This window comes from Mangrovibacter sp. MFB070 (assembly GCF_000705335.1).
Lineage (GTDB): Bacteria > Pseudomonadota > Gammaproteobacteria > Enterobacterales > Enterobacteriaceae > Mangrovibacter > Mangrovibacter plantisponsor.
In genome coordinates this window covers 1-461,373 of the sequence record NZ_JJMI01000022.1, presented here as the reverse complement: position 1 = coordinate 461,373, position 461,373 = coordinate 1, and the positions used below count along the sequence as shown (strand labels likewise).

The 461,373-nt window shown below is 50.3% G+C and carries 405 protein-coding genes, 4 tRNA genes, 1 other RNA gene, 13 pseudogenes and 1 other annotated feature (1 of these 424 only partly in view); of the genes and pseudogenes, 191 read left to right on the top strand and 232 right to left on the bottom strand.

Annotated elements, in window-relative coordinates:
• The 4 genes in view from astB to DT73_RS11425 are tightly spaced (each overlapping or abutting the next) and all read right to left on the bottom strand, a layout consistent with a single transcriptional unit that may run on beyond the window.
• A protein-coding gene (gene astB / locus DT73_RS11440) for an N-succinylarginine dihydrolase (protein ID WP_036108503.1) crosses the window boundary here: on the bottom strand, positions 1-1,091 show its 5' portion. 238 nt of this gene lie to the left of the window's left edge; 1,091 of the gene's 1,329 nt are visible here — the first part of the coding sequence; it begins with the start codon at positions 1,089-1,091; the stop codon falls past the left edge of the window.
• Positions 1,088-2,569 carry a succinylglutamate-semialdehyde dehydrogenase gene (gene astD, locus DT73_RS11435; protein ID WP_036108501.1) on the bottom strand — a complete coding sequence of 494 codons (1,482 nt, stop codon included), beginning with the start codon at positions 2,567-2,569 and terminating at the stop codon, positions 1,088-1,090. Before astD ends, astB begins: the two co-directional genes overlap by 4 nt.
• A complete protein-coding gene (gene astA / locus DT73_RS11430) occupies positions 2,569-3,600 on the bottom strand; it encodes an arginine N-succinyltransferase (protein WP_036108500.1) in 1,032 nt (343 codons plus the stop codon). Before astA ends, astD begins: the two co-directional genes overlap by 1 nt.
• The gene (locus DT73_RS11425) at positions 3,597-4,817 is read right to left on the bottom strand and encodes an aspartate aminotransferase family protein (protein WP_036108497.1); all 1,221 of its coding nucleotides are present in this window, start codon (positions 4,815-4,817) and stop codon (positions 3,597-3,599) included. The genes astA and DT73_RS11425 overlap by 4 nt, the downstream gene beginning before the upstream one ends.
• 428 nt (positions 4,818-5,245) lie before the next feature.
• Between DT73_RS11425 and xthA the strand changes: the two genes are divergently transcribed.
• Together xthA and DT73_RS11415 are read left to right on the top strand one after the other, a co-directional pair.
• Entirely contained in the window at positions 5,246-6,052 is an 807-nt protein-coding gene (xthA, locus tag DT73_RS11420; protein WP_036108496.1) for an exodeoxyribonuclease III, read from the top strand.
• A gap of 32 nt (positions 6,053-6,084) precedes the next feature.
• Positions 6,085-6,501: a pyrimidine (deoxy)nucleoside triphosphate diphosphatase gene (locus DT73_RS11415; protein WP_036108494.1), complete on the top strand. Its 417-nt coding sequence runs from the start codon at positions 6,085-6,087 to the stop codon at positions 6,499-6,501.
• Here DT73_RS11415 and DT73_RS25530 read toward each other — a convergent pair.
• From DT73_RS25530 to DT73_RS11400, 4 genes are all read right to left on the bottom strand, one after another.
• Complete coding sequence (locus DT73_RS25530) at positions 6,458-6,736, bottom strand: YnjH family protein (RefSeq protein ID WP_072006944.1); 279 nt, start codon at positions 6,734-6,736, stop codon at positions 6,458-6,460. The genes DT73_RS11415 and DT73_RS25530 overlap by 44 nt on opposite strands.
• Positions 6,660-8,630: a DNA topoisomerase III gene (locus tag DT73_RS11410; RefSeq protein WP_051691350.1), complete on the bottom strand. Its 1,971-nt coding sequence runs from the start codon at positions 8,628-8,630 to the stop codon at positions 6,660-6,662. The genes DT73_RS25530 and DT73_RS11410 overlap by 77 nt, the downstream gene beginning before the upstream one ends.
• 3 nt (positions 8,631-8,633) lie before the next feature.
• Complete coding sequence (selD, locus tag DT73_RS11405) at positions 8,634-9,677, bottom strand: selenide, water dikinase SelD (RefSeq protein ID WP_036108490.1); 1,044 nt, start codon at positions 9,675-9,677, stop codon at positions 8,634-8,636.
• A gap of 118 nt (positions 9,678-9,795) precedes the next feature.
• Positions 9,796-10,347: an NAD(P)H nitroreductase gene (locus DT73_RS11400; protein WP_036108489.1), complete on the bottom strand. Its 552-nt coding sequence runs from the start codon at positions 10,345-10,347 to the stop codon at positions 9,796-9,798.
• Positions 10,348-10,522: 175 nt separating this feature from the next.
• On the opposite strand from DT73_RS11400, the gene sppA reads away from it, so the two are divergent.
• The 3 genes from sppA to pncA all read left to right on the top strand — a co-directional run bounded on the left by sppA (position 10,523) and on the right by pncA (position 14,286).
• The gene (sppA, locus tag DT73_RS11395; RefSeq protein ID WP_036108486.1) at positions 10,523-12,373 is read left to right on the top strand and encodes a signal peptide peptidase SppA; all 1,851 of its coding nucleotides are present in this window, start codon (positions 10,523-10,525) and stop codon (positions 12,371-12,373) included.
• Positions 12,374-12,619: 246 nt separating this feature from the next.
• Positions 12,620-13,633 carry an asparaginase gene (ansA, locus tag DT73_RS11390; protein ID WP_036108483.1) on the top strand — a complete coding sequence of 338 codons (1,014 nt, stop codon included), beginning with the start codon at positions 12,620-12,622 and terminating at the stop codon, positions 13,631-13,633.
• A gap of 11 nt (positions 13,634-13,644) precedes the next feature.
• Complete coding sequence (gene pncA / locus DT73_RS11385; RefSeq protein ID WP_036108481.1) at positions 13,645-14,286, top strand: bifunctional nicotinamidase/pyrazinamidase; 642 nt, start codon at positions 13,645-13,647, stop codon at positions 14,284-14,286.
• A gap of 191 nt (positions 14,287-14,477) precedes the next feature.
• Here the strand turns inward: pncA and DT73_RS11380 are convergent, their stop codons facing one another.
• Together DT73_RS11380 and msrB are read right to left on the bottom strand one after the other, a co-directional pair.
• Positions 14,478-14,759, bottom strand: coding sequence for a YeaC family protein (locus tag DT73_RS11380; RefSeq protein ID WP_036108819.1), 282 nt, complete (start codon positions 14,757-14,759; stop codon positions 14,478-14,480).
• Between the two features lie 44 nt (positions 14,760-14,803).
• Complete coding sequence (msrB, locus tag DT73_RS11375) at positions 14,804-15,217, bottom strand: peptide-methionine (R)-S-oxide reductase MsrB (RefSeq protein WP_036108474.1); 414 nt, start codon at positions 15,215-15,217, stop codon at positions 14,804-14,806.
• Between the two features lie 343 nt (positions 15,218-15,560).
• Between msrB and gapA the strand changes: the two genes are divergently transcribed.
• Both gapA and DT73_RS11365 read left to right on the top strand, forming a co-directional pair.
• A complete protein-coding gene (gene gapA / locus DT73_RS11370; RefSeq protein WP_036108473.1) occupies positions 15,561-16,556 on the top strand; it encodes a glyceraldehyde-3-phosphate dehydrogenase in 996 nt (331 codons plus the stop codon).
• Between the two features lie 69 nt (positions 16,557-16,625).
• Entirely contained in the window at positions 16,626-17,507 is an 882-nt protein-coding gene (locus DT73_RS11365) for a D-hexose-6-phosphate mutarotase (RefSeq protein WP_036108470.1), read from the top strand.
• A gap of 53 nt (positions 17,508-17,560) precedes the next feature.
• Here the strand turns inward: DT73_RS11365 and DT73_RS11360 are convergent, their stop codons facing one another.
• Both DT73_RS11360 and DT73_RS11355 read right to left on the bottom strand, forming a co-directional pair.
• Positions 17,561-18,415, bottom strand: a complete 855-nt coding sequence (locus tag DT73_RS11360; RefSeq protein WP_036108468.1) for an aldo/keto reductase — start codon at positions 18,413-18,415, stop codon at positions 17,561-17,563.
• Positions 18,416-18,547: 132 nt separating this feature from the next.
• A complete protein-coding gene (locus DT73_RS11355; RefSeq protein WP_110027290.1) occupies positions 18,548-19,288 on the bottom strand; it encodes a MipA/OmpV family protein in 741 nt (246 codons plus the stop codon).
• Positions 19,289-19,861: 573 nt separating this feature from the next.
• Between DT73_RS11355 and yeaG the strand changes: the two genes are divergently transcribed.
• The 3 genes from yeaG (at position 19,862) to DT73_RS11340 (ending at position 23,872) form a co-directional block, all read left to right on the top strand.
• Entirely contained in the window at positions 19,862-21,796 is a 1,935-nt protein-coding gene (gene yeaG / locus DT73_RS11350) for a protein kinase YeaG (RefSeq protein ID WP_036108466.1), read from the top strand.
• Between the two features lie 71 nt (positions 21,797-21,867).
• Positions 21,868-23,169 (top strand): YeaH/YhbH family protein, encoded by a 1,302-nt coding sequence (locus DT73_RS11345; protein ID WP_036108463.1) that lies wholly within the window; start codon positions 21,868-21,870, stop codon positions 23,167-23,169.
• A gap of 205 nt (positions 23,170-23,374) precedes the next feature.
• Positions 23,375-23,872 (top strand): YbaK/prolyl-tRNA synthetase associated domain-containing protein, encoded by a 498-nt coding sequence (locus tag DT73_RS11340; RefSeq protein ID WP_036108461.1) that lies wholly within the window; start codon positions 23,375-23,377, stop codon positions 23,870-23,872.
• Between the two features lie 9 nt (positions 23,873-23,881).
• Here DT73_RS11340 and DT73_RS11335 read toward each other — a convergent pair whose 3' ends face one another.
• A complete protein-coding gene (locus tag DT73_RS11335) occupies positions 23,882-24,688 on the bottom strand; it encodes a helix-turn-helix domain-containing protein (RefSeq protein ID WP_036108460.1) in 807 nt (268 codons plus the stop codon).
• A 91-nt stretch (positions 24,689-24,779) separates the two neighbouring features.
• Here DT73_RS11335 and DT73_RS11330 point away from each other — a divergent pair, with 91 nt between their 5' ends.
• On the top strand, positions 24,780-25,946 hold the full coding sequence (locus DT73_RS11330; protein WP_036108457.1) for an MFS transporter: 1,167 nt from the start codon (positions 24,780-24,782) through the stop codon (positions 25,944-25,946).
• A 70-nt stretch (positions 25,947-26,016) separates the two neighbouring features.
• Here the strand turns inward: DT73_RS11330 and DT73_RS11325 are convergent, their stop codons facing one another.
• Both DT73_RS11325 and DT73_RS11320 read right to left on the bottom strand, forming a co-directional pair.
• Entirely contained in the window at positions 26,017-26,727 is a 711-nt protein-coding gene (locus DT73_RS11325) for a CTP synthase (RefSeq protein WP_036108455.1), read from the bottom strand.
• 351 nt (positions 26,728-27,078) lie between these two features.
• Positions 27,079-27,384 (bottom strand): hypothetical protein, encoded by a 306-nt coding sequence (locus tag DT73_RS11320; protein ID WP_036108451.1) that lies wholly within the window; start codon positions 27,382-27,384, stop codon positions 27,079-27,081.
• Positions 27,385-28,277: 893 nt separating this feature from the next.
• Between DT73_RS11320 and DT73_RS11315 the strand changes: the two genes are divergently transcribed.
• Positions 28,278-29,462 (top strand): NupC/NupG family nucleoside CNT transporter, encoded by a 1,185-nt coding sequence (locus tag DT73_RS11315; protein ID WP_036108449.1) that lies wholly within the window; start codon positions 28,278-28,280, stop codon positions 29,460-29,462.
• Positions 29,463-29,513: 51 nt separating this feature from the next.
• Here the strand turns inward: DT73_RS11315 and DT73_RS11310 are convergent, their stop codons facing one another.
• The 4 genes from DT73_RS11310 to DT73_RS11295 all read right to left on the bottom strand — a co-directional run bounded on the left by DT73_RS11310 (position 29,514) and on the right by DT73_RS11295 (position 32,019).
• Entirely contained in the window at positions 29,514-29,951 is a 438-nt protein-coding gene (locus tag DT73_RS11310; protein ID WP_036108446.1) for a DUF3574 domain-containing protein, read from the bottom strand.
• Positions 29,952-30,107: 156 nt separating this feature from the next.
• Positions 30,108-30,368, bottom strand: a complete 261-nt coding sequence (locus DT73_RS11305; protein WP_036108444.1) for a hypothetical protein — start codon at positions 30,366-30,368, stop codon at positions 30,108-30,110.
• A gap of 226 nt (positions 30,369-30,594) precedes the next feature.
• Positions 30,595-30,870, bottom strand: a complete 276-nt coding sequence (locus tag DT73_RS11300; protein WP_036108443.1) for a hypothetical protein — start codon at positions 30,868-30,870, stop codon at positions 30,595-30,597.
• Positions 30,871-31,233: 363 nt separating this feature from the next.
• Positions 31,234-32,019 carry a DsbA family protein gene (locus tag DT73_RS11295; RefSeq protein WP_036108440.1) on the bottom strand — a complete coding sequence of 262 codons (786 nt, stop codon included), beginning with the start codon at positions 32,017-32,019 and terminating at the stop codon, positions 31,234-31,236.
• Between the two features lie 409 nt (positions 32,020-32,428).
• On the opposite strand from DT73_RS11295, the gene uspF reads away from it, so the two are divergent.
• Complete coding sequence (gene uspF, locus DT73_RS11290) at positions 32,429-32,863, top strand: universal stress protein UspF (protein ID WP_036108437.1); 435 nt, start codon at positions 32,429-32,431, stop codon at positions 32,861-32,863.
• Between the two features lie 55 nt (positions 32,864-32,918).
• Here uspF and DT73_RS11285 read toward each other — a convergent pair whose 3' ends face one another.
• On the bottom strand, positions 32,919-33,386 hold the full coding sequence (locus DT73_RS11285) for a hypothetical protein (protein ID WP_051691349.1): 468 nt from the start codon (positions 33,384-33,386) through the stop codon (positions 32,919-32,921).
• A 205-nt stretch (positions 33,387-33,591) separates the two neighbouring features.
• On the opposite strand from DT73_RS11285, the gene DT73_RS11280 reads away from it, so the two are divergent.
• The 5 genes from DT73_RS11280 (at position 33,592) to DT73_RS11260 (ending at position 39,842) form a co-directional block, all read left to right on the top strand.
• Positions 33,592-34,044: an NUDIX domain-containing protein gene (locus DT73_RS11280; protein WP_051691348.1), complete on the top strand. Its 453-nt coding sequence runs from the start codon at positions 33,592-33,594 to the stop codon at positions 34,042-34,044.
• 291 nt (positions 34,045-34,335) lie between these two features.
• Positions 34,336-35,961 carry an ABC transporter substrate-binding protein gene (locus tag DT73_RS11275; RefSeq protein WP_036108434.1) on the top strand — a complete coding sequence of 542 codons (1,626 nt, stop codon included), beginning with the start codon at positions 34,336-34,338 and terminating at the stop codon, positions 35,959-35,961.
• Positions 35,962-36,057: 96 nt separating this feature from the next.
• The gene (locus DT73_RS11270; protein WP_036108429.1) at positions 36,058-36,489 is read left to right on the top strand and encodes a hypothetical protein; all 432 of its coding nucleotides are present in this window, start codon (positions 36,058-36,060) and stop codon (positions 36,487-36,489) included.
• 312 nt (positions 36,490-36,801) lie between these two features.
• Complete coding sequence (gene katG, locus DT73_RS11265) at positions 36,802-38,967, top strand: catalase/peroxidase HPI (protein WP_036108426.1); 2,166 nt, start codon at positions 36,802-36,804, stop codon at positions 38,965-38,967.
• A 209-nt stretch (positions 38,968-39,176) separates the two neighbouring features.
• Entirely contained in the window at positions 39,177-39,842 is a 666-nt protein-coding gene (locus DT73_RS11260) for a DUF3313 domain-containing protein (RefSeq protein ID WP_051691347.1), read from the top strand.
• 14 nt (positions 39,843-39,856) lie between these two features.
• Here DT73_RS11260 and DT73_RS11255 read toward each other — a convergent pair whose 3' ends face one another.
• The 6 genes from DT73_RS11255 to DT73_RS11230 all read right to left on the bottom strand — a co-directional run bounded on the left by DT73_RS11255 (position 39,857) and on the right by DT73_RS11230 (position 44,552).
• A complete protein-coding gene (locus tag DT73_RS11255; protein WP_036108423.1) occupies positions 39,857-40,474 on the bottom strand; it encodes a TetR/AcrR family transcriptional regulator in 618 nt (205 codons plus the stop codon).
• A 246-nt stretch (positions 40,475-40,720) separates the two neighbouring features.
• Complete coding sequence (locus DT73_RS11250; RefSeq protein WP_036108808.1) at positions 40,721-41,755, bottom strand: adenosine deaminase; 1,035 nt, start codon at positions 41,753-41,755, stop codon at positions 40,721-40,723.
• Positions 41,756-42,111: 356 nt separating this feature from the next.
• Positions 42,112-42,666: a winged helix-turn-helix domain-containing protein gene (locus DT73_RS25125; RefSeq protein ID WP_051691346.1), complete on the bottom strand. Its 555-nt coding sequence runs from the start codon at positions 42,664-42,666 to the stop codon at positions 42,112-42,114.
• Between the two features lie 89 nt (positions 42,667-42,755).
• Positions 42,756-43,565 carry a PhzF family phenazine biosynthesis protein gene (locus DT73_RS11240; RefSeq protein WP_369792603.1) on the bottom strand — a complete coding sequence of 270 codons (810 nt, stop codon included), beginning with the start codon at positions 43,563-43,565 and terminating at the stop codon, positions 42,756-42,758.
• The gene (locus tag DT73_RS11235; RefSeq protein ID WP_036108418.1) at positions 43,552-44,190 is read right to left on the bottom strand and encodes a transcriptional regulator; all 639 of its coding nucleotides are present in this window, start codon (positions 44,188-44,190) and stop codon (positions 43,552-43,554) included. Before DT73_RS11235 ends, DT73_RS11240 begins: the two co-directional genes overlap by 14 nt.
• Positions 44,175-44,552, bottom strand: a complete 378-nt coding sequence (locus DT73_RS11230) for a RidA family protein (RefSeq protein WP_036108415.1) — start codon at positions 44,550-44,552, stop codon at positions 44,175-44,177. Before DT73_RS11230 ends, DT73_RS11235 begins: the two co-directional genes overlap by 16 nt.
• Before the next feature lie 1,300 nt (positions 44,553-45,852).
• Between DT73_RS11230 and DT73_RS11225 the strand changes: the two genes are divergently transcribed.
• The gene (locus tag DT73_RS11225) at positions 45,853-47,511 is read left to right on the top strand and encodes a methyl-accepting chemotaxis protein (protein ID WP_036108412.1); all 1,659 of its coding nucleotides are present in this window, start codon (positions 45,853-45,855) and stop codon (positions 47,509-47,511) included.
• A 203-nt stretch (positions 47,512-47,714) separates the two neighbouring features.
• On the opposite strand, the gene DT73_RS26185 is transcribed toward DT73_RS11225, so the two are convergent.
• The 13 genes and pseudogenes from DT73_RS26185 to DT73_RS11155 all read right to left on the bottom strand — a co-directional run bounded on the left by DT73_RS26185 (position 47,715) and on the right by DT73_RS11155 (position 58,602).
• On the bottom strand, positions 47,715-49,049 hold the full coding sequence (locus DT73_RS26185) for a phage tail protein (protein WP_152552513.1): 1,335 nt from the start codon (positions 49,047-49,049) through the stop codon (positions 47,715-47,717).
• 64 nt (positions 49,050-49,113) lie between these two features.
• A complete protein-coding gene (locus tag DT73_RS11210) occupies positions 49,114-49,413 on the bottom strand; it encodes a TonB family protein (protein ID WP_036108410.1) in 300 nt (99 codons plus the stop codon).
• Positions 49,414-49,552: 139 nt separating this feature from the next.
• Entirely contained in the window at positions 49,553-50,224 is a 672-nt protein-coding gene (locus DT73_RS11205; protein WP_036108406.1) for a hypothetical protein, read from the bottom strand.
• Between the two features lie 2 nt (positions 50,225-50,226).
• Positions 50,227-50,481, bottom strand: a complete 255-nt coding sequence (locus DT73_RS11200; RefSeq protein WP_152552512.1) for a hypothetical protein — start codon at positions 50,479-50,481, stop codon at positions 50,227-50,229.
• 17 nt (positions 50,482-50,498) lie between these two features.
• Entirely contained in the window at positions 50,499-53,693 is a 3,195-nt protein-coding gene (locus DT73_RS11195) for a host specificity protein J (RefSeq protein ID WP_036108404.1), read from the bottom strand.
• Positions 53,694-53,755: 62 nt separating this feature from the next.
• Positions 53,756-54,373 carry a LysE family translocator gene (locus DT73_RS11190; protein ID WP_036108401.1) on the bottom strand — a complete coding sequence of 206 codons (618 nt, stop codon included), beginning with the start codon at positions 54,371-54,373 and terminating at the stop codon, positions 53,756-53,758.
• Between the two features lie 89 nt (positions 54,374-54,462).
• Positions 54,463-55,080, bottom strand: a complete 618-nt coding sequence (locus tag DT73_RS11185; RefSeq protein WP_036108399.1) for a tail assembly protein — start codon at positions 55,078-55,080, stop codon at positions 54,463-54,465.
• Positions 55,073-55,792: a C40 family peptidase gene (locus DT73_RS11180; protein ID WP_036108394.1), complete on the bottom strand. Its 720-nt coding sequence runs from the start codon at positions 55,790-55,792 to the stop codon at positions 55,073-55,075. Before DT73_RS11180 ends, DT73_RS11185 begins: the two co-directional genes overlap by 8 nt.
• Positions 55,793-55,904: 112 nt before the next feature.
• The gene (locus DT73_RS11175; protein WP_036108391.1) at positions 55,905-56,579 is read right to left on the bottom strand and encodes a hypothetical protein; all 675 of its coding nucleotides are present in this window, start codon (positions 56,577-56,579) and stop codon (positions 55,905-55,907) included.
• Between the two features lie 62 nt (positions 56,580-56,641).
• Entirely contained in the window at positions 56,642-57,070 is a 429-nt protein-coding gene (locus DT73_RS11170; RefSeq protein ID WP_235234480.1) for a phage minor tail protein L, read from the bottom strand.
• A gap of 11 nt (positions 57,071-57,081) precedes the next feature.
• Positions 57,082-57,336, bottom strand: a pseudogene (locus DT73_RS11165) (hypothetical protein); the annotation flags it as partial.
• A 56-nt stretch (positions 57,337-57,392) separates the two neighbouring features.
• Complete coding sequence (locus tag DT73_RS11160; RefSeq protein ID WP_036108388.1) at positions 57,393-57,989, bottom strand: DUF1367 family protein; 597 nt, start codon at positions 57,987-57,989, stop codon at positions 57,393-57,395.
• 388 nt (positions 57,990-58,377) lie between these two features.
• Complete coding sequence (locus tag DT73_RS11155; protein ID WP_036108385.1) at positions 58,378-58,602, bottom strand: hypothetical protein; 225 nt, start codon at positions 58,600-58,602, stop codon at positions 58,378-58,380.
• A gap of 339 nt (positions 58,603-58,941) precedes the next feature.
• Here DT73_RS11155 and DT73_RS11150 point away from each other — a divergent pair, with 339 nt between their 5' ends.
• Positions 58,942-64,842 (top strand): DUF3320 domain-containing protein, encoded by a 5,901-nt coding sequence (locus DT73_RS11150; protein WP_036108383.1) that lies wholly within the window; start codon positions 58,942-58,944, stop codon positions 64,840-64,842.
• Positions 64,843-65,062: 220 nt separating this feature from the next.
• Positions 65,063-66,109, top strand: coding sequence for a DUF3800 domain-containing protein (locus tag DT73_RS11145; RefSeq protein WP_036108382.1), 1,047 nt, complete (start codon positions 65,063-65,065; stop codon positions 66,107-66,109).
• 445 nt (positions 66,110-66,554) lie between these two features.
• On the opposite strand, the gene DT73_RS11140 is transcribed toward DT73_RS11145, so the two are convergent.
• Both DT73_RS11140 and DT73_RS11135 read right to left on the bottom strand, forming a co-directional pair.
• Positions 66,555-67,424 carry a hypothetical protein gene (locus tag DT73_RS11140; RefSeq protein ID WP_036108380.1) on the bottom strand — a complete coding sequence of 290 codons (870 nt, stop codon included), beginning with the start codon at positions 67,422-67,424 and terminating at the stop codon, positions 66,555-66,557.
• A gap of 471 nt (positions 67,425-67,895) precedes the next feature.
• Positions 67,896-68,174, bottom strand: a pseudogene (locus DT73_RS11135) (replication protein P); the annotation flags it as partial.
• Positions 68,175-68,281: 107 nt separating this feature from the next.
• On the opposite strand from DT73_RS11135, the pseudogene DT73_RS11130 reads away from it, so the two are divergent.
• The 6 genes and pseudogenes from DT73_RS11130 to DT73_RS11105 all read left to right on the top strand — a co-directional run.
• Positions 68,282-69,571 (top strand): annotated as a pseudogene (locus DT73_RS11130) (PD-(D/E)XK nuclease-like domain-containing protein); the annotation flags it as partial.
• 11 nt (positions 69,572-69,582) lie between these two features.
• Positions 69,583-70,695, top strand: coding sequence for a RecT family recombinase (locus tag DT73_RS11125; RefSeq protein WP_036108378.1), 1,113 nt, complete (start codon positions 69,583-69,585; stop codon positions 70,693-70,695).
• Positions 70,696-70,730: 35 nt separating this feature from the next.
• Entirely contained in the window at positions 70,731-70,949 is a 219-nt protein-coding gene (locus tag DT73_RS11120) for a TraR/DksA family transcriptional regulator (protein ID WP_036108375.1), read from the top strand.
• Entirely contained in the window at positions 70,946-71,137 is a 192-nt protein-coding gene (locus DT73_RS11115) for a hypothetical protein (protein WP_036108372.1), read from the top strand. Before DT73_RS11120 ends, DT73_RS11115 begins: the two co-directional genes overlap by 4 nt.
• A gap of 2 nt (positions 71,138-71,139) precedes the next feature.
• A pseudogene (locus DT73_RS26750) lies at positions 71,140-71,484 on the top strand (helix-turn-helix domain-containing protein); the annotation flags it as partial.
• Positions 71,373-72,521, top strand: coding sequence for a site-specific integrase (locus DT73_RS11105; RefSeq protein WP_036108369.1), 1,149 nt, complete (start codon positions 71,373-71,375; stop codon positions 72,519-72,521). The pseudogene DT73_RS26750 and the gene DT73_RS11105, both read left to right, overlap by 112 nt.
• 15 nt (positions 72,522-72,536) lie before the next feature.
• On the opposite strand, the gene DT73_RS11100 is transcribed toward DT73_RS11105, so the two are convergent.
• Both DT73_RS11100 and DT73_RS11090 read right to left on the bottom strand, forming a co-directional pair.
• Positions 72,537-72,612 (bottom strand) — tRNA-Lys (locus tag DT73_RS11100).
• Positions 72,613-73,330: 718 nt separating this feature from the next.
• Entirely contained in the window at positions 73,331-73,579 is a 249-nt protein-coding gene (locus DT73_RS11090) for a GlsB/YeaQ/YmgE family stress response membrane protein (protein WP_036108364.1), read from the bottom strand.
• Positions 73,580-74,300: 721 nt separating this feature from the next.
• Between DT73_RS11090 and DT73_RS26745 the strand changes: the two are divergent.
• A pseudogene (locus DT73_RS26745) lies at positions 74,301-74,432 on the top strand (integrase); the annotation flags it as partial.
• Between the two features lie 172 nt (positions 74,433-74,604).
• Here the strand turns inward: DT73_RS26745 and icd are convergent.
• On the bottom strand, positions 74,605-75,855 hold the full coding sequence (icd, locus tag DT73_RS11085) for an NADP-dependent isocitrate dehydrogenase (RefSeq protein WP_036108361.1): 1,251 nt from the start codon (positions 75,853-75,855) through the stop codon (positions 74,605-74,607).
• Positions 75,856-75,965: 110 nt separating this feature from the next.
• Here icd and rluE point away from each other — a divergent pair, with 110 nt between their 5' ends.
• From rluE to DT73_RS11045, 8 genes are all read left to right on the top strand, one after another.
• A complete protein-coding gene (rluE, locus tag DT73_RS11080) occupies positions 75,966-76,619 on the top strand; it encodes a 23S rRNA pseudouridine(2457) synthase RluE (protein ID WP_036108791.1) in 654 nt (217 codons plus the stop codon).
• A gap of 17 nt (positions 76,620-76,636) precedes the next feature.
• The gene (locus DT73_RS11075; RefSeq protein WP_036108359.1) at positions 76,637-77,095 is read left to right on the top strand and encodes an NUDIX domain-containing protein; all 459 of its coding nucleotides are present in this window, start codon (positions 76,637-76,639) and stop codon (positions 77,093-77,095) included.
• 56 nt (positions 77,096-77,151) lie between these two features.
• Positions 77,152-78,252, top strand: a complete 1,101-nt coding sequence (gene mnmA, locus DT73_RS11070) for a tRNA 2-thiouridine(34) synthase MnmA (RefSeq protein ID WP_036108354.1) — start codon at positions 77,152-77,154, stop codon at positions 78,250-78,252.
• Positions 78,253-78,285: 33 nt separating this feature from the next.
• Complete coding sequence (gene hflD, locus DT73_RS11065) at positions 78,286-78,915, top strand: high frequency lysogenization protein HflD (RefSeq protein ID WP_036108351.1); 630 nt, start codon at positions 78,286-78,288, stop codon at positions 78,913-78,915.
• A 20-nt stretch (positions 78,916-78,935) separates the two neighbouring features.
• The gene (gene purB, locus DT73_RS11060; protein ID WP_036108349.1) at positions 78,936-80,306 is read left to right on the top strand and encodes an adenylosuccinate lyase; all 1,371 of its coding nucleotides are present in this window, start codon (positions 78,936-78,938) and stop codon (positions 80,304-80,306) included.
• A 263-nt stretch (positions 80,307-80,569) separates the two neighbouring features.
• Positions 80,570-81,244, top strand: coding sequence for a two-component system response regulator PhoP (gene phoP, locus DT73_RS11055; protein WP_036108345.1), 675 nt, complete (start codon positions 80,570-80,572; stop codon positions 81,242-81,244).
• Complete coding sequence (gene phoQ, locus DT73_RS11050; protein ID WP_036108342.1) at positions 81,241-82,710, top strand: two-component system sensor histidine kinase PhoQ; 1,470 nt, start codon at positions 81,241-81,243, stop codon at positions 82,708-82,710. The genes phoP and phoQ overlap by 4 nt, the downstream gene beginning before the upstream one ends.
• 78 nt (positions 82,711-82,788) lie before the next feature.
• Positions 82,789-83,913 carry a cupin domain-containing protein gene (locus DT73_RS11045; protein ID WP_036108339.1) on the top strand — a complete coding sequence of 375 codons (1,125 nt, stop codon included), beginning with the start codon at positions 82,789-82,791 and terminating at the stop codon, positions 83,911-83,913.
• Between the two features lie 58 nt (positions 83,914-83,971).
• On the opposite strand, the gene pepT is transcribed toward DT73_RS11045, so the two are convergent.
• The gene (pepT, locus tag DT73_RS11040; RefSeq protein WP_036108335.1) at positions 83,972-85,201 is read right to left on the bottom strand and encodes a peptidase T; all 1,230 of its coding nucleotides are present in this window, start codon (positions 85,199-85,201) and stop codon (positions 83,972-83,974) included.
• A gap of 322 nt (positions 85,202-85,523) precedes the next feature.
• Here pepT and potA point away from each other — a divergent pair, with 322 nt between their 5' ends.
• The 4 genes from potA to potD are packed head-to-tail and all read left to right on the top strand — an operon-like array spanning position 85,524 to position 89,314.
• Positions 85,524-86,642: a spermidine/putrescine ABC transporter ATP-binding protein PotA gene (gene potA / locus DT73_RS11035; protein WP_036108332.1), complete on the top strand. Its 1,119-nt coding sequence runs from the start codon at positions 85,524-85,526 to the stop codon at positions 86,640-86,642.
• A complete protein-coding gene (potB, locus tag DT73_RS11030; protein ID WP_036108329.1) occupies positions 86,626-87,483 on the top strand; it encodes a spermidine/putrescine ABC transporter permease PotB in 858 nt (285 codons plus the stop codon). The genes potA and potB overlap by 17 nt, the downstream gene beginning before the upstream one ends.
• Positions 87,480-88,271 (top strand): spermidine/putrescine ABC transporter permease PotC, encoded by a 792-nt coding sequence (gene potC / locus DT73_RS11025; RefSeq protein ID WP_036108326.1) that lies wholly within the window; start codon positions 87,480-87,482, stop codon positions 88,269-88,271. The genes potB and potC overlap by 4 nt, the downstream gene beginning before the upstream one ends.
• Positions 88,268-89,314: a spermidine/putrescine ABC transporter substrate-binding protein PotD gene (potD, locus tag DT73_RS11020; RefSeq protein WP_036108323.1), complete on the top strand. Its 1,047-nt coding sequence runs from the start codon at positions 88,268-88,270 to the stop codon at positions 89,312-89,314. The genes potC and potD overlap by 4 nt, the downstream gene beginning before the upstream one ends.
• Positions 89,315-89,415: 101 nt before the next feature.
• On the opposite strand, the gene cobB is transcribed toward potD, so the two are convergent.
• The 8 genes from cobB to DT73_RS10980 form a co-directional block, all read right to left on the bottom strand.
• Complete coding sequence (cobB, locus tag DT73_RS11015) at positions 89,416-90,246, bottom strand: Sir2 family NAD+-dependent deacetylase (RefSeq protein ID WP_036108319.1); 831 nt, start codon at positions 90,244-90,246, stop codon at positions 89,416-89,418.
• 212 nt (positions 90,247-90,458) lie between these two features.
• Positions 90,459-91,703, bottom strand: a complete 1,245-nt coding sequence (gene lolE / locus DT73_RS11010; protein ID WP_036108316.1) for a lipoprotein-releasing ABC transporter permease subunit LolE — start codon at positions 91,701-91,703, stop codon at positions 90,459-90,461.
• Positions 91,703-92,407 (bottom strand): lipoprotein-releasing ABC transporter ATP-binding protein LolD, encoded by a 705-nt coding sequence (gene lolD / locus DT73_RS11005; RefSeq protein ID WP_036108312.1) that lies wholly within the window; start codon positions 92,405-92,407, stop codon positions 91,703-91,705. Before lolD ends, lolE begins: the two co-directional genes overlap by 1 nt.
• The gene (gene lolC / locus DT73_RS11000) at positions 92,400-93,599 is read right to left on the bottom strand and encodes a lipoprotein-releasing ABC transporter permease subunit LolC (RefSeq protein WP_036108311.1); all 1,200 of its coding nucleotides are present in this window, start codon (positions 93,597-93,599) and stop codon (positions 92,400-92,402) included. The genes lolD and lolC overlap by 8 nt, the downstream gene beginning before the upstream one ends.
• A 156-nt stretch (positions 93,600-93,755) precedes the next feature.
• The gene (locus DT73_RS10995) at positions 93,756-94,277 is read right to left on the bottom strand and encodes a nitrogen fixation protein NifQ (protein ID WP_036108308.1); all 522 of its coding nucleotides are present in this window, start codon (positions 94,275-94,277) and stop codon (positions 93,756-93,758) included.
• Positions 94,277-95,695 (bottom strand): nitrogenase cofactor biosynthesis protein NifB, encoded by a 1,419-nt coding sequence (gene nifB / locus DT73_RS10990; RefSeq protein WP_036108306.1) that lies wholly within the window; start codon positions 95,693-95,695, stop codon positions 94,277-94,279. The genes DT73_RS10995 and nifB overlap by 1 nt, the downstream gene beginning before the upstream one ends.
• A gap of 165 nt (positions 95,696-95,860) precedes the next feature.
• Entirely contained in the window at positions 95,861-97,432 is a 1,572-nt protein-coding gene (nifA, locus tag DT73_RS10985; RefSeq protein WP_036108304.1) for a nif-specific transcriptional activator NifA, read from the bottom strand.
• Positions 97,429-98,922, bottom strand: a complete 1,494-nt coding sequence (locus DT73_RS10980; RefSeq protein WP_036108302.1) for a PAS domain S-box protein — start codon at positions 98,920-98,922, stop codon at positions 97,429-97,431. The genes nifA and DT73_RS10980 overlap by 4 nt, the downstream gene beginning before the upstream one ends.
• Positions 98,923-99,275: 353 nt before the next feature.
• On the opposite strand from DT73_RS10980, the gene DT73_RS10975 reads away from it, so the two are divergent.
• Complete coding sequence (locus tag DT73_RS10975) at positions 99,276-99,806, top strand: flavodoxin (RefSeq protein WP_036108299.1); 531 nt, start codon at positions 99,276-99,278, stop codon at positions 99,804-99,806.
• A gap of 34 nt (positions 99,807-99,840) precedes the next feature.
• On the opposite strand, the gene nifM is transcribed toward DT73_RS10975, so the two are convergent.
• The 14 genes from nifM to nifH all read right to left on the bottom strand — a co-directional run bounded on the left by nifM (position 99,841) and on the right by nifH (position 113,244).
• On the bottom strand, positions 99,841-100,653 hold the full coding sequence (gene nifM / locus DT73_RS10970) for a nitrogen fixation protein NifM (RefSeq protein WP_036108296.1): 813 nt from the start codon (positions 100,651-100,653) through the stop codon (positions 99,841-99,843).
• On the bottom strand, positions 100,650-101,093 hold the full coding sequence (locus DT73_RS10965) for a nitrogen fixation protein NifZ (RefSeq protein WP_036108293.1): 444 nt from the start codon (positions 101,091-101,093) through the stop codon (positions 100,650-100,652). The genes nifM and DT73_RS10965 overlap by 4 nt, the downstream gene beginning before the upstream one ends.
• Positions 101,086-101,355 carry a nitrogenase-stabilizing/protective protein NifW gene (locus DT73_RS10960; RefSeq protein WP_051691343.1) on the bottom strand — a complete coding sequence of 90 codons (270 nt, stop codon included), beginning with the start codon at positions 101,353-101,355 and terminating at the stop codon, positions 101,086-101,088. The genes DT73_RS10965 and DT73_RS10960 overlap by 8 nt, the downstream gene beginning before the upstream one ends.
• 7 nt (positions 101,356-101,362) lie before the next feature.
• Positions 101,363-102,499 (bottom strand): homocitrate synthase, encoded by a 1,137-nt coding sequence (gene nifV, locus DT73_RS10955; RefSeq protein WP_036108291.1) that lies wholly within the window; start codon positions 102,497-102,499, stop codon positions 101,363-101,365.
• 12 nt (positions 102,500-102,511) lie between these two features.
• Positions 102,512-103,720, bottom strand: a complete 1,209-nt coding sequence (gene nifS / locus DT73_RS10950; protein ID WP_036108288.1) for a cysteine desulfurase NifS — start codon at positions 103,718-103,720, stop codon at positions 102,512-102,514.
• Positions 103,721-103,749: 29 nt separating this feature from the next.
• Positions 103,750-104,586 (bottom strand): Fe-S cluster assembly protein NifU, encoded by an 837-nt coding sequence (gene nifU / locus DT73_RS10945; protein ID WP_036108286.1) that lies wholly within the window; start codon positions 104,584-104,586, stop codon positions 103,750-103,752.
• A gap of 200 nt (positions 104,587-104,786) precedes the next feature.
• Positions 104,787-105,251: a NifB/NifX family molybdenum-iron cluster-binding protein gene (locus DT73_RS10940; protein ID WP_036108283.1), complete on the bottom strand. Its 465-nt coding sequence runs from the start codon at positions 105,249-105,251 to the stop codon at positions 104,787-104,789.
• Positions 105,238-106,623, bottom strand: coding sequence for a nitrogenase iron-molybdenum cofactor biosynthesis protein NifN (nifN, locus tag DT73_RS10935; RefSeq protein WP_036108280.1), 1,386 nt, complete (start codon positions 106,621-106,623; stop codon positions 105,238-105,240). The genes DT73_RS10940 and nifN overlap by 14 nt, the downstream gene beginning before the upstream one ends.
• A 9-nt stretch (positions 106,624-106,632) precedes the next feature.
• Entirely contained in the window at positions 106,633-108,009 is a 1,377-nt protein-coding gene (gene nifE / locus DT73_RS10930; protein ID WP_036108278.1) for a nitrogenase iron-molybdenum cofactor biosynthesis protein NifE, read from the bottom strand.
• A gap of 269 nt (positions 108,010-108,278) precedes the next feature.
• Complete coding sequence (locus DT73_RS10925) at positions 108,279-108,938, bottom strand: NifB/NifX family molybdenum-iron cluster-binding protein (protein ID WP_036108274.1); 660 nt, start codon at positions 108,936-108,938, stop codon at positions 108,279-108,281.
• 13 nt (positions 108,939-108,951) lie between these two features.
• Positions 108,952-109,167 carry a NifT/FixU family protein gene (locus DT73_RS10920; RefSeq protein WP_036108271.1) on the bottom strand — a complete coding sequence of 72 codons (216 nt, stop codon included), beginning with the start codon at positions 109,165-109,167 and terminating at the stop codon, positions 108,952-108,954.
• 63 nt (positions 109,168-109,230) lie between these two features.
• The gene (gene nifK, locus DT73_RS10915; protein WP_036108269.1) at positions 109,231-110,796 is read right to left on the bottom strand and encodes a nitrogenase molybdenum-iron protein subunit beta; all 1,566 of its coding nucleotides are present in this window, start codon (positions 110,794-110,796) and stop codon (positions 109,231-109,233) included.
• 55 nt (positions 110,797-110,851) lie between these two features.
• Entirely contained in the window at positions 110,852-112,300 is a 1,449-nt protein-coding gene (gene nifD / locus DT73_RS10910) for a nitrogenase molybdenum-iron protein alpha chain (RefSeq protein WP_036108266.1), read from the bottom strand.
• 62 nt (positions 112,301-112,362) lie between these two features.
• Positions 112,363-113,244, bottom strand: coding sequence for a nitrogenase iron protein (gene nifH, locus DT73_RS10905; RefSeq protein WP_036108787.1), 882 nt, complete (start codon positions 113,242-113,244; stop codon positions 112,363-112,365).
• 587 nt (positions 113,245-113,831) lie between these two features.
• On the opposite strand from nifH, the gene nifJ reads away from it, so the two are divergent.
• Together nifJ and DT73_RS10895 are read left to right on the top strand one after the other, a co-directional pair.
• Positions 113,832-117,344 (top strand): pyruvate:ferredoxin (flavodoxin) oxidoreductase, encoded by a 3,513-nt coding sequence (gene nifJ, locus DT73_RS10900; RefSeq protein ID WP_036108263.1) that lies wholly within the window; start codon positions 113,832-113,834, stop codon positions 117,342-117,344.
• Positions 117,345-117,501: 157 nt separating this feature from the next.
• The gene (locus tag DT73_RS10895; protein WP_036108260.1) at positions 117,502-118,572 is read left to right on the top strand and encodes an acyltransferase family protein; all 1,071 of its coding nucleotides are present in this window, start codon (positions 117,502-117,504) and stop codon (positions 118,570-118,572) included.
• 42 nt (positions 118,573-118,614) lie between these two features.
• Here DT73_RS10895 and DT73_RS10890 read toward each other — a convergent pair whose 3' ends face one another.
• A complete protein-coding gene (locus DT73_RS10890) occupies positions 118,615-119,625 on the bottom strand; it encodes a GlxA family transcriptional regulator (protein WP_036108259.1) in 1,011 nt (336 codons plus the stop codon).
• A 259-nt stretch (positions 119,626-119,884) separates the two neighbouring features.
• On the opposite strand from DT73_RS10890, the gene DT73_RS10885 reads away from it, so the two are divergent.
• The 5 genes from DT73_RS10885 (at position 119,885) to DT73_RS26565 (ending at position 127,135) form a co-directional block, all read left to right on the top strand.
• Positions 119,885-120,721, top strand: a complete 837-nt coding sequence (locus DT73_RS10885; RefSeq protein WP_200874784.1) for an alpha/beta fold hydrolase — start codon at positions 119,885-119,887, stop codon at positions 120,719-120,721.
• Positions 120,722-120,945: 224 nt separating this feature from the next.
• Positions 120,946-124,392, top strand: a complete 3,447-nt coding sequence (gene mfd, locus DT73_RS10880; protein WP_036108253.1) for a transcription-repair coupling factor — start codon at positions 120,946-120,948, stop codon at positions 124,390-124,392.
• A gap of 223 nt (positions 124,393-124,615) precedes the next feature.
• Positions 124,616-125,542: a L,D-transpeptidase family protein gene (locus tag DT73_RS10875; RefSeq protein WP_036108251.1), complete on the top strand. Its 927-nt coding sequence runs from the start codon at positions 124,616-124,618 to the stop codon at positions 125,540-125,542.
• Positions 125,543-126,050: 508 nt separating this feature from the next.
• Positions 126,051-126,683 (top strand): TetR/AcrR family transcriptional regulator, encoded by a 633-nt coding sequence (locus DT73_RS10870; RefSeq protein WP_036108250.1) that lies wholly within the window; start codon positions 126,051-126,053, stop codon positions 126,681-126,683.
• A gap of 302 nt (positions 126,684-126,985) precedes the next feature.
• Positions 126,986-127,135, top strand: a complete 150-nt coding sequence (locus DT73_RS26565) for a hypothetical protein (protein ID WP_170123740.1) — start codon at positions 126,986-126,988, stop codon at positions 127,133-127,135.
• Between the two features lie 64 nt (positions 127,136-127,199).
• On the opposite strand, the gene DT73_RS10865 is transcribed toward DT73_RS26565, so the two are convergent.
• From DT73_RS10865 to yceD, 23 genes are all read right to left on the bottom strand, one after another.
• Entirely contained in the window at positions 127,200-127,748 is a 549-nt protein-coding gene (locus DT73_RS10865) for a glycine zipper 2TM domain-containing protein (protein ID WP_036108248.1), read from the bottom strand.
• A 286-nt stretch (positions 127,749-128,034) separates the two neighbouring features.
• Positions 128,035-129,339, bottom strand: coding sequence for an NAD(P)/FAD-dependent oxidoreductase (locus DT73_RS10860; protein WP_036108246.1), 1,305 nt, complete (start codon positions 129,337-129,339; stop codon positions 128,035-128,037).
• Between the two features lie 226 nt (positions 129,340-129,565).
• On the bottom strand, positions 129,566-130,108 hold the full coding sequence (ycfP, locus tag DT73_RS10855) for an alpha/beta hydrolase YcfP (protein WP_036108245.1): 543 nt from the start codon (positions 130,106-130,108) through the stop codon (positions 129,566-129,568).
• 36 nt (positions 130,109-130,144) lie between these two features.
• Positions 130,145-131,173 (bottom strand): beta-N-acetylhexosaminidase, encoded by a 1,029-nt coding sequence (gene nagZ, locus DT73_RS10850; RefSeq protein WP_072006939.1) that lies wholly within the window; start codon positions 131,171-131,173, stop codon positions 130,145-130,147.
• 21 nt (positions 131,174-131,194) lie between these two features.
• Positions 131,195-132,034 carry a thiamine kinase gene (gene thiK, locus DT73_RS10845; RefSeq protein ID WP_084172270.1) on the bottom strand — a complete coding sequence of 280 codons (840 nt, stop codon included), beginning with the start codon at positions 132,032-132,034 and terminating at the stop codon, positions 131,195-131,197.
• Positions 131,988-132,611, bottom strand: coding sequence for a penicillin-binding protein activator LpoB (lpoB, locus tag DT73_RS10840; RefSeq protein ID WP_110025364.1), 624 nt, complete (start codon positions 132,609-132,611; stop codon positions 131,988-131,990). Before lpoB ends, thiK begins: the two co-directional genes overlap by 47 nt.
• Positions 132,612-132,634: 23 nt before the next feature.
• Complete coding sequence (locus DT73_RS10835) at positions 132,635-133,006, bottom strand: YcfL family protein (RefSeq protein WP_200874786.1); 372 nt, start codon at positions 133,004-133,006, stop codon at positions 132,635-132,637.
• A 2-nt stretch (positions 133,007-133,008) separates the two neighbouring features.
• Positions 133,009-133,368, bottom strand: coding sequence for a purine nucleoside phosphoramidase (gene hinT, locus DT73_RS10830; protein ID WP_036108232.1), 360 nt, complete (start codon positions 133,366-133,368; stop codon positions 133,009-133,011).
• A gap of 235 nt (positions 133,369-133,603) precedes the next feature.
• Positions 133,604-134,041 (bottom strand): IS200/IS605 family transposase, encoded by a 438-nt coding sequence (gene tnpA, locus DT73_RS10825; RefSeq protein ID WP_036108785.1) that lies wholly within the window; start codon positions 134,039-134,041, stop codon positions 133,604-133,606.
• 166 nt (positions 134,042-134,207) lie between these two features.
• The gene (ptsG, locus tag DT73_RS10820) at positions 134,208-135,641 is read right to left on the bottom strand and encodes a PTS glucose transporter subunit IIBC (protein ID WP_036108229.1); all 1,434 of its coding nucleotides are present in this window, start codon (positions 135,639-135,641) and stop codon (positions 134,208-134,210) included.
• A gap of 297 nt (positions 135,642-135,938) precedes the next feature.
• Positions 135,939-136,736, bottom strand: coding sequence for a metal-dependent hydrolase (locus DT73_RS10815; protein ID WP_036108226.1), 798 nt, complete (start codon positions 136,734-136,736; stop codon positions 135,939-135,941).
• Positions 136,737-136,745: 9 nt separating this feature from the next.
• Positions 136,746-137,750, bottom strand: a complete 1,005-nt coding sequence (gene holB / locus DT73_RS10810) for a DNA polymerase III subunit delta' (protein WP_036108223.1) — start codon at positions 137,748-137,750, stop codon at positions 136,746-136,748.
• Positions 137,747-138,400: a dTMP kinase gene (gene tmk, locus DT73_RS10805; protein ID WP_036108220.1), complete on the bottom strand. Its 654-nt coding sequence runs from the start codon at positions 138,398-138,400 to the stop codon at positions 137,747-137,749. Before tmk ends, holB begins: the two co-directional genes overlap by 4 nt.
• Positions 138,390-139,409 carry a cell division protein YceG gene (yceG, locus tag DT73_RS10800; protein WP_036108783.1) on the bottom strand — a complete coding sequence of 340 codons (1,020 nt, stop codon included), beginning with the start codon at positions 139,407-139,409 and terminating at the stop codon, positions 138,390-138,392. Before yceG ends, tmk begins: the two co-directional genes overlap by 11 nt.
• 10 nt (positions 139,410-139,419) lie before the next feature.
• Positions 139,420-140,220 (bottom strand): aminodeoxychorismate lyase, encoded by an 801-nt coding sequence (gene pabC / locus DT73_RS10795; protein ID WP_036108217.1) that lies wholly within the window; start codon positions 140,218-140,220, stop codon positions 139,420-139,422.
• A gap of 111 nt (positions 140,221-140,331) precedes the next feature.
• The gene (gene fabF, locus DT73_RS10790) at positions 140,332-141,573 is read right to left on the bottom strand and encodes a beta-ketoacyl-ACP synthase II (protein ID WP_072006938.1); all 1,242 of its coding nucleotides are present in this window, start codon (positions 141,571-141,573) and stop codon (positions 140,332-140,334) included.
• An 87-nt stretch (positions 141,574-141,660) separates the two neighbouring features.
• Positions 141,661-141,897, bottom strand: a complete 237-nt coding sequence (gene acpP / locus DT73_RS10785) for an acyl carrier protein (protein WP_003857954.1) — start codon at positions 141,895-141,897, stop codon at positions 141,661-141,663.
• A gap of 264 nt (positions 141,898-142,161) precedes the next feature.
• A complete protein-coding gene (gene fabG, locus DT73_RS10780; protein WP_036108209.1) occupies positions 142,162-142,896 on the bottom strand; it encodes a 3-oxoacyl-ACP reductase FabG in 735 nt (244 codons plus the stop codon).
• An 11-nt stretch (positions 142,897-142,907) separates the two neighbouring features.
• Positions 142,908-143,837 (bottom strand): ACP S-malonyltransferase, encoded by a 930-nt coding sequence (fabD, locus tag DT73_RS10775; RefSeq protein WP_036108207.1) that lies wholly within the window; start codon positions 143,835-143,837, stop codon positions 142,908-142,910.
• A gap of 17 nt (positions 143,838-143,854) precedes the next feature.
• Complete coding sequence (locus DT73_RS10770; RefSeq protein WP_036108205.1) at positions 143,855-144,808, bottom strand: beta-ketoacyl-ACP synthase III; 954 nt, start codon at positions 144,806-144,808, stop codon at positions 143,855-143,857.
• Positions 144,809-144,814: 6 nt separating this feature from the next.
• Positions 144,815-145,849, bottom strand: coding sequence for a phosphate acyltransferase PlsX (plsX, locus tag DT73_RS10765; protein ID WP_036108201.1), 1,035 nt, complete (start codon positions 145,847-145,849; stop codon positions 144,815-144,817).
• A 12-nt stretch (positions 145,850-145,861) separates the two neighbouring features.
• Positions 145,862-146,032: a 50S ribosomal protein L32 gene (rpmF, locus tag DT73_RS10760; RefSeq protein ID WP_036108199.1), complete on the bottom strand. Its 171-nt coding sequence runs from the start codon at positions 146,030-146,032 to the stop codon at positions 145,862-145,864.
• Positions 146,033-146,048: 16 nt separating this feature from the next.
• Positions 146,049-146,570 carry a 23S rRNA accumulation protein YceD gene (gene yceD / locus DT73_RS10755; RefSeq protein ID WP_036108196.1) on the bottom strand — a complete coding sequence of 174 codons (522 nt, stop codon included), beginning with the start codon at positions 146,568-146,570 and terminating at the stop codon, positions 146,049-146,051.
• A 142-nt stretch (positions 146,571-146,712) separates the two neighbouring features.
• Here yceD and DT73_RS10750 point away from each other — a divergent pair, with 142 nt between their 5' ends.
• Positions 146,713-147,297, top strand: a complete 585-nt coding sequence (locus tag DT73_RS10750; RefSeq protein ID WP_036108193.1) for a nucleoside triphosphate pyrophosphatase — start codon at positions 146,713-146,715, stop codon at positions 147,295-147,297.
• 80 nt (positions 147,298-147,377) lie between these two features.
• On the top strand, positions 147,378-148,562 hold the full coding sequence (locus DT73_RS10745) for an alpha/beta fold hydrolase (RefSeq protein ID WP_084172269.1): 1,185 nt from the start codon (positions 147,378-147,380) through the stop codon (positions 148,560-148,562).
• Between the two features lie 3 nt (positions 148,563-148,565).
• On the opposite strand, the gene rluC is transcribed toward DT73_RS10745, so the two are convergent.
• Complete coding sequence (gene rluC / locus DT73_RS10740; protein ID WP_036108189.1) at positions 148,566-149,525, bottom strand: 23S rRNA pseudouridine(955/2504/2580) synthase RluC; 960 nt, start codon at positions 149,523-149,525, stop codon at positions 148,566-148,568.
• A gap of 573 nt (positions 149,526-150,098) precedes the next feature.
• Between rluC and rne the strand changes: the two genes are divergently transcribed.
• A complete protein-coding gene (gene rne, locus DT73_RS10730; protein ID WP_036108186.1) occupies positions 150,099-153,314 on the top strand; it encodes a ribonuclease E in 3,216 nt (1,071 codons plus the stop codon).
• 77 nt (positions 153,315-153,391) lie between these two features.
• Here the strand turns inward: rne and DT73_RS10725 are convergent, their stop codons facing one another.
• On the bottom strand, positions 153,392-154,327 hold the full coding sequence (locus DT73_RS10725) for a LysR family transcriptional regulator (RefSeq protein WP_036108183.1): 936 nt from the start codon (positions 154,325-154,327) through the stop codon (positions 153,392-153,394).
• A 118-nt stretch (positions 154,328-154,445) separates the two neighbouring features.
• On the opposite strand from DT73_RS10725, the gene DT73_RS10720 reads away from it, so the two are divergent.
• On the top strand, positions 154,446-155,675 hold the full coding sequence (locus DT73_RS10720; RefSeq protein WP_036108180.1) for an MFS transporter: 1,230 nt from the start codon (positions 154,446-154,448) through the stop codon (positions 155,673-155,675).
• Between the two features lie 79 nt (positions 155,676-155,754).
• Here DT73_RS10720 and flgL read toward each other — a convergent pair whose 3' ends face one another.
• From flgL to flgB, 11 genes are all read right to left on the bottom strand, one after another.
• Entirely contained in the window at positions 155,755-156,717 is a 963-nt protein-coding gene (gene flgL / locus DT73_RS10715) for a flagellar hook-associated protein FlgL (RefSeq protein WP_036108176.1), read from the bottom strand.
• A gap of 12 nt (positions 156,718-156,729) precedes the next feature.
• Positions 156,730-158,388, bottom strand: coding sequence for a flagellar hook-associated protein FlgK (gene flgK, locus DT73_RS10710; protein WP_036108174.1), 1,659 nt, complete (start codon positions 158,386-158,388; stop codon positions 156,730-156,732).
• Positions 158,389-158,463: 75 nt separating this feature from the next.
• Positions 158,464-159,432 (bottom strand): flagellar assembly peptidoglycan hydrolase FlgJ, encoded by a 969-nt coding sequence (gene flgJ, locus DT73_RS10705; RefSeq protein ID WP_036108171.1) that lies wholly within the window; start codon positions 159,430-159,432, stop codon positions 158,464-158,466.
• Positions 159,432-160,529 (bottom strand): flagellar basal body P-ring protein FlgI, encoded by a 1,098-nt coding sequence (locus DT73_RS10700; protein WP_036108168.1) that lies wholly within the window; start codon positions 160,527-160,529, stop codon positions 159,432-159,434. Before DT73_RS10700 ends, flgJ begins: the two co-directional genes overlap by 1 nt.
• 11 nt (positions 160,530-160,540) lie before the next feature.
• Entirely contained in the window at positions 160,541-161,239 is a 699-nt protein-coding gene (locus DT73_RS10695) for a flagellar basal body L-ring protein FlgH (RefSeq protein WP_036108165.1), read from the bottom strand.
• Positions 161,240-161,287: 48 nt separating this feature from the next.
• The gene (gene flgG, locus DT73_RS10690; RefSeq protein WP_036108162.1) at positions 161,288-162,070 is read right to left on the bottom strand and encodes a flagellar basal-body rod protein FlgG; all 783 of its coding nucleotides are present in this window, start codon (positions 162,068-162,070) and stop codon (positions 161,288-161,290) included.
• A 17-nt stretch (positions 162,071-162,087) separates the two neighbouring features.
• A complete protein-coding gene (locus DT73_RS10685; RefSeq protein WP_036108160.1) occupies positions 162,088-162,843 on the bottom strand; it encodes a flagellar basal body rod protein FlgF in 756 nt (251 codons plus the stop codon).
• A 20-nt stretch (positions 162,844-162,863) separates the two neighbouring features.
• Positions 162,864-164,108 (bottom strand): flagellar hook protein FlgE, encoded by a 1,245-nt coding sequence (gene flgE, locus DT73_RS10680; protein ID WP_036108157.1) that lies wholly within the window; start codon positions 164,106-164,108, stop codon positions 162,864-162,866.
• A 23-nt stretch (positions 164,109-164,131) separates the two neighbouring features.
• Complete coding sequence (gene flgD, locus DT73_RS10675) at positions 164,132-164,824, bottom strand: flagellar hook assembly protein FlgD (protein WP_036108155.1); 693 nt, start codon at positions 164,822-164,824, stop codon at positions 164,132-164,134.
• An 11-nt stretch (positions 164,825-164,835) separates the two neighbouring features.
• Positions 164,836-165,240, bottom strand: a complete 405-nt coding sequence (flgC, locus tag DT73_RS10670; RefSeq protein WP_036108152.1) for a flagellar basal body rod protein FlgC — start codon at positions 165,238-165,240, stop codon at positions 164,836-164,838.
• A 3-nt stretch (positions 165,241-165,243) separates the two neighbouring features.
• Positions 165,244-165,660 carry a flagellar basal body rod protein FlgB gene (flgB, locus tag DT73_RS10665; protein WP_036108149.1) on the bottom strand — a complete coding sequence of 139 codons (417 nt, stop codon included), beginning with the start codon at positions 165,658-165,660 and terminating at the stop codon, positions 165,244-165,246.
• A gap of 154 nt (positions 165,661-165,814) precedes the next feature.
• Here flgB and flgA point away from each other — a divergent pair, with 154 nt between their 5' ends.
• The 3 genes from flgA (at position 165,815) to flgN (ending at position 167,298) form a co-directional block, all read left to right on the top strand.
• Positions 165,815-166,477: a flagellar basal body P-ring formation chaperone FlgA gene (flgA, locus tag DT73_RS10660; RefSeq protein ID WP_036108147.1), complete on the top strand. Its 663-nt coding sequence runs from the start codon at positions 165,815-165,817 to the stop codon at positions 166,475-166,477.
• A 94-nt stretch (positions 166,478-166,571) separates the two neighbouring features.
• Entirely contained in the window at positions 166,572-166,862 is a 291-nt protein-coding gene (flgM, locus tag DT73_RS10655; RefSeq protein ID WP_036108144.1) for a flagellar biosynthesis anti-sigma factor FlgM, read from the top strand.
• A 7-nt stretch (positions 166,863-166,869) separates the two neighbouring features.
• The gene (gene flgN, locus DT73_RS10650; protein WP_036108141.1) at positions 166,870-167,298 is read left to right on the top strand and encodes a flagella biosynthesis chaperone FlgN; all 429 of its coding nucleotides are present in this window, start codon (positions 166,870-166,872) and stop codon (positions 167,296-167,298) included.
• Positions 167,299-167,345: 47 nt separating this feature from the next.
• Here the strand turns inward: flgN and murJ are convergent, their stop codons facing one another.
• From murJ to rimJ, 4 genes and pseudogenes are all read right to left on the bottom strand, one after another.
• Entirely contained in the window at positions 167,346-168,881 is a 1,536-nt protein-coding gene (murJ, locus tag DT73_RS10645) for a murein biosynthesis integral membrane protein MurJ (protein WP_036108138.1), read from the bottom strand.
• 285 nt (positions 168,882-169,166) lie between these two features.
• Positions 169,167-170,093, bottom strand: a pseudogene (locus DT73_RS10640) (Gfo/Idh/MocA family protein).
• Positions 170,093-170,731: a DUF480 domain-containing protein gene (locus tag DT73_RS10635; protein WP_036108137.1), complete on the bottom strand. Its 639-nt coding sequence runs from the start codon at positions 170,729-170,731 to the stop codon at positions 170,093-170,095. The pseudogene DT73_RS10640 and the gene DT73_RS10635 overlap by 1 nt, the downstream one beginning before the upstream one ends.
• Before the next feature lie 11 nt (positions 170,732-170,742).
• The gene (gene rimJ / locus DT73_RS10630; protein WP_036108135.1) at positions 170,743-171,327 is read right to left on the bottom strand and encodes a ribosomal protein S5-alanine N-acetyltransferase; all 585 of its coding nucleotides are present in this window, start codon (positions 171,325-171,327) and stop codon (positions 170,743-170,745) included.
• A 256-nt stretch (positions 171,328-171,583) separates the two neighbouring features.
• On the opposite strand from rimJ, the gene mdtH reads away from it, so the two are divergent.
• The 6 genes from mdtH to solA all read left to right on the top strand — a co-directional run bounded on the left by mdtH (position 171,584) and on the right by solA (position 176,795).
• The gene (mdtH, locus tag DT73_RS10625; protein WP_036108134.1) at positions 171,584-172,792 is read left to right on the top strand and encodes a multidrug efflux MFS transporter MdtH; all 1,209 of its coding nucleotides are present in this window, start codon (positions 171,584-171,586) and stop codon (positions 172,790-172,792) included.
• Between the two features lie 140 nt (positions 172,793-172,932).
• Entirely contained in the window at positions 172,933-173,490 is a 558-nt protein-coding gene (locus DT73_RS10620) for a lipoprotein (protein ID WP_036108133.1), read from the top strand.
• A gap of 140 nt (positions 173,491-173,630) precedes the next feature.
• Positions 173,631-174,674 carry a dihydroorotase gene (gene pyrC, locus DT73_RS10615; RefSeq protein WP_036108132.1) on the top strand — a complete coding sequence of 348 codons (1,044 nt, stop codon included), beginning with the start codon at positions 173,631-173,633 and terminating at the stop codon, positions 174,672-174,674.
• A 68-nt stretch (positions 174,675-174,742) separates the two neighbouring features.
• Entirely contained in the window at positions 174,743-174,988 is a 246-nt protein-coding gene (gene dinI / locus DT73_RS10610) for a DNA damage-inducible protein I (protein ID WP_036108778.1), read from the top strand.
• Between the two features lie 269 nt (positions 174,989-175,257).
• On the top strand, positions 175,258-175,512 hold the full coding sequence (gene bssS, locus DT73_RS10605) for a biofilm formation regulator BssS (RefSeq protein ID WP_036108130.1): 255 nt from the start codon (positions 175,258-175,260) through the stop codon (positions 175,510-175,512).
• 152 nt (positions 175,513-175,664) lie between these two features.
• Entirely contained in the window at positions 175,665-176,795 is a 1,131-nt protein-coding gene (gene solA, locus DT73_RS10600; protein ID WP_036108127.1) for an N-methyl-L-tryptophan oxidase, read from the top strand.
• A gap of 51 nt (positions 176,796-176,846) precedes the next feature.
• On the opposite strand, the gene DT73_RS10595 is transcribed toward solA, so the two are convergent.
• The gene (locus DT73_RS10595) at positions 176,847-177,896 is read right to left on the bottom strand and encodes a rhodanese-related sulfurtransferase (RefSeq protein WP_036108124.1); all 1,050 of its coding nucleotides are present in this window, start codon (positions 177,894-177,896) and stop codon (positions 176,847-176,849) included.
• A 217-nt stretch (positions 177,897-178,113) separates the two neighbouring features.
• Between DT73_RS10595 and DT73_RS10590 the strand changes: the two genes are divergently transcribed.
• Together DT73_RS10590 and DT73_RS10585 are read left to right on the top strand one after the other, a co-directional pair.
• Positions 178,114-179,034, top strand: a complete 921-nt coding sequence (locus DT73_RS10590) for a Kdo(2)-lipid IV(A) acyltransferase (protein WP_036108121.1) — start codon at positions 178,114-178,116, stop codon at positions 179,032-179,034.
• 129 nt (positions 179,035-179,163) lie between these two features.
• Positions 179,164-179,565, top strand: a complete 402-nt coding sequence (locus DT73_RS10585) for a MysB family protein (protein WP_036108118.1) — start codon at positions 179,164-179,166, stop codon at positions 179,563-179,565.
• 39 nt (positions 179,566-179,604) lie between these two features.
• Here DT73_RS10585 and DT73_RS10580 read toward each other — a convergent pair whose 3' ends face one another.
• From DT73_RS10580 to mdoG, 3 genes are all read right to left on the bottom strand, one after another.
• Positions 179,605-179,832: a YceK/YidQ family lipoprotein gene (locus DT73_RS10580; RefSeq protein WP_036108114.1), complete on the bottom strand. Its 228-nt coding sequence runs from the start codon at positions 179,830-179,832 to the stop codon at positions 179,605-179,607.
• Positions 179,833-179,946: 114 nt separating this feature from the next.
• Entirely contained in the window at positions 179,947-182,463 is a 2,517-nt protein-coding gene (gene mdoH, locus DT73_RS10575) for a glucans biosynthesis glucosyltransferase MdoH (RefSeq protein WP_036108112.1), read from the bottom strand.
• A 14-nt stretch (positions 182,464-182,477) separates the two neighbouring features.
• The gene (gene mdoG / locus DT73_RS10570) at positions 182,478-184,013 is read right to left on the bottom strand and encodes a glucans biosynthesis protein MdoG (protein ID WP_110025388.1); all 1,536 of its coding nucleotides are present in this window, start codon (positions 184,011-184,013) and stop codon (positions 182,478-182,480) included.
• Between the two features lie 271 nt (positions 184,014-184,284).
• On the opposite strand from mdoG, the gene mdoC reads away from it, so the two are divergent.
• Positions 184,285-185,439, top strand: coding sequence for a glucans biosynthesis protein MdoC (mdoC, locus tag DT73_RS10565; protein WP_036108108.1), 1,155 nt, complete (start codon positions 184,285-184,287; stop codon positions 185,437-185,439).
• Positions 185,440-185,464: 25 nt separating this feature from the next.
• Here the strand turns inward: mdoC and DT73_RS10560 are convergent, their stop codons facing one another.
• Positions 185,465-185,995 carry an O-acetyl-ADP-ribose deacetylase gene (locus DT73_RS10560; protein ID WP_036108104.1) on the bottom strand — a complete coding sequence of 177 codons (531 nt, stop codon included), beginning with the start codon at positions 185,993-185,995 and terminating at the stop codon, positions 185,465-185,467.
• 692 nt (positions 185,996-186,687) lie between these two features.
• On the opposite strand from DT73_RS10560, the gene csgD reads away from it, so the two are divergent.
• Positions 186,688-187,335, top strand: a complete 648-nt coding sequence (gene csgD / locus DT73_RS10555; RefSeq protein ID WP_036108101.1) for a biofilm master transcriptional regulator CsgD — start codon at positions 186,688-186,690, stop codon at positions 187,333-187,335.
• Positions 187,336-187,394: 59 nt separating this feature from the next.
• On the opposite strand, the gene DT73_RS10550 is transcribed toward csgD, so the two are convergent.
• The 3 genes from DT73_RS10550 to ghrA all read right to left on the bottom strand — a co-directional run bounded on the left by DT73_RS10550 (position 187,395) and on the right by ghrA (position 189,760).
• Positions 187,395-187,958 carry a molecular chaperone gene (locus DT73_RS10550; protein WP_036108774.1) on the bottom strand — a complete coding sequence of 188 codons (564 nt, stop codon included), beginning with the start codon at positions 187,956-187,958 and terminating at the stop codon, positions 187,395-187,397.
• A 54-nt stretch (positions 187,959-188,012) separates the two neighbouring features.
• Complete coding sequence (locus DT73_RS10545; RefSeq protein ID WP_036108098.1) at positions 188,013-188,750, bottom strand: phosphatase; 738 nt, start codon at positions 188,748-188,750, stop codon at positions 188,013-188,015.
• Between the two features lie 68 nt (positions 188,751-188,818).
• Positions 188,819-189,760 carry a glyoxylate/hydroxypyruvate reductase GhrA gene (gene ghrA, locus DT73_RS10540; protein ID WP_036108096.1) on the bottom strand — a complete coding sequence of 314 codons (942 nt, stop codon included), beginning with the start codon at positions 189,758-189,760 and terminating at the stop codon, positions 188,819-188,821.
• Between the two features lie 201 nt (positions 189,761-189,961).
• Between ghrA and DT73_RS10535 the strand changes: the two genes are divergently transcribed.
• The 4 genes from DT73_RS10535 to DT73_RS10520 all read left to right on the top strand — a co-directional run bounded on the left by DT73_RS10535 (position 189,962) and on the right by DT73_RS10520 (position 192,786).
• Positions 189,962-190,049: transfer RNA gene (locus DT73_RS10535), tRNA-Ser, on the top strand.
• 467 nt (positions 190,050-190,516) lie between these two features.
• Complete coding sequence (locus tag DT73_RS10530) at positions 190,517-191,101, top strand: undecaprenyl-diphosphatase (RefSeq protein WP_036108094.1); 585 nt, start codon at positions 190,517-190,519, stop codon at positions 191,099-191,101.
• Positions 191,102-191,141: 40 nt separating this feature from the next.
• A complete protein-coding gene (locus tag DT73_RS10525; protein WP_036108091.1) occupies positions 191,142-191,516 on the top strand; it encodes a cytochrome b562 in 375 nt (124 codons plus the stop codon).
• 187 nt (positions 191,517-191,703) lie between these two features.
• The gene (locus DT73_RS10520) at positions 191,704-192,786 is read left to right on the top strand and encodes a nitronate monooxygenase family protein (protein WP_036108088.1); all 1,083 of its coding nucleotides are present in this window, start codon (positions 191,704-191,706) and stop codon (positions 192,784-192,786) included.
• On the opposite strand, the gene kch is transcribed toward DT73_RS10520, so the two are convergent.
• Positions 192,783-193,961, bottom strand: a complete 1,179-nt coding sequence (gene kch, locus DT73_RS10515; protein ID WP_051691342.1) for a voltage-gated potassium channel protein — start codon at positions 193,959-193,961, stop codon at positions 192,783-192,785. The two genes, DT73_RS10520 and kch, sit on opposite strands and share 4 nt — an antisense overlap.
• A gap of 76 nt (positions 193,962-194,037) precedes the next feature.
• Here kch and DT73_RS10510 point away from each other — a divergent pair, with 76 nt between their 5' ends.
• From DT73_RS10510 to fhuE, 3 genes are all read left to right on the top strand, one after another.
• Complete coding sequence (locus DT73_RS10510; protein WP_036108085.1) at positions 194,038-194,220, top strand: hypothetical protein; 183 nt, start codon at positions 194,038-194,040, stop codon at positions 194,218-194,220.
• A 27-nt stretch (positions 194,221-194,247) separates the two neighbouring features.
• Positions 194,248-195,825 (top strand): methyl-accepting chemotaxis protein, encoded by a 1,578-nt coding sequence (locus tag DT73_RS10505; RefSeq protein ID WP_051691341.1) that lies wholly within the window; start codon positions 194,248-194,250, stop codon positions 195,823-195,825.
• A gap of 351 nt (positions 195,826-196,176) precedes the next feature.
• Positions 196,177-198,372 carry a ferric-rhodotorulic acid/ferric-coprogen receptor FhuE gene (fhuE, locus tag DT73_RS10500; RefSeq protein ID WP_036108083.1) on the top strand — a complete coding sequence of 732 codons (2,196 nt, stop codon included), beginning with the start codon at positions 196,177-196,179 and terminating at the stop codon, positions 198,370-198,372.
• A gap of 204 nt (positions 198,373-198,576) precedes the next feature.
• Here fhuE and DT73_RS10495 read toward each other — a convergent pair whose 3' ends face one another.
• Entirely contained in the window at positions 198,577-199,581 is a 1,005-nt protein-coding gene (locus DT73_RS10495; protein WP_036108769.1) for a LacI family DNA-binding transcriptional regulator, read from the bottom strand.
• 314 nt (positions 199,582-199,895) lie between these two features.
• Between DT73_RS10495 and DT73_RS10490 the strand changes: the two genes are divergently transcribed.
• Together DT73_RS10490 and DT73_RS10485 are read left to right on the top strand one after the other, a co-directional pair.
• A complete protein-coding gene (locus tag DT73_RS10490; protein ID WP_036108080.1) occupies positions 199,896-201,092 on the top strand; it encodes an L-talarate/galactarate dehydratase in 1,197 nt (398 codons plus the stop codon).
• 71 nt (positions 201,093-201,163) lie between these two features.
• Positions 201,164-202,474 (top strand): MFS transporter, encoded by a 1,311-nt coding sequence (locus tag DT73_RS10485; RefSeq protein WP_036108078.1) that lies wholly within the window; start codon positions 201,164-201,166, stop codon positions 202,472-202,474.
• A 125-nt stretch (positions 202,475-202,599) separates the two neighbouring features.
• On the opposite strand, the pseudogene DT73_RS26740 reads toward DT73_RS10485, so the two are convergent.
• Positions 202,600-202,704 (bottom strand): annotated as a pseudogene (locus DT73_RS26740) (hypothetical protein); the annotation flags it as partial.
• Between the two features lie 188 nt (positions 202,705-202,892).
• Here DT73_RS26740 and DT73_RS10475 point away from each other — a divergent pair.
• The 3 genes and pseudogenes from DT73_RS10475 (at position 202,893) to DT73_RS10470 (ending at position 204,348) form a co-directional block, all read left to right on the top strand.
• Complete coding sequence (locus DT73_RS10475; RefSeq protein ID WP_036108075.1) at positions 202,893-203,366, top strand: heme-degrading domain-containing protein; 474 nt, start codon at positions 202,893-202,895, stop codon at positions 203,364-203,366.
• 17 nt (positions 203,367-203,383) lie between these two features.
• Positions 203,384-203,488, top strand: a pseudogene (locus tag DT73_RS26735) (myo-inosose-2 dehydratase); the annotation flags it as partial.
• Positions 203,489-203,526: 38 nt separating this feature from the next.
• Positions 203,527-204,348: a sugar phosphate isomerase/epimerase gene (locus DT73_RS10470; protein WP_036108073.1), complete on the top strand. Its 822-nt coding sequence runs from the start codon at positions 203,527-203,529 to the stop codon at positions 204,346-204,348.
• A gap of 543 nt (positions 204,349-204,891) precedes the next feature.
• Here the strand turns inward: DT73_RS10470 and DT73_RS10465 are convergent.
• From DT73_RS10465 to DT73_RS26175, 7 genes and pseudogenes are all read right to left on the bottom strand, one after another.
• A complete protein-coding gene (locus tag DT73_RS10465) occupies positions 204,892-205,197 on the bottom strand; it encodes a type II toxin-antitoxin system RelE/ParE family toxin (protein WP_036108072.1) in 306 nt (101 codons plus the stop codon).
• Positions 205,194-205,481, bottom strand: a complete 288-nt coding sequence (locus tag DT73_RS10460) for a damage-inducible protein J (RefSeq protein ID WP_036108070.1) — start codon at positions 205,479-205,481, stop codon at positions 205,194-205,196. Before DT73_RS10460 ends, DT73_RS10465 begins: the two co-directional genes overlap by 4 nt.
• 695 nt (positions 205,482-206,176) lie before the next feature.
• Positions 206,177-206,698 (bottom strand): annotated as a pseudogene (locus DT73_RS10450) (DUF6862 domain-containing protein); the annotation flags it as partial.
• 261 nt (positions 206,699-206,959) lie between these two features.
• Positions 206,960-207,285 (bottom strand): annotated as a pseudogene (locus tag DT73_RS10445) (type II toxin-antitoxin system RelE/ParE family toxin).
• The gene (locus tag DT73_RS10440; protein WP_036108063.1) at positions 207,282-207,545 is read right to left on the bottom strand and encodes a type II toxin-antitoxin system ParD family antitoxin; all 264 of its coding nucleotides are present in this window, start codon (positions 207,543-207,545) and stop codon (positions 207,282-207,284) included. Before DT73_RS10440 ends, DT73_RS10445 begins: the two are co-directional and overlap by 4 nt.
• A gap of 66 nt (positions 207,546-207,611) precedes the next feature.
• Positions 207,612-208,648 (bottom strand): annotated as a pseudogene (locus DT73_RS10435) (tyrosine-type recombinase/integrase).
• Complete coding sequence (locus DT73_RS26175) at positions 208,641-209,084, bottom strand: hypothetical protein (protein WP_152552510.1); 444 nt, start codon at positions 209,082-209,084, stop codon at positions 208,641-208,643. Before DT73_RS26175 ends, DT73_RS10435 begins: the two are co-directional and overlap by 8 nt.
• A 122-nt stretch (positions 209,085-209,206) precedes the next feature.
• Here DT73_RS26175 and DT73_RS26445 point away from each other — a divergent pair, with 122 nt between their 5' ends.
• Positions 209,207-209,455 (top strand): hypothetical protein, encoded by a 249-nt coding sequence (locus tag DT73_RS26445; RefSeq protein ID WP_160173964.1) that lies wholly within the window; start codon positions 209,207-209,209, stop codon positions 209,453-209,455.
• Between the two features lie 171 nt (positions 209,456-209,626).
• Here DT73_RS26445 and DT73_RS10420 read toward each other — a convergent pair whose 3' ends face one another.
• From DT73_RS10420 to DT73_RS10380, 10 genes are all read right to left on the bottom strand, one after another.
• Positions 209,627-209,926 (bottom strand): hypothetical protein, encoded by a 300-nt coding sequence (locus DT73_RS10420; RefSeq protein ID WP_036108057.1) that lies wholly within the window; start codon positions 209,924-209,926, stop codon positions 209,627-209,629.
• An 11-nt stretch (positions 209,927-209,937) separates the two neighbouring features.
• Positions 209,938-210,234 (bottom strand): hypothetical protein, encoded by a 297-nt coding sequence (locus DT73_RS26170; protein ID WP_152552508.1) that lies wholly within the window; start codon positions 210,232-210,234, stop codon positions 209,938-209,940.
• Entirely contained in the window at positions 210,231-210,467 is a 237-nt protein-coding gene (locus DT73_RS10415) for a hypothetical protein (protein ID WP_036108054.1), read from the bottom strand. The genes DT73_RS26170 and DT73_RS10415 overlap by 4 nt, the downstream gene beginning before the upstream one ends.
• 85 nt (positions 210,468-210,552) lie before the next feature.
• Entirely contained in the window at positions 210,553-211,014 is a 462-nt protein-coding gene (locus DT73_RS10410) for a hypothetical protein (protein WP_036108052.1), read from the bottom strand.
• A complete protein-coding gene (locus tag DT73_RS10405) occupies positions 211,001-221,734 on the bottom strand; it encodes a hemagglutinin repeat-containing protein (protein ID WP_036108049.1) in 10,734 nt (3,577 codons plus the stop codon). The genes DT73_RS10410 and DT73_RS10405 overlap by 14 nt, the downstream gene beginning before the upstream one ends.
• Positions 221,735-221,745: 11 nt before the next feature.
• A complete protein-coding gene (locus tag DT73_RS10400; RefSeq protein WP_036108046.1) occupies positions 221,746-223,416 on the bottom strand; it encodes a ShlB/FhaC/HecB family hemolysin secretion/activation protein in 1,671 nt (556 codons plus the stop codon).
• A gap of 345 nt (positions 223,417-223,761) precedes the next feature.
• A complete protein-coding gene (locus DT73_RS25495; protein WP_084172274.1) occupies positions 223,762-224,160 on the bottom strand; it encodes a surface-adhesin E family protein in 399 nt (132 codons plus the stop codon).
• 116 nt (positions 224,161-224,276) lie between these two features.
• Complete coding sequence (locus DT73_RS26730; protein WP_235234470.1) at positions 224,277-224,444, bottom strand: hypothetical protein; 168 nt, start codon at positions 224,442-224,444, stop codon at positions 224,277-224,279.
• Complete coding sequence (locus tag DT73_RS10385) at positions 224,445-224,882, bottom strand: hypothetical protein (protein ID WP_235234468.1); 438 nt, start codon at positions 224,880-224,882, stop codon at positions 224,445-224,447.
• Between the two features lie 84 nt (positions 224,883-224,966).
• Positions 224,967-225,461, bottom strand: a complete 495-nt coding sequence (locus tag DT73_RS10380) for a DUF2569 domain-containing protein (protein WP_036108040.1) — start codon at positions 225,459-225,461, stop codon at positions 224,967-224,969.
• Positions 225,462-225,831: 370 nt separating this feature from the next.
• Here DT73_RS10380 and DT73_RS26440 point away from each other — a divergent pair, with 370 nt between their 5' ends.
• The 4 genes from DT73_RS26440 to DT73_RS10370 all read left to right on the top strand — a co-directional run bounded on the left by DT73_RS26440 (position 225,832) and on the right by DT73_RS10370 (position 227,418).
• On the top strand, positions 225,832-226,002 hold the full coding sequence (locus tag DT73_RS26440; RefSeq protein ID WP_160173963.1) for a hypothetical protein: 171 nt from the start codon (positions 225,832-225,834) through the stop codon (positions 226,000-226,002).
• A 296-nt stretch (positions 226,003-226,298) separates the two neighbouring features.
• Positions 226,299-226,386 (top strand) — tRNA-Ser (locus DT73_RS10375).
• A gap of 44 nt (positions 226,387-226,430) precedes the next feature.
• A non-coding RNA gene (locus DT73_RS25490) (RtT sRNA) lies at positions 226,431-226,559 on the top strand.
• Positions 226,560-226,851: 292 nt separating this feature from the next.
• A complete protein-coding gene (locus DT73_RS10370) occupies positions 226,852-227,418 on the top strand; it encodes an ankyrin repeat domain-containing protein (RefSeq protein ID WP_036108037.1) in 567 nt (188 codons plus the stop codon).
• A gap of 72 nt (positions 227,419-227,490) precedes the next feature.
• Here DT73_RS10370 and DT73_RS10365 read toward each other — a convergent pair whose 3' ends face one another.
• Complete coding sequence (locus tag DT73_RS10365) at positions 227,491-227,952, bottom strand: hypothetical protein (protein WP_036108034.1); 462 nt, start codon at positions 227,950-227,952, stop codon at positions 227,491-227,493.
• 454 nt (positions 227,953-228,406) lie between these two features.
• Here DT73_RS10365 and DT73_RS10360 point away from each other — a divergent pair, with 454 nt between their 5' ends.
• Positions 228,407-229,300, top strand: a complete 894-nt coding sequence (locus DT73_RS10360) for an SDR family oxidoreductase (RefSeq protein ID WP_036108031.1) — start codon at positions 228,407-228,409, stop codon at positions 229,298-229,300.
• A gap of 79 nt (positions 229,301-229,379) precedes the next feature.
• Here DT73_RS10360 and phoH read toward each other — a convergent pair whose 3' ends face one another.
• From phoH to putP, 5 genes are all read right to left on the bottom strand, one after another.
• Complete coding sequence (phoH, locus tag DT73_RS10355; protein ID WP_036108027.1) at positions 229,380-230,168, bottom strand: phosphate starvation-inducible protein PhoH; 789 nt, start codon at positions 230,166-230,168, stop codon at positions 229,380-229,382.
• A 564-nt stretch (positions 230,169-230,732) separates the two neighbouring features.
• A complete protein-coding gene (gene efeB, locus DT73_RS10350) occupies positions 230,733-232,019 on the bottom strand; it encodes an iron uptake transporter deferrochelatase/peroxidase subunit (protein ID WP_036108025.1) in 1,287 nt (428 codons plus the stop codon).
• 2 nt (positions 232,020-232,021) lie between these two features.
• The gene (gene efeO / locus DT73_RS10345) at positions 232,022-233,143 is read right to left on the bottom strand and encodes an iron uptake system protein EfeO (RefSeq protein ID WP_036108022.1); all 1,122 of its coding nucleotides are present in this window, start codon (positions 233,141-233,143) and stop codon (positions 232,022-232,024) included.
• Positions 233,144-233,183: 40 nt separating this feature from the next.
• Entirely contained in the window at positions 233,184-234,017 is an 834-nt protein-coding gene (efeU, locus tag DT73_RS10340) for an iron uptake transporter permease EfeU (RefSeq protein WP_036108020.1), read from the bottom strand.
• A gap of 283 nt (positions 234,018-234,300) precedes the next feature.
• The gene (putP, locus tag DT73_RS10335) at positions 234,301-235,812 is read right to left on the bottom strand and encodes a sodium/proline symporter PutP (protein WP_051691339.1); all 1,512 of its coding nucleotides are present in this window, start codon (positions 235,810-235,812) and stop codon (positions 234,301-234,303) included.
• 418 nt (positions 235,813-236,230) lie between these two features.
• On the opposite strand from putP, the gene putA reads away from it, so the two are divergent.
• Positions 236,231-240,193, top strand: a complete 3,963-nt coding sequence (gene putA / locus DT73_RS10330) for a trifunctional transcriptional regulator/proline dehydrogenase/L-glutamate gamma-semialdehyde dehydrogenase (protein ID WP_036108017.1) — start codon at positions 236,231-236,233, stop codon at positions 240,191-240,193.
• Positions 240,194-240,349: 156 nt separating this feature from the next.
• On the opposite strand, the gene DT73_RS10325 is transcribed toward putA, so the two are convergent.
• From DT73_RS10325 to dacD, 6 genes are all read right to left on the bottom strand, one after another.
• The gene (locus DT73_RS10325) at positions 240,350-240,682 is read right to left on the bottom strand and encodes a DUF496 family protein (RefSeq protein ID WP_036108014.1); all 333 of its coding nucleotides are present in this window, start codon (positions 240,680-240,682) and stop codon (positions 240,350-240,352) included.
• A 176-nt stretch (positions 240,683-240,858) separates the two neighbouring features.
• Positions 240,859-241,917, bottom strand: coding sequence for an FUSC family protein (locus DT73_RS10320; RefSeq protein ID WP_036108011.1), 1,059 nt, complete (start codon positions 241,915-241,917; stop codon positions 240,859-240,861).
• A 229-nt stretch (positions 241,918-242,146) separates the two neighbouring features.
• Positions 242,147-242,623, bottom strand: coding sequence for a DNA gyrase inhibitor SbmC (gene sbmC, locus DT73_RS10315; RefSeq protein ID WP_036108009.1), 477 nt, complete (start codon positions 242,621-242,623; stop codon positions 242,147-242,149).
• 143 nt (positions 242,624-242,766) lie between these two features.
• The gene (locus DT73_RS10310) at positions 242,767-243,246 is read right to left on the bottom strand and encodes a hypothetical protein (protein ID WP_036108005.1); all 480 of its coding nucleotides are present in this window, start codon (positions 243,244-243,246) and stop codon (positions 242,767-242,769) included.
• Entirely contained in the window at positions 243,243-243,923 is a 681-nt protein-coding gene (locus DT73_RS25120; protein ID WP_051691338.1) for a winged helix-turn-helix domain-containing protein, read from the bottom strand. The genes DT73_RS10310 and DT73_RS25120 overlap by 4 nt, the downstream gene beginning before the upstream one ends.
• A gap of 634 nt (positions 243,924-244,557) precedes the next feature.
• A complete protein-coding gene (gene dacD, locus DT73_RS10295; protein WP_369792606.1) occupies positions 244,558-245,745 on the bottom strand; it encodes a serine-type D-Ala-D-Ala carboxypeptidase DacD in 1,188 nt (395 codons plus the stop codon).
• A 250-nt stretch (positions 245,746-245,995) separates the two neighbouring features.
• Here dacD and sbcB point away from each other — a divergent pair, with 250 nt between their 5' ends.
• Positions 245,996-247,420 carry an exodeoxyribonuclease I gene (gene sbcB, locus DT73_RS10290; RefSeq protein ID WP_036107996.1) on the top strand — a complete coding sequence of 475 codons (1,425 nt, stop codon included), beginning with the start codon at positions 245,996-245,998 and terminating at the stop codon, positions 247,418-247,420.
• A gap of 88 nt (positions 247,421-247,508) precedes the next feature.
• Here the strand turns inward: sbcB and DT73_RS10285 are convergent, their stop codons facing one another.
• Both DT73_RS10285 and DT73_RS10280 read right to left on the bottom strand, forming a co-directional pair.
• A complete protein-coding gene (locus DT73_RS10285; RefSeq protein WP_036107993.1) occupies positions 247,509-248,858 on the bottom strand; it encodes an APC family permease in 1,350 nt (449 codons plus the stop codon).
• Between the two features lie 362 nt (positions 248,859-249,220).
• Complete coding sequence (locus DT73_RS10280; RefSeq protein ID WP_036107990.1) at positions 249,221-250,045, bottom strand: SDR family oxidoreductase; 825 nt, start codon at positions 250,043-250,045, stop codon at positions 249,221-249,223.
• Positions 250,046-250,396: 351 nt separating this feature from the next.
• Here DT73_RS10280 and hisL point away from each other — a divergent pair, with 351 nt between their 5' ends.
• From hisL to DT73_RS10200, 17 genes are all read left to right on the top strand, one after another.
• On the top strand, positions 250,397-250,447 hold the full coding sequence (gene hisL / locus DT73_RS26165; RefSeq protein WP_110025554.1) for a his operon leader peptide: 51 nt from the start codon (positions 250,397-250,399) through the stop codon (positions 250,445-250,447).
• Positions 250,423-250,547 (top strand) — a sequence feature (His leader region). (Overlaps the previous gene by 25 nt.)
• A gap of 45 nt (positions 250,548-250,592) precedes the next feature.
• Positions 250,593-251,492: an ATP phosphoribosyltransferase gene (gene hisG, locus DT73_RS10275; protein WP_036107987.1), complete on the top strand. Its 900-nt coding sequence runs from the start codon at positions 250,593-250,595 to the stop codon at positions 251,490-251,492.
• A gap of 5 nt (positions 251,493-251,497) precedes the next feature.
• Positions 251,498-252,814 carry a histidinol dehydrogenase gene (hisD, locus tag DT73_RS10270; RefSeq protein ID WP_036108757.1) on the top strand — a complete coding sequence of 439 codons (1,317 nt, stop codon included), beginning with the start codon at positions 251,498-251,500 and terminating at the stop codon, positions 252,812-252,814.
• A gap of 10 nt (positions 252,815-252,824) precedes the next feature.
• A complete protein-coding gene (hisC, locus tag DT73_RS10265) occupies positions 252,825-253,910 on the top strand; it encodes a histidinol-phosphate transaminase (RefSeq protein WP_036107984.1) in 1,086 nt (361 codons plus the stop codon).
• A gap of 2 nt (positions 253,911-253,912) precedes the next feature.
• Positions 253,913-254,980 carry a bifunctional histidinol-phosphatase/imidazoleglycerol-phosphate dehydratase HisB gene (hisB, locus tag DT73_RS10260; RefSeq protein ID WP_036107981.1) on the top strand — a complete coding sequence of 356 codons (1,068 nt, stop codon included), beginning with the start codon at positions 253,913-253,915 and terminating at the stop codon, positions 254,978-254,980.
• Positions 254,980-255,570 (top strand): imidazole glycerol phosphate synthase subunit HisH, encoded by a 591-nt coding sequence (gene hisH, locus DT73_RS10255; RefSeq protein WP_036107980.1) that lies wholly within the window; start codon positions 254,980-254,982, stop codon positions 255,568-255,570. Before hisB ends, hisH begins: the two co-directional genes overlap by 1 nt.
• Before the next feature lie 5 nt (positions 255,571-255,575).
• The gene (hisA, locus tag DT73_RS10250) at positions 255,576-256,313 is read left to right on the top strand and encodes a 1-(5-phosphoribosyl)-5-[(5-phosphoribosylamino)methylideneamino]imidazole-4-carboxamide isomerase (protein WP_036107977.1); all 738 of its coding nucleotides are present in this window, start codon (positions 255,576-255,578) and stop codon (positions 256,311-256,313) included.
• Positions 256,295-257,071 (top strand): imidazole glycerol phosphate synthase subunit HisF, encoded by a 777-nt coding sequence (gene hisF, locus DT73_RS10245; RefSeq protein WP_036107976.1) that lies wholly within the window; start codon positions 256,295-256,297, stop codon positions 257,069-257,071. The genes hisA and hisF overlap by 19 nt, the downstream gene beginning before the upstream one ends.
• Positions 257,065-257,676 carry a bifunctional phosphoribosyl-AMP cyclohydrolase/phosphoribosyl-ATP diphosphatase HisIE gene (gene hisIE / locus DT73_RS10240; RefSeq protein WP_036107974.1) on the top strand — a complete coding sequence of 204 codons (612 nt, stop codon included), beginning with the start codon at positions 257,065-257,067 and terminating at the stop codon, positions 257,674-257,676. Before hisF ends, hisIE begins: the two co-directional genes overlap by 7 nt.
• A 332-nt stretch (positions 257,677-258,008) precedes the next feature.
• Entirely contained in the window at positions 258,009-260,546 is a 2,538-nt protein-coding gene (locus tag DT73_RS10235) for a type VI secretion system Vgr family protein (RefSeq protein ID WP_036107973.1), read from the top strand.
• Positions 260,543-262,696: a DUF3274 domain-containing protein gene (locus DT73_RS10230; RefSeq protein ID WP_084172266.1), complete on the top strand. Its 2,154-nt coding sequence runs from the start codon at positions 260,543-260,545 to the stop codon at positions 262,694-262,696. The genes DT73_RS10235 and DT73_RS10230 overlap by 4 nt, the downstream gene beginning before the upstream one ends.
• The gene (locus tag DT73_RS10225) at positions 262,693-263,418 is read left to right on the top strand and encodes a hypothetical protein (RefSeq protein WP_051691337.1); all 726 of its coding nucleotides are present in this window, start codon (positions 262,693-262,695) and stop codon (positions 263,416-263,418) included. The genes DT73_RS10230 and DT73_RS10225 overlap by 4 nt, the downstream gene beginning before the upstream one ends.
• A 49-nt stretch (positions 263,419-263,467) precedes the next feature.
• Positions 263,468-264,184, top strand: a complete 717-nt coding sequence (locus DT73_RS10220) for a hypothetical protein (RefSeq protein ID WP_051691336.1) — start codon at positions 263,468-263,470, stop codon at positions 264,182-264,184.
• 44 nt (positions 264,185-264,228) lie between these two features.
• Positions 264,229-264,951, top strand: a complete 723-nt coding sequence (locus DT73_RS10215; RefSeq protein WP_051691335.1) for a hypothetical protein — start codon at positions 264,229-264,231, stop codon at positions 264,949-264,951.
• 73 nt (positions 264,952-265,024) lie between these two features.
• Positions 265,025-265,285, top strand: coding sequence for a PAAR domain-containing protein (locus DT73_RS10210; protein ID WP_036107966.1), 261 nt, complete (start codon positions 265,025-265,027; stop codon positions 265,283-265,285).
• Entirely contained in the window at positions 265,286-266,713 is a 1,428-nt protein-coding gene (locus DT73_RS10205) for a hypothetical protein (protein ID WP_036107964.1), read from the top strand.
• A gap of 268 nt (positions 266,714-266,981) precedes the next feature.
• Positions 266,982-268,982 (top strand): methyl-accepting chemotaxis protein, encoded by a 2,001-nt coding sequence (locus DT73_RS10200; protein ID WP_072006936.1) that lies wholly within the window; start codon positions 266,982-266,984, stop codon positions 268,980-268,982.
• Positions 268,983-269,251: 269 nt separating this feature from the next.
• Here DT73_RS10200 and DT73_RS10195 read toward each other — a convergent pair whose 3' ends face one another.
• Positions 269,252-271,858 carry an EAL domain-containing protein gene (locus DT73_RS10195; protein ID WP_051691334.1) on the bottom strand — a complete coding sequence of 869 codons (2,607 nt, stop codon included), beginning with the start codon at positions 271,856-271,858 and terminating at the stop codon, positions 269,252-269,254.
• Positions 271,859-272,238: 380 nt separating this feature from the next.
• Between DT73_RS10195 and DT73_RS10190 the strand changes: the two genes are divergently transcribed.
• Entirely contained in the window at positions 272,239-273,309 is a 1,071-nt protein-coding gene (locus DT73_RS10190; protein ID WP_036107962.1) for a beta-propeller fold lactonase family protein, read from the top strand.
• Between the two features lie 38 nt (positions 273,310-273,347).
• Here DT73_RS10190 and rutR read toward each other — a convergent pair whose 3' ends face one another.
• A complete protein-coding gene (rutR, locus tag DT73_RS10185; RefSeq protein ID WP_036107959.1) occupies positions 273,348-273,986 on the bottom strand; it encodes an HTH-type transcriptional regulator RutR in 639 nt (212 codons plus the stop codon).
• Positions 273,987-274,272: 286 nt separating this feature from the next.
• On the opposite strand from rutR, the gene rutA reads away from it, so the two are divergent.
• From rutA to rutF, 6 genes are read left to right on the top strand one after another with little or no spacing between them, the layout of a single operon-like run.
• Complete coding sequence (gene rutA, locus DT73_RS10180) at positions 274,273-275,364, top strand: pyrimidine utilization protein A (protein ID WP_036107956.1); 1,092 nt, start codon at positions 274,273-274,275, stop codon at positions 275,362-275,364.
• Positions 275,364-276,062: a pyrimidine utilization protein B gene (gene rutB / locus DT73_RS10175; RefSeq protein WP_036107953.1), complete on the top strand. Its 699-nt coding sequence runs from the start codon at positions 275,364-275,366 to the stop codon at positions 276,060-276,062. Before rutA ends, rutB begins: the two co-directional genes overlap by 1 nt.
• A 10-nt stretch (positions 276,063-276,072) precedes the next feature.
• Positions 276,073-276,471 carry a pyrimidine utilization protein C gene (gene rutC, locus DT73_RS10170; RefSeq protein ID WP_036107950.1) on the top strand — a complete coding sequence of 133 codons (399 nt, stop codon included), beginning with the start codon at positions 276,073-276,075 and terminating at the stop codon, positions 276,469-276,471.
• Entirely contained in the window at positions 276,468-277,268 is an 801-nt protein-coding gene (rutD, locus tag DT73_RS10165) for a pyrimidine utilization protein D (protein ID WP_036107948.1), read from the top strand. Before rutC ends, rutD begins: the two co-directional genes overlap by 4 nt.
• An 11-nt stretch (positions 277,269-277,279) precedes the next feature.
• Positions 277,280-277,870 carry a malonic semialdehyde reductase gene (locus tag DT73_RS10160; protein ID WP_036107945.1) on the top strand — a complete coding sequence of 197 codons (591 nt, stop codon included), beginning with the start codon at positions 277,280-277,282 and terminating at the stop codon, positions 277,868-277,870.
• Positions 277,871-277,878: 8 nt separating this feature from the next.
• Positions 277,879-278,364, top strand: a complete 486-nt coding sequence (gene rutF / locus DT73_RS10155) for an NADH-dependent FMN reductase RutF (RefSeq protein ID WP_036107944.1) — start codon at positions 277,879-277,881, stop codon at positions 278,362-278,364.
• A gap of 132 nt (positions 278,365-278,496) precedes the next feature.
• Here the strand turns inward: rutF and DT73_RS10150 are convergent, their stop codons facing one another.
• A complete protein-coding gene (locus tag DT73_RS10150; RefSeq protein WP_036107941.1) occupies positions 278,497-279,423 on the bottom strand; it encodes a DMT family transporter in 927 nt (308 codons plus the stop codon).
• A 265-nt stretch (positions 279,424-279,688) separates the two neighbouring features.
• On the opposite strand from DT73_RS10150, the gene DT73_RS10145 reads away from it, so the two are divergent.
• The 6 genes from DT73_RS10145 (at position 279,689) to DT73_RS10120 (ending at position 285,043) form a co-directional block, all read left to right on the top strand.
• Positions 279,689-279,916: a YccJ family protein gene (locus DT73_RS10145; RefSeq protein ID WP_036107940.1), complete on the top strand. Its 228-nt coding sequence runs from the start codon at positions 279,689-279,691 to the stop codon at positions 279,914-279,916.
• A 146-nt stretch (positions 279,917-280,062) separates the two neighbouring features.
• Positions 280,063-280,935, top strand: coding sequence for a carbohydrate ABC transporter permease (locus DT73_RS10140; RefSeq protein ID WP_036107936.1), 873 nt, complete (start codon positions 280,063-280,065; stop codon positions 280,933-280,935).
• Positions 280,925-281,809: a carbohydrate ABC transporter permease gene (locus DT73_RS10135; RefSeq protein WP_036107933.1), complete on the top strand. Its 885-nt coding sequence runs from the start codon at positions 280,925-280,927 to the stop codon at positions 281,807-281,809. The genes DT73_RS10140 and DT73_RS10135 overlap by 11 nt, the downstream gene beginning before the upstream one ends.
• 12 nt (positions 281,810-281,821) lie before the next feature.
• Entirely contained in the window at positions 281,822-282,658 is an 837-nt protein-coding gene (locus tag DT73_RS10130; RefSeq protein WP_036107930.1) for a phosphodiesterase, read from the top strand.
• The gene (locus DT73_RS10125; protein ID WP_036107928.1) at positions 282,652-283,728 is read left to right on the top strand and encodes an ABC transporter ATP-binding protein; all 1,077 of its coding nucleotides are present in this window, start codon (positions 282,652-282,654) and stop codon (positions 283,726-283,728) included. Before DT73_RS10130 ends, DT73_RS10125 begins: the two co-directional genes overlap by 7 nt.
• Positions 283,721-285,043: an ABC transporter substrate-binding protein gene (locus tag DT73_RS10120; protein ID WP_036107924.1), complete on the top strand. Its 1,323-nt coding sequence runs from the start codon at positions 283,721-283,723 to the stop codon at positions 285,041-285,043. The genes DT73_RS10125 and DT73_RS10120 overlap by 8 nt, the downstream gene beginning before the upstream one ends.
• 60 nt (positions 285,044-285,103) lie before the next feature.
• Here the strand turns inward: DT73_RS10120 and DT73_RS10115 are convergent, their stop codons facing one another.
• Positions 285,104-285,919: a shikimate 5-dehydrogenase gene (locus DT73_RS10115; RefSeq protein WP_036107921.1), complete on the bottom strand. Its 816-nt coding sequence runs from the start codon at positions 285,917-285,919 to the stop codon at positions 285,104-285,106.
• 97 nt (positions 285,920-286,016) lie between these two features.
• Between DT73_RS10115 and DT73_RS10110 the strand changes: the two genes are divergently transcribed.
• Positions 286,017-287,756, top strand: coding sequence for an SgrR family transcriptional regulator (locus DT73_RS10110; RefSeq protein ID WP_036107916.1), 1,740 nt, complete (start codon positions 286,017-286,019; stop codon positions 287,754-287,756).
• Positions 287,757-287,908: 152 nt separating this feature from the next.
• On the opposite strand, the gene DT73_RS10105 is transcribed toward DT73_RS10110, so the two are convergent.
• From DT73_RS10105 to DT73_RS10095, 3 genes are all read right to left on the bottom strand, one after another.
• Positions 287,909-288,367, bottom strand: coding sequence for an N-acetyltransferase (locus tag DT73_RS10105; RefSeq protein WP_036107914.1), 459 nt, complete (start codon positions 288,365-288,367; stop codon positions 287,909-287,911).
• Between the two features lie 127 nt (positions 288,368-288,494).
• On the bottom strand, positions 288,495-288,824 hold the full coding sequence (locus DT73_RS25115) for a DUF1801 domain-containing protein (protein WP_051691333.1): 330 nt from the start codon (positions 288,822-288,824) through the stop codon (positions 288,495-288,497).
• Between the two features lie 126 nt (positions 288,825-288,950).
• The gene (locus DT73_RS10095) at positions 288,951-289,355 is read right to left on the bottom strand and encodes a GFA family protein (protein WP_036107912.1); all 405 of its coding nucleotides are present in this window, start codon (positions 289,353-289,355) and stop codon (positions 288,951-288,953) included.
• A gap of 831 nt (positions 289,356-290,186) precedes the next feature.
• Here DT73_RS10095 and DT73_RS10090 point away from each other — a divergent pair.
• From DT73_RS10090 to DT73_RS10075, 4 genes and pseudogenes are all read left to right on the top strand, one after another.
• Positions 290,187-291,704: a PRD domain-containing protein gene (locus DT73_RS10090; RefSeq protein ID WP_036107908.1), complete on the top strand. Its 1,518-nt coding sequence runs from the start codon at positions 290,187-290,189 to the stop codon at positions 291,702-291,704.
• Positions 291,694-292,167, top strand: coding sequence for a PTS sugar transporter subunit IIA (locus DT73_RS10085; RefSeq protein ID WP_036107905.1), 474 nt, complete (start codon positions 291,694-291,696; stop codon positions 292,165-292,167). Before DT73_RS10090 ends, DT73_RS10085 begins: the two co-directional genes overlap by 11 nt.
• Positions 292,168-292,188: 21 nt before the next feature.
• Positions 292,189-293,595, top strand: a complete 1,407-nt coding sequence (locus DT73_RS10080; protein WP_036107902.1) for a PTS fructose transporter subunit IIC — start codon at positions 292,189-292,191, stop codon at positions 293,593-293,595.
• 2 nt (positions 293,596-293,597) lie between these two features.
• Positions 293,598-294,459, top strand: a pseudogene (locus tag DT73_RS10075) (ketose-bisphosphate aldolase).
• Between the two features lie 198 nt (positions 294,460-294,657).
• Here the strand turns inward: DT73_RS10075 and DT73_RS10070 are convergent.
• Together DT73_RS10070 and DT73_RS10065 are read right to left on the bottom strand one after the other, a co-directional pair.
• Positions 294,658-294,745 (bottom strand) — tRNA-Ser (locus DT73_RS10070).
• A gap of 310 nt (positions 294,746-295,055) precedes the next feature.
• On the bottom strand, positions 295,056-295,979 hold the full coding sequence (locus DT73_RS10065) for a LysR family transcriptional regulator (RefSeq protein ID WP_036107899.1): 924 nt from the start codon (positions 295,977-295,979) through the stop codon (positions 295,056-295,058).
• Between the two features lie 120 nt (positions 295,980-296,099).
• On the opposite strand from DT73_RS10065, the gene DT73_RS10060 reads away from it, so the two are divergent.
• From DT73_RS10060 to DT73_RS10050, 3 genes are read left to right on the top strand one after another with little or no spacing between them, the layout of a single operon-like run.
• Positions 296,100-296,561 carry a nuclear transport factor 2 family protein gene (locus tag DT73_RS10060; protein WP_036107896.1) on the top strand — a complete coding sequence of 154 codons (462 nt, stop codon included), beginning with the start codon at positions 296,100-296,102 and terminating at the stop codon, positions 296,559-296,561.
• A gap of 38 nt (positions 296,562-296,599) precedes the next feature.
• Entirely contained in the window at positions 296,600-297,547 is a 948-nt protein-coding gene (locus tag DT73_RS10055) for an LLM class oxidoreductase (protein ID WP_036107894.1), read from the top strand.
• Positions 297,548-297,551: 4 nt separating this feature from the next.
• Entirely contained in the window at positions 297,552-298,517 is a 966-nt protein-coding gene (locus tag DT73_RS10050; protein ID WP_051691332.1) for a nuclear transport factor 2 family protein, read from the top strand.
• A 141-nt stretch (positions 298,518-298,658) separates the two neighbouring features.
• Here DT73_RS10050 and DT73_RS10045 read toward each other — a convergent pair whose 3' ends face one another.
• Together DT73_RS10045 and DT73_RS10040 are read right to left on the bottom strand one after the other, a co-directional pair.
• Positions 298,659-299,543, bottom strand: coding sequence for a radical SAM protein (locus DT73_RS10045; protein WP_036107891.1), 885 nt, complete (start codon positions 299,541-299,543; stop codon positions 298,659-298,661).
• 238 nt (positions 299,544-299,781) lie between these two features.
• On the bottom strand, positions 299,782-300,534 hold the full coding sequence (locus DT73_RS10040) for an SDR family NAD(P)-dependent oxidoreductase (protein WP_036107888.1): 753 nt from the start codon (positions 300,532-300,534) through the stop codon (positions 299,782-299,784).
• A gap of 448 nt (positions 300,535-300,982) precedes the next feature.
• Here DT73_RS10040 and DT73_RS10030 point away from each other — a divergent pair, with 448 nt between their 5' ends.
• From DT73_RS10030 to tusE, 3 genes are all read left to right on the top strand, one after another.
• Positions 300,983-302,908 (top strand): FAD-dependent oxidoreductase, encoded by a 1,926-nt coding sequence (locus DT73_RS10030; RefSeq protein ID WP_036107881.1) that lies wholly within the window; start codon positions 300,983-300,985, stop codon positions 302,906-302,908.
• Between the two features lie 195 nt (positions 302,909-303,103).
• Positions 303,104-303,763, top strand: coding sequence for an FtsH protease modulator YccA (gene yccA / locus DT73_RS10025; protein WP_036107879.1), 660 nt, complete (start codon positions 303,104-303,106; stop codon positions 303,761-303,763).
• A 133-nt stretch (positions 303,764-303,896) separates the two neighbouring features.
• Complete coding sequence (tusE, locus tag DT73_RS10020) at positions 303,897-304,226, top strand: sulfurtransferase TusE (RefSeq protein WP_036107877.1); 330 nt, start codon at positions 303,897-303,899, stop codon at positions 304,224-304,226.
• On the opposite strand, the gene yccX is transcribed toward tusE, so the two are convergent.
• Positions 304,223-304,504, bottom strand: coding sequence for an acylphosphatase (gene yccX / locus DT73_RS10015; protein WP_036107876.1), 282 nt, complete (start codon positions 304,502-304,504; stop codon positions 304,223-304,225). The genes tusE and yccX overlap by 4 nt on opposite strands.
• A gap of 179 nt (positions 304,505-304,683) precedes the next feature.
• On the opposite strand from yccX, the gene rlmI reads away from it, so the two are divergent.
• Both rlmI and hspQ read left to right on the top strand, forming a co-directional pair.
• Entirely contained in the window at positions 304,684-305,910 is a 1,227-nt protein-coding gene (rlmI, locus tag DT73_RS10010; RefSeq protein WP_051691330.1) for a 23S rRNA (cytosine(1962)-C(5))-methyltransferase RlmI, read from the top strand.
• A 69-nt stretch (positions 305,911-305,979) separates the two neighbouring features.
• Complete coding sequence (gene hspQ, locus DT73_RS10005; protein WP_036107863.1) at positions 305,980-306,297, top strand: heat shock protein HspQ; 318 nt, start codon at positions 305,980-305,982, stop codon at positions 306,295-306,297.
• A gap of 115 nt (positions 306,298-306,412) precedes the next feature.
• Here hspQ and DT73_RS10000 read toward each other — a convergent pair whose 3' ends face one another.
• A complete protein-coding gene (locus DT73_RS10000) occupies positions 306,413-306,829 on the bottom strand; it encodes a CoA-binding protein (protein WP_036107860.1) in 417 nt (138 codons plus the stop codon).
• Between the two features lie 179 nt (positions 306,830-307,008).
• On the opposite strand from DT73_RS10000, the gene mgsA reads away from it, so the two are divergent.
• Positions 307,009-307,467 (top strand): methylglyoxal synthase, encoded by a 459-nt coding sequence (mgsA, locus tag DT73_RS09995; RefSeq protein ID WP_036107857.1) that lies wholly within the window; start codon positions 307,009-307,011, stop codon positions 307,465-307,467.
• A gap of 3 nt (positions 307,468-307,470) precedes the next feature.
• Here mgsA and helD read toward each other — a convergent pair whose 3' ends face one another.
• Positions 307,471-309,525: a DNA helicase IV gene (helD, locus tag DT73_RS09990; protein WP_036107854.1), complete on the bottom strand. Its 2,055-nt coding sequence runs from the start codon at positions 309,523-309,525 to the stop codon at positions 307,471-307,473.
• A gap of 122 nt (positions 309,526-309,647) precedes the next feature.
• On the opposite strand from helD, the gene DT73_RS09985 reads away from it, so the two are divergent.
• Positions 309,648-310,094: a YccF domain-containing protein gene (locus DT73_RS09985; RefSeq protein WP_036107851.1), complete on the top strand. Its 447-nt coding sequence runs from the start codon at positions 309,648-309,650 to the stop codon at positions 310,092-310,094.
• A 17-nt stretch (positions 310,095-310,111) separates the two neighbouring features.
• The gene (gene yccS / locus DT73_RS09980) at positions 310,112-312,238 is read left to right on the top strand and encodes a YccS family putative transporter (protein WP_036108737.1); all 2,127 of its coding nucleotides are present in this window, start codon (positions 310,112-310,114) and stop codon (positions 312,236-312,238) included.
• On the opposite strand, the gene DT73_RS09975 is transcribed toward yccS, so the two are convergent.
• Positions 312,231-312,869, bottom strand: coding sequence for a TfoX/Sxy family DNA transformation protein (locus tag DT73_RS09975; RefSeq protein ID WP_036107848.1), 639 nt, complete (start codon positions 312,867-312,869; stop codon positions 312,231-312,233). The genes yccS and DT73_RS09975 overlap by 8 nt on opposite strands.
• A gap of 215 nt (positions 312,870-313,084) precedes the next feature.
• Here DT73_RS09975 and sulA point away from each other — a divergent pair, with 215 nt between their 5' ends.
• Both sulA and ompA read left to right on the top strand, forming a co-directional pair.
• Positions 313,085-313,603: an SOS-induced cell division inhibitor SulA gene (sulA, locus tag DT73_RS09970; RefSeq protein ID WP_036107845.1), complete on the top strand. Its 519-nt coding sequence runs from the start codon at positions 313,085-313,087 to the stop codon at positions 313,601-313,603.
• A gap of 359 nt (positions 313,604-313,962) precedes the next feature.
• Positions 313,963-315,024 carry a porin OmpA gene (gene ompA, locus DT73_RS09965; RefSeq protein WP_072006935.1) on the top strand — a complete coding sequence of 354 codons (1,062 nt, stop codon included), beginning with the start codon at positions 313,963-313,965 and terminating at the stop codon, positions 315,022-315,024.
• 76 nt (positions 315,025-315,100) lie between these two features.
• Here the strand turns inward: ompA and matP are convergent, their stop codons facing one another.
• Positions 315,101-315,556, bottom strand: coding sequence for a macrodomain Ter protein MatP (gene matP, locus DT73_RS09960; protein ID WP_036108733.1), 456 nt, complete (start codon positions 315,554-315,556; stop codon positions 315,101-315,103).
• Between the two features lie 173 nt (positions 315,557-315,729).
• Between matP and DT73_RS09955 the strand changes: the two genes are divergently transcribed.
• Together DT73_RS09955 and fabA are read left to right on the top strand one after the other, a co-directional pair.
• Positions 315,730-317,496 (top strand): Lon protease family protein, encoded by a 1,767-nt coding sequence (locus DT73_RS09955; RefSeq protein WP_036107842.1) that lies wholly within the window; start codon positions 315,730-315,732, stop codon positions 317,494-317,496.
• Positions 317,497-317,564: 68 nt separating this feature from the next.
• Positions 317,565-318,083 carry a bifunctional 3-hydroxydecanoyl-ACP dehydratase/trans-2-decenoyl-ACP isomerase gene (gene fabA, locus DT73_RS09950; protein ID WP_036107839.1) on the top strand — a complete coding sequence of 173 codons (519 nt, stop codon included), beginning with the start codon at positions 317,565-317,567 and terminating at the stop codon, positions 318,081-318,083.
• Positions 318,084-318,157: 74 nt separating this feature from the next.
• Here the strand turns inward: fabA and rmf are convergent, their stop codons facing one another.
• The 6 genes from rmf to rlmKL all read right to left on the bottom strand — a co-directional run bounded on the left by rmf (position 318,158) and on the right by rlmKL (position 326,088).
• A complete protein-coding gene (rmf, locus tag DT73_RS25485; protein WP_072006934.1) occupies positions 318,158-318,325 on the bottom strand; it encodes a ribosome modulation factor in 168 nt (55 codons plus the stop codon).
• Positions 318,326-318,579: 254 nt separating this feature from the next.
• The gene (gene pqiC, locus DT73_RS09945) at positions 318,580-319,149 is read right to left on the bottom strand and encodes a membrane integrity-associated transporter subunit PqiC (RefSeq protein WP_036107836.1); all 570 of its coding nucleotides are present in this window, start codon (positions 319,147-319,149) and stop codon (positions 318,580-318,582) included.
• Positions 319,149-320,786 (bottom strand): intermembrane transport protein PqiB, encoded by a 1,638-nt coding sequence (pqiB, locus tag DT73_RS09940; protein ID WP_036107833.1) that lies wholly within the window; start codon positions 320,784-320,786, stop codon positions 319,149-319,151. The genes pqiC and pqiB overlap by 1 nt, the downstream gene beginning before the upstream one ends.
• Position 320,787: 1 nt before the next feature.
• Positions 320,788-322,044, bottom strand: coding sequence for a membrane integrity-associated transporter subunit PqiA (pqiA, locus tag DT73_RS09935; protein ID WP_036107830.1), 1,257 nt, complete (start codon positions 322,042-322,044; stop codon positions 320,788-320,790).
• A 16-nt stretch (positions 322,045-322,060) separates the two neighbouring features.
• Positions 322,061-323,971 carry an ABC transporter ATP-binding protein gene (locus DT73_RS09930; protein WP_036107829.1) on the bottom strand — a complete coding sequence of 637 codons (1,911 nt, stop codon included), beginning with the start codon at positions 323,969-323,971 and terminating at the stop codon, positions 322,061-322,063.
• Complete coding sequence (rlmKL, locus tag DT73_RS09925) at positions 323,971-326,088, bottom strand: bifunctional 23S rRNA (guanine(2069)-N(7))-methyltransferase RlmK/23S rRNA (guanine(2445)-N(2))-methyltransferase RlmL (RefSeq protein ID WP_036108731.1); 2,118 nt, start codon at positions 326,086-326,088, stop codon at positions 323,971-323,973. The genes DT73_RS09930 and rlmKL overlap by 1 nt, the downstream gene beginning before the upstream one ends.
• Before the next feature lie 99 nt (positions 326,089-326,187).
• Here rlmKL and DT73_RS09920 point away from each other — a divergent pair, with 99 nt between their 5' ends.
• The gene (locus DT73_RS09920) at positions 326,188-327,306 is read left to right on the top strand and encodes a YcbX family protein (RefSeq protein WP_036107827.1); all 1,119 of its coding nucleotides are present in this window, start codon (positions 326,188-326,190) and stop codon (positions 327,304-327,306) included.
• On the opposite strand, the gene DT73_RS09915 is transcribed toward DT73_RS09920, so the two are convergent.
• The 3 genes from DT73_RS09915 to pepN form a co-directional block, all read right to left on the bottom strand.
• Positions 327,294-327,836, bottom strand: a complete 543-nt coding sequence (locus DT73_RS09915; RefSeq protein ID WP_036107825.1) for a cell division protein ZapC — start codon at positions 327,834-327,836, stop codon at positions 327,294-327,296. The two genes, DT73_RS09920 and DT73_RS09915, sit on opposite strands and share 13 nt — an antisense overlap.
• Before the next feature lie 312 nt (positions 327,837-328,148).
• Entirely contained in the window at positions 328,149-329,159 is a 1,011-nt protein-coding gene (gene pyrD / locus DT73_RS09910) for a quinone-dependent dihydroorotate dehydrogenase (RefSeq protein WP_036107822.1), read from the bottom strand.
• 168 nt (positions 329,160-329,327) lie between these two features.
• Positions 329,328-331,940, bottom strand: coding sequence for an aminopeptidase N (pepN, locus tag DT73_RS09905; protein WP_036107820.1), 2,613 nt, complete (start codon positions 331,938-331,940; stop codon positions 329,328-329,330).
• Positions 331,941-332,207: 267 nt separating this feature from the next.
• On the opposite strand from pepN, the gene pncB reads away from it, so the two are divergent.
• The 4 genes from pncB (at position 332,208) to DT73_RS09885 (ending at position 338,015) form a co-directional block, all read left to right on the top strand.
• The gene (pncB, locus tag DT73_RS09900) at positions 332,208-333,410 is read left to right on the top strand and encodes a nicotinate phosphoribosyltransferase (RefSeq protein ID WP_036108729.1); all 1,203 of its coding nucleotides are present in this window, start codon (positions 332,208-332,210) and stop codon (positions 333,408-333,410) included.
• A gap of 176 nt (positions 333,411-333,586) precedes the next feature.
• Positions 333,587-334,987 carry an asparagine--tRNA ligase gene (gene asnS, locus DT73_RS09895; RefSeq protein ID WP_036107817.1) on the top strand — a complete coding sequence of 467 codons (1,401 nt, stop codon included), beginning with the start codon at positions 333,587-333,589 and terminating at the stop codon, positions 334,985-334,987.
• 547 nt (positions 334,988-335,534) lie between these two features.
• On the top strand, positions 335,535-336,638 hold the full coding sequence (locus tag DT73_RS09890; RefSeq protein WP_036107814.1) for a porin: 1,104 nt from the start codon (positions 335,535-335,537) through the stop codon (positions 336,636-336,638).
• 186 nt (positions 336,639-336,824) lie between these two features.
• Entirely contained in the window at positions 336,825-338,015 is a 1,191-nt protein-coding gene (locus tag DT73_RS09885; RefSeq protein WP_036107812.1) for an amino acid aminotransferase, read from the top strand.
• 90 nt (positions 338,016-338,105) lie between these two features.
• On the opposite strand, the gene DT73_RS09880 is transcribed toward DT73_RS09885, so the two are convergent.
• The 7 genes from DT73_RS09880 to cmoM all read right to left on the bottom strand — a co-directional run bounded on the left by DT73_RS09880 (position 338,106) and on the right by cmoM (position 348,894).
• Positions 338,106-338,753, bottom strand: a complete 648-nt coding sequence (locus DT73_RS09880; protein ID WP_036107809.1) for an MBL fold metallo-hydrolase — start codon at positions 338,751-338,753, stop codon at positions 338,106-338,108.
• Between the two features lie 29 nt (positions 338,754-338,782).
• Positions 338,783-339,331: a YcbK family protein gene (locus DT73_RS09875; protein ID WP_036107806.1), complete on the bottom strand. Its 549-nt coding sequence runs from the start codon at positions 339,329-339,331 to the stop codon at positions 338,783-338,785.
• 178 nt (positions 339,332-339,509) lie between these two features.
• Complete coding sequence (gene ldtD, locus DT73_RS09870) at positions 339,510-341,327, bottom strand: L,D-transpeptidase (RefSeq protein ID WP_235234487.1); 1,818 nt, start codon at positions 341,325-341,327, stop codon at positions 339,510-339,512.
• Positions 341,328-341,637: 310 nt separating this feature from the next.
• Entirely contained in the window at positions 341,638-346,098 is a 4,461-nt protein-coding gene (gene mukB, locus DT73_RS09865; protein WP_036107803.1) for a chromosome partition protein MukB, read from the bottom strand.
• Entirely contained in the window at positions 346,095-346,808 is a 714-nt protein-coding gene (gene mukE, locus DT73_RS09860) for a chromosome partition protein MukE (protein WP_072006933.1), read from the bottom strand. Before mukE ends, mukB begins: the two co-directional genes overlap by 4 nt.
• Positions 346,789-348,111: a chromosome partition protein MukF gene (gene mukF, locus DT73_RS09855; RefSeq protein WP_036107800.1), complete on the bottom strand. Its 1,323-nt coding sequence runs from the start codon at positions 348,109-348,111 to the stop codon at positions 346,789-346,791. Before mukF ends, mukE begins: the two co-directional genes overlap by 20 nt.
• Positions 348,112-348,114: 3 nt before the next feature.
• Positions 348,115-348,894 (bottom strand): tRNA uridine 5-oxyacetic acid(34) methyltransferase CmoM, encoded by a 780-nt coding sequence (gene cmoM, locus DT73_RS09850; protein ID WP_036107797.1) that lies wholly within the window; start codon positions 348,892-348,894, stop codon positions 348,115-348,117.
• Between the two features lie 131 nt (positions 348,895-349,025).
• Here cmoM and elyC point away from each other — a divergent pair, with 131 nt between their 5' ends.
• The gene (elyC, locus tag DT73_RS09845; RefSeq protein WP_036107795.1) at positions 349,026-349,799 is read left to right on the top strand and encodes an envelope biogenesis factor ElyC; all 774 of its coding nucleotides are present in this window, start codon (positions 349,026-349,028) and stop codon (positions 349,797-349,799) included.
• Here the strand turns inward: elyC and DT73_RS09840 are convergent.
• From DT73_RS09840 to serC, 12 genes are all read right to left on the bottom strand, one after another.
• Complete coding sequence (locus tag DT73_RS09840) at positions 349,779-350,672, bottom strand: YcbJ family phosphotransferase (RefSeq protein ID WP_036108718.1); 894 nt, start codon at positions 350,670-350,672, stop codon at positions 349,779-349,781. The two genes, elyC and DT73_RS09840, sit on opposite strands and share 21 nt — an antisense overlap.
• A gap of 166 nt (positions 350,673-350,838) precedes the next feature.
• Entirely contained in the window at positions 350,839-351,588 is a 750-nt protein-coding gene (gene kdsB, locus DT73_RS09835) for a 3-deoxy-manno-octulosonate cytidylyltransferase (RefSeq protein ID WP_036107792.1), read from the bottom strand.
• Positions 351,585-351,767, bottom strand: a complete 183-nt coding sequence (locus DT73_RS09830; protein WP_036107787.1) for a Trm112 family protein — start codon at positions 351,765-351,767, stop codon at positions 351,585-351,587. The genes kdsB and DT73_RS09830 overlap by 4 nt, the downstream gene beginning before the upstream one ends.
• Positions 351,768-351,826: 59 nt before the next feature.
• On the bottom strand, positions 351,827-353,050 hold the full coding sequence (locus DT73_RS09825; RefSeq protein WP_036107784.1) for a winged helix-turn-helix domain-containing protein: 1,224 nt from the start codon (positions 353,048-353,050) through the stop codon (positions 351,827-351,829).
• A 35-nt stretch (positions 353,051-353,085) separates the two neighbouring features.
• Positions 353,086-354,066 (bottom strand): tetraacyldisaccharide 4'-kinase, encoded by a 981-nt coding sequence (lpxK, locus tag DT73_RS09820; RefSeq protein ID WP_036107781.1) that lies wholly within the window; start codon positions 354,064-354,066, stop codon positions 353,086-353,088.
• Positions 354,063-355,811: a lipid A ABC transporter ATP-binding protein/permease MsbA gene (msbA, locus tag DT73_RS09815; protein WP_036107778.1), complete on the bottom strand. Its 1,749-nt coding sequence runs from the start codon at positions 355,809-355,811 to the stop codon at positions 354,063-354,065. The genes lpxK and msbA overlap by 4 nt, the downstream gene beginning before the upstream one ends.
• A gap of 38 nt (positions 355,812-355,849) precedes the next feature.
• Complete coding sequence (locus DT73_RS09810; RefSeq protein WP_036107775.1) at positions 355,850-358,120, bottom strand: DNA internalization-related competence protein ComEC/Rec2; 2,271 nt, start codon at positions 358,118-358,120, stop codon at positions 355,850-355,852.
• A gap of 252 nt (positions 358,121-358,372) precedes the next feature.
• Positions 358,373-358,657 (bottom strand): integration host factor subunit beta, encoded by a 285-nt coding sequence (gene ihfB / locus DT73_RS09805; protein WP_036107772.1) that lies wholly within the window; start codon positions 358,655-358,657, stop codon positions 358,373-358,375.
• Between the two features lie 87 nt (positions 358,658-358,744).
• A complete protein-coding gene (gene rpsA, locus DT73_RS09800) occupies positions 358,745-360,415 on the bottom strand; it encodes a 30S ribosomal protein S1 (RefSeq protein ID WP_036107757.1) in 1,671 nt (556 codons plus the stop codon).
• A gap of 130 nt (positions 360,416-360,545) precedes the next feature.
• Entirely contained in the window at positions 360,546-361,229 is a 684-nt protein-coding gene (gene cmk, locus DT73_RS09795) for a (d)CMP kinase (protein ID WP_036107754.1), read from the bottom strand.
• A 162-nt stretch (positions 361,230-361,391) separates the two neighbouring features.
• Positions 361,392-362,675 carry a 3-phosphoshikimate 1-carboxyvinyltransferase gene (gene aroA, locus DT73_RS09790; protein WP_036108716.1) on the bottom strand — a complete coding sequence of 428 codons (1,284 nt, stop codon included), beginning with the start codon at positions 362,673-362,675 and terminating at the stop codon, positions 361,392-361,394.
• An 84-nt stretch (positions 362,676-362,759) separates the two neighbouring features.
• On the bottom strand, positions 362,760-363,848 hold the full coding sequence (serC, locus tag DT73_RS09785; protein WP_036107751.1) for a 3-phosphoserine/phosphohydroxythreonine transaminase: 1,089 nt from the start codon (positions 363,846-363,848) through the stop codon (positions 362,760-362,762).
• 319 nt (positions 363,849-364,167) lie between these two features.
• Between serC and ycaO the strand changes: the two genes are divergently transcribed.
• The 4 genes from ycaO to pflA all read left to right on the top strand — a co-directional run bounded on the left by ycaO (position 364,168) and on the right by pflA (position 370,542).
• The gene (ycaO, locus tag DT73_RS09780) at positions 364,168-365,937 is read left to right on the top strand and encodes a 30S ribosomal protein S12 methylthiotransferase accessory factor YcaO (RefSeq protein WP_036108715.1); all 1,770 of its coding nucleotides are present in this window, start codon (positions 364,168-364,170) and stop codon (positions 365,935-365,937) included.
• Positions 365,938-366,330: 393 nt separating this feature from the next.
• On the top strand, positions 366,331-367,188 hold the full coding sequence (gene focA / locus DT73_RS09775) for a formate transporter FocA (RefSeq protein WP_036107749.1): 858 nt from the start codon (positions 366,331-366,333) through the stop codon (positions 367,186-367,188).
• 51 nt (positions 367,189-367,239) lie between these two features.
• Positions 367,240-369,522: a formate C-acetyltransferase gene (pflB, locus tag DT73_RS09770; protein ID WP_036107747.1), complete on the top strand. Its 2,283-nt coding sequence runs from the start codon at positions 367,240-367,242 to the stop codon at positions 369,520-369,522.
• A 279-nt stretch (positions 369,523-369,801) separates the two neighbouring features.
• Positions 369,802-370,542: a pyruvate formate lyase 1-activating protein gene (pflA, locus tag DT73_RS09765; RefSeq protein WP_036107744.1), complete on the top strand. Its 741-nt coding sequence runs from the start codon at positions 369,802-369,804 to the stop codon at positions 370,540-370,542.
• A 127-nt stretch (positions 370,543-370,669) separates the two neighbouring features.
• Here pflA and DT73_RS09760 read toward each other — a convergent pair whose 3' ends face one another.
• Positions 370,670-371,818: an MFS transporter gene (locus tag DT73_RS09760; RefSeq protein WP_036108712.1), complete on the bottom strand. Its 1,149-nt coding sequence runs from the start codon at positions 371,816-371,818 to the stop codon at positions 370,670-370,672.
• Positions 371,819-372,216: 398 nt separating this feature from the next.
• Between DT73_RS09760 and DT73_RS09755 the strand changes: the two genes are divergently transcribed.
• Together DT73_RS09755 and DT73_RS09750 are read left to right on the top strand one after the other, a co-directional pair.
• The gene (locus tag DT73_RS09755) at positions 372,217-372,780 is read left to right on the top strand and encodes a helix-turn-helix domain-containing protein (RefSeq protein WP_036107740.1); all 564 of its coding nucleotides are present in this window, start codon (positions 372,217-372,219) and stop codon (positions 372,778-372,780) included.
• Entirely contained in the window at positions 372,780-373,304 is a 525-nt protein-coding gene (locus DT73_RS09750) for a GNAT family N-acetyltransferase (protein ID WP_036107736.1), read from the top strand. Before DT73_RS09755 ends, DT73_RS09750 begins: the two co-directional genes overlap by 1 nt.
• A gap of 89 nt (positions 373,305-373,393) precedes the next feature.
• Here the strand turns inward: DT73_RS09750 and serS are convergent, their stop codons facing one another.
• The 5 genes from serS to lrp form a co-directional block, all read right to left on the bottom strand.
• A complete protein-coding gene (gene serS / locus DT73_RS09745; protein ID WP_036107733.1) occupies positions 373,394-374,686 on the bottom strand; it encodes a serine--tRNA ligase in 1,293 nt (430 codons plus the stop codon).
• Between the two features lie 93 nt (positions 374,687-374,779).
• The gene (locus DT73_RS09740; RefSeq protein WP_036107732.1) at positions 374,780-376,123 is read right to left on the bottom strand and encodes a replication-associated recombination protein A; all 1,344 of its coding nucleotides are present in this window, start codon (positions 376,121-376,123) and stop codon (positions 374,780-374,782) included.
• Positions 376,124-376,130: 7 nt separating this feature from the next.
• Entirely contained in the window at positions 376,131-376,742 is a 612-nt protein-coding gene (gene lolA, locus DT73_RS09735) for an outer membrane lipoprotein chaperone LolA (RefSeq protein WP_036107727.1), read from the bottom strand.
• Between the two features lie 154 nt (positions 376,743-376,896).
• Positions 376,897-380,913, bottom strand: a complete 4,017-nt coding sequence (locus DT73_RS09730; RefSeq protein WP_036107724.1) for a DNA translocase FtsK — start codon at positions 380,911-380,913, stop codon at positions 376,897-376,899.
• 118 nt (positions 380,914-381,031) lie between these two features.
• Positions 381,032-381,526: a leucine-responsive transcriptional regulator Lrp gene (gene lrp, locus DT73_RS09725; protein ID WP_000228469.1), complete on the bottom strand. Its 495-nt coding sequence runs from the start codon at positions 381,524-381,526 to the stop codon at positions 381,032-381,034.
• 488 nt (positions 381,527-382,014) lie between these two features.
• On the opposite strand from lrp, the gene trxB reads away from it, so the two are divergent.
• From trxB to infA, 5 genes are all read left to right on the top strand, one after another.
• A complete protein-coding gene (trxB, locus tag DT73_RS09720; RefSeq protein ID WP_036107721.1) occupies positions 382,015-382,980 on the top strand; it encodes a thioredoxin-disulfide reductase in 966 nt (321 codons plus the stop codon).
• Positions 382,981-383,094: 114 nt separating this feature from the next.
• Entirely contained in the window at positions 383,095-384,858 is a 1,764-nt protein-coding gene (gene cydD, locus DT73_RS09715) for a cysteine/glutathione ABC transporter permease/ATP-binding protein CydD (protein ID WP_036107718.1), read from the top strand.
• Positions 384,858-386,576, top strand: coding sequence for a cysteine/glutathione ABC transporter ATP-binding protein/permease CydC (gene cydC / locus DT73_RS09710; RefSeq protein WP_036107714.1), 1,719 nt, complete (start codon positions 384,858-384,860; stop codon positions 386,574-386,576). The genes cydD and cydC overlap by 1 nt, the downstream gene beginning before the upstream one ends.
• A gap of 206 nt (positions 386,577-386,782) precedes the next feature.
• Complete coding sequence (gene aat, locus DT73_RS09705) at positions 386,783-387,508, top strand: leucyl/phenylalanyl-tRNA--protein transferase (RefSeq protein ID WP_036107711.1); 726 nt, start codon at positions 386,783-386,785, stop codon at positions 387,506-387,508.
• Between the two features lie 270 nt (positions 387,509-387,778).
• Positions 387,779-387,997 (top strand): translation initiation factor IF-1, encoded by a 219-nt coding sequence (infA, locus tag DT73_RS09700; protein ID WP_001040187.1) that lies wholly within the window; start codon positions 387,779-387,781, stop codon positions 387,995-387,997.
• Between the two features lie 291 nt (positions 387,998-388,288).
• On the opposite strand, the gene clpA is transcribed toward infA, so the two are convergent.
• Together clpA and clpS are read right to left on the bottom strand one after the other, a co-directional pair.
• The gene (clpA, locus tag DT73_RS09695) at positions 388,289-390,568 is read right to left on the bottom strand and encodes an ATP-dependent Clp protease ATP-binding subunit ClpA (protein WP_036107704.1); all 2,280 of its coding nucleotides are present in this window, start codon (positions 390,566-390,568) and stop codon (positions 388,289-388,291) included.
• A 28-nt stretch (positions 390,569-390,596) separates the two neighbouring features.
• Complete coding sequence (gene clpS, locus DT73_RS09690; RefSeq protein ID WP_036107701.1) at positions 390,597-390,917, bottom strand: ATP-dependent Clp protease adapter ClpS; 321 nt, start codon at positions 390,915-390,917, stop codon at positions 390,597-390,599.
• A 323-nt stretch (positions 390,918-391,240) separates the two neighbouring features.
• Between clpS and cspD the strand changes: the two genes are divergently transcribed.
• Complete coding sequence (gene cspD, locus DT73_RS09685) at positions 391,241-391,462, top strand: cold shock-like protein CspD (RefSeq protein ID WP_036107699.1); 222 nt, start codon at positions 391,241-391,243, stop codon at positions 391,460-391,462.
• A 264-nt stretch (positions 391,463-391,726) separates the two neighbouring features.
• On the opposite strand, the gene DT73_RS09680 is transcribed toward cspD, so the two are convergent.
• The gene (locus tag DT73_RS09680) at positions 391,727-393,385 is read right to left on the bottom strand and encodes an ATP-dependent endonuclease (RefSeq protein WP_036107696.1); all 1,659 of its coding nucleotides are present in this window, start codon (positions 393,383-393,385) and stop codon (positions 391,727-391,729) included.
• A 406-nt stretch (positions 393,386-393,791) separates the two neighbouring features.
• Between DT73_RS09680 and aqpZ the strand changes: the two genes are divergently transcribed.
• From aqpZ to DT73_RS09645, 7 genes are all read left to right on the top strand, one after another.
• On the top strand, positions 393,792-394,487 hold the full coding sequence (aqpZ, locus tag DT73_RS09675; protein ID WP_036108710.1) for an aquaporin Z: 696 nt from the start codon (positions 393,792-393,794) through the stop codon (positions 394,485-394,487).
• Positions 394,488-394,672: 185 nt separating this feature from the next.
• A complete protein-coding gene (locus DT73_RS09670; protein WP_036107695.1) occupies positions 394,673-395,572 on the top strand; it encodes a lysine exporter LysO family protein in 900 nt (299 codons plus the stop codon).
• Between the two features lie 142 nt (positions 395,573-395,714).
• A complete protein-coding gene (gene hcp, locus DT73_RS09665) occupies positions 395,715-397,367 on the top strand; it encodes a hydroxylamine reductase (RefSeq protein ID WP_036107692.1) in 1,653 nt (550 codons plus the stop codon).
• Between the two features lie 20 nt (positions 397,368-397,387).
• Positions 397,388-398,359, top strand: a complete 972-nt coding sequence (gene hcr / locus DT73_RS09660) for an NADH oxidoreductase (protein WP_036107688.1) — start codon at positions 397,388-397,390, stop codon at positions 398,357-398,359.
• Positions 398,360-398,471: 112 nt separating this feature from the next.
• Positions 398,472-399,473 (top strand): low-specificity L-threonine aldolase, encoded by a 1,002-nt coding sequence (ltaE, locus tag DT73_RS09655; protein ID WP_036107685.1) that lies wholly within the window; start codon positions 398,472-398,474, stop codon positions 399,471-399,473.
• Positions 399,473-400,927, top strand: a complete 1,455-nt coding sequence (locus tag DT73_RS09650) for a DUF2867 domain-containing protein (RefSeq protein ID WP_036107683.1) — start codon at positions 399,473-399,475, stop codon at positions 400,925-400,927. Before ltaE ends, DT73_RS09650 begins: the two co-directional genes overlap by 1 nt.
• An 85-nt stretch (positions 400,928-401,012) precedes the next feature.
• Complete coding sequence (locus DT73_RS09645; protein ID WP_036107679.1) at positions 401,013-402,023, top strand: NAD(P)-dependent oxidoreductase; 1,011 nt, start codon at positions 401,013-401,015, stop codon at positions 402,021-402,023.
• An 87-nt stretch (positions 402,024-402,110) separates the two neighbouring features.
• Here the strand turns inward: DT73_RS09645 and DT73_RS09640 are convergent, their stop codons facing one another.
• Complete coding sequence (locus DT73_RS09640; RefSeq protein ID WP_036107676.1) at positions 402,111-402,941, bottom strand: N-acetylmuramoyl-L-alanine amidase; 831 nt, start codon at positions 402,939-402,941, stop codon at positions 402,111-402,113.
• A gap of 192 nt (positions 402,942-403,133) precedes the next feature.
• Here DT73_RS09640 and DT73_RS09635 point away from each other — a divergent pair, with 192 nt between their 5' ends.
• The 6 genes from DT73_RS09635 (at position 403,134) to DT73_RS09610 (ending at position 407,618) form a co-directional block, all read left to right on the top strand.
• Positions 403,134-403,628 (top strand): lipoprotein, encoded by a 495-nt coding sequence (locus DT73_RS09635; RefSeq protein ID WP_036107671.1) that lies wholly within the window; start codon positions 403,134-403,136, stop codon positions 403,626-403,628.
• A gap of 226 nt (positions 403,629-403,854) precedes the next feature.
• Positions 403,855-404,583 (top strand): arginine ABC transporter ATP-binding protein ArtP, encoded by a 729-nt coding sequence (gene artP, locus DT73_RS09630; protein ID WP_036107668.1) that lies wholly within the window; start codon positions 403,855-403,857, stop codon positions 404,581-404,583.
• A gap of 19 nt (positions 404,584-404,602) precedes the next feature.
• Positions 404,603-405,334, top strand: coding sequence for an arginine ABC transporter substrate-binding protein ArtI (gene artI, locus DT73_RS09625; protein WP_036108708.1), 732 nt, complete (start codon positions 404,603-404,605; stop codon positions 405,332-405,334).
• Positions 405,335-405,342: 8 nt separating this feature from the next.
• Positions 405,343-406,059 (top strand): arginine ABC transporter permease ArtQ, encoded by a 717-nt coding sequence (artQ, locus tag DT73_RS09620; RefSeq protein WP_036107664.1) that lies wholly within the window; start codon positions 405,343-405,345, stop codon positions 406,057-406,059.
• The gene (gene artM / locus DT73_RS09615; RefSeq protein WP_036107661.1) at positions 406,059-406,727 is read left to right on the top strand and encodes an arginine ABC transporter permease ArtM; all 669 of its coding nucleotides are present in this window, start codon (positions 406,059-406,061) and stop codon (positions 406,725-406,727) included. Before artQ ends, artM begins: the two co-directional genes overlap by 1 nt.
• Before the next feature lie 162 nt (positions 406,728-406,889).
• Entirely contained in the window at positions 406,890-407,618 is a 729-nt protein-coding gene (locus DT73_RS09610; RefSeq protein ID WP_036107658.1) for an arginine ABC transporter substrate-binding protein, read from the top strand.
• A 69-nt stretch (positions 407,619-407,687) separates the two neighbouring features.
• On the opposite strand, the gene rlmC is transcribed toward DT73_RS09610, so the two are convergent.
• The 10 genes from rlmC to DT73_RS09560 all read right to left on the bottom strand — a co-directional run bounded on the left by rlmC (position 407,688) and on the right by DT73_RS09560 (position 416,566).
• On the bottom strand, positions 407,688-408,812 hold the full coding sequence (gene rlmC / locus DT73_RS09605; RefSeq protein ID WP_036108706.1) for a 23S rRNA (uracil(747)-C(5))-methyltransferase RlmC: 1,125 nt from the start codon (positions 408,810-408,812) through the stop codon (positions 407,688-407,690).
• Positions 408,813-408,871: 59 nt separating this feature from the next.
• Positions 408,872-409,345 (bottom strand): YbjO family protein, encoded by a 474-nt coding sequence (locus DT73_RS09600; protein WP_036107655.1) that lies wholly within the window; start codon positions 409,343-409,345, stop codon positions 408,872-408,874.
• A 67-nt stretch (positions 409,346-409,412) separates the two neighbouring features.
• Positions 409,413-410,258 carry a putrescine ABC transporter permease PotI gene (gene potI, locus DT73_RS09595; protein WP_036107653.1) on the bottom strand — a complete coding sequence of 282 codons (846 nt, stop codon included), beginning with the start codon at positions 410,256-410,258 and terminating at the stop codon, positions 409,413-409,415.
• Positions 410,258-411,226, bottom strand: a complete 969-nt coding sequence (gene potH / locus DT73_RS09590; RefSeq protein ID WP_072006931.1) for a putrescine ABC transporter permease PotH — start codon at positions 411,224-411,226, stop codon at positions 410,258-410,260. Before potH ends, potI begins: the two co-directional genes overlap by 1 nt.
• A 10-nt stretch (positions 411,227-411,236) precedes the next feature.
• Complete coding sequence (gene potG / locus DT73_RS09585) at positions 411,237-412,370, bottom strand: putrescine ABC transporter ATP-binding subunit PotG (RefSeq protein ID WP_110025522.1); 1,134 nt, start codon at positions 412,368-412,370, stop codon at positions 411,237-411,239.
• A gap of 153 nt (positions 412,371-412,523) precedes the next feature.
• Positions 412,524-413,636, bottom strand: a complete 1,113-nt coding sequence (potF, locus tag DT73_RS09580; protein WP_036107648.1) for a spermidine/putrescine ABC transporter substrate-binding protein PotF — start codon at positions 413,634-413,636, stop codon at positions 412,524-412,526.
• Between the two features lie 354 nt (positions 413,637-413,990).
• Positions 413,991-414,470, bottom strand: a complete 480-nt coding sequence (locus DT73_RS09575) for a YbjN domain-containing protein (RefSeq protein ID WP_036107647.1) — start codon at positions 414,468-414,470, stop codon at positions 413,991-413,993.
• Between the two features lie 87 nt (positions 414,471-414,557).
• Positions 414,558-415,460: a 30S ribosomal protein S6--L-glutamate ligase gene (gene rimK, locus DT73_RS09570; protein ID WP_036107645.1), complete on the bottom strand. Its 903-nt coding sequence runs from the start codon at positions 415,458-415,460 to the stop codon at positions 414,558-414,560.
• Positions 415,461-415,551: 91 nt separating this feature from the next.
• A complete protein-coding gene (gene nfsA, locus DT73_RS09565; protein WP_036107642.1) occupies positions 415,552-416,274 on the bottom strand; it encodes an oxygen-insensitive NADPH nitroreductase in 723 nt (240 codons plus the stop codon).
• Positions 416,258-416,566, bottom strand: a complete 309-nt coding sequence (locus DT73_RS09560; RefSeq protein WP_036107639.1) for a DUF1418 family protein — start codon at positions 416,564-416,566, stop codon at positions 416,258-416,260. The genes nfsA and DT73_RS09560 overlap by 17 nt, the downstream gene beginning before the upstream one ends.
• A 197-nt stretch (positions 416,567-416,763) precedes the next feature.
• Here DT73_RS09560 and DT73_RS09555 point away from each other — a divergent pair, with 197 nt between their 5' ends.
• Positions 416,764-417,033 (top strand): GrxA family glutaredoxin, encoded by a 270-nt coding sequence (locus DT73_RS09555; protein ID WP_036107637.1) that lies wholly within the window; start codon positions 416,764-416,766, stop codon positions 417,031-417,033.
• Between the two features lie 160 nt (positions 417,034-417,193).
• Here the strand turns inward: DT73_RS09555 and ybjM are convergent, their stop codons facing one another.
• Positions 417,194-417,601, bottom strand: a complete 408-nt coding sequence (gene ybjM / locus DT73_RS09550; protein ID WP_072006930.1) for an inner membrane protein YbjM — start codon at positions 417,599-417,601, stop codon at positions 417,194-417,196.
• 372 nt (positions 417,602-417,973) lie between these two features.
• Between ybjM and DT73_RS09545 the strand changes: the two genes are divergently transcribed.
• The 3 genes and pseudogenes from DT73_RS09545 to DT73_RS09535 all read left to right on the top strand — a co-directional run bounded on the left by DT73_RS09545 (position 417,974) and on the right by DT73_RS09535 (position 421,415).
• Positions 417,974-419,656 (top strand): aspartate:alanine antiporter, encoded by a 1,683-nt coding sequence (locus DT73_RS09545; protein ID WP_036107630.1) that lies wholly within the window; start codon positions 417,974-417,976, stop codon positions 419,654-419,656.
• Positions 419,657-419,943: 287 nt separating this feature from the next.
• Positions 419,944-420,369 (top strand): annotated as a pseudogene (locus tag DT73_RS09540) (oxidoreductase); the annotation flags it as partial.
• Positions 420,369-421,415 (top strand): phage portal protein, encoded by a 1,047-nt coding sequence (locus DT73_RS09535; protein WP_036107622.1) that lies wholly within the window; start codon positions 420,369-420,371, stop codon positions 421,413-421,415. The pseudogene DT73_RS09540 and the gene DT73_RS09535, both read left to right, overlap by 1 nt.
• A 362-nt stretch (positions 421,416-421,777) precedes the next feature.
• Here the strand turns inward: DT73_RS09535 and DT73_RS25470 are convergent, their stop codons facing one another.
• Both DT73_RS25470 and DT73_RS26560 read right to left on the bottom strand, forming a co-directional pair.
• Complete coding sequence (locus DT73_RS25470) at positions 421,778-422,032, bottom strand: hypothetical protein (protein WP_072006929.1); 255 nt, start codon at positions 422,030-422,032, stop codon at positions 421,778-421,780.
• 49 nt (positions 422,033-422,081) lie between these two features.
• On the bottom strand, positions 422,082-422,339 hold the full coding sequence (locus DT73_RS26560) for a hypothetical protein (protein WP_036107615.1): 258 nt from the start codon (positions 422,337-422,339) through the stop codon (positions 422,082-422,084).
• Positions 422,340-422,453: 114 nt separating this feature from the next.
• Between DT73_RS26560 and DT73_RS09520 the strand changes: the two genes are divergently transcribed.
• Positions 422,454-423,119, top strand: coding sequence for a hypothetical protein (locus DT73_RS09520; protein ID WP_051691329.1), 666 nt, complete (start codon positions 422,454-422,456; stop codon positions 423,117-423,119).
• A 242-nt stretch (positions 423,120-423,361) separates the two neighbouring features.
• On the opposite strand, the gene DT73_RS09515 is transcribed toward DT73_RS09520, so the two are convergent.
• Positions 423,362-423,595 carry a DinI-like family protein gene (locus DT73_RS09515; protein ID WP_036107605.1) on the bottom strand — a complete coding sequence of 78 codons (234 nt, stop codon included), beginning with the start codon at positions 423,593-423,595 and terminating at the stop codon, positions 423,362-423,364.
• Positions 423,596-423,699: 104 nt separating this feature from the next.
• Here DT73_RS09515 and DT73_RS09510 point away from each other — a divergent pair, with 104 nt between their 5' ends.
• Positions 423,700-423,960 carry a type B 50S ribosomal protein L31 gene (locus DT73_RS09510; protein ID WP_036107602.1) on the top strand — a complete coding sequence of 87 codons (261 nt, stop codon included), beginning with the start codon at positions 423,700-423,702 and terminating at the stop codon, positions 423,958-423,960.
• A 2-nt stretch (positions 423,961-423,962) separates the two neighbouring features.
• A complete protein-coding gene (gene ykgO / locus DT73_RS09505) occupies positions 423,963-424,103 on the top strand; it encodes a type B 50S ribosomal protein L36 (protein WP_036107599.1) in 141 nt (46 codons plus the stop codon).
• A 69-nt stretch (positions 424,104-424,172) separates the two neighbouring features.
• On the opposite strand, the gene DT73_RS09500 is transcribed toward ykgO, so the two are convergent.
• Both DT73_RS09500 and DT73_RS09495 read right to left on the bottom strand, forming a co-directional pair.
• A complete protein-coding gene (locus tag DT73_RS09500) occupies positions 424,173-425,177 on the bottom strand; it encodes an ABC transporter substrate-binding protein (protein WP_036107596.1) in 1,005 nt (334 codons plus the stop codon).
• Positions 425,178-425,218: 41 nt separating this feature from the next.
• Positions 425,219-427,447 (bottom strand): TonB-dependent siderophore receptor, encoded by a 2,229-nt coding sequence (locus DT73_RS09495; protein ID WP_036107593.1) that lies wholly within the window; start codon positions 427,445-427,447, stop codon positions 425,219-425,221.
• A 214-nt stretch (positions 427,448-427,661) separates the two neighbouring features.
• Between DT73_RS09495 and DT73_RS09490 the strand changes: the two genes are divergently transcribed.
• Positions 427,662-428,867, top strand: a complete 1,206-nt coding sequence (locus DT73_RS09490; protein ID WP_036107591.1) for an MFS transporter — start codon at positions 427,662-427,664, stop codon at positions 428,865-428,867.
• Positions 428,868-428,883: 16 nt separating this feature from the next.
• Here the strand turns inward: DT73_RS09490 and DT73_RS09485 are convergent, their stop codons facing one another.
• Positions 428,884-430,104: an MFS transporter gene (locus tag DT73_RS09485; RefSeq protein WP_036107589.1), complete on the bottom strand. Its 1,221-nt coding sequence runs from the start codon at positions 430,102-430,104 to the stop codon at positions 428,884-428,886.
• Positions 430,105-430,279: 175 nt separating this feature from the next.
• Here DT73_RS09485 and DT73_RS09480 point away from each other — a divergent pair, with 175 nt between their 5' ends.
• The 3 genes from DT73_RS09480 (at position 430,280) to deoR (ending at position 432,456) form a co-directional block, all read left to right on the top strand.
• Entirely contained in the window at positions 430,280-431,011 is a 732-nt protein-coding gene (locus DT73_RS09480; RefSeq protein ID WP_036107586.1) for a phosphatase PAP2 family protein, read from the top strand.
• Positions 431,008-431,616, top strand: coding sequence for an undecaprenyl-diphosphate phosphatase (gene ybjG / locus DT73_RS09475; RefSeq protein WP_152552507.1), 609 nt, complete (start codon positions 431,008-431,010; stop codon positions 431,614-431,616). The genes DT73_RS09480 and ybjG overlap by 4 nt, the downstream gene beginning before the upstream one ends.
• A gap of 69 nt (positions 431,617-431,685) precedes the next feature.
• A complete protein-coding gene (gene deoR, locus DT73_RS09470; protein WP_036107582.1) occupies positions 431,686-432,456 on the top strand; it encodes a DNA-binding transcriptional repressor DeoR in 771 nt (256 codons plus the stop codon).
• 48 nt (positions 432,457-432,504) lie between these two features.
• On the opposite strand, the gene dacC is transcribed toward deoR, so the two are convergent.
• On the bottom strand, positions 432,505-433,713 hold the full coding sequence (dacC, locus tag DT73_RS09465; protein ID WP_036107580.1) for a serine-type D-Ala-D-Ala carboxypeptidase: 1,209 nt from the start codon (positions 433,711-433,713) through the stop codon (positions 432,505-432,507).
• Between the two features lie 239 nt (positions 433,714-433,952).
• On the opposite strand from dacC, the gene DT73_RS09460 reads away from it, so the two are divergent.
• Complete coding sequence (locus tag DT73_RS09460; RefSeq protein WP_036108704.1) at positions 433,953-434,579, top strand: glutathione S-transferase family protein; 627 nt, start codon at positions 433,953-433,955, stop codon at positions 434,577-434,579.
• Between the two features lie 53 nt (positions 434,580-434,632).
• Here the strand turns inward: DT73_RS09460 and DT73_RS09455 are convergent, their stop codons facing one another.
• Entirely contained in the window at positions 434,633-435,019 is a 387-nt protein-coding gene (locus DT73_RS09455; protein WP_051691328.1) for a biofilm formation regulator BssR, read from the bottom strand.
• A gap of 203 nt (positions 435,020-435,222) precedes the next feature.
• Here DT73_RS09455 and rimO point away from each other — a divergent pair, with 203 nt between their 5' ends.
• Positions 435,223-436,533 (top strand): 30S ribosomal protein S12 methylthiotransferase RimO, encoded by a 1,311-nt coding sequence (gene rimO, locus DT73_RS09450; RefSeq protein WP_036107578.1) that lies wholly within the window; start codon positions 435,223-435,225, stop codon positions 436,531-436,533.
• A gap of 100 nt (positions 436,534-436,633) precedes the next feature.
• Here rimO and gsiD read toward each other — a convergent pair whose 3' ends face one another.
• From gsiD to DT73_RS09425, 5 genes are all read right to left on the bottom strand, one after another.
• Positions 436,634-437,548, bottom strand: coding sequence for a glutathione ABC transporter permease GsiD (gene gsiD, locus DT73_RS09445; RefSeq protein ID WP_036107576.1), 915 nt, complete (start codon positions 437,546-437,548; stop codon positions 436,634-436,636).
• Between the two features lie 18 nt (positions 437,549-437,566).
• The gene (gene gsiC, locus DT73_RS09440) at positions 437,567-438,487 is read right to left on the bottom strand and encodes a glutathione ABC transporter permease GsiC (RefSeq protein ID WP_036107574.1); all 921 of its coding nucleotides are present in this window, start codon (positions 438,485-438,487) and stop codon (positions 437,567-437,569) included.
• 78 nt (positions 438,488-438,565) lie between these two features.
• The gene (gene gsiB, locus DT73_RS09435) at positions 438,566-440,110 is read right to left on the bottom strand and encodes a glutathione ABC transporter substrate-binding protein GsiB (RefSeq protein WP_084172264.1); all 1,545 of its coding nucleotides are present in this window, start codon (positions 440,108-440,110) and stop codon (positions 438,566-438,568) included.
• 42 nt (positions 440,111-440,152) lie between these two features.
• Positions 440,153-442,000, bottom strand: a complete 1,848-nt coding sequence (locus DT73_RS09430) for a dipeptide ABC transporter ATP-binding protein (RefSeq protein WP_036107572.1) — start codon at positions 441,998-442,000, stop codon at positions 440,153-440,155.
• 9 nt (positions 442,001-442,009) lie between these two features.
• Positions 442,010-442,957, bottom strand: coding sequence for an isoaspartyl peptidase/L-asparaginase family protein (locus DT73_RS09425; protein ID WP_036107570.1), 948 nt, complete (start codon positions 442,955-442,957; stop codon positions 442,010-442,012).
• A gap of 244 nt (positions 442,958-443,201) precedes the next feature.
• Between DT73_RS09425 and moeA the strand changes: the two genes are divergently transcribed.
• Both moeA and moeB read left to right on the top strand, forming a co-directional pair.
• Positions 443,202-444,434 carry a molybdopterin molybdotransferase MoeA gene (gene moeA, locus DT73_RS09420; RefSeq protein WP_036107567.1) on the top strand — a complete coding sequence of 411 codons (1,233 nt, stop codon included), beginning with the start codon at positions 443,202-443,204 and terminating at the stop codon, positions 444,432-444,434.
• Between the two features lies 1 nt (position 444,435).
• On the top strand, positions 444,436-445,194 hold the full coding sequence (gene moeB, locus DT73_RS09415; protein ID WP_036107563.1) for a molybdopterin-synthase adenylyltransferase MoeB: 759 nt from the start codon (positions 444,436-444,438) through the stop codon (positions 445,192-445,194).
• Here the strand turns inward: moeB and DT73_RS09410 are convergent.
• The gene (locus DT73_RS09410) at positions 445,191-446,261 is read right to left on the bottom strand and encodes a LacI family DNA-binding transcriptional regulator (RefSeq protein WP_036108697.1); all 1,071 of its coding nucleotides are present in this window, start codon (positions 446,259-446,261) and stop codon (positions 445,191-445,193) included. The two genes, moeB and DT73_RS09410, sit on opposite strands and share 4 nt — an antisense overlap.
• 282 nt (positions 446,262-446,543) lie before the next feature.
• Between DT73_RS09410 and DT73_RS09405 the strand changes: the two genes are divergently transcribed.
• A complete protein-coding gene (locus DT73_RS09405) occupies positions 446,544-447,845 on the top strand; it encodes an MFS transporter (RefSeq protein ID WP_036107561.1) in 1,302 nt (433 codons plus the stop codon).
• A 14-nt stretch (positions 447,846-447,859) separates the two neighbouring features.
• Positions 447,860-450,226: a TIM-barrel domain-containing protein gene (locus DT73_RS09400; protein ID WP_036107558.1), complete on the top strand. Its 2,367-nt coding sequence runs from the start codon at positions 447,860-447,862 to the stop codon at positions 450,224-450,226.
• A gap of 76 nt (positions 450,227-450,302) precedes the next feature.
• Here DT73_RS09400 and DT73_RS09395 read toward each other — a convergent pair whose 3' ends face one another.
• A complete protein-coding gene (locus DT73_RS09395) occupies positions 450,303-451,895 on the bottom strand; it encodes an ABC-F family ATPase (RefSeq protein ID WP_036107556.1) in 1,593 nt (530 codons plus the stop codon).
• Between the two features lie 216 nt (positions 451,896-452,111).
• On the opposite strand from DT73_RS09395, the gene ldtB reads away from it, so the two are divergent.
• Entirely contained in the window at positions 452,112-453,032 is a 921-nt protein-coding gene (gene ldtB, locus DT73_RS09390; RefSeq protein WP_036107553.1) for a L,D-transpeptidase, read from the top strand.
• Positions 453,033-453,269: 237 nt separating this feature from the next.
• Here the strand turns inward: ldtB and mntR are convergent, their stop codons facing one another.
• A complete protein-coding gene (gene mntR, locus DT73_RS09385) occupies positions 453,270-453,749 on the bottom strand; it encodes a manganese-binding transcriptional regulator MntR (RefSeq protein WP_036107549.1) in 480 nt (159 codons plus the stop codon).
• 181 nt (positions 453,750-453,930) lie between these two features.
• Here mntR and mntS point away from each other — a divergent pair, with 181 nt between their 5' ends.
• Positions 453,931-454,059 carry a manganase accumulation protein MntS gene (mntS, locus tag DT73_RS25465; protein WP_072006928.1) on the top strand — a complete coding sequence of 43 codons (129 nt, stop codon included), beginning with the start codon at positions 453,931-453,933 and terminating at the stop codon, positions 454,057-454,059.
• Positions 454,060-454,283: 224 nt separating this feature from the next.
• Positions 454,284-455,867 (top strand): phosphoethanolamine transferase, encoded by a 1,584-nt coding sequence (locus DT73_RS09380; protein WP_036107547.1) that lies wholly within the window; start codon positions 454,284-454,286, stop codon positions 455,865-455,867.
• Between the two features lie 83 nt (positions 455,868-455,950).
• Here DT73_RS09380 and ompX read toward each other — a convergent pair whose 3' ends face one another.
• Complete coding sequence (gene ompX, locus DT73_RS09375) at positions 455,951-456,460, bottom strand: outer membrane protein OmpX (RefSeq protein WP_036107544.1); 510 nt, start codon at positions 456,458-456,460, stop codon at positions 455,951-455,953.
• 370 nt (positions 456,461-456,830) lie between these two features.
• Between ompX and rhtA the strand changes: the two genes are divergently transcribed.
• The 5 genes from rhtA to glnQ all read left to right on the top strand — a co-directional run bounded on the left by rhtA (position 456,831) and on the right by glnQ (position 461,137).
• The gene (rhtA, locus tag DT73_RS09370; protein WP_036107541.1) at positions 456,831-457,724 is read left to right on the top strand and encodes a threonine/homoserine exporter RhtA; all 894 of its coding nucleotides are present in this window, start codon (positions 456,831-456,833) and stop codon (positions 457,722-457,724) included.
• Positions 457,725-458,061: 337 nt separating this feature from the next.
• Positions 458,062-458,565, top strand: coding sequence for a DNA starvation/stationary phase protection protein Dps (gene dps, locus DT73_RS09365; RefSeq protein ID WP_036107538.1), 504 nt, complete (start codon positions 458,062-458,064; stop codon positions 458,563-458,565).
• A gap of 364 nt (positions 458,566-458,929) precedes the next feature.
• Complete coding sequence (glnH, locus tag DT73_RS09360) at positions 458,930-459,679, top strand: glutamine ABC transporter substrate-binding protein GlnH (protein WP_036107535.1); 750 nt, start codon at positions 458,930-458,932, stop codon at positions 459,677-459,679.
• A 79-nt stretch (positions 459,680-459,758) separates the two neighbouring features.
• Positions 459,759-460,418, top strand: coding sequence for a glutamine ABC transporter permease GlnP (gene glnP / locus DT73_RS09355; RefSeq protein ID WP_036107532.1), 660 nt, complete (start codon positions 459,759-459,761; stop codon positions 460,416-460,418).
• Positions 460,415-461,137 (top strand): glutamine ABC transporter ATP-binding protein GlnQ, encoded by a 723-nt coding sequence (gene glnQ, locus DT73_RS09350; RefSeq protein WP_036107528.1) that lies wholly within the window; start codon positions 460,415-460,417, stop codon positions 461,135-461,137. The genes glnP and glnQ overlap by 4 nt, the downstream gene beginning before the upstream one ends.
• Positions 461,138-461,373: the final 236 nt, after the last annotated feature.

Sequence of the window (461,373 nt, the reverse complement as noted above, 5' to 3'; positions counted from 1 at the left end):
GGCCCACCACCATTTGCCATACTTTCCCGTAAGTCGAAAACTTGCAGCATCTCAACCGGGTTATCTTCCGCCAACAAAAGATTCAGGTACTGCCACACACCTTCATGCTCGCGCGCTTCCTGTGGCAGAACCAGAGTCATTGCCCCCGATTCGTTACTCAGCAATTGGCTGTTAAACAAATAGGTATTTACCGCATCGGCAACAGATACCGCCTGGGAAGGGACAACCAACGGGCAAAAACCCGGAACCCGCCCATGAAGAGTACTTAACAAGGCCTGCTGGTCGACAAATGCCTGTTCGTGGCAGAACAGTACCTGCTGGTTACTGACCGCAATTACATCATTGTGGAATACACCCTGATCAATAACCGCGGGGTTTTGCTGAGCAAAGAGTAAAGAACCGGGACGAACCTGATTCAACCGGGCCACGGCTTCACTGGCTTCCCGGGTCTGGCGAGCGGGATAACGAGAAGGCGCCAGCCCATCTGCATTACCCTGACGCCCATAGACAAAGAGCTGAAGACCCGGCTCACCATAAGCACCGCCAAAACGATTATGGTTGGCGGCCCCTTCATCGCCAAATAAGCCCACCTGCGGCAGCGCCTCATGCACGGCAAAGTGTTGCCCGGAAGCAAATATCGCTCGCAGGGTGCGTTCTGTTTGCTGCGCTTCACTTGCCCGGTGAAATTTATTATTCAGATTGGCAACAGTAAAATGAACCCGGTTATCCAGCGCATCGGCCGACGGGCAGACTGTTGCCGCATTAGCCACCCACATTGATGACGCAGAACTGGCTGCAGACAGCAGGTCTGGCGAATACTTCCAGGCTTTTGCCAGTACCTCGCTGTCACTCCCGGTAAAACCAAGCTGGCGCAATACCGGAATATTTGGCCGGGCCTGCGGCGGAATCACGCCCTGCCAAAACCCGGCATCCGCCAGGGTTTTCATTTTCAGCAGGCTTTGTTTAGCTGCAAGTTTTGGGTTCGATACCTGGTACTGATGGCGTGCAGATGCCTCGTTACCAAATGATAGCCCCGCATAGTGGTGAGTCAGCCCGGGTAAACCATCGAAATTTGCTTCACGAACTTTCATGCTTGCTGCTCTCCGGCGCTAAAATCCAGCCCTGGGTTAAGTGTTTCAGGCATTATCAGGCTATCACTTTCCAGTGAAGCCACAGGCCAGGCGCAGTAATCTGCGGCATACCAGGCTCCGGGGCGGTGGTTGCCCGATGCCCCAACACCACCAAAAGGTGCACTACTGGCCGCACCGGTTAACGGTTTGTTCCAGTTAACAATGCCGGCTCGCGCCTCAACCAATAACCGGTCAAACGCCGCTCGATCCGGTGAAATTAACCCGCATGCCAGGCCAAAGCGAGTCTGGTTCGCCAGAGTAATCGCATCATCCAGTGTGTTGTAACGCCAAACCGTCAACAGCGGGCCAAACACCTCTTCATCCGGCACCTCTTGCGCCGTGTTAACCAGGACGATGCCCGGTGTTATCAGTGATGTTCCGGCCTCAAGGATGCGCGGTGCCAGTAAAGGTTTGCCACCACGGTCCAGATGCCCCTGCCAGGCCTTTAATACATGCAAAGCAGCATGAGCCGAAACCAGCCCCCCCATAAAGGGTTGCGGATTATTGTCCCACGCACCTGGCTGAATGCGCCCTGCAACTTCCACCAAACGGTCTAAAAATGCATCCCCGGCAGGGCCATTTTTCACAAGCAAGCGACGAGCGCAGGTACAACGCTGGCCGGCAGTAATAAAAGCAGACTGAATTGCGATATGCACAGCCGCATCAATATCAGCAGGGTCGTCAACTATCAGAGGGTTATTACCCCCCATTTCCAGTGCCAAAATTTTGTCCGGTTGCCCGGCGAATTGCCGGTGTAACTGGAAACCAGTACCGGAACTTCCGGTAAACAGCAAACCGTCAAGTTCCGGGTTAGCGGCCAGCGCCTGCCCGGTTTCCCGGCCACCTTGCAGCAAATTGATAACCCCCGCGGGAATACCAGCCAGTTCCCATAAACGCATTACACATTCGCCAGTACCTGGCGTCAGTTCGCTGGGTTTAAATACCACAGTATTCCCGGCCAGGAGTGCCGGAATGATATGCCCGTTCGGCAAGTGACCGGGAAAGTTATACGGCCCGAAGACAGCCAGAACGCCATGAGGGCGATGGCGTAATGAAGCGGCGCCATCTGCCAGCGGTGACACCTGTTCACCTGTACGCTGTTCATACGCTTTGACTGAGATAGCCAGCTTATTGATCATTGCTGTCACTTCAGTCGCTGCTTCCCAACGGGGTTTACCCGTCTCGCGGGAGATGGTTGCCGTGAGCCGGGTTTTATGTTGCTCCAGTAACCCGACAAAGGCTTCAATAATAGCCTGGCGTTCAGCCAACGTCCGGCGAGCCCACTCAGGAAATGCACCGCGGGCAGCCTGGCAGGCCAAATCTACCTGGATACTGTCAGCACTGCGCCCCTGCCATAATAAATCCATGTTTACTGGGTCACGTTTTTCCATGGCACTGGCAGTACCGGGTAGCCATTCACCATTAATCCACTGTGTCATTATTTTGTCTCCTCCGGGCATAGCTGAACTAACCGTACAGTACTGCCTGCCTGGCAATTCAGTACATTTGCGGTTGCCGCATCCATTTCCAGGTATGAACCCTGTGGGTCTGCGTGAATTAATGTTGCGCGATAATTTTCGTAGTCGTCATTCGCCACCAGGCACAAAGGCAGTGAATCCTGTTGGGCCTCACAAATCTTCACGGTGAGTTGCCTGCTGTCGGCAATAGCACGGATAGCATTCAGGTCGCACTCAAGCGTCGGGCCGCCATCAAAAATATCGACATAGTTTTGGTAGCGGAAACCTTCTTTTTCCAGCACACGGCGGGCAGGTGCCGTTTGAGGGTGCACTTCACCAATCACGGCGCGAGCCTGTTCAGACAGAAAATCTGTATATATGGGATGTTTGGGCATCAATTCAGCAATGAAGGCTTTTTGGCCGGTTCCGCACAAATAATCTGCCCGAGAAAAAGGCATCGAGAAAAAACGCTGCCCCAGACTCTCCCAAAACGGCGAGAAGCCTTGTTCATCAATAACGCCGCGCATCTCTGCAACCACTTTATTACTGAACGCTTCTTTGAACGCGGCCATAAATAAGAAGCGGGATTTGGACAGCAAGTAGCCATTTGAGGAGTGCCGCCAGTCTGGATCTAAAAAGAGCGTACACAACTCACTACTACCGGTATGGTCATTACTGAGAAACAACGTGGGTAATGCGTTATAAATATCCAGCTCTTTTGAGGCATGAACCAAAGTACCAACCCGGTAGTTATACCAGGGCTCCGTCAGCCCCACGGCAACTTCAATAGCGCAAATCCCTGCCACCTGCCCACTTTCTGTGTCTTCCAGAACAAAGACATAGCCTTGTTCAGCCCGGGGCAAAACACCGGCCCAGGTATCAACAGAGCGGGAAATACGGCAGCGCAGTGTATCCGCATCTTCAGGCAAAGAAGTCAGGCCGCCACCTGTCTTACTGGCAAGGTGTAATAACCCGGCCAAATCATCATGCCTGACAGGGCGAATGACCATCATAACGCCCCCTCGGCAATTAATGCTTCACAGGCACGTTTCAGCCGGTTGAGCCCTTCGCGAATATCTTCTTCAGGTATATTCAGGGCCGGGGCAAAGCGCACCACACCCGCTCCGGCAATCAGAATCATTACCCCTTCCTGTGCCGCACGCTGTGAAATCAGTTTGGCTTTTCCCGCATGTGCCTCATTCAGTTCGCAGCCAATCAGCAGCCCCATACCGCGGATATCACGAAACAACCCAAGGTGGTGATTCAGTTCATCAAGTTGCGCAACAAACAGTGCGTGGCGATGCTTAACTCCTGCAAGCATTTCAGGTGTATTAATAAGTGAGAACGCACGCCCGGCAACAGCGCCAGCCAGTGCATTCCCGCCATAAGTTGTACCATGGGTGCCTGGTGTAAAGTGCGTGGCAATTCGCGCGGTAGTTAACATCGCGCCAATAGGAAAGCCACCGCCAAGTGCTTTGGCCGTGGTCAAAATATCAGGAACCACACCGTAATGCTGGTAGGCATACAAATCCCCTGTTCTGCCAACCCCCGTTTGAACTTCATCAAATATCAGGAGGGCATTGAACTGGTCACATAATGTACGCAAACCTTGCAGGAACGCTGGTGAAGCCGGGATTACCCCGCCTTCTCCCTGAATCGGCTCAACAATAACCGCACAGGTTTTTTCACTCATCACCGCACGGACAGACTCGAGATCGTTAAATGTTACATGGTCAATGTGCGGGGGAAGCGGCGCAAAATCCCGGGAATAAGCCGGTTGCCCCCCCGTGGACACAGTAAACAGTGTGCGGCCATGGAACGCATTATTGAACGCAATAATCTGGCTTTTCTCTGCATCTGCCTGGTCATGAGCATATTTACGTGCCAGTTTCAGTGCGGCTTCATTGGCTTCAGCACCAGAGTTACAAAAAAAAACTTTGTCCGCGAAGGTGGCTTCCGTTATCTGGCGCGCAAGTTGTAAAATCGGTTCATTCGTGTAGCCATTACCGGTATGCCACAGTTTGGCAGCCTGCTCCGCAAGGGCTTCTCTCAGGGACGGGTGCGCATGGCCCAGAGCATTAACAGCAATTCCTCCGGCAAAATCAATGTACTCATTACCCTGCTGGTCCCACAGACGTGATCCTTCCGCCCGCACTGGTATGAAAGGTGCCGGGGCATAGACAGGAACCATAAACTCATCGAATTGTTCCCGGGTGACTTGCTGAACCATAATTACGCCTGCCTTAGTTAATCAAATGTTTTATTTATGTAAAAAAAGGATTACTGATAACTAATGTAGATTGCAGGGAACGTGCCAGCCAATAGAAAAAAGTGAATAACGCAGTTTGGAAAACCAAAAATCAACAAGTTACAAAGCTCTCCATTCACTTTTTTTGCATAAAAAGTGAATAAATTTACATCAGGCCGCCACTTACAAGATAAAAAAAAGAAAATATATGCATGTATAAAAGATCATGCTGATTCTGTGATCAGGCGTGGAATATATTCACCAGAAATGGGCATTTTCAGTGCAGCACGCACCAGTCAGGTGCAAAAACCTTTCACATCAAGAGCAGTAAACTGTCAGGAATGAAGAGCACAACCCAGGGTTTTCTGTTAACATCCCGTTTTAAATTTGTTTCAGGGCGGAGCAGAGCGATGAAATTTATCTCTTTTAATATCAATGGACTGCGTGCAAGACCACACCAACTGGAAGCCATTGTGGCACAACACCAGCCAGATGTGATTGGGCTACAGGAAACCAAAGTGCACGACGACATGTTTCCGCTCGAAGACGTCGCAAAGCTGGGTTATCACGTGTTTTACCACGGGCAAAAAGGCCATTATGGCGTTGCCCTGTTAACGAAAGCGGAGCCACTGGCAGTGCGGCGGGGTTTCCCGGGTGACGACGAGGACGCCCAACGGCGCCTGATCATGGCAGATATCCCAACCGCGCTGGGAACACTGACAGTAATTAACGGCTATTTTCCACAAGGTGAAAGCCGTGAACATCCGGTGAAATTCCCGGCTAAACAACGTTTCTACGCCGATCTTCAGGATTACCTGACCACATCACTTAACAACACCAACCCGGTGCTGATTATGGGTGATATGAACATCAGCCCTACAGATAACGACATTGGTATTGGTGAAGACAGCCGTAAACGCTGGCTGCGCACAGGCAAATGTTCCTTCTTGCCGGAAGAGCGTGAATGGATGGCTCGCCTGCTGGAGTGGGGCCTGGTTGATACTTTCCGTGCCGCTCACCCGGATACCCAGGATAAATTTTCGTGGTTTGATTACCGCTCCCGTGGCTTCGACGAAAACCGCGGGCTGCGTATTGACCTGTTGCTTGCCAGCCAACCTCTGGCCAGCCGTTGCACGGGAGTCGGGATTGATTACGAGATCCGCGCAATGGAAAAACCCAGTGATCATGCACCTGTATGGGCTGAATTTTCACTCTAAGTCCAGTATCACGAATCCCCGGGGAGAAACAGATGAACAGGGTTGAGGTGGTTGCAGCCATTATAGTGAACAATGGCAAGCTGTTGCTCGCGCAACGCCCTCCCCAGGGTGGCCAGGCGGGCCTGTGGGAGTTTCCAGGTGGGAAAATTGAGCCGGGTGAAACACAACAACAGGCTCTGCAACGGGAACTGCATGAAGAGCTGGGCATAAACGCACAACCAGAAAGCTATGTAACCAGCAACAGCCACCCAGTCAATGGCAGGCTGATTCAGCTACATGGCTGGTATGTGCCCTGTTTTACCGGTACCCCGGTTAACCGGCATCATACTGCACTGGTATGGGTAACTCCGCAGGAAGTCTGCCAGTATTCACTGGCACCGGCAGATATCCCCATACTCGATGCGTTTATGGCTTCACCCGCCGCCACATTAGCGGGTTTGTGCCCATAACCCGGTCATCACGCTGGCACTGCAGTAAAACCCCTTCCATTTTGATGACCGCACCTTCCGAATAGTTCTGGTTCTGGTAGATACAGCACTGGTTACACGGCGGAGTTTGCTGCTGCCCTTGTGTGGTGAAGACCTCAGAAGGGACATTTACTTGCACGTCAGGCTGCCGGTTCTGGGCGGCTGCCCCCAGACTTACGCCCAGCACGAGGCTTGCGGCGAACAGATGCTTTACCATGGTTTCCCTCTGCTTTCCCACTTGTGGCGCCCTGCGTAGCCCGAATACCACGAAACTGTGCTGGCTGTGCAGACCGCGCCTGTTCAATAAGTTGATGTAAGGTTGCAACCAGCGGTTGCATAAAATCCTGATACCGGCACTGTTTCTCACTAATTTGTGTAAGCACAGACTCCCAGTGTGCTGTCATATCTGGCCGACCGGCGCTTTCCGGAAGCGAATGAATCAGTGCGCAGCCGGCCGGCGTCGCATGTATATAGCGCCCTTTTTTCTCCAGAAAACTCCGCCGAAACAATAACTCAATGATCCCGGCACGGGTTGCCTCTGTACCCAGCCCATCAGTTGCACGCAGAATTTTCTTCAGTTCTTTGTCCTGAACAAAGCGCGCAATACCAGTCATGGCAGAAAGTAATGTGGCATCAGTGAAATGGCGCGGTGGCTGGGTCTGCCGCTCCACAACTTCACCGGATTCACATAACAATGTGTCACCTTCACTCACCACCGGTAATGGCATACCATCGTTTTCTTCATCACGCTCTTTGCCACCCAGTAATACACGCCAGCCGGCATCAGCCAGAAAACGGGCTTTGGCGATAAACTTCCCCCCCGCAATATCCAGCTCAATAACACATTTGCGGTACCAGGCATCAGCACAGAACTGCATAAGGTATTGTCGGGCGATCAGTGTATAAACATTAGCTTCATTTTCAGAAAGCTTCACTGAGGCAGTGCGGGCTGTGGGAATAATGGCATGGTGCGCATCCACTTTCTTGTCATCCCAACAGCGGTTACGCCGCTCGGGATCCACTGCGGGCTGCGGGATCAATGAAGCAGCATGCACACCGATAGCATTCAGCACTGCATGGCGGCCAGCAAAATGTTCCTCAGGCAAGTAACGGCAATCAGAACGCGGGTAGGTAATCAGTTTGTGGGTTTCGTAGAGTTTCTGGCAAATATCCAGCACATTCTGGGCACTGAGCCCAAAACGTTTTGCCGCTTCTATCTGCAAAGCAGAAAGCGAAAAAGGAAGTGGTGCGATTTCAGATTCACGTTTATCACTGTAGCTTGTTACCTGAGCCGGCTTACCGGTAATGCGGGCGACAACATGGTCGGCCAGCGGGCGGTGTAACAGGCGCCCTTCTTCGTCCTGCCAGGGCTCACAGGAATCGCTGGGCTGCCAAATAGCAACAAAACGCTCACCCTGAGGGGTAACAATGTGCGCCCGGACTTCAAAAAAATCCCGAGGTACAAAATTCGCTATCTCTTCATCGCGCCGCACCACCAGCCCCAGAACTGGAGTTTGTACCCGGCCAACAGACAAGACACCTTTAAACCCGGCCCGTTGCCCTACAAGAGTCCATGCTCGTGTCATGTTAATACCGTAGAGCCAGTCTGCACGGGACCGTGCCAGTGCGGATACACACAGCGGTACAAACTCACTGTTATCACGCAGCCGCCCAATGGCCCGCTCAACCGCCTGAGGATTGAGGTCATTTATCAGGCAGCGTTTAACCTCACGACGCTTTTGCGGCGCAAGTTGCAGGTAATCGAGAACTTCATCAACCAGTAGTTGCCCTTCACGGTCCGGGTCACCAGCGTGAACCACTTCACTGGCTTCACCCAGCAGGCGCTCCACAACCTTAAGCTGCCGGGCGGAAGCGGCCCTTGGGCGCAATTGCCACTTTTGCGGCACAATAGGCAGATCGTTCAGATTCCAGCGGGAAAACCGCGCGTCATAACCATCGGGTTCTGCCTGCTCCAATAAATGACCAATGCACCAGGTCACCGTCTGGTTATCACCACAGGCAATAAAGCCATCGCCTTTGCGGTGTGGCTTTGGCAAAACATCGGCAATAGCACGCCCAAGGCTGGGTTTTTCAGCAATAAACAACCGCATAGATTAACGAATCTCAATCATAGGGCGCCCGGCTCGTGCGGTTTTCAGTTCACCAATCGCCTGCAGTGTAATGCCGTGCTGTTCAGCAACAGCAGTTACCTCAGATTCCGCTTGTGGGCTGACGGCAAGCAACAAACCACCAGACGTTTGTGGGTCACAGAGCAAATTACGCCATGCAGCTGGCATTTCCCCCATTAAGTGCCCATAGCTTGAGAAGTTACGGTCAGTGCCGCCGGGCACACATCCCTGAGCGATATATTCCTCAACCCCGGGTAAGGCTGGCACCTGGCTGTAGACTAACTCTGCCTGAACACCTGCCCCCTGGCACATTTCGCTTAAATGCCCCAGCAGGCCAAAGCCGGTTACGTCAGTCATGGCTTTTACCCCATCCAACGCGGCAAAATCTGCACCTGCTTTGTTCATCCGGCACATCACCTCAGTGGCAAGGCCAACATGTTCAGGTTGCAACAGCCCTTTTTTCTCTGCCGTTGTCAGCACACCAATCCCCAAAGGCTTGGTCAGGTATAGCTGGCAACCCGCACTGGCCGTTGAGTTTTGTTTCACGCGTTCCGTTGGCACCACACCCGTAACAGCCAGCCCAAAGATAGGTTCAGGGGCATCAATTGAATGCCCCCCCGCCAGTGCAATACCAGCTTCCCTGCAGGCAAACCGCCCACCATCAACCACCTGTGCGGCAATTTCCGGTGCCAGTTTGTTGATGGGCCAGCCCAGAATAGCAATCGCCATAATTGGCTTGCCACCCATAGCATAGATATCACTGATAGCATTGGTTGCAGCTATGCGGCCAAAATCAAAAGGGCTATCGACAATCGGCATGAAAAAGTCAGTTGTACTGATGATGCAGGTTCCATTGCCCAGGTCATAAACTGCGGCATCGTCGCGGGTCTCATTGCCAACCAGCAAATGCGGGTCGCAAAATTTTTCCTGCTCTGAATGAAGAATGGTTTCCAGAACTTTTGGCGAGATTTTACACCCACAACCAGCGCCATGGCTGTATTGTGTTAAACGAATGGGATTTTCACTCATGGACAATCTCCTGTCAGTCTCTTTGCCCGCTATGGTAACGATTCTCTGACAGAGAGGTAAGTATGACTGTCTGAATAATTACAATTTTGCTTATCTATCAGACAGTCATAGCAATAACTCAGAAATGTCGGACGAAATTTGTCATATCCGGAGCCGCAACAGTTGGCGCGGCTTTTAATTGTGGCGTTCCTAAATACAAAAAGCCGACAATTTTATCCTGCTCGCGGCAGGCCATGGCTTCACGAACCTGTGAGTGCTCAGTCCACGCCCCGGTTCTCCAGATGCCGTTATACCCTTGGGCCACTGCAGCCATCTGCATTGCCATGACAGCGCAACCGGCAGACATTTCCTGTTCCCACACTGGCACTTTGGGGTGCGCTTCGCAATGTGCGATAACAGTGATAATCAGCGGTGCCCGGAACGGCGCATTCTTTGCTTTGTCTACTGCTTTTTCATCCATTTTGTCTGCCAGAGCAGCCTGTTCCAGCAGAGAACTGAAACGGTCACGCCCCTCGCCTTCGATCAGCACGAAACGCCACGGTTGAAGTGCGCCGTGATCCGGAGCCCGCATCCCGGCCCGTAATATTTGTGCCAGCGCATCACCTTGCGGTGCGGGTTCTGCCAGCCGTGAAGCGCTGCGGCGGTTAACCAGTAATTCCAGTGCGTCCATCTGTTAGCTCCTGTGTTAATTTTTATTCACAAAATTAACACAGCAACAGGTTTTGTTACAGCGTCCACCGCGATTCATGCTGACAACTGCGCGCGAGCTATTTAGGATAATCACACTGTACGGTGCAGCACTGAATCCGAACCAGCGAGCCCACCGAAATTGATATGGAGAATACATGCGCACTCTTTGGCGAATTATTAGTGGTTTTTTTACATGGACATGGCGTTTGCTAAGCTTTTTTCGCAACCTGGTACTCAACCTGATCTTTATTCTGGTGGTACTGGTTGGTGTTGGTGTGTGGTACCAGTTACGCACGCCTCCGGAGGTACCACAGCGTGGTGCCCTGCTGCTGGATGTCACAGGGGTGATTGTCGATAAGCCTTCAGTGACCAACAAGCTTGGTATCATCAGCCGCCAATTGTTGGGTGCCAACTCCGACCGCCTGCAAGAAAACTCACTGTTTGATATTGTGGATGCAATTCGGCAGGCAAAAGATGATCACAACATCACCGGTATCGTACTGGATTTAAAAGACTTCGCCGGAGCCGACCAGCCTTCCATGCAGTATATTGGCAAAGCGTTGCGCGAATTCCGGGACAGCGGCAAACCGGTAATTGCCTATGGCAGTAATTACAGCCAGGGCCAGTATTACCTGGCAAGCTTTGCCAATAAAATTTATCTGGCTCCGCAGGGTACTGTTGACCTGCACGGTTTTGCCACCAGCGGGCTTTACTATAAATCTCTGCTAGATAAGTTAAAAATCACCACTCATGTTTTCCGGGTTGGTACTTACAAATCTGCAGTTGAACCCTTTATTCGTGATGATATGTCACCTGCGGCTCGTGATGCAGACAGCCGCTGGATCGGCGAGCTATGGCAAAACTACCTGAATACACTTGCAGCTAACCGAAATATTACGGCACAACAAGTATTCCCTGGCGCACAGGCTTTACTGGCAGGCTTACAGCAAACCGGCGGCGATACTGCCAAATATGCGCTGGATAACAAACTGGTCGATGAGCTGGCAACCCATGCTCAGGTTGAAAAAGCGCTGACCAAACAGTTCGGCTGGAGTAAAAAAGACCACCAGTTCCGTGCTGTCAGCATTTACAACTACCCATTACACACACCGTCTGATGCCGGTGGAGCCATCGCGGTCATTTTCGCGAACGGTGCCATTATGGATGGCCCGGAAACCCAGGGGAACGTGGGGGGCGATACCACTGCCGAACAAATTCGTGAAGCACGCCTGGATCCGAGCGTTAAAGCGATTGTGCTGCGGGTGAACAGCCCTGGTGGTAGTGTCAACGCCTCTGAACTGATTCGTGAAGAGCTTGCTGCTGCGCGCCAGGCTGGCAAACCCGTCGTTGTATCTATGGGTGGTATGGCGGCTTCTGGGGGGTACTGGATTTCCACACCGGCCAATTACATTATTGCCAACCCGAATACGCTTACGGGCTCAATCGGCATCTTTGGTGTAATCAACACCGTCGAGAACAGCCTGAATGCGATTGGTGTTCACTCTGACGGGGTATCAACTTCCCCGCTGGCGCAGGTCTCCATGACCCAGGCTTTACCGCCTGAAGTGCAACAGATGATGCAACTGAGTATTGAAAATGGCTATAAGCGCTTCATCACACTGGTTGCACAGTCACGCCATAAAACGCCGGACCAGATAGATCAAATTGCTCAGGGGCATGTCTGGACCGGGCAGGATGCCAAAAATAATGGTCTGGTTGACAGCCTGGGTGATTTTGACGATGCACTGAAAAAAGCGGCTGAGCTGGCCAAACTTAAACAGTGGCACCAGGTTTATTACCAGGCTGAGCCCGGTATGCTGGACAAAGTGATTGGCATGTTCGATGGTTCGGTTAGAGCGATGCTCCCCGATGCACTGCAGGCCATGCTCCCTGCCCCGCTGGCAAGTGCCAGTAAGGAAATTATGGCGCAGAGTAACAGCCTGGCCCTTTTTAATGACCCACGGCACCGTTATGCCTGGTGCCTGAACTGTTCAGACATTCGTTAATCAGGTAATCAGCCCGGTAGATCCGGGCTCAGATTGATGAAAAAGAAGGAAAAAGCGTGGTTTTTCCTTCTTTTTAGTGAGCAGCCGAAAATCAATAAATTGATTTTCCTGGTTTTTTATTGGGTGACATCCTCTCGTTCTGTGCGGACATGAGGTTTGTCATCAGACTCAGCCCGGTAGATCCGGGCTGATTTTTTGGTAATTCCTCTCTATACTGCGCCTGTTTATGCACCCCAGGGCTCTGATATGCAAAAAAAATCCATTTATGTCGCTTACACCGGCGGCACCATCGGTATGCAACGTTCTGAGAATGGTTACATACCCGTATCTGGTCATTTACAGCGCCAGCTCGCGCAAATGCCTGAATTCCACCGGCCAGAGATGCCTTCGTTTACCATTCATGAATACCAGCCGCTGATGGATTCATCCGATATGACGCCTGAAGACTGGCAGCATATTGCCGATGATATTGCCGCACACTATGACGAATATGATGGTTTCGTTATTCTGCACGGCACTGACACCATGGCATTCACCTCTTCAGCACTCTCGTTTATGCTGGAAAATCTTGGTAAACCCGTGATTGTCACCGGTTCGCAAATCCCCCTTGCTGAACTGCGTTCCGATGGGCAGATAAACTTGCTCAATGCGCTATACATTGCGGCAAATTATCCTGTTAACGAAGTGACACTATTCTTCAATAACCGCCTGTATCGTGGCAACCGGACAACCAAAGCCCATGCGGATGGTTTTGATGCTTTTGCATCACCTAATCTGCCACCGTTACTGGAGGCTGGCATTCATATCCGCCGTCTCAACACCACACCAGCCCCGTCAGGGCTTGGGGAATTGCAGGTACACCCAATAACGCCGCAGCCGATTGGGGTAGTCACTATTTACCCGGGTATCGCGGCTGACGTGGTGCGTAACTTTGTGCGCCAGCCTGTGAAGGCACTGATCCTGCGTTCCTACGGTGTGGGCAATGCACCTCAAAACCCGGCATTCACTGAAACATTACAGGAAGCCTGTGACCGGGGTATTGTTGTCGTCAACCTGACACAGTGTATGTCTGGTAAAGTCAACATGGGAGGCTATGCTACTGGAAATGCGCTGGCACAAGCGGGTGTTATTAGTGGCTACGATATGACCGTGGAAGCGACGCTGACTAAGTTACATTACCTGCTCAGCCAGAACCTGGACAGTGAAACGATACGCCAGCAAATGATGAGCAATTTACGTGGTGAACTGACCCCGGACTGATGGAGGTTTGCATGGTGCACAGAGCCTTATTACTGGTTGATATCCAGAATGACTTTTGTGCCGGGGGCGCACTGGCTGTTGCTGATGGTGACGCCACCGTTGAGGTTGCCAACCAGTTGATTAAATGGTGCCGGGCCCGCGGAGAAATTGTTATCGCGTCTCAGGACTGGCACCCGCAAGATCACGGTAGCTTTGCACGGGTACAGGGTGCAGAGCCCTTCACAACAGGTATGCTGGATGGGCTGGAGCAAACCTGGTGGCCGGATCATTGTGTTCAAAACACGAAAGGCGCTGAACTGCATCCGTTACTGAAACAAGAAGCCATCGCCGCCTGTTTTCAGAAAGGCGAGAATCCGCTGATTGACAGCTACAGCGCGTTTTTTGACAACGAGCACCGGCAAGAAACGCAGTTACACGCCTGGCTCCAGCACTACCATGTCGGCCAACTGATTATTATGGGTCTGGCTACGGATTACTGTGTCAAGTATACGGTGCTGGACGCACTCAAGCTGGGCTACCAGGTTGCCGTTATTGTTGACGGTTGCCGGGGGGTTGAAATGCAGGACGGTGACAGTATCCGTGCGTTTCAGGATATGGCTTTTGCCGGTGCAACTCTCTATACACTGGAAGACTGGTTAGAAGTCCACAATTGAGGCCACTGGCACGCCATTGTGCTGGCAATCACTGTTATGGCAGACAATGGCCTGTTTTTTGATATTCGCGCGAGCCTGCACATCTGGCTCGCGTTTTTATTGGCAGGCGCCCGGCACGGTAAAAAGTGACAATGTCACGCAATACAGTTTAGCAAGCAGGTACATTTCCTGATGCCAGGGTAACAATATTGTTAGTCTTGTGGTTTCAGAGTCACAATTGATGACGTTTCAATACCGAACTCCGCTTTCAGTTGCTGTTTGCTTTTCATCATAATCTGCCCGTCGGTACCAATTGTCATATGTTCCGGGTCAGCATTGGTTCGCTGTTGCCAGAGCATGACCAGTTGCAGGCAGTTTTCTTTTTGCTCCTGAGTCAGGGGAACACCATCTGGCCACTTTCCCAGCTCCACAGCTGTTGCCAGACGCTGATAAATTTCCGGTGTCATTGTGGATAATACGGTCTCAAAATCCATCATCATTTCTCTCCTTGCTGGAATAATTTGCTGAAACGTTTCAATCAGCCTTTTGTCTCTTCACCAGACTGCCCGTCGGTAAAACTCAGCGAAGCGGAATTCACGCAATAGCGTTCGCCAGTGGGACGTGGGCCATCAGGAAATACGTGCCCTAAATGTGCGTCGCAATGCGCACAACGAATTTCTGTGCGCTGCATACCGTGTGAATAGTCATTCAGATAACGAACTGCATTGCTGTCGACTGGCTCAAAAAAGCTCGGCCAGCCGCAACCAGAATCGTATTTTGTTTCAGACCTGAAGAGTGGCGCATTGCACACCAGGCAGTGATACAGGCCATCACGCTTATTGTGCAATAATTGCCCGGTAAAAGGGGGTTCCGTGCCACGTTCCTGAGTAACATAAAATTGCATTTCAGTCAGCGTTGTTTTTATATCGTCATTTTGGGATGAATTGCTCATAGGTGCACTTCCGGCATTAATGGGTTTATCAAATTCTCTCAAGGATTCTAACAAAACATTAACACTCAAGGCGCGACTTTTGTTCTAAACTGTAGCCTGTAAAAGCGACGCAATTTCATTTGTGATCTACGTCACATTATTCTATAGAGCTGACTTTAAAATTCTGGGCGCAGTCCCCATAGAGACTTGTAGCCCAAATGGATGAAGAGGCAGTCAGTCGCACAAAGCTTACGCAGAGGATTGATTTGTCGCAATGATTGACACGATTCCGCTTGACGCTGCGTAAGGTTTTTGTAATTTTACAGCCAACCTTTTATTCACTAACAAATAGCTGGTGGAATATATGACTATCAAAGTAGGTATCAACGGTTTTGGCCGTATCGGTCGCATTGTTTTCCGTGCTGCTCAGAAACGTTCTGACATCGAGATTGTTGCAATCAACGATCTGTTAGACGCTGAGTACATGGCTTACATGCTGAAATATGACTCCACTCACGGCCGTTTCGACGGTACCGTTGAAGTGAAAGACGGCCACCTGGTTGTTGACGGTAAAAAAATCCGCGTTACCGCTGAAAGAGACCCGGCTAATCTGAAATGGGACGAAGTTGGTGTTGATGTAGTTGCAGAAGCAACTGGTATCTTCCTGACTGACGAAACCGCTCGTAAACACATCACTGCTGGCGCCAAAAAAGTTGTTATGACTGGCCCGTCCAAAGACAGCACTCCGATGTTCGTTCGCGGCGCTAACTTCGAAAAATATGCTGGCCAGGATATCGTTTCCAACGCATCCTGCACCACCAACTGCCTGGCACCGCTGGCTAAAGTTATCAACGACAACTTCGGCATCATCGAAGGTCTGATGACGACTGTTCACGCAACTACCGCTACTCAGAAAACTGTTGATGGCCCGTCTCACAAAGACTGGCGTGGTGGCCGTGGCGCTGCTCAGAACATCATCCCGTCTTCTACCGGTGCAGCTAAAGCAGTAGGTAAAGTACTGCCAGAACTGAACGGCAAACTGACTGGTATGGCGTTCCGCGTTCCTACCCCGAACGTATCTGTTGTTGACCTGACTGTACGTCTGGAAAAAGCTGCAACCTACGAACAAATCAAAGCTGCTATCAAAGCTGCGAGCGAAGGCCCGATGAAAGGCGTTCTGGGTTACACTGAAGACGACGTTGTATCTACCGATTTCAACGGCGAAGTTTGCACTTCTGTGTTTGATGCCAAAGCAGGTATCGCACTGAACGACAACTTTGTGAAACTGGTATCCTGGTACGACAACGAAACTGGTTACTCTAACAAAGTACTGGACCTGATCGCTCACATCTCTAAATAAGAGATGAGCATCTGATCCTATGGGCGACTTCGGTCGCCCTTTTTTATTTCATCACAGAGGAAGGCATTAATGATTGAAAAAATCTTTGCACTACCGGTACTGGAACAGGTCACGCCCACAATATCCCGCAGGAAGTTAGGTGAGCTGGATATTTTGGTTGTCAACCATCCAGCCGTGAAAGCTTCCGTAGCACTTCAGGGCGCGCATCTCTTGTCATGGCAACCCGAAGGTGAAAAAGAAGTACTGTGGCTGAGTGAAGCATCTCTGTTTGAACATGGTGCGGCTATTCGTGGCGGTGTTCCCATTTGTTGGCCCTGGTTTGGCCCGGCAAAAGATTCATCTCTGCCGTCCCACGGTTTTGCCCGTAACCTGGACTGGCAACTCAGCGCCCATAACGAAGACAATAACGGTGTTGTATTAACATTCGAACTAAAAAGTAGCGATGCATCCCGTAAGTACTGGCCTCATGATTTCACGCTTTATGCCCGTTTTAAACTGGGTGCGACCTGCGAAATGGAACTGGAATCTCACGGCGAATTTGAAACGCAGTCAGCACTGCATACCTACTTCACCGTTGGTGATATTAGTGCGGTAAGCGTGAGTGGCTTAGGTCACCGCTTCATTGATAAAGTTAACGGCGGTGTTGAAGACCAGCTCAGCGATGGCATCCAGACCTTCCCGGACCGGGTGGACCGTGTTTATCTTGAAGCTGAAGCTTGCAGCGTTATCCACGATAAGAGCCTGCCTCGCCGTATTGATGTGGTTCATCACCATAACTGTAACGTTGTTGCCTGGAACCCAGGCCCGGCATTGTCTGTCAGTATGAGTGATGTTCCGGACGATGGTTATAAAACCTTCGTTTGCGTCGAAGCTGTTAATGCGACTATTCCGCAAAAAGTATCTGCCAGCCAGCCAGGCCGCCTGGCTTGCGTGCTTTCTGTCAGCAAATAATAACTGGCTGCCTGTAAAACGAGGCTCAACCAGCAAGGTTGCGCCCCGTTCATTCACACCATATCAAGGGGCAATTTGTGTACCGGTGGTGCAAAAAAAGCATCAAGTAACTCGCAATGTGCCTGTGTCAGTACAATATTTGCCGCATCAGCATTTTGTTGGACATGTTCAACAGAAGACGCTTTAGGAATAGCTATCACACCCGGCTGGCGAATCACCCAGGCAAGCAGCAACTGAGCAACAGTAACCCCCAACTCTGCGGCCATAGCCTGTATTCCACTATGCTGCATTAACCCTCTGCGCAATCGCCCAGCCTGAGCGAGCGGGGAATACGCCATTACAGGTATATGGTGGGTGTTACACCAGGGTAATAAATCATATTCAATACCGCGTGAAGCTAAGTGATAGAGTACCTGATTGACCATACAGGCCTGGCCACCCTGAATATCCCACAGCTCCTGCATATCGCTGGCATCAAGGTTAGACACACCCCATCGCCTGATTTTCCCCTGCTTAACCAGGCTCTCCATCACGCGTACTGTTTCTTCCAGTGGGATATTACCCCGCCAGTGCAACAACCATAAATCCAGATGGTCAGTACCCAACCGCTTCAGGCTACCCTCACAGGCCTCAATCGCCTTTTGGCCACCAGCATTCCAGGGATACACTTTGGATACCAAAAACACCTGGTCACGGCGCCCGGAAATCGCTTTGCCAACCACGCGTTCAGCACCACCGTCAGCATACATTTCAGCAGTATCAATCAAGGTCAACCCGGCATCAATTCCCGCCTGAAGCGCGCGCACTTCTTGAGTCATATCACTGGAGTGCTCCCCCATATACCAGGTTCCCTGGCCAATTGCTGGCAGTGCGGTGTTATCAGGGAGTACAACCATTCGTTTATCCATCGTCTGATACCTCCTGTTTTAAAATCCATATCGGAAAAGTATGCCCCAGGTTATCAGTAATCTGCCTGTAGTGACGTTGACTGTAAAACAAACGGGGCGCAAGCGCCCCGTAAAAATGCCTGAAATTTCAGTTTAAAATCTGTAATTAACACCGGTCAGTAATACGCCTGTCCATGAACTGTCTACCATAGGACTATCTTTAATCGCCTTACCAAGGCGAACATAACGCCCCATGCCAAAAATACTCCAGGACGGTGTGACGGCGTAATTCACAGAAAGCTCAACGTACGGGTTCCATGAACTTCCTGCATCCCATGAGTGGATACCGCTACGGCTGGATTCAGAGCGGCTTACCCCATAGTAATAATCATTATGGTTGGCGCTGTTCCATTGTATCCCGACGCCCGGGCTGACATTCCAGCGGCCATACTGATAATGGTAAAGCCACGTGTTATCCCAGGTTATACCATTGCTATTGCCCAGCATATCGCCTGCCAGCACCGTACGCAGGGAGCCAAATTGCGCAGTATTATGGGTCCATGAAATGCCCCCCATAACCGTGGCATAACGGTTGTCCAGGCGTTTCATCTGGGAGTTCGAGCTGTCTTTTGAGCGGAAGTGAATGGGCGAATAAAATGCCGTTAACGCAACTTTGTCGCTCTCGTCATTCCACAAATAATAACCGCCATTAAACCCACGAAAATAGAAGCTCTCCCCTTCATAGCCAATCATAGGAACGGGATAAACTTTATTTTTATAGCCTACGTAAGGGTCTGGAGAAACCAGCGCACCAGCGCCCAAAGACCAACTTGCTGCGCCTGCACTCTGGCAAACCCCAAGCGCCAGTGTGCTCATCAAAATAACAGAACGCATATTCACTTTTAGCTCATTCCTTAGCAATAAAAACGCACAAAGTGTAGCAGATGCTTTGTTTACCCTTAATCAGATAATCCCATTTTTCCGCCAGGAGACTTTTCCTGGTTGTCATTTTTTATTCATTGTTATCTGCTAATTATAATCACCTGAGTTATTTCTTTATTAACAACCAATTGAGAGCTAATGATTCCCTACTGTACATAAAACAGAATACTTTTCTCAGGTAATGACACACCAATTGTGCTGCAAACTTGCTTTTCTGCACATCATTTAAAAATTTACCAACATTTGCCCACCCTTCAATGTTGGTTATTCATGTCGACATAAAACAAAAATACAGGTTTTTATTTCTTAATAAAAAATAAAACAGAAAAATAATCTAATTTCAGCTCAAATTTTAACCAATCATGGCAATATCCGTCCTCGCTAACAACTTGATCAATCGACAATAGACGCTCATAACAAATAGGACGGTGTTGTGTTTTTGAATGCCGTTGCATACCACCGCTAAAAGTAGGAAAAACTGATAGCTGTAACATGTTCCCAGAATTTATAACAGGACGGTACGCCATGAATATATTCGATCACTATCGTCAGCGTTACGAAGCTGCCAAGGACGAAGAATTCACACTGCAGGAGTTTCTCGCCACTTGCCGGCAAGATCGCAGTGCCTATGCTAACGCGGCAGAACGGCTGTTGATGGCCATCGGCGAGCCGGTGATGGTGGATACAGCACAAGAACCACGGCTATCCCGTCTCTTTTCGAATCGCGTCATTGCGCGCTATCCTGCCTTTGAAGAGTTTTACGGCATGGAAGAAGCGATTGAACAGATTGTTTCTTACCTGAAACATGCAGCTCAAGGGCTCGAAGAGAAGAAACAGATTCTTTATCTGTTGGGGCCGGTTGGTGGGGGTAAATCTTCACTGGCTGAACGCCTGAAGTCGTTGATGCAGCGTGTTCCCATCTATGTCCTGAGTGCTAATGGTGAACGCAGCCCGGTCAATGACCATCCTTTCTGCCTGTTTAACCCGCAGGAGGATGGCGAAATACTTGAGAAAGAATACGGTATCCCTAAACGCTACCTGGGCACGATTATGTCGCCCTGGGCGGCTAAACGCTTGCATGATTTTGGTGGTGATATCACCAAATTTAAGGTGGTCAAAGTGTGGCCATCCATTCTGGAACAGTTGGCCATTGCCAAAACTGAGCCAGGTGATGAAAACAACCAGGATATTTCCGCGCTGGTCGGTAAAGTGGATATCCGTAAACTTGAACATTATGCTCAAAACGACCCTGATGCTTATGGTTATTCTGGCGCTCTGTGCCGCGCGAACCAGGGGATCATGGAATTTGTGGAAATGTTCAAAGCGCCTATCAAGGTGCTGCACCCACTGTTAACCGCAACTCAGGAAGGTAACTACAACGGTACTGAAGGGATTTCAGCCCTGCCCTTTAATGGTATTATTCTTGCCCACTCAAACGAATCTGAATGGGTCCAGTTCCGCAATAACAAAAACAATGAAGCATTCCTTGACCGTGTTTATATCGTCAAAGTGCCTTATTGCCTGCGGATTTCTGAAGAAATTAAGATCTATGAAAAACTGCTCAACCACAGTGAGCTGACCCACGCTCCTTGCGCTCCGGGCACACTGGAAACACTGGCGCGCTTCTCTATTCTTTCTCGCCTGAAAGAGCCGGAAAACTCCAGTATGTATTCGAAAATGCGGGTCTATGATGGTGAAAGCCTCAAAGATACTGACCCGAAAGCGAAGTCATACCAGGAATACCGGGATTACGCGGGTGTGGATGAAGGGATGAACGGGCTTTCAACACGTTTCGCCTTCAAGATTTTGTCCCGTGTATTTAACTTTGACCACGCGGAAGTTGCCGCAAACCCGGTACATTTGTTCTATGTACTGGAACAGCAAATCGAGCGTGAGCAATTCCCGCAGGAGCAGGCTGAACGGTATATTGAATTCCTGAAAGGCTACCTGATCCCCAAATATGCAGAGTTCATTGGCAAGGAGATTCAGACGGCCTATCTCGAATCCTATTCTGAATATGGCCAGAATATCTTTGACCGTTATGTTACTTACGCCGATTTCTGGATTCAGGACCAGGAGTATCGTGACCCGGATACCGGGCAGTTGTTTGACCGTGAATCGCTCAATGCTGAACTGGAAAAAATTGAAAAGCCGGCAGGTATCAGCAACCCGAAAGATTTTCGTAATGAGATAGTCAATTTCGTCTTACGTGCCAGGGCCAATAACAGTGGGCGTAACCCGAACTGGACCAGTTACGAGAAACTGCGCACCGTGATTGAGAAAAAAATGTTCTCGAACACTGAGGAGTTGTTGCCTGTTATTTCGTTCAACGCCAAAACCTCAACCGACGAGCAGAAAAAACACGATGACTTTGTGGACCGTATGATGGAGAAAGGTTACACCCGTAAACAGGTTCGTTTGTTATGTGAATGGTATCTGCGTGTACGGAAGTCCTCATAACCATGACTGGCGCCGGCTAAGCTCGGCGCCTGTTCACTGCACAATATGCAGTGATAAATCTGCGCTTTGGCATGCAGTTTGGGGGAAATATGGCCTATTTTATTGACCGGCGTCTTAACGGTAAAAATAAAAGCACGGTTAACCGCCAGCGCTTTTTGCGCCGTTATAAAGCGCAAATCAAACAGTCGATTTCCGAGGCCATTAATAAGCGTTCGGTAACCGATGTGGAGAGCGGCGAATCCGTTTCCATACCTATCGATGACATTAATGAGCCAATGTTCCATCAGGGGCGTGGTGGGATGCGCCAGCGTGTTCATCCCGGTAATGACCATTTTGTCGAGAAAGATCGCATAGAACGCCCTCAGGGTGGTGGTGGCGGTTCAGGGAGTGGCGAAGGCCAGGCCAGTAATGATGGCGAAGGCCAGGACGAGTTTGTATTTCAGATATCCAAAGATGAATATCTGGATCTGCTCTTTGAAGATTTGGCGCTGCCAAACCTGAAGAAAAACCAGCAACGGCAGTTAAATGAGTTCAAAACCCACCGTTCCGGGTATACCGCTAATGGCGTGCCAGCCAACATTAGTGTGGTGCGTTCACTACAAAACTCACTTGCCCGCCGTACAGCAATGAGTGCCGGTAAACGCAGGCAATTGCGGGAACTGGAGGCCGCACTGGATACAGTAGAGCACACCGAACCGGTACAGTTGCTGGAAGAGGAACGGCTGCGCAAAGAAATTGCCGAATTGCGTGAAAAAATTGCCCGGGTGCCTTTTATTGACACATTCGATTTACGCTACAAAAACTTTGAGAAACGCCCGGAACCGTCCAGCCAGGCGGTAATGTTTTGCTTAATGGATGTGTCGGGATCAATGGATCAGGCAACCAAGGATATGGCTAAGCGCTTCTATATACTGCTTTATCTGTTCCTGAGCAGAACATACAAGAATGTGGAAGTGGTTTATATTCGCCACCATACCCAGGCCAAAGAAGTGGATGAACATGAGTTTTTCTACTCACAGGAAACCGGGGGAACCATCGTTTCCAGTGCGTTAAAACTGATGGATGAAGTTGTCAAAGAACGTTATGACCCAGCTCAATGGAACATCTATGCCGCACAGGCATCCGATGGCGATAACTGGGCTGATGATTCGCCTCTTTGCCACGAAATTCTGGCTAAACGCTTACTGCCTGTGGTGCGTTACTACTGTTATATTGAAATAACACGGCGAGCGCACCAGACGTTATGGCGGGAGTATGAACATTTGCAGTCAATGTTCGAAAATTTCTCCATGCAGCATATTCGTGACCAGGATGATATTTACCCGGTATTCAGAGAGTTGTTCCATAAGCAAGCAGCTGAAATGAGCAGCTAATCTATTATAATCAGCCAGTTAAGGCCTCTTTTCTGGCTGATTTTCTGTTTACTCCCGCAGCACTTCCCCCTTGATTCACACTATTTTCTTCACCACAATCACATACGTACCTGCGTAATGGTAAACATCGCTATGTAACTGGTGCGATGGCACATTACTCCAGGAGATATACAATTAAATTTTTGCCTGAGCCGGGGGGAATCCAATGTCTGAATGCGTTGCAAGTGGCGATATTTACCAACAACTGGTCACCTTATTAAAAGATGAGAACGCACGTTTTCGCATTATGGAGCATGAGCCCGTTGGCAAGTGTGAAGCTGTTTCTGTTGTTCGGGGAACCCGGCTGGAACAAGGTGCCAAGGCACTGGTATGTAAAGTAAAAGGAAATAGTGTGAAACGCCATGTGCTGGCTATTCTGAGTGCAGCGCAACAGGCCGACCTGAGTAAAATCGCACACCACTTTGGCGGGCTAAAAGCATCACTGGCAAGCCCACTGGAAGTGGAAACACTTACTCAGTGCGTTTTTGGCGCCATTCCACCTTTCAGTTTTCACCCGGAGCTTACCTTGATTGCAGACCCGGGGTTATTTCTCCAGCAGCAAGAAATTGCCTTCAACGCGGGCCGCCTGGAAAAATCTATTATTCTCAATACCGACGATTACTTGCGTATTGCCCGCCCACAACTGGTGAACTTTACCCGTTAGCCGCAGGGTTCAGGCAGATTTACCAGGGCCACCCATTTGTTGGCCCAGATAACGGCCAGGCGTGGTACCCAACACCTGGCGAAATATAGTAATAAAAGCAGTTGTTGATTCATAACCGAGTGTGCGTGACACCACCTGAACACTCTGCCCTGCAATTAAATAACGTACCGCCATAATCACCATCAACTGCTGGCGCCAGTTGCGCCACGTCATTCCGGTTTCACGCAAAATGAGCCTCGATAAGTTTCGCTCACTCATTGCCAGGTGTTTTGCCCATTCCGACAAAGTTCGGCGGTTTCCCGGGTTATCGGCCATGAATCTTACCATTCGGCAAATTTTAGGATGCCCCGAGGAAGGGAGTTGCAGAGGAGCGACCGGCAGTTCAGGTAGTTCATCACGCAAAACCGCCACCAGGCGAGCCGTGCGTTCCCGCTCATACCGCGGCAGTCCCTTTTCAGCCAGAGACAAAACCAGTGCCCTGACCAGTGCAGAAACCTGAAGAGTGCAACATTGCTCTGGCATCGGAATTTCCCCCATTTCGAGGAACAAAAAGCACAACCGTGCGCGCGCCATAACCCGGTTACTGTGCATCATATTACCTGGGATCCATACAGCATAACCCGGCGGAACAATCCACATCCCCTGTTCCACTTCGCATGAAACCCCGCCATGCAGCGCCATGATCAGTTGCCCTTTACGGTGTTTATGCAACGGGAAAAACTGGTCTTTGTCATCTTCCGTTTCAATAAAAAATGCAACCGCCGGATCATGATTTTCATCCGGAATGAATCCACTGAGTGCAAGGTCTCGCGCCATTATTTTGTCCGATTACAGCGATAAAATGTCATTTTAGCTTAATTCATCATACCGCTTTACGGCGTATCATGTGGGTAAATGAGGAGAAACAATGACTACTGCACTTCGTTTAATTGCGCCCTGGCGTATGATTGCCGGAATATTGCTGATTGCAGCCACACTTCGCGCTTCTTTTACCGGCCTTGCTCCACTGCTTGACCAGGTCAGCAGCCGGTTTGCATTATCTGCCACACAAACCGGGATACTGACCACTTTACCTCTGTTTGCATTTGCCATCATTTCACCACTGGCGGCCCGCGTTTCTCGCTACTTTGGCCCGGAACGGAGCCTGGTTAGCGCTTTGTTGATTATCTGCACCGGCATTTTGCTGCGCTCCAGTGGCACCCTTTCCGGGCTCTACCTGGGAACTGTATTGATTGGTGCAGGTATTGCTGTGGGGAACGTACTGTTACCCGGGTTGATAAAACGAGATTTTCCTGGAAGTATTCCCCGCCTTACCGGTGCTTATTCTCTGACGATGGGTATCGCCGCTGGCCTGGGCTCAGCTGCGATGGTGCCACTGGCTGTCCGTTTTGGCTGGCAAGGTGCATTAGCCTGCCTGATGATTTTTCCGATACTGGCACTTGTAATGTGGTGGGATCAGGTTGGTAAAGGTACCCAGGCTCCCCACGTACGGCAAACCACAGATTCTGCTCCACGAATCTGGTCCAGTTCACTCGCCTGGTTCATTACCCTCTTTTTAGGTATCAACTCGCTTATTTACTATGTGGTAATTGGCTGGCTCCCCATGATACTGATGGATGCAGGGTACAGCGAAGCCCAGGCAGGCTCGCTGCATGGGTTAATGCAACTGGCCTGCGCAGTGCCGGGCTTGTTTATTGGTATGGTAATAAGCCAGATGCGTGATCAGCGCGCTATCGCTGCCGGGGTCTCTTTACTTTGTGCCTTCAGCCTTGCCGGGTTGTGGCTCTTCCCGTCTGCAGCTTCCATTTGGGTATGCCTGTTTGGTTTTGGGTCTGGCGCAACAATGATCCTCGGGCTGTCATTTATTGGCCTGAAAACCTCAACGGCCCATGAAGCAGCCTCACTGTCTGGCATGGCCCAGTCTGTTGGTTATTTGTTGGCGGCATTTGGCCCACCATTAGCCGGTAATGCCCATGCATTCACGCACTCATGGGCATGGCCTGTGCTTGGCTGTTCGGTGTTGAGTGTTGTTATGGCCGCTTTTGGCACAGTTGCAGGGAAAGCACACCGGTAATGGTAATAACTAAGCCCCGAAATGTATTCACTCGTTTCGGGGCATGGGCAACCAGACGTGGCAGTGAGTGCTAAATGACACGAACCGCTTTTAAAAAACCCTGTACCAGAGGTGATGGGCGCTTATCAAGTGATGAGCGTTCATGCTGAAATAGTGTCGCTACAAAATAAGGGTGAGATGACAACTCAACCACCCTTGCTTCACCCTCCCTGTTAGTACCGGTGACCACCAAATCCTGCCCTGACAGCCGGGCAATGAATTCTGCTGAAACACTATAGTGGCAGTTATAGTGCTCAGTAATTTCGGACTTCCCATACGCTCTGGCAATCTGTGTATCCGGGTGGAGTAAGACAACTTCAGATGTCCCTGCTAGAGGGCAAGAAAGTGGAGTGATAATAATATCGCCACCAGTACCTGTCTCTGCATGCGCAGCATTTGGCATTCCCATGACATTGCGGGCATATTCAATCAGGACATACTGGAACCCCGCACATGTGCCCAGAAACGGTACACCCTGTTCACGGGCATAACGAATTGCCAGTAACACCCCTTCAGCTTTTTTGTAAGGGCTTCCGGGCACAACCCAGATGGCATCATAACCCACCAGGTCTTCACCAGAATTTATCTCTTCCGTTGCAAGCCAGTCATAATCCGCCGTCACACCAAGCACAGCAGCAGCGTCATCTAACGCTAAATGAATGGCATCATGTACTACGGATTCATGGTTGTAATCACCAACCAGGGCGATACGTAGCGTGGACTTCGGCAGTGAGGTAGTCATAGGGAAATCCTTATTACACAGTAATGGCTTACTCAGTAATTTTACATGACACTCAGGAACCCAAATAGCCAATAAGCGACCTGTTTATTTACTCTACAACTGTATTGCTGAGTCGATCACATTAACGGGCGTTTTTTTTATCCAAAGCGACCTAACTGGCTGACTGCAAGCTTAAAAATTTATGATAAGTCTGGCAAAAAAGAGTGGTACAAGGCTGGGGTATGTTTGTGCACGGGAAAATGGGGTTGAAAAACACACTATACAATTCTGGAAAGCTTCACGCTGGAATGAATTACTTCTTCAGACTTGCCCTGTACTTTTTGCCAGGGCAAACCAGATAAGGATATGCTTTTAATCCATCATTCTTTCCAGCACATCGCTGGATGAAAAATCACTGTCAAGTGGCATCAGGTGCTCATCACGCACAAATGCAAAACCAGGTTGTTTGTCGAACGCGATGACATCACCTGTTACTAACCACAGGCTGCACCCTGTATCTGCTGGCAGTACTGTTTCTACTCCGTTGACCGGGTTAATAAAACGTTCTCCGGGGCGGTAACGTTCAAACAGGCAGACAGACTTACCAATATTTATTCGACCAGACAAAGTTCTGGCACCAATAATTAAGGCCAGGCTACCAGGTTTTAGCGCGTTCATTTCCTTTTTCTCTTACACTGATTTTTGACGGCGTAGATCAGAGCATTCCTGGTGCAAAAAGTAAATATTTTTTGTACAAAAAACGATTATATTACATACACGCCGCTGAGAACGCAGCTTATTGATAATGCGTCTCAGAATCATTAATAACAACTAACAGGCCGCCTCAAATAGTAACGTTCTCTTTTCGGTAGATGTTTTTGGTAAACAACAGATCCAGCCCCATCGTTTCCAGCCAGGTATTTTATTTAACAGGCAAAAAACAGCACAGAAACTCTACTTAACACAAATTCCACATTGTCTCCATTATTAATTCTTTTTTTGCTGCTAAATTTTTATTTGTTCAGGGATAAACCCCCGAACCTCATTCCATAATCAATAAGTTGACTTTGGCCCCACCCCTTGCAATGGGGCCTTTTTTTTCTTATTCATGTCGCCTGATTTTTCTGCAAATGCTGTTTTCTGACATATATTCATAAGCATGGATATAAACTCCATAATTCCTCCATGTTCTGTTCACTATTAGCGAGTACATTTGCTGTGTTCTCATTGAAAACCAGAGAGCATCATTCCCTATTGATAAATCATTTTTCCCCATCCAGTCTGGATGGGGTTTTTTTTATCAAAAAAAAGCCATCGCTCACTCGATACCTGTTCTGCTGTGCATTAAAACGCCTGTTCATGCCTGCCGTGCACACAACTGCAACCCGAAGTATAACAATGTGCTATCTATTGCCACTGGTTGATGGGTGGCGAAAAACACTGATGGCTTGCTTCAAATCAGTCGGTGCTCTGGCAGTACAAGTTTCATACTAATTTCACATACATACGGTGATTTACCTGCGTGATAATTTATGGCCTAATAGCTTTTTTTCACCTGCCTGAAAATATTTATGCTAACCATACTTCATTTCTGTTTTGCGCTGATTGTTATCCTGGCTCTGGCCTGGCTGGCAAGTTTCGAACGTAAGAAAATTCGCATTCGTTATATTCTTCAATTAGTTGTTATTGAAGCTGCTCTGGCATGGTTTTTCCTGCATGCAGAGGGAGGGCTAATTGTAATTAAACATGTTGCCGCTCTTTTTGACTCGTTACTTCATTTCGCAAGCCAGGGTACTGACTTTGTCTTTGGCGGCATGGGTAAGCAAGGCCTGGCATTTGTTTTCTTAGGCGTGTTGTGCCCGATTATTTTTATTTCTGCGTTGATCGGAATTTTACAGCACTGGCGTATTCTTCCTGTTCTGATTCGCATTTTCGGCACTGTTTTGTCAAAAATTAATGGCATGGGGAAACTGGAATCGTTCAATGCTGTCAGTTCCCTGACGCTCGGTCAGTCTGAAAACTTTATTGCCTACAAAGGTGTACTGGCTCAATTATCACCTCAGCGCATGTTCACCATGGCAGCCACTGCGATGTCCACGGTGTCGTTATCTATTGTGGGAGCGTACATGACAATGCTTGAACCGCGTTATGTCGTTGCCGCACTGGTACTGAATATGTTCAGCACCTTCATTATCCTGTCGGTCATCAACCCAACACAGCCCGGCAAGGAGCCAGAAGTCCAGTTGGAGAAGCTTCATGAATCGCAAAGTTTCTTTGAAATGCTTGGGGAATACATTCTGGCAGGTTTTAAAGTTGCAATGATAATTCTGGCCATGCTGATAGGTTTTATTGCAATTATTAGTGCGATTAACGCACTGTTCTCAACGCTCTTTGGCTACAGTTTCCAACAACTTCTGGGATTTGTATTTTACCCGCTGGCCTGGCTCGTGGGGATCCCTCAAGTGGATGCGCTGCAGGCGGGCAGCATCATGGCTACTAAATTAGTGGCCAATGAATTTGTTGCGATGATCGATCTGCAAAAAATCGCCCAGGGCATGACACCGCGGGGTTTGGGTATTCTGTCTGTTTTTCTGGTTTCCTTTGCCAACTTTGCGTCTATTGGCATTGTGGCCGGAGCAATTAAAGGCCTGGATGAGCGCCAGGGGAATACGGTATCCCGCTATGGATTACGCCTGGTGTACGGGGCTACGCTGGTGAGCCTGTTGTCGGCCGCTTTTGCCGGGCTGGTTCTTTAAAACTGGTGCCCCATTGATGTGTGGCGGGGCAATTCCCGCCACATGTTAGCGTTAAAAACCCACACAAACCGTGTCATCTACACGCATTACTGAATCTTGCGCAAACCGGGTTTTATAAACAGAACGCAAGGTTTCTATTTTTTGGTTTTCAGCCGGGTCGTTGCCATGAATTAACATCAACGCCTTACTATTTTCTTTTGCCAGTTTACCGTCATTGCCCAGCCACTGCCCGCGTGCATCAAACACAGTCAACCCATCACGAAAACGCGGTGTCACATCTTGATCAACAAAGTGCTGCCACTCAGCACTGGTGATATCAGGCCCACCAGAGCGGCTCAGGCCAAAGTACAATGTTGTTTGCACCATTGGATCACCCACTTTACAGGTTGCATCCGTCTTTTCAGCTGTTTTGGTCACTGGTGCGGTACAGCCTGCCAGCGAGAAAGCCAGTAAAGCTGCAGAAATGCCTGCCACAAATACGTTTTTCATTATTCACCTGTCTTACTATCATCTGAATCATTGTTATTGGTATACAACTCTGTATTTCGCTTCTGAATAGAATACGAAATTCAAAGGAATAGCAAGCAAACAGACAGGTAAGAAGTGCAGGAAGGCTATTAACCGCCTTCCCGGGATGGTTAGTGCTCAACTTGCGGTTTTGGTTTGAATGAATTTAATCGCGTCTTCTTCAGTCATTCCCGTACCATGCACGAGTAAGTCTACCTCGTCTTCATTCGCTTTGTTTTTGAAGGTTTGTGTCTGTGATACGTCAAACACACCACTGATGATGTCACCCCGTTGAATGTCATCGCTGGATTGTAACTCGGCGACAATAAACCCGCCGTCTTCATCACGCAACACAATGAAACCGATGCGGTGTTCATGCAATACGACAACAGCATCCATCAGGTTTGCCCTCTTGTTATTTATTGAAACAAGGCACCATTCCTGCAATTGTCCGGGCAGGAGGTAACTTAACCTCACCACAAAGCGTGGTTATACTTTCATTATCGGCCCGGAACAGAAAAACCTGCGCAGAAAAATGAATAACGCGAGGTGATTCACACCATTGCAGCAAACCGATTAAGTAGCCAGCCCCTCTTTATGTTTCGTCCACCAACCTGCTCGCCTGTTAATGCTTCATATCAGGAGGGGTGTTCAGCATACCCACAGCATTTTGTAAGAGTTCAATCAACTCAAGTGCGGTTTCTTTACTCAGCAAAAAGTTTTTGTCGCTGTGAACTGTGGGGTCTGTTGGTGTAGCCAGGAACTGAGGGGTAACAATCAACGCATCGTAATCTTTTGCGATGCGAATATCTAACCCAGCAAGTGGGAAAGTTTCGTACTTTTGCTCTTCTTTCATGGGCACCCCGACTTCATCCTTACCTTGCGCACCAGCAGGAAACAAAATAGCCCCTGCAGTCAGGTTAATGGCATATCATTCGGCTAAATAAATGTCTCTACGTAAAAAGTATGATTTACCAAAAACACCATTGATTTATAAGGATAATTTTAACATGCACGGAGTCTTACCAATGAATTAAAAACAGCCAGGATAACCGTTGCTAAAAAGAATAACGCGATATCATTCACTCACTTTCTGCCCTTTTATCCCACAAGTGGTTACCCGTTATGCCGTTAATTTAATGCTGAGATCAGGCTCTGGAATAAAGTGTAGGTGAATTTTCCGGGCTGTGAGGTATTGAGGGAAAACACATCACCAGGTTCAGGCCAGGCTACAGTAAACATGGCCCTGAACCTGGTCGCTATGTTAAGGGTGCATAGCTCTGGTTATAGCAGACTGTAACTCTTCAGCAGGCACTGCGCCTGGCAACACAGTAGTATTTTGCGGGTTTGCACCTGAAACTGGCATTACGATAAGACCTGGAGTCCCCGTGAGGCCTATTGCCTGTGCAAGCTCACTGTTAGTGGTGAATATTTCTTCAGCATTTTTGGCCTTAATGCTAACCGGAGCCCCTGCAGCCCGGGTTGCTGAGTCAATATCTTTGGTGGTAAGGGCGCCTTCAAAATGGCCGGTATTGTACACAGCGTTATGATACGCAATATAAGCAGCAGGCCCCTTTTGTTGCCAAACAGCCAACCCGCGTTCAGCCGCAGTTAATGAATTGGTCCAGCGTTGGGCGAAAATCGGCCAGTCCTTAAAGATATAACGAACACCAGGGTTACTCTTCATTGTGGCTTCCAACTCAGGCGCCAAATGGCTACAGTACACACACTGGTAATCAAAAAACTCAATCACAGCAACTTTGGCATCAGCCGGGCCAACTGTTGGTGTGCTTTTATCATCCAGCAGTGATTTCTGGTTTTGTAATACTTGTTTCAACATCGTTTGCTGCTGTTCAGCTTGCTGTTGCTCCTGAAGTTTCTGGCTTACCTGCACCAGAACTTCAGGGTGGGCAACCAGGTAATCTGCGGCAATTTTCCCAATTTCAGCTTGTTGTGCTGCGGTAAAACCAGAGGCAGCATCTTCAGCACTTGCGGCAAACGTTGCCAGTAAGCAACCAGATACAACAACAGAGATTATTTTCTTCAGCATCAAAAGTCTTCTTGTATTTAATAACGCATTACAGTGCCCCCCGGCTTGAGTATCGCATCAGGTAAGCCAGGGCCGGTGTACCACAACATAAACGGGTTAGTTCAGATACCTGCGGCTGTGAAGCTCCCCGTTTCCAGGCATAATATGATAATTGCTACACACGCTTCTGACAGAAAAATACCATCAGGCCAGCAGATACCCGAATCTTATCGGGTGAGTGAAATAGATACTCCTCGCCATTAACATATTGATCCATTCTTGCTGAGTTTATAACAAATTACCGGTTCCCGGGGCTCACTGACATAACACGCCATAGAGTTGTTTCTCTCAATTCTGGTACTTGCGTCTCGCCAGGCTGGGGAGATAAAGGCTACGATCAACATGCATTAACACAAAAAGGAGGTTGTCTATGTATCGAACGATACTGGTGCCCGTCGATGTTACGGAACCTGAACTAACTGAAATGGTTGTTCCCCACGTCGAAACATTGGCAAAGTTGGAAGATGCCCAGGTACATTTTCTAACGGTTATACCGCCGCTTCCTTACTACACAACACTGGGTCTGGCTTATTCTGCTGAATTACCAGAGAAAGATGACATTCTCGGAGAAGCTGGCAAGAAACTCGACGATGTTATTGCCCGTTTTTCAATACCCGAAGACCGGGTCGAAAAACATGTCACCTGGGGCGCACCGAAGGATCAAATTTTAAACCTTGCAAAAGACATTGATGCCAGTGTGATTGTTATTGCATCCCATAAACCCAGTGTGACGACATATTTACTGGGTTCGAATGCGGCGGTTGTAGTACGTCACGCCACCTGCCCGGTACTTGTTGTACGTTAAGTTCATGACCGCTGTGTGTAACTATCCCGGTGGCATTTGCGCCACCGGGATGTTTTTATGCCCAGGAGAATGTCTCAACACTGTCGCCGTACATATTTACAATCCCTTCCGGCGTCTTAATGAAACAGGGTGTATGGATATCATCCCGCAGGTGATTAACCAGGTCAAAAAGCAACCCGGTGATAATTTGCCGGTCTTCTTCAAGCAGCGTTCCGCTCAGCAACACTAAAGTGAGCGAGGCACAGTATTGCCTTAATGTCTGGGATTCAGCCCCCAGAAGAAAAGGCATACTCCTTACTTCTTCGGCTGTTCCTGTAAGTGCCTGCACACAATGTGCTGGCACGGGCGAATCCAGCACATATTTTAGTGACTCCAGGGCACACAATAATTTGCCACATAACGCAATTCGCGTGGGATGATGCGCAGCCTCCAGAAGTTCACCAACCAGTGATTCACACAAAGAAGCTAACTCCAGCAGATCCATTTTTGCGTGGATAACACTCATCATAGGAGAATCATTCATAATCCATTCCTTGTAACTCACCAAACACTGTATATAAATACAGTAATCAGTTTTTATCCTCTGAGCAATAGTCTGATTCTCTTAAAAGCATAGCTTTACAAATCAACTGCAAACAAATGATGAGTAAAAAAATAGTGCCCAGGCATTGCCACTCCTGAGGGGAGCTGTAAGCTAACATGCAAAGTAAATGTACAGGTGACTGCCAGTGACCAATGAATTCTTTGCACTAACTGATATCCGCAACCCGGGGAAAAAACAGGCAGCAATGTTACTGCTTACTGACCCAACAGGGCGCATCGTGTTGCAACTTAGGGATGAAAATAAACCCATACGTTTTCCTGGCCACTGGTCATTATTTGGTGGTGCAATTGAAACAGGCGAAACCCCGCTGGATGCCGCCCGACGAGAGCTCGAAGAGGAAACAGGCCTGGCTCCTGCTCAGAAAATGTTCCAACCCCTTGCTGTTACACTGGCGTCAGAAACCGGTCGTGAATTAATGTATGTTTACCATCTCAACCTTGTAATAACCCCTGCCGATATTCAACTTTATGAAGGTGCCGGGTTTGGTTTCATGCTTGAAGAGCAGTTTTCACAACTGAAACTGGTTCCCTGGCAACAGCCGGTATTTAACTATTTTTTTAGCAACCGAAACTTTTGAAACTGTCAATAATTGCATGCACAAAACAGATAAGAAAAATAGATAACAATGGTGTTTTTTCCACTGCTATTTCTTCCGTGACATATTACATAATGCATTTTTCTTATAGATGTAAAAATTCAATATTTTGTTATTGTTTGTCGCATTTTTTTGCATGTTACACGCCTACTATCATCATTGATGACACCAGCCACAGAGCCAACACAGGCTGGCTCAATCAACTACATTAATTAGCCGTTATAACAACAACCACATCAAGAGCGTTAAGCTCTCACTATAATGAGGATAGTCATGTTTCAAACCTATAAGAAACAACTTGCTCTTTACACAATAATTGCTGCTGCCTTACCCGTCGGCCAGACTTTTGCTGCAACAGTCCCTGCTAATGTTACGCTATCCAGTAAGCAAGTACTGGTTAGAAACAACGGCTCAGAGCCCGCCACAATCGATCCACAACTGGCTGAGAGCAACGAAGCATTTAATATTATTTTGGACTGTTTCAGCGGACTGGTGAACATTACTCCACAGGGTAAAATCGTACCTGACCTGGCTGATAAATGGGAAAATAAAGATAATACAGTTTGGACATTTCACTTACGTCCGGGAATCGTTTGGTCAAATGGGAAGCCGGTCACTGCCGAGGATGTGGTATTTAGCTGGCAACGCCTGGTTGACCCTAAAACAGCATCACCTTATGCATCATTCGCCGCCAACGCGCACATACTTAATGCCGAAGCTATCGCTGATGGCAAAATGCCAGCAACAGAACTGGGTGTAAAAGCAATTAATGACACTACTGTGCAGGTAACACTTTCACAACCTGTCTCTTATTTTTTACAATTTGTCGGCCACCCATCACTGTTCCCGGTAAGCAAAGCAGATGTTGAAAAATATGGGAATAAATGGACACAGCCAGAGAATATCGTCACCAGTGGTGCCTATAAACCCACGCAATGGGTAGTAAATGAAAAACTGGTTGCTGAGCGTAATGATAAATACTGGGATAATAAAGCAACCGTTATTAATCAGGTTACATATTTACCCATAGCTGATCAGGCAGCAATGGTCAATCGCTATAAAACAGGTGAAATAGATATCACTGATACTATTCCTACTATTCAGTACCAGGCACTAAAAAAAACATATACTGACCAGGTTCACAGTACTGACCTGCTCGGGGTCTATTACTACAAATTTAATACTGCCAAAGCACCATTTAATGATATTCGGGTGCGTGAAGCGCTAAACCTGGCACTGAACAAAAAAATCATTGCTGAAAAAGTTGTTGGCCAGGGTCAAAAGCCCGCAGACACGTTAATGCCGTTAAATATTGGTGGAATGAAGTTTACCCCACCTGATTATGCAGCATGGTCACAAGAAAAACGAAATACCGAAGCCAAAAAATTGCTTGCTGAAGCCGGATTTAATGCCCAACACCCATTATCACTCAATTTACTCTACAATACTTCCCAGGATCACCAACGCATAGCTATTGCAGCAACATCAATGTGGAAGAAAAATCTGGGTGCAAATGTCAGCATGAGTAACCAGGAATGGAAAACTATGCTGGAAACAATGCGCCAGGGTAATTTTGATCTTGTGCGCTATACATGGCTTGCTGATTACAATGAGCCATCAACATTCTTTAATACTTTCCGCACTAACGATACACAAAATACAACCAAGTACAGTAACCCTGACTTCGATAAAGCACTGAAGCAGGCCAGTGAAGACAGTTCACCCGACAAAATAAAGCAGGATTACCAGACTGCCAGCGATATTCTGTCCCGTGATATTCCTGCCATCCCTGTTTACTACTATGTTCAAAACCAACTGGTAAAACCCTTCATAGGAGGCTTTACCGTTTCTCCACTTGGTTTCTATTTGACCAGGGATATGTACATCATTAAGCACTAACCCCGCTACAAGTGCGGCACAATAAGCCGCACTTTTTTCTTTGCAGTCAAAGGACTATGATGATAATAACATCCTGACATCAAGGCCCGTTCACCTATGGTAACTCACACACTTATCATTGGCCCCGACAAGGTGGAATTCAGCACCCCGCCCGTGACACTCAGCATCGGCTATGCCAGCCTGGCAGCGCAATTTACCCAAACCCCCTACCCCAGTGAGCAGGATGTGGAAAACGCAATAATGGCTGTGGAAAATTGTATCCATGCCGAAAAATTACTGCGTAATCTGGACTCAAACCAAAAGTGCAACGATAGCTGGATTCAGTCAGTAGCTCTCAGCACTGGCAGCCAACAAGAACTTACCCAGGATAAAATTGAGTGCCTCTTTAACGATATTGCGGATATCATCGCGGGCCGTCCAAAACGCCAGGGTGAGTTTCCGGACGAACCTGGTTTTATCGCCTATGTCACCATATTGCGTGAGCTTTCCCATCACCTGAACATTCAGACCTTCACGCTTCATAATTAACAAAATCGGGCTGAATACAGTTCCCCTTTTGTAGCCTCCTTTTAAGGCCATGTGAGATGGCCTGTTTCTATTTGCCTGCCCGTAGAATAGTCGGTAGAAAAATCTGGCTTTCGGACTTTGCTGACAAAAATAGCCTTATACTTACAGTTGTTTTTATCGGTAAATGCTAGATTGTGCACAAAGGAAAAAACTATCAAATCCGTGGGTTGATTCAATTATCTATTATTGAAAGGAACAGATAGCTTAGGAACATCCTCTACAGGAATGAATGAATAACACCAGACAATCCTCAGGAAGCATACGGAGCCAGAAATGAGCAATTCAAGTGATAGCGTTTCAAAATGTCCCTTCCACTCTAACGAAGCGACACAAAGTGCAGGTAACGGAACGCATAATGCGGACTGGTGGCCTGACCAGCTGCGTGTAGACCTGTTAAATCAGCATTCCAGTCGTTCCAATCCGTTAGGCGAAGCTTTTAATTACAGAGCTGAATTCAAAAAGCTGGATTTTTCCGCCCTGAAAGGTGATATCAAAAATGTTCTGACCGATTCTCAATCCTGGTGGCCTGCCGACTGGGGAAGCTATATCGGTTTGTTCATCCGTATGGCCTGGCACAGTGCCGGTACTTACCGTATGGAAGATGGCCGTGGTGGTTCAGGCCGTGGTCAGCAACGTTTTGCACCTCTTAACTCCTGGCCCGATAACGTCAGCCTGGATAAAGCCCGCCGCCTGTTGTGGCCGGTTAAACAGAAGTATGGGCAAAAAATCTCATGGGCTGACCTGATTATTCTTGCCGGTAACGTCGCACTCGAAAATGCCGGGTTCCGTACCTTTGGCTTTGGTGCTGGCCGTGAAGATGTATGGGAGCCGGATCTCGACGTCAACTGGGGTGAAGAAAAAACCTGGCTGGCACACCGCCACCCTGAAGCTCTGGCAAAAAACCCGTTGGCAGCAACCGAGATGGGTCTTATCTATGTAAACCCTGAAGGCCCGGATGCCAGCGGTGACCCGCGTTCAGCAGCCCCGGCGATTCGTGCGACTTTTGGCAATATGGGCATGGATGACGAAGAAACTGTGGCACTGATTGCTGGCGGGCACACCCTGGGTAAAACCCATGGCGCAGGCCCGGCAACACATGTTGGCCCGGAACCAGAAGCTGCACCAATAGAAGCCCAGGGGCTTGGGTGGCAAAGCAGTTATGCCAGTGGCGCAGGCGCAGATGCCATCACTTCCGGTCTTGAAGTCGCCTGGACCCAAACGCCAACTCAGTGGAGCAACTACTTCTTTGAGAACCTTTTCAAGTTTGAATGGACACAGACACGCAGCCCGGCAGGAGCCATTCAGTTTGAAGCAAAAGATGCATCAGACTTGATTCCAGACCCATTTGAGCCTGGCAAGAAACGTAAACCCACAATGTTGGTGACCGATTTAACTCTGCGTTTCGACCCCGATTTTGAAAAAATCTCTCGCCGTTTCCTGAATGATCCACAAGCATTCAATGAAGCTTTTGCGCGTGCATGGTTCAAACTGACTCACCGCGATATGGGGCCGAAATCACGCTATATTGGCCCGGAAGTTCCTGCAGAAGATTTGATCTGGCAGGATCCGCTACCAGCAGCAACGTACGCACCAACTGCGGCAGATATTAGTAGCGTTAAAAACGCGATTGCTGAATCGGGCTTGTCTGTCAGTGAACTAGTTTCTGTTGCCTGGGCTTCAGCATCCACTTTCCGCGGTGGAGACAAGCGCGGTGGCGCTAACGGAGCACGCCTGGCACTTGCTCCGCAAAAGGGCTGGGAAGTTAACACTATTCCTGCTCAGGTATTGCCGAAACTTGAAGCTATTCAACAGGCATCCGGCAAAATCTCGCTGGCTGATGTCATCGTGCTGGCAGGTGTAGTGGGTATTGAGAAATCGCTGGAAGCTGCCGGAGTTTCTGTACCTGTTCCCTTTACACCTGGGCGTGTAGATGCCCGTCAGGATCAAACCGATATCGCAGGTTTTGCTGTGCTTGAGCCCGTTGCTGACGGTTTTCGTAATTACCGCCGTGTTGCCGGGAAAGCCAGCACGGAATCATTGCTTATCGATAAAGCTCAGCAACTGACATTGACTGCTCCAGAGATGACGGTGCTGGTTGGTGGCCTGCGTGTATTGGGAGCTAACTTTGACGGTAGCAATCACGGTGTTTTCACCGAAAACCCGGGTGTCTTCAGCAATGATTTCTTTGTAAACCTGTTGGATATGGGCACAGCATGGAAAGCAGCTGATGAAAGCAAAGAAGTGTATGAAGGCACTGACCGTCGCAGTGGAGAATTGCGCTATACAGCAACGCGTGCCGACCTGGTATTCGGTTCTAACTCTGTATTGCGCGCACTTGCTGAAGTTTATGCAAGCAGCGACGCCAAACAGAAATTTGCTCAGGACTTTGTTTCTGCCTGGACAAAAGTCATGAACCTGGATCGTTTTGACTTGCTGTAATTTTCTGGTAATCCTTTTTAAGGTAAGCATGGCCGGAGCTGTGCTTACCTTGTCTTTGAGTCTTTAAGTTCTTCACCTCATTCAATCACCTTCCTCTCATTCATATTTCTTTACGCTGACATATGTCTTGTCAATTACGATAACTATACTGTACAGTTCAGTTATTATAATTTACTGAAGCAGACACAACAGCCCATGAGGAACACGAAATGACATCATTTGTAATCAAGAACTCAGTCCATCTTGCTGTACTTACAGGGATAATTATCACTGCAGGCTGTACCAGCACAGCGCCAACGCGCTATAGCGGGGTTGAGTCCTCTTATGAAATGACGCCCAATACGGATAAAAACAGTGACACCATTCCGTTTCACTATGCACCAACAGTAGACTGGAAAAAATATGACCAGATAATCATCGACCCGGTGGATCTTTACCAGGGAAGTGACGGGCAATTCAATGACATGTCTGTAGATGATCGCAATCAACTTGCTGATTATATGCAAAAAACCTTTACCAACACCCTCAGCAAGCGATTTACCCTTACACATACACCTTCAGCCAATACTCTGCACCTGAAACTGACACTTACTGGTGCAGATACAACGCCTCAGGTTATTGGTACATTTACTAAATTTGATCTTGCCGGAGGGCCATATAACATCGTTCAGTCGGTACGAGGCAAACGCGGTTTGATGAGTGGCTATGTTAACTATGCGGTTGAAGTATATGATTCAAAAACAGATGAGCGCCTGCTGGCTTATGTTGCCGAACAATACCCCAATGCCATGAACATCGGGGCAACATTTGGCTCACTCAGTGCGGCGAAAACCGGAATAGATAAAGGTGCAGACGAACTGCTAAAAATGCTCTGAGGATAATGAATTTTTCAGGATGCTTTTGCTCCCATCATGAAAAGCGCAACAGCATCCTGAACCATAGCAACAATCTGGGCATCAGAATAGCGCCTCATCTCCTTTTGCAATAACAAATCATCCACTTCCGCAGTTACCAGGGCAGAAAATTGCTTAGCTCTGACCATGGGATCCCCTGCCCGCAGCACACCAGCATCGATATACTTCTGCATCAGGCTGGCAAGGCTTTCCATACTATCCCGGACACCAGATATCAGAAATAACTCGCCAATATTGGAATGCCCGGCTTCCCCCACCACCACCCGGTAAAGCTGCAATGCCTGGCGGTCAGTAGTCAGAACAGACAACAGTCCCTCACCGAAATGCCGAAGTGTTTCTTCCAGAGTGCTCCCTGCCGCGTTGTCAACAGCCAGTTCTTCAGCTGCGCGAGTCAGGAAACTCGTGCTGTATAACCGCACTACTGCTTCAAACAACGCTTCTTTGGAGGGAAAGTAATTGTACAGCGTGGCTTTAGAGCCACCAGCACGGCGAGCAACTTCATTCATGGATGCCCGCTCATAACCCTGCTCCTGAAAAACGGCTGATGCGGCAGCCAGGATAGCGTTTTTTTTCTCGTCGGTCAGTGTGCGCATATTCTCTCCATGACTTATGAAATCCAAAGCATAACAAAACCATCTGGTTCAGAAAAGTGACTTCATGCTGTTGCTTAACAGTAAATACCCCAGCAGTATTGCACCTGAGAGGAGCCAGATGCTCACCTGAATGTGAATTGATTACGCTACCAGCAAGGGTTGGTACATTAACTCAAAACCGAATTTGCCATCTGAATGGAAAGCCCGCAGGCTTTCCCGGTTTCATTCACTGCCGTCTCGACTCAGTTAATGTGTTTTCTGCCAGAAATCATTTAGCCTTGCGACCATCTGTTCGCGAGTACGAGTATCTACAAACGCAGACATCAGGCTATTTTCCAGCAGGGTATAGCATTCGCTTTCAGTTAATTGCAGGGCATCAATGACAGATTCGTAGTTCGCGTTCACATGCCCGCCAAAATATGCCGGGTCGTCTGAATTGATGGTCACATTAACCCCGGCCTGTAACAGTTCACGCAAATTATGATCGGCCATGGTATCGAATACACGCAATTTGACGTTAGACAAAGGGCATACTGTCAATGGCATCTGTGTATCACTAAGGTGAGCGATAAGGTCAGGATCGTCAAGGCTTCTGACTCCATGATCAATTCGTTCACTATCAAGTAGCTGCAATGCCTGCCAAATGTACTCTACTGGACCCTCTTCGCCGGCATGGGCAACTCGCCGGAGCCCTGCCGCTTTAGCTCTGGCAAACACGCGGGCAAATTTCTCCGGCGGATTTCCGTTCTCGGAAGAATCAAGACCAACACCGGTCAGCCATTCTGGGTGGCGGCTGAACCATTCACGTGAATCTGCAAAGGTTTTCAGTGCATCTGATTCCGGTAAATGGCGTAAAAAGCACATGATCAGTTGAGTTGAAATCCCTTTTTCACGAGCGTTTTCGAGTGCTCTGATCATTCCAGGAATAAACACGTCAAAACCAATACCGCGGGATGTATGGCTCTGCGGGTCGAAAAAGATCTCAGCATGAATGACACCATTTTGACAGGCATTGTCGAGATAGGCTGAAGTCATTTCATAGAAGTCGTCTTCCGTTTGCAGCACGCTGGTACCGGCATAATAGATATCCAGGAAAGACTGCAAAGAGGTGAACTGATACGCCAGGCGTAAATCGTCCACTGTAGGCCAGGCCAAAGGAACATTATTCCGTTGCGCCAGTTTAAAAATCAGTTCTGGCTCCAGAGTGCCTTCTATGTGTACATGCAGCTCGGCCTTGGGGGCCCGGGACACTTTTTCAATAAGCGATGGCGTATTTTGCATAAGCACTCTCTTTGTTTGGTTTTTATTCATCAGAGATGAAGTCATTCGCCACATCTTCACACGGGCAGAATCAAGTTTCATTCAGTCAAGTACATTGCTGGTTTGCCTGAAGGCAGCGCCAATAAGCAAAAGTATAGCCAGCCCCCGCAGTGGTGCTTGTGCAACAACTTTCCAGAATAAATACCAAATACAGTTAAAAACCCCGTGAATCAATAGAGAATGAGCATCAGCGAAATGACAGCAGATTTTGTGAGCGATATTGCGTGAAATGTGCAGTGTTAATACAACTCGGGCCCACTACCGCGCAATGAGTAAAGCCGGACAGGCAATGGAAGGCAATGAGCACCAGCATATTGTTACCAGAATAAATCCAGACAAATAGCGATATACGCAGTAATGATGATAAGAGCGATGACACAGCGCTCAGGCACACTCCGGTGTACCGTTGTTCCCGAAGAGGTATTTGCTGGTGCTGATCCACCCACTGCAGAATGCCTATTCTGTGGATGGCAGCCACTGCCAGGGTGTAAAGCAGATACCGCTTCAGGTTCCGCCGGCCCGGTGTGTTTTCTTGGCTCCTGGCGCAAGTGCGCTTCAGACAGGCAGTAACCAACCTTTGGCACAGTGTGGATAATTTTTTGTTGATGCCCGTCATCATCCACCGCCTTGCGTACTGAATGAACCGCAGTCAGCAAACTATTGATACCGACAACTCTGCCAGGCCAGACAACAGCAAGTAATTCTTCCTTTAATAGTACTTTTCCGGCGTTTCCTGCCAGTTCAGACAGCAGCCGGAACTGGTATTCACCCAGTTTTCTGATTTCACCGGTGTCGTTATGAACAAGGCTTTCGCCAGAAAAATCCAGCTTCCAGTTGTCAATATAACAGTCGAACTCTTCCATCAGAGCCATACTTGCAACATAAAACTCGTTGTACCAGAATGAGTTCTGGCTCAGGCAGAGCCAGGCACCATAACTACCAGGTCGGGGCAATGTTCGTGTTACAAACTAAATACCCCTTCGATAGCCATACGCGCTGAACCATATATCGCAACCCGCTCGTTATCTCGTATTACACAACGCAACGTCCCCTGGCGCACACCACCTTGCCGTGCTGATAACGTTAATTTACCCAACCGCTTAGCCCAGAAAGGGGCAAGGAAAGTATGAGCGGAGCCTGTTACCGGGTCTTCATTTACACCCACTTGTGGTCCGAACCAGCGCGAAACGAAATCAAACTCTTCATCGGCAGCTGTAACCACAACACCACGAGTTTTGAAAACCTTGAGTGCATTAAAATCCGGCGATAACCCATCAATGATGGCTTTATTCTCCACCAGCACAACCAGGTCATCTGATTGCCAGACCCCAACGATACCATCAGAAATACCCAGCGCAGCCAACAGGCCTGCTGGTGTTTCAATAGATACCATCTGTTTCGCCGGGAAATCCATACAATATTCGTTATCATGCCGGGAAACTTCCAGCACCCCACTGCGAGTAAAGAAACGAATCACTTCTCCAGTAAAGCCCAGTTTATTGAACAATACCCAGGATGCCGCAAGTGTTGCATGACCACACAGGTCAACCTCAACAGCAGGCGTACACCAGCGCAAATGGTATCCACCTTCAACCGGGATAAAAAATGCAGTTTCCGACAGATTATTTTCGGCAGCAATTGCCTGCAATGTTTTATCACTCAGCCATTCTGTTAATGGACAAACGCCCGCAGGATTGCCACCAAATGGGCGAGTGGTAAAAGCATCCACCTGATAATAAGGGATAGTATTTGGATTATTATTTGTCATCATTCTTTTCCAGATAATTGTAAATAGTGTACCGGGAAACACCAAGTACCTGGGCAATATGATTCACACTGCCTTTAACTTTGAAGAATCCCATGTTTTGTAATTCAGCCACGACACGCTTCCTGAATTGAAGATTATTTTCCGCGCCGGTCTGGCGGAATTTTGAAATAATTTCATCAAAAGACTGGGCAGGAATAATGTCGTTTAACGTGTCTTGCTCATGTGTTGATGGTGACGGTAACAATATATCCAATTCACGTTTGAGCCTGTTTACGGCATCTATATCTACATTGATGCAAAAGGCAGCCACCGGTATACCATCGTCACTGTAGTATATTGTTGAAGCACTATTGAGTTCTTTTCCTGACTTCGTCGTTGTTTTGTAGTTATCAAAGACTTTGAATGGAACACGTTCAGCAGGACTCAGTAATCCTAAAAAACCTTCGTCATCATCTGGCCCGGATAACAGTGCATCTCCCGGTCTCCGCCCACTCACATGGCCGTTAACAATACTTATGACTGAATTTCTGGGCTGTGTTAAATCGTGCAACACAACTTCTGTATTTGCCGCCAGTGTGGTACGCAGAGCATCCATTGCCCCCTTCAGAGCTATTAGCAAGTCAGACATGGTTCTACCGCCAGTACTTCTATTTCAACATCCACCCCAAAAGCGAGTCTGCTGGCGACAACGGTGCGTGCAGGAAACCCTTGTGCAAAGCGGGTGCTATATGCGGCATTGAATTCTGCAAAATTAGCCATGTCACTCAACCATACCTGCACACGAACAACATCATTCAACGATGCACCTGCGCGGGATAACGTCGTCTCTATCGAATCCAGAATGCATTGTGTTTGCCCTGCCACCGAGCCCTTCAGTGGCTCACCATCTTGTGCCATTGATACCTGCCCGGAAAGAAAGATGAAACCATTGGCCTTCACTATGTCTGAAAAAGGAAACGGCTTGTTGCTGGAAAAACGCTCTACTGCCATGTTGCCCGTCCATCGTTAACGTATGTGGGCATATTAGCACCAGCAGTTTTTATTTAAACAATTTTTTATAAATAAACAAATGTTGAAATTGTAATTTTACTTCCACTCCAGGCAGACCAGGTTAGCAGGAAGAGCGACAGCACCGTACCGGTGCTTCCATGTTGCCACCCTACATCTCTCTGGCCAGTATCTTGCTCAGATTAGTTTTATACCGCTGCCAGTGCCTGATGTACTGGGTGGCTCAGCCTGGTAATGAGGATAATGCAGATAGTTACTTTGCTGTTTCTCAGGAGAAATAGCTGTAAATGTAACTGCCAGGGTAATAGTTGTGAGTAGCAGACAGGTCTGCTGGTACCATGATATACAAACTAAATTGATGCGATTTTGAGAGGGTGTAACCAGGACTTGTACTTCTTCAGGAAAACAAGAGAATGAAAATCTTTATAAACCATTGAAAATCAATGGTGGGCTGTGAGGGATTCGAACCCGCGACCGATGGATTAAGAGTTCCATAAATTCAATTAGTTAGCTCCAAAACCCGCATTCACACAATGAAGTTAGTAAAAGATGTAAAGCCACAAAACGCAGTAAATATTGTTGAAAGACACAAGTTAGTCACACAAAGCACAAAGCCATGATAGTCATGGCTCTGTGCTTTCCTGCACCATACAGAACCACCACAAGGAAATTTTTATACAGACCAGATATGTCTTCACCAAAAGTCATAGTGACCTTTTTCTGGACTCACCAGCGGTAAGTCAACCTGTCGACTTACGTCCATTTCTAAAAACCAGATGTCATCCTTGTCATTCTGAAGTTTATGGATGAAAAAATAACATAAGTTAAATATTCTCTGATATTTTATTACCGCTCTATTGATATAAACAGTCTTAATAACTGTGCCATAATCATTAAGTGGTAATGCAATATACCAATAAAAGACAAAAGCAGTTCATTACTTAAAATTACCCCTTATTATTTCACTTAAAATAACAATATAAATGTGATCATGCGCATAATGAATTTACAATTCATTAAAGAAAAGCAAGTAATTTGTCGATACATTAAATACAGAAAGCGGTGGTTTTAATTACAAACCTCACTTATCCGTGCAATTAGTTATGTTTAATTACGCCTTAACTACTTTACCAAAACCTGTGTCTGGCTTAAACATTGTGAACAACTGTATATGAAGTGTGGTGGATATAATTGAAACCAAGCTTCAATTAACACAAAGCCAGTCTCATGTTGGCCAACTTTTTCCAACGTGGATAACCACATTGATTATCCGGAGCCAATGATGAATATTTTAAAAGATATCACTGTCAGAAAAATGGTCTTAATCATCCTTGCAATATTCACATTAATTTGGGGTATTGCAACCTCATTGACACTGAACAACTTCAGTGAAATGGAAAACTTATTGACCCAGAATACCACTCAGAAAAAAAGCTACGCGATGCTGGTAAAAGGTAATGACCAGTACTTCCGCACCATGACACGCATGTTACGCGCCATTGACTTCCGCGAATCCGGAAACACGGCAGATGCGGAAAAAACCTTCGCGTCTGCAGGCAAGGCGCTGAAAATCAGCCAGGACAGCCTGGCACAGTTCCGTGCAGCTGCTCACCCTGGGGTCGATGAAGCGCTGGTACAAAGTATGGTGAATGACTGGGACACTCTGCTGAATACGGCCATTGCGCCGATGCTGCAAAATGCCCGGGCCAATAACATGGACGATTTCCGCCAGACATTTCGTAAAGTGTATCCGCCGCTGAGTGTGCAGTTTGGCACCACGGCAGAAAAATACACCCTCGCCATTCAGTCTGACAGTGCAGTACAAATGGCACACGATCATATTACCACCAACCGTTTTATCTTACTGGGTGCACTGGTTGCCGGTATTGTGACGCTTTTCCTGACCGACCGCTATCTGGTGGTTTACCTGGTGCGTCCCATTGGCGCGATTAAAAAACACCTGGAGCGTTTAACTGCAGGCCAGTTGCACCATAGTATTGATGACTTTGGCCGTAACTGTGCCGGGCAATTAATTCCTTATATCCGCACCATGCAGCAAAGCCTGCGGGATACAGTCAGCACTATCCGCGACAGCTCTGCTACCATTTACAGCAGCACCAACGAGATACGGAAAGGGAATGAAGAGTTGTCAGTACGTACCGACCAGCAGGCAGCGGCTTTGCAGGAAACTGCAGCCAGTATGGAAGAACTGACCTCTACAGTGAAAAACAATGCGGATAACGTCCGCCAGGCACGTCAGTTCACCGATGAAGCACAACAAGTGGCGGAAAAAGGCGGCATCATTACCGGTGCGGTAGTGAAAACGATGGAAGGTATAACAGAGAGTTCTCAGAAAATTGCCGACATCACCAGTGTGATTAACAGTATTTCGTTTCAGACGAATATCCTGGCGCTTAACGCCGCCGTTGAGGCCGCCAGAGCCGGGGAACAAGGACGCGGGTTCGCCGTCGTCGCCAGCGAAGTTCGCTCACTGGCACAGCGAAGTGCTCAGGCAGCAAAAGAGATTGAAGGCCTGATTGGTGAATCAGTCAGCCGGGTAAATGCCGGTGCAGGGCAGGTACAGGAAGCCGGGAAAGCGATGCAAACCATTATTACCTCAGTGAGCCGGGTCAGAGAGTTAATGGGTGAGATATCAATCGCCTCCGATGAACAAAGCCGAGGCATTGAACAAATTGGACAAGCGATGACGGAGCTCGATGGCGTCACCCAACAAAACGCCACTCAGGTTCAGTTGGCCGCGACCAGTGCAGCCGAGCTGGAAAGAGAAGCGGAGCAGTTGAATGAAGTTGTTGCTGTATTTGACCTGGGTAACGGTACTGTCCGTCAGGCAAATACTGAGCAGAAAAAACCGGTGCTGAAGTCACGCCTTAAAGTAGCGGCTGTGACATCCAGTACGGTAGATAACTGGGAGTCATTCTGATAATAACGCAGTGATATAGCAGGCCTTTGCCGGGAAAATCACAGGTTTCCCGGCTTTTTTCTGCCCAGAACCATGTCTTGTGAGAAAAGATAAGCTATCGTTGCTAAAAATTAATCTGACAGTTTCGCTGCGAATTGGTGATGATACCAGAGGACCGTTTCTAACCATGGAGAGGATTCGCCATAACATTAACTGAAAGCATTTCAATCAGCAGGCATATCCATCCTGACATCTATCCAGGAGTTTTCCGGAACGTCGATGGCGATGCCGGGCGTCCGGGTGATTTCGCCCGTATCACTGTCCAGTTGGTACTTCACTTTATACAATCTCAGGGTGATGACGTTATCAGTGCTTACCTCATGTTCAACGATCCCCAGATCGCCAGTGCCTTCCGGTGAACGGGGTGGCTTTATCTGCCAGCCTTCACTGGCCAGCCCTGCTGATCCAGAAATGGCATATACCCCTGTATCAAGACGTGCGATTGTTATGCCCCGGGCTTCCTCATTGGCAGTCCCGGCACCACACCATTCAAATGAGTCTTCACCGATATCCGCACGAGTGCATATATTCTGCGACTGAACAACACGCGCCACCGGAGAGGCAGCACTGAGCGTTCCGTCAGAGGCTTTCGTCGTATTACCCGTGGTGTATGCTTCATGGTAAGTCCAGGATGATCCATTGCTGTAGCTAAAAAACGTGCGTTTTGACTGGTATGCCTGAATTACCCTGGTGGGCCTGCTACCTCTGTTGATGTGCAACCAACCAAAATCAGCCGTCAGCCCTATCGTTGGCATATATGCCCCGGTTTTAGCGTAAAAACCGTTATACAGGGCGTGACTTGTAGAGTCGTCGAGCGAAGTCTCTATGGTATTTGTCCCCAAACCGAAAGCCCCCACCGACAGCGCTCTGCCCGGTGTATTGTCTGTAGTGGTTGTTTGCATCGTGGCTGTCGCTGCGCTGCCCAGGCCAAAATTTTGCCTGGCATCTTCGGCATTAGTTGCACCTGTACCACCTTGCCCTACAGACAATGCTGTCGTTAAACCCGACAACCTGGTTATGTCGCTATTGTTACCTTTGGACGCTTTTCCTGAGAGGGTTGTGTTTATGCTACTCAGTGTTGTGTTTATATCACTCAGTGTTCCTGAGAGGTATTGCCATGACGGGCCCGAAAAGGATGAACCGTCCGGTAAAGTAACCGTTATTGTTCCACTGGAAGAAAACACCTGCTGCCAGTTGGATTTATCCTGGTTGAGTCCGCGTAACGCCTTTGAAACTTCCGTGGCTATCTGCGCAGGAATTGCAATAGCAACGTTGCGCGGGATCGCTGACCAGGCAAGCCCGACCGCTGTTGGACCATCATAGTTCTTAACCAGCGTTACCTGAGTGTCACTGTCGACAGACTTAATAAACAAAGTATAGGTAACCTCACCTACGGTAGACGCCAGAACGTCACCGGAAGCAAACTCAGCACTAAATGATGTGCCTGAACCTTTGGCGATATTGCTGTTATTCGTTAATGTGAGTGTGCCTGCTGGCATATATTCCCCCTTTCTTACGGGCATAAAAAAACCAGCCCGAAGGCTGGCTTTCTTAAATAAAAATTTATTTCTGGAAATGGATAGTCACTGCAATATCTTTCTCTGGCTTTCCTTTCTCAAAATGCCATTTATGAATTCCAGCTTTTACAGCATCATCAAATAAGTCCCGATTCGTTGATTTAATGATTCGGATATTTTCAGGTTTTCCTTTCGCTGTTATATCGTAAAGCACGCTTACCGTTCCGGACTGGTCAAGATGCCACGCTCTGGCGGGATAATTAATAGTATGCTCGTTGGGGGTTGATGCCAGAACTGGCGCTGAGCCAAATAACGATACTATTAAAAAAGCAATAATCGCTCGCATTGTCATTCCTTTGGTTGATATTCCAACAAAAAGTACCACCAGATAAAAAGCGTGTATAATTGTTTTGATAGATCAATAACCCTGGATTGATCGTTATGTCCGATCAATAACGCAAGCAAATAAACCCGCCGGTGCTCATTCAGTCGTAGTTATCAGTCTTTATGTAATAGATAGCGCCATTAATAAAGGATTTGTATGCACTACTACTGTTTTCCTGCCATGCGGCAACGGGAAGTTCAACAACATTTGTCCCGTATGCCCGGTACGCAAAGTTCATCCAGGTATAAAGCGGCGGCGTACCGCCCTGATATAACACCATCTGAGTCCCGGAATATACTGAACAGACGGCAACATTAAATCCGATCTCTATCTTTCCTCTGGGCGGCACACCACCAGGTGTCTGAGTCAATACCTCAAGAGGCCGCATTTCCGCATGCCAGCGCATAACTCCATCGGCATCATAATACGCCAGCGAATAGCGGGATGGCGTTGTCACCATATTCGCGAATACATAGAACGTAATGGGAACACTTCCCCCTGAACCACCATTCTCCGTTGAACAGCCACGGACAGTAATTACCCAATACCCCCCAGAAATATCCATTGTGTAGGCAACGCCGCCACCACTGGTGCTCTTACAGAAAACCATACAGGCATTTCCAGACGGAACCCCCGTAGCAATAGTCGTTGCCGTAAATGGATAAGACGCCGTAAAGGTCTGGCTGATTTTCTTAATAAGATTAAGTGGCGTAACCTCCGGGCTCATCCAGAGCGTTCCATCCGCCTGCCTGATTTCCATTCCAAAGGCCATTCTCACCCCGCATAAACAATGATGTTTCTGGTTGTACTGGCATTACTCCAGGTAAGAGTATTGCCGTTGATTGCCACAATGGGCGCCTGACTGGTACCGGCACCATCAGTGGCGTAACGTGATGTGCCGGTCATGACTTTGAGGGTTTTCCCTGTAGGGAGGGTATAGGTTTTGCTGCCAGAGGTAGTGGTAATAAAATCAAGTACGAACATAGGCGTAATAAGCACCACCAAATCCCGCCCGTCCGCGGTTCGCACCTGTACACCGTAGGCCATTAAAGGTTATTCAAATCCCCGCATTTGACCCGGGCAACTCCAGAGGCATCATAAACAGCCAGGCCCGAGCCAGTGAGTTTCACACTTCCGGAGCCACTGACTGTGCTGTACATTTCCAGAGTACCCGACTTTTGCAGCCGCCAGCCGGCACTGCCAGCGACAAAGTTCGTTGACTGGATATAGTTGCCAATCATGGCATTAGTGATTGTCCCGTCCTGGATAAAGCCGCTTGAAAGGAAAACCTGCCCATTCACAACAGAGAACGGTGAGTAGACGTTGTCCCCACTTCCGGACATCATGACAAACTGGTCAGCGTTAATGGCCACACGGGTATCAACAGCGGTTCCGTTGACTGTCACGGCGACAGAGAGACCGGCATCGTAATTCACTCCGCCATAATTGACCCCGGCTTTGAGGGTATAAATTGCCGACCCGCCAGAAGCATCGGTATAGGCAGTCATCTTTTCCTGGATAGCCGCAGAGGTTTCTTCAAACTTTGCTGTCACATCCGTTTCAAGGGCTGCAACAGCACTGTTCGCATCAGCCGCCACTTTCTGTGCCTGAATAATGGCCGCTGTATTCTCACCGAACTGCGCCCACTGTTGGTTGACCGTGTCATAGTTTGCTAATGCGTTCTGCAGAATAGCTTCCGGGTTGGTTTCCAGTTGCGACAGCAGCGCCTTACCATCGTCTGCAGAAACAAACTGTTCTGCGATTTCATTCAGATAATCATCAGCAAGTGTACTGGACTGCCCTCTTACCCACCCGGTCCACTCTCCGCTGTTGCCAATCCTGTCGATGAGACGGGCGCGATACCAGCGCGTCACACCTGCAGGCATGGGGCCATGCTGGTAGTCTGCAGTCGGGTAAGCGACAAGCGTTAAATCCAGTGGGTTTGCGCCATCACTGGTCGTGGCATATTGCAGTTGGGTGTATGCAGTGTCGCCCGAACCATCAGGAAACGCCCAGGTCAGGTCAATAGCCCACACAGTGTTGGTACTGGCAAGCAGGCTGACGGGTGTTCCCGGCCGGCCAACTTTCCCGTTAAGTGTTGTCGAATCAGCATATCCCCAGGGTGAAGAGACATCGGCAGCATTGACGGACCGAACCCGCACATCATAAACACCGGCATAAATTCCAGAGACCGAAAAACCCGTTGCTGAGGTCTGGCTGACATTAATCCAGTCGCCATTATCTTTGCGCCATTGTGCGTTGTAGCTGACAGCACCACTCACTTTATCCCAGGAGACAGACAGGGTTGAAACAGAAGCCCCCTGGTAGACGTAGCTTGTTTCTGAGATAACGATATTCGCCGGCGCAGCCATAACACTGGAGGGCGTAACCGTCACTGGAGCGGATTCGATACGAACTCCGTCATCAATGAAACGGTACTTGTTTGGATCATGCTGCACACCACTGACAGTGAATGTTCCGTCATCATTCGCAGCAATCGACGTTACCCTGAAATACTGAATCGCCAGGGTATCACTGTCGATGGCCCACACCGCACCGGCAACCGGTGACTGGCTGAATGCTGTAGCGACCGTTACCGTTTTTTTATCGGTGCTGACATCACTGATAGTCCGGGTTTGTGCCGTGCCATCAGGCAGATTTACCACCAGCCGGTCACCGGCAGAGTAATCCGCCCCCCTGTCCAGCGTCACGCTCTTACCATTCACTGCATGGATGCGCCCGCCGTTCTGTTTCCCCGCACGGAATGGATCAGCCACGCCAATAATTTCCGCTGGCAACGGGATATAGCCATCCAACCCCACCGCGAAGGAAATGGTGCCGTCTTTGGCATTCGACAACAGCACCCAGCGCCCCCGGCGGTGAGCCTCGCTTTGAGATGTACAACCGATGGCGGTAATTTGCGTTTCATTCACGCCGTAGCGCTGAACCAGGTCTGAATCGTAAACGCCCTCGATGGTGTCCGAATAGTGATCCTGCGGGTCAGACCAGGAGACCTGGCAGGAGGTATAGCGGTTCTTGTAACTTCCCCCCGCATAGGTGAAGAGCCCGTCGATAACGTTCGACGCATGATAGACAAAATCCACATCATCCTGAGGTACGTCGGCTTTTACGAAAATCTGGTCATTACCCCAGAAAGTGATCCCCCTGAATACAGCTGCCAGGTCACTCAGAACGCTGTATGCATCCTGCTGGTTCTGGATAAATACGTTACAGGTAAATCGGGGTTCCGTGCCTCCGGCACCGTCTGCCACCCTTTCATCGCAGTACTGTGCAATAGTGTAAAGCTCCCACTTGTCCACCATCGTCGCATCAACACGATTGCCCATCCCGTAGATTTTATCCAGCACCAGGTCATAGAAAATCCACGCAGGGTTGTTGCAATATCCCCATTTGAAATCACCGGCCCAGGTGCCGCTGTATTCCCTTGTGTCCGGGTCATACGTTGTCGGGACACGGATCAGCTTTCCTTTGGCCTTACAGGTCACTTTGGGTACTGAGCCATTAAACTGACTCGAGTCCAGTTCGATATACAGCAACGCGGTGTTGGGATAGCGTAATTTGCTGTCAATCACTTCGGTAAAGGAGGCAACCTTGAAGGCATTGACCAGTTTCGAGCTTGTTGAATCAGCAGTAATGCGCCGTACCCGGATGGACCAGCCACTGGTGGCAGCGGGTAAATCAATCCGGTGATCACGCTGATATTCAGAGGTGGTTTTACCGTCAAATGTCCCGTTAACCACGGTCTGATATGCCGCCCCATCAGTAGACAGGTCAACAGCGTACTGAGTTGATGTACCAACCATATCGCCATTGTCTTTGTACAGATACTGCATCGGCAGGCTAAGCTTGATGCGCACCGCATCCAGGCTGAGGTTAGTGAATGACCGTGTCCAGGCCTGGCTGGTTGTTACCTCAACCGACACACTGGATTCATTATCCACCTCAGGCATGCCGGAAATATAGCTCTGGTCCTGGGTACCCGGGCGGTATTCCCAGCTAACACCGGCAAAATTATATGAGCCATCATCAGATGCCAGTGGTGTGTCATCGAGGTAGATTTCCTGGGCGGTAAGGTCACCTTTGATTTCACCTTCAGAAATGGCCACCAGCATTTTCAGATAGGCCGTTGAAAGCAGGTCATCGGCTTCTTCAACCGGTGTATGGGAAGAACCTCCGCCCCCTTTTCGCCCTGAAATCGCCTGTGTATTCAGTAAATGCATATTTCACCCAATAAAAAAGCCACCCGGAGGTGGCCTGAAAACATTGAAATCACAATTGCTGGCTATTTCATTAAAAGTCGTAATCCCAGTATCGCCATAACCCCACCACTCAGGCGGTCCATAAGTCGTCGATAATTCATATAAATATGTCGCGGTTTTTCAGTAGAAAGTGCAAATGAAACCAATGCATACCATGCCACATCAATAATGAATGCAAGTATCGGTAAAACGATATACATCCATATTTCAATATGAGCACTAAGTGTTGCTGTAAATAAACTCGCGAACACCAATGCTGTTTGCGGGTTACTCATTTGCGTAATCAAGCCGGTAGTAAACGCTTTTTTTGCACTTACCTTTTGCAACACGGGAGAGTTGTCATATGTTCCTGTTGAGCGCCGAAACATCTTAATTGCCTGCCAAATCAGGTAACTGGCACCAGCAAATTTTAGTGCGCCGTAGAGCCATGGGACAATAACCAGAAGCATATGAATTCCAGCCAGGGCAAAAACTGCAAATAGCATTGCTCCCACGCCCATACCTGCTGATACACTTATCGCAGCCCGACGAGAAGTAGAAACAGCTGTTTGTGCTACCAGAAGAAAGCTTGCGCCAGGGCTCATAGCCCCCAATAAGAGAGCGCCACTAATAGCCAGTAAGGCCAATAATTCTCTTTCCATATTATGTAAATGCCTCACTCTGTTTAAAATAACTCACTGTCGTTCAGACAATATGACATGCGCTTTATCTCTAATCTACAAGAGCATCATCATTGTTGATCTTCCGAGAAAATCCCGGCGCTGATGATTGCACCACCGACCTCCCGCTCTCCGTATAACAATGGAACCGGATAGCCCATGGCGACAGTGTTAACCGGAGAGCCAAAAGCGTAGTTAGGTTTGTTGTCTGTACTGGAAGATGCGCCCACACCGTAGCTGGCCTGCGGTGATAACAACTGAACCACCCCGCCCAGCATCATGCTCATACCAATCCCGGTTAACACAGTGGTTGCCGTCAATGCCCCGGCGCTCATAGCAGCCCCCCACGCGGCCAGTGAAGCCCCGGCAGTAAAGAACGCCGCGACCAGAGCCACTGCGCCAATCACCACCTGGAGAACGCCACCATTCTTCGCGCCTTCGATAACGGGCATGATGATGTATTCTGTCGCCCCCCGGGTCATATCAAACTCATCGATGCCGATGTTGTTCCGCCCGTTAAAAAAAGCAAAACGGATACCATTCAGGTGAGCATTCGAAAGGTACTTTTTAAACCCGGGTACCGTGGCACACAGAGCCCGTAAGGCTTCACGCAAATCATTCACATGGAACTGGTGCCGGGTGCCAAAAAGTTTCCCCAGTCGGCCTTTAAGAGTGATGGTTTTAAGCATGAATCAGTTCCTTATGCCGGATAACCCGGGTAGTGCGATCCCGCCAGTACTGGCCGTATGGAATACGGGATGAAAGATGCCCGAACATATGGTGCAGGATGATGTTCTCACCAAGGTAAATGGCGGCATGGTTGGTTACTGGGGCACGGATCTGCATCAAAATAAGGTCGCCGGGTCTCATATCACTGAACTCGACTTCAACAAAGCCCTCCTGTTGCCAGTTATCGTCATAACGGTTTTCGCTGCCGTCAGCCCACCATTCGTAATCAACTGAATAATCGGCCAGACTCACGCCAAATTCCCGCTGGTAGTAATCCCGGACAAGCGACCAACAGTCGGCATGCCCCAGCACCCAGAGGCGACCGGTGTAATCTCGTTCAGTGCGGGGAGAGAAAGTACAAAAGTCACCATCAGGCCATGACATGATCCCCCACTCCATACCTGAGTGGTCACACTGAATACGGTCGAGCTCAGACGGGACGAGCCGGGTAACATCAGGGTGTGAATGAACAATCATAATCACCTCGCCCTGCTTCTCTGCTGACAGCATGTCTTCCGGTGCCAGGGTAAATGCCTCCAGTGGGTTCCCGGCAATATTTCTACATGGCACATAGATTTGCCCGGTACCGGTTTCAACCACCACGCCACATGCCTCACAGGGATACTCCCCCGCGACGTGCTGCCGGATTGCCTGAATCACCTTTTCTCTCATATAAACTATTCTAAAAAATAATTACCTAAATAGAACTTATATAAAAAACCTTTACCCTATATAAAATTGAGGAATCTCTACACATCCCCCAATAAAAATTAAAACACACTACTTATTCATTTGGCTTTATTCGTGATTTTCTAATAGTTGCCTTGTGATAATAACCACCTCTATATGTTTTCGCCGAGAATACAAACATACAACAAAAGAAAACACTAACACCAACAATAACAACATAAAACCATTTTATTGGAAGTTCAAAACTTAATGGTTGAAGTGAATTAATTAGCAAAACCACCCACAATACAAAGATAAATAAACTTATAAGCTGATTTATCTTTGACACCGACAATGGTTTTGGCCCAGTTGCAAACTCCATGATTTTCTCACAGCTATTCATGTCATCATTTCTGGAAAGCACCACTTTGAATAATGGACCGATGGTCTTATCTTCGAGTAAATCCACATGCTTTTCCCAATTCTCTTGCCAATATTTACTTCCTCGATTGACGCAGAACCAAGCGAATGAAAACACAACACCCAGACAACAAATTATTACTAGCAAATCTTTCCTAACATCAGAGGATGATGAATAGGCAACAAAAAACGCACCAAGAGTCGCACCGATGAAAGTCCAAAAGTATGTAGCTCTTCGCCAATATAGTTCTATTTCAAATTTTCGTGTATCGAGGGCACGATCTAAAGCTTCTTTTTCCTTTCCATCAAAAAAAACCTCATAAATATCACCATCAATAGTTTCAGAACTTGTACCTTCAACTTTAGCCATAATTTAACCCAGTCGAGTTGATTACACTTCCCGATAATACCACATATCAGTATCGACTAACGTCAACTACTCTGCAGGTTGGCGGCGGGAAAGCCACCGAATGGAAGCGCCTGATCAGCACCAAAACGTAATTTGCAGTCGGCCAGCCGGCCACCGCACACATCGAGAGCCGGGTTATCAGTGGATTCACCAGCCTTCGTGAAATAACGGGTACCGGCATAGTCACAACCGGTACCCGTGCGGTAGAGTCCGCGCATACACCAGGTGCAAACAGGTGTTATCTGGCGGGAGGGAAGCTGCAAGCTTTGAATATCAAAGGGAGAACACAATTCGAAGTCGACCTGTATGCGCGTTTCAGCCGTTTTGGTGTTCACATAAAACAGTTGAACACGCTCATCATTGGGGCTTGCGTTATCCTGGCGGCGTTCGAGGAATGCGGTCTGTGCCAGGTCATCATAAATAACCAGGTCAGTATTAACGGTTGTAGTCATCGGTTAATCCCTTATTTGGGTAGTTTCAGGTAGGCCTGCTGGCCATGCTTGCGGATATAGTCCGCCTTATCGTTGGCATTCATCTCTGAACGTTTCAGGCTGCCACCACCATTCGGCTTGTGCCCACCAGCGCCGGTACCTTCAGCGCGGGGGAAAAGGTGCGGAGCCGTCTCCTTAAGAGACTCAGCCCATTCAAGCGGGGTCAGTGGGGTCTTGCCGTCTTTACCGAACAGGACATCGCCATTTGCATCAACGGCTACCAGTTCATCGGCCTGTTCGGTGGTGCATTCAGTATGCTGGAACCAGGAATATTTCATTGCCATCACCCCGCAAAGCTCAGTAACTGGTTTGCGGTGTTCTCGGCTTCTTCTTTGCTGCTGAATGTGCCAGACAATATCCAGCGCCACAGCACATCAAGCGCAGCGTCGTAAAGTTGCGAGAATTCGGTTTCATCCATATTGGCGAATGAGATACTGCGTGGGTGCTTTTTAAGTGTGCCGTCTGGTAGCTGGATAGCGATATAGTGCCCGGCTTCAACAATCACCCAGGCACGGTAAGCATCGAAGGATTTACACAAACTGATGCTGCCGGCACGCTTATCCGCTATGCGGGACAGATATACTTCTGCCGCGTCCAGCAATGCTGATTCACTCCCGCCAAAATTGGAGAGGAATTTTGCGTAGCCGGCTACCAGCTTACGTTCATTTGACGAAATCGCACCGCCCGTCGGTTCCCAGTAATCAAAGCCGAGGTTGAGTAGTGCGAAAAACTTTCGGTGAAATGCAGGATTACGTACTTGCTTAAACTCAGATATCAGAACGGCACCGAGCTTGCATTTTGAATGCAGAAATTCGCTGGTCTCGGGCGAAGCCGGGATCAGGTAACCTGCAGCATGTTTGATGAGTTGTAATAGCGCCATGGTTTTCTCCGTGGCGCATCAGGTATAGGTTGTTCAGGCCTATGAAATAATAATATCAGACGGTGGGATAAGTCGGTACCCCAGACGGGTGGCAAACTGCATAAACCCATTGAGAGTGAATATTTCTTCATCCTCAAGTAATGGGCGCAATGAAACTAATCCATTTACTCGATAAACCAGATATCTTCCATTTGCCGGGAAGCTATAGATAACTGCTTTATCGGCCCTTCTGACCACGTCATACCATTGATCATCTACATTAAAGGCGTCGGAACTGCACACTATTTCCCCCAGAGCGACATATTGACGCAGTTAACATTAAGCGGGAACAGCCAGGGGAACGCACACTGCGATACTCTTCGTAACTGCTCCAGTGAAATTCACGCGATTAATAAAACCGTTCATCGGCGCTTTTCCTGGTTTCCTGCAAAAGGTGTTCATCCTTTGTCTTATCACTCGGCAAAACTGCCTGGTCGCGATTACTGGTCTGATTGATCGTTAATCGGAAATAACCAAGTTGGTCGTTAAGCCTCGTAAGCGCTCCTTGTCCAAGTTCCGATATAACGCCTTCTGGAAGTATCTTCATCAGATCAATAGGTAACTCGTTTTCCATCCTTCCCTCTCACAATGAATAACTGTATAAACATACAGTAAACTTATCTTGCAGGTTTTGCAATGTTTCAAGGTGTAAACTTTAGGTTGGAGTGCTTTGGAGTAATCCAAATAAACAAAACTAGTAGATTGTCGTGAACTGCTTTAAATCCCAAGTTTCATGTGGCTTAGGTCGCTTGTATCCTTTATCGTATAAACCATTAAGACAATTCTTAAGGCTTTATCTCATGTCAACGATAAGTTGACCTGACATCCCTATTAAGCAGGATTTGTGTTCACCCGGGTTACTCCATCAATAAACATCGCCTGAGTGATATATTCTCATTGGAGACGGAATTTTATGAGCATTAAGGCATATGTCAGTGTCGCCCATAAACTGGGATTCACTTCGCACCAAAATGCAGTTCCCCTGTTACGTGAACTGGTACTACATAACGAATCTGACCAAACGTACCAGGATTTAACGCTGAATTTGCAGACAACACCTGAGGTGTTGGAAGAGAAACAGTGGAAAATTGATCGCTTACTTCCTCATTCATCACTTAATATTAGAGATCGCGACCTTAAGCTCGATGCAAAATGGCTGGCTGAATTGACTGAAAGTGTAGTTTGCGAGATTAGGCTGTCTTTACGTCAGGGAGATAGTGAACTTTTTACCTTCAATTACCCACTTGAAGCACTGGCCAAAAATGAATGGGGCGGCGATGCAATGGTTGAATTGTTGCCGTCGTTCATCACACCTAACGACCCTGCAATAGATCGTCTGCTCAAAGCCACATCGGATGTTCTTCGCAGTGCAGGGAAAAAAGAATCCCTGGATGGCTACGAAAGTAAATCCAGAACCCGTGTCTGGGAGATAGCCTCTGCCCTCTGGACTGCTGTCTGCAACATCAATATTAGTTACGCTCTTCCCCCTGCCAGCTTCGAACACAACGGTCAAAAGATTCGTACACCCGGAGCTATCATGGAGGCAAGGGTCGCCACCTGCCTGGATACCACACTTTTATTTGCATCTGCACTCGAGCAACTCGGTCTGAACCCGCTAGTTTTTTTAACAGAAGGACATGCATTTGTCGGCCTATGGCTGCAACCGCAAGAGTTTTCACAACTCGTTACCGAAGATGTCTCCTCCGTACGTAAGCGAATCGATTTAAAAGAGATGGTCGTATTTGAAGCGACGCTGGCAACACAGGCGTACCCGGCATCGTTTACACAGGCCTCCGTAGAAGCTCTCCAACATCTGACAGAAAAAAAATTCTACGCTGCTATCGATGTACGACGTGCTCGAATGCAAAAAATCCGTCCATTGGCTCTGGGTACATCAGGTACGACAGCGCAGACCGCCGATACGGAACAGATTATTTTTCATGGATTTGAAGATGCGCCGCAACTGCCTTCATTTGATATTGATATCGACATATCTGATGAAAGAGGAGCAACCAGCAGACTCATCCAGTGGCAACGAAAATTGCTAGATTTAACAACTCGGAACCGCTTATTGCATCTGCCGGAAAGTGCAAAAGGCATCCGGTTAGTATGTTCTAATCCTGGGCTGCTTGAAGATAAACTTGCTGAAGGCAAGCGTCTACGTATCGTGTCTTTACCAAATCTCGAACTGGGCGGTCGGGACGCAGAATTATACCAGCAACAGACGCATGAAAACTTACGTGATGAGTATGCACAAAACGCACTGGAACGTGGCGAAGTCGTTTCCTCTCTTGAGCAAGAACGCCTGGAGTCTTCACTAATTGATCTCTATCGTAAATCCAAGAGTGACCTAGAAGAAGGCGGTGCCAATACGCTTTTTCTGGCTGTCGGCTTCCTGAAATGGAAAAAAGCTGCCGATGACCCGAAGAGTTATTTCGCACCACTTATTCTTCTGCCCATTCAGTTGGATCGAAAAAGCGCACTCTCTGGCGTGACAATGCGCCTTCTGGAAGAAGAACCTCGCTTCAATCTGACGCTCCTGGAGCTATTACGCAACGATTTTGCACTGACCATCAACGGACTGGATGGCGAATTACCAACCGATGAAAGCGGTATTGATGTCGATGGTATATGGAATGTTATACGCCGCGCAGTCCGTGATATCCCGGGCTTCGAAGTCACTCGCGATGTCGTGATTGGTACTTTTTCATTCGCCAAATATCTGATGTGGAAGGATCTCGTTGACCGCACACCACAACTTGTAGAAAGCCCGTTGGTCAAATATCTGATTGAGCGCGGTCAGGAAGATGCCACGTTACAAAATAGTGGCGAAATCATTGATGTTGATGAACTGGATGACGAAATAGGAACCCAGGAACTTTTCTTGCCCTTACCTGCAGACTCTTCGCAAGTCGCAGCTGTAGTTGCTTCAGCAAAAGGTCGCGATTTTGTGCTGGACGGTCCGCCCGGAACAGGAAAATCACAAACGATAGCCAATATGATTGCACACAACCTTGCGCTGGGCAGACGAGTGCTTTTTGTGGCAGAAAAAAAAGCTGCTTTGGATGTCGTTTACCGCAGGCTGGAAGCTGTAGGATTAGGTGAGTTCTGCCTGGAATTACATTCCAGCAAGACCTCGAAGCTGGATTTTCTTAAGCAACTTGAGCGCGCGTGGGACGTTCGCGATGTGCTGACCGCCCATGAATGGGAAGAAGAAGCAAGCAAGTCGCAAACTCTTCGTGACAAGCTTAACGGAGTTGTCCGTCTACTTCATAAACGTTGGCCTAACGGCTTAACGCTACATCATGCAATGGGTCGAGTTATAAAAGATGCCAACGCAGCAACACCACAATTGGCATGGCCGGCTGATACACTGCATACCACGGAACAGATGGAATATTTCAGGCAGATAGCAAGACGCCTTGAACTTAACCGTGTTGCTTTTCAACAACACGGGGAACATTTTGCAGCCATTGCACAAACGGACTGGACGAACGGATGGCAATCATCACTAATTGTCAGTGCAAAAAATCTGACCGGGAAAATAGAAGACCTAGAGAAAGCGACTGACTCGCTACTTGAGGCTAGCGGAATTGAACTGGACATCAAGGAGCCAACAAAACTGGAACAGTTGGTCGCTTTTTGCGAACTTCTGACCCGAGCAGGCGGCATCGACCTCAGTTTTATGTTCACTCCCGATGCAGCAGCCCGCATTGAGGCGGCCCATAAAGCAATCGATCTTCTTCAGGAGATAACCACCACTAAAGCAAGGTTGTCAGTCAACTACCCTGCGGATAACTGGCAACACCTCAACGTGCCGCAAATCCAACAAGAGCTAACGCAAGCCAGTAAAAAGTTCTGGTTCTTCTCTACCAGCGCACGCAAAAAAGTTATCCAAAGTGTAATGCAACAACATGCGCTCAGTTCTGCACCAAATTTGACTGCCGATTTACCTGTCATTGACCTGCTGCAGTCGTTGTTACAACGCCTGACGGCTATAAGTAGCGAAACTGCAACACTACCGGGATGGAGCAGTCTGGCAACAGATTACACAAAATTAGCCGCAACGCTGGCTGTTGCAGAAGAGATCCGTAGCAAATTAGGTACATTTGCGTCTTCACCGCAACAGCTTTCAGAGCTTCGCACTGCAGTTAAAATCCTTGTCATTGATGCCAATGATTTGTTGGGTGCAGCCGGTGTGATTGCGAATTTATGCAAAGACCTCCGTACTGCACTTACCGGATTTAGCGAAGCCAAGACAACCTTCTGTGGTCTGATAAAAACACAAGAAGATAATCCGTCTATCCCCACATTGCGGAACTGTGCGTTAAACATAATTCAGAATCCATCCGATCTGAAAGCGTGGAGTGACTGGAGTCGTGTGCGAGAGGAGGCCATCGCTCAAGGGCTGATGCCCATACTGGATACGCTTGCTCATCTTGATACCTCAGAAACGAGTGCCACCGAGATTTTCGAAACTGCATATTGTCGCTGGTTCGCCTCATGGGTCATTGATTCAGAACCGCTACTACATAATTTTGTTCCGGCAGAACATATGAGTGACATTGAGGCATATCGCCAGCATACTGATCGACTGGCAAAGTTAACGGTTCGTTACATTCGAGCCCGCCTGTGTGGCTTAATCCCCGCAAAAAACGAAATAGTTAAACAAGGTGGTTTTGCCTTACTGAAGCATGAACTTCAGAAATCTCGACGTCATAAGCCAGTACGCCAAATGGCCGCAGAGATGGGCGATGCAATGTCGAAACTGGCACCCTGCATGCTTATGAGTCCTCTTTCCATAGCGCAATTTCTGCCCTCCAACCAGGCTTTGTTTGATTTGGTGATCTTTGATGAAGCATCACAGATATCACCCTGGGACGCCATTGGAGCAATGGCTCGCGGTAAACAAGTTGTCGTGGCAGGTGACCCACGCCAAATGCCTCCAACCAGTTTCTTCAATCGTGGTGCAAGTGATGTCGACGATGATACGGAGGAAGATATGGAAAGCATTTTGGATGAATGTCTTGCCGCCGGTTTATACAACCATAGCCTGAGCTGGCACTACCGTAGTCGCCATGAAAGTCTGATCAGCTTCTCTAACCACCGATATTATGACGGGAACTTGATCACCTTTCCTGCGTCGGAAACGCGGCAGAGCGCTATTCAGTGGCGTAAAGTTGCCGGCGTTTATTCGAAAGGTAAAGGCCGTCACAATCAGGCAGAAGCCGAAGCTATCGTCGCAGAGACCGTAAAACGTCTCACGGATAAAAAATTTGTCGCTTCAGGTCAATCAATTGGCATTATTACCCTGAATACCGAGCAACAAAAATTGATCAATGACTTGCTGGACAGAGCCCGGCAGCAACATCCCGCAATTGAGCCCTTCTTTCAGCAAGAGCTTGATGAACCCGTTGTGGTTAAAAACCTCGAGACAGTACAGGGCGATGAGCGTGATCTGATTATGCTAGGTATTGGGTTCGGCCCTACGGAGCCGGGTGCCAATACTATGGCCATGAGTTTCGGTCCACTCAATCGCGAAGGGGGCTGGCGTCGCCTGAATGTTGCTGTCACGCGTGCACGTCAGGAGATGATGGTATTCACCTCATTCGACTCTTCAATGATCGACCTCAATCGAACGAGCGCACGTGCTGTCGCCGACCTTAAACATTTCATTGAATTTGCTCAACGGGGCCCGGTAGCCTTGGCACAGGCTGTTCGTGGTTCGGTTGGCGGCTATGACTCACCATTTGAAGAGGCAGTTGCTTCTGGTCTGAGAAGAAAAGGATGGCATGTCGTCCCACAAATAGGAGTCTCCCGTTTCCGTATCGACCTCGGGATTGTTCATCCGGATAAACCTGGTGATTACCTAGTCGGCGTCGAATGCGATGGCGCCACATACCATAGTGCAGCAACAGCTCGTGACCGTGATAAAGTTCGCAGTGCCATCCTACAAGGTCTAGGCTGGAAATTATTACGCCTCTGGTCAACAGAATGGTGGGTTGATAAAGAAGGTGCACTTGAGCGACTCGATTCGGCCATTCGCGACCTGCTTGAAGAATCAAGGTCCACGGATGCAATGCATATGGCAGAGGCAGAGGCAGATGAGTCTGATGATATTAGCGGTGAAACAACCGCTACTGCGGGATCGGATAACCTCTCCGTAACTACCACCATTGAGCAAGGAGCCAACGATGAAGAGATCTCTGCATCTGTCGAAGTGATAAAGCAACCCGGTAAAAAGTCTGAAGACGTCAGTAGCGCAGAGAGCGCTGTGACAGACCTAAAATATGCCTCATCAATGACCTCGGGTATTACTTTGCCCGATCAGGGGGGTAAATACATCGTTAATGACCTGCAGGAATGGAGCAGCAGAGTTGATGCAGAACGCTTCTACATTGGCGAGTATGACGAAACACTGCTAGGACTCATCGACTCAGTTGTTAAAGTTGAATCCCCACTGCTTGAAACAACGTTGGTGCAGCGCATTGCACGTATTCACGGTTTCAATCGTACTGGCAGGCTCATTCGTGAAAGGGTGATGGAATTGGTTGATCAGCATTATCATGTTGCGACAGACCATTTTGGTGAAAATTTTGTCTGGCAGTCCACAACTCAACAGGCTGACTGGAATACGTTCCGTTTACCTGCGACAGAGAATGATATTCGCCAGATTGATGCTATCCCTGCAGAAGAGTTACGCGCATTGGTACTGAGCACAAAAGGCGAGAACAAAATTGCAGATATCACCCGTTCATTGGGCATTAAGCGGCTAACAAGCCAAGCAAGACAAAAACTGGAGTCATTACTCTAAGTCATACTGGCTATTTCTGGGGTATCGACAGAAATAGCCAGTATTTGTATTAGTTCAGCACAGCTATGGCACAGATCTAAAGCTAATCTGACAGTCAGCTCTGTGCCAGGAGCGGACGTTGCTTGCATCGATGGATCTCAATTAATAGGGTGAAGGGCTATAGCGCAATACTATCCAAAAAGGTATTTTGGGTGAAACAACAGCTATGGACACAGAATAAATGAGTATATTTTCAATTGATGAGTCTGGTTACACTGGGCGCGATCTTCTTCAAAAGTCACAACCTTGGCAAGGGGCCAGCGCTGTAAAGATTAGTCATGACGATGCTCGCCACCTTATCAGACAACATTTTCCTAAACACAAAGCCCCTGAATTAAAATTTAGCTCTCTCAAAAAGCGAGATAGTTATCAAAAGCCAATTTTTACTTTGCAACAGGAACTACTTGCCAATTTTCCATGTGTTACTTGTGTTGCCGATAAACGTTTGATTCTAATTCAAATGTTTATTGAGTATGCTGTAGAGCCTTTTTACTATGACCATGGGATAAATCTATACGAGAATGGTGGAAACGTTTCTATGGCATCAATGGCTTACTATGTCTGCCAAAGCCACTTTGGTAGAGATTTTGATAATATCCTAATATCTTTTCAAAATGCGATGCATGAGAAAACGCACGCGGCAGTAAATAGCCTTATTGAGAACGTTAGGGCCGTGAATTGGCACCTATTACCGGAAGTACTGGGGCCACTAGCTTTGGAGCATCCAGATTGTATTGCGGCAATAACTAATCCAAAAATTTCTACTGATGCAGCATTTGTTATTCTTCAAGCACTAATATCACGTACTGAATTAATGTCAGAGGGACCATATAGTATTGAGCATGATCGTTCTAAAAATCTTTTACAATACAATGAATATCTTTCTATGCTTATCAAATGTCAGACGCCAGCCGAGTTTAAGATGTCTGAAATCGCCAGTATTAAATTCCCATTGAAGCTTGAGTATGTACACCAAGTTGATTCAAAACTAAGCCCAGCAGTTCAATTGTGTGATGTTTTGATTGGTAGTGCTATATCAGGAGTGCGTCAATTATTGAATGATAAATCATTGTCATTTTATTCTCCTTTAAAACTGTATGAAGATAACCAAATAATTCATTTTTCACCTGATATAGATTTTGAAGGGCAGCAAAAATTCAGGCATAACGGTCAAGGTAGTGAGTACATTGATTTCATTGCTGAACAATTTAATAAATTTGGAAAATGATCTCAGTGGTGGATATCAACTCTGAGATATCTAAATAGTGATATGAAGACCCATGACGAATATTTACTGTTTCGTGACAGTGATTCACATGCACTTATTGGTTCCCTCTGTGCAATAAATTCTGACTAAAGTTGCGGACAGAGACGCCACTTAATTATCTGAGCTATAGCAACTATAGATTTCCACTAAAAGCCACTACTCTGATAGACATCTATTTGTTTAGCGACTCTGCATCCTAGCCAATGCTGATTACAGTGTAAGGCCAGCTTCTCGCTCATAGCAGTCCCTACGCACCAACTCCCCGTCCACTTTGTGCCAAAACTGAAGTAGCGAACAGCACTTAGTGTTGATTAACGGGGAGCCAGTCACATCAAGGGGGTTATCGATTACACCATTAAAATTAAAAAGGTATGGTGTTTTATTGAGTGGCTATTACTTTTATCATTCAGGGAATATCGAATATGTCCTGCCATGATGAGGGTGAGCCGGAGTAAAAACGGTTTTCTTCGTTATCAACATCATCTTCATCAGCATCCCAGGCACCAATGAAATCTTCAGTCTGTCCCTCAGTCATGGTCATGTAAATGCTGTGAGGAGTATTGCCTTTTCTTCTCAGATAATCCAGACGATATCTGTCCTCGGTATCATAGAAACTTTTCCCTTCAATCTCGACGTTATAAATGCGTGCCATGTCATGATCGAACACAACGAAATCATCCTCTGATGCGTGTCTGACAACAGCGTTATGCAATATAGCCGTGTTAAATTGCGCGACTTCTGCTAGTAAAGTACAGAAATATATTACCTCATCCTGGTTGCTAATGTTTCGGTCCGCACTGGCAGGCGCCTTATATGAGAGTAATTCTCTGTTTGATTTAAGGGTCAGGAAGAAATCATCAAATCGTGTGGCCAGTGTTCTGTCATATCGAGCCAACCATTCTCTGGTTTTGTCTCTTGCTTTTTTATGAGAGATACTCAGGATATCCTCGTTATCCCAGTCTTCAGTCGGCAAAGTTAGGACCACACAACGTAAGATTGAGAGCATGGCATAATAGTGAAAATAAGGAATGGCTGCCCTCAAATTTTTTTCTTCGGCAAATTCCGCCTGTTTTAGAACGACAGTTGCATTTAGAATCATTTTAGTACAAAAATAGATACGGCAAACCCACTGAGAATTACGTTCAGGAGACCATTCTCTAGCAAGAGCGGTGAATTCCTGACGAAAAGCATTGACTTTATTCAGCACTTTTTTTTCATCAGCAATGGAGTGCAACTCCCGATAATCGTAATAACCATCAATATCATCAAAAATCATATATGTTCCTTGTTAATCAATAATTTTTTATTTCACTCAACACCCATATGTTGCAGTAGAATTCAGAACACACTCCAATAACAGTTCAAGTTGCACTTGAAAATCTTTAGATGGTTTATTTTATTAAAATTCAATCTGTAAATTTCCATATATTTCACCTAAGCAAAAATCATAGGCGATTCTACATCAATGAGGATGACATGAAAATGTTGTACATACCAAGCATTGAAAATGTTGCTTCATGTCAATGATGAGGTGTTCATGGCCAGTGACTTGCTCCCCCTTGATTCACACAGAATGCTGTTAGCAATGTCCGTTATTCGCTCAGAGCGGACTTCATGGGTTCTATACCAATATATCTGATTCAATTATGGAAACCTGGTATTGTTTAACCCACTCAGCAAAGGCTTGGGCAGCATCAGCATTCGAAGCCATGTATTCGTCACCTCCCACATGTAAGCGGGATCATAGTCACACCCTCCCACTGGCTTTCATTCGCTCGTACTTAGCCTTAAGCAACTCCGCTGGCGTTGGCCCTTTCGGTGCAACTGGAGCGGCAATTGTCCGTCGAACCGGTGGAACGAGCTTCCCATCCATCACACGCCTCTCCCACATAGCCAGAATGCGGGCGGCTTCTTGTTCTAGCTCTTTGTGACTAAGTTGCCCCTCAGTGCTGCAACGCCGCAGTTCAAGACAAATGTGGTACAGAACAGGCTTAGGCCACGGATACTGCTCACTACTCGGGTACCGCCGCATTCACCGAAGCAACGAAAGGCCTGGCTGCTGTAATGGCTGTCGAAAAGCAGGTTGCTCACCATGAAACGCCGGAAACTACCAAGGAAGAGGCTAAACCTGAATTTCCGGCTTACTTCGAGCCTGGCCGTTACGAAGGTTTACCTAATGAGGTTTACCACGCAGCAAACGGTATCAGCAGCACTCAGGTAAAAGATGCCCGGGTATCACTGATGTACTTCGATGCCCGCCACGTATCAAAAACCATTCAGAAAGAGCGATCCAAAGTTCTGGATATGGGCAACCTGGTGCATGGGTTGGTGTTGCAGCCTGAAAACCTGCAGGCTGAGTTCAGCATTGAGCCGGAAATCCCGGAAGGTGCATTTACCACCACTGCGACTATCCGTGCCTTTATCGATGAACACAATGCCAGCCTGCCAGCGCAACTGAGTGCGGACGACATCAAGGCGCTACTGGAAGAGTACAACGCCACCCTGCCCGCCCAGATATCTCTTGGCGGCTCTGTTGAAGAAACCGGGCAAAGCTATATGTCTCTGCCAGTCGATTTCCAACGCATTGAAGAAGGCCAGAAACAGACTGCCGCAGCAATGAAAGCCTGCATCAAAGAATACAACAGCACTCTGCCCGCTCAGGTAAAAACCAGTGGCAGCCGTGATGCCCTGCTTGAGCAACTGGCAATTATCAATCCCGACTTGGTCGCTCAGGAAGCGCAGAAACCCGCACCACTGAAAGTGTCCGGTACCAAAGCAGACATGATTGCCGCCGTAAAATCGGTTAACCCCGACGCGGTGTTTGCCGACGAACTGCTGGATGCCTGGCGCGATAATCCCGAAGGGAAAATTCTGGTGACCCGCCAGCAGTACGCAACCGCCCTGCAGATGCAACAGGCACTGTTCAGCCACCCAACTGCTGGCAAGTTGCTGCGACACCCAGACCGCGCTGTTGAAGTCAGCTACTTCGGTATTGATGAAGAAACCGGACTGGAAATTCGCGTAAGACCAGACCTCGAAATTGATATGAACAGCGTCCGTATTGGTGCCGACCTGAAAACTATCAGCATGTGGAATATCAAGCGTGAAGCCATTCGCGCCAAACTCCACCGGGAAATCATTGAACGCGATTACCACCTGAGTGCAGCGATGTATTGCGAAACAGCCGGTCTCGACCAGTTTTTCTGGATTTTCATCAACAAGGACGAGGGCTACCACTGGATTGCCATCATTGAGGCTTCTGCCGAATTGTTAGAGCTGGGCATGCTGGAGTACCGCAAAACCATGCGCGACATTGCCCACGGCTTCGATTCCGGGGAATGGCCGGCACCTGTCACTGAAGACTACACCGACGAACTGAACGATTTTGACCTGCGCCGCCTTGAAGCGCTGCGCCTTGCATAAGGGGAAAACTCATGGAAAACACAAATATCGTAATGGCTGAACAGCAAGCTCCCAACACAGTTTCTGCCACGAACTCTGTTTTCAATGTTCAGGCGCTTGGGCAACTAACAGCGTTTGCCAACCTAATGGCAGATGCAACCATTGCGGTCCCTGACCATTTGGTAGGAAAGCCGGCTGATTGCATGGCTATCGTAATGCAGGCAATGCAATGGGGAATGAATCCATATGCTGTTGCACAAAAAACCTTCTTCGTTGGCGGAAAGCTTGGCTACGAGGCTCAACTTATTAGTGCGATTCTCTCCAGTTCCGGGGCTATTCGTGGGCGTTTTCATTATGAGTACGGTGGCGATTGGTCAAAGTGCATCCGCAGCAAGGATGTGACCGTTACAAAGACAGGTAGCAAAGGGTCGTATGAAAAAACGGAAAGAGTTCGTGACTGGTCTGATGAAGATGAGGACGGTTTATATATCCGCGCGGGCGCAATCATTCGCGGCGAAACAGAAATCACCTGGGGTGAGCCGTTATATCTCGCGAGTGTCGCCATAAGAAACTCCCCGTTGTGGGTTACAAAACCGAAGCAACAGATTCTTTATCTGGCAACAAAAGACTGGTCAAAAGCATACTGCCCGGCAGCCGTAATGGGGTTTCAGGATGCAGATGACCTCTCTTATCGCGAAGAGAAGGAAATTAACCCCGCACCAGTACAGCGCATGTCAGTTGCTGAGATCACTGGCGGCGCAGAAATCACTCACAGCGCAAAAGAGTCCACCGGCAACATTGATTCAATCGCTGATGAATTTCGTGACCGGATTGAAAATGCCGGCAGTGTGGACCAGGCGAAGGCTGTCCGGGCTGATATTGAATCTCAAAAATCAGTGCTGGGCTCCGCCCTGTTTACCGAGCTGAAAAACAAGGCAGTGAAGCGTTATTACCTGGTCGATGCACGCAACAAGCTCGAAGCTTCCATTAATTCGCTACCTAACCCGGGCGAACCCGGTGCCAGTGATGCTTTTGGCAAAGCTGAAAACTTGCTTTCCAGTTCTAAGCGCCACCTCAACGATGAACTGTTTGATCAGTTCACTATCACCCTGGCCGATATGCGCCCGGAATACATCGCTGACTGATACGGAGCCGGGAGGGAAACCTCCCGGGAATGAACATGGCAGAAATTATCGACGAAGCAAACGCACGCGCTGAGTTCACTATCACCATGGCAATAGCCAACGCCCGTATTAACCGTAACGCCGTATCAGCTACGCATTGTGTGGAATGTGGTGAGTTGATTCCCGAAGCCCGGCGCATTGCCGTTCCGGGCTGCACGATGTGTGCTGATTGCAAGGAAATTGCCGAGCGTAAAAGTAAGGTGGGTGCAGCATGAGTCAACCTAAAACGCATACCAGCACCATCATCACAAAAGATGGAGAAAAGAAGGTCCAGTTACGTGAAACAGCGACTACCTGGTGCGCCGGCAAAAATGAAACCTATGACAAATTCACTGGCCGCCGTTGTGGTGCTCCACTGACAAAACGCCGTTTGATTCTGTCCAGTGTAAAGCCGATGGAGTGAGTATGGAGCAATACAGTCTGACACTCGATGAAGCCTGTGCATTTATTGGAATCTCAAGACCAACAGCAACCGCCTGGATAAAGTCCGGGCGGCTACAGGCAACGCGTAAAGATCCAACAAAAATAAAATCACCGTACCTCACTACCCGGGAAGCCTGCATTGCGGCAATAAGTTCGCCGCTGCATACTGTCTCTGTGAATGCGGGAGGAAAGACCACTTATAAGGAGGAATCAACATGTCTATCACCCGCAGAGGTAATACCTGGCATGCGTCTTTCTATTGCCCGGACGGAACGAGAATTAGAGAAAGCCTTGGCACATCCGACAAACGCCAGGCGCAAGAACTCCACGATAAAAGGAAAGCCGAACTGTGGCGCATAACCCGGCTGGATGAAAAGCCGGATTACACATTCAGCGAAGCCTGTTTACGCTGGCTCGAAGAAAAATCCGACAAAAAGTCTTTGGAGACGGATAAAAGCCGCATGAGGTTCTGGCTTGAACATTTCCGGGGAATGCGGTTAAAGGATATTACAGAAGAGAAAATCTATGCGGCCATCAGGACGGCCCATAACCGCAGCTTCGAGCGTATCAGGCAGAATCGGATAAAGAAAAATAAAGGCGATGTTGAAGGTGCACGGGCGATATCGCCTTCAACAAAATCCCGACTGCTTGCCCTGATTAAGTCGATACTGCGTGCAGCAGAACGGGAATGGAAATGGATAGACAAGGCCCCGGTAATTAAAGTCGGGCAGCCAAAGAACAAGCGGATCAGGTGGCTGGAAGTTCATGAAGCACAGCGACTGATTGGTGAATGTCCGGAGCCGTTAAAATCGGTTGTCAGGTTTGCACTGGCAACCGGCCTGAGGCGGTCGAATATTATCAATCTGGAATGGCAGCAGATAGACATGCAACGCCGTGTTGCATGGATAAACCCAGAGGACAGCAAGTCAAACCGCGCTATAGGCGTAGCGCTGAATGACACAGCCTGCCGGGTGCTACGGGAACAAATAGGCAATCACACCCGATACGTTTTTGTTCACAGCCAGCCAGCAAGACGACGCGACGGAACGTTACTGCCGGCAGTAAGAAAAATGCGGGTTGATGATAATACAGCCTGGAGAAATGCACTGAAACGGGCAGGCATCGAAGACTTTCGTTTTCATGACCTGAGACACACCTGGGCAAGTTGGTTAATTCAGTCAGGCGTACCGCTTTCAGTTTTGCAGGAAATGGGCGGATGGGAGAGTATCGATATGGTTCGCCGTTATGCACACCTGGCCCCGAACCACTTATCTGAACACGCAAAAAAAATTGATGCGATTTTTAGTGAGTCGGACACAAAAAAGTCACAATGCGATTTTTTGGAAACGAAGGAGTGTTTATAACCCATTGAAAATCAATGGTGGGCTGTGAGGGATTCGAACCCGCGACCGATGGATTAAGAGTCCACTGCTCTACCAACTGAGCTAACAGCCCATAAGGGAAACTAATTCGAGGCAAGAATTTACTCTTCTGATGTCCATGCCGCAACACCAATATGTAATAAAAAACCCCTTCTAATTACAAGGGATTATATACTCGGGTTTATTCCCGCTGTTCGGCTATGCCATCGACCAAAGAAGAGCATTTTCTGAGCGACTCCATATGAAAATGCTCAATTAACATTCAAAACAGACTAAATCGCTCATTAATTACTCGTTTTCACATAATGTGCTTTATTACCAAGTAAATAAGAAAATGAACTTTGCATTTCGCATTGCTGTCGTACAGATAAATCTGGTTAACGTTATAACGAATGATGTGGATATTTCGGATAGTGTGTACGCTGGTAGCAGCAATGCTTTTCTTTTGGGTAGCACTTATATTTAATTGGGATAACAGCCCGGAAGATGCCGATCATCTGTCGGACAGCATTGATCACAGCATCAAAGTTGATGTTCTGCACAGAAACTACATCTCACCTCAACCTGAAATTTTGTCGGAGATCCAACCAACTGGCACACAGCATTGTCGGCATACCAGGGCAATGATAACGTTGGCAAAGTCACCGCTGGCACATATCAATGAGGCTGGCTCTCAGCGCGCTAAAATCAGCAATAGAAACCAACACGTTGCCGGTCATTCCCCTGTACATGGGTAATTATGACAGAGGCCGCAGATGCGGCCTCAAGAGATTTTGAATGCAAAGACATTATTATGCTTTTATTTTCCGGTAGATAAAAAGCACAACCAGTGCACCGATTACTGCAACTGCAAAACTCCCAAGGTTAAAACCATCAACCTTACCATAGCCAAAGAACGTACTTATCCAGCCACCGACTACGGCACCAATAACCCCCAGGATAACAGTGACAATAAAACCACCTCCATCTCTACCCGGCATAATCCACTTAGCCAGGATACCTGCTATGAGCCCGAACACAATCCATGAAATAATTCCCATAACATTTCTCCATTTATTCTCTGGTCATTCACAAGGAGAAATAAGCATAGCACAATTTATAAACCACATAGATTATATTACGCAGAATTCATTTTAATTTTGAAAAAATTAAGATTCATCCCACCTCTATGTTGACATCCGCACCAAACATCGTCATCTATGAATGAAGAGCATTTAATCAAGATTAATATCTTAAGGCCTGTGTAGTTATTAATGACGCATGATTTATAGAGATATTATAATCACCCCCCATCAGTTAATGAAGAAAATACACCCGTTATTTATTATCGCATTATAAAAATCTGCTGTTTTTATGCTTTACGTAAAAAAATCACCATCTTTAACATTTACACTAATATTACCCAGCAGAAAAAAAACGATATAAATCGGTTTGTAAAAAAACCAATAGAAATAAACAACGAGATTGAATAATGACTAACGAAGATAAGGAAAATATAATTTTTATACGCCAGTGTTAGTAAAAAAACACCGCATATCGCTAAACAGTATGATTTTCACTTTGTGAACATTACCTGCCCTGATGCTCATATCTATTCAGTGGTATTTTATGGCACCCACGATACGATAACATTGCCGATTACTTATCCAGCAACGGCTACAAAAAAACAGAGCTGCAATATTGAAGCTGACTGTTGGCAGTCTGGTGCTCCACAGGCTGAGATTACTGTCAGTAAGCTGGAGTCACCAGAATCATTGTCTGTTATCGGAGCGTTTATATAAAGAACAAGGGATCAACACCCAGAAATTATTGGGGCATAAGTCTGTTTCCCAAACTGAAAAATATAATGATGACCGTGGCAAAGATTGGATAAAAGTAAGAATTCAGTCTTAATGAAATGGGCACCAGTCACTGGTCAGTGGGTGCTGAAATCGGCACTCAAAACCGGCTGCAGGAGGGGGGGTTTTGATAACTTATTTTGATAAAATTTTGATAACCGCTCCAAACGAAATAATAAATAACGGGAACTAATTAGCTCCCGTTATGTTTTAACCTGCAACGCAGATTACATGTTCGCGATAATCGAGTCGCCAAACTCGCTACATTTCAGCAGTTTAGCGCCATCCATCAGGCGTTCGAAATCGTAGGTTACGGTTTTAGCAGCGATTGCACCTTCCATACCTTTAACGATTAAGTCAGCGGCTTCAAACCACTGCATGTGGCGCAGCATCATCTCTGCAGACAGGATCACAGAACCCGGGTTTACCTTATCCTGGCCTGCATATTTTGGAGCGGTGCCGTGTGTTGCTTCAAACAGTGCACATTCATCACCAATGTTGGCACCCGGAGCAATACCGATACCACCAACCTGAGCCGCCAGCGCGTCAGAAATGTAGTCGCCATTCAGGTTCATACAAGCGATAACATCATATTCTGCCGGGCGCAACAGGATCTGTTGCAGGAAGGCATCGGCAATTACATCTTTAACAATAATGTCTTTGCCAGTATTTGGGTTTTTAATTTTCACCCACGGCCCGCCGTCAATCAGTTCACCACCAAACTCTTCGCGAGCCAGTTGGTAGCCCCAGTCTTTAAAGGCGCCTTCAGTGAACTTCATGATGTTGCCTTTGTGCACCAGCGTAAGGGAATCGCGATCATTTGTGATTGCGTATTCAATAGCAGCACGCACCAGGCGTTTAGTACCGTCTTCAGAACAAGGTTTGATACCAATACCGCAGTGTTCAGGGAAGCGAATTTTCTTCACGCCCATTTCTTCACGCAGGAATTTGAGAACTTTTTCAGCATCTGCGCTGTCGGCTTTCCACTCAATACCGGCATAGATGTCTTCGGAGTTTTCGCGGAAGATAACCATGTTGGTCAGTTCAGGGTGTTTTACCGGGCTTGGAGTGCCCTGATAATAACGCACCGGGCGCAGGCACACATACAGGTCAAGCTCCTGGCGCAAAGCAACGTTCAGGGAACGGATACCGCCGCCAACTGGGGTAGTCAGAGGGCCTTTGATGGCAACACGGTATTCACGAATCAGATCAAGTGTTTCAGGTGGCAGCCAGACATCCTGGCCGTAAACCTGGGTAGATTTCTCGCCGGTATAAATTTCCATCCAGGAAATTTTACGCTCGCCGTTATAGGCTTTTGCGACAGCGGCATCGACCACTTTCAGCATTGCTGGCGTAACGTCCACCCCGATACCGTCACCTTCAATAAATGGAATAATCGGGTTATTTGGCACGTCAATCTTGCCATTTTGCAGGGTGATCTTTTTACCTTCCGCCGGAACAACTACTTTGCTTTCCATTCACCTCTCCTTCGAGCGCTTCTGGTTACTCTTTTGTTAATAATTTGTAATGGCGCATCAATACTACCTGAATGTTTTACGCCATGCCAGGCACTTATGTTTACGTTATAATGCGTGAATCAACCTTACCTGAAAATACCATGAATAAAACTTCTTTTAGAAATCACCAGGATAAACGATTCAGCTCAAAACAAGGCACCAGAAATAGCAAACCAGCTGGTCCAAAACGGCTTGTTCTCTTCAATAAACCTTATGATGTCCTCCCTCAATTTACTGATGAATCTGGTCGCCAGACACTAAAAGACTATATTTCCGTGCCGGGCATCTATGCAGCCGGGCGTCTGGACCGAGACAGCGAAGGCCTGTTGCTGTTAACCAACGATGGAAAATTACAGGCGGCACTAACTCAACCGGGTAAGCGAACCGGTAAGATTTATTTTGTACAGGTGGAAGGTGAGCCCGATGAAGCCGCACTGGCAGCCCTGCGCAATGGCATTACACTAAAAGATGGTCCAACCTTGCCAGCCGGGGCGGAGCTTGTTACTGAACCCTCATGGGTTTGGCCGCGTAATCCACCCATCCGTGAGCGAAAATCCATACCAACCAGTTGGCTTAAAATCACGCTTTATGAAGGCCGCAACCGCCAGGTGCGCCGCATGACTGCACATGTTGGCTTCCCTACTCTGCGCCTGATTCGCTACGCAATAGGGCCTTATACACTGGAAAATATTCCCTGTGGGGAGTGGCGGGAGCTACCCGCTTAATGTGAAGGAAGAATACCATGCTAAAACCCCATGTTACTGTCGCCTGTGTTGTTCAGGCAGAAAACAAGTTCTTAGTTGTTGAAGAAAAAGTGCGCGGCAAAGCGACCTGGAACCAGCCTGCCGGGCATCTGGAAGCACGTGAAACACTGGTTGAAGCAGCAGAACGTGAACTGTATGAAGAAACCGGTATCATTGCCAGGCCACAGCATTTTTTACAACTGCACCAATGGATAGCACCGGACAACACACCGTTTTTACGTTTCCTGTTCGCTATTGATTTGCCTGAAATATGCCCAACAGAACCGCACGACAGTGATATTGACCGCTGCCTGTGGGTGGATGAACAAACCTTATTACAGGCCACAAATCTGCGCTCACCGCTGGTTTCAGAAAGCCTGCACTGTTATCGCAAAGGCGAACGTTATCCGCTGGCATTACTTGGTGCTTTTAACTGGCCGTTCACAAAGGATGCCTAACGGTTCGGCGCGTGCTAGAATACGCCGCTTCGAAGTTGATAGTCGTGAGTATCTCCATGTCAGAAAGCCAGAAAAAAGTAATCGTCGGGATGTCCGGCGGTGTTGACTCTTCCGTCTCCGCTTACCTGTTACTGCAACAAGGGTACAAGGTGGAAGGCCTGTTCATGAAGAACTGGGAAGAAGATGATGGCGAGGAGTATTGCACGGCTGCTGCAGACCTCGCAGATGCGCAGGCAGTCTGTGATAAGCTCGGTATTGAACTGCATACGGTCAATTTTGCAGCCGAATACTGGGATAATGTCTTCGAGTTATTCCTTGCTGAATACAAAGCAGGTCGCACGCCGAATCCGGATATTCTGTGTAATAAAGAAATCAAATTCAAAGCGTTCCTTGAATTTGCAGCAGAAGATCTTGGTGCCGATTATATCGCAACGGGTCACTATGTGCGCCGTGCTGATGCCAACGGTAAAAGCCAGCTTCTGCGTGGTCTGGATGGCAATAAAGACCAGAGTTACTTTCTTTATACACTAAGCCATGAACAAATCGCGCAAAGCCTGTTCCCGGTAGGCGAACTGGAAAAACCACAAGTCCGTAAAATCGCTGAAGAACTGGACCTGGCCACCGCGAAGAAAAAAGACTCCACCGGTATTTGTTTTATTGGCGAGCGTAAATTCCGGGAATTCCTTGGCCGCTATTTACCTGCACAGCCAGGGAAAATCATCACCGTTGATGGCGATGAAATTGGTCAACACCAGGGGTTGATGTACCACACACTCGGCCAGCGTAAAGGGCTGGGGATTGGTGGTACAAAAGAAGGTAGCGAAGACCCGTGGTATGTGGTGGATAAAGACGTTGCCAACAATATTCTGGTTGTGGCCCAGGGCCATGAACACCCACGCCTGATGTCCACTGGGCTGGTTGCGCAGCAGTTACACTGGGTATCCCGTGAACCACTCTCTGCGCCTCTGGAATGCACAGTAAAAACACGTTACCGCCAGGAAGATATTCCCTGCACCGTCACCCCTCTGGATGACGACCGGATCGAAGTGCGTTTTGCCACACCGGTTGCAGCAGTAACCCCTGGCCAGTCTGCGGTATTTTACACCGGAGAAATCTGCCTGGGCGGTGGGGTAATAGAACAACGTATTCCTCTGTAAATCATTCCCGCTGCACAAAAGAAAGGAGTTTGCGTGGCTAAGCAATATCATGACATCACTCTGGCGCTTGCGGGCGTCAGCCAGGCGGCAATGTTAGTGCAACAACTTGCCCACCAGGGGCATTGTGACACGGATGCGTTACATGTCTCACTAAACAGTGTGCTCGACCTCAACCCACCATCTATGCTTGCGGTCTATGGCGGCCAGGAAGCCAACCTGAAACCCGGGCTCGAAGCCTTACTGGGTGTGCTTAATGCAGGCCAGCGCCATGGTATTGTTGCTGATATCACCCGTTATACGCTGAGCCTGGTGGTGCTGGAGAAAAAGCTCTCCGCTAACGCGAATGCACTGAACACACTCGGTGAACGTATTCAGGGGCTGCAACGCCAGTTGGATCATTTTGATGTCATGTCCGATACCTTAATAAGCGCAATGGCCGGTATTTATGTGGATGTTATCAGTCCACTGGGGCCGCGCATTCAGGTTACCGGTTCGCCTGCCGTGCTGCAAAGCGCGCAAGTGCAGGCTAAAGTGCGCGCCACACTGCTCGCCGGTATCCGCGCTGCAGTGCTGTGGCGCCAGTCAGGCGGTAGCCGCCTGCAACTTATGTTTTCCCGAAATCGCCTGTCCACACAGGCACGGCAAATTCTTGCTCAATGTTAACCTCTCAGGAGTTACTACTGATGGAATTATCCTCACTGACCGCCGTTTCCCCCGTTGATGGACGCTACGGTGATAAAGTCAGCGCCCTGCGCGCTATTTTCAGCGAGTTCGGTCTGCTGAAATTCCGCGTCCAGGTCGAAGTTCGCTGGCTGCAGAAGCTGGCCGCACACACAGCGATCAAGGAAGTTCCTGCTTTTGCTGCAGACGCAAACGATTTCCTCAACAATATCGTCGCCGGCTTTAATGAAGAAGACGCGGCACGAATCAAAACGATTGAGCGCACGACGAACCACGATGTTAAAGCTGTGGAATACTTCCTGAAAGAGAAAGTCAGCGAAGTCCCTGAGCTGCATGCCGTTTCTGAATTTATTCACTTTGCCTGCACATCTGAAGATATCAATAACCTGTCTCATGCGCTGATGCTGCAAACCGCGCGCGCTGAAGTCATCCTGCCGTGGTGGCGTAAGATTATCGATGCGGTTAAAGACCTGTCACAGCAATACCGTGATATTCCGCTGTTATCGCGTACTCATGGTCAACCCGCTACGCCATCCACCATTGGTAAAGAAATGGCTAACGTCGCTTACCGTATGGAGCGCCAGTACTGCCAGCTAGAACAGGTTGAAATTCTGGGTAAAATTAATGGTGCGGTAGGTAACTATAATGCACACCTGGCTGCTTACCCAGATATCGACTGGCATAAATTCAGCGAAGAATTTGTCACGTCTCTGGGGATTCAGTGGAACCCGTACACCACGCAGATTGAACCACACGATTATATTGCTGAACTGTTTGACTGTGTTGCCCGCTTCAACACCATTGTGATTGATTTCGACCGGGATGTGTGGGGTTACATTGCCCTGAACCACTTCAAACAGAAAACCATCGCGGGTGAAATTGGCTCATCCACCATGCCACACAAGGTTAACCCTATCGATTTTGAAAACTCAGAAGGTAACCTGGGCCTGGCAAATGCGGTTATGCAACATCTGGCCAGCAAGCTCCCGCTTTCTCGCTGGCAGCGCGACCTGACAGACTCCACCGTATTACGTAACCTCGGCGTGGGTGTGGGTTATGCGCTTATTGCCTGGCAGTCCACGCTCAAAGGCATCAACAAACTGGAAGTAAACCGCGACCACCTGCTGGAAGAACTGGATCACAACTGGGAAGTGCTGGCAGAGCCTATTCAGACAGTGATGCGCCGTTATGGTATTGAACAGCCATACGAAAAACTGAAAGCATTAACCCGTGGTAAACGTGTGGATGCAGAAGGGATGAAACAGTTTATTGATGGTCTGGAATTACCGGAAGAAGAAAAAACCCGCCTCAAAGCGATGACCCCGGCTAACTATATTGGCCGCGCCATTCAAATGGTGGATGACCTGAAATAACAGTCCAGTGTGAACGCTGCCACCTGGTGGCGTTCACCTTTATCATTTATGTTTAACTCACGTTTATTTACTTATCCGTTTCACGGGCAGAATCCCTGCAAATATTTACACTTCTCACCCTGCACGCCGGAATAAGTCACGTACAATCTCCCTGTTATTTTGCCAGAGCCGCTTTGCCATGAAGCTGTTTCAATAAATTCGCCTTCTGTGCGAAAATGGTAAAATGAAACAAGCCTGGTTATATGAAGTTATGAGGACTACCAATGCGCGTACTGGTTGTGGAAGATAACGCGTTATTACGCCATCACCTGAAAGTTCAATTGCGTGAATTGGGCCATCAGGTTGATTCAGCGGAAGATGCCAAAGAAGCGGATTACTTCCTGAAAGAACATGTGCCGGATATTGCCATTGTTGACCTTGGCCTTCCGGATGAAGACGGCGCATCAATGATTAGCCGCTGGCGTAGTGAGCATATTACGCTCCCTATTCTGGTGCTCACTGCGCGTGAGAGCTGGCAGGAAAAAGTTGAAGTGCTTGGTGCCGGAGCAGATGACTATGTGACCAAGCCTTTCCACCTGGAAGAAGTGGTTGCCAGAATGCAGGTATTAATGCGCAGAAACAGTGGCCTGGCATCGCAGGTTATCACTCTGGCACCTTTTCACCTTGATTTGTCTCGTCGGGAATTATCCATTAACGGCACTCTTATCAAGCTAACCGCCTTTGAATATACCATTATGGAAATGTTAATTCGTAATAATGGAAAGGTTGTCAGTAAAGAAGCATTAATGCTGCAACTGTACCCGGATGCAGAATTAAGAGAAAGCCACACTATTGATGTATTAATGGGGCGGTTACGTAAAAAAATACAGTCACAACATGCAGGTGAAGTCATTATCACGGTACGGGGCCAGGGTTACCGTTTTGAACTGGCGCCATGAAACGAGTTTACACGTGGTTATTCCCCCTTTCCCTGCGCCTGCGCTTTTTGCTGGCAACAGCGGCAGTCGTCACCATACTGTCGCTGGCCTACGGCTTTGTCGCCATTGCTGGCTATACAGTCAGTTTTGATAAAAATACCTTCCGCCTGCTGCGTGGCGAAAGCAACATGTATTACACGTTTGTTCACTTCAGTGACGGTAAACTGACAGTTGATTTTCCTCCTGAGCTGGATGCGCAAAGCCCAACCCTTGCCATGATTTACGATAAACACGGCAAATTGCTCTGGCAGCAACGCCAGGTACCCTGGGTAAAAGATAATATTCGCCCGGAGTGGCTTAAGTCTGACGGTTTCCATGAAATTGAATCATCGCTGAGCGCCAGCCGGGCATTGTTGAGCAACAACAACGAAATGCAGCAAGCCCTGCAAACGTTACATGACGATGAAAACAGTGCCTCCATGACGCACTCAGTTGCCATTAACCGCTACCCGGCAACCGCTACGTTGCCAGCGCTGACCATTGCAGTTGTCGATGCTATTCCGGTGGAGCTGAAGCGCGCAAACAAGGTCTGGAACTGGTTCATGTATGTGCTGGTTGCCAACATACTGCTGGTTATTCCCCTGCTCTGGCTTGCCGCGCGCTGGAGTTTGCGCCCCATCGAATCCCTTGCAGGTGAGGTACGGGAACTGGAATCCCGCCATCGTGAACACCTTAATCCGGAAACCACACGTGAGCTGACCAGTCTGGTACGCAATCTGAACCAACTGGTGACATCAGAACGCGAGCGCTATACCAAATATCGCACTACACTTACTGACCTCACTCACAGCCTGAAAACCCCACTGGCTGTTTTGCAGTCCACCCTTCGAGCCCTGCGTACAGAGAAAATGGATGTCGGCCAGGCGGAAAGCATTATGCTCGAACAAATCAGCCGTATTTCCGGCCAGATTGGTTATTACCTGCATCGTGCCAGCGTCCAGGGCAACGGAATATTGCTGAACCGTGAACTTCACCCGGTAGCACCAATTCTTGACAGTCTGGCATCGGCACTCAACAAAGTTTATCAAATCAAAGGGGTGGATATTCGGCTGGATATCTCCCCCGAAGTGGCTTTCATTGGTGAAAAAAATGACTTCATGGAAGTGTTGGGTAACGTGCTGGATAACGCCTGTAAGTATTGTCTGGAGTTTGTCGAAGTCCGGGCCAGCCATTGCGATGAAGGTCTGGTTGTCGTTGTTGATGATGACGGGCCAGGTATTCCGGAAGCTCGCCGGGCCGGGGTGTTCGAGCGCGGCCAGCGTATTGATACACTCCGCCCAGGCCAGGGTGTCGGGCTGGCTGTTGTTCAGGATGTTGTTGAGCAATATGACGGGGATATCCGCCTGGCAGAAAGCCACCTTGGCGGCCTGTCAATGAGGATACTATTTCGCCGCCAGGATGGTGTCACAACCGACCAGTTCTATTAAAAAAACGTTACAGTTCACCGTGCATCCTCATCATCATCCGTTATAATCCGCCCAAGGTCATCGCCCTCAGGAACAAATATGGAATACCACGCAGATATAAACTGGCCCGACTTTATTCAGCGCTACTGGCAAAAACGCCCGGTAGTGCTTAAACGTGCGCTGAAAAACTTTATTGACCCAATCTCCCCCGACGAATTAGCCGGGCTGGCCATGGAGAGTGAAGTTGACAGCCGCCTGGTCAGCCACGATGACGGGCAATGGCAAGTCAGCCACGGGCCGTTTGAAAGCTTTGATCATTTGGGTGAAACCAACTGGTCTTTGCTGGTTCAGGCGGTTGATCACTGGCATGAACCCAGTGCGGCACTGATGCGCCCGTTTCGCGCGCTACCTGACTGGCGAATTGACGACCTGATGATTTCTTTCTCCGTACCTGGTGGCGGTGTGGGGCCGCATCTGGATCAGTACGACGTGTTTATTATTCAGGGAACTGGCCGCCGCCGCTGGCGGGTGGGTGACAAAACGCCGATGGCGCAGCATTGCCCACACCCTGATCTTCTTCAGGTAGATCCCTTCACTGCTATTATTGATGAAGAGCTGGAGCCCGGTGATATTCTCTACATCCCACCCGGTTTTCCCCATGAAGGCTATTCGCTGGAAAATGCACTGAACTATTCAGTGGGTTTCCGGGCGCCGAGCGGGCGCGAATTAATCAGTGGGTTTGCAGACCATGTATTGCAACGTGAACTGGGCGGTAAACGCTTTGAAGACCCCGATGTTCCTTCCCGTGCCCATCCGGCAGAGATTTTACCCTCAGAGCTTGATGGCGTTCGTGCCATGATGCTGGCGCTGGTTAATGATGAAGACCAGTTTAATAGCTGGTTTGGTGAATTTATCAGCCAGTCTCGCCATGAACTGGAGATCGTGCCACCGGAACCGCCTTACCAAAGCGATGAAGTGTACGATGCACTCCAGCAGGGTGAAGAATTGAACCGCCCGGGAGGGCTGCGCGTGTTACGCATTAATGATGCGGTGTTCGTCAACGGCGAGAAACTGCACAGCTCCAACCAGCAGGCACTTTTCGCACTGGCAGATAACCTGGCAATTGGGAAAGATAAGCTGGGTGATGCCCTGGAAGACCCGTCATTCCTGGCAATGCTGACAACGCTGGTAAACAGCGGTTACTGGTATTTCGAAGCCGAATAACGCAAGAGCCGCGCACACAGGCAGAATAGTGCGCGCGGCTTCGGTCCTGCCGGGGTTTTTATTCCCCACGTTGTGCGGTCAGTTCCGCAATTCTCACAATAACACTGACTGCCTTTTCCATACTTTCCAGGCTGATAAATTCATGTTTGCCGTGGTAGTTATACCCACCGGTAAACAAATTAGGGCAAGGCAGCCCTTTGAAAGACAGTTGGGCGCCATCTGTGCCGCCGCGAATCGGTTTCAGCACTGGCTCAACATCACAGTCCAGCATGGCCTGGCGAGCCAGCTCAACAATATGCGGGTGCGCAGCCACCTGTTCATGCATGTTGTAATAGCTGTCTTCAATGGTCAGTTCGATATAGCAGTCCGGGTGCAGGCCCTTACCCACTTTTTTCGCAATATCCATCATGCGGCGTTTGCGAGCTTCAAATTGTTTACGGTCGAAATCACGGATGATGTATTGCATATCTGCCCGTTCAACCGTGCCTTTCATTGAATGCAGGTGGTAAAACCCTTCATAGCCTTCGGTTGTTTCCGGCGCTTCTTCCGCCGGGACTTCTGCGTGGATACGTGCAGCCAGTGACAACGCATTAACCATCACCCCTTTAGCGGTACCCGGGTGCACATTGTTGCCAACAATTTTGATGTTCACAGAAGCCGCATTGAAGTTCTCTGCTTCTAACTCCCCCAGGCCACCGCCATCAACGGTATAAGCCCAGCGGGCATCAAACGCCCCGACATCAAAATGCTTTGCGCCCTTGCCTACTTCTTCATCGGGCGTGAAAGCAACGCGAATATCGCCATGAGGAATGTTCTTGCCCTTAAGTACAGCCAGTGCTGTCATAATTTCAGCCACGCCTGCTTTATCGTCTGCCCCTAACAGCGTTTTGCCGTCGGTAGTAATCAGCGTCTGGCCCAGCAACTGGTGCAGCACGGGAAACATTACAGGAGAAAGAATTTCATCGCCCATACCCAGTGCGATATCACCACCCCGGTAGTTCTCAACAATTTGCGGATTCACATTTTTGCCACTGGCATCAGGCGCTGTGTCCACATGGGATATAAACCCAATAGCAGGAACCGGTTGCGCCACATTTGCGGGCAGTGTCCCCATCACTGTTCCATGCTCACTGAGCGTGACATTTTGCAGGCCCATTTCTTCCATTTGCGCTTTTAACAGCTGCAATAATTTCCACTGGCCTTCAGTGCTGGGCACATGCCTTACGCCCGGCTTTGATTGCGTATCCAGCACAACATACTGCAAAAAACGCTCAAGTAATTTATCCATGTAGTCACCCTCACTCTCTGTGGTTTCATTATCACGAAGCCATAAAAGCAAAATATTGTTTCAGGTCACTTTTTCCGGGCAATCGTCAATAAATAATCTTCTGGTTGTGGATCAATTACTGTGCATCCTTCTGTCATAACAAGGTGCTTTGATTAAACGTAGTTTAAATATGGCGTTTTTCACCTAAGCCAGGCGGAACAATCATTGGATGTAGGGTCCGTTTGCCGTAGAATGCCAGCCCTTAATCATGAACCCGACCTCAAGGTGGTTAATCACAAACCCCGTATCGGCACTGATACGTCATTTAGGGACTGAAGCACAATTGAACACACAATCACGTTCGCTCTCACCGTTAGTGCAACTGGCGGGGATTCAAAAATCATTTGATGGCAAAACAGTTATTTCTGATTTATCACTGACCATCAATAATGGCGAATTTCTGACTCTTCTTGGCCCTTCCGGGTGCGGGAAAACCACCGTTCTGCGGCTGATTGCCGGTCTTGAATCTGTTGATACCGGGGCTATTCGCCTTGAGGACCACGATATCACTCAGGTGCCAGCCGAGCAGCGCCACATCAATACCGTATTCCAGAGCTACGCCCTTTTCCCCCACATGACGGTGTTTGATAACGTAGCCTTTGGGCTGCGGATGCAAAAAACCCCGTCAGCGGAGATTTCCCCGCGCGTAATGGACGCACTGAAAATGGTGCAACTGGAAAGCTTTGCCCAGCGTAAACCGCACCAGTTATCTGGTGGCCAGCAGCAACGTGTGGCCATTGCTCGCGCAGTGGTAAATAAACCGCGTCTGTTGTTGCTGGATGAGTCGTTGTCGGCACTGGACTACAAGTTACGCAAGCAGATGCAAAATGAACTCAAAGCTTTGCAGCGTAAACTTGGTATCACTTTCGTGTTTGTTACCCATGATCAGGAAGAAGCACTCACCATGAGTGACCGTATCGTGGTTATGCGTGACGGGAAAATTGAGCAGGATGGCAGCCCGCGGGAAATCTACGAAGAACCGAAGAATTTATTCGTTGCGAGTTTTATTGGCGAAATAAATATCTTCTCCGCGACAGCAATTGAGCGCGTGGATGAGCAACGCGTGCGTGCTAGTGTAGAAGGCCACGAATGCCATATTTATGTCAATTTCCCGGTTCAGCCCGGTCAAAAACTGAACGTTCTGGTGCGCCCGGAAGACCTGCGGGTTGAAGAAGTGCATGGCCATGCGCAAACCGAAGGGCTGATTGGTTATGTTCGCGAGCGTAACTACAAAGGGATGACGCTGGAATCCACGGTTGAACTCGAAAGCGGCAAAATGGTGATGGTCAGTGAATTTTTTAACGAAGATGATCCTGACTTTGACCACTCGCTTGATCAAAAAATGGCTATCAATTGGGTAGAAAGCTGGGAGGTTGTGCTGGCAGATGAAGAGCTCGCGTAAATTCCAGAATATTGTTATCGCGACCATCGTTGGCTGGCTGCTGTTGTTTGTTTTCCTGCCCAACATGATGATCATCGTCACCAGTTTCCTGACGCGTGATGACACCAACTTCGTCAAGCTGGTGTTCACGCTGGATAACTATACCCGCCTGCTGGACCCGCTCTATGCAGAAGTGCTGCTGCACTCGCTGAATATGGCATTGATGGCAACAGTTGCCTGCCTGCTGCTGGGGTATCCCTTCGCATGGTTTTTGGCGCGCCTGCCGGAAAAAGTCCGCCCGTTATTGCTGTTTCTGCTGATTGTACCGTTCTGGACCAATTCACTGATTCGTATCTATGGGCTGAAAATTTTCCTCAGCACCCGCGGTTACCTGAACGAGTTTCTGCTGTGGACCGGGATTATCGATACCCCAATACGCATTATGTACACCCCTTCAGCGGTAATTATAGGCCTGGTGTATATCCTGCTGCCGTTTATGGTGATGCCGCTGTACTCCAGCATAGAAAAACTGGATAAACCTTTGCTGGAAGCAGCAAAAGACCTGGGCGCCAGTAAATTCCAGACCTTTCTGCGCATTATTATTCCCCTCACCATGCCGGGTATTATTGCCGGTTGCCTGTTGGTGATGTTGCCTGCGATGGGGCTGTTTTATGTCTCCGACCTGATGGGCGGCGCGAAAAACCTGCTTATTGGTAATGTGATTAAGAGCCAGTTCCTGAACATCCGCGACTGGCCGTTTGGCGCGGCCACCAGTATTACTCTGACACTGGTAATGGGCCTGATGCTGCTGGTTTACTGGCGTGCTGCACGCCTGCTGAATAAAAAGGTGGAACTGGAATGATCGGTCGCCTGTTGCGCGGCGGTTTTATGTCCGCCATTTATGCGTATCTGTATATTCCCATTATCATCCTGATTATTAACTCGTTTAATACATCACGCTTTGGGATCAACTGGCAGGGTTTTACCACGAAATGGTACAACCTGCTGGTCAACAACGACAGCCTTATCCAGGCAGCACAACACTCCCTGACGATGGCAGTTTTCTCTGCCACATTTGCCACACTGATTGGTTCATTAACGGCTGTTGCACTTTACCGTTATCATTTCCGCGGTAAGCCTTTCGTCAGTGGCATGTTATTTGTGGTGATGATGTCCCCGGATATCGTCATGGCGATTTCATTGCTGGTGCTGTTTATGCTGTTGGGCATTTCCCTGGGCTTCTGGTCATTGCTGTTTTCTCACATTACCTTCTGCCTGCCTTTTGTCGTGGTCACCGTGTACTCCCGGCTCAAAGGCTTTGATGTGCGTATGCTGGAGGCAGCCAAAGACCTGGGGGCCAGTGAACTGACTATCTTACGCCAGATTATTCTGCCGCTGGCGATGCCCGCCGTTGCCGCAGGCTGGCTATTAAGCTTTACGCTGTCGATGGACGACGTAGTTGTCTCGTCGTTCGTGACCGGACCGGGCTATGAAATCCTGCCACTGAAGATTTACTCAATGGTAAAAGTCGGCGTTTCACCTGAAGTGAACGCGCTGGCCACCATTTTGTTGGTGCTCTCACTGGCATTGGTTGTTGTCAGTCAACTCATCCTTCGTGATAAAACGAAAATTCAGGGGACGTTAAAATGAAAAAATGGTCACGCCACCTGCTTGCCGCTGGCGCGCTCATGCTGGGTGCCAGCGCCGCCCATGCAAACGACAAAGATACAGTCTATTTCTACAACTGGACTGAGTATGTGCCGCCGGGCCTGCTGGAGCAGTTCACCAAAGAAACCGGTATCAAGGTTATCTATTCGACTTATGAGTCGAATGAAACCATGTACGCAAAGCTGAAAACGTATAAAACCGGTGCCTATGACCTGGTTGTGCCATCCACATACTATGTGGCAAAAATGCGCAAAGAAGGCATGTTGCAGAAGATTGATAAAAGCAAACTGAGCAACTTCCATAATCTTGACCCGGCGATGCTCAATAAGCCTTTTGACCCGAACAATGACTACTCCATTCCTTATATTTGGGGTGCAACCGCCATTGGGGTTAATACCGATGCCATTGACCCGAAAACGGTCACCAGTTGGGCAGACTTGTGGGATCCGAAATACAAAAACAGCTTGTTGCTGACCGACGACGCGCGCGAAGTCTTCCAGATTGCTCTGCGTAAACTGGGTTATTCTGGCAATACTACAAACCCTAAAGAAATCGAAGCGGCATACCACGAACTGCAAAAGCTGATGCCTAATGTCGCGGCATTTAACTCCGACAACCCGGCTAACCCATACATGGAAGGCGAAGTTAACCTGGGTATGATCTGGAACGGTTCAGCCTTTGTGGCACGCCAGGCAGGTACTCCACTGGATGTCATCTGGCCGAAAGAAGGCGGGATTTTCTGGATGGATAACCTGGCTATTCCGGCTAATGCGAAAAATGTCGACGGGGCACTGAAGCTGATTAACTTCCTGCTGCGCCCGGATATTGCCAAACAGGTTGCCGAAACCATTGGTTACCCGACACCAAACCTGGCGGCACGAAAACTCCTGCCAAAAAATATCGCTGAAGATAAATCGCTCTACCCTGACGCCAGTGTGCTGGAAAAAGGTGAATGGCAAAATGATGTGGGCGATGCCAGCACGCTGTACGAATCGCTGTACCAAAAACTGAAAGCCGGGCGTTAATTTAACGCTCAGCTACCTGGGCTGATTTCTCTGAAATGGCCCATTCAGGCAATAAAAAACCGCGTTTACCGCGGTTTTTTATTATTCACAGAACATGTATCTCAGGCCTGTTTCAGGCTTTGCAGCAATTTTTCGACGTACTCAGGCACGACTTCACTTGCCAGCCCATAATGGCACTCTTCAAACTCGTTACCTACCTGGCTTGGCTCCAGGTTCAGTTCTACGGTGTGTGCCCCTTGCAGGCGTGCTTCGTGCACAAACCCTGCGGCCGGGTAAACATGGCCAGATGTACCAATCGCAATAAAGTAGTCAGCACCGGCCAGTGCGTGGTAAATCTCATCCATACCCAGTGGCATTTCACCAAACCATACAACATGTGGCCGCAGTACGGCCGGAATTTGGCAGCAATGGCAACGGTCCTGGGGCGTTACATCCTGGTTCCATTTGTAGATATGGCCACTTTGGGAACAACGCACTTTCAGCAGTTCACCGTGCATATGAATAATATGCTTATTACCTGCACGCTCGTGTAAATTGTCGATATTCTGCGTAACCAGTAAGAAATTCTCACCTAATTCAGCTTCCAGGCGTGCCAGAGCCAGGTGAGCCGCATTGGGTTTTATGTCTGGTGCCTGAAGCTGGCTACGGCGTGCGTTGTAGAACGCCTGCACTAACTTCGGATCTCGTGCGAACCCCTCGGGGGTTGCCACATCTTCCACCCGGTGCTCTTCCCACAGCCCGTCTGCTGCACGAAAAGTACGGATACCTGATTCTGCTGAAATACCTGCGCCCGTAAGGACGACAACTTTTGGTTTTTCCATCGTTTCCGGTACCATTCTGTCTCTGAAAAAAATACGCTGGCGTAACCGCTCCCGGAGGCGACGCTTATTTTTTTTGAAACGACACTGTTGGTGTAAACGCCGCGATTGCATATCAACCCCTGGTTGTATTCCTGAATGCCGGGCTACGCCCTCTCCATCTTCACCCAGGCGCACAGCTTTGCCAAATTAAACCCATAGCAAAACAGTGCGCAACTTCAAAAACAGGGCCATTTACGGCCACTCATTATTGTGGGCGGCAAGCGGCAATTCCGCTTCTGGTCTTCAGGGTAGAAGCCTTCGCTTCTCCCTGCAACTCCGTCTTTTTATTGCCCGCTGAGCACTCTGGCCGGATCTATCCGGCTGGCACGCCGTGCCGGGTACCAACTGGCTAACAGGCTCAGTACAATGGCGGTCAGCAATACAATCACCACATCTTCCCAGTGCAGTTCCGAGGGCAGGAAATCAATGAAATAGATATCGCCGGATAAGAAGTGGTGGCCGATTAATTTTTCAATCCCACCAATAATGGCTGTCAGATTCCAGGCACCGAGCACACCAATTACCACACCGCTCAGGCTGCCAACTAACCCGGCCATCAGACCGTACCAGACAAACACCGCACGAATCAGGCCATCTTTCGCGCCAAGAGTACGTAATACAGCAATATCGCTGCTTTTGTCTTTTACCGCCATCACCAGAGTGGAAACAATGTTAAAACAGGCCACGCCGATAACCAGCACCATAGCCAGGTACATAATCGCGCGGATCATCTGGATATCACGGTACATATAGCCGTAAGTACCAATCCAGCTTTTGATATAAACATACGCATTGGTAACTTCACCGGCATCCCGTACCAGTTTATTGGCGTGGAAAACATCTTTCACTTTAATGGCAATACCTGTAACACTGTCTCCCATATCCAGATATTGCTGGGCGTCAGCCATTGGTACCATTGCAAAGCTGTGATCAAGCTGGCCGCTCAGTTGTAAAATACCACTGACATGCAGGCGGATACGCTTAGGTTGCAGCAGTTTTCCGGCACTGTCTGAGTTGGGGATCATGATAGAGATCCAGTCGCCCTGATGAACTTTAAGTGCATCAGCCACGCCTTTCCCCAAAATAATTTGCTGCTCACCCGCCCGGAAATTATCCCATGCATGGTTTTGCACAAATTGCGGCAAAGCACTGATATGGATTTCCTGAGCGGGGTCCACCCCTTTGACCTGAATAGCACGCAGGCTGGTTCCACTTTCTACCAGCCCGGTGAAGTTCACATAAGGTGCAGCACCAACAATACCTTTGACTTTCTCAACACGCCCAAGAACAGACTGCCATTGAACAAAAGGCTGGTTTACTGGCTCAATTTCACCATGTGGAACAACGGCCAGAATGCGGTTATCCAGTTCCCGTTCAAAGCCATTCATTGCACTCAGGCCGATAATCAAAACCGCAACACCCAGAGCGATGCCAATGGTGGATATCACCGAAATCAGCGATACCATGCCACCTTTACGACGCCCGCGGCTAAAGCGCAGCGCCACTCGCAAAGAAAGAGGCGACGCCATTAGCGGCTCTCCATAATAGTCAGTTCCGGGTTCAGGTGCCCGTCACGCATTTCCAACTGGCGTGACATCCGTTTTGCCAGGTGCAAATCATGAGTCACGACCAAAAATGCGGTGCCCTGTTGCCGGTTCAGTTCTCCAAGCAGCGCGAAGATGCTGTCTGCATTACGGGCATCGAGGTTACCGGTGGGTTCATCGGCCAGCACCAGGCGTGGGTTATTTACCAGTGCACGGGCAATGGCCACACGCTGACGCTCACCGCCAGATAATTCAGATGGCCGGTGGTGGCCACGATGCTCCAGCCCAACCGCCGCGAGCATTTCACGGGCTTTCGCTTCAATTTCAGCCGGTTTACCTTTACCAATCAGCAAAGGCATTGACACATTTTCCAGCGCCGTAAAGTCGGGCAGCAGATGGTGAAACTGATAAATAAAGCCCAGTTCGCGGTTACGCAATTCCGCACGTGCTGAAGAAGACATCTTGCTCAGGGATTTACCACCAAACACCACATCACCGGATGTTGGTGTATCCAGCCCGCCCAACAAGTGCAGCAAAGTACTTTTCCCTGATCCAGAACTCCCGACAATCGCCATCATCTCGCCAGGTTCAATAGCAAAGCTCACGTTATGCAGCACATCAGTTTGTACCGCACCTTCCTGGTAGCGTTTGCACAAATTGTCGCATTGCAACAGGTTAGGATTACTCATAACGTAAAGCCTCAGCAGGTTGAGTGGCGGCAGCGCGCCAGGAAGGGTACAACGTTGATAACAGTGCAACAGCCATAGCGGCCAGCGCAATCACTGTTACCTGAACCGGGTTAATATCTACAGGAAGCGCGGCGCCATCCAGCATCGCACCAATAATTGGCATCAAAGTATTAAGCTGGCTGGCGAGCAAAACGCCAAGCCCTGCACCCGCCAGTGCACCAATCACGCCAGCTCCTGCGCCCTGGACCATGAATACCGCCATAATCTGGCCGCGGGTCAACCCCTGGGTTTGCAAAATAGCGACTTCACTCTGCTTCTCCATGACCAGTAAGCCAAGAGAGGTAATAATATTAAATGCGGCGACGGCCACAATCAGGCTCAACAACAGCCCCATCATGTTTTTCTCCATACGCACCGCCTGGAAAAGCTCGCCTTTGCGCTCACGCCAGTCATGCCAGACCATGCCTGCTGGCAATGCCTGTTGGCTCAGGGTATCCACCGCCAGCGGGTTATTCAGCCATAACCGCCACCCGGTAATGTTACCAGGGGTATAACGCATAATACGGGAAGCATCTTCGATATTAACCAGCATCTGGTAGCCATCGACTTCGCTGTTCGCCGCAAATGTCCCGATAACGGTGAACAGGCGCTGGCTTGGTATCCGCCCCATTGGGGTGAACTGGCTGGCAGATGGCACCATCAGGCGAACTTCATCGCCTGTGCGCACCCCCAACTGCCCGGCAAGCTGCTCGCCAAGAATGATGTTGTATTTCCCTGGTGCCAACTGGCTTTGTTTCACGCCCACCAGGTAGGGTGTCAGCGGGTCAGCCTGAGCGGGGTCAATGCCCAGCATTACGCCAACCGCAACATTCCGCGCACTTTGCAGAACGACATCACCGGTGGTTAACGGCGCAACCCGTTTCACCCCAGTAAGGTGCAATGCACTGGCAGGTTGTTTTGCGGGGTTAACTGACCCGGAAGACGAAGAAATGACAGCCTGAGGCATCAGGCCAAGGATATTGTTTTGCAGTTCTTTTTCGAACCCATTCATCACAGAAAGTACTGTGACAAGCGCCATCACACCCAACGTAATACCGATGGTAGAGAGCCAGGAAACAAAACGACCGAAGCGGTCTGCTGCACGGCCACGCATATAACGTAGCCCGATAAATAACGCGACAGGTTGGTACATGAAGTCCGTCTGGTTGCGGTTTTCCAAAATTTTGAGGAGTATATAAGTGAACGCCAGTCAAGTAAATGAGATATAGCCGAAGCGCTCCGGATGTCCGCCATTTTATTATTTTAGAATCAGCCAGTTAAAGAAACCGTAACCACGCATTACACCCTGTCAGTGCTCACCTTCAGGCGCAAAGCAATGCACCCACTCACAACAGTCGTCGCAACTTGGTGAGCGGCAAACCAGGTCGCCTTCCTGCTGCAGGCAGCGCTGGCGGTAGAAGAACTTTTTCCAGCGCATTTTTTTATCATTCATTACAACCAGTTGTGGAAAACAATCCTGCATCAATTCTCCCAGTTCCGCTCTGGAGTCCAGCCCCAGGTCTTCCCACAAATGGTTGAAACCCATTGCGGCACTGGCAAGCAACCAGTGCACAGGCAACGGACTTTGTGCATACCCTTTCAGCCACAAAGCCAACTGGTCGCGCTCCGCCAGGCGTGGTTGTAACAAAGTGCTAGCCAGAGAGCGCCTGGCCGCTATCTCCGCTGCCACAGGCGGTGTTTCATCACATTGCAGAGTGCGCGACAAAAGAGACCAGGCCCCGCTATCGAGGCCCATTAATTCAGGAAAATGCCCGCGCCCGCTGGCATAGTTGTCATACAGGCGTTGTAACCAGTGAATGGTTTCCGGCATCAGGCTGCCCCCTGTTCATCCAGCAAATTCCCTGCCTGGCGACGTGCCTCCCACCACCGGTTCAGCACGTCTGTTACATTCTGCCAGGCACCTTCAATACAAGGCTGAATCCCCTGCTGTTCCAGTTTCACCCAGGGGCCATAACCAATACGGGCACTGAATACGGCTTTTACGTCGCCAAGCAGCGCCAGTATTGCGGCCATGCGCACTTCAGGTGCCTGAGTACTTTCACCTTCAGCTTCACAGGAATCCGGCCCTTTGCAGTATTGCGGCATAAAGCGCTCATTAACCAGTACCACACCGGCATCAGAGAGGCTGTAGATCTGTACCCGCTGAGCATGCCCGAAATGGCAGTCAATCACATCGCCACGGGAAGTGGTTACCGCAACCAGGCAGGCTAACGGGTCATCGGAAGCACCACGGGTTGCAATACGCGCCTGGATGGCGGCACGTTTATGTACCTGATCCGGGCCCGGGCGCGCCTGTTTTTCCATTTCTGCCAACGGCAGGCTCTGGCTACGGTCTTCCCCCAACATGCCAATGGCGTCTGCGCGGCACTGTTTACAATGCGCCATTTGCGGCATCATTGGGCTACATTCGGCACGTACTGCATCCACCATCGCGCTGTCGGGTTCCGGTTGCCCGTTAAGGCCAAACACCGTGCCATGTTCAGGCCTTGCAATCAGTGGCATCACATTGTGTAACAATGCCCCCCAACCACGGACAGCCTCACTTACCCGGGCCAAATGCCGGTCATTAATGCCTGGAATCAACACGGAATTGATTTTCACCAGTATGCCTTTTTCTGTCAGCTTCCTGACGCCTTCTTCCTGCCGTGCCAGCAGGATTTCCCCGGCCTCACGGCCGCTATAGCGCTCACCGTCCACCCACAGCCAGGCGTAGATTTGTGCAGAAATATCCGGGTCGATGGCGTTAACAGTGACGGTGACATGGTCCACGCCGCTATCAATAATGCGGTCGGTCACGGACGGTAGCATCAGGCCATTCGTAGAAAGGCACTGCTTCACATCAGGTAATTGTTCGCGCAGTAGCGCAAGTGTGGAAAATGTCCGGCCAATATTGGCCAGCGGGTCGCCAGGACCGGCGATACCCACCACTGACAATTGCGGCATTACACTGGCGACTGCGACCGCTCTGGCCACAGCCTGTTCCGGTGTCAGAACTTGTGACACCACACCCGGACGGGATTCGTTACTGCAATCATATTTGCGGTTACAGTAATTGCATTGCAGATTACAGGCTGGCGCCACGGCCAGATGCATGCGGGCATACTGGTGATGTGCACTGGATGAGTAACACGGGTGATGCGCAACTTTGCTGGCCTGCAGCGCAGTGAACTGAGCACTGTTGTCTGTGCGGCAACTACGCGCGGTTTGTGATGAAGGACAAGGCGCCATAATCTCTTCCGGTTCGTGAATGATATCCCACTATTGCAAAGGCTGAACCAGTTTCTTAAAGAAATTAAAACTATTAAAAACATACAGTTAAATGGCATCCTTGCCATAAAAAATTGTCAGTATTGTCGCACAGACCTGACAATGTGCCAAAGATCACAATATTTTTCAGAAACGGTGCATGTTGATATCCATAATCTGGATACGGTAGGCCACCTGACGCGGCGTCATACCCAGCAAACGGGCGGCTTTCGCCTGAACCCAGCCCGTTTTTTCCAGCGCCGCAATTATACGCTGCCGCTCATCCAGGCTTTGATCCAGCCAGTCTTCATCAGGCACCGGGCTGGCGGTCATTTTGCTGACCAGCGGCAGTGCCTCATTGTGGTTGAACAAAATCACGTCGCGGTCTATTACACCGTTGTCACTCATCACTGCCGCACGTTCAAGGCAGTTTTCCAGTTCCCGTACATTGCCCGGCCACGCATAGTTCAGTAACAGGCGAATGGCGCCATCGGTAATACGTAATGAACGCCCCTGATGCGCGGCAATTTTATTCACCAAATGCCGTGCCAGCAGGTCGATATCGTCCTGGCGTTCCCGCAAGGGTGGAAGGGAAACCGGCATAACATTCAGGCGATAATAGAGATCCTCGCGGAAGTTCCCGGCCCGCACTTCTTCTTCCAGGTTCCGATTAGTCGCGGCGACAATACGTACATTCACTTTGAGGGTTTCGTCACCCCCCACACGCTCCATTTCCCCTTCCTGGAGGATACGCAACAATTTGGCCTGGAACGACGGGCTGCTTTCACCGATTTCATCAAGAAACAGTGTTCCGCCGTCAGCCAGTTCAAAACGCCCTTTCCGCTGACGTACGGCTCCGGTAAATGCCCCTTTCTCGTGGCCAAACAATTCGCTTTCCAGCAAGTTATCCGGCAACGCCGCGCAGTTGAATTTTACAAAGGGCGCAGCCGCTCGTGGCGATGAGTAATGAATTGCATTGGCAACCAGTTCTTTACCCGTGCCGCTCTCTCCACGTACCAGCACCATCGTATCCCAGCGCGCAACCTGCTGAATAACCTCACGAATCTGGCGCATGGTGGGGCTGCTGCCCACCATATTTTCGAAACTGAAGCCGCGTGGTGTCTGGCAATTTACTGGCTGAGACGGTTGTGGTGCGGCGGTTGTGGTTTTCGGCTGGCTGTAGTGCGTGAGCCGGACTGTTTGTGCAATCAGGCTGGCAATGGTTTCTAAAAAGCGCGTGCTGGCAGGCAGGCGTGATTCAAACAGCGCCATCGGTTGTGCCGCCAGAACACCAATCGGTTTATCTTCTCCAGGGATAGGCACGCCAATGAAAGGTAAGTCGTAATCATACAGGCTTAACCGGTCAAGAAAGCGCTGGTCATCTGCCACGCGCGGCAGCACAACGGACTGAGCAGAACTCAGAATTGTGCCAACCAGTCCCTCGCCAGGACGGTAACGAACCTGGCTACTGCTGCCGACAACATGCTGCCTGTCACAATGCAAAGCCTCTACGGTAAGAGCGCCTCGTTCATGATTGAACAGGCATATCATACCGTGTTGCATAAACGCATCGTCGTGCAGGATACGTAAAACTGCCTGCAGAGTATCGCTGACACTGTTGCAGCGGCCGAGTTCAAGGCTGATACGCTGAACTGCGGTGAATTGTTGCGACAGATCAAAACGCCAAACGACATTGCCCGTATCCGGGGACTGGGTCATTTTGTACCTCCTGTCGGAGCTGCCGGCAACGGCAGCCTGATAGTTAAGCAACTTCCGCCTTCGGGGTCGGATGTCAGGTCAATAGCCCCCTGGTGATTGGCAACCAGGGTTTGCATCAGGCGCAGTTCCATGCCCTGCCCCGGGCCGGTTGCTGTCGTCTGATTGTGGCTATATCGCGCCCGATGGACGGGAATATTGTCAGTAAGGTAGAGAGTCAGCCAGCGCTCATCACGGCTGCCAATTATTTGCATTTCCAGTTGAAAAGGTTGTAATTCCTGTACCAGGACCAGTGCTCGGTCCAGCCACAGGCTCAGGACAGCCAGCACCTGAATTCGGTGCCCGAAGGCCTGTATCGCACTGTCTTCGATTGAGACATTCAGCGTATGGCAAGGTTGAAATCGGGTATGGTAAAGCGCAGAAAGATCGGCCAGTAGCGGCTTAAGAGGCCACCATCCTGGTGGTTCATTATCTAATTCCGGGCGGCATGCCTGCAGGCGGCTGACAGCGGCTTCGCCCTCACGCCAGGCAGATTCCAGCGCCATATTGCCATGCTCATCGCCATTTAACCGGCGGGCAGCGGCCAGCATATTGATTGGGCAGTTAAGTTGCACCAGGGCTGCATCGACTGATTCGCGAATCGCCGCAAGTAATTTCCCGTAAGTTAACTGCTGTTTCAGGCGGTCAAGACGCCCCTGTTGCTGCTGTTGATGCTGCTCGGTGCAGTCGCTCACCAGTACCAGTGTGCGGGGCTGTGCGTTATCGGTAAAATAGCGGCTCGCTTCTTCACTTACCCCGGGTAAAGGCCAGTAGCTCAGGTTGAACCAGCGCCGTTTCCCCCGCACAATAAGCGGCAGAATCTTGCCTTCCTGCTGGCGGGCTTCATTATGCTGGTAGCCAAGCAAAGACAGGGCTTCCATACCACCGCAATCCGCACACAGCGTTTTATAAGCAAGGTTGTCCATTACTACCTTGCCTTCTCCATCAGTCACAACCACGGCTGCCGGAATATTATTCAGCACGGCGGTAATTAAGGTCATATGGTTGCGCAGGCGTTGCTGCAGCGCATAGTTGTCGCTGATGTCTTTCTGCATCGCCAGAAAATAATCAACTTTCCCGCTGCCACCGAAAATGGGCGTGATATCGACTTCACCTAAATAAAGGCTGCCATCACACCGCTGGTTAATCAGCTGCCCGCGCCAGGGAATGCCCTGAGTAAGGTGGTGCCACATTTCGTCATACACAGTGCGTGGTGTTTGCCTGCTTGCCAGAATGCGATGGTTTTGCCCAATGAGTTGCGAGGCGGTATAACCCGTTAACTGGCAAAATGCATTGTTACAATAGACAATACGCGCGTCGGCATCAGTAAGAGAGATTGCCACAGCGGATTGTGCCACCAGCGCGGTGAACAGTGCATTTTGCTGGTGTAGCAACGTATCGGCGATTTCGCTCTGTGGATAAACATCCGATACGAACGATAACGTATCACTCATCCTCTCCCCCTTATTCACTACCTGGTGTCACGTTTGCGACAATGTTTGGTGCGTAAAGCCAACAAAATTGGTTACGGATAACACATGCGAAAAGCGTGCAATCTGGCGGGGAATAGACCTGGTATATGCATGGGTATTGACGTAGCGCAAATTTTGGCCGCTTTTTCATCGCCAGGCTGTGATCCACTGGGTTGTTTGCTCACTGTTTTGCCTGCCACTCCTGCTATTCCGATCACTTTTAGTGCATTTTTGCGCCAGTTTTGTGCACCTGAAACTCTGGCACGTTGTTCGCACTATCAGGTGAAAATCATGGCGTCAGATTCCTGGCGCTGCGCCCACCTGAGGAGTCTGTTATGGCAAATGTCGGCATTTTTTTTGGTTCTGATACGGGGAAAACCCGCAAGATTGCGAAGTTGATTCATAAAAAGCTGGGAGACGCGGCAGATACCCCCGTAAACATCAACCGGACATCGCTGGAGGCATTCTTGTCTTACCCGGTGTTAATGCTGGGAACGCCTACATTAGGTGACGGGCAGTTACCGGGTATTGAGTCTGGTTGTGAGTCCGAGTCCTGGCTGGAGTTCCTGGATTCATTGCAGGGTGTGGACTTAAGTGGCAAACACATTGCCTTATTTGGTCTGGGTGACCAGGTGGCTTACCCGGATAACTTTGTCAGTGCACTGAAACCCTTGTATGACGTACTGAGCGCATGTGGCGCGAAACTGATTGGTGACTGGCCAAATGAAGGCTACAGCTTTAACCATTCTGCTGCATTAATTGGTGAAAAATTCGTGGGCCTGGTTCTCGATCAGGATAACCAGTATGACCTGAGTGAAGAACGCCTGGATAGCTGGCTGGAACAAATTACCCCACTGTTTGCCTGAAATGTACAACTCTCTGCCTGCTGGCAGAGAGTACTCAGTGTGCTGCCGGTAACGTTAACAGGCTGGACAGCCACTGCTGCTGGTAACGTTTTCTTGCCTGCTCAGTTAACCAGGCGCGCGATTTTTCCAGCGCCACCGCTTCATCCAGCGCTTCAGCAGGGCGAATGTCCTCACACAGCAAAAGATGCAACCCCAGCACTGTTTCCACCACCTCACTCAACTGGCCTTTTTCAAGGGAAAACAGGCAACTGTCGAGCTCCGGGTACAACAACCCCGGGCTTATCCAGCCCAGTAATCCACCTTCCATTGCACTGGGGCAATGGGAAAAGCGCAACGCCTGGTCGGCAAAGCAGCCCGGGGATTCAGTAACAGCCTGAACAATTGCGGCAATTTGCGCGCGTTCCGGGGCCCTGTCCTCATCGTTGTCACAAGTCAGGAGAATATGCCGTGCTTTTCTCTGGGCCGGGCGGCAAAAACGTGCTGCATTCGCCTGGTACCAGGCAACCACTTCCTGGTCATCGGGCGGCGGAGCCTTGCGGGCAACCCGGTTCATCACCGAAGTTACATGCGCCTGATGGACAGCAACCGCCTGCTGTTCGTCATGAGTAAACCCATGTGTATCCATAAAACCGGCCTGTTCTTTGCGCACCAGCGCCGCCAGTTGCCCCACTGTATTATCGGCCGGGTAATGACGGCAAATTGCCAGTTCCAGAGCCATTTGCCGGGTAAGCTGTGCCTGAAAAGCGCTCTGTTCAGCAACAGGGATTTCTTCAGGCAGGCATTGCCAGTGGCGTTTGGCCAGTTGCAGTGCAGCAAAGCGTTGCCAGGGCAGTTGAGCTGTATTCATCCGGCCTCCACCTGGCGCAGTAACCGGGCGGGCACTTGCAAAAAACGGTCGCCAAACTGAACAGTAAAGCTTTCGCCCTGCAAGCCTTGCCCGGTGGCTGTTATCTTGCCAACCGCGCCGGGTGCCGCAACAACCTGCCCTTTCAGGGTCAGTGTCGCGTTGACTTCAACCTGGTCGCCGTACTGGAATAACCCGGCGTCCCAAAAAACTTCTGCGGCGATAAGTTCACTTTCACGGCACCCTACCACCCGGCCTTCAGAGGGAAAATGCACCTGGTAGACAATATGTTCTTGCAGGTACACACCCCATTCCCTCACATAGCCAATACTGCCCCGGCGCACTAGTTGATCACCTTTTTGCAGGCCAGGATAAGTACCGTCATTACGTACCGTGCGCACCACGCGGACTTCATCACCAAAGGAAAACCGTGGTTTATTCATAAGATGCCTCTTGATCCTCGCAGACCGCAAGATAGCTTTCATTGAGCAAACGGCGGGCCAGTTGCCAACCCGGGTCAGTGTCACTTTCCAGGCTGTTACGCAATGGAACTGCGTCCTGCAGGCGCTGGCGAAACTCGCGCAGGATTAGTACCGATGCACGCTGTAAGCGTTCAGGTTCGCAGGGCACCTCGAAGAAGGAGAAAAAGCTTTCCAGCGAATCCAGCGCATTAACGCCAGGTAATTGATAAAACCACTCCATCATTGCCCCCTTAACCAGAGCAGGCCAGGTCACCCGGGCAGGTTTGTTGGTACATCTGTAACAACTCCAAATCACCCGGGTTGCGTTTCAGGCGCTCAGCAAACCCCTGTACTGCACGCAGTAATGAGTCACATTGTTGTTCGCTCAATATGTATCCCATGCGGGCGAAGACACCGCTTACCGCCTGATGCCCGGAATGTTTGCCCAGCACCAGGTTATATTCCCGCCCCAGGATCGCCGGGTCTATTCCCTGGTAGCTTTGTTTATGGCGCAGTAACGCCGCCACATGCAGGCCCGATTCATGGGTAAAGACCTGGCCCCCCACCAGCGGTTGCTGGGCATCAATTGACCTGCCCGCGGCACTCGCCACCAGTTGGCACAAGTCGTACAGGTGTGTCAGGTCAACACCACTGCTGGCGCCAAGGCAGGTCATCAGTGACACCACCACACTTTCTAAGGCGGCGTTTCCTGCCCGCTCACCTAACCCAAGCACGGTGGTATTGACATGGGTTGCTCCGGCGCGCACCGCAGCGAGCGTATTGGCAGTTGCCAGGCCCAGGTCATTATGGGCATGCATTTCCAGTTGGCCAGGCCAGTGAGACCGCAAGGTGGAAATGCGGTTCCAGGTACTGAAGGGATCCATAATTCCCAGCGTGTCGGCAAACCTCAGGCGCTGTGCCCCGGCCTCACCAGCCAGTTCGGCAATACGTTGCAGTTCATCATCAGTGGCCCTTGATGCGTCTTCACACCCGACACACACCTGCATGCCCTGCTCACGAGCCAGCATAATCAGCTTTTTCAGGCGCGCGGCAACATCGGACCAGGGCTGGTGCAGCTTGTATGACATCAAAAAACCGGAAGACGGAATGGAGATGTCCACCCAGTTCATACCCAGTTCAGCACTCGCCAGAATTTCCGGGGCATTCATTCGACACCAGGTCATCATCACCGTGTCTGGTAAGTGCTCGCGCAGTTCGCGAATGCGCCGGCACTCTTCTTCGCCCATCGCTGGCGTGCCTACTTCCAGTTCTTTTACCCCGGCCATCACCAGTGCCCGGGCGATGGCTAACTTTTCATTAGCCAAAAACGCAACGCCCGGGCTCTGCTCGCCATCCCGCAATGTTGTATCGTTAATCACCACATCCATCGCAGACCTGCCTTAACCGTAAGTCGGCAAAAAGTCCTGAGTAATCGCCGCCTCTGGCTTACCTTCCTGCCAGTAAGGCGACAGTGTACGCAACCGGGAAACAATCGCCGGGAGTTGCTCAATGACGTAATCAATCTCTTTCTCGCGGGTGTAACGTGACAGAGAAAAGCGAATACTGCCGTGGGCCGCAGTGTAGGGAATCGACATTGCCCGCATCACATGGGAAGGCTCCAGTGACCCGGAGGTACAGGCGCTGCCACTTGATGCCGCAATCCCCACCTGGTTCATCAACAGTAAAATGGCTTCCCCCTCGATAAACTCAAACGCGATATTCAGTGTATTGGGGGTTCTTGGCTGGCCCTGGCCCATCACCAGTGCATGAGGAATTTGCGCCACCAGGCCTTGTTCCAGGCGCGAGCGCAGAGCCTCAATGCCACTTTGCATCATGGGCATATGAATATCTGCCAGCTCACTGGCCGCGCCCATTCCCACAATACCGGCGATATTTTCGGTGCCAGCCCGGCGACCACGCTCCTGGTGCCCACCACGCAGGAAGGGGCGGAAACGTGTATTGCGGCGGATATACAGCGCACCAATGCCTTTTGGCCCGTGGAATTTGTGGCCGGAGCAGGAAAGCATATCAATGGTGGTATTCGCCAGCGATATTGGGCATTTCCCAACAAACTGCACTGCATCACAGTGAAAGAGGATGCCCTGCTCATGGGCCATCTCCGCCATTTCTGGCACAGGGAAAACCACGCCAGTTTCATTGTTGGCCCACATCACAGTGACCAGCGCGACATTGGGGTTTAGCAGAGCGCGGTACTGCTCCAGATCCAACGCCCCTTGCTCATTGACGGCCAGGCGATGAATGGTATACCCCATGCGTTCAAGGTTTTCGCAAACCGCGAGCGTCGCAGGGTGTTCCACCGCCGTCGTAATTATCTCTTTTTTCTCAGGCGCCAGGGTCACCGCCGAATGGATAGCGGTAGATGTCGCTTCCGTGGCACAAGAAGTAAACACAATTTCACTTTCATAGCTTGCGCCTAATAACGCAGCCAGCTGTGCCCTTGCCCGGGCCAGTGCCACGCGTCCCGGCCCGCCGAAGTCATGAATAGAGGACGGGTTACCATAATGCTCAGTGAGATAAGGCATCATTGCTTCGAGCACCATCGGGTCAAGACGCGTAGTTGCATTATTATCAAGATAAACAGGTTTCATTCCGACTTCCTCTCTCAGTCAATAAACACTCAGGCAGCAATCACTTCCATGTAACAACCCATCCGTTCAACCAACTTCTGCTGAAGCCAGCTCAGTGTCATATCGGTCATCATGCAGCCACTACAACTGCCGCTCAGGCAGACACGCACCTGGCTCCCTTCCACACTGACCAGTGACATATCGCCACCGTCCGCCTGGATATAAGGCCGTAATTCTGCAACGGTATCGGCTACTGTCTGCCAGGCCGGGTCATTCTCTGCTGCAACAGGTACCGCTATCTGGGTTGCAACCGCCGGGGCTTCTTTAAGAATTTGTTCGAGTGCCAGTTCAATTTTTTCATGGCACGCTGTGCATCCCCCACCCGCCTTGGTGTAATTGATAACTTCCTGCAAAGTGGTCAGCCCGTTGGCAAGCACCGCCCGGCGAATCTGGCCTTCATCAACCGCGAAACATTTGCAGATAAGCGCACCTTCTTCGTGGTCATCTTCAAGGGTTTCACCGTTATACTGGGCAATAGCGGCTCGCAATGCCTCCTGGCCCATAACCGAGCAGTGCATTTTTTCCGGTGGCAGGCCATCGAGATAGTCGGCAATTTGTTGGTTGGTTAGTTGCCCGGCTTCCTCCAGCGTATGGCCGATAATCAGTTCCGTCAGTGCGGAAGATGACGCGATGGCACTCCCACAGCCAAAGGTCTGAAACCCGGCATCAAGAATCACCCGGGTTTCAGGGTCAACCCGCAGCATCAGCCGTAATGCATCACCACAACTCAGTGAGCCTACATCGCCCACTGCGTTGGCATCCGCCACCACTTTGGCATTGCGCGGGTTAAAAAAATGGTCTTTCACTTTTTCTGAGTAATTCCACATAGCCTGGCTCCCAATAGGGGGAGTAACCCCCGTTGTTGTCGTGTCGCCTGCTGTGTTTTGTCAGCCTGCGCTTTAGGTATCAGCAAATGCGATGCCACCTAAAAACTCTTTTTAAAACAATGCGAAATATAAAAACTGTCAGGTTTGCAAATTCGCAATGTGGGCATTTATGTCGGGTTTGTCACAGAAATGACATCAACTTACTGGCTGGCGTCTTCTTCCCAGTGTGTTTCCTGAAGCAGCCTGTCAAAACGGTCTGGCTCACGCTGGCGGCGCTGGGTGCGTTGTTCGTTTTCCGCCCAGCACGCCTGGATCTGTTCCAGCAACTGTGCAATCGGGGTTCCCTGGCTGACACGCACCGCTCTCACGCCCACCTGTAGTAACTGGCGAAACACCACATCACCAATTGCCACACAGTAGAGCGATACACAGTCTTCGAGAGCCTCAATACGGCTGTTGAGCTTTTGCTCCTGGTGGCCGCATACCACTGTAAAATCGACCACTTTCAGCAGTGTCACCTGGTCTTCGCGCACGCCGTACACCACCAGCCGGGGCGTGGCACCAAAATGTTGGTCAACATGGTGATAATCTGAACTGGCGAATGCCACACGCATTGACCAGTCGCTGGTGCACACAGTGCGAAAATTACGGTTAACAGGATGCATGGACCTGCTCCTTATCGGCTGCGCCGGCAAATTGTTGTTTCAGAGGAGAGCGCCATACTGGCGTGTGGTGATGGCGTTCCTGCATCAGATTCGCCAGTTCAAACAGCGTGTCACGGATACCGGCATAGCCCTGGCGCATACGCCGGAAAGTGCCTATCTGGTCATAGATGGGGAAGCCGGCACGAATCAGCGGGATCTTCATGTGATTTGCCAGGTCTGCCCCGTGGGAGTTACACACCAGTAAATCAACCGGTGATGCCTCCAGCATGTGTGCCATATCTTCCAGGTCACCAATTTTGACCTGGTCTACCGGCAGCGTTGCCAGGCCCTGCTGGTTAGTGGCTGCAATCACCGGGCCGGGTACCATGCCCTGGCTGACAGCAAAATCACACCATGCAGACAGCACGTCACTTTCACCTGCCAGCGCAATATGCCGGCCCTGAAGCCATAAGTGGCAGTCAATCATGGCATCCTGCAACTGCCCGCGCTGGCGGGTTATCCATTCAGGTACATCATGCCCGGCAATCTGGTGTAAGTAGCTGATAAACTTATCGACTTGTGCCAGTGTCATTAAGTGAGGCAGAGCCAGCACGTCACCGCGGCTGCGTTGTTGTATCAGGCTGGCAGCGCGGCTTAATGAGCCCCCAATGACGATAGTGCCCATGCTCTGCCCCATTTGTTCAATCGCCCGCAGTGGCGTTCCCCCCTGGCTGACCGGGGTGAAATCGCCGGTCGCCAGGTGGCCGTCCATCGACATTGACAAATCTGGCAGGATCACAGGTTGCAGGCCAAACGCCTCCACATAGGTGCGAATAAGCTCGATATCACCGGGGGTGGTGCTGTGGCTCAGTAAAATATTTACCCGTTTATTACGTTGGCGGGGTTGCGGCTCAGCAGGCACCCACTGAGTGATAACCTGCTCCACCAGCGCACTAAACCCATTTTCCAGCGAGCCATAAAAATCCGGCGTATTGACTGTCAACAATGCGACAGACTTAAAGCGCGTTTCCGTTGCCCGAAATTGCCCAATTGCCCGAGATAAATCAGCCCCCTGCGCTTCGGACAACCCGGTACTTATCAGCACAATCATGCCGGGGGAGTGTTTGCCGCATAATGTCGTCAGTGCCGTTACGATATTGTCGTCAGAGCCCATCACGGTAGTCGTGGGATCCATGGCGGTTGACTGAATGGGAACCGGCTCGCGAAAGTGCTGTATAAAAAAGACTTTGGCAAATGAGCTGCACCCCTGTGCGCCGTGAACCAGCGGCATCGAATGCTCCAGCCCCAGGCTTGCCAGAATAGCGCCGAGAGGTTGCCCACTTTTAATTGGGCTGGTTGCCAGCGGTTTTTGATTACGAATTACGGTTGCCATAACACAGCCTTAGCCCAGCCAGGGCGCACGTTGATGGGATTGTGCCCAGACAGGGCTTTCCAGCGTCAGGCACAACGATTGTGCCATTGCCACCAGGCCGGTATAACCGGCATAGGCATGTTCACGCTCCTGGTTGATATCCAGAAACGGCAGGCGGGCTTTCCATGCGGTATACATGTTGCGCCCACCCGCAATCATCATGTCGGCGTTGTAGCGGTACACCACATCCAGCAAAGTGCGGGCATTCCCTTCTTCGAGCATGATGGCGTCTTCCCCCATCAACTCGCGGATCCGTTGCTTATCTTCTTCGGTTGATTTCCGGGTGCCGGTTGCCACTACCTGCATTCCCAAATCCTGGAGTGCCGAAACAATTGACCAGGACTTCACACCGCCGGTGTAAAGCAGCACTTTGCGGCCAGCCAGGCGTGCACGATAAGGTTGTAATGCCTGTTCAACCCAGGCTTCTTCGCGGGCAATAACTGCTTCGGTGCGCGTTAGCAAATCGTCATCGTTGAGCAGTGCCGCCAGTTTGAGTAAGGAATCCCGCATTGCGCGGATCCCATAAAAACTGCCTTCAAACCAGGGTGTCTGGTAACGCTCCTGCAACTGGCGGGCTACGTTAATCAATGCCCGGGAACAAACCAGCATGTTCGCCTGCGCACGGTGCATGGTCTGAATTTCCTGGAAACGGCCATCGCCGGAAAGGCTGGCAAGCACACGAATGCCCAGTTCATCCAGCAAGGGTTGTACCTGCCAAAACTCACCGGCAATATTAAACTCGCCAATCAGGCCAATATCATGGCGATGTTCCGGTGCAACCGGGCTGCCCTCAGGCCAGGGAGCAGGTTCACGCTGGCCTATCACTTTTTTCACCAGCACTTCGCCGGCAATACGGTTACCCAGGTTTTTGTTGCCGTAAAAACCGGCCGCATCGACGCACACCACAGGTGTTCCGGTATCCTGCTCTGCAGCCCGGCATACCGCTTCTATGTCATCGCCTTCCATTGCCGGTACACAGGTGTTGTAAATAAATACTGCCGCGGGGTGGTAATGCTGCACAATGTGCCGAACGGCGTGGAACAAGCGGCGTTCTCCGCGACCCATGATGACATCCTGCTCGCTCAGGTCGGTGGTGAACCCCAGGCGGTTAATCTCCGGCCCGGAACTCTGGCTACCACGGTTATCCCATGAACTGCCTGCACAGCCGATTGGCCCGTGAACAAGATGCGCAACATCCGCAAGAGGTAAGAGTGTGATTTGGGCGCCATCAAAAGCGCAACCGCCAACAGTCGCACCGGGCTTGGGTGCGCTGCATCCCATTTTCTGCTTGTGATTATGTTCACAGGCAGGTTCATCAAGTAATGCCAGTATTTCATTACCTTTCATTGCAGTCTCACCTTGTTGTTGGCCCAGTAACAAGTAAGGTGCAAGAGTTATTCCATAATCAATCTATTGATTTTTAAGGTTTTAATTTTGTAGGTTTTATAACAAAAGGAATGGACATCACAAAAAAATGGCGACAGTGTCTGTCGCCGAAGTGTGTGAATCACGTACTACTTGTGGTGCACCTGGCGGTGACACCCTGCGGTTGTTAGCCGCTTATCCATTGCTGCTCGCAATGTTTTTTTGCCGAACTTAATGAATTGTTGCCGATATCAAAAAACACGTTGCTCCAGCGGGTTATCCCGGCCGAGGCGGCGTGCCAGCCAGGGTGGAAGGCTGGTGGTCAGCATTTGCAGCACACTCTGGCATTGATCCTCTATCGTTGTTCCGGCTGTCACTTTCATGGGGTGAATATTATAGCGAATCAGCCTTGCCGCAGCCGGCCCGCCTATTGCTTCACAAAACAACAACTGGCAGTCGTCCACCAGCCGTGCCCGGGTCTCGTTATCTTCCTGGTCAGCAACTACCGCGAAACGGCGCAACCCGGTTAACCAGTAACCGTCTTCATCGAAGCCATAGATAAAGAACAACCGGCACTGGCCAAAGTGACCATCAATGTTGAGACCATCCTGAGAGGCAAATGCCGCCTGAATTTGCGCTGGCCGGTGAGTGGGCGGCACAACACTTAAATGCTCAGGCAATTCACCGTGCAGGCAGGCCGAAACCTGTTGCCAGCGGGCAAATGTCATGCAGTCGGCATCACCAGGGTAGGAGGCTTCCAGTTGCGAAATGGACAGACCTTCCAGCCAGCTTAACGAGGGCGATGGCGCTTTATCGCCGCCCAGCCAGCTAATCACCTGCTTAGGGGGAAGCTCTGGCAGCACCTGAATCAGTGCAAACAGACGCCAGAACAGTTCATCATCACTGGACATTGTCTTGCTCCTGTTATAACGCAGCACGTGTGGCCCGAAGTGAAACAGGGAAAACGGGTCTGGGTACCTGCGGGTGGACGTGATATGCCCGGCCGCCTTCCAGCTCAATCCGGCCGCCCCAGTTGTCATGCTGATCAAACTCGACCGCAGTCACTTTGGCTTCCAGATCAAGTTTTGCTATGTAGCAATACAGCGCCTGATCGCGCTGACGAAAAATCACCATTGGCACAGGGCATCCTCCTCATTATTAGACCCGACAAAGTATCGGGTCTTTGATCAGCGACATAAACCGTTAACGAATCAGGTCAAAGTTGTAGTCAGTTTTGCCGAGTTTCATGGTATCCCTGTCGAGTTTTTCGAGGACGGCGTTGACCAGGGTTGTCAGGATGGTCATGGCGCCTTCGTAGCCCCAGGTTGCCTGGCGGTGTAAATGATGGCGGTCAAACAACGGGAAGCCCAGGCGAATCAGTGGCACTTCAAACTGCTCACCTTTTGCCAGTGTGTCGCGCTGAATAAACTTGCCGTAGGAGTTACCAATCATAAAGTCAGGCTTGTTGGTGAACATCAATGAGCGGAAATGCCACAAGTCGCAGTTGATATACACTTCAGCTTCCTGCCCGTACGGGGAATCTGCCAGCATTTTTTTCATGGCTTTCATCCAGCGCTTGTTGCCGTTGTGGCACAACACGGTGGTAGGTTCACAGCCAAGTTCCAGTAAAAACTGCGTCATCCCCATCAGGAAATCCGGGTCGCCATACAGTGCGAAGCGTTTGCCATGCAACCAGGTGTGGGAGTCAATCATCATATCGACTAACCGGCCACGTTCCTGAGTCAGGCTGTCGGCAATGGGCTTCCCGGTCAGTGAACTGATGGTCATCAGCAGTTTGTCTGTCGCATCAAGGCCAATAGGAACCGCGACATCCGTTGCAGGCTGGTTCCACAACTCCTGAACCACTTTTTTGGTTTTAGTCAGGTGCCAGGGTTGCAACAGCAGGGTGTCGATAGCATCGCCTGCTTCACGCATTTCCTGTTGACTGGTGCCGCCCGCGTACATGCGGTAGTGGCCATCTGCCGGGGTATCCAGCACTTCAGACGGGTCTGACAAAATGCTGCAGGCGACACCCATTTGCGCCATCATGCGTTTAATAACCCGGTAGTTACCCAGATAGGTTTCAAAACCGGTTACCACATTCAGTTTTTGGCGAGTGCCTGGCGCTGCAGGTTTATTCGGGTCCGCCAGCGTTTTTGCAACACCCTCAAACATGTTGTCCCAGCCCGTCACATGGCTACCGATAAAGCTCGGCGTATGGGCAAATGGAATGGGCATATCTTCAGGAACATGGCCGTCTTTTTTCGCGTTACCGATAAACGCGTGGAGGTCATCACCGATAACTTCCGCCATACAGGTCGTTGATACGGCTATCATCTCTGGTTTGTACAATGCAGCCGCATTTTCCAATCCGCTGTTCATGTTGTTATTGCCACCAAACACCGCTGCATCTTCGGTCATCGAATCCGATACACAGGCAATGGGTTCTTTAAAATGGCGGCTAAAGTAGGTCCGGAAATATGCCACGCAGCCCTGCGAACCATGCACATAAGGCAAGGTATTGCTAAAACCCAGGGAACACAGCACTGCACCTAATGGCTGGCAGGCTTTGGCCGGGTCAACGGTCAGGGCTTCGCGTTTGAAATTAAGATCCTGGTATTCCTGAGTGGTAGTCCACTCAAAGACTTCCTGGACACGTTTTGGGTCATGGCCTTCTTCGAGGGCCCGTTTGCTCCGGAACAAATCTTGGTATTCATCCTGCTCAAACAAGGGGTAGCAGGGCTGAATGTTATCAGCAGATTGACTCATTTTTTTCGCTCCTCCCGCGCCACAAATCTGTGAACTGACGGGTCATCAGGATAATTCAGGCGGTTTTTAACCAGGGTGCCGTCAGGGCGCTCCAGCTCGGATTATTCAGGGTCATGTCCATGTCACGGGCGAAAATGGCAAAGCCGTCATAGCCGTGATACGGGCCGGAGTAATCCCACGAGTGCATTTGGCGGAAAGGCACACCCATTTTCTGGAAAATGTATTTTTCTTTGATACCAGCAGCAACCAGGTCAGGCTTGAGCGCTTTCACGAACTCTTCCAGCTCGTAACTACTCGCATCATCAAACAGCAATGTGCCAGTTTTCAGCTCCGGTAATGTGCGGTCGTAGTCATCGTTGTGGGCAAATTCGAACCCGGCACCAATGATTTCCATACCCAGATCTTCATAAGCCCCAATCACATGGCGGGAACGCAAACCACCGATATAGAGCAACACCTTAAGCCCTTCCAGCCGTGGCCGGTATTTGGCAATAATGGTGTCTGCCATCACCTGATGACGGGCAATCACCTCTTCCGCTTTTTGCTGGATAGTTTCGTCAAACTGAGCAGCAATCTTGCGCAATGATTCAGCGATTTTGGTCGGGCCAAAGAAGTTATATTCCATCCACGGAATGTTGTTCTGCTCTTCCATATGGCGTGCGATGTAGTTCATGGAGCGGTAGCAGTGCACGAGGTTAAGTTTCACCCGTGGCGTGTTTTCCATTTCAATCAATGTGCCATCACCTGACCACTGAGCGACAACCCGCAGGCCAATTTCTTCAAGCAAAATACGTGACGACCAGGCATCCCCACCAATGTTGTAATCGCCAATAATCGCGATATCGTAAGGCGTGGATTCAAACGGCTGGTCTTTGCGATTATCCAGGATCCAGTCACGGATGACGTCGTTCGCAATATGGTGCCCCAAAGACTGAGATACCCCACGGAACCCTTCGCACCGCACCGGGATGACCGGTTTGCCAATTTTTTTGCGGCTGGCATTGGCTACGGCTTCAATATTGTCGCCAATTAACCCCACCGGGCATTCAGACTGAATACTGATACCTTTGGTCAGCGGGAACAGCATTTCGATTTCGTCGATGACTTTATCGAGTTTTTTATCCCCACCGAACACAATGTCGCGCTCTTGAAAATCGGTGGTGAAGTTCACTGTCCCAAAGCTGTCGATACCGCTCATACCGGTGTAGTAGTTACGGCGCCCGGCACGGGAATACTGCCCGCAACCAACTGGCCCATGAGAAATGTGCGCCATATCTTTGATTGGCCCAAAGACTACACCCTTGGAACCTGCGTAAGAGCAGCCGCGCACCGTCATTACGCCTGGCTGGGATTTACGGTTAGAAATAATACACTTGCCAACCGACTCCATTTCCTGGTCGGTGGACATAATGTGTTTTCGGCGTTCTTTACGCGTTTTTTCGGGGAAGACTTCCAGGACTTCCTCGACAATCGCCTGATGTTGCTCTGTCAGTGTACTTGACATGTTCTACTCCTCATCTCCGCGGCTGCAGACCCTACACAGCCTGCGCCGCAGGTGAAATGGACTCAGGCTGCGTTTTCTTCAGCTGCCGTTTTCCCAATAATGCTGGTGTCTTCTTCTTCCAGCACGCCGAATTCCATCAACAACTCTTCCAGTTCATCCATCGTTACCGGAGTCGGAACCACTTTCATGGTGTTATTGATGATTTTGCTTGCCAGTGCGCGGTATTCATTGGCCTGGCTGCAGGTTGGGTCGTATTCAATAACGGTCATACGGCGGATTTCCGCACGCTGAACAATATTGTCGCGTGGTACGAAGTGAATCATCTGGGTGCCCAGCTTTTCGGCCAGAGCCATGATCAGCTCGTCTTCACGGTCTGTCTGGCGGGAGTTACAAATCAGCCCGCCCAGGCGCACTTTCCCGGATTTTGCGTATTTCACAATGCCGCGGGAAATATTGTTGGCGGCATACATCGCCATCATTTCGCCAGAGCAAACAATGTAGATTTCCTGTGCTTTGTTTTCGCGAATTGGCATGGCGAACCCGCCGCATACTACGTCGCCCAGTACGTCGTAGAACACAAAGTCCAGGTCGTCTTCATAAGCGCCTTCCTCTTCAAGGAAGTTAATGGCTGTAATAACACCACGGCCAGCACAACCCACACCCGGTTCCGGACCACCTGATTCAGCACAACGGACGTTGCCGTAACCAATTTGCAGGACATCTTCCAGTTCCAGGTCTTCTACAGAGCCCACTTCAGCCGCCATTTCCATAATGGTGTTCTGTGCTTTTGCATGCAGAATAAGGCGAGTTGAGTCTGCTTTTGGGTCGCAGCCCACAATCATCACCTTTTTGCCCAGTTCAGCCAGGGCAGCAACCAGGTTCTGAGTTGTGGTGGATTTACCAATCCCACCTTTGCCATAAATTGCACATTGACGCATTGCCATAATCATTTCTCCTGTGAGTGATGTGTTACCACTCCTATAAGTGCAGAGAATGTACCAGCGTGAACAAAAACATCTATCTTTATGATTTTTAAATATTTTTAATGTACGCTTTTGTCATATCCGCGCAGCAGACAAGACAAACTCCGAACCAATTGTCGGGTATGTTGTGGTAAATAAGACAAAGTGGACAGCGCGCACAATCCCACTGGCACAATGTGATCCCGGTTGGAAAAATACGTGGTAATAGAGAAGAGAAAGTAAACGAGTGAGCCAGCAAGGTTTGCCCGGCTCCACAGTGACCTGAGCGGATTAAACCAGGAACAATACGCTACAACCCGAAAGACAAACCCCACAGATTGTTCACAGCGCGACAGGTTGTCGCCTGTTGTGTCTTGTTTCGCCCAAACTTGCCATAACAATTTTGTTACCCGGCAAAACAAAATATTCTTATCTAACTGATAAATATTAAATTTAAAACCATACATCAGGATGGCACAGACCATGCTTTCTGGGTTGATAGCGGAATTTACCCGCCTTTGACATCAGACCTCAGCGGTCTGGTAACTGTCTCGCAAGAGGATGATGATATGGCGCAGAAAATGAAGACGATGGATGGTAACGCCGCCGCCGCCTGGATTTCTTATGCATTTAGCGATGTCGCAGCAATTTACCCCATCACGCCGTCCACCCCGATGGCGGAAAACGTAGATGAATGGGCAGCTAAAGGGCAAAAAAACCTGTTTGGCCAGCCTGTTCGCCTGGTGGAAATGCAATCTGAAAGTGGTGCAGCCGGCGCCGTACATGGCGCATTGCAGGCGGGTGCCTTAACCAGCACCTACACCGCTTCCCAGGGGTTGTTATTAATGATCCCTAATTTGTACAAAATTGCCGGTGAACTGTTGCCCGGTGTATTTCATGTCAGCGCCCGCGCCCTGGCTACCCACGCACTGAACATCTTCGGCGACCACCAGGATGTAATGGCTGTGCGCCAGACCGGGTGCGCAATGCTGGCTGAAAGCAGCGTCCAGGAAGTTATGGACTTGTCTGCTGTCGCACATCTTGCCGCAATTAAAGGCCGGGTTCCCTTTATTAACTTCTTTGATGGTTTTCGGACTTCCCACGAAATCCAAAAAATTGAGGTGCTGGAGCACAGCCAGTTGGAGCCGTTACTGGACCGTGACGCGGTGAACCAGTTCCGCCGCAATGCGCTGCACCCTGACCACCCGGTGGTACGCGGAACCGCACAAAATCCGGATATCTATTTTCAGGGCCGGGAAGCGGCTAACCCCTTCTATTTTGCTTTGCCGCAGTTGGTTGAGGACTACATGCGGCAAATCAGCGCCATTACCGGCCGTGACTACCGTTTATTTAATTATTACGGTGCGCCAGACGCGGAAGATGTCGTGATTGCAATGGGGTCGGTGTGTGAAACGCTCAAAGAAACGGTGGATTACCTTAATCAACAAGGCCACAAAACCGGTTTCCTGAATGTACACCTTTACCGGCCATTCTCAGTCAGCCATTTTCTGGCAGAGTTACCGGCAAGTGTTAAACGGATTGCCGTGCTCGACCGCACCAAAGAGCCGGGCGCGCCCTGCGAACCACTGTGCCTGGATGTACGTAATGCATTCTACGCCCAGGAAAAACGCCCACTGATAATCGGTGGGCGTTACGGCCTGGGAGGCAAAGATATTATTCCTGCCCACCTGGTCTCTGTGTTTTTAAATCTGCAGCGCCGTATCCCGCAGGATAACTTCTCGGTGGGTATCGATGACGATGTAACCGGCATGTCTCTGCCTGTACCTCCTGCCATGCCTCGCCTGGCATCCGACGATATCACTGCCTGTAAATTCTGGGGGATGGGGTCCGACGGCACCGTTGGCGCCAATAAAAGCGCCATTAAAATTATCGGTGACCATACACCGCTGTATGCCCAGGCATATTTTTCCTACGATTCGAAAAAATCGGGTGGGATCACAGTCTCTCACCTGCGTTTCGGCAAACACCCTATCACTTCGCCTTACCTGATTCAGGAGGCGGATTTTGTTTCCTGTTCTCAGCAGTCTTATGTCAGCCAGTACGATTTACTGGAAGGGATTAAACCCGGCGGAACACTGCTGCTTAACTGCACCTGGCAACCGGATGAACTGGATGCACACCTGCCTGCTTCACTGAAACGCGCTCTGGTTGAACGGGATATTCACCTTTACACCATCAACGCGGTGGATATTGCCCACGAGCTCGGCCTTGGTGGGCGGTTTAATATGATAATGCAGGCGGCATTCTTCAAACTCAGCGGGATTATGCCGCAAGAAGAAGCTGCCGGTTACCTGAAAGCCGCTGTAGAAAAAAGCTACGGGAAAAAAGGCCCGCAAATAGTCGCTATGAATAATGCGGCGATTGATAAAGGCATGGGCGCAATTACCGCCATTGCCCTCCCGGCAAGCTGGGCAGATGCCCACGACCATACACCAGTTGATACGGTGCTGGTGCCTGAGTTTATTCGCAATATTGTTCACCCCATGAATCGCCAGCAAGGTGACAGCCTGCCGGTTAGTGCCTTCCAGGGGCGTGAAGATGGCAGTTTCCCTTCCGGCACCAGCGCCTGGGAAAAACGCGGCATTGCGCTGTCGGTGCCAGTCTGGCAGGCGGAAGGCTGCACCCAGTGTAACCAGTGTGCTTTTATCTGCCCCCATGCTGCCATTCGCCCGGTATTGATGACAGACGATGAGCGTGCAACATTGCCCGAAACGCTGCTTGCCCGCCCGGCGACCGGCGCCAAAGAGTGGCACTATCATCTGGCTGTATCACCGCTGGATTGTTCCGGTTGCGGTAACTGTGTGGATGTTTGCCCGTCACGCGGGAAAGCGCTGGCGATGGCACCACTCAGTGTACCTAACGCTCAAACCGAAGTCTGGGCCCGCTTAATGGAACTGCCTCTTAAACCGCACCCATTTCGTAAAAGCACGGTTAAGGGCAGCCAGTTTGAAACGCCGTTACTGGAATTTTCAGGCGCCTGTGCAGGGTGTGGCGAAACACCTTATGCCCGCCTGATAACCCAATTGTTTGGCGACCGTATGATGATTGCCAATGCGACCGGCTGCTCATCTATTTGGGGTGCCAGCGCGCCGTCCACCCCCTACACCACAAACCATGCGGGGCATGGCCCGGCCTGGTCTAACTCGCTGTTTGAAGACAACGCCGAGTTTGGCCTGGGTATGGCATTAGGCGGGCAGGCGATTCGTTCACAACTGGTCAGTGATGTGGAAGCCGCTATTTCGTTACCAGTCAGTGAGCCGTTGCGCAATGCAATGGCTACCTGGCTTGAAAACCAGAAACAAGGTGAAGGCAGCCGCCAGTGGAGTAATGAATTACTGGCTCATCTGGCTAGTGAACAGGAAAGCCACCCAACGCTGGCGCGTATTTACCAGAATAAAGATTACCTGACTCGCCGTTCTCAGTGGATCCTCGGGGGAGATGGCTGGGCTTATGATATAGGCTTTGGTGGCCTCGACCATGTGCTGGCAAGCGGTGAAGATATCAATATTTTGGTATTTGATACCGAGGTTTACTCCAATACCGGCGGTCAGTCTTCCAAATCGACTCCTGTGGCAGCCATTGCCAAATTCGCCAGCGACGGGAAACGTACCCGTAAAAAAGACCTGGGGATGATGGCAATGAGTTACGGCAATGTTTATGTCGCACAAGTCGCCATGGGTGCAGATAAAGCCCAAACGCTTAAGGCGATTATGGAAGCTGAAGCCTGGCCCGGACCTTCACTGGTTATCGCTTATGCCGCCTGTATCAACCACGGCCTTAAAGCCGGGATGGGGTGCAGTATGCGTGAAGCGAAAAAAGCGGTCGATGCGGGATACTGGCACCTGTGGCGCTATGATCCTGCCCGGGAAGCGATGGGGAAAAACCCGTTCACCCTGGATTCCGAAGAGCCGGAAGAAGATTTCCAGGAATTTCTTATGGGCGAAGTTCGCTATGCCGCACTGGCCCGCCAGTATCCGGAAATGGCAAACGAACTGTTTGAAAAAACGCACCAGGACGCCAAACAGCGTTTTGCCCAGTACCAACAACTTTCCGACCGATAACCGCCCTCTGAGCCGAATAAGGATGTTCGGCATTTCCTCCCGGCTTGTGAGGATTTTCTTAAAGTCTTTTGGACTGCCGGAAATACAGACTTATGCTATGGGTGTATTTCCGGAACTTTTCTTATGCTGTGGTTTTCGTTGTATCTCAGGATTAATTATGAAAGCCAAAGCCCTCTGGATAAACCAGATAAAAGGTTTGTGTATCTGTCTGGTCGTTATTTACCACTCTGTGATTACTTTTTATCCGTATCTGCTCGAAATGGAAGATACTCACAGCGTATTTTTAGCCAAATGCTGGGTTTACCTGAACCTGTATATGGCACCTTTTCGGATGCCGGTATTTTTCTTTATTTCTGGCTTTTTAATCACACGCTATATCAATGACGTCCCCTGGGGAAACAGTATGCGCAAACGTGTATGGCCCATACTTTATGTCCTCGCTTTATGGGGCGTCATTCAGTGGTTATCCCTGGTCAGTATTAATCAGTGGCTGGCACCGGAAAAAATATTAAGCACCAGTAATGCGGCGTATTCCGAAACAATGGCCGATTTTGTGGCCCGGATGGGCACTGCCAGTACCAGCCTGTGGTATTTGTATGCAATGATTGTTTACTTCCCACTATGCAAATTACTCTCCCGCTATAAAGCCGTATTATTGCCAGTAATTATGCTGATAAGCATTGCTATCAATTTCTTCCCAACACCATTTTGGGGGATGAATAGTGTGATTCGTAACCTGGTGTATTACGCCACTGGTGCATGGTTTGGTGCCCAACTGGTGCCCTGGATTAAAACACACGCATTAAGGGATAATCTGCTGTGGTTTACTGCTGCAATTATTTTTTCTTTTGCTATGTACAACCTGAAAATTAACCTGTTCCTTTCGTTGCTGTCGATTGTGCTTATCATGCGTGTATTCTGGTTACTTGAAGGCAAGCTGCAACCAACAGAACACAGTATAATGAACCAACTGGGTACCAACACCATCTCGATTTACACTACACACCGCATCATTATTGAAGCATTGAGTTTATGGTCGTTGTCGTTAATCAAAGGCGATGTCCTTTCCACACCGGTGACTTTGGGTATTCTGCTGGTTTATCCGTTTATCAGCCTGGCAATTTGTACCGCCGTGGGGATGGCAGCACGCAAAGTGTCCCAGCGCCTGTTCAGCGATATTCTCTTTACTCCGCCACTCCCCGTCGCGACACAAAGCCCGGCGCGTTAACCCAGAGCCAGAGCGGATACCTTCATCTATCCGCTCTGGCACTCACTGTGCGTTACTGGTTAAATTCGCAGCAAGCACACTGAAGCGCTGGCGGTATATTCCAGGTGTCAGCCCGGTAAGCTTGTGGAATATTTTGCGAAAAGCCGCCGGGTCTTTATACCCCACTTGCCAGGCAATCTGTTCCACTGGCTGCACTGTCAGTTCAAGAGCCTCGCGAGCCTTCATAATGCGTATTTGTTGCAAATACTCCACCGGGCGCAGGCCCGTTGCTTTAGTAAAACGGCGCAAGAATGTGCGCTCAGACATCCCTTCTTTTTCAGCCAGTTCAGAAATCACCTGCGCTTCACCGGCGCTGGCATGCAGGTAATGTTGAACACGCAGGATAACGTCGTCGCCATGGTTAAACTGGGGAATGAACACAGCAAAAGGCCGCTGATACAGGCGGGGTGGGTCAAGCAGCAAGAAGCGCGCCGTTGAAAGCATCACCTCCGCACCAAGAAAACGCTGCACAAGTGACAACCCCAGGTCAGCCCAGGCAAGGATGCCACCAGCGGTGATGATATCGCCATCATCAATAACCATATTGTCTTCCGCGACATTAACCTGCGGGTAGCGGGCCGCCAGTTGCCGGGCAAACGCCCAGTGGGTTGTCACGCGCCGGCCATCCATCAGCCCGGTCTCTGCCAGAATAAATGCGCCTGCACACACAGAACACAGTGTACTCCCCTGAGTATGCATGGTTTTCATCCAGGTAGCCGCGGCTGGCGGAATATGCATGTTTTCGGGCATGACTATGCTGGGCGGCACAATAATATGCGCCAGCACATGGGGCTCGCCTGGGTGGCTGTCCCAGATACAGGTTACGCATTCACCTTCATCTTCTACTTTCCAGTGAGACACACGAATAACCGGCATGGCTCCATGGCCAGAGGCTTCCTGCGCCCATTCGCCAGAAATGCGAAACAGGTCCGTCAGCCCGTAAATCGCGGCTAACTGGCATTCCGGGTAAATTAACAGGCCAATTTCAGCCACAACGTTCGCTGTTTTTACCATTTGTCTGTTTTACCTCTCATGATGTCATTTTCGCCTCGGTTCAAACCCAGTGCTGCAGTCTATCTTATCCCCTGTCAAAACGTTACTGGTCCCTGAACAGGGACCTGAAGAGGCCGGAATGAATGAAGCCGCCGGTACACCCTTTGCAAATATGAGCAGGCGGGATGTTATCAAGCTGGGAGCAGCCGCAGCGGTACTGGCTGTACTACCCTTTACATCTGCAGCCCAACCGTTTCAGTCCACAACAGGAGTAAAGAACATGGCTACACTGACAACTCAAGATGGCGCAGAAATTTTCTATAAAGACTGGGGCCCGCGTGATGCCCAGCCAATTATGTTCCACCATGGCTGGCCGTTAAGTGCCGATGACTGGGATGCACAGATGCTGTTTTTCCTGTCTCAGGGATTTCGCGTTATCGCCCATGATCGCCGGGGACATGGCCGCTCTTCACAAATCAGTAGCGGCCATGATATGGACCACTATGCCGCTGATGCTGCTGCAGTCGTTGCTCATCTGGATTTACATAATGTCGTCCATGTGGGTCACTCCACCGGTGGTGGTGAAGTAGCACGCTATGTCGCGAAATATGGTCAGCCTGACGGGCGTGTAGCTAAAGCTGTACTGATGAGCGCAGTACCGCCTTTAATGGTCAAAACGGACAGCAACCCGGAAGGCACCCCGCTGAGCGTATTTGATGGTTTCCGTAAAGCTCTTGCTGAAAACCGTTCACAGTTTTACCTCGATGTCGCCTCCGGGCCGTTCTACGGCTTTAACCGGCCAGATACCAAAGTTGTGGACGGCATGGTTTATAACTGGTGGCGTCAGGGCATGATGGGGTCAGCACTGGCACAGTACCTGGGCATCAAAGCCTTTTCAGAAACTGACCAGACGGAAGACCTGAAAACGATTACCGTACCAACCCTGGTAATGCAGGGAGATGATGACCAGGTGGTGCCTTATAAAGATGCCGCCCTGCTGCAGGATAAACTGCTGAAAAACAGTACGCTGAAGGTCTACCCCGGGTTCCCTCATGGCATGCTGACAACCCATGCAGAAACAATCAATAACGATATTCTTGCTTTTATTAAAGGATAAGCGAGGTACTCGTTAATCACAAAAACGCCACCCAGCGTAAGCCTGTTCATGCGTTGGGTGGTGGCTCTTGCGAAAACATATTTATCTGCCTGTAATGAATCCCCCGCCCCGGGTTGCTTCTCGCCAACGAACAAGGATAATAACGACACGATTTCTGGAACACGCCCAGCGAGGATGCAGCCGTTGCTGTTCCCGGGCCAGCAATGAGATGCCTTATATCTGCTATGTCGGAAAACTACCGTTATACTCTGCCCATTCGTGCAGGCGATGTCCGCCAGCTTGGTGAATTAACTGGCGCGGCCTGCGCCACCGAAGTTGCTGAAATGGCCGCACGCCACAAGGGCCCGGTCATTCTGGTTGCGCAGGATATGCAAAATGCGCTACGCCTTCAGGATGAAATTCGCCAGTTTTATAGTGGCCCGGTATCCAGTCTTGCAGACTGGGAAACCCTGCCTTACGACAGTTTTTCGCCACATCAGGATATTATTTCTGCGCGTCTTGCCACGCTGTACCAGCTTCCGTCAATGGAACAGGGTGTATTAATTCTGCCCGTCAGCACACTGATGCAACGCGTTTGCCCGCACAGTTTTCTGCACGGCCATGCACTGCTGATGAAAAAGGGCCAGCGCCTGTCCCGGGACATTCTGCGCGGCCAACTGGAACAGGCCGGTTACCGCCATGTGGACCAGGTCATGGAACATGGTGAATACGCTACCCGCGGTGCATTGCTGGACCTCTACCCTATGGGCAGCGAACACCCTTACCGCATTGATTTTTTTGATGACGAGATAGACAGCCTGCGCATCTTTGATGTCGACAGCCAGCGAACCCAGGAAGAAGTGGAAAATATCCATTTACTGCCTGCTCATGAATTCCCCACCAGCCAGGCTGCGATTGAAGTTTTCCGTAGCCAGTGGCGCGATAAGTTCGAAGTAAAACGCGACCCGGAGCATATTTACCAACAAATCAGTAAAGGCACTCTGCCAACCGGGATTGAATACTGGCAACCACTGTTTTTCAGTGAGCCACTAAGCGACCTGTTTCGTTATTTCCCGGCAAACAGCCTGATTGTGACCACAGGAGATACCGAAAGCAGTGCGGAACGCTTCTGGCAGGATGTTACCGCACGTTTTGACAGCCGGGGTGTGGACCCCATGCGCCCGTTATTACCACCGGATTCACTGTGGCTGAAAACGGATGGTCTGTTCGCTGCACTGAAAGAGTGGCCCCGTGTCCAGCTGAAAACTGACCTGCTGGCGGAGAAGTCCGCCAATACAAACCTTGGCTACCAGGCTCTGCCGGACCTGGCTGTTCAGGCTCAGCAAAAAGCGCCTCTCGATAATCTGCGCAAATTTTTAGAACAATTCGCCGGGCCAGTTGTGTTCTCGGTTGAAAGTGAAGGCCGCCGCGAAACACTGGCGGAGTTACTTGGGCGTATCAAGCTCAGATTAACCACCATTAACACACTCAGTGACGCGACAGGTAATGGCCGCTACCTGATGATAGGTGCCAGTGAAAAAGGGTATATTGATACTCTGCGCCAGCGGGCATTTATCTGTGAAAGTGACCTGCTGGGCGAGCGTGTCGCCCGCCGTCGCCAGGACAACCGTCGCACACTAAACCCCGACATCCTGATTCGTAACCTTGCTGAATTGCACCCAGGCCAGCCAGTGGTCCATCTGGAGCACGGCGTGGGGCGCTATGCCGGCATGACAACCCTTGAAGCGGGCGGCATCACTGGTGAATACCTGATGCTCACCTATGCAAATGACGCCAAATTATATGTTCCGGTGTCATCATTACATTTGATTAGCCGCTACGCTGGTGGTGCAGAAGAAAATGCCCCACTCCACAAACTGGGCGGTGACGCCTGGGTTCGGGCACGGCAAAAAGCGGCAGAAAAAGTGCGCGATGTGGCGGCAGAGCTTCTGGATATTTATGCGCAACGTGCTGCCAAAGCTGGTTTTGCTTTTAAGCACGACCGCCAGCAGTACCAACTGTTTTGTGAAAGTTTTCCGTTTGAAACCACGCCGGACCAGTCTCAGGCAATAAACGCCGTGCTGAGTGATATGTGCCAGCCACTGGCTATGGACCGGCTGGTGTGCGGCGATGTGGGTTTTGGTAAAACAGAAGTCGCCATGCGTGCTGCTTTCCTGGCTGTCGAAAACCACAAACAGGTGGCTGTACTCGTGCCCACCACACTGCTGGCACAACAGCATTTCGACAACTTCCGCGACCGTTTTGCCAACTGGCCGGTACGTATTGAAATGCTCTCCCGTTTCCGCAGTGCCAAAGAGCAAACCCAGATCCTCGAGCAGGCCAGTGAGGGGAAAATCGATATTCTGATTGGCACGCACAAATTATTGCAAAGTGACGTGAAGTGGAAAGACCTGGGATTATTAATTGTCGATGAAGAGCACCGCTTCGGTGTCCGTCATAAAGAGCGTATTAAAGCCATGCGTGCCGATGTTGATATTCTGACACTGACCGCGACACCAATCCCCCGCACGCTCAATATGGCAATGAGTGGCATGCGTGACCTTTCCATCATTGCCACGCCCCCGGCCCGCCGCCTGGCGGTGAAAACCTTTGTGCGTGAATACGACAGCCTGGTGGTGCGTGAAGCCATCCTGCGTGAAATTTTGCGTGGCGGCCAGGTGTATTACTTATACAACGATGTCGAGAATATCCAGAAGGCTGCCGAGCGCCTGGCCACACTGGTACCAGAAGCACGTATCGCCATTGGGCACGGCCAGATGCGTGAACGGGAACTGGAACGGGTCATGAACGATTTTCACCACCAGCGTTTCAATGTGCTGGTGTGTACAACGATTATCGAAACCGGTATCGATATCCCGACGGCAAATACCATCATCATTGAGCGCGCCGACCATTTCGGCCTGGCTCAGTTACACCAGCTACGTGGCCGTGTTGGGCGCTCTCACCACCAGGCTTATGCCTGGCTGCTTACGCCCCATCCGAAAGCCATGACACCCGATGCACAAAAACGGCTTGAGGCAATTGCCTCCCTGGAAGATTTAGGTGCGGGTTTTGCGCTGGCAACCCACGACCTGGAGATCCGCGGGGCCGGGGAATTACTGGGTGAAGACCAAAGCGGTCAGATGGAAACAGTTGGCTTCTCTTTGTATATGGAACTGCTGGAAAATGCAGTCGATGCGTTGAAGGCAGGCCGGGAACCCTCCCTTGAGGATCTGACCAGCCAGCAGACTGAAGTTGAATTACGCATGCCAGCCTTGCTGCCTGAAGATTTTATTCCCGACGTCAATACCCGGCTTTCGCTCTATAAACGGATTGCCAGTGCGAAACAGCCTGGCGAACTGGATGACATCAAAGTGGAGCTGATTGACCGTTTTGGTTTATTACCAGACCCGGCACGCAACCTGCTGGAGATTGCCGCTCTGCGCCAACAGGCGCAAAAACTGGGGGTGCGTAAAATTGAGGCCAACGAGAAAGGTGGCATGCTGGAATTCGCGCCACAAAACAGTGTTGACCCGGGTTGGTTAATTGGGCTGCTGCAAAAGCAACCCCAAACCTGGCGGCTCGACGGGCCAACCCGCCTGAAATTTTTCGTCGATTTAGCTGAACGCAAAACCCGCATCGACTGGGTACGGCAGTTCATGCAACAACTGGCAGACAACGCACTGGCCTGATGTATCCCGGCCTCCCGTAACCAGTTCACCGTTACGGGAGGCCGGGCAAAGTTTTACAAAATATTGCAATACGCCAGGAAATCCTCACATCCGCCTGCACCATAATTTGTTTTTTTGCTTTAACTGGTGAAGGACATCCTGGGCTATGTCAGCAAATAAGCAGCAGTCATCCAAAACATCCCCCCTTTTCTCCTCCGAACGCAAGTGGTCCGTGAGTTGCGCCATGCTGCTGTTAGCCAGCCTGTGGAGTGGCTTCAGTGATGCCCAGACCTGGCCATTACCCGCGCCAGGCAGCCGCCTGGTTGGGGCAAACCAATTCCATGTAGTACAGGATGACGGTGGTTCGCTGGAAAATATTGCCAGCCAGTATGGCGTGGGTTTTCTGGCTTTGCGCCAGGCAAACCCAGGTGTGGATCCCTGGCTGCCTTTAGCCGGAACCGTACTGACCATTCCACATCAGGTGTTACTTCCTGAAACGCCTCGTGAAGGCATAGTGGTAAACCTGGCGGAATTACGCCTCTACTATTACCCCCCTGGCAGTAACCAGGTGGCTGTCTACCCTATTGGCATTGGTCAGTTAGGTGGCGACACATTCACACCAACAATGGTTACCCGGGTTTCAGAGAAACGCGCAAACCCTACCTGGACTCCGACCAAAAATATTCGTGCACGTTATCTTGCACAAGGTATTGAATTACCGGCAGTGGTGCCCGCCGGGCCGGATAACCCAATGGGCCACCATGCTATTCGCCTGGCGGCGTATGGTGGGGTATACCTGATTCACGGCACAAATGCTGATTTTGGCATTGGTATGCGGGTGAGTTCAGGGTGTATTCGCCTGCGTGATGGCGATATCGAAACGCTGTTCAGGCAGGTAACCCCGGGCACACCAGTGCGCATTATCAATGAGCCAGTAAAAACCAGCCAGGAGCCTGACGGGCAGTACTGGGTGGAAGTGCATCAGCCTCTTTCCCAGTCACTGGAGGACGACCCACAGACACTGCCATTAACTTTGTCTGGCCGGAGCCAGTCGCTACTGGATTCCCCCGCTGTTAATGCAGGCGTAACAGAGCAGTCAATGAACTTGCGGGCTGGCATGCCGGTCAACATCACACACCAGCAACGCGAACCAGGCGCACAAATGCTGTAATCACACTGGGTTAGCAGCTACAAAACCGCTCTGAATACCGGGAGTGACAACCGGTAGCGCTAACCCTGTAATTGCCAGGCCCATTGGCTGATGCCACGCGAAATGGCACGGCACCCGCTTCACTGATTTTTGGTGACAGCCCCTGTTCTGGTTTACTTGTTGTTACTTACCTGTGGCTTAGCGGTGGCGTAGTCACTGCCATTCTCTGCAGGCCTGAAGACGCAGACTGAACTTCAACAGCAGCATGATCAGTATGTTTTTCTTCAATTTTTATTCATTTTTCATTCCCTACAGACCAATTAAACAGATTAATTTCCAGCCATTAATTAATGTTTTTTGCTGTATGCTGGCTTGTTCAAATAAATTTATTAATTATCGATAATAAATTAATAACCAGTTTAGATTCAATGCTATAGGTATTTTCTATTTTTTGCTTTTCTTCTGGTTCGTGAGCGTGGTGATCTCTATAATGTGGCTTCACTTAACGACACACAGGTAAAACGGCACCATGACAACTGATGTTTCAGGTTGTGTAAAAAAAAGCCGTGGCCGTCCAAAAGTGTTCGACAGGGAAGACGCACTGGATAAAGCCATGGCACTATTCTGGCAGCATGGCTACGAGGCCACATCACTGTCGCATCTGGTTGAGGCGACAGGCGCGAAAGCTCCCACTCTCTATGCAGAGTTTACCAATAAAGAAGGGTTATTCCGGGCAGTGCTGGACCGGTATGTCGCACGTTTTGTTTCTCAGTATGAGGCGCAATTATTTGCCAGTAGCAAGCCACTGGCACAGGCATTAAAGGACTATATGGTGGCGGTAGCTCTGTGCTACACCAGCAAAGAGACTCCCCAGGGGTGCTTTATTATCACCACATCTTCAGCACTGGCAGCGTCCAGTGAAAAGGTGGCAGAGATGATCAGGCTGCGTCATGTAAAGCAGGCGCAAACCCTGGTAACTTTTTTGGCGCAACGCCAGGCGAGTGGCGAGCTTACGGCCAGTTGCCAGTGCTCCATTCTGGCTAATTATCTTTCCTGTATCGTTCAGGGGATGTCAGTCAGTGCCCGTGAAGGCGCATCATTTGAAACCCTCGAGGAAATAATCAATACCGCGCTCGGTTCGCTGCCAGGTATTGCACAATAACGTGATAATGTGACTGAGGCTGCTTGTTTTGTCTCAGTCCTGCCACCCTTTCACCCTTTCACCCTTTCACCCTTTCACCCTTTCATTGTAAAAGAGAATCACTCGCTTTTCCCTCAATAAATAGGCAAAAACGATTAAATATATCCATCCTGTTAACCTAGATTTAATTGGTACACTGCGGATTATTTACACACTAATAATTATCTTAAATAGTCCACTCAGCACCCTACACAGAACAGGCATTTCATTCCTTTGCTTTATAACAAAGCAATTTATTGGACACACAGCAGAAGGAAGACAGAATGATTTTGCTATTACCCATGCTCAAAGTACTGGTCGTTATTTCGTTGCTGTTCGGGCTTTGGTTGATATGTGGTAGCTCTTCGCTGTTCGCTATTCTTGCCATTATTATCACTGGCGGGCTTTGGTTTAAAAGGCAGGATTTGCTTTGATCGCCTGGTAAAAAAGACCTGTTATCGTACAGGTCTTTTTTTGCTGACCGGGTGATTCTGCTATTCAGGATTTGTTTACTGTATCGCTTAGCACCAGTTGGCCATTTTTATCCAGTGGTATCTGGCTACCTGGGTTGTGATCCATGCGGATTTTACCCTGCTGGTTACCTATCTGGTAAGTGACATCATAGCCAAGGGTTTTCTCACTGGTGTCATAAACCGTTTTACAACGCTGTTCACTGGTACTGTAGGTATCTTTATCCTGCATTGTACCCTGTACCTGATTACCTGCATAACCGCCACCCAGTGCACCTATCACTGTGGCGACATCTCGCCCGTGCCCACCACCAAACTGATGGCCAATTACTCCACCTGCTACTGCTCCCAACACCGAGCCTGCGATGCGGTTTTCATCCTGTACCGGGCGGCGATGGGTAACAGTGACATTGCGGCATTCTTTACGGGGGGACTTCACAGTAGAAGTAATAGCTTTCGATGAAATTACCTGAGCGTATTCTGGCCCACTATGAAATACATCCAGACCGGCGACAGCCGCAATCCCCATAGCCGCAGCTACGCCAATGCCTATTCCCGCTAACATTGATTTATTCACAGGACACCTCCTGATAAGACAGGTTTTTATTGTGAGCAAAAATCCAGGAAACAGGGATCAGACGAAAAGAGAAAATCGGGTTATCTGAATATAATTGAGATTTATCCTGGTGGGATATTACGCTATGCGAAAGCTAACTATTTCCCTCTTGAATAGTAAGGCTTTTACCGGAACGATAGTTTTCCCTACCGGTAACCGCGCCAGTCAATGTTATTCAGGGCGGGTCATCGGCTACAAAAAAGGCTCCTTTACAGGAGCCTTTTAACAAGCAAGATTGCCTGACGAATTAATGCAACTTCAGACGCGGGCGAATAATACGGTTGATACGCCCAACCAGCATCATCAAACCGGTCTTAAAATACCCGTGCAGTGCTATCTGGTGCATACGATACAGGGAAATATACACAAACCTGGCGATACGCCCCTCGACCATCATTGACCCACGCATCAGGTTGCCCATCAGGCTACCTACTGTAGAGTAGTTCGACAGCGAAACCAGTGAGCCGTGATCTTTATAGGTATAGGGCTTCAGATCTTTTCCGCTCATCTGCGCCAGAATATTATGCATCGCACACGTTGCCATTTGGTGTGCAGCCTGAGCACGTGGTGGGACAAAGCCCCCTTCAGCGCGGGCACAGGAAGCGCAGTCACCAATCGCAAAAATATCCGGGTCGCGGGTCGTCTGCAGGGTGGGTTCCACAACCAACTGGTTAATACGGTTTGTTTCCAGCCCACCGATTTCTTTCATGAAATCAGGCGCTTTAATACCGGCAGCCCAGACCATCAAATCGGCTTCAATAAATTCGCCATCTTTGGTATTCAGGCCGTTGTCTTGTGCACTGGTTACCATGGTTTTGGTCAGAACGCGCACACCCATTTTGGTCAGTTCACTGTGAGCGGCGCCAGAAATCCGCGGCGGCAATGCCGGAAGAATGCGTTCCCCCGCTTCCACCAGCGTCACGTTCAGCGCTTCGTTCGTCAGGCCTTTATAACCATAGCTGTGTAACTGTTTCACTGCGTTATGCAGTTCAGCAGAAAGCTCAACCCCAGTGGCACCACCACCTACGATGGCAATGTTCACTTTGCCGTTTGCACCGAGATTAGCGGAATGTTTCAGGAACAGGTTCAGCATTTCATGGTGGAAACGACGTGCCTGGTGTGGGTTATCAAGGAAGATGCAATGCTCTTTCACACCGGGCGTATTGAAATCGTTAGATGTACTGCCCAGAGCCATAACCAGGGTGTCATACGGCAGATTGCGTTCAGGAACCAGCAGTTCACCTTTTTCATCACGCAACTCAGCCAAAGTAATCACTTTCGCTTCGCGGTTAATATCCACGACCGAACCCAGTTGGAACTGGAAATGGTGATTACGTGCATGTGCAAGGTAACTCAGGGCGTCCACGCCTTCATCCAGCGAACCGGTTGCTACTTCATGCAGCAATGGTTTCCATAAATGACTGTGGTTGCGGTCAACCAGTGTCACTTTCGCTTTCTTACTACGGCCCAGTTTTTTTCCTAACTGAGTTGCCAGCTCCAGTCCGCCAGCACCACCGCCAACAATCACAATTTTTTTCAATGGTGTAGTCAACGTGACCCCCTCAAATTATTAACCAATTGTTAAGTAACGGTTATAAAAATAACTTTTACTTAACAATAGGTTGCTGAATCGAATCGCCCAAAACAGCCTGAGAATACCATGAACGGTGCATTGGTCATACCAAATTTGATATGAATCAAATTTTTCTGGCTAAATTTAACGCAAAAGGGCTGGCCAAAGGCCAGCCGGGGGGAGTTACAGGAAAGTAATGGGGGCGTTAGCCGAGGGTTTTGAAAGCTTTAATACGCTGCAGATGCGGAGAAATATTCTTGAACTTGTGAGTTTCGTTATCATCCCAAACAATTTCGTAATAAGGATGCAGTAACGCTGCAGATTTCTGGTTGTCCAGCGCTTCGTCGTGGCGCGACAGGATTGCCAGGCAACGATCACGGTTCTTCTCCCGGAAGTTATCGACACATTTTGTGGCGATATCAAGATACTCTTCCGGCCGGTCTATTTTCCCTTCCATATTTTCATAAGGATGCAGGTTAGGGTTGAAAATAACCTGGCGAACATCGCAGAGAAAACCAATGCGCTCAGCCCAGAAACCACCGAGACCGACACCACAAATCAATGGCCGTTCATCAACATTCAGCTGCAGCATTTTATCTACTTCTTTAAGCAAGTGCTGCATATCGTGTTTCGGGTGCAGCGTGCTGTAACTGATCAAACGGACATCCGAATCAATAAACTGAAGTTGCAATACCTTCTCATGGTTACCAGGACTGTTTGAGTCGAAACCGTGCAAATAGATAATCATCGCATCCTCACCGTACCAGTTTTTGCCGCTCAGGCACTATGACTGCCCCGCCTTCCTTGCCTGCCATTGCTCATCCAGCGCGGTCAGTTTATGGCTGACTGACTTCCAGGTTGCGGATGACAGGAGTTCCTGACGGGAAAACGAACCTTTATGATACAAACCCGTAACACGCTCTGCATTGATCGGTGACAGGTTATCCAAAACACTAACAGCTCCGTTGCGGTTATTACAAACCAGAATCATATCGCACCCAGCATCAAGAGAGGCTCGTGCTCTTTCAGCATAAGTTCCCATAATTGCCGCACCTTCCATTGACAGGTCGTCAGAGAAAATCACACCATTAAACCCTAACTCCTGGCGCAATACTTGCTGCAACCACCAGGGCGAGCCGCTGGCCGGGCGATTATCAAGTTCCGGGTAAACAACATGAGCCGGCATTATGGCATCCAGCGCCTGTTCGTTTATCAGCGAGCGGAAAATAGCCATATCATGTTCACGAATGACATTTGCCGGGCGGTTATCCACGGGTGTTTCTTTATGTGAATCTGCACTTACGGCACCATGTCCGGGGAAATGTTTTCCGGTGGTTTTCATACCAGCCCGGTGCATACCCTGCATAAAACGCCGCGCCATTGCCAGTGCTACCTGCCCGTCTGCATGGAAAGAACGTTCGCCAATCGCCGCACTGCCATGCCCGATGTCCAGAACCGGTGCGAAACTGATATCAATATCCATGGCAATCATTTCGCTAGCCATTAACCAGCCAGCGTCTTCTGCCACCTGCCCACCCACTTCCACACCCAACAATTCAGCATAAGACTGTGCCGCAGGAATACGGGTAAACCCTTCGCGAAAACGCTGTACCCGGCCACCTTCTTGATCCACCGCAACGACCAGGCGCTGCCGGGAAGCGGCGCGAATCTGGCGCACCAACTCCCGTAACTGAGCAGGATCATGATAATTGCGCGTGAACAGTATCAGTCCCCCGGTTAAAGGGTGGGCCAGAATTTCTTTTTCTTCCGCATCCAGTTCATAACCCGCGACATCTAACATTACCGGACCCACAGCAACCTCTCTTGTTTCTTGTTATGTGTGTTTCAACCTGCACCAGGCCTGGTCTGCAAGCTGAATAAATTCACTGGATTGTGTTTGTTGCCACCGGTACTCATACCAGGAGGCCATTAATAAATTAACCCATGGCAGCCAACGGTTAATCTGCTGCCCCAATATCACCTCATTAAGGTGCATCTGCCTGGCGTAAGACGCAACACATGCCGCAAATTGTGGCGGTTCATCAATTGCCAGAGTGGCAAGCTCAAGCCCTACATCGCCATCCCCGGCATACTCCCAGTCAATCAGGCGTACCTTGTTACCCTGATGGACAATATTACCCGGATGGATATCCATGTGCAGTGGCGCCAGGCGAATGGGCCCAGGCTCTCTGAAGCGTTGACATTTCTTTAACTGAGCAAGCCACAACACTGTTCGCCGTGAAGGCGCAGCATTCTGCCAGTAACGTTGTAATAAAGGCAGTAAAACAATGCGCCAGCCGAACAACGGCTGGTGATGTAGCAGGCTCAAAGTGCGTGCCAGCACATCCGCAGGTGGCCAGGATGCAGCAACTTGCCCTTCCACCCATTCAACATACAACCAGGGGCGGCTCATAAAGACGTGGGCTGGCGCCAGTGAATGAGGTAACAACTGCAATGCCCGGTATTGCCGACGCAATTCAGCATGCGTGGAAGCCGTCCGCCGTACCCACTTTCCGCAGGTATTCTCTACCAGCACACTGTTGCCGCTCAGGCCCTGTATGGCGGAAACAGAGCCGGCGGCAAATGCCGCCGGGTGTGACGCCTGGTTGTGGTGATGCAAACCTGCATCACTGCGTTTGCTGTACGGCACCTTTACCAGACCAGATAATTTCACCTGTTTGCACCAGCATCAGTTGCATTTGTACAGCAGGGTTACTCACATTACCTTTCGCGCTGGTATAAAGCACATACTGTGCACCGACATTACGCGCAATACCAATGGCTTTGCTGCGTGAACCCAGGCTGTCTTGCGCAGACAAACCCAGTTGCTGTTTAGCCAGAGCAAGTTGCTGGTCACTGACTAACACAAAAGTTCGGTTATTTGCCAGGGCATTACGTAACGCCTGAGTACCTTCGCTGGCGGGTAAACTGCCATTGGTACGGTTATTCACGGAGTCTACTAACAATACACTGCCTGCCGTTACACCATCAGCTTTGAGCATTTGTGCAACCATCGGCTGAAACGCACTGCTCCAGTCGTAGTGCCGCTCTTTGGGTTGCGGAGTAACAGGTAATGTTGGCGTAACGGGTTCAGGCTGAACCGGTATTTCAGGAACAGAAGGAACTGTGGGCTCCGGCTGTGTGGGTGCGGGTTTGGCAGGCTCTACCGGTGCTGGCTGTTGCTGCTCATTACGCAACACACAACCAGACAGCACAAGAGCAACACCAAGCACGCACAAATAACGATACATACGTTGTTTCAAAATCTCCCCCTTCAAAGATAGAGATACACCCGAACCTGATCTGCGCCAGGAACCTGGGTTATGGCATGAATATCCACAGAGGTAGCCGGCGGAACAACAACACTGCGCGGCTCATCCAGAGGATGTATCTCCAGGCCTTTCTTGTCATACCAGTAAAAACGGTAATGGACTGTCACTGGTTGATGACTTTCGTTATAAAGTGATGATACCGCCAGGGTATTCACGCCTGCATGGCTAATTTCCGGGTGCTCCGCCGTCACCCCGGCAACCAACAGCGAAGACTCAATCACCAACGTCTGGCTGCTATTCACCGGAATCACTGGCCCGGAACTGCATGCACCTAACACAGTAACAAGGCAGGCCAGGCATAACGTGCGCCGAATCATTATGCACCTTTATGGGACAGTAACGGGCCCAGAGGACGGCCACCAAGTAAATGCATATGCAGGTGATACACTTCCTGCCCACCATGACGATTACAGTTAATAACCAGACGGAAACCGTCCTCGGCAATGCCTTCCTGCTCAGCGATTTTTGCCGCCACCGTAATTAAGTGGCCCAGGGCCTGCTCATGCTCTGGAAGCGTATCATTGACTGTCGGGATCAGGATATTTGGCACAATCAGAATATGTGTTGGCGCCTGAGGGGAGATATCACGAAACGCAGTAACGAGGTCGTCCTGCCAAACAATATCAGCGGGGATTTCACGACGAATAATCTTACTGAAAATGGTCTCTTCAGCCATGTGAGTGTCCTTTAGTCAATCGCAGTGATGGGAGTATAACAAGCCCCGCAACACCTTGCTGTAAAAACACTTTATTGTACCGCTTTTCATCCTGGCGGCACAGCCTGTGCTGACGAACCAGATTCTTCCTGCTCACTATTCCTGTATTAAAAAAACAAATACGACAAAAAGTAAAAATCCACCTCTTGAAGAGGTGGCTTTAAATGGGGCCCCCTGGAAGGGGGCCTTATCCGTTTTAATCCTTTAATAACTCCATTTGCTGTTCGTATTCCTGGTCCTTCTTATCCTGATGCCTCACGTACCGCCTGATAATTTCTTCGTTCACTCCGACCGTGTCTGCAAAGTACCCTCTGGCCCAAAAGTGGTTACCCCAAAGCTTCTTTCGTACATGTGGGAATTTATTGTAAAGACGAATAGCTGTGCGTCCCTTCAGGACGCCCATTAACGTTGAAATTGAAAGTTTAGGTGGGACCATCACTACAAGATGTATGTGATCTGGTTGAACATTTAACTCCAGAACTTCGCAATCTTTCATATTGCAGAGTATATAAATTGAGCGGTAAACCTCTTTACCTACTGTGCCCGTCAAAATTTTGTAGCGGTATTTTGGGGTCCATACCAAGTGGTATTTGCAACGCCAAAACACATGTGCTGAACTTCTATAGCTGCTCATGTCAGTGATTTCCTTCTTACTTGTGGTGAGTAAGCTGGAATTTTCTGGCATGGGCTTCCTTCAGGCTATAGCCTCACAGGAACAATCACCACCTCCCGAGGAGGTGGTTTAAAGCTGACAACAAAAAAGGGGCCAGTGGCCCCTTTTTCGCTCTCCCCGGCAACAATTAGTTGTTGCGGATGTAATCATCCATTTCAGTTTTCAGGTTATCGGATTTAGTACCGAAAATAGCCTGAACACCTGAACCCGCGACAACAACACCTGCTGCACCCAGTTTTTTCAGGCCAGCCTGATCAACTTTCGCTACATCAGCCACGCTGACACGCAGACGAGTGATACAGGCATCCAGGTTAGTGATGTTTTCTTTGCCGCCAAACGCATTGACTAATGCCGGTGCCATTTCGCTGGTCGCAGCAGACTGCGTCTCAGTGGTGGCATCTTCACGGCCAGGCGTTTTCAGATCCAGAACTTTGATAAGCACACGGAACACTGTGTAGTAAACCGCAGCATAGCAAAGGCCAACAATCGGGAATAACCACAGTTTGCTACCGTTACCGCTCAGTACGATAAAGTCAATCAAACCGTGTGAGAAGCTGGTGCCATCACGCATACCCAGAAGGATACAGATCGGGAAGGCAAGACCGGCCAGGATTGCGTGAATCACATACAGGATTGGCGCCACGAACATGAAGGAGAATTCGATTGGCTCAGTAATCCCGGTCAGGAATGATGTCAGCGCAGCGGAGATCATGATACCGCCAACTTTGGCACGGTTTTCCGGTTTAGCGGAATGCCAGATAGCAATGGCAGCAGCAGGCAGACCATACATTTTGAACAGGAAGCCGCCAGACAGTTTACCTGCAGTCGGGTCACCAGCCATATAACGCGGGATATCGCCGTGGAATACCTGACCTGCCGCATTGGTGAATTCACCAATCTGCATCTGGAAAGGTACGTTCCAGATATGGTGCAGACCAAACGGTACCAGGCAACGTTCTACGAAGCCATAGATGCCGAAGGCCAGAACCGGGTTTTGGTAAGCTGCCCATTGGGAGAAGTCCTGAATAGCGGAACCAATTGGCGGCCATACAAAGGACAAGACAACCCCAGTGATAATCGCTGCCAGACCAGAAATAATCGGTACAAAGCGTTTACCCGCGAAGAAGCCAAGATACTCAGGCAGTTTAATACGGTAGAACCGGTTGAACATGTAAGCAGCGATGGCACCAGAAATGATACCCCCTAACACCCCGGTATCAGCCAGGTGTTTTGCTGCAATTTCTTCAGCCGGAAGATGAAGAACCATTGGCGCAACAACTGCCATGGTTTTAACCATAATGCCGTAGGCGACCACAGAGGCAAGGCCTGAAACACCATCGTTATTGGTGAAGCCCAGTGCCACACCGATTGCGAAAATCAGTGGCATATTGGCGAAAACGGAACCGCCCGCTTCGGCCATAACATGAGAAACGATGGCTGGCAGCCAACTGAAGTTAGCGGAACCCACACCAAGCAGGATACCTGCAATCGGCAGTACGGATACCGGTAGCATCAGCGATTTACCCACCTTCTGCAGGTTAGCAAATGCGTTCTTGAACATAATTGAGAGTGCTCCTGAGTATTTGTGCTTTTTGTACGCGATATGCGCTTTGAGTCTGGGGGAGAAACAGACTCTCTTCAGGACATCTAAGTGCCCTTTATTTATTACGCAGAGTAAAATAAATAGCGATTTCATTGTTTGATGGCAGTCACGTTTCCATGACAGACATACAGAAAAATCGCATTTAACCACTCAAATCGTATACATATGTTACAAAAAGGACGTTCACCGCCCGTTTTGTGGCGGTGAACTTTACTCGCTTTGGGGATTAATTACGAGCCTTAAAATAACAAGGATTTAGCTATTCTGGCGTAAAGCAGAAAGGTCGACATTAAAAAGTGATGAGAAATTATTCGTCGTGATTTCCGCAAGGGTTTCAACATCCACGCCTTTAAGCACAGCCATATACTCGGCGACGTCACGCACCAGTGCGGGCTGGTTTTCCTTGCCCCGGTGAGGTACCGGTGCCAGATACGGAGAATCCGTTTCAACCAGAATTCTGTCGAGTGGGACATAACGAGCAGCTTCACGCAGTGACTCAGCATTACGGAAAGTCACAATGCCCGAAAACGAGATATAGAACCCCATATCCAGCAATTTACCAGCCGTTTCTTTATCTTCTGTAAAACAGTGTAGCACCCCACCACAGTCCATCACCTGTTCCTGGCGTAAAATTGCCAGGGTATCTGCGCGTGCGTCACGGGTATGAACGATGACAGGTTTGTTTAATGCCCGGCCAATTGCAATATGGTGGCTAAAAGAAGATTGCTGGCGCAATTTGGTTTCCGGCGTGTAGTAATAATCCAGCCCGGTTTCGCCCATAGCTATCACGCCGGGTTGTGCTGCCAGATTGTGCAGGCGATCGACATCCAGCTCTGCATCCTGATTCAATGGGTGTACACCACATGAAAAGGCCACATTATCCCGCTCACCAATTTGCTCACGCATCGCGACATAGCCATCAAGCGTTGTCGCCACCGCAAGACAGAAACCGACATCGCGTGCTGCTGCTTTGCTGAGGACATCATCCACATCTTTATGCAGTGTTTGGTAATCAAGGCCATCAAGGTGACAATGGGAATCAACTAAAAACATAATCGTCTCTTACAGATGTATTGACGGGAGGGTCGCTCCCGGTTGCAGGTAATGCTCCCAGGCCAGTAACTGCTCTGCCAGCAGCAGTTCGCGGTTAATCCCCGGAACAGCCAGCAGTTGTTCGCGTAATTGAAACACTGCAGCGCAAATCGCCTGGAGTACCATTCCCGGGTACCCTGCCAGTTGTTCCACTAGCGGCAGCCTGTCTACATTCATGACGGATTGCCCGGCGTGCTGCTGCAGTTTAAGTGCATCAACTAATAATGTCGAAAACCACCACAATATATCGGTGGCACGTTCCTGGTTCATCAACGCCAGTAAGCTGTAGAACTCGCGGTTATTGAGCGCCTGGGTTAGTTGCTCACAAAATTTATTGCGCAGTGCAGTGCTGTCCGGTTGTAACAACGATAACGCCGCAGCAGGTGCGCCACAGGATAAACGCAGTGCAGCAAGGCATTGCACGGTATCAGAACCCGATTCACGTTGTAACCAGGCCTGCGCCCAGGGCTCATCTGGCACACCCAACGGGAAGTAAAAACACCGGCTGCGCAGAGTCGGCAATAGCTTATCCGGCTCATGGCAGGCCATAAGGAACCAGGTATTTTCCGGCGGCTCTTCCAGCGTTTTTAATAATGCATTAGCCGCCGCTTCTGTCAGAAGTGTGACATCCTTAATCCACACTACTTTTGCTCCGCCGAGGCTGGCGCGGTTATACAGTTTATCGGTGACATCACGGATAACATCAATACCGAGATTCTGTTTTCCTTTTTCAGGAACAACAGCGGTGTAATCAGGGTGTGTCCCTGCCTGCATTAACTGACACCCACGGCACTGCCCGCAGCTTTTATTACCCTGAGGAGACTGGCACATTTTCAGCCGCGCCAGTGCATAACACAGAGCATCTTCCCCCATTCCTGGAATGGCATGAATGAGTAATGCTGGATGCCCATGCCCGGCCTGATACTGCCCTGACAATTTTTCAAAAGCCGGGCGCAGCCATGGGTACCATTTCATTCACTGTCACCTTTTTCCCAAAGAGCCAGCGTTTCATGTAACGTACGGCGAATAGAGTCAGCAACCTCGGCCTGAGATGCATTGGCATTAACCGTCGCAATACGTTCATCCTGTGCGGCAAGCGCCTGGTAGCGTGCCCGTGTCCGGTCAAAAAACGCCAGGGACTCGGTTTCAATGCGGTCGAGTTCGCCCCGGGCTCTGGCCCGAGCCAGTCCGATTTTTGGTTCGACATCCAAATAGAGTGTCAAGTCTGGAGCGAAATCCCCCAGCACAGTATTACGCAGGGTTTCTAATAACCGGGCATCAATTTCACGCCCCCCGCCCTGGTACGCCTGGGTAGATAAATCGTGGCGGTCGCCAATGACCCAGGCACCACGGGCCAGTGCAGGTTTAATCACCGTTTCAACCAACTGAACCCGGGCTGCATAGAACATCAGCACTTCGGCTTTATCTGTAATGACTTCGTCGCCGACCGCTTTGATATCCAGCACCAGGCTGCGTAGTTTTTCTGCCAGAACCGTACCACCAGGCTCACGGGTAAACACAAGATCGCGGACACCCCGTGACTGCAGTGTCTCGACAATCACATCACGCGCACTGGTTTTACCCGCGCCTTCAAGGCCTTCAATCACTATAAATTTACTGCGCATTTTTTTCCTTTAATGTGTTGATCCATGCCCGTACAGCCTTGTTGTGGTTGGCAAGATTGGTACTGAATGTATGCCCGCCTTTGCCATCGGCGACAAAATAAAGATACGGCGATTTTGCCGGGTGAGCAGCCGCCTTCAGTGAAGGCACACTCGGCACTGCTATCGGGCCCGGCGGCAACCCACTAATCACATAAGTGTTATAGGGTGTCGCAGTATCAAGATCCTTGCGGGTCAGTTTACCATTCCAGTCTGCGCCCATACCGTAAATTACCGTTGGGTCGGTTTGTAAACGCATGCCAATACGCAAGCGGTTAATGAATACAGAGGCAACCAGTTCCCGCTCACTGGCAACGGCGGTTTCTTTTTCAATGATGGAAGCCATGATAACCATCTGGTCGCTATTTTTGTACGGCAGATTATCGGCTTTAGACGCCCAAATGCTTGCTACAGTATTCACCATTTTTTGATGTGCACGTTCCAGTATCGCCACATCTGTAGTTCCGGCGGTATATAACCAGGTATCCGGGTAGAACCATCCTTCCACTTCGTTTTCTGGTATATCAAGGGCTTTGGCAACCGCACTATAACTGTCGTCTTTCAGGGTATGCCGAATATATGGCGCTTCCCGTAACTGAGCCAGCCACTGATGTACTGTTTGCCCTTCAACCAGACGCAACGGAAATTGAGCCTCTTTACCACTCGCCAGTAACGACATTAATTGACGGACTGTCATATCTGGAGTCAGGCGATAAGTACCCGCTTTAAAGTTTGCCAGTTGCGGTTCAAGGCGCAGCAACCACTGAAAAACACGTGGGCGATTGATAATTTTTTCATCATAAAGTTGGTTACCCAGAGCCAGACGGCCCGTACCAGGCTTCAGGGTAAAATAGATTTCTTGTTTAATCAGCAGTGAACTCACTGCAAGCTTACGGACTTTCCAGTAACCCACTCCGGCGGCAACAGCCAGCAGAAGAACGAGCACAAGAACGAGGCGCAGCATTTTTTTCATGACAATATTTTTACTCACATAGTGGGGCAAGGAAGGTAAACAACTCTCGTGATGTGTACCGCGTGGTGATGGCCTGCCGGACCGGAATTATTGGCATCAAAGCATTGCAGATGAAGGCTTCATCTGCGCGCAGCAACGCATCAGGGGCAGCCCGTACTTGATGCACCATTCTGCCCTGCCGCGTTAATTCTGCCATTATATGCTGGCGCATTGTTCCGTTCACACCGGAGCGGTCAACCAATGGCGTGTATACTGCCTCGCCCTCTCGCCAGAATAAATTAGCGGCACAACATTCCACCATCATGCCATCACTGTCAAGAACAATGGTTTCATGCTGGTTTGCCTGTTCAAGTTCCGCCCGAATAAGAACCTGTTCAAGCCGGTTAAGGTGTTTTATACCAGCAAGCTGGGGGTTAATCCCCATACGGACAGAACTCAGCCCCAGTGTCACTCCGGCGTTTTTCCATTCAGCATAAAAGGAAGGGAAACCTGAGACAGACAATATTCTTACCGGGCTGCCACATTGCGCTGGACTGTAACCACGCCCACCACTCCCTCGGCTGATAATCACTTTCAGAACAGCAAGATCCTGAGAACGAGCCATTTCAGCCATTTCTGCTGCCAGAGTTTGCCATTGAGTAAAAGGGATAAGCAGACGCTGGCAGGCTTGCTGCAAACGAGCAATGTGATGAGATAAAAAACGAATTTCACCGGCAACAATTCGTGCGGTAGTAAAGCAACCATCGCCAAACTGAATGGACCGGTCGTTCGCTGGCAGGTGTGACTGGTATTCACCATTAATCAAGAACATCGCACATCCTCACATCATGGAGGCGATAGTGTGACAGGCGGCGAAGTTGAGGGCAAGAGAAGGAGTCTGAGACAGATAAGGCCCGTAATACACGGGCCTGAAGTCACTGTGTTATACACGTTTGAATATCAGCGAACCGTTAGTGCCGCCAAAACCAAAAGAGTTACACAGAGTATATTCCATACCCGATACCTGACGAGCTTCATGAGGCACGAAATCAAGGTCACAGCCTTCATCAGGATTATCAAGGTTGATGGTAGGCGGAACAGACTGGTCACGCAGTGCGAGAATCGAGAAAATTGACTCAACCGCACCAGCCGCACCCAGCAAATGCCCGGTCATAGACTTGGTGGAACTAACCAGAACACGTTGCGCTGCTTCGCCAAAGACTGTTTTCACAGCCTGTGCTTCTGCTTTATCGCCAGCAGAAGTGGATGTACCGTGGGCATTCACATACCCCACCTGCTCAGGTGTAATACCTGCGTCACGCAGTGCATTAACCATCGCCAGAGCAGCACCTGCGCCATCTTCCGGTGGTGATGTCATGTGGTATGCATCGCTGCTCATGCCAAAGCCAGTCAGCTCAGCATAGATTTTAGCGCCACGTTTTTTAGCATGCTCGTACTCTTCGAGCACCAGGATACCAGCACCATCACCCAGGACAAAACCATCACGGTCTTTATCCCACGGACGGCTTGCTCCCTGAGGATTATCATTGCGCGTTGACAAAGCGCGTGCAGCGCCAAAGCCACCAACACCCAGAGGGGTACTGGCTTTTTCTGCTCCGCCAGCAAGCATTACATCAGCATCGCCATACGCGATAATACGCGCAGCGTGACCAATGTTATGAACACCAGAAGTACAGGCTGTAGCGATAGAAATGCTTGGACCACGTAAACCAAACAAAATAGACAAGTGCCCGGCGACCATATTCACAATGGTGGACGGAACGAAGAACGGACTGATTTTCCGTGGGCCACCTTTTACCAGCGAACCATGGTTTTCTTCAATCAGGCCTAAGCCGCCGATACCAGAGCCAATAGCGGCACCGATACGATGGGCATTTTCTTCGGTAACTTCAATGCCGGCGTCCTGAAAGGCCTGAATACCAGCAACAATTCCATATTGAATGAAAGCATCCATCTTGCGTTGTTCTTTACGCGAGATGAAGTCATCACAGTTAAAATCCTTTACTAAGCCAGCAAATTTAGTTGCAAAGGCGCTAGTATCGAAATGGTCGATCAGGCTGATGCCACTCTGACCGGCAAGCAGAGCTTTCCAGGTGGACTCTACAGTATTGCCGACAGGAGACAACATGCCCAGTCCGGTCACAACTACACGACGCTTAGACACGTTTGTCCTCCAGGGAGGGAAATTATTGATACGCGTGGGACTAAAAGATAAAACTCAGGCGGTCGAATGACCGCCTGGAGATGTCACTTACGCCTGGTGGCCGTTGATATAATCAATGGCAGCCTGAACGGTGGTGATTTTCTCAGCTTCTTCGTCCGGAATCTCAGTATCAAACTCTTCTTCCAGAGCCATTACCAGCTCAACGGTGTCAAGAGAATCGGCGCCCAGGTCTTCAACGAAGGAAGCGCTGTTAACAACTTCTTCCTGCTTAACGCCCAGCTGTTCGCCGATAATTTTCTTAACGCGTTCTTCGATAGTGCTCATACTCTTAAATTTCCTATCAAAACTCGCTTTCGCGATGGTTTTCGTAGTGTATAAAATGTTGAAAAAGATGCAACTAAATCCCGGCAGGTCTTACCACGATTTTACGCTATTTTGCGGGTATTCCCGCTAATAACGCAAATAATTTTCTACTTCTCCGCACTCAGACTCAATAAACGCAGAATTTTCGCACATTCCCTGATTATATCTCAGACAAGTGGACAATCTGTATTCAACGACATTCCGGGCAAAAAAAGTATAGCGTGGTTACACCATGTACATTCCACCATTGACGTGCAAAGTTTCACCAGTGATGTAACCTGCGTCGTCAGAGGCCAAAAATACAACCGCATTGGCGATTTCCTTCGCGTCACCGAGGCGACCCGCAGGAACCTGCGCCAGAATACCTGCACGCTGATCATCAGACAGCGCACGCGTCATGTCCGTTTCAATAAAACCCGGAGCAACAACGTTTACTGTAATGCCGCGTGACGCCACTTCGCGTGCCAGTGATTTACTAAAGCCAATCAGACCGGCTTTTGCCGCAGCATAGTTAGCCTGACCAGCATTTCCCATGGTACCAACCACAGAACCGATAGTAATAATACGACCATGACGCTTTTTCATCATAGCGCGCATTACTGCTTTAGACAGACGGAAAACTGATGATAAGTTGGTTTCAATGATATCGTTCCACTCATCATCTTTCATGCGCATGAGCAAGTTATCTCGAGTTATTCCGGCATTATTAACCAAAATATCGACTTCACCAAACGCTGAACGGATGTTTTCCAAAACAGACTCAATAGATGCCGGGTCGGTCACATTCAGTACCAGACCTTTCCCGTTATCACCTAAATAATCGCTGATTGCCTGGGCACCATTTTCGCTGGTTGCCGTACCAATCACTTTCGCGCCACGTGCAACCAGGGTTTCTGCGATTGCACGCCCGATACCACGGCTTGCGCCAGTAACCAGAGCGACTTTACCTTCAAAACTCATAATGTTCCTCATTATTGCTCAAGCGCTGCTGACAGTGCGGCCGGCTCATTGATGGCCGATGCAGTCAGGGTGTCAACAATACGTTTAGTCAACCCGGTCAGTACCTTACCAGGGCCTGCTTCAAATAACTGACTTACGCCTTGAGCAGACATAAACTCAACACTCTGTGTCCACAATACCGGGCTGTATAACTGACGAACCAGGGCTTCCCGGATAGCGTCCGGAGAGGTTTCGCATTTTACATCAACGTTGTTAACAACGGGAATGGCTGGCGCATTAAATGCGATATTTTGCAGTTCAACTGCCAGTTTTTCAGCCGCCGGCTTCATTAACGCACAGTGGGAAGGTACGCTGACAGGCAACGGCAGAGCGCGTTTGGCGCCTGCAGCTTTACAGGCAGCCCCTGCTCTTTCCACCGCTTCTTTATTGCCAGCAATAACTACCTGGCCCGGCGAGTTGTAGTTAACCGGGGAAACGACCTGACCTTGCGCAGACTCTTCACAAGCCTTAGCGATGGATGCATCGTCAAGGCCGATAATGGCAGACATTGCACCCGTGCCTTCTGGCACTGCTTCCTGCATGAATTTACCACGCAGTTCAACCAGACGTACTGCATCACGAAATGCGATAACGCCTGCGCAAACCAGAGCAGAATATTCGCCCAGGCTGTGCCCGGCCATCAGCGCTGGCGTTTTGCCGCCTGCCTGCTGCCAAACACGCCATAAAGCGACAGAAGCCGTCAGCAATGCAGGCTGTGTCTGCCAGGTTTTATTCAATTCTTCTGCCGGGCCTTGTTGAGCCAACGCCCATAAGTCATAACCCAGCACATCAGAGGCTTCACGAAATGTTTCTTCAACCACCGGATACTGTGCAGCAAGTTCAGCCAGCATACCAACAGACTGAGAACCCTGTCCGGGGAAAACAAAAGCAAATTGTGTCATTTTTTTGTCCCTGCTAATCAAAAGCGAACCAGTACAGAACCCCAGGTGAACCCGCCACCAAAGGCTTCCAGCAGAACTAACTGACCCGGCTTAATACGCCCGTCACGTACCGCTTCATCCAGCGCTGACGGAACAGATGCCGCAGAAGTATTACCGTGCCGGTCCAGCGTCACCACCACACTTTCCATTGGCATGCGCAGTTTTTTCGCAGTCGCGCTAATAATACGCAGGTTAGCCTGATGGGGCACCAGCCAGTCGAGATCTTCACGATTGAGGTTATTTGCTGCCAGTGTCTCATCAACAATATGAGCAAGCTCGGTAACCGCCACCTTAAAGACTTCATTCCCTGCCATTGTCAACCAGGATGGATTTTCCGGGTTAACACGGTCAAGGTTTGGCAACGTTAACAGGTCACCGTAAGCACCATCAGCATGCAAATGCGTGGAAATGATACCAGGTTGTTCAGATTTGGACAGCACCACAGCACCAGCACCATCACCAAATAAGATGATGGTACCACGGTCTGCAGGATCCAAAGTGCGTGCCAGTACGTCAGAACCGATCACCAGCGCGTAATCAACTGCGCCATTTTTGATATATTGATCAGCAATACTTAACGCATAGGTAAACCCGGCACAGGCTGCGCCTACATCAAAGGCCGGGCAGCCTTTAATACCAAGCTGAGCCTGGATTTGGCATGCAGCACTTGGGAACGCGTGCGTCGAAGACGTTGTGGCAACAATGATTAAGCCAATTTGTGTTTTATCAACACCGGCCATGTCAAGCGCATTACACGCAGCCTGATAACCCATGGTCGCAACGGTTTCTTCCGGCGCAGCAATGCGGCGCTCACGGATCCCAGTACGAGTAACGATCCACTCATCAGTGGTTTCTACCATTTTTTCCAGGTCGGCGTTAGTACGCACGTGTTCAGGCAAATAGCTGCCCGTACCAATAATCTTTGTATACATGTACGCTCAGTCACTCTTGGGTAATACAGATTTCAGGCGAGAAGCAATTCGCTCAGGGATTTGCCGCCGCACCGCCTGCACTGCCTGTTCAATCGCGACCTCAAACGCTCGCTGATTGGCCGCACCGTGGCTTTTAATTACAGTGCCGCGCAATCCTAACAGACAGGCGCCATTATACTGGTCGGGGTTGAGGTGACTGAATCGCCTTTGCAGGCTTTTTTGTAACCAATGCTTTAATAAAATCAGCCACCACGCCCTTTTTTTCCCTTCCGACTGCGATTTCAGCAGCGAAAGAAACATTCTTACCACACCTTCCATGGTCTTTAATGTCACATTGCCAACAAACCCGTCACAGACCAGCACATCCGTTTTTCCGGTCAGTAATTCATTTGCTTCCAGATATCCGATGTACTGAATAGCCGGCAGTGCCGCCAGAACAGCCGCGGCACTACGAATAGGTTCAGGGCCTTTGGTTTCTTCTTCACCAATATTCAGCAGCGCAACACGCGGCTGAGACAGCCCTAACAGCTCTTCCGCCAGGACAGAACCCATAATAGCGAATTGCACCAGCATATCACTGTCACAATCCACATTAGCACCCAGGTCCAGAACGACTGTTTTTCCACGCATCTGGTGTGGCAGCATTGTTACCAGTGCCGGGCGCTCAATTCCATCCAGCGGCTTTAATAATAATTTTGACAGGCCCATCAATGCGCCAGTATTTCCGGCGCTGACACAGGCCTGAGCCCGCCCTTCTTTCACCAGTTCCAGCGCAATGCGCATGGAGGAGCCACGGCTGTTACGCACAGCATGCGATGGCCGGGCATCACTGGCAATAACTGACTGAGCAGGAATAATCTGCAAACGTGACCGTTGGTCAAAATCAGCTTTGGCAAGTAATGGAGTAATGGCGTCGGGATTGCCGACCAAAAGAAGGTTCAGTTGCGAATTAGATTCCAGTGCCTGCAAAGCTGCAGGCACTGTCACAGCAGGGCCAAAATCGCCCCCCATGGCATCTAACGCAAGGGTTAGACGTGTCAAAGTATCGCCAGATTACTTAGCGATTACCTTGCGGCCACGGTAGAAACCGTCAGCAGTAACGTGGTGGCGCAGGTGCGTTTCACCAGAAACTTTATCTACAGACAGGCTGGCAGTGGTCAGCGCGTCATGAGAACGACGCATGCCACGTTTGGAACGGGTTGGTTTATTCTGTTGTACGGCCATGGACCTTACTCCTCAATTACTTACGCTTTAAACTTGCTAATACGGCAAATGGGTTTGGTTTCTCCGCCTCTGCAGGCAGTTCACCAAAGACCATGTCCGCCTCGGACACTTCACAGTGTTCAGAATCATGCACCGGAACTACTGGTAAGGCGATGATGATTTCATCTTCGACCATAGCCAGCAGATCGATTTCACCGAACTCGTTAACCTCGATCGGTTCATACGCTTCCGGGAGTGCTTCAGCCTGCTCGTCAGAAACGACCGGACTAAAACAATACGTTGTGTGAACCTGATGCGGGAATGTGTTGCCGCAGCGCTGACAAGTCAGAGTAACCGACACCTTCGCATCGCCAGTAATAACGGCGAGACGCTGGTTATCAATTGCGAACGACATTTCGCATTCTACATCACTGTCCACACTGACGACGGATTCAGCAACGCGCTCCGCCTGCTCAGGGGTATATATGCCCTGGTAGTCGAGGCGTTTTTGAGCGGTGCGTACCGGATCCAGTGTCAGGGGTAATTTTACCTTTTGCATAGGGCGCGCATATTAACTTTGTAACGTCTTAGAGTCAAAGAAAAAGGCATTATGACTCACCTTTTGCCATTTATTCGCACACATTGCGGCTGCACAGTTTAAAATGTGGCGAACAAATTCGCTATAGATGACAGAAAAAAATATGCTTCCAATTATACTGGCCTCCACTTCAGTGTTTCGCCGAGAGCTGCTTAACCGGCTTGCTCTGCCGTTTACCTGCGCAAGCCCGGACACAGATGAAACGCCATTTCCAGGTGAAACATCCGACCAACTGGTTAAACGCCTGGCAGAGCAAAAAGCCCGCTCTTTGGCAGGGACTTATCCTGGTCATTTAATTATTGGTTCTGATCAGGTTTGCTTACTGAATAATACCATCACCGGGAAACCCTATACGGAAGAAAACGCAGTCAAACAATTATTAGCTGCACAAGGCAAAAAAGTACGTTTTTCTACCGGCATTGCCCTGCTTAATACCCAAACCAATCACATTCAGGTTGATGTTGAACACGTTGATGTCTGGTTTCGCCCGTTGTCAGAGCCTGAAATCCGCCGTTACGTCACATTAGAACAACCGTTACATTGTGCAGGCAGTTTTATGTGTGAAGGGCTTGGAATAACCTTATTTGAGCGCATTGACAGCAGAGATCCCAATACACTGATTGGCCTGCCGCTAATACGGTTATGTGAAATGCTGCGTGCCGCCGGAGCAGACCCTTTAGCAGAATAATGCCGTACCGATCACACCAGGCAGGTGCTGTGTCATTGTACCCTCCATAAATAAAACAGCGTTTCATTTATGGAGATATTATGTCGATACCCTTCACCCGCCAGGCACTTTTACTGACCATGAGTTTGGCGAGTTTTACCACGCAGGCAGGAGATACTACATGGCAGCATCCAGGCATTGTTGAAGGTAACTTACCCGCCTGGTACCCACAACTGGCACAGCAACTCGCCCCTTCAGATAGCTGGCTTAACGGCCATTATGCCCAGTTTCCCACCTGGCGGGCTCATGCACGGCAACTTGTCCGAGATGCCCTGCTGACACCAGACTCTCACCGCCCATTCGCCCCTGAAGTACTCAGCCGCCAGCAACGCGATGGCTACCATGCTGAGAAAGTTGCACTGAATATCACCGATGACAGCCGTATTGCCGCACTTGTGCTCACCCCGGATACCGCAGGCCCTCATCCGGCCATCGTGCTATTACACGACCACGGCTCAAAATTCGATATTGGCAAAGAAAAAATGATACGCCCGTGGGGAGATGCAGCCAAAGAAGCGTCAGCCAAAGCCTGGGCAGAGAAGTTCTTTACCGGGCGTTTTGTTGGTGATGAGCTGGCAAAACGGGGCTACAAAGTTATTGCTATTGATGCACCAGGCTGGGGTGACCGTGGCCCAATGACCTATGAGCAACAACAGGCGCTTGCCAGTAATTTTTTCAATTTTGGGCGCTCACTGGCTGGTGAAATGGCATATGAAGACCTGCGTACTGTCGATTTTCTTGCCTCACAGCCTGATGTAGATAAAGCACATATTGGCGTACTGGGGTTTTCTATGGGAGGTTACCGGGCCTGGCAACTGGCCGCGTTATCCGACAAAGTTGCCGCGACTGCGGTTATCTCCTGGTTTGGCACCTGGCAAGGGCTAATGACCCCGGGGAATAACGTTTTGCGCGGGCAATCGGCCTTTTATATGCTCCATCCGGGTTTGAATGCCAAATTAGACATTCCCGATATCGCGGCAATAGCCGCTCCTGCACCCATGCTTATTTTTAGCGGTGGGAAAGATAAGCTGTTCCCTGCCAGTGCCGTAGATGCAGCCTGGGAAAAAATGCACCGAATCTGGCAGTCACAAGGGGGAGAATCACATTTACTGACAAGGCGCTGGCCAGACCTGGGCCACGTTTTCTATCAGGAACAACAGGTGGTTGCATTTGACTGGCTGGACAGGTGGTTACAGCCGGGTAAAACATCTCCCGGCGTAAAATAAGAATCAGCCGCGGCTGGTTTTGCGCAAATAGCTAAGGCACTGCCTCAGTTCATTATCCAGCGGTGCTTCAATGCGTATGGTTTCGCCCGTTGCCGGGTGAGTGAATCGCAGGGCTGCGGCATGAAGGAACAAACGCCCCAGCCCACTGCCGTTTAGCTGGCTGTCGAACTCCCGGTCACCGTAGCGGTCATCAAACGCGATAGGATGGCCGGCATGAAGCGTATGCACACGAATCTGGTGAGTTCTCCCGGTTACCGGGCTGCAACGAACCAGGGTGGCGAAACCAAACCGCTCTTCCACTTTGAAGCGAGTCTCCGACGGTTTACCTTCACTACTGACCTTTACCATGCGCTCACCACTTTTCAGAATATTCTTTAAAAGCGGTGCCTGGACAACTTTAACGTGAGATTGCCACTGACCACGCACCAAAGCGAGGTAGTCTTTTTGCATTCCTTTATCCCGCAGTTGCTCATGGAGCGAACGCAGGGCAGAACGCTTTTTGGCAACCAGTAAGACACCGGATGTATCCCTGTCCAGCCGGTGTACCAGTTCAAGAAAACGTGCTTCAGGACGCAATGCCCGCAACCCTTCAATGACACCAAAACTGAGGCCACTGCCGCCATGTACCGCTGTGCCAGAAGGCTTGTTAAGAATAAGGATATGGTCGTCTTCATACAAAATGGCGTCAGTCAGTGCAGCCACTTTTTGCAAATGAGGCGACACCGCATCTTCTTCCCGCTCAGCAACCCGCACAGGGGGAATGCGCACTTCATCGCCATCAACCAACTTATACTCTGGTTTGATACGTTTTTTGTTTACCCGCACCTCACCTTTACGCAGGATGCGATAAATCATACTTTTGGGCACACCTTTCAGTTGTGTGCGCAAAAAGTTATCAATTCGTTGCCCGGCTTCCTCGTCGGAAATAGCAACTATTTTTACGGTTGGTGTCTCGGTTTTCATGGTGCGCGATTCTAATTACCCCGGACTGATAGCGCCACTTATTTTTCTGTGCTTATATTATTGCGCAGGCAGTTTAAAAATGCTTCCGGGCGTTTTTTTGCTGCTATTTGCAACAATCAGAAATGTGACGTTAAAAAACTGTGAGTAACCAGGTGATAAATGGCAAATGTCATCTTGCTATAACTGGCCTTGCAGTGGAATAATGTTGCGGTTTTCCGCGTTGAGACCTGTAAGAACAAGGAATTTTGCGGAATTACCAATTTTGCCTGAATGTTCATCAACGCAGCAATGGCGTAAGACGTTTTGTACTTTCAGGCAGTTAGCGGGCTGCGGGTTGCAGTCTGGCCGGTAAATGGAAGCTTCTCTGGCGAAAACATTCCCAGGCAGTTCCCCTATAAACAGCGCTGTTTTTCCGTTTGAAATACAGGCTACCGACACGCTGCGCCTCTCAGCAAGCGACAACCGTGAGGTTGACGACTTAGCGAATAGTCACGAGGCCATCGGTTCACATCCGGTCAGCGATTACCTTGCCCGCAGTTCTGTCGTCAATGTAAGAATAACGAGTAAGTTACGATGAAAAGAATGTTAATTAACGCAACTCAGCAGGAAGAGTTGCGCGTTGCCCTGGTAGATGGCCAGCGTCTGTATGACCTGGATATTGAAAGCCCCGGGCATGAGCAAAAAAAAGCCAATATTTACAAAGGTAAAATCACCCGCATTGAACCCAGTCTGGAAGCTGCATTTGTTGATTATGGCGCTGAAAGACACGGTTTCCTTCCTTTAAAAGAGATTGCCCGCGAATATTTCCCGTCCAACTATTCCTCTCATGGTCGCCCAAACATTAAAGATGTTTTGCGTGAGGGGCAGGAAGTTATCGTTCAAATTGATAAGGAAGAGCGTGGTAACAAAGGTGCCGCACTGACTACCTTTATCAGTCTGGCTGGCAGTTACCTGGTTCTGATGCCTAACAACCCTCGTGCTGGTGGTATTTCACGGCGTATTGAAGGTGAAGACAGAACTGAGCTGAAAGAAGCACTGTCTTCCCTGGAATTGCCTGACGGCATGGGGCTGATTGTGCGTACCGCGGGTGTTGGTAAATCAGCGGAATCCCTGCAGTGGGATTTGAGTTTCCGCCTGCGTCACTGGGAAGCCATCAAGAAAGCCGCTGAAAGCCGCCCGGCACCTTTTCTTATTCATCAGGAAAGTAATGTCATTGTCCGCGCATTCCGTGACTACCTGCGCCAGGACATCGGTGAAATCCTGATCGATAACCCGAAAATTGTTGAGCTGGCTCGCCAGCACATCGCTGCACTGGGGCGCCCGGATTTTTCCAGTAAAATCAAATTGTATACCGGTGAAATTCCGTTATTCAGCCACTACCAGATCGAGTCGCAAATTGAGTCTGCCTTCCAGCGTGAAGTGCGCCTGCCTTCCGGCGGGTCAATTGTTATCGATTCCACTGAAGCGCTTACTGCAATCGATATCAACTCCGCGCGCGCAACGCGTGGTGGCGATATCGAAGAAACGGCACTGAATACCAACCTGGAAGCGGCAGATGAAATTGCCCGTCAGTTGCGCCTGCGTGACCTCGGTGGTTTGATTGTTATCGACTTCATCGATATGACACCAGTACGCCACCAGCGTGCTGTAGAAAACCGTCTGCGGGAAGCCGTACGTCAGGACCGCGCACGCATCCAGATAAGCCATATTTCTCGCTTTGGTTTACTGGAAATGTCTCGCCAGCGTCTCAGCCCTTCCCTGGGTGAGTCCAGCCACCATGTGTGCCCACGCTGTAGCGGTACCGGTACTATTCGTGATAACGAATCATTGTCGCTCTCTATTTTGCGCCTGATTGAAGAAGAAGCGCTGAAAGAGAATACCAAAGAAGTTCACGCCATTGTTCCAGTACCTATCGCGTCTTACCTGCTGAACGAGAAACGCTCAGCGGTTAGCGCTATTGAACAACGCCAGCCAGATATCCGTTGCGTTATCGTACCGAACGATAATATGGAAACACCGCACTACTCTGTTGTGCGTGTACGCAAAGGTGAAGAAACACCAACCCTGAGCTATCTGCTGCCGAAATTGCACGAAGAAGCGATGGCGATGCCGTCAGAGGAAGAACAGGCGGAACGTAAACGCCCAGAACAACCTGCACTGGCAACCTTTGCCATGCCTGATGTACCGCCTGCGCCACCAGAAGCACCTCATCGTGCAGCGCCTGCAGAAAAAGCGGCATCTGCTACAGCACCTGCAGGTCCTGGTTTCTTTGGCCGAATTGCCGGCGCACTGAAATCACTTTTCGGTTCCAGTGAAGACACCGCCAAAGAGGCACCGGTTTCTGAGCCAGAAGCTGAGAAGAAAGCCGACCGTGGCCAGCGCCAGCAGGACCGTCGCAATAACCGCCGTAACCCACGCCGTGATCGTAACGAGCGTAATGAACGCTCTGAACGTAACCCGCGTAACGAATCTGACAACGCAGTTCAACCTCGCGATGAGAACCGTCGTGGCCGCCGCCAGAATCAAAATGCTGAAGTCCGTGAACCTCGTGGCGCCACACCTGAAGGCAGTAACACACCTGCTACCCGCGAAGAGCAAATTCAGTCTCGCCGTGACCGTAACCGTCGCCGTACTGAAGAGAAACGTCAGGCTCAGCAGGAAGTGAAAAACCTGCAACGTGAAGAAACGGAAAATACCGTTGATTCAACTGCAACTGCCGAGAAAGAGACTCATGTTCAGGTAATGCCACGCCGTAAACAACGCCAGCTTACCGAGAAAGTGCGTATCGAAAGTGCTGCCGCTGCTGAAAGCAACAACAACCTGCCTGTTGCTGCGGTTGAAAACGTACCGGCTACTGAACACGTACCGGCACCTCAGGAAACTGCAGGGTTGTTACCAGTGGTACAGGCTGAACAACCTGAAGCTGGTGAAGAGAATGGGGATGCACGCGAAAACAATATGCCGCGTCGCTCACGCCGTTCTCCACGCCACCTGCGTGTCAGTGGGCAGCGCCGTCGCCGTTACCGTGACGAGCGTTACCCGTCACAATCACCGATGCCGTTAGCCGTTGCCTGTGCTTCGCCTGAAATGGCGTCCGGCAAAGTGTGGATCCGCTACCCGGTAACACGCCCGGCAGACGACGTCGTCCAGGATGCGCCAGTACCGGCTGAAGCCTCTCAGGGTGTGGCCGATAACACTTCTCTGCCTGTTGCCGCTGATGTTGCACATATTGACACTGCGCCGGTTGCTCCAGCAGATATCATGCCTGAAACACCTGTTGCCAGCGAACAGGAAGCAACAACTCAGGCAGTTGATAACGCAATGGTTAACAGTGAAGAAACCGAAGTTGCGCCTGCCGTTGAAACGGTTGCTCCTGCAGAAGCAGTTGAACCTGTAGAAGCAGTTGAACCTGTAGAAGAGCAGGCTGCACCTGTGGTGGATAAAGCAGAAACAGTGAAACCGGTTGAAGCACCGGTAACAGAGCAGCAGGCTGATACTTCCGCCAGCGAGCCTGAAGCAGTAACTGAATCGCCTGCTGAAGTGGCAGAAGTGAAACACAGCCCGGTTGAGGAAACTGTTGCTGCGGTTCACAGTGAAACCAGCCAGTTCCATGGCACCGCAACTGCGCCAGCCACTCGCGCACCTGCTCCGGTATATGTACCAGAGCCGGCTCGCCACAGTGACTGGGTACGCCCGGCATGGGAATTTGAAGGTAAAGGTTCTGCTGGTGGCCACAGTGCCAGCCACCAGGCGACCGCACCTGCAACCAGACCACAGCCGCAGGCATAACAGGGTGTAACAGCAACAACGAAAAAGCCTGCTCAATTGAGCAGGCTTTTTTATTTATAGTCAGCCACACAAAACTGTCACCGCTGGCGTTTGCCTTCCTGCATACCACTCAGCCCGGGCATTACCGAGCGCATCAAGTCAATAAACATCCGTAACCTTACAGGGTAGTAGTTCGCCCAGGGGTAGAGTAACCAGACAGGTAGCGGCCAGGCCTGCCACTCAGGCAGTACATGGACCAGCGCGCCACTACGCAAATCCTGCTCGACTATCCATGCAGACAGCACCACTGCCCCAACCCCGCCCAGTGCAGCCTTGCGCGCTGCATACAGGCTGTCCGTATACAAACGGGGAGACAGTGTCACTTCCACGGTTTCACCTTTCTGGTTCGCCAGGATAAGAGCCTTACGATAAAAAGAGCTTACTGAGATCCAGGGTAACTGGCTTAATTCCGCGGGCGTGTTGAGCGGTTTTACCTGAGCGGCTACATCAGGCGTGGCAACGGCAATGCGTGGCACTTCCGCCAGCTGGACTGCGACTGTATCCGGATTAGTTATATCCCCAACATGGATAGCGCAATCAAGGTTATCAGCAATAAAGTCCGGCGATTTATCATTAAGTAACCACTCCACATTCAGCCCGGGGTAGCGGCCCAGCATATCGATGAGTGGTGCCATCAGTTGATCCTGGCCGAAGGCATGAGGCGCCCGAACACGTAACAAACCGGACGGCAGGTTATCGGCATTGCTCAATTCGTCTTCCAGTGCAGACCAGGAACCGGCAACGTGGCGGGCATGCTGATAGCAGTGTTCGCCGTCTTCTGTAAGGCTCATTGCATGGGTAGTTCGCAGCAACAGCTTAACACCCAGCATCGTTTCCAGTGTTTTCAGGCGGCGACTGACCGTTGCCTGAGTCAAAGTAAGCTGGCGTGCCGCAGACGATAACGAACCCGCTTCGACAATGCGCACAAAGGTTTGCAGCAGTTCAATTCTGTCTATACGTTCAGTTGTTTTCACTCAATAACCAGTTATACGTTTAACGTATAACTGTTGTACACCGGCGTGGGCTACACCGCCAGCAGTTTCCCCCTCACAATACAGTCCATACACAGTTTGTCCTGATAAGGAAACCACCATGTCTGGTACTACATTGCACTCTGAACGCCCTCTGAGCACGGGCCTGATATTCTCACTGGCTGCTGGTGCAGGGTTGAGTGTCGCATCGATTTATTATGCACAACCTATCCTGCCACTACTGGGGCAGTCATTATCACTTTCTGTTGATGGAATGGGGCTGATTCCAACACTGACGCAAATGGGTTACGCGTTGGGTATCTTATTTTTGATTCCCCTCGGCGACCGTTACGACCGCCGGGCCATTATTCTGCTCAAATGCATTATTTTGGCACTGACACTCGCAGCATGCAGTTTCACCAGTTCATTACACAGCTTGCTGGCTACCAGCCTGCTGATTGGGATGACAGCGACCATTGCGCAGGATATTGTTCCTGCCGCCGCCATTCTGGCTCCGGCTGGCAGGCAAGGGAAAATCGTCGGGACGGTAATGACCGGCCTGCTACTGGGGATTTTGCTGTCCCGAACCGTTAGCGGTTTGGTTGCTACCTGGCTGGGCTGGCGAGCAATGTATCAACTCGCAGCTCTCAGCATTCTGCTTATCGGCACCGTGCTGTGGCGTGTTCTTCCCAGGTTTGCCACGCATTCAGAGCTGAGTTACCCGGGTCTGCTGCGCTCCATGGCGACACTGTGGAGCCGTTACCCAGGGTTGCGGATGGCCGCAGCCGCCCAGGGCCTGCTTTCCATAGGCTTTAGTGCATTCTGGTCTGTACTGGCATTGATGCTACTGGAGAACTACCACCTCGGCAGTGCCGTAGCCGGTGGGTTTGGGCTGGCAGGTGCCGCTGGCGCACTGGCTGCGCCGTTATCAGGCAGCCTGTCAGACAAAATAGGCCCGGAACGCGTAACGGTGATGGGTGCCGCACTGGTCACTGTGTCTTTTGCCAGCATGTTTTTGCTGCCATTGCTGCCTCTACATGCGCAGTTGTGCCTGATAGCACTGGCGGCAATTGGTTTCGACCTTGGTCTCCAGTCCACATTAATTGCCCACCAGACACTGGTGTACAGCCTTGAGCCTCAGGCAAGAGGCCGTCTGAATGCCCTGCTGTTTACTGTCGTGTTTATTGGCATGGCTGTGGGTTCTGTATTGGGTAGTAAAGCGTGGGTATCAGCCGGGTGGCCGGGTGTGCTGGCTCTCGCCAGTGTCACAGGTTTACTGAGTCTGGTCATTCGTTGGTGGGCCATTCGCCGCCATTGCGCCAGCCATGCTGGTAGCGTTGCCGAAGAATAAAAAAAATCCCGTACCGGGGTGCCAGTACGGGCAGACAAGGTATGCCCAGTTTCACGACATACCAAAAAGAGCAAAGCCACTAACTATTGAGCTGGAACAGGGACATCCCCTGCATATCGCTGAAGGCCTTATAAGAGGCCTGAAGCGCAGTTTGTTGCATTACATAAGAAGAAATTACTGAGTTCCAGTCTGCATCGACCAGGTTACTCATTTGCTGGGATTGCTGCAGGCTACGGTCATCACCCAGTGAATCCAGGTTATCCAGCTCATTCAGCTGAGTGCCCAGTTCTGAACGGACTTTCAGTACGTTGTTCAGTGAGTTTTTCAGACCACGGCTGGTTTTATCGATCACTGCCTGCAACGCATCTTTGCTCGTTTGATCGAGATCCTGCTGCGGTGTATTCAGGGAAGCGATAGCAGTATCCAGCATAGTAAACAAGTTAGTTTCGCTGGCACTACCATCAGGCTCTGCTTCAGCGTTACTGGTTATCGAATCAAACACTTCTGAACCCGTGTGGCCGATAACCATAGTGCGCGCAGAATCAACCTTCTGAGTAATATCCTCAGTACCGCCGACATAATTAACGCTGGTACCTGAATCGACAAAAGGCTCTGAATCAGTTTTATAGCCAGCAAAAATATAGCGGCCGTTACCGTCAGTGCTGTTTGCCAGGTTCAGTAACTGGTCACGAACCCCTTGTAACTGGGTAGCCAGAGAAGCCCGGTCATCATCGCTCAACGTGCCGTTGCTGGCATAAACGATTTTTTCCTGTGCAGTCTGAATACTGCTGGTGACCTGGCTTAATACGCTTTCTTCCAGCGAAACCTTTTGGTTTGCGAAAGTCCGGGCCGTGGCATACTGGCTGTTCTGTGCCTGAGCCTGCGAAACCACAATCGCCTGAGAAGCCGCAACCGGGTCATCAGACGGGCGGTTAACCCGTTTGCCCGTGGATAACTGTTCACCATAATTCAGCCACTTTTGCTGCGACTGGGTGATACCACGAACATTTTGTTCAAAGATCATCTGCGTGCTGATGCGCATTGGTCATGACTCCTATGAATTAATGGATAGCAGCGCGTCAAAAATCGTTGATGCTGTTTTCAACACCTGTGAGTTCGCCAGATAATACTGCTGATAACGCTGCAGGTTGGCGTACTCTTCATCCAGGTTCACACCAGAAACAGATTGTTGCTGGTTGGTCAACTGCGTAACCACATTCGCCTGCGTCGTACTGGTTGTTTCCAGTGTACTGGTGGTGTTACCGACCAGAGACACCAGGCTTGCGTAAGCATCGTTGAAGGTTTTGTTACCACCTACTATGCTCTTGTCCTGCAAATCAAGCAGCGCCTGGGCGTTGGTGTTATCACTCTCACCGGAGGTCGCTGAACTCGCCAGCGCCACTTTCGCTTCATCTGTTACTGAAACGGCCATATTGACGATAGTGTTGGTTACCGGTTTAACAACAAAGCTGTCTTTGGCATCAGGTGAACCATCAACGGTCACCGTCAGGCCATCAAAAGCCAGTGTCGTATTACCACTGCCATCAGTGCCGGTTGTCGGTGTTACCGTGGTATTGTCTGATGTACGGGTAACCGTCCAGGCAGAGCCACTCCAGGTCACTTTATAATTGGTTGCCAGAACAGCAGAGCTGTCTGTGACCTCCGCCGTCAAAGTCGTGGAGCTGGTATTTTTCGCATTGCTCACCACCGCAGGCGCACCAACAGCAAAGAACGCTTCGCCTGCATCGCCATTGGCGTCAAAACCCGCTTCATGCTGAGTATTGAATGCATCTGCAAAGGATAATGCCAGTTGCCCAAGGCGGTTACGCGCTGCATCCAGGTCTGTTGAACGGAAAGTCAGTAATCCACCCAAAGAGCCGGTTGTTAACTGGCTTTCAGGAATTTCGACGTTTCCTGCGGCTTCATCAACATACGCAACGGTTGTGCGGCCAGGATCAGCACTTGACGCAACTGCCGCCAGTTGGAATGAGCGCGATCCCTGAACCAGAGACGTACCATTACCCAGGCTCACGTTATAAGTATTTCCATCCTGGATTGTGACTGTCACACCCACGATGTTATTCAGTTCATTCACCAGTTGGTCGCGTTGGTCCAACAAGTCGTTCGGACTGGCACCGCCGCCTGTCGCCGTCATTTGCGCAATCTTTTTATTCAGATCAGCAATCTGGCTGGTATAGGTGTTAATTTCCTGAACACTGGACTCAATAGCACTGTTTACCTGGCTGTCCATGCTGCGCAGGTAGTTATCAGTGGTTTTGAACTGGTTTACCAACCCCTGGGCCTGGCCGATTAATGCTTCGCGGGCAGAGGAGTCATTGGCATTACTGGTCAATGTGGTTAACGCAGAAAAAAAGCTCTGTAACGATGTTGAAATACTGGTGGTTGTACTGGACAGCAGGTCATCTATTTGTGAAACCTGGTCATAACGGCTGGACAACGCACTGCTTTGATTCGACGCCTGGCGTAACTGGCTGGTAATAAACTGATCGTATTCACGCTGAACACCACTGACATACACGCCATTACCAATCCAGCTATTACCGGAAAGGGTGCTATTAGACTGGGCCAGTACGGTGGTCTGGCGGCTATAACCGGTCACGTTATAGTTCGAAATGTTATTACTTACCGTATTCAGCGCGGTCTGTGCGGCAGTCAGTCCGCTCATCGCGCTGTTGATCAGGCTACTGGACATGGTGTTTCCTTTTGAGCGTTTAATCACGGGTCCTGACAGAGATTATCGGCAGCACAGGCCAGGACTTGAGGCTAATCAGAACAAATTGCTTAAATCATTGTTATACGCTTTAGAGACCTTATCGCTCATAGATTTTAGCTGCTGAATCAATGAGGTAAGCTTGCTGGCATAACCTGGATCCGTTGCATAACCAGCGCGTTGCAATGCCTGAGCGCCCTGCTCTGCTGTTGCCGCTGTAGTCACCGCGGCATAACGCGGATTTTTACTCAGCAGGCCCACATAATCTGACAGCGCTTCCAGATACGAACTGTACACACGGAACGCAGCTTTCACTTTTTTCGCCTGGCCATTTTCAAATTCAGTGGTGGTGATTTCGGTAGTTGGCCCTTTCCAGTTGCCGGTTGCTTTCACCCCAAAAATATTGAAGCTGGGCGCACCACTGGCCGTGCGAATCTGGCGTTGCCCCCAGCCTGATTCCAGCGCAGCCTGCGCCAGAATCAGGTGGTGAGGAATGCCACTTTGTTCGCTGGCGAGTTTGGCGGGTAAAGACAACTGCGCCAGGAAGTTTTTGCTGTCACCATCAAGGTCTTTGTCTGCAAAGGAGACAATCGCCCCGGAACTGGGCGGAGCCTTGGGAATGGCTTTACGCACCAGTTGGGTAAATTCCTGAGTTTGATACTGCATGACGGTGTTCATATCGAGTTTCATTGGCACCGTCCCCGCTTTTTCAGACGGAGACTGCGTGCCATTGGTCATCTGTTTTACCATCATGTCTGCCAGACCAAGGCCTTTAGCACTGAGATCATCGGCAATCTGCTGGTCGTACATACTGGTGTACAAACGGGTTTGGTCATTGTCGAGCAGGTCATCTTTCGGCAAAGCCTGGCGCATACTCTTCAGTACCATTTGCACGAACATCCCTTCAACTTTTTTGGCTACCGCTTTCAGGTGAGCCTGAGGGTCATTCGCTGCTGCCCGTTTTAATTCATTCAGCGATTGCGCATCCCACGCAGCGCCAGCCATGGACTGGGTATCATTAATCATCAGATAATCTCCAGTTTCGCCCGCAGACAACCTGCACTTTGCATAGCCTGCAGGATAGACATCAAATCCATCGGTGTTGCACCCAGCGCATTAAGGGCACGAACCACATTGTTCAGATTGGCGCTTGAGTTGATGCGGCGCAGCGCACCACCACTCTGGCGCATATCAATCTGCGTTTGCGGCGTTACCACTGTTTGACCACCCGCGAACGGCGTATTGGGCTGGCTCACCACATTTTGCTGGTTGACGGTTACCGACAAGTTGCCCTGGGCAACGGCACAGTTATCCAGAGTCACTTCGCGGTTCATCACCACAGCACCAGTACGTGAGTTGATAATCACTTTGGCGTCCTGTACCGGTACATTCACCTGCAGGTTTTGCACATCCGCGAGGAAACGCACCTGGGAGCTGTTTCCCGGTGGAACACGAATTTGAACAGTACGGGCATCAATAGCCTGCGCTACGCCATAACCTTGAGAGCGGTTAATGGTATCGGATATCTGCTGTGCAAGGCTGAAGTCCTCCTGGTTGAGTTGCAGATTGATGCTGTTGCCTTGCCCAAAGTTGCTGGGTAATTCACGCTCAACCACTGCACCACCAGTAATCCGGCCACCATTGAGTTGGTTAACCTGAACACTACTGCCTCCGGCAGATGCCCCCGCACCACCAATCAGGATATTACCTTGTGCCAGCGCATAGACCTGGTTATCCACCCCTTTCATTGGCGTCATCAGCAGTGTGCCACCACGCAGGCTTTTCGCATTACCGAGTGATGAAACCACTACATCAATACGCTGCCCCTGGCGGGAGAACGCGGGTAAGTCTGCGGTGACCATTACTGCTGCCACGTTTTTCAACTGCATATTGGTGCCACTGGGAACGGTTATCCCCAGTTGTGACAACATGTTATTCAGGCTCTGGGTAGTAAATGGAGTCTGAGTGGTCTGGTCACCTGTACCATCCAGCCCTACCACCAGGCCATAGCCAATAAGTGAGTTATCACGCACGCCCTGTACAGTGGTGAGGTCGCGAATGCGGTCTGCCTGAGCCAGTGTTGCCACCAGCAGCAATCCGATTGCGAAAATTGACTTAAACATATTCACCTCGCTTAGAACGGCGCGACATTAAGGAAGAAACGTTGCAACCAGCCCATTTGCTGCGCTTCATTGATATAGCCGTTACCGACATACTCAATACGGGCATCCGCCACCTGGGTTGATGCGACGGTGTTGCTGGTTGAAATAAACCGTGGATTCACCACCCCGGAGAAGCGAATAAACTCAGCACCCTGGTTAATCGCGATTTGTTTTTCACCCACTACATGCAGGTTACCGTTAGCCAGAACCTGGTCTACGGTAACCGTCAGAGTACCGGTAAAGGTGTTTTGCGCACTGGAACCACCCTGGCCGGTGAAACCGTTTTTACCTTCCATATTGAGATCGGCACGGGCATTACCAAATAACCCCTGTAAGTAACGTGGCGCTGTCGTTACCGCAAGGCTACTGGTTCCATCACGCGATGCGTTAGAAGAAGAAGACTTGCTGGCACTGACGTTTTCCTGGAGATTAATGGTGAGCGTGTCACCAATATTGCGCGGGCGACGGTCTTCAAATAACGGCTGATACCCATAATTAATGGGCTGAACAGTCTGAAAAATAGAACCATTGACCGCCGGAACCGGGCCTGGAATAGGCTGTGCCGAAGTTGGCCCCTGAATAAGCGGCTTACTCGGGACCAGTGAACAGCCACCGAGGGCAACACTCAGGCTAATGACAAGCGGTCGATACCACTGGTTACGGTTTTGCATTACGTTTATCTTCAGAAAATATTAGCCGGCGGCGAAGCCGGCCAGATTTTAAAGTTGTGACAGTTTCTGCAACATCTGGTCCGTTGTGGAAACCGCTTTACTGTTAATCTCGTAGGCGCGCTGAACCTGGATCATATTGACCAGTTCTTCGGCAACGTTAACGTTGGAGGTTTCTACATATCCCTGATACAGCAGCCCGGCGCCATTCTGGCCCGGGGTTGATTCTGTCGGCGCACCAGAGGCCTGGGTTTCGGTGTAAAGGTTTTCGCCAATACTTTCGAGCCCGGAGGTGTTAATGAACGTCGCCAGGTTCAACTGCCCCACCTGTTGTGTTGCTGTCTGCCCTTGCAGGGTGACGCTTACCACGCCATCACGCGCCACAGTAATACTCAGAGCATTACTGGGAATGGTGATAGCCGGTTGCACAGGGAACCCACCGTTAGTCACTAACTGCCCGTTGGAATCGAGCTGAAATGAGCCGTCACGGGTATAGGCTGTAGTACCATCCGGGAGCTGTACTTCAAAAAAACCTTCGCCTTTAATCGCAATATCTTTGCTGTTATCGGTCTGGTTCAGGTTACCCTGGGTATGAATACGCTCCGTTGCCACCGGGCGAACCCCGGTACCAATTTGCAGGCCCGTCGGTAATGTTGTTTGCTCAGAAGACTGTGCTCCAGGCTGACGTACTGTCTGGTACAGCAAATCTTCAAACACTGCACGCTGGCGTTTGAAACCATTGGTACTGACGTTTGCCAGGTTGTTGGCAATGACGTCCATATTGGTTTGTTGTGCATCCAGACCGGTTTTCGCGATCCATAATGAGCTGATCATGGTGAAGTCCTGTTTTATTAAGTCAGTGACAGCAGTTGGTTCGCACGCTGTTCGTTACCATCAACATTGCTGATAACTTTCATTTGCATCTCAAAACGGCGCGAGTTGCTAATCATGTCAGCCATGGCTTCAACGGCGTTGACATTACTACCCTCCAGCACGCCCGCCATCACTTTCAGTGTTGGGTCCGCTGCTGGTGTAGCGCCACGCGTGGCCTGCGCCTGCTGGGTGAGATGAAACAACCCGTCATCACCACGCTCCACTTCCTTGTCGGTAGCCTTAACCAGTTTCAGACGGCCAATTGGCGCTGCGGTATTAGGCGGGTCCCCCGGGTTTAGCGCAGTGATGGTGCCGTCAGCAGCAATAGTCAGCTCAGCATTCTGGGGAACGGCAACAGGACCACCATCACCCATCACCAGATTGCCATTCACTTCCAACTGCCCATTGACGTTCACCTGCATATTACCGTTACGGGTGTAGGCTTCCTGGCCATTCGGGGTCCGTACTGCCAGCCAGCCATCCTGCTGCATTGCCACATCCAGATTACGGCCGGTGTAATCCATCGAACCGGTACTCATATCCGAACCTGGTGTAGAGGCAGCAACCAGTGTGCGGGTTGGTAACGATAACCCCTCAACCGGCACTGCACGCAGTGCCTCAAGTTGTTTACGAAAACCAGGTGTCGACGCGTTAGCCATGTTGTTAGCCGTCACAGACTGTAAATCCAGCGTCTGGCTGGCTGCGCCCATGGCGGTATATATTGCGTGATCCATTAAGCCACCCCGTCAGTCGATTAACGCAGGTTAACCAGCGTGTTAAGGATCTGATCCTGAGTTTTAATCGTCTGGGCGTTTGACTGATAGTTACGCTGCGCAACAATCATATTCACCAGCTCTTTACTCAGATCAACGTTGGAAGACTCCAGCGCCCCACTGGTCAATGTGCCGAACGTACCAGTACCAGCAATCCCTAACAGCGCAGCACCTGAAGATGAAGTTGCACTCCACAGGTTGTCACCTTCAGACTGCAGGCCCTCCGGGTTAGCAAAGTTTGCCAGGGCAATCTGGCCCAGTAACTGGGATTCACCGTTGGAGTAGGTACCGCTAATAGTGCCGTCGTCATTGATGGCATAGCTCACCATTTCGCCCGGTGCGTAACCGTCCTGAGAGGTAGAAACAATGTTGTTGCTACCATAGTTCTGCTGCATGGAACCGGTGAAATCCAGCGAGAATGTGGCAGGCGTGGCACCACTGCTGGTGTCGGTGGTCAGGCTCGGGAAGATACCGGCAGTGGCGGTCGCCGTACCGGTGCTGTCTGTAGTACTGGTCAGGTTACCGTTAGAGTCAAAGTTCATCGTCCCCAACAGAGATGATGAACTACCGCTGACGCTACTGTCCTGGGTGTAAACACTCCAGGTGTTATCTGCAGTTTTAACAAAGTACACGTTCATATCATGGGTGTTACCCTGGGTGTCATACACCGTGATCGTGCCTTTCTTGTTATACGTGGTGGAATCGGTTGAATCGAAGGTGCTGGTAATTGCATCGTCTGATGAATTCAGTTGCACTTCCATTGCTGCGGTTGTGGTGGTTTTCGCAGACATTGGGGAGCTCGGAATAGACAGCGTTACCGGGTTTGCACCCTGGTTAATAGTGGGTGGTGTGCCACTCGCCGGATAACCCGTGACATAGTACCCCTGTGAGTTAACCAGGTTACGGTTTTCATCGAGTTGCAACTGGCCGTTACGGCTGTAGTAAACCGAGCCGGCGTCATCCGTCATACGGAAGAAACCGTTCTGGTTAATAGCCACGTCCAGGCCACGGCTGGTATTGGTTACTGTACCATCCGAGAAGTTCTGGATAACAGCCGCTACTTTTACACCCAGGCCCACTTTGGAACTGGCGCCGGCAAACATATCGGCAAAGGCAATCCCGGAGGACTTAAACCCGTATGTGGCGGAGTTGGCAATGTTGTTGCCGATAACGTCCAGGTTACTGGAAGCAGCGTTAAGGCCACTGACCGCTTGAGAAAAAGACATGTGTCCTACCCCTGATGGTTAAGTTAGAGAATTTGACGCACTTCGCTAAGCGTAGTGGTGCCGTAGGTACCTAAATCGAGCAAATTACCGCTGCTGCTACTGGTGATGCCATTGACCAGCGCATACTGCAGTGGCTGGGCTGTTAATTGTGTAGAGCCGTTACTTGCTGTAACCGTGACATTGTAAGAACCATCCGCAACCGTTGAGCCATCAGATGTTGTGCCATCCCATGAGAAGGTGTGGACACCCGCACTCAGCGCGCCGAGGTTAATGGTTTGCACCACTTTGCCGCTACTGTCAGTAATCGTGGCAGTAGTCGCGGTTGATGCCTGCTCCAGTTCCACACCAAACGGCGTGGTCGCACCACTACCCGCCAGTACTGTAGAACCGGTTATCATGACACCATGGCCAATCAATGAAGAAGCCTGCAATTGCTGGCTGTCATCAATTTGTCCGGAAATAGAGCCCAACGTAGTATTGAGTTTTTCAATACCGCTCAGGGTGCTTATCTGAGCCAACTGCGAGGTCAACTGGCTGTTGTCCATCGGGTTGGTCGGATCCTGGTTTTTCATCTGAGCGACAAGTAATGTCAGGAACTCATCTTGTAAATCGTCTGCACTACTGGTTGTCAGGCCACTGGATGATGTGGTCGAACTGGTTGCTGAACTGGACGCCAGCGCACTGCTGGTATCATTAACACTGACTGAAACAGACATTGTTTCCTCCTTTATTGACCAAGTGTCAGTGTTTTCAACATCATGCTTTTCACAGTGTTGAGCACTTCAACGTTAGCCTGATAACTGCGCGATGCAGACATGGTGTTAACCATTTCTCCCACAACATCCACATTCGGCATCCGCACATAACCGTTGGTATCTGCCAGCGGGTTACCCGGCTGGTAAACCATCTTGAACGGGTCCTGGCTTTCCACGACACCTGCAACCTTCACACCGCCGGTTGGCGAACCAACAGGCGCATCGACCTGGAAAACCACCTGTTTGGCACGATAAGGTTGCCCGTCTGGCCCTGCGACGCTGTCAGCATTCGCAAGGTTACTGGCTGCAACGTTCAGACGGGCGGACTGTGCTGCCATCGCTGAACCTGCAATATCGAAAATATTAAGAAGCGCCATCTGTTACCCCTGTTGTTGCAATACAGACATCATGCTTTTGATTTGGCCGGTAATAGCGGTGATGTCCATCTGGTATTTCAGGCTGTTATCAGCAAAGGCTGTCCTCTCACGGTTCATATCCACGGTATTGCCATCTGCTGCTGGCTGGTCCGGGATCCGGTACATCAAATCCATTGATGGCGAAGACGATGTCTCAGCAGCAATATGCCGTGATGATGTCAGCGTCAGGGAAAGTCCCCCTTCCGCCGCCCTGCCGCGATCCATGACTTTTTTCAGTTCACTGGAAAAGTCGATATCACGGGCCTGATAACCCGGGGTATCAGCATTAGCGATATTCCCGGCGAGAACTTCCTGGCGCTGAGCCCGCAGGTTGAGTGCTTCCTGCCCAAAGCGCAGTGCAGCATCCAGTTTATCGAGCATGTTTCCTCCGCGCAGACGATGAGTTATAGCCGACAGCTTAATTCTCCTTGCGCGCGCTTTATCGACGGAATAAACGCAAAATGCTTCGCTATTTGTCGCCTTGAAATACTTTGCTTCCAGGTAGAATCCTTAACATCCCTAACTGGAGGTGCTTATGTTTTCCCGAATACTCAGCACTGTTGCAGTGCTTGTCGCTGCACTACCGCTTACCTGCCTGGCAGGTGAACTTGATTCCCAGATGGATGCTTTTTTTCAACAGCGCCTGGCGGGGGTCAGTGATGACGTGAAGGTGAAAATCAACTCGCCCCAGGCGCAATTACCTCAGTGCGCTAACCCTGAATTCCGCCTGCCAGCAACCGGGCGTTTTTGGGGTAACCTGAGTGTAATGATGCGCTGCGGTAGCCAGCAGCGTTATGTGCTGGTTTCTGTCCAGGCCAGTGGGAACTATGTGGTGGCAAGCCAGGTTTTAGAGCGCGGGGCGCCGGTAACACCGGGGGACGTTGAACTAAAATATGGCCGTCTGGACCTGTTACCTCCGAATACACTGTTTTCTGTAGACGATGCGCTCAATGCCGTTACACTGCGTAATATTGCCGCAGGTCAACCCATCATGCGCACTATGTTGCGTGTTCAGTGGCGGGTAAAAGCCGGTCAAAAAGTACAAGTTATTGCGGCGGGACAAGGGTTTAGCGTGAACAGTGAAGGCAAGGCATTAAACAATGCTGCAGTCACACAAAATGCCCGTGTCAGAATGTCGTCAGGCCAGGTGGTCAGCGGGACTGTCGACAGTGATGGGAATATTCTTATTAATCTATAATCTCTTAAAGATTCTGTTCAGGCTGCCGATAAAAATTAGCAACGAAACGAGATGACAGGTATCGCCCGGCGCGACCACCACAGAGGACACAGATATGAGCATTGAGCGCACATCACCACTAAAACCCGTGAGCACTGTTCAAACACGCGAAAGCAGTGACACAACTTCGGCGAAAGTACGCCTGAACAAAACTGGCTCTGAGACCAGCAGCACTGTCACCCTGAGTGACGCTCAGTCCAAACTGATGCAACCAGGTTCCAGTGATATCAACATGGAACGGGTTGAAGCTATCAAAACTGCCATCAAAAATGGCGAACTGAAAATGGACACCGGTAAAATTGCCGATGCGCTGATTCAGGATGCGAAAAGCTATTTAGAAGAGTAATGCTGCCATGAGCCGCCTGTTAGAACTGATGGATCAAATGACTTCAGTGCTGAATGACCTTAAACGCGTTCTGGACGCGGAACAGGCCCAGCTCTCTGCGGGTTTTGTCAATGGTGTTGCGTTACAGCGCATCACCGAAGAGAAAAGCTCGTTACTCGCAACTCTCGACTACCTGGAACAGTTGCGGCGGATGGAGCAACGCCCCCGTCATGCTGCAGCCAATGATGACCCGGTAGAGTTGCGCTGGCAGACTATCAAGAAAAAAACTCGTTATCTGAACGACCTGAACACCCACAACGGCTGGCTGCTTGAAGGCCAACTGGAGCGAAATAAAGACGCGCTGGAAGTGTTGCGCCCCCATCAGGAGCCCGGCTTGTACGGCTCTGACGGGCAAACGGCCACACCTAACCGCAGCGGTAAAAAATTTAGCGTCTGATTAAGCCCCCTCAACCAGGGGGCTCACGTTCTTAACCCCTTTCCCTGCTACAACGTTCTGCGGGCGAATTCCTTTATCTTAAATCCCAGCACCAACAGAGTGGCAAAGTAAGCCACAACACCGGCTACAACCACTGCCACTAGGCGCAACAGGCGTTCAGGCATACCACCCGAGTGCCATGCTGGCATGACAGACATCACCCCAACCAGCACCACAGCCATAACGACTACCGCGCACACCAGGCGAAACAGAAACAAGCGCCAGCCCGGTTCAGGTGTAAAAATCCCTTTCTTGCGTAATTGCCAGTACAGCAAAGCAGCATTCAGGCAGGCGGCAAGGCCAATAGATAACGACAAACCGGCATGTTTAAGCGGGCCAATAAACGCCAGGTTCATTACCTGAGTCATGATAAGCGTAACCATCGCGATTTTTACCGGCGTTTTAATATCCTGGCGGGAATAAAACCCTGGCGCCAGCACCTTCACCACAATCAGCCCCATCAAACCAACGGAATAAGCAATCAAAGCCCGCTGAGTCATCTGTGCGTCAAACGCCGTAAATTTTCCATACTGGAACAGCGATACCGTGAGAGGTTTAGAGAGCAACCCCAGCGCCACCGCACTGGGCAATGCCAGCAGGAAACACAGGCGCAGGCCCCAGTCCATCAGGCGGTTATATTCTTCATGATTACCACTGGCGAAACTTTTCGACAGCGATGGCAACAGAATCGTCCCCAGCGCCACACCCAGTACGCCAGAAGGGAACTCCATCAGGCGGTCTGCGTAGTACATCCAGGAAACCGAGCCAGAAGCCAGGAAAGACGCAAAAATAGTATTAATGATGAGCGATATCTGGCTGACGGAAACCCCCAGAATAGCAGGCCCCATCTGGCGCAATACCCGAATCGCCCCTTCGTTTTTAAAACTGATACGCGGCAAAACCAGCATGCCGATTTTGCGCAAATGCGGTAATTGATAAAACAACTGCAATACCCCACCCACAGTAACCGCCCAGGCCAGAGCCAGCACGGGTGGGTGGAAATGGGGCGCCGCAAACAGCGCGAAGCCTATCATACTGACATTGAGCAATGTCGGTGCGAACGCCGGAACGGAAAACCGGTTCCAGGTGTTAAGAATGGCCCCCACCAGTGACGCCAGTGAGATAAGCAGAATATAAGGAAAGGTTATCCGCAGCAGTTGCGAAGTCAGTGCGAACTTGTCTGCCGTATCAGCAAACCCTGGCGCGGTGATCATAATCACCCAGGGAGCTGCCAGCATCCCAACAACAGTAACCAACGCCAGCGCCAGTGTGAGCAGGCCCGACACATAGGCAATAAATACCCGCGTTGCTTCCTCACCCTCTTTACTTTTGTATTCAGCAAGAATAGGAACGAAAGCCTGAGAAAAAGCCCCTTCAGCAAAAATGCGCCGCAGCAAATTAGGGAGTTTAAAAGCAACAAAGAAAGCATCTGTCGCCATCCCTGCGCCAAAAACCCGGGCGACGATTGCATCGCGGGCAAACCCGAGAACACGGGAAAACATCGTCATCGAACTGACCGCAGCCAGCGATTTTAACAAGTTCATTACAGTACGGTTTCCACAAAAACAACAACGCCTGCAAAGCAGGCGCCAGACTGATGACAAACCTTATGAGGTTACTGAGCAACTCCAGGGTTACCCACTAACTGGCCGGACATGCCACCACAGAGTCGATACGCAAAATTTTTATTTACTACCAGCATGGCCTGGCTATGTATTGCTTTACTTACCAGTAATCCCCAGCCACCGCAAAGCCACAAGGCCGCCTAGTCTACCTGAGAGGAAACGCAAAAAACCAGCCACAGAGCGTTACAGGACATAACCACCGGGTTATTCACTTATTGCTTCGCGCCACAACTTTTCAACAATACGCTGCGCCAGCACTGCCTGGTCACCGGATGTTTGTGGCGCAGTCTGGTTTTCCACACAGGAAATAAAATGCTGAACACAACCATAAAACCCGCGCTGTTCAAGCGTGGATTGCCAGCCCGGCACAGGTACCGATACCACACCCTGCCCACATTCCTGAGCCCACTCGCGCATTTCTTTAACCCAAAACAAACCGCCATCCGTCACAGCCTGAATAGTTTCAGCCTGGCTGCCTGCCCGGCGGTGCATACTGGTGGTAACCAATGACTGTTGCACAGCGAAATGGTGTTCAGCATACAACATTTCACCGCTCTCATTGGTTTGAATGCGCCCACTGGTTACCCGGCCTTCACCACCAGCCAGCCAAAGCGCGGTATCAACCACATGCAGGTAGTCATCCAGCAATGTGAAATGCAAATCCTGAGGCCCAACACTGTCTGCCCGGTGCTTTTCCATGCGCAGCGAAGCCAGGTTATCTGTAACACGAGACTTGAGGGCCTGGTAATGCGGCGCAAAACGCCGGTTAAAACCGACCATCAGCGCACACTGTTTCTGGCGGGCCAGGGAGACCAGTTTCTCTGCATCACTGAGTGTTGCAGCAAGGGGTTTATCTACGCAGACATGCACCCCTGCCCGGAGGGCTGCACTGACGACATCATAATGGCTGTGGGTTGCGGTATGGACAAACAGGGCATCGCAACCAGCCAGTACATCGGCAAGGCTCGCCGCGCAATGTATTCTCCAGGCTTCACAAACACGCCGGGCTTTCTCCTAGCCTGGCGACCAGGCCCCTGTTATTTGCCACCCTTGCTCATGAGCCAGCACTGGCAACCAGGCTTTCTGAGCTATATTACCAAGCCCGGCAATTCCCACCCGTAATTTGCCCATTATAACCCCGCAGCTTCAAGCCGCGCTTTTAACGCAGCCAGTTCGTCTTCCAGTGCAGCAACACGTTGTACCAGGCTACCCGAGTCCACTTCGCTTTCGCTACCGACGGACACAACTACCGGTTCACTCCCGTCACCAAACAAATGTTGGTAACGATGCTCACGCTTACCGGGTTCACGAGGCAGTTTCACCACCATCGGACCATCGTCACGGCTGACCAGCGCCTCCAGCGTTTGTTCAACTTCCTGCATATCAGCAAAATCATGCATACGCGCTGCACGCATCCGTAATTCACCGGGCGTTTGTGGGCCACGGAGTAACAAGGTTGCCAGCAAAGCTACCTGAGCGCCGGAAAGTTTTAATTGCCCAAACTCTGAATTACAAAAACGCTGCTCATATTTGGTCACCCGGTTCCCAAAGCCACTTTGCGGGCTGACATGATGGCGGCGCACCAGTTCATCCACCACAGACTGAACATCTGCATCACTTAGCGACATCACCGGTTCACGGTTAGTTTTCTGATTACACCCGGTGACAATAGCGTTAAGCGACAATGGATATTGTTCTGGCGTAGTCACTTGCTTTTCCAGCAAGACGCCAATCACGCGAGCTTCCTCTGGGGAAAATTGATGTTTCATGCCCTCTCCTTTTAGCGCCCTGGGGTCCAGTCTTTGGTGGTCAGGGCAGTAAGAACGTGATCCTGCCATTGACCATCGATTAGCAAATAATTTTTGGCGTAGCCTTCTTTTTCAAACCCCAGACGCGCCAGTAAATTACCACTGCGATTATTATGCGGCATGTAATTTGCCATAATCCGGTGAATATTCTGTGTCCGCTGCATATAACGTAACGCGCTGGTCAAAGCCTCGAACATCAATCCCTTGCCCTGCCATTTTTCCCCTAACGAATACCCCAGATAACAGGCATGAAAGGCACCACGCACCACATTGGAAAAATTTGCGACGCCACAGATTTCTTTTTCGTCCGGGTCAAGTAACGCGAAATAATACGCGCCCCCCTGTTTATGCAGCTCATTTATCATGCTTAACCGGGCTTGCCAGCCTGAAGGATAACAATGGCTTTCATCGCGTATGGGCTCCCAGGGCTTCAGGAACACACGGTTTTGCGCATAATACTCTGCTAACCGGAACGCATCTCTGTCATACACCAGCCGTACAACCAGCCGGTCTGTGGTCAGCCTGACCTTAGGTACATTGCTACGATAGCCAAACATCTCCCCACTCCTGTTTCAGGGCTTCCTGTGCCAAAATTCCCTGTCGTTAACCTCACTCGTATACTGATGACGAGTATAGTGCAGAGCATCATAATAAAAAGCGCGTCGTACTGCCTGGAAAGAACCAGGCACTTTTTTGATTTTATTCACAAATGAGAGTTATCGCAGCCAATAAAAATATCTTTGTGGCTCTCTGGGCAAAAACAGAGAAATCAGCGATGATAAGTTTCTTATCTTTCATTCCCCTGGAGGGGAAATGGCGCGCGTCAGGCAGGCAAGGAACCTGGGTAAAGCATTCCTTCTTCTCGACAATATGCTGGTAGTACTTGGCTTCTTTGTCGTTTTTCCACTTATCTCTATTCATTTTGTTGACCGGCTTGGCTGGGCTGCCTTATTGGTTGGCATTGGTCTGGGCCTGCGCCAGCTAATTCAGCAAGGCCTGGGGATCTTTGGCGGCGCTTTTGCGGACCGTTTTGGGGCCAGGCCGATGATTGTAACTGGCATGCTGATGCGTGCGGGCGGTTTTGCCGCCATGGCTGTTGCTCACGACCCCTGGGTTTTGTGGGTATCCTGCCTGCTGTCAGGCCTGGGGGGGACACTATTCGACCCGCCACGCTCGGCGCTGGTGGTAAAACTGATTCGCCCGGCACAACGGGGGCGTTTTTTCTCTATTCTGATGATGCAGGACAGCGCAGGTGCAGTTATCGGTGCCATGCTGGGAAGCTGGTTACTGCAGTATGATTTTCGCCTGGTATGCTGGACCGGCGCCGTACTCTTTATTCTGTGCGCGGGGTGTAATGCGTTTTTGCTGCCCCGTTACAAGCTTTCCACCACCCGGACTCCGTTGCGTGCTGGCATGCAGCGTGTCATGAAGGACCACCGTTTTGTAGCATACGTTCTGACACTTACCGGCTACTACATGTTGGGCGTCCAGGTGATGCTGATGCTGCCAGTGATGGTCAATGATATTGCGGGTACACCTGCGGCAGTAAAATGGATGTACGCCATTGAAGCCTGCCTGTCACTGACACTGTTGTACCCCATCGCCCGCTGGTCTGAGAAACGTTTTCGCCTTGAGCAGCGCCTGATGGCTGGCTTGCTGATCATGAGCCTTAGCCTGTTGCCCGTCGGGCTGGTCACGAATTTGCACCAACTGCTACTCCTTATCTGCCTGTTTTATCTCGGTTCAATTATTGCAGAACCCGCAAGGGAAACCTTAGGTGCATCACTGGCCGACCCACGGGCCCGTGGTAGTTATATGGGGTTCAGCCGGTTGGGGCTGGCTTTTGGCGGCGCACTGGGTTATGCCGGGGGCGGCTGGCTGCTGGATACAGGCAAAGCACTCAATCTTCCAACGTTGCCCTGGCTGGTTCTGGCCTTTATCGGTATCGCCACATTTGCCGGGTTATGGTGGCAATTCAGCCAGGTAGCATCCCGTCAACAGGGAATTGCCCCCAACCCGTAACATTTGTTGTACCGCTTGTCAGTAAAGTGCGGGGCAAGACCTGGTAATACATTTCAGGTTATTCTTCTGGCCTGCCAGAGAAAAATACTTGATGCTGGTTATGTCAGCAAACTGGCTTATGAAGAAAGTCGAGGATATAGATGAATAAAGTGTTCTTAGGTATGGTGGCGCTTTGCGCAAGTTTACTGGTTGCCTGCAACCAACTGACACAGTACACCATCACTGAGCAGGAAATTAACCAGGCTCTGGTGAAGCATGACCAGTACAACAAAACCATCGGTTTACCTGGTGTTGCTGACGCACACATTGTGTTGTCTAACCTGCAAACGCAAATTGGCCGCGAGGAGCCAGGTAAAGTGAAGCTCACCGGTGATGCCGATATCAAACTGACATCCATTTTTGGCAACCAACAAGCGTTAATGAAACTAACGCTGAAAGCAACGCCTTCGTTTAATGCAGAACAAGGTGCCATTTACCTGAAAGACCTTGAAGTCACCGATACCGATGTACAGCCGCAAAAAATGCAAACGGTATTGCAAACCCTTAACCCTTATTTGAATGATTCACTTCGCGCCTGGTTCGAAAAAAATCCGGCGTATGTCCTGAAGGACGATCGCAGTAACGGCGAAAAGCTGGCGAAAAAATACGCCAAAGGTATTGAAGTGAAGCCGGGTGAAATTGTCATTCCCCTGCTGTAATGCAGCTCTTCTGCCCGCCCAACTGGCGGGCAAATAAATTTGTGCAGAAAAAGGTGCAAACGTAAACGTTTCCGCTTATCCTTTGTGCCCGGCTGAAGCCCACGAACACGTGTCTGACTTTTCCAACGCCGGAGCACTTCATGACTACACCCCAGGTATTAACTATCCGCCGCCCAGATGACTGGCACCTCCACTTACGTGATGGCGACATGCTACGCGCTGTTGTGCCTTATACCAGCGCTGTCTACCGCCGTGCGATTGTTATGCCAAACCTGGTGCCACCGGTGACCACGGTAGAAGCGGCGATAGCCTACCGCCAGCGTATTCTCGATGCCGTTCCCGACGACCATCAGTTTGAACCACTGATGACCTGCTACCTGACTGACAGCCTGGATCCCGACGAACTGGAGAAAGGTTTTGTTCAGGGCGTATTCACGGCGGCAAAACTGTATCCTGCCAATGCCACCACCAATTCAAGCCATGGTGTCAGCAGTATTGATGCCATTAATCCGGTGCTGGCCCGCATGGAAAAGATCGGTATGCCGCTGCTGGTGCATGGTGAGGTTACCCACGCCGATATCGATATTTTCGACAGAGAAGCCCGTTTTATTGAAACGGTAATGGAACCGTTGCGCCAACGTTTCCCGGCATTGCGCGTGGTTTTTGAACATATCACCACGAAAGAAGCCGCCCAGTATGTGCGCGAAGGTAATTCATTACTGGCGGCCACCATTACGCCACAACACCTGATGTTCAACCGTAACCACATGTTGGTTGGTGGTGTTCGCCCACATTTCTATTGCCTGCCAATTCTCAAGCGTAATGTGCACCAGGCCGCACTGCGTGAGTTAGTTGCCAGCGGCTGTGACCGGGTGTTTTTAGGCACAGACTCAGCGCCACATGGCAAACACCGTAAAGAAGCCAGCTGCGGCTGTGCCGGTTGCTTTAATGCACCTTCTGCGCTGGCTATTTACGCAACAGTGTTCGAAGAAATGAATGCTATGCAACACTTCGAAGCATTTTGTTCATTCAACGGCCCGCGTTTTTATGGGCTGCCAGTAAACGAAGACACTCTGACACTGGTGCGCCGTGAAGAAGTGATGCCGGAAGAAATTTCACTGGAAAACGATACGCTGGTACCGTTCCTTGCCGGGGAAGTTCTTAACTGGAGTATTAAACCCTGATTAATTAACTTGCCCCCCTCATGATATTACTGTATAAATACACAGTATATTTCACAGGGGGGTTTGTTATGCGTATTGAAATTACTCTGGCGAAAAGCTCGCCACTGCCACCCGGTGCTATCGAAGCACTGACCAATGAATTATCCCGTCGAATTGCAGCGCAGTTTCCTGAACAACCAGGGAATGTATCTGTACGTTATGCCGGAGCCAATCAGCTCTCTGTCTTTGGTGGTGCCAAAGAAGATAAAGATCGTATCAGCGAAATTTTACAAGAAACCTGGGAAAGCGCAGACGACTGGTTCTGCGGCGAATAACCCTGTCCAATTTCCATTTTGGTATTTTTGCCGGGCACGCCGTCCGGCTTTTTTCGTCTTTATCTGAGCTATTATCGGCAGGAATCAGGTTTCTCCGAGATAAATGACGATTAATTGTGCTACAACACTAAATTATTGTAAAAAAAGTTTAGTTCTCAGTTAATCACTCCCATCAAAATTTATTTATTGGTATACTTACCCTTGCTTCACATATAAACATGCATTAAACCTCGAACGTCGTCGCCGTAGTTACGTATAAGGGGGTTATGATGGAAAAAAATAACGATGTGATCCAGACTCATCCCCTCGTAGGGTGGGATATCAGTACCGTAGACAGTTACGATGCGCTAATGCTGCGCTTACACTATCTGACGGCAAATCATCAAGATCCAGAAGAAACTGAAGTTGGTCAGACCTTGTGGCTAACGACAGACGTCGCCCGGCAATTTATTTCCATTCTCGAAGCCGGTATTGCAAAAATTGAATCCAATGATTACCAGGAAAACGATTACCGTAAGCATTAATCGGTTGTTAACTGTAAACAAAAGGCATCCAGTGTGATGCCTTTTTCATATTTCCCGGGTTGTTTGTCACGCGATTGTTAATTACCCTGCTATATATCCACTCTGCCATTATCACCTGTTTTTATCAGGGGTATTAATTTTGGAGACTATTTGTGACCCACTACGATTTCATCGTTGTTGGCAGCGGCTCTGTTGGCTCGGCTGCAGGTTGTTATGCCCGGCTGGCAGGTTTATCGGTGCTAATGATCGACAGTGCCATCCCACCTCATGAACAGGGCAGCCACCATGGAGACACCCGGCTTATTCGCCACGCGTATGGTGAAGGAGAGAAATATGTCCCGCTGGTCTTGCGTGCTCAAGCCTTGTGGGATGCGCTGCAACAACACACTGAACTTCCCCTGTTTCAGCGTACCGGGGTTATCAATGTCGGCCCTGAAGGCTCCGAATTTTTAGCTAACATGCGCCACAGTGCACAACGCTGGTCCATTCCGTTAGAGAGTATGACGGCATCGGATATAGCCGAACGCTGGCCTGCTCTGCGCATTCCTGGTGACTACGAAGCCCTGTTTGAGCCCAATGCAGGTGTACTCAAAAGTGAAAACGCGGTAGCAACATGGGTGAAGCTCGCAAGAGAAGCGGGATGCGCGCAACTGTTTAACTGTGCAGTTAGTGCAATACATTACCAGGATAGCAGTATTCAGGTGGATACCGCTGATGGCAGCTTTACTGCAGGCCGCCTGCTGGTCAGTGCCGGAACCTGGGTAACCCGGTTGATTCCATCTCTGCCAGTCAGCCCGGTACGCAAAGTATTTGGCTGGTTCCAGGCCGACGGGCGCTACAGTGCTGATAACGGTTTTCCTGCTTTTACCGGCGAACTGCCCGACGGTAACCAGTTTTATGGTTTCCCTGCCAGCGATAACGCACTAAAAATCGGTAAGCATAACGGCGGGCAGCCCATCAGTACCCCCGAAGAGCGCACACCCTTTGGCAGTGAAACGGGCGACGGCTCGGAGTGCTTTGCATTTTTGCGCCAGTTCCTGCCAGGCATTGGTGGCTGCCTGTATGGCGCATCATGTACTTACGACAATTCCCCCGATGAAGACTTTATCATTGATACCCTGCCAGAAAACCGCGATGTCATGGTTGTTACCGGGCTAAGCGGCCATGGCTTCAAATTTGCGCCAGTGTTAGGCGAAATAGCCAGCCTGTTTGCTCAGGGGAAAAGCTGCACATTTGATTTAAGCCCTTTTCGCCTGAACAGATTTGGAAGCGGCGAGAAATAACCTGTCAATCTGTTGGCCCGGCACACCTGTACAGAGGCGTGCCGGAACAAATTACTCATCTTCCGGGCTGTTCAGCGTAAGCTTCAGGCGCTGGCGGGATTTATTAAAAATACGGGCTGCATTTTCGCGCCCGGCGCGGCGCTGGCGCTGCTCGGCTTCAGGCAACTGGTGCTCCTGCTGGCACTGTTCACTACAACACCCGTCATATTGCTCCGCACAGGCCGGGCACTGAATAAACAATAAATGGCACCCTTCATTTTTGCAGTTGGTGTGGCTGTCGCAAGGTGCCCCGCACTGGTGGCAGTGAGCAATAACATCAGGTGAGATTCGCTCCCCCATGCGGGCATCAAACACAAAGTTCTTGCCAATAAACCGTACCGGCAGCCCCTGCTCTCTCGCCTTACGAACATATTCAATAATGCCGCCTTCCACATGAGAAACCCGGGTGAAGCCCTGGTACTTCATCCACGCACTGGCTTTTTCACAGCGGATCCCACCGGTGCAGTACATGACAATATTTTTATCTTTGTAAGGCGCCATCATTTCTGCCGCTTTGGGCAACTGCTCACGGAATGTGTCTGCGGGTATCTCCAGTGCGCCCTCGAAATGCCCCACTTCATATTCATAGTGATTACGCATATCAATGAACACGGTATCCGGGTCATCAAGCATCTGGTTGACTTGTTCAGCTTTCAGGTAATCACCCACATCACTGGGGTCAAACGCCGGGTCGTCAATGCCATCCGCCACGATACGGTCTCGCACCTTCATGCGCAGGACCCAGAAAGAGCGCCCGTCGTCATCCAGCGCAATATTCAGGCGCAGACCGTCAAGAGCCGGGTGAAAACGGTACAACTGCTCACGGAAAGCTTCAACATTGCCCTCCGGCACACTAATTTGTGCGTTGATTCCTTCAGGAGCCAGGTAGACGCGCCCAAACACCGCAAGCTGGCTGAATGCCAGGTACAGGGCATCACGAGTGGTATTCGGGTCTTCAATTGTGAAGTATTTATAGAAAGATATGGTTTTGCGAGGTTCTGTTTCCGCCAGCATGCGGGCTTTCAGTTCCTCATTGGAAACGCGGTTATGTAACACTGGCATGGTGTTCACTCTGCTCCTGAAGAAAATAGCCCGGCATGATATAGCAATCTACGCTAAATAACATCCATACAAAATACGCTACATTTCACGGCTATAATTATGCACAGAGAGAATAACTGGTGCTAAAAGCACCGTTCTGTACTGAGATATTTTGGGCATTATTCAAATGATGCCACAATACGACTTATGGAGATCAGTAATTTCTGATGGGAGCTGCATGACACATTTACCCCAATTCAACCGTTCACTTCTTCACCCCAAATACTGGCTAACCTGGCTTGGGATTGGCCTGCTCTGGTTGCTGGTGCTGCTTCCCTACCCACTCATCTATCGCCTTGGGTGTTTCATGGGCCGCATGGCAATGCATGTAATGAAAGACCGGGTGCGCATTGCACAACGTAATCTGCAGCTGTGTTTTCCACACAAGAGTGATGCAGAGCGCCAGGAACTGGTGGTAAAAAACTTTGAATCGGTCGGTATGGGGTTAATGGAAACCGGAATGGCCTGGTTCTGGCCTGACTGGCGTGTCGCCCGCTGGTTCGATGTGTCAGGGGTTGAAGCAGTTAAACAATTACTGGCTGAAAAACGGGGGATTTTGCTGATCGGAGTACATTTTCTGACACTGGAACTGGGTGCGCGTATTTTCGGGATGCAGACACCGGGTATCGGCGTCTATCGCCCCAATGACAACCCGCTGATTGACTGGTTGCAAACCTGGGGGCGGGTCCGTTCCAATAAAGCCATGCTGGATCGTAAAGACTTTAAAGGCATGGTAAAAGCACTCAAAAGTGGTGAAATTGTCTGGTATGCGCCGGATCATGATTATGGCCCGCGCAGCAGTGTGTTTGTTCCGTTTTTCGCAGTTGAGCAGGCCGCAACCACCTCTGGTACCTGGATGCTGGCGCGGATGTCTAAAGCCTGTATTGTGCCCTTTGTTCCTCGCCGTAAACCGAATGGCACAGGTTATGAATTACTGGTGCTGGAGCCTGAACTGGATATTCCCCTTGGCTCAGCCGAAGAAACAGCCAGCTGGATGAATAAGGTGGTTGAGAAATGTATTTTACTTGCACCGGACCAGTACATGTGGCTGCATCGCCGTTTTAAAACCCGCCCGGAAGGGGTGCCTTCCCGTTACTGAGTTCCCACCTCTCTGTCTGCTGCAGAGAGGTTTTCTTGTTATTTCCCACTGTAATATGGTTGACGCTCACCAGAGTGCTGTCTATAAATTCCTGATACCCCCCGACAACATTGTTACAGGAGTTTATGTATGACCGGCAGCGAACTGAACTACTACTCCACGCTTGAAGAAGCACTTGATGCAGCCCGTGAAGAGTATTTTGCCAGTCATCCCGACCTTGATGAGGATGATGTCGATATTCAGCAGCTCAATATTCAAAAATACATTCTGCAGGATGGCGAGGAGATGTGGGTTGCCTGTTTTTTCGATGACGAAAATGAAGCCGATGAACAGGGTGATTATATTCCCGTGCTGTACGGCCCGGCTGCCCAGTCTGTTTTCAATGGTGATTTTGATGAAGCAGAGTTGCGCATGGAATGGGTGGAAGAAAACACGCTGCACGAATGGGATGAAGGTGAATTCCAGTATGAACCGCCACTGGATGACGAAGAAGGCAGCGAAGCCGCAGATGAATGGGACGAACAGGAATAACACTGCTCCCCGCCTGATGCCTGAGCCTGGCGGGGGAAATTATTCGTAAGGCCCGTGATGTACGTCAACCGGTAACAGCAGCGTATCGGCAATCAGTGAAAAGGGTAAATCAATTACCGTCAGGTAGCGCCAGGCTGAATCTCTCACATCCCACTGCACACCGGGATAATACTGGTTACCATGCCCCTGCCCGGGAACAGTCCGGCTGATTATGCTGCCACAACCACTTAATAATAGTGCCATGACAAGAATGCCCGTCGTTCGCAAATTTACCGCCTTTAAAATGAAGCCGTTTGCTTAATCATAGTGAAAAATTCATGGCTGCTATTTTTCTCATCTCCCAGTAACAAACAACCGGCCCGAAGGCCGGCTGTATAGACATTACTGAGCTTTGCTTATTTGCGAGCCCCCGGAGATATTATTCCAGGCATTTACCCAGGAAGAATATTTTTCCGGCGCAGTCCAGACACGGTAATGCATTCTTGCCATTGTCACCGGGTCACTGAGCAGCACCAGGCGGCGGTCACGGTTGAGTTTATCCGGCGTTTCATTGAGCGCCTGCTCAACGTGCCGGTCACGCGCGATTTCCAGCACATGGCTCTTACCATGACGAGCTGTTGCCATTGCCGTAGCCAACGCGTTATATGTCGGATGAAAGACCGCCAGCATAAACCCATTGAGCAACTCACGCTCACGGTTACGTTTCAAATACGCTTCCGTATCCACCAGCACTTGTGGCGGCGAATACTCTTCCGGAATCAGGAAGAGCTTCCAGCGCTTAGTCCGCAACCCATTGGTTGCCCGGCTGGAAACTACCGAAACAAATGGCGAGAGGATCAGCGAGAATACAATAGGTGCCAGCCAGAACAGGAAACGCAGATCCAGCCATGCCATGCCAATTGCCCAAACCAGGCCCAGCAACAACTGCGAACCATGGCGCATGAAGGCTTCACCCCATGGCGTGGAGTCATCATCACGCTGAGGAGAATTCCACACCACTTCCCAGCCCAAAAAGGCACTGACCACAAACACGGTATGGAACAACATGCGTACCGGTGCCAAAAGCACTGAGAACAGCACTTCCAGAATCAGCGAGATCAACAGACGAAACGCCCCGCCAAACTCTTTGGATCCTTTACACCAAATCAGCAATACACTCAGAAGCTTAGGCAGGAACAAGAGCACCATCGTTGAGGCAAACAAGGCAATAGCCAGTTCCGGGCGCCACTGCGGCCACACCGGGAATAATTGCCTTGGCTGCAGGAAGTACTGCGGTTCCGTAAGGGCATGTACCACCTGCAAAGCGGTGGACAACGCCAGGAACATAAACCACAACGGTGCAGACAGGTAAGACATCACCCCCGTCAGGAACACAGCGCGGTGCACCGGGTGCATACCTTTAACCAGGAACAAACGGAAGTTCATCAGGTTACCGTGGCACCACCGGCGGTCACGTTTCAGTTCATCCAGCAGGTTAGGCGGTAACTCTTCATAGGAACCGGGTAAATCGTAGGCTATCCATACACCCCACCCTGCACGGCGCATTAATGCTGCTTCAACAAAATCGTGCGAGAGAATAGAGCCGGCAAACGAGCCTTCACCCGGCAGCGGTGCCAGCGCACAGTGCTCAATGAAGGGTTTGACACGTATAATGGCGTTGTGCCCCCAGTAGTGGGATTCCCCCAACTGCCAGAAGTGCAAACCAGCGGTAAACAACGGCCCGTAGACGCGAGTCGCAAACTGCTGGCAACGAGCATACAACGTATCCATGCCAGACGCGCGCGGCGCAGACTGAATGATCCCTGCGTTCGGGTTTGCTTCCATTAAGCGCACCAGGCCAGTCAGGCAGTCGCCCGTCATCACGGAGTCAGCATCCAGTACTACCATATAACTGTACTGGCTGCCCCAACGACGGCAAAAGTCATCAATGTTGCCACTTTTGCGTTTCACCCGGCGGCGGCGGCGGCGGTAAAAAATCTGCCCTTCCCCACCAACTTCGGCGAGTAAATCCATCCAGGCTTTCTGCTCAGCGACGCAAATATCCGGGTTGTAACTGTCGCTCAGGATATAAACATCAAAATGCGCGTGTTGCCCCGTTGCTTTTACCGACTCCCAGGTAGCCCGCAACCCGGCAAATACCCGGTTAACATCTTCATTGCAGATAGGCATGATAAGCGCAGTACGGTGCTCAGGGTTAATTGGTTCGTCACCCACTGTCGAAGCAGAAATACTGTATTTATCCCGCCCAATAAGCAGTTGTAAAAAGCCCATCAGCGCGGTCCAGAAACCAGCTGATACCCAGCAGAACAACACCGCAAACAGAATCAGAATGCCGCTTTGCAGTACATAAGGCAGTATCTGCATGAACGACACCCATAAATCCTGCCCGACCATATCCGCAGGATTAATCATCGCCCAGCCCTGGTAAGGCAAAATGGTTTTCATATACCAGGTTGCCACAACAGTCTGAGAAATAGTGAGTAACAGGAGGATATAGCGGCGCAAAGTCCCCACCATACGCCACTTCTGCTCTGCCTTTTGCTCTTCTTTAGACAGCGAGTGATGGCGTGGTGAGCGTTCACGACCCAGCAAGCGTTCCCAAACACGCCCAATAGGGTTGGTGCGCCAGGGTTCCGGCGCCATTGAAGCGCGGTGGGTTGCAGGCATAGCCTGCAACTGATCACGACCTTCTTTATCTTTCACCATGACACTGCTGTTTGCCACGCCCGGCCAGTTCAGCGCAAGGCGGGGTTTAACAGATACCAGTGGCGAATCATCATCCCTTGAAAAAGCACCAGCCTGTGGTTCCAGAGCCTGGTGTATTGCTTTAATTTCCAGCCCTTTAAGAGCTGATTTCTGCGTGTCAGGCAGCGGCAGATTATCAATATAATCAGGCATAGTTTACAGTCAGCTTATTCATTAGCAGGGAGCTGGTAGCTCCAGGTTTCACTTAATGTCTGATCACCATTGACCAGGGCAGCCCGCATTTCTGTGGTCTTTTTCGGATCTTTAATTTTAACACGCAGAGTTAAACGCCAGCCTTTTGTCACCGGGTTATAACGTACGCTGTTTTCAACAATTTCACCGTTGTCCCCAATACTGGCCTGAGAAGCCACTGGTGTATTATCCGGCAATGTTTTCATCTGCGGCCCGTCAAAATCGACAATAAATGCGATAGTGCCATCGGGCTGGCGGATAAGGTTGGTTTGTTTCACGTCCCCCGTAGAACGGCGCGTTTGCGTTACCCATGCATTAGCCGGGTCATGCAATTTGCTTTCGTCTTTGGTAAACGTCAGTTTGTAGTTGAAATTCATTTCTTTGCCGGGATCAGGCAATTGGTCTGGCGTCCAGAATGCAACGATATTATCGTTGGTTTCATCATTGGTAGGAATTTCCACCAGTTCCACATGCCCTTTGCCCCAGTTGCCTTGCGGCTCAACCCATGCACTTGGGCGCTCGTCATAGCGATCATCCAGATCCTCGTAACGCGAGAACTGGCGGCCACGCTGCAACAGGCCAAAGCCCTGTGGGTTTTCCATACTATAGGTGCTGACCGCCAAATGTTTCGGGTTATTCAGCGGGCGCCAAATCCACTCGCCATTACCGGCATGAATAGACAGGCCATCTGAATCATGAATTTCAGGGCGGTAGTTAATTGTTGGTGAAGGCTGTTGCGGCCCATACAGGAACATACTGGTTAACGGCGCAATACCCAATTTACCCACTTTATCGCGCAAGTAGATTTTAGACTGCACATCAACCACGCTGTCACGCCCCGGGAACAGGACAAACCGGTAAGCCCCGGTAGCACGAGGAGAATCCAGCAACGCGTAAATAGTCAGGCGTTTATCTTCCGGTTTAGGGCGCTCAATCCAGAACTCACGGAAGCGTGGGAACTCTTCACCTGAAGGTAACGCCGTATCTATTGCCAGACCGCGGGCAGAAAGCCCGTACACCTGGCCTGCACCAATTACCCGGAAGTAACTGGCCCCCAGTACACTGAGGATCTCATCTTCTTTATCTTTACTGTTGATGGGATACAGTACTTTGAACCCGGCGAAGCCAAGGTCTTTGACGCTGTCTTTATCGTGCTTCACATCGCCAAAGTTAAAATAATCCGGACTGTATTTGATTTCATGCACACTGGTCGCCGTCACTTCATTAATTTTGACTGGCGTGTCGAAATACATGCCCTGATGGTAAAATTCGAGTCTGAACGGGGTTTTGAGGTTATGCCAGTAGGCTTTATCGTGATTGAACTGAATCTGCTGGTAATCGGCAAATTTCATGTCCTTGAAAACAGACGGCAGATTGCTCTTTGGCGCCTGGTAGCTGCTGCCCGCAAGGGATTTTGCCTGTTTTGCGACATCATCAATGGAGAACGCCCACACAGATGAGGTATAAAGCGACAGTAATACTGCCGCGCCGACCCAACGCATTTTCATCATTTCTAGTTTATGTTTCATATTAACCAGCACATCCCCCTTTGTGTGCTTAAATCAATCCGATCCATTCTAAAGTATACTTCAGGCTTCCGACAACCAAATCCCCTCCTGGTTCAACACACTGGCTCATGGATTAAACAACTGGCAACAAGTTTGCTTCCAATACGTCCTTTAATCCTGGAGACAGCCCCTGTGTCTTCGTGTAAGTTAGCCCGGACTGTAAACAATTCACCGTTTAAGGATAAGGTGAAAAGTCTGAGATTGTTGGAGTTTTATGAGTAATAAACCTGTGCAACGGGAATTTTTCCTCGATTCTATCCGGGCATGGTTGATGATATTAGGGATTCCTTTCCATATATCATTAATCTATTCCACTCATCAGTGGCACATTAACAGTGTCACGCCATCTTTGTGGCTGACCATTTTCAACGACTTCATCCATTCATTCAGAATGCAGGTTTTTTTCGTTATTTCTGGCTACTTTTCATGGATGCTCTACCTGCGCTACAACCGGAAACGGTGGTGGGTGCTGCGCACAGAGCGGGTGGCTATCCCGATGCTGGCCTCCATTCCTCTGCTGACACTGCCACAATTTTTCCTGCAGCAGCATTTAAGTGGTGAAAACCGTAACTGGGGAAGCTTTACGTTCTACCAGAAATATAACACGCTGGTTTGGGAGCTGACTTCGCACCTGTGGTTCTTGCTGGTGCTGGTTATTCTGACGACATTAGGTTTATTTTTGTTTCAAAGAATAAAGCAAGGTAAAGGTTTCTCCTGGATTTTCCCTAACCCAGAAACGTTAACTTTGGGAAAACTCTCAGTTATATTTTTGTTGCTGGGGCTGGTTTATGCCACTTTTCGCCGAGTGATTTTTATTTTTGCACCACAGGCCCTTTCTGATGGCTTGTTTAATTTTACGGTTATGCAAACGCTGTTTTACCTACCCTTTTTCCTGCTCGGTGCGCTGGCATTTAAATATCCGTCACTGAAAGCCCGCTTCGTTCGCCCCCACGCAGGTTGTTATGTTGGTGCTCTGGCGGGGGTCGCCGCTTACATGCTGAACCAGCATTATGGTAGTGGTGATAAGTGGTTGTATGAAACTGACAGTGTAATAACCATGCTGCTCGGAATATGGATGGTCAATGTGGTGTTTTCCTTCGGGCATACCTTACTGAACAGCCACTCACCGCGTGTGACTTATTTCGTCAACGCTTCGCTGTTTATTTACCTGGTACACCACCCACTGACACTTATTTTCGGCGGTTTTATCATGCCGCATATTGCATCCAATACGCTGGGCTTTGTCACTGGCATGGTATTTGTCATAGGCATTGCCATCGTGCTGTATGAAATTCACCTGCGTATCCCTGTACTGCGTTTCCTGTTTTCAGGAAAACCCCAGCGCAAGAGCGATGCTGCTACGGTGTAATCCGCTGGTCTGGCAGAGTTTTCTGTCAGACCGCATCACAATTCATCAGCAAGTGCTGGTATAAATCATGGGTTTCCTGGTCGTAACAACAGAACACTACCTGGTGCGGCAAAGAGTGGTTGCGCAGGAAATCACACACGGTGCTCATCGCAATCTGAGCCGCAGCAGGTTTCGGATACCCGTAAATTCCGGTACTGATAGCCGGGAAGGCAATGCGCTGGTAACCATGAGATGCGGCAAGTTGCAGGCTGTTATGGTAAGCATCAGCCAGTAACCCCGCTTCATCGCAGTCTCCCCCCTGCCAGACCGGGCCAACCGCATGAATAATCGCTTTTACCGGTATATCGCCTGCCCCCGTAATCACGGCCTGGCCTGTCGGGCAGGCGCCATTCTGCCGGTAAATTGCAGCACATTGTTCCAGTAACTCAGGCCCGGCAGCATGGTGAATCGCCCCATCAACGCCACCGCCGCCCTGTAGTTGAGCATTTGCCGCATTGACAATAACATCCACATCCAACGACGTGATATCGCCAGAAATAACCGAGATACGAGACATAAATCGCTCCTCTTACCGCAGAACGAAACACCTGCCTTCGGTGATGCCCGGCAGGGCTCCCTGTTATAAGGGTAGCCAGGCGGGCCGCGATAAACTGCTTACCTCCTCCCAGTTTTACCTGAATCCCTGCGGATAAACACCAGCAAAATGTGTTTTCTGTTGCCTGTTCTTTCGCAGGCAGAAACCCTTGTTTCGGCGCATCTGATACTTAACCCGATTTAACCCAATGCAATGACATTACTATTACTTAAATAAAATTACGTCACCACTACACTTTCATCTTAAGAAAACTATAAAAAAGGGAAGCTACTAAAAAATAGTTATTAACATGCGAAAAAATCTTAAATTTAAATATATTAAATACCATATAATCAATAACTTAATTAAATACACCCTATTAAATATAGTAGGTTTTTAATTTTCAGATAAATTCCATTTCATTCATTCAGCAAACACCAATGAAACATTTTTAAATCTAAATTTACTAAATGTTACAGCCAAAAGGTTTGCCTGAACAGGCTAACTGAATAGATTGAAACAATAGCTTTTCATTGCCATTTTGATTTCGCACCCTCAATGGATGGATGGGGTAATAACGTCACACAGCAGCACGTCACCTGTCAGTTGAAAAAGGTTTGCCGTAATTGTGAAAACGTTCTATTGCAGGTGCCATAAACCCGTGGAGTTACATCATGTATCATGAATTCCATCGCTTACATGCCCAGACATTGTTGTTGATAACCAGGCCGTCGCTTCTTTCCACGGCTCTGTTCCAGTATCTGCGCACAGAACTGGACCTGGAAGGTCACATCCATAATATCCAGCAACCTCTGGAAGCCATTCCTGGCAATACGCTTATTCTGTTTGATATGGCGTTTGCTGAACGTAATCATATTCATTACTGGCAAGAAGTGCTTAGCCATACCACGGCGGGTAGCCAGGTTTTACTTATCAATATGCCAAACACTCAGCCTGAGCATAATGTCAGTAACTGGCAGCATATTGCAGGTGTGTTTTTTGTCAGTGAGAGTGAAAAGAGCGTACTGGAAGGTATTGGTGGTATTTTGCGCGGAGAACACGACTTTTCAAGCCAGATTGCCAGCCACTGGATGAAGTCATCACCCCGCTCTGAACCTTATATCTACGAATCTTCTTCACTGACTCAGCGTGAAAAGGAGATCCTGAATAAATTGCGCATTGGTGCATCCAACAATGAAATTGCCCGTTCGTTATTTATCAGCGAAAACACAGTAAAAACGCACCTGTACAATCTGTTCCGCAAGATTTCAGTGAAGAACCGTACCCAGGCTGTTTCCTGGGCCAATAATCATATGATGTAAAAAACCGGCACTGATGCCGGTTTCTCTGTTTAGTCTTTCTGCTGGGCAGGCTGCAATATTTACTGTTGTGACTGCTCGTCTTCTTCCTGAAGTTCATCCCACATAGCCTGAATGGCTTCACGAGTGACCTGGGCCAGCGTGCGCCAGAATACAGTCGTAGCATGGGCTTCAACTTTACCAAGGAAAGTGCCGCACCATGGAAGCAAAAAACTGTCAAACAGGGTCTGCAAGGCGAGAGATTCATCTTCCTGAGCCTGGTCTTCAAGCCAGGATGCCGCCAGTAAGATACCGCCAAAGTTGTCTGCCGGGGAATCTGACAACGGCATACCACGGCTGCTGAGAAACTCGCGGATTTCAGCTTCGTTGCTCCCTTCAACCCAGGCGCTACGCAATGGGCTAACGCGGCACTCATCGCCAACAAACAGGGAGTGGTAGTCTTCGCTGACCGCGGCCATATCTGTATGCTCTTGCAGGCGAGCCAGCAACTCCTCCTGCTCTAAAGGCCAGCTTTGTGCCAGCTTACCTTCCTGAATCGCTGTGTAGAGCGGTACCAACAATGGGTCCTGAGGTTGGCGGTAAAAAAGTGAACCTAAAATACGGCAAAGAATAGAAAACTCATTCATTATCATGACCTTTTCCAGGCATCGGCCTGCAGGGTTAATTCAATTGCAGCAAATTCAGAGTGCTGCGAACTCTTCAACAGGCGCCATACCATGGGATTCCAGAAAATCCAGTAACCGGCGCGGCGATACATTTAAAATACGCTCACGAGGAAAAGCGACTTTATTGAGGATCTTTTCACATTCATGAAAGTGCCCAAGGGTAAAAGCAGTATGCGAATCAGACCCTAATGATAGCCACCCACCCGCTTCTTTCACTGCCGCTGCAATTTCGGTGCAGTTAGCTTCAGACCCTTTACGCGAGTGGGTGAACGAGGAATTATTCAGCTCCAGCGCCACGTTGTAACGCGCAGCCGCGTCCGCAATGGCCGGGATATCAACAGGAAATTTGGGGTTACCGGGGTGGCTGATGATATGGACTTTACCCGATGCCATAGCCGCAATCATTGCTGTGGTATGGGTGTCTTTATCTGCCGGCGGGAAAACAGGCTCATGGAAACCGGCAACCACCAAATCCAGTGAATCACGCATATGCCCCACACAATCCGTTTCACCATCGGTATTTTTAATGTTCGCTTCAATACCACGTAAAATACCCACACCATCAACCATCCGCGGCCAGATGCGCATATTGACGAAGTGCCAGTAATGGGGTGCATCCGCCATTTCCGGACCGTGGTCAGTAATTGCAAACAGTTTGATACCAGCAGCTTTCGCCTGAGCGATGTAATCGTGAAGGGTGCTGTATGCATGGGTACTGGCAACCGTATGCATATGCAAATCTACGGGGTACATAGCAATCTCCTGTTAAAAACAACAACAATGATAACAGTTATCTTTCCGGATGTTGATACAGCGGCGTGTCAGTAACCTCGTTCTTTATCGACCTGCCCGGCGGGTGTAGTGCCTTGCTCAAGAGCATTCATCAATTTTGCCAGGTAGATAATGGCGTCATCAAGCCGTGTGGAGGCAGCAATATGCGGGGTAATTGTTACACGCGGATGTCGCCACAAAGGGTTATTCGCGGGTAAAGGTTCCTCACGCACAACATCAAGCGTAGCACGCAAAATCTGCCCTGATTCCACTGCGGCGATGAGGTCACCTTCAACAACATGCGCACCGCGCCCGAGGTTCAACAGAAATGCGCCTTGTGGTAAGCGCGCCAGTAAAGCCTGGTTAATCATGCCCTCTGTTTGCGGGGTGTGTGGTAATAAATTAATAAGCACCCGCGTTTCTGATAAAAATGCATTCAGGGACTCATTGCCAGCAAAACTGCTCACACCCGGCCAGTCTTTCGGCTGGCGGCTCCAGGTACGTACTGGAAAGCCCCAGGGTAACAGGCTTTCTGCCACACACTTGCTCAGTACACCAGCCCCAAGTATGCCTACGGTGAAGTCACCAGGCTGGTACTCATCAAGAGGCTCCCAGCGCCCTTCCTGCTGCAATTCCTGGTAATCATCAAACCGGCGAAACCAGCGCAATACCTGGCTTACCGCGAATTCCTGCATTTGTTTTCCCATGCCCGCATCTTCAAGTCGATAGAGCGGCACATGCGCCGGGATCAAATCCGGGTCTTGTTTGAGCTGGTTAAGCACGGAATCCACCCCAGCACCAAGAGCAATAACGGCCTTCAGGTTGTGCCGCCCGGCAAGCATTTCCCGCGGCGGGTGCCAGACCAACGCAAAGTCCGCAGGTGCGTTATCACCGGGTTGCCATACACGCACGGTGGCACCGGGCATGGCCTGTTCCAGGCTATGTACCCAACTGGCTGAATCAAAATCGGGGTGGTAGAAAAGTATCTGCATTGCGCCTCCTGTTTTACACAGGCTTACCGCAAAGAGAAGTTAACGCAAGAGCCATGGGAGAAAAAACAGCGTTTTTTGTTGGTTTTGCCAGCATTTTGCTGGAAGTTTAGCTAAACAGTTCTTTTTGCAAAAAAGTTGATTGACGCTGGCAGCGCTTTTCCCTAAATTAAGCGCCGTTCCACTCCGGTGGTTCAACAATTTGGTGAGGTGTCCGAGAGGCTGAAGGAGCACGCCTGGAAAGTGTGTATACGGCAACGTATCGAGGGTTCGAATCCCTCCCTCACCGCCATCTTTCATAGAAGAGCCTGTACTCACGTACAGGCTTTTTTATTGCCCGTGATTCAGAACCCTCGTCAGGGTTCGACTGATACCGCTGGTATCAGGACAACCTGTGCAACAGGTTGCCCCGCAGGGGTGAGCGCAGCGAATCAATCCCTCCCTCGCCATTCCCCTTTGGGGAATCCATCACTCAATGCCGCTCACAAACAGCCATTTCTGTTACCTGTAACTTCACGACCAGGTCCATACCCTTATTTTTACTGCATTAAGATATTCGCGACAGGCAGTTTAAATATTAAATTTTATAGGAATACATTCTTTCAATATCTTTTCTTTTTTTTGTAAACATTACCCCCCTTCACGAAATATTAAATTTCCTTAATAAATTTCTTCCACATTACCTTTACTACCTAAGGTTTTATTAATCTGCCAGTTCCAGAATTGTTCAATTGGTTACCTGAATGGAATTTTGCTGTTATGCTGGAATCACTGAACAAAGAATGGTTTTTATCTGTCAATGCTGTTCCAGGCACGCCCGATGGATTAATCGAACTGGCGAAATTCTGCGCGCAATACACGTTATACCTGATTCCAGCCCTGCTTTTAGGGCTGTGGTTTCTGGGCGACAAATACAACCGCAACCAGGCACTGGCATGTGCGATTACCGCACTGGTTGCTCTTGGGTTAGGAGCACTATGCAGTAAATTTTACTTCCATCCTCGCCCGTTTATGATCCCACTGGGGCATACATGGATTTTTCATGCAGCTGACACGTCATTCCCAAGTGATCATGGCACCCTGTTTTTCAGCGCGGGTATCGCATTGATGTTACACCGGGCGAGAGCCGCTGGTGGCTTTTTACTTGTTGTCAGCCTTTTTGTTGCCTGGTCGCGGGTCTTTCTCGGGGTTCACTTCCCATTCGATATGCTCGGTGCGTTACTGGTGGCAATTATTGCCAACACCCTCGTCTTCCCTGTATGGGAAAAATACGGTGGCTCAGCCACAACATTATGTGAGTCAGTTAGTAATAAATTGTTCTTTAAATTCCCTCTAAAAGGGTAACCCTAATCTGCGACCCTATATTCTTCCTTACGGAGTTATTATGAAGAAAAACATATTCTCTCTGGTGCTGCCTGGTATCTTTCTGTGTATTGCCAGTAATGCGTCTGCCAGTACAGTAAGCGTTCAGCATTCAATGGAAAAAATGAGCACGAGTTACCGTTCAATGATGAAAGATAACAACCTTAATGCGTTTAAAAAAGACCTGTCTGCATTTAAGCAGTCAGCACAAACTGCACAGAAAACATCATTGAATGATTCGGGAAAAACAGTATTTGATGAAGGCATGAAGAAATTGCTTAATGAAGTGGATACCATTGAACAACATGCTCAAACCCAGAATTTGAACGATGTAAAAGCAGAAGCAAAAAAATTACGCAACATTATGGAGCAGTATCACAGTAAGCTGGGGGTCTGAATCACTGGCTTCTTGTTGCCCCAGGGTGGAGTGTTGCAACACTCCGCCTTACTGCTTACCCAAAAATAGTTTCACCAGCAACAGTAGCGAATAAGCTCGTGAAACAATATGGCGTAATAACCTGACTACAAATTTTTGCAGCGTCTTCTACACTTGGTGGTCTGTGCTTTCTAACAACCTGATTACCATGACGAATCCATTATGTGAAGTTTTAAACCTGAAATACCCTATTATCCAGGCACCGATGGCTGGTGTGTCCACACCAGAGCTGGCTGCCGCAGTCAGTAATAGTGGTGCGCTGGGTTCGATTAGTGTTGGTGCAGCAACAGCACCACAGGCCCGGGAGATGATATACCAAACTCAGGCCCTGACCACGGCACCTTTTAATGTGAACGTGTTTTGCCACCCACCAGCCACGCGCAACCCAGCTAAAGAGCAGGCGTGGATAAAGCAGTTCAGCAATATGTTTCACAGCTTTGGCAGCGCTGCCCCTACCGCACTGGACGAAATTTACGCCACCTTTTGCCACAACAGCGCAATGTTGCAGGTATTGCTGGATACCCGGCCTGCAGTGGTAAGTTTCCATTTTGGCCTGCCAGAACCAGAAGCCATTCAGGCACTCAAGACCGCAGGCTGTTTAACACTCGCCAGCGCTACATCACCTGATGAAGCCAGGTTAATTGCCGCTGCAGGTGTGGATTTTATTATTGCCCAGGGGTTTGAAGCCGGTGGGCACCGTGGCGCATTTCTGGCCACAGAGGCAGATGCCCGGTTAAGCACTTCTGAGTTATTGCTACTGTTGCAGAAGGCAACCCCGCTGCCCGTGATTTGCGCCGGAGGCATTATGAACGGCACGGATATTGCGCGAGTCATGCAACAGGGCGCTGCAGGTGTACAGATGGGCACAGCGTTTATTCTCTGCCCGGAATCCGCTGCCAATACCGCTTACCGTGGAGCCCTTAGCCTGGCAAAACCCGGTGAAACATGCATGACATCAGCTATTTCAGGCCGCCCGGCACGCAGCCTGAATAACGCATTCTGCAAGGCTACTCGTATGATTTTGCCTGAAAACATTCCGGATTACCCGGTTGCCTACTCTCTGGGTAAAGCACTGGCAGCGGCTGCGCAGTCAGCTGGCGAGGCGGGTTTTGGTGCTCAGTGGGCCGGAACCGGCGCACACCGGGCCCGTAAAGAAAGTGCAGCCCGGCTGGTTGAAATACTCGCCCAGGAGTGGCGGCACTCATCAGCCAGAATTGAGACGCATCACTAATGGTTTTCGTGGAACAACAGTTGCATCAGATCCTGGTTTGTCATCTTTTCGCCACTGAGCCTGGCAAGCAGCATCTCGCTTGCCAGCGTTTGCAGGGAAAAAACAATATCCGGCTGAACACGTTTAATCTTGTTCAGGTTTTTATCTGAGTTAACCAGAGCAATAATTTTGGTTTCTGGTGAAACCACTTCTTTGGCAGCCAGAACAATAAACGCATTATCGGAGTCATCATCCCGCAGAACCAGAATATTTCTGGCTTTATTCGCACCCGCATTAAGCAATGTCTGGTTCGCTGAAGGGTCATCGACAATTATGTCTGCCTCGGCCGGGTATTCATGAGAAATGCCTGGTGGGACGATGACCGTCACAGTTTCATTACGCTGCTTTAAGCCCGCATAAACACTCATTGCCAGCGGGCTGGCTCCCACAATAATGATATGATTTTTACGCATAGCGTGTGAAATTCGTCCTTTTATCATACGGTTAAGGTTGCCACCTATCACCGGGCCAATAATTGCACTGACTGACGTCGCAAAAACAGTAATCCCCATAATGATGATGGATACAGTAAAAAAGCGCGCCGTACTGGTGACCGGAATAATATCGCCATACCCCACTGTCGACATGCTGACCGTCGAAAAATAGAGCGCCTGAGCAAACTCAGTAATAGGCGGGTGAAATTGCGCCCCAAGGTAAAGTGAACCAAACAGGGCATAAGTGAGTAATGACGCGAAACTGATAAGTGCGAATAAGGTGCCTGCGGCAAGGCTTGAATGGCTGAAATCCCGCCAGAAATAGAGCAAGCACAGGGTGTCGATAAGGGCCAGATAGCCAATACGCAAATTGCCAGCGGTAAGCCAAAAGTTGAATAGTGCCACCACGACCAACAGTAGCAGCGCGAAAGTCCACGCCACCCTTGCCCGCAAAAACAACCCAATGCTCATCAGCACAATTGCACTACCCAGAACCACCTGAGGCAGCCTTAACAGGCCAAAAGTGGAAATGGCGTCTTTCCAGCCAGTGAAATGTTCCATATCTGCCGGCAAAGTGCTCCACACCTGCATCAGCACCGGGTGCAGAAAAATTCCCCCGATAAACAGAGTCAGCAAACTCAACCAGTAGTGTGGCTTTAACCACCCCAAGAAAAACCTGAATTTATTCAACTGAAATTTCATACCGTTAGTTCTTACTAAACCCTGTTAACCAGTGTAGCGAGCTTCACACACTCTGGCCGGGCATTTCAGATGATTAGTGTTAAAAAAACTTTCACTGGCACAAACCCGGTTACGCACTGGCCTTTCCCAGGCTAAAAAACTTCAGCAACCGCCTGTACAAAATTTTCCCCGGTTTATTGACCTGAAGGCAACCCGGTCTACTAACAAATCCCCTTCTCTGGCCGATAACCATTATGAAGTGACACTTCTTACCCCATAATGTGCTTAATTACTAAAGGAATAGCTCATGACTGTTCGACGCTTTTCTCTTATCACCTTCACTGTTTTTCTGATTATTTACCTTTGCAGTAGCGGTACAACCGCCTGGTCCCTGACAGGCAGCAATGAGTCGCTGGATAAAGTGAACAAAGAAATCCGCGTGGTGCTGTCCATTATCGACCCAATTAACCATAGCCGGACTATGCGCGTTAAAGCCATGGAAGCCATGGATTACGCCGCAAAAGGCGATATGGCTGGCTCTGGCAACTCGCTCAATCAGGCAAGCGTTGTACTGGGCAAAGCCGACAACGCCTTTAAGCAGTATATGGATGCACCCAAATATGCCGGTGAAGAGGCCCTGACCGAAGCTTACCGCGCAGCATGGGAAACATACCGCACCCAGGCTTTACTGCCCCTGCTGGATGCAGCAAAACAAAATGACGCGCAGGCGGTAAGAGACCTGGTTACCACAAAGGTGCCAGCACTTGACCGCCAGTTTGAAATAAGCCTGGATAAACTACTGGCATTTCATGAAAGCTACGCACGTGAACTCAACCAACAGGCACAGCATCACTTTACTGGCAGCCTGGTCACTATTGCGGTTTTTGCCCTGGTTTTCATCGCACTGATTGCCGCCAGTATGGTGTTACTTAACCGACGGGTTCTGTCTCCTTTGGAGCAGGCGAAGTCGTTGTGTGACAACATTGCCCGGGGCCAGTTGAGCATGACTATTACGTCAAGCGCCCATGATGAAATTGGCGCTATGATGCGTTCTCTTGAAAAAATGCGCCTGTCTCTGGTCAGTATTATTTCCCGGGTACGGGAATCCAGCCAAATGGTCGGTTATGCGGCTGAAGAAATTGCAGCAGGCAATGAAGACTTATCTGCCCGCACAGAAGAGCAGGCGGCCTCTTTAGGTGAAACAGCAGCCAGTATGGAGCAGCTCACCTCCACGATTAAGCAAACCTCGGATAACACAGCCCAAACCAGCCACCTTGCCAGTGAAATGCAGGCTTCCGCTACGGAAGGCAATACGGTAATGGGCGAGGTTGTCAGCTCAATGAACGTCATTGAAGAAAGCTCAGGGAAAATAGTCAGCATCATCAGTATTATCGAAAGCATTGCCTTTCAGACCAATATACTGGCGCTGAATGCGGCCGTTGAAGCAGCCAGAGCAGGAGAACAAGGCCGCGGTTTCGCTGTGGTGGCAACCGAAGTTCGTAACCTTGCTCAGCGCTCTTCCACCGCAGCAAAAGAAATTAAAGAGTTGATTGAGCAATCTGCCGCACAAATCACTCATGGCAGCGTTCTGGTGAAAAAAACCGGTGAAAGCATGCAACGCGTTATTGGGTCAGTAAGCCAGGTTACCACCCTGATGTCCGAGATTGCGCTCTCTTCCGGCGAGCAAAGCCGTGGCATTGAACAGATCAACCAGGCTGTCGCACAAATGGACACCGTCACCCAGCAGAATGCTGCACTGGTTGAGCAGGCTTCTGCTGCTGCGCAGTCACTTAAAGACCAGTCACATGTTCTGAATGAAGCCGTCTCAGTATTCCTGCTTGGCGACCAAATACAGGAGCCTCACTTATTGTTAGCTGGCCAGTAATCATCGGGCTGCTATCGCTCCGGGATCTTCTTTCCTCACCAGTCCAGGTAGGTGAGTAATAGCAGCTTATTCATCCCAATGCGGGTCTGGAGCAGACCCGCAACAGCGAAGCCCATGGCACACCCGAATCAGGCTTAACGTTCAGCACAGCAACATTCCGGCGAAAAACTCCCTCCTGTCTGTAAATAAAAACTTTTCTTGAAACCCAGTTTCACATGTGGTTACATCCATAACCGCTAATAGTTATTCTTCTCATTATTATTTACATAATTGATTTTCTGCCCGCCGCAATATATCGGTGAGGCGAGCTTTGGGCGGAATTTAACAACTTATTGTTCTAAGGGGATATTCATGTTCGCACTTCCATTCAGGAAGGAACCGCTGTTGCACAAAGGCTACTACTCACTCCTGGCAACCAGTATTTCTCTGGCGCTGATGCCCATGGCTGGCCTTGCGGCTACAACAGACAAAACAGAAGACACAGTGATTGTTGAAGGCACTACATCCACCAGTAATTCCGCGGCACAAAGCCAGGATTACAGCGTGCCAGCCACCTCTGTTGGCACCAAAATGACGTTGATCCAGCGAGATATTCCCCAGTCTGTCAGCATCATCAGCCAGCAACGCATGGAAGACCAGCAACTGGAAAGCCTGGGTGATGTAATGGAAAACACCACAGGGATTAGTAAAAGCACTACCGACTCAGACCGCAGCCTGTATTATTCGCGTGGTTTTCAAATTGATAACTACATGATTGATGGCATTCCCACCTATTTTGAATCCCAGTGGAACCTGGGAGACGCCCTGGCCGATACCGCCCTGTATGAACGCGTTGAAGTGGTGCGCGGCGCAACCGGGCTGATGACCGGCACCGGCAACCCTTCTGCGGCTATCAACATGGTTCGCAAACACGCCACCAGCCGCACCTTCACCGGCAACCTTTCCGCCGAATATGGCAGTTGGAATAAACAACGCTACGTTGCCGATTTGCAGGGCCCGGTAACAGAAAGTGGTAATGTGCGCGCCAGGCTGATTGCCGGTTACCAGGATAACGACTCATGGCTGGACCGCTACAACAACAAAAAAACCTTTTTCTCCGGCATTATTGATGCAGACCTGAGTGACACGACTTCGCTATCCGCTGGCTATGAATACCAGCGCATTGACGTGAACAGCCCCACCTGGAACGGCCTGCCATGGTGGAACAGTGATGGCAGCACACGCCACTATGACCGCTCACACAGTACCGCGCCAGACTGGGCGTATAACGACAAAGAATTCAATAAGTTCTTTATTACGTTAAAACAACGCTTTGCAGACACCTGGGAAGCCACCCTGAACGCCACCCATTCACAAACTAAATTCGACAGCAAAATGATGTACCTGGATGCTGTCGTCAATAAAGATACTGGCCAGTTGATTGGGCCTTATGGCAGTTATGGCGCAGGCTATGACTATGTGGGTGGTACCGGCTGGAACTCCGGCACACGCAAAATGGATGCACTGGATCTCTATTCTCAGGGGACGTACGACTTGTTTGGACGCCAGCATAACCTGATGTTTGGTGGCAGCTACAGCAAACAAACCAACCGCTACCTGAATACCTGGGCCAATATTTTCCCGGATGAGTTTGGCAGCTTTTATGATTACGATGGAAACTTCCCGGAAACCCAGTGGGGGCAGCAAACTGTAGCCCAGGACGATACCACTCACATGAAGTCCCTGTATGCCGCTACGCGTATTTCACTGGCCGACCCGCTACACCTGATCCTGGGCGCGCGTTATACCAACTGGCGAATTGATACTCTGAGCTACAGTATGGAGAAAAACCATACCACGCCTTATGCCGGGCTTATCTTCGATATCAATGACAACTGGTCTGCTTACGCCAGCTATACCTCGATTTTCCAACCGCAAGATTACCGTGACAGCAGCGGGAAATATTTGTCGCCCGTTACCGGCAATGACTATGAAATTGGCCTGAAATCAGACTGGATGAACAGCCGCCTGACCACCACCCTGTCGGTGTTCAGAATTGAACAGGATAACGTGGCGGAAAGCACCGGGCAGTTGATTTCTGGCTCAACAGATTCAGCTTACCGCGGCGTAAACGGTACGGTAAGTAAAGGTGTGGAATTCGAACTAAATGGCGCACTGACAGACAACTGGCAGATGACCTTTGGTGCAACGCGTTATGTTGCCGATGACAACGAAGGCAACGCCGTTAACCCTAACCTGCCGCGCACTTCAGTGAAACTGTTTACCCGCTACCGCCTGCCTGCCATGCCGAAACTGACCGTTGGCGGTGGTGTTAACTGGCAGGACCGGACCTATAAAGATGTGTCCACCGCTTACGGCACATGGCGTGCTGAGCAAGGCAGTTATGCCGTGGTGAATTTATTCAGCCGCTACCAGGTTACCCAAAACCTGGCGGTACAGGCCAATATTAATAACCTGTTCGATAAAACCTATGATGAAAACCTGAATGGTTCCGTGGTGTACGGTGAACCGCGTAACTTCAGTGTTTCGGCAAATTACCGGTTTTAAGCATAACGGCAACCAAAATATTCCCGCCAGCAGGTCACATTGCGGCGGGTAAAAGCTTAGCTTGCCGAATTAACTGATTCGCCCGGAACAACGGCAATTCCGGGCGATGTTACCCCTTCACCAGCGCACCGGCGCACCGGCGCGTGCGGAAAAGTCTTTCACACCATGCCGGCTAATGCGATCAACAGATACCTGTTGACCTCCTCACGCAGATTCCCGCTCAACCAGGTGAAAACCGATATCAATAATCGGTGCGTTACAAGGCTGCTGTTCAATACGCTCGGCCAGAAGAGACGCCGCCTGCAGCCCAATAGCGCGCCGGTCTACACTAATGGTGGTAATTGTGGGCCGGTTGCTGGCTGCAAAATCCAGGTCGCCAAACCCGATGACGGCCAAATCCTGAGGCACTCGCATACCCCGGCTTTCCGCCTCCATGATTGCGCCCTGTGCCAGAGTGTCTGAACTGCACACAATGACATCAAAGGTTCCTTCTCCAAGCAATTGCGACAACCCGGAACGCCCCAGCGCCAGTGAGGCCGGAAGCGGGACATCCACCTGGGGCAGGCCCTTGCTGATACAACTGGCAAATACATCACACAGGCCTTGTTTACGCTGTGCTGCACGGCTGTCTGACGTCCAAAGTAACCCTGGGCGACGATACCCTTTGCGAAGCAGATATTGCGCGGTTGCCTGCCCTACTCGCTCATGGGAAAACCCCACCAGCATATCCAACGGTGTTGGCGTTAGATCCCAAATTTCCACCACAGGGACAGCGGCATTAAGAATCACTTTCTTGAGTTCAGTTGTATGGTGAATACCGGTAAGAACCACGCCGTCTGGGCGGCGGGAAAGCAACGTCGCAACCAGCTCGGCTTCAGTTTGTTCGGTATACCCTGCCACGCACAGCAACATATGGTAGCCCCGCCGCGCCAGCTCATCACTCAAAGCCTGGATGGTATCCACGAACATATTGTTGTTGATTTGAGGCACCACTACTGCCACCAGTTTACTGCGCCGTGATGCCAGCCCACCGGCCATAGCATTGGGAATGTAACCTGTGGCACGAACAGCAAGCATCACTTTCTCAACTGTTTTTGGGCGCACCAACTGTGGGGTATTCAACGCCCTGCTCACCGTCATTGGCGACAACCCGGCATTGCGTGCAACATCTTCCAGCGTTGGGGCGCGTGGATGTCTGGTACTCTTCACCGTTGATTCCCTGAAAATCTGTTGATTTATCTGCACATTATTCATCATGCCCCGGGTCATTGCCAGCGCCCCCATCATCTGCCCGAAAAAACCACAGTACAAACTCACCTTCCGCATTAAAATGTTAACGCAATCATTTTATCTTTCACAAACTTTGCACATGATCAAAAATGTGATCCATTTTGAATAAGTCACTAAATAATCGCTTTTATTTGTGACGTGATGTTCAATTTTACGCCATCTCTCTGGATAACTACGCTCAGTAAAAATAAAAATGTTAGCGCAATCATTTTTACATTAACCAGGAGAGAACCATGTCTTTAAGTGCAAACTCTGAATCCGTGACCTACGCAAAAGTTGCCAATGGAAAAACCGCCGCTGAAACCGGGGACCAAATCGAGTGGGTAAAACTGTCGCTGGCATTTCTGCCGCTGGCAACACCAGTAAGCGATGCCAAGGTACTGACTGGCCGGCAAAAACCGTTAACGGAAGTCGCTATTATCATTGCTGAAATCCGCAGCCGTGACGGGTTTGAAGGTGTGGGTTTTAGTTACTCCAAGCGGGCCGGTGGCCAGGGTATTTACGCACATGCAAAAGAAATTGCCGATAACCTGCTCGGTGAAGACCCTAATGACATCGAAAAAATCTATACCAAATTATTATGGGCAGGTGCATCGGTTGGCCGCAGTGGTATGGCTGTGCAGGCAATTTCCCCTATCGATATCGCCTTGTGGGATATGAAGGCCAAACGCGCGGGTTTACCTCTGGCTAAATTGCTGGGTTCCCATCGCGATTCAGTGCAGTGTTACAACACTTCCGGCGGCTTCCTGCACACCCCGCTGGATCAGGTGCTGAAAAATGTTGTTATTTCACGCGAGAACGGAATTGGTGGGATCAAGTTAAAAGTTGGCCAACCCAACTGCGCTGAAGACCTGCGTCGCTTAAGTGCAGTGCGTGAAGCGCTGGGAGATGATTTCCCGCTAATGGTTGATGCCAACCAGCAGTGGGACAGAGAAACAGCAATTCGTATGGGCCGCGAAATGGAGCAATATAACCTGATATGGATAGAAGAGCCGCTGGACGCCTGGGACGTGGAAGGGCATGCACAACTTGCCGCCGCACTTGATACCCCCATCGCAACAGGCGAAATGCTCACCAGCTTTCGTGAACATGAACAACTGATCCTCGGTAATGCCAGTGATTTCGTTCAACCAGATGCCCCCCGTGTTGGCGGGATATCGCCATTCCTGAAGATCATGGAACTGGCAGCCAAACATGGCCGCAAACTTGCGCCACACTTCGCCATGGAAGTACACCTGCACCTGGCTGCTGCTTACCCACTTGAACCCTGGCTGGAGCACTTCGAATGGTTGAATCCATTATTCAACGAACAACTTGAATTGCGTGACGGGCGTATGTGGATTTCCGACCGGCACGGCCTGGGATTCACTCTCAGCGAGCAGGCTCGCAACTGGACGCAACTCAGTTGTGAATTTGGCAAACGCCCCTGATAACCCGAGGCGGGTAATACCCGCCCTCTTCCCTACAGAGATCATTCTGCCCTTACCCGCGGAGTCGATAAATGAGCACAATAATAAAGCGCACTAAAGTACGCTACAGCATTCTGTTATTTCTGTTTCTCGCTACAGTATTTAATTATGCAGACCGGGCAACGTTATCAGTGGTAGCCCCTATTATGGGAAAAGACCTGGCTTTTGATCCCGAAGCAATGGGCCTGGCTTTTTCCTCATTCGGTATAGCCTATGTCATTATGCAGTTACCGGGCGGATGGTTACTCGACCGCTATGGTTCACGGCTGGTTTATGGCTGTGCACTGATTATCTGGTCACTGGTAACTATGCTACAGGGTACGGTTTATCTGTACACCAGCCCATTAATTGTTTTAGTTATACTGCGTTTATTGATGGGTGCAATTGAAGCCCCTGCTTTCCCGGCAAATAGCCGCCTGAGTGTTCAGTGGTTTCCGAATAATGAACGCGGATTTGTGACTTCGGTTTATCAGGCCGCTCAATATATCTCATTAGGTATTATCACTCCGCTGATGACGATTATTCTGCATAATTTGAGCTGGCATTTTGTCTTTTACTATATTGGCGCAACAGGCGTAATTCTTGGCGCACTCTGGCTGATTAAGGTTCGAGACCCGCTGAAACACCCAAAAGTTAATCAACATGAAATTGACTATATCCGCCAGGGTGGTGGAGAACCCACGTTAGGTAGTCAAAAAGAAACGCAGAAAATCACCCTGGCACAAATCAAAAGTGTTTGCCTGAACCGCATGATGGTTGGCGTATATATTGGGCAGTTCTGCGTCACTTCAATTACCTGGTTCTTCCTGACCTGGTTTCCAACTTATCTGTATCAGGCTAAAGGGATGTCCATTCTTAAAGTGGGTTTTGTTGCCAGTATTCCGGCGATATGCGGGTTTATTGGTGGGTTGCTGGGCGGTGTGTTTTCTGACTGGTTGCTCAAACGTGGTTACAACCTGACAACCGCACGCAAACTCCCGGTTATTTGCGGAATGCTGCTTTCCTGCGTAATAGTGGTTGCCAATTATACGTCTTCAGAATTTGTGGTAATCGCCGCCATGAGCCTGGCCTTTTTCGCTAAAGGGTTTGGTAACCTGGGCTGGTGTGTACTGAGCGACACTTCGCCCAAAGAAGTTTTAGGCGTTGCAGGTGGCGTATTCAATATGTGTGGCAATATGGCGAGCATCATCACTCCGCTGGTGATTGGTATCATCCTTGCCAATACTCAGTCTTTTGATTACGCCATTTTATATGTGGGTTCAATGGGGTTGATTGGGCTGGTTTCTTACCTGTTTGTCGTCGGCCCGCTGGACCGGATTACTCTTGCTCCCAGCGCTGCCTGATTGCACTGTGGCCACCACTTTACTCACGCTGTTTCGGTATTGCCGGAACAGCGTTTAAACATGTTATATACGCAGGACTCGCCTTCGCTTACATCATAACGGCTGATGCTGATATTCAGGTATGACACGTCCTGCGGCAGACATAGTGTTGCCGCTCCTGTTTCCGCCGGTTCAGTCAATACGCGCATAGCGTTAATACAGACGCTCATTTCTGGTAAGTGATAGCGATCACGAATACAAAGCATGATCCGCCATTATGTAACACACCTCAATATCATTTCATTTAGAAAATCATAAAAAAAATCAATAACATAAAAAATGGCTAATTAATTTCATTTTATTGATGTGTTGAAATTTTTATTTCCAAAGCATAACCTCTGTTTTAGTAATCAACCTCTACTTACTACGGAGTTATGCCATGAGTCACTCACTTACCCTTGATGAGCTGTTGAAACAGGAAAAAGAACACCGTTTTAGTGAATTTGACTTTAATGCGGCCTGGGAAATTGGACTGGCTATTCGTCAGCGCGCTGCAAAAGAGAGTGCGCCAGTAGCCATTGAAGTATATGCCTTTGGTCAACCGCTCTTTTTCGCAGCCCTGGCCGGTTCCACTTCCGACAATATTGAATGGATGAAACGTAAACGTAATTCCGTGCTGCGCCTTGCACATTCCTCTATGTATGCCGGACTGAGCTACGAAAAAACGGGTTCGCGTATGGAGCACCACAACTTTATTAACCAGTTTGAATACTGTGACCACGGCGGTAGCTTCCCGATATTGCATACCTCCGGTGCGGTAATGGGGGCTGTTAGCGTCAGCGGGCTGCCGGCTCAGGACGACCACGCACTTGTGTTGTGGGGTATAGCTCAGTATCTGAACAATAAAAACTAAAGCCGGGATAAACGCTAATGAACCGTGATTACGTGAAACTGGCCATTCCCATTAGATGGACCAATAACGATATACCGGAACTGGACCAAGAGAATACCTCCCAGCAATGCATTAGTGAAATGACCGGTCTGTAATTATAAAACCTCGTCTGGAGTACTCTATGAAAAAAGCATTACATGGCATTTCAACACATTACTGCAACATTCTTACCGATGCGCGCATTGCCCACGACACTGGCTACGAAAGCCTGGAGTTGCTCAGTGCGAAGCTGGGGCGTTATCTGGATAATGGTGGTACCACTAAAAAGCTGAAACAGGTTACGGACGGCTATGGCCTCTCCGTTGGTTGTGTCAATGCATTGCTTGAAATGGAACGCTATAAAGGCGAAGAGAAGAAAGCGATGCTGGCGGAAGCCACCCGCCTGACTCGCGCTGCGGCCGAACTGAACTGCCCGACAGTGCAGATCCTCGCGCTGAACGGTATTGATGATAAAGCAGACGATACCGTAATGGACATTATTACTGAAAACGTCAGTGCCATTGCGAGCATCGGCGAAGAGTATGGTGTGCGCTACCAGATAGAAGTGATTGCCTTTACCAAGTTCCGTACCCTGCAGCAAGGGCTGGAGGTGATCCGCCGTGTCGGCAAGCAAAACGTTGGTATGGTGATCGACTTTTGGCACCTCTATGCTGCAGGCTCCCCGCCGGAAGAAGTCGCGCAAATGGATAAAGATCTGATTTATGGCGTACACTTCTGTGATGGACGGTTGCCGAAACCGGGTGAGCCATGGGATCAGATGGTGCTGCGCAATTACATGCCTGGCGAAGGGGAGATTGATATTCAGGCTTATGTCGATGCAGTGAAATCTACCGGTTACGACGGCATGTGGTCGGCAGAGCTTTTCAGCCCGGATCGCTGGGAATATGACCTGTATGACATCGCCACCCTGTGCCGCGAGAACATGGAAAAATATATCGGATAATACGTTCCATCCCACGCTTCCGGTACCGCCGCCGGAAGCACCCTTCCATCATCTGATTTGCCAACGACGTTCAATTTAAATGATTAAAATATTTTGTATTTTATTAAATTAGAATAAAAAATTAAAATTTAAGCTCCCATAACGGGAGCCTCAGGTATACGCTTAAATCAGTTCCACTCATCACGCTTTCCTTTATTTTTCCTTCGCCGTCATTCGTGAGGTCATCGACCAGCCAATAACGGCACGGGACCACAGATCGTGGGTAAGATCAGTTTTGCTTCAGACGAATCACCAGACATTAATGCATTGTGGATCGCAGCCGTTCTGTCTGCTTCAAGCTGGATCGTCGTCACCTGAAGAAAAGCTAATTCGTTCTGTTCTGTCGGGCTTAAACTACCTTTAACACGCGCCTTTTCCAGCAACTCGCCAGTACGACGAGCATATCAGCGACGCACAGCAGAACCACCCGTAAGTGGCTGATAAGGCTTTTTAACGGGATTATCCGGGAGTATGTGGGATAAGACTAGAGAGGCCCTGCTGGCCTCAGCTCGGGCTGTATTGCCCGGCTACCTTCCGGGAGGTATGAAGGACGCGCAGGATGCGCACCCGGGCATTTTCAGTTGCATACACAATAATGAACGGGAAGTGAGGCACCACCAGTTTACGCTGCGTCTCTGAGCGTCCGGCTTTCACCCCGGCAAGCGGGTTTTCTGCAAGGATGCCCGCCATACCCGCCAGCTGTTCATCGGCGGCGATAGCGACCAGTGCGCCCACTTCCCGGTTCAGATACAGGAAGATATTCTCCCTGTCGCTTTGTGCGCGTTTTTCCCATTCAACACAGACCGTCACAGCTTACCCCGCGTGGCCCGTTGCTTCAGGGCGTTCATCCGGTTTTCCATTTCATCGTTGCTGATGTACTCGCCTTCGCCTGCATCATAACGGCTGAACGCCTGTGCTATCTGTTCTTCCAGCCAGCCTTCATGCTCGCTGCTCTGATGGCGGCGCTCTTCAGCGGCCAGCTCTTCCGCACGCTGGCGCATCAGCTCCGTCAGGCTCATCTGCTGACGCTCTGCGGCCTGCATCGCCAGACGTTTGGTTTCTTCGTCGATACGGAAGTGGATGGTACTGCTCATCGTCATAACCTCGCGTGGTGTCGATTGTGTTGTCATTATGATGTCAGTCCTCCGTGTTGTCATCCGGGATTTCTGTTTCCCGCTCTGCCGGATGTCGGGGCATCGCCCTGATCGGGTAGTTTTTGGGGCACGGCCAACTGGCGGTGGCCACAAAACATTTCCTCCCGGGGGTTTGAAGCACTTTCAGGTCTCAGGATCAGGGCGGCAGGGTGAAGGCGGCACGGGGAGTCTGACCGCTAAAAACGACAATCCCGGCGCGAAGGCCGGGATCTGTGCCTCGATTTTTAGTCAGCTGGTTAAGCAATTAGATCTGCTTTTACCTCAGCCAATACTTTCAAAAACGCATTCAATGGAAATTTCATTTCTATTGACTCAGTTAGCATACGACTGTCTGAGAAAAACTCGACTTCAATGGCGTCTGGGCCTTTATCCTGATTTAGCTGACAAAGAACTTGTCCTTTATAAGATATTTCAGCGGTTAGCTTTTCGTAACGAAAACCTCGCTTAGGGCTGTGTCCACATTACGTGGGTAGGATCAGGTTTTTATCCGGCCGCTTGTCTATCTTGGCCTGCACAACATCATTGATAAGCGTCGGTTTATTGAAATCAGTTAACTGTGAAGGTCTTATACCTTGGTTTGTGTCAGAAAACTTCACTCCACCCACATTTCCCCTGGCAATTACCTTCAGATTAGCATCAACAATTTTACTTAATTGTTTTGCCGCAGCAGAACCCAAGATTGGTGTTACCGAAGCCGCAATGATCTCCAGGCCCTGCTTTGTTTCAGTGTAGCTTTCTGCGGTTTGACGATCCACACCTTTGGTGACCATGAAATAGTTAATCATGGCATCTTTCACCTGCTGCTGATTCTGTGCATCAACGCTTGTGATGTTCAGCAGGTTTACTATCTGCCCGTAAGCATCCGGATACATATCGCTGAACTGGTTGTTGTAGTTTCCAGTTTCATAACCTCCTTTAGCCACAAAAACTTTCAATCTTTCACCGGCACAAGCCGCGCTGGCTGCCTTTCCATTACTGCACGCAGCGATTACCGCTTCATCACTGCTAATATCTTTTTCAAGCAATGCATCATATTTCTGCTGTGCCTTTTCGCGCTCGGCCGGATCTTTACTGTTTTTAAGCGTCTGTTTTGCTATCTCAAGCTCTGTCTTATCCGACACGCTAAGATAGTTATTCTCTACAGCAACACGTTCCGACACGGTTATTCAAAGAGGTATGGTTTTTTCCCTGCACAGTCAGCAGGTTACAGGTCATTTTTGTTGATGCATTCTGACGCTGGCGGCATTTTGACCCGACGCGCGTTTTCGCCCCGAAGACGCTACCGCCGTGACGCGAAGGTCTGCCGCACCACCATCATATCAGCGATGTACAGCAGAACCACCCCACAACGTACAGAAGCGTCTGTAAGCGGTTGATTAGGCATTTTTAAGAGATTGAGCAGAGGCGCTCAGGAAGGATTATGGACTGTCCGGCGACGTGCCATCATCTGGCCCGGTGAACATGCCGATTATGTCTCTGGAGCCATGCAGTATCCGCTCCACACGTACTTCGGTATCAAGTACCCGGAACAGGACAAGGTAGCTGCCATAAGCACAGCACAGCACCTCACCCCTTGCCCCAGCTCCGGCCTTTCACGGTATATCACCGGCGATTCCGCTATCAGCAGGCATTGCTGGTATAGCTCTTCCGTGAAGCTGACCGCCCGTACCGGGTTATCCTGCGCTATCCAGTCACCGATGGCTTCGAGATCGTGCTCTGCCAGTGGCGAGATACCCAGTTTCATTTTGCTGTGTGACCTTCTGCCATCTGTTTGTATTTCTGTGTCAGGCGACCGAACACCGCTTCAGCGATTTTGCTTTCACCGCTGTTGATGCCCGCGATGACCGCCTTCTGGAGAGATTCAAGTTTCATCTGTTGCTCCCGCTCTTCCAGTGCCCGCAGTCCGGCACGGATAACTTCACTGGTATTGTTATAACGCCCGCTTTCTATCTGCTCACGGATGAACGCTTCGAAGTAAGGGCTGAGGGCGACGCTGGTTGGCATAACCATTCCTCCGGGTAAATTACTATCAGTTAATAACTGTTAGTATTACAGACGCACGCTTTCCCATCAACCTTTGTCGTTGCCGGACAGACCTGTCCGCTGTTTCAGGGTAGTCATACGCGCTTCCACTTCATCATCGCTGATGTTATCACCTTCACCCGCATCATATCGCCTGAACGCCTCGCTTATCTGCTCCTCAGCGTCACGCTCTGCCGGGTGGGCCGTCGCATGAACCGCCTGTAACGCCCGCACCGACACCTGTGTATATCTGCGCCGATTCGACGCTGGCATGGCCCAGCATCACCTGTATCCAGCGCAGGTCAGCCCCGTTCTCCAGCATCTGCGTTGCCATCGCATGCCGGAACAGGTGACAGCTTCCGTGCGCGACCAGCCCCGAGGCTTTCATCCAGTGACTGACCGTGTTGGTGATGCCGTTCGGCGTCAGACCTTCCACGCCATCAAGCGCCACGAACAGCGCCTTACAGTGCGGGTTGACCAGCAGTTGCGGCCTGACGTGGTGCACCCGCTCACCCACAGCGTCCACGCTGAACACCTCCAGACCTGCGGCCTCGCTGCGCCTTATGCCCGTTGACCACAGCACTTCCATCAGCGCCCGGCGTGGTCAGGTCGGGTAACGCCAGTACCTGCTCCACCTCATCCACGCTCAGGATGTAACGGGGCAGGCGCTTTTCAAGCCGTGGCAACTCGAGGTCTGCCGCCGGGTTCGCCAGTATCAGATTCTGCTGTGTCATCCAGCGGAACCATACCTGTATCGGCTGTACCGCCGTGCGCTGGGTGCGGGTGGTCAGCGGCTCGCCGTTGCGTTTGCGGTACTGGTACAGATGGCGCTGATAGCGCTCCAGCACCGGGCGCGTCACCTCTGCCGGATGATGCAGACCGCGCTCTGCTGCCCACAGGATGAACCGATAGCTGTGATACGTCTGCACTTTGAGGGTTGTTTCCGACCAGTTGCGCTCCCGCCGCCAGGTCACGAACCGCAGCAGCAGCGCGTAGAGGCTTTTCGGGTCTGAGGCCGGGCCGACTGGCTGGCGGAACACCTCATCAACTGTCAGCAGGGAGCCTTTGCGCTTGCGGTTAGCCATGCGTTACCGCCGGGGCCTGTCTCTGGTGATGGGGGGCAGCAGCGGGTGCCGGGGTTTTCAGTTTGCCGTTGTTTACTGCGTTTTCGTTCAGACCGTCCGGTTGCGCCTCCGGGCCGCATGGTGTCTGTACTGACGTGGCTTTTTCGCTGTCCGGCTGTGGGGCGACCAAATCCCGACCCGCCGCCGACCGGACAGCTTCAGACCCCGACCGGAACGCATCGCCCTCTGTTATCTGTGGCGGGGTTTGCGGTGTGGAGGTGAGGTTTTCCACGTCCGGCAGCCCGCACAGGTGCGGGGTCTGCGTGTCTTTACCATCCCACAGAAGCTGATATTCATGCGTCAGCCCCCGGCGGTTCAGCGGCAGGTATTCCAGATCCAGCAGCCGCCCGAGGTGGATTTTAAGCTGGGTGTCGCCCCAGTGCAGCCAGTCGCGCACATATCGCCCTGCGTCCGCGCGGCATCTTTCGCCTGGCTGCCAATTTCACTTATCAGCCGGGCTGCCTGCAGGCGGTTCTGCTCTTTCTCAAGGTCAAAAATCGGCGACAGCGTCTGGTTCGCGTGCGCAACGTCACGGCTCAGGTTCGCCACGTCCTGCGTCTGTGCTGCCGTATCCCGTACGGTGATGCTGCCGTCGCTCACCGCCGCACGCGTCAGCGACTCCGCACTCCCGCTGTCGTTTACTCCGGACAGCAAGCTGTTCGCCATATTGCTGATAAAATTAGTTCCGGGGCTCCTGCTCGTGCTGAACCCCATGCCCTGGTGTTCAACCCGGTAATCCGCTTTCCCAGCGAGTTATTGACGAAGTAACCCGTGAATATCTGGCGATGACAGTCGATATATCGTTGTCTGATTACGTGACGTGGGCATAATCACTTCTGTCTGAGAGTTTAACCACTTAGTCGCGTGTCCACTAATGCTGGGTAAGATCATCTCCTGTTTTCTTATATATCTCCTGAGCTGCAACCATCCGGTGTCTAGTTAATCAGAAAGAGGTGCTTTTTGCCAAACATCATCTTTTGTACTCCTCCAAGCACACCATCCTAAAGGAAGGTCAGCTAAAGCAGTAATAGAATGGTCAAGATCAACAATGCTTTTCAAGCTAACCAAAACGGCATCACTTTCACTCACCGGAGTGGTCTGGTTTGTATGAAATTGCCATGCGCCATCATCACTATCATGAGAAACATAAGCAATCCATTCCCCTGAAGAAATTATCTTCCTATTAACAATAACTGCTACGTTTGGAAGATCATTAAATTTCCATTCTGAATTTTGCATTACGTTTCACCTCAATTATTTGATTTTTTCCTATTTTTTTCTCGGGACAAGACTTGAGCATTATTATAGCTATTTGTTCCCTGCTCAATGTTAGGATTAGCCGGATTTCTGGGTACTATATGATCGATTTGTGCCTCATTTGATGGAGGGGTAACGCCTGACTGACTCTTTTGAGGCATGACCAACTCCTGTCCATCAAGATCAGATCGTAGCACTCCACCATTGTTTTCCATATTTTGTTGATAAATATTAGCTTTTTGAGTACGTGTAAAGTTTTTTCCTGGGCCAACTGCTGGTGAATCAGTCAAATTAGAATAAGGTCAGGAACCTGAGAGCCTCCAGCACCAATTGGAACAGCTCCTGTACCCAATGGATACGTGACCGGGTCGCCTTCCTCATCACGTTCTGGCTCCAAGCCCGGAGTGACTGTATATATCTTTATATGGTCGTCACCCGTTTCTCTTTCATGCTCAGCTTTCTCGGGGTCGTAAGAACTATCCTCTTTGAGCGCATTATTCTCCACACGTATGTTTTCGTCCATTGTCCTTCAGACCACGTAATAGCTAATCACCACATCAAGAAAGATACAAATTCCTTTCAAGTGCTCTACTAATTTGCAGAGTTATTTAATTACCAATAAGTATAATTATCCATGTTATATACGATAATCTTGATAACCAAAGAAAAATTGCACCGAAAGACAGATCTATTTTTGTTAAAAAAATCTTAATAAAAAAAAACGATTTTTCATCATCAACAAACCCCTGGTAGAAAAATTTTCCATATAGTGCAAAGAGCAAGTATGATACCCCGCCAACCAGGTTAGATGCTAATAGCAAGCTATTAAATTCCCTTCGATATTCAGCTATTGCTGCTGCTATATAACCAAGGACAAAAAAAATTAATGCGCAGTTTGATAAAATATTATGCCTGAAGAAAATAAAATTAAAATACAGTAAAGAATCCTTGCCTATCTTAGGCCCTCCAAGATTCCTATACACAAAAATAATAAAACATACTCCCCACAATAACAAAAAAAACAGCGTAATAAGCGAGGATGAATTAAGAATGATATCATTTGAAATCATGGTGGTATATTTCCTTAGTAGAATCACCATTCAGATCCATTTGTTCATCATGAGATCCAGTTGAAGATCCTTTAAAACCAAAACTTGGCCCAACAGAGAAAGAAAAACCTAAACCATCTTTTCCAGCAGAAACCCCAACAGAACCAGGGCCGAAACCAAGACTAGCTGAATAATCATGGCTTAAGTCACCAAACATTCCAGGTCCGTATGGACCAAACTCAATGCCTACTGAAGCCCCAGCCTTAATACCGAACTCTTTACTATACCCTGTAGAAACAGAGAAGTAATCATTGTTAATCTCAGCGACTCCTTTAACTGCAGGTCCCACACCACCTGAAACCTCAACACTTCCATAAGGGTCAACTTTATATTCCCTACCCCAGGATGGTCCTTGGCCAATAGCAATACGATTTATCCCTTCTTGGGTTTGCTTCAACGTCAAATTATTATCCTGGGCATACTGCTTCCATGAGGCAATGGTCTGATCATAACCAACTGTTCCCGATGGTAATAGACTGTTCCAGCCATCACCCATCGAATTATTCTCAACCGCATTCTTCCCGGCCTGTGCGCCCGCGATTGTACCAGCACTGTCACCACTGGCAAGATTACCGGCGATTCCGGCAATTATCGTGGATATCGCACTGATTTTTTGCTTCTGTTCTTCACTTAACTGCTCTGGCTTCAGGTCCGGATACAACGTACTGGCAACCAGGTCACCTGCAGCTCCACCTGCGGCTCCTGCCAGCGCATTTCCTCCGTTAAGCTTCGCAACCACACCACCCAGAATAGCATGGGCTACTGCCTTAGCCTCCTTGCTGTCATTCATCCCCATATGGTGACCAATCAGTTCCGCCAGTTCCGGCGCTGATGCAGATGCCAGCGCACCGGCCAGATTTCCTCCGGACAACGCAGTCAGGGCACCCGTCGCGGCCTGAATGCCCCGCTGCACGGCACTGCCGGTACCCCAGTCTTTCATCGCATCCGCATGCGCACGTTCAGCTATGGCGCTATTATCACCATTGAATACTTTGCCACTGCTGGCACTTTCAGCTTCCAGTTCTGCGCGGGCTTTTGCCAGTGCCTGCGGGTCTTTCTCGGCCTGAGCACCCGCTATTTCTCCCTGAGTGCGGGCAATATCTGATGCCTGCGTACCTATTTCACTGATCATCTGCGCCATTTGCAGGCGCTTCTGCTCTTTCTCTTTGTTAAAGATAGGATCGATACTGCCGTTCGCATTTTCCGTATCCCGGCTCAGCCCTGATATATCCTGATTCTGGGCATTCGTGTCACGAACAGTTAGGGTACCCTCTGCCACCGCTGAATGTGTTATGCCATCCGCATGACCACTTCCACTTAACCCAACCAAAGCGGTACTCGCCAGGTTTCCAATAACATTGCCGGCAATACTTCCGCCTGTATCAAACCCTGCCCCCTGGTGTTCCACACTGTAATCAGCCCGGTTACTGATATCCCTGAACCCCAGCGTCCCGGTGTCCAGCCGGTTTTTATCTGCCGTTGCGCGGCTGGCGATAACCGCGCCATCAAGCTGGGTGTGGTTGCCCACCGTCAGGTCAAAGCCGCCCTCCCCGGCAAAAATCCCGGTTTGTTCCTGTACGGAATCGTAGTTACTCTTCATTTTATCGCGACTGTAGCTGAAACTCGCACCGCCTCCTCCGCCGCCAAATGTGTAACTCAGCCCGGCACTCACACTCTGCTGTTTGCTGTTGTAGTTATCACTGTCCTGCAGGCTGCTGAGCGTCAGATCACGACCAATATCCGCACTGATTTTGTCACCATTAATCTGTGCTCCCTGTAGTAAGGTATCCCGCCCGCTGTTCAGGCTTATCTCCTGCCCGGCATCCAGCGTGGTCTCATTCCAGGAGGTTCCGTTCCCTTTTGCGCTGCCTTTCGCTGCATTCATACTGGCAGAAATAGTGAAGCCCGCGCCATTTGGCCCCGCAGTGATCCCAACGCCGATTGAACCACCTTTACTGGAATTACTGCTGGTTGTTTTCTGTGTATCTGCTGCCGCAGTCAGTGAGATATCCTTTGCCGCATCAAGGGTGATATTTTTCCCGGCTTTGACCTGGCTTCCGGCAATCGCGATATCGCCACTCTGTGCAGTATTACCGCTTCCTGTAGCAGAAATACTAAGGCTGTTACCCGCATTAAGAGTGCTGCCTGATGTGGAATCCTGCTCTGAATGCGACGTTGATTTTGAGGACTGGCCACCAATGGAAGCCATGATACCGAATGAACCATTACTGGACGGGTCAGCTCCATTTTTTACTGTAGCAAGGGCATTCGCCTGCACAGCCTGCACACCCGATAATGTCGCTTTTGTCGCCTGCAGAGCTGCCAGGCGACCGTCGCTCTGATCCTTCGCCTCCATCGCAGTTGAAACAGCCGTATTGACCAGGCTGCCTACTGCACCAGAAAGCGCCACCGTCAGCCCACTGCTTTTCTGCTCAAACGTCTGGTCAGTGGTACGTTTGTCGTGTCCCGGGTCAATAACCACACTGTCGCCCTTCAGGGCCAGGTCCTGCCCGGCCACCACATCCGAACCGGCAATATGGAGTTGATTACCGGCAGTGATCGTTACATCACCGCCGTTGCTGCCGATGGTGCTGGTACTCTGGCTCTGAGTGGTGCCCTTCTCTTTCAGGTCCTGTTTGGTTTTCGTGCTGCCAATCGTAAAGCCTATTCCGCCGGAGCTCATCAGGCCGCTTTTCTTCTTCTCTTTAAACTGCCAGTTTGTGTCGGTGTTCGTCGCTGCCGTAATATCAACATTATTACTGGCAGCAAGTGACACTGCGCCATCGCCCACCACCGAAGAACCCTGCACCAGCAGATCATGCCCGCTGCTGACACTGACATTATCTCCACTTAACAGTGAGCCTGTTTCACGGGTGGCACTTTGCTCTGAAATCGTATGGGTGGTTGTTTTACTGAGAAAACCTTTTTTCTTTTTGGTTTCTTCCTGGTAGTGATAATCACTTTCGGTTGCAGTCCCCAGGTTGATATCGTTGACAGCCTGTACGCCAATATCTCCCTGGGCTGTCACCTGCGCCGCCTGGCTGTTCACATCACGCCCGGCAATGACCACAGTGTTACCACCACTGGCGATTTCAGTGCCCTGCTGGCGCACCTGGTCGTTAATCACGGTTTTCTTTTTGGTGCGGTAGCTGTCGCCCTGAGTGGTTTCATCTGCCAGCAGGTTGACATCCCGCCCGGCCTGCAGGCCGACACCCTGCTCAGCCGCCAGCGCCGCAGAGTGCGCGTTAATATCCTGCCCGGCCTGTAGAACCAGGTTATTACCCGCCGAAACCGTGGTGCGGTCCAGCCCGGTGCTGTGGGTTTCAGTCGCGCCATCACGGGTGTTCTTGCTGGTTTGCCCACTGTTCAGGTTGAGGTCATTTGCGGCAGCCAGTTGCGCACTGCCTCCGGCATTCACATCGCTGGCGGCAAGGGTGAGGTCATGCCCTGCCTGCACGTTCAGGTTGCCCCCGGCGGTTACGTTACTGCCCTGCCAGGTAACCGATACGTTATTGGTATCCTTGCTCCCAAAAAATCTAAATGCTGAATTTTGATTACCAATTCCGTTCGCATTAAAAGATATATCCCCCCAGGCCTGCATTAACATATCGCCCCCGGACGTGAGCGTTGCGCCGGTGACTGTAATATTTTTCCCGGCAGACAGCGCCAGGCCATCCTCTGCAGTAATGCTGGCGGTATTGCCCAGTTCAGTGTATTTCAGTGCGAGATTGCCGTATTTACTCTGGGCATTAATGGTGGTGGTGTCGGCCTGAGTCAGGTTATTAATGCTGCCATCCAGGCTTTCCAGCGACACAGTTTTCCCGGCGATTGAGGCGCTGATATTGTTAATGTCGCCCACCGCGCTCAGGCTTAACCCACCACCGGCTTTAATCAGGCCATCATTAAGGTTGCTGATGCTGTTATCGCTGTCGAGTGCCAGTGAGTTTGCTGCCAGCACGGTGCTGCCGTCGCTGGTGATATTACCGGCTTTCAGGTTGACGTTATTCCCGGCAATCACACTGCCGTTATTCACTGTTGCATCTTGTGCCGCCAGATAAAGCTTCGGCACCATCACCGTCTGGCCATTGATAGTGGTGGATTCCCACCACAAAATACTGTGGTCAAGCGAGGCAATTTGCGCCGCAGAAAGGGATTCCCCAAATTGCAGCCCGAGGGATTTTTGCGCTGAAGCCGCGTTATCCATCAGGTAACGCATTTGGTCCAAATCTGAGCCGACGCCGTTAAGGTAGCGGCTGCCTGTCTGGTTCAAAATAGCATTACTGACATAACGGGTATCGAACGCGGCATCGCCAAGGAAGCGGTAATCTGTATTCGGGTTCAGGTTCAGCCGCCCCAACAGGTAAGATGACCCGAGAAATGCATTCTGGTCGGTATAGGTGGTGCGGGTTTCCTGCTGTGCTGCAGTCGTGGGTTTCACGCCGGTCAGTGAGCTGAGTTCATTAAATAATGATAAATCCTGCTGGCCAAGCTGGTTCAGTGCCGGGTTTACCGTTATCAGGTAAGGACCTTTGGCGTCTGTTGATGCCACAAAGTAGCCATTATTCCCCGAAGGTAATGGGTAAGCACTGGTATCCACCTGCTTACCCTGCACCCCGGTTACCTTACCGCTGTTGTTCAGTGGCGTGGTGGAGAAGTCATTGTTGTCGCTACTTTTCAGTTGCCCCAAAACTGCCTGCTGCTGCCCGGTACTGTTCAGTGTCGCGGTGGAAAAGGCGTTGCCGGCGGGACCTTTCAGTTGCCCCAGGCCTGCCTGTTGCTGCCCGGTGTTGTGTACTGTCGCCAGCCCGGTATCATTATTGTTCTCCAGGACTGTACCGCCATTGACCTGTTGTAGCGCCCTCTGAATCTGGTCCTGCCATTGTGGCGAGTTGACCGCGACAATAGCGCTGTTTTGCAGCCCCTGTTTTTGCAACCCACCACTGGTTCCCTGCAGGCTCAGTGCCGTAAGGGTTGGGGTGGCGATAGTGGTACCAACATGCCCGGCACCAGAAGTGGTGTTGGTGTTACTGAGATTATTGGTGAAACTGGCAGTGATATTGCCGCCTGCCTGAATAACGGCACGAAGCCCAGCATCAGCGCCAAGAGATTCATATATTGGAGCCCCAATTAGATTGTAGTTTAATGTAGTGCCCACTACAGTCCGGTGTATCAAATCACCGTTGCCGTCACTGAAGTGATAAGTCAGGTATTCATTTTTTATACTGTTCTCATAACTTTGGTTATTCAAATCATTCCCTGACAAGGTTATGTTTCCATTAGCCAGTATATTGCTTGCAATATTTTCCAGCTTTTGAGCAAAAACATATTGATCCCTCCCTGCGACAATATGCCCAGATCCTCCATTTGCTGTCGCGGAATCAGTCCATGTACCCATCAATATTTTTTTGTCTGGAGCCTTCCCTGTTGCGATATATTCTGTCACTTCCTCGTCACTCAATTGACTCAATGTTAGCTGGAGTCTTAATTGTTCAGGAGAGACAGATATACCAGTCCCAGCTTTATATGAACTTGATGAACTCAACCCATCACGCGTATTTACCAGATGCCCGGTCTTCAGCGTAATATCGCCAGTACGGGTTTCAATGGTGCCGGAGGTATTGGTCACTTCGCTGTTGGCATGCCCTGCACTGTCTTTCTGTATAAACAGATTATTACCGGCAAGAATATCGCCACGCTGGTTAGTCAGGCGCCCGGCATACAGTGCCATATCCCGCCCGGCGTACAGCAGAGCGGTGTTCAGTATTGAACCCGGCGCATTCAGAATAAGGTTACCCAAGGTGCCAGTAAAACCCGCCACGGTAATATCACCACGGCTGGTCAGGGTGACATCCCCGCCACCCTGCACACTACCGGCACCGTTCAGTGCCACACTACTGCCGCTCAGGGTGCTGGAGCCACTGCCTGTGGTAATTTTCCCGTTGTTGGTAAACTGCCCGCCAGCAGCCAGGTTAACGGCCTGGCCCTGCATCACATTCTGGTTAGTAATGGCTCCGTTACTCGTCACCGACAGGGTTTTACCCGCCGCCAGTACAGATTTACCGGTAAACGCATTTGCCAGCTTGAGTGTGACATTACCCAGCGCAACAATTTGCCCCAGGGTATCCAGCCCGTTACTGCCCAGCAGCAAGTCGCCATTACTGAATAACCGCCCACTGGCGTTTTGCGTCACATCCTGAGCTGTCACTGTGAGCTGGTTACTGCCAAGGGCTGTGCCATTATTGGTGAATTTTTGGTAATTAACCCCCAATGAACCGGCCTGAATCGTGCCCTGGTTAGTCAGACTGGAGCCGCCCAGCGTCGCCTGGTCTGCCAGCCATTTACCACTGTTTGTGGCCGTTGTTGCGTTCAGGGTCAGCCCGGATGCCTGCAACCAGCCCGTATCGGTGTATTGTGGTGTGGTCAGTGTGAGTTGCCCGCCGGACAATATGCGCCCGTCATTACGCATCACTGTAGCAGCCCCGATTTGGCTGTTGCCCGTGCTTTGTAGCAGCCCGTTATTCTGCACAGACTGCGCACCAAGAGTTAACCCGGCACCACTGATAACCGAGCCGCCAGCCTGGTTGACCAGCGTATTTTGGCTGGTCAGCGTGGTGCCATTATCGCCCTGCATCCGCCCGCTGTTGGTCAGTGGGCCAGCATTCACCTGCAGTGTATTTCCCTGAATTTTCCCGGCATTAATTACTGAAGCCGCATCCAGAGACAGTGCGCCCCCGGTCAACAACGCGCCATTTTGCTGCTGTTCAAAGGTCCCCGTCAGTGTCACATCCAGCCCATTCACCGCGCTGGTACTGCCATTGCCACTGAAGGTATCACCGTTGAGTGTGAGATTGTTCGCCGCCCACTGCCCCTGGTTAGTAAGCGCCAGAGCCTGTAACGCAGCCGTGCCCATAGCGGTGATTTTACTGCCAGCCCCTGAAACCAGGTTGCCAGACAGTGTAAGTTGCAGGGCATCGTTACTTTGTATTGCACCAGTAGTATTCAGTGACGCTGCGTTAAGCAGAATATTCTGCCCCTGCCAGGTCCCGGCGTTGGTTACCTGCCCTGACATCATGTTGAGTGTGCCGCCAGTCAGGATTTGTCCTTGCCCGTTATTCACCAATACCTGTTGTGGTGCAGCCATTGCCAGCCGGGCCATCAGTTGCTGGCGGGCCCCCAGCGTCAGGCTTTCCAGGCCCGTCAGCGTGCCATTATTGGTTACGGTATTTTGTTGCAGCGCCAGGTTTTTCCCCTGAACGGTGCCGCTGTTTACCAGGCTTTGCCCACCCAGTGTCATTCCCCCGTCACTGAGGATATCGCCCCGGTTATCCAGCGCTCCGGCTGCCAGGGAAAGGTCACTCTGGCTCATCAGTGCACCTGTGGATGACAATGTACCGGAGACATCACCTGTCAGGTTGCCCTGGCTTACCAGGCTGCCAGTGTGGCCCCAGTCATCTGCCGCTACGGTAACCTGCTGGCCCTGTAGCGTCCCCGCGGTTTGCAATTGCCCGGCAACCAGGTTCAACACGCCGCCACTGAGGGTGCGGGAAGCCTCGCCAGTTTTCAGTGACTGCCCGTTGGCGTTCAGCGTGTTATTCCCCTGCCACAGCCCGTCGTTACTGAGTGTGTCTGCCTGCAATGACAGGTTATTACCGGCAATTCGGCCACTGTTTACCAGGCTGGTGCCGCTCAGGGTGGTGGTGTCACCATTGATCAGACCACTGTTGGTGAGGGTGCCTTCGGTGAACGTCAGGTCTCCTGCAGAAAGCCAGCGCCCCGCCGCACCATTGTTGAAGTTGTTCGCCGTTACAGACGCAGACTGCGCACCCTGAATCAGGCCCTGGTTATCCAGGTTTTGTCCGGCCAGGCTCAGCGTATTCCCTGCCAGTGTTCCACTGTTATTGAGGGTTGTGGCGCGCAATACAGACTGCGTGTCTGCCAACAATGTTCCACTGTTGGTCAGTAAATCGTTAACCGTAAAATCCAGCGCACTGGCAGCAATATCTCCGCTGTTTACCAGGCTGCCAGTATCAAGTGAAAAGGCTTTTTCTGTGGCAATCGTCCCCTGGTTGTTCAGTGAGTGAAGGGAAAAGTTCAGTGCACCACCACTTGCCAGGCGGCCCTGTTCGCCAACCGTTAAATCCCGCGTGGTTAACTGCAACAGCGTGTTGCCCTGCACCAGCCCGCTGCTGGTAATCTGTGGTGCAGAGAGCGATAAACTGTCTGCGGCCAGGCTACCGCTGTTACCAATACTGGCGGCAGAGAGGGTTGCCTGGTTTTGGCTCAGCATAGAGCCCTGGTTTTCAAGCTGGCCGCTGACTGTTGCCGCCAGGTTGTCCTGCGCCTGAACAGTGCCGCTGTTAGCCAACGAAGCGGCATTCAGACTCAGCGATTTTGCTTCCAGCTGCCCCTGGTTGGTGAGCGTATCGCCCACCAGTTGCAGGTTGTTCCCGGCAATAACCTGCGCGCCGGTATTACTGGTAAATGAAGCACCCTGCCAGCTCAGCGCATCACTCCCCTGCACGACACCACTATTGACTAAATCCCCGTGCAAAGCCTGAACCTGCGCCAGTAAAGTGCCGCGGTTATCAATACGCTGCGCCTGCAATACCTGCTGCTTTTGGCTGAGGATCTTGCCCTGGTTTAGCAGTTCACCCTGTACCCTGGCATCAAGCCCCTCTTCACCCAGTGCATTACCGGTGTTGGCCCAGGTTGCGGCAGAAAGGTTCAGTGTTTTTCCCTGAAGCAGACCACCGTTGGTCAGCGTATTACTGCCAACCGACATGTCTCCGCCACTTAACACTTTACCGCCTGCCCGGTTTTCCAGTTGTGCTGCCGTAGCCTGTAAGGTTTGCGTACCCTGCAATGTGCCGCTGTTAGTGACGTTCTGCCCGGTGATGGCCAGGTCAGTTGCTGCAACCAGGCCACTGTTACCAACAACCCCGCCATTCAGTGTCAGCCCGTTATCACTGAGCAGGGTGCCGGTATTGGTGATATTTTGGGCACCCAGCGACAGGTTTCCTGCCGCCTGCAATGTGCCCTGGTTTTCCAGTGTGCCACCGGTAAAGTGCAGGTCCTGTGCAGACAATAACCCGGAATTATTCACAGACTGCCCATTCAGCGTTAACTCGCCCTGTGCCAGCAGGCGTGATGCGTTTCCGCCTGTATAGGCATCATAATCGCTGTGAATATTCAGCCCGTTGATTTCCCCGCCATTAATTAAACTGTTGCCACTGAGCTGCAGCCCGGCATCGCTGGTTATCAGGCCCTGGTTATTCAGGGAAGGTATGGAGAGTACCAGGTCGCTGGCACTGTGAATGGTGCCATTCGCCAGGTTATCCAGGTGCGAGGTATTCAGCTTAAGGGAATGCCCTCCCTGCAAAAGGCCATTATTCGCCACCTGGTCGCCCGTAATACTCAGGTCACTGGCAACCGCAGTGCCCCCCTCCATGCTCACTTTCTTCCCGGCAACAGCCAGTGATTTATCGGCCCTGACCAGGCTGTTATGCATTTGCACCTGAGCCTGGCTGGCCAGTGAGGTATTTTGTGCACCACTCAGTGTCACATCATCTGTGTTCAGCGCCGTTTTACCAGACAAACTGAGGTTGCCCTGGCTGGTAACTGCCCCTCCGGTTATGTTCAGTGAACCATCGCTGTTAAGCTGTGCATCGCCGCCACTGCTCACGGCGGCATGGTCGAGCGTGAGCGCATTCTGGCCGGTAACATTAAACCCGCCACCGGTCTGGTGTTCACCAGTTAAGGTGACACCCTGCGCACGGGCAGTCAGTGCCCCCGAAGCCAGGCTGTTATTCACTCGCAGTTGCCCACTGGCATCAAGGGTGATATCCCCCTGGCGGGCGTTCAGATTACCCAGGTTCACACCCACGCCTTTATCACTGGAGACCAGGTGGATTCGGTTAGCATACATGCCACCCAGCGCACCGGTATCAACCGCAACAGCAGGCGTACTGCCTTCACCGCTAACAGGAGTGACTTTTCCGTCGCTGCCCACCCGGTTAGCCCCGGCCACAACCGTTAAATCTTTGGCATGAATAGCCGCATTGATTTCTGTCGCTCTGGAGATAAGCGTCAGCGCGTCGCTGTTGGCTGCATCCAGCCCCTTCCCTTCTACAGTGATGCTCCCTTTTGTGGCCTCAACAGCAATCAGTTTGCCACTGGCATCGAACTGCGGTTTTCCTGTGGTCAGCGTGACATTTGGCGTGTTGATAAACCCGCACCCGTTGCAGGTAATGCCATACGGGTTGGCAACCATCACATTTGCGGCTTTCCCCGCCACTTCGGTATAACCCTGGAGCTGAGAACGGTTACCACCGTTAACCTCATTGATAATGGCCTGTGCTTCATGCCCGGCTTTCAGGTTAGGGTTATTTTGAATCAGCCCGCCAAGCTGAGTCTGGTTCATCTGCCCGGTGGCGTTATTCAGAATCAGCCCTTCCGGGCCGACGTTATAATCATGAAACTGGTTATGAGACACCCCGGCACTGTTGGGCGTGGCAATGTTGATAACCGGGACACCATTTCCTGCCGCGTCTTTACTGGTTGGGCCCTGCGGAGTCAGTGCTGCCGCAAAAGCAGGCGCAACGGGCTGCCAGATAAGCAGGCCGCTAATAAGCCAACACAAAACACGTTTAAAAACGGGTACAGGCGGTTGATGGTTATCCACGGAATACTCCTTCAATACATGAAAGTAAGTCGCCAGTTAACAACAAGGTGATCCGGACCTAGCCAGTCCGGGTAGTGCAACGGAGTGCCGACAGATATCTGGCTTGCATACCAGCGCCCACCGGTACTTAAACCTGCAGAAGCGCCCCACAGTGTGCCGGCTGCCTGCTGGTCGAGGTGGTCTTTCTCCAGCCAGCCGCCATCCAGTGCCACGGTGGCATTAATCTGGCCTATAAACGGGAGCGCCCCCAGCGCGTAATTCAGTTCATTACGCCAGTAGCCACCGTTATCGCCGGAGATATACTGTTCTTTGAAGCCGCGTACCGAGCTCTCGCCCCCCAGTGTCAGCCGCTCACTGGCGTACAGACGGTCTGGCGACCATTGCCCGTACAGGCTGGTGAGCCACCATAAACGGTCGTTCAGTGGGCGCTGATAACTGGCACTGGCACTCCACTTGCGAAACTGGGCTTTCGGCAGGTCGCCACTTTTCCCGGCGTCACTTTCGGCATCAAACCAGGGCATACCCCGGCTGAAAACCGGGTTGAAAGTTGCCACCCCACCGGCAATTTTTTGGGTATGGTTAATGCCTAAAGAGATACTGGTTAGTTTGCGCGAACTGGTACTGAGCAGGGCGTGGTTAAGCCAGTTGCGGCCGGTATAATGGGTTAAGCCTGCGGTAACTCCGGTTTTGATATCGCCATTGCGGAACACCACCCAGGAGCCATTCAGCCGGTGGTTTTGTGTGCTGCCTGTGGATACCCAGTCAAACCCGTTGTTAATAAAAGTGGTACGGTAATCGCTCCAGCTCCATGTGTAATCGAGCAGGCCATAACCCCAGGGAACACTGACACCCGTCTGTAAGCTTTGCGCATCATACCCGGTGGCAAAATCACTGCTGCGCCCACCACTGACAAACCACTTGTCGGCAATACCCAGCAGGTTATTGCCTGTGAGTACACCTGTGAGCTGTTTTTCGCCGGTTGATTTTTGCCCGCTGTTATCCAGCGAAACACTGGCAGTAAGCGGAAACTCTGGTCTGGCCGTCAGGTTGACGACGGAATACCCCGGGGTTGTATCGGGTAAGATTTCAATCTGAACAGGTGATGTGCGCAGGCGGTTTATTTGCTCCATACCCTGCTCAATATCGCGCAGGTTGAGCACCCGCCCCACCAGCCCGGGAAAGGCCATTTTCAGCATCAGTGGTGTTTTACCATCCAGATGTATGGCGCGCAGTTTCCCTTCCAGCACCACAATCCGCAGTGTACCTGTTGCCAGATTTTGTGGTGTCAGGAACGCACGGCTGGTGATATATCCCCGGCTGATATACCAGTCTGATACCTGGTTGACAGCAGCGGTAATCCCCTTGATGTCCAGGCATTTACCTTGCCAGACAGCCACCAGCTTTTGCTGCGCAGTCGGGGAAATCAGCGTGCTGCCCTGCAACACAATATGCTGAATAACAAAACACGGGCCGGCAGGTGCGGGCCCGGGGGAGGAAGGTTGTTGCCCGGTAATGGAGATGCTTTTATCCAGCTCATCGCGCTGCTGCTGGCTTTGTTGCAGTAACTGTTGCTGGCGTTGCTCAATATTATTTCTGTCTGCCGGCGACAGCGGTGCAGCGCCAGAGGGAAAGGCTATAATAAAAAACAACGTGAGCAGAAAACCATGGCGTGATGCTGGCATCGTCCCTGACCTGTCAATATCAGACTAAATAAATGGGAAGTAATAATAAGAATGCTAATGGACGCCACATCGGCAGCAGGAAGAATATATTTAGGAAAAAGTTTATTGCTTATTTAATTTCACGCATTAAGCATAACTTAAAACAAAAAAACGTATATTACCACCCCTTATTAAAAATTTTCACCAAAGCACAGATGAATATTCTTTTTACCTTGTAATACATTGAAAATAAAACAGTTAATGATAGTAACAAATCGCTAACAAAATACAAAAATTCCATTCAGGACACTTAATTACCAGTAGTGCCCTGAATGAATGCAATCTGTCACTCAAGAGTGATTGTTATTAGTCAAACTCGCCCAGTAAAGCCGGGCGTGTATCTTTCGGGGGTTCAGGCTTCAATCGTGCGGGATCTATCTGGCAAACTGCATGGTCTATAATACCGGCTAATGAGTTTTCTGGAATGTCTTGCCACTGCCCTATTGGGCTTCTTTTAGCGATAACATCCCCTTCCCCCCAATACTGCGAAAAATAGATACGTTCAAACTGCGCTCTCTGATGAGTGTCGCAGTTTACAACATTAATTACCGTTGAACTGGCAACATAGACAGGCTTCTCAGCGCTCATGTGCTGCGCAGGGATATAATGATTGATTAGATGGAATCGCCTTAAATGGTTATTTCCCTGATAAGCAGAGACACTACGCATATCCATATAAGTACCACCGCTCTTATCTTCCAGCATGGTTACCAACCCGGCCGGGCGAGGGCCAGGTTCAGGCTTTTGCGATAGTGTTTCATTGCCAATACTTTTACATCCAGATAACAAGATAAGTGCAATGCATAACATACAGGACTTCATTATTTATTTTCCTCAAGGTCTGGGCGCACAGGTAATATATCTTCTGCTGTAACACTCCCCTGAACCGAACAAAGAAGCCGTGTTTTACCCTGCCAGGTGTCGAGTAACACTAATTTTTCAACACTACCTTTTGCCGGAGCAATACCACTCGCAGAACCGGTATTCACTTACCACTCACTGTTTGACCCGGCCTGTTTTATCATGGGATTTGCGAAGTATTCACCGTTCCCACCACTTTTGTGCCAGTTTACCTTTGCCAGGGACGCCATAACTGCCTCTGGTGAATCGTCAAGAAGAACGCCCCAGAAGTAGTATTCTCCCATTTCATCAAGGTTACTCTTATCCTGCCAGTAACCAGAAACTGACAATACTCCGGATTTAATTGGCTGAGAGAACCACACTACCTGATTTCCCGGTTCGCTAATAAACCATGCATGATGTGCATTATCTGTCTTCAGCGGAGCAGCATGGTTAAGCGAAATACGCTGGTTATATAACTCGCTAAAAAAACGACTGTCACAGTGCAACAGGCTTCCGGGAAGCGTGTCTGCACATGCTGTACCCACCACTGCGATGGCAAGTGCCAGCGCTATGCGATATTTCATGAAAACTCCTTAGTAGAAAAATAAAATAAATAAGCCACCATTTCATTTTTGTACCCGGCATTACCGGTGAGCATGAGTGTGCGCCTATTTACAAAAGACCGTATCAATCCTTTTTGAAAACAAGAAATAAGGGATCCAGACAAGAACCCCAACAGCTGCGCCTGTTAAGGCTCGCATGGCATATGAATCGAACGGTGCTTGAAACCAAAGGATGGGGAGCACTGTCAGATAGAGTGCGCCAAGCAACCGAATAATATAATTAATGACCATGATTTTTCGGATACCGGACTTACGCCTGAAAAAGAACCATGAGGCACCGAGCGAGATAACATACCCTATCATCAGAAATGCAACTGCACCCATTGCATAGTACGAAATAAACCCTGTTTTTCTGAAATAACTAACAACAGCATCTATATAGGTATACAGATCAAACAAACCCAGCGTACAAGAAGAAATTAGCCCCAGAGCTGGTAGATACAGCAGCCCATTAATTTTGCGTAACTCTTTTTGTTCACAGTTATCACATAGCCCGGATTCTTTATTTGACTCAAGCTCATTGCATTGAATGCATTTCATTACTCTCTATTCCTTTATGAAAACCAGAAGCTCAGTTACAAGTAGGTATGTATTGCAGCATAGAAGTATCAAACCGAGTTTATTCAGTAAGATGCAAATCAGCTTTATCGGCTCCGTTAGCCATATGTACATATGGATACTAATAACTACCCATAATAAGTGCATTATCAAAACTTAAATTAAAATATCAGAATATAATAAAAATATTATGCAAACGTATGGTGAATACCCTCCCAGCCAGAATTGTGTTTCTCTTAAAGCAGAATTCTGCCGTACTGACAGGCACAGTTAAACCGTCACCCTTCTGTCATCGTTTTCACACATAACCCTGCCATGCTAACCCTTCCAGTGATCTGCGGAGGACTATGAGATGTTTTTTCCTGCAATCCCAGGCAAGTACAGTACCGACAAGTTTCCGGATACCGTGATGGATGACGAAGCGGAAGCACTGGCAATGAAAATACGGGAGTTAAGGCTGACGCTCTGGAGTGAAGAATCTACTCAGCCCGTTGAAGACCTGCATGGTTTTTATGATGATTAACCAGCCAGTTCCGGTTACTACACATAAGTCCCGTTAATATCACCGGGCGAGGTTTTGTGGGGCGTTCGCCTGCACGAACATCGCCCATTTTTTATTCCCTACCCCATTACTTTATTATCTTTTGCTGGCACTGACCTGTTTTGTTTTTCTGGCTGGTTGTCTCATAAATCCAGATAAACGGTGATTTGCTCGCGCTTTAACCGAACGGTATATAAACCCTAAATTCTTCTTGACCGTATGGGGATGACTCCCTATAGTAGCGCCCCGTTGCTGCTCACGCAGTAGCGCAAAAATTTGGTGAGGTGTCCGAGAGGCTGAAGGAGCACGCCTGGAAAGTGTGTATACGGCAACGTATCGAGGGTTCGAATCCCTCCCTCACCGCCATATTCTTAGAGAAGCTCGTACTTATGTACGGGCTTTTTTATTGCCCGTGATTCATTAAGGGAGGGTGAGAACCCTCGCCAGGGTTCGACTGATACCGCAGGTATCAGGACAACCTGTGCAACAGGTTGCCCCGCAGGGGTGAGCGTAGCGAATCAATCCCTCCCTCACCATTCCCCTGCATACTTCGCCGTGCAGGTGCGTTGGCTGTGCTCGTTCGCACCGGTCACTTACTCCAGTAAGCTCCCGGCAACTCTCTGCGCTGCCGCCTTCCTGCTCGGCGAATTATTTTGGGGAATCCATCACTCAATGCGGCTTATAACCAGGCGTTTTGTTGAAAGTGTTAAGGCCTGAACAATAACCCCACTCACCTGTTCGACTAATACCCTGCCCACTCCCCACTGATTGATTTTCCCCAGCGCACCGGGTAGCGTCACACAATGATTTAACTATGCAGGGATAAACAGCATGAGCGAGTTAACCGCCATTATCGAACAGAACTATGAACAGGTGAAAGCAGGCGACTGGGTGGAGGTTTTATCTGGCTGGGAATGTTACCCGGTACTGGCACGGCGTTGTAGCCGTTACAGTAAACCCGGGTCGGGTTGGGGGTTTCTTCACCAGGCAGCCTGGTTTGGGCATGAACCGGCCTGCCGCCTGTTAATAAGCCTGGGTGCACCATTAACCGCGCTCACTCATGATTCATGTACCCCGGCAGATATTGCCCACCAACAGGGCCACCAGGCACTGGCAGCTTTATTGCAGCACGCCGCTAAAGGCACGGATTCACTCTGGAAGGCGCCAGGTGACCCGGATGTGTTACCAGCCAGCCCGTTATATAAAGAAGCAACGCAGATACAGGCCAGCACCGGGCTGTTGGTTGCTTATGGCGGTGGGCTGGTGCGTATTCCTGCAGGTGCTGCCTGCTTTACTGATTCTTTTGGTCGCATACTGGTTGGCTGGCACGGCACGTTCAACCAGCCTTGTGGGATGGATGGGGAATCCATGCTAACTGACTCGCCATACCAGGCTTAATAAGTAGCGCATTGCACAGACAAAAAAGCCTGCATTCATTTGCAGGCTTTGGCTCTTTCACTACGCCGTTATTCAGACCGGGACGTCATCAATACTCTGTACCCCCTGGGCCGTGCGCACCCAGCGTGGTGCCTTCATTTCTGCCGTGAAGTAGTTCACCAGGTCAAACAATAGCCGGGTAAGTTGCTGCTCTGTTTCCCCCATTACACCGTGTCTTGCCAGGGTCCGTGTGAGGGCCAGGCAGTAGCCACATAATTCAATGCAGCCCGGTTCAAAACGGGGTGTATCAACAGGCAAGGTATCTGCCGTAAAGCTGTCTTTCAGGTGATCCGGAATAGGCTCAAGAAGCCCGGGCTCTAACACGCGCAAACAAGTGTTTAGCCTGGCGCACAGTGCCATTTTTAACGCAGGGTCATCACTTTCCAGCGCCGTTTCAACAAACTGTTCACAGTAGTCGGCCAGTAATGTGAAATCCGTAGCGGCACTGAAAGGCTGGGTAAGTAATGGGTGTGTCTGGGTAAGGGTTGTAGCCATAATGGAAGCCTCTGATGAGTAAATTTATACCACCAGCAGAGGTTCCAGTCTCACGAGTGGTGAGCTGAACGGGGTTGGCGTACCGGATTGGTCACAGTACCGGCTCACTTTACAGTGCCCCACTCCACCATTGAAATGAAGTAGTGCACTCAAGATCAAGAACCCGCTGGCGCGTCGTATGTCGCCTGTAACGATTTCAGGGTTCCAATCCCGGCACCTGATTTTGCAGGTGCCGGGGCAAGATACTGGGAATAGTTCTTTGCCGCAAGCCCTTTGCCCGGTAAATATCGGGCCGGTTGCCTAAATGGAATTCAGTACGTAAAACCACTGCAATATCTAATGAGATATTTTTCTGTCACTTAACCTGTTAGTCCTTATACCCTGATAACCTCACGGCTGTTCGCACCTGCCATTTCACGCCACACTCAGTGTCCTGACATAAAGGAGACTGACTATGCGTGTATTCCTTACCGGTGCCACGGGGTTTATTGGTTCCCATATTGTTACTGAACTACTGGCTGCGGGCCACCAGGTAACTGGACTTGCCCGCTCAGACAGTGGCGAGCAGGTTTTGCGCGCCAAAGGGGTGGATGTGGTGCGGGGAAATTTAGAAGACCCGGCCAGCCTGTTACCCGGTGTCGCCCGGGCAGATGCAGTGATTCACACCGCGTTTGACCATGATTTCACCCATTTTGCCGCCAATTGTGAGAAAGACCGGCGGGTAATTGAAGCACTGGGAAGCGCGCTCAGGGGCACCCATCGCCCGCTGCTAATTACTTCTGGCGTGGGCCTGGGTGATGCAGGAGATGGCCTGCCCGCAACGGAAGCTGTGCAGAATTTCAGCCACCCAAACCCGCGCATTATTTCTGAACAAGCCGGTAACCAGTTACTGGAACAGGGTATCGATGTGCGGGTGATGCGCCTGCCCCAGGTACATGACACCCGCAAACAGGGCCTGCTGACAGCGTATATTCAATTAGCGCTGGAAAAAGGCACGGTGGCGTATACCGGCGATGGCACTAACCGTTTTTCAGCCTGCCATGTGACAGATGCTGCGCGGTTATACCGCCTGGTACTGGAGCATGGGGAAGCAGGTAAACGCTACCATGCGGTTGCTGAGGAAGGTGTGGCGATGCATGCGCTGGCGGCAGCTATTGCCACCCGCCTGGCGTTACCGCTGACTTCGCTGGCACCTGAGCAGGCACAAGCCCATTTTGGCTGGTTCGCGATGTTTGTTGGTATGAACCTGACGGCAAGCGCCAGCTGGACGCAACAACAATCAGGCTGGTTACCTGAAGGACCTGGGTTACTGGCAGATTTGCAGCACCTGGAGCTTAGCGGCGCTTAATGGCGCAGCGCAGAGTATAAAAAACCTCTCCCCTGAGGGAGAGGTTTTACCAGGCTTACGAGCGCGGTGTTATTCCGGGTTAGTCATAAGCCTGCAGTGTGCGTTGGCACAACTCAGAACGCACACAGTCATCTTTACCAAACCGCACAACGCCAATCATATCGTCGTTAGCAAAGCGCGCCAGCGCATCACTTAACCCGGAAGCTACGCCACGGGGTAAATCGCACTGGGTGACATCCCCGTTAACGATAACCGTGACATTTTCCCCCAGGCGGGTCAGGAACATTTTCATCTGCGCTGCTGTAACATTCTGCGCTTCATCAAGGATGACGAACGCATTTTCAAACGTCCGCCCGCGCATATAGGCGAAGGGCGCAATCTCCACCTTACCAATCTCTGGCCGCAAACAATACTGCATGAATGAGGCCCCCAGACGCCGGACGAGGACATCGTAAACCGGCCTGAAATAGGGTGCGAACTTCTCTGATATATCCCCTGGTAAGAAGCCGAGGTCTTCATCGGCCTGCAATACCGGGCGGGTGACAATTATCCTGTCCACTTCTTTGTGAACCAGGGCCTCTGCAGCTTTAGCGGCACTAATCCAGGTTTTTCCGCAACCGGCTTCACCGGTGGCAAAAATCAGCTGTTTGTTGTCGATAGCATGCAGGTACTGCGCCTGAGCGTCGTTACGCGCAACAATTGGCGAACTGTCCCGGCTGTCCCGCGCCATGCCAATTGCTTCAACACCACTCATTTGCACAAGCGAGGTGACCGATTCTTCTTCACGTTGCTTATGGCTGCGTGAATCCCGTCTGAGCACACGTTTGGCTTCACGACGAGCTTTGATCACTGCTTTTTGTCTTCCCATGGATGGCACCTTCTGTTGGTTTCAATTCCCGTATCTGGCGCACAGACACGATTTTAACTAACGTTGAGGTTTGTTGTTGGCTTCCTTGTAAGCCATAGATTGCCTGAAGAGCAGGTACTGCTGTGCGATGGGTTGCACAAGGCAGACCGGTGAAAACAGGTTCAGAGTTGAAAATCAGGGAGTATTCAGGGGTGACGGCTTTTACGGGGTCGGAAGCCCCGGGCCTGTGAAGAAGGCTGTGTTTTCTACAACTTAGTCCATAACAGGACGCTACAACCATTCGCGATCTCCGGCGTAAAAACGCACTTCGTTGAGTTACGCTATGCTCTAAGTACACCAAAAACTATTACAAATGCAACATTTATTTTACGTTGTACTTATTGCATCACATCCAATCACTGTGAATGTTATTGCACAGAAATATTACCGTTTTATAACAGTAAAAAACTCATAGTAAATTCTGATGACCTAATGGCAAAAAACGGCGGGCAGTAAGGCATTAATAAGTGCGGGAAAATACTGACGCTCCCCCGGTCCGGCAGGGAGCGTCACATCACGGACTGGTCAGGCTTCAAGCAGTTGCTGTGCCAGGTAGTGCTGTGCATCTGCCACACCTGGCAGGGCAAAAAAGTAACCGCCGCCAATCGGGCGAATATACTCTTCCAGCGGCTCACCATTCAGGCGTTTTTGTACCCCGATAAACCCTTTTTCCAGATCATGCTGGTAGCAGACAAACAGCAGGCCCATATCCAGTTGCCCGGAACCGGTGATCCCCTGGGAATAGCTGTACCCCCGGCGCATCATCAGGCTGTCCTGGGTTTCAGCTGTACGCGGGTTGGCAAGGCGCATATGCGCATCCAGCGGGATAACCTTGCCATCCGGGTCGCTGGCGTAATCCGGCACATCATGCTCATGCTTCATCCCCAGCGGCGCACCGGTGATTTTATCCCGGCCAAAGATATTCTCCTGTTCACGCAGCGGGGTTCTGTCCCAGAACTCAACATGAAACTGAATGATGCGCACGGCCTGGTAGCTGCCGCCATGGGTCCAGGCCGGTTCCTGCTGGCCGGGTGTCACCCAAATCACTTCATTCATCAGCGGCTGGTTCTTGCTGTCCGGGTTACCAGTACCATCTTTAAAGCCCAGTAAGTTAACCGGCGTCACCTTCCCTTTGCTCAGTGCGGCATGCTCGCCAATAAAGCCGTCACGCCGCCAGCGGACACTTAGCAAATCAGGCGTGTGCTTGATAATGTCACGCACGGCATGCACCACGGTATCTACTGAGTTGGCGCAAATCTGCAGCAGCAGGTCGCCATGGCATAAAGACGCATCCAGGGAGTCATTGGGGAAACGAGTCATAACCTGCAGCTTGTCAGGCTTCTGTGCCGCCAGGCCAAAGCGTTCATCAAACAACGCGCTGCCAACTGAAACGGTAATGGTCAGGTTATCCGGCCAGATATGCTCCCCTAAAATACCGGAATCCAGCGGTGGCATTTGCGGGTTTGGCGTGGCTGGTGCTAACCCGCCATGGGTCAGAAAAGCAATTCGTTTGGTCAGCAGCTTAAACAGGCGCACCAGGTCGTCTTTGTTTGCCGCCAGCACGTCAAAAGCCACCAGCATGATGGAAGACTGTTGTGGCGTCAGAATACCGGCCTGGTGTTCACCATAAAAATCCACCGCCTGTTTACGGGCATCTTCATCATCAAAGGTTTTTTCTGCACGTTGCGCAGCCGGTGCCGCGTGAGCCACCGGGCAACCGCCCATCGCCAGCGCGCCACCCAGCATCCCCAGCCCTTTCAATAAGCGCCGACGCCCGGGTTCGGCGCCAGCGGCTAAATGTTTATCAGCCATGATTAATCCAGCCCAAGCACGCCACGCAGCAGTGCAAGGTCTTCCGCCAGGGCGGTAATCGGGCCTTTCAGGGCTTTGCGGTCGGCATCAGTCAGTTTTTCATAACTTTCAAAGCCATCTTTGGTGCGGTATTTCGCCAGAATGGTATCCACACGTTTAAAGTTATCGTCCACTTTTGCCAGCAGTTCCGGGTTGGCTTTGCTCAGTTGTGGGCGCAGCAGGTCGACAATTTTCTGGGAGCCATCTACGTTGGCCTGGAAATCCCACAAATCGGTGCGGCTGTAACGGTCTTCTTCACCACTGATTTTGCTGGAGGCCACTTCTTCAATCAGGTCTGCCGCACCACCGACAACTTTGCCTGGCGGGAATGCCAGTTCGGAAATGCGGGTTTGCAGATCCAGCACGTCTTTATACAACTGGTCTGCGTACGGAGTCATACCTTTGGTGGAATGGTCGCCAAACAGCGCTTTTTCCAGGCGGTGGAAGCCACTGAATTTCGGGTCTTCCGCTTTTTTCTCATAATCATCTTCACGGGCGTCAATGCTGCCATCCAGGTCAGAGAACAATTCAGCAATCGGCTCAATACGTTCATAATGCTGGCGGGTTGGCGCATACAGTGCCTGCGCTTTCTCGATATCACCGGCTTTTACTGCATCGGTAAAGGCTTTAGTGCCAGTAACCAGCGCAGCAGTTTCAGACGTCACCCAGGCTTTGTACTGAGTAATAGCATTGCCCAGCGCCAGGATATTGTCTTTCGCGACGGGTTCTGCTGTGCCGTTCGCCCGCACAATCAGCTTACCTTTCGGGTTGGTCAGCAAGCCACAGGTCATTTCATATTCGCCGGGCTGCAGGTTGGCCGTCATTTTCTGGCTGAAGCCCGGAGCAATGTTTTCCCGCTCTTCGACTACCATCACTCCTTTCAGAATTTCCCACTCCAGCGCTTTCTGGCTGTGGTTCTGAATAAGAAATTGCGTTTTACCCGCATCTACAGTGATGCTCATTGGCTCACACTGTTTGTCATTAACGGTCACCTTAACCTGGGGAATATCTGCCGCCAGGGAAGTTGCGGAATAAAACAGCGCGGCTAAAGAAAGTGTCAGAGTGCTGTGTCGAAAATGTTTCATCAAACCCATCCCTATCAAAGTCAGAGTGCAAACAAGAAAATTAACGAGTGCTCCGGGCAGGCTGTACTGCCGGGCGCGCAGGGAGAAAATAGAAAAACAGTGCGGGTATCAGGTAGAGGAAGTACACCGCCACCTCACTCACGCTGGGTGTTTCCTGGTAACCAAGCATGCCTTCCAGCAAAGTGCCAAATAGTGAGTGCGTGGAGAGCACGCCGCTCATATCAAATGCGATGTCCTGGAAGTAGTTCCAAATGCCCGCCTCGTGGAAAGCGCGAATAGCGCCTGCAGCCAGCCCGGCAGCAACCAGTAAAATAAACAGGCTGGTCCATTTAAAGAACGCAGCCAGGTTCAGGCGAACACCGCCCCAGTAAATCATAAAGCCCAGTATCACCGCGGTTGCCAGACCAAGCATGGCGCCTAAAGGCGGCCATATTCCCAGGTCCTGCTGGAATGCAGCTAACAGGAAAAACACCGATTCCAGCCCTTCGCGAGCCACAGCGAAAAACACCATCAGTATTAGTGCCCAGCTCTGGCCATTGTGCTTTTTCAGCGCCACTTCAACGGCCTGCTCAAGCTGAACTTTTACGTTACGGGCAACTTTGCGCATCCAGAACACCATCCAGGTGAGGATGATCACCGCAATAACCGCAACAATTGCTTCGAACAGCTCCTGTTGTTTCTGCGGAAATTCACCGGTGGTTTCGTTAATAACGATACCCAGCCCCAGGCACAACCCGGCCGCCAGCAGTACCCCTACCCACATAACACCTATCAAATTTCCGCGTTGGGTACGCTTCAGATAACTGGCAATCAGGCTCACGATCAAGGCGGCTTCCAGCCCTTCACGCAACATGATCAAAAAGGGGACAAACATGAATCACTCCCGGTGTGAAGAAACGAATCTTTGCAGTAAAGAAAAGTAAATGGCACTGATAGTGATTATCATTAGTCTTAATCGAAAAACAAGAGCGAATGTTAATTAAAATCGACTGAAACCAGAAAAATTTTGTCATTTGACAACAAACTGCCGTGGCTACGTAGCCAGCTACAACTAAAGTGCTATAAGAGACAGGCAAACCAGGGAACTGAGCCAGAAAAAAACAGGCCCGGCAAAATGCTGCCGGGCCTGTTTTCAGGTGCTAAAACTGCAGAGTGAATTAGCTGTCCGTTTGCAGAGAAACAGGTGCATCACCTTTGTAATGCGCATCTGCTTCAGCAAAACGTTTTGCCATGGCGCTGGACGGTGCTTTACCCAGCAGGCTGAACACCACAATCCCAATACTTGCAAAGATGAAGCCGGGAATAATTTCGTACAGATCAAGCCAGGCGTTCTGTTTCCACACCACAACGGTAATGGCACCAATAATCATCCCGGCCAGTGCGCCGTTACGTGTCATACGGTTCCACATAACAGAGAACAGAACGACCGGGCCAAATGCCGCGCCGAAACCAGCCCAGGCATAGCTCACCAGCCCAAGCACACGGTTTTCCGGGTTCGCCGCCAGAGCAATAGCCACCAGCGCCACCACCAGCACCATCAGGCGCCCGACCCACACCAGCTCACGCTGTGAAGCCCCTTTGCGCAGGAATGCTTTATACAGGTCTTCGGTAATCGCACTGGAGCACACCAGTAACTGGCAACTTAATGTCGACATCACCGCAGCCAGAATGGCTGAGAGCAGCACCCCGGCAACCCAGGGGTTGAACAATATTTGCGTCAATGCAATGAAGATGCGCTCACCATTCTGGTTAACGTCCCCTGCCTGAGCTGGGTTGTTCTGGAAGTAAGCAATACCGAAGAAGCCAACTGCAACCGCACCTGCCAGGCACAAGATCATCCATGCCATACCAATGCGACGTGCTTTAACAATGGTGTGATGCGAATCGGCGGCCATAAAACGCGCCAGGATATGTGGCTGGCCGAAATAACCAAGCCCCCAGCCCATCAGGGAAATAATGGCAACAAAGTTGAGCCCTTTAAGCATGTTGACGTTTTCTATGCTCTTCTGGCGAATCACTTCCAGTGAATCACCCAGTCCACCAACAGAGGCCACCACAATCACCGGCGTGATTATCAAAGCAAAAATCATCAAAGAGGCCTGAACGGTGTCAGTCCAGCTTACTGCCAGGAAGCCCCCAATCAGGGTGTAGAGAATGGTTGCTGCAGCCCCCGCCCACAAGGCGGTTTCATAGCTCATCCCGAAAGTGCTTTCGAACAAACGCGCGCCGGCGACAATACCAGAGGCACAATAGATGGTGAAAAACAGCAGGATAACCAGTGCAGAGATAATGCGCAGAGCGCGGCTGTTATCTTCAAAGCGTGCCGTGAAATAATCTGGCAAAGTCAGCGCGTTATTATTGTGCTCGGTATGGACACGTAAGCGCCCCGCCACCAGTTTCCAGTTAACCCAGGCACCAATAACCAGGCCAATGGCAATCCAGCTTTCTGAAATCCCGGACAGGAAAATCGCCCCCGGCAGCCCCATCAGTAACCAGCCACTCATATCTGAAGCGCCTGCAGACAACGCAGTAACCAGGCTTCCCAGACTACGGCCGCCCAGAATGTAATCGTCGAAGTTTTTCGTCGAACGCCAGGCAATAAACCCTATCAACAGCATCGCGCCAATGTAGATAAGGAAAGTCACCACCATTGGTGTACTCATAGACATTAAAGTTCTCCTGATTATTATGCCGGGTTACACCCCGGATGGTTGCGCCGGAACGTGGTCGCAACCCTTGTTATCACTCTGCAACATTGTTAACGCAGCAGCCATTGTTGTGTTCACAATTGATTTAACACGGTGATTACAATTATTTCACCCCTGCCCAGGTGATTTTTTGCCACCTGGTTGCACTCGCTCACACTTTCACGAGTTGCACCTTACAAAACTGCCACACAAACCACATAAAACAGACTTCACAGTGATCTTAAGCAATAAACATACCTGTTTTTTAGTTTTAACAAATCAGCATTTCTTAAGCTTGCAACCGAAATCACATTTAACAAGGTTGCACAAAGTTGCAACATAGAGGATATTGCCTGATAACTAACAATAACCGAACAATGCAAACACAGGAGTTGAGGGTATGGGAACCACCACTATGGGGGTGAAGCTGGACGAAGCAACCCGCGAACGCATCAAGACCGCTGCGTCACGTATTGATCGCACACCTCACTGGCTCATTAAGCAGGCAATTTTTAATTACCTTGAACGGCTGGAGAACAACGATGAGTTGCCTGAACTGCCGGCTTTACTGGCGGGTGCTGCGAACGAAAGCGAAGAACCGTCCGCAAGTGGTGATGACCAGCATCAACCCTTCCTCGAATTTGCCGAGCAAATATTACCACAATCTGTGACGCGAGCCGCAATTACTGCTGCATGGCGGCGTCCGGAAACCGATGCCGTACCAATGATTTTGGAACAGGCACGGTTATCAGGTGAAATTTCCGGCCAGGTACATAGGCTTGCCTGGCAGCTTGCAGACAAACTTCGGAACCAAAAGAGTGCAAGCGGACGCGCCGGAATGGTGCAAGGCCTGCTCCAGGAGTTCTCACTTTCATCACAGGAAGGCGTGGCATTAATGTGCCTTGCTGAAGCGTTATTACGTATTCCGGACAAAGCCACTCGTGATGCGCTGATCCGCGATAAAATCAGCAATGGTAACTGGCATTCTCACCTGGGCCGCAGCCCGTCTCTGTTTGTTAATGCTGCCACCTGGGGGTTACTGTTCACTGGCCGCCTGGTTGCCACCCATAACGAAGCGAATCTTTCCCACTCCCTTAACCGCATTATCAGTAAAAGTGGTGAGCCGCTGGTGCGTAAAGGTGTGGACATGGCGATGCGCCTGATGGGCGAACAGTTTGTTACTGGCGAAACCATTGCTGAAGCACTGGCCAATGCCCGGAAACTGGAAGAGAAAGGGTTCCGTTATTCCTACGACATGCTGGGTGAAGCTGCACTGACCGAAGCCGATGCGCAGGCCTATATGGTTTCCTACCAGCAGGCGATTCACGCAATTGGTAAAGCTTCCAATGGCCGCGGTATTTATGAAGGCCCGGGGATTTCAATCAAACTGTCTGCCCTGCATCCGCGTTACAGCCGTGCGCAGTATGACCGGATGATGGAGGAACTCTACCCGCGCCTGAAGTCCCTCACCCTGCTGGCACGCCAGTATGACATCGGCATTAATATTGATGCCGAAGAAGCAGACCGTCTGGAAATATCACTCGATTTGCTGGAAAAACTCTGTTTTGAACCGGAACTGGCTGGCTGGAACGGCATTGGCTTCGTTATTCAGGCCTACCAGAAACGCTGCCCGTTTGTTATTGACTACCTGATTGACCTGGCAACCCGCAGCCGTCGCCGCCTGATGATCCGCCTGGTGAAAGGGGCTTACTGGGACAGCGAAATTAAACGTGCACAGCTCGACGGGCTGGAAGGTTACCCGGTTTATACCCGCAAAGTGTACACCGACGTTTCTTACCTGGCCTGCGCCCGCAAACTACTCTCGGTGCCGAACCTGATTTACCCGCAGTTCGCCACCCACAATGCCCATACGCTTTCGGCCATTTATCACCTGGCCGGGCAGAACTACTACCCCGGGCAATATGAGTTCCAGTGCCTGCACGGTATGGGTGAGCCACTGTATGACCAGGTGGTGGGCAAAATTGCCGAAGGCAAACTTTACCGCCCATGCCGTATTTATGCACCCGTTGGCACCCATGAAACACTGCTGGCCTACCTGGTACGCCGCCTGCTGGAAAACGGGGCCAATACCTCCTTTGTCAACCGCATTGCCGACACCGCACTGCCAATTGATGAACTGGTAGCCGACCCGGTAGAAGCCGTTGAGAAACTGGCACATCAGGAAGGGTTACCCGGCTTACCTCACCCTAAAATTCCATTGCCGCGAGACCTCTACGGTAAAAACCGCCATAACTCGAACGGGCTGGATCTGGCAAACGAACACCGTCTGGCATCCCTCTCTTCTGCCCTGCTGAGCACCGCCGGTGAAAAATGGCGCGCGCTGCCAATACTGGAAGGTGATGTAACAGAAGGCGAACTCCAGCCGGTAATTAACCCGGCAGAGCCTGCCGATACCGTGGGTTATGTTCGTGAGGCCAGCACAGAAGAAGTAGAGTTGGCACTGAATAACGCCGTCAATAATGCGCCTATCTGGTTTGCCACCCCGCCTGCTGAGCGTGCTGCCATTCTTGAGCGTGCCGCAGTGCTGATGGAAGACCAGCTACAGCCTCTGCTGGGGGTTCTGGTACGCGAAGCCGGTAAAACATTCGCCAACGCAATTGCTGAAGTGCGTGAAGCCGTGGACTTCCTGCGCTATTACGCAGACCAGGTGAAGCATGATTTCGATAATGAAACCCACCGCCCGCTAGGCCCGGTGGTGTGTATCAGCCCGTGGAACTTCCCGCTGGCCATTTTTACCGGGCAAATTGCTGCCGCACTGGCGGCCGGTAACAGTGTTCTGGCGAAACCTGCTGAACAGACACCGTTGATTGCCGCCCAGGCCATTCAAATTCTGTTGCAGGCAGGTGTGCCTGCCGGCGTGGTGCAGTTGTTGCCAGGCAGTGGTGAACGTGTTGGCGCACAGCTTACGGCAGATAACCGCGTACGCGCTGTCATGTTTACGGGCTCAACCGAAGTCGCCAGCCTGTTGCAACGCAACATTGCCACCCGGCTCGACCCACAGGGCCGCCCAACACCACTGATAGCCGAAACCGGTGGCCTGAATGCCATGATTGTTGACTCATCGGCCCTGACTGAACAAGTCGTGATGGATGTGGTTGCTTCCGCTTTTGACAGTGCAGGCCAGCGCTGTTCAGCGCTGCGCGTGTTGTGTGTGCAGGAAGATGTTGCTGAACACACACTGACCATGCTCAAAGGCGCCATGGCTGAATGCCGGATGGGTAACCCGGGCCGCCTGACTACCGATATTGGGCCGGTGATTGATGCCGAGGCCAAAGCCAATATTGAACAGCATATTCAGGCAATGCGCAGTAAAGGCCATACCGTGTTCCAGGCCGTGCGTAGCAACAGCGATGATGCCCGTGAATGGCAAAGTGGCGCATTTGTTCCGCCGACTCTGATTGAACTCAACAGTTTTGATGAACTGCAACGTGAGATCTTCGGGCCGGTTCTGCACGTGGTGCGCTATAACCGTAACAGCCTTAGCAGCCTGGTTGAGCAAATTAATGCTGCCGGTTATGGCCTGACACTCGGGGTGCATACCCGTATTGACGAAACTATTGCTCAGGTAACGGGCTCTGCCCATGTCGGGAACATGTATGTTAACCGCAATATGGTAGGGGCTGTGGTTGGTGTTCAGCCGTTTGGTGGTGAAGGGTTGTCCGGCACCGGCCCCAAAGCAGGTGGCCCATTGTATCTGTACCGGTTGCTGTCTCACCGCCCGGAAACAGCCGTACTGGCAACCCTTTCGCGTGATGACACACAACTGGCCACCGAAGCAGGCACCAAACAAGCTGTCCAGGCGGCACATACTGCACTCACTGAGTGGGCTGCAGGCAAGCCTGAACTGGCGGCACTCTGTGCGCAATTTGGTGAACAGGCTCAGAGTGGTACCCGCCGCCTGTTGCCCGGACCGACTGGTGAGCGCAATGCATACTTACTGTTGCCGCGGGATACTGTGTTGTGTATGGCAGATAATGAACAGGATGCACTGGTGCAACTGGCAGCAGTTACCAGTGTGGGTTGCCAGGTGTTGTGGCCGGATGATGTATTGCACCAGCAACTGGTCAAACAGTTGCCCAAAGAAGTTGCAGCGCACATCACCTTTACAGGTACAGATACGCTGGCAGATGCGCAGTATGATGCGGTAATTTTCCACGGTGACTCGGACCAACTGCGTGACCTCTGTGTCACCGTTGCCAACCGTGCCGGGGCGATTGTTTCGGTACAGGGTTTTGCCCGCGGGGAAACCAACATTCTGCTGGAACGCCTGTATGTAGAACGCTCATTGAGTGTCAACACTGCGGCGGCCGGTGGTAATGCCAGTCTGATGACGATTGGCTAAACAGCGGGTTACCCGTGAACCCTGAGCGGCATAGTGCTGCCGCCAGGGTTCAAAAATAGCCAGCTCGCGTATCACGTATAATAAGAAAACGCCCTCAAGTTCTGAGGGCGTTTTTATTTATCTGTTGTACGTAAGCCTGGCTTACGGCTCTCAGACTCAGGCTTTAGGTTCAGCTTCTTTCAGCTCACCCATCACTTTGAGTTTTTTAGAGATATCACGGCGTTCTTTCGAAATTTCCGCATTTTTGATGATGTAGTCATCAACACGGTCTTCATAGTCGCTTTTCATGCTGGCGATAATGCCCTGAATAGCTTCAACACTCATACCTGGTTTGATGTAATCGCTCAGGTTATCAAGCAACAAAACACGTTTTTGGTTGTCGCGGATTTTCTTCTCAACGTCCTGGATTTCACGTTGCAGTTTGTTTTTACGACGATTCAGACGCACAAACTCCAGCACATCCTGGAATGAAGGTTTGGTATTTTCCATTTTCACACCCCTAATAATTAAGTCTCGGATTCGTTCAGAACGACCGCCTTGCCTTTAAAATACTGACTGAGGCCGTCGATGACAATGCTTTTACGGGTTCACCCTCTTTCAGCCATCATAACCGTAAATAGTGCTGAATCGAAACAAGCTACCACTATTTTGCGACTGGTTGCGGGTTATTTGCGCAATGCTTTACAGATTAATTGCGACAGCAACTCCAGTTGGCGCGCCAGTTCCAGGTTAAGCCAGACATAGCCATGAATGGATGTTTCCTGTAGTGCGCCGGGTGGTTGTTGCTGCATCAGCTCACGCAGTTCAGCAATGATTTCCGTAAGACGTTCACTGTTGGCTTTGACCGGCAAAGGGTTGCCCTCATATAACGCCTGTGAAATTGAAGTAAGCGTGGTATGGGTCAGCGCCTGGGCATCGCGCAGCTTGCGTGAATTAATCATTAAAAAGTGGCTTTCCCGGGAGGCCCAGTGCGCATTTGTTTGTAACTCCAGCGTGCAGATCATATTGCGGCTGATAGTCTGAATCGCTTCGAAAATACTTTTCTGTATATGGGTTTCTTTGCTGGCGGGGGTTATCAGTGCGCGGAACTTCACAACATTATTCAGCATCCGGTTAAGGTGGCGTTCAAGCCGGGGGCGCTCAACCAGGTTTGGCGAAACACTGGTCTGATACAGATTACTGAAGGTATGAATGTATTCAGCCATTTGTATACGCCAGTGAATAAATGCCCGCTGCGGGTACAAGCTGGTGAACAGCATAGCCAGCAGTGAACCAAAGATGACATCGCCACTGCGCCACAGCGCCGTTGCCATATCACCCGGTGGTGCCCCTACCACAACCGAAAGCGTAATGCCGATTAGCAGTGCCTGGTATGGCCGTTTACCCAGAGCAAGATAACCACAGATAAACATCGCCATACCACACCACAGAAACATCAGCGGTAGTGAATACAGCTCCAGCTTCAGGGCAACCAGGCCGAGTGTGGCACCAAAAATAGTACCGCCAATACGTTGAAAAGCGCGTGGTACCACATTTCCCCAAAAAGAGATTGGCCCCATAACGACAACCAGCGTAATCAGAGGCCAGGTGCCTTCGGGAATATTCAGCATTCGTACCAGAATAAAAGCCAGCACAAAAGCGACAGCAATACGAATGCCGTGCACCAGCCGGTAATGGCGGTAGATACGAATCTCAAATGGTGTTAATGACTTGTCGGGACGCACACCCGCTCTCCAGAATACAAAAAGCGCAATTGTACTCTCTTTTTCTCAATGCTCATCCCCATTGTTACAAACAGCAGCATATTTTTTGCAACCGAAATTGACCGGGCGAAGGGGTTTTGTAGTTAAAAAAAGGCAGGTTTATGAAAAAACAGACTTCAGGGGCATCGCTGGTGAAGTTTTTCACCCGGCAACAGTGCAATAGCTGTTACCGGGTGTTGAACACCCAACGTTATACGGGTTCTGATTTACTCGTCACCGGGACATACATATCAATCATCCAGGTTCCTGTTTGAGAGCCATCGCTCTGGTAAACTTCATAGCAGGGTTTGGCATCCATTTGGTAATGGTTGTCCTGCAAGAGTTGCGTAAAAAACGCCCGCCATGGTGTTTCGAAGTCGTTATTCTCGACCTGTACAGAAGCCACGGCATAAGTTCCCCCTGCCAGCGCGGTACAAATTACCCCTTCACTTGCTGGTGGAACAACAAAATCAGCATTCACCCGAATAAAAGTTGAACAACGCAGTTTTTCTGGCGGAACCACATCGGGGTTATCGTAATAAGCGGCAACCCACTCTTCCGGGTCCAGTTGCTGGGTACGCACCCATAACATGAGCTGATCAAACCCTTGCTTTACCGTAACATCCCAGGGGCCAACCAGATGAAAGCCGGCAACATGGCGCACAGGCACATCACGAATCTGGTACATGCTATTCTCCTGTTAAACCCGACACACTTGCCACTGAGTTAAGCAAATGCTGAGCAAAACACCACCGTTCAGGGTGAAAACCATGAAGGGCATCGCTTTTCATTACAGGTGCGGCTGGCTTGCGCAGGCCTGTAAGATTCTGGCTATTGATGGTTACCCATATAGTTTTTTTTATTGTCAAACAGGCTATCCCAGCTATCAATATAGCCATCCACCTTTGCCTTAAGTACTTCATGGTGCGGCGATGTCTGGAAAATAACTATTTCGTTCCCGCTTACCGCACGCCAACTGTAGTTAAAAACAGTAAAACCACGTTGTTGCTGATTATAAGTATTCAGACTGCTTTGTTTATCGCCTGTATTTAGTTGATGGCGTGTATGTACCAGGTAAATAATTTGGTTCATAAAACTCAGTTGCCGTGCACTTACCACCCAACGGCTACCTGTCTGGGTATCCGTCTCTACCATATGTAATACACCCCAGCGGCACACCCCTTCATAGTGAGCACTCCCCGCATTAAGGGTCATTTCATAGTTGCAGCCCATACCATTAAAATAAGGCACAGCAAACATTATGCAGGCGACTCCCATCATGGATAATGCAGCAACTGTTCTTTTCTTCATTTCGTTTTCTCTTGAATATTCACAGTCACTGAGCTTTCACCAGAAATAAATATTACCTGATTATTGCCTGGCAAAGGTTTTGCCCCGGTATGTGTTTGCTTATCGGAAACAGAACAGATGTAGCCTTCCCCGGCCTGCTGGCAAGATACCGGTATCCACACGGAATAAAAAAAGTAAACCGTCAACAACAGCAATAATGCACATCCGGCGACAAATATATTATTAGCGATATTATTAGCAGCCAAATATTTTACCCATTTCGCCACCCCAAAAGTGACAGGCACTGGTAGCGGGTTATCTTGTGGTGCCATTTCAGCAGGTGAAGTTTGTGTTTCTGGTATTAATTCTTCACGAAGTTCACTATCAATTTCAATCAGATACCCTTTACGGGGAATGTTTTTTATTTCCAGCCCATGTTCACCTGAATCAAGATATTTTCTAAGTGTTGCAATTGCGACAGGTAATGACTGAGCACTTACCGGGCGCCCTTGCCACGCAATAGTTGTCAGGTTGTCCTTATCACATAATTGGCCGCAATGAGCCAGTAACTGGTCAAGGATTGCTGCTTCAGCCGCAGACAGGCGCTGACGATATTCGGTATGCGCATGTTTTCTTAACAACAGTTGTAAATGTGGTGCAAAAATAAAGTCACCAAAGTGCCACTTGATATGCTGCATTTCCTTTAGCCAGCAAGCCATTCTTCATCGCGGAATTATAGCATATATTCTAAAAGAAATTAATTAATTGAAAAATAAGCACTTATAAGTTTTTTAATAATTTTTAATAAATATACCGAACCGTTACTATCACTTAAGATTAAAGCCATCCCATTCACTGACGATCAATTTTTCTTGTTGATACATGAAGTGGTAATGATTCGCAATTACGCATAATCTTGAGTGCTGAACAATGGCTATTGTAGTAATGACAAACAATGACACACTGAAATCCGGTATTGATTCAATCATTTCCGGCCTTCCCATACAAAATAAACATTCCACCAGAAACTATTATATTGTTGACAGCCATTCACTTACGTTTAATGCAAACACTATTTCACTGAATGACTACGTTATATTATTTTATGAAAACCAGTCTGACCTGAACGTGTTACACTACTTGTATGAATCCTGTCAGATATTTTTTATTTCACTCAAGCAAAGAGTAAGTGAAATAAAAAATATCATTAAACAAATACTGTCAGCCGAGGGAAAACCCAGTATTGATAATTCCCCTCAGTCAATATGCAAAAATTGAAGAGAAGGCACAACCAGCAGGTATATACCGGCCTGCTGGCTGAACCCAGCCGGGTTACAGTTTCAGGTGAACCCAGTCGCTCAGGCGCGAGAACATGCCGCCTTTTTCTACTGAATCAAGCGCCACCAGCGGCCACTGATCCAGCACTTTATCTTTATCGTACAAAGTTATCTGGCCAATTGCCGAACCTGCCTGTAATGGCGCTTCGAGAGTTGGCTGAGTAACACTGTATTTCGCCTTGATGTTCTGCAGTTCATCTTTGGGTAACACCATCCAGTGATCCTGGTCCGTGCCTACCTGTACCGATGATTTATCCCCGTACCAGACACGTTCATCACCCACTTTCTGGCCCTTGTGCATTACTTCCACTGTCTGGAAGTTTTGCTGTCCCCAGGTGAGCAGTTTGCGGGCCTGGTCTTCGCGCCCTTTGGCGCTGTCAGCCCCCATAACTACCGCAATCAGGCGCTGGTTGCCATTAACACTGGAGGCAATCAGGTTAAAACCCGCACCCGAAGTGTGCCCGGTTTTCAGCCCATCGACATTCAGGGATTTATCCCACAGCAGGCCGTTACGGTTATTCTGAGTGATACCGTTCCAGCTCAGTGTTTTCACACTGTACATCTGGTAGAACGAGGGTTCGCCATGAATAATGGCTCGTGAGAGCACCGCCAGGTCATAGGCTGAACTGTGCTGCCCGGGTGCGTCCAGGCCATGGACGGTTTCAAAATGTGTGTCTGTCAGGTGTAATTTCTGAACATACTGGTTCATCAGCGACACAAACTGAGGCTGGCCGCCTGCCACATAATCGGCAAGTGCCACACATGCGTCGTTACCCGAATCAACAATCAACCCGAGGCTTAACTGGTGAACCGACAGGCGGTCGCCAGGCTTGAGGAACATCAGCGAAGAACCATCAAACACCGGGTTGCCTTTCGCCCAGGCATCTTTGCCCACGGTGACCATGTCATCAGCAGTGATGCGCTTACTGTCGATAGCCCGGTCAACGACATAGCCCGTCATCAGTTTGGTCAGGCTGGCCGGATCACGTTGTTGATGCTCGTTGTGCGCAGTCAGCACCTGGCCTGTGGTGTAATCCATTAACACCCATGAAGCCGCCTGAATAGCGGGCGGCGCTGGCGGACCAGAGAAAAAATCTGGTACCTGGGCCGTTGCCGCGCATGCTGTGCCGACGGACGTAGCCAGTAAAGTGGCAATAGTTAAAAAACGGAGCTTCAACGCAATTTCCTCATTCAACGTCAATTATTTCTCTCGCCGCTCTTTTTACGGAAACTGACGTGTCGTTTCCTGTTGAAATTGCAAGAAAATGTGACAGAAGCCGGTTGCAGTTCGTCTTGTTATGTTCCATGCAGTTGAAAAGCCCCGGCTCTCAGCACAAAAAACAGGCTGTCTGCCGGATAGCGGTGGTCATCACGGCGTTAACTCGCCATAATTCATGGTTAACTGTATTGACCGAAGATGGACACTACCTGCAATGACTGACGCCGCTCAACCAACCTTCCTGTTCCATGATTACGAAACCTTCGGCACGCACCCGGCGCTGGACAAGCCAGCGCAGTTCGCAGCAATACGCACAGACAGCGATTTCAACCCCATTGGTGAACCGGAAGTGTTCTTCTGCCAGCCGGCTGATGACTACCTGCCTCAACCCGGAGCAGTAATGGTTACCGGAATTACACCACAGCAGGCGCGGGAACAGGGTGAAAATGAGGCACTGTTTGCCCGGCGTATTCACGACATTTTCACCGTGCCAAAAACCTGTATCGTGGGCTACAACAACGTCCGTTTTGATGACGAAGTCACCCGCAATATTTTCTACCGTAACTTCTATGACCCATATGCATGGAGCTGGCAAAACGGCAATTCACGCTGGGATTTGCTGGATGTTATGCGCGCCTGCTATGCCCTACGCCCGGAAGGCATTAACTGGCCAGAAAATGAGGACGGGCTGCCCAGTTTCCGTCTGGAGCACCTGACTGCCGCCAATGGCATTGAACACAGTAATGCGCACGATGCCATGGCCGATGTCTGGGCAACCATCGCCATGGCGCAACTGGTGAAAAAACATCAGCCACGGTTGTTTGATTACCTGTGGCAGTACCGCAGCAAACAAAAGCTGATGACGCTGATTGATATTCCCAAAATGTCACCCCTGGTACATGTTTCTGGCATGTTCGGTGCCAGCCGTGGCAATACCAGTTGGGTTGCGCCACTGGCATGGCACCCGGACAACCGTAATGCAGTGGTTATGGTGGACCTGGCTGCGGATATTTCGCCGTTACTGGAGCTGGATGCAGATACCCTGCGTGAGCGGTTATATACCCCGAAAGCAGAACTGGGCGCTAACCTGCCCGTGCCGGTTAAACTGGTACACCTGAATAAATGCCCGGTTTTGGCGCAGGCGCGGACATTACGCCCGGAAGATGCGCAACGGCTGAATATTGACCGGGAGCTGTGTCTGGCAAACCTGCGCCTGCTTCAGGCCAACCCGGACGTGCGGGAGAAAGTGGTGGCACTGTTTGCCGGTGCAGAGCCTTTTACCCCACCAGAAAATGTCGATGCCCAACTCTACAACGGCTTTTTCAGCGATGCAGACCGCAATGGTATGAAGATTATTCAGGAAACCGAGCCGAAAAATTTACCGGCGCTGGATATTACTTTTGGCGACCCAAGAATTGAAAAACTGTTGTTTAACTACCGCGCGCGCAACTTCCCCGGCACCCTGGATGAAGCCGAACAACAGCGCTGGCTGGCACATCGCCGCGAGGTGTTCTCTCCAGAAAACCTGGAGCACTATGCCAGTGAGCTGGCGCAACTCTGGCAACAGTACGAAGGCCAGGCAGACAAACAGCAACTGCTGAAAGCACTCTACCAATATGTGCAGGAACTGGTGAACTGATAGCTCAGGCAGGGTAAGCCATAAACAATAACGGCCCCAGTGCAGCAACACTGGGGCCGTTTATTATTGCAGGTGAGCCAGGTTAATCTCAGGCAATATCTTCGTATTGGGGCACTGGATTACGGAAAACACGGGTCACGCAGGCCAGGTAAATCAGACCGGCAGCCGCCCAAATCAGGCCGAGGATCATGGAGCTTTCTTCCAGATTTACCCACAACGCCCCAACAGTAAGAGCACCCAGTACTGGCAGAAGCAGGTACTGGAAGTGGTCTTTCAGTGTCTTGTTACGTTTTTCACGGATCCAGAACTGTGAAATCACCGACAGGTTAACAAAGGTAAACGCCACCAGCGCACCAAAGTTAATCAATGCAGTTGCTGTTTCCAGGTCAAATTTAATCGCTAAAAGTGCAATGGCGCCCACTAACAGAACGTTCATTGCCGGTGTGCGCCATACCGGGTGCAAGTAACCGAAGAAACGCGACGGGAATGCGCCATCACGCCCCATCACGTACATCAGGCGGGAAACACCGGCATGCGCCGCCATCCCAGATGCCAGCACGGTAACAGTAGAGAATACCACCACACCAAACTGGAAGCCTTTACCGGCAACCGCCAGCATGATGTCTGGCTGGGTCGCTTCTTCTGCAATACGCGGGAACCACAGTTGCAGGAAGTAAGACACCACGATAAACACCACACCACCAATCAGTGCAGTCAGGAAAATCGCTTTCGGAATGACGCGGTCAGCATCTTTGGTTTCTTCAGACAGTGAACTGATACCGTCGAAGCCCAGGAAAGAGAAACACAGAATTGTCGCACCAGTAATCATCGGCGCTACGTGTGCATTGCTGTTCCAGAACGGCTGGCTGCTGGTTAGTGTAGCTGCGCCCTGGCCGTGGAATACACCATAAATTAATACCCCGGTGATTACAGCCATCAGCGACAGCTGAAGCGCAACAATCACGGTATTAAAGTTAGCCACTGCCTTGATGCTGCGCAGGTTGGAGATAGTCATGAAACCTACCAACAGCACAACGAAAATCCAGGAAGGAATACTGGGCACCAGCGCTTCAAAATAGATCTTCGCCAGCAGGATGTTGATCATCGGCATAAACAGATAATCCAGCAGTGAAGACCAGCCCACCATAAACCCAACAACCGGGCTGATAGACTTTTGCGCATAAGTATAGGCGCTGCCCGCAGACGGGAAGCGGCGCACCAGTTTGCCGTAGCTCAGCGCGGTAAACAGAATAGCAATTAATGCAAAGGCATAAGCCGTAGCGACGTGACCATCGGTTTTCGCCGATACGATACCAAACGTATCAAACAGGGTCATAGGCTGCATATACGCCAGACCCATCATAATTACAGGGATCAGGGTAAGCGTTTTACGCAAGCCCACACGAGGGGTTGCACCTGGAGTGACGTTATGCGACATGAGCGTTACCTCTTACGGCGTGAGCCATCGCAAAAGCAATAAATTGCCCCATATTGGTATCCTTGAGCGACACGACGGTCGAAATCTGAAAGTGACTATCTATCCGGAACGAAGCCCGGCCTCTTATTTAAACGAAGTGTTTTTTATGCAAAAAAATAACCGACGTGAAATAAACGTCGGCTAATCATCATTTTTACAGGGCGCGTATTCTGCACATTGCGGAGTGTAAAATCAAGCTGACAAAGCACTGACAATAGGTGAAAACGCACTTTCGGTTCAGGGGGGTGTTTAGCGGGCAACTGGCCCGCTGGCTATATTACCGTAACACCATGTTAATAAATGATTTTAAATGCCACATAAAATTACTCTACTGGCATAACAAACGGGTCCGCCCAAATGTATTCGAACCCCAGTTCATTACAGATTCGGTTACCATCCACTTTCTTGCCGCCAGGTTGCCCTGGTTCATCAGTAAATAGTGGCCCAACCACACCCAGCTTTTCAGCCATCATGGGGTAATACTCGCGTTTGGTGGGGTGTGAAGGTGCGCACAGGTTATAGACATGCCCACCTTTTGGGGCTCGCAGCAGCAGGCTGATTGCTGCCACTACATCTTCCAGATGCACCAGATTTACCACATTATTGCCACCTGATACCGTTTTCCCGGCCAGGAAACGCCCCGGGTGGCGTTGTGGCCCCACCAGGCCTGCCAGGCGTAAAATATCTACCGACGTTCCGGGCAAATTATGCAACCAGCGTTCAAGCTCCTGTAACGCCCTGCCACTTGCCGTAGATGGATTTAACGGTGTGGTTTCTTTAACGATGCCGTCAACATCACCATATACCGAGGTTGAGCTGGTAAACAAAATACGGGGTACATGGCGTGCCAGGGCACTGTCTACCAGTTCCTGAACTGCAGTAAGGTAGAAGTTATCCCCCGGCCCTGTTCGCCGGGCGGGTAACGTAATAACCAGCGCATCGACATCCAGCAGTTCATCCAGCGCATCGTTATCGCAGGTTAATCCAGGCTCAAGTTGGAGCTGGCAGCAACTGACACCACACATGCGCGCCGCTTCCACGCCATCCTGTGACGTTTTACTGCCCTTCACTTCCCACCCTTGCGCCATAAGGGACAATGCCAAAGGCATTCCCAGCCAGCCCAGACCGACAATGGCGACCTTTTTCATACCTGCTCTCCTTAACGGTGTTCACATCTTGGGTATTAATCAGGGTTTTCCTGGTACGCTATCAGCTTATTGTGCAGTGTTAGCGCTGTGCCAGTGACCCGGCGCATATTACTTAATCCCTTACCAGCTTAATCCTGGCATTATGGATTAAACCTGCCCGGATTGCCCTGATAGCGTAATCCAGCCCTGATAACATAATCATAGTACTACGCTACGCCTGTCGCGGGTTACCAACAATGTCAGGATGAAAATGAAAGTTCTTAATCTTGTAAAAAAAGGGCTTGCGTTCGGCCCTTAACCTGGTTTACGGTAAGTACCACTTAATGAATAGTCATTCATACAGAGAATTTTATGAAAAGCGTTCAATTTAAACACCACCATCATCACCATCATCCTGACTAGTCTTTCAGGCGATGTGTGCTGGAAGACATTCAGATCTTCCAGTGGTGCATGAACGCAATGAAAAGCCCCCGGAAGGTCACACTTCCGGGGGCTTTTTTATTACGTTTTTCGGGCAGAGTTAAACAGGTTAAGAGGTAACAACATAATGTTAGATAATTCACGTTTACGCATAGCTATTCAAAAATCAGGCCGTTTAAGTGATGATTCACGCGAACTGCTCGCCCGTTGCGGCATTAAGGTGAACCTGCACACACAGCGCTTGATCGCACTGGCTGAGAATATGCCTATCGATATTCTGCGTGTACGCGATGACGATATCCCGGGCCTGATTATGGATGGCGTTGTTGACCTGGGGATTATTGGTGAAAATGTGCTGGAAGAAGAATTGCTGACTCGCCGGGCACAAGGTGAAGACCCGCGTTACTTCACACTGCGCCGCCTCGATTTCGGCGGTTGCCGCCTATCCCTGGCTCTGCCGGTTGATGAAACCTGGGATGGCCCGGCTGCCCTGAATAACAAACGTATCGCCACGTCTTACCCGCACCTGCTCAAACGTTATCTCGACCAAAAAAATGTTCAGTTCAAATCCTGCTTATTGAATGGTTCCGTTGAGGTTGCTCCCCGTGCCGGCCTTGCCGATGCCATTTGTGACCTGGTATCTACCGGGGCAACGCTTGAAGCAAACGGCCTGCGTGAAGTGGAAGTGATTTACCGCTCCAAAGCCTGCCTGATTCAGCGTGATGGCGAAATGGATAGCGCCAAACAACAGTTAATTGACCGCCTGATGACCCGTATTCAGGGTGTGATTCAGGCCCGTGAATCCAAATACATCATGATGCACGCGCCAAGCGACCGCCTGGAAGAAGTGATTGCCCTGCTGCCAGGTGCTGAGCGCCCCACCATTCTGCCGCTGGCTGGCGACAAACAGCGTGTTGCCATGCACATGGTCAGCAGCGAAACCCTGTTCTGGGAAACCATGGAAAAACTGAAAGTGCTGGGTGCCAGCTCCATTCTTGTCCTGCCCATTGAAAAAATGATGGAGTAATGACCATGAGCCGCTTCGATACCCTGATTGACTGGAATACGTGCGATGCTGAACAACAGCGCGCACTGTTGATGCGCCCGGCAATTTCTGCCTCTGACAGCATCACCCGCACCGTGAGCGAAATCCTCGATAACGTTAAAAATCGTGGTGATGATGCCTTACGCGAATACAGCGCCCGCTTTGATAAAACCGCCGTCAGTGAATTGCGCGTCAGCGAAGCTGAGATTGATGCTGCAGTGGCACGCCTGGGTGATGACGTTAAACAGGCAATGGCTGTAGCGGTCAAAAACATTGAAACCTTCCACCGTGCCCAGCAACTGGCAACGGTTGATATCGAAACATTGCCAGGCGTGCGTTGCCAGCAAGTCACCCGCCCGGTTGCGGCGGTTGGCCTCTACATTCCTGGTGGTTCAGCGCCTTTGTTTTCAACAGTATTAATGCTGGCAACCCCGGCACGTATTGCCGGTTGCCGCCGGGTGGTGTTGTGTTCCCCACCTCCCATTGCTGATGAAATACTCTATGCAGCGCGCCTGTGCGGTGTAAAAGAAGTTTTCCAGGCCGGTGGAGCGCAGGCCATTGCCGCACTGGCATTCGGTACCGAAACTGTACCTGCGGTGGATAAAATCTTTGGCCCGGGCAACGCGTTTGTTACCGAAGCCAAACGCCAGGTCAGCCAACGGCTTGATGGTGCAGCCATTGATATGCCTGCCGGGCCTTCAGAAGTGCTGGTCATTGCCGACAGTGGTGCCAACCCGGATTTTGTTGCCTCTGACCTGCTTTCTCAGGCAGAGCACGGCCCGGATTCACAAGTTATTTTGCTGACACCCGACAGTGATATCGCCAGCCGTGTGGCACAAGCTGTTGAGCGCCAGTTGGCTGAATTGCCTCGGGCAGAAACTGCACGCCAGGCGTTGTCAGCAAGCCGCCTGATTGTGGCGCGCGACCTTGCCCAGTGCGTAGAAATATCCAATTTATATGGCCCGGAACACTTAATTATTCAAACCCGTGAAGCACGCAGCCTGGTTGATGACATCACCAGCGCCGGTTCAGTGTTCCTGGGCGACTGGTCACCAGAATCTGCCGGTGATTATGCTTCCGGAACCAACCATGTGTTGCCCACATACGGCTATACCGCCACCTGCTCAAGCCTTGGCCTGGCAGATTTTCAAAAACGTATGACGGTACAGGAACTGTCGCCGCAAGGGTTTGCCAGCCTGGCACAAACCATTGAAACACTGGCTGCAGCGGAACAATTAACCGCACACAAAAATGCCGTGACATTGCGTGTTGCCGCACTGGCGCAAAACAACAAACAGGGTTGAGGGAAACACAATGAGCAGCAAGTCTATTGAAGCACTGGCACGGGAAAATGTTCGCCAGTTAACACCTTACCAGTCAGCCCGCCGGTTAGGCGGCAAAGGTGATGTCTGGCTGAATGCCAACGAATACCCTACAGCGGTACCTTTCGAACTGACTCAGCAAACCCTGAACCGTTACCCGGAATGCCAGCCTGAAGCGGTTATCACCCGCTATGCCGCTTACGCCGGGCTGAATAAAGACCAGGTTCTGGTTAACCGCGGAGCCGATGAAGGTATTGAACTGGTAGTGCGGGCATTTTGTGAGCCAGGCCAGGACGCCATTATGATTTGCCCGCCCACCTATGGCATGTACAGTGTGAGTGCAGAAACCATTGGTGTGGAATGCCGCAAAGTTCCGACTCTCGCCAACTGGCAGCTTGACCTGCCCGCCATGCAGGCACAACTGGATGGCGTGAAAGTGGTGTTTGTGTGCAGCCCGAACAACCCGACCGGCCAGGTGATTAACCCGGAAGACCTGAAATCGCTGCTGGAAATGACCCGTGACCGCGCCATTGTGGTTGCCGACGAAGCCTATATTGAGTTTTGCCCACAAGCCACACTGACCACCTGGTTGCAGGATTACCCGCACCTGGTTGTGCTGCGCACCCTGTCAAAAGCGTTTGCTCTGGCCGGGTTACGTTGTGGCTTTACACTCGCCAACAAACCCGTTATCGACCTGCTGTTAAAAGTTATTGCGCCTTATCCGCTGAGCACACCGGTTGCAGATATTGCAGCCCAGGCATTAAGTGAAGCGGGTTTAACCGCCATGCGTGGCCGGGTGGCAGAAATTTTACGCAACCGGCGTGAACTGGTTAGTGCATTACAGGCACTGCCTGGCGTGGAGCAGGTCTACCCATCAGACACTAACTATGTGTTATTCAAGTTAAGTGAGTGCAGTGTTGTCTTTAAATCCCTGTGGGATCAAGGCATTATTTTACGTGACCAAAGTAAACAACCTGGTCTTGGCGGTTGCCTGCGTATCACTATTGGCACTGAAGCCGAATGCCAGCGTGTTGTTACCGCCCTGAACGCATTGTCAGCCAGCATCACAGCGGAGTAAGTATGAGCCAGAAGTATCTTTTTATTGACCGGGACGGCACCCTGATTACCGAACCGCCGGAAGATTTCCAGGTGGACAGCTATGCCAAACTCGCCTTTGAGCCCGGTGTTATTCCCGCGCTGTTGCAACTGCAAAAAGCAGGCTGGCAGTTAGTGATGGTCACCAACCAGGATGGCCTTGGTACCAGCAGCTACCCACAGGCAGACTTCGATGGCCCACACAACCTGATGATGCAGGTTCTTAGCTCACAGGGCGTAAAATTCGAAGAAGTTCTTATCTGCCCGCATTTCCAGCAGGACAACTGCGCCTGCCGTAAACCTAAAACCGGGCTGGTCGAAAAATACCTGGCTCGCGGGGTAATGGATGCCGCCAACAGCTATGTAATTGGTGACCGCGCAACCGATATCGCACTGGCGAACAATATGGGCATTCAGGGGCTGCAATATGCGCCAGATAACCTCAACTGGGCCGATATCTGCACCAAACTTACCCAGCGCGACCGCTACGCGCGGGTTGAGCGTAATACCCGGGAAACCCAAATTGACGTACAAGTGTGGCTGGACCGCGAAGGTGAAAGCACCATCAATACTGGCGTGGGTTTCTTCGACCATATGCTGGACCAAATTGCCACCCACGGCGGGTTCCGTTTATCCGTAAAAGTCCATGGTGACCTGCACATTGACGACCACCATACCGTTGAAGATACCGGCCTGGCCTTAGGTGAAGCACTGCGTGTGGCACTGGGCGACAAACGTGGTATTGCGCGCTTTGGTTTCGTGCTGCCGATGGATGAATGCCTGGCCCGCTGTGCAATGGATATCTCTGGCCGCCCGCACCTGGAATATAAAGCCGAGTTCAATTACCAGCGCGTGGGCGACCTGAGCACCGAAATGGTTGAGCACTTCTTCCGTTCGCTCTCTTATACCATGGGCGTGACATTGCACCTGAAAACCAAAGGTAAAAATGATCACCACCGCGTTGAAAGCCTGTTCAAGGCCTTTGGCCGCACGCTGCGCCAGGCCATTCGCGTGGAAGGGGATACACTGCCTTCGTCAAAAGGAGTGTTGTAATGAATGTCGTCATTATTGATACCGGGTGTGCCAACCTGTCGTCTGTACGCTCTGCAGTACAACGCCTGGGCTATGAGCCAGCCATCAGTAAAGATGCAGATGTTATCCGCCAGGCAGATAAACTGATCCTGCCCGGCGTGGGCACTGCTCAGGCCGCCATGGACCAGTTGCGTGAACGCGACCTGGTAGAGCTGGTGAAAACTGCCACTCAACCCTTACTGGGAGTTTGCCTGGGCATGCAGTTGCTCGGCACCGCCAGTGATGAAAATAACGGCGTGGAAACTCTGGGGCTGGTTGACCAGCCGGTACTTAAAATGAAGGATGCTGGCTTGCCCTTGCCTCACATGGGCTGGAACAAGGTTTACCCTAAAGCCGGTGACCGTCTGTTTCGTGGCATCGAACCGGGTGCCTGGTTTTACTTTGTCCACAGTTATGCGATGCCCGTATGCGCCAACACCATTGCACAATGCAGTTACGGCGAAGCCTTCACCGCCGCCGTGCAAAAAGACAACTTCTTCGGCGTGCAGTTTCACCCCGAACGTTCTGGTTCCGCCGGTGCGCAGTTGCTGAAAAACTTTCTGGAGATGTAAGCGAGATGATTATTCCCGCACTGGATTTAATTGATGGCAAAGTGGTTCGCCTGCATCAGGGCGATTATGGTCAGCAGCGCGACTACGGCAGCGATCCACTGCCCCGCCTGCAGGCCTACGCGGGTATGGGTGCGCAAGTGTTGCACCTGGTTGATTTAACCGGCGCGAAAGACCCGGCGAAACGCCAGATTCCTTTACTGCAAAACCTGCTGGCGGGTGTTGATGTTCCGGTTCAGGTTGGTGGTGGTGTGCGCAGCGAAGATGATGTAGCCGCCCTGCTGGACGCTGGCGCAACCCGGGTAGTGGTAGGCTCAACCGCCGTGAAATCCCCAGAAACGGTTGAGCAATGGTTCACTAAATTCGGCGCTGATGCGCTGGTGCTGGCTCTGGATGTGCGCATTGACGGCCAGGGTAACAAGCAGGTTGCGGTCAGTGGCTGGCAGGAAACCTCCGGCCAGTCTCTGGAGAATGTTGTTGAGCGCTTTCTGCCTTTTGGCCTGAAACATGTCCTGTGCACCGATATTTCCCGTGACGGTACCCTGGCAGGCTCTAATGTCGGCCTGTACCGCGATGTGTGCGCACATTACCCGCAAGTGGCCTTTCAGGCCTCTGGCGGCATTGGCGGCCTGGCAGATATCGCCGCTTTGCGCGGCAGTGGTGTGGAAGGTGTGATTGTTGGCCGCGCCCTGCTGGAAGGTAAATTTACCGTAACGGAGGCAATCGAATGCTGGCAAAACGGATAATACCCTGCCTGGATGTACGAGACGGCCAGGTGGTAAAAGGTGTGCAGTTCCGCAACCATGAAATTATTGGCGATATTGTCCCCCTGGCCCAGCGCTATGCAGCCGAAGGCGCAGATGAACTGGTTTTTTATGATATCACCGCGTCCAGTGATGGCCGTGTGGTCGATAAAAGCTGGGTAGCCAAAGTTGCAGAAGTCATCGACATTCCATTTTGTGTGGCTGGCGGCATTAAGTCGCTGGAAGACGCGGCACGGATTCTGTCGTTCGGGGCAGATAAAATTTCAATTAACTCCCCGGCACTGGCAGACCCGGCGCTGATTACTCGCCTGGCAGACCGCTTTGGCGTTCAGTGTATTGTGGTGGGTGTGGACACCTGGTTTGACAGTGAAACCGGGAAATACCATGTTAACCAGTATACTGGCGATGAAAGCCGTACCCGCGTCACCCAATGGGAAACACTGGACTGGGTGCAGGAAGTGCAAAAACTCGGCGCGGGCGAAATTGTCCTGAATATGATGAACCAGGACGGTGTGCGTAATGGCTACGACCTGGTTCAGTTGAAAAAAGTGCGCGAGGTCTGCCATGTTCCGCTGATTGCTTCTGGCGGTGCCGGCACAATGGAACATTTCCTCGAAGCATTTCGTGACGCTAACGTGGATGGTGCGCTCGCCGCCTCCGTGTTTCATAAGCAGTTAATCAATATTGGTGAACTGAAAGCGTATCTGGCGCAGCAAGGTGTGGAGATTCGAGTGTGTTAACAGAACAACAACGTGCGCAACTGGACTGGGAAAAAACCGATGGCCTGTTACCGGTTATCGTGCAGCACGCCGTATCCGGTGAAGTCCTGATGCTGGGTTATATGAACCAGGAAGCGCTGGCGCAAACAGAGCAAAATGGCAAAGTGACTTTCTGGTCACGCACTAAACAACGCCTGTGGACCAAAGGCGAAACCTCCGGCCATTTTCTCAATGTGGTAAGTATTACCGCTGACTGCGACAACGACACCCTGTTGGTAATGGCTAACCCCATCGGCCCCACCTGCCACAAAGGGACGTCCAGTTGTTTCGGTGATACTCACCATCAGTGGCATTTCCTGTACGAACTGGAAAGCCTGCTGGCAGAGCGCAAACACGCGGACCCGGCCAGTTCTTACACGGCAAAACTTTATGCCAGCGGCACCAAACGCATTGCCCAGAAAGTGGGTGAAGAAGGTGTGGAAACCGCACTGGCCGCCACCGTGCATGATAAACATGAACTGACGAATGAGGCATCTGACCTGATGTACCACTTGCTGGTTCTGTTGCAGGATCAGGAGCTGGATTTAGGCACCGTGATTGATAACCTGAAATCACGGCATAAATAATCTCTGCTGTTTTCCATGCACAATAAAACGCCGCAACTGTGGCGTTTTATTTGGCTTAATACACCGCGCAGCAAAAAACGTACTGAACCCAAGTGTTGGTGTTAATCATACTGTTAACAACATAATAATCACTAAAATGCGCCGCTATAATTATTCACCGACAGCTTTTGGTATTAAAAATACGCCACCCTGGCAGCACACCTCCTTGCAGGTTTGCGGGCAAACTTATTATTTTTCCTGATAAACAACTATAGAAATAGCGTGTTTACCCCATTTTCTTCCTGCCCTACTCTTCCCAACATTCATGAGCGCAATTATCAGGGAAAGAACAGATGGCGCACATATCCCCAAAACACTTACAAATTCAGTCAGACAAGCTTAACCGTTATTTACTGCTGTTTAAACGAACCACCATTGAAACGGACATCGAGTCGTTTACCGGGCAGGAGGCGCTTAGCGAACCGTTTCGTTATACAGTCCGTTTTACCTCGCCTGAAAAAGATATTCCTGCAGATAACATCATGATGCAGCCAGCCATATTTGTTATACGCCGCCCTAACCCGGATTATTCACGCTACCTGCCAAACCTACCCAAATGGGAATGTTTGCGGGAAATACATGGCATTATTACCACTTTTTCACGCCTGGCAACCAATAAAGATGAATCCTGTTATGAAGCCACAATTGAGCACCCACTGGTATTACTACGCCATTCCCGCCGCTACGCTATTTATCAACAGGTTTCAGTACCAGAGGTTGTCACCCGTATTTTAAAATCCCATGGCCTTCACGGTTATGAAATTAACATGGATAACCTGCTATGGCGTTATCCACAGCGGGAAATGATTGTCCAGTGGGGAGAAACAGACTACGACTTTGTGCTGCGGTTATTATCAGAAAACGGTATCTGGTTCCGGTTTGAGCCTCATGAAAAAGTTGAAAATGTGACAGTTATTGTCTTCAGCGACAGTCTGAAAATGTATATCAGAGGCCATACCATTCAGGCGCTTCCTGAAGCCGGGTTGGTGGGCAACACCTTAACTATTCGCGATATGGTAAGCCATGCACAGGTAACCCCTCGCTCCAGCCACAGCCGTAATTATTACTACCACGATAAAGAAGAACCCTTCCCGGAATCAACCGCAGACAGGGGGCGTGAAGCCCCTTTTACAGTGGGCTGCGATTACCAGTATGGCGACAACACCCAATTCATAGGTAACCGCTATGCAGTGGCACCAGGTGAAATGGCCGAGAGCGCATGGTTTTATGCCCGTATTCGCCATGAGCGCCATTTATGTGCGCGTGTGCAGTTGCGTGCCACAGCAGACGACCCGGCAATTTTGCCAGGAATGCTGGTCAGAATAACCGGTGATACACCACTGGCGTTTCAGCCAGGTTTTCTGGTTACATCACTAACCAGCCAGGGTGGCCGCGGGCACGGTTTTCTGGCGAAATTATCTGGTATGCCAAGAAACGACCTGGTGGTGTGGCGGCCTCCGCACCGCCCCCGTCCGGTCATTGCGGGGACTGTTCCGGCGCGGGTTTCAGGCAAAAACCGCAACGATCGGCTTGCCCGGCCGGATAAATTTGGCCGTTATAAAGTGAAATTTAGTTTTGACCGTGATGAATGGCATAAAGGTGAGGAAAGTATGCCCGTGCGCCTCGCCCGGATTTACGCCGGAGACCAGTTTGGGGTTCACTTCCCGCTGCTTGATAACATGGAGGTTGCGGTTGCTTTTGAAGGTGGCGACCCTGAACGCCCGTATATCGCCCATGTGCTTCATGACGCTTTTAATCCTGATGTCGTTAACGACACCAACAGCACTCGCAATGTTATTCGCACCCATGGCAAGAACAAATTGCGCATGGAAGATAAACAAGGCGAGCAGCATATCAAACTGGCCACTGAACCGGGTAAATCGCAGCTCAACCTGGGGCATATGGTGGATGCTGAGCGCAAACTGCGGGGCGAAGGTGCCGAGTTACGTACCGATAACCATCTGGCGATTCGCTCCGCAAAGGGTATTTTGCTTACTACGTCCCCCCAGCCTGGCGCACTGGGCAAACAACTGGATATGGCTGAGGCCATTCAGCAACTGGAGCAGGCGCTGGTTCTGGCGCGCAGCCTCCAGGGGAGCGCCCAGCAGGCGGGCAGCGATACGGTAGACACCCGTTCGCAACAAGAGGCAAACCAGGCCCTGAGCCACCTGAATCAGCCGGGGGTTATCACCTGGGGCGATGCGGGAATTAGCCAGGTTACCCGCCAGAATTTGCAACTCTCTGCCGGTAAAGATGCCGTGGTAACCGCCGGGAACCATGGTAGTATCAATATTCTGAAAACACTTTCTGTTGCCGCAGGCCAGGGGATCTCTGCTTTCGTGCGTAAAGCCGGGATTAAGCTTATCGCGGCCAGCGGTAATCTTAATTTCCAGGCGCAGCATGGCGCGTTATCTGCGCTGTCCGAGCAGAATATGCAACTCACCAGCAGCAAGGGCGAACTCCAACTCAGCGCCAAACATGGCATATTCCTCCACAGTGGTGGGGGCGGGATACGTATTCACCCTAACGGCAGCGTTGAAATATTTTCACCTGTCAGCATAGACCAGAAATCCCCCACACTGGCGTGGCACCCGGGCGATACCGCCAAACTGGTCGCGCCTGCTTTTAGCCCGGGAGCGTTGGGGCGCAAGGTGCAACTGTGTTGTGCCGGGGAACCAGAGCAAGTGCTGGTAAACCAGGCGTTCAGAATAAAAAGAGCCGACGGCTCGGTGGTTGAAGGCAAAACCGATGCCAACGGGCACTCGCCACTCCTTTCTTTGACCGAAACAGAAGCCTGCGTTGTTTCACTCAAACGGGAAGCCAAACAATGAGTACGCATAAGGATAATGCCAGCCCGGTTTACAACAACCCCGAACTGGGGAACTTTATTGGTGTGCCGGTTGAAACCAGCGGTGCCATGCTGGTGCAACAATTTACAGCGGGCCGGCCACTGCCCTGTATTGTGATTCTGGTTCATGGGGTAAACGACACGGGTGAAGCCTACCAGCACCAGGAAAAAGGCATTATTGCCGGGCTGAACACCCGCCTTGCACGTAGTGATCTGCATAGCCACCAGTGGGGCGACCTTGACGGGCAGACCGATTTGAGCAACCCGCCGCAACGTATTACTGCCAGTGGCCGCTCACCGGTAATACCCTTCCACTGGGGCTACCGCCCGGTAGACCACGCCACCTGGGTTGAAGACCAGCAGCGCTACCGGGAAGAAGTGCGTAAACTGGGGCCGGACGCCATGCTGCCTTATGATGCCTGGCTGGAAAATGATGCCAAACGCCTGAAAAAACTGAACCCTGAAGGGCGCGGTTTTCTTAACGACAACTTTGGCAATGTTCTTAATCTGGCCGGGGCAAAAGATGGCGGCACCTTTGCCAACGCCACTACCTGCCTGCCCGACATGCTGGGGCCAGGTGCCAGTGGCGCTGCCACCTGGCTTGCCGGTGCTTACAGCCGCCACCCAAAATTCAACCATAATGATTTCACCCACCCGATTTACCAAAACCCGCACCGCATTTACCAGTTTTTTGCCGCCCAGCGCCTGGCGGATTTAATCCTGGCAATTCGCGAAAATGAAAGCACACGTTACGACACCATTAATATTGTGGCCCACAGCCAGGGCACCCTGCTGACGATGCTGGCCAATATGCTGGTTAAACAGGCAGAAATTGACCCTGCCGACTGTGTGATTCTGTGCCATTCGCCCTACTCCCTTGAACAACGCTTTATGGAAAACCGCCTGCCCGGCCGCCAGCAGACCACCCGCGCCCGCCAGCAAACCTTCGTCAACTTCTGCAACATGATGGCCACTAACCCGAAATATGCCCCGGACGGGCGTTATCCCCCTGGTTTTCTCCAGGCTATGGTGGACGACGGCACGCTGGGGCTGAACCACCGCTGGCACAGTGACCCACGCTACAGCCGTAATAATTATGGCCGGGTATACAACTACTTTTGCCCGGACGACGGTACTGTTTCGCTTATCAATGTGCAGGGCATGGGCTGGCGTGGCATTCCGGACGCCCTTGCCCGCAGGCACCCCAATCTGTTCCAGCGCGTCTTCAGCCAGCGCTACCCAGTGGGCGGGAACCCGGCTCAGGCACCGTTTGAAAAACTCCCTGAACAGCCTGGCGATTTTATCTACGACAGTTGGCCCACCAATGCCAGTTACCCATGGAACAGTGAGGTCACCGTTAACGGTGAAGCCCTGCCTGAAGTGTTTACCTTTACCCTGATGGGCCATACCCCGGATGAAGGCAAGCAACGGTACCACAGCGGTATTGGGGGCGAAGACCGCTACATTGACTATTCTGCCCGGTCAAAGAGCCTGGTGTGGCAGGTGAAGGAAACCCGCAAGGTCATCAACCTGTATGGCAACCCACCCCGCCCTGGGCAGAAACTGACCGATAAAGAGATTGCGGGCATTAACACTCATTACAAAACCACCTTTACCTCGGGTTATGTGGGTGGCAACCCGCAGCATAGGGAGTATGTATTGTTTCGCAACAAGACGGATGAAGAGATTGACCAGATGGAGAAATATGGCGACCCGGTAAAACTGAGCCAGCACTCATCAATCGTGATGAGCCCGGATGTGCCCGAGAAAGTAATGGCCTGGGATCTGGCCATAGGCAACTGCATGGCCTTTGAAAACCCGGATTTCTGGCAACGCCTGATTCGCCAGGCCGACTGGCGACACTGGAATAACCCGGATGAATTTACCAAAAAGTATTACAAAACGGGTGAATTACCAGAGAAAAACACAAAAGACTTTATGAATAAGCCCAATGATATTTTACCCAGTGGAGAGTTTGGTGTTGTTAATGAATATGCACCTGCAGAGCGCACAGAACCCCCGCGCCACCCACGAGACCCGCACCCACAAGTTACCCCCCTGCCCCAGTGGGATATGCCCGCCCCGGCGGGTACCCCGTTGCCCAATGCCAGCCACAGATGGAGCAAACCATGAACCCGGTTAAAAAAAGAGTATTTCGGCGTAGCCTGTTAGCGCTACTGGCCTGCGGGTTACTCACTGCCTGCCACCCACGCCAGCCACCGGTGCAGGTGGTGTACCGCTTCGATGAGCACCGCTGGCTGGAGCTTAAAGGCTGGCACTGCAGAGGGGAGCTGTGGTTTGTTGACCAGCAACGGGGTATTCGCAGCCAGGTCTGGTTCCAGTTTTACCGTATTTTTACCAAACCCTATATCAATGCCTCTGAACGCTATATCGCCATTCCCTCCTGGGGCATGAACGGTGTGATGAGTATTTCTAAAGACTACGGGCGTACATGGCAAAATTCATCCGTCACAGGCGATGAAGATGACGGTACCACAAGCCCCTCTTACGATGACATCGTCTCACTTACCGTGGTTAATGATCAGGGCTTCCTGCTGACCAGGCAGGGCCGGATTTATATGTCCTCCCACCCCTTTGATGACCCTAGGCTGGCGCCCGGTGGCCCCGGTATCGATTACACCATTATGTTTCGTGGCAAACCCCGTCAGTACCATATTTCACCCCGTTCCCCCGGGAGAGGGTGGGGCCTTGAATATATCGACCCGCCAAGGGTGCTCAACCAGCTGGTTTATAAACATTACACCAACTTCCAGAACCTACCGGAAACCATTCCCGAAGTGAAAGATTACCGTGGCTGGACACATATGCGCTGCGATTTGGGTGCCGGGCTGTAACGGCCCGTTTGCCACGGCGTAAATACGGATAACACCATAAGGAAACATTATGTGCAAAGGCGTGCCATTCCACTTACGGATCTGCCTGTTACTGGCCTGCGGGTTACTCACTGCCTGCCACCCGCGCCAGCCACCGGTGCAGGTGGTGTATCGCTTCGATGAGCACCGCTGGCTGGAGCTTAAAGGCTGGCACTGTGAAGGTGAACTGTGGTTTGTTGACCAAAAAAATGATATCCGCAGCCAAATTTATTACCAGTCTTATCGGATATTCACTCGTAAACTGATTAACACATCGGAGCGGTATATGGCTGTGCCTATTTGGGGTGAGGCCGGTATGCGAGTTTCCAAAGACTATGGAAAAACATGGCAAGGCGTTAAGTTCAAAGGCGATGAAGATGACGGTACGGAAACTCCCTCTTACGATGACATCGTCTCAGTTACCGTGGTTAATGATCAGGGCTTCCTGCTGACCAGACAGGGCCGGATTTATATGTCCTCCCACCCCTTTGATGACCCCAGGCTGGCGCCCGGCGGCCCCGGTATTGATTACACCATTATGTTTCGTGGCCAACCCCGTCAGCGCCATACCTCACCGCAATTCCCGGGACCAGGGTGGGGCCTTGAATATATCGACCCGCCAAGGGTGCTTAACAAGCTGGTTATCCAATATAAAACCAACTTCCAGAACCTGCCGGAAACCATTCCCGAAGTGAAGGATTACCGCGGCTGGACACATATGCGCTGCGATTTGGGTGCCGGGCTGTAACGGCCCGTTTGCCACGGACACGGACAACACCAGAAGGAAATATTATGTGCAAAGGCGTGCCATTCCACTTACGGATCTGCCTGTTACTGGCCTGCGGGTTACTCACTGCCTGCCACCCGCGCCAGCCACCGGTACAGGTGGTGTACCGTTTTGATGAGCACCGCTGGCTGGAGCTTAAAGGCTGGCACTGTGAAGGCGAGCTGTGGTTTGTTGACCAGCAGCGGGGCATTCGCAGCGAGGTCCAGTCCCAGTTTTACCGTATTTTTACCAAACCCTATATCAATGCCTCTGAACGCTATATCGCCATTCCCTCCTGGCGCACGAGCGGTGTGATGAATATATCTAAAGACTACGGGCGTACATGGCAAAATTCATCCGTCACAGGCGATGAAGATGACGGTACCACAAGGCCCGCTTATGATGACATTGTCTCACTGACCGTGGTGAATGATCAGGGCTTCCTGCTGACCAGACAGGGCCGGATTTATATGTCCTCCCACCCCTTTGATGACCCCAGGCTGGCTCCCGGCGGACCCGGCATTGATTACACCATTATGTTCCGTGGCAGGCCCCGTCAGTACCATATTTCACCACAATTCCCGGGACCAGGGTGGGGTCTTGAATATATCGACCCGCCAAGGGTGCTTAACAAGCTGGTTCATAAACATCAAACCAACTTCCAGAACCTGCCGGAAGCCATTCCGGAAGTGAAAGATTACCGCGGCTGGACACATATGCGCTGCGATTTGGGTGCCGGGCTGAAATAGTACCTTAACGCTTTTCAACAAAACCAGATTTCTTTCAAATCATTAACCAATACACTTATAAAGGGATTTTCAGATGATTCGACAACGTGTTATTCGCCTTGGCGATAAACTCAGCAGAGGCGGTTCAGTTACCCAGGCCAGTGGTGCGCTCTTTGGAGGCATACCTGTTGTACTGGCGGGCGATCAGGCACTATGCGCCATTCACGGCCCAACCGTAGTTACAGAAGGTTACCCGGGATGGATAATGAATGGCCGCCTTGTCGCCGTTGAACAATGCCATACACAATGTGGTTGTTCACTCATCTCTTCCTTAGCCGATGCCGGGGTATGCTGAATGATATACTTACGTCATCCTTTACCCGAAAACCCTTATCCCAGTGCGGATACGCTTCATTTCCCTCACAAAACAGCCTGGATTACGGTACTGTGCACCACCATCGTTGTGCTGGTACTCGGTTTAACAACACTGGATGAAACCACGCTTACCTTATCCAGGTTGGTGCAAAAAACCGTGCTACTCCCGTTTCTTTCCGGGGCTCTGGTTATAAGCCTGTTTCTCTGTGCCTATTTATTCAGAAAACTACGGCACTGGAACCGTGACTCGCTTTATGAACAGCATCGTATATGGTGGAAAGACAAAACATCTGAGACGATACAAATCGCTGAGCACGCTTCTCTCTTCCCGGTAGATAATGCAACACTAAAAATACTGAATCTGGAGGGAGACATGCCCGCCAGTAAAGATATTCCCCGAAAACTACCTGTCACGCCAGATGAACATGATGGTCTTAGCCGCCTCCAGCAGGCATTGTCTTTACTCCTGAAAAAACTGTCGTTTTCTGCAGTACAACAGCCTGAAGCGCTAAGTGAAGTATGGTTATTTATTCGCCATGGCAATGAACAGGTATTTCAGGATGCCATCACACTGTTCAGCCAATATTACCCACAGTTTCACAAGGTGACTTTCCACACCCAGGCGACCACTCCAGACAGAAACATGCTGGATAAGTGGATAACAGATGGTTTCAAGGGTTTCAGGCTACTGATTACGCTGGAGCTCCACACTGAACCAGAAGATGCATTTTGTGAGCACGGTACAGCCTTCTTGTTCTGCTGGAATGAGCAAGTGGCATCACAGCATGTCCCGGTCTGGTACTTTAGCAGTGTCACCAGCCCATTAAATACGTTAACAAAAACAGTACAAACACTGTTTACCACTGAACGGGTACCTGGCACTGAGTTACGCCGTTTGTGGCGCACCAACATCAATGGAGAAGGCAAATATTTACTGGAGGAGGCCATAAATGCCGCAGGGCTTCCCCCCAGTAGCCAAAAGTGGCATACCCTGCAACCTACTGACCAATGGAGTACGGGGTATTCCTGGCTTATGTTGGAATGGGCCGCCAGTGCGGTTCGCCATGGCCAACAAGGGCAGCTACTGGCGGCAGCGCCTTCACTCAGTGAAATCAATGTCACCCACCTGAGCAGCTATGTGCCTTACCAGGAAACTGACTATGAGACATGGGAAGCTCAAAGCTTTAAATATACCCTGTTCGCCTCGCTTTCAATGGGGTTATGTACCATTCTCGCCAGTAACTTATTGAGCTTCATCTTTTTAACAGGAACCGCGGAGGGAAATATATCTGATGCCTTGATTTTTAGTGTGTTAGCGCTCTATATCATCATATTGGTGGTAATTTTATTCAACGAGCTCAGGTACCAAAGACAATTATTCAGACAGCTGAAATTCTACTATGACTAAGCTAAGCCCAAAAGCCCGGTGACTCCCGGGCGACAAACCACCCGTTATCTATTAGCCCCGAACCACTTCCATAGCAAATGCTTATACTTTACATATTACCCTCAGGTTTATTGTGCCATTGCCGATAGCACTTTCAGGATTCAATAAAAAAAACCTGCATCACTACCCTGCATAACTTTCTGGCTCCCACCGGCACAGAAGCGCATTAGCCGTTTCTGGCCCCTGGCCGCTGTGCGCAAGTGTTCTATTTGAGTGTTAAGGAGTCTGTATGCGATTAATTCCGGCGCGTTTATCCGGGAAGTTGCTTTCCGGTGGTGTCATCATTCTGGCCGTCACAGTGCTGATTGTGTATTTCACCATGCAGTGGTTCGCCCGGCCGCGAATCATTGATGCCAGCAACGAACTGATTCTCCAGGCGGGAAATAACCTGACCGCCAATATTGACCAGCAACTGAAAAAGATTGAAGGCCAGGCCATCAGTATGGCCCGCCTGGCGGAACAACTTCCTCACCAGGATGCGCTCTACAAAGACGCATTACCGGGCATGATAGATGCCCAGCAAAACGACACCATTGCGGGCGGCGGTATCTGGCCAGAGCCAAATGCCTTCAGCGAAGGTGAGGCCCGGCACAGCTTTTTCTGGGCCCGGGGAAGTGACGGTAAGTTGACCTTTTCCAATGGCTATAACGACCCGTCCACTGCGGATTACCATAACGAAAGCTGGTACACCGCAGTGAAAAGCGCACCGGGAAACCAGTGTACCTGGTCTGAAGTTTACCAGGACCCGGTCTCTGGCGTGAATATGGTTACCTGCAGTGTGCCTTACCACAATGCAGCAGGCCAGTTTGCCGGGGTCGCCACCATTGATGTCCAGCTTGATAATCTCGGCGCCTACCTGCAAAAAAGCGGTACGGTGACAGGCGGCTATACCTTTGTACTGGATGCCACCAAACAACTTATTTTTTCTCCTGCCTCACATGAAAAACAGTTGATGTCGCTGGCACAACTGGCGGAAAAACAGCCCTGGCTCGCACCGGTCAATAACGCCGTTAACCAGTTTCACGATGAAGCCAGTGTTACCGCCGTGGCTAACCTGAAAGACCCGTTACTGGGTGAGCATGCGCAGGTCAGCCTGTTCCGCATGAAAGGGACTGGCTGGGTCATCGGCCTGGTTACCCCGGATGCCAGAGTATCGGGCCTGGCCGCAACCATTACCCACGGTATTTTGTTGATTCTGGTTCCCGTTCTGGCTGTACTGATGCTGGGTTTCTGGGTAATCAGTAAAACTATTACACGCAGGCTGAATGCCACACAGCAGGCACTGCATGAAATTGCCCATGGCGATGGCGACCTGACCCGGCGGCTCGACGATAGCGGTGAAGATGAATTAGCGGGGATTGCACACTCCTTTAACCAGTTTGCCGATAAAATTGCCGGTGTGGTGCGTAGCGCCCAAAGCACCAGTGAAATTGTCGCCCGGGGGGCAACCTCGCTGGCAGACAACAACAGTGGGCTGGCGGATAAAATCGCCGGCCAGGCTGCTGCTCTGGAAGAAAGTGCGGCAGCAATGGAGCAACTGAATGCCACCGTGCGCCAAAATGCCGACAACGTGCGTATTGCCGACCAACTGGCCGAAAAAACAGCGGGTACCGCACAACAAAATGACCAGGTAATGAAGCAGGTTATCAGTTCCATGAATAATATCCGCCAGGCTTCCGGCCGGGTGGGTGAGATCCTGCGTGTTATTGATGACATTACCTTCCAGACTAATATTCTGGCACTGAACGCCTCGGTAGAAGCCGCCCGTGCGGGGGAACAAGGGCGCGGCTTTGCTGTTGTGGCGGGAGAGGTGAGGTTACTGGCACAACGCAGTGCCACAGCATCTCATGAAATAAAGGCTCTGATTGATGATTCTAACAACCATGTGTTGGCCGGAAGCCAGTTTATCGACAATGCAGGAAAACAACTGGCGCAACTGGTCAATGATGTGGACCAGGTGAAAAATATTATGGCGGAAATACGTGTTGCCGGTGATGAGCAAAGCAAAGGGATTGATGAAGTCACCCGGGCGGTCAGCCAGATGGAACAGACCGTAGCAGAAAACCTCACCACAATTAACCAGACCGCTCATAACACCGCATTGTTGCGCCAGGAAGCGCAGGAGCTCGCCAGCGAAATAGCCGTGTTCCGTGTTAGTGAGCAGGTACAGGAAACACCAGTGGTTCAGATGAGGACTGTGCAGGTATCTGCCCTGCCGGCACCAGTATAACCTGCCTGAATGGCACAGGATGGTGCCATTTCCTGTTAGCGTTCACCGCACTTTTTATAGCAAGAGAGCCTGTCACCTGGCTCTCAGATTGATGAAAAAGAAGGGAAAAGCGTGGTTTTCCCTTCTTTTTAGTGAGCAGCCGAAAATCAATGAATTGATTTTCCTGGTTTTTATTGGGTGACACCCTCTCGCTCTGTGCGGAAATGAGGTTTGTCACCAGGCTCGCTTTATTTCTTTCAGAGCGCAAAAGCGCCCGATACTGGCAAAGATTAATTACCCTGTAAGCTGGCTATCATCTGGCGTTCATCCAGCCAGGCAAGCAATGCCTGTGGTGTCATTGGCCGGGCAAGCAAATACCCTTGTACTACCGGGTACCCCTGGTCACGCAGGCGGTTAAATTGCTCGCAAGTTTCCACCCCTTCTGCCACCACTGTGAGCCTGAGGCTTTCCCCAATGCCCATAATTGCTTTACTGAGGGAGCAGGCGATTTCATCGTTTTCCAGGTCAGCCACAAAGCTGCGGTCCAGTTTCAGCTCACTAAACGGTAACCGGCGCAAATAACTCAGGCTGGAATAACCCGTACCAAAATCATCCATTGATAAGCGGACTCCCAGCGCATTGACCTCATTCAGGCATGTCACGGTATTAACGTTGCTGTCCAGCAGAACACTTTCTGTCAGTTCCAGTGTGAGGTGATGAGGCTCCAGCCCATGTTTTTCGAGGATCCTTGCCACGGTATCTGGCAATGACAGGTCATGAAAACTGGTGGAAGAGAGATTAACCGAGACCGCCGGGACCGGAATGCCCTGAGCCTGCCACTCAGCAAGCTGTGCACAGGCAGCATCCATCGCCCAGAGACCTAACGCGGCAATCAGCCCGCACTCCTGCGCCAGGGGAATAAAACGCGAAGGCGGCACCATACCAAACTCAGGGTGATACCAGCGAGCCAGCGCTTCAACGCCATAAATACTGTTATCACTGAGTGTAATTTGTGGCTGGTAATAGAGCTGCAACCCGCCTTGCTTCACGGCCTGGCGCAGAGCGCTCTCCAGCCGCATACGCTCCTGGGCTGTTTGCCCCATATCGTTGCTGAAAAAGGCCCACTGCCCACGGCCACTACTTTTAGCCTGAGACATCGCAAGGTCAGCATGCTGAATCAGCTCATCCACGGTTTTGCCATCGTTCGGGAACATGGCGATACCAATAGTTGCCGTGACTGACAGCGGCGTGCCGGACAACTCCAGCGGCTCATGGAGTACCGCCTGCAAGCGGGATACCGCTTCCTGAACCTGGTCTTTGTCGCACTGTGGCATCACCACCAGGAATTCGTCCCCGGAAAGGCGGCCTGCAATGTCCGTTACGCGTAATGCACATTGCAGTCGCTGCGCAACCTGTACCAGGACATCATCGCCTAACTGGTGGCTGTATGAGTCATTAATCTGCTTAAAGCGGTCCAGGTCAATAAAGAGCACGGCAACGGCTTCGTTGCGATGTGCTGCCGCTTCAATTTCCTGGTCCAGTTTAGCCTGTAACAAACTGCGGTTTGGCAGCCCAGTCAGGCTGTCGTAAAACGCCAGTTGGCTAATACGCTGGCGCGCATGCTCACGGGTCAGCGCCAGTGAACATAAGTGGGTTGAGACATCAATCAGATACTGGTGCAGCAGTGAGATGCGTTCGGTTAGCGGCTGGCGGAAATAGAAAGCAAAAGTGCCAATCACTTTGCCCTGATTGTTACGCACCGGTGTTGACCAGCAACCGATATAGCCCAGCGGCAAGATTTGGTCACGGAAGGGCTCCCAGCGAGGATCGGTTGCGATATCAGTAACCATCACGGGCTGGTTATACCATGCGGCCGAGCCACAGGAACCCACGTCAGGGCCAATCCGTAACCCTTCAAGCTGGCGTGAGAAGGATTTTGCCATTCCTGGGCCTGCCAGAGGGAACAGACGCCCCTGGTTATCCAGTTCAAGAATGGTGGCTGTGATATCCGGGGCGATGCGCTCAACTTCATTACAAATCAACTCCAGCACATCGACCAGTGGGCGTTCCTGCACCAGCGCTTCCAGCACCTGTTGCTGCAGAGTTTCATAGATTTTACTGTGTGTGACACTGTGCACCATCCACACCTGGTGCGACACTTGCCGGGTCTGGGTATTAACTATTGGGTAGCAAACCAGCCTTACCCAATGCTGATGCTGGTTTTTGTCCTGAATCAGGTATTCGCCTTCCAGAGGCTCTCCGGCGCTAAGCTCACGGATAACCGCCTGGCGGGCAGACTCATCAATCCCGCCCAACAACAATTCAACCGGGTTCATCCCATTGAGCCCGTTAAGTTCCCAGCCCAGCAACTGTGTGAAGCCTTTGCTGACATAGCGAATATGGCCGTCACCATCACTCACCATCACAGCAGTGTGGATGACTTCAGTCACCTGGAATTGTTGGTACATCAGAGCGGGTTGTTCAAAATCGTGGCGGGTCTGGTCGGTTGCCGGGCGAACAAGCGCCAGTACGCCTGTTATCTTGCCACTCATGTCCGCGACTGGTACCCAGGTGACATCAACCCAGATAAGACGGCCTGTTTTGTGCAACGCAATAATCACGCCGGAGCCTGAAATACCGCGCATTAAATCCTGCCACAGCACAAGGTAGCGTGGGTGGCTGGCAAAATCAGGCAGGCAGAATTCGCTATGGTGACGCCCTATTACCTCTGCGGCCTGGTAGCCAAACAGATGTAATAAATTATCATTTACCTGGCGCACGCATCCATTGCCATCGAACTCAGCAATGGCAAGTACGTCATCAAGCGCTTGTAGCTGGCTCAATGCTGGCGTAACACCCTGCCCACTCGTTCCGGCATTGTGTATTTTTTCGTACATGGCATCAGCCCTTTCGTCTTGAAGCAAAACCGTCCTTCACCCGGACTGTTATCATCGGTTTTTATTCACCCATTGCTGCAACCTGGATTTACGGCTCAAGAGGGATGCACCGAAAGGTATTGGAAGTATCGGCACTAACTGCTGTTACTTTAGACAATGCTTCACAGTCTTTGGCTATCCCGCGGTAATAAAACTAAAGATAGTCCACATGATTAATAACAGGAGAAAAAACAAACAAACACCATTACAGAGGTGTAAAAATGATGGAAGCACCCGGTACTGGAGCAGTTTTTACCGTGTGTTGCGCCTGGTACATAACAGGTGCATGATGAAACTTCACAGTCAGCCCCCCTTCTTCTACTTATTCTGTTGGGAACAAAATGCAGTCACTTAATGACCAGTCCTGGCTGGCAGTTATTGCTAATGCCAGCGACGGAACGTTGCGCACCTGGCATATTGATGGCGCAGGGCTTACCCCTGAACAATGCCTGCCCGCAGGTAACACACCAATGCCGTTGGCATCCGGTGCCGGAGGTTCATTGTTTGTTCATACGCGTGGCGGGCAAAGAACAATTTGCCATTTTAGCCGCCGCCCCCAGTCCGGTTATACACAGCCACCTGGCATAGTCCCCGTTGATAACGACCTGGTGTACATTGCCGTCTCGCCCGATGAACGCTATCTGTATGGTGTTTCATATGTAACGAATCAGGTGATTGTTTATGACCTTCACGCACTTAAGCGTGGAGAGTGCCGCCTGGTTACAACGGCTGATGGCATTGCGCATGCCCATTGTGTGGCGCTGTCACCCGACGGGCGGTTTGTTTATGTTTCTTCACTTTCGCGCGGGTGTATTGAAATACTGCGTTGGGAAGGCGCAACACTGGTGCCGTCAGGCAGCCTGTTTATTGCTAAAGATTTTGGCCCACGCCATCTGCGAATTCACCCTGCCTCGGGCATGCTGTATGCCATCAGCGAGTTTCAGGGGAACATTGCTGCGTTTACTATTGATACCCAGAGTGGTGGGCTGGCGCTGGCGGCCCTGCCTGAACGCCCGGCAGCCTTGTCACATTTGCACACGGGTTTCCCTCGCCCGGGAGTAACCGACAAGGTGCAACCCAACCCGGCAGTGCTGGCAACCTTGTGTTGGGCATCGGAAATTCAGGTCTCTGCTGATGGTGCATTCATCTACACAGCAGAGAGGACATCAGGCAGGATCCTGGTGTGGAAGAAGCAAGATAATGGCGAATTAACCAACATATTTTGGGTAGAGACCGATCCCCAGCCCCGCAGCATTCAGTTAACGCCCTGTGGCACCTGGCTACTCAGTTGTTCGGAAAAAACGCCCCGCATCACGCTGTGGCGCATCAACCGCCGTTCCGGCGAATTACAACTGCATACTCAGTATAACGGGGGAACGGGCGCAAACTATATTGAAATCGTTCCCTGGTAAGCCCGGTGACCACGGGCTTACCAGCCATGGCCGTTCTGTTAACGCACCCGAATGCCTTCGGTAATCATGCGTTGGACACCAGCCACAGTCTCGGCAAAAAATTGCGGGTCACTGAGGTTTTTTCCGGTTACCGCCTCTATTTGCGTGGCAAAATCGGCATAGTGTTGGGTAGTGGCCCAAATCATAAAGACCAGGTGTTGTGGGTCAACAGGTGCAAGTTTGCCACTGGCGACCCAGTCGGCAATAATCGCGGATTTTTCATCCACCAGCTGTTTTAAATCACCCGACAACTCGGCCATTAATAATGGCGCACCCTGCAGCATTTCCAGGCAAAACAAGCGGGATGCCTGAGGGTAATCGCGGGAGACCTCAAGTTTTCTGCGAATGTAATCACCAATCGCCACCAGCGGCTCCTGATCGGCGCTGAAGGACTTGAAAGGCGCCAGCCAAATTTCCAGAATTTCTTTAAGCACGGCCACATACAGCGCTTCTTTAGACGGGTAGTAATAGAGCATATTCGTCTTGGAAACACCGGCCTGTTCTGCCACCTGGTCAAGGCTGGTGCCGTGGATACCATATTGAGAAAAAAGGGCTAACCCGGCGGCCAGAATTGCCTGTTTTTTTGCGGCGACCGCCCGGGAGCGCCGCCCTGTCGTTTTTACCGTTTCACCGGCCATATCTACTCTCCCTGCATGGATGCAGACAGCATAACAAAATCCGCTTCACCTCTCGACAAGCTTCACGAGCCTGCGCTCTGATGGTGCTTTTTTGTGCACCATTTTTGACCAAATAGTCCACTTTATTAACCTTACTTTTTTTGCGTTATTTATTAACTATTTAATAATAAATGATTTTTATTTTTGGCATCACAATTGCAACATTTTCGCTACAGCGTGGTGACAGGAAATGCCGGCAGGATGCCAGGCCCATGCATTTACTCAACCAAGACGTGCGAGGTTCGTGATGAAAATCGGTGTATTCATTCCTATCGGTAACAACGGCTGGCTGATTTCAACCAATGCGCCACAGTACATGCCAACGTTTGAGCTGAATAAAGCGATTGTGCAAAAAGCAGAGCATTACCACTTTGACTTTGCCCTTTCGATGATCAAGTTGCGTGGTTTCGGCGGTAAAACCGAATTTTGGGATCACAACCTGGAATCGTTCACCCTGATGGCAGGCCTGGCTGCCGTAACATCAAAAATTCAGATTTACGCAACAGCCGCAACACTGACTCTGCCTCCGGCTATTGTCGCCCGTATGGCATCCACCATAGATTCCATTTCCGGTGGGCGCTTTGGGGTAAACCTGGTTACCGGCTGGCAAAAACCTGAATACGAACAAATGGGCATGTGGCCGGGGGATGAATACTTTTCCCGCCGTTACGATTACCTGACTGAGTACGTGCAAGTTTTGCGGGACCTGTGGGGTAAAGGCCAGAGCGACTTCAAAGGTGAATTTTTCACGATGAACGACTGCCGCCTCAGCCCGCGCCCGGAGCAACCGGTGAAAGTTATTTGCGCCGGGCAAAGTGATGCCGGAATGGCGTTCTCAGCACAATACGCCGATTACAACTTCTGTTTTGGGAAAGGTGTTAATACCCCAGGAGCCTTCGCTCCCACGGCCGCACGTATGAAAGCAGCGGCAGAGCAAGCCGGGCGTGATGTTGGCTCCTACGTGTTGTTCATGGTGATAGCCGATGAAACAGACGAAGCCGCCCGCGCTAAATGGGAACACTACAAAGCCGGTGCTGATGAAGGAGCGCTGTCCTGGCTTACAGAACAGAGCCAGAAAGATACCCGCTCGGGGAGCGATACCAATGTACGCCAGATGGCAGACCCGACTTCTGCCGTCAATATCAATATGGGTACTCTGGTTGGCTCATGGTCAACCGTCGCCCACATGCTCGATGAAGTGGCGACAGTCTCTGGCTGTGAAGGCGTACTGCTGACCTTTGACGATTTCCTGACAGGCATTGAAAACTTTGGCAAACACATCCAGCCATTAATGACCTGCCGCAAAGCTGTTCTTCCCGCTCAACAGGAGGTTGCCTGATGAAAGATCTGACACTTGAAGCCCGCCCGGAAGCGATTTCGTTTTCCCCCGAACAAAGCGCATTAATTGTTGTGGATATGCAAAACGCCTATGCCAGCAAAGGCGGTTATCTCGACCTTGCCGGGTTTGATGTTTCAGCTACCGGTCCGGTGATTGAAAAAATCAACATTGCCGTCAGTGCTGCACGGGCCGCCGGGATCCCGGTTATCTGGTTCCAGAATGGCTGGGATGAACAGTATGTTGAGGCAGGTGGCCCGGGCTCACCTAACTGGCACAAATCCAACGCGCTGAAAACCATGCGCCAGCGCCCGGAACTGGAAGGCAAATTACTGGCCAAAGGCGGCTGGGATTACCAACTGGTGGATGCGCTTAAACCAGAACCTGGTGACATTTTACTTCCCAAACCCCGCTACAGTGGCTTTTTCAATACCCCGCTCGACAGCATTTTGCGCAGCCGGGGAATTCGCCAGTTGTTCTTTACCGGCATCGCCACCAATGTCTGCGTGGAATCCACACTGCGTGATGGGTTCTTTTTGGAATATTTCGGCATTGTGCTGGAAGACGCCACACATCAGGCAGGACCGGCATTCGCTCAACAGGCCGCGCTATTCAATATTGAAACCTTCTTTGGCTGGGTTAGCGATGTACAAACATTCTGCGACACCCTTGATACCAAACCATTAGCCCGTATTGCATAAGGAACATACCATGCCAAAACAAGTGATTATCCCTGCTGGTACCACAACGCCTATCGCGCCTTTTGTTCCTGGCACACTGGCAGACGGCGTGGTTTATGTTTCCGGCACACTGCCATTTGATAAACAAAACAATGTGGTGTACCCCGGCGACCCAAAGGCACAAACCCGCCACGTTCTGGAAACAATCAAAACCGTTATCGAGACAGCGGGCGGGACGATGGAGGATGTGACCTTCAACGCTATTTTTATCACCGACTGGAATCACTACGCCGCGATTAATGAAGTTTACGCAGAGTTTTTCCCGGGCGATAAACCGGCACGGTTTTGCATCCAGTGTGGTCTGGTTAAACCTGAAGCACTGGTGGAGATAGCCACCACCGCCCATATTGGCAACGGAGCTTCTGCATGAAACTGCACGTCCATGATGCGCCATACCCCGGCGCACCAGTAATGGTGCTTAGTGCCGGACTGGGTGGAAGCGGTAGCTACTGGGTGGCGCAAATCAGCGCCCTCAAAAGCCAATACCAGGTCATCACTTATGACCAGCGCGGTACCGGGGAAAACCAGGCTGAACTCCCGGCTGACTACACCATGGCAATGATGGCCGATGAGTTACACCACGCCCTGGCACACCTGGGTGTAACCCGTTACGCGGTTACCGGGCATGCACTCGGCGGGTTGATTGGCATGCAATTAGCCCTGAGCTACCCACAAGCCATTACCGCACTGGTGATTATTAACGGCTGGTTAAGCCTGAACCCGCAAACTGCACGCTGCTTTGCCACCCGCGAGCAACTACTAAGCAACGGTGGTGCAGCAGCCTGGAACCACGCACAACCGCTGTTTCTCTACCCGGCTGAGTGGCTGGGTGAACAACAGCCACGGCTGGAAGCCGAAGAAGCGTTGCATAATGCCCACTTTCAGGGAGAAGCTAATTTGCGTGCACGCCTGGGTGCCCTGAAACAGGCCAATTTTGCCCACACGGCAGGCCAGATAACCCAGCCGGTACTGTTAATTTGCGCCAGAGACGACTTACTGGTTCCCTGGCACTGCTCACAACTGTTGCATGAGTGCCTTCCGGCAAGCCGCCTGTGTGTGATGCCCTGGGGAGCACATGCCTGTAACGTCACAGCCAGTGACACATTTAACAGTCTGTTACTTGATGGCCTGGCTGAATTACTCCCCGCCATGAGTGAAGCGAAATAAAAGGAGATGTTATGCAAGAAGCTCTGACGCCGGATGCGCTGGCGACACTGTATACTGGGGCGCACACGCACAGCCACTGGCTGGAAAAACCTGTTCCGGACGCGTTACTGGTTCAACTGTATGACCTGGTGAAAATGGGGCCAACGTCTGCCAACTGTTCCCCTGCCCGCTTTTTATTTGTTCGAAGCCCGGAAGGGAAAGAACGCCTGAAGCCAGCTTTGTCCAGCGGAAACCTGGAGAAAACCATGCTGGCGCCGGTTACTGCCATTGTGGCCTGGGACCCGGCATTCTATGAGCAATTGCCCGCACTGTTTCCTCATGCTGACGCTCGCGCCTGGTTCACATCAAGCCCGGCGCTGGCAGAAGAAACCGCCTTTCGTAACAGCAGCCTGCAGGCCGCGTACCTGATAATGGCCTGCCGGGCGCTGGGGCTGGATACCGGCCCGATGTCCGGGTTTGACCAACAGAAAGTTAACGACACTTTCTTCGCGGATTCTGGCTGGAAAAGTAACCTGCTGATTAATATCGGTTATGGCGATAGCAGCAAAGTACATGCGCGCCTGCCGAGGCTGGATTTCGACGTGGCCTGCGGGCTGGAGTAGGAGGCAACATGCTGGAGAAAACCTTATTTCGTGATGCAATGTCGCGCCTCGGTGCGGCAGTGAATATCATCACCACCGATGGCCCGGCCGGGCGTGCCGGGTTCACCGCATCTGCTGTATGCAGCGTCACAGACGACCCGCCAACGCTGCTAGTGTGCCTTAACCGCCAGGCTTCAGTGTGGCCGGTATTTAATGAAAACCGCCATTTGTGTGTAAATACGCTGGCAGCTGACCAGTCCGAACTGTCTACATTGTTTGGCGGCAAAACCCCAATGGAAGCACGTTTCGCTGCCGCACAGTGGCGCACTGGAACCACAGGTTGCCCACTACTCGAAGGTGCGCTGGTCAGTTTCGACTGCCAAATAAGCCAGGTGGTGAGTGTTGGCACACACGATATTCTGTTTTGCCAACTGCAGGATGTAGTGAGCGCAGGCGCGCCACATGGCCTGGTCTGGTTTGACCGGCGCTACCACCCATTGATTAGCGCCGCCTGAGCCTTCAGTTATCTGGTGCCTGAGAAGCAGGGACAACTGCATCTTCAGATTGATGAAAAAGAAGGAAAAAACGTGGTTTTTCCTTCTTTTTAGTTAGTAGCCGAAAATCAATAAATTGATTTTCCTGGTTTTTTATTGAGTGGCACCCTCTCGTTCTGTGCGGGCATGAGGTTTGTCATCAGGCTCATCTTTCGCTTTTTTTCTGTGCTTCAGGCGCATTTCACTCACCAGGACACCCAGCACAATGAATACGCCCCCAACCAGAGCCAGCAACGGCAGGCGTTCACCGGCAAACCGCCCAAAGACACCGGCCCAGACCGGTTCCCCCGTGTAGATAACCGTCGCTCGTGTAGGGGAAACACTGCGCTGGGCCCAGTTCATTGTCACCTGAATAATGGCGCTAAAAATCCCCAGCCCAATGCCCACAACCCACAACCGGGGCGTCATTACCGGTACAGATTCACCAGCTGGCAGCATGGTGGCAAATGCCACTAACGATGCTGTAGCCAGTTGCACCACCGTTACACGCTTCACATCCACTTTCCCGGCCCAGGCACTGATCAGGATAATTTCCGCCGCAATCGCCAGCGCACTGACCAGCGTTATCACTTCACCATGGCCTGGCGCCAGTAGTGAGCCTTGCGGCCCGGCCAGCAATACCAGCCCGACAAAGGCCAGTGCTATGCCTACCCAGGCCATTACCCCGGGCATTTTGCCCAGGCAAACCCATTGCAACAATGGCACCAGCGGCACATACATCGCGGTAATAAACGCAGACTTACTGCTGGGAATAAAATGCAGCCCCCAGGTTTGCAGGCTGTAACCGAAAGCAATCGAAATACCAATAGCAACCCCGGCTTTTAACTCCAGCATGGTCAAACCACGCAATGAGCGAAGCGAAAGCAGGCCTACTGCTACAGCCGCCGCAGCAAAACGTAACCCAACGAAGAAAAATGGGCCGCTGTCTGCCGTTGCATACTGCACAGCAAGGAATGTTCCCCCCCAGAACATGGTGATAAGCATCAGAATCGCTTCCTGGGGTTTAATGGAGAATTTCATCAGGGATTGCACAACCAGAAGAACCTGTTATCCGGAAAAAAGATGCTCAGTGTGCGCCCGGGATGCCTGCGCTTCAAGAGGGCGCTCAAAATATCTCTGGCATACCACCAGCATGAATGGCGCTGGCTAAAAAATTGCCAGCAAATTTGCACTCTGCGCCATGGCACATATCTTTAATAGACAGGAAAGCGGTACGGAAAACCACAACCGTCCACCGGGTTCACAGTAAACATGTTTGGCTAAATACCCTGTTACAGGAGGCGTTATGACAAACCAGGCAAGTAAATTACATCACGTTGGTGAATGGGCTGCCTTGCGCAATACCTCACCGGAAATTGCCGAAGCGATTTTCGAACTGGTGAATTACGACGAACAACTGGCCGAGAAAATGTGGGAAGAAGGCAACGATACAGCCCTGATTAAGGCCTTCGCCAGTACAGATAAACAAACCCTGTTCTGGGGAGAGCAAGCCATAGAGCGGCAAAACGTTTAATTGCTGTTGTCGCAAGGAGCGGGGTACCGCTCCTTGCCTGAATGCTGTGCTCCTTTCATTAAACCGTCATCTGAGCGCCATGCTGTTGCAGTGTTCTCTTACCAGACTGTTTGCCTTCTGAGAGTGGTAATAAGGCAAATGCTGTTATGCGCAGAACCTGGCAAATTTGGTTAATCCTTGCCCCATCGCTGTTTTTTTTAGTGCTGTTTACCTGGTTTCCCCTGGTGCGGTCAGTTTATGACAGCCTGTTTGATACCCGGCTATCCAGCGAAGCCCCGGTTTTTGTTGGCCTGAATAATTTTGCCCGTCTGCTGGCAGACCCGGTTTTCTGGCGCGCGCTGACCAATAACCTGGTGTATATCGTACTGACTGTAGTACCGGGCATTGCCCTGGCATTATTGCTGGCCGTCGCGCTCTGGGAAAACCACCGGCTTAACCGCTGGCTGCGCACTGCGTTTTTCTTCCCCATGATTGTGCCCATGGTGAGCGCTGCAGCACTATGGTTGTTTATTTTTATGCCGGGGCTTGGGTTACTGGACCATTACCTGGCTCTGTGGTTTGGCCCACAAAATAATAACTGGCTGGGGCGCAGCAATACCGCGCTGTTTGCGTTAGCGCTGATTGGCGTCTGGAAGTTTGCCGGGTATTACATGCTGTTTTTCCTGGCCGGGCTGCAAGGCATACCCGCCTCAACACATGAAGCAGCGCGCATGGAAGGTGCCTCAGCCACACAGCGTTTCTTTCTGGTAACCCTGCCCTTGTTGCGCCCAACGCTTAGCTTTGTCCTGACCACTGCATTGATTTACGGCATTACTCAAATCGACCACGTTGCCGTAATGACCCAGGGCGGCCCGGATAACGCCACCACCGTGCTGCTCTATTACATCCAGAACCTTACCTGGGAAACCCATGACTTGGGTAAAGCATCTGCAGCAACCTTCCTGACACTGGCCGGGTTGTTCGCTTTCTCGCTATTCAACCTGAAGTGGCTGGAGAAAGGAGCCCACTATGAGCGCTGATATATCCCCGGTAACGTTGGCAACACGGCCCCGCACCCTGGCGCGTGCCCGCACCACGCCTGTGCCTGCAATCACATTAACGCTCCTGTTGCTGTGCCTGGCTTTGTTATGGATAAGCCCGTTCCTTTGGATGCTCTCTTCAGCATTCAGTGCCACCACATTTGGCGACGATATGGCATCGCTGCTCCCCCGTGGGCCACTCACGCTGGATAACTTCCGTGATGCGTGGCAGAGCGCCAACTGGCTGAGTCTGTATACCAACACACTGTTTTTTGCTGGCGGAACCTTTGTGGTGCAACTGGTGACCGCCACCACAGCAGGTTATGTGTTTGCCTGCCACCAGTTCCGTGGCAAGCAAACGCTGTTCGCACTGTTTCTGGTGCAACTGATGGTGATGCCCGTCGTCATGATGGTGCCCAACATGCTCACACTGAAAAGCCTGGGCCTGCTCAACACACTCACCGGGGTCATGATGCCCTACTTTACTTCTGCCTTCGGCGTATTTGTGATGCGCCAGGCCTTTATGGCTATCCCCAAAGAGATTGAAGAGGCGGCACTGATGGAAGGCTGTAGTTGGTGGCAGGTGTTGTATCACGTCATGTTGCCGGGTTCGTGGCCTTCCGTTCTCGCCTTTGCCACCGTCAGTATCACCTACCACTGGAATGAATATTTGTGGCCACTGATGATTCTCAATGACCCGGATAAACAAGTACTTACTGTTGGCCTGGTGTCCTTTGCCATGGGCGCCGAGTCTGGCGGGCAGTGGGGCATGATCAGTGCCGGTACGCTGATGGTATGCCTGCCTTTAATGCTGGCCTTCATTCTGTTTCAAAAGCAGTTCCTGAGAAGCTTTGGTTTTTCGGGTATTAAATAACGAGGTGTTTTTATGCTGTTAGCACAAATTTCTGATACCCATTTTCGCAGCCACAACCAGAAACTGTACGGGTTTATTGATGTGAATGCCGGCAACGCAGATGTTGTGGCTCAACTGAATGCACTGCGCGAAGCCCCTGATGCCGTAATTGTCAGTGGTGATATTGTGAATTGCGGCCGCCCGGAGGAGTACCAGGTTGCCCGCCAGGTACTCGGCGCATTGCGTTACCCACTACTGGTGATACCAGGTAATCACGATGATAAAGCCCATTTTCTGGAATTTCTGCGCCCGTTATGCCCCCAGTTGGGAACTGACCCGGACAACATTCGCTATGCGGTTGACCACTTTGCCACCCGGCTTTTGTTTATTGATACCAGCCGAACAGGGACATCAAGTGGCTGGCTGACTCCGGAAACACTGGCATGGCTCGATAAGCAACTGGGGGACAACCCCGATAAACCCGCGACAGTCTTTATGCACCACCCGCCTTTGCCGCTGGGCAATGCGCAAATGGACCCTATCGCCTGTGAAAATGGCCATTTACTGCTGGAACTGATCACCCGCCACCCCAACCTTGTTCGGGTGTTCTGTGGGCACAACCATAACCTGTGTATGACGCAATACCGCCAGGCCATTATTGCCACCGTGCCCGGCACCGTACACCAGGTGCCATACCACCATGAAGATAACCGCCCGTATTACGACATGTCGCCCGCAGCATGCACCATGCACCGCCAGGTGGGTGAGCAATGGGTGAGTTACCAGCACTCTCTGGCGCACTTTGCCGGCCCGTGGCTGTATGACCCGCAGGCCAGTTGCCCCACAGAGGAGCCGTCATCGCCATGCTGAAGTTGCGAAACCTGAGTAAAACCTTTGACGGGAAAACAGCGCTACACCCACTGGCACTGGATATTCATGATGGCGAGTTTGTGGTACTGGTTGGGCCATCGGGATGCGGGAAAAGCACCCTGCTGCGCCTGATTGCCGGGCTGGAGGACACCACCACCGGCGATATCTGGCTGGATGACGAGCAAATCAATACGTTGCCAGCCGGGGAGCGCAACTTTGCCATGATTTTCCAGAACTATGCGCTGTTTCCGCATTTATCGGTGCGGGACAACATTACCTTCGGCATGAAAGTGCGCAAAGAGGCAAAATCCGGGTGGCAGCCGCGCCTTGAAAAAGCCGCGCAAATGCTGCACCTGGAACCCTTATTAGACAGTAAACCGGGCAAACTCTCTGGTGGGCAACGCCAGCGTGTAGCGATGGCCCGTGCGATTGTCCGTGATCCGCAGTTGTTCTTAATGGATGAACCGCTTTCCAACCTGGATGCGCAGTTGCGTACCGAGGTGCGCGACAGCATTATGGCGCTGCACCAAACGCTGCGCATCAGCACCATCTATGTCACCCACGACCAGACCGAAGCGATGTCAATGGCGGACAGGATTGTGGTTATGAAAGATGGCGTGATTCAGCAAACCGGCCGCCCCGCCGACATTTACCACCATCCGGCCAATGTCTTTGTTGCCGGGTTTATTGGCTCGCCCGCCATGAACCTGCTGCTGTTACCCTGCAAAAACGGCCAGGTTTTCTTGGGGGAACAGGCAATCCCGCTGCCGGTAAGTGCCGGGCAGGCACACCAGGTATGGGTGGGGATTCGCCCGGAACATATTACCGATACCCCACAACCCGGCCAGTTTACCTTCGCCGCCACCCTTCGCCAGCGAGAACTGATGGGGGCCGACTATTTGCTCCACCTGACCACCCCGTTTGGGGATATGCGCTATTGCCGCCGCCACCGGGGAATCATTCCCGAATGTGGCGACATTCTTCAGCCCGGCTTTTCCCACGAAGACTTGCACTTTTTTGATGCTGACACACAGCTCAATTTATTACATCAGGAGACTATTCATGTTTAAGGCCACGCCTTTCCGGTTACCGGCTCTGGTATGCAGTTTAACCCTGGCGTTCACTGCCAGCGCACTGGCAAAAGAAAAGATAGATTTTATGTTTCCGGCCCCGGTCGACGGCAAGCTGACCATGGAAATGAACCGTATCATTAAAACCTTTAATGATTCACAACAGGATGTTGAGGTGCGCGGGATTTTTACCGGCAATTACGACACCACTAAAATTAAAGCAGAATCAGCTCAGAAAGCCGGGCAACCACCAGCGCTGGTGATTATGTCCGCCAACTTCACCACCGACCTGGCACTGAAAAAAGAAATACTGCCCATGGACGAGATCCTGAAATACGGCAACCTGAAAGCGAATGATTTCCTGGAGCAAAATTTCTGGCCTGCCATGTGGAAAAATGCCCAGGTGATGGGTGAAACTTATGCCATTCCGTTCCACAACTCCACGCCAATTCTCTATTACAACAAAACGCTGTTTGCGAAAGCCGGTATAACCCAGCCCCCTCAAACCTGGGCAGAATTACGCGCCGACGCGCTTAAACTGACCAACAAAGACCAGGGCCAATGGGGAATCATGATGCCCTCTACCAATGATGATTACGGCGGCTGGATCCTCTCAGCATTAGTTCGCGCCAATGGCGGCAACTACTTTAACGACACGTGGCCGGGCGAAGTGTATTACAACTCCCCCACCACCATTGGTGCCCTGCGTTTCTGGCAAAACCTGATTTACCAGGACCATGTGATGCCCTCTGGTGTGCTGAACGCCAAACAAATCAGCGCGGCATTTTTTTCCGGGAAATTGGGTATGGCGATGCTCAGTACCGGAGCGCTGGGCTTTATGCGTGACAACAGTAAAGATTTTGAGTTAGGGGTTGCCATGCTGCCAGCTAAAGAGCAACGTGCGGTGCCAATTGGCGGTGCCAGCCTGGTCAGCTTTAAAGGCATTTCCGAAGCTCAGAAAAAAGCAGCCTGGGAGTTTCTGAATTACCTGGTCAGCCCGAAAATCAATGGTGAATGGAGCCGCTTTACCGGTTACTTTTCGCCACGTAAAGCAACCTATGACACCCCAGAAATGAAAACATACCTGGCAAACGACCCACGAGCCGCAATTGCTCTTAAACAGTTGCAGTACGCTCACCCCTGGTATGCCACCTATGAAACGGTTGCGGTACGTAAGGCAATGGAGAACCAGTTAGCTGCTGTGGTTAACGACCCTAAAGTGACACCGGAAAGTGCCGCCCGGGCAGCACAAGAGCAGGCTGACACCATCATGAAACCCTATGTAGACAGCACTGCGCTGGCCCCAGTGAAATAACCTTTTTTAGCTGGTAATCCCCGGCAGCCACAAGGACGTGGCTGCCAACAGATTTACGCTTTACTGGCGTGACCAGGCTGCGGCCTGACTGAAAAGTTCGGCGGAGGGGCGAATACCGGTATACAGTACAAACTGCTCAACGGCCTGAATGGCAAAAACTTCAGAACCCGTTATCACTGTTTTCCCCAGTTCCTGAGCGTAGTGAATCAATGGCGTAACAGCGGGTAGTGCCACCATGTCAAACACCGTGCTTGCTGCCTGGATTTTATCCTCTGCCCACGAAAGTTGGCTTGCCTGTGCCCCCTCCATGCCCAGGGGTGTCGCGTTGATCAATATATCTGCCGCGCACTGCGCTTCTGTTGCACACCACTGGTAACCATATAATTTCGCCAGCGCCTGGCCTGCCACGGCATTACGGGCAACAATATAGCCCTTACTGAACCCGGCATCTTTCAGTGCACAGGCAGCCGCTTTTGCCATTCCGCCACTGCCTTTCAGGGCAAACACCCTGTTCGGATCGAGGGCGTAATCTGCCAGTAATTGCCGGATAGCAATATAGTCCGTGTTATAAGCCTTAAGGTGGCCATTGGTGTTAACAATCGTATTCACTGCCTGAATACCCTGCGCCGAGTCATCCATTTCATCCACCAGTGGAATACAGGCCTCTTTGAAAGGCATGGAAATAGCACACCCACGGATTCCCAGTGCCCGTATTCCCTGTATAGCACCTTCCAGGTTTTGAGTAGTGAAGGCTTTGTACAGATAATCCAGGTCCAGCGCATCGTACAGGTAGTTATGGAACCTGGTACCAAAATTACTGGGGCGAGCCGCCAATGACATACAGACCTGGGTATCTTTGTTCAGTTTTTTTGCCATGCTGGTTTCCTGAGTTGCAGTTTTCTCTGCAGTGGAGTATTGAATAAAAAGATGACCTAAAAAATTGTCCACTTTAGCGAGAAAAATTTCCCCTTTTATGGCTAACCGGCTCACTGAACAGAAATACCTCAAGCTACTGGCGGTTTATGGCAATACGCCAGCCAGTGTAACCTTACAAGAACTGGCAGACCGGCTGTTTTGTACCCGCCGCCATATGCGCACGCTGCTGCAACAAATGCAGGATAACGGCTGGCTTGACTGGCAATCCCGCCCCGGGCGTGGCCTGCGGGCACAATTGCATTTATTGCGTACCCCCACGCAACTCAGCCAGGCCGAAGCCGAACAGTTGCTGGATGCGGGCCGGCTGGACGAAGCGATTGCACTGCTGGGGCAGGATAAACAGCAGGTAACCCAACTGTTGCGCTCGAAACTTGGCTACAGCGTGCAGGCAGATTACCAGCGCTTACGTATCCCTTATTACCGCACCATGCCTTGTTTACTACCTGGCACAGCCTTACGCCGCTCGGAACAGCACCTGGTCAGGCAAGTTTTTAGTGGGCTGACCCGCATAAATGAGGAAAAAGGTGAAGTGGAGCCCGACCTGGCTCACCGCTGGCACCAGGCGACTCCTCTTTGCTGGCGTTTTTTCCTGCGCCCCTGTGTGCAATGGCATGACGGGAAACAAGTGACAAGCAGCGATGTAGTGAAATCACTGGTGCGCAGTGCCGAACTGCCGTTGTTTTCCCACCTCAACACCATCAGGGCAACTGGCCCACTCAGCCTGGAAATCGCATTATCTCAGCCAGACGACCAGTTACCACAGCTTCTGGCGCATGTTGATGCTTTGATTGTGCGTACAGACCACCTGTCTGTGGCAACACCGGTGGGTTCCGGGCCTTATCGGGTGGATGAAAACAGCGACTGGCTCCTGAGGTTTAAGGCTTTTGATAACTACTACGGGCTGCGTGGCCTGCTGGATGAAATAGAAGTCTTTACCTGGCCGGATTTAACATCCACTGATGCAGGTGCTCCACCACTGGATATTAAAACCTCTGCCTGGCTCAGCTCCAGCCTGAGCGATGAAGCTTATATTGCCGGGCTTGCCCGAAAGCTGACCGGGAAACCCACAGATGAAAACCCGGAGATGTTCCTGGAGCGCGGTGGTTATTTTTTACTGTGTGACAACCGCTCAGTACACTGGCACACAGACAGCCAGCGGCGCTGGCTGAGAAGCATTCTTAATCCATGGAATATACAGCCCCGGTTACAGGCAGAGATCCGCCCACTTTGGGTACCAGGTGGAAGTGTACTGCCAGACTGGTTCCATACACTGGAAGATGGCCCAAGTGTTTCCCCTTTTTCTGGCAAGGAGCCACACCCAGTATTGCGCCTGGCATACCCGCAAACACACCCTGAATTCGCCATGTTATTTAATATTATGGCCGGGTTACTGGCCGAACATGGCGTGGAGTTGCAAAGCGAAGCGTTGCCCTACACAACCTGGGCCGCCGGGGAATACTGTGCCGATATCTGGCTGGGCACTGTTAACTTCACTGTACCTGAAAACTGGCATGTAGCTGCATGGTTGCTGGGTTCACCATTATTGCGGCGCTGTGCTTTCGGGGGCGAAACGGACAGGGTTAATGCTCAGCTCTCAAACTGGCGAACAGGTGCTGTAAGTGCCAGGCAGTTAATTGGGGAAGTGACTGAATCAGGCTGGTTACAACCGCTTTTTCACCACTGGATGAGGCTGAAAGGCCCTGCGGGGGTACAGGGACTGCACCTGAATAACCTCGGGTGGTTTGATTTTACTTCGGCGTGGATAATGCCTGAATGATGAAGAAATAACCCACTCCCCGTTACCGGAGACAAACCAGCCCAAAGCTTTCTGGCTGCTTGCGGTACATTTCAGTGGTGAGGTTTTTCAAACGCTATTTTACGTACCTTACGTCCACCCCAGTGACAGGTGACTTTGTCAGCATAATATAATTAAATTTTAATCCTGTACGAGTAACCAATAATCTCCGAAACCTCATCAGGGTTCATGGAGTTGTAAAGCATATTCGCAGCATGATTTTCTGATTCAGCACCAAGCCAAACTTCTTTGCAATTGTGTTCTCTCGCCAGTTGCAGTAATTTCTGCATAATGAATTTACCCACACCTTTTTGCCTTTGATCCATGCAAACATCAATCTCGTCTATGTAAAGCCAGCAGTCGTTGTTATAAGGCTTCATTTCTATTCTCGATGAGGAAATCCCTAGTAGCTTTTCGTCATTACCCCCTGATGAATAGCAGGAAAGAAATATTACCCCTTCCATAGATAAATAATTTCTTAACGCACTCTCAGAGTATCCGTGAATCTGATTTGAGGCGTCCCAGGAAGCATTGTTTATATCTGATATGATTTTTTCTAAATCATCTCCCAGAGAAAATATTCTTGCTTTCATTTATGTAATCCCATTATTAAGACAAGCAATAATTACGCGCTCTACTAATGAAAACTAACAGTAGTGGAGCGCTATAATCACGAATCATGTATTAGTAAAATGAGGATCCCCCCCGGAACCAACATGCTTATAACAATGCGGCCTGGCATATTAGATCTTTAAGATAGTCGTAGTCGATTGTATCTATGTCCTTAAAATTGATATGCCTTCTTGATTTACCTGAACCACTCAGTACACGGCGCTCATCCTTCAATTGTGGGCCGTTGCTGAATGACAATTGAACATGTGCAGAGTAAATAAACACACCGCAGAACTGCCCCTCTTTTTCCTCTGGCTTGAGCGTGAAAAGTGCCCCGCCATATTTACTGACTTTAGTACTGTCTGGCACACAGGTTTGAATAAATTCTTCAAGTGAGTTAGCAATAGAAATTAGATCCAGCGTGTCATTTCCTTTCATTGAAACCTCCTGATTTAAAAATATTAATTTGTCTTACACAATACTAACCAGGGAGTACAATTACCTGCCTGAGATATAACTTTGTAATAACTTAAAAATATACCAGCAAGTACCCCCTTAACGGTTTTAATAACCTTTAGATGGCGGACCTTCCAGATACTGAGGCAGACCATCGGCTATTTCCAGCCATGGTTGCCTGGATGAAACCCAAAAATGCATATCAGGATTGAAAAGTGATGCATCATCAAGGCTACCTACCGTTAACCCAATGACCCCAGCAGTTACCCGCCGGGAAAATATACTTGAACCGCAACGAGAACAATAACCCCTCTCAAGAGTTTCGGACGAGTAAAACGTGCTTACCGGCCCAGTGACAGAAACATCTTCAAGGCGCATTAGCACACGAGCGTTAAAAGCGGCACCAATTGCTTTCTGGCATTCATGGCAGTGGCATACTCGCTGGTTCAATGGCTCTGCTGTTGTTTCGTAGCGAACAGCCCCGCACAAACATCCGCCTTGAAATTTTGTCATTCAATACCTTCCTTGACAGAAATCTGACTCCACTGAAAAATTGAGAAATCTTTTGCTAAGCAGAGAGTTGGCTATTCGTTTGGCTGGTCTGCCAGGCAATTTTTAACAGTTACGCTGAAACTGACCAAACGCCAAATACATACTAGTACAATCATTAGATTGTACCGCCGAACTGGCTCAGCCTCTTTCTATGGCACACCAAATCCTATCACTGGATAAATTTTTTCACTGGGTGCACATTCACAAAATACAATAGTGGTAACAGATTTGCTGTTGAGCCCAATGACAGAGTGTTGAGTGTCATTTTGTCTGGACAACCGTGTTGAAATTACCAATTCGTTCCTGATGCTACATACTGAAAGCTGAGTAATAGTGAAATTTACTTATTTTTCAGCGCCATGCCTTAAATATGCTTTGTTTATAAAAAGGTCCAACAGCAGCTATTTTTATTACTTAAAACTTAATCGACTTTTGAAGTTTAATTTTTTTATTGGTTAACTTTCAACACAGACTGCGCACCAACCATATGATTAGTTACCTTGTTTTATGTTCATTTATGTTTCCCTCTAATTTTTCATGTTTTTTTAAATCTTAATTAACATTAAGATCATTCTCACAATATATGCCTTCTATTAAATCACCTCTCACTGTGCTTCTTTTCCCTTAAGTACATTAACTTACAAACCACTGCGTATAATGACGCAGCCATCAAATAGTAAGATGTTCATTATGATGGCATACATACGTTCATTTCATGGTATTCCCCTCTGTAATGTGAATAGCTATAACTAACATCATTAAGGCGCCAACATATCTTCGAAGGAGCGGATAATGAAAGTGCTAAATAAAAGGCAAATATCACTGGTAAACCGTTTGGCTCAGGAGCAAAGCTGGTTAAGCACAGCTCAGGCTGCGGAGTTTCTCGGGATTTCAGTGAGTACACTCAGAAGAGACATTAATGCAGTGAACTATTTTTTTGCAGATAAAGGCAATTACATACTCTGCAAACCTGGGTTGGGGCTGAGGTTGGATGCTAAAGGAATAGTGTCTTTACCAATAGTATCCCCAGACGAGCATATTGCTAACCTACTAAAAAGTAAAAGACTTATTGGTATCACCAGTGATTTACTGACACATTCGCCAACACCATTATCCATCAGTTTCTTTTCAGAGAAATATTTCATCAGTCGCTCTTCTATTGTTGAAGACCTAAATAAGATTGATAAATGGCTACGTGGGTTTTCGCTGGTGATGCTCAGAGACCACACAGGAACACATATAAAAGGTAAGGATTACGACATTCGCATGGCTCTTAAGGAGATCATAGCGAATAGCATTTTATGTAATTATCAAATGACTGATAGTCGAATAGACAGGTTTTCCCGAGTCCAGTTAATAAAGGAGTTCGGGAAAGAGAACGTCGCGAACTGTATCAGTCTTATTAGTTTTATTGAAAATGAACTATCATGTGCAATAAGTGAACCGTACTATACCAACCTTTTTTCACATTTTCTGGTTACAATCAGGCGTATGGAAAAAGGTCATCATCATACTGGAAATGAAAGTATACCTGTTCATACCAATAAGGAATGGCAGGTTGCCATGAAAGCAATATCCTGGCTTGAGGGAAAGTATACTTTTTCCTTTCCAGAAATTGAAACTGGTTATATTTACCAGTATCTGATTTCATCAGGCAAAAACCCGACCCATCCCGGCCTTCCAGAGATAGCGTTACAAGATAAAGAAGCTGTAAGTTATGCCATAAGCCTGACCAGTGCTCTTTCTCAGTTGCTTAAATATGATTTAATTTCAGACAAAGTGCTGTTGAACTCCCTGATCGTGCATATCAAACCGATGCTAAACAGGCTGACTTATCGGATAATTATTCATAACCCACTCCTTGATGAGATAAAAAAAGAACTCATAGAAGTATTCAATGCTGTACGTAATGCAACAATGCAAATAAATAATTACTGCAAACATGATCCACCATCCGAAGATGAAGTGGCCTACCTGGCTGTTTATATTCAGGCTGCGATAGAAGAGCAGAAAGAACACAAAAAAATCATCCTTGTATGCTCAAGTGGTGTAGGTACATCGCAACTTCTTTCCAGCAGAATAACCAAAGCATTTCCTGACTGGGAGATTGTCGCTATTGTGCCTGGAAGCAGGCTTAAAGAGACATTATCTGAAAAAAAATGTGACTTAATCATTTCAACTATACGGATAGAAGAAATGATGATACCCGTGGCCTATGTATCTGCTCTTTTTTCAGCAAAAGATATTACTCGCGTAACGGAAACTCTGTTCGCCGAGCACAATGCTAAGGAGAAACCGTATGTTAGGTAAAGTTATTCTAAGTGATATTTTAAGCAAAGCCTGTGTGATAACTGATATGCAGGCGAACAGTAAAATTGATGTTATCGAGCAGTTGACACAATCACTATTTGAGCAAGGAGCAATTGATAACAAAAAAGGCTTTATTGCTGATGTGCTTACCAGAGAGGCCCTAGGATCCACTGGTTTCGAAAATCAGATTGCCATCCCACATGGAAAATCCCGATGGGTTAAAGAAACAAAAATAGCTGTAGCCAGGCTAAAAGAGACCGTCGACTGGGAAACCATGGACAGCTCCGATGTAAGGCTGGTGATCCTTTTTGCAGTAAAAGAAACTGATAGCGGAGTTGGTCATATAAAATTACTGGCCAGAATATCAATAGCATTAGGAGATGATGATGTCGTTGAACGATTACTTAATGCCAATTCGCAAGAGGAACTGTACCGGTTAATAATAAACAACACCGGGGAGTAAAATCTTCACAAGGAGAATAAAATGAAAATTATAGCAATTACCGCCTGTCCAACAGGCGTTGCACACACTTACCTTGCAGAAGCAAACCTTAAAAAGAGTGCCGGTAAAAAGGGTATTCCTTTACTTGTAGAAACTCATGGTGCGGTTGAAAGTGAGTATACCTTTACGGATAATGATGTCAGTCAGGCTGATATAGTATTAATTGCTGCAGATAAGATTATTGATCTTTCACGCTTTCATAATAAACAAATCATTCGTGTTTCGGTGACACGTGCGGCAAAAGATGCATCTGGCCTGTTGGATGATATTATTACTGGCAAGTTGTCACCTGAAAAGCATACTGAATCAGATATAGTGGAAGATCAGCCTAAGCAAGATAAAGATAAGTCATTTGTTTCTCAGATTTATATTCATCTTATTACTGGTGTAAATTTAATGATCCCGTTTGTGGTCGCCGGTGGTATTCTGATTGCCCTCAGTTTTTCATTTGGCATAACCGCTGCAACGCCTGGAGAGCCAAATTTCAGTCCTGTTGCAAAAATGCTTTCTGATATTGGGGGCGGAGCAGCTTTTGCTCTGATGCTTCCCATCCTTTCACTTGGTATCAGTAAGTCGATTAGCGGCAATATGGGGATGGTTTCTGGAGCCGTTGGCGGAATGATGGCAATACAGACGGGTTCAGGATTTCTCGGTGCACTACTGGCTGGATTTATTGCCGGATATATTACGCTACTCATCGTGAAATATATCAATCTTCCCAAATCAGTGGCAGGTCTGAAGCCAATTTTGATCGTTCCATTACTCAGCGTTTTTATTACTGGTGCACTTATGGTGCTGGTGATTGGTGAGCCCATTAAGTTTCTTCTCGACTCACTAACCTCATTCCTTCAAAACCAGGGGAACACTAACGCAGCTATTATGGGACTTTTGATAGGTATGATGGTGGCCTTTGATATGGGTGGCCCCTTGAATAAGACAGTCTGTATGTTTGCCATTGGCCTGATGTCGACTGGCATCTATGAACCTATTGCCGCATGTATGGCAGCCGGAATGGTACCGCCATTAGGTATTGCGCTTGCCACCACGCTGTTTGGTCGTAAATTTTCTCGTCAGGAAAGAGATACCGGCAAAGTCACCTATGTCCTTGGACTGTCTTTTATTACTGAGGGGGCTATTCCTTATGCTGTGGCGGACCCACTCCGTGTCATCCCCGCCATCGTAGCAGGGTCTGGGCTGGCTGGTGCCCTTTCTATGGCTCTGGGGTGTGCTTCACGGGCACCACACGGCGGTGTATTTGTCATGTTTATACCGAATGTGATTACCAACGTGTTGGGCTATATCATCGCCATTGCTGCTGGAGCGTTACTGACTGCCCTGATCCTTCGTTTTATTAAGAAAGACAGCCCCGAAACTGTCCAGGAGATCTAATCATGCTTATGAATATGAGAGATGTTTTAACTGTAGCTCAGCAAAATAAATTTGGCGTTGGGGCGTTTAATATAGCTTCTGCAGAATTTGCAAGGCTCGTTATTCAGGTAGCAGAGAGACTTCACTCCCCTGTTATTCTTGAAGTCCATCCGGATGAGCATGAATTTACCGGTGATGATTTTATTTACTATCTTCGTGAGCTTGCTATTAAAGCAACAGTACCTGTTGTTATTCACCTGGATCATGGTCAGACACTGGAGCAGGTGATGCGAGCCATACGTACTGGCTACACATCAGTTATGATCGATGCCTCTGCCCTTCCATTCGAAGAAAATGTGGCTATCACCCGTCATGTGACCGAAGTAGCTCACGCTGCTGGCGTGTCTGTTGAGGCTGAGCTTGGCACCATTGGTGTGGCCGAAGGAAGTAACGAAGGTGGGCACGCCGAAATCCTTTATACCGACCCACAGCAAGCAGAACACTTTGTCAGAGAAACTGGGGTCGATTCATTAGCCGTTGCAATTGGAACCTCACACGGTTTATACCCGGCAGGCAAACAGCCAAAACTGGATATTGAGAGGCTGAAAGCCATTAAGCAACGCCTGAGTATTCCTTTAGTCTTGCACGGTGGTTCCGGCAACAAGGATACTGAAGTCGCTGAATCTATCCAGTACGGTGTTGGGAAAATCAATATTTCCAGCGATATGAAGAAGGCGTTCTATGTTGCACTGGAAGAAGAACTGAAATCAGGAAGTCACGAACCTAACGCTTTATATATCAAGCCAATGGAAGCGGCAAAAGAGATTGTGATTCACAAGATGTGACTTATTTTCCTCAATCGGTAAGGCAGCGCTGTATGGTTAAACGTCATTTTTAATCAAAATGCTGGAAGATTTCTAAAAGTGAGTGGGTCGTTTCGCCGGGATACCTGTAATTTCATGAGAGTTATATCTTGCAGAAACAAGTAAGTAACACATTTAGAAATGCATAAAAGAGGCTAAGTGACATATTCCAGTAACCAAAGCAAAAAGGGGTTACCTTTCGGTAACCCCTCTTTTTATATGGCGGAAGCGCAGAGATTCGAACTCTGGGACCCTTTCGAGTCGCCGGTTTTCAAGACCGGTGCCTTCAACCGCTCGGCCACACTTCCGGAATGAGGCGCACTATAAACGTCCCCTTGCGTCATGTAAAGCACCAATTTGTTCGTTTGCTTTAAAAATCAACAAAACACAGTTATTTGCGTGAAAATACGGCATTATGGTTAGTTATTCAGCAATAAAATCAGTAACAAAGCGCTATCCCGAACTTTTCTCTTAACCGGATTAATCGGCATATAACGTCGATGCCCCTGACCCGCTCAATTTAACTGCCTGAATAATACCCGCAGCAGTTATTGATTAAGCCCCCTGCCACACTTTTATTTCCTGAGACGGAGACCCTGGTTACCGTTTTCAGGCGTACTAAAGCTTGTAGACAGACGTTGGTTTAGCCGCATCTTCAACCAGCGCATCAATCACAACCCTTTGTCTGGGTTTTAAATAACGAGAACGAGGCCAAACTGCGTGAATTGGCATTTCAGCCCCTGCGTACTCATCCAGCACGGTTACCAGTGCCCCTGTAGCTAAATGTTCATTAATAAGCCAGGTTGGTAATTGAGATACCCCCATTCCGTCAAGTACGGCTGACAACATGGCATCACCATCGCTAAAACAGTACCGCCCATGTATCGCCTGGGTAAAACCTTCTCCATTGGCACGTTTGAATAGCCAGGTAGGTTGATTACTCCGCTGCCCTCCAACAATGCAATCGTGCCCGGCCAGTTCAGTAACCAGCCTGGGCGCACTTTTCCGTTTGAGATAATGCGGACTCGCACATACGACCAGACGCTGACGTCCCAGACAACGAGCGATTAGGTCGGCGTCATCTTCCAGCGTTCCAATACGCACAACGAGGTCGACACCCTCATCAACCAAATTGATGCGCTTCTCACTGAATGCAACCGCAAGGCTCAGTTTTGGATATTTCCTTGTTAATTCCAACAACACAGGCATCACGTGCCTTCTTCCGAAAGCAGCGGGTAAGTGAACATTCAGATTTCCAGAAACCTGAAAGCTGCCAGCAACAACCCCATGCTCCAGACTTTCTATTTCATCCAGAATGGCAATCCAGCCATCAAAATAGCGCTGGCCTTCTGGTGTCGGCGTTAAACTTCGGGTGGTGCGGTGTAACAGTTTTGTCCCAAGTTTTTTTTCCAGCCGGGTAACACTTTTCCCAACAGCTGATCCCGTCAGTCCCAGATGCTCTCCGGCTGCAGTAAATGACCCGGTTCTGAGCGTTTCAATGTATTCGATGACACCAGAGAATTGCGTCTCGTTAATTTTCATTATGGAACCACAGGATGAAATAAATGGAATTTAAACTGTATTATTATTTTATAACAATTCAATACACTATCTCCTGTTAAGAAAATTTGACTGATCCAAATCATAAACAGGAGATTCACTATGAGCGACGACACCACAATTAACGCCCGCATCCACACCCTTTTCGACCGCGAAGAGATTCGTGCCCTGAGGTTACGTTACAGCCAGCTACTGGATGGCGGGCTTGCAGAAAGAATGGGCGAAGTTTTCACGGAAGATGCTCAGGTAACCGTTACTGTTGGCTCAATGAATGGGCTGGCAGAAATTAAGCAAACACTAAAAGAAGCCTATCAAACATTTGATACTCAACAACGTGGTCACTTTCCTTTCATACACGCTATCGCCAATCACGATATCCAATTAATCGATGAAAACCATGCGAGTGGGCGTTGCTATCTTCTGGATTTTGTTACGGGTAGAGACGCTGCTGAGCACCCTTTTTTGTTGCTTGGCCATTATGTTGATCAATACGTTCGTGTTAACGGTGAATGGCGCATTTCACACAGTGAATTAGATGTTTTATGGCCCACAAATACCAAATAAAACAGACACATACGTAGACTAATAAAATAAGAGGCAATATGAATAAACAATTACCTGAAAGTTTTCAACGTGTGTTCCAGGATAATAAATTGACCGTTGGTTTATTAACACCACTGGAAGCTTATCCCGGGAGCCCATTTCCAACACTCAAGGATCATCAACGCATTGCTCAACAAGCTGAGCTTGCCGGGTTTGCCAGTATTTGGGTCCGCGACGTTCCCTTTTACGACCCCAATTTTGGTGATGCCGCGCAAATTATCGACCCCTTTACTTACGCTGGATATCTCTCAGCTATTACTAGTGAAATCACGCTGGGTACTGCCGGGATAGTTCTTCCACTACGCGATCCAATTTCGGTTGCAAAGCAGGCAGCGTCTGTAGATTTCCTTACTGGTGGGCGTTTCATTCTCGGTATGTCGACTGGAGACAGACCCGTTGAATATCCTGCATTTGGCGTGGATTTTGAAAGCCGTGCTGAAATGTACCGTGAATCAGTTAATATCATTAACCGGTTGCATACAGAGCACTTCCCGAATATCCAGACGGAATATTACGGTACCTTACAGGGCGACCTTGATCTCCACCCCAAACCAGTTAATGGTTCTATACCCATGATGGCCGTAGGTCGCTCGCGCCAGCCCATGGAATGGTTGGCGAAAAATGTTAACGCCTGGATATGGTCTGTTGATGACGAACAGGCCATCAAAGAGATTATTTCTACGCTGGCAATAGCTGCCGGAGACAGCCCGGCACCGAAATATGGTTACGCAACTTTCTTTGACCTTGATGCTAACCCAAATGCCCCTTATCAACGTTTTTACAATGTGGTAAGGATCGGGCGCAACGCCCTGATTGAGCGTTTAAGGAAACATAAAGAGATAGGCGTACGCCATATAGCACTTAACCTTAAGCCCTCACGCAGGCCAGCCGAAGAAGTCATCGCTGAAATGGGTGAATATGTTCTTCCTGCACTAAGGGAGGAGTAATGCTTTGGTAATTTCCGATAAACACAACGTTGCTCAATTGATAGCATCGTTTAGCCATGCATGGATGACGGGGCAATTTGCAGCCATCGCTCCAGCCCTGAATGCCAGCACAACATTAGTCAGCCACCAGCATGGAATGCAACGGGGCTGTGCTGATATAACCGCAGCACTCTCTAAGGATACAGCTGCTGGCCAGATTACCGGCCGTACCTCAAATTCATTTGTTGCCATTGATAAAAATCGGGCTGCATGCAGCCTTTATCTTTTTGGTTCACTAAATGAGCCAAATAATGAACCATTCCAGTTTGGTACCACACTATTATTTGAGCTAAAAAAAACGTCACTCTCAGACTGGTGCTTTGAAATAATACGCCTTGCTATTAACTGGACATCGGGCCCCGCACCGGATGAATTAAAATACTGGGGGAAACTTCCCCAACAACAGGGTTGGCAATTTGGTGACAGGCCTCCGGTTATAGTGAGTGAGTTGCACTCGCCCTGGCAGCGTTTACCTGCAGCATCACCGCCTGATGAGTTAACAGTGGCATTACAGGATCTATACAACCGCTATGCCTTTGCTGTTGACCAAAATGACATAGCGCTATTGGCAACAACCTATACCGAGGATGTTCATGGTGGTTTTGCGCCTATGGGGTACCTGAATGGGCGTGAAGCAGTGATTGGTATGTTGAAAAGCTTTCGCCACCTTGCACCCTTCTGGCAACATTTTGCTGACGTTGTGAAAGTTGAGCGCGAAAATGACCCCCAGTATGCAAGAATGATAGTTGCACGAATTATTCCGCAGTACCCTGTAGATCAGAATGGAAATAAAATTTACGGTGCACACTATCAGTTACGTGTACGTATGGAAGAAGACGCACAGTGGCGTATCTGCTGGAGTGATTACCGCCCGGGATGGTTTTATGCTGATGAACTTCCAGAATTCGATATCGGAAATGTACAGCTATAAAATGTAGCCAGGTACAATAGAAAAATGTCGCCTTTTTATTTCCCCAGTAACTGCCTGAAAAAACAGAGTCACCTCCGTGTGACTCTGTTTTTGACCTGTTTCAGTGATGCATAAATAGTGTTTTCTTACCACGATACCTTGTTAAATATTAATTAATCCTTCCCGATAGGTTCGCAACGCATTTTCATCCCTTTGCGTAAATTGCGTTAATGTCTTCTCTAACATAGATACCAGAGCTTCGTAATCCTCGGGTAATCTGGCAATAAAGTTAACCGGATTAGCAACACTTTGCCCAAGTAAAACCAGCGGGTTTTTCAACTGCTGAATTAACAGTAACGTTTCTTCGATACGCTCATACTCACTGGCTTCGACAAAGCGACCAGCCAGGACATCCTGGTACAATAAGGATTCAGGTTGTACCGCCACTGAGGTCATATACATATGGCTGGGGTGGAGTTGATTGAGGATTGCTGCCGTATTTCTGGCGTTTCGCTCTCCATTTCCTTTACCCGCGAGCCCACCAAGAAAAATAACACGATAGGCTATTCCAGCCAGCTCAAGTTTTTTACACTCCCGAACGATATCCTGGGAAGTGTAACCTTTTTCCATTTGAGTGAGAACGTTGTCATCACCACTTTCGATACCAATAAGCAGGTCATTAATACCTTCTTTTTTTAGCTGCTTTAAGTCTGCAACGCTTTTATTATACATACTGTCAACACGGGCATACATACCGATATTTATGTCGGGAAAATACTGGCGAATAAGCTGAGCCATATCGACCAACTTTGCAGTTCTCAACGTAAATGGATCCCCACCCACAGCATAGATTCGCGTGGCGTTGGGATTATTTAATTTTGCCTCTTCTAAATCATTTACTATTTGATTTCTGGGTGCAATACGATAAGGCGTGTCATGGTAAAAAGTACAAAATCGACATCCGTTATGAGTACAACCCACAGTGACTTCCAATAAAATACTATTAGCTTCGTGCGGTGGGCGAATAACCGGGCCAGTATAATGCATTTTACTCTACCTTGCTTTCAATAGGTTTGGCATAACCGCTACTTATTGCTGGCAGCTCGCTATGCTTTAAAAGAAGGCTTAATCATTACGCAGTCAGTAAAAATGATAAAGCATTTACCATGCTCATGAATATGGAAAATAAATCCATAATGAACCTATGGCTAAGGCAACTAAAGAGAAAATGTCAGGAGTGAAATCAGTTGCCCGCTGTTCAGGCAACTGCTTATAAAAGAAAATATCAGGCGCTGTAACCATCGACACCTTTAAAAGATGCATAGCCATCATCAACCATTACAGTTGAACCATTAATGGCACTGGCTTCTGGCAAAGATAGCAGGTAAATAGCATCAGCAATTTCCTGAGGATTAATGATCCTCCCTTTCATATGGAGTTTGCTGCCAATCTCCTCGATTGGTTTGTCTATCATGGCCGTTTTTACCCAGCCAGGGGCTACGGATAACACACGAATACCATAGGGTGACAATTCCCGTGCCATAGCCTGCGTTGCCATACGAACCCCACCTTTACTGGCGTGGTAACCGATACTTTCTGTGTTGGCCATCGCGCCACAGATAGAACCGACATTAATAATGACACCCGTTCGGTTCTTCACCATAACCTGCCCCACTGACTGGCAAATCTGAATGGTTCCCATCAGGTTAATTTGAATAGTATTTGATAAATCGGCTAAATCAGCGTCTATCAGTGGAACGCGCTGCCCGACGACACCAGCGACATGGGCTAACACATCAATGGTGCCAAAATGTTCAACCGCTTTACTGACCGCATTACGGCACTGTTCTGCATCAGCCACATTGCATGAAATAAATACAGCATCACCTAATGCGGTGAGCTCGTCCATAGCCTGTTTAATCACGTCTTCTGAATCAATACTGGCAATGGCAACCTGATATCCCTTAACCAGAAACTTCTTTGCCGTTTCCAACCCAATTCCACGCGTGCCACCCGTCACCATCGCTACTTGCTTCATCTTTCATCCTTTTTGATATTTGAAAATGACCAGAAACAGACTTATTCGATTGACTATGGGCAACAGAATCAAATTTATAAAGGCGTTTGGATTCCATAGAGAATGGAACCAAATTCCACAATCAGGCCTGATTCTCAAGTACACCACAGAACCTCATCATAAAACCTCGATATAAAAGAAGCTCAGGAAAATCAGAATGGAATATTTCTCCTGAATCGACGGAAAAACATGTTTTATGTTAAAAAAGACAAAGAAGAAAAAAGCCATAACCAACTGAAACAAAAGACAAAGAATCATTATGTAAATACAAAAAACAACAAACAAATAACGACAACAACATAGCATGCCATATTTTTTAATATAGCTGAGTAATGTTATTTTATATAAATTAGCCATCAACAACAAAAACTCACTCTTTATTAATTTAATCAAATATAAGAAGCCCAGCATGCTAAATAAAATGTTTGAACCTTTGACCATTGGCAACATGGTATTAAAAAATCGCTTTGTGGTGCCCCCAATGGTGTCAAATTATGCTAATGAAGATGGTACCTGTAGCGAACAGTTTATTGCCTACCACGAAGAAAAAGCACAAGGAGGATGGGGGTTAATTATTGTAGAAGACTATAAAATAAACCCAGAATCAGGTGGTTTTAACAGATTACCAGGCCTCTGGCATGACGGGCAGATAAAAAGCCACAAAGAACTTACTGAACGTGTCCATAAGCATGGTGCGAAAATTGCGGCGCAAATCTACCATGCTGGCCGCGAAACCTCAGCAGGGATCTCTGGCGTTCAACCTGTTGCCCCATCAGCCATTCCCGACCCGGTAGTCAATGAGATGCCGCGAGAGCTTAGCGTGGAAGAGATTGAACTTCTGGTTGAACAATTTGGTGATACCGCGTTACGTGCCCAAATTGCCGGGTTTGATGCCGTTGAAATACATGGTGCACATGGTTACCTGATCAACCAGTTCATGTCTCCATTCTCGAACAAGCGTACGGATCAATACGGAGGCACTATTCTTAACCGTGCACGATTTGCACTGGAAATTATTGCCAATATCCGCTCAAAAGTAGGCGCAGAATTTCCGTTAATTTACCGTATGTCAGTGAATGAATTTGTCGAGGGAGGCCTGACTACCCAGGACAGCAAGGTTATCGCAATGCTACTGGAGGATGCGGGGATAAATGTTATTCATGCTTCTAACGGGGTTTATGCATCAAGCGACAAAATTATTCCTCCTACTGCTGTCGGACATGCATGGAGCGCTTCAATAAGTGAAGAGATAAAAAAAGTCGTTTCTGTTCCTGTTATTGCTGTGGGGCGAATTAATGACCCATTAATTGCAGAGTCAGTGCTTCGTGCCAAACAGGCGGATTTGATTGCAATGGGCAGGGCATCACTCGCTGACCCGCATTTACCCAATAAAGCGAAAGCGGGTCAATTTGACACGATCATTCGCTGTATTGGCTGCTTACAGGGTTGCATTCAACGCAATGCACAACAACTGCCAATAAAATGCTTAGTGAATCCACTGACAGGGCATGAATCTGAAAGGCAGGTGACCGCTCAGGATGTTAAGAAAAAAGTTGTCGTTATTGGTGGTGGTGTCGCAGGGATGGAAGCCGCCATTATTGCCGCACGGCGTGGTCATGATGTTGATGTCTATGAAAAAGATAACCGGCTGGGCGGCCAGTGGGCACTGGCCTCGGTTCCCCCTACAAAGGAAGAGTTAGGTTCATTTACTGCGTGGCAAATTCACCAACTACGCACGTCAGGGGTGAAGGTTCATCTCAATGCTGAAATTACGCTGGAAGGTATTCAGGCTCTTCACCCCGATACCGTCATTATTGCCACTGGTGCACGGCCATTTATCCCAAGCATTCCAGGCAAAGATTTGCACCATGTAATTACTGCCAATGATGTTCTGCAGGGTAAAGTGCAGCCAGGGAAGAATGTTGTCGTTATAGGAGGTGGTCTGGTTGGTTCAGAAACCGCTGCGCATTTGGCCGGGCATGGCCACACCGTTTCTATCATCGAACTGAACGCTGATATTTTTGTTGGTACACCCTCTTCAACCAAAAAATATTTGCTGCAAGATTTACAGCAACATGCTGTCACTATCATGACAGAATGCACGGTGAAAGAAATACGCGAAAATTCAGTGATCGTTGAAACCAGACAAGGCGAACAACAGATACTGCAACACATTGATTCAGTGGTGATGGCTATTGGTTCCCGCCCGGTTAACCTGCTGGCTGAACAACTCACTGAACGTGTGAAAAACGTCATTACGATTGGTGATGCCCAGAAGGTCAGAAAGGCGATGGAAGCCATTGAAGAAGGCTACATGGCAGGGCTTCAGGTCTGAGTACCTGCGGTATCTGTTTCTACCCCGCCCCCGCTAACCTCGGGGGCTTTTTATTTTCAGAACACCATACGGTAAGCAACATGTGGGCACAACCACCAGGCAAGCAGGTAAAGATGGGTAAACGCGCTTTTCTCGTGAAAAAGCCTTACCTATTCTGAATGCTATGACACCTGTATATCTATAGAGAGAGTAAAAATGGATCGTATAGTTACCTCTGCCCGCGATCGCTCATCGCTACTCAGTACCCACAAGGTGCTGCGCAACACCTATTTCCTGTTAAGCCTGACACTGGCATTTTCTGCTATTACTGCAACAGCCAGTACAGTACTTGCTCTGCCTTCTCCAGGCCTGATCCTCACCCTGGTTGGCATGTATGGCTTAATGTTCCTGACTTACCGCCTGGCCAATAAACCCACCGGCATTATTGCTGCGTTCGCATTTACCGGCTTCTTAGGTTATATCCTCGGCCCTATTTTAAATGCTTACCTGTCGGCCGGAATGGGTGATGTCATTGGTATGGCGCTGGGTGGCACCGCGCTGGTATTTTTCTGCTGCTCCGCTTATGTGCTGACAACCCGCAAAGATATGTCTTTCCTGGGCGGTATGTTAATGGCCGGGATCGTTGTGGTTCTGATTGGCATGGTTGCCAACATTTTCCTGCAACTGCCTGCCCTGCACCTGGCTATCAGCGCCGTGTTTATTCTGATTTCCTCAGGGGCCATCCTGTATGAAACCAGTAATATCATTCATGGTGGTGAAACGAACTACATTCGTGCAACCGTAAGCCTGTATGTGTCGTTGTACAACATCTTCGTTAGCCTGCTGAGTATTCTGGGCTTTGCCAGCCGCGACTGATCCTGTCGCCCTGCCAGCCTTTTACTGAATCGCCCCGCCATTGTGCGGGGCGATTTTTTGGTGCCGGCAAAGAAAGTGCTACACTGAGCGCCATTGTTATTAGTTGATAACCGAATTTAGTGAACAAAATAGTATGTTGATGTTTAACGGCACCGAAATTGAGACAGACACCGAAGGCTACCTGAAAGACACCGGGCTGTGGAGTAAACCGCTGGCAGAAGCTATTGCGCAAAATGAAGGTATTTCCCTGAGCGCAGAACACTGGGAAGTGGTTATGTTTGTCCGCGATTTTTACCTGGAATTTAATACCTCCCCTGCCATTCGCATGCTGGTCAAAGCAATGGCAAAAACTTTTGGGGAAGAAAAAGGAAATAGCCGCTACCTTTACCGCTTGTTTCCTAAAGGCCCGGCAAAACAGGCGACTAAAATTGCCGGTTTGCCCAAGCCTGTAAAATGTATCTAATAGCGGATACCAAAGTTGGTCCACTCGCGCTGAGGGTGGTGAGGCTCTGTGAGAACGCTCTCTACTCTTGCACTGCGTGGGCCGCCCGCTTTCAGCCAGGTGATTAAAGCTTCTACTGCATCCTGCTCCCCGCAGGCCAGTACTTCAACGCTGCCATCATCCAGATTACGGGCATACCCTGTCACCCCCAATCTTTTCGCTTCAAACTGGGTGCTGTAACGAAACCCCACCCCCTGAACCCGGCCATGAACCCAGGCCATTACGCAATATGCAGCCATTTCCCCGTCTCCTGGCAAAAACCTGTATGCGTTAAGTATACAAGAGTTGCTTTTCTGGTACCTCCCAGAAGCAAAACGCAACAGTAAGTGGTTCGGTAATGCTGCCTGGCACGCAATGTGCTACGCTACGCGCCTTTCCGATATTAATTCTATGCTGTCTCGCGTTTAAGGTAACCCTGATGAGTAAACCCTCAATTTCCACTTCATTGTCTGGTTCTCTGCCCCGTGTGGTGCTGGCTAAAGGCCGTGAAAAATCACTCCTGCGCCGCCATCCCTGGGTATTTTCTGGTGCAGTTTCTCGTATTGAAGGGAAAGCCGGTAGCGGAGAAACGGTTGATATTGTTGACCATCAGGGGAACTGGATTGCCAGAGGCGCTCTGTCACCGGCATCACAAATCCGTGCCCGCGTGTGGACATTCGATGCCGAAGAGCACATTGACGTTGATTTCTTTATCCGCAAGTTACGCCAGGCACAACTCTGGCGAGACTGGCTGGCAGAAAAAGACGGTCTGGACAGTTACCGCCTGGTTGCCGGTGAATCTGACGGGCTCCCGGGGATTACTATTGACAGGTTTGGTTCTTTTTTAGTGTTACAGCTGCTCTCAGCGGGTGCCGAACATCAACGAGAAGCGCTGATTACGGCATTACAAACCTGTTACCCGGAAAGTTCGTTATACGAACGTTCTGATGTGGCCGTACGCAAAAAAGAAGGGCTGCCACTTGCCCAGGGGCTTATCAGTGGTGAGATGCCCCCGGAACTGCTGCCGATTAAAGAGCATGAAATGCAATTACTGGTGGATATCCGCCAGGGCCACAAAACTGGCTATTACCTCGATCAACGAGACAGCAGGCTGGCTACCCGGCGCTATGTTGAAAACAAACGGGTACTGAACTGTTTTTCTTACACAGGTGGATTCGCTGTCTCTGCATTAATCGGTGGCTGTAAAGAAGTTGTCAGCGTTGATACCTCACAGGAAGCGCTGGATGTCGCACGCCAGAACGTTGTGCTGAATAAACTGGATGTGAGCAAGGCTCAGTTTGTTCGCGACGATGTTTTCAAACTGTTGCGCAAATACCGTGACCAGGGGGAAAAATTCGATGTTATCGTAATGGACCCACCCAAGTTTGTGGAAAATAAGAACCAGTTGGCGGGTGCTTGCCGTGGTTACAAAGATATCAATATGCTGGCGATTCAGTTGCTCAACCCGGGCGGTGTCTTGCTTACTTTCTCATGCTCCGGGCTGATGACCAGTGATTTATTCCAGAAAATTGTTGCCGACGCCGCCATTGATGCCGGGCGTGATATACAATTTATAGAGCAGTTCCGTCAGGCAGCGGACCACCCGGTTATCGCAACATACCCGGAAGGGTTATACCTGAAAGGGTTTGCCTGCCGCATCATGTAACTTGAAACCCAATGGTCTTGCCCTCATCTATAGTAGTAACAGAAGAGGCAAGACTCCGGGGAGGTATATATGATTGCCAGCAAATTCGGTATTGGTCAGCAAGTGCGCCACTCCTTGCTGGGTTACCTCGGTGTGGTAGTGGATATCGATGCAGAATATTCGCTGGACGAACCCGCGGAAGATGAGCTGGGTGCAGATTATTCACTACGCAAAGCGCCCTGGTACCATGTTGTGATGGAAGATGACGAAGGCCAGCCGGTTCATACGTACCTGGCTGAGGCGCAATTGAGTGGTGAAATCGCTGACGAACACCCTGAGCAGCCATCAATGGATGAACTGGCTGCCACCATACAGCGTAAACTGGCATCTCCGGTACTTCGTAACTAACTTGCATAAGCCAGGTATGAGCGCTTTTCGGGCCACATATCTGGCTGGCAAGTATTCCAATGCCTGCAATTCTTCCGGTGCCAAACACGGGTTAAAGGTAATGCCGTATGAGTAATTACTGCTTATTCAGCCCAAGGCGGGGAATTTCAATAGCCGGGCAGCGGTCCATAACAACGCTCAGCCCGGCATCTTTAGCCAGTACTGCAGCCTGTTCATTGATTACGCCCAGTTGCATCCACACTGTTTTCGCCCCAACAGCAATTGCGTCTTGCGTCACTTCATACGCAGCTTCTGAATTACGAAACACATCCACCATATCCACTGGCTCAGGGATATCCTGTAAGCGTGCATAACCTTGCTGCCCCATCAACGTTTTGCCTGCCACTTTTGGGGAAACAGGAATAACGTGATAGCCCTGTTCCAGCAAAAAGGCCATGACCCGATAACTCGGCCTGTCCGCCTTATCACTGGCACCCACCAGCGCAATAGTGTGAGCCTGTTGCAGAATGCGTGCTATTTCATTATCTGTCATCACGTTTTCCTTATCATAACCAGTTATGAGTCTACTATATCATTACCTGCCTGGCCTGGTACTAACCGGGAAAAACCTGTCAGCCACTTGAACAACATCACTTTTTTTGCGCTGGCGTATTGAAGCTGGAGCAACATCCAGTAATCTGTAGGGACTTTAATCAGGCTGGTGAACTCTTTATGGAACTGACAACTCGTACACTGAGCGCAAGCAAACATATTGCGCTGGTTGCTCACGATCACTGTAAAACACTTCTTCTTAACTGGACCCGGAAGCATCAGTCCGTCCTTGAAAAACACACACTGTATGCAACGGGAACTACTGGTAACCTGATTCAGAGAGAAACAGGGCTGAATGTGCACGCTATGCTCAGTGGCCCAATGGGTGGTGACCAGCAAGTCGGTGCGATGATCTCTGAAGGGAAAATTGATGTACTGATCTTTTTCTGGGATCCACTCAATGCCGTTCCACATGACCCGGATGTCAAAGCGTTACTGCGCCTTGCCACCGTGTGGAATATACCGGTAGCGACCAACGCTTCTACCGCAAACTTTATTATTGAATCGCCTGAGTTCAGCCAGCCGGTTGATATCCAGATCCCGGATTATCAACGCTACCTGGCTGAACGCCTGAAGTAATCTTCAGGGCTTTTTCAATACAGGCACACCGAGCGCTTTGAGAGTATCCACAAAACGGGAAGGCTGCTCTTTGTTATACAGCAGCCACACTTTTTGCCTTGCCCGGGTCATTGCCACATAGAGTAAACGCCGCTCTTCGGCATCGGGAAACTCTTCAGCTATTGGCAGCAGCCCTTGTTCAAGAATGGTTTCACGTGCAGGTGCCGGGAAACCATCTTTCCCTTCCTGCAAGGCGCAAATAATCACGTAGTCTGCTTCCTGCCCTTTGCTGGCATGAACCGTCATAAAAGTTATCTGCAATTTGGGCCAGCGTGTAGCAGCCTGTTGAAGAAGTTCAGGGCGCAGATAATGGTAACGGGCCAGCACCAGAATGGTTTCATCGGGTTTAACATAACCACTCATTTTGTCGAGCAGTGCATGAAGTTGCGTGTCTTCCAGCAGGTTAACCGCTTTTTTGTCCCCTTTGCGCACGCTGTTCAACGGCTTTTCACGTTGGTTTGGGTTTTGTTGGATGAAAGCGTTGGCGATTTCGCCAATACGGGAATGGAAACGGTAAGTGGTATCAAGAGCACATTCATCCCCCTGGCCGAAATGCTCATTGAATGAAGTAGTTAAATCAATTGCTGCACCACTAAAACGGTAAATAGCCTGCCAGTCGTCGCCCACGGCATACAGTGAAGTCTGTGAGTTTTGCTGCTGTAGAGCACCAAGTAAAGCTGCGCGCTGTGGTGAAATATCCTGAAATTCATCAACCAGAATATACTTCCACGGGCTGATAAAACGCCCTTTTTCCAGTACATTCACCGCCTGATGAATCAGGCCCGAAAAATCGAGCGCATTGTCATCTTTTAGTGACTTTTTCCACGCTTTTACTAATGGTGCCATCAGGCGAATACGCTTCTGGAAAGTGTCCCGAATAGCTTCAGGCGCGCTGGAAATCATATCTGCCTGGGAGCCACCATGCATACGAATCAACCCCAACCAGCTTTCCAGGCGGGGAGCAAGGCGTTTTTTAACACTGTTATCCTGCCAAAAATCCCCTTCAGGCAAGGTCCATTCCAGTTCCTCTTCAAGCCACTGCCGCCAGCCTTTCGCCTGTGCTTTCTTTTCCTGGCATTGTGTTGACCAGGTATCAAGGAGTAACTGGTGCCTCATGGCAGTGTTACTCTCCAGCTCACTAATTTGCGGTGCCTTACGGCCACCCTGCTCAATAATATAACGGGCAAGAGAATGGAATGTGCGGGCAGTAATATCACCCGTGTGTAGCCGGGCCTGGATGCGCTGGTCCATTTCTTGTGCGGCCTTACGGCCGAATGCCAGCAGCAAAATTTGGTCTGCACTCGCCAGGTTGCGCGTAAGAAGCCAGCCAGCACGAGCAACCAGAACGGAGGTTTTTCCGCTACCTGCTCCCGCCAGCACCAACATATTTTTTTCGCCATTCACCACAGCCCGGGCCTGAGAGGCATTTAACGGCGCGCTTTCTACCTGAGCGAAGAAATCCGCATGGCGCTCCAGCATCACATCCGTGTAGTGCTGATTATGCGCAAGGCGCTTAGCCCGGGCATCATCCAGCCAGTTTTTACAGGATAACCAGGTGTCACGGCACGCATCAAAGGCTGGGATACGCTGGTCAGGAAGAGGTAATGCCTGCAACACTTGCCGGGTACGCTGGCAAATTTCATCCACTTTATCCAGGCTGAGCCATTTATCTTCAGGCGCTGCTTCCTGGTACCAGGCGACCAGGTTATTCAAAGCTTCTGCTGCAACCTGGCTCATTTCCTCACCCCACTGTTCCCAGCGTTCATTGAGGTGATGCCAGAAACGTTGAGTTTCGCTCCATTCCGTTCCATGCAGGCGAACAACTTTATTATCGGGCAGGACAAACTCCAGCTCGCCCCATACCAGACCCCGTTTGCAGTTAATAGCTATCAATTGGTTAAACGGGATAAGATATTCATGCTTATCGCCAGCCACATTTACGCCAGCATTGAGTAATGTGACCCGATTATAAGGGTGCTGGGCCAGGTGTTTCCCCAGTGCGGTTGCTTTTAGTTCCATTATCAGGCCTGATTATCCGGTTTTTATGTCAGTGTACCTGCGAGAGAAATCGTGCTCCAGAGTAAAAACACGATACAATTACCAGGGTTATTCTCCGCCATGTCACATAGCTATGAGATATTATGAGAACCGTATTAAACATTCTTAACTTTGTTCTGGGTGGTTTCCTGACCACTCTCAGTTGGCTCCTGGCAACACTGGTTAGCATTGTGTTGATCTTCACGTTGCCATTAACCCGCTCATGCTGGGAAATTACACGCCTTTCGCTTTTCCCATTTGGTAATGAAGCGGTACATGTTGATGTGTTGTACCCGGAACGCAAAAATGAGCTGATGAATGCGGGTGGAACGCTGCTTAATGTCTTCTGGTTTGTAGTGTTCGGCTGGTGGTTGTGCCTGCTGCATATCAGCACCGGGATAATACAATGCCTGAGTATCATTGGCATTCCGGTGGGTATTGCCAATTTTAAACTGGCGGCAATCGCTTTATGGCCTGTTGGCCGCCGAGTGGTTTCTGTTGAGGTAGCTCAGGCAGCCCGGGAAGCCAATGCCCGTGGTCGTTTCCGCTAAACGGGGCTATGTCTGCAATGTTCATTTCCCAATGGCTGCGCCGTTATACATGGAAAAGTAGCTGGCTTTATAACTTGCGCATTTTTGTTGCTCTGCTGGGTGCGGCTGCGTTTCCCTGGTGGCTCGGTGAAGTTCGCCTCACCATTCCATTAACTTTAGGTGTGGTGGCCGCAGCTCTTACCGACCTGGACGACAGGCTGGCTGGCCGGCTCAAAAATCTGCTTATCACACTGCTGTGTTTTTTTATCGCATCGGCATCTGTTGAGTTGTTGTTCCCCTGGCCCTGGTTGTTCACCCTCGGCCTGATGAGTTCCACCTGCGGTTTTATTCTGCTTGGCGGGCTTGGGCAGCGTTATGCCACCATTGCCTTTGGGGCACTACTGATTGCCATCTATACCATGCTTGGTGTTTCGCTGTACGAACACTGGTACCAGCAGCCTCTGTTCCTGCTCGCTGGCGCAATATGGTACAACCTGCTGACACTGTCTGGTCATTTGATCTTCCCGGTACGCCCGCTGCAGGACAACCTGTCTCGCTGCTACAAACAACTGGCGCATTTTTTAGAGATAAAATCACGGTTGTTTGACCCTGATATTGAAAGCGATGCACAGGCGCCACTCTATGAACTGGCAATGGCCAACAGTGATGTGGTTAATACCCTGAACCAAACCAAGGCCTCGCTACTGACCCGCTTGCGGGGTGACCGCGGGCAAAAAAATACGCGCCGCACCCTGCACTATTATTTTGTGGCTCAGGATATCCATGAAAGAGCGAATTCGTCGCACATTCAGTACCAGAGCCTGCGAGATAAATTTCGCCACAGCGACATTATGTTCCGTTTCCAGCGCATATTGTTTATGCAATCTCAGGCCTGCAACCAACTTGCACGATGCATTTTGTCCCGCACACCTTATTCACACGATACTCGCTTTGACAATGCGTTCACTCACCTGGACACCGCAATGGCGCGCATTAAAGCCAGCCAGCCGTTAATGCCTGAGTTAACCGCGCTGGATTATCTGATAAACAATTTACGCGCTATTGATGCGCAACTGGCAACAATTGAGTCGGAGCAGACAGAAGCCGGAATCAAGCAGGATACAGACAACCGCCTGGCCGATGACGGGATAACCGGGTTCAGTGACATCTGGCTGCGCTTAAGCCGCAACCTTACACCTGAATCTGCTCTCTTCCGCCATGCTATTCGGATGTCTGTTGTATTATGCATTGGCTATGCCTTCATACAATTTACCGGAATGAACCATGGCTACTGGATTTTGCTCACCAGCCTGTTTGTTTGCCAGCCCAACTATAACGCCACCCGGCACCGCCTGACCCTGCGAGTCATTGGTACTCTGGTTGGGGTTGCCATTGGTATTCCAGTGTTGTGGTTTGTTCCCTCACTGGAAGGCCAACTGGTGTTAATCGTTATTACTGGCGTGTTGTTTTTCGCATTCCGTAATGTGCAGTATGCCCATGCGACAATGTTTATCACCTTGTTGGTGTTACTGTGTTTTAACCTGCTGGGCGAAGGCTTTGAAGTTGCGCTGCCACGAATAATTGACACATTACTGGGTTGCGCAATTGCATGGGCTGCAGTTTCCTTTATTTGGCCTGACTGGCGTTTCAGGCGTTTACCGCAGGTAGCTGACCGCGCCATTAATGCCAACTGCCGCTACCTGGACGCTATTCTTGAGCAATACCACCAGGGCAGAGATAACCGCCTGGCTTACCGTATTGCCCGCCGCGATGCCTACAACCGGGATGCAGAACTGGCATCCGTTGTCTCAAACATGTCTTCCGAGCCACATATGACGCCTGAAGTTCGTGAAGCAGCGTTCCGCCTGTTGTGCCTGAACCACACATTTAATAGTTATATCTCTGCACTGGGCGCTCATCGCGAGAAGCTCAGTAACAACCAGATACTGGCAATTCTTGATGATGCCGTTTGTTATGTAGACGATGCGTTGCACCACGAACCCGCCGATGAAGATAAAGTTCAGCAAGCCCTTGCAGGGCTGGTGCAACGCATTGGCAACCAGGACCAAAAGGCTGATGGCAAAGAGCCACTGGTTCTTCAACAAATTGGTTTACTGGTTTCTATACTGCCCGAGCTTTCAAAACTGCGCACCCAGATTAGTTAGGTTTGCGCCGCGCTTTGTCTCTGGCTTCCTGCTCGAGTTGTTGCTTTGCCCACTCGTTAAGCTCCCACTGCCTTTGCCGTGGGAGCGCTTCGCTATGGGAACCCGTTATTGCTCCCTCCAAAGAGAGAAGCACTTTGGCTCCCAGGGTATTGCACCGCCGGCGCAGCATTATCCAGCATGCCTTCGCCCCTTTGTTTTTCAGGGTTTCAATATCGCGGATACCCGCTTCCCATAGCATCATCTCCAGGCCGAAAGTTACGTTCGGCAAATCTTTAATTCTCCGGACAGCCTGTTTTTCCAGCTTTTCTTTTTTAGCGGCATCAAGCGCATGCCCCGCAAGGGTGATGAGCTGAGCGTCATCGTTCCACAACGCTTCATCAACACAGTAATAGTTCAGTGACAAAGGACGGCCACGCTTATGTGTGACCAATAGTGGCAAATTACGCGAGGTAAAGTAGGCTGCATTTTCTTCACAGGCACGTAAGTAGAGCTGCCCTTTACTTACCATGGCAAAAGCAACATTGTCGGCCATAATGCTGTACCCGCCGAACAAAGTCCGGGAAGAAATGTGGCCCAGAGAAGAGAGTTTTTCTAATGACGCCTTGATGCGTGGAGTGGAAACCTTTCCCATAAAAATCCTTACATTTCATTATGTAATAACGAATAATCCCTATCCCGGGACGCCTTTGTTAAACCATAAGAAAGTTATTTCTTCAGAGCAAGAATCCATTACGGGTTTAGGTTATTTGTTATCTGTTTTGCGAGGGAATTTCCAAAATTTTTTGTTGATCTTTCAGTCATTGCGCATTACTGTATATTCATACAGTAACAGAGGCGGAATTCATTATGAACGCATTGGCTTACCAAAACCGAAGTGTCACTCATCATATTAATGGGCATTACCAGGCCGGTTTAGAAGAACAACCGGTTATCACGCAAGGTATTGTCAGTGAAATGGTGTTCCGTGAAGACCAACCCTGGATGTCCCAGTTGATTCTCTTGCCCTTGCTGCGCCAGTTAAGCCAGCAAGCACGCTGGCAGTTGTGGATCACGCCCGGGCAGAAATTAAACCGCCAGTGGCTGGTTTCTGCGGGTTTGCCTCTGTCAAAAGTTATGCATGTTCAGGCCCGGCAGGAACAACAACCCACTACAGTTTCAGCAATGGCCAGAGCCTTAAAATCAGGTAACTACAGTGTCGTTATTGGCTGGTTACCAGAAGAATTGAGCGATCAGGAACGGCTATTATTACAGCAATCTGCTGAAGAAGGACAGGCAATTGGGTTTATCATGCGCCCTGTTTCCCGGGTTAATTTGAGCGACAGACAAAATTTCGGGATAAAAATTCAATCAAATTTGTATCACTAAGTAAATTTAGGATAATTCCTGGGAGCAGCGATTCGTCTGAATAACTGGAAATAATCAGCATCAGAGAAGCCCTGTCTGGCGGGATTTCCGCAAAAAGATTCACTTTTTGTGCGCAGTACGTTGCCTTCATTCTGCCGTAAAAATTTAATCTGTAGTCAGATTTTTTTCATATGTCTGACTGAGTTCACACTTGTAAGTTTCTAACTAAGTTGTAGACTTTAACTCGCCAGGGTTGCTCATTATAAACCGAGCTTATCGGTAGAGTGGCAATTGAGCTATAACCCGGGTGAAGGATTTAACCGTGGGTTTTGATTGATTTAAAGACCTATGGCCTTTTGGATGATAACGAGGCGCAAAAAATGAAAAAGACAGCTATCGCAATTGCAGTGGCACTGGCTGGTTTCGCTACCGTAGCACAGGCAGCACCGATGGATAACACCTGGTATGCAGGTGGTAAACTGGGTTGGTCCCAGTACCACGATACCGGCTTCTATGGCAACGGCTATTCTGCTAACAATGGCCCGACTCATGAAAGCCAACTGGGTGCTGGTGCTTACGGCGGTTACCAGGTTAACCCGTATGTTGGTTTCGAAATGGGTTATGACTGGTTAGGTCGTATGCCTTACAAAGGCAGCGTAACTAACGGTGCATTTAAAGCTCAAGGCGTTCAGCTGACTGCTAAACTGAGCTACCCGGTAATGGACGATCTGGATGTTTATACTCGTCTGGGTGGCATGGTATGGCGTGCTGATTCTAAAGAAAACACTGGCCTGAAAGATCACGATACTGGCGTTTCTCCAGTATTCGCTGGCGGTGTTGAATATGCATTCACTCCGGAAATCGCAACCCGTCTGGAATACCAGTGGGTTAACAATATCGGTGATGCAGGTACCGTAGGTGCCCGTCCTGATAACGGAATGCTGAGTGTTGGTGTTTCCTACCGTTTCGGTCAGAGCGAACCAGCTCCGGTAGTAGCTCCGGCTCCTGCTCCGGCTCCGGCTCCTGAAGTAAGCACCAAACATTTCACTCTGAAATCTGACGTGCTGTTTACTTTCGGTAAATCCAGCCTGAAACCTGAAGGCCGCCAGGCTCTTGACCAGCTGTACACTCAGCTGAGCAACCTGGATCCTAAAGATGGTTCTGTTGTTGTTCTGGGCTTCACTGACCGTATCGGTTCTGATTCCTACAACCAGAAACTGTCTGAACAGCGCGCACAGAGCGTTGTTGATTACCTGGTTTCTAAAGGTATCCCGTCTAACAAAATCTCTGCACGTGGCATGGGTGAATCCAACCCGGTTACCGGCAGCACCTGCAACAACGTGAAAGCACGTGCAGCGCTGATCGATTGCCTGGCGCCAGATCGTCGTGTTGAGATCGAAGTTAAAGGCGTTAAAGACGTTGTAACTCAGCCTCAGGCTTAAGTTACCACGCAACAAAAAACCCACTTCGGTGGGTTTTTTGTTTTTTAGTATTGCGAAAAATGCGCTCAGGGGCAGGCTATTTCTTATCGCCCAGCAACGCCCTGAGGTCGTCTTTAAGTGTAGTCATTTTGGATGCGTATTTTTCTTTACGCTCGGCATCTTCAATTAACTGAACAATTGTTTCTGATAATGTGCTGTTGCGGCGCCGTGCCAGAGATGCCAAACGTTGCCATACCGCAAACTCCAGGTCGATAGACTTTTTGCGGGTATGCTGATGCTCCGCATTAAAGTGCCGCTTGCGGCGTGCGCGAATAGTCTGTTTCATCCTGTTGGCAAGAGCCGGGTTCATATGCTGGTCAATCCAGCTAAGAACACGCACAGGATTACTTTCCAGTTCCAGCAACGTTGAAACGGCTTCCTGCGCCATGCTGGCTTCAATATGGCGAGTAATGGCCTCACCTTCGCGGTGTTTTTTTACCAGATATTTCCATTTCCAGCCGCTTTCGAGATTTTCGAGTTGTTGATATTTCATTATGATCTCGGCGTAACCGTTTAACCCGTTACAGAATATCAGCTTTTCTGCCTGTTCGCGCACCTGAAATGATAAGTTGTTTGCCTGCAAGGAAAGCAAGTCTTGTTTCAGGTGTGCCACGAAGTGGCTTATTGTATAATCGCTGTTTTGGCAACTAACTTATAAATATCACATTGACCATTAATCGACTGACATCACAAGCACTTACCCTGGATGCAACGCCCTATGACTCGCTGTTTGCACAACCAGGCGATAACGATGCTGTTTCCCAGGCGTTACAGAGCATACAGCCACGCCTTACTGATACACTGACACACTTCCTGCACCCTTCTGTGCCGTCACGGTTTATGGTGATCAAAGCCCCCGGCACACAGCCTTACCTTGATACGCTCCATGAACTGGTTTCTCAACAGTTTACTGGCAGCGATTCACTGTATGGTGGCCATTATCGTTTCTCCACTACAGATGTCACATTTGGCAAACCAGAAACCGAAGATGCGCTGTTCTGCACCCGTCCAAATGTGCTCAGCACAGCCTGGGCGGAAACTGAACAGCTGTGTGGCTGTATTCGCCAGTTCAATGGTGAGCTTTCCGCACAACCCGGGCTTCTCCACCGGGCCAATGGTGGCGTGCTTATACTCAGCCTGCGTTTACTGCTTGAACAACCCTTAATGTGGTTACGGGTGAAGCAGTGGGTCACACGCCAGGTGTTCACCTGGTTTGCGCCGGATGAAACAAAACCGCTGCCAGTAACGATGCCCGCAATTCCTTTGGATATTCGCCTGATTCTGGTTGGAGACCGCGATGAACTGGCAGAGTTAGAAGCTCTCACGCCAGAAATGACGGAAATAGCGGTTTACAGCGAATACGAAGATGAAATTCTGATTAATGACGAACAGGACGTTATTCGTTGGCGAAACTGGATTGATAACCGGGCACAGAACAAAGGTCTTCCCAGACCAGCAAGTGATGCCTGGCCACGGTTGCTGGAGCTCGCAACTCGCTATACTGAAGACCAGTGCTCTCTGCCCGTTAACCCTTTGTGGTTTGAGCGCCTTTTCACATCCATTGCTACCATCACAGGCACTGAGACTTTCAGTGGCGAAGCTTTCCAACAGTTACTGGAACAGCAGGCCTGGCGTGAAGGGTATCTCGCAGAGCGTATTCTGGATGACATTCTCGACGACCAGGTACGTGTGGACACCCAGGGTGAACAAGTCGGGCAAATTAACGCGCTGTCAGTAATTGAATTTCCTGGTCACCCCCGCCCTGTTGGTGAACCGTCTCGCATTAGTTGTGTGGTGCATGCTGGTGATGGCGAACTGACAGATATTGAGCGTAAAGCGGAACTTGGTGGGAATATTCATGCCAAAGGCATGATGATTATGCAGGCCTTCCTGATGGCTGAGCTGGATCTGGACCAACAGTTGCCCTTCTCTGCATCGTTAACCTTTGAGCAGTCTTATAGCGAGGTTGATGGCGACAGTGCGTCAATGGCTGAACTCTGCGCCTTTATTAGCGCACTGGCTGATGTGCCTGTTTACCAGAACATTGCCATTACTGGTTCTGTTGACCAATTTGGCTGTGCACAGCCAGTTGGTGGGCTTAACGAGAAAATTGAAAGCTTCTTTACTCTCTGTGCAGCCCGCGGTCTTACTGGTAACCAGGGGGTCATTATTCCTCTGGCAAATGTGCGTCATCTCAGCCTGTGTGAACCGTTACGCAGCGCTGTGGAACAAGAGCAGTTTTATATCTGGGCTATCGATGATGTGTTCGATGCTCTACCTTTATTAACAGGTTTACCCTGGAGTGATGAAATCCAGGGGCGTAACAATCTTATGCAGTTAGTACAGGAACGCATCGCTCAGGCAAGCCAACAGGATGCCAGGCATCGCCTGCCATGGCCATTACGCTGGTTAAACTGGTTTAACCACAACTGATCGGACTTGTTGAGCGTACACGTGTTCGCTAACCTGCGTGCTTCACTAAAATAAGGCTTATTGTAGACATGGTTGATAAACGCGAATCTTATTCAAAAGAAGATCTACTTGCTTCTGGTCGTGGCGAATTATTTGGCGCCGAAGGTCCACAACTGCCAGCACCTAACATGCTGATGATGGACCGGGTTGTCAAAATGACTGAAACCGGTGGCAATTTCGACAAAGGATATGTTGAAGCCGAACTCGATATTAATCCTGACTTATGGTTCTTTGGCTGCCACTTTATCGGTGACCCCGTAATGCCTGGCTGCCTTGGGCTGGATGCAATGTGGCAGTTAGTTGGCTTTTATCTGGGCTGGCTCGGCGGTGAAGGTAAAGGCCGTGCGTTGGGTGTTGGCGAAGTTAAATTCACCGGACAGGTGCTGCCCACCGCGAAGAAAGTTACCTACCGTATTCACTTTAAACGTGTGGTAAACCGCCGCCTGATTATGGGCCTTGCAGATGGTGAGGTTCTGGTTGATGGCCGCGTTATTTATACTGCCACAGACCTCAAAGTAGGTTTGTTTAAAGACACATCTGCATTCTGATTTCAGCCATATCCTGGCTAAAACGCGAAACCTCCGCATGCGGAGGTTTCTTTTTTTGCTCTAAAGAGACAGGGTCAAGCGAATGACACCTTGTCCTCAATGGCTTTTCGCCAGCCTCCCAGCCAATGAGACCTCTGATTTAACGTCTGATAAGGACACATCTCTTTTGAGTGGCCAGTAATACCAGCCTGATAGCCTCTCTGGTGAGCCCTTTCCAGGCGATCTCGTTTTTGTCTCTTCATGCCTCGTTTCCCTCATTCATTTGTTGTCTGGTGGAAAAGAAAACAGTGATTACAATCTGTGCAATCACTAATAACGAATACGCTCATTTCAGGGCAGCGTCAATGCGCAAAATTCACGCCAATGTCATATTCATGAGGCATAATTGACATAATCTTTCACCTCAAATTAGCCTTCGGGCAGATAAGTCTCTGATGCAAAAAAAAGCACCTGCCGACAAAAATGCCAGACAGGTGCTGAATAAAAGAAATGTAAATTAGTGTTGTGACTGCAACTGCGCCGCGATACTGCGCGCTTCCTGTTGCCAGGCGGCAGCCAATGCTTTGACCATGGCGTCATAGCCGTCGCCGTGTTGCGGCAAAGTGACAGAGAATGGGCGGCGCGTGTACTGCCCCTGGTGGTTAAGCAACCACTCACCACTCACCACAACCTGCCCGTCATAGCGCCCCTGAAAGCCACTGATGACCACACTCAGGCTGTCCTGGTCATTACCCAGAGGTTGTGACGATACTACCCAACCGGGTAAAGCCGTAGAAAGGTTTGCCACCAGGGTATCACGCAGTTGCTGGTCCAGCGGGCTGGCCCATAAGTTTTGTTTGGCAACCACGTAATTTACATCCGAAGTCTGGTAAACCACACCGCTTCCAGCCAGAAAATCCGGCACGTTAATCTGCGAAACCCACAACAGTTTTTGAGCCGCGCCACTGCTGGCGCTGACTGATGCTACCGGGGTGTGATCCACCGGTAATTGGTACATTTTAGTGGCGGTGGTACTGCTGCATGCCGAAAGCGCCAGTGCCACGACGAACATCATCCATTGCTTCATTATTTAGCCCCCTTCGGCTGCGGATCTTTTTTGCTTTTCGCTTCGAAGATCAACGCATTACTCTTATTATTCAGGGTTTGCAGAACCGGCTGTAACTCACGTAATACCTGGTCGAGACGCTGCATATCGGCAACCATTTTATTATATGCGGCGGAGCCTGGCTGGAAGCCCTGCATACTCCGGTTCAGTTCACGTAACGTTTTTTGCATGTCTGCCGGGAGTCCCTGCATGGATTCACTACCTGTTATCTTATTCAGGTTGTTCAGCGTGGACTGCAGCGATTTCATGGTATTTTGCGTTTCTTTCAGCGTACTGGTTGCCTGGCTTAACATCGGGTTAAGTGGCAGCGCGTTGATTTTATCCAGCGCATCCGTCAGCTTCTGTTGGATCTGCGACAACCCGCCGCTGACCGTTGGAATAACCTGGTACGCACCAACTTCCAGAGGGCCTTTATAAGCACCTTCTTTAGGATAAAAGTCCAGGTCTATATACAATGCCCCGGTTACCAGGTTACCGGTTTTCAGGGATGCCCTGAGCCCACGGGAGAGCAGCATTTTCAGGTGCCCCTGAACTTCAGGTGCTTCACCCAGCTCATTCTCAATACGCTGTGGCTCAATGCGTACCAGTACCGGAATCCGGTAATCTTCATTAATTTTTTGCTGCAGTTGTGGCACCAGGTAAGGCACTTTCTGTACCGTGCCCAGACGAATACCACGGAACTCAACAGGCGCGCCCGGTTGCAGGCCACGAATGGAGTCTTTAAAGAACATCAGGTAATCAACATGCTCGGTATAGAACGAATCCTGAATGCTTTTTTGGTCATCAAACAGTTGAAACTCGCTGTGGTCAGCCACTGGCTCACCAGTTAATTGCCCATCCGGCACATCAAAACTTACCCCACCGCTGAACAGCGTAGACAAGGAGCCCATTTCGACACGCATCCCGGCTGAAGTCAGGTCAACGGCAATACCGCTGTCTTTCCAGAAGCGGACATTAGTGGTAACCAGACGATCATTGGGTGCACTGATGAATAACTGATACTGCATGGTCCGTTTCTGGGCATCAAACGAGCTGGTTTCAACAGAACCGACCCGGTACCCTCTGAATAATACCGGGTCACCCGGGTTAAGCTGCCCTGCCCGGTTGCTGTCAAGGATGACGCGAATCCCTTTGGCATCAGGTGGTGCCAGAGGAGGGGAATCCAGCAAATCATAGCGCTCTGGTGCTTCGCCCTGTTTTCCAGGCTGCAACTCAATATACGCCCCTGACAACAGAGTGCTCAGCCCACTGACCCCCTCACGGCCAATCTGCGGTTTCACCACCCAGAAGACAGAATCTTTGCGCAAGAGTTTTTCCATGCCGGTATTCAGGCGAGCTTTGATTTCCACATGGTGTAAATCATCTGTCAGCACCGCACTTTCCACGACCCCGACATCCACACTGCGGCTTTTAATTGCCGTTTTTCCGCCAACAATGCCTTCTGCATTGGTGGTGATAAGTGTCACCTCCGGCCCCTGGTGGCTATAGTGATAGAATAAGATCCACGCACCAATCAGGGCGGTGACTATCGGGAAGATCCAAACCGGAGACCAGTTTTTCACTTTATGCACCTTCGCTTCCCCACGGTTTGAATCCATGTTACGACAACTCCTCTTGGCTTGATTCTGGCTTGCGGTCCCAGATGAGACGCGGGTCAAATGTCATTGCAGCAAACATTGTAAGTATGACCACCAGCGCGAACATAAGCGCACCCATCGCCGGGTAAATATTCATTAACGAACCCATGCGGACCAGCGCTGACAATACAGCGATTACAAAAACATCAATCATTGACCAACGCCCAACAAACTCGACAACTTCATAAACCAAATGCATTCTTTCGCTGTCACGCTGTATAAAACCTTTGGCATCAAGGCAAAGCCAGCCAATAGCGATCATTTTAAGGGTTGGCACCATAATACTGGCAATAAAGATGACCAGTGCCACTGGGTAAGAACCTTCACTCCACAGCAACACCACCCCTGCGATGATGGTGGAAGGAAGCTTACTTCCCAGCAGGTCGGTAATCATGATGGGCAGTATGTTGGCAGGGAAATACAACATCACCGAGGTAAACAGCAGTGCCATCGTCCACTGGAGGCTGTGGCGGCGGCGGACATGCCCATGGCTGTGGCAACGCGGGCATTTCTCAACACCCTGCGGCAGTATTGCAGTACAGCATGAACATGACCGTAGCCCTTGTTTCATGCCCGTTTTGCCGGGTTGAAATGCCAGGGGAATAGCAGGAGCAGGGGCAATATCATTCCATAACCAGCGGCGATCCACACACTGAACGGCGCGAAGTTGCAGTACACAGAACAGGCACCATGGAATAAAACTCAGGCCAATACCAATATCACCATAAGCCATCAGTTTCACGAAGCTAACCAGAACGCCGGCAAGGAATATTTCCGCCATCCCCCAGCTTTTCAGGTGAAATAATAGCCAGGCGAAACGCCTTTTTGATACCGGGCTGAGCCGGACACGGTTAACCAGCAGCAGAATGGCTACCAACGACAGAGCAGGCACAGCCTGGACCAAAATCATAAACAATGACCCAAGGCTTGCGTAATCTTCAGAAAACATCACACCAGGGATGGATAACAGTGAAATTTCACTGTTCACACCAGCAACACTCATATTCACGAACGGAAATAAGTTTGCCAGTAACAACATAAATAATGCGGCCAGTGCATAAGCAGTTGGCCGCTTCCGGGGTTCATCCCAGCGAGTAGTCAGCGTATTTCCACAACGTGGGCAACAGGCCTTTTCGCCTGTGCCAAGGGCAGGAAGAGCAACCAGCATATCGCAATGGCCGCACAAAATGGCCTGCTGTGTCAGGTGGTTAGTGCACATATCCTGCCTCTTTGTGTTAATCGCCGTTTTTCAAACCTTCCAGGTATTCCCAACGCTCAAAAGCTGTTTCAAGCGCCTGCTCAGCGGCAGAGAGTTGATCCAGAACCCGTTGGGTAACATCATGAGGCTGGTTGAAAAAACCACCATCGCTAACCTGGCTTTGCAGCACACCAATGTCGGCTTCAAGCTGTTCAAGTTGAGCAGGTAATTGTTCCAGTTCACGTTGAAGTTTATAACTTAACTTATTGGCCTGCCGTTTGACTGTTTCTGCTTTTGGCACTTTTTGTTGTTCAACCGGCGCATTATTAACCGTTGTTTTCAACGGTTGTGCAGAAGCCTGCTGCCCTTTGGCATCAAAATAGCCGCCAACATACTGACCAATACGCCCTTCACCTTCAAAGATCCAACACTCTGTTACGGTGTTATCAACAAATTGCCGGTCATGGCTAACCAGTAATACGGTTCCCTGGTAGCTGTCGATCAGTTCTTCAAGCAATTCCAGCGTTTCGACATCCAGGTCGTTCGTGGGTTCATCGAGAATTAATAAGTTACTGGGTTTCAGGAATAGCCTGGCCAGCAACAGGCGGTTACGCTCACCACCAGATAACGCACTCACGGGTGTCATGGCGCGTTTGGGGTGGAACAAAAAGTCCTGAAGATAACCAAGGACATGGCGCGAACGGCCATTGACCATCACTTCCTGTTTACCTTCAGCAAGGTTATCCATGACGGTACGGTCAGGATCGAGCTCGGCACGGTGCTGGTCAAAATAGGCCACTTCCAGCTTAGTTCCCACATGCACACGCCCGGACTGAGCCTGCAACTGCCCCAGCATCAACTTAAGCAGTGTGGTTTTGCCGCAGCCATTCGGGCCAACGAGGGCAATTTTATCGCCGCGCTGTACTTGTGAAGAGAAATTATCCACCAGCACTTTATCTTCAATGGCGTAATGCAGGTTTTCAATTTCAAACACAATTTTGCCGGAACGGCTGGCTTCTTCAACTTGCATTTGGGCACGGCCCATCACTTCCCGGCGTTCACCGCGTTCCCGGCGCATAGCTTTCAGTGCTCTCACCCGCCCTTCATTACGGGTACGACGTGCTTTGATACCCTGGCGGATCCACACTTCTTCCTGAGCCAGTTTGCGGTCAAACTCCGCATTCTGTAACTCTTCAACGCGTAACGCTTCTTCGCGTGCAACCAGGTATTTGTCATAATCGCCCGGGTAAGAAACCAGTTTGCCACGATCCAGGTCGACAATCCGCGTGGACATATTGCGAATGAAAGAACGGTCATGGGAAATAAAGACGATGCTGCCCTGGTAACTTTTCAGGAAAGTTTCCAGCCAGTCGATAGTTTCGATGTCCAGGTGGTTAGTGGGTTCATCAAGCAGCAAAACATGCGGGGCACTAACCAGCGCGCGCCCTAATGCTGCTTTACGTAACCAGCCGCCAGATAACGCAGCCAGTTCCGTATTTGGGTCCAGTTCCAGTTGGCTCAGAACATCATTAATGCGGTTTTCCAGTTGCCACAAACCGTGGTGGTCAAGTTGTTCCTGAACCCGGGCCATGGCATTCAGGTTCTTCTCACTCGGGTCCTGCATAACCAGGCGAGAGATTTCATGGTACTCCTTGAGATATACCGCCTGCTCTTCCACACCCTGGGCAACAAAGTCATATACAGTGCCACCCACATCCCGTGGTGGATCCTGTTGCAGCCTGGCAACCACCAGATCCTGTTCATAAATCAGGCGGCCATCATCAAGCGGGATCTCTTTGTTCAGAATTTTCATCAGCGTTGATTTGCCGGCACCATTGCGCCCGACAAGACAAACACGCTCGTTATTCTCGATATGTAATTCAGCATTATCAAGAAGTGGCGCATCGCTGAAAGACAGCCACGCACCATGCATACTAATTAACGACATTATGATTTCCTGGTTACGCGGCGAATAAGCCAGCAGTTATGGATCTGACGATTGCGGGCAAAGTCCTGTGACTGGGTTTTTGCAGTAATATCCTGTGCTTCCAGGCCCAGAGCAGCCAGCCCTTCGTGGTCCATTCTGAAACCGCGTTTATTATTGGAAAAAACGATGGTGCCGCCATCACGCAGCAACCGGTTGAGATCACGCATTACAGCAATATGATCTCGCTGGACATCAAATGTGTTGTCCATGCGTTTTGAGTTAGAAAATGTGGGCGGATCGATAAAAATCAGATCATAGTGCTCATTCGATTCGGCCAGCCAGCCCAGGCAATCCGCCTGAATAAGGCGATGCGCACGCCCACTCAGGCCATTAAGCCGCAGGTTGCGTTCTGCCCATTCGAGATAGGTGCGCGACATATCAACTGTTGTGGTACTTCTGGCGCCCCCCAAACCGGCATGCACACTCGCACTACCGGTATATGAGAACAGATTGAGGAAATCTTTCCCCTTGCTCATTTGCCCAAGCATACGCCGCGCGAGGCGGTGATCAAGGAATAACCCGGTGTCCAGGTAGTCAGTCAGGTTAACCAGGAAGCGGGCATTATATTCGCGCACTTCTTTGTATTGCCCTTTTTCACTGAGCTTCTGGTACTGGTTTTTCCCTTTCTGGCGTTCACGAGTTTTCAGGATAAGCTGGCCTGGAGCCAGAGAGAGCACATCAATCGTGGCTGCGATAATATCGAACAGGCGCTGGCGCGCTTTCACCGGGTCTACTGTTTTAGGTGGTGCATATTCCTGAATAACAATGTTGTCAGCGTAACGATCTACGGCAACGTTGTATTCCGGTAAGTCGGCATCATACAGACGGTAGCATTCAATACCCTCCTGCTTCGCCCACTTATCCAGTTTTTTGGCATTCTTGCGCAGGCGGTTAGCAAAATCCTGCGCAAACTGGCCAGCCTGCTCTGGTACAGTGGCAGACAATTGGTAGTTTTTTTGTACGCAATCCAGTGGGCCGTTTTTCGCTTTAAACTGGCGCTCGGAACGTAGTTGTAAACAACTGAGTAATTCCGCAGAGGCGCTGAACAAAGAGAGTGCCCACCCCGGGAACTGCTGTTTCACAACGCGGCCCAGTACATGGTGCAGTGCAATTAACTCCGGTTCGCTGTCCAGCCGCTCGCCATAAGGCGGGTTACTGATAATAGTCCCGGTTTCCTGCACATCCTGTGGGCAGGTAAGTTGCGCCACATCCCCTACGGTAAAACGAATAATTTCGCCAAGCCCTGCTCTCCGGGCATTCGTTTTAGCCCGTTCGATAACCCGGCCGTCAATATCACTGCCATAAAAGCGCGAGGTATACTCAGTAAGGCCCCGGCGCGCACGTACCTGTGCTTCAGTACGAACGGCTTTCCAGGCCTCTTCATCGTGCGCGGCCCATCCGGTAAACCCCCAATGCTGGCGGTAAAGCCCGGGCGCACGGTCCGTCGCCATCATGGCGGCTTCTATCAGTAAGGTGCCAGAACCACACATTGGGTCCAGCAAAGGCGTGCCCGGCTTCCAGCCAGAACGCAAGATGATTGCAGCGGCCAGGTTTTCTTTTATTGGCGCAAGGCCAGTGCTGTCACGGTAACCACGCTGGTGCAGGCCATCGCCACTCAAGTCGAGCGAAATACTGGCAACCTCTTTTTCCAACCTCACCTGGATGCGGATATCTGGTTGTTCCCGGTCTACATTTGGGCGCGCCAAATTTTTGCGGGTAAAGCTGTCAACAATGGCATCTTTTACCTTCAACGCACCATACTGGCTGTTGCGAATGACATCGTTCAGGCCGTTAAAATGCACTGCGAAAGTAGCATTTTCCACAAACAGAGATGGCCAGTTGATAGCCATAACCCCAAGGTAGAGGTCCAAATCGCTGTAGACTTTGCATTCGCCCAGAGGCAGCAGAATGCGCGAAGCCAGCCGGCTCCACATCAGGCTTTGATACACCAACTGCGTGTCCGCATCAAAATGGACACCCCCCTGAACAACACGGCAATGCTGTGCGCCAAGGTTTTCCAGTTCGGTCTTTAATAGTTCTTCAAGCCCACGCGCCGTGCTGGCAAACAGAGAGTTCATAGTTTCACTTTGTCTTTCATTAAAATTGTTGCGCATTATAGCTAATCCGGCACACATGTCATAAAGTTGCCCTTTTATTTATTCGTGCAGGGAGACAATGTGGTTACCTTATCTCGTTTGTTTATCCATCCAGTCAAGTCGATGCGGGGGATACAAGTATCCCACAGCCAGGTCGATATTCAGGGACCGGCATTTGACCGCATCTTCATGATTACGAAAACCGACGGTACCTTTGTCACGGCACGCCAGTACCCGGAAATGGTGCTGTTTACACCGGGTCTTCTGAACAATGGCCTGTTTCTTCAGGCACCTGATGGCACCAGTGCCACCGTTCTGTTTGACGATTTTCAGCCCACGCCAGCCCCTACAGAAGTCTGGGGGAATCATTTTACTGCACTGATTGCACCTGATGACGTCAACCGCTGGTTAAGCACGTTTTTCCCTCACCCGGTAGAGCTACGCTGGGTAGGGCCAACACTGACCCGCCGGGTTAAAAAGCGGGATGACGTTCCGCTGGGGTTTGCCGACGGTTACCCTTTCCTGCTGACCAGTGAGAGTTCACTGCGCGACTTACAACAACGTTGCCCCGCCAGTGTCAGTATGAACCAGTTCCGCCCAAACCTGGTGGTTTCCGGTGCTGCAGCCTGGGAAGAAGATACCTGGCAGGTTATTCGTATTGGCAGTGTCGTATTTGATGTCGTGAAACCTTGTAGCCGCTGCATTCTGACCACCGTCAGCCCCGAAAGAGGGCGCAAACACCCTTCTGGTGAACCGCTGAAAACCCTGCAAAGTTTTCGTACTGCTCAGGACAATGGTGATGTTGATTTCGGCCAGAACCTGGTTGCCCGTACCAGTGGCATCATTCGCCAGGGCGATGAAGTACAGATTCTGTCTACCAAACCCGCAAAAGTTTATATCGCTGGCGAAACCGCGGATGAGACTGTTAGCGTGGTTGCACAGGCTGCCGGGGTTAGCATTGACTGGCAAGGCACGACATTCCATGGCGACAACCAGCAAATTTTGCTGGAGCAACTGGAGCAACAGGGAATAAAAGTGCCTTATTCTTGCCGCGCGGGGGTTTGCGGATGCTGCCGGGTGCGTTTAGTGGAAGGGCAAGTCACCCCGTTGAAAAAAAATGCCATCAACGGTGACACAATTCTTGCCTGTAGCTGTGTGCCTTGCGGGGATATAAAAGTGGCTGAGAATCAAACCGCCTGATCAAGGCTTTGTGCATTCTCATCAGTGAATGGCCGTAAGCGGTCATTCATTATTTTAATGGCATCCCCTAACTGCATAGTGCGCCCGGCCAGGGTCAATGCAGGTTGAGCCAACAGGCACAATGCCGCGTTTTCACCCGGTTCGACTACCAGCAGGCGGACACACTGCTGGTCATCGCTAAGCCAGACATTGGCGGGAGAAGCTAATGCAGGCTGCCACTCTTCGCCATGAGCAACAAAATGCCAGCTTTTTGGCATCTGAGGTTTAAGGTAACGGATAGCAACTAATGCATTGAGCACCAGTTCAGCCTGTTGTTCTGCGCTTAAATCAAAGCAGCGGCAGTTTTCTTCAAACGAAAACCAGAGCGCTGCATCATCGACACAAAAACCATTTGTTTCAAAGGCATCAGGCGTCAGCATTTTGCGTGGAAAACGGGAGCGGAAAACCATACCATTCGCCAGGTCGAGCATCATGCGGTCATGGTCTTCATCGTAATACCATTGCCAGGCATCATTGGGTTTTATATTCATTAATCGACCCCGTAATTCACACAATTATTAACACAATTTCTTATACGATTTCTCAGGCAATTTCTTCTGCAGCGTAAGCAAAAAGCCCTCTTCATACTTCAGGCTGCTGGTGTATATCTTTACCAAACTTTGCAGATTAGATGGCTGAACCACTGCACCTGCCGCCCATGTTATTTAAGGGTATCGCCGCAGGTCTTTCGATTAAATATCACCACTTAAAGGAAAGACTATAAAGCACAAATAAGCAACAAAAAAGGAATATAAAACAACCAGAGCTAAAAATAAAGCCCTGGTTGTCTTAATTGGTGGGTATCAAATATGAGTAACGATATCTTTAATCAGATGTGGGCCTTTAAAAATAAACCCGGAATATATTTGAATCAAAGATGCGCCTGCGGCCATTTTCTCGCGGGCAGCAATGACAGAGTCAATCCCGCCGACACCGATAATAGGTATCTGCCCTTTTAGCTCGGCAGACAGACTACGGATTATTTCAGTGCTCTTTAGTTGTAAAGGGCGCCCACTCAACCCGCCGGTTTCATCGCAGTTCGGCATGCCCTGCACTAATTCACGGCTCAGTGTGGTATTGGTTGCAATTACGCCATCAATATTATGACGCAGTAAACTGTCTGCAACCTGGATCAATTCCTCTTCGGAAAGATCAGGCGCGATCTTCACAGCCACAGGAACATATTTATGATGAATATCGGCTAACTGTTGCTGTTTATTTTTTATCGCAGACAACAGATCATCAAGAGCTTCACCATATTGTAATGACCGCAAACCTGGGGTGTTAGGTGATGAGATATTGATCGCAATATACCCGGCATAAGGATAAATCTTATCCATACAGATCAGGTAGTCATCTTTACCATTCTCAACCGGGGTGTCTTTATTTTTGCCAATATTAATCCCGAGGACACCATCGAAATGCGCCTTTTTGACATTTTCGACAAGGTTATCAACGCCCAGGTTATTGAAGCCCATGCGGTTGATTAACCCCTCGGCGGTGACCAGGCGGAAGAGACGTGGTTTGTCGTTGCCCGGTTGTGCTCGCGGTGTAACAGTACCAATTTCAATTGCGCCGAACCCCATTGCGCCCAGAGCGTCAATGCATTCGCCATTCTTATCCAGCCCGGCCGCCAGACCAAGTGGGTTTTTAAATGTCAGCCCCATGCAGGTCACGGGCTTTGCCGGGACAGACTGACGAACCAGCCACTCCAGCGGTGTACCTGTTACCCGGCGTAATTGCTGGAAGGTAAATTCGTGCGCGCGCTCAGGGTCGAGCTGAAAAAGGGCTTTTCGAACGAAGGGGTAGTACATGAACTCTCCTGGATTCCCGGTGTGCAAACCGGGGCAGTATTATTATTCATCTGCACAGGAAAGGGAATTGACTTGCAACAAAAAATAGCCGGACAAGCAAACGTTTTACTCGCCCGGGAACCTCTTGTACCGTGGCAGGCCTGCCGGACGACAGGCCTGTTCTGGTGATCACCCAAGTGCTTTAGTGATTTTCTCGAATAGATCGCCTGAAAGGTTATCCAGCCCTTTCAGTGTTTCCAGTGCCTGGCGCATCAACGCCTGGCGGGACGCATCATAGCGTTTCAGGCGAATCAACGGCTCAATCAGGCGTGAAGCAACTTGTGGATTGCGGCTGTTCAGTTCCGTAAGCATTTCCGTCAGGAATGCATAGCCACTGCCATCAGTTGCATGGAAGGCTGCCGGGTTAGCGCTGGTGAATGCGCCAATCAGCGAACGTATACGGTTCGGGTTACTCATACTGAACGAGCGGTGTTGCAATAACCCACGGACATTTTCCAGCACATTATCCGCCGGGCTGGTTGCCTGCAGAATGAACCATTTGTCCATTACCAGGCCATCCTGGTGCCATTTCTCATCGTACTCAGCCATCAGTGATACGTGGCATGGCAGTTGGGCACTGACTGCCGCAGACAATGCCGCCAGCGCATCAGTCATATTATCAGCCTGGTGGTACTGTGCGCTAACCAGCTTATCGGCAAAGTCAGGATCGCTGAACGCCAGGAAATGCAGGCAGGTATTACGCAAGGCACGTTTGCCAATATCGCTATGATCGATACGATAAGCATCAACTTTCATTGCGTTATACACAGCCAGGCATTCATCTGCCAGTTCCACTGCCAGTGCACGGGTTAATGCCTCATGCACCGCAGCGATTGCGCCCGGGTCAATGACCGGGAACAGTTCAGCAATTTCATTTTGTGAAGGCAGTGTCAGAATTTCAGCAGCCAGAGCCGGGTCAATTGACTCATCAAGTAATATGGCACGGAAAGCGTCCACGACATGCAATGGCAGTGACAACGGCTGCGCAGCCTGCTGGCGTGCCACGTTGAGTTTAATGTAAGTAGACAGCAAGCTCTGAGCGGCATCCCAACGTGAGAAATCATTGCGGGCATGGCGCATCAGGAAGGTCAGTTGCTGGTCGCTCCATTTATATTCCAGTTTGACCGGCGCAGAGAATTCGCGCAGCAAGGAAGGTACCGGCTGGAACCAGACATTATCAAATACAAATGTCTGTTTTTCCTGAGTCACGTTCAGTACATGATGAACCGGATTCCCCTGGTATTGCAGCGGAATCACTTTCCCTTCGTTGTCATACAATTCGATATCAAACGGGATATGCAATGGTAGTTTTTCTGCCTGCTCTGCAGTTGGCGGTGTCTGCTGGCTGATGGTCAGGGTATAACGCTCCGTTGCCGGGTCGTAATCGTCCTGCACACTCAGAACCGGTGTTCCTGACTGGCTGTACCAGCGGCGGAAATGTGACAAATCGACATTGGACGCATCTTCCATCGCCTGAACAAAATCGTCGCAGGTTGCCGCACTGCCATCATGGCGCTCAAAGTAAAGCTGCATCCCTTTCTGGAAAGCGGCTTCACCCAGAAGCGTATGCATCATGCGAATGACTTCCGCCCCTTTTTCATACACCGTAAGGGTATAGAAGTTATTCATTTCAATAACTTTATCCGGGCGAATGGGGTGTGACATGGGGCTTGCGTCTTCTGCAAATTGCATTGCCCGCATAGTACGAACATTACTGATACGGTTTACTGCGCGGGAACCCAAATCAGAACTGAACTCCTGATCGCGGAATACAGTGAGCCCTTCTTTGAGGCTTAACTGGAACCAGTCGCGGCAAGTCACACGGTTGCCTGTCCAGTTATGGAAATATTCGTGGCCGATAACGCGCTCAATGTTTAAATAGTCTTTATCGGTTGCTGTCTCTGCGCGAGCCAGAACATATTTGGAGTTAAAGACGTTCAGGCCTTTATTCTCCATCGCGCCCATATTGAAGAAGTCGACAGCCACAACCATGTAGATATCGAGGTCGTATTCCAGGCCAAAACGCTGCTCATCCCACTTCATGCTATTTTTAAGCGATTCCATCGCCCAGTCAGCACGATCAAGATTGCCGCGGTCTACATATAATTCAAGCGCCACATCGCGCCCGGAGCGGGTTTTAAAGGTATCGCGCAGGACATCAAAATCCCCGGCAACCAGCGCAAACAGGTAGCAAGGTTTCGGGAATGGATCCTGCCATTGTACCCAGTGACGCCCACCTTCCAGCTCCCCCTGCCCCATGCGGTTACCATTGGACAGCAGGAAAGGATAGGTTTGTTTGTCGGCAATAATTTTGGTACTGAAACGTGCCAGAACATCCGGCCTGTCAAGATACCAGGTAATGTGGCGAAAGCCTTCGGCCTCACACTGTGTACACAACGCTTCACCAGATTGGTACAACCCTTCCAGCGCAGTATTTTGTGCCGGGTGGATGTCATTGACGATAGTCAGAGTAAACCGGGCAGGCAGATTACTCACAACCAGCGCCCCACTTTCCAGTTGGTAATCCGGCCACGGTTGCCCATCCACATCCAGGGAAACCAGAGTCAAATCCTCACCATCAAGGCGTAACACCGCCCCTTCTTCCCCCTGCCGTTGTACCTGGCTGACCGCTGTAACCCGGGTTTGCCCGGCATCTAATTCAAACGTTAAGTCAATGTCAGTAATGGTATAGTCCGGCGCACGATAATCATGGCGGTATTTGGCTTGTGGCTGTTGTGTCATAAAACACCTTTAAGGCAGTTTGCAGTTATGATGGTTCAGTCTATTCCTGTTGCAGGGTTGTTTCCATGCAGAATCGTCAGCTTTTCAGCATTTAAGGCATGAAAATATACATCCTCATAACATGAGGCACAAAATGCGCTCGACCAGAATTACGAGTTGTGGTGTGATCCTGCTTTAATAAACGGATAATCCAGGTATACTCCTGCATCTTTAGCTGCTGTTAGCCATTAATGGAAACGCTCCTGTGAGAGGATGCTGAAACGCACCATGACACATTTCGCTTCCCCAATTTTGCACTCTCTGCTGGATACTGACGCCTACAAGCTTCATATGCAGCAGGCAGTATTTCATCATTACTATGATGTCGATGTTGCTGCGGAGTTTCGTTGCCGCGGTGATGACCTGCTTGGGATCTATGCCGATGCGATTCGCGAACAAGTCGAGTCAATGCAAGACCTGGCGCTAACCGATGATGAATACCACTGGCTGGCAAGTTTGCCTTTCTTTAAAGACGATTACCTGTCCTGGCTGCGCACTTTCCGTTACGATGCGCGGCAAGTTCTCATCAGCAACAACAACGGTAAGCTGGATATCCGCTTACGTGGGCCCTGGCGTGAAGTTATCATGTGGGAAGTCCCACTATTGGCGGTAATCAGTGAGGTTGTTCACCGCTTCCGCACACCGGATGTCCCTCAGTCGCTCGCACTTGAGCACCTTGAACAGAAACTGGTGGAATTCAACGCGCTTACCGCCTCTCTTGATATGTCTGGCTTTAAGCTGATGGATTTCGGCACGCGGCGCCGTTTTTCCCGCCTGACCCAACAAAGTATTGTTGAGCGGCTGAGCCATGAACCCTGGTTTATTGGCACCAGTAATTACGACCTTGCCCGCAGGCTCACACTGACCCCAATGGGCACCCAGGCACACGAATGGTTCCAGGCACATCAACAAATCAGCCCGGAACTCGCCAGTAGCCAAAAAGCTGCACTGGAAGCCTGGCTGGAAGAGTACCCTGATCAGTTAGGTATTGCCCTGACCGATTGCATTACCATGGATGCTTTTCTGCGTGATTTTGGGCCGGAGTTTGCAGAGCGTTACCAGGGGCTGCGCCATGATTCAGGGGACCCGGTTGAATGGGGTGAAAAAGCCATCGCTCATTATGAGAGCATGGGGATTGACCCACTGACCAAAACGCTGATTTTCTCTGATAACCTTGATTTAACCAGGGCCGTTGAGCTGTACCGCCATTTTATGGCGCGCGTGAAACTCGGTTTTGGTATTGGCACGCGCCTGACCTGCGATATTCCTGGTGTAAAACCACTGAATATCGTGATTAAACTGGTGGAATGTAATGGCAAGCCGGTGGCGAAGTTATCTGACAGCCCGGGCAAGACTATTTGCCATGACAAAGCGTTTGTCAGTGCCCTGCGTAAAGCGTTTGACCTGCCACAGGTGAAAAAAGCCAGCTAAACCGTGGATTTCCTCAGTCAGAAAGGCACCTTTTGGTGCCTTTTTGCTCAACAGAGCAGTTTTATTGCTTCACACCTTCTAATTCTGCTTGTTTGCTGGCGTCCGCCAGGTAACATAGATATCCCCTTTGCGGGATGCAATTTAACCGTTATTGATAACTAACCAGAGAGAACACTATGAGCGTTGTGCCTGTAGCTGACGTACTCCAGGGCCGCGTAAACGTTGACAGCGAAGTCACCGTACGTGGTTGGGTACGTACCCGAAGAGATTCAAAAGCTGGCTTTTCCTTCCTCGCCGTTTATGACGGCTCCTGCTTTGATCCGGTACAGGCCGTCATTAATAATTCTCTGCCCAATTACAATGACGAAGTGCTGCGCCTGACCACCGGTTGTTCTGTTGTAATTACCGGGAAAGTGGTTGCTTCTGCCGGCCAGGGCCAGTCAGTCGAACTGCAGGCTTCCAGTGTGGAAGTAACCGGCTGGGTTGACGACCCGGATACCTACCCGATGGCTGCCAAACGCCACTCTATTGAATACCTGCGTGAAGTTGCCCACCTGCGCCCGCGTACCAACCTGATTGGTGCCGTTGCACGTGTTCGCCATACTCTGGCTCAGGCACTGCATCGCTTCTTCCATGAGCAGGGCTTTTTCTGGGTATCCACTCCGCTGATTACGGCATCAGATACCGAAGGTGCGGGTGAAATGTTCCGGGTATCTACCCTGGATATGGAAAACCTGCCGCGCGATGACAAAGGCAAAATCGATTTCGACCAGGACTTTTTCGGCAAAGAAGCCTTCCTGACCGTTTCAGGGCAGCTTAATGCGGAAACTTACGCCTGCGCGTTATCTAAAGTGTATACCTTCGGCCCAACTTTCCGTGCAGAAAACTCCAACACCAGCCGCCACCTGGCAGAGTTCTGGATGCTGGAACCTGAAGTTGCTTTTGCGAATCTTGATGATGTCGCCGGGCTGGCTGAAGCGATGTTGAAATATGTCTTCAATGCGGTGCTTGAAGAGCGTATGGATGATATGGAATTCTTCGCACAACGTGTGGACAGCGACGCAGTTGAACGCCTGAAACGCTTTGTTGCAGCTGATTTTGCTCAGGTTGATTACACCGATGCGGTTGCCATCCTCGAAAAATGCGGTCATCCGTTTGAAAATCCGGTTTACTGGGGCGTTGATCTGGCGTCTGAACATGAGCGTTACCTCGCTGAACAGCATTTCAAAGCTCCGGTGGTAGTGAAAAACTACCCGAAAGACATCAAGGCATTCTATATGCGGCTTAATGAAGACGGTAAAACCGTGGCCGCCATGGATGTACTGGCACCGGGTATTGGTGAAATTATTGGTGGTTCCCAGCGTGAAGAGCGCCTGGATGTGCTGGATGCCCGTATGGCTGAAATGGGCCTGAATAAAGAAGACTACTGGTGGTACCGCGACCTGCGCCGTTACGGCACCGTACCACACTCTGGCTTCGGCCTGGGCTTTGAGCGCCTGATTGCCTACGTAACCGGCGTGCAGAATGTGCGTGATGTGATTCCGTTCCCACGTACACCGCGTAACGCAAGTTTCTGATGCACGGCTGACGAAAATCTTCGTTATATTTCTACAAAGACCGCACAAGTTGCGGTCTTTTTTTCGCACTCACTGTTAAAAAACCCACCCCCAAAGCGCCCGTAAGGACCTGTGCTGCCGTGTAACCGTTAACCAAATTGTTTCATTGCGCACAATAATTGTGCAATGTAAATCCCCCTGCATATCTACTGCCTGTCTGCATCACGATTGTTTATTTTTCGCCCACAAAAAAGACCGATGGTAATAATGCATAAGCAATTCATATATATAAGTTGGTTATCGTGTGCTCATTCGCCAAAGGATTGCGAAATTTGAAGCACTTCACAAAGTTCCCCAAAATACATAAATTGTTACACATTTTTTCTTCCTGAAACGGTATTGCGACATTTGTAGCACTTTCAGGCTGGCGAAACGGTTACATGGATGGAAAGATGCCTCTCAGACACAGAAAGACACCACACTCATGGCAGAAGTTCCGTAAATTTTTTACAGAGTTTATTGGCAGAGATGACAGGTGTTACAAAAAAACCAATGAGGGTAATAAATAATGATGAAGCGCAATATTCTGGCAGTGGTAATCCCGGCTCTGCTCGTAGCAGGTGCTGCAAACGCAGCTGAAATCTACAACAAAGACGGCAATAAACTGGATCTGTACGGTAAAGTTGTTGGCGAACACGACTTCACCACTACTGGTAACCTGGGTGGTTCTGACAGCAGCAGCGACCAGTCTTATGCTCAGATCGGTTTTAAAGGCGAAACTCAGATCAATGACGTGCTGACTGGTTACGGCCAGTGGGAATACCGTGCCTACGCTAACGCGCCGGAAGGCAGCCAGACTAACAAAACTCGTCTGGCATTCGCTGGTCTGAAAGCAGCTGACTACGGCTCACTGGACTACGGCCGTAACTACGGTATCGCTTATGATGTTGGTTCTTACACCGATATGGCGCCAAGCTACTCTGGTATGACTGTGTACGGTAACCACCAGGACAACTTCATGACCGCCCGTGCTTCTGGCCTGCTGACCTACCGTAACAGCAACTTCTTCGGTCTGGTTGATGGCCTGAACTTTGGTGTTCAGTACCAGGGTAAAAATGAGTTCTCCAACGCTTACCAGTCTAACGGTGATGGCGTAGGTTACTCTCTGGGTTATGACTTCGGTAACGGTATTGGTCTGATCTCTTCTTACACCAACTCCAACCGTACTCTGACTCAACAAGCTGACGGCGAAGGTAAAAAAGCTGAAACCTGGGGTGTTGGTGCTAAATACGATGCTAACAACATCTACCTGGCTGCTACCTACGGTGAAGATCGTAACACCCTGCTGGACGCTAACAAAGATTTCGTAAACAAAGCAACGAACTTTGAAGTTACTGCTCAGTACCAGTTCGACTTCGGTCTGCGCCCGGCAATCTCTTACGTGAAAACTAAAGGGAAAGACCTGGCAGCATCTGGCGACTTCAAAGGTGGCGATGCAGATCTGGCTGAGTTTATCCAGGTTGGCGCAACCTACTACTTCAACAAGAACTTCAACGTGTACGCTGACTACTACGTCAACCTGCTCGACAAAAATGATGCTTACACCAAAGCTGTTGGTGGCATCAACGGTAACGACGACATGGCTGCTGTGGGCGTAACCTACCAGTTCTAATCCCGAACAACATTGTTGTTATGGATATAAAAACAGGGCTTCGGCCCTGTTTTTTTTATTCCTGCCAGCACATCGGCCTGACTTTAGCCGCTGGTCACTCTTTTTATGGCAAACGGTTGGCAATTGCCTTAACTCCCGTTAACCTGATAGCGAAGTTTCCTTCTGTTACCACAATGGAAAAATGTCATGTTTGAGAACATAACTGCCGCGCCTGCTGATCCTATTCTTGGTTTGGCCGATTTGTTTCGTGCTGATGAACGCCCGGGGAAAATTAACCTCGGTATTGGTGTTTATAAAGATGAAACCGGTAAAACCCCTGTTCTGACCAGTGTTAAGAAAGCAGAACATTATTTGCTGGAAAATGAAAGCACCAAGAACTACCTCGGCATTGACGGTATTCCGGAATTTGGCCGCTGTACTCAGGAATTATTGTTTGGCCAGGGAAATGCCATCGTTACCGATAAACGTGCCCGTACAGCCCAAACACCTGGTGGAACAGGGGCACTGCGTGTTGCTGCTGACTTTATTGCTAAAAACACCTCTGCGCCACGTATTTGGGTAAGCAACCCGAGCTGGCCTAACCATAAGAGTGTCTTTAGCGCCGCTGGTCTGGAAGTGTGTGAGTACCAGTATTACGATGCAGCAAACCATTGCCTGGATTTTGGTGGCATGGTCGCCAGCCTGCAACAAGCTCAGGCGGGTGATGTAGTACTGTTCCATGGTTGCTGCCATAACCCAACAGGGATTGACCCGACAGAAGAGCAATGGGCCGAGCTGGCAAAACTGTCGGTTGAAAAAGGCTGGCTGCCTCTGTTTGACTTCGCTTACCAGGGTTTTGCCCGTGGTCTGGAAGAAGATGCTCAAGGCCTGCGTCTTTTCGCAGCCCTGCACAAAGAACTGTTGGTTGCCAGTTCGTACTCCAAAAACTTTGGCTTGTACAATGAACGTGTGGGTGCCTGTACGCTGGTTGCGGCAGACAGCGACAACGCTGACCGGGCTTTCAGCCAGATGAAAATTTGTATCCGTGCCAACTATTCCAACCCGCCAGCTCATGGTGCATCGGTTGTTGCCACTATCCTGAGCAATGAAGCACTGCGTACACTGTGGGAGCAAGAGCTGACTGATATGCGCCAGCGCATTCAGCGTATGCGGCAGTTGTTTGTTAATACGCTACAGGAAAAAGGCGCGGCGGAAGATTTCAGCTTTATCATTCAGCAAAACGGTATGTTCTCTTTCAGTGGTCTGAGTAAAGAACAGGTGCTGAGGCTGCGTGAAGAGTTCGGGATTTACGCTGTGGCTTCAGGGCGTATCAATGTTGCTGGCATGACGCCTGACAATATGGCGCCATTGTGTGAAGCTATTGTGGCTGTGCTTTAACACCTGAACAAACAGTACCTGCTGTTATTGCAGCGTTCAGAACAAAAATACCCGCCAGCAGAGCGGGTATTTTTATATCTGAAGAATAACTTACCAGACTGGCTGTTGATCCTGCAGGAATGGGTTGTGCAGGCGTTCATAACCCAGTGTAGAAAGAGGACCATGGCCGGGAATAAAAGTGACATCATCGCCCAGGGGTAATAGCTTATTTTTGATTGCCGCAATAAGCTGGCTGTGATCACCACGGGGAAAATCACTGCGCCCTACACCACCTTTAAATAGCACATCGCCGGAAATAAGCAGAGCACTGAGCTTGTCATAAAACACCACGTGCCCTGGCGTGTGCCCGGGGCAATGCAGTACCGACAGGCTCACGTTCCCAACAGTGACGGTATCGCCTTCTTCAAGCCACTGGTCTGGCGTTAATGGCTGGCAGTCTTCCAGACCAAACATGCGGCTTTGTGCTGGCAACCCTTCGAGCCAGAATGCATCTTCCTGCTGCGGCCCAATCACGGGCACATTGTAATGAGCAGCCATTTCAGCAGCCGCGCCAACATGGTCAAGATGGCCGTGAGTCAGCAATATTTTTGTTACATTCACACCCTGACGAGTGACATTATCAATAATGACTTGTGCATCACCACCCGGGTCAACCAGAGCGGCTTGCCGGGTTTCTTCACACCAAATTAATGAACAGTTCTGCGCAAATGCGGTCACCGGAATAATGTGATAATTCATAATTCTCCACACCCGGCTGTGCCGGATTTTTACCAGTGCCTGACCGGCCCGGTATCAATATGAACAAAGTTGCTACGAGGATAATATCCTACACCACCTGCCCGCATCGACAAGGCTGCTTTGCGCACATTGCTCAGAGAGAGGCCTTCGATATGGAAATCCATGGCCTGCCCTTTGGTATGATAGCTCTGTTTAGCCACACCTTTACTGTGAGCCCGTAATTCATTATTGGTATCAAGGCTACGATAGCCCGATATAAGCTGTACAGGCTTGCGCGTGCCCAGCAAACCTTGCAAACGATACAACTGGTCGAAAAGTTTTGGGTCAATATCGCGAACGCGGTTAGCACGGTAATCACGGAAGAAATGGTTCAGGCGGGAAAGTTCATCTTTTATATAACGGGAACCATCAAAAAATTCAGCCTTAATGGACTCTCCGGTATTTAAATTATTCAACATCAGGATACGAGGGCGAGGAGTGGATAAAGTCGCAAATGCCTGGCCTGGTAATACGGCCGCGCCCAGCGCTATCCCGCCCAGCGTCAGTAAGCGGCGGCGGTTATGATCTAATTTATTCATCTGGTCGTATTCTGAAGTAAAAAAAGTAAGAAAAAGCCATCTCAGGCGCACTGAGGCACCTTAACTGGCATGTAACGAACAGTCAAGACGGGGTAATCGAGGGAGTAAGCGTAAAAACAGGCCGTTTTTACGCTTCATTACATTTCATACAACCAGAAACTGCTTATTTGCCTGGTAATTAGCGGATCAACTGCTCCGCTTTTGGCAATATTTTGGCTCCCAGAACAGCAGTGTTGTCATAATTGTAAATATCTGTTCGATATTGTGTATGACCATCATCACCCACAAAAGCGGTCAGATAATACAACCGTACCGGGATTTTATGCCGCACAGGTACATACCTTGTATCCCCTACTTTTAACGTTTGGGATATACGTGCATCGTTCCAGCCAGCATCCTGCAGTAACATATTTGCCAGTTCGGAAGCTTTATTCACGCGCACACACCCTGAGCTCAAAGCACGCACATCTCTGTTGAACAGATTGTGATTTGGCGTGTCATGCAAATAAATGGCATCGGTACTCGGCATATTAAATTTATACCGCCCCAGGGAGTTATGATCTCCAGGTTTCTGCTGAAAACGGAATGGCAGGTTAGATGGGGTAATTGTCGCCCAGTCTACCATGAACGGATCAATTACCTCGGCATCGCGGCTCCAGCCACTCAGAACAGTGTAACCGTGGCGGTCAAGATACCCGGGATCATTCCAGACTTTTGGCAGAATATCTTTACGCGCCAGTGTACCGGGCACATTCCATGGCGGGTTGAGTACCACGTTATTCAGCGCACTGCTCATTAACGGTGTTTTCCTGTCCGGGCGCCCCACGATAACCCGAGATGCCAGCACTTCACTGCCACCAGAATAGTAAATCAGTGAGAAGTTAGGAATATTCACCATAATGGCGGTTTCCATTTTGTCCGGCAGCAAACGCAAACGCTGGATATTCAGTGCCAGTAATGCTGCACGCTGAGCGGGTGAAACGTTCAGCCAGTTACGGGTTGCCGGGCCAACCACACCATCGTCTGCCAGACCCTGCCATTTTTGGAAACGCTCAACCTGGGCTACCAGCGCTTTGTCATAAATCTCACTTGCGGGCGCGGCAACGGTTTCGCTTGCTTTACCGCCCGTTGCGTCTGACGTGCTGGCAGGCTCAGTAGCCACACCAACAGGCGCTGCTGACGGGCTGACTACGCCATTGGCGGCAACGGCAGGTTCTGCAGGCGTTGATGCTAATGGCGCCACAATACCTGCCGCACTGTAAAGCTTGTCAACATCACTGATAATCTGGCGTAACACAGCTACATCGGGGCTGCTGTCACCTGGCCGCAGTGTTTTGCTGGTAGTCAATTGAGGCCATTCGGTTACCGAGGCCGAAGAAGAGAGTAGTTTCAGCAATGACTTGTGCATCACAGCATATTGGGGGTGCTGCGGAGCAAGGGAATCAATGAACTCACCGAAAGCGCCATTACGCAACGCGTCCTGCCACTTCGCAACAGCTTTTGCTGGAGGCGGTGCCAGTTTGTACGGTTTTGAACTGTACAGCCACACGTTACCGTTTTTAGGCACACCAGCGACATACTGCAGGTAACCAAACATGGCATCAGATAATACGATATCCCTGGCCATTCCGGTAACCGCAGGATCTGTTAGCCGTTCCACCCACTGGGTGAACTGTGGCTGGATCCCGGCCATTGCCACTTCAGCCAGTTGTTGCTGAAAGGCTTTCACCGCGTCACGGTTATTCCATACTGGCTGCATTTGGTGCAAAGCATATAACCGTGCCAGTTCATCAGGGTAGGCTGGCGAGAACCCGCCTGCCAGTTGTTGCAATGCTGATTTAGCCTGAGCGACTGACTCAGGAGACACAGACACTGCCTGCGTATCAGTGGCGGAAGAGTCATCACCTACCACCTGAGGTACTTCTACCGCATTGGCATCATCGGGGATGATGGCCGGTTCATCCGCCCATAACTGCGCGCTCGTTGTCAGCCCCACAAAAAAATATGCACTTAATACTGACCAACGAAAGATTTGCTTCGTCTTACTTTGCACGTCCCTGCCCCCTTTAATGCTATTTCATCAGGTAAATCAATTAACAACTCCTGGTGATACTTGCCCCAAGTATATAAAGAGACAGGCGGCTTGTCGCCCTGATTTGTAAAGATAGTTAAACAGAGCCCTAATAGCAGCGTTTTTTAATGCATTAAGATAAATCAAAAATATATCAGTCGGCAGATATACCGTACTGGTGTTCTGCATATGAAACAAAAAACGGGCCGCAGCCCGTTGTTTGTTTGGTATTTAATCAGGAGGCATCGGATGCTGCCGGAGCTGCATCCTGGCTGGCTTCCGGTAATGGCGGAGCAAAACCGCGCAGCCCAACCACATGCACATGTTCGCCCTGAGCAGTCACTTTACGCATCAGTTTATAGGTGGTGCCTTTTTCCGGGCTGATATTTTCCGGTGCAGCAATAATAAGCTGCATTTCAAGGCGTTCACACAATTCAAACAGAGTCGCAATTGACTTCGCATCCAGACGTGCTGCTTCATCAAGGAACAACAACCGGCAAGGTGAAATATCTTTCCCACGCAGGCGGCGTGACTCATCTTCCCAGCTCTGAACCACCATCACAAGGATGGACATCCCGGTACCAATTGCTTCACCCGTTGACAGTGCACCACTTTCCGCACGCAGCCAGCCGTCAGAGCCACGGTTAACTTCCACTTCCATATCGAGATAGTTACGGTAATCCAGCAACTCTTCACCAATGGTTTGCGGTGTGCGTTGCCCCATGTCTATTTGCGGGTTAAGGCGCTGATAGAGTTTTGCCAGAGCTTCAGAGAAGGTCAGGCGCTGGCTGTTAAACAGATCCTGGTGTTGCTCATGCTGCTCGGAAAGCACATCCAGCAGTGTGGCATGTGCTTCACGGATATTCACATTAAGCCGAACGCTGTTAACCTGACCGAAAGAGACACTCTGCAGCCCCTGGTTAAGCATACGAATACGGTTCTGCTCACGCTGAATCGTCTTGCGAATAATGTTAGCCACACTACGAGAACTGATTGCCAGTTTCTGCTCACGGGAGGTCAGTTCCTCTGTCAGCCTGCTCAGCTCAATTTCCATTTGTTCAATGGCTTCGACCGGGTCATCAGTGCGAATAATATCCTGACGGATACGCTCACGCAGGTGCTGGTACACCGCCACAAAGAACTGGATCTTGCGTTCCGGGCGCTTCGGATCTTCTGACAGGCGCAACACATCCCGCAGGTGTTCGTTATCGGCTACCGCCTGGCGCAATGCCCCCAGTGCTTTATCCGACATTGAACGCAATTCGTCACCACTCAAATAAGCCAGTTCACGACGATGTAACCGGCGTTCAACACCGTTTTCTTTCACCAAGCGCATCACCGCACACCAGCCTGCTTTCGCAGTCACGACCTGTTCACGAATCTCATGGTAACTGCGCTCCAGGCGGCGTAACGCCCGGGTCAGGTTATCCATTTCGGCTTCACAGAAAGTCAGTTGTTTTTCCAACTGATTACGGCGTGAACGGTTGCCAGACAACTGGTTATGCAATTCATCACGGCGAGTTCGGGCACGCTCTTCTGCACCGGCATCTGCCCTGACACCGATGTCCTGAAGTTCTTTATGGAGATCACTCAGCAGTTCATTTTTGGTTTCCCATGAACTTTTCAGTGACGCCAGAACCTGGTGGTACTGATTAAGCTGTGCGCCATGGCTGCGTAACGCTTCACGGCTACGGCTGCGTTCAGATTCTGCCTGCTCGAGGCGCTGGCGCAATTTTTCATTTAAGTCGGAATTGCCACTGAGGATTTCAACGGCATCAGAGTAACTAAAGTGAGCCCGACGTTGCACCACCTCTGCCAGAGCAAAGGCTTGCTGGCGTGCTTCTGTTTGAGTGCGTTTGGCGTTCTCGTAGTCGCTCTTCAGTTGCTCAAATTGTTCAGGGTCACTTTGCAGTACGCTGGCAACAGGTTCCAGGCGTGCCAGTTGGCTGCCATGTTGCTGTAAATAGCGGGCGGCCTCCTGTGCTTCGTCAACTTGCGCCTGAATCTCTTCAACACGGTCAGCGAGGGTTTCATCACCTAACAGGTTAGCCCGGGGTAACAAGCGGTTAAGCAGTGCGACACCTTCGCGCGCCTGTTCATACTGGTTTTTTTGCTGCTGGTTGTCACTCTCATGCTGCGACAGGGTGCGTTCAATTTCGCTGCGGCGCGTATTCAACTGGCGAATAGCGGCTTCCGGGTCGTCATCAAACGCAACCGATAAATGCTGGCCGATAAACCGGCTGAATGCCTGATGCAGGCGCTGCGTTTTCTGCACATCAAAAGAGAGTGTGGCGAATTTTTCGGCCAGTTCTTCACGTTCCGCATGCAGACTTTCAATACGGCTTTCACGTGCAGCGCGGCCAAACAACGGCACAGAAGGAAAGCGAGAATAGCGCCACTGGCGGTCGGCAATTTTCACCACCACCGCTTTTTCCAGCTCTTCGACACTGAAGACGCTGTCGTCAAATGACTGTGGGTCACCTTCAATCAGGTACAAATCTTCCGGGCAGTCTTCAAGGCCATCCAGATATTCACGTACCCGCGATAATTCTGGTACCACAATGGCATGACGGGAAGGCCCGTAAAGCGCAGAGAAGTAAGGGGCGTCGTCCAGCCCTACATCATCATAAATCTCTGAAAGCAATACGCCGCCAAAACGCTCAGCCAGAGCATTAAGGCGCGCGTCTTCAGCACCACCTGGCTGGCTCAGACGTTCGATTTCGTCATCTACTGCCTGTTTGCGAGCGGAAACAGAATCACGTTCAACGATGTTTTCCCGTTCACGTTCCAGCAGTTGCTGAAGGTGCTCAGTTATCTCCTGGCCGGAAGTAAATTCTTCCCCGCTTTGTTCGGATAACTGGTTCAGGCTGCTTTGTGCGGCGAGCCACACTGGCGCTCGCTGCGTCAATAACTGGATTTTCTGCTGGAGTTGTTCATGCTCCTGGCGCAGAGAAGAACGCTCTTCACTGGCCTGAGATACACGCTCAGACAAACTGGCAATTTTGGCTTCGAATTCTTCCTGCCAGGTTTCCAGTTCTTCCGGTAACACCTCTCGCCCTTGCTGGCGGCTGAATTCTGCCAGCAGGCGTTCAGCATCCTGCTGTTCACGCAGGCGCTGTTCCAGTTCAGACAACCGCATACGCAGTGCCGGAACTTGCTCGGCCTGGTGGCGCTGGTCTGCAGCGTCACGCAATAAATCACGGGCAACCTGCCAGGCATCACTACGGCTCACCGGCCCGCTAATAGCACAAACCAGTTTCCAGGCTTCTTCAAACTGCGCATGCGCCGTTTGTGAAACGCGCATTTTCTGCTCCAGAGAGAGCAGCGTTTCAGTTCCTTCCTGCTCTTTAGCCTGGAAGGTATCAAGCCATTCATCCGCGCTGTCGACGGTTAAATCAGGCAGACTGCACAGTTCACGGGCACGGTTCAGGGCCTGCAACGCCTGTTGATACTGCAAAGCACGAGTTTGCTGAACATCAAGCGCTTGCTGGTAATCGGCCAGCTGGTTTTTGAGTTCATCCACCTCCAGCTCTGCTGCTTCGGCCCGCGCTTCGTGCTCCTCATGCAGATCCTGAGCTTCGGCCACCACCTCGTTTTGTTCTTCCAGGCGAATTTGCAGCTCTTCGAGATCTGCCTCATAACGCTCAATTTTCTCTTGCTGGCGTAATGCGGTCTGCACCAGATTCAGGTGATCACTTGCCGCCTGGTAATCTGCTTCCAGATCCCCTTCAGCCCCTGCCTGCTCTGCCAGTTCACGTGCCATTTCTACATGACGATACTGCTCGGTTGCCAGTTGTTTACGGCTGGTGAATAACTCCTGGCGTGTGGCTAAAGCCTGGTCAAGGTGAATGCGACGCTCATTGGCATGGCGCATATAATCCGCAGCCACGTAATCTGTCGCTTCGGAAATTAAGTGCTTAAACAAATCACGGTCAGACTGCGTTACCCGAATAGCTTCCAGCGTCATACGGTTTTCGCGCAAAGCGGCTTCCATATCCTGAAATGCTTTACGTACCCCGCTGTTTTCCGGCAACAGGTAATCACGCAATGAACGAGTAATAGCGCTGGAGATCCCACCGTAGAGTGAGGCCTCAATCAGGCGATAATATTTGCTACGGTCAGAGGCAGAGCGCAGGCGGCGCGCCACAACGCCCAAGTCAAACATGAGTGCATGGTAATCGGTAATGGAGCTGAATTGCCTGAACTGCACCCCTTCCATGGCTTCGGTTTTTTCTTTCAGTTCCTGCAAAGTCAGCACCCTGGCCTGGCGGGCATTAAGCGCCTCAGTCACCAGTTGAGTTGGCTGAACGGCCATTGGCAGGCCCTGAATGGCAAAAGGTTTGATGTCAACTTTGCGATCGCGCCCGGCAACCTGCTGCAAACGTACCCCCACCAGCACACGCTGATGACGCGAGTTGACAACATCCAGAAAGGAGTAGCAGACGCCAGCTTTGAGTTTACCGTGCAGGCCTTTATCACGAGAACCTGATGTCGCACCAGCTTCGGTTGTATTACGAAAATGCAGCAGTGTCAGGTCAGGGATAAGCGCCGTGACAAAAGCTGCCATCGTGGTTGATTTCCCGGCACCGTTCCCCCCAGAAAGCGTAGTAACCAGCTCATCCAGGTCAAAGGTTCTGGCAAAGAAACCATTCCAGTTAATCAGTGTTAGCGAACGAAACTTCCCGCGTTCAATCATTCCTGTTCATCCTCCGCTGTATCCTGATTATTATTGTCTTCCTGTTCATCATTAAGCTGCAGGCTCTGCTCTACTGGCATAGCCTCTCCGTCGCGAATCATGCGCAATTGTGCTTCGCGCGCATCATCGCCGGCACGGACATCGGCACCAAAGCGGAAAACAGACTCAGATATACGGAATTTGCTGCTGTCATGGCCGAGGAACCAAATCATTCCCAGCCTTCTCAGGCGGTTGAGCGAGGAGCGCACTTTTTCCTGCAGCTTCTGGCGATCCAGGTCGGAGCCGGTAGAACGGTTGTTCACCAGCTTCAGTAATTTGCTTTCATCTGCCAGTGACAGAAGCTCGTCGTACAGTTCCTGTTGGGTAAAAATCCCTTCATTCGCCAGGCGCTCCGGGCTCAAATAAAGGTAACAGAGGATTTTCCCTACCATCATGTCCAGCTCGGAAAGCACGGAGCGAGGTATAAGGGTTGTTGACCGGGGGCGGAGATAAAAGAAACCTTCAGGGGCACGAATAAGCTCTACGTTATAACGAATGTAGAACAGTTCAAGTTCTTCCTGAAAATCCATTAAAAAGGCGTGATTATCCAGTTCATCAAGACCAATATGACGGCCAGAACGTAATTGGCTGTCAAGGGCCGGGAACAGTGGGTTGGCAATCGCCTGCGCCAGTTTTACCGGCATTGTTTGTTCAATATTTGTTGATGACATGCGCCTGTACCCTGGCTCCGTAATCATTAATAAGTTGCCACTGAGCGGGAAGCCCAGTGAAATCCGCTTCTGCTATACCCAGCCGTACAGCCTGGTCGACCACGATACGGGCGACATCAAAATGCCGCGCCCGCGGATATTGCGCCAAATATTCACGCATCACCACGCCGAGATCCAGTGGAAGATTTCTGGTTTTGTAGACCTGCAGGGACTGCTCAATCATCGCGGCCAGTTGCTCACGTATTTCATTAAACTCTTCAAACTCAAGGTCAACGGGTAATTCCCCCATGACCTCGTCATCCCGCAAGGACATCTCCTCATCACGCATATCGAATAAACGGTCTGCGTTGGCGTAAGTCAGCGCCCAGGGTGCATCGAAGTAATTTTGTACCGACTGGCGCAAACGCTGGGCAAACACCCGGTTTTTATCCATATCGATAGCTGTACGAATAAATTTATGGATATGACGGTCATAGCCTATCCATAAATCAATCGCCTGTTGACCCCAGCTGACGATACGGTCCAGCTTGCTCTGTAAATCGAAGATTAAGCGTTCGATAAAACCCAGGTCATCCTGCCCAAGAATGGCATCCTGGATCTGCAGCAAATTCGCCTGTAGTTTATCGCCCGCAGCTTCCAGCGTATCCTGCAATTCCCGTAACGTACCGGATGTTTCAGACAACAGCAGCTCACAACTGGAAATTGCTGCGCGCCAGTCCTTGTTCAGCAACTGAGCGATGTCATCTTTCACCTGCTGTTGTTGCTCATCCATAATGCGCTGGGTTAAATCAATGCTGTCGAAAATTTCCGCCACAGAGTATTTCAGTGGCGCAAACACATTACGGTGCCAGTGGAACTCGTCGCCACCTTCATCTGCAGCATCAGCCGCACGTTTGAGCTCCCCGGCAACAATGGACAATTGCATAGACAACCGCAACGTAGAAAACTCACGCTGGCGGATATAATAATCGGTAATGCCTATCCCCAGGGGCGTCAGGCGGTAGATGGCATTGCCTTCTGCCTGCTCGCTGGTAAAGCGGTTGATTAAGCGCTGGCGGACCATATCATTAATGGCATTGTTTGCGCGCATGACGACGGTTTCACTGGCCTGCTCAAAAGCTTCGCTCACATAACGAAACGCATCAACCAGCTCACCTTCACTCATTTCTCCTTCCAGCCGCTCGCCATTGAGTGTGGCGACAGCCAGCAAAAAAGCCAGCCTGTCGACAGGCAGTGAAATTGAAAAGTCATTCTTTCTGGCCCAGGCAACCAGTTCAGGTACTGTCTGGGAAAATTCACTCATAGTTTATCCTTGGCTTTCTAGCTTTTGTGCCGTCACATGAATATACCGCCCAAGGCTCACCCAGGGCTCCTGACGACAAAAGCGAGTTTCCAGCTCCAGCAGTTCTTCAAAACAGTCTTGCTGCTGGTGTTTTTCCCGCAAGTAATCATGAAATACCCGCACACCGGTTTTACGGGTAATTCTCCAGCCAATTTGCTCCAGCCAGAGGTAAACGTTCTCTGGCTTTAATGGGTGATCCGGCGAAAGTGTGCGCTTTTTACGTTTTGGCATACCCGCCGCCACATAGGCAAAATTACCAGCGACCATGTTATGCATCAGTAAACCATTAGCGTTATAAAACATCAGCGAAAGCACCCCGCCAGGAGCCAGGCATTCCCACAGTTTCGCCAGAACCTGTTCGGGTTCATCTATCCATTCAAGAACAGCATGAAACAATATCAGATCAACCGGGGAATCCAAATGTTCGCGCACCTGTTGCACCGCGGATTGTACAAAATGCATGTTACCGCTCACACCTTGCTCCAGAGCAAGTGCCTGAGCCCGGCTAATCATTTCACCGGAAAGGTCGCACAACAGCACTTCATGGCCCATTGCTGCCAGTTTACAGGCTGTTTGCCCTAATCCACCGCCCGCGTCCAGTATGCGCAATTTGCGCGTGCCAAATCCTTGCAGAATGCAGTCCAGATCCTGCCAAAGAATCGCCTGCCGCAAGCGGCCTTTACTGGTGCCGTAGATGTTGCGTGAGAATTTCTCCGCGATGTCATCGAAGTTACGATCTGACACGAACTCACTTCCTCCCGGTAAACGGGCAAATGGCAAAACCCTTATTTTGTCACAGCTACAAGGATATTGAAGCTCTCTGGTGTAAGATCATTCCTGATCAACGGTTATATGGTCAAAAAGGATGCAGAATAATGCTTTTTACCCTTAAAAAATTCATTGGCGGCATGTTGTTACCCCTGCCGCTGGTTCTTTGCTTAATGGCACTGTCACTCATTTTGCTGTGGTTCACCCGTTGGCAAAAAGCAGGAAAGGTCATCATGACTGTGGGTTGGGCAGGGTTATTGTTACTGAGCCTGCAACCAGTAGCAGACCGGTTATTGCGCCCTCTGGAAACCACCTGGCCGACGTGGCAAGGCCCGGTAAACGTCCAGTACATTGTGGTGCTTGGTGGGGGTTATACCTGGGACCCGAAGTGGGCACCCAGTTCGAATCTGATTAATAACAGCCTGCCAAGGGTAACTGAAGGAGTCAGGTTGTGGTTAAAAAACCCACAGGCGACGCTGATATTTACCGGAGCGCCCGCGCAAGGAAACCCGGTGAGCACAGCAGAAGCAGGCGCTCGTGTTGCCCAAAGCCTGGGTGTGCCACGCAGCCATATTATGACGCTGGGCCAACCGAAAGATACTCAAGAGGAAGCGGCGGCAGTGAAAAAGGCTATCGGCCAACAGCCTTTTATTTTGATAAGCTCGGCATCACACCTGCCACGAGCCGTGATTTTCTTTCACCAGCAAGGGCTCAATCCACAACCCGCACCAGCTAACCAAATGGCTATCAGCGCAGACCTGAACCCGTGGGAGAAAATCATTCCATCGCCATTATGGTTGATGCACAGCGATCGTGCCGCCTATGAAAGTTTAGGCCGCATCTGGCAATGGCTTAAGTTTTCAGGTCACCCAGGGCAATAGTTCTTTACGGGCTTTATCAAAAGCTACCCGGTTCATACGGCCAGTGCTGAGTAACTGGCTGACTTCATCCCACAGAACATACAACCAGCGGCGCCACAGAAAGGCCTCGTCCACCGGGGCCTTTTGCTGGTAATGCCAGAATAAACTTTCCGACAGCCCGGATTCATTGAGGCGGAATAACTCAAACTCACGCGGTGCCCACAGCATGATGCCAGGATTAAGAATCGCCAGTAGCTGGTCCGTTCTTGAATCTTTCAGCATACTGCGCAACGTGAAATTGCCATGCACCAGCACACAGTTATCAGTAAAGCCAGCAAACAGCCCGGGTAAATTTTCTTTGGTGCGCAGTAGAATTGCTTTGTCCTGCATACTCAGGCCGGTATTGGTAAACTGATTCAGTGTGCTCCATAGCACTTCAATACGCTGGCGATACCAGGAAGGCCAGTGGTTTTCCTGGGTGTTATCTACCGTACCGACACAACCCCGGCTGTCCTGCCGGTGCCACGCCAGTAGTCCTTCAACAATTTGGTCTTTTAACTGCGCCCAGCGCTCTGGTGTGCGGGTAGGCGCTTCAACTGGCATTCCCCTTAACCGCTCCATCAGGAGAACATCCGGGCCAGGTTGTTCTTCGTGAGAAATGATACCGTAAACCACAGGCATGCGAACCGTACCTGTGCGGGCTAACAAAGAGATTTTACTTGCCATCTGCGCAGCCATCCCCGGCGAGCTGTAACTTTTCGCCAGCAACGGCAAGGCATTGCCAGAGCTGTCGTAAAGTGACCACAGAGCGGTATCTGGCTTTTCACTGATACATTCAATGCGACTTAACCGTTCACCTAACAGATGGCTTAATTCTGCACGTAATTGCTGCATATTGACTTGCCCATTGAAAAACCACTGTAGTAATAATGAGCGCCACAAACAGGGATGTCACTTTTCCAGATCAATTTACGCGCAGAAAAGAGGGGAAAATTTGAAAGGATTGTATTGCATAGGGAATTTATATTGTGGCGTGGCGGCGAATACCGCCACGAAATAATCACTGGCGGAATACAGCCCGCACATGTTCTAAATCTTTTGGTGTATCAACACCCGTTCCCGGTACTTCTTTAGCAACCGCAACATGAATTTTCTCGCCATACCACAGCACCCGTAGTTGCTCGAGCATTTCGATATTTTCCAGTTGCGATGGTTCCCAGGTTACATAGCGGCGAATAAACCCGGCACGGTAGGCATAAATACCGATATGGCGTAAAAAGCTGTCGCCAATGCTCTCCTTAGACTGAGCAAAACGGTCACGATCCCAGGGAATCGTCGCGCGAGAGAAATAGAGCGCATGCCCTTTGGCATCCATCACCACTTTCACTGCATTGGGATTAAAGGCTTCCTCTGCTGAATCAACAGGTACCGCGAGTGTCGCCATACCTACACCACTGGCGGCCAGGTTATCCGCAACCTGGCGGATAATCACTGGTGGGATCAGCGGTTCATCGCCCTGCACATTGACAATAACGGTATCATCAGCAAATGCGCATTTCTCGATGACTTCAGCCAGACGTTCAGTTCCGGAGTGGTGATCAACACGGGTCATGCAAACTTCACCACCAGCCGCCTGTACAGCTGCGGCAACATCCGCGTGATCAGTCGCAACAATAACCCGTTCAGCACCTGATAACCGCGCCTGCTCCAGCACCCTTACCACCATAGGTTTGCCCGCAATATCAACCAGCGGCTTGCCAGGCAAACGGCTGGAAGCATAACGCGCAGGGATAATCACGACAAAACTCATACACCCGCCTCATCATTTTCCAACGGATGCGCTGCTGTTTCGAGCAAGACAGGGATACCTTCATCAATTGGGAAAACCAGGCCATCCACTTTACAAATAAGGGTATGCTTTTCCTGATTAAAATAGAGTTTGCCCTGGCAAACCGGGCAGGCAATGATTTCAAGCAAACGGTGATCCATATTTCCTCCGTCATGGATCCGAAAAATTACGCTCAGCATACCATAATTGGCTTTGAAGGTTAGTTGGTTTGCATGTTCCGCGTTTTAAGGCTGGCAAGCGCTGGCGGCACCTGGCCAAGAGTTATCTGTGTCGCTCCTTGCCAATTGGCAAAATCAACCAATGCCTGCCAGACACCCTGTTCCAGGTGCTGGCTACTGCGAACCCCCTCTTCCAGCCACAGAGCCATCACTTCCAGCACGCCAGTTTTGCGGTGCATTTTGGCATCCATGCGCCCGACAATCTGCCCACGGTGCAAGACAGGCAGTACGAAATAACCGTACTGTCTTTTTGGTGCAGGTGTATAGCACTCAAGCCGGTATTCAAACTGGAATAACTGTGAGGCCCGACGCCGGTCCCACACTACCGGGTCAAATGGAGATAATACCGTTGAGTGAGTGGCATTAAGGGTATCCTGTTCAGCCTGAGGCAACAGGGGCAGCAGGCTGTTATCAAGCCACATGGTTCCGAGGTCTTCCACTTCAACTTGCGTAACCGCCTGCTCACCCAGCCAGCGGTCTGTTACTGTGTTTGCCTGAATATTTTTAAGCCGGTAGTAATCGGCAAGCCAGGCCGGTTTAAAAATACCGAGACACCGGGCACTACGTGACAGCATCACACTTTCGGCTTCACTTTGGGTTAAGCCATGTTGCGCATCATCCCACCCGGGCATGATTCTGTGTGTCAGGTTATAGACCCGCTGGAAATTATGGCGTGACGCCACCATCACTTTCCCGGCAGTGAATAAACCTTCCAGGTGCCGCTTGTGTGGTTTCCACTCCCACCACCCGCTTTGCCCGGGCCTGGGGTGAGCAAAATCAGCAGCACGGACGGGACCATTTTCAGCCATCCACGCCAGTAGCTCAGCAATCTCCTGCTCATGGGTTGCCATCCACTCTGCGGAATACTTACAGCCCATCTTATGTGGGTTAAGCATCCGGTGACGTATCAGTGCAAAGTCTTCTTTCGGCAGGAAACAGGCCTCATGTGCCCAGTATTCAATCAACTCACCGCGGGACAGTGACTCCTCAAGCCAGGGGAATGGGAAACTCCCTAACCTGCTGAACAGCACAATCCACGGACTGCGGGCAACAATATTAATCGTATCTATCTGGAGCAAGGCCATTTGGCGAATGGTTGTGAGAATATCAGCTGGAACTGCACGCTTACGTGGCTTTTTCAGCAGCCCTTGAGCGGCAAGGTGCAAATTGCGGGCTGCTTTACGGGAAAGACAGACATGAGACATATCGCTCCTTATTAGTCAGAAGATGGCGACTACCTTCAGGATGCCAGTTTAATTATCTCCTGCAGAAGTTTGCCAGCACCAGGTCCGTGCATTTGCGCATCCACCGGCAAATACCACCAATTGCCCTGGGCAAAATGACGGCATTTCACGGCATCTTTTTCAGTCATGATCAGATGCTGGTGGCTACCCTGTAAACTTTCGACCTGCTCACGGTTAAGCGCCTGGTGATCCGGGAGTGAAACACGTTTTACCAGTTCCGCCCCCTGCTGTTCAAGTGTGGTAAAAAAGCGAGGTGGGTGACCAATCCCGGCCATTGCCACTAAATCTTCCAGTGTGGCTACCGGCGTTTCTTCTCCGGTAACCAGGTTAACAGCTAAACCCGGAGCGAGTTGCATGGCAATTTCCCCGGGCTTTGGCTGGCCACCATTAACAATAACGGCATCCACTGTTTTCAGGCGGGAAGAGCGTTCGCGCATCGGGCCTGCGGGCAGCCACCAGCCATTGCCAAAGCGGCGCACACCGTCGACAACCACAATCTCTTTATCGCGCCCCAGCGCATAATGTTGCAGGCCGTCATCGGTCACAACAACCTGGACTGACGGATTTCGGGCCAATAGAGATTTAACTGCCTCACTGCGCTGTGGCGCTACTGCAACCGGCGCTCCGGTGCGCTGATAAATCAGAACCGGTTCATCACCCGCCTGTGCTGTTGCAGTCTCCGGGCCGACAAGCAGAGGATAATGGGCAGATTTACCACCATACCCCCGGGACACCACGCCAACACAAATCCCCTGTTGCTGCAATTGCTCCACCAGCCATATCACTACCGGGGTTTTACCGTTTCCCCCGGCAGTCAGGTTACCCACCACTACAACAGGTACTGGGGCCTTCCAGACTTTGCGCAGCCCAATGCGGTAACTGAGCCGGATACAATAGCTTACCAGCCCATATAGCCAGGATAGTGGCAACAACAACCGCCAGAGTGGTGATTCACCAGACCAGATACGGGAAATCATTCGCCAAATTGCATCCGGTGAAGTTGAGCATAAACACCCGCTTTTTCGATCAGGACACGGTGTGCACCGCGTTCTACAATGCGCCCGTCTTCTACCACAATAATTTCATCTGCCTGTTCAATAGTAGACAAGCGATGTGCTATCACCAGCGAGGTACGGTTTTTCTGCAGTTCATCCAGTGCAGACTGGATAGCCCGCTCAGATTCAGTGTCCAGTGCAGAGGTGGCTTCATCCAGAATCAGTATTGGGCTATTGCGCAGCAACGCCCTGGCAATAGCAATACGCTGACGCTGACCACCAGAGAGTAACACGCCATTCTCGCCAATCACCGTATCCAGCCCGTTGTCCATCTTATTGATGAAATCCATCGCGTAAGCCATTTCTGCAGCCTGTTCGATATCTTCACGGGTGTACTGCCCGGAACGGGCATAGGCAATATTATTGGCGATGGTATCGTTGAATAAATGTACATTCTGCGAAACCAGCGCAACCTGGTCACGCAATGATGCCAGGGTATATTCACGGATGTCGTTCCCGTCGATTATGATTTGCCCGTCATCGATATCGTAAAAGCGTGTGATTAAACTGGCGATAGTGGACTTACCAGAGCCAGAACGCCCCACCAGTGCAACCGTTTTCCCAGATGGAATAGTCAGGCTGATATCACGCAAAGCAGGCACATCACGACCTGGATAAGTAAAGGTCACATTGCGGAATTCAATATCACCTGTTGAGCGCTCAATCACTTTAGTGCCGTCGTCTTTTTCCTGCTCACTGTCCAGAATGGTAAACAGTGTCTGGCAGGCTGCCATCCCACGCTGGAACTGCGAGTTCACGTTTGTCAGGGATTTCAGCGGACGCATCAGTGCAATCATTGAAGAGAACACAACGGTGATAGTCCCGGCGGTCAGGTTTTGCATAACACTTGGGAAACTCGCCGCATACAGAACGAATGCCAGAGCAAGGGAAGCGATTAGCTGAATCAACGGGTCTGAAATGGACGAAGCTGAAACCATTTTCATCCCTTGCTGGCGCATACGGTTACTGACTTTATTAAACCGTTCGCGTTCAACCTGTTGCCCACCAAAGATCAGCACTTCTTTATGCCCTTTCAGCATCTGCTCCGCGCTGGTCGTGACCTGCCCCATAGTGTTCTGCATGCTTTTACTGATACTGCGAAAGCGCTTAGAGACGACACGAATAGCCATGGAGACAATAGGGGCCAGCACAATAAGGATCAGGGATAACTGCCAGCTGTAGTAAAACATCATGATAAACAGGCCAATAATGGAGGCCCCTTCACGAACCACTGTAATAAGCGCGCTGGATGATGAAGAAGCAACCTGCTCCGAATCATAAGTAATGCGCGACAACAATGTGCCCGTAGATTGTTTATCAAAAAAGGAAACGGGCATCCCCATCATATGGTTGAACAGACGACGGCGCATGTTCATTACCACTTTACCGGAAACCCATGAAATACAATAACTGGACACATAACTGCTGATGCCACGAAGCAGCATCAGGCCAATGACCACCAGCGGCATCCACATCAACACGGAACGGTCTGTCTTACCAAAACCATCGTCCAGCAGTGGTTTCAGTAGCGATAACATGAAAGTATCGCTGGCCGCGTTGGCCACCAACGCAACACCCGCCACAATCAGACCTAATTTGAACGGAGCAATAATCGGCCAAAGCCGCCGGAAGGTCTGTAAGGTGGAGAGATCTTTATCGATATGCATTCAATATTAACCAGCACTTGTTGAAATAGCCGCATATTCTACCTGTTATCTGGCCTCACGCCAAACCAGCGTTGATACCAGGGGGTGAAAAAGCGGGCCCGATGCGCAGAAATCCGCCAGCCTGTTGATGAGAAGCTCACACTAACCTGGCCATGCAAAGCGGTGTCGTACCACTGGTAGCTATGCTGCTGGTAACGTTCAATAACCGCAGGAGATGGCATATTCCATGGGTTATAACGTGCAACTGACGCCAGTGCCACAGAGCCTTCAGCCCGCCCGACAAAACGTATCCCGGAAGAGCTTTTGCTGCCATGGTGTGGCACCTGCACGACATCAGCTTTCATGGACGCCGGGTGTTTGGTCAGCAATAACTCAGCTGGCAGCTCAAGGTCTCCCGTTAGCAACACCCGATGAATACCATCACTCACAAGAACAACACATGAGCGGTTATTCTCGCTTCCCTGATATTGTAATGGGGGCCAGACAACATCAAAAGACAGCCCCTGCCATTGCCATTGTTTGCCCTGATAACAATGGCGCCCCCCGGCCCTCGGGGTGTTATGCCATTGGGTTATCCCCGGCCATTGCGCCTGAATTGACGCCAGCCCGCCATTATGGTCCGTATGCTCATGGCTGATAACCACACCCTCTGGTACCAGGTTATGCCAGGCAAGCCAGGGTAAAATGACCTGCTGCCCGGTATTCCCCCCTTCCCACCGGTTACCCGTGTCATACAGAAAAGCATAGCCGTTACGCTCAATAACCATTGCCAGCCCGTGGCCGATATCCAGCATATGTACCCGCCAGCCATTATGGTGGTGACGCAACCACCAGGGCGCGCATAACACCGCGACCAGCGCAGCACAGGTAAACGGGGAAGTTCGTAACCAGTGAAATCGCATAATGACCAGCATGCACCAGGGCAGAAAGGACATTGTGCTCATCCGCCAGTCCACGGGTAACCAGCCTTTTGGCAGCCCGGCCAATACCCAGAACAATGCAGCCAGCAATGTATCCACACATTGCCATATCAAACCTGGAGCCAGCACACTATTTGCCAGCACAATATCAGCCAGAACTCCAAGAAAAATCAGTGGGACAACCAGAAATGTCACCATGGGTACAGCAATAAGATTAGCAGGAAGCGAAGTGAATGATATCCCGTGGAATAAGGGAACCTGTAGTGGCAATAACAGCAGGCATGCCCCAAGTTGCAGGTGAACCAGAGCAGCACAAAAATGCGCTGCCCGGTATTTTTTTACCCCGTAGAAAGGTAACCACTGGCACCAAAAAATAAGTGCACTGACAGCAAAGGCTGATAGCCAGAAACTGTCGGAAAGCAGTGTGAGTGGGTCGAATAACACGACACAGGCAAGACACACCACCAGAACATCCCATGCGCCCCACTGGCGCTGGTATAAGCGAATTACCCCCCAGGTGCCCAGAGCAATAAGGCTGCGTACAGCGGGCGGGTTGCCGCCACTCAACCAGGTATACCCTGCTGCACAAGCGATACTGGCAATAATGGGAAAAGACGGGCGAATCCAGTGGGCTGGCAAGAAAAACTGAATTAGCCGCGCCAACAACCAGCCAGCACCCCCCGCCTGTGCAATATGTAACCCCGATATCGCCATCAGATGTGCGGTTCCAGTCTCACGCAATATTTGCCTGACACCTGCCTGCATGTTTCCGCGCTCGCCAAAAGCCAGTGCGTGAATGACAGCACCCCACGCTAAATGCGCAGTCTGTTGCTCTACACGGCGAATTAACGTTGCGCGCCGTGAACAAGAGGCTTTGATAAGCTGAACGTCTGCCATTCGGCCCGATAACACAAATCCACTTGCCATTGCAGCCCGTTGCCGGGAGTAACCACCCGCATTATATTGCCCATGCACAGCTCTTAATGTGCTGCTGACTTGCCAAAGCTGGCCGGAGCAAGGTTGTGACTCAGGTAACTTGCCATACAGTATAACGCCTGGTGGAAACTGCCTTTTTTTGCCCCTCCACTGCACTATTTTACCGTGATGGCGTTCTCCTTGTGTGCTGGTAATTTGGACCACCATACTCTCCCGCTTCCCACTCATTTCGGCCATGGTAATTAACGCAGATTGCGCATGAACCAGCGCCCAACTCAATGCCAAAGCACCACAGGCGCAATAACGCCACACCATATGGCGAGTGCGGCAAAGCACCCACCCACCGGCGCAAATCAGTATGAGAGCAAACCAGAGTGGTGGGATGACAGGTAACCAAAGTAGTGGGCTTATACCTGCCAGGATCCAGAAACTGAGTTTGGGTAGTTGCAGCACAATGTTCTCCTTGTGCTGCCAGTTTGCCGCTGCTGGCAGAAAAACCCAGTGCCAGTCGCAATTTCCTGGGGGCGCTTTCCGGAAAAACTCGTGCTTGCAGTAACAGGGGGGATTTGGTGCGAGGCACGCTGCAGAAACAGCATGAAGAACCCAGGCTCAACGCCGGGCAGAACCAATGGCGGTAACAAACAGATAAAACAAACGGCACCCTGAGGTGCCGCCTGTGCGAACTAATTAAGCCTGTAAGGCAAATCAGCCATAAATATTGGCGCGGTCACGTAGCTCTTTGCCTGGTTTGAAGTGGGGAACATATTTTCCTTCCAGATCCACTTTATCGCCAGTTTTAGGATTACGCCCGGTGCGTGGTGCGCGGTAATGCAATGAGAAGCTGCCAAACCCCCGGATTTCAATACGCTCCCCCTGCGCGAGGGTAGAAGCCATATGTTCCAGCATTTCTTTAACCGCATCTTCTACAGCCTTGGCTGGAATATGAGATTGCTGGCCGGCAAGTCTTTCTATCAATTCTGACTTGGTCATGTTTCCTCCGGTTTCCATCAGGAAAAATGTTTACAGCTACATTGAACAAGGGCGGCCGAAGCCGCCCTGATTAAGCAGAAAGGTCGATTACTCGCCTTTAGCTGCTTTAAACGCTTCAGCCATTGCGTTAGAGAAGTTGCCGTCTTCTTGTTTGTTAACAGAAGCAATTGCATCTTTCTCGTCAGCTTCGTCTTTCGCACGAACAGACAGGCTTACTACGCGGTTTTTGCGGTCAACACCAGTGAACTTCGCTTCAACGTCATCACCAACGTTCAGAACCAGAGTAGCATCTTCAACGCGGTCACGGGAAGCTTCAGAAGCACGCAGATAGCCTTCTACGCCATCAGCTAATTCAACTGTAGCACCTTTTGCGTCAACTGCAGTGACTTTACCAGTCACGATAGCGCCTTTCTTGTTCACAGCAACGTAGTTGTTGAACGGATCTTCAGCCAGTTGTTTCACACCCAGGGAGATGCGTTCACGTTCTGCGTCAACCTGCAGAACAACAGCGGCGATTTCGTCACCTTTTTTGTACTCACGTACAGCTTCTTCGCCTGCAACGTTCCAGGAGATGTCAGACAGGTGAACCAGACCGTCGATGCCACCGTCCAGGCCGATGAAGATACCAAAGTCAGTGATAGACTTGATTTTACCTTCAACGCGATCGCCTTTGTTGTGGGTTTCTGCGAACTGCTGCCACGGGTTAGCTTTGCACTGTTTCAGGCCCAGGGAGATACGACGACGTTCTTCATCGATATCCAGAACCATAACTTCAACAACATCACCAACGTTAACAACTTTAGACGGATGGATGTTTTTGTTAGTCCAGTCCATTTCAGAAACGTGTACCAAGCCTTCAACGCCTTCTTCGATTTCTACGAAGCAGCCGTAATCAGTCAGGTTGGTTACACGACCGGTCAGTTTAGTACCTTCCGGATAACGTTTAGCGATAGCAACCCACGGATCTTCGCCCAGTTGTTTCAGACCCAGAGATACACGGGTACGTTCACGGTCGAATTTCAGAACTTTAACAGTGATTTCATCGCCAACATTCACGATTTCGCTCGGATGCTTAACGCGTTTCCATGCCATATCAGTGATGTGCAGCAGACCATCTACACCGCCCAGATCAACGAATGCACCGTAGTCAGTGAGGTTCTTAACGATACCTTTAACTTCCATGCCTTCCTGCAGGTTTTCCAGCAGTTGATCACGTTCAGCGCTGTTTTCAGATTCGATAACGGCACGACGAGAAACAACAACGTTGTTGCGTTTCTGATCCAGCTTGATCACTTTGAATTCAAGCTCTTTGCCTTCGAGGTGCAGAGTGTCGCGAACAGGACGTACGTCAACCAGTGAACCTGGCAGGAACGCACGAATGCCGTTCAGCTCAACAGTGAAGCCGCCCTTGACTTTGCCATTGATAACACCAGTAACAGTGGCAGCTTCTTCGTATGCTTTTTCCAGCATCAGCCATGCTTCGTGACGTTTTGCTTTTTCACGAGACAGTTGGGTTTCGCCGAAGCCGTCTTCTACTGCATCCAGAGCAACGTCGACTTCGTCACCAACCTGGATTTCAAGTTCGCCCTGGGCATTTTTGAACTGCTCAGCCGGAATGGCAGACTCAGATTTCAGACCGGCGTCAACCAGTACTACGTCTTTGTCGATAGCAACAACAACGCCACGAACGATGGAACCCGGGCGGGTTTCGATTTCTTTCAGGGACTCTTCAAAGAGTTGAGCAAAAGATTCAGTCATGTTGATAATCTTCAGGATCTTCTATTTAACGTCCACCTGGCTCCGTGCCGGATGGGGTTGTTTAACATGCCCGCGAACACTCCATTGCCGCAGGTACTACAATTCTGATGCTTGTGCAAAAACAGGAAGTTTACATACTCCCCAGTTTTTCACGTGCATATTCCAGCGCCTTTTCAATCACTTGCTCGATGCTCATCTGGGTTGAATCCAGTAATAATGCATCCTGAGCGGGTACCAAAGGCGCGACAGGCCGGTTGCGATCACGGTCATCGCGTTCTTTTATCTCGGCCAAAAGGCGTTCAAAGTTAACACTAAACCCTTTATCCTGCAACTGCCGCATACGGCGCAAAGCACGTTCTTCCGACGAAGCATCAAGGAAAATTTTAACAGGTGCGTCAGGAAATACCACTGTTCCCATGTCCCGGCCATCCGCAATCAGGCCTGGCGCTTCACGAAATGCACGCTGGCGGCGCAATAATGCTTCGCGCACGCGGGGAAACGCAGCAACCTGAGAGGCCGCACTGGCAACTTCCTGAGTACGGATTTCACCACTGACATCTTCGCCTTCCAGCACCACTTCAAGGTTGCCGTTGACAGACAAAAAGCGAACATCCAGATGCGCAGCCAGCGGAACCAGCGCTTCTTCACTGGAAGTATCGACATGATGATGTAACGCGGCCAGTGCGAGGACACGGTAAATCGCACCGGAATCCAGTAAATGCCATTGCAATGCTTCAGCCATCGCTTTACACAGAGTTCCTTTACCCGCGCCACTTGGGCCATCGATGGTAATTACGGGAACGTGTGGCGTCATAGTATTCTCCTTCGTAACGAGTGACAGGCCGTTAGCATAAACGCCGCGCATTATACGCCGCATCGCCGCAGACTGTTACCCTCAGGAGAAAATAACGCGTTTTTTTGAGAATGGGCCAGCCAGAAGAAGTATGTGCCACCACTTTGGCGGCACATATTATTATCAGGCTAATTCGCTGATACTGGCCAGGCGTTCGAAGTAATCAGGGAAGGTTTTCGCCGTACATTTGGGGTCAAGGATAGTCACTGGCGTATCAGACAACGCAACCAGTGAGAAACACATTGCCATACGGTGGTCATTGTATGTCCCAATTTCCGCAAAGGTCAGTTGGGCTGGTGGGGTGATTGAAATAAAATCATGCCCTTCTTCCACTTCAGCACCTACTTTACGTAATTCTGTAGCCATAGCCGTAAGGCGATCAGTTTCCTTCACACGCCAGTTGTAAATATTGCGCAGTGTGGTGGTACCCTGCGCAAATAACGCGGCGGTCGCAATCGTCATCGCGGCATCGGGAATATGGTTCATGTCCATATCGATGGCATGGAGTTCACGACGGGTACAGGCAATAAAATCATCGCCCCAGGTTATTTCAGCCCCCATTTTTTCCAGCACATCTGCAAACCGGATATCCCCCTGAACACTGTTGCGGCCAATACCGGTAACTTTAACAGTTCCACCTTTAATGGCAGCAGCAGCAAGGAAATAAGATGCCGAAGATGCATCCCCTTCGACCAGGTATTTACCCGGAGACTGGTAAGTTTGCCCGCCACGAATAACAAATGTTTGATATTGCTGGTTTTCGACCATCACACCAAAAGTCTGCATCAGGTTCAGCGTGATATCAATGTAAGGCTTAGAAACCAGTTCACCCTTAATAGTAATGACGGTGTCCTGAGCGGCCAGCGGAGCAGTCATCAATAACGCAGTAAGGAACTGGCTGGAAACGCTGCCATCCACTTCCACCTGGCCCCCAGAAAAACCACCCTGAATATGCAGCGGTGGGTAATTTTCCTGCTCAAGGTAGGAAATTTTGGCTCCGCCCTGGCGCAGGGCATCGACCAGGTGCCCAATCGGGCGCTCTTTCATGCGTGGTTCGCCTGTCAGCACAATGTCATTGTTGCCAAGGCACAATGCTGCCGCTAATGGGCGCATTGCTGTACCCGCATTTCCCAGAAAAAGTTCGAGAGCATCGGCGGATTTCAGTGGGCCACCCAAACCAGTCACTTCACAATGGGTACGGTCAGCAGACAACTTATATTGCACACCCAGTGCGCTAAGCGCATTGAGCATATGGCGTACATCATCGCTGTCCAACAGGTTTGCCAGCGCCGTGGTGCCTTGCGCCAGTGCAGCCAGCAACAATGCACGGTTAGAGACACTTTTAGAACCTGGCAGGTTAATGGTTCCGTCTACCCGGGCGATGGGTTGTAACGTCAGGGATTCCAGCATGGAGGTAAAGCTCTCAACAAAAAACAAAATAAGCAGAAACCCCGCACCAGGCGGTACGGGGCAAGGAATTAAACACGATGATTAACCGTGGCGGCGTTCAAAATCCACCATAAAATCAGTCAGTGCCTGTACGCCAGCCAGTGGCATTGCATTGTAAATAGAAGCGCGCATGCCCCCCACTACACGGTGGCCTTTCAACGCATGCAGCCCGGCTGCGAAGGATTCTTCAAGGAACAAAGCATCCAGTTTGCTGTCCGCCAGTTGGAACGGAATATTCATACGAGAACGGTTTGAAGCAGCGACATCGTTGCGGTAGAAATCGCTGTTATCAATCACACCGTAGAGTAAGTCAGACTTCTGCTGATTCGCTTTATCCATTGCAGCCACGCCACCCTGCTCTTTCAGCCATTTGAAGACCAGGCCTGCAAGGTACCAGGCGAAAGTAGGCGGTGTATTAAACATGGAGTCATTCTCGTTCAGAACGGAATAGTCCAGAATAGACGGGCAGGCTTTACTGGCTTTACCCAGCAAGTCTTCACGCACGACGACCAGAGTCAGGCCTGCCGGGCCGATATTTTTCTGCGCACCGGCATAGATAACGCCATAACGGCTGACATCAATAGGACGAGACAAAATGGTTGAAGAGAAATCCGCTGCAACCACAACATCCGGACCAAAATCAGGCGTTTCATCAATGGCAATACCATCGATAGTTTCATTTGGGCAATAGTGCAGATAGGCCGCGTTGTCGGACAATTGCCAGTCACGCATTGGGATAATCGCACGTTTGCCATCAACAGTGACTTTCGCATCAATCACATTGGGGGTGAGGTATTTTTTGGCTTCTTTTACTGCGCTACTGGCCCAGTAACCGCCATCGACGTAATCCGCAGTGGATTTATCACCCAGAATGTTCAGCGGTACGCCTGCAAACTGGCCACGACCACCGCCGTGACAGAAGAGAACCTTATAGTTGGAGGGGATTTGCAACAAGTCGCGAAAATCCTTCTCTGCTTCTTCAGCCACCTGAATAAATGGTTTACCACGATGGCTGACTTCCATTACTGACGTGCCGAGCCCTTGCCAGTCGCACAATTCTTGTTGTGCATGACGAAGTACATCTACCGGCAACATTGCCGGGCCAGAACTAAAGTTATAGACCTGAGTCATTTCCCCTCACCACATAAAAGCAATCGTTTTTTCCTGTGACTCCGGTTTTATCACTCACGTGGCAATGCTGCAATGGTTATTCCAGCAGGCCAGATAACATCAGACCAGCACTGGTCGGCAGATTACTCGGGAAAATACTGTATGACTGATAATTTTATCTTTTTATTTGTCACACCCGTGACGCAATCAGCATGTTATAGATGAGTAAACTTTTTGTGTTCATACTCAAGATGATTTCCTTGCGCTGTGGCATATCCGTAGCACAGGAAAAGGAAAAAACGTATCATTGCGCCCTTTTCGTACGAACAAAGTGGACACCATGACTCAAACTTATATTCCCGGCAAAGATGCCGCCCTGGAAGACTCTATCTCCCGCTTCCAGCAAAAATTGACCGATCTGGGGTTCAATATTGAAGAAGCCTCATGGCTTAATCCTGTTCCTCATGTCTGGTCTGTGCATATTCGCGACAAAGACTGTGCACTGTGTTTTACCAATGGGAAAGGTGCAACCCGCAAGGCGGCTCTCGCTTCTGCGCTGGGGGAATATTTTGAACGCCTTTCCACCAACTACTTTTTCGCTGACTTTTGGTTAGGCGACACCATCGCTAATGGGCCTTTCGTTCATTATCCCAACGAAAAGTGGTTTCCTCTGCCGGATGATGATGAATTACCTGAAGGGATCCTCGATACACACCTGCGTGCCTTTTATGATCCGGATCAGGCACTGACTGCCAGCCAGTTGGTTGACTTGCAATCCGGTAATGGCGACCGGGGAATCTGCGCTCTGCCTTTTACCCGTCAGTCCGACGACCAGACGATTTATATCCCAATGAACATTGTTGGCAACCTGTATGTTTCTAATGGGATGTCAGCAGGCAACACCCGGTATGAAGCGCGTGTTCAGGGTTTATCTGAAGTATTTGAGCGCCATATTAAAAACCGTATCATTGCCGAGTCTATTAGCCTGCCAGCTATCCCTGATGAGGTAATGGCTCGCTACCCGGGCGTGGTGGAAGCCATTGCCAAACTGGAAGCGGAAGGTTTCCCTATCTTTGCATATGACGGCTCTCTGGGTGGAAAATACCCGGTCATCTGTGTGGTGCTGTTTAACCCGGCCAATGGCACCTGTTTTGCTTCATTCGGTGCGCACCCAGACTTTGGTGTAGCACTGGAACGTACCGTTACTGAATTACTCCAGGGCCGCAGCCTGAAAGATCTCGATGTCTTCACCCCGCCAACATTTGATGATGAAGAAGTGGGTGAGCACGCCAACCTGGAAACACACTTCATCGATTCCAGCGGTTTGATCTCCTGGGATCTGTTTAAAGATGATGCTGATTACCCGTTCGTCGACTGGTCATTTAAAGGCACCACCGACGAAGAATTCGCCACGCTGATGGCTATATTCCAGACTGAAGGCAAGGAAGTCTACATCGCCGATTATGAACACCTTGGGGTTTATGGATGCCGTATTTTGGTTCCGGGGATGTCTGATATCTACCCGGCTGAAGATTTGTGGCTGGCGAACAACAATATGGGCAGCCATTTACGGGAAACTATCATGTCGTTGCCTGGCAGCAGGCTGCAACCGGAAGAATATCTGGCACTGATTGAGCAACTTGACGACGAGGGTCTGGATGATTTCACCCGTGTGCGTGAGTTGTTAGGCCTGGCGACTGGCAATAAAAATGGCTGGTATACCCTGCGTATTGGTGAGCTGAAAGCGATGCTGGCACTGGCCGGTGGGTCTTTGGAGCAGGCGTTAATCTGGACTGAATGGACAATGGAATTCAACGCATCCATATTCAGCGCAGAGCGCGCTAACTACTACCGTTGCCTGCAGACATTATTGTTGCTTGCACATGAAGAAGAGCGTGACCCGGCACAATATCAGTCCGCGTTTACTCGCATGTACGGTGCAGAAGCACTGGCTCATGCTCAGGCGGCACTATCAGGTGAATCAGCCTTCTACGGCCTTCCTGTGATAGATAAAGACCTGGAAGCCTTGCCCGCACACCAGTCATTACTGGCAGCCTACCAAAAGCTACAAAAAGCTAAACAGCGCTGGTGGAGTGAGCAGGATAAATAATGCTTTTGCCTGTAGGCGCAGCGATAACGAAAGGCTATATTACGGGGCAACTTTTTTGCCCCGCTTTTTTATTGTGCTAATTCCTATTAATATGTAGCGCATTGGTTAATGTTGAGTAACCAAAATATATTCTCACAGAATAATATGTAACTAATCTGACTTATTTATGGCAGATTCTTTAACGCGGACCAGGGGGTTTTAAAAGAAAATTCAAAACTATTTGTAAAATTTAAAAAAAATTTTTATCATTGAATTCATAACGTTATGCCGTTTTCCGCAAGAATCCATGTGGTTTTCGGGTCTATTACACTGGCGGGTTATGATCCATATCAAATTCTACTCTATAATGCTTTGTTAGTATCATCTCGCCGAATTAATTAAGAGAGAGTTAGTGTGAAAGCTGACAACCCTTTTGATCTTTTACTTCCACCTGCCATGGCAAAAGTTGCCGAAGATGCAGGTGTTTATAAAGCAACTAAACATCCGCTAACAACTTTCTATTTAGCGATTACTGCGGGTGTCTTTATCTCAATTGCGTTTGTCTTTTATATAACCGCAACCACTGGCACCGCAGGTATGCCGTTCGGTGTTGCAAAATTGATAGGCGGGGTGTGCTTCTCATTGGGGCTTATCCTGTGTGTCATTTGCGGCGCGGATCTGTTTACTTCAACCGTGTTAATTGTTGTTGCTAAGGCAAGCGGGCGCATCACCTGGGGTCAACTGGCCCGTAACTGGTTAAATGTTTATGTCGGTAACCTCGTTGGTGCACTACTCTTTGTATTGCTGATGTGGCTGTCCGGTGAATACATGACCGCTAATGGTGCCTGGGGGTTAAATGTACTCCAGACCGCAGACCATAAATTACATCATACTTTTGTTGAGGCTGTTTGCCTTGGCATCCTGGCAAACCTGATGGTCTGTCTGGCTGTTTGGATGAGCTATTCTGGTCGTAGCCTGATGGATAAAGCGTTCATTATGGTATTACCGGTAGCGATGTTCGTCGCAAGTGGCTTCGAGCACAGTATTGCAAATATGTTCATGATCCCGATGGGAATCGTGGTTCGTAACTTTGCCAGCCCGGAATTCTGGTCTGCTGTTGGCCTGACTCCGGAACAATTTCCTCATCTGACTGTGATGCATTTCATCACTGATAATCTTATCCCGGTAACAATAGGTAACATTATTGGCGGTGGCTTGTTAGTTGGATTGACGTACTGGGTAATTTACCTGCGTGGCGGCGACAAGCATTAATGTCAATGCTAAGCAGTAAATAAGAAATCCACATTAGAAGGTAGGTGTTACATGTCCGAGCTTAATGAAAAATTAGCCACAGCCTGGGAAGGTTTTGCAAAAGGTGACTGGCAGAATGGGGTCAACTTACGTGACTTCATCCAGAAAAACTACACCCCGTATGAAGGCGACGAAGCTTTCCTGGCCGGTGCGACTGACGCGACTACCGCGCTGTGGGACAAAGTCATGGAAGGCATCAAAATCGAGAACAGCACTCACGCGCCTGTTGATTTTGATACCAATGTAGCTTCCACCATCACTTCTCACGATGCTGGTTACATCAACAAAAGTCTGGAAAAAGTTGTTGGCCTGCAAACTGACGCTCCGCTGAAACGTGGTCTGATTCCGTTCGGCGGCATCAAAATGATCGAGAACTCCTGCAAAGCGTATGACCGCCAGCTGGATCCTCGCCTGAAACAAATCTTCACTGAATACCGTAAAACTCACAACCAGGGCGTGTTCGATGTTTACACTCCGGACATCCTGCGTTGCCGTAAAGCAGGCATCCTGACTGGTCTGCCTGATGCTTATGGTCGTGGTCGTATCATTGGTGACTACCGTCGTATCGCCGTTTACGGTATCGACTACCTGATGAAAGACAAATTTGCTCAGTTCACTTCTCTGCAATCCAAACTGGAAAACGGCGAAGACCTGGAAGCAACCATTCGTCTGCGTGAAGAAATCGCTGAACAGCATCGCGCCCTGGGCCAAATCAAAGAAATGGCAGCTAAATATGGTTGCGATATCTCTGTTCCGGCTGCAAACGCTCGTGAAGCTGCACAGTGGACCTACTTCGGTTACCTGGCTGCCGTTAAATCACAGAACGGTGCTGCAATGTCCTTCGGTCGCGTATCCTCTTTCCTGGATATCTACATCGAACGTGATATCAAAGCTGGCCGCCTGAACGAACAAGAAGCACAGGAAATCATCGACCACCTGGTGATGAAACTGCGTATGGTTCGTTTCCTGCGTACTCCTGAGTATGATGAACTGTTCTCTGGCGACCCGATTTGGGCAACTGAATCTCTGGGCGGTATGGGTCTTGATGGCCGTACTCTGGTTACCAAAACCAGCTTCCGTTTCCTGAACACCCTGTACACCATGGGGCCGTCTCCGGAACCGAACATGACCATCCTGTGGTCTGAAAAACTGCCGCTGAACTTCAAAAAATTCGCTGCAAAAGTTTCCATCGACACGTCTTCTGTTCAGTATGAAAACGATGACCTGATGCGTCCTGACTTTGACAACGATGATTACGCTATCGCTTGCTGCGTAAGCCCGATGATCGTTGGTAAACAAATGCAGTTCTTCGGTGCTCGTGCTAACCTGGCTAAAACTCTGCTGTATACCATCAACGGCGGTGTTGATGAAAAACTGAAAATGCAGGTTGGTCCGAAAACTGAACCGCTGAAAGGCGACGTTCTGAAATTCGACGAAGTTATGGACCGTATGGATCACTTCATGGACTGGCTGGCAAAACAGTATGTCACCGCTCTGAACGTAATCCACTACATGCATGACAAATACAGCTACGAAGCCTCTCTGATGGCTCTGCATGACCGTGACGTTATCCGCACCATGGCTTGTGGTATCGCTGGTCTGTCAGTTGCAGCTGACTCCCTGTCTGCAATCAAATACGCCAAAGTTAAACCTATCCGTGACGAAGACGGTCTGGCTGTCGACTTCGAAATCGAAGGTGAATACCCGCAGTTCGGTAACAACGACCCGCGTGTTGATGACATGGCTGTTGACCTGGTTGAACGTTTCATGAAGAAAATTCAGAAACTGAATACCTACCGCAACGCTATTCCGACTCAGTCTATCCTTACCATCACTTCTAACGTTGTTTATGGTAAGAAAACTGGTAACACTCCGGATGGCCGTCGTGCAGGCGCTCCGTTCGGTCCTGGTGCTAACCCAATGCACGGCCGTGACCAGAAAGGTGCTGTTGCCTCTCTGACCTCCGTTGCTAAACTGCCGTTCGCTTACGCGAAAGATGGTATCTCTTATACCTTCTCTATCGTTCCGAATGCTCTGGGTAAAGATGATGAAGTGCGTAAAACTAACCTGGCAGGCCTGATGGATGGTTACTTCCACCATGAATCGTCTGTTGAAGGTGGTCAGCACCTCAACGTTAACGTTATGAACCGTGAAATGCTGCTTGATGCGATGGAAAATCCGGAAAAATATCCGCAACTGACCATCCGTGTTTCTGGTTACGCTGTACGCTTTAACTCTCTGACTAAAGAACAGCAGCAGGACGTTATCACCCGTACCTTCACCCAGTCCATGTAATGGCTGAGGCTTCGCCTTCCAGGCCAGTCGCTCCCCTTCCCGGTAATGCCGGGAAGGATAAAGTAACAGCAGTACTACAACCTGGAAGATGAAGGGTATAAAATAAAGGCTCCACTCTGGTGGGGCCTTTCTTGTAAACCGCACCTCCTCTGTGAGCCCGTTTTGCAAGCTGACTCTGCTTAAGGCCAGCTCGCAAAACAGACTCGACGTGGCGTTCTACGGATTGACCACGCTAAACGCGCCTGAACATTTCAGGCCCGAACGGGAGAATACATCGCAATGTCAGTAACTGGTCGCATTCACTCCTTTGAATCCTGTGGTACGGTCGACGGCCCGGGCATTCGCTTTATCACCTTTTTCCAGGGCTGCCTGATGCGCTGCCTTTACTGCCATAACCGTGATACCTGGGACACCCACGGCGGTAAAGAAGTCACCGTTGAAGAGTTAATGAAGGAAGCCGTCACTTATCGCCATTTTATGAATGCTTCAGGCGGTGGGGTCACAGCCTCTGGCGGTGAAGCAATCCTCCAGGCAGAGTTTGTGCGCGACTGGTTCCGGGAATGCCGGAAAGAAGGCATTCACACCTGTCTGGATACCAATGGCTTTGTAAGACGTTATGACCCGGTGATTGACGAATTACTGGATGTCACCGACCTCGTTATGCTTGATTTAAAACAAATCAATGACGACATTCACCAGAATCTGGTTGGTGTTTCTAACCACCGGACAATGGAGTTCGCTCGTTATCTTGCCAAACGTAAGATTAACACCTGGATTCGCTATGTGGTGGTTCCTGGCTGGTCAGACGACGATGACTCTGCTCACCGCCTGGGGGAATTCACCCGCGATATGGGCAATGTAGAGAAAATTGAACTCCTGCCTTACCACGAGTTAGGCAAACATAAATGGGTGGCGATGGGCGAAGAGTATAAGCTTGATGGCATCAAGCCACCCAAGAAAGAGACCATGGAGCGTGTAAAAGGGATTCTGGAGCAATACGGGCACAAAGTGATGTACTGAACCCGTATTGGCGCACACTCTTTCACAAACACGGATAACAGCTTTTAAGCCACAAGCGGAATCACTCCGGTAGGTATAAAAAAAGCCTCTGCATTGCAGAGGCTTTTTTGTCTTGAGGGCGGGTTGATCACGCATGAGCAACAGGCGTTGGATGTTTTCCTGCCTTACGCAGCAACATCAGCAAGTAGATAAACGCAACAGTACCAATAGTAATAAACAGCAAGCTGTCGGAGAAACGTTGCATCAGCATTGCAGTCAATGTCGGCCCAAGGAGGCTGCCAACCGTATAGCTGAGCAGTAATGCCTGGTTCATTGAAACCAACTGATGCGGAGCGACACGCTCACACGCCCAGGCCATAGCAACCGGATAAAGGGTGAACCCGGCAGCGCCAAGGATAAACAAAGCAGGAGCCAGTGCAGCCTGAGACAACATGGCGACACAAGCAATAATAACGATAAACACCTGTACGCGCAGAACCAGCAAACGCCCATAGCGGTCGGCAAGGCGGCCAACCGGCCACTGCCCTACAATACCGGCGCTCACCATCAGAGCCATCCAGAAACCGGTTTGCGAATCAGTATAGTTCTGGTGGTTCAACCACAGTGGCATTAAGCCATACAGTGAACCAAGTACCACCCCAGAAATAACACAACCGTTAACACCCAGGCGTGCCTGGCGCAGCCGTAACATGCTAAATACCGGAGTACTTTGGTGGTTAATATTTTCCATCGCCGTAATGCGGGTAAACAACAGTGGCAGTATACCGGATAATACAAGAGCCACAGTCCACGGCAGAACACTGAGCAACGCCGTATCCACTTTACTGACCAGTAATTGCCCGATTACGGTTCCAACGTAATACACCATCATGTATGCGGCCAACAGGCGGCCACGATTAGCCGAAGTCCCACTGCACATCAGTGCACTTTCAACAACCACCCACAACAGTGCGCAACCAATGCCGGCGATAAAGCGCCAGACAGACCATGACCAAAAGCCGACTGTAAGGCCGAGACCCGCACTGCCAATCGCAAAAATAATCGCGGCAAGATAGTAGCTGCGGTTAAATCCCAGGCGTTTAATCAACCATCCTGCCAGTACCGTACCCAGTAAATTCCCGGAAAAATAGGAGGAACTGACAACGCCAACTTGCCAGACAGGCAATTGATCATGAGCAAGCCAAAGCGGAACAAGCGTGTTCAGAACAGCAATCGCCAGAGTCAACAAAAGTAGCCCACAGAGCAACAATTGCACTGGGCGAGAATAGGTACGCATTAAAGTAAAACCGTGAGGGAGGCCACAAAGTGAGCGCATCATGCCACTGAAAAAAACAAAGTCAATATCACTGAAAACCGCGGATGCACAAGAATAATCCATTAATTCAGATTACTTATGATAAGTACATGATGAGTTTTTTAAATTAAAAGTAACTTACTGTTTTTATTTAAAAAAAACAGAAAACAGCGGAAAGGATGATATCAAAAATTTCATGGAATTATTTCCCTTGCTTCTTCCCTGATTTTACCCACTCCAGAGTATGTTCTGCTCAGACAAACAAGCACTACCGTTTCCACCCGGAGCGAAATATATAACCACTGCAGTTAACTTTTCTCGTTGCAAAAATCTCATTTAAGGGATATTTTCTCACAAAAGAGATAATGAGACGAAAAACGATGGATAACTCCTCAGGGCAGGCACTGGCAATAGCGCTGCGAAACTTGCGTGTCGCTCGCGGTTTAACTCTGCAACAATTGTCTGAGCAGTGTGGCGTCAGCCGCGCGAGCTTATCACGTATAGAAAATGGGGAAGTCAGCCCGACAGCGGATACCCTTGGGCGACTTGCCAGCACCTACACCCTGCCCATATCGCAACTGCTTGCACCGCTGGAGCAAACTTTTACGCCACTTATCCGCCGCGCCAACCAAACAACCTGGGAAGATACTGACAATGGTTTTCTGCGCCGTATTGTTTCGCCACCAGGTGGTGAACTCGGTATGGAAATTATCGAAGGTAACCTGCAGGCAAACCAGTGTATTAACTACGCACACCCTGCCTTTGCAGGCCACGAGCATCACCTGGTGATGTTATCTGGCACACTGGAGCTGACGATTGAAAATACCCCACATCTGCTGCATGAAGGCGACTGCCTGCGCTATCGCCTGTATGGCGGTTCACAATTCAAAACGCACAATCAACCAGCACGGTACATTATCGCCATGACGAAAAGGAGCATGTAGTGACAATCGCTTTATTACGACTTGATGGTTCAGGGCTTGAACAGCACCTCGAACCACTGACCTCCCTGCTGGTTGAGAGCGTGGCACAAGGCGCATCCATCAGTTTTATTAGCCCATTCAGCCAACAGGATGCATGGCAATTCTGGCTTGAAAATGTAAAACCTGATGTTGAATCAGGTGGGCGGGCACTTTTTGCCGCTTTGCTGGATGGTAACCTGCTGGGGACAGTTCAGTTGATTACCCGAATGCCGCCCAACCAGCCACACCGGTGTGAAGTCGCTAAAATGATTGTGCACCCAGGGGCCCGGCGTTGTGGGCTGGGGCGTGCAATGATGCACCACATCATGCAATATGCGCGGGAGCAGGGAAAAACGCTGATGACACTGGATACCCGCACTGGTGCTGCCGGAGAAGCGCTTTACCGTTCAGTCGGTTTTAAGGTTGCCGGAATGACGCCCGGATTCGCACTGGATACCGATGGCAAGAGTACCCATTCAACAACCTGGATGTACTGCACATTGTAATGCACTGCTAACAGCTACGTTTCCCATAAAAAAAGCGCCCGCAGGCGCTTTTTTACTGAGTTTGGCATCAGAATATAGTGCAGGCTTGATTAGCCAATATATTCCAGACCACGCATATAAGGGCGTAATACTTCCGGTACCTGAATACGGCCATCTGCCTGCTGGTAGTTTTCCAGCACGGCCACCAGCGCACGGCCAACAGCCAGACCAGAACCATTCAGCGTATGTACCAGGCGTGGTTTTTTCTCTGTTTTGCTACGGCAACGAGCCTGCATGCGACGCGCCTGGAAATCCCATACGTTAGAGCAGGAAGAGATTTCACGGTAGGTATTCTGTGCCGGGATCCAGACTTCAAGATCATAAGTCTTACAGGCGCTGAAGCCCATATCCCCGGAGCACAACAATACTTTCCGGTAAGGCAGGCCCAACAGTTGCAGAACTTTCTCTGCATGGCCTGTCATTTCTTCCAGAGCGTCCATTGAATCTTCCGGGCGAACAATCTGCACCATTTCGACTTTATCAAACTGGTGCATACGGATAAGACCACGCGTATCACGGCCATAAGAGCCTGCTTCTGAACGGAAGCACGGAGTATGCGCCGTCATTTTCAAAGGCAGAGACTCTTCATCCAGAATTTCGTCACGCGCCAGATTAGTCAACGGCACTTCGGCAGTCGGGATCAGTGCGTAATTACTGCTGTCTGCTTCTTCTTCCAGCGGGCGGGTATGAAATAAGTCACCGGCAAATTTTGGCAACTGCCCGGTACCATAAAGCGTGTCGTGGTTAACCAGGTAAGGGACATAATTTTCGCTATAGCCGTGCTGCTCTGTATGCAGGTCAAGCATGAACTGGCTCAGAGCACGGTGCATGCGGGCAACCTGCCCTTTCATGACCACAAAGCGTGACCCGGTCAGTTTTACTGCCGCAGCGAAATCCAGACCACCCAGCGCTTCACCTAAAGTAACGTGATCACGAACTTCAAAATCAAACTGACGTGGCTCGCCCCAACGGAACACTTCCACGTTGTCGTTCTCGTCCTTACCCTGAGGAACACAGTCATCAGGCAGGTTAGGAATGGTCAGAGCGTATTCACGAATATCTGCCAGCAGTGTTTCCAGCTCAACTTTGGCCTTATCCAGTGCCTCACCAAGCTTGTTCACTTCCTGGCGTAATGGCTCAATATCTTCCCCACGCGCTTTCGCCTGGCCGATGGATTTCGATCGTGCGTTACGTTCTGCCTGCAGATTTTCAGTTTCTACCTGCAAGACTTTACGGCGCTCTTCAAGCGCACGCAGCTTATCAACATCCAGCTTAAAGCCCCGGCGTGCCAGTTTTTCAGCGACTGCGTCTGGCTCATTACGCAGCAGATTGGGATCGAGCATGCTTATCCTGTGCTTTTTATCGAATTGAATTTGAGAAAAAAACCCGTGAAACGCATCACGGGCAGTGTTGATAACCTTACCGCAACGACCGCATTAGCGGTAGCGTTTTATAGGGCTATTTTTGTCCTGTTCAGCAAGCCAGGCGAGCTTTTCGCCAATTTTGCCTTCAAGCCCACGGTTGGTAGGGCGATAATAGCGCGTTTGTGCCATTTCTGGTGGGAAATAGTTTTCGCCAGCAGCATAAGCATTTGTTTCGTCGTGTGCGTAACGGTACTCTTCACCATACCCCATGTCTTTCATCAGGCGGGTTGGCGCATTACGCAAATGTACCGGTACGTCGTAATCAGGTTGCTCCCGGGCATCATGCATTGCCGCCTTAAACGCCGTATAAACCGCATTACTTTTCGGTGCACACGCAAGGTAAACAATCGCCTGAGCAATTGCCCGCTCACCTTCTGCCGGGCCAACCCGGGTAAAGCAATCCCACGCTGAAATCGCAACCTGCATGGCTCGCGGGTCAGCATTACCAACATCTTCTGAAGCAATAGCCAGGCAACGGCGTGCAACATACAGTGGGTCACCACCAGCTGAAATAATACGCGCATACCAGTACAGGGCGGCATCTGGCGCAGAACCTCTGACAGATTTATGCAATGCAGAAATCAAATCGTAAAAACGATCGCCTTTGTTATCAAAACGGGCGCTGCGTTCACCGGCAACTTCGCGTAACAAACTGGCTGTCAAAATGCGTTTACCGCTGGCATCGGTTTGTGCCATATCCGCTAACATTTCCAGCGTATTCAGTGCGCGACGTGCATCACCATTCACCAGTTCAGCAATTGCCTGGCGGGTATCATCGGGCAAAACAAGATTTTGCCCGCCATAGCCCCGCTCACTGTCATTCATGGCCTGCAACAGTACCTGCTCGATATCGGCAGCTGTCAGCGATTTTAATAAATACACCCTGGCCCGGGAAAGCAGTGCGGAATTTAGCTCAAAAGAAGGATTTTCCGTTGTCGCGCCAATAAAGGTTACCGTGCCATCTTCAATATGCGGCAGGAATGCATCCTGCTGGCTTTTGTTAAAGCGGTGGACTTCGTCAACAAACAAGATAGTACGGTGGCCTGCATGGCGGTTTTGCCTTGCCCGTTCAATGGCTTCGCGAATTTCTTTTACACCAGAGGTAACCGCAGAAATACGTTCGACATTGGCGTTAGCATAACGCCCAATGACTTCCGCCAGTGTCGTTTTTCCTGTTCCCGGAGGCCCCCAGAGGATCATCGAATGCAACTGGCCTGCTTCAATCGCTTTAGGTAGCGGTTTACCCGGCCCTAACAAGTGCTGCTGGCCAATATACTGCGCAAGATTTTCTGGCCGCATACGCGCGGCCAGAGGCAGGAAAACATTGTCGGAAAAATCGAGTGGCAAATTACTCACAACCGCCTCACTGACGTTGATCGTCTACCGTTACTCCTTTCGGCGGGGTAAAGGTAAACTTGCTCATATCTGTCGCGCCATCTTGCTGGCCGGTGAGCTGGTAAACACTACGCTGATCATCCTGCTCAACTGCACTGAACTGGTGGATAGTCCCACTTTGGCTGACATTAATCGTAAATTGTTTAAGGTTACCACTGCTGGTTTTCGGGGTCAGAACAAAGTCATCCCCTTGCTGTTTAACATTATATTGCTGCCAGTCAGATGACTGATTACGGGCAATCAACATAAAGGGGGTGTTACTGGTCGCATCTTTAAGCCATGTGGCACTGGCCTGCTCTACGAACGGGTTATAAAACCAAAGCGTTTTACCATCGGAGATAAGTTCGCTTTCATCAGGCTGAATCATATGCCAGTTGAACAAATTTGGCCGTTTAACCCACAGTTCACCCTGGCCATCCTGAATTTCATTGCCGCTGCCATCAGTCACTTTTTGCGTGAAGCTGGCATGGAAACTGTTCACTTTATCCAGACGGCTTTTCAGAGAGCCAGCGGCATCCGCCCACACCTGAGTGACAGTAAATACTGACAATAACGCACAGGCAATAGCGATCTTTTTCATTACATATCCTCGAATAACACAATTCCAGGTGAAGTTTTTCAACTGGCTAGTCTGGCCGCAAAGCTGTCGCAATAACAGAAGAAAAAGCTGATAGTTGAATTGTTTACGCTTCTTTGCAAAAGAGCCGCAAAAGCGGCTCCCGGGGTTTGTTAACTTATTCAAACGGTGGTGGGGCCAGCACCTCACGGTTACCATTATGGCCTTGTTCACTAACAATGCCCTGGTTTTCCATTTGCTCAATGATACGCGCTGCCCGGTTGTAGCCAATACGGAACTGCCGTTGAACACCAGAAATAGAAGCCTTACGTTTTTCCACAACAAAGGCAACAGCCTGGTCAAACAACGCATCCAGCTCTTCGCCGCCATCAAAACCACCGGCACCACCTTCAGACTGGCTGTCTGCAGTAATGCCATCTACGTATTGTGGGCGGCCACGCGCTTTCCAGTCCTGAACCACTGCATGCACTTCCTGATCGCGCACAAACGCGCCATGCACACGTACAGGCAGGGTTGAGTTTGGCCCGGAATAAAGCATATCCCCCATACCCAGCAAAGACTCAGCCCCACCCTGGTCGAGGATAGTGCGGGAGTCAATCTTGCTTGATACCGTAAACGCGATACGTGTTGGGATGTTGGCTTTAATCAACCCGGTAATCACATCTACTGACGGGCGCTGAGTTGCCAACACGAGATGAATACCTGCAGCACGCGCTTTTTGCGCCAGGCGAGCAATAAGCTCTTCCACTTTTTTGCCAACAGACATCATCAAGTCCGCAAACTCATCCACCAGCACAACGATGTTTGGTAATTTCTCCAGTACCGGATGCGTAACATCCATGCTGTCGCCGGGTTTCCAGAATGGGTCAGGAATTGGCCGCCCCATGTTTTCTGCTTCCAGAATACGCTCGTTGTAGCCAGCAAGGTTACGAACCCCCAGTGCCGACATCAACTTGTAACGGCGTTCCATCTCGTTGACACTCCAGCGCAGCGCATTCGCGGCGTCCTTCATATCGGTGACCACTTCGGTCAGCAAATGCGGGATCCCTTCATACACCGACAACTCAAGCATTTTCGGGTCAATCATGATAAAGCGCACATCTTCTGGTGTCGCTTTATATAGCATACTGAGGATCATGGCGTTCACACCCACTGATTTACCTGAGCCAGTAGTACCGGCAACCAGTAAATGAGGCATTTTAGCGAGATCAGCTATAACAGGTTCGCCACCAATATCTTTACCCAGAACAACCGTCAGCGGTGACGGGTTATCGCGGAATTTCTGGCAATCCAGCACTTCTCGCAGATAGACCGTCTGGCGTTTCTTATTCGGCAACTCCAGCCCAACATATGGTTTACCAGGAATAACCTCGACCACACGCACAGCAACCGTTGACAGTGAGCGGGCCAGGTCGCGTGACAGGTTTGAAATGCGGGCGGCTTTTACTCCCGGAGCAAGGTTCAGTTCGAACCGGGTAATTACCGGCCCAGGTGAGTAATGAACCACTTCAGCTTTAATGCGGAAATCTGCCAGCCGCGCTTCCACCAGGCGCGCCATCTGTTCCAGCGCAAACGTATCTACCGGCTCCACTTCTGAAGGTGGCGGAGTTAACAGGTCCAGTGAAGGAAGTGGCGTCGTTGGGCGCTGCAATGGGCGGCTGTCGCCATTTCTCATCAGGAATGGATGAATAAGGCTGTCCTGACCCGGTTGTGATGATTGAGCTGCTGAATGCCCATGCGGGTGTGCGGCCTGAGCATGCTGTTCGGTTTGTGGTGCGGAATTAACCGACTGAACCGGTTGTGCATGCTGGTACCCCGGAGTGGCGACGGGCTGCGAAGGAACCGCAGCCTGTGCCGCATCAGGCGTAAAGACCGGCTCAAACGGCCCTTCAGCCACCGGATGTGTGACCGGTGCCAGGAAATTATCCACAGAAGCTGAATGGCGGGCAGAGGATGCATGGAAATCATGCTGATACTCTTCCCCAAAGCGCGCTTGCTGTGTAGCCGCAAACTGGGCAGCTAATGCCTGTTCTTCTGCATCATCTTCCTGCCCGTCAGGTACAGAAACCTGAGCAGAAGCAGCATAGTCATGCTCATATTGCTGGCCGAAACGCGCCTGCTGAGAAGCCGCAAATTGCTCTGCCAGTTCAGACTGATATTGTGAATCGTCATCTTCATTACCAGGCAAGGATCCTGCCTGGTGCTGGTGAGCCTGGTGTTGTTGAGAATAGTGCTGTGCTTCGCGGCGTTCCGCTTCCGCTTTCTTACGGGCTTCAGCTTCACGCTGTGAAGGTAGCTTAATACCATAAGAAGCCAGTTCACGACGGGTAGGCACACGCACACGATTTGGCCGCGGTAATTGTGGGCCAATACCCTCTTTCACCTGCGGACGCGGAGCATCACCGGCAACACCAAATACCGGTGGGGCTATATTCACGGCGGAATCGCCATGGTGAGCACCCTGCGCTGCACCAGCAGCAACGGCTGCCGCAGTTGCACTGACTGAAAGACCATTCGCTGTATGCGACAGACCCGTTGATGCCGGAGAGGACTGCTGCGCACGTGCTTGTGCCGCCAGTTGTTCCGGGTCAGGCACGGGCTCATACCATGCAGCTAACTGCTCACGCTCTTTTGCTCGCTTCGCTTCCACTTCTTCGAAGTAATAAAGCGGCGGCCGTACAGCCTTGTTCACCTGGTGTTCAGAGTTATCAGGCTCCGTTGGCGGCAATTCGTCGCGTTCAGTACCGGCATTCTGGCTGTGATACGGGTTATACCCTGATTCTGTGCCTGTTATATCCCCACCCGGTTCAGAAGCAGGATAAGACTCTTGTGGGTAAGCTGGCTGTTCAGCATCACTATAATGCTCTTCAGCATAAGGACTCAGCGCTGTTGGTACTGGCTCAACAGGTAAGTCAGAAGCCCCTGGATACTGGGAGGGTTCACCATAGCCGCCCGGTGTTGAATACTGAGCTGGCGCAGAACCCACCGGTTCAGCGTAAGGCTCAGGAGTATAAGCTGTGCTGGCCTGCTGCACATATTCTGGCGGCGAACCCTGCGGCTGATGGGCTGCTGGCGCCATACCGGAGTAATAATCCTGCAACAAAACATCCGCTTGCCCGGCACCGCCTGGTTCTGCACCTGCTATGCCCGGATCTGCACCCTGGCCAGGCTGAGCATAGTGCTGATATTCATTTTCCTGAGTGATACGGTAACCGCTCAGTAGTGGGTCATTCTCAACGGCTTCATTTGCCGAATCAGTTACCCGGTTACCGGAAAACAGCACGTCATCAGACGTGGTTGCGGCAGGTATTGTTGGGTCAAAATCAGAATCGTCCATCTTCTTGCCAGAAAACAGCGCTTCGTCTGTTTTTCGACCAAGAGGATTAGCAAATTTTTCACTCAACCGGTGTTTGCGTGCTAAAGCACCACGAAGAATACGCGCCCGGCGGGATTCCCGTTGCTGCGCCTTAACTGGCTCGCGTTGTTCCTCTTCATATTCGTCGTGCTCTTCATAATCATCATATTCTTCGTCATCATCCTGCCAGGTATCATCCCGGCGCGTACGATTACTGGCGAAGGTTAAAACACCCAGTACAACTGCACCGAGTTTTTCCGCAATAGTTACCCACGACCAGCCGGTAAACAGCGTCAGGCCAGCAGCCCAGACACAAAGCAACGCCAGCGTGCCACCACTGCTATTGAGCAGCGGCATCATTGCGGTACTCAGCAAGCTGCCTATCACACCGCCTGAGGCAAAATACCAAATGTCATCGGCATTTATAGCCGCCAGCCCGCATGAAGTGAGAACCAGCGCAAGCACGCCAATCAACCGCAGTGAAACGGCAAAATAGTCTACAAGTTCTTCCTGCACACGGTGCCGCCACGCAAACCAGCATGCGCCGATGATGATGACAGGAATGATGTACGCCATGATGCCAAAGATGAAAAACAGCGTATCCGCAAGCCATGCGCCGGGTTTACCACACAAATTGTGGATAGGTTCATGCCATGCGGTCTGCGACCAACTTGGATCTGAGGGGTTAAAGCTCAACAACGCCACCATCAGCCAGACAGCGAACAGGGCCACCACAATCAGCATGGCTTCCAGTGCTCGCCTTCCGCTACTGAGGGAAGTGAGTACAACGTCTTTTTCTTCAGTGTATTCCTGGCTCAAGAAAAACTCTCCAGGGGGGTTATGCTAAAATCGACAACCGTACCGGTTCCCCGATACGGTTGCTGTATGGATTAACAGGAGTGTAATCAAACTCAGCCGATTTTGCACCTGTCTGGTGTTAACGGGTTTTAATAACCAGACGATTACTCTGCTTGACTTCTTCCATAACGACATAAGTACGGGTGTCGTTCACACCCGGCAATCGCAGCAAGGTTTCGCCCAGCAGTTTACGGTAAGCAGACATATCCGGCACACGGGTTTTCAACAAATAGTCAAAATCCCCTGAAACCAGATGACACTCTTGAATTTCCTCAAGTTTCTGTACAGCAGCATTAAACTGTTCAAACACATCCGGCGCACCACGATTCAGAGTAATCTCAACGAAAACGAGAAGTGATGCATCCAGATAATGTGGATTAAGCAGCGCTGTGTAGCCCTGTATAAAGCCCTGTCTTTCCAGACGGCGAACACGTTCTAAACACGGCGTCGGGGAAAGACCCACGCGTTTAGAGAGTTCGACGTTAGAAATACGCCCATCCTTTTGCAACTCATTCAGAATGTTACGATCAATACGGTCGAGATCTTTACCAGGGCGCTTCTTGCTATCTACCATTATTATTGTCTCTCTATATTCCTTCCCTACTCCTGCCATTTCCCCTTTACGTCACTGTTCGAGGATTCGATTGAGAAGACCGCTTGCCCGAAAGCCACCATCGATATCCCACATGGCGTCTGTCCACACCATGGGAGGATGTCAATCGCACGGTAAATGCATAACTTTTCATACAGAACAGACATTCCACATAACAAGTATGCTTTTCTTCAACAAATGTTTTCGCAAAAGCCCAGCGTATTGTCAAAGTAAAACATCATTTTTTAGTGAAACGTGCCAGATTATAGTTGCCAGAGGTGATAATTCGTCATCTTTCTGTCTGTATAACACCATTTTTTTGTCTGTTATTTATTCATTTTGGCGAATTTCGCGCGATCCATAGGTTTCATCTATTAGACATTTCGTTAACAACTTCGCTGCACTCTTTTTTTAGCGTGACAAATTTCCTACAATCTCCCTCACTGTCTGCCAACAACAATGGGGATCTCATGGGCACGGCTAAACATAGCAAACTTCTTATTCTGGGCTCCGGTCCCGCCGGTTATACAGCCGCCGTCTACGCTGCGCGCGCTAACCTGAACCCGGTGTTAATTACTGGAATGGAAAAAGGTGGTCAATTGACGACCACAACTGAAGTCGAAAACTGGCCGGGCGATCCGAACGACCTGACAGGTCCGCTGTTGATGGAGCGTATGCACGAACATGCGACCAAGTTTAATACTGAAATTATTTTCGACCATATCAGCCGCGTTGACTTGTCTCAGCGGCCTTTCCTGCTGGTCGGTGACAGCGGCGAATACACCTGTGATGCGCTGATTATCGCAACTGGCGCTTCTGCCCGTTACCTTGGCCTGCCTTCAGAGGAAGCATTTAAAGGCCGGGGGGTTTCTGCCTGTGCAACTTGTGACGGTTTCTTCTACCGCAACCAAAAAGTTGCCGTCATCGGTGGGGGTAATACTGCTGTTGAAGAAGCGCTGTATCTGTCTAACATCGCTTCTGAAGTACACCTTATCCACCGCCGCGACACATTCCGCGCGGAAAAAATCCTGATTAACCGCCTGATGGATAAAGTGGCAAACGGCAATATTGTGCTGCACACCAACCGCACCCTTGAAGAAGTAACGGGCGACCAAATGGGCGTTAGCGGTTTGCGTCTTGCCAGCACTCTGCCTGAAGGTGAAGTAGAAAACCTCGAAGTAGCGGGCCTGTTTGTCGCAATTGGCCATTCGCCTAATACCGCCATTTTTGCAGGCCAGCTTGAACTGGAAAATGGTTATATCAAAGTACAGTCAGGGATTAACGGCAACGCAACGCAAACCAGCGTACCCGGTGTCTTTGCTGCTGGCGATGTCATGGACCACATCTACCGCCAGGCTATCACTTCCGCGGGTACTGGCTGCATGGCCGCACTTGATGCAGAACGGTATTTGGACGGTTTGTCTGAAACAAAGTAATTGATCCAAACACATAAGGCGACTGAATAGGTCGCCTTTCTTTTCTGCGCGTTGTAACATTGCCACGCCTCGCCGCCTGTCGGCGCACTTAATCAACCCGGCAAACCGAACGCAATGAATAAAACCCGTCAACAAGAACTGACTCTCTGGCTGAAAAAGCAAAGCATTCTCTCACGTCGCTGGCTCAGCATTTCCCGTGTCCTCGGTACGTTAAGTGGCATCCTGATTATCGCTCAGGCCTGGTTACTGGCATCGCTGCTTAACCAGATGATAATGGCGAAGATCCCCCGGGAAGCCCTGTTGCTCTCTTTCGCATTACTGATTCTGGTGTTCATTCTACGAGCCTGGGTTGTCTGGTTGCGTGAGAAAGCGGGTTTCCATGCCGGGCAACATATTCGCCAGCATATCCGTAAACAGGCACTTGAGCGCCTGCAACAAGCCGGTCCGGCCTGGATTCAGGGCAAACCCGCAGGCGCATGGGCAACGCTGGTTCTTGAACAAATAGAAGATATGCAGGACTTCTATGCGCGGTATTTGCCACAGATGTCACTTGCCGCCATTGTGCCGTTGTTAATTGTGATTACGCTGTTCCCGGTCAACTGGGCCGCTGCACTGATTCTGCTGTGTACTGCGCCACTCATTCCATTATTTATGGCGATGGTAGGTATGGGGGCCGCAGATGCCAACCGGCGTAACTTTCTGGCGCTGGCTCGCCTGAGCGCGCATTTTCTCGACAGGCTAAGAGGGATGGAGACGCTGCGTATATTTAACCGTGGCGAAGCAGAAATTAAAGCGATGGGTGAAGTATCCCGCGATTTTCGCCAACGAACCATGGAAGTGTTACGCCTGGCATTCCTCTCTTCCGGGGTACTGGAGTTTTTCGCGTCGCTGTCTATCGCACTGGTTGCGGTGTATTTTGGCTTTTCCTATTTGGGTGAATTCAATTTCGGCCATTACGGTACCGGTATTACCCTGTTTGCCGGTTTTCTGGCACTGATTATGGCTCCCGAATTCTTCCAGCCATTACGTGATTTGGGTACCTTTTACCACGCTAAAGCTCAGGCAATTGGCGCTGCAGACAGTTTGAAAACCTTCATGGAAGCACCGCTGCAATACCCGCAACAAGGTACACAGCAACTGGAAGATGGGCCAGTTACTCTGGTAGCTAAAGACCTGGTTATCCTTTCCAATGAAGGGCATACCCTTGCCGGGCCACTCTCTTTCACTATTAATCCAGGTGAGCGTATTGCCCTGGTTGGCGTGAGTGGTGCAGGTAAGAGCTCCCTGGTTAATTTGCTTTCCGGTTTCCTCGCTTATGAAGGTTCGCTCACCGTCAACGGTGCCGAGTTCCGCGAAATTGACCTTACCACCTGGCGCCATCTTCTGAGTTGGGTTGGGCAAAACCCGCTCCTGCCAGCAGACACTCTGCGAGACAATATTCTGCTTGGCGCGCCACAAGCCAGTGAAGAACAATTCACCGATGCCATGCAACGTGCCTGGGTACATGAGTTTATCGGCCAGTTACCGAATGGGGTTGATACACGCACTGGCGACGGAGCATCACGCTTATCTGTCGGCCAGGCACAACGTGTTGCCGTTGCACGAGCACTGATACAGCCCTGCCGCTTATTGTTGCTGGATGAACCCGCAGCCAGCCTGGATGCGCAAAGCGAGCAACGTGTTATGCAGGCGCTTAACGATGCAGCCTTACAGCAAAGTACACTGATGGTGACTCACCAGCTTGGTAATATAAAAAACTGGGATCAAATCTGGGTTATGCAGGATGGCAGAATCGTTCAGCAAGGCAATTTCTCTGAATTAAGTAGTAAAACCGGCCCGTTTGCTGATTTGCTGCAACATCGTCAGGAGGCTATCTGATGAAAGCTTTACTCCCCTGGCTGGCTCTGTGGAAACGCCATAAGTGGCTGATGCTGTTGGGTGTTATCCTGGCCATTATCACCCTGCTTGCCAGTATCGGGTTGTTAACTCTGTCTGGCTGGTTCCTTTCTGCATCTGCTGTAGTCGGCACCGCGGGTCTGTATAGTTTTAACTATATGTTGCCTGCCGCAGGTGTTCGTGCCGCAGCCATTCTTCGTACCGCAGGGCGTTATTTCGAACGGCTGGTCAGCCATGAAGCGACATTTCGCGTACTTGAACATCTTCGCGTATTCACGTTTAGCAAATTGCTCCCCCTCTCGCCTGCCGGGTTACAACAATTTCGCCAGGGTGACGTTCTTAACCGCGTTGTGGCAGATGTGGACACACTGGATCACCTTTACCTGCGGGTTATTTCACCACTGATTGGTGCGCTGGTTGTTATTTTAGTGGTCACTTACGGGCTGAGCTGGCTTGATCTTCATCTGGCACTGACACTGGGTGGCATCATGTTGTTAACCCTGCTGATTATGCCCCCCGCATTTTACCGGGCCGGTAAGCAAAATGGTGAGCAACTGACTGCCCTGCGCAGCCTTTATCGCCAGCGCCTCACAACCTGGGTGCAGTCTCAGGCTGAGCTCAGCCTGTTTGGCGCCAATGCCCGTTACCGTGAAGAACTGGATGAAACAGAATATGCATGGCACGAAGCACAGCGCCGCCAGGCCGGGCTGACAGCATTATCTCAGGCGCTGATGTTACTTGCCGGTGCGGTGGCTGTCGTCGTGATGTTATGGCTGGCCGCTGGTGGTGTGGGGGGTGATACATCGCCCGGTGCACTCATTGCCTTGTTTGTTTTCTGTGCGTTAGCCGCTTTTGAGGCGCTGGCACCAGTAACAGGTGCATTCCAACACCTTGGGCAGGTGACCGCATCTGCCGTGCGCATCGGCCAACTTACTGAACAACAGCCCGTGGTAAACTTCAGCGCAGCCAGTGTTACGCAACCCGCTCAGGGTGAGCTGTTGATTAACCAGGTGAGCTTCAGCTACCCGGGCCAGCACCAGCAAGCCCTTACTGATATTTCGCTGCAAATCAGCCCCGGGGAGCGTATTGCTTTATTAGGGCAAACTGGCTGCGGCAAATCTACTTTACTGCAAATTCTCACACGCGCCTGGGATCCACAGCGTGGCGAAATCCATATTGGCAATACACAACTCTGCCATCTGGGTGAAGCGGCACTACGTGCATCCATGAGTATTGTTCCCCAACGTATTCACTTATTCAGTGCTACGTTGCGTGATAATTTGCTACTGGCGTCACCTGGAGCCAGTGACCAGCAAATCAGCGCGGTTCTGGAGCAGGTTGCGTTGCAAAAATTACTGGAAGGTGAAGGCCTTAACCAGTGGCTGGGCGAAGGTGGCCGCCAACTCTCCGGTGGTGAATTACGCCGTATCGGCCTGGCCCGCGCGCTGTTGCATGATGCCCCCATTTTATTGCTCGATGAGCCAACAGAAGGGCTTGATGCGCAGACAGAACACCATATACTCGACTTGATTCACCGTGTTACTCAGGGCAAAACCGTATTGATGGTGACACACCGGCTCAGTGGGCTGGGGCGCTTTGACAAAATAATTGTGATGGACAATGGGCACATTATTGAGCAAGGTACTCACGCAGAGTTGCTGGCGCAAATGGGGCGCTATGCGCAGTTTTGCCAACGGTGAAACATCACCGGTAACTGTTCACTATCTGCATGCTACCGGTGAAGATTCTGGCTGTATCAGCCGATAATCATTGGTGCGTATTGCTGTTTATACGCACATGGTGACGATGACAGGCTCTTATTCACGATTTCGCCGCAGGCAGCGCCAGGCAGAAGAGTGAATATGCGTGTTTCCTTGCAACTTTTTGTCGTGTGGAGTCCGGTTGTATGCGCCTTGTGCAACTTTCTCGTCACTCTATCGCTTTCCCTTCACCAGAGGCTGCGTTGCGCGAGCCAAATGGTTTGCTGGCATTAGGGGGAGACCTTAGCCCGTCACGGTTAATGATGGCCTACCAGCGCGGTATTTTCCCCTGGTATTCGCCAGGAGATCCTATTCTCTGGTGGTCGCCGGATCCCCGTGCGGTGCTCTACCCTACCCTGTTTCATATCAGCAAAAGTATGCGGCGCTTCCATCAGCGTTCCCCTTTTCGCGTCACACTGAATTATTGTTTTGAACAGGTGATTACCGGTTGTGCTGATGACCGCGATGAAGGCACATGGATTACGCCTGACGTGAAAAGTGCCTGGATACGCTTGCATGAGTTAGGGCATGCCCATTCGATTGAAGTATGGCAGGGTGAACAACTGGTTGGCGGGATTTATGGTGTAACACAGGGAGGGTTATTCTGTGGTGAATCCATGTTCAGCCGCCAGGAAAATGCCTCTAAAACTGCGCTGCTGGTGTTTTGCGATTATTTCTCCCGCCAGGGAGGAGAATTAATAGACTGCCAGGTTATCAACCCTCACACCCAGTCTCTTGGCGCGGTGGAAATTCCCCGTCGGACTTATCTTGATAAACTGGAACGCTTGCGTAAACAGCCGTTGTCCCATTTATGCTGGGTTCCCCAGGTTATATTTAGCGGACCTTGCTGGAAACCTTCCCCGGTTGAATAATGTGTTACGCATATTTCTATTGAGGGTGGTATAATCATCGCCGCTCAGATTTCGGCACCACCTTTTCACCGTTGAGGAATTGCCTTTCAGGTACCCCGCGCGTATTCCATTTGTGTTTTTGCCAGATGATGGGGACAGCTTTGCTGGGCCTGGGCGAGCACGTGAAAAAGTGGCGTAATGGAACAATAAACACGAAATCTTTACATGATACGAGAACTTCGGCATTATCTTGCCGGTTCAAAACTATGGTAGTGATACCCCGAGGATTAGATGGCCAAAGAAGACAATATCGAAATGCAGGGCACCGTTCTGGAAACGTTGCCGAATACCATGTTCCGCGTTGAGCTGGAAAACGGTCACGTTGTAACTGCTCACATCTCCGGTAAAATGCGCAAAAACTATATCCGCATTCTGACAGGCGACAAAGTTACCGTTGAGCTGACCCCGTACGACCTGAGCAAAGGCCGCATTGTCTTCCGTAGTCGTTAAGTGATTTTTTATCATCGCATCTGCGGTGTGTATTTTACACAACATAAAGGCCAGTGAGCTGGCTTTTATGTTCGATGAAAGATCTCTGGTACAGCGATTGCGGTTCACCAGATTTTGCAGCTTGTCGCTCAATTGAGGTTACCCGTAAAGACCTCCCCTCCCGCGTACTGAAAATCATTATCTGGTGTACCTAAGCTGCGCCAGGTCTTAATCTCATGAAAAAGGCCAGGTATTAACCTGGCCTTTTGTCTGGGGCTTATTCACTGATACAGGCGGTTATTCTCAACCCTGTCAGTGAGCAGCTTCAGGCTTGTGTTTTTGAGCGCTCTGAAAATCATACGTCAGATTGTCTTTCGCCGTATCCAGTTCCACAGTTACCTGGCCGCCATCCACCAGTGAACCAAACAGCAATTCATTCGCCAGTGGTTTCTTCAGGTTATCCTGAATCACACGAGACATAGGACGTGCACCCATCGCACGGTCATAGCCTTTATCTGCCAGCCAGTTGCGAGCATCCTGGCTCACTTCAAGTGACACACCTTTCGCATCCAGTTGAACCTGCAATTCCACAATGAATTTCTCGACAACCTGGTGAATCACATCTGTGGAGAGGTGATTGAACCAGATGATGTTATCAAGGCGGTTACGGAATTCCGGCGTAAACACTTTCTTGATCTCTTCCTGAGCATCGATGCTGTTATCCTGCTGAATAAGCCCGATGGATTTACGTTCCGTTTCACGGACACCGGCGTTAGTCGTCATAACCAGTACTACGTTACGGAAATCGGCTTTACGACCGTTGTTATCTGTCAGCGTACCGTTATCCATCACCTGCAATAACAGGTTAAACACGTCCGGATGCGCTTTTTCGATTTCATCGAGCAGCACAACCGCATGAGGATGTTTAATGACCGCATCAGTCAGTAACCCACCCTGGTCGAAGCCGACATAACCGGGAGGCGCACCAATCAGGCGGCTGACCGTATGGCGTTCCATGTATTCAGACATATCGAACCGGAGTAACTCAATGCCCATGGCTTTTGCCAGTTGCACGGTGACTTCCGTTTTACCTACCCCAGTAGGGCCAGCAAACAAGAACGACCCAACGGGCTTATGCTCATGACCAAGCCCGGCGCGGCTCATCTTAATTGCTTCGGTTAATGCCTCAATGGCTTTATCCTGGCCGAAGACCAGCATCTTCAGACGGTCGCCAAGATTTTTCAGCGTATCACGGTCACTGGCAGAAACGGTTTTTTCCGGAATACGTGCAATGCGCGCGACAACAGACTCAATATCACTCACATTGACCGTTTTCTTACGGCGGCTAACCGGCATCAGGCGGCTACGCGCACCCGCTTCGTCAATGACATCAATGGCTTTGTCTGGCAAATGCCGGTCGTTGATATATTTAACTGACAGTTCCACCGCAGCACGTACCGCTTTCGCTGTGTAACGGACATCATGGTGGGCTTCGTATTTGCTCTTCAGCCCGTTAAGGATCTGAACGGTCTCTTCCACACTCGGTTCAGTAATATCGATTTTCTGGAAACGACGCGCTAACGCACGATCTTTTTCGAAAATATTACTGAACTCCTGATAAGTGGTGGAGCCTATTACCCGAATCTTGCCGCTCGACAGCAACGGTTTAATCAGGTTAGCGGCATCCACCTGGCCACCAGATGCCGCACCGGCACCAATGATGGTATGAATTTCGTCAATAAACAGGATGCTGTTGGTATCCTGTTCAAGTTGTTTAAGCAGTGATTTAAAGCGTTTTTCGAAATCACCACGGTATTTGGTGCCGGCTAACAGCGAACCGATGTCCAGCGAGTAGATTGTGCAGTCGGCCATAACTTCCGGCACATCGCCTTTCACAATGCGCCAGGCAAGCCCTTCGGCAATCGCCGTTTTGCCCACGCCTGATTCACCCACCAGCAGCGGGTTATTCTTACGACGGCGGCACAGTACCTGAATTGCCCGCTCCAGTTCTTTATCGCGGCCAATCAGCGGGTCTATCCCGCCAACACGGGCAAGCTGATTTAAGTTGGTGGTGAAGTTTTCCATACGATCCTCCCCGCCTGCCTGCTCTTCATTGACTGGATTTTCTGCACCACCGGAAGGTGCACTTCCTGACTCGTCTTTACGCGTGCCGTGTGAAATAAAATTCACCACATCCAGGCGGCTGACTTCGTGCTTACGCAGCAAATACGCTGCCTGCGACTCCTGCTCGCTGAAAATTGCCACCAGCACATTCGCACCAGTAACCTCACTGCGGCCAGAAGACTGAACATGGAAAACAGCCCGTTGCAACACACGTTGAAAACTCAGCGTAGGCTGTGTATCACGCTCTTCTTCTGTCGCGGGCAGAACCGGTGTGGTTTGTTCGATGAAGGACTCAAGTTCCTGTCTCAGTGTTGCCAGATCTACCGTGCAAGCTTCCAGCGCCTCGCGGGCTGAAGGATTGCTGAGCAGAGCCAGTAACAGATGCTCGACAGTCATAAACTCATGTCGGTGCTCACGCGCTCTGGCGAAAGCCATGTTTAAACTGAGTTCCAGTTCTTGGTTGAGCATAGGCACCCCCCTCAATAGATTGCCTTAATCAGGCTTTTTCCAGCGTACAAAGCAACGGATGCTCGTTCTCCCTTGCATATTTGTTCACCATTGAAACTTTGGTCTCCGCTACTTCGGCAGTAAAAACACCGCAGATAGCTTTTCCCCGATAGTGAACAGTAAGCATCAGTTGCGTTGCGCGTTCTACATCATAAGAAAAGAACTTTTGCAGCACGTCAATAACAAATTCCATCGGCGTGTAATCATCATTCATCAGAATGACCTTGTACATGGATGGTGGTTTTAAAGCATCGTCCAGTTTATCTGTCGCAAGTTGTTCAAAATCAAACCAGGAGTTCGTCTTTCCCATCGCCAGTCTTCATCATTTCAGGTTAGCAGACCGCAAAAAATAACCAGCCTTGAGTTTCATAAAACACATACTGAATCTAACTCAGATGCAAGATAAGTATCAGCTATTAGTGCCATTCGCGACTTCGCTCACAATTATGCAAATAGCGTTAACTGCTTCAAATTTTAGCGCATTTCTCACGTTTCCGGCAGCCAGATCTCTTGACGCTGTGCGTGATTTATCTAAATTGTACTGTCGTGCATTGGTGGTGTTTTAACCAGCAAAAAGTGCACTTACCGGCAGTTCCATCTCTACTTAAATAAAAAGCTAAAGGATGTCGAAGCATGGAAACGGGTACAGTTAAATGGTTCAACAATGCCAAAGGGTTCGGTTTTATTTGCCCGGAAGGCGGCGGCGAGGACATCTTCGCCCACTACTCTACAATACAGATGGACGGTTACCGAACTCTCAAGGCTGGGCAGGTCGTCAGGTTCGATGTACATCAGGGCCCTAAAGGCAACCATGCAAGTGTTATCGTTCCTGTTGAAGCTGAACCAGTCACTTAATGTTTCATTCTCATTGTGAACATACCTCTGTCAAAATGCCAGTCGCCTTGTCTGGCATTTTTCTTGATTTTTAAACCAAACTTGCGGTTTCTCGCCCGGCATGCGATTCCCCATTCTGGCTACATGGGGGCACACACACCAAATTCAAACCATTTTGTTCAAAAATTATTCACCGGCCTTACACAAAGTATCGGCAGCAAGAAACATCCCTTGATACCGATTATGTGATGCACCCCAAGTCCGGGTAATAAAAATCTGATGCTGTTAATCAGCACGCCCACGTGCCAGCCAGATAACCCGCGAAAACATTTTTTTGAATAATGGGGGAATGGCTTCCAGCCCCCGTTGCGCCGAAACAGCCGCGATTTCAATTGCCAGGTCAGGTTTTGAAGAACGATGAATCGCTTTAGTAATTATACGCCGGGCATTCATCGGTATATTTTCCGGCAACTGTGCAACGCGATGAAAAACATCATCGAACCCTTCCCGGTACATAAAATGTTCCATATCGGGGGCAGGTAGCGGTGTCAGATGATCCCGCTCCAGCTCACGGTTATGTTCCAGTAAACTACGCACTGTGGCGGCATATTTCTTCCCGGCTTCATCACCATCTACCAGCACATGCCACTCAATCCCCATGCGGCGGGCAAAACGAATCAAGGGCTTCAGCCCACACTGCGCAAATTCAATAACCCGCACCCCTTCTGCATCGAAATGGTAACCGCACTGACGAGCCAGCTCGTTCATCATCCAGACTTCGGTTTCCCCTTCCACCAGCAACCAGCAACGGGCAAATAACGAAGAGGCCCGGTTGAACCGGATATGGAATGCAATGCGGCGGCTGTCCTCGGCATTCAGCCCTCCCGGCCCCAGACGCCATGACGACACACGGGATGACTCACGCACCAGGCGGCATACTTCGCTAACCGGGGTTAATGAGAGCAGTTCACCCGAATTAGTGGTGGTGATACGTTGTAATGGCAACAAATTAAGCAACTGCCAGGCGACCGACAGCATGATGGGATGCAAACGAGTTTCCGGGTCTTCCACCAGCAACAGTGGCCGGGCATCCCGGTGGAGATGAACTGCGCCTTTCGCCTGCAACAGCGTGGCAAACATGCCGAGTAGAATCATACGATGATTGCGGCCACCAGGCCGGTCAATCAATTGGTTAATTACATCCAGGTAACGCCAGCTGCGTTGCTCATCATAAGAACGTTTACGCATCAGGCGGTATTGCCCGTTGTCATTACTCTGCTCAGAAAAATAATGTTCCAGTAGCTGCACCATAGCGGAAAGCCCCTGGCGCAGTTGGTTATTAGTAAGGTTCTGCGGGCGCCGTACCAATTCTTTTGCCAGCAAATCCAATTGCTGGGCGGTCATTTCTGTTTCTACCGGCTGAGCCAGTTTTTCGCTGCGCCGACGCCGCAAAAAACGCGCATCCCGCAAGCGCAGGACCGGGTTCAGGCGGCAAATCTGTTCCGCGAGGTGATTAATATTACCTAAACCAAGAGGCTGCCCATGTTGATCAAGAAATGAACGGAGTGTAATGACGCTGTCATCATCCGCCAGCGCACCTTCAAGGCGATAAAAAATACGCCGGTGCTCATCCCCGCTTTCAGTCCACAGTGGCTCCAGGCAACGGTAACGCCGCCCAAGATAATGCCCGGGAGCTGTTTCGCGAAAGGTCAGAATGATATGCAGATGATGCTCCCGGCCAGCGACATCGCCAGGAGGAAAGTAAAAGTCATCTTTCACAAAGTGGTAGAGTTTCTGGCCCGGAGCAAGTAATAAAGTCAGGGCGTCAAGCAGGCTGGACTTACCCCAGGCATTCTCGCCAATCAGAACATTGTTTTGCTCAAGCGTTAACGACAAACGGTTGATACCACGAAACCCGACTATCTCGACACGTTCAAGCAGCATAGCCACTCCTGTTTGCTTCTGGCGATGCACAACGCAACGCATTGTTTTCTCAGTATAGCGGGGCAAGAAATCAGAAGACATGCCTGAACTCTCAACCGGGGTAAAAACCGGTAAATAATCGCGTGTATCTGTTCACCCTGGTAGCAGTAATAAAGTAATTTAACAGAAATCACCCATAAGTAAGAATTTTCCACCACCTTAGTAAAAATCATCTACACTTTTTTTGTTCGTGATAATATCCACAAAAAGTGAATGAGTTACATATCAACTCACCAGCCTGTTTCTGGTGCGACTGGTATTTCTATTAATGCGCCATCATTTTATTTGCATGGTAACGCATGGCTTTTTCTTAATTCAAATCCGTATTTTAAATACAAAATTTATCTATATTTTTAACGAGGTGAATATGGCCAGAAAATTAGCAGCAGAATTTTTTGGGACATTCTGGTTGGTCTTCGGTGGTTGTGGTAGTGCAATCTTTGCAGCGGCTTATCCAGAATTAGGTATTGGTTTTGTGGGCGTGGCTCTGGCATTTGGATTAACAGTTTTAACTATGGCTTTTGCTGTTGGGCATATTTCTGGCGGGCACTTCAACCCGGCGGTAACTCTGGGGTTGTGGGCAGGTGGGCGCTTCCCGGCCAAAGATGTCGTTGGTTATATTGTCGCCCAGGTCATCGGCGGGATTGTTGCCGCGGCTATTCTGTATTTAATTGCCAGTGGCAAAGCAGGTTTTGACGCAGCAGCCAGTGGGTTTGCTTCAAATGGCTATGGTGAGCATTCACCAGACCATTATTCCATGGCCTCTGCGATTATTATTGAAATTGTCCTGACTTGCGGTTTCTTGTTAGTTATTCACGGCGCAACAGATAAAGCCGCACCAGCAGGCTTTGCTCCTATTGCCATTGGCCTGGCACTAACACTGATTCATTTAATTAGTATTCCGGTAACTAATACATCGGTTAACCCGGCCCGTAGCACTGCCGTAGCTATTTTCCAGGGAGGCTGGGCATTACAACAACTGTGGCTTTTCTGGGTTATGCCAATTATCGGCGGTATTCTGGGTGGCCTTATTTACCGTACTTTATTAGAGAAACGCCAGTAATTACCCGTAAGTGAGATGCTTTATTATACAGTTGTTACATTTTCCTGCCTTTATGCCCGGTTCAGCCGGGCTTTTTTACGCCTGCTGAGATTACTGTCTTAACAACTATTTATCATTCTTTACTCACTGCCTTTTTTTCGCTAGTGTGACATCTCTTGTTATTTCTCTCATGGATGTCTTCTTAAATGCTTGCGGGACTGCTTATCATTCTTCTGCCCCTTATTCTGGGGTATCTGTTACCGTTCAAGAGCCGTTCTGCGCTGAAACTCATCAACAGGATGTTAAGCTGGATTGTGTATATCATTCTGTTTTTCATGGGGATCAGTCTGGCATTTTTGGATAACCTGGGTAGCAACCTGGTAGCAATTTTCCACTATGCCGCTGTCAGCGTTTTTGTCATTCTCACCCTGAATATTGGTGCACTGTGGCTGCTGGAATCACTGCGCCCATGGCGCCACCAGCATCAGCAAGAAGCGCTGCCATCGCGCCTTGCCATGGCACTGGAATCACTCAAACTCTGCGGCGTGGTTGTTGCCGGTTTTGTGCTTGGCCTGAGCGGGCTGAGCCTGCTACGCCATGCTACACAAGCCAGTGAGTACACCTTAATATTTTTGCTGTTTCTGATTGGTATTCAGTTACGTAACAGCAGCATGACACTAAAACAGATTGTCCTGAACCGGCGGGGCATGATGGTCAGTGGCGTGGTGATAGCCAGCTCATTGTGCGGCGGAGTGATTAATGCATTTTTACTTGGCCTGCCCCTTAAGGCCGGGCTGGCCATGTCTTCCGGGTTTGGCTGGTATTCGTTGTCAGGCATTTTAATGACTGAGTCCTGGGGGCCGGTCATTGGTAGTGCTGCGTTCTTTAATGATCTTGCCCGTGAGTTGATAGCTATCATGCTGATTCCCGGTCTGATTCGCCGCAGCCGCTCCACCGCACTGGGTATTTGCGGCGCAACCTCCATGGATTTCACTCTGCCAGTTTTGCAACGCAGTGGCGGAATAGAGATTGTACCGCCCGCCATTGTGCACGGATTCGTACTGAGCCTGTTAGTCCCTGTATTGATGGCTTTCTTTGCCCATTAATCCAGTTTTTGGCGGTAGCATTGCCGCCAAAAATTGCGGTAAATCAAACTAATCTGAAGTTATATTTAAAATACCTTTTCACCAGCACATCCTGATCCTACCCTTAAACATGTATTTAAAATATAACTTTAAGGGTTCAACTATGTTTTGTGTGCAATGTGAACAAACAATGCGGACGCCAGCTGGTAACGGTTGCGCATGGGCTCAAGGGGTTTGTGGGAAAACAGCCCAGACATCTGATTTACAGGATCTGCTGATTGCCTGCCTGCAAGGGCTTTCACTATGGGCGACAGAAGCCCGCGCCAGAGGCATCACCGATAACGACACAGACAGTTTCGCTCCACGTGCATTTTTCGCCACGCTGACCAATGTCAACTTTGATTCCCCCCGTATTGTGGGCTATGCCCGTGAAGCTATTGCACACCGGGAAAGCCTGCGCCAGCGCTGCCTGGCAGTCTCCCCTGGCCTGGTGGTAACACACCCAATGGCTGACATTACCCTTACCAGCGATGACCTGGGAGAACTCCAGCGCCAGGCCGCACAGTTTGCCCCCAACCATGACAAAACCGAAATTGGTGAAGATATTCTCGGTCTGCGCCTGTTGTGCCTGTACGGGCTTAAAGGTGCCGCAGCCTATATGGAGCATGCGCGAGTACTGGGGCAGCAAGACGACGATATCTATGCTCGCTACCATAAAATTATGGCGTGGCTGGGCACCTGGCCTGCTGATATGTCTGCACTGCTGGAGTGTGCGATGGAAATCGGCCAGATGAACTTTGCAATCATGCAAATGCTGGATACCGGTGAAACCACGGCATACGGGCACCCAACCCCGACTCAGGTAAACGTCAAACCCGTCGCCGGTAAATGTATTTTAATTTCCGGGCATGACCTGCGTGACCTGCAGAATTTGTTGCAACAGACACAAGGCACAGGCATCAAGATTTACACCCACGGTGAAATGCTGCCAGCTCATGGGTACCCGGAACTGCGTAAATACAGCCACCTGGTAGGGAACTACGGCAGTGGCTGGCAAAACCAACAAAGCGAATTCGCCCGCTTTCCTGGCCCCATCGTAATGACATCCAACTGCATTATTGATCCTGTGCGTGAAGCCTATGATGACCGGATCTGGACCCGCAGCATTGTTGGCTGGCCTGGCGTTAAACACCTGGAAGGTGATGATTTCGCACCAGTGATTGCTCAGGCACAACAGATGCAGGGCTTCCCGTACAGTGAAATTGAGCACTTAATTACTGTCGGCTTTGGCCGCCAGACATTACTGGGAGCAGCAGATACATTAATTGATATGGTCAGCCGGGGCGTGTTGCGCCATGTATTCCTGGTTGGCGGTTGCGATGGTGCCCGTGGAGAGAGAAGCTACTTTACTGATTTCGCAACTCAGGTGCCGGAAGATTGCGTAGTGCTGACTCTGGCCTGTGGTAAATACCGCTTTAACAAGCTGGATTTTGGTACGCTGGAAGGTCTGCCACGCCTGATTGACGCAGGGCAGTGTAACGATGCCTATTCCGCAATTATGCTGGCAGTCACTCTGGCTGAAAAACTGGGCTGTGGTGTAAATGACTTGCCACTCAGTCTGGTGCTTTCCTGGTTTGAACAAAAAGCCATTGTGATACTCCTGACACTGCTATCACTGGGGGTGACCAACATTGTCACAGGCCCAACAGCGCCTGCATTCCTGACCTCTAACCTGCTTTCTGTCCTGAACGAAAAATTTGGACTACGCCAAATCACTTCCGTTGAGCAGGATATGCAGCAGTTACTTGGTGCATAAAGGCATAAGGAGCAAGGCTGATGACGATACCCAATCCACGTTGCCCGCACCGTATGCAGGTACATCACATTATTCAGGAGACGCCAGATGTATATACGCTGGCACTCATTTGCCATGATTTTTACCCCTATAAGCCGGGGCAATACGCTCTGGTGAGTATAGGTAACAGCCCGGACACAGTGCGTGCCTACAGCCTGTCATCCACACCGGGAATCAGCCCTTTTTTGTCACTGACCATCCGCCGTATTGAAAATGGCACCGGGTCACAGTGGCTGACCCGTGAGGTTCATATTGGTGATGAACTGTGGCTGTCAGAAGCTCTGGGGGAATTCACCTGTGCAGATAAACCGGCTCATCACTGGTTACTGGTCGCGGGTGGTTGTGGCGTAACGCCTGTTATGTCGATGTACCGCTGGCTACAGGCTAAACGCCCGGGCGATGATGTTCAGGTGATTTACTGTGCCCGTTCCGCGCAAGATATTATCTTTGCCCGGGAATGGGAAACCCGCCCGGCCACTCTGGTTGTGGAACAGGGCGCGCGAGCAGGCATGTTAAGTGGGCGGCTTACCGCTGAGGTGGTGAACAGTATACCCAATGTATCCGGGCGTACCGTAATGACCTGTGGCCCGGCGCCTTTTATGGCACAAGTGGAAACCCTGGCTCGGGAAGCCGGAGCAACAGAAATACACAAAGAGGTGTTTTTTGTTCCTCCGGTTAACCAGGCTGGCAGTGGTAAGTTAACTTTCACAACCCACTCGCCACTTAAGAACTTTCAGGCTCTCGCAGGCCTGAGTTTGCTGGAAGTGCTGGAACAAAACCAGGTCGCGGTGAACAGTGCCTGCCGGGCGGGTGTATGTGGTTGTTGTAAAACACGCATTACCAAAGGTAAATACCAGGTCAGCAGCACCGCAACCCTGACAGCGCAAGAGATTGCCGAAGGTTATGTGCTGGCCTGTGCCTGCCAGCCACAAAGTGACCTTGAACTGGCCTGACTCACTGGCAATGAGCAGGAAAAAGCTATTGTTGCCAGGTTGTTAGTAGTAGCACAAACCGGGCGGTTCCGGTAAAACAGAGGCTTCTCTTCGCAAAAACTAAGGAAGCCTCGTGATTGATTTACGCAGCGACACCGTAACCCGCCCCAGTTTTGCTATGCGCGAAGCCATGATGAATGCCCCGGTTGGGGACGATGTCTATGGTGATGACCCAACAGTCAATGCGCTGCAGGATTATGCAGCGCAGTTGTGCAACAAAGAAGCTGCGCTGTTTTTGCCAACGGGTACGCAGGCAAACCTGGTTGCACTACTCAGTCACTGTGAACGCGGAGAAGAGTATATTGTGGGCCAGGGCGCCCATAATTACTTATACGAAGCCGGTGGAGCCGCTGTGTTGGGCAGTATTCAGCCCCAACCAATAGATGCCGCACCTGATGGCACATTACCACTGGATAAGGTGGCCGCGAAAATCAAACCAGACGATGTGCATTTTGCCCGCACCCGCCTGCTCAGCCTGGAAAACACCCATAATGGCAAAGTGCTGCCCGTAGATTATCTCGCCAGCGCCTGGTCCTTCACCCGTGAACACGGGCTTGCCCTGCATATTGATGGGGCACGTATTCTCAATGCCGCCGTCGCCAGCCAGTGTGAGCTGAGTGAACTCACCCAATATTGCGACTCGCTGACTATTTGCCTGTCAAAGGGCCTTGGCGCACCCGCAGGCTCGCTTCTGGTAGGTAGCAAATCTTATATCTCACGTGCATTACGCTGGCGCAAAATGTGCGGCGGAGGCATGCGCCAGGTGGGTATCCTTGCCGCAGCCGGGCTGTATGCACTCAAAAACAATGTTGCACGCCTGCAGGATGACCACGATAACGCCGCCTGGCTGGCGCAGCAACTGCGTGACTGTGGTGCAGATGTCACTCGCCAGGACACCAATATGCTGTTTGTACGCGTACCCCAGGATAAAGTTCAGGCACTGAGTGAATACTTCTCCCGCAAAGAAATCTTGCTTAATGCTGCACCGGTAACCCGCATTGTCACACACCTTGATGTCGACCGTGAGGCGTTACAGAGCGTGGTTGAACACTGGCGTGCGTTTTTCCACAACTGATGGCTCAAAGCGCATTGCGTATTCTGGTTTTGGGGGCCAGTGGCTATATCGGCCAGTGCCTGGTTCCCCGCCTGGTGAATGAGGGGCACCAGGTTGTTGCGGCAGCCCGCAATGTTAGCTGGCTGGAAGACCAGCATTGGGAAAATGTGCAATGCCGCCAGGTCGATCTCCTTGATAGTGGCAGCCTGGAACCACTGCTAAACCAGTGTGACATTGTCTACTACCTGGTTCACAGCATGGGTGATGGCGCGGATTTTATTGAGCGAGAAGCCCGTTGCGCCCGCCACCTGCGTGATGGTCTGAAGCAATACCCGGTTCGTCACCTGGTTTTTCTCAGCGCATTGCAATCCCGGGGACCCAGTGCCCGTTCCGGCCATATGCTTTCCCGTTACCAGACAGCACAAATTCTGGCTGAATCTGGCGTGCCGCTCACCGAGTTGCGGGCGGGTATTATTGTCGGTGCCGGCTCAGCGGCGTTCGAAGTCATGCGCGATATGGTTTACAACCTCCCGCTGCTGACTCCGCCACGCTGGGTGCGTTCGCGCACCAGCCCCATCGCCCTTGATGACTTGCTCTATTACCTGGCGCAATTTGCATTTTACTCCCCCAAAGACCACCAGGTTTTCGAAGCAGCAGGCCCGGATGTGCTCTCTTATCAGGAACAATTTCACCGTTTTATGGCTATCAGTGGCGTTCACCGCCCACTGGTTGCCATCCCTCTTCCGGTACGCTGGATCTCCGTGTGGTTTTTGCACCTGATAACCTCAGTGCCCCCTGCCACCGCTCAGGCACTGATTCAGGGAATAGCTCATGACCTGCTCCCGGATGCCAGCCAGTTGCAACAACTATTCCCGCGTAAGCTCACCACTTTTGATGACGCCGTGCGTAAGACGCTGGAAGAAGAACAACACCTCGCACACCCCAGTGACTGGGGGTTTGATGAACATGCCCATGCCCGCTGGCAACCTGAATATGGCTATTTCCCCAAACAGGCAGGCCACACCCAGAACACCACGGCTTCAACAGCCGCTTTATGGCAGGTGATAAACCAGGTAGGGGGGAAAGAAGGCTTTTTCTTCGCAGGCCCACTGTGGGCGACACGCGCCCTGTTAGACCGGTTATTGGGCAACCGGTTACCCAAAGGCCGCCCCAACAGGCTCTGGTTGCAAAAAGGCGATAAGGTGGATAGCTGGAAAGTGCTGATAGCAGACCCGGAGAAACAGTTAAGTTTATTATTTGGCATGAAAGCACCGGGGCTCGGTCGCTTGTGTTTTACCCTGCGGGATAAGGGAGATTACCGGAAAGTAGATATTCGTGCCTGGTGGCATCCTCATGGCTTCTCAGGGTTACTTTACTGGTTGGTGATGTTCCCCGCACATTTGTTTATTTTTCGTGGCATGGTCAGACGAGTAATCCAGTTGGCCGAACAATCTGGTAAAAAAACCTCGGATTAACCTGTTTTCTTACCTGTCGCCCATTGCATGTACGCGCTTTTCACGGAAAAATGCGCACGTCATTTCAAAAGAAAGCTGAGTTTACATGAAGGTACTGATCACAGGTGCAACCAGTGGCCTGGGCAGAAATGCGGTGGAATACCTGCGCCAAAAAGGTGTCAGTGTGCGTGCCACAGGAACCAACGCAGCCATGGGGCAACTGCTGGAAAAACTGGGCGCAGAATTTATCCATGCCAACCTGACAGACCTCGTCTCTTCGCAGGCAAAAGCCATGCTTGCGGGGGTCGATACTCTGTGGCATTGCTCCAGTTTCACCTCTCCCTGGGGAACCCAGGATGCTTTTGATCTGGCGAATGTCCGGGCAACCCGTCGCCTGGGTGAGTGGGCTGTAGCCTGGGGCGTGCGGAATTTTGTCCATATCTCCTCACCTTCACTCTATTTCGATTACCACCACCACCATAACGTACACGAAGATTTTCGCCCTGTGCGCTATGCCAACGAGTTTGCCCGCAGTAAAGCAGCAGCAGAAGATGTCATTCATCACCTTGCGCAATCCAACCCACAAACCCGCTTTACTGTTTTACGCCCACAAAGCCTGTTTGGGCCCCATGACACAGTGTTTTTCCCGCGCCTGGTACAAATGATGCGCCACTATGGCAGTATTTTACTGCCACGCGGTGGCAATGCTCTGGTGGATATGACTTACCAGGAAAACGCGGTACATGCCATGTGGCTGGCAAGCAGTGAAGCCTGCGACAAGCTGCCATCCGGGCGGGCATACAATATTACTAACCAGGAAGCTCGCCCATTACGGTTAATAGTGCAACGCCTGATTGATGAACTGGGTATAAAGTGCCGCATTCGTTCAGTGCCTTACCCCATGCTGGATATGTTTGCCCGCGGTATGGAACGTTTTGGCAATAAAGCATCGCGTGAACCCGCGCTCACGCACTACGGCGTATCCAAACTCAATTTTGATTTCACACTGGATACACAGCGGGCGGAAACAGAACTGGGGTACCAGCCGGTTATTTCTCTTGATGAAGGCATCCACCTGACTGCAGAGTGGTTAAAAGACCATGGGCGGTTGCGTTAACGTTTTTTTGCTATTCCCTCATTAACCAAAGCGCACCCCATAATGGCTGTGCGCGTTGGTTACCAATACCGCACTCCAGGCTGATTATTAGTGATGTGGGTATTTTTCCAGCAATGCACGGGCTATTGCTTCGGTTTGAGCATCTGGGTTGCCATCATACTTTGCCGGGCGGAAATGCATCTGGAAAGCTGCCACTACCCGGTGTTGTTCTGCATCGCTCATTCCGGGCGTCACTTCATAGCCATAGCGTGAAAGCAACGCCAGCATTTCTGGCATAGGGACTGGCTGCCAGGCAGGGCGCCCGGCAAGATACGCCGTAACCCGAGCTGTGTCGGGCCAGGCGCCAATGCCTTCATGTGCCAGCATTTCCCATGGAAATAACGGGCCAGGGTCTTGTTTACGTTGCGGTGCGATATCTGCGTGGGCCACTACATTTTGCGGCTTGATGTGGTAGCGCTGAATAATATCGCGCGCCAGAGGGATCAAAGCATTAATCTGCGTAACCGGAAACGGAGCAAAATGTTTCACGCCGTGTTCCCGCACCCAACCGGCATTCTCCAGCTCAATCCCAACAGAGACATCATTTAACCGGGTGGTGCCGCGCCAGTAACTGACCCCGGCATGCCACGCGATATCACTTTCAGGAACCAGTTGCCACACCAGCGGTTTATCGCCCGGTCTGGGTTGTAGCTGCGGAATTAAATAGTGTGCGCTGACATTATTACCAACCAGTGTGCTCAGGGAGGTATCGAAATCACCTGCGGTGTAATGAATCACCAGTATGCGCACACGGGGAAATGCGGCATAAGCATGCTGGCTGGTATTAACCTGGTAGGCACCCCGGTCTTCAATGTCATTATTGCCACGGCAACTCACCAGTAACAGCGCCAGCGAAAAATAAATAAATGCCTTGATCATGACTGCATTCTTCCTGCCATTGTTTACTCTTGTTTCCCCAAAAGTAGTGAATACCGGGGAAAAACATCCTGTTAAGGCCAACTATCTTACGCGCTTAGCACAACTGCACCAACCGAATAACACGGAACAAGCTATTCTCTGTAAGAGGTATGCTTGTTCACATCCGTTTTCAAAATACATAAGGAAATAATAATGCGTAAAACATTGGCCGGTTTCTCTCTTGCCAGTACGCTGGTTCTCAGCGCCTGTACCACTGTGACCCCAGCCATTAAGGATACCAGCACTCGCGTGGGTCCATGTGCAGATGGCGGCCCGGACAGCGTCGCACAGCAATTTTACGATTATCGGGCAAACCACCGTAATGCAACTGATGTAGCCGGGTTACGCCCTTATTTGAGCGACAACCTGTGGCAACTGGTTCAGCAGCAACAAAGCAGTACCCTTAAATTCTCCAGTTTCACGCCTGCCCCGGACAGCGCCAGTGTTGCCAGCGCTTCAACCATTCCCAATAGCGATGCACAAAACATCCCACTGCGTGTAAGTATTAAGCAAGGGACAAACGAAGGGAAAGATGAAGTGCTGATGGTGCGTGAAGGCCAGTGCTGGGTGGTGGATGACATTCGTTACCTGACTCCTTCCAGCACTGCTGTCGCTGGTACACTTCGCCAGTCACTTGAACGCCACTAACTGTAGCTGGCGGCCAATCTCTGCGGGTCAGGAAAAGTAAACCGTATAAATAGTCTGGCATTTTGTTAAATCACCGACATTTATACTCACCTCCCCCTGACCCCGTTATCTTATGCTGCATTTAACTGGATTACCCAGTCGAATTTAAGTTTTAACCCATAAATATTGCATAAGTATTCTGCGAACGTTACTATTTGCGGCCTCAATAGCTATTCGACTGCTTCGCATGAGTATTCAACTAAACAGCATTAATTGCTTCTACGGCGCGCATCAGGCGCTGTTCGATATCACCCTGGATTGCCCTCAGGGCGAAACGCTGGTGCTGCTTGGCCCAAGTGGTGCAGGCAAAAGTTCGCTGCTGCGGGTACTTAACCTGCTGGAAATGCCACGTTCCGGGACGCTGAACATCGCGGGCAACCAGTTTAATTTCACCAAAACCCCAGGTGATATGGCGATTCGCCTGCTACGCCAGAATGTGGGTATGGTGTTTCAGCAATATAATTTGTGGCCGCATCTGTCAGTGATGCACAACTTAATTGAAGCCCCCTGCCGGGTGTTGGGCCTGAGTAAAGATGAAGCCCGCGCCAGAGCGGAAAAGCTACTTAACCGCTTGCGCCTTACCCCGTACAGTGACCGCTATCCATTGCATTTATCTGGTGGTCAGCAACAGCGTGTTGCCATTGCCAGAGCACTTATGATGGAACCACAGGTTCTGTTGTTTGACGAACCGACTGCCGCGCTGGATCCAGAAATTACCGCGCAGATAGTCAGTATTATTCGTGAGCTTTCAGAGACGGGGATCACTCAGGTCATCGTGACCCACGAAGTGGAAGTCGCACGTAAAACGGCCAGCCGTGTTGTGTATATGGAAAATGGCCACATTGTTGAACAAGGCGATGCGTCCTGCTTTAGCGAGCCGCAAACCGATGCGTTTAAACAGTATCTCTCTCACTGATGTTGTTTGGGAAATGACAATGAAAAAAGTAATTATTGCCACGCTGCTTGCCAGCCTGAGCCTTTCTGCGACTGCCGCACAGACAATCCGTTTTGCAACAGAAGCCTCCTACCCTCCGTTCGAATCTATGGATGCCAACAACAAAATCGTTGGTTTCGACGTTGATCTGGCTAACGCTTTGTGCAAACAAATTGATGCAACCTGCACATTTACTAACCAGGCATTTGACAGCCTGATCCCCAGCCTGAAATTCCGCCGTTTTGATGCCGTTATGGCCGGGATGGATATCACTCCTGAGCGTGAAAAACAGGTTCTGTTCAGCAAACCTTATTACGACAACTCTGCACTGTTTGTTGGCCAGAAAGGTAAATACACCACTATTGCTGAACTGAAAGGCAAAAAAGTGGGTGTGCAGAACGGTACCACGCATCAGAAATTTATTATGGATAAACACCCGGAAATCACGGTTGTACCCTACGACAGCTACCAGAACGCTAAACTGGATCTGCAAAATGGCCGTATCGACGCAGTATTCGGTGATACTGCAGTAGTTACCGAATGGCTGAAGGCAGACCCGAAACTGGCGGCTGTGGGCGATAAAGTGACAGATAAAGACTACTTTGGCACTGGCCTGGGTATTGCTGTGCGTATGGGTAACACCGAGTTGCAGCAGAAATTCAACGCCGCGCTGGACAAAGTAAAAGCTGACGGGACATACACCGCCATCTACAACAAATGGTTCCAGAAGTAATCAACTGAATGAACGAAATGTTTCCTTTAGCAAGCGCCGCCGGGATGACCGTCGGCCTTGCCGTTTGTGCACTGGCTGTTGGCCTTGCTCTGGCGATGCTGTTTGCTGTGCTGGAGTCATCGCGCCTGCGCGCCGTTTCGTGGCTGGCCTCCGGGTTAGTTACCCTGCTGCGTGGCCTGCCGGAAATTCTGGTGGTTCTGTTTGTCTATTTTGGCGCTTCCCAGCTGTTATTGACGCTTTCAGATGGTTTTACCCTGCCGCTCGGTTTCACTCAACTCCATATCCAGGTACAGATTGAGAACTTTGATGTCAGCCCGTTCCTGTGTGGGGTTATTGCGCTGTCGATGCTGTATGCAGCTTACGCCTCACAAACGTTACGTGGCGCACTGAAAGCAGTACCGGAAGGCCAGCGTGAATCAGGCCAGGCTCTGGGGCTGAGCAAAGCTGCCATCTTTTTCCGCATTGTTATGCCGCAAATGTGGCGCCATGCCCTTCCCGGTTTAGGCAACCAGTGGCTGGTTCTGCTGAAAGATACCGCTTTAGTTTCACTGATAAGTGTTAACGACCTGATGTTGCAAACCCGCAGTATTGCCACGCGCACTCAGGAGCCCTTTACCTGGTACATTATCGCAGCCGCTATCTACCTGGTCATCACGCTGATAAGCCAGTATGTTCTTAAACGTATTGACCTGCGCGCGACACGTTTTGAGCGGAGGCCGGAATAATGCTCGCTTATTTACCTGAGTTATTAAAAGGCCTGCACACCAGCCTGACGCTGACCGTTGCTTCGATTATTCTGGCACTCGCGCTGTCACTGGTTTTCACGGTTATTTTAACGCTGAAAACGCCAGTTGTGGCGTTGCTGGTACGTGGCTATATCACGTTATTTACCGGTACGCCTTTGCTGGTGCAGATCTTCCTTATCTACTACGGGCCTGGTCAGTTTCCTTCGCTGCAAAACTACCCGGTGTTATGGCATTTGCTGTCTGAGCCATGGTTGTGCGCAATGCTGGCATTGTCACTTAACAGCGCGGCCTATACCACGCAGTTATTTTATGGTGCAATTCGCGCGATCCCTGCCGGGCAGTGGCAATCCTGCCAGTCACTGGGGATGAGCCGTAAAGACCAGTTGGCAATCCTGTTGCCATTCGCCTTCAAACGCGCCTTGTCTTCGTATTCCAACGAAGTGGTTCTGGTATTCAAAAGCACCTCGCTTGCTTATACCATCACACTGATGGAAGTAATGGGCTATGGCCAGTTGCTGTATGGCCGCACCTATGACGTCATGGTGTTTGGTGCTGCCGGAGTCATCTATTTGATAGTAAATGGCATTCTTACATTACTGATGCGTGTAATCGAACGCCGCGCGCTGGCTTTTGAACGCCGTAATTAAGTTTTTAATATTATCAGTCAGTGCAAAAGGCGACTCCGGGTCGCCTTTTTTTTACCCATACAAATAACTAATTATACATTTTAATTGCATATAAATTCATTATGGATAATACTCCCGCTATCACGAACATAAAAAAACAGTGACAGACAGGAGCAACACACAATGAAAAAATGGTTATTGGTTGCCATGATGGCCAGTGCTTTCCAGGTTAGCGCAGCAGAAAAAATTAACTTTGGGCTTTCTGCCACCTACCCTCCTTTTGAATCCTTAGATGCCAATAACCACATTGTTGGTTTTGATATCGATCTGGCCAATGCTTTGTGCCAAAAAATGGCGGCAGACTGCACCTTTACCAACCAGGCATTCGACAGCCTGATCCCGTCACTTAAGTTCCGTAAGTTTGATGCCGTTATTTCCGGCATGGACATTACCCCGGAACGCAGTAAACAAGTCACATTCACCCAGCCGTATTACGCTAACTCTGCTGTAGTTATTGCCAAAAAAGGGCAGTTCACCAGCTTTGCAGACTTAAAAGGCAAACGGATTGGCATGGAAAACGGGACTACTCACCAAAAATATCTGCAGGAAAAACACCCTGAGATTAAAACCGTGGCTTATGACAGTTACCAGAATGCCATCATCGACCTGAAAAATGGCCGCCTGGATGGTGTCTTTGGTGATACAGCGGTGGTGAATGAGTGGCTGAAAACGAACCCGGAACTGGCCGCAGTAGGCCAGCATGTTACTGATCCACAATATTTTGGCACCGGCTTAGGTATTGCCGTTCGCCCACAAAATACGGCGCTCCTGAAACAACTGAATACAGCACTGGACGCCATCAAAGCAGACGGGACTTACCAGAAAATCAGTAATAAATGGTTCCCGCAATAAACCGGTAGCAACACCAGAAAAACCGCTGTCACTCCGGTGCAGCGGTTTTTTTGTTTATCGCACCTGCCTTCAGCGGCGTAGCAATGCCAGCACTTCATAATGCGCAGTATGCGGGAACATATCAAACAACTGAACCTGCTCAATACGGTAACCAGCAAGGCGACGAATATCTTCAGCCATAGTGACTGCGTTACAACTGGAATAGACAATAAAACCCGGAGCCATATCAGTTAAAAAATGGCACAGCTCAGGGCCAATCCCGCGCCTGGGGGGGTTAACCAGCACCAGGTCTGGTACCGCCTGCTGGCCTGTAGCCCAGGAAGTGGAATCCAGTGCCTGAAAGTCAACATGCTTAAGCCCCAGTTCTTGTGCAGACAGCTGGGCACTATTGATGGCTTCCGGAGCAATTTCTATTCCGGTCAGTTGCATTTGTGGTGTAGCACAGTGCAGGCCGAACCCACCCACACCACAAAACAAGTCCCACATATGTTGCACAGGCAATGCGCGCACCCAGTCTCGGGCAGTGGCATACAATGCACTGGCAACTTGCGGGTTAGTCTGGAAAAAACTTTGCGGACGGATCCACAATGGCACACCATTGAATACTTCCCGCAAAGCTGTGTCCGGGGTTAACAGAATCTCTTCTTCCCCTTCCATAATGGCCATATGTACCGGCTGGATATTGGCCGTAATCACACGTAACTGGGGAACCTGTTCCTGCAGCCAGGGCAGTTTCTGTTTCAGGCGGGCAATTTTAGCTGCAGAGCGCAACACAAAACGCAGCATCAGGCTGCCATCATGCTGGCTTTGTGTCAGCAACAGGTACTTCAGTTCACCTCGTTGCCGTTCAACGTTATAGGGCGTGAGACCAACCCGGGCTATAAACGGCTTAATGGCCGCAAACACCCCGGCAAAAGCCGCCGGGTACAGCGGGCAACCCGTCAGTTCCGCCACACTGCCGTCACGGTTACGGACCCCAAGAATTGGGCGTTCAACACTGCCGCTCACCACCATTTTAGCTTTATTGCGAAACGCCTGCTCAGCACCACTAACCGGCTGGCACCACTGACCAACAGGCATTTGCGCAAGCAGCTCGCGCAAATGCACCATTTTCTTTTCAAGTTGTTGAGCAAGGGGAAGCGTCAGCCACTGGCAGGAGTGGCAACGCCCTTCAGCATAGAGTTCGCACTGCATAAAAAAGCCCTGAAAAAACGCGGAACGGGATTCTACCACGGCATGGCGCTGCCTGCTGCTTAGTGAACCCGAAAAAAACGCCGACTACGCAGCGGCACAAACAACAGGGCCAGAACCAGTAAGTCGGGTAGTTTTTGCATGAACAACCCATGCAGAATGGCACTTTTACTTTCACCAGGAATGCTGAATAACTCCGGGTAGCCCCACCCCAGTGAGGCGCACCACAGATACACAGAAGAGATTACCTGAGTTGCCAGAAAAACCCAGCGCCCCCAATTGCGCCCCCGCAAAATAACGAAAGCACAACGTATTTCAATAAAGAGCAAAACCAGGCTGGCAAAGAAAATCAGCGTCAGCGCCCAGGTCTGGACGCTGCGCTGTATAAAATCAATACTCCCCTGGACACCCAGCGCGTTAAACAGCATCAGGACATCCAGGCAGCGGGTGGTGATAATGCCAATAGCGGCAATATAAACCAGTGTGGGCACATTCAGTTTTGCCTGACCAGCGGGGTATTTGCTCAAAATATCCACAACCTCGTTTCCTTGTCAGTACATGCTGTTGTAACAGCACGCCTATATCCCACTGATTTTAGGCCTTTCAGTGCTGCCTTGCACGCTGGATATCACGCATACGCTGTTTTTCAGCCCTTGCCATAAACCACCATGCAATCAGGCCGATAACCCCCACTACCCCGAGAATAATTGATGCCAGCGCGTTGATTTCCGGGTTAACCCCCATACGCACACTGGAGAACACCAGCATTGGCAGCGTGGTTGCACCCGGCCCGGAAACAAAGCTGGCAATGACCAGGTCATCCAGTGACAGCGTAAAGGCCAGCAGCCAGCCGGAAATAATAGCCGGCGAAATCATGGGAACTGTTATCACAAAGAACACTTTGAGTGGTGTGGCCCCCAGATCCATAGCCGCTTCTTCAATGGACTGATCCAGCTCACGCAAACGAGAACTTATCACCACCGAAACATACGCTGTGCAGAATGTGACATGTGCCAGCCAGATGGTCATCATGCCACGTTCGCCCGGCCATCCCAGTGAACTACCCATTGCCACGAACAGCAACAGTAATGACAACCCAGTAATCACATCCGGCATGACCAGTGGTGCGGTGAGCATAAACGCAAAGCCATTCGAGCCACGAAAACGCCCAAAACGCACCATCACCACTGCGGCAATCGTCCCCAGAACAACCGCCATCGTGGCGGATAACGCAGCAATAGACAAACTCAGCCCAACAGCATTCATCATGGCGGTGTCACGAAACACTTCGCCATACCATTTGGTGGACCAGCCAGCCCAAACGGTTACTAATTGCGAGCTGTTAAATGAGTAGATAACCAGCATCAGCATCGGGGCATACAGGAAGGTAAACCCGACAACCAGGATAAAAATCCGCCATGGAGAACGTACAACAGGTAACGTATTCATTAATGTCCTCCCATGCCTTTGTTCTGATACTTGTGGAACCACATAATGGGCACTATCAATACCACCAGCATTGTAATCGCGACAGCGGAAGCAACCGGCCAGTCACGGTTATTGAAAAACTCCTGCCAGAGGACACGGCCAATCATAATGCTGTCCGGGCCTCCCAGAAGTTCAGGGATAACAAACTCCCCAACGGCCGGAATAAACACCAGCATGGAACCAGCAATAATGCCGCCTTTGGTCAGCGGAACCACAACGCTGAAAAAGGTTTTCAAGGGTTTAGCGCCGAGATCCAGCGAAGCCTCAACCAGGGAGTAATCAATTCGCGTCAGCGCGGTATAAATAGGCAGCACCATAAAGGGCAAATAGGCATAAACAATCCCGATATACACCGCCAGGTTGGTGTGCAAAATAGTCAGCGGATGGTCAATCACGCCCAACCACAACAGCACGTTATTCAACACCCCATTTTCTTTCAAAATTCCCATCCATGCATAAACACGAATAAGGAATGATGTCCAGGAAGGTAAGATGACCAGCAACAGCAAAATATTACGTGTAGAAGTTTTGCTGTGAGCTACGGCCCAGGCGAGTGGGTAACCCAACAGTAAGCAGCAAATGGTTGAAACCGCCGCAACCTGTAACGATTGCAGGTAGGCTTCGTAATACAGTGGGTCATCCGTTAACTGCAGGAAATTACCAAGGTTAATCGACACCGAAAGCTGCTGGTCTGCCCAACTGACCAGGTCAGTATAAGGCGGAATAGCGCGCGCCATATCGGCAAGACTAATCTTGAAAACAATTAAAAATGGCAACATGAACAACAGGCACAGCCACAGATATGGCAAGGCAATAACCAGTTTGCGCCCATGAGCCATTTGCACCCTGCCTAACCAGCGGCGTAATGAACCGGGTGGTGTTTGGGAGGTACTCGACGATGTTGGTGTGGGCTCAGTATAGCTACTCATAGAACAACTCCTAAACTGTCAAGACGACACAGCTATCCGCATCCCAGCAAAGCTTCACTTCGTCGCCCCAGGTAGGCATTCCTTTCCGGTACCGGTGCTCATTCTGTAACTGGGCACTAATCATCTGCCCACTGCTTAACCGCACATGGTAAATAGAGAGGTCACCCAGATAAGCAATGTGCACAACTTCCCCTACCGCAAAGTTAAAACCGTCTGCTGGCGGGTCTTCGCACAAGGTGATCTTTTCCGGGCGCAGGGCCACCCAGACAGGTACGCCTTCTACCACAGAAGCATCCGGGTCCACTTTCAACGGATGGCGCAACCCAGGGGAATCGATAACCAGGCCGTCTTCCTGGCTCTCTTTCAGGATGCCCTCAAATACATTCACCGAACCAATAAATTCCGCGCTATATCTTGTGGTCGGGTGTTCATAAATCTCTTCCGGTTCGCCTATTTGCACAAACTTGCCACGGTTCATAATGGCAATGCGGCCGGCCATAGTCATCGCTTCTTCCTGGTCGTGGGTTACCATCACGCAGGTCACGCCAACACGTTCCAGGATATCCACCACTTCCAGTTGCATACGGTCACGCAGTTTTTTATCCAGAGCGCCCATTGGTTCATCGAGCAGTAATAATTTAGGGCGTTTAGCCAGGCTACGAGCCAGCGCAACACGCTGACGCTGACCGCCGGATAACTGGTGAGGTTTACGCTTGGCGAACTCCTGCATGTGCACCAGGCTCAACATTTCTTCCACCCGGCTGGCAATTTCCGCTCTGGGTAACTTGTCCTGTTTGAGGCCAAACGCAATATTCTGCTCCACTGTCATATGTGGGAACAGGGCATAAGACTGGAACATCATATTGATGGGGCGCTGATATGGCGGTACATGAGCCAGGTCTACACCATCGAGCATGATTTGCCCTGTTGTTGGTTGCTCAAACCCGGCCAGCATACGTAACAGCGTAGATTTCCCGCAGCCTGAGGCACCAAGCAGTGCAAAAATCTCACCTTTGTAGATAGTCAAACTGACATCATCAACGGCATGCTGGCCGTCGAAGGATTTTGTCAGATTCCGAATTTCCAGTAATGGCGTTAACGCCTTACTACTCTTCGCTTGTGGGCGGGGAATGACATCGTTCACTGATTGTGCTCTCCGGCAAATCTAAAACTTATACGCTAACAGGCGTACAATTTACTGGCTTGCGATGCATAACGTTATTTGCATCATTTTGAGGCAATTGCACCTTATAGCGCACCAAAAAGGTGCATTGCCTCGTTCTATTAACTTACTGACTTATTTACCACTTTTAACTTTTGTCCAGGCTCGTGTTCTTACACGATCCAATTTGGGGTCCTGAACTTTAAGGGTAAACAGTTTTGCCATAACATCTGGCGGCGGGTAAATACCCGGGTTATCACGCACTTCAGCATTCACCAGCGGCGTTGCAGCTTTGTTGGCGTTAGCGTAATAGATATGGTTGCTGATATCGGCCACCACATCCGGGCGCATCAGGTAATTAAGGAACTGATAGGCTTCATCCTTATTCTTCGCATCAGCTGGCATCGCGAAGACGTCAAAAAACGCCAGAGCACCTTCTTTCGGGATTGAATAAGAGATATGCACGCCGTTTTTCGCTTCTTTCGCACGGTTAGCGGCCTGCCATACATCCCCTGCCCAGCCAATCGCCACGCAAATATCGCCATTTGCCAAATCATTAATATATTGAGAAGAATGGAAATAACGGATACTTGGACGCAGTTTCAGTAACAAGTCGGTTGCTGCACCGCTGTAGTCAGATGCATTAGAGCTGTTCGGATCCTTGCCAAGATAGTTCAGCACTGTTGCAAAAATTTCTTCTGGCGCATCCAGGAAAGAAACCCCACAACTTTTTAATTTTTCGAGGTTTTCTGGTTTCAGTACCAAATCCCAGCTATTAACCGGTGCATCTTTACCCAGTACCGCTTTAACTTTATCTACGTTGTAGCCAATCCCGGTAGTCGCCCACATATAAGGCACAGCGTATTTGTTGTCGGGATCATGTTTGGCAACCAGCTTTAACAGCGCCGGATCGAGGTTTTTCCAGTTGGGGAGTTTGCTTTTATCCAGGGGCTGAAACACACCGGCCATCAGTTGGCGTTCAAGAAAGCTGGCCGACGGAACCACCAGGTCAAACCCGGTACTGCCTGCCATCAGTTTGCCTTCGAGTACTTCGTTTGAATCAAAAACGTCGTAAACAACTTTAATACCGGTTTCTTTGGTAAAATTGGCTACGGTATCCGGCCCAATATAATCCGACCAGTTATACACATGCAGCGTCTTTCCATCCGCAGCCAGCGTTGAGGCAGAAGCAGCCATCAGAACGCCAGCCACCAAACCAGACAACCATTTTTTACTTTGGCGGGACATATCTTATTCCTTCTGAATAAAGGGTAAAACTCGCGCTCAGCATGGCGTCGAGTAAAATCAGGCCATTAACCTGATGCAATATTCATGCATATTTTGTCATACGGACGTAAAAAAATTTCACACTCGCGCCAGGCCAGTAACAAGTGATAACGCAGTGTAAATGTAGCCAGGATTTTGGCCGTGGGTGGGGATTAAAAAACGCCTTTTTTCAATTTTTTAGGCATCAATCAGGAAATGAGCAACAAAGCGCCACAATATCCACTATTTACACATGGATATAAGCAGCGGGCCGGTACAAGTAGAGAAACAACAGGCGCAGTACACAGATAGCTTTCTGCGCCTCAGGCGGGTAAATCAGTGTAACAGATGGCTGGATACCGAGCGGCGGGAAGCATCATCTTCATCCCCATTCCACAACATTTGTTGGGCGCTGGCTTCCAGAATCACCATGGAGATCTGTTCCTCACTCTGGCGCAAAAAATGCGTAAACTGCTCACGGCTAATACCTACTGCAACGGGAAAAGCCTGGCAAACCACCAGGCGTGGCAGGTTGTCATCCTGAACATCAAGGAACGCTTTCACAGTAAGTGAACTGGCATTGACTGCTGAAATATCCCCTGCCAGTGCCAACAAAGCGGAAGGTTTGACCTCAGCCAGGGCGGAAAAAACCAGCACACTATCAACCAGATCCAACTTGGCATCAAACACACCAGCAAACTCCTGCATATGGGGGAGATGCAACGCCTGGCAGGAATCACACTCGAAAAAGCTTACGCCAGCGTCATCAAGCCAGTGGCGTAGCGTGTCCAGGGTAGGGACGACGAGTGAATCCATACGGGTATAACCTCTTCAATAGAAAATCGACGCCATAGCTTACGCAAAAATGGCGCCCTGTACCACGGCCATATGGCCACAACGCACTTAACCGCCCATTTTGAGACAGAAACCGGGCCGGGCCTGGCTTTCCACCCAGCCGATAATTTGTGCAGCAATATCGATGCCAGTTGTTTTTTCGATACCTTCAAGCCCTGGCGAGGCATTCACTTCCATCACCAGCGGCCCACGGGTGGCACGCAAAATATCCACCCCGGCAACATCCAGCCCCATAGTTGAAGCCGCACGTATCGCCACTTCACGCTCCTGTGGCGTAATACTGGCGACAACTGCTTTGCCTCCCCGGTGCAAATTAGAGCGGAAATCTCCGTCTTTCGCCTGGCGCTCAATGGCGGCAACAACACGCCCGCCGACAACCAGGCAACGGATATCCCGCCCCTGCGCTTCTTTAATAAACTCCTGCACCAGAATATGGGCATTCAGGCCACGGAAAGCGTCAATCACACTTTCAGCAGCCTGGCGTGTTTCAGCCAGAACCACACCAATGCCCTGGGTACCCTCAACCAGTTTTACCACCAGCGGTGCGCCCCCAACCATTTCAATAAGATCGTGGGTGTCGTCTGGTGAGTGCGCAATCCCGGTCATCGGTAAATCGATGCCTTGCCGGGCCAGCAGCTGCATGGAGCGCAGTTTATCCCGGGCGCGAGTTATTGCGACCGACTCATTAAGAGGGTAGCTGCCCAACATTTCGAACTGGCGCAATACCGCAGTACCATAAAAAGTAATTGCGGAGCCAATACGCGGAATGACGGCATCATAATGTGGTAACTGCCGCCCTTTATAATGCACAGACGAACTGGCGGGGTTGATATTCATATAACAGGACAACGGATCGATAATATCGACAAAATGCCCACGATTGAGCGCTGCCTGCTTTAAACGTTTACAAGAATAAAGTGTTCCATCACGGGAAAGAATGGCAATTTTCACCCTGCACCTCTGCAAGAGACTGACCAGCCTTAAAACCCGCGTATAGTACCACCACCCGTTTCCCCCTGTAAGGGGGAAAGCAGAGAGAATATTAGCGGGTTGCCCAGCCTTGCTTATGCAGAAAATCCAGGATAAAGGGGCGGCTTTCTGTGACTATTTTGCGGCGAATATGGTCGCTCCAGGTGTCTTTGCGTTTATGCGTAGTGCGGTTGAGGTAATAATCCGCAAGCGTTGCATCATAATTCGCCAGTTCGGCGGCATCTACCGGCTGGTACTGGTTTTCATGTACCAGCAAACTTTCCGGCAGGCGAGGTTTAACTTCCGGGTTTTCATCCGGCCAGCCCAGGCATAACCCGAACAGTGGCAAAACATATTTTGGTAACTTCAACAAGCGGGTTACCGCTTCAATATTATTGCGGATCCCACCAATGTAAACGCCACCCAGGCCAAGAGACTCAGCCGCAACCATGGTGTTTTGGCCCATCATGGCGGTGTCCACCGCTCCCAACAACAACTGTTCAGCATAACCCAACTGGGCACCAGGGCAGATTTGCAAATGGCGGTTAAAATCTGCACAAAACACCCAGAACTCAGCAGCACTGGCAACATGTGCCTGGCCACCACTTAGCGTAACCAGTTGCTCTCGTAGTGCCGGGTCTGTAACCCGAATAATAGAACTACACTGTAAAAAGCTGGATGTGGATGTGCTGCGCGCAGCAGCAAACAGCGCAGCACGTTGTTCATCGCTGACAGGTTTATCAATGAACTGGCGAATTGAGCGATGCGCACAGAGTAAATCAATGGTTGGCGTCATTATTTTTATCCTTAGCCTTATTGGCAGCTTTTTTGTCATCTGCCGCTGGTGTGTTAGCTCCGTTAAATAATAACGGTGCCAAATTCTTCCCCATCTGGCCAAGTAACACTACTGCAGCAGGCAACATCAGTACAATACCGCTAAATATAAGCAAAATCACAGCCATGTCCGTGGCAAGAAAAGCGGTTACTGATATCACGCCATGGGCAACCAGCCAGGCGACACACAGCAGCACAATGCCAAGGGTTTCCAGCAGCAACACGGATTTAGGTAATGCTCCCAGTGAACGCATGGTCGGTCTCCTTGTGTGGTGGGCCCATTAGTATAGCCCTAAACCACTCCCGGTCAGGCCAATAATGAAAGGATGGCAGACGTCAGGTGAACGCTTTCATTGTTTTCAGTTATCAAAGCAACAGGCAAACTCAACTTCCCCCAACAGGTGCAGAGCAGCAAAATAGTTAGCAAGATAACTTCAGCTAAGGAGCAACTGTGCTTACTGTAATTTTTGGACGCCCCGGCTGCCCGTATTGTGTACGTGCGAAGGCGCTGGCAGAAGAACTCAGTGCATCACATAGTGACTTTGAGTTTCGCTATGTAGATATTCATGCAGAAGGTATTACTAAAGCAGACCTGCAACAAGCTGCCGGGAAACCCGTCGACACAGTGCCGCAAATATTTGTGGATAAACAACATATTGGTGGTTTTACTGACTTTGCTGCCTGGGTTGAGCAACACCCTGTTCTTTCACCTGCAAACTGAAAAAACACAAAAAAACAAACACCGGGTCTTCGGACCCGGTGACAGGCTGACAGCAAACCGGTGGGTTAAACCGCAATCAACACAACCCGTTGATTGTTATCCAGTTTTTCACCGAAAACTAAAAACACTTTTCTGTTTACCCGCAATGACTTACCGGGCTTTATACCCGATGTTTTCTGGCATCCTGCCGCCAGACAAGCGTAATGAGAAACAGCACACACAGTGCACCCAGGGCATTCCAGAATACCGCACTCAGCAGCCAGGCAAGCTCCTGCAACAGGCCTGCATCGTCCTGTTCCCACACATTGATTAACAACAGGCAAACCGGAACAGCCACTAATGACCCGGCCACAGGCGCAAAAAAGCGCGCACGGCGCGAACACAAACTGCCCAGTACGCCGGGAACAATGAAACACAACATTCCGGGATCCATCTTACCGCTGGCGGGTGCCGAGTCAGTTAAAAAGAGGTTGTGGATCACAAATGCCAGAATGAACAGGATAAAACAGAATAAACCGCCTCCCCATGAACGTTTGAATAACAAAGTCGTCCTCCTTTGCTTTTCCATTACGTTGAGCAACCCAAATGGGCGCTGACTTTACCAATGTCCTTATCAAAACCTGTATTACCCACTCACCTTCACACTGCTTATTTCTGTGTATTCCAACCGGCTCGCTTCACGAACGCCTCATATGAAGCCTCCTTCCGTGGCACATTACCGGTAATGCGAATGATTCCACATATAACAGAGATGCCATTTACTACATTTTTCTTGCTGGCTGTTGATAACCATAACGATTACACTAGCGCCCATCGTACTCTTTGCAGGCGATATAACACTGAAGTTTTTGCCAGCCGATAGTGTTATTTTTATGCGAAAGACGCGTGTAAAACAATCATTTTTTTCAACGAGTTACAAGTAAAGAAGAAGTTAGCTTCCGTGAACATAAACGTCGCAGATTTGTTAAACGGGAATTACATCCTGTTATTATTTGTCGTACTCACCCTTGGCCTGTGTTTGGGTAAATTGCGCCTTGGTTCAATCCAACTTGGTAATTCTATTGGTGTTCTGGTTGTTTCTTTATTATTAGGCCAACAACATTTCACAATAAATACAGACGCACTTAATTTGGGCTTCATGTTGTTCATCTTTTGTGTTGGCGTGGAAGCGGGCCCGAACTTTTTCTCCATTTTCTTCCGGGATGGTAAAAATTACCTGATGCTGGCACTGGTCATGGTGGGTAGTGCATTATTTTTGGCACTGGGTCTGGGCAAACTTTTCGGATGGGATATCGGCCTGACAGCAGGTATGCTGGCTGGTTCTATGACATCCACACCCGTACTGGTTGGTGCGGGCGATACCTTGCGCCATTCAGGAATAAATCACCCGGAACTGGTCAACGCGCTTGACCACCTGAGCCTGGGTTACGCATTAACTTACCTTATTGGCCTGGTCAGCCTGATTGTTGCTGCCCGTTATATGCCAAAACTGCAGCACCAGGATTTGCAAACCAGCGCTCAGCAAATTGCCCGCGAGCGTGGTCTGGATACCGATTCCAACCGCAAAGTTTACTTGCCTGTTATTCGCGCTTACCGGGTTGGGCCAGAGCTGGTCGCCTGGGCCGATGGTAAAAACCTGCGAGAACTCGGTATTTACCGCCAGACAGGTTGCTACATTGAGCGTATTCGCCGTAACGGTATTCTGGCTAACCCCGATGGCGATGCAGTCTTACAGATGGGGGATGAAATTGCCCTGGTTGGCTACCCGGATGCCCATGCGCGCCTGGACCCCAGTTTCCGTAACGGGAAAGAAGTGTTTGACCGCGACCTGCTCGATATGCGCATTGTCACCGAAGAGATAGTGGTAAAAAACCACAACGCTGTTGGCCGCCGCCTGGCGCAGCTTAAGCTCACGGACCACGGGTGTTTCCTTAACCGTGTTATTCGCAGCCAAATAGAGATGCCAATCGACGACAACATTGTCCTGAACAAAGGCGATGTACTGCAGGTGAGTGGTGACGCACGTCGGGTTAAAACGGTTGCAGAACGCATCGGCTTTATTTCCATTCACAGCCAAATCACCGATCTGCTGGCTTTCTGCGCCTTCTTTATTATTGGCCTGATGATCGGGATGATTACCTTTCAGTTCAGTTCGTTCAGTTTTGGTATCGGTAATGCCGCGGGGCTGCTGTTTGCCGGGATTATGCTCGGTTTCCTGCGAGCCAACCACCCCACCTTTGGTTATATTCCCCAGGGCGCACTCAACATGGTGAAAGAGTTTGGCCTGATGGTGTTTATGGCGGGTGTAGGCTTGAGTGCCGGAGGCGGTATTGGTCACAACCTGGGGGCGATTGGCGGGCAAATGCTGGCTTCCGGGCTGGTTGTAAGCCTGGTGCCAGTATTAATTTGCTTTCTGTTTGGGGCTTATGTACTGCGTATGAACCGGGCGTTGCTGTTTGGCGCAATCATGGGGGCGCGCACCTGTGCACCCGCAATGGAAATTATCAGTGATGCTTCCCGCAGCAACATCCCGGCGCTGGGTTACGCCGGAACTTATGCCATCGCTAACGTGTTGTTAACCCTTGCCGGGACATTGATTATTGTTATCTGGCCGGGGATGTGACGTTGACCACAGAAAAAAATAAATTTTTTTTAGGTCAGCGGAGAACTTTTTTTGGGGCGTGCAGTCTGAATTAGTGCCACTGCTTTTCTTTGATGTCCCCAAATTTGTGGAGCCCATCAATCACGCCATTTTGGTTCAAGATTGATGGGTTTTTTATTGCCTGCGATTTATCCAAATTAAAATCAATAAGTTACCTATCACATCTCGTACCAATGGCGACAAAATGGCGGCAGAATATTTTTAGCCAAGAAGATTCATCAACAACGCGTCCATTCAGGCACGGGTAAGGCATGGACTTTGCCGCACAGGCCGAGGGCATCCGCAAACTCACCGAAAAATACAACGTCGAATACATCGGTATTGATGCCACCGGCCTCGGGCTCGGTGTGTTCCAGTTGGTGCGTTCATTCTTCCCGGCGGCGCGCGGCATCCGCTACACCCCGGAAATGAAAACCGCCATGGTGCTCAAGGCAAAAGACACCATCCGCCGGGGGTGCCTGGAATATGACGCAGGCGCAACCGACGTCACGCAGTCGTTTATGTCCATCCGCAAGACCATGACGAGTAGTGGGCGCAGTGCCACCTATGAGGCCAGCCGCACCGAGGAAGCCAGTCACGCCGATATCGCCTGGGCGACCATGCACGCCCTGTTAAATGAACCGCTTGCCGCCGGAAGCGGCATGCAGTCTGCCTCAATTCTGGAGTTCAACTGATGGGTAAACAAAAATCCCGTAAAGTCGCCGCGCAAAAGGCCGGTAAACCACAACCACTGACCGCCGGTGCCCCGCAGAAAATGGAAGCATTCACCTTCGGCGAACCTGTGCCGGTACTCGACAAGCGCGACATTCTGGATTATGTCGAGTGCATCAGTAACGGCAAATGGTATGAGCCGCCGGTCAGCTTCGCCGGGCTGGCGAAAAGCCTGCGCTCTGCCGTGCACCACAGCTCACCGATTTATGTGAAACGCAATGTGCTGGCGAGTACCTACATTCCACACCCGTTGCTGTCCCGTCAGGATTTCAGCCGCTTTGCCCTGGATTACCTGGTGTTTGGTAACGCCTTTCTGGAACAGCGCCACAGCGTGACCGGCCAGTTAATCAGGCTGTTAACCTCACCGGCCAAATACACCCGGCGCGGAGTCGATGAGTCAGTATTCTGGTTTGTGGAAAACTTCACCCTGCCCCATGCGTTCGCCCCCGACAGCGTGTTTCACCTGCTGGAGCCCGACATTAATCAGGAAATTTACGGCCTGCCCGAATACCTGAGCGCCCTTAACTCCGCCTGGCTGAATGAATCCGCGACCCTGTTCCGGCGCAAGTATTACCAGAACGGCGCGCACGCGGGTTACATCATGTATGTGACCGATGCCGCACAGAGCAGCAGCGACGTTGAATCACTGCGCGAGGCGATGCGCAACTCAAAGGGGCTGGGTAACTTCAAGAACCTGTTTTTCTACGCACCCAACGGTAAACCGGACGGCATTAAAATTGTGCCCTTGAGTGAAGTCGCCACGAAAGATGATTTTTTTAATATCAAGAAAGCCAGCGCTGCTGACCTGATGGACGCACACCGCGTGCCGTTCCAGTTGATGGGCGGCAAGCCCGAGAACATCGGTTCACTGGGTGACGTTGAGAAGGTGGCAAAAGTCTTTGTACGTAACGAGCTGTCGCCCCTGCAGGACAGATTCCGGGAGGTCAACGACTGGCTCGGCATGGAGGTCATCAGGTTCAAGGAGTACAGCCTCGATAACCCGGAATGACATCGCATCAGGCCGCCATCATGGCGGCTTTTTTATACCCTGCCACCATCACGCCTCAGACGCGCCATGCACGCACGACCACACCCGACCACCAATGCACTGACAGCAGTCATAACCACGCCGTCACAACGCACTCAGGCGGTAATTTTTTACTGTCACGTACCCCCGCTGGCGCGCAATGCTTTCCCCGCCACGCCTGCCCGCTTTATGGGTCGGTTTTAATGCAGTTGCATCAGCTCATTGAATCCCAGCCTACTCAGGCCTCAGCGCTGACTAACAAAGTTAACTCTCACATGCAAAATAATGCGCTATGGGAATGCGAGGTGGAAAAACAGGCCCGGGGTGAGATTAAAGCATATGAATTAACTTCTGGATTGTGTCAGGTGACGGTAAATTATTTTTGCTAAATAAATCGCAAAGATCCCAAGTAATATTGATGCAACCCCCAGAAAAATCAGTATCGAAAGAAGGTTACTGAACAATCCCCCAAGGCTAGTAAAATCACTCAGTCGTGCAAATTGTTCCGGGGTCAGTACACGAATCACAATCTCCGGAATAGTTAGAAAGAAAACAATCACCACCAAAAAATAAATTGCCGCCTTACCACTTTTTTTCATAATCTTCCTTGCCTCGCCCATACATGATGATCGATTTTTACAGACTAATTCAATCATGCTTAGCCTGAGTTAAAGCACAATAAACCTTACCAACAACATACACGGCAATAATCCCGACAAAGATGGATAACAGACCAATGAAAATCACAGCCGAAAGGAATGGGCTGAATAAACCACCCAAACTAGTAAAATCGCTCAGTCTGGCAAGTATGTCGTTCGGAACCTTTCTCAAGATAATCTCAGGAATCATTAGAAATGAAATAATTCCAGCCATGACATAAATAAGGATTTTTCGACTTTTTTTCATTAGCAACCTTGCCCCAGTGAACGACCATGATCAATCATTAAGCATTGATGTTACAACAAGGCACATGGAAATGGCAGAAAACTATTTAAATTGAAAGCACAATCAGATAGAAGGATGGCGATTGCTTTAACTAAAGCGTTAAAAGAGATCCATGCCAGTCATATGGAGACTATCGAAAAAGTTAAACTTGGCAGCCAGCGGTTGATTAACTATGGCTCCTGCTTAGTGCCTGATGAATACTACGGAAGCACGTGCCATGAGCAATGGAGTGAAGATAAGCGTTTGTATTTGTCTTTGCTGGAAATCTACAAAAGAAATGATGTCGTTCTTGATATGGTTGAGCTCTATTTCCAAAAAACCTTTAAGCGCCTCGGCAATGAGAAAAGCAATACTCTGGTGTCTTACATAAAGCAAAAAATAGGAGAGAAAGCATACGAGGCGGCTGAACACTCGAGTAAAATAGCTATTTCAATGACAATTGCAAAATTGATTGTAAGCAGTGCCGATTTTCAGGAATCCTATATTAAAAAAGTAAACGAGATGTCTACCTGGTTTGTGAAGGTAGCAGCTATTTATGCTAAGGCTCAGATAGCTGCTATGGCAGCAAACAAACTAAAATTTCAGGATGCAGCGTATTACCAAATACTTTATCATGAAAAATTAGAAATGTTATATTTTCTTATTGAGCCCCAAATGTCCAAAGTAATCTATGAAGTCGAATCTGGCGGTAATAATGCAGAGGTTATTGGTGATGCTTTATATGAAATGCTAAAAAAATGAAGAAATTATTTTTATTCCAGTGGGGAGCGCACTCCCACTTAGTGCCCATCGCACTTATTTTAGCTGGGGCACTTTTGTTTATTCGATTCATTCCAGACCATTCAGGATTACTTACCTTTTTATGGTTTATTATCGTTTCTTATTTTTATATTAAATATAATCGTTGGTACTGATAGCCCTGTAAAAGGGCTATTGCCATTTTATTCTCTTAAAAAATTATCCTTTCCGGTTTTAGCGTTTACTCAATGTATCCAGCTGTCGTCTTCCCAGACCTGCTGCAAAATCGTCATTACACGTTTTTTATCTTCATCCAGTTTCAGCCCACTGAGTACAAGCCCGGTAGCACTGCCTTTTCGAATCCGAATGGATGTATCGGGATACACAGGAAGCAGATTACGGTAAAGCTCAGTCTCAAGGGCTTCAAGAGTGTCATGGCTAATCTGTTGTTCCTTATCAATCATAATTTCGACACGCATGACCAGCTCCCCACATTCACACACCGCAGACAGCTTGCACTTTGCTTACGGAGCTCGTATTATAATTGTTATGTTATAACATTATTGATAAATAATGAGGCAAAATGAAACCCGGACTTCACCCACAATACCGCACCGTGGTGTTCCATGACACCAGCGCAAATCACTACATAAAAGTAGGTTCAACCATTGCGACAGACCGTGAAATTGAGCTTGATGGCAACACATACCCTTATGTCACCATCGATGTTTCTTCGGCTTCGCATCCCTACTACACCGGTAAGCAGAAAACCTTTACCAATGAGGGAAGTGCCGCCCGGTTCAACCAGCGCTTTGGGCGCTTTTTTAACTCGAAGGACAAGTAATAATGCAGGTACTGAACTCATTACGTTCGGCTAAACAACGCCATCCGGATTGCCAGTTGGTTAAACGCAAAGGCCGTATGTACGTCATTTGTAAGAGCAACCCACGGTTTAAAGCGGTTCAGGGAAGGAAAAAACGCCGCTGAGGTGGTTTAGGTAGTAAAGAAAAAGCCCCGGTACAACTGGACTGTTCCGGGGCTTTTCAGGTTAACGCATCAGTGCTGTGGTTCCAGCACGTTCTGAATCTGTGCAGATGTCAGGTCCAGCCCAAAGAAATTCTGGTAAAAATCGTGGGTCATTTTGCTCATGTCAATATCCTGGAATTGCGCCGGATAAAGCTTTTTCGCCAGCCAGACAAACTGTAATGCTTCTTCACTGGTTTCCCGGCACCACCAGAACATCCCCTGCGGGTTCACAAACACCCGGTGATTTTTAACCGCACTGGTACTTTGCCACTGAGCTGAATGCTCTATCATTTGTGCGGTCTGGCGTGTCATGGCAATGATAACCTGAGGGTCTGCAGCGACGGCACGTTCAATCGGTACTTCTCCGGTGGTGTTGGGTTTGCCACCAAACCATGTTGCCGCTACATTTTTCCCTCCGGCCAGGGTAATCCAGTCATCATTTAAAGACGGTTTTCCCGAAGTCATTACCGGGCTCATCATGGCATGGTAAACACGCAGGCGCTGGCTGCCAGGTATTCCAGCCAGGCGGGACTGCACCAATGCCACATTGTGATTAAAATAAGCCTGGAACTGCTGCGCTTTTTGCTGAGCGTCTGGCCCCAGAACTTGCGCTGTTTTCATCACCCGCTCAACCATTGCAGCCATCGAGTTATCTGGTAGCGCCAGCACTTTTACGCCTGCCTGTTCCAGCATATCCTGTTTAGCAATATGCATATTTTCAGGCACAAACAACAATTGAGCACGTTGGGCGAGGATTTGTTCAGGGTTGATATCGTGGCTGGAGGTGAGACTCACATCCGGCACATTTACAATCCCTGGCAGCGCCTGGCGAAACAGTGGTATACGTTTTGCTATTGCTGAGGTACCAACAATATTTTTACCGTAACCCAGCATAGCAAGAATGGTATTTTGCGCAGGCCAGGACGTAGCAATGCGTACATCACTATGTGCTGGTTGTGCTGCAAAAGCGGGTGTAAAAACCAGGCTCAGCAACACCATCAGGCTGGCAACAACTACATGAAAAGATCGTATCATTCGTTTTTACCGCTTCAATAAAGAAGCGGCCTCAGAATCAATCAAAAATCAAACGTTACCGTTGCACGAACTTCGCGTCCTGTACCCAGGAAAGCGCTGTTGGACGTACCAGAGCCATCGGTTGATGCAGGGAAGATGGATGCCCAATAACGCCGATTGGTTACGTTATTAACGGAAAGGCGTAATGTCGTGGGAATATTTTCAAATACCGTGGAATAACGGGTACCTAAATCCAGCGTGGTGTAACTCCCGGCCCAGGTGGTATTCGTATCGTTTGCCGCGCGTTTACCGGTATAGTGCACATTGGCGCTATAGACCAGTTGCGGCATACTCGGCAGACTGTATTCCACCAGCATATTTGCCTGTACTTTTGGTACCCCAACAACCCATTTATTACTGGTGCTTTCGGAAACAGTATTTTTTAGTTGCGGGTCAAGGAAGGTAACGCCACTGTAGATATTCAGGCCTTCCATAACCGGGCCAGATGCCGTCAGTTCCAGGCCATTATTTACCTGATCCCCTTCTTCTTTGTAAACCATGTCAGTCGAGTCAACATAGGCGAAGGGGCGTTTCAGGCGAAACAGCGCAGCACCAAGGTGCATGTTGTTCACCTCGGCTTTCAGACCAACTTCATATTGTTTGCTGCGAATCGGATCGAGAGTCTGCCCTTCATTGCTCAGCCCTTCTCCGGTGGGAACGGTATCGCCCTGTTCCAGAGAATCCGCATAGCTCACATAAGCCATCACATCAGGTGTGATTTTATACATTAAAGCGACGTTCGGGCTCAGACCATCCTGGTTAACCTGGCTGCTTTTAGTACCGGAGCTGGAGTAATTGGCAGTTTCCAGCCAACTCTGGCTAAGGTAGAACATGGCCGACCATTTTGGTGTAAAGGTCACCGTGTCACCGGCGGTGATGCTTTGCTGGGTATTGGTACTGGAACGATAACGGTCACCATTGGTGATAATTTTACCATCACCCGGTTCATCCATAGAATCCGGGTCATATAAATCCGTGGTTCCCAGGCTGTACCGCACACTGCTGCCTTTCGCAGAGTAGATACTCCAGACATACCCCGATGTTGCGAAAGCAAGATCGTGCCCAATACTGCCAGTATCAACATGCCCATTAAGGCTGAGCATATTGCTCAACACCCTGAAACGCCCTGCTGCACTGGAATCAGACAGGCTACGGGTCAGCGTGCCATTGTTATCGCTAATCGTATTTGAGACAGAGCGCATTGCGCGGTCAGCCTGTTGGTAACCCACACCGGCTGTCAGAGACCAGCCATCATTGAAATCCTGTAATAAACGGGTGCTGATGGTGTCAGTTGTCAGATCCATACCCGCGGTATCCAGCGCGTAGTTTCTGTTTTTCGGATTAAGTTTGGACGCTGAAGGAAGGTTTATACCATTGGCATAGCTGAACCCTGAGGGGTAACCTTTCTGAATAAACTCATAATGGCTGGCATCCAGTTGAACCTGCGTGCCGGGCTGAATATTCCAGTCGAGCGCTACAGCGGCTAATTTCCTGCGCAACGTGCTACCAGCAACATCACCTTCACCTTCTTCGTGCAATAAATTGACTCGATAACCAAATTTACCATCATCAACATGGCCGCCTAAATCAACATGGCCGGTGTAGGCGCCACGGCTCTGATAACCCAGAGTGACGCGGTGCAAAGGCTGATCTGTAGGGCGTTTCGCCACAAAGTTAAATTGCCCTGCCGGGCTGGCAGGGCCATAAAGTGCACCTGTCAGGCTGTTAAGCACATCCACGCGTTCCAGCATTTCTACCGGGAACGCCGTGGTGGCAACCATGTTCAGGCCATCAAGCCGTGTATTCGCCACCACACTGCCTTCCATACCACGGCTTTGTGGGCGGCCCACATCCATACCACCGCGGGCTTCCATCTGGGTACTTGGCGCATATTTCAGTAACTCACTGACACTTTTCGCCTGCTGGTTATCAATCATTTGGTGAGTGATAGTGGTGGTGGAATACGGGGTATCAGTCCAGCTTTTATCCCCCAGCGGCCCTACATTAACCTGCTGCGTGGTAAAACCGGCACCGGATTTTGCCTCCTGAGTTGTGTCGCCCTGGCTTTGTTGCTTCGCCGTCACCACTATTTTGTCTTCTTTACCAGACTTACTGGTGGTTGCTGGCGTGCTACTGGTCGCCGAACTGTCTTCTGAAACTGCGCTGAACCCTGGAGTGGGGAGCGTTCCTGCCAATAAAGGAATGAGTAATGCAAGCTTTGTTTTGTTCATTTTGTAATCATCGCAATATAAAGTATTATATTACGATCTGTGACGAACCTCACCTTTTGATCGAGATCAGGCTTTCCCGGCAATTGGTTATATATAAGCAAACATAATCAATTGGTTATCATAGCCATAACAAAAAAGTTTCTTGCTGCACTTATGTACAACCTTTCGTGCAGTTGTTACTGTTCATTAATCGGAATTTAGTTACAGGGATTTTATGCTTTCCTCGTTATCCTCTTCGCATGCCTTGCGCCAGCGCACATGGGCGCTGTTCGCGTTATTTTTTCTCCCCGGCCTGCTGATGGCCTCCTGGGCCTCTCGTACTCCGGCCATTCGCGATGACTTGCAAGTCTCCATTGGTGAAATGGGGATTGTGCTGTTCGGGCTCTCAATTGGCTCGATGAGTGGCATTCTGAGTTCAGGCTGGCTGGTGAACCGTTTGGGTACCCGTAAGGTCATTCGTCTTGCCATGTCATTAGTGGTTACCGGTATCTTGCTGATGTCCGGAGCGCTGTTGCCGGGCCTGCCCTGGCTGTTTTCTCTGGGGCTTGCCTGCCTGGGCGCCGGGTTAGGTGCCTCCGAGGTAGCGGTGAATGTTGAAGGTGCCATTGTTGAGCGGTTGCGCGGGAAAACCCTGTTACCGATGATGCACGGGTGTTACAGCTTCGGTACCTTAATCGGAGCAGGCGCCGGGATTGGTTTGTCGGCGTTAAAACTGCCGGTAAGTTTTCATTTGTTTATTGCGGGCCTGGTCAGCCTGGTTCCACTGGTTCTTGCGGTGCGGGCCATCCCACCACATAACAGTGGTAACACCACCGCAGGTGAGCAAGGTAACGAACCTGCACATATTCCCTTCTGGCGTGATATTCAGTTACTTCTTATTGGGGTTGTTATTCTGGCGATGGCACTGGCGGAAGGTTCCGCTACCGACTGGCTATCTTTACTGATGGTGGATGGTCATGGGTTTTCCCAAACATCCGGCACACTTATCTATACCGGGTTTACACTGGGAATGACGCTGGGACGGTTTACTGGCGGCTGGTTTATTGACCGCTATAACCGGGTTGCAGTAGTGCGCACCAGCGCATTGTTGGGTGCGCTGGGGATTGGCATAATTGTGTTTGTCGATAACCCGTTTCTGGCAGGCTGCGCTGTTCTGTTATGGGGCGCTGGCGCATCACTGGGTTTTCCGCTCACCATTTCAGCAGCAAGCGACACCGGCCCCAACGCGCCAGCCCGGGTAAGCGTCGTTGCCGCAACAGGCTATATCGCCTTTCTGGTTGGCCCCCCAATGCTGGGTTACCTTGGGGAGCACTACGGTTTGCGCCAGGCGATGGTGGTTGTGCTGGCGCTGATGATAGTTGCCGCACTGGTTGCCCGCGCAGTGGCAAAACCCCAGCCAGCAACGACCAGTTCTGACTGAAACCCGGCACGTACTTTCAGGGCTGTTGCTTACTACCTGCGGTTTTATCCCACAAAAACCAGGTGGTCAGGGCAGCCCAAATTAAGCCACAAGCCAGGTTTACCGCAGAAAAAGCCCCCATTCCCCCCGCCAGTTCAACATGTTTACTGAATTCAATACCCACAATAAAAATCAGCATCTGCAACATGCCCATTGCGGCAGAAACCGTACCTTTACTCATATCGCTGGAAAAGAGCGTTAAACGCACCAGGCCGGCGTTAGCCAGACCAATACCAAAAGCATACAGGCTCAGACCTGCTGTCATCCACAGCCATGCATGTGGGTCAGACCAGGTTGCCAGTGCGGCCAGTAGCAACCCAAGCGTAATCGGCCAGCCACCCAGCCAAATCAGTTTACGTACAGCATGGCGTGCCGTGAGCTTTGCCAGCACCAGGTTGCCCGCAATCAACGAGCCAAAAATAGGTACCTGCAGCAACCCGTAATCCAGGGAAGACAACCCTTGTTCTTCAATAATCATCACCGGAGATTGCGCTATCCACGCCAGGAGTGGCAATGAGACAAAACCAATGCCCAGAGCGCCGGCGACGAAACGCCCATTACGCAATACCTGCGCGTAATCTTTCACCAGAGCAGCCAGAGAAAGCGGTTCACCAATGCGGGTGGCAGTTTCTGGCATGGTGCGCAACAACCCAATAAAGGCTACCAGTGCCAGAACCGCAAATAACACAAACATCCACTCCCAGGGAGCAACCGCAACCCAGGCCGCACCAGCCAGTGGGCCAAGCAGAGGTGCTATTAGCGCAACATTTGCCATCAGCGCAGTAATTTTTATACAGCGCACTTCATCAAAAGATTCTTGTATTGCGGCGTACCCGACTGCGCCAATAAAGCACAGACCAACCCCCTGCATAAAACGCAGCACGGTAAAAGTCACAATGTCGTGTACCAGCAATGTTGCCAGGCAAGTGAGAATAAACCACAGGGCGCCAGCCAGCATCACCGGGCGCCGACCGCGCCGGTCAGATAATGGGCCAAGCAACCACTGCAAAACCATCCCGCCCGCCAGGTAAGCTGTCATGGATCCAGAAACCCAGGAAACATCAGCCTGGAATTGAGCCACGACAGCCAGCATTCCCGGCTGGATCATGTCGTTTCCGATATAAGTTGAAAACTCATACAGCACCAGGCTAAGTGGGAAAATAACCATATAGCTGAATGATTTACGTTTTTTACCCATTATTTCCCTGATTACTGTCGATGAATGTTCGCGCCGATTTTAAGGAATTGTTACGAAAGCACCAGACAAATTGTAGTGAATAAAAAAAAACAGTTTTGTGTCAGTTTTGTTTAAGGTTTTCTTAAGCACAACAGTCTAGCATTACAGGCTGATAAATCAGTGTCTTTGGTAAACCATGTCACAGTACAAAAATCACCTCACACCAGTAAAAACCAGGACAAAACCCCTTTACCTGCTGCCCCTACATTTCTATGGTTATCAGCTTCTTGCCCTGGCTGTGCTGGGGGTTATCTTTTTTTGGTTTTCACGCAATGAGGTGCTGGATTACTCACTGTCACATTACTGGTTTGACCCTGTCACTCACCACTTTCCATGGAAAGAAAATGTCTGGCTGGACAGAATTAACCACCGGTTACTGAAGTATCTGGTTATAGCTGCAGGCGCTTATTTTCTGGTGAAAGGGGCATGGCAGAAGAACCCTCGCATGGTTGTCATTGCGGTTCTCATGGGCCTTGGCGCTGCTGTTGTTGGCATTTTGAAAGCAACCAGCCACCACTCTTGCCCCTGGGATTTGCTTGCCTTTGGCGGCCATGCTGTGGAGTACCCCCTGTTAAGCAATGTGCCTGCACTGAGTGGTCCGGGGCGTTGTTTTCCAGGCGGGCATGCATCCAGTGGTTTTATGGCAATGGCGTTTTTCTTTTGGTTTTATCCGGAAAAACCGCGTCTGGCCTGGTTTGCTTTGTTCTGTGGCACCCTGTTGGGGCTTGCAATGGGTTATGGGCAGGTGATGCGAGGCGCACACTTTTTCAGCCATAACCTGTGGGCCGGCTGGTGGGTCTGGCTGGTACAGGTTGCCGGTTACTTTGGGTTGTCCCAGGGTTTTGCGTGGTTTAGAAGAGGGAAATAATGGAAACACTTAATACCACACTATTTTTGCTGATCAACGCAACACCTGCGTCTCCAGACTGGCTGATTCGCCTCGCAGTGTTTATCGCGCGGGATATGATTTCAATTGTGCCTTTACTGGCAGTCGCTTTGTGGCTGTGGGGCCCGCGCCAGCAGATTTCAACCCAGCGGCACCTGGTTATCAAACTCACAATGGCTATGGCCGTTAGCCTGGCGGTTTCCTGGGGCCTGGGCCTGGCCTTCCCTCACCCTCGTCCATTTGCTGAGGGTATTGGTTATCAGTGGCTACACCACAGCGCCGATGATTCATTCCCCAGCGACCATGGTACTGTTATCTTCACCTTCGCAATCGCATTCTTGTTCTGGCACAGAGTGTGGTCAGGCATATTCATGCTAATTCTGGGGTGCGCTATCGCCTGGTCACGCGTGTACCTTGGCATCCACTGGCCAATGGATATGGTGGGTGGTTTTCTGGTGGGGCTGCTTGCCTGCCTCAGCAGCCAAATTCTCTGGCCCGGGCCTGGCATTAAACTTTTCCGTATTGTTCAGCGCCTTTACCGGCTCTGTTTCTCTGCACTTATCAATAAAGGCTGGGTGCGTGACTAACCCCACGCATGACGCTAAGATGCAATCATTAACCCGGTACTGGCCGCCGGGTTTTTTAATGAGAGCAATATGGAAACACGACACGACGAGCGAGTTCAACAACTCCTTCTGGCAATTAAGCGCAGCGACAAACTCCATTTAAAAGATGCTGCACGGTTGTTGGGTGTATCTGAAATGACCATCCGGCGTGATATTAATACCACCGATGCCCCGGTATCATTACTGGGTGGCTACCTGGTAATAGAAGCACATGCCGCCAATGCCAGTAATTATTTACTTAGCGTACAAAAGCACCGGCTGGTCAAAGAGAAACAATTTATTGGCCGCCTGGCAGCAAAGCTCGTTAAGCCGCATCATACGGTCTTTTTTGACTGTGGCACCACAACTCCCTGGGTTATTGACGCCATTCCTGATGACCTGCCGTTTACCGGCATTTGCTATTCCCTGAATACCTTTCTGAGCCTGCAAGAAAAACCCATGTGCCAGGTTATTCTGTGCGGTGGGGAGTTTCACCATGAAAATGCAGTCTTTACTCCCGTGACCTTTCAGGAAACGCTGGATCATTTGCGCCCGGATCTGGCATTTTTCTCTGCTGCTGGCGTTTCCTCTCAGAAAGGCATCACTTGCTTTAATATCAATGAATTGCCTGTAAAACATTGGGCAATGAAAGCAGCAAGCCGCCATATTCTGGTCGCAGACCACAGTAAATTTGGCGTAGTCCGTGGGGTATTTATGGGTGAACTCAGTGCATTTGATTCACTGGTAACAGACAAAGCCCCTTCAGAAGCGGAGCTGACAGCGTTACTCACCAGTGCAATCACGGTTATCTGTGAAGAATGACAAGGCCCGGCAGAACCGGGCCTGAAAGGTAATACAGCCAGCAGGTTATCAGGAGAACCAGCCACCAAACCACTGGTGGAATTTAAACTGGATGTAATCCCATACCCGGCTGAAGAAGCCCCCCTCTTCCACTGCTTCCATCACAACCAACGGGCGCTGCTCAATAGTTTGCCCATTCAGTTGAAAATTAATGGTCCCGACAACTTCACCTTTTTTTAATGGCGCAGTCAGTTCAGGGGCGTTTAGTGTGTAAGAAGCCCGCAGGTTTTTCATTTGCCCGCGCGGGATGGTAATGGCGCCAGCATCACCCGCCCCCAGGTTGACTTCTGAGTTATCGCCATACCAGACACGCTGTGTCACAAAGGGCCGGTCAGGGCTGATGGGGGTTACTGTCTCAAAGAACCGAAAACCCCACGTCAGTAATTTTTCCGATTCATTGAAACGAATACGGTCAGTTTTCGCCCCAAGCACCACTGAAATAAGCCGCATGTCCCCTTGAGTTGCAGAGGCGACCAGGTTATACCCGGCCCCTGCGGTCGTGCCGGTTTTCATGCCATCGACATTCAGGCTACTGCTCCACAGCAAGCGGTTGCGATTAGGCTGGCGAATATTATTAAAAGTAAACTCTTTCTCTTTGTTGACGGCGTACTCATTGGGCACATCGCGCACCAGCGCCTGGCCTAATAACGCCATATCACGCGCAGTAGTAAACTGCCCTGGCGCATCCAGGCCGTGTACCGTTTTAAAAGTGGTATTGGTCAGATTCAGGCGTTTTGCATAACCGTTCATCAGGTTAACAAAAGCGTCCTGGCTGCCAGCGATATAGTCTGCCATGGCAATACAGGCGTCGTTACCAGACTGAATAACGATCCCTTTATTGAGGTCATCAACAGACACGCGATCCCGGGGCTTTAAAAACATGACCGACGAGCCACGCAGCGCCGGGTTGCCGGTCGCCCAGGCATCGTCTCCCACTGTGACCATATCTGTAAGGTGAATTTTACCCGCTTTCAGAGCCTGGCCGACGACATAACTGGTCATCAGTTTCGTCAGGCTTGCGGGGTCGAGTTTTTCGTCTGCATTCCCTTCCGCCAGCACTTTGCCACTGGCGTAGTCCATCAGGATCCAGGCTTTTGCATCAATGGCCGGTGCCGCAGGTGCGGCTGGCTCTGCAAAAACCTGGGGGGAAACGAGTAAGAGAAGTGTTGTTCCCGCGCACCAGGCACGAAACGAGGAGGATAAACCACGTTTATTCATAACTTTGCCACCTGAGTATCCATTCCAAAACAACAGCGCCTTGCGACCTGCCCAAAAAAGATAGCCAGTAACCTAACGCGCGGCTTGTGTTAAAGAAACCTTGAATTGGTAAAGTTTTTTAAGTTTATGCGATAACCGGGAACCCTGCTTTTCATTGTTACTAATTAATAAACAACATGTTGGTAAATTGCGTACCTGCGCGCATACTGACAAACTCATTTACTAGTTGGGAGAAAGTGGTGATAACAGTCTGGGGCAGAAACAACTCAACCAATGTGAAGAAAGTTTTATGGTGCCTGGAAGAACTGGGGATGGAGTATGAAAATATTCCTGTAGGTGGCCAGTTTGGAAAAACGCACGACCCGGAATACCAGGCAATGAACCCTAACGCACTTATCCCCTGCCTGCAGGATGACGCAACCGGTATTACCCTGTGGGAGTCCAACGTTATTGTGCGCTACCTGGCGGCACAATACGGGCAACAAACCCTGTGGACAGAAAACCCGGCAAAACGTGCGCTGGGTGAGAAGTGGATGGACTGGTCGGCCAGCACACTCCCCTACGCCTTTCGCGGTGTTTTCCTTCCTCTGGTAAGAACACCACCGGAACAACGCGATGAACAAAGTATTGAGCAAAGCCGCCAGGAGTGTGAAAAGTTACTGACTATGCTGGACCAGGCGCTGGCAGATTCTGCATGGCTGTCTGGCGAAGAATTCGGTATTGCGGATATCGCCCCGGCGCCCATCGTTTATGGGCTACTGAACCTGGGTCTCTCCTGGCCTGAATGGCCGCATCTGCGTAACTGGTATCAACGCCTGGCAGAACGCCCGGCATTCCAGCGTATTGTGATGATTCCCCTTAGTTGACCGGCAAAAAACCAGTGCTGGCGCGCTTCTTTCCCAAAGCGCGCCACATATTATTATGTCACCCCGTCTTCAGCATGTGAATCAAGGTGGTTCAGGCACTCATCGAGGTCATCAATACATGCCTGCAATTTACTGGCATCTACGGTTATGTACGATGGGCAATCGTGCCCGCCCGATAATAAACATAATGATGCCGACGCCACTGCTTCTATAGCCCGATGAAAATCAGTAATTTCACTACCGGGCAAATCAGCCCGAATAGCAGGCCAGTCGTCACGGAAGTCATTGCACAACGCCAGCAATGTTTCTCGTAACTGCAGCCCTTCGTTAACGGACATATACCCCTTGGCCCGTCGCAACTCTGAGTAGCACTGCAACGCCGCCCGGGCTGCGGTCATTTTTGCCACCAGTTCAGCTTTGCATTTTTTTGCGATCATCATAAATCCCTCCCTTGGTATTAGCCAAAGACATAACTCTGGCTAATACAATAAGGCTAGATCTGTTTATTGTGCTGAATACTGCCGCAGGTCAATTTTTAACCACCAGATTGCAGAATTTACATTACAGCTACACGCCAGACTGTGGCTGTCATGGGGCTGACTGGGTATAATCGCCCGATTGTGAGCAATGAACTGTATAAAAAATGTCTAAAATTGGATTTCTGTCGTTAGGTTGCCCAAAGAATCTGGTGGATTCAGAACGCATCCTGACTGAATTACGTACTGAAGGCTATGATGTGGTGCCCAGTTATGATGACGCCGACCTGGTCATCGTTAACACCTGCGGTTTTATCGACAGCGCGGTCCAGGAGTCACTGGAAGCGATTGGTGAAGCCTTAAACGAGAACGGTAAAGTTATCGTCACCGGTTGCCTGGGAGCAAAGGAAGACCAAATCCGTGATGTCCACCCTAAAGTGTTGGAAATCACAGGCCCGCATAGCTATGAACAAGTGCTGAATCATGTTCACCACTATGCGCCCAAACCTGAGCACGACCCGTTTGTCAGCCTGGTGCCCAAACAGGGTGTTAAATTAACGCCACGCCACTACGCTTACCTGAAAATTTCAGAAGGCTGCAACCATCGCTGCACTTTCTGTATCATCCCTTCCATGCGTGGTGACCTTGACAGCCGGGCAATTGGTGAAGTGCTGGATGAAGCCAAACGCCTGGTTGAAGCCGGTGTCAAAGAACTGCTGGTTATTTCTCAGGACACCTCTGCCTACGGCGTTGATGTGAAGCACCGTACCGGGTTCTGGAATGGGCAACCGGTAAAAACCAGCATGGTCAGCCTGTGTGAACAGCTTTCCCGCCTTGGTGTCTGGACTCGCCTGCACTATGTCTACCCGTATCCTCACGTAGATGAAGTCATCCCGTTGATGGCGGAAGGCAAAATTCTGCCTTACCTTGATATCCCGCTGCAGCATGCCAGCCCCAGGATCCTGAAGCTGATGAAACGCCCGGGAGCTGTTGAGCGTACCCTTGAGCGCATTAAGCGCTGGCGCGAAATTTGCCCTGAGTTAACCCTGCGTTCAACTTTTATTGTCGGCTTCCCGGGGGAAACTGAAGAAGACTTCCAGATGCTGCTGGATTTCATTACCGAAGCACGCCTCGACCGTGTCGGCTGCTTTAAATACAGCCCGGTAGAAGGTGCCACAGCCAATGAGCTGCCGTCTCCGGTGCCAGAAGATATCAAAGAAGAGCGCTTCCACCGCTTTATGCAGTTGCAGCAGAAAATTTCTGCGGAACGCCTGCAAGAAAAAGTGGGCCGGGAAATTCTGGTTATGATTGATGAAACCGATGAAGAAGGCGCGATTGGCCGAAGCATGGCGGATGCACCAGAAATTGACGGCGCGGTATACCTGAATGGTGAAACCCACCTGAAAGCCGGGGATATCGTTAAAGTGAAAGTGGAAAACGCAGACGAATACGATCTGTGGGGGTCACTGGTTCGCTAACCCACTAACCTCAGGCCTGTTTTATGGCCTGAGGTTTCATTACACACCTGTGCTGCACCCAACAAACCTTCTCTGTTCATAGTCCTGCCGGTATTTTCCGTTACGATTCCGGGCCATCGCCTTCCAGTGCATCCCGTAGCCCGTCACCAAGCAAGTTAAACGCCAGTACGCTCAGGAAAATAGCCAGGCTTGGGAAAATAGCAACATGAGGAGCCATCACCATATCGCTTCGGGCTTCGCTGAGCATCACGCCCCACTCCGGCGTTGGCGATTGCGCGCCCATCCCCAGAAATGACAGGCTGGATGCGGAAATAATAGATAACCCAATACGCATAGTCAGGAACACCAGAATAGATGACAACGTACCAGGCAGAATATGGCGTACTAAAATAACCCAGTCAGAAGCACCAATGCTGCGCACAGACTCAATAAACATCTGGTTTTTCAATACCAGCGTATTGCCTCTGACCAGGCGGGCAAACGCCGGGATACTAAAGATAGCAACCGCGATAATCACATTACTCATCCCATTGCCCATCACAGCCACAACCGCAATAGCCAGTAAAATCCCCGGGAAAGCAAACATCACATCGCACAGGCGCATAATCAGCCGGTCATACCAGCCTTCATAATAACCAGCCACCAGCCCAAGCCCGGAGCCTATCACCATCCCAATAAACACCGCCAGAACGCCGGCCGCCAGCGAAATACGCGCGCCAACCAACACCCGGGAAAAAATATCCCGCCCAAGGGAATCAACACCAAACCAGTGAGCCAGCGAAGGCCCGGCATTCAGTTGGTCGTAATCGTAGTAAGTCTGTGCATTATAAGGGGCAATCCATGGTGCCAGGATAGCCAGGATAATCAGCAGGCACACAAATCCGCCAGCGGCCACAGCAATGGGCTGGCGGCGAAAACGGCCCCAGAAAGTACGCCAGGGAGGTGTACCCCGTAGCGGATGAATCACAGGCAGTGCTTTAATGATTGCCTGGCGTCGCCAGTTAAACAGAGTCATGTTGCTCGTTACACCCTTCTACTTATAACGAATGGCCGGATTCAACAGGGCGTAGATAACGTCCACAGCCAGGTTTATCAGAATAAAGATTAAAGAAAACAGCAGAACTTCGGCCTGAATCACCGGGTAATCACGCATTTCTACTGAATCCACCAATAACCTGCCAAGCCCGGGCCAGTTAAAGACCTTTTCCACCACAATCGAACCGCCCAGCAAGAAACCGAATTGCAGGCCCATCATGGTGACAACTGGCACCATTGCATTACGCAAGCCATGTTTCAGGATAACCACCTGTTCACGCAGCCCTTTTGCCCGGGCTGTGCGCATGTACTCTTCCTGCAATACATCAACAAATGCCGCTCGCGTAAAACGGGCCATTACTGCGGCAACCCCCGCGCCTAATGTAATGGAAGGCAGAATATAGTGGCGCCAGGTATCTGCCCCAACAACCGGGAACCAGCCAAGATCCACCGCAAAGACCTGAATCAGTACCATTCCCAGGGCAAATGCCGGAAAAGAGATGCCCGTTACTGCCAGCGCCATACTCAGGTAATCCGGCCAGCGGTTGCGCCAAACGGCCGCCGCCACACCACTGATTAAGCCAAAGATCACAGCCCAAAGCATGCTCAGGCAGGCCAGCCAAAACGTAGGCATAAAGCGGGCAGCGATTTCCTCGGTTACCGGGCGATGAGAAACCATCGACATACCGAAATCACCCTGCAATAACTGCCAAATAAAATGCAAAAATTGCTGCCATAAAGGCGCATCCAGGCCGAGCTGTTTGCGCACCATTTCGACCACTGCAGGCCCCGCTTCCGGGCCTGCCATCAGCCTTGCCGGGTCACCCGGCAGTAAATGCACAAACAAAAACACCAGTACACTGACAAAAAACAGTGTTGGGATAAGCCCAAGCAGGCGCTTTGCTACATAAGTCAACATGCCGCGGCTACATCCAGTTGTTATTCATAATAAAAAGCTATCCTTTGGTTACGCTGACTGCCACACCCGGGGCAACACCTATTGAAGGTCAGCATTGTCAAAACTAAACCCGGTATCGGGCATGACATAAAAACCGGTCAGTTGCTTACGATGCGCTGAAACCAACTTTTCAACAACCAGTGGAACCCACGGCGCGTCATGCCAAATGATGTCCTGGGTATTTTTATACAAACGGGCTTTCTCCTGCTCATTGGTTGTTTTTAAAGCCAGCGCCAGGTTACGGTCAACCTGAGAGTTGCTGTAAAACGCGGTATTGAACAATACTGGCGGCCAGTTTTGGGTAGCAAACAGCGGAGCCAGCGCCCAGTTTGCTTCGCCGGTTGAAGCAGACCAGCCGGTATAGAACAACCGCACATCACTTTCTTCCTGGTCTTTCGCCTCAACTAATGCGGCCCGCCTTCCGGCATCCAGTGCAGTGATTTTCGTTTGAATGCCAACAGTTGCCAGTTGTTGCTGGAGAAACTGCAGAACTTTCTGTGCCGTACTGTGATTATGAGATGACCATAACGTGGTGGTGAAACCATTCGGATAGCCCGCTTCGCGCAATAACTCCCGTGCTTTGGCCGGGTCCCAGGGCCAGGGAGCATACTGCGTGGCCCCGGCAATCGCCGGTGGAACAATTCCCGTCGCAGGTGTGGCATACCCGGCAAAGGCCACTTTCACCAGTGCATCGCGATTAATCGCATAATTAATTGCTTCCCGTACCCGAATATCATTAAACGGCTTGCGGGTGACATTCATACTGATATAGCGCTGCATGATAGACGGCGTGGAAACCAGTTCAATATCCGGGTTTTTCTCCAGAACAGGAGCCTGCTCATAGGGGATGGGGAACGCAAAAGTGGCTTCTCCAGTTTGCAGCATGGATGCCCGGGTGTTGTTGTCCACCACTGGCCGCCAGGTGATGCTGTCAAGCTTTGGCAGGCCAGGTTGCCAGTAACCGGTGAATTTTTTCACCCGCAAATAGTCTGTGGTATTCCAGGTATCGAGCACATAAGGCCCGGTGCCTACTGGGTGAAAACCAATATGCCGCCCCCACTGATGCAAGGCCTCAGGGGAAATCATTACCGTTGCCGGGTGAGCAAGTACGTTGATAAATGCGGAATACGGTGTTTTCAGCGTAATGCGTACCTTGAAGGTATCCAGTACATCCACGCGAGTTATGTCTTTATACAGGTTATAACGCTTAAGACGATTCTCCGGGTTTCTGGCCCGGTCCAGATTTATTTTTACCGCCTCAGCATTAAAATCCGTACCATCCTGAAACTTAATGCCTTCACGCAAAGTTATGGTGTAATCCAGGCCATCCGGAGAAACCTGCCAGGTTTTCGCCAGCACCGGGATAACTTTCATATTCCGGTCAAGGCCAAATAACCCCTGATAAAACGACTTTGCTACCGCCTGCGACAACGTGTCATTAGCGTCATAAGGATCCAGGGTTGTGAAATTGGAACCCACAGCAACAATAATATCTTTATTAGCCAGCGCCGGGGGGCTCAGGCCAAGCCAGGCCACCAGCGCAATACTCCACACTCCCCAAAGTAGCCCACTGCGTTGTCGCATAACATTCTCCTGAAAAGCAGGCTGGTAAGCCCAACTCCGAAGTTAAGAAACCGCCCCAACAATAGGGTGACGGGCTACGAAATGGCCGGGCGAGACTTCAAGCAACGGCGCAACAAAAGGCTCATCGCCAATACGCCGGATGGGCGATGGCGGATCATCGGACAACAAAATACGTGGGCGGTGCCGGCGGGCAGGATCGATAACCGGAACCGCTGCCAGCAGGCGCTGCGTGTAAGGGTGTAGTGGGTTATCGAACACATCCTGCCGCGTGCCAACTTCCACTATCTGCCCCAAATACATAACAGCAACCCGGTGGCTGATACGCTCGACCACCGCCATATCATGTGAAATCAATAAACACGCGATACCGGTTTCACGCTGCAACGACATCAACAAATTAATGATTTGCCCGCGGATGGGCATATCGAGCGAAGACACCGGCTCATCGGCGATAATGACTTTGGGTTTTAATGCCAGCGCCCGGGCGATACAAATTCTTTGCCGTTGCCCGCCAGAAAACTGGTGAGGGAAACGTAACGCATGTTCCGGTTTCAGCCCCACACGGGCTAAGAGTTCAACCACATATTTGCCGGCATCGGCCCGGCTCATAGCCCGGTGAATCAGCAAGGGTTCCATCACCGTTTCACCAATGGTCATGCGCGGGTCTAAAGAAGCCCACGGGTCCTGGGGAATATACTGAATATCCCGGCGTGCGGCCTGTAACTTCGCGCCCTGCAAGGTATCCATACGGCAGCCATCAATTTCAACCTCTCCCGTACTTGCCACCAGGCGCAATAACGCGCGGCCAACCGAAGACTTACCGCAACCCGATTCCCCCATTAATGCCAGCGTTTCCCCGGGCCACAAATCAAAGCTAACTTGTTCCACTGCATGTACCTGGCGGGTTATACGGTTAAACACCCCACTGCGAATTGGGAAACGCGCCACCAGGCCGGATACCGACAGAACAGGTTTTTCTTGTACACATACTGTGTCCTGCGTGCCCTGCTCAGTGTCTGCCGAACTATTTGAGCGCGGGAAAATACGAGGAAGTGAAGAGCCCTGCATCGCGCCAAAATGCAGAACAGATGCCAGCATTTCGCGGGTATATGGATGCTGTGGAGCACTCAGGAGTTCAGTGGTCTCACCTTCTTCCACCTTGCGGCCATCCTGCATCACCAAAATGCGGTCAGCCATACCGGCAACTACACTCATATCATGGGTGATAAAGATCACCCCCATATCCATTTCTTGTTGAAGAACGCGAATTAACTGCAGGATTTGCGCCTGAATGGTCACATCCAGTGCGGTGGTGGGCTCGTCAGCAATCAGTACCGCCGGGCGTGATGACAACGCCATAGCAATCATCACCCGCTGGCGCATCCCACCGGATAGCTGGTGAGGGTAGCGCGACATCACCTGGCCGGCATCAGGGATCCGCACCCGTTCAAGCATCCTTTCCGCTTCATTCAATGCACTACGGAAACTCAGACCCTGATGAAGGCGGATAGATTCAGCCACCTGTTCACCCACAGTAAATACCGGGTTAAGTGAACGCATCGGCTCCTGAAACACCATTGCAATATCCGCCCCGCGCACCGAGCGTAATTGCGATTTACTGATATCGCTGAGAGAAACCACCTGGTCGTTACGCCTGCGTAACAGCATGGCATCGCTCTTCACTTTGCCTGCCGCCGGGTCGGTCAGTTGCATCAGGGCCATCGCCACAACAGACTTACCGGCCCCGGATTCACCAACCAAAGCCAGTGTTTCCCCACGAGCCAGCGTAAAGCTGAGGTTGTTCACCACAGCAATATCCTGCCTGCCATCAGAGAAGGAAACATTAAGATTGGAAACGGAAAGGACCTGGTTTTCCGGCAGATTCAGCATACTCACTGGCTACTCCTGCCAGATACCGACACTGGGCATATCCCCGACCCAGGCCACACCACGATACATGCCTTCCGTGTTGAAAGGCATCACAACATGGCCTTCACGGTCGATGGCGATTAACCCACCTTCACCGTTAAGCGCCGCCAGTTTTTCTTTAATAACCCGGTCGGCTGCTTCAGGCAGGCTGACACCACTGTATTCCATTAGTGCAGCCACATCGTAGGCTGCCAGCATGCGAATAAACACTTCCCCGGTTCCGGTGCAGGATACAGCTACATTGGCATTATTGGCATAACACCCGGCCCCCGGTAACGGCGAATCACCTACCCGGCCAGGGCGCTTATTGGTCATACCGCCTGTAGAAGTTGCTGCGGCCAGGTTTCCCTGCGCATCAAGGGCGACAGCGCCTACCGTGCCAAACTTGGTATCAGGTGAAATCGGTGGCACCGGCACATCGTGGTCAAGAAACACCTGCTCCTGGCCACGAGCCTGGCGCAGTTGCGCGGCACGTTCTGCAGTGGAAAAAAAATCAGGTGCCACAATTTCCAGCCCCTGTTCACGGGCAAACTGTTCGGCTCCGTCACTAATCAGCAAAACATGCGGGCTGTTGTCCAGCACAGCACGAGCGGCCAGAATGGGGTTACGCACACAACGGACACCAGCCACCGCACCAGCATCAAGCCGCCGGCCGTCCATAATGCAGGCATCCATTTCATGTGTGGCGGCGTGAGTAAATACCGAGCCTGTTCCTGCATTAAACAGCGGAATATCTTCCAGCAGGCGTACTGCTTCGGTCACAGCATCCAGCGCACTGCCGCCAGCCGCAAGGATTGCCTGCCCGGCCAGCAAGGTCTGGTGTAAAGCTTCTGTATACTCGCGTGCCGTTTCCGGGCTGGTATTGCTGCGGGAAAGTGTCCCGGCACCACCATGAATCGCTATCACCGCTTTTTCCATTGAGCTCTGTCCTGAATCACGTCGTCAGTATGAGATAGTCCTGTGATTATTATGCGTTACTGTACTGTCAGTAGTTTATTTGGCAATAGCTAACCGTAACGAATATCAGTTTCGTTACATACACTATTTAGTGTAACCAGGGCATCAACTTGCCTGCATGCCAGACCGGATCATTCGCCATTCTGTGGCCGGGCATTTTCTGCCATAATAACCGCCATTCTTTTACCAGCGCAGGAGCGTTACCATGGCGCAGTCCAGTGAGTTAATTTCCCTTGATACGGCGCTGGAACAAATGTTGTCTCAAATCGTACCGATTTCCGCTACCGACATTGTTCCCCTGACCGCCGCCTTTGGCCGTATTCTGGCCGAAGATATTCTTTCCCCTCTCGATGTCCCGGGTTTTGATAATGCCGCAATGGATGGTTATGCCTTGCGGGAAGCGGATTTTTCCGCCAGTGCCCCATTGCCTGTAGCCGGGAAAGCTTTTGCCGGGCAACCCTTTACGGGGGAGTGGCCTGCAGGAACATGTATACGCATCATGACTGGCGCTCCGGTACCTGAAGGTTGTGATGCCGTCATCATGCAGGAAGATGTCAACGCCAGTGACGCTGGCATTGTGATTAACCGCGCCATCAAGTTGCATCAAAACATTCGCCGCCGTGGTGAAGATATAGCCCGGAATGCTGTGGTGTTTTCAGCCGGGCAGCGCCTTACGGCTGCGGAAATTCCGGTCATTGCCTCACTGGGTATTGGTGAAGTTTGTGTAACACGCAAAGTGAAAGTTGCCGTATTCTCCACGGGCGATGAACTGCAACAACCCGGCCAGCCGTTAGGCCCGGGGCAAATTTATGACACCAACCGGCTGACAGTACATGTCATGCTGGAACAGTCCGGGTACGAAGTGGTCAACCTGGGTGCGGTGAGGGATGACCCTGCTTTACTGCGGGAAACTTTTCAGAAAGCCGACCAGGTGGCGGATGTCGTGATCAGTTCCGGTGGTGTTTCTGTTGGCGAAGCTGACTACACCAAACAGATTCTCGATGAACTGGGTGCTATCCATTTCTGGAAACTGGCAATGAAGCCAGGTAAGCCTTTCGCTTTTGGCAGGCTCAGCCATAGCTGGTTCTGTGGGCTGCCGGGCAACCCCGTTTCAGCTGCGGTAACATTCTACCAATTAGTGTTACCCATGCTGGCCCGCCTTAGTGGGCAAACCGGTGTTGCGGGCGGCAAGCGCCTGCGGGTGAAAACCACTCAGCGCCTGAAGAAATCACCAGGCCGCCTGGACTTCCAGCGTGGTATTTTACACGCCGATGACGCAGGTGAGTTAGTGGTCAGCAGTACTGGCAACCAGGGTTCCCACGTATTCAGTTCTTTCCATGCTGGTAACTGCTTTATCGTGCTGGAGCGCGAACGCGGCCATGTCGAATCGGGTGAATGGGTGGATATCGAGTTATTTAACCACTTGTTTGGGGGCTGAAATGGCTGAATTGTCCGATGGCGAAATCCTGCGGTATAACCGGCAAATCTCACTGCGTGGTTTCGACTTTGAGGGCCAGGAAGCGCTCAAAGAATCGCATATGCTGGTTGTCGGGCTGGGCGGGTTGGGTTGTGCTGCGGCACAGTATCTGGCAGCTGCGGGCGTCGGCCATCTGACGTTGCTCGATTTCGACACGGTTTCGGTTTCTAACCTGCAGCGCCAGGTATTACATACCGACGCAACACTGGGGTTGCCTAAAGTGGAATCGGCCCGCCAGGCGCTCACGGCCATCAACCCGCTGGTGCAGGTAACCGTGCACAATGCGTTGCTGGAAGGTAGTGACCTGGACAATCTGGTCAGGGAACATACGCTGGTGCTTGATTGCACAGACAACGTAACCGCCCGCAACCAAATCAACCAGAGTTGCTTCAACCACAAAGTCCCTCTGGTATCCGGGGCTGCAATTCGTATGGAAGGGCAAATCAGCGTATTTACCTGGCAACAGGATGAACCCTGTTACCGTTGCCTGAGCCGCCTGTTTGGTGAAAATGCGCTCACCTGCGCGGAAGCCGGGGTGATGTCTCCACTGGTGGGCATTATTGGTGCGCTTCAGGCAATGGAAGCCATTAAAGTCCAGGCTCAGTTTGGAACCCCGGTGAGTGGCAAAATTCTGATGTACGATGCCATGAACGGGCAGTTCCGGGAAATGCGGCTGCCGCGCAACCCTGGCTGTGAAGTCTGTGGCACAGCGGCCGGTTAGCCATACAGACCATCACGTTGTACGCTGGCCGGGCGTTTGCCTGGCCGGATACGCCGCACAGAGTCACGAACCGCCAGCGATCCATTGAGTAACAGTGTCCCGACCGGGGCTTCCGGGCGAATTAACCGCTGCTGTAAAACATGCACGGCCTCTTCGCCCAAAGTATCACGCGGGACATGCACTGCGGTTAACGGTACATCCTGGATGGCGGCAAGGTTAAAGCCGTCAATACTCATCACAGATATATCCTGCGGCACCCGCAAACCGGCTTTTTGCAAGGCACTTACCGCGCCTGATGCCATAAAATCTCCGCCCACCAACAGAGCACTGGGTAAACGTGAAGCGGGTAAGTTGGCAAGCCACTGTGCAACAATACGCTCACTTTCCGCGGCGCTAAAGTTGTCGGCCACCAGCAGGTTATCTGCCGGAGAAAACGGCAGATTATGGGCATCCCAGGCGTCCCGAATCCCGGCCAGGCGTAACTCCATTGTGTAACGGCGCAGGCACAATAGATTCATGACAGACTTATGCCCCATATCGAACAGGTAACTGGCAGCAAAAGCGCCAATTAACGCGTGATCCGGTGCCACTACTGGCAGACGCATTTTCTGGTCACGGCAGTTAATCAGAATACAGGGCTTACCGATATCAACCGCCAGGTCATGAATATGAGGGTCATCGATCCCCACCAACAGTGCAGCCTCAGTCTCTTTTTCATTCATGCGGCTGAGAAATGCATTGGCATCACTGTCGTTTTCTTCCAGCGCACAAAACCGTAACCGGACATCATGGGCAGCAACTGCCTTGCTAATGCCCTGAATCACCCGGTAGTAAAAGATATCTGAACGTTCATCAAATGCCCGTTGTGGCGCAAACACCACAATGCTGTTAAGCAACAACCTGCCTGCCGCCATTCCCTGAAATACCCCCAACTCACGGGCACAGGCCATAACCTGGTCGCGGGCGCGCTGGCTGGTATTCGCTTTCCCTGCCAGTACACGTGAAACCGTGCTGACAGAAAGCTGCGTTCGGGAAGCAATTTCGGTGATTTTTAGCTTTTTATCCATTTTGTGATCTTGCTCCGTTTGTGAAATGAAAAATTTTTCATTTTCTACAAATAAGACGATAACCGGGCTGCTAGCGATCATGACAAAGTATTTTGGCTGTGTATGAGAATATTTGCACAAAATCCACTATTGCCTGCTTTTTTTCTCCTTTAAGGTGAATTCACCAGCTAACTTCCATACTAGTTTTTCTGGTAAATAATAGTAATAAGCTAAAAATATCAACAAGATAAAAACCATTACACCTGAGACATATCCCTACCGTCCGTCTTGTGGAGAAAAAAAATGAGTCAGGACATTAATACCCCTGTCGCGGTCAGCAAAACCCGCCGCGTCATTAAAAACCTGCGCTGGTATATGTTGGTGCTGTTCTTACTCGGCGTCACCGTAAACTACATAACCCGTAATTCTCTTGGCATTCTGGCACCAGAACTGAAATCCAGCATGGGTATCACTACCGAACAATACTCGTGGATTGTCGGTGCATTTCAGTTGGCCTATACCCTTTTTCAACCCCTGTGTGGCTGGTTAATTGATGTAATTGGCCTGAAGATAGGCTTTATGGTTTGTGCGGGTGTGTGGGCACTGATGTGTATCCTGCATGCCGGAGCCGGATCCTGGATACACCTGGCAATTTTGCGCTTTATGATGGGTGCATCTGAAGCCGCAGCCACACCAGCAAACGCCAAAACCATTGGTGAGTGGTTCCCGAAATCAGAACGCCCGGTTGCGGCTGGCTGGGCAGGCGTTGGCTTTTCAATTGGTGCCATGCTCGCCCCGCCGATTATCTATTTCGCCCATGCATCATTCGGCTGGCAGGGTGCTTTTATGTTTACCGGCGTGCTGGCTGTGTTATGGGTCATTCTGTGGTGGGCTTTTTACCACAACCCGGATAAACACCCGAACCTGAGTAGTACTGAGCTGGACTATATCCGCCAGGATAACGAACCGCCTGCAGTTAAACTGCCTTTCTTTACTGCACTGAAAACAGTCTCCAAAAACAAACGCTTCTATGGGATAGCTATTCCGGCGTTTATGGCAGAACCCGCCTGGGCAGTACTGAGTTTCTGGGTACCACTCTATCTGGCAAAAGATCATGGTATGGATCTTAAACAAATAGCAATGTTTGCCTGGCTGCCCTTTCTCGCTGCCGACCTTGGTAGTGTGGCCAGCGGTTATCTGACTCGTGTGTATACCCGGTTTTTTGGCTGCACCCGCATCAACTCCGTGGTTGCCAGTTCAGTCACCGGTGCCTTTTTAATGATCTCACTGGCCATTGTTGCCTTTACCCGTGACCCGTACATCACCATTGCCCTTATCTCTATTGGCGGCTTTGGTCACCAGATTATCTCCTGCATGTTAAGTGCCCTGGTGGTGGAGTCCTTTGATAAAGGCCAGATGGCAACAGTAAACGGCATGCGCGGTTCCGCGGCCTGGATTGCCAGCTTCCTGTTCTCACTGCTTATTGGCGTGACTGCCGACAAGATTGGTTTTAACCCACTGTTCATTGCAATGGGCTTCTTCGATTTGATAGGCGCGGTCTTCTTAGTGATGTTTATTGCTGAACGCCGCACCGCACGTAACTAAAGGATAAGTCACTGATGAAAACCCTGAAACACTGGCGCGTTGCGCATATTGATGAGCACCAGGCTGTACTGGATGTTGAGGAAAAGCATCAGCTCTGTATCACTCTTTTAGAACCGGGTATGTTCCGGGTTAGCCTGAAACGCCAGGGAAAATGGAGCCTGGATCGCACCTGGTCTGTAGCGCCAGGAGGTGAAGACACCCCGTTTTCTGGCCGCCCGCGTGATGCGCTCACCGGGTTCACCCTGCCTTCAATGGTGGCAGAACAACAGAATGATACCCTCACCCTTGCCAGTGAGCAGTTACGCGTAACCGTTCACCAGCCGTTATGGCTGGAATGGCATTACCGTGATACAGCAGGCGAGTGGCAGTTTATGGCAAGCGACAGGCCAACCAGTGCTTACCTGCTCAATGCTCATGGTGATGGCGTTGCCCACTACCAGCGCCGGTTTGCTCAGGACCGCTATTACGGCCTGGGTGAAAAAGCTGGCGACCTGGCTCGCAACGGCAAGCGTTATGAAATGCGTAATCTGGATGCCATGGGGTATAACGCCCAGTCAACAGACCCTTTATATAAACACGTGCCATTTACCATTACCCACCGCCCGGATATCAGCTTTGGGTTGTTTTACGACAACCTGAGCAGTTGTTGGTTTGACTTAGGGAACGAGCTGGATAACTACCACACCGCCTACCGGCGCTGGCAGGCTGAGGCTGGCGATATTGACTACTATATTTTTGCCGGTAAACAGGTGCTGGATGTCACTAAAGCTTTTGTACGCCTCACCGGGAAAACCTTTTTCGGCCCAAAATGGAGCCTGGGTTACAGCGGCTCCACCATGCATTACACCGATGCACCGGATGCCCAAAACCAGTTAATGCAGTTTATTTCGCTGTGCCAGGAACATGCGATTCCTTGTGACTCATTCCAGCTTTCGTCGGGTTACACTTCCATTAACAACAAGCGTTATGTGTTTAACTGGAACTACGACAAAGTGCCCAATCCCAATGCACTCAGTGCTGCGTTCCATGATGCCGGGTTACGCCTGGCTGCTAATATCAAACCCTGCCTGTTGCAGGATCATCCGCAATATGCACAGGTCGCCGAACAAGGATTGTTTATTCAGGATTCAGAAACCGGGCAGCCCGAACGTTCCAGTTTCTGGGATGACGAAGGCTCTCACCTGGACTTCACTAACCCCGCCACGATTGCCTGGTGGCAGGAAGGCGTTACCCGCCAGTTACTGGAAAAAGGCATCGATTCCACCTGGAATGACAATAACGAGTATGAAGTCTGGGATGGGGAAGCACGCTGCTTTGGCTTTGGGCAACCTGTCGCCATTAAGCATATTCGCCCGGTGATGCCTTTACTGATGATGCGCGCTTCCATGGAAGCCCAACAGAAGTTTGCACCAGAAAAACGGCCATACCTGATTTCACGCTCGGGTTGTGCCGGGATGCAGCGCTACGTGCAGACCTGGAGTGGTGATAACCGAACCAACTGGCAAACCCTGCGCTACAACATCCGAATGGGCCTTGGGATGAGCCTGTCTGGCCTGTATAACGTCGGCCATGATGTCGGGGGCTTCTCTGGCGATAAACCAGACGCGGAACTGTTTGTTCGTTGGGTACAGAATGGCGTCATGCACCCGCGGTTTACCATTCACTCATGGAATGATGACCATACGGTGAATGAACCCTGGATGTACCCGGCGGTTACGCCAGCTATTCGGGAAGCCATTGCACTGCGTTACCGCCTGCTCCCTTATTTGTATACCTTATTGTGGCAGGCACACCAGGACGATGAGCCAATGCTGCGCCCGACATTCCTCGACCACGAGCAGGATGCGCAAACCTTCGCAGAGTGTGATGAGTTTATGCTGGGCCGCGATATTCTGGTTGCCAGTGTGGTTGAGCCGGGGGTTCGGGAAAGAACATTATGGCTGCCAGACAACCAGGCAGGCTGGTATGACTTCTGTACTGGCGAATGGTTTGCCGGTGGCCAGTGGGTAACCCGCCCGGCACCGCTGGAAACACTGCCATTGCTGGTGCGGGCAGGGGCTGGCCTGCCACTGAGTGGGAATATTGGCCATGTTAACCCCGAAGCTGATAACCAGCGCACATTGCAACTGTTCCCGTTGCGTAACCCGGGTAGTTGTCATGGCATGTTGTTCGAAGACGACGGTGAAAGTTGGGGTTACCAGACCGGCAACGCGCTGTGGGTTAACTGGGTGATGACCTGCACTGCCGAAGAAATTCAGTTAACAGTTACTGCACAAGGTGATTACCAGCCAGCCTGGCAAAGCCTTGATGTAAAACTTCCGGCAGGAGAAACCCGCAAATTAGTCATTAACGGTGTGGAAAGTACGCACTGGAAGCGCTAAAACATGCAGAGTTTATGCGGGTAAATAACACGGCTTCCAGGCTTCCCGGAAGCCGTGTTACTAACTAAAAAACCGATTACTCAATGCCTTTGCTGCGCAGGTAATCTTCGTAGCCACCAGTAAAGTCAATAACACGCTCAGGCGTTATCTCCAGTACACGGGTTGCCAGTGAGCTGACAAACTCGCGGTCATGGGAAACGAAAACCAGTGTTCCCTGATACAGTTCCAGCGCGGCATTCAGCGATTCAATAGATTCCATATCCAGGTGGTTAGTCGGCTCATCCATAATCAGGATGTTCGGCTTTTCCATCATCAGTTTGCCGAACAGCATCCGCCCTTTTTCACCACCCGACAGTACGCGGGCTGGTTTCTTAATATCATCCTGGCTGAACAGCAGGCGCCCCAGCACACTGCGCACGGCCTGTTCATCATCACCTTCCTGTTTCCACTGGCTCATCCAGTCAAATACTGTCAGGTCGTTGTCAAAGTCGGCTGCGTGATCCTGAGCATAATAGCCAATACTCGCGTTCTCAGACCATTTGACTTCACCAGCGTCAGGAACCAGTTCACCCACCAGGGTTTTCAGCAATGTGGATTTACCCACGCCGTTGGTACCCAGAACAGCCAGGCGTTCACCCACTTCCAGCAACAACGACACATCGCTGAACAACGGGCCATTATCAAAACCTTTCTTAAGCTTTTGCACTTCCAGCGCGTTACGGAACAGTTTCTTGTCCTGTTCAAAGCGAATAAACGGGTTCTGGCGGCTGGACGCTTTCACTTCATCCAGTTTGATTTTATCAATCTGGCGGGCACGGGAGGTTGCCTGGCGGGATTTTGATGCGTTCGCGCTGAAGCGGCTGACAAAAGACTGCAGCTCGGCAATTTGTGCTTTTTTCTTGGCATTATCAGCCAACAGGCGTTCACGCACCTGGGTTGCCGCCGTCATGTACTCGTCGTAGTTGCCCGGATAAACACGCAACTCACCATAATCGAGATCTGCCATATGTGTGCAGACCATATTCAGGAAGTGGCGGTCATGGGAAATAATTATCATGGTGCTTTCACGTTCGTTAAGCACCTGCTCCAGCCAACGAATGGTATCGATATCCAGGTTGTTGGTCGGTTCATCAAGTAACAGAATATCCGGGTTAGAGAACAGTGCCTGCGCCAGCAACACACGCAGTTTCCAGCCAGGAGCCACTTCACTCATTAACCCATAATGCTGTTCAATAGGGATCCCCACCCCCAGCAACAATTCCCCTGCGCGCGCCTCGGCGGAATAGCCGTCCATTTCGCCATATTTCACTTCGAGGTCGGCAACTTTATAGCCATCCTCTTCACTCATTTCAGCCAGGGCATAAATGCGGTCGCGCTCTTGCTTCACTTCCCACAGCTCACCATGGCCCATGATCACGGTATCCAGCACGGTGAACTCTTCAAACGCAAACTGATCCTGGCGCAATTTACCAATACGTTCGTTCGGATCGGCGGACACATTCCCAACAGACGGGGCCAGGTCACCCCCCAGTATTTTCATGAAGGTGGATTTGCCGCTACCATTGGCGCCGATAAGGCCATAGCGGTTTCCGCCGCCAAACTTAACTGAGATATTTTCAAACAGCGGCTTACTGCCAAACTGCATGGTGATATTACTGGTGACTAACACAGGCTCTCTTCCCAAAAAAATGTGACAAACGATCTATTATGCCACAAAACCTGCCATGACGCCCGTCAGTGGTTCACTCCATTTTCTCCTCTGAAGAAAAAAAATGTGATTTCATCCACATCTGAATTCCCAGCACGTAAGAATAAACCTATAATGCGCCACTACCTGTTTTTTCAACTAACGGCCCAAGTGGCATCGTGACTTGCATAGCGCAATATGAACATGAAATTACGTACTCTTTTACTGGCAGCATTTTCTGTGGTGAGTTTCTGCAAAACCGCCTCGGCTGTGACCTATCCCCTGCCCACCGACGGCAGCCGTTTGATTGGTCAAAATCAGGTTGTTACTATTCCAGAAGGCAGTAAGGAGCCGCTGGAATACTATGCATCAGAATACCAAATGGGGTTGTCCAACATGCTTGAGGCAAACCCGGGCGTGGATGCGTACTTACCGAAACCGGGTACCGTGCTGAACATTCCTCAACAACTGATTCTGCCGGATACCCCCCATGAAGGCATTGTTATCAACAGTGCTGAAATGCGTTTGTATTACTACCCGGCGGGCACCAAAACGGTTGTTGTACTGCCGATTGGTATTGGTCAGTTAGGTAAAGACACGCCGATTAACTGGGTAACTAAAGTTGAGCGGAAAAAAGCGGGTCCCACCTGGACACCAACAGCCAAGATGCATGCTGAATATGCCGAGATGGGTAAACCGCTACCGGCAGTTGTTCCGGCAGGCCCGGATAACCCGATGGGGCTGTACGCCATGTACATTGGCCGCCTGTACGCCATTCACGGCACCAACGCCAACTTTGGTATCGGCCTGCGTGTAAGCCACGGTTGTGTGCGCCTGCGTGCTGAAGACATTAAATATTTATTTGACCATGTGCCGGTTGGTACCCGTGTTCAGTTTATTGATGAACCGGTAAAAGCCACCACCGAGCCAGATGGTTCACGGTTCATTGAAGTGCATAATCCGCTGTCAACAACGGAAGCACAAATGACCAATAACGAAGTGGTTCCAGTAGCCCTGACCAAAAGTGTCCAGGCTGTTACTAATGAACCCGACGTTAACCAGGATGTTCTGAGCCAGGCTGTCGAGCAACGCTCTGGTATGCCTGTTCGCCTGAACTGAGACTATGCGGCGTCTCTATAAAAAAATAAAGCGGCCTGCGGGCCGCTCTGATTGATGAAAAAGAAGGAAAAAACGTGGTTTTTCCTTCTTTTTAGTTAACAGCCGAAAATCAATAAATTGATTTTCCTTGTTTCTTATTGGGTGACATCCTGGCGTTCTGTTCGAACATGAGGTTTGTCATCAGACACAGGCGGCCTTCGGGCCGCTTTTTTATTGCCGGTATTTTGCATTCAGCTTTCAGCAAGGTTCCTGTTCGCGCTGCTGCTGTTGGGTGAAACGCGCAAATGCCGCCAGGGTTTCCTCGCTGACATGGTGCTCCATACCTTCCGCATCCACCCGGGCAGTCTCCGGGCTTATCCCCAGCGCTAATAAAAAGTGCTCCACAATGTGGTGACGCTCCCGGTTTTCCTGTGCCAGCGCTTCCCCTTCGGGTGTCAGAAAGATTCCGCGCCAGGGAATCTGCTCAATTAACCCCATGCCAGCAATACGCTTAAGCATTTTTGCAACAGTAGGCTGAGAAACCCCCAAACGCGCCGCCATATCAACCTGACGGGCTTCCCCTACTTCGCGAATCAAATCAGAAATAAGCTCAACATAATCATCAACCAGCTCCCGCCGGTGCGCTTCCCGTACCTGGCGAAAACCCTCAACATGCTCCTCAACATTAACCAGTTGAGTGGCGCTATCCGTATTATTTTTTCCGGCGCGACGGACCATAGTGCTTCCTCTTTCTTTCGCGATGGTGTCATCACGGGGCTGTCATTGTAATCCAGCCAGGCCCCGACGCAAAAAAAACATAAATAGCCATAGCTATATAATATAGCTCGTGCTATATCTGTATATAACACAACCAGCACGGAAAGCCGGTAACCCTACAGATGCCACCAGGGAGGTCACAATGAATGAAGTTAAGAGGTGCCTAAACGTGTTCAGCCATTCTCCTTTTAAAGTGCGCCTGATGTTGTTGCAATTGCTGTGTGAACGGCTTAGCAGCACACCACAAAATTGCGACGACAAACGCGCCTGATAATGACTTCCCGGCTGTGGTCAGCCTGCTGTGCACCGCAGCTGTAATATTATTGTCAAATTTGTAACCCTCCTCTCAAAACGGATGCCGGTATCCCGTTGAACTTCGCCCTGCAACGCTTTATCTTTGCCTCACCTTGCATAAGAAAATCTGATAGCTGAAACAGCAAGGCATACCTACACCTTTGCGCCTGGGTCTCGACGGCGCTTTTTGAAGCACAACTTATGAGCTTTATTACAAAAGACACACCCGCCATTACTCGTTTATCTTTTGATTTCTGGCCGTTATTTTATTTTGTCCTGGCTTTTTTTATTAATACTGCGATGGGTTACGGCATAAGTATTCTCTATGCCTGTGCTTTTGCTTCTCTGCTGGTTGCGCTTTATACCTTCTCCCCCAGGAGCCAGAAGGTACTCATTCTGGTATCTGGCCTGCTCGCCGTATCCTATTACCCATTTGCCATGATTTGGGGTGCCCCCAACTTCAACACACTACTGGCACTGCATGCCACCAACATGGAAGAGTCGACCGAGATTTTAACGCTCTTCCCATGGCACAGTTACGCTATTGCGCTCCTCATTTTGTTACTGACGTTTTATGCGCTGCGCCGCCCGCGGGCAACGGTACAACCAAAACGTTATGTTACCGCTCTTTGTTGTGCCTTCAGTATGGTGTGCATTTTTATTGCTCCAGTGCAAAACCGGCTGTATGGCGGGGTTTTCGCCCTGAAAGACACCGGTTACCCGGTGGTGAGGTTTGTGAAGGATGTAGTGGAAAATAACCAGTCGGTCGTGCGCGAGCTCGAACGGATGCAGCAGCTCGCTACGCAAAAAGATACCTGGCAAATTACCCAGGTGGCAGCGCGATACCATATTTACGTTCTGGTTATAGGTGAAAGTGCCCGCCGTGATGCACTGGGTGCGTTTGGCGGCCAGTGGGATAATACCCCGTTTGCAAGCCATGCCAATGGCGTACTGTACACTGACTACATTTCTGCAAGCGCATCGACACAAAAATCCCTTGGCCTGACACTAAACCTGCTTGAAAACAGTAAGCCACAATACCAGAACAATATCGTCACACTGGCTAATCGCGCCGGTTTCCAGACATGGTGGTTTTCTAACCAGGGGAAAATCGGGCAATACGACACGCCAGTCGCCAGCATTGCCCGGCATGCAGACGAAATGCAATTTCTCAAAGATGGCGACTTTGAAGATAACCAAAGTAGCCAGGACACATCACTCCTGTCACTGACAGCCCAGGTACTGGCCGTCAAGCGCCAGCCAACGCAATTTATTGTGCTGCACCTGATGGGCTCTCACCCAAAAGCCTGTGACCGCACACAAGGGCGTTACAGCACTTTTGTGACCTCTGAAGAAACATCGTGCTACCTGCAGAGCATTACCCAAACCGACACGCTGTTAAGAGACCTTTACCAGCAACTGCAGCAAAGCGGTGAATCCTTTTCTTTAGCCTACTTTTCTGACCATGGGTTAACGTTTCATGAACGTGGTACGCGAAACCAATATCTTGCGCATGATGATAAGTTTCACCAAAATTATCAGGTGCCGTTTTTGGTACTGTCCAGTGATGACAAAACGCATAAGGTGAATACAACACCACGTTCTGCAAATGATTTTTTGCTGTTCTTTTCCCAATGGACGGGCATTAAAACCCAACAGATTCCGTGGCGATACACCTTTCACTCTGCAGATTCAGCAGGCCCGCGTTATGTCACCAATTTCAAGTTAAGAAAAATACTCTGGCAGGAACTGGGTGAAGACAGCTTTGGGGCAGGTTCGCGCTAAATGCACATTCAGAGTGTAGCAATAGCAATATTGCAGGCAAAAAAAATCCGCCATCAGGCGGATTTTTTATTCCCCGAAAGGAATTAGAAGCGGTAACCTACACCAGCGATCCAGGTGCCAACGTCAACGCTACGGATGCGGCTTTGTTCATAGGAGAAGTCCAGCGCAACGTTTTCGATCGGGTTGAACTGCAGACCAGCACCGTAGGAGAAGCCGTAATCGCTCATGTCACCTTTTTCCGGGTAGTCAGTCTGCTGGAATTTACCATAGCCCAGACCAATTACGCCGTAGATGCTTGCCCAGTCGTTGATGCGGTAAGCAGGACCTGCAGTGATACCGTAGTACTGGCCTTTATGGTACACACTGTCTTCACTGCGATTTTTTTCGGTATAAGTGAAGGAACCGATAACACCCAGCGGGCTGTTATCAAATTCATAGCGGTATTTCAGGTTGAAACCGCCAGCTTTGTTAGCTGCGCCCTGCATATCGCTCTGAGCGTAACCACCAGTAACAGTGCTGGTACCTGCAAATGCAGAACCTGCGGAAACGGCCAGAACGCAAGCCAGTGCTGAAAGACATGCAATTTTTTTCATAACCACCTCAAATGTGCTTCAAATAATTCCGTAAGTGTCCAATATATCAAACTTATGGAAGAAACTCCTGCCGTTTTGTGTTGTCTAAAGCAGAATTTCCTGTAACAGAAACTTTCCTGAAGATTAATTTTCCTTAATTTTCATATAAGTAAACCAACCAACGATTGTTTATTAATCACTTATAATTTGTATTAATAAAGGATTATTCCTAATGCGCGTTATATTCATAAGCCTGATGGATGGCTATTGTATGCCGCCTTCCGCCATTTTTTTTCAATAGAACATCAACCAGCCCCACTAAAATCCTCTAGAATAAGCGTCGCTTTTGCCTTGTGGCCTAACGACTAAATCTGTTGATGAAAGGACGCTCATGCCAGCACAACTGCGCAAATCCCGAAAATCTGTTCTGCTCTCTGTTTTTGTTCTGATTATTGCCATGATCTCTGTTCAAAGTGGCGCATCGCTGGCTAAATCACTTTTCTCTGAGGTTGGCGCGCCGGGTGTGACAGCCTTACGTCTGGCTTTGGGTACCCTGATGCTGGCTCTCTTCTTTAAACCCTGGAGATTGCGTTTTACTGCGGAGCAGCGCATCCCTTTGCTGGTATACGGTATTGCACTGGGTGGGATGAACTACCTGTTTTACCTGTCTATTCGCACCGTTCCACTGGGCATTGCTGTGGCTCTGGAATTTACCGGCCCGCTCGCCGTTGCCCTTTTTTCTTCGCGGCGGGTGGTTGACTTTGTATGGGTGATTCTGGCGGTGCTGGGCTTATGGTTTCTGTTACCTCTGGGGAAAAATGTTGCCGGCGTGGATTTAGCCGGTGCGCTGTATGCACTGGGTGCCGGGGCATTTTGGGCACTGTATATACTCTTTGGCCAGCGCGCAGGGGCTGATCATGGCCCGGCAACGGTGGCGATGGGCTCTCTGATAGCCGCTGCGGTCTTTGTGCCGCTGGGCATGTTTCAGGCCAGCGCCGGGTTATGGCACTGGGGAGTACTCCCGCTGGGGTTGTGTATTGCGTTATTATCCACCGCAATACCTTATTCTCTGGAAATGATTGCCCTTACCCGCCTGCCAACCCGTACATTTGGCACATTGATGAGTATGGAACCCGCCCTTGCTGCTATTTCTGGGTTAATTTTTCTTGGTGAAACACTCACCTGGCCTCAGGGTCTGGCGCTTATTTCTATTATTGTTGCATCTGCAGGCTCAACTATGACTCTGCGTCGTGATGCACAAATACAGAGAGTTGATATTAACTAATATTTACATCTCATTTTTGCCCCGACATATATCACCATAAATAGCCCGTGCAAACGGGCTATTTTTTCAAATAAAACAAATCACATCAACGCAGAAAGCTTATTTTGCAACACACAACCTCCACCCGGAAGATATATTCATAAAGAACATTCTGATAATTCACTTAGCATCAATTTGGTAAGAAAAACACATAAGCAACTGATTTAAAATAAAAATACAAAACAATATTTGCGATAACTATTTAACTGATAGGTAGTGACAGAAATAACCTTTACTGAGCAACTGCTATAATTGGTTCCGTAAGAGATTTGGAACCTGACGAGAGAGGATATCGACAATGAGCACTGCGAAACTGGTTAAAATGAATAAAACTGACCTTCTGTATACGCGTAATGATGTCGCTGACAGTGATAAAAAAGCCACTATTGAATTACTTAACCGTCAGGTGATTCAGTTTATTGACCTGTCACTGATCACCAAACAGGCTCACTGGAATATGCGCGGCGCCAATTTTATTGCTGTACACGAAATGCTGGACGGTTTCAGGACTGCATTAACAGACCACCTGGATACCATGGCGGAACGTGCTGTACAACTTGGCGGGGTTGCTCTGGGCACCACACAGGTAATCAATACCCAGACACCACTGAAAAGTTATCCGCTGGATATTCATTCCGTTCAGGATCACCTGAAAGAGCTGGCTGATCGTTACGCTATCGTGGCAAATGATGTACGTAAAGCCATTACAGAAGCGAAAGACGAAGATACGGCGGATATTTTCACTGCGGCATCCCGTGATCTGGACAAATTCCTGTGGTTCATCGAGTCCAACATCGATTAAAACTACAGCAGCCATAACGCTTAGTTACGCTGTTATCTTAAGCGACATGCACCATAAAAGCGCACTCCAGTGCGCTTTTTTTTCGGATCAGGTAAATAAGATAAGTCTAATCAGTTGCAAAAACGTAAAATACGGCTATTGTTTCAGCGAAATACGCAGCAAAAACCACCACCCAGTTGGTGAGTGATGCAATGCACCATAACAAAGCCCCACAATGGTGCATCAATACCACCTTGCATCACTGTTTGTGCGATGTTACATATCCCTCATAAGCAAAAACAATATGTTGTAAATCTGGCACGATTTTTTCATGTTGCGCATGCTTTCGCAGGGGCTTGCCCCAAGGTTTAACTAAGGAAATGCTATGAAGTCTATTTTAAAAGTCTCACTGGCTGCACTTACCCTGGCCTTTGCTGTTTCTTCTTCGCACGCAGCAGAGAAAAAACTGATTGTGGCAACCGATACTGCATTTGTGCCATTTGAATTCAAACAGGGCGATAAATACGTTGGGTTTGATGTGGACCTGTGGGCCGCTATCGCTAAAGAAGCGAAACTGGATTACACACTGAAACCGATGGACTTCAGCGGGATTATTCCGGCACTGCAAACGAAAAACATTGATGTAGCCATGGCAGGTATCACCATCACTGACGAGCGCAAAAAAGCGGTCGATTTCTCTGATGGTTACTACCACAGTGGCTTGTTAGTAATGGTTAAAGCCAACAATAACGACATTAAAAGCGTTAAAGATTTAGACGGCAAAATTGTTGCAGTGAAAAGTGGTACCGGTTCTGTTGATTATGCTAAAGCGCATATCAAAACCAAAGAACTGCACCAGTTCCCCAATATCGATAACGCATATATGGAACTGGGTACCAACCGTGCCGACGCAGTTCTGCACGATACACCAAACATTCTTTACTTCATCAAAACTGCGGGTCATGGTCAGTTCAAAGCTGTAGGTGAATCGCTGGAAGCTCAGGAATATGGTATTGCTTTCCCGAAAGGTAGCGATGAACTGCGCGATAAAGTTAACGCAGCGCTGAAAACTCTGAAAGCGAACGGTACTTACAACGCTATTTATAAAAAATGGTTCGATACCGAGCCTAAATAATAAAAAAATAAAGCAGTCCCAGGGGCGCTCTTTTGGTCGCCCCTGCTATTTTTAAAAAACACGGTAACAGGAACCCATCATGCAGTTTGACTGGAGCGCCATTTGGCCTGCCATCCCCGCCTTAATGGAAGGCGCAAGATTAACCTTGTGGATCTCTGTCCTCGGGTTAATTGGTGGTTTAATCATTGGCCTGGCAGCGGGTTTTGCCCGTACTTATGGCGGTAAAATCGCTAACCTCATCGCACTGGTATTTATTGAAGTTATTCGCGGTACGCCAATTGTTGTGCAAGTCATGTTCATCTACTTTGCACTGCCAATGGCTTTCCCGGAAATACGTATCGATCCTCTGACAGCCGCGGTTGTCACGATTATGATCAACTCCGGTGCCTATATCGCAGAAATTACTCGTGGTGCAGTGTTGTCTATCCACAAAGGCTTTCGTGAAGCTGGCCTGGCATTAGGTTTATCCCGCCGGGAAACCATCCGTTATGTCATCATGCCACTGGCTTTACGCCGTATGTTGCCACCGCTGGGTAACCAGTGGATTATCAGCATTAAAGATACATCACTGTTTATTGTCATTGGGGTAGCCGAACTGACCCGTCAGGGCCAGGAGATTATTGCCGGTAACTTCCGGGCACTGGAAATCTGGAGTGCTGTAGCAGTTATCTATCTCATCATTACTCTTGTTCTGAGCTTTATCCTGCGTCGCTTTGAGAAAAGGATGAAAATCCTGTGATTGAATTTAAGAATGTCTCCAAGCACTTTGGGCAAACCCAGGTGCTGCATAATATCGATTTAAAAATTAACCAGGGTGAAGTGGTAGTTATCATTGGCCCTTCTGGTTCCGGCAAATCCACCTTGCTGCGTTGCATTAACAAACTGGAAGAGATAACCAGCGGTGATCTGTTTGTTGATGGCCTGAAGGTAAATGACCCCAAAGTGGACGAGCGCCTGATTCGCCAGGAAGCCGGGATGGTATTCCAGCAGTTCTACCTGTTTCCACAGTTAACTGCGCTGGAAAACGTGATGTTTGGCCCAACCCGTGTACGCGGCATGTCGAAACCAGCAGCCGAAGCGCTGGCAAAAGACCTGCTGGCAAAAGTGGGGCTGGCAGAGCGCGCGAATCATTACCCGTCTGAACTGTCTGGTGGTCAACAACAGCGTGTTGCTATTGCCCGTGCACTGGCAGTTAAACCGAAAATGATGCTGTTTGATGAACCCACCTCGGCACTGGATCCTGAGTTACGCCATGAAGTGCTTAAAGTGATGCAGGACCTGGCGGAGGAAGGTATGACGATGGTTATTGTTACGCACGAAGTTGGGTTTGCAGAAAAAGTCGCATCACGCCTGATCTTTATTGATAAAGGGCGCATCGCGGAAGACGGCAATCCACAAGAGCTTATTGAGAACCCGCCAAGCCAGCGTTTGCAGGAGTTCCTGCAACACGTTTCCTGATGTAGCCAGGTAATCTAATCGGTTAATTAAACAGGGCGCAGCCAGTAATGGTTGCGCCCTTTGCTATTACCCCCGGTTACAGGCGGTTTATTATCAGAAATGGTGCGTCAGGTTTAACAGGAAGCCTTTGTCCTGTGCGCCGTCTTCACGCCAGTGGAACGCATTCGCCCCAATGTCCAGGCTGCCCTGGCGGTAGTGCGCGCCCGCCGTGGCCTGGCTGTTCACCCCGCCACCGC

Excerpts from the sequence above, each read along its gene's own strand:
- DT73_RS10695 (WP_036108165.1), bottom strand. The coding sequence starts at position 161,239 with ATGCAAAACCGTAACCAGTGGTATCGACCGCTTGTCATTAGCCTGAGT.
- DT73_RS11400 (WP_036108489.1), bottom strand. The coding sequence starts at position 10,347 with ATGGACGCACTGGAATTACTGGTTAACCGCCGCAGCGCTTCACGGCTG.
- artP (WP_036107668.1), top strand. The coding sequence starts at position 403,855 with ATGAGTATTCAACTAAACAGCATTAATTGCTTCTACGGCGCGCATCAG.
- artQ (WP_036107664.1), top strand. The coding sequence starts at position 405,343 with ATGAACGAAATGTTTCCTTTAGCAAGCGCCGCCGGGATGACCGTCGGC.
- nifB (WP_036108306.1), bottom strand. The coding sequence starts at position 95,695 with ATGGCGCCTTGTCCTTCATCACAAACCGCGCGTAGTTGCCGCACAGAC.
- DT73_RS09510 (WP_036107602.1), top strand. The coding sequence starts at position 423,700 with ATGAAACCCGGACTTCACCCACAATACCGCACCGTGGTGTTCCATGAC.
- DT73_RS10160 (WP_036107945.1), top strand. The coding sequence starts at position 277,280 with ATGCAAGAAGCTCTGACGCCGGATGCGCTGGCGACACTGTATACTGGG.
- nifK (WP_036108269.1), bottom strand. The coding sequence starts at position 110,796 with ATGAGTCAATCTGCTGATAACATTCAGCCCTGCTACCCCTTGTTTGAG.
- DT73_RS09840 (WP_036108718.1), bottom strand. The coding sequence starts at position 350,672 with ATGCAGCAATTACGTGCAGAATTAAGCCATCTGTTAGGTGAACGGTTA.
- DT73_RS11145 (WP_036108382.1), top strand. The coding sequence starts at position 65,063 with ATGAGTATATTTTCAATTGATGAGTCTGGTTACACTGGGCGCGATCTT.
- rlmI (WP_051691330.1), top strand. The coding sequence starts at position 304,684 with ATGAGTAAACCCTCAATTTCCACTTCATTGTCTGGTTCTCTGCCCCGT.
- DT73_RS11155 (WP_036108385.1), bottom strand. The coding sequence starts at position 58,602 with ATGGAAAACGAGTTACCTATTGATCTGATGAAGATACTTCCAGAAGGC.
- DT73_RS09640 (WP_036107676.1), bottom strand. The coding sequence starts at position 402,941 with ATGATCAAGGCATTTATTTATTTTTCGCTGGCGCTGTTACTGGTGAGT.
- DT73_RS11310 (WP_036108446.1), bottom strand. The coding sequence starts at position 29,951 with ATGAAAAACGTATTTGTGGCAGGCATTTCTGCAGCTTTACTGGCTTTC.
- holB (WP_036108223.1), bottom strand. The coding sequence starts at position 137,750 with ATGAAATGGTACCCATGGCTGCGCCCGGCTTTTGAAAAATTGTCAGGG.
- deoR (WP_036107582.1), top strand. The coding sequence starts at position 431,686 with ATGGAAACACGACACGACGAGCGAGTTCAACAACTCCTTCTGGCAATT.
- putA (WP_036108017.1), top strand. The coding sequence starts at position 236,231 with ATGGGAACCACCACTATGGGGGTGAAGCTGGACGAAGCAACCCGCGAA.
- DT73_RS10110 (WP_036107916.1), top strand. The coding sequence starts at position 286,017 with ATGGCTAACCGGCTCACTGAACAGAAATACCTCAAGCTACTGGCGGTT.
- glnP (WP_036107532.1), top strand. The coding sequence starts at position 459,759 with ATGCAGTTTGACTGGAGCGCCATTTGGCCTGCCATCCCCGCCTTAATG.
- DT73_RS11330 (WP_036108457.1), top strand. The coding sequence starts at position 24,780 with ATGACTACTGCACTTCGTTTAATTGCGCCCTGGCGTATGATTGCCGGA.
- mdoH (WP_036108112.1), bottom strand. The coding sequence starts at position 182,463 with ATGCCTGATTATATTGATAATCTGCCGCTGCCTGACACGCAGAAATCA.
- DT73_RS26560 (WP_036107615.1), bottom strand. The coding sequence starts at position 422,339 with ATGAAAAAAAGTCGAAAAATCCTTATTTATGTCATGGCTGGAATTATT.
- DT73_RS09380 (WP_036107547.1), top strand. The coding sequence starts at position 454,284 with ATGAGCTTTATTACAAAAGACACACCCGCCATTACTCGTTTATCTTTT.
- pncA (WP_036108481.1), top strand. The coding sequence starts at position 13,645 with ATGGTGCACAGAGCCTTATTACTGGTTGATATCCAGAATGACTTTTGT.
- gsiC (WP_036107574.1), bottom strand. The coding sequence starts at position 438,487 with ATGTTGACTTATGTAGCAAAGCGCCTGCTTGGGCTTATCCCAACACTG.
- nfsA (WP_036107642.1), bottom strand. The coding sequence starts at position 416,274 with ATGACGCCAACCATTGATTTACTCTGTGCGCATCGCTCAATTCGCCAG.
- DT73_RS10130 (WP_036107930.1), top strand. The coding sequence starts at position 281,822 with ATGCTGTTAGCACAAATTTCTGATACCCATTTTCGCAGCCACAACCAG.
- rimO (WP_036107578.1), top strand. The coding sequence starts at position 435,223 with ATGTCTAAAATTGGATTTCTGTCGTTAGGTTGCCCAAAGAATCTGGTG.
- mukE (WP_072006933.1), bottom strand. The coding sequence starts at position 346,808 with ATGTCATCAACAAATATTGAACAAACAATGCCGGTAAAACTGGCGCAG.
- DT73_RS10280 (WP_036107990.1), bottom strand. The coding sequence starts at position 250,045 with ATGAAAAAGGTCGCCATTGTCGGTCTGGGCTGGCTGGGAATGCCTTTG.
- DT73_RS10420 (WP_036108057.1), bottom strand. The coding sequence starts at position 209,926 with ATGCAAAATTCAGAATGGAAATTTAATGATCTTCCAAACGTAGCAGTT.
- DT73_RS25470 (WP_072006929.1), bottom strand. The coding sequence starts at position 422,032 with ATGAAAAAAAGTGGTAAGGCGGCAATTTATTTTTTGGTGGTGATTGTT.
- DT73_RS09405 (WP_036107561.1), top strand. The coding sequence starts at position 446,544 with ATGAGTCAGGACATTAATACCCCTGTCGCGGTCAGCAAAACCCGCCGC.
- DT73_RS11150 (WP_036108383.1), top strand. The coding sequence starts at position 58,942 with ATGAGCATTAAGGCATATGTCAGTGTCGCCCATAAACTGGGATTCACT.
- gsiB (WP_084172264.1), bottom strand. The coding sequence starts at position 440,110 with ATGCGACAACGCAGTGGGCTACTTTGGGGAGTGTGGAGTATTGCGCTG.
- bssS (WP_036108130.1), top strand. The coding sequence starts at position 175,258 with ATGGAAAAAAATAACGATGTGATCCAGACTCATCCCCTCGTAGGGTGG.
- msbA (WP_036107778.1), bottom strand. The coding sequence starts at position 355,811 with ATGCATATCGATAAAGATCTCTCCACCTTACAGACCTTCCGGCGGCTT.
- DT73_RS25120 (WP_051691338.1), bottom strand. The coding sequence starts at position 243,923 with ATGCAGCATATCAAGTGGCACTTTGGTGACTTTATTTTTGCACCACAT.
- hisB (WP_036107981.1), top strand. The coding sequence starts at position 253,913 with ATGAGCCAGAAGTATCTTTTTATTGACCGGGACGGCACCCTGATTACC.
- tmk (WP_036108220.1), bottom strand. The coding sequence starts at position 138,400 with ATGCGCAGTAAATTTATAGTGATTGAAGGCCTTGAAGGCGCGGGTAAA.
- DT73_RS10475 (WP_036108075.1), top strand. The coding sequence starts at position 202,893 with ATGAGTCACTCACTTACCCTTGATGAGCTGTTGAAACAGGAAAAAGAA.
- moeA (WP_036107567.1), top strand. The coding sequence starts at position 443,202 with ATGGCGCAGTCCAGTGAGTTAATTTCCCTTGATACGGCGCTGGAACAA.
- DT73_RS10400 (WP_036108046.1), bottom strand. The coding sequence starts at position 223,416 with ATGCCAGCATCACGCCATGGTTTTCTGCTCACGTTGTTTTTTATTATA.
- hisA (WP_036107977.1), top strand. The coding sequence starts at position 255,576 with ATGATTATTCCCGCACTGGATTTAATTGATGGCAAAGTGGTTCGCCTG.
- flgN (WP_036108141.1), top strand. The coding sequence starts at position 166,870 with ATGAGCCGCCTGTTAGAACTGATGGATCAAATGACTTCAGTGCTGAAT.
- potB (WP_036108329.1), top strand. The coding sequence starts at position 86,626 with ATGAAGAGCTCGCGTAAATTCCAGAATATTGTTATCGCGACCATCGTT.
- mdoG (WP_110025388.1), bottom strand. The coding sequence starts at position 184,013 with ATGATGAAAATGCGTTGGGTCGGCGCGGCAGTATTACTGTCGCTTTAT.
- lpxK (WP_036107781.1), bottom strand. The coding sequence starts at position 354,066 with ATGATTTCCCGTATCTGGTCTGGTGAATCACCACTCTGGCGGTTGTTG.
- DT73_RS11255 (WP_036108423.1), bottom strand. The coding sequence starts at position 40,474 with ATGCGCACACTGACCGACGAGAAAAAAAACGCTATCCTGGCTGCCGCA.
- DT73_RS09430 (WP_036107572.1), bottom strand. The coding sequence starts at position 442,000 with ATGCTGAATCTGCCGGAAAACCAGGTCCTTTCCGTTTCCAATCTTAAT.
- flgJ (WP_036108171.1), bottom strand. The coding sequence starts at position 159,432 with ATGATTAATGATACCCAGTCCATGGCTGGCGCTGCGTGGGATGCGCAA.
- DT73_RS09650 (WP_036107683.1), top strand. The coding sequence starts at position 399,473 with ATGGCTCAAAGCGCATTGCGTATTCTGGTTTTGGGGGCCAGTGGCTAT.
- putP (WP_051691339.1), bottom strand. The coding sequence starts at position 235,812 with ATGTCTATGAGTACACCAATGGTGGTGACTTTCCTTATCTACATTGGC.
- potC (WP_036108326.1), top strand. The coding sequence starts at position 87,480 with ATGATCGGTCGCCTGTTGCGCGGCGGTTTTATGTCCGCCATTTATGCG.
- icd (WP_036108361.1), bottom strand. The coding sequence starts at position 75,855 with ATGGAAAGCAAAGTAGTTGTTCCGGCGGAAGGTAAAAAGATCACCCTG.
- rluC (WP_036108189.1), bottom strand. The coding sequence starts at position 149,525 with ATGAAAACCGAGACACCAACCGTAAAAATAGTTGCTATTTCCGACGAG.
- nifS (WP_036108288.1), bottom strand. The coding sequence starts at position 103,720 with ATGAAACCTGTTTATCTTGATAATAATGCAACTACGCGTCTTGACCCG.
- ybjM (WP_072006930.1), bottom strand. The coding sequence starts at position 417,601 with ATGGAAAAGCAAAGGAGGACGACTTTGTTATTCAAACGTTCATGGGGA.
- rutD (WP_036107948.1), top strand. The coding sequence starts at position 276,468 with ATGAAACTGCACGTCCATGATGCGCCATACCCCGGCGCACCAGTAATG.
- DT73_RS10815 (WP_036108226.1), bottom strand. The coding sequence starts at position 136,736 with ATGTTTTTAGTTGATTCCCATTGTCACCTTGATGGCCTTGATTACCAA.
- cydD (WP_036107718.1), top strand. The coding sequence starts at position 383,095 with ATGAATAAAACCCGTCAACAAGAACTGACTCTCTGGCTGAAAAAGCAA.
- efeU (WP_036108020.1), bottom strand. The coding sequence starts at position 234,017 with ATGTTTGTCCCCTTTTTGATCATGTTGCGTGAAGGGCTGGAAGCCGCC.
- matP (WP_036108733.1), bottom strand. The coding sequence starts at position 315,556 with ATGAAATATCAACAACTCGAAAATCTCGAAAGCGGCTGGAAATGGAAA.
- DT73_RS09890 (WP_036107814.1), top strand. The coding sequence starts at position 335,535 with ATGATGAAGCGCAATATTCTGGCAGTGGTAATCCCGGCTCTGCTCGTA.
- DT73_RS11160 (WP_036108388.1), bottom strand. The coding sequence starts at position 57,989 with ATGGCGCTATTACAACTCATCAAACATGCTGCAGGTTACCTGATCCCG.
- hisD (WP_036108757.1), top strand. The coding sequence starts at position 251,498 with ATGAGCCGCTTCGATACCCTGATTGACTGGAATACGTGCGATGCTGAA.
- uspF (WP_036108437.1), top strand. The coding sequence starts at position 32,429 with ATGTATCGAACGATACTGGTGCCCGTCGATGTTACGGAACCTGAACTA.
- artM (WP_036107661.1), top strand. The coding sequence starts at position 406,059 with ATGCTCGCTTATTTACCTGAGTTATTAAAAGGCCTGCACACCAGCCTG.
- hisG (WP_036107987.1), top strand. The coding sequence starts at position 250,593 with ATGTTAGATAATTCACGTTTACGCATAGCTATTCAAAAATCAGGCCGT.
- DT73_RS09500 (WP_036107596.1), bottom strand. The coding sequence starts at position 425,177 with ATGATACGATCTTTTCATGTAGTTGTTGCCAGCCTGATGGTGTTGCTG.
- DT73_RS10885 (WP_200874784.1), top strand. The coding sequence starts at position 119,885 with ATGGCTACACTGACAACTCAAGATGGCGCAGAAATTTTCTATAAAGAC.
- DT73_RS11305 (WP_036108444.1), bottom strand. The coding sequence starts at position 30,368 with ATGGATGCTGTTGTCGTATTGCATGAACACCGCATCGGTTTCATTGTG.
- pncB (WP_036108729.1), top strand. The coding sequence starts at position 332,208 with ATGACACATTTCGCTTCCCCAATTTTGCACTCTCTGCTGGATACTGAC.
- DT73_RS11275 (WP_036108434.1), top strand. The coding sequence starts at position 34,336 with ATGTTTCAAACCTATAAGAAACAACTTGCTCTTTACACAATAATTGCT.
- aat (WP_036107711.1), top strand. The coding sequence starts at position 386,783 with ATGCGCCTTGTGCAACTTTCTCGTCACTCTATCGCTTTCCCTTCACCA.
- DT73_RS10925 (WP_036108274.1), bottom strand. The coding sequence starts at position 108,938 with ATGTCCAGTGATGATGAACTGTTCTGGCGTCTGTTTGCACTGATTCAG.
- DT73_RS10325 (WP_036108014.1), bottom strand. The coding sequence starts at position 240,682 with ATGGAAAATACCAAACCTTCATTCCAGGATGTGCTGGAGTTTGTGCGT.
- DT73_RS11125 (WP_036108378.1), top strand. The coding sequence starts at position 69,583 with ATGGAAAACACAAATATCGTAATGGCTGAACAGCAAGCTCCCAACACA.
- DT73_RS09645 (WP_036107679.1), top strand. The coding sequence starts at position 401,013 with ATGAAGGTACTGATCACAGGTGCAACCAGTGGCCTGGGCAGAAATGCG.
- lolA (WP_036107727.1), bottom strand. The coding sequence starts at position 376,742 with ATGAAAAAGATCGCTATTGCCTGTGCGTTATTGTCAGTATTTACTGTC.
- DT73_RS10975 (WP_036108299.1), top strand. The coding sequence starts at position 99,276 with ATGGCAAATGTCGGCATTTTTTTTGGTTCTGATACGGGGAAAACCCGC.
- ihfB (WP_036107772.1), bottom strand. The coding sequence starts at position 358,657 with ATGACCAAGTCAGAATTGATAGAAAGACTTGCCGGCCAGCAATCTCAT.
- mntS (WP_072006928.1), top strand. The coding sequence starts at position 453,931 with ATGAATGAAGTTAAGAGGTGCCTAAACGTGTTCAGCCATTCTCCTTTT.
- DT73_RS11140 (WP_036108380.1), bottom strand. The coding sequence starts at position 67,424 with ATGATTTTTGATGATATTGATGGTTATTACGATTATCGGGAGTTGCAC.
- DT73_RS10235 (WP_036107973.1), top strand. The coding sequence starts at position 258,009 with ATGGCGCACATATCCCCAAAACACTTACAAATTCAGTCAGACAAGCTT.
- DT73_RS11090 (WP_036108364.1), bottom strand. The coding sequence starts at position 73,579 with ATGGGAATTATTTCATGGATTGTGTTCGGGCTCATAGCAGGTATCCTG.
- DT73_RS10995 (WP_036108308.1), bottom strand. The coding sequence starts at position 94,277 with ATGCCGGAAACCATTCACTGGTTACAACGCCTGTATGACAACTATGCC.
- DT73_RS10140 (WP_036107936.1), top strand. The coding sequence starts at position 280,063 with ATGCGCAGAACCTGGCAAATTTGGTTAATCCTTGCCCCATCGCTGTTT.
- pqiB (WP_036107833.1), bottom strand. The coding sequence starts at position 320,786 with ATGGATTCAAACCGTGGGGAAGCGAAGGTGCATAAAGTGAAAAACTGG.
- fhuE (WP_036108083.1), top strand. The coding sequence starts at position 196,177 with ATGTTCGCACTTCCATTCAGGAAGGAACCGCTGTTGCACAAAGGCTAC.
- DT73_RS10595 (WP_036108124.1), bottom strand. The coding sequence starts at position 177,896 with ATGCCAGTGTTACATAACCGCGTTTCCAATGAGGAACTGAAAGCCCGC.
- helD (WP_036107854.1), bottom strand. The coding sequence starts at position 309,525 with ATGGAACTAAAAGCAACCGCACTGGGGAAACACCTGGCCCAGCACCCT.
- DT73_RS10125 (WP_036107928.1), top strand. The coding sequence starts at position 282,652 with ATGCTGAAGTTGCGAAACCTGAGTAAAACCTTTGACGGGAAAACAGCG.
- DT73_RS11185 (WP_036108399.1), bottom strand. The coding sequence starts at position 55,080 with ATGCTTAAAACCATCACTCTTAAAGGCCGACTGGGGAAACTTTTTGGC.
- murJ (WP_036108138.1), bottom strand. The coding sequence starts at position 168,881 with ATGAACTTGTTAAAATCGCTGGCTGCGGTCAGTTCGATGACGATGTTT.
- DT73_RS10545 (WP_036108098.1), bottom strand. The coding sequence starts at position 188,750 with ATGTACCCCGTAGATTTGCATATGCATACGGTTGCCAGTACCCATGCA.
- astA (WP_036108500.1), bottom strand. The coding sequence starts at position 3,600 with ATGATGGTCATTCGCCCTGTCAGGCATGATGATTTGGCCGGGTTATTA.
- infA (WP_001040187.1), top strand. The coding sequence starts at position 387,779 with ATGGCCAAAGAAGACAATATCGAAATGCAGGGCACCGTTCTGGAAACG.
- dacC (WP_036107580.1), bottom strand. The coding sequence starts at position 433,713 with ATGAATAAACGTGGTTTATCCTCCTCGTTTCGTGCCTGGTGCGCGGGA.
- DT73_RS09535 (WP_036107622.1), top strand. The coding sequence starts at position 420,369 with ATGGGTAAACAAAAATCCCGTAAAGTCGCCGCGCAAAAGGCCGGTAAA.
- pepT (WP_036108335.1), bottom strand. The coding sequence starts at position 85,201 with ATGGATAAATTACTTGAGCGTTTTTTGCAGTATGTTGTGCTGGATACG.
- DT73_RS10940 (WP_036108283.1), bottom strand. The coding sequence starts at position 105,251 with ATGCATCCTGTTAACCGTAATTTTCGCACTGTGTGCACCAGCGACTGG.
- mfd (WP_036108253.1), top strand. The coding sequence starts at position 120,946 with ATGTCGGAAAACTACCGTTATACTCTGCCCATTCGTGCAGGCGATGTC.
- fabA (WP_036107839.1), top strand. The coding sequence starts at position 317,565 with ATGGTTGATAAACGCGAATCTTATTCAAAAGAAGATCTACTTGCTTCT.
- DT73_RS11355 (WP_110027290.1), bottom strand. The coding sequence starts at position 19,288 with ATGCGTTCTGTTATTTTGATGAGCACACTGGCGCTTGGGGTTTGCCAG.
- DT73_RS11045 (WP_036108339.1), top strand. The coding sequence starts at position 82,789 with ATGGAATACCACGCAGATATAAACTGGCCCGACTTTATTCAGCGCTAC.
- flgA (WP_036108147.1), top strand. The coding sequence starts at position 165,815 with ATGTTTTCCCGAATACTCAGCACTGTTGCAGTGCTTGTCGCTGCACTA.
- cspD (WP_036107699.1), top strand. The coding sequence starts at position 391,241 with ATGGAAACGGGTACAGTTAAATGGTTCAACAATGCCAAAGGGTTCGGT.
- DT73_RS09930 (WP_036107829.1), bottom strand. The coding sequence starts at position 323,971 with ATGTCGTTAATTAGTATGCATGGTGCGTGGCTGTCTTTCAGCGATGCG.
- DT73_RS09455 (WP_051691328.1), bottom strand. The coding sequence starts at position 435,019 with ATGATGATCGCAAAAAAATGCAAAGCTGAACTGGTGGCAAAAATGACC.
- mukF (WP_036107800.1), bottom strand. The coding sequence starts at position 348,111 with ATGAGTGAATTTTCCCAGACAGTACCTGAACTGGTTGCCTGGGCCAGA.
- lolE (WP_036108316.1), bottom strand. The coding sequence starts at position 91,703 with ATGGCGTCGCCTCTTTCTTTGCGAGTGGCGCTGCGCTTTAGCCGCGGG.
- lolD (WP_036108312.1), bottom strand. The coding sequence starts at position 92,407 with ATGAGTAATCCTAACCTGTTGCAATGCGACAATTTGTGCAAACGCTAC.
- DT73_RS10770 (WP_036108205.1), bottom strand. The coding sequence starts at position 144,808 with ATGTATACAAAGATTATTGGTACGGGCAGCTATTTGCCTGAACACGTG.
- pyrD (WP_036107822.1), bottom strand. The coding sequence starts at position 329,159 with ATGTACTACCCCTTCGTTCGAAAAGCCCTTTTTCAGCTCGACCCTGAG.
- DT73_RS10215 (WP_051691335.1), top strand. The coding sequence starts at position 264,229 with ATGTGCAAAGGCGTGCCATTCCACTTACGGATCTGCCTGTTACTGGCC.
- nifD (WP_036108266.1), bottom strand. The coding sequence starts at position 112,300 with ATGTCAAGTACACTGACAGAGCAACATCAGGCGATTGTCGAGGAAGTC.
- fabD (WP_036108207.1), bottom strand. The coding sequence starts at position 143,837 with ATGACACAATTTGCTTTTGTTTTCCCCGGACAGGGTTCTCAGTCTGTT.
- DT73_RS10490 (WP_036108080.1), top strand. The coding sequence starts at position 199,896 with ATGTCTTTAAGTGCAAACTCTGAATCCGTGACCTACGCAAAAGTTGCC.
- DT73_RS10380 (WP_036108040.1), bottom strand. The coding sequence starts at position 225,461 with ATGAAATGCATTCAATGCAATGAGCTTGAGTCAAATAAAGAATCCGGG.
- ptsG (WP_036108229.1), bottom strand. The coding sequence starts at position 135,641 with ATGTTCAAGAACGCATTTGCTAACCTGCAGAAGGTGGGTAAATCGCTG.
- DT73_RS26440 (WP_160173963.1), top strand. The coding sequence starts at position 225,832 with ATGTTTTTTCCTGCAATCCCAGGCAAGTACAGTACCGACAAGTTTCCG.
- astD (WP_036108501.1), bottom strand. The coding sequence starts at position 2,569 with ATGACACAGTGGATTAATGGTGAATGGCTACCCGGTACTGCCAGTGCC.
- flgC (WP_036108152.1), bottom strand. The coding sequence starts at position 165,240 with ATGGCGCTTCTTAATATTTTCGATATTGCAGGTTCAGCGATGGCAGCA.
- DT73_RS11120 (WP_036108375.1), top strand. The coding sequence starts at position 70,731 with ATGGCAGAAATTATCGACGAAGCAAACGCACGCGCTGAGTTCACTATC.
- DT73_RS10585 (WP_036108118.1), top strand. The coding sequence starts at position 179,164 with ATGACCGGCAGCGAACTGAACTACTACTCCACGCTTGAAGAAGCACTT.
- DT73_RS10365 (WP_036108034.1), bottom strand. The coding sequence starts at position 227,952 with ATGGCTACAACCCTTACCCAGACACACCCATTACTTACCCAGCCTTTC.
- efeB (WP_036108025.1), bottom strand. The coding sequence starts at position 232,019 with ATGGCTGATAAACATTTAGCCGCTGGCGCCGAACCCGGGCGTCGGCGC.
- DT73_RS10700 (WP_036108168.1), bottom strand. The coding sequence starts at position 160,529 with ATGTTTAAGTCAATTTTCGCAATCGGATTGCTGCTGGTGGCAACACTG.
- DT73_RS11190 (WP_036108401.1), bottom strand. The coding sequence starts at position 54,373 with ATGGAAAGAGAATTATTGGCCTTACTGGCTATTAGTGGCGCTCTCTTA.
- DT73_RS10225 (WP_051691337.1), top strand. The coding sequence starts at position 262,693 with ATGAACCCGGTTAAAAAAAGAGTATTTCGGCGTAGCCTGTTAGCGCTA.
- DT73_RS09885 (WP_036107812.1), top strand. The coding sequence starts at position 336,825 with ATGTTTGAGAACATAACTGCCGCGCCTGCTGATCCTATTCTTGGTTTG.
- DT73_RS11230 (WP_036108415.1), bottom strand. The coding sequence starts at position 44,552 with ATGGCAGTAGAGCGTTTTTCCAGCAACAAGCCGTTTCCTTTTTCAGAC.
- efeO (WP_036108022.1), bottom strand. The coding sequence starts at position 233,143 with ATGAAACATTTTCGACACAGCACTCTGACACTTTCTTTAGCCGCGCTG.
- katG (WP_036108426.1), top strand. The coding sequence starts at position 36,802 with ATGAGCAATTCAAGTGATAGCGTTTCAAAATGTCCCTTCCACTCTAAC.
- DT73_RS10485 (WP_036108078.1), top strand. The coding sequence starts at position 201,164 with ATGAGCACAATAATAAAGCGCACTAAAGTACGCTACAGCATTCTGTTA.
- yccA (WP_036107879.1), top strand. The coding sequence starts at position 303,104 with ATGGATCGTATAGTTACCTCTGCCCGCGATCGCTCATCGCTACTCAGT.
- nifN (WP_036108280.1), bottom strand. The coding sequence starts at position 106,623 with ATGGCAACCGTAATTCGTAATCAAAAACCGCTGGCAACCAGCCCAATT.
- lolC (WP_036108311.1), bottom strand. The coding sequence starts at position 93,599 with ATGTACCAACCTGTCGCGTTATTTATCGGGCTACGTTATATGCGTGGC.
- DT73_RS10980 (WP_036108302.1), bottom strand. The coding sequence starts at position 98,922 with ATGAGTGATACGTTATCGTTCGTATCGGATGTTTATCCACAGAGCGAA.
- DT73_RS09985 (WP_036107851.1), top strand. The coding sequence starts at position 309,648 with ATGAGAACCGTATTAAACATTCTTAACTTTGTTCTGGGTGGTTTCCTG.
- sbmC (WP_036108009.1), bottom strand. The coding sequence starts at position 242,623 with ATGTACCAGATTCGTGATGTGCCTGTGCGCCATGTTGCCGGCTTTCAT.
- mdoC (WP_036108108.1), top strand. The coding sequence starts at position 184,285 with ATGAGTAATAAACCTGTGCAACGGGAATTTTTCCTCGATTCTATCCGG.
- nifU (WP_036108286.1), bottom strand. The coding sequence starts at position 104,586 with ATGTGGAATTACTCAGAAAAAGTGAAAGACCATTTTTTTAACCCGCGC.
- DT73_RS11235 (WP_036108418.1), bottom strand. The coding sequence starts at position 44,190 with ATGTCTGACTTGCTAATAGCTCTGAAGGGGGCAATGGATGCTCTGCGT.
- hinT (WP_036108232.1), bottom strand. The coding sequence starts at position 133,368 with ATGGCTGAAGAGACCATTTTCAGTAAGATTATTCGTCGTGAAATCCCC.
- DT73_RS11170 (WP_235234480.1), bottom strand. The coding sequence starts at position 57,070 with ATGACTACAACCGTTAATACTGACCTGGTTATTTATGATGACCTGGCA.
- purB (WP_036108349.1), top strand. The coding sequence starts at position 78,936 with ATGGAATTATCCTCACTGACCGCCGTTTCCCCCGTTGATGGACGCTAC.
- flgD (WP_036108155.1), bottom strand. The coding sequence starts at position 164,824 with ATGTCTGTTTCAGTCAGTGTTAATGATACCAGCAGTGCGCTGGCGTCC.
- mukB (WP_036107803.1), bottom strand. The coding sequence starts at position 346,098 with ATGATTGAACGCGGGAAGTTTCGTTCGCTAACACTGATTAACTGGAAT.
- DT73_RS26185 (WP_152552513.1), bottom strand. The coding sequence starts at position 49,049 with ATGCCAGCAGGCACACTCACATTAACGAATAACAGCAATATCGCCAAA.
- sppA (WP_036108486.1), top strand. The coding sequence starts at position 10,523 with ATGCGCACTCTTTGGCGAATTATTAGTGGTTTTTTTACATGGACATGG.
- rutF (WP_036107944.1), top strand. The coding sequence starts at position 277,879 with ATGCTGGAGAAAACCTTATTTCGTGATGCAATGTCGCGCCTCGGTGCG.
- flgG (WP_036108162.1), bottom strand. The coding sequence starts at position 162,070 with ATGATCAGCTCATTATGGATCGCGAAAACCGGTCTGGATGCACAACAA.
- DT73_RS11205 (WP_036108406.1), bottom strand. The coding sequence starts at position 50,224 with ATGGCCTTTGGAATGGAAATCAGGCAGGCGGATGGAACGCTCTGGATG.
- DT73_RS10385 (WP_235234468.1), bottom strand. The coding sequence starts at position 224,882 with ATGAAATATCGCATAGCGCTGGCACTTGCCATCGCAGTGGTGGGTACA.
- elyC (WP_036107795.1), top strand. The coding sequence starts at position 349,026 with ATGCTTTTTACCCTTAAAAAATTCATTGGCGGCATGTTGTTACCCCTG.
- rpmF (WP_036108199.1), bottom strand. The coding sequence starts at position 146,032 with ATGGCCGTACAACAGAATAAACCAACCCGTTCCAAACGTGGCATGCGT.
- DT73_RS09425 (WP_036107570.1), bottom strand. The coding sequence starts at position 442,957 with ATGGAAAAAGCGGTGATAGCGATTCATGGTGGTGCCGGGACACTTTCC.
- DT73_RS11260 (WP_051691347.1), top strand. The coding sequence starts at position 39,177 with ATGACATCATTTGTAATCAAGAACTCAGTCCATCTTGCTGTACTTACA.
- DT73_RS09875 (WP_036107806.1), bottom strand. The coding sequence starts at position 339,331 with ATGAATAAATTAGATCATAACCGCCGCCGCTTACTGACGCTGGGCGGG.
- DT73_RS10045 (WP_036107891.1), bottom strand. The coding sequence starts at position 299,543 with ATGCATTATACTGGCCCGGTTATTCGCCCACCGCACGAAGCTAATAGT.
- ompX (WP_036107544.1), bottom strand. The coding sequence starts at position 456,460 with ATGAAAAAAATTGCATGTCTTTCAGCACTGGCTTGCGTTCTGGCCGTT.
- DT73_RS10415 (WP_036108054.1), bottom strand. The coding sequence starts at position 210,467 with ATGGACGAAAACATACGTGTGGAGAATAATGCGCTCAAAGAGGATAGT.
- DT73_RS10105 (WP_036107914.1), bottom strand. The coding sequence starts at position 288,367 with ATGAAAGCAAGAATATTTTCTCTGGGAGATGATTTAGAAAAAATCATA.
- DT73_RS10750 (WP_036108193.1), top strand. The coding sequence starts at position 146,713 with ATGCTTCCAATTATACTGGCCTCCACTTCAGTGTTTCGCCGAGAGCTG.
- flgE (WP_036108157.1), bottom strand. The coding sequence starts at position 164,108 with ATGTCTTTTTCTCAAGCGGTCAGTGGCCTTAACGCTGCTTCCAGTAAC.
- kdsB (WP_036107792.1), bottom strand. The coding sequence starts at position 351,588 with ATGAGTTTTGTCGTGATTATCCCTGCGCGTTATGCTTCCAGCCGTTTG.
- DT73_RS10410 (WP_036108052.1), bottom strand. The coding sequence starts at position 211,014 with ATGATTTCAAATGATATCATTCTTAATTCATCCTCGCTTATTACGCTG.
- DT73_RS10030 (WP_036107881.1), top strand. The coding sequence starts at position 300,983 with ATGCTAAATAAAATGTTTGAACCTTTGACCATTGGCAACATGGTATTA.
- pqiA (WP_036107830.1), bottom strand. The coding sequence starts at position 322,044 with ATGTGCACTAACCACCTGACACAGCAGGCCATTTTGTGCGGCCATTGC.
- pqiC (WP_036107836.1), bottom strand. The coding sequence starts at position 319,149 with ATGAAGCAATGGATGATGTTCGTCGTGGCACTGGCGCTTTCGGCATGC.
- DT73_RS09490 (WP_036107591.1), top strand. The coding sequence starts at position 427,662 with ATGCTTTCCTCGTTATCCTCTTCGCATGCCTTGCGCCAGCGCACATGG.
- pflA (WP_036107744.1), top strand. The coding sequence starts at position 369,802 with ATGTCAGTAACTGGTCGCATTCACTCCTTTGAATCCTGTGGTACGGTC.
- DT73_RS11180 (WP_036108394.1), bottom strand. The coding sequence starts at position 55,792 with ATGAGAGAAAAGGTGATTCAGGCAATCCGGCAGCACGTCGCGGGGGAG.
- nifM (WP_036108296.1), bottom strand. The coding sequence starts at position 100,653 with ATGAATACAGCTCAACTGCCCTGGCAACGCTTTGCTGCACTGCAACTG.
- DT73_RS11250 (WP_036108808.1), bottom strand. The coding sequence starts at position 41,755 with ATGCAAAATACGCCATCGCTTATTGAAAAAGTGTCCCGGGCCCCCAAG.
- DT73_RS11345 (WP_036108463.1), top strand. The coding sequence starts at position 21,868 with ATGCAGTTTGGGGGAAATATGGCCTATTTTATTGACCGGCGTCTTAAC.
- hisF (WP_036107976.1), top strand. The coding sequence starts at position 256,295 with ATGCTGGCAAAACGGATAATACCCTGCCTGGATGTACGAGACGGCCAG.
- DT73_RS11315 (WP_036108449.1), top strand. The coding sequence starts at position 28,278 with ATGCTAACCATACTTCATTTCTGTTTTGCGCTGATTGTTATCCTGGCT.
- DT73_RS25530 (WP_072006944.1), bottom strand. The coding sequence starts at position 6,736 with ATGGTAAAGCATCTGTTCGCCGCAAGCCTCGTGCTGGGCGTAAGTCTG.
- DT73_RS10550 (WP_036108774.1), bottom strand. The coding sequence starts at position 187,958 with ATGAATGAGTTTTCTATTCTTTGCCGTATTTTAGGTTCACTTTTTTAC.
- DT73_RS11360 (WP_036108468.1), bottom strand. The coding sequence starts at position 18,415 with ATGGATAAACGAATGGTTGTACTCCCTGATAACACCGCACTGCCAGCA.
- DT73_RS25495 (WP_084172274.1), bottom strand. The coding sequence starts at position 224,160 with ATGCTGGAAGATAAGAGCGGTGGTACTTATATGGATATGCGTAGTGTC.
- DT73_RS09495 (WP_036107593.1), bottom strand. The coding sequence starts at position 427,447 with ATGAACAAAACAAAGCTTGCATTACTCATTCCTTTATTGGCAGGAACG.
- pabC (WP_036108217.1), bottom strand. The coding sequence starts at position 140,220 with ATGTTCTTGATTAATGGTGAATACCAGTCACACCTGCCAGCGAACGAC.
- DT73_RS09975 (WP_036107848.1), bottom strand. The coding sequence starts at position 312,869 with ATGGGAAAGGTTTCCACTCCACGCATCAAGGCGTCATTAGAAAAACTC.
- DT73_RS09825 (WP_036107784.1), bottom strand. The coding sequence starts at position 353,050 with ATGTCTCATGTCTGTCTTTCCCGTAAAGCAGCCCGCAATTTGCACCTT.
- DT73_RS10285 (WP_036107993.1), bottom strand. The coding sequence starts at position 248,858 with ATGTCGCATAACGTCACTCCAGGTGCAACCCCTCGTGTGGGCTTGCGT.
- artI (WP_036108708.1), top strand. The coding sequence starts at position 404,603 with ATGAAAAAAGTAATTATTGCCACGCTGCTTGCCAGCCTGAGCCTTTCT.
- hisC (WP_036107984.1), top strand. The coding sequence starts at position 252,825 with ATGAGCAGCAAGTCTATTGAAGCACTGGCACGGGAAAATGTTCGCCAG.
- DT73_RS09400 (WP_036107558.1), top strand. The coding sequence starts at position 447,860 with ATGAAAACCCTGAAACACTGGCGCGTTGCGCATATTGATGAGCACCAG.
- phoQ (WP_036108342.1), top strand. The coding sequence starts at position 81,241 with ATGAAACGAGTTTACACGTGGTTATTCCCCCTTTCCCTGCGCCTGCGC.
- DT73_RS10620 (WP_036108133.1), top strand. The coding sequence starts at position 172,933 with ATGAATAAAGTGTTCTTAGGTATGGTGGCGCTTTGCGCAAGTTTACTG.
- DT73_RS10120 (WP_036107924.1), top strand. The coding sequence starts at position 283,721 with ATGTTTAAGGCCACGCCTTTCCGGTTACCGGCTCTGGTATGCAGTTTA.
- serC (WP_036107751.1), bottom strand. The coding sequence starts at position 363,848 with ATGACTCAGGTCTATAACTTTAGTTCTGGCCCGGCAATGTTGCCGGTA.
- lpoB (WP_110025364.1), bottom strand. The coding sequence starts at position 132,611 with ATGTATCGTTATTTGTGCGTGCTTGGTGTTGCTCTTGTGCTGTCTGGT.
- flgM (WP_036108144.1), top strand. The coding sequence starts at position 166,572 with ATGAGCATTGAGCGCACATCACCACTAAAACCCGTGAGCACTGTTCAA.
- potF (WP_036107648.1), bottom strand. The coding sequence starts at position 413,636 with ATGTCCCGCCAAAGTAAAAAATGGTTGTCTGGTTTGGTGGCTGGCGTT.
- DT73_RS11340 (WP_036108461.1), top strand. The coding sequence starts at position 23,375 with ATGTCTGAATGCGTTGCAAGTGGCGATATTTACCAACAACTGGTCACC.
- phoH (WP_036108027.1), bottom strand. The coding sequence starts at position 230,168 with ATGGGAAGACAAAAAGCAGTGATCAAAGCTCGTCGTGAAGCCAAACGT.
- nifE (WP_036108278.1), bottom strand. The coding sequence starts at position 108,009 with ATGAAAGGTAATGAAATACTGGCATTACTTGATGAACCTGCCTGTGAA.
- DT73_RS10360 (WP_036108031.1), top strand. The coding sequence starts at position 228,407 with ATGCGTGTATTCCTTACCGGTGCCACGGGGTTTATTGGTTCCCATATT.
- DT73_RS10060 (WP_036107896.1), top strand. The coding sequence starts at position 296,100 with ATGAGCGACGACACCACAATTAACGCCCGCATCCACACCCTTTTCGAC.
- ghrA (WP_036108096.1), bottom strand. The coding sequence starts at position 189,760 with ATGCAGATACTTTTCTACCACCCCGATTTTGATTCAGCCAGTTGGGTA.
- rluE (WP_036108791.1), top strand. The coding sequence starts at position 75,966 with ATGCGTGAATCAACCTTACCTGAAAATACCATGAATAAAACTTCTTTT.
- DT73_RS10440 (WP_036108063.1), bottom strand. The coding sequence starts at position 207,545 with ATGCCAACCAGCGTCGCCCTCAGCCCTTACTTCGAAGCGTTCATCCGT.
- mdtH (WP_036108134.1), top strand. The coding sequence starts at position 171,584 with ATGGCGCGCGTCAGGCAGGCAAGGAACCTGGGTAAAGCATTCCTTCTT.
- DT73_RS09560 (WP_036107639.1), bottom strand. The coding sequence starts at position 416,566 with ATGCGTTCACTGGGAGCATTACCTAAATCCGTGTTGCTGCTGGAAACC.
- DT73_RS11425 (WP_036108497.1), bottom strand. The coding sequence starts at position 4,817 with ATGGTTCAGCAAGTCACCCGGGAACAATTCGATGAGTTTATGGTTCCT.
- xthA (WP_036108496.1), top strand. The coding sequence starts at position 5,246 with ATGAAATTTATCTCTTTTAATATCAATGGACTGCGTGCAAGACCACAC.
- lrp (WP_000228469.1), bottom strand. The coding sequence starts at position 381,526 with ATGGTAGATAGCAAGAAGCGCCCTGGTAAAGATCTCGACCGTATTGAT.
- DT73_RS09610 (WP_036107658.1), top strand. The coding sequence starts at position 406,890 with ATGAAAAAATGGTTATTGGTTGCCATGATGGCCAGTGCTTTCCAGGTT.
- rne (WP_036108186.1), top strand. The coding sequence starts at position 150,099 with ATGAAAAGAATGTTAATTAACGCAACTCAGCAGGAAGAGTTGCGCGTT.
- DT73_RS10195 (WP_051691334.1), bottom strand. The coding sequence starts at position 271,858 with ATGTACGAAAAAATACACAATGCCGGAACGAGTGGGCAGGGTGTTACG.
- DT73_RS10080 (WP_036107902.1), top strand. The coding sequence starts at position 292,189 with ATGAAAATTATAGCAATTACCGCCTGTCCAACAGGCGTTGCACACACT.
- yccS (WP_036108737.1), top strand. The coding sequence starts at position 310,112 with ATGTTCATTTCCCAATGGCTGCGCCGTTATACATGGAAAAGTAGCTGG.
- DT73_RS25115 (WP_051691333.1), bottom strand. The coding sequence starts at position 288,824 with ATGAAAGGAAATGACACGCTGGATCTAATTTCTATTGCTAACTCACTT.
- DT73_RS10095 (WP_036107912.1), bottom strand. The coding sequence starts at position 289,355 with ATGACAAAATTTCAAGGCGGATGTTTGTGCGGGGCTGTTCGCTACGAA.
- rutR (WP_036107959.1), bottom strand. The coding sequence starts at position 273,986 with ATGGCCGGTGAAACGGTAAAAACGACAGGGCGGCGCTCCCGGGCGGTC.
- DT73_RS10530 (WP_036108094.1), top strand. The coding sequence starts at position 190,517 with ATGCTGGAATCACTGAACAAAGAATGGTTTTTATCTGTCAATGCTGTT.
- DT73_RS11105 (WP_036108369.1), top strand. The coding sequence starts at position 71,373 with ATGTCTATCACCCGCAGAGGTAATACCTGGCATGCGTCTTTCTATTGC.
- cydC (WP_036107714.1), top strand. The coding sequence starts at position 384,858 with ATGAAAGCTTTACTCCCCTGGCTGGCTCTGTGGAAACGCCATAAGTGG.
- DT73_RS10870 (WP_036108250.1), top strand. The coding sequence starts at position 126,051 with ATGACAACTGATGTTTCAGGTTGTGTAAAAAAAAGCCGTGGCCGTCCA.
- gsiD (WP_036107576.1), bottom strand. The coding sequence starts at position 437,548 with ATGACTCTGTTTAACTGGCGACGCCAGGCAATCATTAAAGCACTGCCT.
- DT73_RS10000 (WP_036107860.1), bottom strand. The coding sequence starts at position 306,829 with ATGACAGATAATGAAATAGCACGCATTCTGCAACAGGCTCACACTATT.
- yccX (WP_036107876.1), bottom strand. The coding sequence starts at position 304,504 with ATGGCTGCATATTGCGTAATGGCCTGGGTTCATGGCCGGGTTCAGGGG.
- rmf (WP_072006934.1), bottom strand. The coding sequence starts at position 318,325 with ATGAAGAGACAAAAACGAGATCGCCTGGAAAGGGCTCACCAGAGAGGC.
- DT73_RS10560 (WP_036108104.1), bottom strand. The coding sequence starts at position 185,995 with ATGTCTCGTATCTCGGTTATTTCTGGCGATATCACGTCGTTGGATGTG.
- yeaG (WP_036108466.1), top strand. The coding sequence starts at position 19,862 with ATGAATATATTCGATCACTATCGTCAGCGTTACGAAGCTGCCAAGGAC.
- DT73_RS11240 (WP_369792603.1), bottom strand. The coding sequence starts at position 43,565 with ATGATGACAAATAATAATCCAAATACTATCCCTTATTATCAGGTGGAT.
- pyrC (WP_036108132.1), top strand. The coding sequence starts at position 173,631 with ATGACTACACCCCAGGTATTAACTATCCGCCGCCCAGATGACTGGCAC.
- DT73_RS11415 (WP_036108494.1), top strand. The coding sequence starts at position 6,085 with ATGAACAGGGTTGAGGTGGTTGCAGCCATTATAGTGAACAATGGCAAG.
- pepN (WP_036107820.1), bottom strand. The coding sequence starts at position 331,940 with ATGACACAACAGCCACAAGCCAAATACCGCCATGATTATCGTGCGCCG.
- clpS (WP_036107701.1), bottom strand. The coding sequence starts at position 390,917 with ATGGGAAAGACGAACTCCTGGTTTGATTTTGAACAACTTGCGACAGAT.
- aqpZ (WP_036108710.1), top strand. The coding sequence starts at position 393,792 with ATGGCCAGAAAATTAGCAGCAGAATTTTTTGGGACATTCTGGTTGGTC.
- DT73_RS10890 (WP_036108259.1), bottom strand. The coding sequence starts at position 119,625 with ATGGTAAAAACAGCGAACGTTGTGGCTGAAATTGGCCTGTTAATTTAC.
- sbcB (WP_036107996.1), top strand. The coding sequence starts at position 245,996 with ATGACTGACGCCGCTCAACCAACCTTCCTGTTCCATGATTACGAAACC.
- DT73_RS09880 (WP_036107809.1), bottom strand. The coding sequence starts at position 338,753 with ATGAATTATCACATTATTCCGGTGACCGCATTTGCGCAGAACTGTTCA.
- DT73_RS10960 (WP_051691343.1), bottom strand. The coding sequence starts at position 101,355 with ATGATGGAGTGGTTTTATCAATTACCTGGCGTTAATGCGCTGGATTCG.
- DT73_RS09755 (WP_036107740.1), top strand. The coding sequence starts at position 372,217 with ATGGATAACTCCTCAGGGCAGGCACTGGCAATAGCGCTGCGAAACTTG.
- DT73_RS11115 (WP_036108372.1), top strand. The coding sequence starts at position 70,946 with ATGAGTCAACCTAAAACGCATACCAGCACCATCATCACAAAAGATGGA.
- rimJ (WP_036108135.1), bottom strand. The coding sequence starts at position 171,327 with ATGTTTGGCTATCGTAGCAATGTACCTAAGGTCAGGCTGACCACAGAC.
- DT73_RS10590 (WP_036108121.1), top strand. The coding sequence starts at position 178,114 with ATGACACATTTACCCCAATTCAACCGTTCACTTCTTCACCCCAAATAC.
- rhtA (WP_036107541.1), top strand. The coding sequence starts at position 456,831 with ATGCCAGCACAACTGCGCAAATCCCGAAAATCTGTTCTGCTCTCTGTT.
- DT73_RS10460 (WP_036108070.1), bottom strand. The coding sequence starts at position 205,481 with ATGAGCAGTACCATCCACTTCCGTATCGACGAAGAAACCAAACGTCTG.
- flgK (WP_036108174.1), bottom strand. The coding sequence starts at position 158,388 with ATGTCCAGTAGCCTGATCAACAGCGCGATGAGCGGACTGACTGCCGCA.
- DT73_RS10085 (WP_036107905.1), top strand. The coding sequence starts at position 291,694 with ATGTTAGGTAAAGTTATTCTAAGTGATATTTTAAGCAAAGCCTGTGTG.
- DT73_RS10190 (WP_036107962.1), top strand. The coding sequence starts at position 272,239 with ATGCAGTCACTTAATGACCAGTCCTGGCTGGCAGTTATTGCTAATGCC.
- ldtB (WP_036107553.1), top strand. The coding sequence starts at position 452,112 with ATGAACATGAAATTACGTACTCTTTTACTGGCAGCATTTTCTGTGGTG.
- nifA (WP_036108304.1), bottom strand. The coding sequence starts at position 97,432 with ATGACCCAGTCCCCGGATACGGGCAATGTCGTTTGGCGTTTTGATCTG.
- DT73_RS10115 (WP_036107921.1), bottom strand. The coding sequence starts at position 285,919 with ATGGCAAAAAAACTGAACAAAGATACCCAGGTCTGTATGTCATTGGCG.
- rutC (WP_036107950.1), top strand. The coding sequence starts at position 276,073 with ATGCCAAAACAAGTGATTATCCCTGCTGGTACCACAACGCCTATCGCG.
- DT73_RS10055 (WP_036107894.1), top strand. The coding sequence starts at position 296,600 with ATGAATAAACAATTACCTGAAAGTTTTCAACGTGTGTTCCAGGATAAT.
- mnmA (WP_036108354.1), top strand. The coding sequence starts at position 77,152 with ATGTCAGAAAGCCAGAAAAAAGTAATCGTCGGGATGTCCGGCGGTGTT.
- DT73_RS10685 (WP_036108160.1), bottom strand. The coding sequence starts at position 162,843 with ATGGATCACGCAATATATACCGCCATGGGCGCAGCCAGCCAGACGCTG.
- yceD (WP_036108196.1), bottom strand. The coding sequence starts at position 146,570 with ATGCAAAAGGTAAAATTACCCCTGACACTGGATCCGGTACGCACCGCT.
- nifV (WP_036108291.1), bottom strand. The coding sequence starts at position 102,499 with ATGGATGTGGTGATTAACGATACAACATTGCGGGATGGCGAGCAGAGC.
- ompA (WP_072006935.1), top strand. The coding sequence starts at position 313,963 with ATGAAAAAGACAGCTATCGCAATTGCAGTGGCACTGGCTGGTTTCGCT.
- trxB (WP_036107721.1), top strand. The coding sequence starts at position 382,015 with ATGGGCACGGCTAAACATAGCAAACTTCTTATTCTGGGCTCCGGTCCC.
- DT73_RS09680 (WP_036107696.1), bottom strand. The coding sequence starts at position 393,385 with ATGCTGCTTGAACGTGTCGAGATAGTCGGGTTTCGTGGTATCAACCGT.
- DT73_RS11410 (WP_051691350.1), bottom strand. The coding sequence starts at position 8,630 with ATGCGGTTGTTTATTGCTGAAAAACCCAGCCTTGGGCGTGCTATTGCC.
- rutB (WP_036107953.1), top strand. The coding sequence starts at position 275,364 with ATGAAAGATCTGACACTTGAAGCCCGCCCGGAAGCGATTTCGTTTTCC.
- moeB (WP_036107563.1), top strand. The coding sequence starts at position 444,436 with ATGGCTGAATTGTCCGATGGCGAAATCCTGCGGTATAACCGGCAAATC.
- dps (WP_036107538.1), top strand. The coding sequence starts at position 458,062 with ATGAGCACTGCGAAACTGGTTAAAATGAATAAAACTGACCTTCTGTAT.
- flgL (WP_036108176.1), bottom strand. The coding sequence starts at position 156,717 with ATGCGCATCAGCACGCAGATGATCTTTGAACAAAATGTTCGTGGTATC.
- DT73_RS11285 (WP_051691349.1), bottom strand. The coding sequence starts at position 33,386 with ATGAATGATTCTCCTATGATGAGTGTTATCCACGCAAAAATGGATCTG.
- DT73_RS09830 (WP_036107787.1), bottom strand. The coding sequence starts at position 351,767 with ATGGATCACCGTTTGCTTGAAATCATTGCCTGCCCGGTTTGCCAGGGC.
- clpA (WP_036107704.1), bottom strand. The coding sequence starts at position 390,568 with ATGCTCAACCAAGAACTGGAACTCAGTTTAAACATGGCTTTCGCCAGA.
- DT73_RS10150 (WP_036107941.1), bottom strand. The coding sequence starts at position 279,423 with ATGAAATTCTCCATTAAACCCCAGGAAGCGATTCTGATGCTTATCACC.
- gapA (WP_036108473.1), top strand. The coding sequence starts at position 15,561 with ATGACTATCAAAGTAGGTATCAACGGTTTTGGCCGTATCGGTCGCATT.
- csgD (WP_036108101.1), top strand. The coding sequence starts at position 186,688 with ATGTATCATGAATTCCATCGCTTACATGCCCAGACATTGTTGTTGATA.
- DT73_RS25125 (WP_051691346.1), bottom strand. The coding sequence starts at position 42,666 with ATGGCTCTGATGGAAGAGTTCGACTGTTATATTGACAACTGGAAGCTG.
- DT73_RS10525 (WP_036108091.1), top strand. The coding sequence starts at position 191,142 with ATGAAGAAAAACATATTCTCTCTGGTGCTGCCTGGTATCTTTCTGTGT.
- DT73_RS10220 (WP_051691336.1), top strand. The coding sequence starts at position 263,468 with ATGTGCAAAGGCGTGCCATTCCACTTACGGATCTGCCTGTTACTGGCC.
- DT73_RS10505 (WP_051691341.1), top strand. The coding sequence starts at position 194,248 with ATGACTGTTCGACGCTTTTCTCTTATCACCTTCACTGTTTTTCTGATT.
- rlmKL (WP_036108731.1), bottom strand. The coding sequence starts at position 326,088 with ATGAACTCTCTGTTTGCCAGCACGGCGCGTGGGCTTGAAGAACTATTA.
- DT73_RS09635 (WP_036107671.1), top strand. The coding sequence starts at position 403,134 with ATGCGTAAAACATTGGCCGGTTTCTCTCTTGCCAGTACGCTGGTTCTC.
- ansA (WP_036108483.1), top strand. The coding sequence starts at position 12,620 with ATGCAAAAAAAATCCATTTATGTCGCTTACACCGGCGGCACCATCGGT.
- mgsA (WP_036107857.1), top strand. The coding sequence starts at position 307,009 with ATGGAACTGACAACTCGTACACTGAGCGCAAGCAAACATATTGCGCTG.
- flgB (WP_036108149.1), bottom strand. The coding sequence starts at position 165,660 with ATGCTCGATAAACTGGATGCTGCACTGCGCTTTGGGCAGGAAGCACTC.
- msrB (WP_036108474.1), bottom strand. The coding sequence starts at position 15,217 with ATGAGCAATTCATCCCAAAATGACGATATAAAAACAACGCTGACTGAA.
- glnH (WP_036107535.1), top strand. The coding sequence starts at position 458,930 with ATGAAGTCTATTTTAAAAGTCTCACTGGCTGCACTTACCCTGGCCTTT.
- DT73_RS11380 (WP_036108819.1), bottom strand. The coding sequence starts at position 14,759 with ATGGATTTTGAGACCGTATTATCCACAATGACACCGGAAATTTATCAG.
- fabG (WP_036108209.1), bottom strand. The coding sequence starts at position 142,896 with ATGAGTTTTGAAGGTAAAGTCGCTCTGGTTACTGGCGCAAGCCGTGGT.
- DT73_RS11195 (WP_036108404.1), bottom strand. The coding sequence starts at position 53,693 with ATGCATTTACTGAATACACAGGCGATTTCAGGGCGAAAAGGGGGCGGA.
- ycaO (WP_036108715.1), top strand. The coding sequence starts at position 364,168 with ATGACTCAAACTTATATTCCCGGCAAAGATGCCGCCCTGGAAGACTCT.
- DT73_RS10205 (WP_036107964.1), top strand. The coding sequence starts at position 265,286 with ATGATATACTTACGTCATCCTTTACCCGAAAACCCTTATCCCAGTGCG.
- yceG (WP_036108783.1), bottom strand. The coding sequence starts at position 139,409 with ATGAAAAAAATGCTGCGCCTCGTTCTTGTGCTCGTTCTTCTGCTGGCT.
- potI (WP_036107653.1), bottom strand. The coding sequence starts at position 410,258 with ATGAATACGTTACCTGTTGTACGTTCTCCATGGCGGATTTTTATCCTG.
- DT73_RS11365 (WP_036108470.1), top strand. The coding sequence starts at position 16,626 with ATGATTGAAAAAATCTTTGCACTACCGGTACTGGAACAGGTCACGCCC.
- DT73_RS09575 (WP_036107647.1), bottom strand. The coding sequence starts at position 414,470 with ATGGATTCACTCGTCGTCCCTACCCTGGACACGCTACGCCACTGGCTT.
- DT73_RS10040 (WP_036107888.1), bottom strand. The coding sequence starts at position 300,534 with ATGAAGCAAGTAGCGATGGTGACGGGTGGCACGCGTGGAATTGGGTTG.
- ykgO (WP_036107599.1), top strand. The coding sequence starts at position 423,963 with ATGCAGGTACTGAACTCATTACGTTCGGCTAAACAACGCCATCCGGAT.
- tusE (WP_036107877.1), top strand. The coding sequence starts at position 303,897 with ATGTTGATGTTTAACGGCACCGAAATTGAGACAGACACCGAAGGCTAC.
- mntR (WP_036107549.1), bottom strand. The coding sequence starts at position 453,749 with ATGGTCCGTCGCGCCGGAAAAAATAATACGGATAGCGCCACTCAACTG.
- DT73_RS11325 (WP_036108455.1), bottom strand. The coding sequence starts at position 26,727 with ATGACTACCTCACTGCCGAAGTCCACGCTACGTATCGCCCTGGTTGGT.
- potH (WP_072006931.1), bottom strand. The coding sequence starts at position 411,226 with ATGAGTAGCTATACTGAGCCCACACCAACATCGTCGAGTACCTCCCAA.
- hcp (WP_036107692.1), top strand. The coding sequence starts at position 395,715 with ATGTTTTGTGTGCAATGTGAACAAACAATGCGGACGCCAGCTGGTAAC.
- kch (WP_051691342.1), bottom strand. The coding sequence starts at position 193,961 with ATGAAATTTCAGTTGAATAAATTCAGGTTTTTCTTGGGGTGGTTAAAG.
- DT73_RS09485 (WP_036107589.1), bottom strand. The coding sequence starts at position 430,104 with ATGGGTAAAAAACGTAAATCATTCAGCTATATGGTTATTTTCCCACTT.
- DT73_RS11270 (WP_036108429.1), top strand. The coding sequence starts at position 36,058 with ATGGTAACTCACACACTTATCATTGGCCCCGACAAGGTGGAATTCAGC.
- hisH (WP_036107980.1), top strand. The coding sequence starts at position 254,980 with ATGAATGTCGTCATTATTGATACCGGGTGTGCCAACCTGTCGTCTGTA.
- serS (WP_036107733.1), bottom strand. The coding sequence starts at position 374,686 with ATGCTCGATCCCAATCTGCTGCGTAATGAGCCAGACGCAGTCGCTGAA.
- dinI (WP_036108778.1), top strand. The coding sequence starts at position 174,743 with ATGCGTATTGAAATTACTCTGGCGAAAAGCTCGCCACTGCCACCCGGT.
- DT73_RS09520 (WP_051691329.1), top strand. The coding sequence starts at position 422,454 with ATGGCGATTGCTTTAACTAAAGCGTTAAAAGAGATCCATGCCAGTCAT.
- cobB (WP_036108319.1), bottom strand. The coding sequence starts at position 90,246 with ATGCAATCGCGGCGTTTACACCAACAGTGTCGTTTCAAAAAAAATAAG.
- DT73_RS11295 (WP_036108440.1), bottom strand. The coding sequence starts at position 32,019 with ATGCTGAAGAAAATAATCTCTGTTGTTGTATCTGGTTGCTTACTGGCA.
- DT73_RS10895 (WP_036108260.1), top strand. The coding sequence starts at position 117,502 with ATGAAAGCCAAAGCCCTCTGGATAAACCAGATAAAAGGTTTGTGTATC.
- ycfP (WP_036108245.1), bottom strand. The coding sequence starts at position 130,108 with ATGATTATCTATTTGCACGGTTTCGACTCAAACAGTCCTGGTAACCAT.
- rpsA (WP_036107757.1), bottom strand. The coding sequence starts at position 360,415 with ATGACTGAATCTTTTGCTCAACTCTTTGAAGAGTCCCTGAAAGAAATC.
- DT73_RS09670 (WP_036107695.1), top strand. The coding sequence starts at position 394,673 with ATGCTTGCGGGACTGCTTATCATTCTTCTGCCCCTTATTCTGGGGTAT.
- DT73_RS11335 (WP_036108460.1), bottom strand. The coding sequence starts at position 24,688 with ATGGCGCGAGACCTTGCACTCAGTGGATTCATTCCGGATGAAAATCAT.
- DT73_RS10065 (WP_036107899.1), bottom strand. The coding sequence starts at position 295,979 with ATGAAAATTAACGAGACGCAATTCTCTGGTGTCATCGAATACATTGAA.
- asnS (WP_036107817.1), top strand. The coding sequence starts at position 333,587 with ATGAGCGTTGTGCCTGTAGCTGACGTACTCCAGGGCCGCGTAAACGTT.
- DT73_RS09480 (WP_036107586.1), top strand. The coding sequence starts at position 430,280 with ATGTCACAGTACAAAAATCACCTCACACCAGTAAAAACCAGGACAAAA.
- DT73_RS10200 (WP_072006936.1), top strand. The coding sequence starts at position 266,982 with ATGCGATTAATTCCGGCGCGTTTATCCGGGAAGTTGCTTTCCGGTGGT.
- pflB (WP_036107747.1), top strand. The coding sequence starts at position 367,240 with ATGTCCGAGCTTAATGAAAAATTAGCCACAGCCTGGGAAGGTTTTGCA.
- DT73_RS09515 (WP_036107605.1), bottom strand. The coding sequence starts at position 423,595 with ATGCGTGTCGAAATTATGATTGATAAGGAACAACAGATTAGCCATGAC.
- hspQ (WP_036107863.1), top strand. The coding sequence starts at position 305,980 with ATGATTGCCAGCAAATTCGGTATTGGTCAGCAAGTGCGCCACTCCTTG.
- DT73_RS10090 (WP_036107908.1), top strand. The coding sequence starts at position 290,187 with ATGAAAGTGCTAAATAAAAGGCAAATATCACTGGTAAACCGTTTGGCT.
- acpP (WP_003857954.1), bottom strand. The coding sequence starts at position 141,897 with ATGAGCACTATCGAAGAACGCGTTAAGAAAATTATCGGCGAACAGCTG.
- DT73_RS10965 (WP_036108293.1), bottom strand. The coding sequence starts at position 101,093 with ATGAATAAACCACGGTTTTCCTTTGGTGATGAAGTCCGCGTGGTGCGC.
- potD (WP_036108323.1), top strand. The coding sequence starts at position 88,268 with ATGAAAAAATGGTCACGCCACCTGCTTGCCGCTGGCGCGCTCATGCTG.
- DT73_RS11075 (WP_036108359.1), top strand. The coding sequence starts at position 76,637 with ATGCTAAAACCCCATGTTACTGTCGCCTGTGTTGTTCAGGCAGAAAAC.
- DT73_RS11320 (WP_036108451.1), bottom strand. The coding sequence starts at position 27,384 with ATGAACGCGCTAAAACCTGGTAGCCTGGCCTTAATTATTGGTGCCAGA.
- DT73_RS10370 (WP_036108037.1), top strand. The coding sequence starts at position 226,852 with ATGAGCGAGTTAACCGCCATTATCGAACAGAACTATGAACAGGTGAAA.
- DT73_RS09410 (WP_036108697.1), bottom strand. The coding sequence starts at position 446,261 with ATGGATAAAAAGCTAAAAATCACCGAAATTGCTTCCCGAACGCAGCTT.
- DT73_RS10720 (WP_036108180.1), top strand. The coding sequence starts at position 154,446 with ATGTCTGGTACTACATTGCACTCTGAACGCCCTCTGAGCACGGGCCTG.
- DT73_RS11210 (WP_036108410.1), bottom strand. The coding sequence starts at position 49,413 with ATGCGAGCGATTATTGCTTTTTTAATAGTATCGTTATTTGGCTCAGCG.
- DT73_RS09915 (WP_036107825.1), bottom strand. The coding sequence starts at position 327,836 with ATGAATATAAAACCCAATGATGCCTGGCAATGGTATTACGATGAAGAC.
- DT73_RS10635 (WP_036108137.1), bottom strand. The coding sequence starts at position 170,731 with ATGAAACATCAATTTTCCCCAGAGGAAGCTCGCGTGATTGGCGTCTTG.
- phoP (WP_036108345.1), top strand. The coding sequence starts at position 80,570 with ATGCGCGTACTGGTTGTGGAAGATAACGCGTTATTACGCCATCACCTG.
- DT73_RS10145 (WP_036107940.1), top strand. The coding sequence starts at position 279,689 with ATGACAAACCAGGCAAGTAAATTACATCACGTTGGTGAATGGGCTGCC.
- DT73_RS10230 (WP_084172266.1), top strand. The coding sequence starts at position 260,543 with ATGAGTACGCATAAGGATAATGCCAGCCCGGTTTACAACAACCCCGAA.
- DT73_RS10745 (WP_084172269.1), top strand. The coding sequence starts at position 147,378 with ATGTCGATACCCTTCACCCGCCAGGCACTTTTACTGACCATGAGTTTG.
- DT73_RS09760 (WP_036108712.1), bottom strand. The coding sequence starts at position 371,818 with ATGCGTACCTATTCTCGCCCAGTGCAATTGTTGCTCTGTGGGCTACTT.
- cmk (WP_036107754.1), bottom strand. The coding sequence starts at position 361,229 with ATGACGCCACACGTTCCCGTAATTACCATCGATGGCCCAAGTGGCGCG.
- DT73_RS10210 (WP_036107966.1), top strand. The coding sequence starts at position 265,025 with ATGATTCGACAACGTGTTATTCGCCTTGGCGATAAACTCAGCAGAGGC.
- rlmC (WP_036108706.1), bottom strand. The coding sequence starts at position 408,812 with ATGCAGTGCGAACTCTATGCTGAAGGGCGTTGCCACTCCTGCCAGTGG.
- DT73_RS10470 (WP_036108073.1), top strand. The coding sequence starts at position 203,527 with ATGAAAAAAGCATTACATGGCATTTCAACACATTACTGCAACATTCTT.
- DT73_RS10310 (WP_036108005.1), bottom strand. The coding sequence starts at position 243,246 with ATGAAGAAAAGAACAGTTGCTGCATTATCCATGATGGGAGTCGCCTGC.
- nifJ (WP_036108263.1), top strand. The coding sequence starts at position 113,832 with ATGGCGCAGAAAATGAAGACGATGGATGGTAACGCCGCCGCCGCCTGG.
- DT73_RS10520 (WP_036108088.1), top strand. The coding sequence starts at position 191,704 with ATGACGAATCCATTATGTGAAGTTTTAAACCTGAAATACCCTATTATC.
- rutA (WP_036107956.1), top strand. The coding sequence starts at position 274,273 with ATGAAAATCGGTGTATTCATTCCTATCGGTAACAACGGCTGGCTGATT.
- nifH (WP_036108787.1), bottom strand. The coding sequence starts at position 113,244 with ATGGCAATGCGTCAATGTGCAATTTATGGCAAAGGTGGGATTGGTAAA.
- DT73_RS11175 (WP_036108391.1), bottom strand. The coding sequence starts at position 56,579 with ATGGCTAAAGTTGAAGGTACAAGTTCTGAAACTATTGATGGTGATATT.
- DT73_RS10875 (WP_036108251.1), top strand. The coding sequence starts at position 124,616 with ATGCTGCTGTTAGCCAGCCTGTGGAGTGGCTTCAGTGATGCCCAGACC.
- DT73_RS10135 (WP_036107933.1), top strand. The coding sequence starts at position 280,925 with ATGAGCGCTGATATATCCCCGGTAACGTTGGCAACACGGCCCCGCACC.
- DT73_RS26565 (WP_170123740.1), top strand. The coding sequence starts at position 126,986 with ATGATTTTGCTATTACCCATGCTCAAAGTACTGGTCGTTATTTCGTTG.
- tnpA (WP_036108785.1), bottom strand. The coding sequence starts at position 134,041 with ATGAGCAGCTATAGAAGTTCAGCACATGTGTTTTGGCGTTGCAAATAC.
- DT73_RS11225 (WP_036108412.1), top strand. The coding sequence starts at position 45,853 with ATGAATATTTTAAAAGATATCACTGTCAGAAAAATGGTCTTAATCATC.
- selD (WP_036108490.1), bottom strand. The coding sequence starts at position 9,677 with ATGAGTGAAAATCCCATTCGTTTAACACAATACAGCCATGGCGCTGGT.
- hcr (WP_036107688.1), top strand. The coding sequence starts at position 397,388 with ATGACGATACCCAATCCACGTTGCCCGCACCGTATGCAGGTACATCAC.
- sulA (WP_036107845.1), top strand. The coding sequence starts at position 313,085 with ATGAACGCATTGGCTTACCAAAACCGAAGTGTCACTCATCATATTAAT.